General features: G+C 60.7%; 432 protein-coding genes, 3 tRNA genes and 15 pseudogenes (2 of these 450 cut by a window edge). 274 read left to right on the forward strand and 176 right to left on the reverse strand.

Translation table 11 applies throughout. The annotated features are described in order from the left end of the window. Positions 1-1649, reverse strand: the 5' portion of a protein-coding gene (locus ACMHLQ_RS14985) for a serine hydrolase (RefSeq protein WP_415401512.1). It extends 169 nt beyond the left edge of the window; only the first 1649 of its 1818 coding nucleotides appear in the window; the start codon lies at positions 1647-1649; its stop codon lies off the left edge, out of view. A 215-nt stretch (positions 1650-1864) separates the two neighbouring features. On the opposite strand from ACMHLQ_RS14985, the gene ACMHLQ_RS14990 reads away from it, so the two are divergent. Next, positions 1865-2191: a hypothetical protein gene (locus tag ACMHLQ_RS14990; protein WP_415401513.1), complete on the forward strand. Its 327-nt coding sequence runs from the start codon at positions 1865-1867 to the stop codon at positions 2189-2191. Here ACMHLQ_RS14990 and ACMHLQ_RS14995 read toward each other — a convergent pair. The 3 genes and pseudogenes from ACMHLQ_RS14995 to hemC all read right to left on the reverse strand — a co-directional run bounded on the left by ACMHLQ_RS14995 (position 2188) and on the right by hemC (position 4646). Further along, positions 2188-2622: a GNAT family N-acetyltransferase gene (locus ACMHLQ_RS14995; protein ID WP_415401514.1), complete on the reverse strand. Its 435-nt coding sequence runs from the start codon at positions 2620-2622 to the stop codon at positions 2188-2190. The two genes, ACMHLQ_RS14990 and ACMHLQ_RS14995, sit on opposite strands and share 4 nt — an antisense overlap. After that, positions 2613-3551: a fatty acid desaturase family protein gene (locus ACMHLQ_RS15000; protein ID WP_415401515.1), complete on the reverse strand. Its 939-nt coding sequence runs from the start codon at positions 3549-3551 to the stop codon at positions 2613-2615. Before ACMHLQ_RS15000 ends, ACMHLQ_RS14995 begins: the two co-directional genes overlap by 10 nt. A 127-nt stretch (positions 3552-3678) precedes the next feature. After that, positions 3679-4646: pseudogene (gene hemC / locus ACMHLQ_RS15005) on the reverse strand (hydroxymethylbilane synthase). 67 nt (positions 4647-4713) lie between these two features. On the opposite strand from hemC, the gene hemE reads away from it, so the two are divergent. After that, complete coding sequence (hemE, locus tag ACMHLQ_RS15010) at positions 4714-5757, forward strand: uroporphyrinogen decarboxylase (RefSeq protein ID WP_415401516.1); 1044 nt, start codon at positions 4714-4716, stop codon at positions 5755-5757. A gap of 53 nt (positions 5758-5810) precedes the next feature. After that, a tRNA-Met gene (locus ACMHLQ_RS15015) sits at positions 5811-5887 on the forward strand. Between the two features lie 110 nt (positions 5888-5997). Here the strand turns inward: ACMHLQ_RS15015 and ACMHLQ_RS15020 are convergent. After that, positions 5998-6405: an ACT domain-containing protein gene (locus ACMHLQ_RS15020; RefSeq protein WP_415401517.1), complete on the reverse strand. Its 408-nt coding sequence runs from the start codon at positions 6403-6405 to the stop codon at positions 5998-6000. Further along, positions 6402-7937 carry a trimethylamine methyltransferase family protein gene (locus ACMHLQ_RS15025; RefSeq protein ID WP_415401518.1) on the reverse strand — a complete coding sequence of 512 codons (1536 nt, stop codon included), beginning with the start codon at positions 7935-7937 and terminating at the stop codon, positions 6402-6404. The genes ACMHLQ_RS15020 and ACMHLQ_RS15025 overlap by 4 nt, the downstream gene beginning before the upstream one ends. 161 nt (positions 7938-8098) lie before the next feature. Between ACMHLQ_RS15025 and ACMHLQ_RS15030 the strand changes: the two genes are divergently transcribed. The 17 genes from ACMHLQ_RS15030 (at position 8099) to ACMHLQ_RS15110 (ending at position 25853) form a co-directional block, all read left to right on the forward strand. Further along, a complete protein-coding gene (locus ACMHLQ_RS15030) occupies positions 8099-10513 on the forward strand; it encodes a GcvT family protein (protein WP_415401519.1) in 2415 nt (804 codons plus the stop codon). Positions 10514-10640: 127 nt separating this feature from the next. Further along, entirely contained in the window at positions 10641-11678 is a 1038-nt protein-coding gene (locus tag ACMHLQ_RS15035) for a TRAP transporter substrate-binding protein (protein WP_415401520.1), read from the forward strand. Positions 11679-11744: 66 nt separating this feature from the next. Next, complete coding sequence (locus ACMHLQ_RS15040) at positions 11745-12302, forward strand: TRAP transporter small permease (RefSeq protein ID WP_415401521.1); 558 nt, start codon at positions 11745-11747, stop codon at positions 12300-12302. A 3-nt stretch (positions 12303-12305) separates the two neighbouring features. Further along, positions 12306-13658, forward strand: coding sequence for a TRAP transporter large permease (locus tag ACMHLQ_RS15045; RefSeq protein ID WP_415401522.1), 1353 nt, complete (start codon positions 12306-12308; stop codon positions 13656-13658). 108 nt (positions 13659-13766) lie between these two features. Next, a complete protein-coding gene (locus tag ACMHLQ_RS15050; RefSeq protein WP_415401524.1) occupies positions 13767-14528 on the forward strand; it encodes a crotonase/enoyl-CoA hydratase family protein in 762 nt (253 codons plus the stop codon). Then, the gene (locus ACMHLQ_RS15055; RefSeq protein WP_415401525.1) at positions 14528-14989 is read left to right on the forward strand and encodes a MarR family winged helix-turn-helix transcriptional regulator; all 462 of its coding nucleotides are present in this window, start codon (positions 14528-14530) and stop codon (positions 14987-14989) included. Before ACMHLQ_RS15050 ends, ACMHLQ_RS15055 begins: the two co-directional genes overlap by 1 nt. Then, on the forward strand, positions 14986-16758 hold the full coding sequence (locus ACMHLQ_RS15060) for a feruloyl-CoA synthase (protein WP_415401526.1): 1773 nt from the start codon (positions 14986-14988) through the stop codon (positions 16756-16758). Before ACMHLQ_RS15055 ends, ACMHLQ_RS15060 begins: the two co-directional genes overlap by 4 nt. Then, positions 16755-17627 carry an amidohydrolase family protein gene (locus tag ACMHLQ_RS15065; protein ID WP_415401528.1) on the forward strand — a complete coding sequence of 291 codons (873 nt, stop codon included), beginning with the start codon at positions 16755-16757 and terminating at the stop codon, positions 17625-17627. The genes ACMHLQ_RS15060 and ACMHLQ_RS15065 overlap by 4 nt, the downstream gene beginning before the upstream one ends. Positions 17628-17714: 87 nt before the next feature. After that, positions 17715-19241 (forward strand): benzoate-CoA ligase family protein, encoded by a 1527-nt coding sequence (locus ACMHLQ_RS15070; protein WP_415401529.1) that lies wholly within the window; start codon positions 17715-17717, stop codon positions 19239-19241. Then, complete coding sequence (locus tag ACMHLQ_RS15075) at positions 19241-20047, forward strand: alpha/beta fold hydrolase (protein ID WP_415401530.1); 807 nt, start codon at positions 19241-19243, stop codon at positions 20045-20047. The genes ACMHLQ_RS15070 and ACMHLQ_RS15075 overlap by 1 nt, the downstream gene beginning before the upstream one ends. A 111-nt stretch (positions 20048-20158) precedes the next feature. Further along, on the forward strand, positions 20159-21817 hold the full coding sequence (gene boxC, locus ACMHLQ_RS15080; RefSeq protein ID WP_415401531.1) for a 2,3-epoxybenzoyl-CoA dihydrolase: 1659 nt from the start codon (positions 20159-20161) through the stop codon (positions 21815-21817). A 77-nt stretch (positions 21818-21894) separates the two neighbouring features. Next, positions 21895-23343, forward strand: coding sequence for a benzoyl-CoA 2,3-epoxidase subunit BoxB (gene boxB / locus ACMHLQ_RS15085; RefSeq protein WP_415401532.1), 1449 nt, complete (start codon positions 21895-21897; stop codon positions 23341-23343). 11 nt (positions 23344-23354) lie between these two features. Beyond that, entirely contained in the window at positions 23355-23537 is a 183-nt protein-coding gene (locus ACMHLQ_RS15090) for a hypothetical protein (RefSeq protein WP_415401533.1), read from the forward strand. Positions 23538-23550: 13 nt separating this feature from the next. Then, on the forward strand, positions 23551-24012 hold the full coding sequence (locus ACMHLQ_RS15095) for a flavodoxin domain-containing protein (RefSeq protein ID WP_415401534.1): 462 nt from the start codon (positions 23551-23553) through the stop codon (positions 24010-24012). Beyond that, positions 24013-24435 (forward strand): acyl-CoA thioesterase, encoded by a 423-nt coding sequence (locus ACMHLQ_RS15100; protein WP_415401535.1) that lies wholly within the window; start codon positions 24013-24015, stop codon positions 24433-24435. A 60-nt stretch (positions 24436-24495) separates the two neighbouring features. Next, complete coding sequence (locus tag ACMHLQ_RS15105) at positions 24496-25389, forward strand: helix-turn-helix transcriptional regulator (protein ID WP_415401536.1); 894 nt, start codon at positions 24496-24498, stop codon at positions 25387-25389. After that, complete coding sequence (locus ACMHLQ_RS15110; protein ID WP_415401537.1) at positions 25386-25853, forward strand: 3-hydroxyacyl-CoA dehydrogenase family protein; 468 nt, start codon at positions 25386-25388, stop codon at positions 25851-25853. Before ACMHLQ_RS15105 ends, ACMHLQ_RS15110 begins: the two co-directional genes overlap by 4 nt. A gap of 13 nt (positions 25854-25866) precedes the next feature. On the opposite strand, the gene ACMHLQ_RS15115 is transcribed toward ACMHLQ_RS15110, so the two are convergent. From ACMHLQ_RS15115 to ACMHLQ_RS15140, 6 genes are all read right to left on the reverse strand, one after another. Beyond that, positions 25867-26352: a DUF2165 domain-containing protein gene (locus ACMHLQ_RS15115; RefSeq protein ID WP_415401538.1), complete on the reverse strand. Its 486-nt coding sequence runs from the start codon at positions 26350-26352 to the stop codon at positions 25867-25869. Between the two features lie 83 nt (positions 26353-26435). Then, positions 26436-28094: an ABC transporter substrate-binding protein gene (locus tag ACMHLQ_RS15120; protein ID WP_415401539.1), complete on the reverse strand. Its 1659-nt coding sequence runs from the start codon at positions 28092-28094 to the stop codon at positions 26436-26438. 131 nt (positions 28095-28225) lie between these two features. Then, entirely contained in the window at positions 28226-29098 is an 873-nt protein-coding gene (locus ACMHLQ_RS15125; protein ID WP_415401540.1) for a TauD/TfdA dioxygenase family protein, read from the reverse strand. Beyond that, on the reverse strand, positions 29099-30502 hold the full coding sequence (locus ACMHLQ_RS15130) for an FAD-binding oxidoreductase (RefSeq protein ID WP_415401541.1): 1404 nt from the start codon (positions 30500-30502) through the stop codon (positions 29099-29101). It abuts the gene before it with no gap. After that, positions 30499-31674: an amidohydrolase family protein gene (locus ACMHLQ_RS15135; RefSeq protein WP_415401542.1), complete on the reverse strand. Its 1176-nt coding sequence runs from the start codon at positions 31672-31674 to the stop codon at positions 30499-30501. The genes ACMHLQ_RS15130 and ACMHLQ_RS15135 overlap by 4 nt, the downstream gene beginning before the upstream one ends. Next, positions 31674-32378 carry a glutamine amidotransferase-related protein gene (locus ACMHLQ_RS15140; protein WP_415401544.1) on the reverse strand — a complete coding sequence of 235 codons (705 nt, stop codon included), beginning with the start codon at positions 32376-32378 and terminating at the stop codon, positions 31674-31676. Before ACMHLQ_RS15140 ends, ACMHLQ_RS15135 begins: the two co-directional genes overlap by 1 nt. Before the next feature lie 113 nt (positions 32379-32491). On the opposite strand from ACMHLQ_RS15140, the gene ACMHLQ_RS15145 reads away from it, so the two are divergent. After that, complete coding sequence (locus ACMHLQ_RS15145; protein ID WP_415401545.1) at positions 32492-32881, forward strand: RidA family protein; 390 nt, start codon at positions 32492-32494, stop codon at positions 32879-32881. Here the strand turns inward: ACMHLQ_RS15145 and ACMHLQ_RS15150 are convergent. The 4 genes from ACMHLQ_RS15150 to hmgA form a co-directional block, all read right to left on the reverse strand. Then, on the reverse strand, positions 32878-33087 hold the full coding sequence (locus ACMHLQ_RS15150) for a hypothetical protein (protein WP_415401546.1): 210 nt from the start codon (positions 33085-33087) through the stop codon (positions 32878-32880). The two genes, ACMHLQ_RS15145 and ACMHLQ_RS15150, sit on opposite strands and share 4 nt — an antisense overlap. Before the next feature lie 73 nt (positions 33088-33160). Next, positions 33161-34417 (reverse strand): fumarylacetoacetase, encoded by a 1257-nt coding sequence (gene fahA, locus ACMHLQ_RS15155; RefSeq protein ID WP_415401548.1) that lies wholly within the window; start codon positions 34415-34417, stop codon positions 33161-33163. A 93-nt stretch (positions 34418-34510) separates the two neighbouring features. After that, positions 34511-34681: a hypothetical protein gene (locus tag ACMHLQ_RS15160; RefSeq protein ID WP_415401549.1), complete on the reverse strand. Its 171-nt coding sequence runs from the start codon at positions 34679-34681 to the stop codon at positions 34511-34513. Further along, positions 34681-36042, reverse strand: a complete 1362-nt coding sequence (gene hmgA / locus ACMHLQ_RS15165; protein ID WP_415401550.1) for a homogentisate 1,2-dioxygenase — start codon at positions 36040-36042, stop codon at positions 34681-34683. Before hmgA ends, ACMHLQ_RS15160 begins: the two co-directional genes overlap by 1 nt. A 68-nt stretch (positions 36043-36110) precedes the next feature. On the opposite strand from hmgA, the gene ACMHLQ_RS15170 reads away from it, so the two are divergent. Next, positions 36111-36551 (forward strand): MarR family winged helix-turn-helix transcriptional regulator, encoded by a 441-nt coding sequence (locus tag ACMHLQ_RS15170; RefSeq protein ID WP_415401551.1) that lies wholly within the window; start codon positions 36111-36113, stop codon positions 36549-36551. An 88-nt stretch (positions 36552-36639) separates the two neighbouring features. Beyond that, entirely contained in the window at positions 36640-37473 is an 834-nt protein-coding gene (locus tag ACMHLQ_RS15175; protein ID WP_415401552.1) for an alpha/beta hydrolase family esterase, read from the forward strand. On the opposite strand, the gene ACMHLQ_RS15180 is transcribed toward ACMHLQ_RS15175, so the two are convergent. After that, a complete protein-coding gene (locus tag ACMHLQ_RS15180; RefSeq protein WP_415401553.1) occupies positions 37470-38279 on the reverse strand; it encodes a division plane positioning ATPase MipZ in 810 nt (269 codons plus the stop codon). The two genes, ACMHLQ_RS15175 and ACMHLQ_RS15180, sit on opposite strands and share 4 nt — an antisense overlap. Positions 38280-38490: 211 nt before the next feature. Between ACMHLQ_RS15180 and edd the strand changes: the two genes are divergently transcribed. Then, positions 38491-40284 carry a phosphogluconate dehydratase gene (gene edd, locus ACMHLQ_RS15185; protein ID WP_415401554.1) on the forward strand — a complete coding sequence of 598 codons (1794 nt, stop codon included), beginning with the start codon at positions 38491-38493 and terminating at the stop codon, positions 40282-40284. Between the two features lie 2 nt (positions 40285-40286). After that, entirely contained in the window at positions 40287-40931 is a 645-nt protein-coding gene (gene eda, locus ACMHLQ_RS15190; RefSeq protein WP_415401555.1) for a bifunctional 4-hydroxy-2-oxoglutarate aldolase/2-dehydro-3-deoxy-phosphogluconate aldolase, read from the forward strand. 138 nt (positions 40932-41069) lie between these two features. Here eda and rpmE read toward each other — a convergent pair whose 3' ends face one another. The 4 genes from rpmE to trmD form a co-directional block, all read right to left on the reverse strand. Further along, complete coding sequence (gene rpmE / locus ACMHLQ_RS15195; RefSeq protein ID WP_108836092.1) at positions 41070-41291, reverse strand: 50S ribosomal protein L31; 222 nt, start codon at positions 41289-41291, stop codon at positions 41070-41072. Next, positions 41288-41674 carry a 50S ribosomal protein L19 gene (gene rplS, locus ACMHLQ_RS15200; protein WP_299146978.1) on the reverse strand — a complete coding sequence of 129 codons (387 nt, stop codon included), beginning with the start codon at positions 41672-41674 and terminating at the stop codon, positions 41288-41290. The genes rpmE and rplS overlap by 4 nt, the downstream gene beginning before the upstream one ends. A 239-nt stretch (positions 41675-41913) precedes the next feature. Beyond that, positions 41914-43329: a calcium-binding protein gene (locus ACMHLQ_RS15205; RefSeq protein WP_415401556.1), complete on the reverse strand. Its 1416-nt coding sequence runs from the start codon at positions 43327-43329 to the stop codon at positions 41914-41916. A gap of 162 nt (positions 43330-43491) precedes the next feature. Then, positions 43492-44283, reverse strand: a complete 792-nt coding sequence (trmD, locus tag ACMHLQ_RS15210; protein ID WP_415401557.1) for a tRNA (guanosine(37)-N1)-methyltransferase TrmD — start codon at positions 44281-44283, stop codon at positions 43492-43494. 60 nt (positions 44284-44343) lie between these two features. Between trmD and ACMHLQ_RS15215 the strand changes: the two genes are divergently transcribed. Beyond that, positions 44344-45300: a phosphotransferase gene (locus ACMHLQ_RS15215; RefSeq protein ID WP_415401558.1), complete on the forward strand. Its 957-nt coding sequence runs from the start codon at positions 44344-44346 to the stop codon at positions 45298-45300. Here the strand turns inward: ACMHLQ_RS15215 and rimM are convergent. Together rimM and ACMHLQ_RS15225 are read right to left on the reverse strand one after the other, a co-directional pair. Further along, positions 45297-45803, reverse strand: coding sequence for a ribosome maturation factor RimM (gene rimM / locus ACMHLQ_RS15220; protein ID WP_415401559.1), 507 nt, complete (start codon positions 45801-45803; stop codon positions 45297-45299). The two genes, ACMHLQ_RS15215 and rimM, sit on opposite strands and share 4 nt — an antisense overlap. Continuing rightward, positions 45796-45933 (reverse strand): hypothetical protein, encoded by a 138-nt coding sequence (locus ACMHLQ_RS15225; RefSeq protein WP_415401560.1) that lies wholly within the window; start codon positions 45931-45933, stop codon positions 45796-45798. Before ACMHLQ_RS15225 ends, rimM begins: the two co-directional genes overlap by 8 nt. A gap of 296 nt (positions 45934-46229) precedes the next feature. Here ACMHLQ_RS15225 and ACMHLQ_RS15230 point away from each other — a divergent pair, with 296 nt between their 5' ends. Continuing rightward, positions 46230-46691: a GNAT family N-acetyltransferase gene (locus ACMHLQ_RS15230; protein ID WP_415401561.1), complete on the forward strand. Its 462-nt coding sequence runs from the start codon at positions 46230-46232 to the stop codon at positions 46689-46691. A 48-nt stretch (positions 46692-46739) separates the two neighbouring features. Here ACMHLQ_RS15230 and bluB read toward each other — a convergent pair whose 3' ends face one another. From bluB to ffh, 9 genes are all read right to left on the reverse strand, one after another. Beyond that, the gene (bluB, locus tag ACMHLQ_RS15235; protein ID WP_415405293.1) at positions 46740-47321 is read right to left on the reverse strand and encodes a 5,6-dimethylbenzimidazole synthase; all 582 of its coding nucleotides are present in this window, start codon (positions 47319-47321) and stop codon (positions 46740-46742) included. 61 nt (positions 47322-47382) lie between these two features. Next, positions 47383-47802, reverse strand: a complete 420-nt coding sequence (rpsP, locus tag ACMHLQ_RS15240) for a 30S ribosomal protein S16 (protein ID WP_415401562.1) — start codon at positions 47800-47802, stop codon at positions 47383-47385. Positions 47803-47882: 80 nt separating this feature from the next. Beyond that, on the reverse strand, positions 47883-48179 hold the full coding sequence (locus ACMHLQ_RS15245) for a chorismate mutase (protein WP_415401563.1): 297 nt from the start codon (positions 48177-48179) through the stop codon (positions 47883-47885). Continuing rightward, entirely contained in the window at positions 48172-48774 is a 603-nt protein-coding gene (locus tag ACMHLQ_RS15250; protein ID WP_415401564.1) for a GNAT family N-acetyltransferase, read from the reverse strand. Before ACMHLQ_RS15250 ends, ACMHLQ_RS15245 begins: the two co-directional genes overlap by 8 nt. After that, complete coding sequence (locus ACMHLQ_RS15255; RefSeq protein ID WP_415401565.1) at positions 48771-49337, reverse strand: GNAT family N-acetyltransferase; 567 nt, start codon at positions 49335-49337, stop codon at positions 48771-48773. Before ACMHLQ_RS15255 ends, ACMHLQ_RS15250 begins: the two co-directional genes overlap by 4 nt. Positions 49338-49475: 138 nt before the next feature. Next, entirely contained in the window at positions 49476-50003 is a 528-nt protein-coding gene (locus tag ACMHLQ_RS15260; protein WP_415401566.1) for a GNAT family N-acetyltransferase, read from the reverse strand. Beyond that, positions 50000-50512: a GNAT family N-acetyltransferase gene (locus ACMHLQ_RS15265; protein ID WP_415401567.1), complete on the reverse strand. Its 513-nt coding sequence runs from the start codon at positions 50510-50512 to the stop codon at positions 50000-50002. Before ACMHLQ_RS15265 ends, ACMHLQ_RS15260 begins: the two co-directional genes overlap by 4 nt. After that, complete coding sequence (locus tag ACMHLQ_RS15270) at positions 50509-50841, reverse strand: NIPSNAP family protein (protein WP_415401568.1); 333 nt, start codon at positions 50839-50841, stop codon at positions 50509-50511. The genes ACMHLQ_RS15265 and ACMHLQ_RS15270 overlap by 4 nt, the downstream gene beginning before the upstream one ends. Beyond that, positions 50838-52337, reverse strand: a complete 1500-nt coding sequence (ffh, locus tag ACMHLQ_RS15275) for a signal recognition particle protein (protein WP_415401569.1) — start codon at positions 52335-52337, stop codon at positions 50838-50840. Before ffh ends, ACMHLQ_RS15270 begins: the two co-directional genes overlap by 4 nt. Positions 52338-52707: 370 nt before the next feature. Between ffh and ACMHLQ_RS15280 the strand changes: the two genes are divergently transcribed. Beyond that, positions 52708-53232 carry a hypothetical protein gene (locus tag ACMHLQ_RS15280; RefSeq protein ID WP_415401570.1) on the forward strand — a complete coding sequence of 175 codons (525 nt, stop codon included), beginning with the start codon at positions 52708-52710 and terminating at the stop codon, positions 53230-53232. Between the two features lie 51 nt (positions 53233-53283). Here ACMHLQ_RS15280 and ACMHLQ_RS15285 read toward each other — a convergent pair whose 3' ends face one another. Then, entirely contained in the window at positions 53284-53877 is a 594-nt protein-coding gene (locus ACMHLQ_RS15285; RefSeq protein ID WP_415401571.1) for a hypothetical protein, read from the reverse strand. 194 nt (positions 53878-54071) lie between these two features. On the opposite strand from ACMHLQ_RS15285, the gene ACMHLQ_RS15290 reads away from it, so the two are divergent. Beyond that, positions 54072-56840: a hypothetical protein gene (locus ACMHLQ_RS15290; RefSeq protein WP_415401572.1), complete on the forward strand. Its 2769-nt coding sequence runs from the start codon at positions 54072-54074 to the stop codon at positions 56838-56840. A gap of 6 nt (positions 56841-56846) precedes the next feature. Beyond that, positions 56847-58088 (forward strand): glycosyltransferase family 4 protein, encoded by a 1242-nt coding sequence (locus tag ACMHLQ_RS15295; protein WP_415401573.1) that lies wholly within the window; start codon positions 56847-56849, stop codon positions 58086-58088. Between the two features lie 51 nt (positions 58089-58139). On the opposite strand, the gene ACMHLQ_RS15300 is transcribed toward ACMHLQ_RS15295, so the two are convergent. Further along, a complete protein-coding gene (locus tag ACMHLQ_RS15300; protein ID WP_415401574.1) occupies positions 58140-58538 on the reverse strand; it encodes a c-type cytochrome in 399 nt (132 codons plus the stop codon). A gap of 137 nt (positions 58539-58675) precedes the next feature. On the opposite strand from ACMHLQ_RS15300, the gene ACMHLQ_RS15305 reads away from it, so the two are divergent. After that, positions 58676-59236 (forward strand): DinB family protein, encoded by a 561-nt coding sequence (locus ACMHLQ_RS15305; protein WP_415401575.1) that lies wholly within the window; start codon positions 58676-58678, stop codon positions 59234-59236. 8 nt (positions 59237-59244) lie between these two features. Here the strand turns inward: ACMHLQ_RS15305 and ACMHLQ_RS15310 are convergent, their stop codons facing one another. Together ACMHLQ_RS15310 and ACMHLQ_RS15315 are read right to left on the reverse strand one after the other, a co-directional pair. After that, entirely contained in the window at positions 59245-59712 is a 468-nt protein-coding gene (locus tag ACMHLQ_RS15310; protein WP_415401576.1) for a hypothetical protein, read from the reverse strand. Between the two features lie 116 nt (positions 59713-59828). Further along, entirely contained in the window at positions 59829-60401 is a 573-nt protein-coding gene (locus tag ACMHLQ_RS15315) for an FMN-dependent NADH-azoreductase (RefSeq protein WP_415401577.1), read from the reverse strand. 119 nt (positions 60402-60520) lie between these two features. On the opposite strand from ACMHLQ_RS15315, the pseudogene ACMHLQ_RS15320 reads away from it, so the two are divergent. Then, positions 60521-61401, forward strand: a pseudogene (locus ACMHLQ_RS15320) (LysR family transcriptional regulator). A 55-nt stretch (positions 61402-61456) separates the two neighbouring features. Then, a complete protein-coding gene (locus ACMHLQ_RS15325) occupies positions 61457-62320 on the forward strand; it encodes a DMT family transporter (RefSeq protein ID WP_415405294.1) in 864 nt (287 codons plus the stop codon). Positions 62321-62459: 139 nt separating this feature from the next. On the opposite strand, the gene ACMHLQ_RS15330 is transcribed toward ACMHLQ_RS15325, so the two are convergent. Both ACMHLQ_RS15330 and ACMHLQ_RS15335 read right to left on the reverse strand, forming a co-directional pair. Further along, positions 62460-62804 (reverse strand): ArsR/SmtB family transcription factor, encoded by a 345-nt coding sequence (locus ACMHLQ_RS15330; protein ID WP_415401578.1) that lies wholly within the window; start codon positions 62802-62804, stop codon positions 62460-62462. 39 nt (positions 62805-62843) lie between these two features. Further along, positions 62844-63053: a hypothetical protein gene (locus tag ACMHLQ_RS15335; protein ID WP_415401579.1), complete on the reverse strand. Its 210-nt coding sequence runs from the start codon at positions 63051-63053 to the stop codon at positions 62844-62846. A 112-nt stretch (positions 63054-63165) separates the two neighbouring features. Here ACMHLQ_RS15335 and ACMHLQ_RS15340 point away from each other — a divergent pair, with 112 nt between their 5' ends. The 7 genes from ACMHLQ_RS15340 (at position 63166) to ACMHLQ_RS15370 (ending at position 67891) form a co-directional block, all read left to right on the forward strand. Beyond that, positions 63166-64071 carry a LysR family transcriptional regulator gene (locus ACMHLQ_RS15340; protein WP_415401580.1) on the forward strand — a complete coding sequence of 302 codons (906 nt, stop codon included), beginning with the start codon at positions 63166-63168 and terminating at the stop codon, positions 64069-64071. 185 nt (positions 64072-64256) lie between these two features. Continuing rightward, the gene (locus ACMHLQ_RS15345) at positions 64257-64595 is read left to right on the forward strand and encodes an AtpZ/AtpI family protein (RefSeq protein ID WP_415401581.1); all 339 of its coding nucleotides are present in this window, start codon (positions 64257-64259) and stop codon (positions 64593-64595) included. A gap of 20 nt (positions 64596-64615) precedes the next feature. Continuing rightward, positions 64616-65374, forward strand: coding sequence for a F0F1 ATP synthase subunit A (locus ACMHLQ_RS15350; RefSeq protein ID WP_415401582.1), 759 nt, complete (start codon positions 64616-64618; stop codon positions 65372-65374). A gap of 62 nt (positions 65375-65436) precedes the next feature. After that, positions 65437-65661 carry a F0F1 ATP synthase subunit C gene (locus ACMHLQ_RS15355; protein WP_015496525.1) on the forward strand — a complete coding sequence of 75 codons (225 nt, stop codon included), beginning with the start codon at positions 65437-65439 and terminating at the stop codon, positions 65659-65661. A 117-nt stretch (positions 65662-65778) separates the two neighbouring features. Beyond that, entirely contained in the window at positions 65779-66315 is a 537-nt protein-coding gene (locus tag ACMHLQ_RS15360) for a F0F1 ATP synthase subunit B' (protein WP_415401583.1), read from the forward strand. 5 nt (positions 66316-66320) lie between these two features. Continuing rightward, positions 66321-66887, forward strand: coding sequence for a F0F1 ATP synthase subunit B (locus tag ACMHLQ_RS15365; RefSeq protein ID WP_415401584.1), 567 nt, complete (start codon positions 66321-66323; stop codon positions 66885-66887). Between the two features lie 182 nt (positions 66888-67069). Then, positions 67070-67891: a phosphate ABC transporter ATP-binding protein gene (locus ACMHLQ_RS15370; RefSeq protein ID WP_415401585.1), complete on the forward strand. Its 822-nt coding sequence runs from the start codon at positions 67070-67072 to the stop codon at positions 67889-67891. Here ACMHLQ_RS15370 and ACMHLQ_RS15375 read toward each other — a convergent pair. Continuing rightward, a complete protein-coding gene (locus ACMHLQ_RS15375) occupies positions 67888-68655 on the reverse strand; it encodes a FadR/GntR family transcriptional regulator (RefSeq protein WP_415401586.1) in 768 nt (255 codons plus the stop codon). The genes ACMHLQ_RS15370 and ACMHLQ_RS15375 overlap by 4 nt on opposite strands. 113 nt (positions 68656-68768) lie before the next feature. Here ACMHLQ_RS15375 and ACMHLQ_RS15380 point away from each other — a divergent pair, with 113 nt between their 5' ends. Both ACMHLQ_RS15380 and smc read left to right on the forward strand, forming a co-directional pair. Continuing rightward, positions 68769-69179 (forward strand): hypothetical protein, encoded by a 411-nt coding sequence (locus ACMHLQ_RS15380; protein WP_415401587.1) that lies wholly within the window; start codon positions 68769-68771, stop codon positions 69177-69179. 128 nt (positions 69180-69307) lie between these two features. Further along, positions 69308-72763 carry a chromosome segregation protein SMC gene (gene smc, locus ACMHLQ_RS15385; RefSeq protein ID WP_415401588.1) on the forward strand — a complete coding sequence of 1152 codons (3456 nt, stop codon included), beginning with the start codon at positions 69308-69310 and terminating at the stop codon, positions 72761-72763. A gap of 305 nt (positions 72764-73068) precedes the next feature. On the opposite strand, the pseudogene ACMHLQ_RS15390 reads toward smc, so the two are convergent. From ACMHLQ_RS15390 to cobD, 3 genes and pseudogenes are all read right to left on the reverse strand, one after another. Continuing rightward, positions 73069-74240: pseudogene (locus tag ACMHLQ_RS15390) on the reverse strand (lytic murein transglycosylase). Then, positions 74228-75136 (reverse strand): adenosylcobinamide-phosphate synthase CbiB, encoded by a 909-nt coding sequence (cbiB, locus tag ACMHLQ_RS15395; RefSeq protein ID WP_415401589.1) that lies wholly within the window; start codon positions 75134-75136, stop codon positions 74228-74230. The pseudogene ACMHLQ_RS15390 and the gene cbiB overlap by 13 nt, the downstream one beginning before the upstream one ends. An 8-nt stretch (positions 75137-75144) precedes the next feature. Further along, entirely contained in the window at positions 75145-76083 is a 939-nt protein-coding gene (gene cobD / locus ACMHLQ_RS15400; protein ID WP_415401590.1) for a threonine-phosphate decarboxylase CobD, read from the reverse strand. Positions 76084-76267: 184 nt separating this feature from the next. Between cobD and ACMHLQ_RS15405 the strand changes: the two genes are divergently transcribed. Then, positions 76268-76627: a response regulator transcription factor gene (locus ACMHLQ_RS15405; protein WP_415401591.1), complete on the forward strand. Its 360-nt coding sequence runs from the start codon at positions 76268-76270 to the stop codon at positions 76625-76627. Here the strand turns inward: ACMHLQ_RS15405 and ACMHLQ_RS15410 are convergent. After that, positions 76612-77598, reverse strand: a complete 987-nt coding sequence (locus tag ACMHLQ_RS15410) for a glutathione S-transferase family protein (protein WP_415401592.1) — start codon at positions 77596-77598, stop codon at positions 76612-76614. The genes ACMHLQ_RS15405 and ACMHLQ_RS15410 overlap by 16 nt on opposite strands. 210 nt (positions 77599-77808) lie before the next feature. Between ACMHLQ_RS15410 and ACMHLQ_RS15415 the strand changes: the two genes are divergently transcribed. Then, positions 77809-78162 (forward strand): hypothetical protein, encoded by a 354-nt coding sequence (locus tag ACMHLQ_RS15415; RefSeq protein WP_415401593.1) that lies wholly within the window; start codon positions 77809-77811, stop codon positions 78160-78162. Between the two features lie 3 nt (positions 78163-78165). On the opposite strand, the gene ACMHLQ_RS15420 is transcribed toward ACMHLQ_RS15415, so the two are convergent. Further along, entirely contained in the window at positions 78166-78585 is a 420-nt protein-coding gene (locus ACMHLQ_RS15420) for a GNAT family N-acetyltransferase (RefSeq protein ID WP_415401594.1), read from the reverse strand. 39 nt (positions 78586-78624) lie between these two features. Further along, on the reverse strand, positions 78625-79794 hold the full coding sequence (locus tag ACMHLQ_RS15425; RefSeq protein ID WP_415401595.1) for a MalY/PatB family protein: 1170 nt from the start codon (positions 79792-79794) through the stop codon (positions 78625-78627). 96 nt (positions 79795-79890) lie between these two features. On the opposite strand from ACMHLQ_RS15425, the gene def (ACMHLQ_RS15430) reads away from it, so the two are divergent. Genes def (ACMHLQ_RS15430) through ACMHLQ_RS15450 form a run of 5 tightly spaced genes read left to right on the forward strand, consistent with a single transcriptional unit; the run spans position 79891 to position 82574 of the window. After that, positions 79891-80415: a peptide deformylase gene (gene def / locus ACMHLQ_RS15430; RefSeq protein WP_415401596.1), complete on the forward strand. Its 525-nt coding sequence runs from the start codon at positions 79891-79893 to the stop codon at positions 80413-80415. Then, a complete protein-coding gene (def, locus tag ACMHLQ_RS15435) occupies positions 80412-80912 on the forward strand; it encodes a peptide deformylase (RefSeq protein WP_415401597.1) in 501 nt (166 codons plus the stop codon). Before def (ACMHLQ_RS15430) ends, def (ACMHLQ_RS15435) begins: the two co-directional genes overlap by 4 nt. Next, the gene (gene def, locus ACMHLQ_RS15440) at positions 80912-81412 is read left to right on the forward strand and encodes a peptide deformylase (protein WP_415401598.1); all 501 of its coding nucleotides are present in this window, start codon (positions 80912-80914) and stop codon (positions 81410-81412) included. Before def (ACMHLQ_RS15435) ends, def (ACMHLQ_RS15440) begins: the two co-directional genes overlap by 1 nt. Before the next feature lies 1 nt (position 81413). Then, positions 81414-82319, forward strand: coding sequence for a methionyl-tRNA formyltransferase (gene fmt, locus ACMHLQ_RS15445; RefSeq protein WP_415401599.1), 906 nt, complete (start codon positions 81414-81416; stop codon positions 82317-82319). 15 nt (positions 82320-82334) lie between these two features. Beyond that, on the forward strand, positions 82335-82574 hold the full coding sequence (locus tag ACMHLQ_RS15450) for a hypothetical protein (RefSeq protein WP_415401600.1): 240 nt from the start codon (positions 82335-82337) through the stop codon (positions 82572-82574). Positions 82575-82630: 56 nt separating this feature from the next. On the opposite strand, the gene ACMHLQ_RS15455 is transcribed toward ACMHLQ_RS15450, so the two are convergent. From ACMHLQ_RS15455 to ACMHLQ_RS15495, 9 genes and pseudogenes are all read right to left on the reverse strand, one after another. Next, positions 82631-82915, reverse strand: coding sequence for a hypothetical protein (locus ACMHLQ_RS15455; protein WP_415401601.1), 285 nt, complete (start codon positions 82913-82915; stop codon positions 82631-82633). Positions 82916-83172: 257 nt separating this feature from the next. Continuing rightward, a complete protein-coding gene (rnhA, locus tag ACMHLQ_RS15460; RefSeq protein WP_415401602.1) occupies positions 83173-83628 on the reverse strand; it encodes a ribonuclease HI in 456 nt (151 codons plus the stop codon). Next, entirely contained in the window at positions 83621-84211 is a 591-nt protein-coding gene (locus ACMHLQ_RS15465) for a methyltransferase domain-containing protein (protein WP_415401603.1), read from the reverse strand. The genes rnhA and ACMHLQ_RS15465 overlap by 8 nt, the downstream gene beginning before the upstream one ends. Next, entirely contained in the window at positions 84211-84660 is a 450-nt protein-coding gene (locus ACMHLQ_RS15470) for a DUF3429 domain-containing protein (protein WP_415401604.1), read from the reverse strand. The genes ACMHLQ_RS15465 and ACMHLQ_RS15470 overlap by 1 nt, the downstream gene beginning before the upstream one ends. Then, positions 84657-85109, reverse strand: coding sequence for a YdeI/OmpD-associated family protein (locus ACMHLQ_RS15475; RefSeq protein ID WP_415401605.1), 453 nt, complete (start codon positions 85107-85109; stop codon positions 84657-84659). Before ACMHLQ_RS15475 ends, ACMHLQ_RS15470 begins: the two co-directional genes overlap by 4 nt. Further along, positions 85106-85717, reverse strand: a complete 612-nt coding sequence (locus ACMHLQ_RS15480; RefSeq protein ID WP_415405295.1) for a LysE family translocator — start codon at positions 85715-85717, stop codon at positions 85106-85108. Before ACMHLQ_RS15480 ends, ACMHLQ_RS15475 begins: the two co-directional genes overlap by 4 nt. 79 nt (positions 85718-85796) lie before the next feature. Beyond that, the gene (ispH, locus tag ACMHLQ_RS15485; RefSeq protein ID WP_415401606.1) at positions 85797-86747 is read right to left on the reverse strand and encodes a 4-hydroxy-3-methylbut-2-enyl diphosphate reductase; all 951 of its coding nucleotides are present in this window, start codon (positions 86745-86747) and stop codon (positions 85797-85799) included. A 63-nt stretch (positions 86748-86810) separates the two neighbouring features. Beyond that, on the reverse strand, positions 86811-87548 hold the full coding sequence (locus ACMHLQ_RS15490) for a response regulator transcription factor (RefSeq protein ID WP_415401607.1): 738 nt from the start codon (positions 87546-87548) through the stop codon (positions 86811-86813). A 158-nt stretch (positions 87549-87706) separates the two neighbouring features. Next, positions 87707-88280: pseudogene (locus ACMHLQ_RS15495) on the reverse strand (NYN domain-containing protein). A gap of 99 nt (positions 88281-88379) precedes the next feature. Here ACMHLQ_RS15495 and folK point away from each other — a divergent pair. The 13 genes and pseudogenes from folK (at position 88380) to recO (ending at position 97956) form a co-directional block, all read left to right on the forward strand. After that, complete coding sequence (folK, locus tag ACMHLQ_RS15500; RefSeq protein WP_415401608.1) at positions 88380-88991, forward strand: 2-amino-4-hydroxy-6-hydroxymethyldihydropteridine diphosphokinase; 612 nt, start codon at positions 88380-88382, stop codon at positions 88989-88991. Between the two features lie 73 nt (positions 88992-89064). Continuing rightward, the gene (rpoZ, locus tag ACMHLQ_RS15505; protein WP_415401609.1) at positions 89065-89418 is read left to right on the forward strand and encodes a DNA-directed RNA polymerase subunit omega; all 354 of its coding nucleotides are present in this window, start codon (positions 89065-89067) and stop codon (positions 89416-89418) included. A gap of 24 nt (positions 89419-89442) precedes the next feature. Beyond that, positions 89443-91592: pseudogene (locus ACMHLQ_RS15510) on the forward strand (RelA/SpoT family protein). Positions 91593-91604: 12 nt separating this feature from the next. Next, positions 91605-92276 carry a DUF2062 domain-containing protein gene (locus ACMHLQ_RS15515; RefSeq protein WP_415401610.1) on the forward strand — a complete coding sequence of 224 codons (672 nt, stop codon included), beginning with the start codon at positions 91605-91607 and terminating at the stop codon, positions 92274-92276. A gap of 110 nt (positions 92277-92386) precedes the next feature. Next, positions 92387-93148 (forward strand): pyridoxine 5'-phosphate synthase, encoded by a 762-nt coding sequence (locus ACMHLQ_RS15520; RefSeq protein ID WP_415401611.1) that lies wholly within the window; start codon positions 92387-92389, stop codon positions 93146-93148. Further along, positions 93148-93588: a hypothetical protein gene (locus ACMHLQ_RS15525; RefSeq protein ID WP_415401612.1), complete on the forward strand. Its 441-nt coding sequence runs from the start codon at positions 93148-93150 to the stop codon at positions 93586-93588. Before ACMHLQ_RS15520 ends, ACMHLQ_RS15525 begins: the two co-directional genes overlap by 1 nt. A gap of 54 nt (positions 93589-93642) precedes the next feature. Then, complete coding sequence (locus ACMHLQ_RS15530; RefSeq protein ID WP_415401613.1) at positions 93643-93939, forward strand: Dabb family protein; 297 nt, start codon at positions 93643-93645, stop codon at positions 93937-93939. Then, positions 93936-94343 carry a holo-ACP synthase gene (gene acpS / locus ACMHLQ_RS15535; RefSeq protein ID WP_415401614.1) on the forward strand — a complete coding sequence of 136 codons (408 nt, stop codon included), beginning with the start codon at positions 93936-93938 and terminating at the stop codon, positions 94341-94343. Before ACMHLQ_RS15530 ends, acpS begins: the two co-directional genes overlap by 4 nt. A gap of 92 nt (positions 94344-94435) precedes the next feature. After that, positions 94436-95260 (forward strand): signal peptidase I, encoded by an 825-nt coding sequence (lepB, locus tag ACMHLQ_RS15540; protein WP_415401615.1) that lies wholly within the window; start codon positions 94436-94438, stop codon positions 95258-95260. Then, positions 95257-95943, forward strand: a complete 687-nt coding sequence (rnc, locus tag ACMHLQ_RS15545; RefSeq protein WP_415401616.1) for a ribonuclease III — start codon at positions 95257-95259, stop codon at positions 95941-95943. The genes lepB and rnc overlap by 4 nt, the downstream gene beginning before the upstream one ends. Continuing rightward, on the forward strand, positions 95940-96848 hold the full coding sequence (gene era, locus ACMHLQ_RS15550) for a GTPase Era (protein ID WP_415401617.1): 909 nt from the start codon (positions 95940-95942) through the stop codon (positions 96846-96848). Before rnc ends, era begins: the two co-directional genes overlap by 4 nt. Before the next feature lie 51 nt (positions 96849-96899). Then, the gene (locus ACMHLQ_RS15555; RefSeq protein WP_415401618.1) at positions 96900-97229 is read left to right on the forward strand and encodes a DUF1491 family protein; all 330 of its coding nucleotides are present in this window, start codon (positions 96900-96902) and stop codon (positions 97227-97229) included. Position 97230: 1 nt separating this feature from the next. After that, positions 97231-97956: a DNA repair protein RecO gene (gene recO / locus ACMHLQ_RS15560; RefSeq protein WP_415401619.1), complete on the forward strand. Its 726-nt coding sequence runs from the start codon at positions 97231-97233 to the stop codon at positions 97954-97956. On the opposite strand, the gene ACMHLQ_RS15565 is transcribed toward recO, so the two are convergent. Beyond that, the gene (locus tag ACMHLQ_RS15565) at positions 97940-98332 is read right to left on the reverse strand and encodes an META domain-containing protein (protein WP_415401620.1); all 393 of its coding nucleotides are present in this window, start codon (positions 98330-98332) and stop codon (positions 97940-97942) included. The two genes, recO and ACMHLQ_RS15565, sit on opposite strands and share 17 nt — an antisense overlap. Then, positions 98329-98853, reverse strand: a complete 525-nt coding sequence (locus ACMHLQ_RS15570) for a TetR/AcrR family transcriptional regulator (protein WP_415401621.1) — start codon at positions 98851-98853, stop codon at positions 98329-98331. Before ACMHLQ_RS15570 ends, ACMHLQ_RS15565 begins: the two co-directional genes overlap by 4 nt. Before the next feature lie 165 nt (positions 98854-99018). On the opposite strand from ACMHLQ_RS15570, the gene ACMHLQ_RS15575 reads away from it, so the two are divergent. After that, on the forward strand, positions 99019-99612 hold the full coding sequence (locus ACMHLQ_RS15575; RefSeq protein WP_415401622.1) for a hypothetical protein: 594 nt from the start codon (positions 99019-99021) through the stop codon (positions 99610-99612). On the opposite strand, the gene ACMHLQ_RS15580 is transcribed toward ACMHLQ_RS15575, so the two are convergent. From ACMHLQ_RS15580 to ACMHLQ_RS15590, 3 genes are all read right to left on the reverse strand, one after another. After that, positions 99609-100205: a LysE family translocator gene (locus ACMHLQ_RS15580; RefSeq protein ID WP_415401623.1), complete on the reverse strand. Its 597-nt coding sequence runs from the start codon at positions 100203-100205 to the stop codon at positions 99609-99611. The two genes, ACMHLQ_RS15575 and ACMHLQ_RS15580, sit on opposite strands and share 4 nt — an antisense overlap. 97 nt (positions 100206-100302) lie before the next feature. Further along, the gene (locus tag ACMHLQ_RS15585; RefSeq protein ID WP_415401624.1) at positions 100303-101991 is read right to left on the reverse strand and encodes an acyl-CoA dehydrogenase family protein; all 1689 of its coding nucleotides are present in this window, start codon (positions 101989-101991) and stop codon (positions 100303-100305) included. Positions 101992-102554: 563 nt separating this feature from the next. Beyond that, entirely contained in the window at positions 102555-102914 is a 360-nt protein-coding gene (locus tag ACMHLQ_RS15590) for a helix-turn-helix domain-containing protein (protein WP_415401625.1), read from the reverse strand. A gap of 185 nt (positions 102915-103099) precedes the next feature. On the opposite strand from ACMHLQ_RS15590, the gene ACMHLQ_RS15595 reads away from it, so the two are divergent. Together ACMHLQ_RS15595 and ACMHLQ_RS15600 are read left to right on the forward strand one after the other, a co-directional pair. Continuing rightward, entirely contained in the window at positions 103100-103993 is an 894-nt protein-coding gene (locus ACMHLQ_RS15595; protein WP_415401626.1) for a helix-turn-helix domain-containing protein, read from the forward strand. Between the two features lie 232 nt (positions 103994-104225). Next, positions 104226-104807 (forward strand): hypothetical protein, encoded by a 582-nt coding sequence (locus ACMHLQ_RS15600; protein ID WP_415401627.1) that lies wholly within the window; start codon positions 104226-104228, stop codon positions 104805-104807. Positions 104808-104812: 5 nt separating this feature from the next. Here the strand turns inward: ACMHLQ_RS15600 and ACMHLQ_RS15605 are convergent, their stop codons facing one another. Further along, the gene (locus tag ACMHLQ_RS15605; RefSeq protein ID WP_415401628.1) at positions 104813-106411 is read right to left on the reverse strand and encodes a phosphoenolpyruvate carboxykinase; all 1599 of its coding nucleotides are present in this window, start codon (positions 106409-106411) and stop codon (positions 104813-104815) included. Between the two features lie 348 nt (positions 106412-106759). Here ACMHLQ_RS15605 and ACMHLQ_RS15610 point away from each other — a divergent pair, with 348 nt between their 5' ends. The 7 genes from ACMHLQ_RS15610 to ACMHLQ_RS15640 all read left to right on the forward strand — a co-directional run bounded on the left by ACMHLQ_RS15610 (position 106760) and on the right by ACMHLQ_RS15640 (position 112084). Continuing rightward, positions 106760-107461 carry a response regulator transcription factor gene (locus ACMHLQ_RS15610; protein WP_415401629.1) on the forward strand — a complete coding sequence of 234 codons (702 nt, stop codon included), beginning with the start codon at positions 106760-106762 and terminating at the stop codon, positions 107459-107461. 11 nt (positions 107462-107472) lie between these two features. Continuing rightward, a complete protein-coding gene (locus ACMHLQ_RS15615; RefSeq protein WP_415401630.1) occupies positions 107473-109191 on the forward strand; it encodes a sensor N-terminal transmembrane domain-containing protein in 1719 nt (572 codons plus the stop codon). 5 nt (positions 109192-109196) lie between these two features. Beyond that, on the forward strand, positions 109197-109607 hold the full coding sequence (locus ACMHLQ_RS15620) for an HPr kinase/phosphorylase (RefSeq protein WP_415401631.1): 411 nt from the start codon (positions 109197-109199) through the stop codon (positions 109605-109607). After that, entirely contained in the window at positions 109607-110500 is an 894-nt protein-coding gene (rapZ, locus tag ACMHLQ_RS15625; RefSeq protein ID WP_415401632.1) for an RNase adapter RapZ, read from the forward strand. Before ACMHLQ_RS15620 ends, rapZ begins: the two co-directional genes overlap by 1 nt. After that, positions 110497-110892: a PTS sugar transporter subunit IIA gene (locus tag ACMHLQ_RS15630; RefSeq protein WP_415401633.1), complete on the forward strand. Its 396-nt coding sequence runs from the start codon at positions 110497-110499 to the stop codon at positions 110890-110892. The genes rapZ and ACMHLQ_RS15630 overlap by 4 nt, the downstream gene beginning before the upstream one ends. Positions 110893-110895: 3 nt before the next feature. Further along, a complete protein-coding gene (locus ACMHLQ_RS15635; protein ID WP_415401634.1) occupies positions 110896-111165 on the forward strand; it encodes an HPr family phosphocarrier protein in 270 nt (89 codons plus the stop codon). A 61-nt stretch (positions 111166-111226) separates the two neighbouring features. After that, entirely contained in the window at positions 111227-112084 is an 858-nt protein-coding gene (locus ACMHLQ_RS15640; protein WP_415401635.1) for a lysophospholipid acyltransferase family protein, read from the forward strand. 63 nt (positions 112085-112147) lie between these two features. On the opposite strand, the gene ACMHLQ_RS15645 is transcribed toward ACMHLQ_RS15640, so the two are convergent. Beyond that, entirely contained in the window at positions 112148-113023 is an 876-nt protein-coding gene (locus tag ACMHLQ_RS15645) for a 3-hydroxybutyryl-CoA dehydrogenase (protein ID WP_415401636.1), read from the reverse strand. 151 nt (positions 113024-113174) lie between these two features. Here ACMHLQ_RS15645 and ACMHLQ_RS15650 point away from each other — a divergent pair, with 151 nt between their 5' ends. After that, entirely contained in the window at positions 113175-113996 is an 822-nt protein-coding gene (locus ACMHLQ_RS15650; protein WP_415401637.1) for a DUF6473 family protein, read from the forward strand. 71 nt (positions 113997-114067) lie between these two features. On the opposite strand, the gene ACMHLQ_RS15655 is transcribed toward ACMHLQ_RS15650, so the two are convergent. Beyond that, entirely contained in the window at positions 114068-114994 is a 927-nt protein-coding gene (locus tag ACMHLQ_RS15655) for an electron transfer flavoprotein subunit alpha/FixB family protein (protein WP_415401638.1), read from the reverse strand. After that, positions 114994-115752: an electron transfer flavoprotein subunit beta/FixA family protein gene (locus tag ACMHLQ_RS15660; RefSeq protein WP_415401639.1), complete on the reverse strand. Its 759-nt coding sequence runs from the start codon at positions 115750-115752 to the stop codon at positions 114994-114996. The genes ACMHLQ_RS15655 and ACMHLQ_RS15660 overlap by 1 nt, the downstream gene beginning before the upstream one ends. Before the next feature lie 214 nt (positions 115753-115966). Here ACMHLQ_RS15660 and ACMHLQ_RS15665 point away from each other — a divergent pair, with 214 nt between their 5' ends. Beyond that, positions 115967-116332, forward strand: coding sequence for a VOC family protein (locus ACMHLQ_RS15665; protein WP_415401640.1), 366 nt, complete (start codon positions 115967-115969; stop codon positions 116330-116332). 66 nt (positions 116333-116398) lie between these two features. Here the strand turns inward: ACMHLQ_RS15665 and ACMHLQ_RS15670 are convergent, their stop codons facing one another. The 4 genes from ACMHLQ_RS15670 to ACMHLQ_RS15685 all read right to left on the reverse strand — a co-directional run bounded on the left by ACMHLQ_RS15670 (position 116399) and on the right by ACMHLQ_RS15685 (position 118689). Then, complete coding sequence (locus tag ACMHLQ_RS15670) at positions 116399-116974, reverse strand: cob(I)yrinic acid a,c-diamide adenosyltransferase (protein ID WP_415401641.1); 576 nt, start codon at positions 116972-116974, stop codon at positions 116399-116401. Between the two features lie 2 nt (positions 116975-116976). Further along, a complete protein-coding gene (locus tag ACMHLQ_RS15675; protein WP_415401642.1) occupies positions 116977-117183 on the reverse strand; it encodes a twin transmembrane helix small protein in 207 nt (68 codons plus the stop codon). Positions 117184-117257: 74 nt separating this feature from the next. Then, positions 117258-118088 carry an SDR family oxidoreductase gene (locus ACMHLQ_RS15680; protein ID WP_415401643.1) on the reverse strand — a complete coding sequence of 277 codons (831 nt, stop codon included), beginning with the start codon at positions 118086-118088 and terminating at the stop codon, positions 117258-117260. Positions 118089-118143: 55 nt separating this feature from the next. Continuing rightward, complete coding sequence (locus ACMHLQ_RS15685) at positions 118144-118689, reverse strand: SH3 domain-containing protein (RefSeq protein WP_415401644.1); 546 nt, start codon at positions 118687-118689, stop codon at positions 118144-118146. Between the two features lie 280 nt (positions 118690-118969). On the opposite strand from ACMHLQ_RS15685, the gene ACMHLQ_RS15690 reads away from it, so the two are divergent. Genes ACMHLQ_RS15690 through ACMHLQ_RS15700 form a run of 3 tightly spaced genes read left to right on the forward strand, consistent with a single transcriptional unit; the run spans position 118970 to position 123616 of the window. Beyond that, the gene (locus ACMHLQ_RS15690; protein ID WP_415401645.1) at positions 118970-121264 is read left to right on the forward strand and encodes a DNA topoisomerase IV subunit A; all 2295 of its coding nucleotides are present in this window, start codon (positions 118970-118972) and stop codon (positions 121262-121264) included. After that, positions 121185-122537: a YjgN family protein gene (locus ACMHLQ_RS15695; protein WP_415401646.1), complete on the forward strand. Its 1353-nt coding sequence runs from the start codon at positions 121185-121187 to the stop codon at positions 122535-122537. The genes ACMHLQ_RS15690 and ACMHLQ_RS15695 overlap by 80 nt, the downstream gene beginning before the upstream one ends. Continuing rightward, positions 122534-123616 carry a M48 family metallopeptidase gene (locus ACMHLQ_RS15700; protein WP_415401647.1) on the forward strand — a complete coding sequence of 361 codons (1083 nt, stop codon included), beginning with the start codon at positions 122534-122536 and terminating at the stop codon, positions 123614-123616. The genes ACMHLQ_RS15695 and ACMHLQ_RS15700 overlap by 4 nt, the downstream gene beginning before the upstream one ends. Here the strand turns inward: ACMHLQ_RS15700 and ACMHLQ_RS15705 are convergent. Then, a pseudogene (locus tag ACMHLQ_RS15705) lies at positions 123617-124982 on the reverse strand (cytochrome P450). Positions 124983-125091: 109 nt separating this feature from the next. Here ACMHLQ_RS15705 and ACMHLQ_RS15710 point away from each other — a divergent pair. The 21 genes and pseudogenes from ACMHLQ_RS15710 to ACMHLQ_RS15810 all read left to right on the forward strand — a co-directional run bounded on the left by ACMHLQ_RS15710 (position 125092) and on the right by ACMHLQ_RS15810 (position 148079). After that, positions 125092-125685 (forward strand): hypothetical protein, encoded by a 594-nt coding sequence (locus ACMHLQ_RS15710; protein ID WP_415401648.1) that lies wholly within the window; start codon positions 125092-125094, stop codon positions 125683-125685. A gap of 18 nt (positions 125686-125703) precedes the next feature. Further along, the gene (locus ACMHLQ_RS15715) at positions 125704-126249 is read left to right on the forward strand and encodes a hypothetical protein (RefSeq protein ID WP_415401649.1); all 546 of its coding nucleotides are present in this window, start codon (positions 125704-125706) and stop codon (positions 126247-126249) included. 81 nt (positions 126250-126330) lie between these two features. After that, positions 126331-127506, forward strand: coding sequence for an elongation factor Tu (tuf, locus tag ACMHLQ_RS15720; protein ID WP_415401650.1), 1176 nt, complete (start codon positions 126331-126333; stop codon positions 127504-127506). Between the two features lie 309 nt (positions 127507-127815). After that, positions 127816-128655 (forward strand): MaoC family dehydratase N-terminal domain-containing protein, encoded by an 840-nt coding sequence (locus ACMHLQ_RS15725; RefSeq protein WP_415401651.1) that lies wholly within the window; start codon positions 127816-127818, stop codon positions 128653-128655. Beyond that, the gene (locus ACMHLQ_RS15730) at positions 128652-129890 is read left to right on the forward strand and encodes a CoA transferase (RefSeq protein WP_415401652.1); all 1239 of its coding nucleotides are present in this window, start codon (positions 128652-128654) and stop codon (positions 129888-129890) included. Before ACMHLQ_RS15725 ends, ACMHLQ_RS15730 begins: the two co-directional genes overlap by 4 nt. Positions 129891-129938: 48 nt before the next feature. Then, a tRNA-Trp gene (locus tag ACMHLQ_RS15735) sits at positions 129939-130014 on the forward strand. Positions 130015-130329: 315 nt separating this feature from the next. Next, positions 130330-131028 carry a hypothetical protein gene (locus ACMHLQ_RS15740; protein WP_415401653.1) on the forward strand — a complete coding sequence of 233 codons (699 nt, stop codon included), beginning with the start codon at positions 130330-130332 and terminating at the stop codon, positions 131026-131028. Positions 131029-131133: 105 nt separating this feature from the next. After that, the gene (secE, locus tag ACMHLQ_RS15745) at positions 131134-131328 is read left to right on the forward strand and encodes a preprotein translocase subunit SecE (protein ID WP_415401654.1); all 195 of its coding nucleotides are present in this window, start codon (positions 131134-131136) and stop codon (positions 131326-131328) included. Positions 131329-131513: 185 nt separating this feature from the next. After that, positions 131514-132047: a transcription termination/antitermination protein NusG gene (gene nusG / locus ACMHLQ_RS15750; protein ID WP_415401655.1), complete on the forward strand. Its 534-nt coding sequence runs from the start codon at positions 131514-131516 to the stop codon at positions 132045-132047. 375 nt (positions 132048-132422) lie between these two features. Next, positions 132423-133589: an OmpA family protein gene (locus ACMHLQ_RS15755; protein ID WP_415401656.1), complete on the forward strand. Its 1167-nt coding sequence runs from the start codon at positions 132423-132425 to the stop codon at positions 133587-133589. A gap of 193 nt (positions 133590-133782) precedes the next feature. Then, positions 133783-134208, forward strand: a complete 426-nt coding sequence (gene rplK / locus ACMHLQ_RS15760) for a 50S ribosomal protein L11 (RefSeq protein ID WP_415401657.1) — start codon at positions 133783-133785, stop codon at positions 134206-134208. 1 nt (position 134209) lies between these two features. Beyond that, positions 134210-134908 carry a 50S ribosomal protein L1 gene (gene rplA / locus ACMHLQ_RS15765; RefSeq protein ID WP_415401658.1) on the forward strand — a complete coding sequence of 233 codons (699 nt, stop codon included), beginning with the start codon at positions 134210-134212 and terminating at the stop codon, positions 134906-134908. Between the two features lie 227 nt (positions 134909-135135). Continuing rightward, a pseudogene (locus tag ACMHLQ_RS15770) lies at positions 135136-136301 on the forward strand (AMP-binding protein); the annotation flags it as partial. A gap of 171 nt (positions 136302-136472) precedes the next feature. Further along, a complete protein-coding gene (locus ACMHLQ_RS15775; protein WP_415405296.1) occupies positions 136473-136772 on the forward strand; it encodes an AMP-binding enzyme in 300 nt (99 codons plus the stop codon). Between the two features lie 300 nt (positions 136773-137072). Next, the gene (gene rplJ, locus ACMHLQ_RS15780) at positions 137073-137588 is read left to right on the forward strand and encodes a 50S ribosomal protein L10 (protein ID WP_415401659.1); all 516 of its coding nucleotides are present in this window, start codon (positions 137073-137075) and stop codon (positions 137586-137588) included. Positions 137589-137660: 72 nt separating this feature from the next. Continuing rightward, entirely contained in the window at positions 137661-138035 is a 375-nt protein-coding gene (gene rplL / locus ACMHLQ_RS15785; RefSeq protein ID WP_415401660.1) for a 50S ribosomal protein L7/L12, read from the forward strand. 289 nt (positions 138036-138324) lie between these two features. Beyond that, a complete protein-coding gene (gene rpoB / locus ACMHLQ_RS15790; protein ID WP_415401661.1) occupies positions 138325-142461 on the forward strand; it encodes a DNA-directed RNA polymerase subunit beta in 4137 nt (1378 codons plus the stop codon). After that, positions 142458-142736, forward strand: a complete 279-nt coding sequence (locus tag ACMHLQ_RS15795; RefSeq protein ID WP_415401662.1) for a hypothetical protein — start codon at positions 142458-142460, stop codon at positions 142734-142736. Before rpoB ends, ACMHLQ_RS15795 begins: the two co-directional genes overlap by 4 nt. Positions 142737-142749: 13 nt before the next feature. Next, positions 142750-146994: a DNA-directed RNA polymerase subunit beta' gene (gene rpoC, locus ACMHLQ_RS15800; RefSeq protein WP_415401663.1), complete on the forward strand. Its 4245-nt coding sequence runs from the start codon at positions 142750-142752 to the stop codon at positions 146992-146994. A 312-nt stretch (positions 146995-147306) separates the two neighbouring features. Next, positions 147307-147867: a hypothetical protein gene (locus ACMHLQ_RS15805; protein ID WP_415401664.1), complete on the forward strand. Its 561-nt coding sequence runs from the start codon at positions 147307-147309 to the stop codon at positions 147865-147867. Then, positions 147858-148079 carry a hypothetical protein gene (locus ACMHLQ_RS15810; protein ID WP_415401665.1) on the forward strand — a complete coding sequence of 74 codons (222 nt, stop codon included), beginning with the start codon at positions 147858-147860 and terminating at the stop codon, positions 148077-148079. The genes ACMHLQ_RS15805 and ACMHLQ_RS15810 overlap by 10 nt, the downstream gene beginning before the upstream one ends. Before the next feature lie 6 nt (positions 148080-148085). Here ACMHLQ_RS15810 and ACMHLQ_RS15815 read toward each other — a convergent pair whose 3' ends face one another. Further along, on the reverse strand, positions 148086-149285 hold the full coding sequence (locus tag ACMHLQ_RS15815) for an acetate/propionate family kinase (RefSeq protein WP_415401666.1): 1200 nt from the start codon (positions 149283-149285) through the stop codon (positions 148086-148088). A 3-nt stretch (positions 149286-149288) separates the two neighbouring features. Further along, positions 149289-150679 (reverse strand): annotated as a pseudogene (locus tag ACMHLQ_RS15820) (bifunctional enoyl-CoA hydratase/phosphate acetyltransferase). A 190-nt stretch (positions 150680-150869) separates the two neighbouring features. Between ACMHLQ_RS15820 and ACMHLQ_RS15825 the strand changes: the two are divergent. Further along, positions 150870-151736: a DMT family transporter gene (locus ACMHLQ_RS15825; protein WP_415401667.1), complete on the forward strand. Its 867-nt coding sequence runs from the start codon at positions 150870-150872 to the stop codon at positions 151734-151736. On the opposite strand, the pseudogene ACMHLQ_RS15830 reads toward ACMHLQ_RS15825, so the two are convergent. Beyond that, a pseudogene (locus tag ACMHLQ_RS15830) lies at positions 151725-152533 on the reverse strand (putative rhamnosyl transferase). The gene ACMHLQ_RS15825 and the pseudogene ACMHLQ_RS15830 overlap by 12 nt on opposite strands. 333 nt (positions 152534-152866) lie before the next feature. On the opposite strand from ACMHLQ_RS15830, the gene rpsL reads away from it, so the two are divergent. From rpsL to ACMHLQ_RS15870, 8 genes are all read left to right on the forward strand, one after another. Continuing rightward, the gene (gene rpsL / locus ACMHLQ_RS15835) at positions 152867-153238 is read left to right on the forward strand and encodes a 30S ribosomal protein S12 (protein WP_024809820.1); all 372 of its coding nucleotides are present in this window, start codon (positions 152867-152869) and stop codon (positions 153236-153238) included. Between the two features lie 12 nt (positions 153239-153250). Beyond that, positions 153251-153721 (forward strand): 30S ribosomal protein S7, encoded by a 471-nt coding sequence (gene rpsG, locus ACMHLQ_RS15840; protein WP_415401668.1) that lies wholly within the window; start codon positions 153251-153253, stop codon positions 153719-153721. A gap of 26 nt (positions 153722-153747) precedes the next feature. Then, positions 153748-155868 carry an elongation factor G gene (gene fusA, locus ACMHLQ_RS15845; RefSeq protein ID WP_415401669.1) on the forward strand — a complete coding sequence of 707 codons (2121 nt, stop codon included), beginning with the start codon at positions 153748-153750 and terminating at the stop codon, positions 155866-155868. An 87-nt stretch (positions 155869-155955) separates the two neighbouring features. Next, the gene (gene tuf, locus ACMHLQ_RS15850) at positions 155956-157131 is read left to right on the forward strand and encodes an elongation factor Tu (RefSeq protein WP_415401650.1); all 1176 of its coding nucleotides are present in this window, start codon (positions 155956-155958) and stop codon (positions 157129-157131) included. A gap of 130 nt (positions 157132-157261) precedes the next feature. Further along, complete coding sequence (gene rpsJ / locus ACMHLQ_RS15855; RefSeq protein WP_195819727.1) at positions 157262-157582, forward strand: 30S ribosomal protein S10; 321 nt, start codon at positions 157262-157264, stop codon at positions 157580-157582. A 13-nt stretch (positions 157583-157595) separates the two neighbouring features. Then, a complete protein-coding gene (gene rplC, locus ACMHLQ_RS15860; protein WP_415401670.1) occupies positions 157596-158321 on the forward strand; it encodes a 50S ribosomal protein L3 in 726 nt (241 codons plus the stop codon). Further along, positions 158318-158935: a 50S ribosomal protein L4 gene (gene rplD, locus ACMHLQ_RS15865; RefSeq protein ID WP_415401671.1), complete on the forward strand. Its 618-nt coding sequence runs from the start codon at positions 158318-158320 to the stop codon at positions 158933-158935. The genes rplC and rplD overlap by 4 nt, the downstream gene beginning before the upstream one ends. After that, positions 158932-159228 (forward strand): 50S ribosomal protein L23, encoded by a 297-nt coding sequence (locus ACMHLQ_RS15870; RefSeq protein WP_415401672.1) that lies wholly within the window; start codon positions 158932-158934, stop codon positions 159226-159228. The genes rplD and ACMHLQ_RS15870 overlap by 4 nt, the downstream gene beginning before the upstream one ends. 77 nt (positions 159229-159305) lie before the next feature. Here the strand turns inward: ACMHLQ_RS15870 and ACMHLQ_RS15875 are convergent, their stop codons facing one another. Then, a complete protein-coding gene (locus ACMHLQ_RS15875; protein WP_415401673.1) occupies positions 159306-159650 on the reverse strand; it encodes a phasin family protein in 345 nt (114 codons plus the stop codon). Positions 159651-160049: 399 nt separating this feature from the next. On the opposite strand from ACMHLQ_RS15875, the gene rplB reads away from it, so the two are divergent. From rplB to ACMHLQ_RS15905, 6 genes are all read left to right on the forward strand, one after another. After that, positions 160050-160892, forward strand: a complete 843-nt coding sequence (gene rplB / locus ACMHLQ_RS15880; RefSeq protein ID WP_415401674.1) for a 50S ribosomal protein L2 — start codon at positions 160050-160052, stop codon at positions 160890-160892. A gap of 1 nt (position 160893) precedes the next feature. Beyond that, a complete protein-coding gene (rpsS, locus tag ACMHLQ_RS15885) occupies positions 160894-161172 on the forward strand; it encodes a 30S ribosomal protein S19 (RefSeq protein ID WP_299142453.1) in 279 nt (92 codons plus the stop codon). Continuing rightward, a complete protein-coding gene (rplV, locus tag ACMHLQ_RS15890) occupies positions 161169-161549 on the forward strand; it encodes a 50S ribosomal protein L22 (RefSeq protein WP_299210808.1) in 381 nt (126 codons plus the stop codon). The genes rpsS and rplV overlap by 4 nt, the downstream gene beginning before the upstream one ends. Then, positions 161549-162256: a 30S ribosomal protein S3 gene (gene rpsC, locus ACMHLQ_RS15895; protein WP_415401675.1), complete on the forward strand. Its 708-nt coding sequence runs from the start codon at positions 161549-161551 to the stop codon at positions 162254-162256. Before rplV ends, rpsC begins: the two co-directional genes overlap by 1 nt. A 14-nt stretch (positions 162257-162270) precedes the next feature. Next, positions 162271-162684: a 50S ribosomal protein L16 gene (rplP, locus tag ACMHLQ_RS15900; protein ID WP_299368415.1), complete on the forward strand. Its 414-nt coding sequence runs from the start codon at positions 162271-162273 to the stop codon at positions 162682-162684. A 156-nt stretch (positions 162685-162840) separates the two neighbouring features. Then, a complete protein-coding gene (locus ACMHLQ_RS15905; RefSeq protein WP_415401676.1) occupies positions 162841-163722 on the forward strand; it encodes an SPFH domain-containing protein in 882 nt (293 codons plus the stop codon). Positions 163723-163732: 10 nt separating this feature from the next. Here the strand turns inward: ACMHLQ_RS15905 and ACMHLQ_RS15910 are convergent, their stop codons facing one another. After that, a complete protein-coding gene (locus ACMHLQ_RS15910) occupies positions 163733-164353 on the reverse strand; it encodes a TIGR02466 family protein (RefSeq protein ID WP_415401677.1) in 621 nt (206 codons plus the stop codon). A 237-nt stretch (positions 164354-164590) separates the two neighbouring features. Here ACMHLQ_RS15910 and rpmC point away from each other — a divergent pair, with 237 nt between their 5' ends. The 11 genes from rpmC (at position 164591) to rpmD (ending at position 168869) form a co-directional block, all read left to right on the forward strand. Beyond that, on the forward strand, positions 164591-164791 hold the full coding sequence (gene rpmC / locus ACMHLQ_RS15915; RefSeq protein ID WP_076630311.1) for a 50S ribosomal protein L29: 201 nt from the start codon (positions 164591-164593) through the stop codon (positions 164789-164791). A 10-nt stretch (positions 164792-164801) separates the two neighbouring features. Continuing rightward, a complete protein-coding gene (rpsQ, locus tag ACMHLQ_RS15920) occupies positions 164802-165032 on the forward strand; it encodes a 30S ribosomal protein S17 (RefSeq protein ID WP_005621877.1) in 231 nt (76 codons plus the stop codon). A 79-nt stretch (positions 165033-165111) separates the two neighbouring features. Continuing rightward, entirely contained in the window at positions 165112-165480 is a 369-nt protein-coding gene (gene rplN, locus ACMHLQ_RS15925; RefSeq protein WP_008757934.1) for a 50S ribosomal protein L14, read from the forward strand. After that, positions 165480-165785, forward strand: a complete 306-nt coding sequence (gene rplX, locus ACMHLQ_RS15930; RefSeq protein WP_415401678.1) for a 50S ribosomal protein L24 — start codon at positions 165480-165482, stop codon at positions 165783-165785. Before rplN ends, rplX begins: the two co-directional genes overlap by 1 nt. Further along, entirely contained in the window at positions 165785-166348 is a 564-nt protein-coding gene (gene rplE, locus ACMHLQ_RS15935) for a 50S ribosomal protein L5 (RefSeq protein ID WP_415401679.1), read from the forward strand. Before rplX ends, rplE begins: the two co-directional genes overlap by 1 nt. An 18-nt stretch (positions 166349-166366) precedes the next feature. Next, positions 166367-166672: a 30S ribosomal protein S14 gene (gene rpsN, locus ACMHLQ_RS15940; RefSeq protein ID WP_415401680.1), complete on the forward strand. Its 306-nt coding sequence runs from the start codon at positions 166367-166369 to the stop codon at positions 166670-166672. 13 nt (positions 166673-166685) lie between these two features. Further along, positions 166686-167078, forward strand: a complete 393-nt coding sequence (rpsH, locus tag ACMHLQ_RS15945; protein WP_415401681.1) for a 30S ribosomal protein S8 — start codon at positions 166686-166688, stop codon at positions 167076-167078. A 10-nt stretch (positions 167079-167088) separates the two neighbouring features. Beyond that, a complete protein-coding gene (gene rplF, locus ACMHLQ_RS15950; protein ID WP_415401682.1) occupies positions 167089-167622 on the forward strand; it encodes a 50S ribosomal protein L6 in 534 nt (177 codons plus the stop codon). Between the two features lie 11 nt (positions 167623-167633). Then, entirely contained in the window at positions 167634-167993 is a 360-nt protein-coding gene (rplR, locus tag ACMHLQ_RS15955) for a 50S ribosomal protein L18 (protein ID WP_415401683.1), read from the forward strand. Between the two features lie 103 nt (positions 167994-168096). Continuing rightward, positions 168097-168675, forward strand: a complete 579-nt coding sequence (gene rpsE, locus ACMHLQ_RS15960; protein ID WP_415401684.1) for a 30S ribosomal protein S5 — start codon at positions 168097-168099, stop codon at positions 168673-168675. Between the two features lie 5 nt (positions 168676-168680). Continuing rightward, complete coding sequence (rpmD, locus tag ACMHLQ_RS15965; RefSeq protein WP_290557777.1) at positions 168681-168869, forward strand: 50S ribosomal protein L30; 189 nt, start codon at positions 168681-168683, stop codon at positions 168867-168869. Between the two features lie 73 nt (positions 168870-168942). Here the strand turns inward: rpmD and ACMHLQ_RS15970 are convergent, their stop codons facing one another. After that, positions 168943-169332, reverse strand: a complete 390-nt coding sequence (locus tag ACMHLQ_RS15970; protein WP_415401685.1) for a hypothetical protein — start codon at positions 169330-169332, stop codon at positions 168943-168945. Positions 169333-169497: 165 nt separating this feature from the next. Here ACMHLQ_RS15970 and ACMHLQ_RS15975 point away from each other — a divergent pair, with 165 nt between their 5' ends. After that, positions 169498-170142, forward strand: coding sequence for a 2-hydroxychromene-2-carboxylate isomerase (locus ACMHLQ_RS15975; protein ID WP_415401686.1), 645 nt, complete (start codon positions 169498-169500; stop codon positions 170140-170142). Here ACMHLQ_RS15975 and ACMHLQ_RS15980 read toward each other — a convergent pair. Together ACMHLQ_RS15980 and ACMHLQ_RS15985 are read right to left on the reverse strand one after the other, a co-directional pair. Further along, positions 170087-170788, reverse strand: coding sequence for a hypothetical protein (locus ACMHLQ_RS15980; RefSeq protein WP_415401687.1), 702 nt, complete (start codon positions 170786-170788; stop codon positions 170087-170089). The genes ACMHLQ_RS15975 and ACMHLQ_RS15980 overlap by 56 nt on opposite strands. Before the next feature lie 148 nt (positions 170789-170936). Beyond that, positions 170937-171590, reverse strand: coding sequence for a hypothetical protein (locus ACMHLQ_RS15985; protein WP_415401688.1), 654 nt, complete (start codon positions 171588-171590; stop codon positions 170937-170939). A gap of 314 nt (positions 171591-171904) precedes the next feature. Here ACMHLQ_RS15985 and rplO point away from each other — a divergent pair, with 314 nt between their 5' ends. From rplO to ACMHLQ_RS16075, 18 genes are all read left to right on the forward strand, one after another. Next, a complete protein-coding gene (gene rplO, locus ACMHLQ_RS15990; RefSeq protein WP_415401689.1) occupies positions 171905-172381 on the forward strand; it encodes a 50S ribosomal protein L15 in 477 nt (158 codons plus the stop codon). A 107-nt stretch (positions 172382-172488) separates the two neighbouring features. Next, entirely contained in the window at positions 172489-173853 is a 1365-nt protein-coding gene (gene secY / locus ACMHLQ_RS15995) for a preprotein translocase subunit SecY (protein ID WP_415401690.1), read from the forward strand. Further along, a complete protein-coding gene (locus ACMHLQ_RS16000; protein WP_415401691.1) occupies positions 173850-174494 on the forward strand; it encodes an adenylate kinase in 645 nt (214 codons plus the stop codon). The genes secY and ACMHLQ_RS16000 overlap by 4 nt, the downstream gene beginning before the upstream one ends. A gap of 1 nt (position 174495) precedes the next feature. Beyond that, positions 174496-175275, forward strand: a complete 780-nt coding sequence (locus ACMHLQ_RS16005) for an alpha/beta fold hydrolase (RefSeq protein WP_415401692.1) — start codon at positions 174496-174498, stop codon at positions 175273-175275. Positions 175276-175457: 182 nt separating this feature from the next. Beyond that, positions 175458-175826, forward strand: coding sequence for a 30S ribosomal protein S13 (gene rpsM, locus ACMHLQ_RS16010; RefSeq protein WP_415401693.1), 369 nt, complete (start codon positions 175458-175460; stop codon positions 175824-175826). 12 nt (positions 175827-175838) lie between these two features. Further along, the gene (gene rpsK / locus ACMHLQ_RS16015) at positions 175839-176231 is read left to right on the forward strand and encodes a 30S ribosomal protein S11 (protein ID WP_415401694.1); all 393 of its coding nucleotides are present in this window, start codon (positions 175839-175841) and stop codon (positions 176229-176231) included. A gap of 118 nt (positions 176232-176349) precedes the next feature. Next, complete coding sequence (locus tag ACMHLQ_RS16020; RefSeq protein WP_415401695.1) at positions 176350-177366, forward strand: DNA-directed RNA polymerase subunit alpha; 1017 nt, start codon at positions 176350-176352, stop codon at positions 177364-177366. Positions 177367-177502: 136 nt separating this feature from the next. Then, positions 177503-177922 carry a 50S ribosomal protein L17 gene (gene rplQ / locus ACMHLQ_RS16025; protein ID WP_415401696.1) on the forward strand — a complete coding sequence of 140 codons (420 nt, stop codon included), beginning with the start codon at positions 177503-177505 and terminating at the stop codon, positions 177920-177922. Between the two features lie 123 nt (positions 177923-178045). Further along, positions 178046-179419, forward strand: a complete 1374-nt coding sequence (locus tag ACMHLQ_RS16030) for a trypsin-like peptidase domain-containing protein (RefSeq protein ID WP_415401697.1) — start codon at positions 178046-178048, stop codon at positions 179417-179419. Next, complete coding sequence (locus ACMHLQ_RS16035) at positions 179420-180724, forward strand: replication-associated recombination protein A (RefSeq protein ID WP_415401698.1); 1305 nt, start codon at positions 179420-179422, stop codon at positions 180722-180724. A 41-nt stretch (positions 180725-180765) separates the two neighbouring features. Continuing rightward, positions 180766-181146, forward strand: coding sequence for a fluoride efflux transporter CrcB (gene crcB / locus ACMHLQ_RS16040; protein WP_415401699.1), 381 nt, complete (start codon positions 180766-180768; stop codon positions 181144-181146). Next, the gene (locus ACMHLQ_RS16045; RefSeq protein WP_415401700.1) at positions 181143-182180 is read left to right on the forward strand and encodes an RluA family pseudouridine synthase; all 1038 of its coding nucleotides are present in this window, start codon (positions 181143-181145) and stop codon (positions 182178-182180) included. The genes crcB and ACMHLQ_RS16045 overlap by 4 nt, the downstream gene beginning before the upstream one ends. Next, positions 182180-182848, forward strand: coding sequence for an HAD-IA family hydrolase (locus tag ACMHLQ_RS16050; protein ID WP_415401701.1), 669 nt, complete (start codon positions 182180-182182; stop codon positions 182846-182848). Before ACMHLQ_RS16045 ends, ACMHLQ_RS16050 begins: the two co-directional genes overlap by 1 nt. A gap of 4 nt (positions 182849-182852) precedes the next feature. Beyond that, positions 182853-183566, forward strand: a complete 714-nt coding sequence (locus tag ACMHLQ_RS16055; protein ID WP_415401702.1) for an ATP12 family chaperone protein — start codon at positions 182853-182855, stop codon at positions 183564-183566. A 217-nt stretch (positions 183567-183783) separates the two neighbouring features. After that, on the forward strand, positions 183784-184800 hold the full coding sequence (locus tag ACMHLQ_RS16060) for an amino acid ABC transporter substrate-binding protein (RefSeq protein ID WP_415401703.1): 1017 nt from the start codon (positions 183784-183786) through the stop codon (positions 184798-184800). 169 nt (positions 184801-184969) lie between these two features. Continuing rightward, the gene (locus ACMHLQ_RS16065; protein ID WP_415401704.1) at positions 184970-186184 is read left to right on the forward strand and encodes an amino acid ABC transporter permease; all 1215 of its coding nucleotides are present in this window, start codon (positions 184970-184972) and stop codon (positions 186182-186184) included. 1 nt (position 186185) lies between these two features. Further along, positions 186186-187475 carry an amino acid ABC transporter permease gene (locus ACMHLQ_RS16070; RefSeq protein ID WP_415401705.1) on the forward strand — a complete coding sequence of 430 codons (1290 nt, stop codon included), beginning with the start codon at positions 186186-186188 and terminating at the stop codon, positions 187473-187475. 15 nt (positions 187476-187490) lie between these two features. Further along, positions 187491-188258 (forward strand): amino acid ABC transporter ATP-binding protein, encoded by a 768-nt coding sequence (locus ACMHLQ_RS16075; protein WP_415401706.1) that lies wholly within the window; start codon positions 187491-187493, stop codon positions 188256-188258. A 47-nt stretch (positions 188259-188305) separates the two neighbouring features. Here ACMHLQ_RS16075 and ACMHLQ_RS16080 read toward each other — a convergent pair whose 3' ends face one another. The 9 genes from ACMHLQ_RS16080 to ttcA all read right to left on the reverse strand — a co-directional run bounded on the left by ACMHLQ_RS16080 (position 188306) and on the right by ttcA (position 197156). After that, complete coding sequence (locus tag ACMHLQ_RS16080; RefSeq protein WP_415401707.1) at positions 188306-188809, reverse strand: SixA phosphatase family protein; 504 nt, start codon at positions 188807-188809, stop codon at positions 188306-188308. Next, on the reverse strand, positions 188806-189420 hold the full coding sequence (locus ACMHLQ_RS16085) for a ferredoxin (RefSeq protein WP_415401708.1): 615 nt from the start codon (positions 189418-189420) through the stop codon (positions 188806-188808). Before ACMHLQ_RS16085 ends, ACMHLQ_RS16080 begins: the two co-directional genes overlap by 4 nt. Beyond that, positions 189417-190211: a sterol desaturase family protein gene (locus ACMHLQ_RS16090; RefSeq protein ID WP_415401709.1), complete on the reverse strand. Its 795-nt coding sequence runs from the start codon at positions 190209-190211 to the stop codon at positions 189417-189419. Before ACMHLQ_RS16090 ends, ACMHLQ_RS16085 begins: the two co-directional genes overlap by 4 nt. A 57-nt stretch (positions 190212-190268) precedes the next feature. Next, on the reverse strand, positions 190269-191132 hold the full coding sequence (gene argB, locus ACMHLQ_RS16095) for an acetylglutamate kinase (protein WP_415401710.1): 864 nt from the start codon (positions 191130-191132) through the stop codon (positions 190269-190271). Positions 191133-191217: 85 nt separating this feature from the next. Then, positions 191218-191871: a ribosome biogenesis GTP-binding protein YihA/YsxC gene (yihA, locus tag ACMHLQ_RS16100; RefSeq protein WP_415401711.1), complete on the reverse strand. Its 654-nt coding sequence runs from the start codon at positions 191869-191871 to the stop codon at positions 191218-191220. Beyond that, positions 191868-192605, reverse strand: a complete 738-nt coding sequence (locus tag ACMHLQ_RS16105; RefSeq protein ID WP_415401712.1) for an MOSC domain-containing protein — start codon at positions 192603-192605, stop codon at positions 191868-191870. The genes yihA and ACMHLQ_RS16105 overlap by 4 nt, the downstream gene beginning before the upstream one ends. Next, positions 192605-194401: a membrane protein insertase YidC gene (gene yidC / locus ACMHLQ_RS16110; protein WP_415401713.1), complete on the reverse strand. Its 1797-nt coding sequence runs from the start codon at positions 194399-194401 to the stop codon at positions 192605-192607. The genes ACMHLQ_RS16105 and yidC overlap by 1 nt, the downstream gene beginning before the upstream one ends. A gap of 249 nt (positions 194402-194650) precedes the next feature. Then, on the reverse strand, positions 194651-196198 hold the full coding sequence (locus ACMHLQ_RS16115) for a putative bifunctional diguanylate cyclase/phosphodiesterase (RefSeq protein WP_415401714.1): 1548 nt from the start codon (positions 196196-196198) through the stop codon (positions 194651-194653). A 79-nt stretch (positions 196199-196277) separates the two neighbouring features. Next, positions 196278-197156, reverse strand: coding sequence for a tRNA 2-thiocytidine(32) synthetase TtcA (gene ttcA / locus ACMHLQ_RS16120; RefSeq protein WP_415401715.1), 879 nt, complete (start codon positions 197154-197156; stop codon positions 196278-196280). 101 nt (positions 197157-197257) lie between these two features. Between ttcA and ACMHLQ_RS16125 the strand changes: the two genes are divergently transcribed. Next, the gene (locus ACMHLQ_RS16125; protein WP_415401716.1) at positions 197258-197782 is read left to right on the forward strand and encodes a DUF3833 domain-containing protein; all 525 of its coding nucleotides are present in this window, start codon (positions 197258-197260) and stop codon (positions 197780-197782) included. On the opposite strand, the gene yidD is transcribed toward ACMHLQ_RS16125, so the two are convergent. Genes yidD through rpmH form a run of 3 tightly spaced genes read right to left on the reverse strand, consistent with a single transcriptional unit; the run spans position 197783 to position 198565 of the window. Next, positions 197783-198016, reverse strand: a complete 234-nt coding sequence (gene yidD, locus ACMHLQ_RS16130; RefSeq protein ID WP_415401717.1) for a membrane protein insertion efficiency factor YidD — start codon at positions 198014-198016, stop codon at positions 197783-197785. Then, the gene (rnpA, locus tag ACMHLQ_RS16135; protein WP_415401718.1) at positions 198013-198408 is read right to left on the reverse strand and encodes a ribonuclease P protein component; all 396 of its coding nucleotides are present in this window, start codon (positions 198406-198408) and stop codon (positions 198013-198015) included. The genes yidD and rnpA overlap by 4 nt, the downstream gene beginning before the upstream one ends. Before the next feature lie 22 nt (positions 198409-198430). Then, complete coding sequence (gene rpmH / locus ACMHLQ_RS16140; protein ID WP_005980833.1) at positions 198431-198565, reverse strand: 50S ribosomal protein L34; 135 nt, start codon at positions 198563-198565, stop codon at positions 198431-198433. A 318-nt stretch (positions 198566-198883) separates the two neighbouring features. Between rpmH and ACMHLQ_RS16145 the strand changes: the two genes are divergently transcribed. The 4 genes from ACMHLQ_RS16145 (at position 198884) to ACMHLQ_RS16160 (ending at position 202580) form a co-directional block, all read left to right on the forward strand. Next, a complete protein-coding gene (locus tag ACMHLQ_RS16145) occupies positions 198884-199615 on the forward strand; it encodes a TVP38/TMEM64 family protein (protein ID WP_415401719.1) in 732 nt (243 codons plus the stop codon). A gap of 5 nt (positions 199616-199620) precedes the next feature. Further along, the gene (locus ACMHLQ_RS16150; RefSeq protein WP_415401720.1) at positions 199621-201039 is read left to right on the forward strand and encodes a dihydrolipoyl dehydrogenase family protein; all 1419 of its coding nucleotides are present in this window, start codon (positions 199621-199623) and stop codon (positions 201037-201039) included. 12 nt (positions 201040-201051) lie between these two features. Then, entirely contained in the window at positions 201052-202434 is a 1383-nt protein-coding gene (locus tag ACMHLQ_RS16155) for a sensor histidine kinase (RefSeq protein WP_415401721.1), read from the forward strand. Positions 202435-202503: 69 nt separating this feature from the next. After that, positions 202504-202580 (forward strand) — tRNA-Arg (locus ACMHLQ_RS16160). An 801-nt stretch (positions 202581-203381) separates the two neighbouring features. Here the strand turns inward: ACMHLQ_RS16160 and ACMHLQ_RS16165 are convergent. The 7 genes from ACMHLQ_RS16165 to ACMHLQ_RS16195 all read right to left on the reverse strand — a co-directional run bounded on the left by ACMHLQ_RS16165 (position 203382) and on the right by ACMHLQ_RS16195 (position 213162). Then, positions 203382-204512 (reverse strand): helix-turn-helix transcriptional regulator, encoded by a 1131-nt coding sequence (locus tag ACMHLQ_RS16165; protein WP_415401722.1) that lies wholly within the window; start codon positions 204510-204512, stop codon positions 203382-203384. A gap of 126 nt (positions 204513-204638) precedes the next feature. After that, on the reverse strand, positions 204639-205784 hold the full coding sequence (locus tag ACMHLQ_RS16170) for a helix-turn-helix domain-containing protein (RefSeq protein ID WP_415401723.1): 1146 nt from the start codon (positions 205782-205784) through the stop codon (positions 204639-204641). Between the two features lie 720 nt (positions 205785-206504). Then, complete coding sequence (locus ACMHLQ_RS16175) at positions 206505-208073, reverse strand: Hint domain-containing protein (RefSeq protein WP_415401724.1); 1569 nt, start codon at positions 208071-208073, stop codon at positions 206505-206507. 2 nt (positions 208074-208075) lie between these two features. After that, positions 208076-211009, reverse strand: coding sequence for a beta strand repeat-containing protein (locus ACMHLQ_RS16180; RefSeq protein ID WP_415401725.1), 2934 nt, complete (start codon positions 211007-211009; stop codon positions 208076-208078). Positions 211010-211042: 33 nt separating this feature from the next. After that, a complete protein-coding gene (locus ACMHLQ_RS16185) occupies positions 211043-211474 on the reverse strand; it encodes a hypothetical protein (protein ID WP_415401726.1) in 432 nt (143 codons plus the stop codon). A 259-nt stretch (positions 211475-211733) separates the two neighbouring features. Then, the gene (locus ACMHLQ_RS16190; protein ID WP_415401727.1) at positions 211734-212552 is read right to left on the reverse strand and encodes a hypothetical protein; all 819 of its coding nucleotides are present in this window, start codon (positions 212550-212552) and stop codon (positions 211734-211736) included. 130 nt (positions 212553-212682) lie between these two features. Beyond that, positions 212683-213162 (reverse strand): Hint domain-containing protein, encoded by a 480-nt coding sequence (locus tag ACMHLQ_RS16195; protein ID WP_415401728.1) that lies wholly within the window; start codon positions 213160-213162, stop codon positions 212683-212685. Between the two features lie 393 nt (positions 213163-213555). Here ACMHLQ_RS16195 and ACMHLQ_RS16200 point away from each other — a divergent pair. Next, positions 213556-214443 (forward strand): annotated as a pseudogene (locus ACMHLQ_RS16200) (calcium-binding protein); the annotation flags it as partial. Positions 214444-214487: 44 nt separating this feature from the next. After that, positions 214488-214919, forward strand: coding sequence for a calcium-binding protein (locus ACMHLQ_RS16205; protein ID WP_415401729.1), 432 nt, complete (start codon positions 214488-214490; stop codon positions 214917-214919). A 205-nt stretch (positions 214920-215124) separates the two neighbouring features. On the opposite strand, the gene ACMHLQ_RS16210 is transcribed toward ACMHLQ_RS16205, so the two are convergent. After that, entirely contained in the window at positions 215125-215757 is a 633-nt protein-coding gene (locus tag ACMHLQ_RS16210) for a tyrosine-type recombinase/integrase (protein WP_415401730.1), read from the reverse strand. A 225-nt stretch (positions 215758-215982) separates the two neighbouring features. Between ACMHLQ_RS16210 and ACMHLQ_RS16215 the strand changes: the two genes are divergently transcribed. Beyond that, a complete protein-coding gene (locus tag ACMHLQ_RS16215) occupies positions 215983-216993 on the forward strand; it encodes an alpha/beta hydrolase family protein (protein ID WP_415401731.1) in 1011 nt (336 codons plus the stop codon). A 279-nt stretch (positions 216994-217272) separates the two neighbouring features. On the opposite strand, the gene ACMHLQ_RS16220 is transcribed toward ACMHLQ_RS16215, so the two are convergent. The 3 genes from ACMHLQ_RS16220 to ACMHLQ_RS16230 form a co-directional block, all read right to left on the reverse strand. Then, complete coding sequence (locus tag ACMHLQ_RS16220) at positions 217273-218280, reverse strand: adenylate/guanylate cyclase domain-containing protein (protein WP_415401732.1); 1008 nt, start codon at positions 218278-218280, stop codon at positions 217273-217275. 573 nt (positions 218281-218853) lie between these two features. Next, positions 218854-221112: a hypothetical protein gene (locus ACMHLQ_RS16225; RefSeq protein WP_415401733.1), complete on the reverse strand. Its 2259-nt coding sequence runs from the start codon at positions 221110-221112 to the stop codon at positions 218854-218856. A 452-nt stretch (positions 221113-221564) separates the two neighbouring features. After that, positions 221565-222152: a hypothetical protein gene (locus ACMHLQ_RS16230; RefSeq protein WP_415401734.1), complete on the reverse strand. Its 588-nt coding sequence runs from the start codon at positions 222150-222152 to the stop codon at positions 221565-221567. Between the two features lie 372 nt (positions 222153-222524). On the opposite strand from ACMHLQ_RS16230, the gene ACMHLQ_RS16235 reads away from it, so the two are divergent. Continuing rightward, positions 222525-224237, forward strand: coding sequence for a phage minor head protein (locus ACMHLQ_RS16235; protein WP_415401735.1), 1713 nt, complete (start codon positions 222525-222527; stop codon positions 224235-224237). 2 nt (positions 224238-224239) lie between these two features. Next, entirely contained in the window at positions 224240-224620 is a 381-nt protein-coding gene (locus ACMHLQ_RS16240; protein WP_415401736.1) for a hypothetical protein, read from the forward strand. Positions 224621-224939: 319 nt separating this feature from the next. On the opposite strand, the gene ACMHLQ_RS16245 is transcribed toward ACMHLQ_RS16240, so the two are convergent. Together ACMHLQ_RS16245 and ACMHLQ_RS16250 are read right to left on the reverse strand one after the other, a co-directional pair. Continuing rightward, complete coding sequence (locus ACMHLQ_RS16245; RefSeq protein WP_415405297.1) at positions 224940-225776, reverse strand: alpha/beta hydrolase; 837 nt, start codon at positions 225774-225776, stop codon at positions 224940-224942. Between the two features lie 578 nt (positions 225777-226354). Further along, a complete protein-coding gene (locus ACMHLQ_RS16250; RefSeq protein ID WP_415401737.1) occupies positions 226355-226549 on the reverse strand; it encodes a hypothetical protein in 195 nt (64 codons plus the stop codon). 102 nt (positions 226550-226651) lie between these two features. On the opposite strand from ACMHLQ_RS16250, the gene ACMHLQ_RS16255 reads away from it, so the two are divergent. Beyond that, positions 226652-228385: an alpha/beta fold hydrolase gene (locus tag ACMHLQ_RS16255; RefSeq protein ID WP_415401738.1), complete on the forward strand. Its 1734-nt coding sequence runs from the start codon at positions 226652-226654 to the stop codon at positions 228383-228385. Between the two features lie 6 nt (positions 228386-228391). On the opposite strand, the gene ACMHLQ_RS16260 is transcribed toward ACMHLQ_RS16255, so the two are convergent. After that, entirely contained in the window at positions 228392-229123 is a 732-nt protein-coding gene (locus ACMHLQ_RS16260; RefSeq protein WP_415401739.1) for a substrate-binding periplasmic protein, read from the reverse strand. A gap of 160 nt (positions 229124-229283) precedes the next feature. Between ACMHLQ_RS16260 and ACMHLQ_RS16265 the strand changes: the two genes are divergently transcribed. Continuing rightward, positions 229284-231983, forward strand: coding sequence for a response regulator (locus ACMHLQ_RS16265; RefSeq protein ID WP_415401740.1), 2700 nt, complete (start codon positions 229284-229286; stop codon positions 231981-231983). 3 nt (positions 231984-231986) lie between these two features. Here the strand turns inward: ACMHLQ_RS16265 and ACMHLQ_RS16270 are convergent, their stop codons facing one another. Next, on the reverse strand, positions 231987-233048 hold the full coding sequence (locus ACMHLQ_RS16270; RefSeq protein WP_415401741.1) for an adenylate/guanylate cyclase domain-containing protein: 1062 nt from the start codon (positions 233046-233048) through the stop codon (positions 231987-231989). A 278-nt stretch (positions 233049-233326) separates the two neighbouring features. On the opposite strand from ACMHLQ_RS16270, the gene ACMHLQ_RS16275 reads away from it, so the two are divergent. The 3 genes from ACMHLQ_RS16275 to ACMHLQ_RS16285 all read left to right on the forward strand — a co-directional run bounded on the left by ACMHLQ_RS16275 (position 233327) and on the right by ACMHLQ_RS16285 (position 236511). Then, entirely contained in the window at positions 233327-233677 is a 351-nt protein-coding gene (locus tag ACMHLQ_RS16275) for an Hpt domain-containing protein (RefSeq protein WP_415401742.1), read from the forward strand. A 24-nt stretch (positions 233678-233701) separates the two neighbouring features. Beyond that, complete coding sequence (locus ACMHLQ_RS16280; RefSeq protein ID WP_415401743.1) at positions 233702-235219, forward strand: response regulator; 1518 nt, start codon at positions 233702-233704, stop codon at positions 235217-235219. 512 nt (positions 235220-235731) lie between these two features. Next, positions 235732-236511, forward strand: coding sequence for an alpha/beta fold hydrolase (locus tag ACMHLQ_RS16285; RefSeq protein ID WP_415401744.1), 780 nt, complete (start codon positions 235732-235734; stop codon positions 236509-236511). A gap of 407 nt (positions 236512-236918) precedes the next feature. Here ACMHLQ_RS16285 and ACMHLQ_RS16290 read toward each other — a convergent pair whose 3' ends face one another. Both ACMHLQ_RS16290 and ACMHLQ_RS16295 read right to left on the reverse strand, forming a co-directional pair. Beyond that, a complete protein-coding gene (locus ACMHLQ_RS16290; RefSeq protein WP_415401745.1) occupies positions 236919-237953 on the reverse strand; it encodes an IS110 family transposase in 1035 nt (344 codons plus the stop codon). Between the two features lie 175 nt (positions 237954-238128). Continuing rightward, a complete protein-coding gene (locus ACMHLQ_RS16295; protein WP_415401746.1) occupies positions 238129-239136 on the reverse strand; it encodes a GlxA family transcriptional regulator in 1008 nt (335 codons plus the stop codon). A gap of 54 nt (positions 239137-239190) precedes the next feature. On the opposite strand from ACMHLQ_RS16295, the gene ACMHLQ_RS16300 reads away from it, so the two are divergent. Further along, positions 239191-239577, forward strand: a complete 387-nt coding sequence (locus ACMHLQ_RS16300) for a RidA family protein (protein ID WP_415401747.1) — start codon at positions 239191-239193, stop codon at positions 239575-239577. After that, a complete protein-coding gene (locus tag ACMHLQ_RS16305; RefSeq protein ID WP_415401748.1) occupies positions 239574-240176 on the forward strand; it encodes a TIGR00730 family Rossman fold protein in 603 nt (200 codons plus the stop codon). The genes ACMHLQ_RS16300 and ACMHLQ_RS16305 overlap by 4 nt, the downstream gene beginning before the upstream one ends. A gap of 244 nt (positions 240177-240420) precedes the next feature. On the opposite strand, the gene ACMHLQ_RS16310 is transcribed toward ACMHLQ_RS16305, so the two are convergent. Continuing rightward, positions 240421-241275 carry a LysR substrate-binding domain-containing protein gene (locus ACMHLQ_RS16310; protein WP_415401749.1) on the reverse strand — a complete coding sequence of 285 codons (855 nt, stop codon included), beginning with the start codon at positions 241273-241275 and terminating at the stop codon, positions 240421-240423. Between the two features lie 102 nt (positions 241276-241377). On the opposite strand from ACMHLQ_RS16310, the gene ACMHLQ_RS16315 reads away from it, so the two are divergent. From ACMHLQ_RS16315 to ACMHLQ_RS16350, 8 genes are all read left to right on the forward strand, one after another. Next, positions 241378-242364 (forward strand): alpha/beta fold hydrolase, encoded by a 987-nt coding sequence (locus tag ACMHLQ_RS16315; RefSeq protein WP_415401750.1) that lies wholly within the window; start codon positions 241378-241380, stop codon positions 242362-242364. 184 nt (positions 242365-242548) lie between these two features. Continuing rightward, the gene (locus tag ACMHLQ_RS16320) at positions 242549-242935 is read left to right on the forward strand and encodes a YybH family protein (protein ID WP_415401751.1); all 387 of its coding nucleotides are present in this window, start codon (positions 242549-242551) and stop codon (positions 242933-242935) included. A gap of 63 nt (positions 242936-242998) precedes the next feature. Further along, positions 242999-243433 carry a hypothetical protein gene (locus tag ACMHLQ_RS16325; RefSeq protein WP_415401752.1) on the forward strand — a complete coding sequence of 145 codons (435 nt, stop codon included), beginning with the start codon at positions 242999-243001 and terminating at the stop codon, positions 243431-243433. A 36-nt stretch (positions 243434-243469) separates the two neighbouring features. Further along, the gene (locus tag ACMHLQ_RS16330) at positions 243470-243856 is read left to right on the forward strand and encodes a YybH family protein (RefSeq protein WP_415401753.1); all 387 of its coding nucleotides are present in this window, start codon (positions 243470-243472) and stop codon (positions 243854-243856) included. Positions 243857-243873: 17 nt separating this feature from the next. Next, a complete protein-coding gene (locus ACMHLQ_RS16335) occupies positions 243874-244824 on the forward strand; it encodes a pyridoxamine 5'-phosphate oxidase family protein (protein ID WP_415401754.1) in 951 nt (316 codons plus the stop codon). Further along, the gene (locus ACMHLQ_RS16340) at positions 244821-245711 is read left to right on the forward strand and encodes an NmrA family NAD(P)-binding protein (RefSeq protein WP_415401755.1); all 891 of its coding nucleotides are present in this window, start codon (positions 244821-244823) and stop codon (positions 245709-245711) included. The genes ACMHLQ_RS16335 and ACMHLQ_RS16340 overlap by 4 nt, the downstream gene beginning before the upstream one ends. Positions 245712-245720: 9 nt before the next feature. After that, complete coding sequence (locus ACMHLQ_RS16345; protein WP_415401756.1) at positions 245721-246344, forward strand: glutathione S-transferase family protein; 624 nt, start codon at positions 245721-245723, stop codon at positions 246342-246344. Between the two features lie 350 nt (positions 246345-246694). Continuing rightward, complete coding sequence (locus tag ACMHLQ_RS16350; protein ID WP_415401757.1) at positions 246695-247420, forward strand: IclR family transcriptional regulator; 726 nt, start codon at positions 246695-246697, stop codon at positions 247418-247420. Here ACMHLQ_RS16350 and ACMHLQ_RS16355 read toward each other — a convergent pair. Both ACMHLQ_RS16355 and ACMHLQ_RS16360 read right to left on the reverse strand, forming a co-directional pair. Then, positions 247417-247767 carry a cupin domain-containing protein gene (locus tag ACMHLQ_RS16355; RefSeq protein ID WP_415401758.1) on the reverse strand — a complete coding sequence of 117 codons (351 nt, stop codon included), beginning with the start codon at positions 247765-247767 and terminating at the stop codon, positions 247417-247419. The genes ACMHLQ_RS16350 and ACMHLQ_RS16355 overlap by 4 nt on opposite strands. A gap of 21 nt (positions 247768-247788) precedes the next feature. After that, the gene (locus ACMHLQ_RS16360) at positions 247789-249006 is read right to left on the reverse strand and encodes an NAD(P)/FAD-dependent oxidoreductase (RefSeq protein WP_415401759.1); all 1218 of its coding nucleotides are present in this window, start codon (positions 249004-249006) and stop codon (positions 247789-247791) included. Between the two features lie 284 nt (positions 249007-249290). Here ACMHLQ_RS16360 and ACMHLQ_RS16365 point away from each other — a divergent pair, with 284 nt between their 5' ends. Further along, on the forward strand, positions 249291-250286 hold the full coding sequence (locus tag ACMHLQ_RS16365) for an ABC transporter substrate-binding protein (protein WP_415401760.1): 996 nt from the start codon (positions 249291-249293) through the stop codon (positions 250284-250286). A 134-nt stretch (positions 250287-250420) separates the two neighbouring features. Next, complete coding sequence (locus tag ACMHLQ_RS16370; RefSeq protein WP_415401761.1) at positions 250421-251458, forward strand: sterol desaturase family protein; 1038 nt, start codon at positions 250421-250423, stop codon at positions 251456-251458. Positions 251459-251742: 284 nt separating this feature from the next. On the opposite strand, the gene ACMHLQ_RS16375 is transcribed toward ACMHLQ_RS16370, so the two are convergent. Next, positions 251743-252405 (reverse strand): TetR/AcrR family transcriptional regulator, encoded by a 663-nt coding sequence (locus tag ACMHLQ_RS16375; protein ID WP_415401762.1) that lies wholly within the window; start codon positions 252403-252405, stop codon positions 251743-251745. A gap of 22 nt (positions 252406-252427) precedes the next feature. On the opposite strand from ACMHLQ_RS16375, the gene ACMHLQ_RS16380 reads away from it, so the two are divergent. The 4 genes from ACMHLQ_RS16380 (at position 252428) to ACMHLQ_RS16395 (ending at position 254539) form a co-directional block, all read left to right on the forward strand. Next, complete coding sequence (locus ACMHLQ_RS16380; RefSeq protein WP_415401763.1) at positions 252428-252964, forward strand: redoxin domain-containing protein; 537 nt, start codon at positions 252428-252430, stop codon at positions 252962-252964. Positions 252965-253021: 57 nt separating this feature from the next. Continuing rightward, positions 253022-253489 carry a YybH family protein gene (locus ACMHLQ_RS16385; RefSeq protein WP_415401764.1) on the forward strand — a complete coding sequence of 156 codons (468 nt, stop codon included), beginning with the start codon at positions 253022-253024 and terminating at the stop codon, positions 253487-253489. Between the two features lie 51 nt (positions 253490-253540). Then, positions 253541-253948, forward strand: coding sequence for a hypothetical protein (locus tag ACMHLQ_RS16390; RefSeq protein ID WP_415401765.1), 408 nt, complete (start codon positions 253541-253543; stop codon positions 253946-253948). A gap of 66 nt (positions 253949-254014) precedes the next feature. Continuing rightward, entirely contained in the window at positions 254015-254539 is a 525-nt protein-coding gene (locus tag ACMHLQ_RS16395; RefSeq protein WP_415401766.1) for a cytochrome b, read from the forward strand. 409 nt (positions 254540-254948) lie between these two features. Here the strand turns inward: ACMHLQ_RS16395 and ACMHLQ_RS16400 are convergent, their stop codons facing one another. Continuing rightward, positions 254949-255359 carry a helix-turn-helix domain-containing protein gene (locus ACMHLQ_RS16400; protein WP_415401767.1) on the reverse strand — a complete coding sequence of 137 codons (411 nt, stop codon included), beginning with the start codon at positions 255357-255359 and terminating at the stop codon, positions 254949-254951. Positions 255360-255548: 189 nt separating this feature from the next. On the opposite strand from ACMHLQ_RS16400, the gene ACMHLQ_RS16405 reads away from it, so the two are divergent. Together ACMHLQ_RS16405 and ACMHLQ_RS16410 are read left to right on the forward strand one after the other, a co-directional pair. Then, entirely contained in the window at positions 255549-256226 is a 678-nt protein-coding gene (locus ACMHLQ_RS16405; protein WP_415401768.1) for a YqiJ family protein, read from the forward strand. Between the two features lie 40 nt (positions 256227-256266). Continuing rightward, positions 256267-257943, forward strand: a complete 1677-nt coding sequence (locus ACMHLQ_RS16410; protein ID WP_415405298.1) for a flotillin family protein — start codon at positions 256267-256269, stop codon at positions 257941-257943. 431 nt (positions 257944-258374) lie between these two features. Here the strand turns inward: ACMHLQ_RS16410 and ACMHLQ_RS16415 are convergent, their stop codons facing one another. Together ACMHLQ_RS16415 and ACMHLQ_RS16420 are read right to left on the reverse strand one after the other, a co-directional pair. After that, positions 258375-258785: a hypothetical protein gene (locus ACMHLQ_RS16415; protein WP_415401769.1), complete on the reverse strand. Its 411-nt coding sequence runs from the start codon at positions 258783-258785 to the stop codon at positions 258375-258377. 127 nt (positions 258786-258912) lie between these two features. Beyond that, the gene (locus ACMHLQ_RS16420) at positions 258913-259302 is read right to left on the reverse strand and encodes a hypothetical protein (protein WP_415401770.1); all 390 of its coding nucleotides are present in this window, start codon (positions 259300-259302) and stop codon (positions 258913-258915) included. 68 nt (positions 259303-259370) lie between these two features. Here ACMHLQ_RS16420 and ACMHLQ_RS16425 point away from each other — a divergent pair, with 68 nt between their 5' ends. Further along, positions 259371-259523, forward strand: coding sequence for a hypothetical protein (locus ACMHLQ_RS16425; RefSeq protein WP_415401771.1), 153 nt, complete (start codon positions 259371-259373; stop codon positions 259521-259523). Between the two features lie 414 nt (positions 259524-259937). On the opposite strand, the gene ACMHLQ_RS16430 is transcribed toward ACMHLQ_RS16425, so the two are convergent. Genes ACMHLQ_RS16430 through ACMHLQ_RS16440 form a run of 3 tightly spaced genes read right to left on the reverse strand, consistent with a single transcriptional unit; the run spans position 259938 to position 261427 of the window. Beyond that, positions 259938-260435, reverse strand: coding sequence for a YybH family protein (locus ACMHLQ_RS16430; RefSeq protein ID WP_415401772.1), 498 nt, complete (start codon positions 260433-260435; stop codon positions 259938-259940). Beyond that, positions 260422-260823, reverse strand: coding sequence for a hypothetical protein (locus tag ACMHLQ_RS16435; RefSeq protein WP_415401773.1), 402 nt, complete (start codon positions 260821-260823; stop codon positions 260422-260424). The genes ACMHLQ_RS16430 and ACMHLQ_RS16435 overlap by 14 nt, the downstream gene beginning before the upstream one ends. Before the next feature lie 58 nt (positions 260824-260881). After that, positions 260882-261427, reverse strand: a complete 546-nt coding sequence (locus ACMHLQ_RS16440) for a redoxin domain-containing protein (protein ID WP_415401774.1) — start codon at positions 261425-261427, stop codon at positions 260882-260884. Positions 261428-261496: 69 nt separating this feature from the next. On the opposite strand from ACMHLQ_RS16440, the gene ACMHLQ_RS16445 reads away from it, so the two are divergent. Continuing rightward, a complete protein-coding gene (locus ACMHLQ_RS16445; protein WP_415401775.1) occupies positions 261497-262105 on the forward strand; it encodes a TetR/AcrR family transcriptional regulator in 609 nt (202 codons plus the stop codon). Positions 262106-262885: 780 nt separating this feature from the next. On the opposite strand, the gene ACMHLQ_RS16450 is transcribed toward ACMHLQ_RS16445, so the two are convergent. The 6 genes from ACMHLQ_RS16450 to ACMHLQ_RS16475 all read right to left on the reverse strand — a co-directional run bounded on the left by ACMHLQ_RS16450 (position 262886) and on the right by ACMHLQ_RS16475 (position 268574). Then, positions 262886-263845, reverse strand: a complete 960-nt coding sequence (locus tag ACMHLQ_RS16450) for a 2-hydroxyacid dehydrogenase (protein ID WP_415401776.1) — start codon at positions 263843-263845, stop codon at positions 262886-262888. Further along, positions 263842-264036 carry a hypothetical protein gene (locus ACMHLQ_RS16455; RefSeq protein ID WP_415401777.1) on the reverse strand — a complete coding sequence of 65 codons (195 nt, stop codon included), beginning with the start codon at positions 264034-264036 and terminating at the stop codon, positions 263842-263844. The genes ACMHLQ_RS16450 and ACMHLQ_RS16455 overlap by 4 nt, the downstream gene beginning before the upstream one ends. 15 nt (positions 264037-264051) lie before the next feature. Beyond that, on the reverse strand, positions 264052-265392 hold the full coding sequence (locus ACMHLQ_RS16460; protein WP_415401778.1) for an amidase: 1341 nt from the start codon (positions 265390-265392) through the stop codon (positions 264052-264054). Beyond that, positions 265389-266756, reverse strand: coding sequence for a TRAP transporter large permease (locus ACMHLQ_RS16465; RefSeq protein WP_415401779.1), 1368 nt, complete (start codon positions 266754-266756; stop codon positions 265389-265391). The genes ACMHLQ_RS16460 and ACMHLQ_RS16465 overlap by 4 nt, the downstream gene beginning before the upstream one ends. Before the next feature lie 30 nt (positions 266757-266786). Continuing rightward, a complete protein-coding gene (locus ACMHLQ_RS16470) occupies positions 266787-267377 on the reverse strand; it encodes a TRAP transporter small permease subunit (protein WP_415401780.1) in 591 nt (196 codons plus the stop codon). A 102-nt stretch (positions 267378-267479) separates the two neighbouring features. Continuing rightward, complete coding sequence (locus tag ACMHLQ_RS16475) at positions 267480-268574, reverse strand: TRAP transporter substrate-binding protein (protein WP_415401781.1); 1095 nt, start codon at positions 268572-268574, stop codon at positions 267480-267482. A gap of 542 nt (positions 268575-269116) precedes the next feature. On the opposite strand from ACMHLQ_RS16475, the gene ACMHLQ_RS16480 reads away from it, so the two are divergent. Beyond that, positions 269117-269854, forward strand: coding sequence for a GntR family transcriptional regulator (locus ACMHLQ_RS16480; protein WP_415401782.1), 738 nt, complete (start codon positions 269117-269119; stop codon positions 269852-269854). Positions 269855-270099: 245 nt separating this feature from the next. On the opposite strand, the gene ACMHLQ_RS16485 is transcribed toward ACMHLQ_RS16480, so the two are convergent. Continuing rightward, on the reverse strand, positions 270100-271329 hold the full coding sequence (locus ACMHLQ_RS16485) for an L-rhamnose isomerase (protein ID WP_415401783.1): 1230 nt from the start codon (positions 271327-271329) through the stop codon (positions 270100-270102). A 12-nt stretch (positions 271330-271341) separates the two neighbouring features. After that, positions 271342-273380 (reverse strand): annotated as a pseudogene (locus tag ACMHLQ_RS16490) (bifunctional rhamnulose-1-phosphate aldolase/short-chain dehydrogenase). Between the two features lie 250 nt (positions 273381-273630). Here ACMHLQ_RS16490 and ACMHLQ_RS16495 point away from each other — a divergent pair. The 7 genes from ACMHLQ_RS16495 (at position 273631) to ACMHLQ_RS16525 (ending at position 280748) form a co-directional block, all read left to right on the forward strand. Beyond that, on the forward strand, positions 273631-274434 hold the full coding sequence (locus tag ACMHLQ_RS16495; protein ID WP_415401784.1) for a DeoR/GlpR family DNA-binding transcription regulator: 804 nt from the start codon (positions 273631-273633) through the stop codon (positions 274432-274434). A 48-nt stretch (positions 274435-274482) separates the two neighbouring features. Further along, entirely contained in the window at positions 274483-275481 is a 999-nt protein-coding gene (gene rhaS, locus ACMHLQ_RS16500; RefSeq protein ID WP_415401785.1) for a rhamnose ABC transporter substrate-binding protein, read from the forward strand. A gap of 73 nt (positions 275482-275554) precedes the next feature. Beyond that, the gene (locus ACMHLQ_RS16505; RefSeq protein ID WP_415401786.1) at positions 275555-277102 is read left to right on the forward strand and encodes a sugar ABC transporter ATP-binding protein; all 1548 of its coding nucleotides are present in this window, start codon (positions 275555-275557) and stop codon (positions 277100-277102) included. After that, complete coding sequence (locus ACMHLQ_RS16510; protein ID WP_415401787.1) at positions 277099-278079, forward strand: ABC transporter permease; 981 nt, start codon at positions 277099-277101, stop codon at positions 278077-278079. Before ACMHLQ_RS16505 ends, ACMHLQ_RS16510 begins: the two co-directional genes overlap by 4 nt. Then, positions 278076-279056, forward strand: coding sequence for an ABC transporter permease (locus tag ACMHLQ_RS16515; protein ID WP_415401788.1), 981 nt, complete (start codon positions 278076-278078; stop codon positions 279054-279056). Before ACMHLQ_RS16510 ends, ACMHLQ_RS16515 begins: the two co-directional genes overlap by 4 nt. Position 279057: 1 nt before the next feature. Continuing rightward, the gene (gene rhaM, locus ACMHLQ_RS16520; protein ID WP_415401789.1) at positions 279058-279372 is read left to right on the forward strand and encodes an L-rhamnose mutarotase; all 315 of its coding nucleotides are present in this window, start codon (positions 279058-279060) and stop codon (positions 279370-279372) included. Further along, positions 279369-280748, forward strand: a complete 1380-nt coding sequence (locus ACMHLQ_RS16525; RefSeq protein ID WP_415401790.1) for an FGGY-family carbohydrate kinase — start codon at positions 279369-279371, stop codon at positions 280746-280748. Before rhaM ends, ACMHLQ_RS16525 begins: the two co-directional genes overlap by 4 nt. 156 nt (positions 280749-280904) lie before the next feature. Here ACMHLQ_RS16525 and ACMHLQ_RS16530 read toward each other — a convergent pair whose 3' ends face one another. Continuing rightward, positions 280905-281426 carry a GNAT family N-acetyltransferase gene (locus ACMHLQ_RS16530; protein ID WP_415401791.1) on the reverse strand — a complete coding sequence of 174 codons (522 nt, stop codon included), beginning with the start codon at positions 281424-281426 and terminating at the stop codon, positions 280905-280907. Positions 281427-281752: 326 nt separating this feature from the next. On the opposite strand from ACMHLQ_RS16530, the gene ACMHLQ_RS16535 reads away from it, so the two are divergent. Continuing rightward, positions 281753-282559, forward strand: a complete 807-nt coding sequence (locus ACMHLQ_RS16535; protein WP_415401792.1) for a hypothetical protein — start codon at positions 281753-281755, stop codon at positions 282557-282559. 9 nt (positions 282560-282568) lie between these two features. On the opposite strand, the gene ACMHLQ_RS16540 is transcribed toward ACMHLQ_RS16535, so the two are convergent. The 3 genes from ACMHLQ_RS16540 to ACMHLQ_RS16550 all read right to left on the reverse strand — a co-directional run bounded on the left by ACMHLQ_RS16540 (position 282569) and on the right by ACMHLQ_RS16550 (position 285779). Further along, positions 282569-284263: a Hint domain-containing protein gene (locus ACMHLQ_RS16540; RefSeq protein WP_415401793.1), complete on the reverse strand. Its 1695-nt coding sequence runs from the start codon at positions 284261-284263 to the stop codon at positions 282569-282571. A 195-nt stretch (positions 284264-284458) separates the two neighbouring features. Further along, positions 284459-285331 (reverse strand): ergot alkaloid biosynthesis protein, encoded by an 873-nt coding sequence (locus ACMHLQ_RS16545; RefSeq protein WP_415401795.1) that lies wholly within the window; start codon positions 285329-285331, stop codon positions 284459-284461. Next, positions 285324-285779 (reverse strand): nuclear transport factor 2 family protein, encoded by a 456-nt coding sequence (locus ACMHLQ_RS16550; protein ID WP_415401797.1) that lies wholly within the window; start codon positions 285777-285779, stop codon positions 285324-285326. The genes ACMHLQ_RS16545 and ACMHLQ_RS16550 overlap by 8 nt, the downstream gene beginning before the upstream one ends. A gap of 58 nt (positions 285780-285837) precedes the next feature. On the opposite strand from ACMHLQ_RS16550, the gene ACMHLQ_RS16555 reads away from it, so the two are divergent. Next, positions 285838-286467 carry a TetR/AcrR family transcriptional regulator gene (locus ACMHLQ_RS16555; RefSeq protein WP_415401798.1) on the forward strand — a complete coding sequence of 210 codons (630 nt, stop codon included), beginning with the start codon at positions 285838-285840 and terminating at the stop codon, positions 286465-286467. Positions 286468-286610: 143 nt separating this feature from the next. Here ACMHLQ_RS16555 and ACMHLQ_RS16560 read toward each other — a convergent pair whose 3' ends face one another. Continuing rightward, complete coding sequence (locus ACMHLQ_RS16560) at positions 286611-287360, reverse strand: SDR family oxidoreductase (RefSeq protein ID WP_415401799.1); 750 nt, start codon at positions 287358-287360, stop codon at positions 286611-286613. Between the two features lie 99 nt (positions 287361-287459). Between ACMHLQ_RS16560 and ACMHLQ_RS16565 the strand changes: the two genes are divergently transcribed. The 4 genes from ACMHLQ_RS16565 to ACMHLQ_RS16580 all read left to right on the forward strand — a co-directional run bounded on the left by ACMHLQ_RS16565 (position 287460) and on the right by ACMHLQ_RS16580 (position 294448). After that, entirely contained in the window at positions 287460-288365 is a 906-nt protein-coding gene (locus ACMHLQ_RS16565; protein WP_415401800.1) for an AraC family transcriptional regulator, read from the forward strand. 1421 nt (positions 288366-289786) lie between these two features. Beyond that, entirely contained in the window at positions 289787-293107 is a 3321-nt protein-coding gene (locus ACMHLQ_RS16570) for a M10 family metallopeptidase C-terminal domain-containing protein (RefSeq protein WP_415405299.1), read from the forward strand. 102 nt (positions 293108-293209) lie between these two features. Beyond that, positions 293210-293611: a hypothetical protein gene (locus ACMHLQ_RS16575; RefSeq protein WP_415401802.1), complete on the forward strand. Its 402-nt coding sequence runs from the start codon at positions 293210-293212 to the stop codon at positions 293609-293611. 168 nt (positions 293612-293779) lie between these two features. Further along, the gene (locus tag ACMHLQ_RS16580; RefSeq protein WP_415401803.1) at positions 293780-294448 is read left to right on the forward strand and encodes a metallophosphatase domain-containing protein; all 669 of its coding nucleotides are present in this window, start codon (positions 293780-293782) and stop codon (positions 294446-294448) included. A 45-nt stretch (positions 294449-294493) separates the two neighbouring features. On the opposite strand, the gene ACMHLQ_RS16585 is transcribed toward ACMHLQ_RS16580, so the two are convergent. Then, positions 294494-295111: a response regulator gene (locus ACMHLQ_RS16585; RefSeq protein WP_415401804.1), complete on the reverse strand. Its 618-nt coding sequence runs from the start codon at positions 295109-295111 to the stop codon at positions 294494-294496. A gap of 198 nt (positions 295112-295309) precedes the next feature. Here ACMHLQ_RS16585 and ACMHLQ_RS16590 point away from each other — a divergent pair, with 198 nt between their 5' ends. The 7 genes from ACMHLQ_RS16590 (at position 295310) to ACMHLQ_RS16620 (ending at position 305908) form a co-directional block, all read left to right on the forward strand. Further along, positions 295310-295762 carry a molybdopterin-dependent oxidoreductase gene (locus tag ACMHLQ_RS16590; protein ID WP_415401805.1) on the forward strand — a complete coding sequence of 151 codons (453 nt, stop codon included), beginning with the start codon at positions 295310-295312 and terminating at the stop codon, positions 295760-295762. A gap of 118 nt (positions 295763-295880) precedes the next feature. Next, positions 295881-298337, forward strand: a complete 2457-nt coding sequence (locus ACMHLQ_RS16595) for an ATP-binding protein (RefSeq protein ID WP_415401806.1) — start codon at positions 295881-295883, stop codon at positions 298335-298337. Positions 298338-298488: 151 nt separating this feature from the next. Beyond that, positions 298489-299709, forward strand: coding sequence for an NAD-dependent epimerase/dehydratase family protein (locus tag ACMHLQ_RS16600; RefSeq protein ID WP_415401807.1), 1221 nt, complete (start codon positions 298489-298491; stop codon positions 299707-299709). A gap of 108 nt (positions 299710-299817) precedes the next feature. Next, positions 299818-301341 carry a hypothetical protein gene (locus ACMHLQ_RS16605; protein WP_415401808.1) on the forward strand — a complete coding sequence of 508 codons (1524 nt, stop codon included), beginning with the start codon at positions 299818-299820 and terminating at the stop codon, positions 301339-301341. After that, complete coding sequence (locus ACMHLQ_RS16610) at positions 301338-303173, forward strand: glycosyltransferase (RefSeq protein WP_415401809.1); 1836 nt, start codon at positions 301338-301340, stop codon at positions 303171-303173. Before ACMHLQ_RS16605 ends, ACMHLQ_RS16610 begins: the two co-directional genes overlap by 4 nt. A 44-nt stretch (positions 303174-303217) precedes the next feature. Continuing rightward, the gene (locus ACMHLQ_RS16615; protein ID WP_415401810.1) at positions 303218-304801 is read left to right on the forward strand and encodes a calcium-binding protein; all 1584 of its coding nucleotides are present in this window, start codon (positions 303218-303220) and stop codon (positions 304799-304801) included. 63 nt (positions 304802-304864) lie between these two features. Then, the gene (locus ACMHLQ_RS16620) at positions 304865-305908 is read left to right on the forward strand and encodes a tetratricopeptide repeat protein (protein ID WP_415401811.1); all 1044 of its coding nucleotides are present in this window, start codon (positions 304865-304867) and stop codon (positions 305906-305908) included. A gap of 7 nt (positions 305909-305915) precedes the next feature. Here the strand turns inward: ACMHLQ_RS16620 and ACMHLQ_RS16625 are convergent, their stop codons facing one another. The 7 genes from ACMHLQ_RS16625 to ACMHLQ_RS16655 form a co-directional block, all read right to left on the reverse strand. After that, complete coding sequence (locus tag ACMHLQ_RS16625; RefSeq protein ID WP_415401812.1) at positions 305916-307061, reverse strand: iron-containing alcohol dehydrogenase; 1146 nt, start codon at positions 307059-307061, stop codon at positions 305916-305918. A gap of 5 nt (positions 307062-307066) precedes the next feature. After that, the gene (locus ACMHLQ_RS16630; protein WP_415401813.1) at positions 307067-308434 is read right to left on the reverse strand and encodes an aldehyde dehydrogenase family protein; all 1368 of its coding nucleotides are present in this window, start codon (positions 308432-308434) and stop codon (positions 307067-307069) included. 3 nt (positions 308435-308437) lie between these two features. Further along, positions 308438-309802, reverse strand: coding sequence for a glutamine synthetase family protein (locus ACMHLQ_RS16635; protein ID WP_415401814.1), 1365 nt, complete (start codon positions 309800-309802; stop codon positions 308438-308440). A 72-nt stretch (positions 309803-309874) separates the two neighbouring features. Next, entirely contained in the window at positions 309875-310912 is a 1038-nt protein-coding gene (locus ACMHLQ_RS16640; protein WP_222523062.1) for a TRAP transporter substrate-binding protein, read from the reverse strand. 63 nt (positions 310913-310975) lie between these two features. After that, positions 310976-312301 (reverse strand): TRAP transporter large permease, encoded by a 1326-nt coding sequence (locus ACMHLQ_RS16645; RefSeq protein WP_415401816.1) that lies wholly within the window; start codon positions 312299-312301, stop codon positions 310976-310978. Beyond that, a complete protein-coding gene (locus ACMHLQ_RS16650) occupies positions 312301-312822 on the reverse strand; it encodes a TRAP transporter small permease subunit (protein WP_415401817.1) in 522 nt (173 codons plus the stop codon). Before ACMHLQ_RS16650 ends, ACMHLQ_RS16645 begins: the two co-directional genes overlap by 1 nt. Further along, complete coding sequence (locus ACMHLQ_RS16655; RefSeq protein ID WP_415401818.1) at positions 312816-313574, reverse strand: N-formylglutamate amidohydrolase; 759 nt, start codon at positions 313572-313574, stop codon at positions 312816-312818. The genes ACMHLQ_RS16650 and ACMHLQ_RS16655 overlap by 7 nt, the downstream gene beginning before the upstream one ends. A 118-nt stretch (positions 313575-313692) precedes the next feature. On the opposite strand from ACMHLQ_RS16655, the gene ACMHLQ_RS16660 reads away from it, so the two are divergent. The 11 genes from ACMHLQ_RS16660 (at position 313693) to ACMHLQ_RS16710 (ending at position 342726) form a co-directional block, all read left to right on the forward strand. Further along, positions 313693-314565, forward strand: a complete 873-nt coding sequence (locus ACMHLQ_RS16660) for a MurR/RpiR family transcriptional regulator (protein ID WP_415401820.1) — start codon at positions 313693-313695, stop codon at positions 314563-314565. Between the two features lie 21 nt (positions 314566-314586). Beyond that, positions 314587-315285, forward strand: coding sequence for a 4'-phosphopantetheinyl transferase family protein (locus ACMHLQ_RS16665; protein ID WP_415401822.1), 699 nt, complete (start codon positions 314587-314589; stop codon positions 315283-315285). A 288-nt stretch (positions 315286-315573) separates the two neighbouring features. Continuing rightward, complete coding sequence (locus ACMHLQ_RS16670; RefSeq protein WP_415401824.1) at positions 315574-316050, forward strand: YcjF family protein; 477 nt, start codon at positions 315574-315576, stop codon at positions 316048-316050. A 313-nt stretch (positions 316051-316363) separates the two neighbouring features. After that, entirely contained in the window at positions 316364-317965 is a 1602-nt protein-coding gene (locus ACMHLQ_RS16675) for an ATP-binding cassette domain-containing protein (RefSeq protein ID WP_415401825.1), read from the forward strand. Beyond that, positions 317962-318177, forward strand: a complete 216-nt coding sequence (locus ACMHLQ_RS16680) for a hypothetical protein (protein WP_415401826.1) — start codon at positions 317962-317964, stop codon at positions 318175-318177. The genes ACMHLQ_RS16675 and ACMHLQ_RS16680 overlap by 4 nt, the downstream gene beginning before the upstream one ends. Next, the gene (locus ACMHLQ_RS16685) at positions 318111-318977 is read left to right on the forward strand and encodes a prohibitin family protein (RefSeq protein WP_415401827.1); all 867 of its coding nucleotides are present in this window, start codon (positions 318111-318113) and stop codon (positions 318975-318977) included. The genes ACMHLQ_RS16680 and ACMHLQ_RS16685 overlap by 67 nt, the downstream gene beginning before the upstream one ends. Positions 318978-318995: 18 nt before the next feature. Next, a complete protein-coding gene (locus tag ACMHLQ_RS16690; protein ID WP_415401828.1) occupies positions 318996-322904 on the forward strand; it encodes an SDR family NAD(P)-dependent oxidoreductase in 3909 nt (1302 codons plus the stop codon). Between the two features lie 154 nt (positions 322905-323058). Beyond that, the gene (locus ACMHLQ_RS16695; RefSeq protein WP_415401829.1) at positions 323059-329172 is read left to right on the forward strand and encodes an amino acid adenylation domain-containing protein; all 6114 of its coding nucleotides are present in this window, start codon (positions 323059-323061) and stop codon (positions 329170-329172) included. A 14-nt stretch (positions 329173-329186) separates the two neighbouring features. Further along, positions 329187-340988 (forward strand): amino acid adenylation domain-containing protein, encoded by an 11802-nt coding sequence (locus tag ACMHLQ_RS16700; protein WP_415401830.1) that lies wholly within the window; start codon positions 329187-329189, stop codon positions 340986-340988. After that, complete coding sequence (locus ACMHLQ_RS16705; RefSeq protein ID WP_415401831.1) at positions 340976-341113, forward strand: hypothetical protein; 138 nt, start codon at positions 340976-340978, stop codon at positions 341111-341113. Before ACMHLQ_RS16700 ends, ACMHLQ_RS16705 begins: the two co-directional genes overlap by 13 nt. Next, positions 341110-342726 carry an MBL fold metallo-hydrolase gene (locus ACMHLQ_RS16710; protein WP_415401832.1) on the forward strand — a complete coding sequence of 539 codons (1617 nt, stop codon included), beginning with the start codon at positions 341110-341112 and terminating at the stop codon, positions 342724-342726. The genes ACMHLQ_RS16705 and ACMHLQ_RS16710 overlap by 4 nt, the downstream gene beginning before the upstream one ends. A 96-nt stretch (positions 342727-342822) precedes the next feature. Here ACMHLQ_RS16710 and ACMHLQ_RS16715 read toward each other — a convergent pair whose 3' ends face one another. Beyond that, positions 342823-343803, reverse strand: a complete 981-nt coding sequence (locus tag ACMHLQ_RS16715) for a sterol desaturase family protein (protein WP_415401834.1) — start codon at positions 343801-343803, stop codon at positions 342823-342825. 122 nt (positions 343804-343925) lie between these two features. Here ACMHLQ_RS16715 and ACMHLQ_RS16720 point away from each other — a divergent pair, with 122 nt between their 5' ends. After that, positions 343926-344849, forward strand: a complete 924-nt coding sequence (locus ACMHLQ_RS16720) for a LysR family transcriptional regulator (RefSeq protein ID WP_415401835.1) — start codon at positions 343926-343928, stop codon at positions 344847-344849. 61 nt (positions 344850-344910) lie between these two features. On the opposite strand, the gene ACMHLQ_RS16725 is transcribed toward ACMHLQ_RS16720, so the two are convergent. Then, entirely contained in the window at positions 344911-346179 is a 1269-nt protein-coding gene (locus ACMHLQ_RS16725; protein WP_415401837.1) for an MFS transporter, read from the reverse strand. A 400-nt stretch (positions 346180-346579) separates the two neighbouring features. Here ACMHLQ_RS16725 and ACMHLQ_RS16730 point away from each other — a divergent pair, with 400 nt between their 5' ends. The 6 genes from ACMHLQ_RS16730 (at position 346580) to ACMHLQ_RS16755 (ending at position 351601) form a co-directional block, all read left to right on the forward strand. Further along, positions 346580-346708 (forward strand): hypothetical protein, encoded by a 129-nt coding sequence (locus ACMHLQ_RS16730; RefSeq protein WP_415401839.1) that lies wholly within the window; start codon positions 346580-346582, stop codon positions 346706-346708. 63 nt (positions 346709-346771) lie between these two features. Further along, positions 346772-347710 (forward strand): hypothetical protein, encoded by a 939-nt coding sequence (locus ACMHLQ_RS16735; RefSeq protein WP_415401841.1) that lies wholly within the window; start codon positions 346772-346774, stop codon positions 347708-347710. Beyond that, on the forward strand, positions 347655-348710 hold the full coding sequence (locus tag ACMHLQ_RS16740; RefSeq protein ID WP_415401843.1) for a JmjC domain-containing protein: 1056 nt from the start codon (positions 347655-347657) through the stop codon (positions 348708-348710). Before ACMHLQ_RS16735 ends, ACMHLQ_RS16740 begins: the two co-directional genes overlap by 56 nt. 97 nt (positions 348711-348807) lie before the next feature. Further along, positions 348808-349980 (forward strand): MFS transporter, encoded by a 1173-nt coding sequence (locus ACMHLQ_RS16745; RefSeq protein WP_415401845.1) that lies wholly within the window; start codon positions 348808-348810, stop codon positions 349978-349980. A gap of 39 nt (positions 349981-350019) precedes the next feature. Then, complete coding sequence (locus ACMHLQ_RS16750; protein WP_415401847.1) at positions 350020-350676, forward strand: 2OG-Fe(II) oxygenase; 657 nt, start codon at positions 350020-350022, stop codon at positions 350674-350676. Positions 350677-350689: 13 nt separating this feature from the next. After that, positions 350690-351601, forward strand: coding sequence for a hypothetical protein (locus ACMHLQ_RS16755; RefSeq protein WP_415401849.1), 912 nt, complete (start codon positions 350690-350692; stop codon positions 351599-351601). Here ACMHLQ_RS16755 and ACMHLQ_RS16760 read toward each other — a convergent pair. From ACMHLQ_RS16760 to ACMHLQ_RS16835, 16 genes and pseudogenes are all read right to left on the reverse strand, one after another. Continuing rightward, positions 351598-353460, reverse strand: a complete 1863-nt coding sequence (locus ACMHLQ_RS16760) for an amylosucrase (protein ID WP_415401850.1) — start codon at positions 353458-353460, stop codon at positions 351598-351600. The genes ACMHLQ_RS16755 and ACMHLQ_RS16760 overlap by 4 nt on opposite strands. Before the next feature lie 40 nt (positions 353461-353500). Next, positions 353501-355126 (reverse strand): alpha-D-glucose phosphate-specific phosphoglucomutase, encoded by a 1626-nt coding sequence (locus ACMHLQ_RS16765; RefSeq protein WP_415401851.1) that lies wholly within the window; start codon positions 355124-355126, stop codon positions 353501-353503. A 12-nt stretch (positions 355127-355138) separates the two neighbouring features. After that, positions 355139-357217, reverse strand: a complete 2079-nt coding sequence (glgX, locus tag ACMHLQ_RS16770) for a glycogen debranching protein GlgX (protein ID WP_415401852.1) — start codon at positions 357215-357217, stop codon at positions 355139-355141. Positions 357218-357245: 28 nt separating this feature from the next. Next, on the reverse strand, positions 357246-358694 hold the full coding sequence (gene glgA / locus ACMHLQ_RS16775; protein WP_415401853.1) for a glycogen synthase GlgA: 1449 nt from the start codon (positions 358692-358694) through the stop codon (positions 357246-357248). A gap of 4 nt (positions 358695-358698) precedes the next feature. After that, positions 358699-359969, reverse strand: a pseudogene (gene glgC / locus ACMHLQ_RS16780) (glucose-1-phosphate adenylyltransferase). Continuing rightward, positions 359966-362185 carry a 1,4-alpha-glucan branching protein GlgB gene (gene glgB / locus ACMHLQ_RS16785; protein ID WP_415401854.1) on the reverse strand — a complete coding sequence of 740 codons (2220 nt, stop codon included), beginning with the start codon at positions 362183-362185 and terminating at the stop codon, positions 359966-359968. Before glgB ends, glgC begins: the two are co-directional and overlap by 4 nt. Before the next feature lie 120 nt (positions 362186-362305). Continuing rightward, positions 362306-363919 carry an alpha-amylase family glycosyl hydrolase gene (locus tag ACMHLQ_RS16790; RefSeq protein WP_415401855.1) on the reverse strand — a complete coding sequence of 538 codons (1614 nt, stop codon included), beginning with the start codon at positions 363917-363919 and terminating at the stop codon, positions 362306-362308. 183 nt (positions 363920-364102) lie between these two features. Further along, on the reverse strand, positions 364103-365521 hold the full coding sequence (cysG, locus tag ACMHLQ_RS16795) for a siroheme synthase CysG (RefSeq protein WP_415401856.1): 1419 nt from the start codon (positions 365519-365521) through the stop codon (positions 364103-364105). Between the two features lie 22 nt (positions 365522-365543). Continuing rightward, positions 365544-368143, reverse strand: a pseudogene (locus ACMHLQ_RS16800) (molybdopterin-dependent oxidoreductase). Then, on the reverse strand, positions 368140-368475 hold the full coding sequence (gene nirD, locus ACMHLQ_RS16805) for a nitrite reductase small subunit NirD (RefSeq protein ID WP_415401857.1): 336 nt from the start codon (positions 368473-368475) through the stop codon (positions 368140-368142). Before nirD ends, ACMHLQ_RS16800 begins: the two are co-directional and overlap by 4 nt. Further along, positions 368472-370903: pseudogene (nirB, locus tag ACMHLQ_RS16810) on the reverse strand (nitrite reductase large subunit NirB). The gene nirD and the pseudogene nirB overlap by 4 nt, the downstream one beginning before the upstream one ends. Before the next feature lie 4 nt (positions 370904-370907). Continuing rightward, on the reverse strand, positions 370908-372611 hold the full coding sequence (locus ACMHLQ_RS16815; RefSeq protein ID WP_415401858.1) for an ABC transporter ATP-binding protein: 1704 nt from the start codon (positions 372609-372611) through the stop codon (positions 370908-370910). Between the two features lie 5 nt (positions 372612-372616). Beyond that, positions 372617-373696 (reverse strand): ABC transporter permease, encoded by a 1080-nt coding sequence (locus ACMHLQ_RS16820; RefSeq protein WP_415401859.1) that lies wholly within the window; start codon positions 373694-373696, stop codon positions 372617-372619. A 241-nt stretch (positions 373697-373937) separates the two neighbouring features. Beyond that, complete coding sequence (locus tag ACMHLQ_RS16825) at positions 373938-375308, reverse strand: CmpA/NrtA family ABC transporter substrate-binding protein (RefSeq protein WP_415401860.1); 1371 nt, start codon at positions 375306-375308, stop codon at positions 373938-373940. A gap of 232 nt (positions 375309-375540) precedes the next feature. Continuing rightward, a complete protein-coding gene (locus ACMHLQ_RS16830) occupies positions 375541-376719 on the reverse strand; it encodes a CmpA/NrtA family ABC transporter substrate-binding protein (protein ID WP_415401861.1) in 1179 nt (392 codons plus the stop codon). Beyond that, a complete protein-coding gene (locus ACMHLQ_RS16835; protein ID WP_415401862.1) occupies positions 376716-377300 on the reverse strand; it encodes an ANTAR domain-containing response regulator in 585 nt (194 codons plus the stop codon). The genes ACMHLQ_RS16830 and ACMHLQ_RS16835 overlap by 4 nt, the downstream gene beginning before the upstream one ends. Before the next feature lie 220 nt (positions 377301-377520). Here ACMHLQ_RS16835 and ACMHLQ_RS16840 point away from each other — a divergent pair, with 220 nt between their 5' ends. The 5 genes from ACMHLQ_RS16840 (at position 377521) to ACMHLQ_RS16860 (ending at position 382114) form a co-directional block, all read left to right on the forward strand. Beyond that, on the forward strand, positions 377521-378732 hold the full coding sequence (locus tag ACMHLQ_RS16840) for an NAD(P)/FAD-dependent oxidoreductase (protein ID WP_415401863.1): 1212 nt from the start codon (positions 377521-377523) through the stop codon (positions 378730-378732). An 11-nt stretch (positions 378733-378743) separates the two neighbouring features. Continuing rightward, a complete protein-coding gene (locus ACMHLQ_RS16845) occupies positions 378744-379580 on the forward strand; it encodes an NAD-dependent epimerase/dehydratase family protein (protein ID WP_415401864.1) in 837 nt (278 codons plus the stop codon). After that, positions 379580-380554, forward strand: a complete 975-nt coding sequence (locus ACMHLQ_RS16850; RefSeq protein WP_415401865.1) for a membrane dipeptidase — start codon at positions 379580-379582, stop codon at positions 380552-380554. The genes ACMHLQ_RS16845 and ACMHLQ_RS16850 overlap by 1 nt, the downstream gene beginning before the upstream one ends. Positions 380555-380632: 78 nt before the next feature. Then, entirely contained in the window at positions 380633-381577 is a 945-nt protein-coding gene (locus ACMHLQ_RS16855; RefSeq protein WP_415401866.1) for an NAD(P)-dependent oxidoreductase, read from the forward strand. Positions 381578-381619: 42 nt separating this feature from the next. Continuing rightward, positions 381620-382114: a hypothetical protein gene (locus ACMHLQ_RS16860; RefSeq protein ID WP_415401867.1), complete on the forward strand. Its 495-nt coding sequence runs from the start codon at positions 381620-381622 to the stop codon at positions 382112-382114. Here ACMHLQ_RS16860 and ACMHLQ_RS16865 read toward each other — a convergent pair whose 3' ends face one another. From ACMHLQ_RS16865 to ACMHLQ_RS16880, 4 genes are all read right to left on the reverse strand, one after another. Further along, positions 382115-382666 carry a TadE/TadG family type IV pilus assembly protein gene (locus tag ACMHLQ_RS16865; RefSeq protein ID WP_415401868.1) on the reverse strand — a complete coding sequence of 184 codons (552 nt, stop codon included), beginning with the start codon at positions 382664-382666 and terminating at the stop codon, positions 382115-382117. After that, positions 382663-383202: a TadE/TadG family type IV pilus assembly protein gene (locus ACMHLQ_RS16870; protein ID WP_415401869.1), complete on the reverse strand. Its 540-nt coding sequence runs from the start codon at positions 383200-383202 to the stop codon at positions 382663-382665. The genes ACMHLQ_RS16865 and ACMHLQ_RS16870 overlap by 4 nt, the downstream gene beginning before the upstream one ends. Next, positions 383199-384593: a pilus assembly protein TadG-related protein gene (locus ACMHLQ_RS16875; RefSeq protein WP_415401870.1), complete on the reverse strand. Its 1395-nt coding sequence runs from the start codon at positions 384591-384593 to the stop codon at positions 383199-383201. The genes ACMHLQ_RS16870 and ACMHLQ_RS16875 overlap by 4 nt, the downstream gene beginning before the upstream one ends. A gap of 240 nt (positions 384594-384833) precedes the next feature. Then, positions 384834-386168, reverse strand: a complete 1335-nt coding sequence (locus tag ACMHLQ_RS16880; protein WP_415401871.1) for a pilus assembly protein TadG-related protein — start codon at positions 386166-386168, stop codon at positions 384834-384836. A gap of 337 nt (positions 386169-386505) precedes the next feature. On the opposite strand from ACMHLQ_RS16880, the gene ACMHLQ_RS16885 reads away from it, so the two are divergent. The 14 genes from ACMHLQ_RS16885 to ribD all read left to right on the forward strand — a co-directional run bounded on the left by ACMHLQ_RS16885 (position 386506) and on the right by ribD (position 401361). Beyond that, positions 386506-387936 (forward strand): Glu/Leu/Phe/Val family dehydrogenase, encoded by a 1431-nt coding sequence (locus ACMHLQ_RS16885; protein WP_415401872.1) that lies wholly within the window; start codon positions 386506-386508, stop codon positions 387934-387936. A 267-nt stretch (positions 387937-388203) separates the two neighbouring features. Then, positions 388204-389457 carry a sarcosine oxidase subunit beta family protein gene (locus ACMHLQ_RS16890; protein ID WP_415401873.1) on the forward strand — a complete coding sequence of 418 codons (1254 nt, stop codon included), beginning with the start codon at positions 388204-388206 and terminating at the stop codon, positions 389455-389457. Between the two features lie 76 nt (positions 389458-389533). Beyond that, positions 389534-389797 carry a sarcosine oxidase subunit delta gene (locus tag ACMHLQ_RS16895; protein ID WP_415401874.1) on the forward strand — a complete coding sequence of 88 codons (264 nt, stop codon included), beginning with the start codon at positions 389534-389536 and terminating at the stop codon, positions 389795-389797. After that, on the forward strand, positions 389794-392727 hold the full coding sequence (locus tag ACMHLQ_RS16900) for a sarcosine oxidase subunit alpha family protein (protein WP_415401875.1): 2934 nt from the start codon (positions 389794-389796) through the stop codon (positions 392725-392727). Before ACMHLQ_RS16895 ends, ACMHLQ_RS16900 begins: the two co-directional genes overlap by 4 nt. Continuing rightward, entirely contained in the window at positions 392720-393265 is a 546-nt protein-coding gene (locus ACMHLQ_RS16905) for a sarcosine oxidase subunit gamma (RefSeq protein WP_415401876.1), read from the forward strand. The genes ACMHLQ_RS16900 and ACMHLQ_RS16905 overlap by 8 nt, the downstream gene beginning before the upstream one ends. Before the next feature lie 44 nt (positions 393266-393309). Next, positions 393310-393609 (forward strand): hypothetical protein, encoded by a 300-nt coding sequence (locus ACMHLQ_RS16910; RefSeq protein ID WP_415401877.1) that lies wholly within the window; start codon positions 393310-393312, stop codon positions 393607-393609. Between the two features lie 41 nt (positions 393610-393650). After that, positions 393651-395594 carry a DNA primase gene (gene dnaG / locus ACMHLQ_RS16915; protein WP_415401878.1) on the forward strand — a complete coding sequence of 648 codons (1944 nt, stop codon included), beginning with the start codon at positions 393651-393653 and terminating at the stop codon, positions 395592-395594. A gap of 128 nt (positions 395595-395722) precedes the next feature. Then, positions 395723-397714, forward strand: coding sequence for an RNA polymerase sigma factor RpoD (rpoD, locus tag ACMHLQ_RS16920; protein WP_415401879.1), 1992 nt, complete (start codon positions 395723-395725; stop codon positions 397712-397714). Between the two features lie 84 nt (positions 397715-397798). Then, a complete protein-coding gene (locus tag ACMHLQ_RS16925; protein WP_415401880.1) occupies positions 397799-398068 on the forward strand; it encodes an HlyU family transcriptional regulator in 270 nt (89 codons plus the stop codon). 13 nt (positions 398069-398081) lie between these two features. Continuing rightward, a complete protein-coding gene (locus ACMHLQ_RS16930; RefSeq protein WP_415401881.1) occupies positions 398082-398486 on the forward strand; it encodes a secondary thiamine-phosphate synthase enzyme YjbQ in 405 nt (134 codons plus the stop codon). A 108-nt stretch (positions 398487-398594) separates the two neighbouring features. Beyond that, entirely contained in the window at positions 398595-399011 is a 417-nt protein-coding gene (locus ACMHLQ_RS16935; RefSeq protein WP_415401882.1) for a hypothetical protein, read from the forward strand. Between the two features lie 204 nt (positions 399012-399215). Next, positions 399216-399653, forward strand: a complete 438-nt coding sequence (locus ACMHLQ_RS16940; protein ID WP_415401883.1) for a hypothetical protein — start codon at positions 399216-399218, stop codon at positions 399651-399653. Between the two features lie 137 nt (positions 399654-399790). Further along, positions 399791-400258: a transcriptional regulator NrdR gene (nrdR, locus tag ACMHLQ_RS16945; RefSeq protein ID WP_415401884.1), complete on the forward strand. Its 468-nt coding sequence runs from the start codon at positions 399791-399793 to the stop codon at positions 400256-400258. A 23-nt stretch (positions 400259-400281) separates the two neighbouring features. Next, on the forward strand, positions 400282-401361 hold the full coding sequence (gene ribD, locus ACMHLQ_RS16950) for a bifunctional diaminohydroxyphosphoribosylaminopyrimidine deaminase/5-amino-6-(5-phosphoribosylamino)uracil reductase RibD (RefSeq protein WP_415405300.1): 1080 nt from the start codon (positions 400282-400284) through the stop codon (positions 401359-401361). Here the strand turns inward: ribD and ACMHLQ_RS16955 are convergent. The 3 genes from ACMHLQ_RS16955 to ACMHLQ_RS16965 form a co-directional block, all read right to left on the reverse strand. Continuing rightward, complete coding sequence (locus ACMHLQ_RS16955) at positions 401358-403370, reverse strand: capsular polysaccharide biosynthesis protein (protein ID WP_415401885.1); 2013 nt, start codon at positions 403368-403370, stop codon at positions 401358-401360. The two genes, ribD and ACMHLQ_RS16955, sit on opposite strands and share 4 nt — an antisense overlap. Positions 403371-403387: 17 nt before the next feature. Continuing rightward, entirely contained in the window at positions 403388-404518 is a 1131-nt protein-coding gene (locus tag ACMHLQ_RS16960) for a polysaccharide biosynthesis/export family protein (protein WP_415405302.1), read from the reverse strand. Between the two features lie 151 nt (positions 404519-404669). Then, on the reverse strand, positions 404670-405995 hold the full coding sequence (locus tag ACMHLQ_RS16965) for a capsule biosynthesis protein (protein WP_415401886.1): 1326 nt from the start codon (positions 405993-405995) through the stop codon (positions 404670-404672). A 122-nt stretch (positions 405996-406117) separates the two neighbouring features. Between ACMHLQ_RS16965 and ACMHLQ_RS16970 the strand changes: the two genes are divergently transcribed. The 8 genes from ACMHLQ_RS16970 (at position 406118) to ACMHLQ_RS17005 (ending at position 411759) form a co-directional block, all read left to right on the forward strand. After that, positions 406118-406705, forward strand: a complete 588-nt coding sequence (locus ACMHLQ_RS16970; RefSeq protein ID WP_415401887.1) for a riboflavin synthase — start codon at positions 406118-406120, stop codon at positions 406703-406705. Between the two features lie 47 nt (positions 406706-406752). Further along, positions 406753-407289 carry a hypothetical protein gene (locus ACMHLQ_RS16975; RefSeq protein WP_415401888.1) on the forward strand — a complete coding sequence of 179 codons (537 nt, stop codon included), beginning with the start codon at positions 406753-406755 and terminating at the stop codon, positions 407287-407289. Between the two features lie 221 nt (positions 407290-407510). After that, positions 407511-408632: a 3,4-dihydroxy-2-butanone-4-phosphate synthase gene (gene ribB, locus ACMHLQ_RS16980; RefSeq protein WP_415401889.1), complete on the forward strand. Its 1122-nt coding sequence runs from the start codon at positions 407511-407513 to the stop codon at positions 408630-408632. After that, complete coding sequence (locus ACMHLQ_RS16985) at positions 408632-409174, forward strand: 6,7-dimethyl-8-ribityllumazine synthase (RefSeq protein ID WP_415401890.1); 543 nt, start codon at positions 408632-408634, stop codon at positions 409172-409174. The genes ribB and ACMHLQ_RS16985 overlap by 1 nt, the downstream gene beginning before the upstream one ends. Beyond that, on the forward strand, positions 409171-409638 hold the full coding sequence (gene nusB / locus ACMHLQ_RS16990) for a transcription antitermination factor NusB (RefSeq protein ID WP_415401891.1): 468 nt from the start codon (positions 409171-409173) through the stop codon (positions 409636-409638). The genes ACMHLQ_RS16985 and nusB overlap by 4 nt, the downstream gene beginning before the upstream one ends. Positions 409639-409761: 123 nt before the next feature. Next, complete coding sequence (locus tag ACMHLQ_RS16995; protein ID WP_415401892.1) at positions 409762-410415, forward strand: LysE family translocator; 654 nt, start codon at positions 409762-409764, stop codon at positions 410413-410415. Positions 410416-410518: 103 nt separating this feature from the next. Beyond that, positions 410519-410764 (forward strand): hypothetical protein, encoded by a 246-nt coding sequence (locus tag ACMHLQ_RS17000; protein ID WP_415401893.1) that lies wholly within the window; start codon positions 410519-410521, stop codon positions 410762-410764. Positions 410765-410781: 17 nt separating this feature from the next. Then, the gene (locus ACMHLQ_RS17005; protein ID WP_415401894.1) at positions 410782-411759 is read left to right on the forward strand and encodes an NADPH:quinone oxidoreductase family protein; all 978 of its coding nucleotides are present in this window, start codon (positions 410782-410784) and stop codon (positions 411757-411759) included. Here the strand turns inward: ACMHLQ_RS17005 and ACMHLQ_RS17010 are convergent. Next, on the reverse strand, positions 411753-412733 hold the full coding sequence (locus ACMHLQ_RS17010) for a DMT family transporter (RefSeq protein ID WP_415401895.1): 981 nt from the start codon (positions 412731-412733) through the stop codon (positions 411753-411755). The two genes, ACMHLQ_RS17005 and ACMHLQ_RS17010, sit on opposite strands and share 7 nt — an antisense overlap. Before the next feature lie 120 nt (positions 412734-412853). Here ACMHLQ_RS17010 and ACMHLQ_RS17015 point away from each other — a divergent pair, with 120 nt between their 5' ends. The 11 genes from ACMHLQ_RS17015 to ACMHLQ_RS17065 all read left to right on the forward strand — a co-directional run bounded on the left by ACMHLQ_RS17015 (position 412854) and on the right by ACMHLQ_RS17065 (position 421541). Next, positions 412854-413375, forward strand: coding sequence for a CoxG family protein (locus ACMHLQ_RS17015; protein WP_415401896.1), 522 nt, complete (start codon positions 412854-412856; stop codon positions 413373-413375). 91 nt (positions 413376-413466) lie between these two features. Beyond that, the gene (locus tag ACMHLQ_RS17020) at positions 413467-414405 is read left to right on the forward strand and encodes an ABC transporter ATP-binding protein (RefSeq protein WP_415401897.1); all 939 of its coding nucleotides are present in this window, start codon (positions 413467-413469) and stop codon (positions 414403-414405) included. Beyond that, the gene (locus ACMHLQ_RS17025; protein ID WP_415401898.1) at positions 414402-415163 is read left to right on the forward strand and encodes an ABC transporter permease; all 762 of its coding nucleotides are present in this window, start codon (positions 414402-414404) and stop codon (positions 415161-415163) included. The genes ACMHLQ_RS17020 and ACMHLQ_RS17025 overlap by 4 nt, the downstream gene beginning before the upstream one ends. A 69-nt stretch (positions 415164-415232) precedes the next feature. Continuing rightward, positions 415233-416030, forward strand: a complete 798-nt coding sequence (locus ACMHLQ_RS17030) for a S49 family peptidase (protein ID WP_415401899.1) — start codon at positions 415233-415235, stop codon at positions 416028-416030. A 3-nt stretch (positions 416031-416033) separates the two neighbouring features. Continuing rightward, positions 416034-416198 carry a hypothetical protein gene (locus ACMHLQ_RS17035; protein ID WP_415401900.1) on the forward strand — a complete coding sequence of 55 codons (165 nt, stop codon included), beginning with the start codon at positions 416034-416036 and terminating at the stop codon, positions 416196-416198. A gap of 8 nt (positions 416199-416206) precedes the next feature. Then, positions 416207-417160, forward strand: a complete 954-nt coding sequence (locus ACMHLQ_RS17040; protein WP_415405303.1) for a calcium/sodium antiporter — start codon at positions 416207-416209, stop codon at positions 417158-417160. A gap of 25 nt (positions 417161-417185) precedes the next feature. Next, on the forward strand, positions 417186-417965 hold the full coding sequence (locus tag ACMHLQ_RS17045) for an SDR family oxidoreductase (protein WP_415401901.1): 780 nt from the start codon (positions 417186-417188) through the stop codon (positions 417963-417965). Positions 417966-418252: 287 nt separating this feature from the next. Continuing rightward, positions 418253-420139: an excinuclease ABC subunit UvrC gene (gene uvrC, locus ACMHLQ_RS17050; protein WP_415401902.1), complete on the forward strand. Its 1887-nt coding sequence runs from the start codon at positions 418253-418255 to the stop codon at positions 420137-420139. A gap of 45 nt (positions 420140-420184) precedes the next feature. After that, positions 420185-420844 (forward strand): CDP-diacylglycerol--glycerol-3-phosphate 3-phosphatidyltransferase, encoded by a 660-nt coding sequence (gene pgsA, locus ACMHLQ_RS17055; RefSeq protein WP_415401903.1) that lies wholly within the window; start codon positions 420185-420187, stop codon positions 420842-420844. Between the two features lie 5 nt (positions 420845-420849). Next, positions 420850-421095 carry a molybdopterin converting factor subunit 1 gene (gene moaD / locus ACMHLQ_RS17060; RefSeq protein ID WP_415405304.1) on the forward strand — a complete coding sequence of 82 codons (246 nt, stop codon included), beginning with the start codon at positions 420850-420852 and terminating at the stop codon, positions 421093-421095. A gap of 5 nt (positions 421096-421100) precedes the next feature. After that, on the forward strand, positions 421101-421541 hold the full coding sequence (locus ACMHLQ_RS17065; RefSeq protein ID WP_415401904.1) for a molybdenum cofactor biosynthesis protein MoaE: 441 nt from the start codon (positions 421101-421103) through the stop codon (positions 421539-421541). Positions 421542-421670: 129 nt separating this feature from the next. Here the strand turns inward: ACMHLQ_RS17065 and ACMHLQ_RS17070 are convergent, their stop codons facing one another. The 3 genes from ACMHLQ_RS17070 to ubiA are packed head-to-tail and all read right to left on the reverse strand — an operon-like array spanning position 421671 to position 424920. Further along, complete coding sequence (locus ACMHLQ_RS17070; RefSeq protein ID WP_415401905.1) at positions 421671-421997, reverse strand: hypothetical protein; 327 nt, start codon at positions 421995-421997, stop codon at positions 421671-421673. Continuing rightward, complete coding sequence (locus ACMHLQ_RS17075; RefSeq protein WP_415401906.1) at positions 421984-423897, reverse strand: OmpA family protein; 1914 nt, start codon at positions 423895-423897, stop codon at positions 421984-421986. Before ACMHLQ_RS17075 ends, ACMHLQ_RS17070 begins: the two co-directional genes overlap by 14 nt. A 60-nt stretch (positions 423898-423957) precedes the next feature. Beyond that, positions 423958-424920: a 4-hydroxybenzoate octaprenyltransferase gene (gene ubiA, locus ACMHLQ_RS17080; RefSeq protein ID WP_415401907.1), complete on the reverse strand. Its 963-nt coding sequence runs from the start codon at positions 424918-424920 to the stop codon at positions 423958-423960. Positions 424921-424931: 11 nt separating this feature from the next. Between ubiA and ACMHLQ_RS17085 the strand changes: the two genes are divergently transcribed. The 5 genes and pseudogenes from ACMHLQ_RS17085 to ACMHLQ_RS17105 all read left to right on the forward strand — a co-directional run bounded on the left by ACMHLQ_RS17085 (position 424932) and on the right by ACMHLQ_RS17105 (position 429024). Beyond that, complete coding sequence (locus ACMHLQ_RS17085) at positions 424932-425657, forward strand: 16S rRNA (uracil(1498)-N(3))-methyltransferase (RefSeq protein WP_415401908.1); 726 nt, start codon at positions 424932-424934, stop codon at positions 425655-425657. After that, complete coding sequence (locus tag ACMHLQ_RS17090) at positions 425657-426532, forward strand: GNAT family N-acetyltransferase (RefSeq protein WP_415401909.1); 876 nt, start codon at positions 425657-425659, stop codon at positions 426530-426532. Before ACMHLQ_RS17085 ends, ACMHLQ_RS17090 begins: the two co-directional genes overlap by 1 nt. Before the next feature lie 28 nt (positions 426533-426560). Beyond that, positions 426561-427063 (forward strand): annotated as a pseudogene (locus ACMHLQ_RS17095) (hypothetical protein). Positions 427064-427179: 116 nt separating this feature from the next. After that, complete coding sequence (locus ACMHLQ_RS17100; protein WP_415401910.1) at positions 427180-428550, forward strand: glutamate--cysteine ligase; 1371 nt, start codon at positions 427180-427182, stop codon at positions 428548-428550. A 153-nt stretch (positions 428551-428703) separates the two neighbouring features. Then, a complete protein-coding gene (locus tag ACMHLQ_RS17105) occupies positions 428704-429024 on the forward strand; it encodes a hypothetical protein (RefSeq protein WP_415401911.1) in 321 nt (106 codons plus the stop codon). Between the two features lie 83 nt (positions 429025-429107). Here the strand turns inward: ACMHLQ_RS17105 and ACMHLQ_RS17110 are convergent, their stop codons facing one another. After that, positions 429108-429731 carry a LysE family translocator gene (locus ACMHLQ_RS17110; RefSeq protein WP_415401912.1) on the reverse strand — a complete coding sequence of 208 codons (624 nt, stop codon included), beginning with the start codon at positions 429729-429731 and terminating at the stop codon, positions 429108-429110. 115 nt (positions 429732-429846) lie between these two features. On the opposite strand from ACMHLQ_RS17110, the gene ACMHLQ_RS17115 reads away from it, so the two are divergent. Continuing rightward, positions 429847-430191, forward strand: coding sequence for a hypothetical protein (locus ACMHLQ_RS17115; RefSeq protein WP_415401913.1), 345 nt, complete (start codon positions 429847-429849; stop codon positions 430189-430191). On the opposite strand, the gene ACMHLQ_RS17120 is transcribed toward ACMHLQ_RS17115, so the two are convergent. The 6 genes from ACMHLQ_RS17120 to ACMHLQ_RS17145 are packed head-to-tail and all read right to left on the reverse strand — an operon-like array spanning position 430188 to position 434284. Then, positions 430188-430382 carry a hypothetical protein gene (locus ACMHLQ_RS17120; RefSeq protein WP_415405305.1) on the reverse strand — a complete coding sequence of 65 codons (195 nt, stop codon included), beginning with the start codon at positions 430380-430382 and terminating at the stop codon, positions 430188-430190. The two genes, ACMHLQ_RS17115 and ACMHLQ_RS17120, sit on opposite strands and share 4 nt — an antisense overlap. Positions 430383-430435: 53 nt before the next feature. Beyond that, positions 430436-431050 (reverse strand): glycerol-3-phosphate 1-O-acyltransferase PlsY, encoded by a 615-nt coding sequence (gene plsY / locus ACMHLQ_RS17125; RefSeq protein ID WP_415401914.1) that lies wholly within the window; start codon positions 431048-431050, stop codon positions 430436-430438. Next, positions 431051-432334: a dihydroorotase gene (gene pyrC, locus ACMHLQ_RS17130; protein ID WP_415401915.1), complete on the reverse strand. Its 1284-nt coding sequence runs from the start codon at positions 432332-432334 to the stop codon at positions 431051-431053. Next, positions 432331-432873 (reverse strand): hypothetical protein, encoded by a 543-nt coding sequence (locus tag ACMHLQ_RS17135; RefSeq protein WP_415401916.1) that lies wholly within the window; start codon positions 432871-432873, stop codon positions 432331-432333. The genes pyrC and ACMHLQ_RS17135 overlap by 4 nt, the downstream gene beginning before the upstream one ends. Beyond that, positions 432870-433343, reverse strand: coding sequence for a hypothetical protein (locus ACMHLQ_RS17140; protein WP_415401917.1), 474 nt, complete (start codon positions 433341-433343; stop codon positions 432870-432872). The genes ACMHLQ_RS17135 and ACMHLQ_RS17140 overlap by 4 nt, the downstream gene beginning before the upstream one ends. Next, on the reverse strand, positions 433340-434284 hold the full coding sequence (locus ACMHLQ_RS17145) for an aspartate carbamoyltransferase catalytic subunit (protein WP_415401918.1): 945 nt from the start codon (positions 434282-434284) through the stop codon (positions 433340-433342). Before ACMHLQ_RS17145 ends, ACMHLQ_RS17140 begins: the two co-directional genes overlap by 4 nt. A gap of 130 nt (positions 434285-434414) precedes the next feature. Between ACMHLQ_RS17145 and ACMHLQ_RS17150 the strand changes: the two genes are divergently transcribed. The 5 genes from ACMHLQ_RS17150 to ACMHLQ_RS17170 all read left to right on the forward strand — a co-directional run bounded on the left by ACMHLQ_RS17150 (position 434415) and on the right by ACMHLQ_RS17170 (position 441495). Beyond that, a complete protein-coding gene (locus tag ACMHLQ_RS17150) occupies positions 434415-435182 on the forward strand; it encodes a uracil-DNA glycosylase (RefSeq protein WP_415401919.1) in 768 nt (255 codons plus the stop codon). Beyond that, complete coding sequence (locus tag ACMHLQ_RS17155; protein ID WP_415401920.1) at positions 435175-435783, forward strand: LysE family translocator; 609 nt, start codon at positions 435175-435177, stop codon at positions 435781-435783. The genes ACMHLQ_RS17150 and ACMHLQ_RS17155 overlap by 8 nt, the downstream gene beginning before the upstream one ends. Beyond that, the gene (gene moaB / locus ACMHLQ_RS17160; RefSeq protein WP_415401921.1) at positions 435780-436322 is read left to right on the forward strand and encodes a molybdenum cofactor biosynthesis protein B; all 543 of its coding nucleotides are present in this window, start codon (positions 435780-435782) and stop codon (positions 436320-436322) included. The genes ACMHLQ_RS17155 and moaB overlap by 4 nt, the downstream gene beginning before the upstream one ends. A gap of 94 nt (positions 436323-436416) precedes the next feature. Beyond that, positions 436417-437877, forward strand: coding sequence for an efflux RND transporter periplasmic adaptor subunit (locus ACMHLQ_RS17165; protein ID WP_415401922.1), 1461 nt, complete (start codon positions 436417-436419; stop codon positions 437875-437877). A gap of 3 nt (positions 437878-437880) precedes the next feature. Continuing rightward, complete coding sequence (locus ACMHLQ_RS17170; RefSeq protein WP_415401923.1) at positions 437881-441495, forward strand: efflux RND transporter permease subunit; 3615 nt, start codon at positions 437881-437883, stop codon at positions 441493-441495. Here the strand turns inward: ACMHLQ_RS17170 and ACMHLQ_RS17175 are convergent. Further along, complete coding sequence (locus tag ACMHLQ_RS17175) at positions 441492-442136, reverse strand: protein-disulfide reductase DsbD domain-containing protein (RefSeq protein WP_415401924.1); 645 nt, start codon at positions 442134-442136, stop codon at positions 441492-441494. The two genes, ACMHLQ_RS17170 and ACMHLQ_RS17175, sit on opposite strands and share 4 nt — an antisense overlap. A 314-nt stretch (positions 442137-442450) precedes the next feature. Between ACMHLQ_RS17175 and ACMHLQ_RS17180 the strand changes: the two genes are divergently transcribed. Next, positions 442451-443023: a YqgE/AlgH family protein gene (locus ACMHLQ_RS17180; RefSeq protein WP_415401925.1), complete on the forward strand. Its 573-nt coding sequence runs from the start codon at positions 442451-442453 to the stop codon at positions 443021-443023. Positions 443024-443155: 132 nt separating this feature from the next. Here the strand turns inward: ACMHLQ_RS17180 and ACMHLQ_RS17185 are convergent, their stop codons facing one another. After that, entirely contained in the window at positions 443156-444088 is a 933-nt protein-coding gene (locus ACMHLQ_RS17185; protein ID WP_415405306.1) for an L-threonylcarbamoyladenylate synthase, read from the reverse strand. 134 nt (positions 444089-444222) lie between these two features. Between ACMHLQ_RS17185 and ACMHLQ_RS17190 the strand changes: the two genes are divergently transcribed. The 5 genes from ACMHLQ_RS17190 (at position 444223) to ACMHLQ_RS17210 (ending at position 448302) form a co-directional block, all read left to right on the forward strand. Next, positions 444223-445929 (forward strand): acyl-CoA dehydrogenase, encoded by a 1707-nt coding sequence (locus ACMHLQ_RS17190; protein WP_415401926.1) that lies wholly within the window; start codon positions 444223-444225, stop codon positions 445927-445929. Next, positions 445929-446975: an MBL fold metallo-hydrolase gene (locus ACMHLQ_RS17195; RefSeq protein WP_415401927.1), complete on the forward strand. Its 1047-nt coding sequence runs from the start codon at positions 445929-445931 to the stop codon at positions 446973-446975. Before ACMHLQ_RS17190 ends, ACMHLQ_RS17195 begins: the two co-directional genes overlap by 1 nt. Before the next feature lie 3 nt (positions 446976-446978). Further along, a complete protein-coding gene (locus ACMHLQ_RS17200; protein ID WP_415401928.1) occupies positions 446979-447437 on the forward strand; it encodes a DUF6173 family protein in 459 nt (152 codons plus the stop codon). Positions 447438-447530: 93 nt separating this feature from the next. After that, entirely contained in the window at positions 447531-447665 is a 135-nt protein-coding gene (locus tag ACMHLQ_RS17205; protein ID WP_415401929.1) for an aa3-type cytochrome c oxidase subunit IV, read from the forward strand. A 31-nt stretch (positions 447666-447696) separates the two neighbouring features. Beyond that, complete coding sequence (locus ACMHLQ_RS17210; protein ID WP_415401930.1) at positions 447697-448302, forward strand: hypothetical protein; 606 nt, start codon at positions 447697-447699, stop codon at positions 448300-448302. Positions 448303-448368: 66 nt separating this feature from the next. Here the strand turns inward: ACMHLQ_RS17210 and ACMHLQ_RS17215 are convergent, their stop codons facing one another. Together ACMHLQ_RS17215 and ACMHLQ_RS17220 are read right to left on the reverse strand one after the other, a co-directional pair. Continuing rightward, positions 448369-448692: an AzlD domain-containing protein gene (locus tag ACMHLQ_RS17215; RefSeq protein WP_415401931.1), complete on the reverse strand. Its 324-nt coding sequence runs from the start codon at positions 448690-448692 to the stop codon at positions 448369-448371. Continuing rightward, positions 448689-449399 (reverse strand): AzlC family ABC transporter permease, encoded by a 711-nt coding sequence (locus ACMHLQ_RS17220; protein ID WP_415401932.1) that lies wholly within the window; start codon positions 449397-449399, stop codon positions 448689-448691. Before ACMHLQ_RS17220 ends, ACMHLQ_RS17215 begins: the two co-directional genes overlap by 4 nt. 58 nt (positions 449400-449457) lie before the next feature. Between ACMHLQ_RS17220 and ACMHLQ_RS17225 the strand changes: the two genes are divergently transcribed. Together ACMHLQ_RS17225 and mobA are read left to right on the forward strand one after the other, a co-directional pair. Further along, positions 449458-450339, forward strand: coding sequence for a formate dehydrogenase accessory sulfurtransferase FdhD (locus ACMHLQ_RS17225; RefSeq protein WP_415401933.1), 882 nt, complete (start codon positions 449458-449460; stop codon positions 450337-450339). Then, on the forward strand, positions 450336-450613 hold the 5' portion of the coding sequence (mobA, locus tag ACMHLQ_RS17230) for a molybdenum cofactor guanylyltransferase MobA (protein ID WP_415401934.1). 325 nt of this gene lie beyond the right edge of the window; 278 of the gene's 603 nt are visible here — the first part of the coding sequence; the start codon lies at positions 450336-450338; its stop codon lies off the right edge, out of view. The genes ACMHLQ_RS17225 and mobA overlap by 4 nt, the downstream gene beginning before the upstream one ends.

Below are 450613 nucleotides of genomic sequence, written 5' to 3' on the forward strand. Positions count from 1 at the left end.
AAGCCGTAGATGCGGTCGTGGCCGGAATCGCCCTGAAACACGAAGACATCCGCACCCTGGCCGCCGGACATGAAGTCGTTTCCGCGCCCGCCATCAATGACGTCATCCCCGTGATTGCCACGCAGATGGTCGCGCCCATCGCCGCCCTCGAGTCGGTCGTGTCCACGTCCGCCTTGCAGCAGGTCGTTTCCATCACCGCCATCCAGCGTGTCATTGCCTGCGCGACCAAAGAGGTGATCCGCCCCCGTGCCGCCACCTATCTTGTCATTGCCACGACCCCCGCGCAGATGATCATTGCCATCAAGCCCCAGAAGATGGTGTTCGCCGTAAGGCGCATTCCCGGCCTCGTGCAGAACGTCGAAACGGTTCTGATCATCCCCGTCGATCCAAAGCGTCGATCCGTCCTGAAAGGTGAACGTGTCGGTGTCGAGGGTTTTGAGCCCGCCTTGGAATTTCAGGCTGGCGCCATCCAGGGTCAGCGTGGTTTCAGCCTCGCCCGTGACATCGACGCCTTCGCCAAAGTCGACATCCGCTGCCGACCCTGCAATTTCGAAACTGCGCGCATCGGCGTCAAAGCTGGCCCAATGCGTGTCGTTGAAGATCGCGGCAAAGGCGGCGACGAACAGATCGACCGGCTCTGCGTTCGAATGCGACATCGCCACCGAGACGATTGTGCCGCTGTCGACATGGACGAAAGTGGCGGAATTGGTGCCCAGCGTGCCGCCCTGAAACCCGATCAACTGCTGCCCGAACATCATGCCCGATGACAGCCCAAAGCTTTCGCCATTCGGGCTGGGTTTTCCGTCCTCGTCCCGGAAATCCAGTATCTCGGCCAGTTGATCGGGCGGCAGCAGGGTCTTGGACAAAAGCAGTGCATCCATGAAGCGGATTATGTCGCTGGTGGTCGACACAACCCCGCCTGCCGCACCCAAGTCGAGCGGGGCATCGGTCACCTCGATCGTCGTGGTGCCATCCAGATTTGCGTAAGAGTGCAGCAGGCGATCTGGCGTGCCCTGACCGAGCAGGGTGTCTGTCATGCCGGCGGGTGTGAATATCTGCGCGTCAAGGACCGCGTCAAAGGTCTGCCCCGTGAGGTTTTCCACGAGTTTTTGCAGCAGAAGGAAGTTGGTGTTGGAGTATTCATAACTCGTGCCCGGTGCAAAATTTGCAGGCTGGCCCGATGCGATCGCCAGCAGGCCGTCCGGGCCCAGCGGCTCGGTTGGATTGTCCAAAAGCTGCTGGATAAAAGCCGGCAGGCCATCTGTGCCGGGCACCGTGTCAAAGTCAGGAATGCCCGAGCGGTTTGCCAGCAGTTCGCGCACGGTGACCGTTTCGATATTGGCGATTCCTGCCAGACCGCTGATGTCCATTTGCGCGCTGAGCGGCGCGTCAAAGTCGATGATGCCCTCGGCCACGAGGTTCAGCACGACAACGCTGGTCATCATTTTGGTTTGCGAGCCGATTTCGAACTGGTCTGTGGCGCGTGCCGCCTCGCCTGTTGCGACATCTGCGGTGCCGCGGGCCTGCGCAACGGACAGGCTGTCGCGTGCCACCTCCATCAGCACGGCGGGCGCGGTGGTGGTTTTGAAAAACGTGTCAATTGCGGTGCCGGGCGCGTCCTGCAGGGCGCGTGGGTCAAAGAGAGCCATGTTATGATCCTTGGTCGTTGTCTTGCATCACCGGTCTGTGCGGTGTGTGGCCCATGTGTCAGCGCGCGGCGCCTTTTGCGTCCTGTTTGGTCGGCAAGGACAGGGTGTGTGACCTTGTTTTTGGCTGTTATGCCTGTGCGCCCGAATGTGCCCCCTTGACCCGTCGATAAAGTATCAATTGCCTCTGCCCCGCACATGGCAATGAGGGCTGGAACATGGTGAAGGAAAAGAAGTCATATGATCTTGATGTGCCTGTCACGGCAGCGATGGACAGGGAGACCATGATGGCCGTTGTGGAGCATGCGGCGCAGGTAACGGGATTGTACATCTCGCATATCGGTGGGTATTCGCGGGTCAAATACCCAGGCTCTGTCCATTGGCATTTCAAACGCGACAGGAAAGAGCGTGGATTGATCGATGCCACCTATTGGAAAGAGGGCGTGGCCTTTTGGTTGGTGGTGCGACACAGCGAACCGCAATGGGTGCATGACACGGCGCCCCATCTGCAAAAGGCGTTGATCGACGCGATGGCGCGACGTTAGGCGCGTGGGGGGACGCGCCGCAGTTGCATCCCGTGTTTCTCGTCCGCGCGAAAGCCGAGCCTTTCGTAAAAGCCGCGCGCGCCGGTGCCCTGACCGGTCAGCAGCATGACCTTGTAGGCATCCGCCGCCCATGCGGCATCAATCGCTGCCTGCATGGCGCGCACGCCGTGGCCCGCGCCCCGGACTGCGGGCAGGCTGGCCACGTTTTCGATCAGCGCATAGGGCCGCGCGTTGACGCGCAGGTTGGGCAGGACGTGCAGCGTGACCATGGCGCACAGTTGCGGGCCCTCGAAGCTGCCGAAGATGGTGGTGCCGGGATGGTCGAGGATGGCCTGAAAATTCGCCGGGTCGTCTGACGCCCCATCGAGCACATCATAAAGCGGCAGCACATCTGCATGATCCTCCGCGTCAAGCGGGCGGGTCAGCGCCATCCGGCCTCGGCCAGGGCGGCCCCGTAGCTGGGTGCGATGTTCATCTTGTCGCCGAGACCTTTCCTGATCAGCAGGTCGTGCATCCGTGGCAGACGCCAGCAGGGCACGTGCATGATCATGTGGTGTTCGAGGTGGTAATTTACCCAGTAGGGCGCGATGAAGGTCTTGGCCAGCGGCCCGGCTCTCGTTGTGCGCACGTTTCTGAACGGGTCTTCGGACATTTCCGTTGCGCCGTGTTCGGCGATGTTGCGCACCCGCAGCACGAACTGGAACCAGGTGAGATACGGCACGATCCAGAACGCGATGCCCCACCACCAGTCGCCGATCAGGCTGATTGCGAGCGCGATGCCGAAAAAGACAGGGAAGGCCGTGAAGATGGTATTGGATTTGAAGGCTTGGGCCGCATCGCCCTTGGCCGCCTCGATGGCGTCATCGTCCCCGGCCAGGCGCACGAACATCATGATCTGGCTGATCAGTTGCTTGATCCCGGTTTGTCCGGTCAGGTCGCGAATGAATTTGCGTTTGAGCGAGGCGCGGGACGTCGGAAAGTTCTGGCTGAGCACCAGATCGGGGTCCTTGTCCGTCTGCGTAAAGCGGTGGTGCGTCAGGTGGTAGTGCCGGTAGGCGGCGAGGTCGGCCATGATCGGCCAGCCACAAAGCCATGTGCCGACAAATTCGTTCAGCCAGCGCGTCTTGAACATCGCATTGTGCGCGGCCTCGTGCATGAGGATCGCAAGGCCAAGCTGGCGCGAGCCGATCAGTAGGATGGCGAGAAGAGCGGTGAGCGGGTTGGGCCAGAGGGCGAAGAGAGCGATGGCGCCCGCGATCACGCCCCAGCAGTGCAGGATCAGCGCCGCGCCTGCGAGGTTGGAACGTGCTGCGAGCGGGCGAATGTCGTCGGGGTCAAGATAGGCTTTGCCAGGTGTCATGGCCGCATCCTCCACCTTTAAGATGGGGATTGTGCCCGGGGTGCGTCAAGGGAAACGCCACGTCTATTGGCGGTGTGGGGCAGGGGCTTTGCCCCTCGGCGCGTGTGCGCCTCACCCCATGGTATTTTCAGTCAGAAGAAACGTGCCAATCGAAAAAGGCCGGTCCTGCGCGTTTGAGCAGGTCTTGGGCAAGGTCCGTGCCCATCGCTGCGCCGTCCTCGATTGAGCCTTTGCGCGTGTCGCTGAGTGCTTCGGACCCGTCCGGGCGCAACACCTCGCCGGTGAGGGTCAACGTGCCAGCCTCCAGCGTGGCGAGGCCCGCGATGGGCGTTTCGCAGGACCCATCCAGCGTGAACAGGAACTGGCGTTCGGCGGCGAGGCGCTGGCCGGTTTCCGTGTCGTGGATCGCAGCGAGCATCTGGGCCGTATTGCTGTCATCCATCCGGCGTTCGATCCCGATGGCCCCTTGGGCGATGGCAGGCAACATGTCGGTGGGCTCGACCGGCGTGGCGGGTACGTCGCTCATATCCAGACGGTTGAGGCCCGCGCAGGCGAGGAAGGTGCAGTCCGCCACGCCGTCCGAGAGTTTCTTGAGCCGTGTCTGCACGTTGCCACGGAATTCGACCACGGTGAGGTCCGGGCGTTTGTTCAGGAGTTGGGCGCGGCGGCGCAGGGATGAACTGCCTACCGTGGCGCCCGCAGGCAGGTCGGTGATGCTGGAGAATTTGGGCGAGACGAATGCGTCACGCACGTCCTCGCGCGGCAAGTATGTATCGAGGATCAGGCCATCCGGCTGGACAGTCGGCATGTCCTTCATCGAGTGGACGGCGATGTCGATCTTGCCCGAGGCGAGGTCTTCTTCGATCTCGCGGGTGAACAGGCCCTTGTTCCCGATCTCTTTCAACGGGCGGTCGGCGGCGACCATGGACCGGTCATCGCCCATGACCTTGATGATCACGATTTCGAAGGCCTCGTGCGGCAGATCGAAGGCGCGCGCCAGACGGCTGCGTGTCTCGTGTGCCTGGGCCAGAGCCAGGGGGAGCCACGGGTGCCGATCCTGAGCGGTGATGTCGGGGAAGGAAGTCGCACTGTCATGGGTTTATCTTTTAGGTGTGTCAACTTATCCTGACAACTGGAAACGATAAGTCAAAGGCTGTGCGTGATGAAAGACGGGGTTCAAACCAAGACGATTTTGCGGGCGCTGGCCGGGGAAACCTTGCCCACGCCGCCCATCTGGATGATGCGGCAGGCGGGGCGGTATCTGCCCGAGTACAAAGCGACGCGCGCGCAGGCGGGGGATTTCCTGTCGCTGTGCTACAACCCGGAACTGGCCGCCGAGGTCACGCTGCAGCCCATTCGCCGCTATGGATTTGATGCCGCGATTCTCTTTGCCGATATCCTGTTGGTGCCCCAGGCGTTGGGCGCCGATCTGTGGTTTGTGACGGGTGAGGGGCCGCGCCTGTCGACCATCACCGATCAGGCGGGCGTGGATGCGCTGAAGCCTGTGGACGCGATTCACGACACGCTGAACCCGATCTACGAGACGGTGAAGATCTTGCGCCGCGAGCTGCCCGAAGAGACGACCCTGATCGGGTTTGCCGGTGCGCCGTGGACGGTTGCGACCTACATGATTGCCGGGCAGGGTACACCGGATCAGGGACCGGCCCACGCCATGCGCGAGGGCGCCCCGGAGGCGTTTGATGCGCTGATGGCGCGCATCACGGCGGCGACGATTGAATACCTGTCCGCTCAGATCGACGCGGGCGCCGAAGTTGTGAAGATTTTTGACAGCTGGGCTGGGTCGCTGAAGGGTGAGGCGTTTCAGAAATACGCCGTGGCCCCCTGTGCCGAGATCACGGCCGCCCTCAAGGCCCGCTATCCGCACATCCCGGTTATCGGTTTCCCGCGCGAGGCGGGGGATGGCTATGTCGGGTTCCACAAGGCGACGGGTGTGGATTGCGTTGCGCTCGACAACTCAGTCTCGCCCGACTGGGCGGCGGCCCATGTGCAGGTCGATGGCTGTGTGCAGGGCAATCTGGCCTCGTCCCACATGGTGACGGGCGGGCAGGCCCTGGTGGATGAAACGCGCGCGATTGTGCAGGCGTTTTCGAAGGGTCCGCACATCTTCAACCTCGGGCACGGGATCACGCCGGATGCGGACCCTGAAAATGTGACGCTGATGATCGAGACGGTGCGGGGCGGGTAAGGCCGATTTCTGGCTTGACGACTCCCGGGGGCTGTCATAGGTCACGCCTCCATGGCGCGGTAGCTCAGTTGGTTAGAGCGATCGACTCATAATCGATAGGTCGGGAGTTCAAGTCTCCCCCACGCCACCATTTACCACCGTCGTCAGAAAGTCAGCTGATCGGATCCCTTGGGGCCGTCGGACTGGGGCTCTGCCCCAGACCCCGTGGTATTTTTGGTCAGAAGAAACGCGGGTGCGCTGTCATGATTTTGCGGCCCTTTGCGCGGCGAGGAGGGCGGCGCAGGCGGGCTCGGCTTGATCCTCTGGGACAAAGATATGGTCGTGATGGAATGCCGCCACCACGTTGCACGAGATACCCTTGTCTGCGAGCGCCTTGGCCACGGCGGCGGTCAGGCCGATGCCTTCCAGATCGGAAAAAACGTTCAGCGTGATCAGTCGCATCGGTGGGCTGGCCGCAAGGGCATGGGTGGCCGCGGAGTCTGCGGGCAGGATCAGGGTGGTGCCTTCGGCCTCGCGGATGAGGGCAAACGCCTTGGGTGCCAGCGATTGGATGAGGCCCGCATCCGTGAGGCAGCAATAGACCCAGAGACCGGGCTGCAATTCGGGCGTCATGCCTGCGATCATTGCCATGGTGTCCTTGACCGTCATTTGTGCCCCTGCGGATGTTGGATGTCGAAGGCTGCGCGAATGGCGGCATCCGTTGCGGCATCGATATAGGACGGGTGGTGGTTTGTCAGGACCTCGGACACACGAGCGCTGGCGCGATCCCAGGCGGTCAATGCGCCGCCCTCTTCCCATGTCTTGGGCGTGTCGCGGTCGGCCAGCGAGGGGTAGACATAGTCGCGTTCCATCGCCGCGATGGTCTGGAGCCCGCCAAGGAAGTGCCCTTCGCCCTGAACAGCGGCACAAATGCCGTCGAAATCCAGCGCATCGTCGCTGACTTCGACCCCGCGCAGGATGCGGTATGTGGCGGCGTGCATTTCGTCATCCAGCACGAAGCCCTCGAAACTGACGCCAAGCAGCGCTGCCGTCATGCCAGCGCTTTCGTAGATCAGGTTGCCGCCCGCGAGGGCTGCGGCGAGTGATGTCAGCCCTTTTTCCTGCCCGTATTGCGCATCGATGGCCTTGGCATCGGTCATGCAGGCGGCGACGCCGGAAACAAGGCCGAGGTGGTTGATGATTTGGGCCGAGGCGGCATTCATCACGCCGATCTCTCCGCCCCCGCCAGCAAAGGCGCCTGTGCGCAGGTCGATGACGAGGGGCCAGTTTGAAAACACCATGGGGTGGCCCGGTTTGATCGCATGCACCATGACGAGGCTGGCCAGTGTTTCGGCCAGCGATTGGGCAAGGAAGCCTGCGAGTGTCGCAGGCGCTGTCGCCCCGGCCTGTGCGGCCGTGATGCAGCTGAGCGGGATGTTGTGATCGAGGCAGGCATAGACGGTGTCGACCGCATCCTCGCCAAAGCGCATGGGCGAGATCACGGGGCTGATATGCGCCTTGACGAAGGGGCGTTTGGCGAATGCGCCATCGCCCCCGGCCAGCATGTCGAACATCCCCACGATGGGTGCGACGTGATTGGCCAGGGTAAAGGCGGTTGCGACGGGTTTGGTGGTGTTGCGCATGAGCGCATAGGCAGTGTTGACGTCCAGCGCCCATTCGTCGGCCATGTCGCCCGCAATACAGCAGCGGGTGAACCAGCTGACATTGGTGAGTGTGTCCTGGAGGCGGGTGAAATCGTGCAGGTCCTGCAGGGTGGACGGGCGGTAGAGCCGCGTGTGCCGGTCAAGTGTTTGCACGGCTGCACCACCGGTGCCGAAGTGCACGGCATCGCCGCCGACCTCGATTGTGCGGGCGGGGTCGCGTGCGTGGAGCGGGAAAGTCGTGGGCGCGTGTTCTATCGTCTCTTCGACCAGCGTGCGGGGCAGCGACACGCGACCGTTCGCGAGGGTTTGTGCGCCCGCGGCCTCGAGCGTTGCGCGCAGGCGGTCGGGGACCTCGCCCATGCCGAGATCGCAAAGCAGGCGCAACGCGGTGTCGTAGATCGCGGTGATGTCGTGCGTTGAGAGCGGGCGGTATTGCCCGCCGGCTTGGCCCGGAGGAGCGGGATTGCTGGGCGGGCCTGCGGCGCGGGCGGCCTTGCGTGCCTTGCGCCCGGCGCGGCGTGGGGTTGGATCGGACATGGGATCAGGGATGGCCCTCGGGCTGTTTTGCGCAAGCCCCCGTTTTTAAATTCCACGTCTGTGAATGCATATTTTCAGAACCATGAAGGTGTGCTGACGCGATTGACGGGCGGGCTGGTGTCCTGATTGTTCCGCCGGACATGCAAGAGTGGAGGCCAGCCATGAAGACCCAGACACGTGCCGTTGTGATCGGCGGCGGTATCGCGGGATGTTCGACCCTGTACCATCTGACCCAAGAGGGCTGGACCGATGTGGTGCTGGTGGAGCGGGACGAGTTGACCAGTGGTACCACCTGGCATTCGGCAGCGCAGGTCACGAATTTTGGCATGACCCAGACGATGGTGGGGCTGAAGTCGCACTCCATCAAGCTTTACCAGGAGTTGCGCGACGATCCGGACTACCCGGTGCAGTACAACCATGGCGATGGGGGCATTCGGCTGGCCAATACGCAAGCGCAGATGGATGGGTATCGCCACTTTGCCTCGATGGCGCGGGGCATGGGGGTCGAGTTCGAGGTGATCGATGCCGAGGAGTGCGCGCGCCGCCATCCGTTGATCTCGACGGACAACCTGCTGGGTGGTTTGTGGGACGGCAATGATGGGGATATTGACCCTGCGTCTTTGTGTCAGGCGCTGGCGCGCCGTGCCCGCAAGGCGGGGGCCGAGGTGTACCGGCAGACCGAGGTCACGGGCCTGACCCAGCACAAGGATGACAGCTGGACCGTGCATACGACCAAGGGTGACATTGCCTGCGAAGTGGTGATCAACGCCTGCGGGTATCGTGTGAACGAGGTGGGTGCGATGATGGGCGTGCACCATCCCGTCACCTCGATGGAGCATCAGTATTTTGTCACCGACGAGATTCCCGGCATTGTCGAGGCCGGTCACCGCATGCCGCTGCTGCGCTGCCCGATCAGCGACTATTACTGCCGTCAGGAAAAGAACGGCTTGCTGCTGGGCTTCTACGAGCAGGATTGCAAGACCTGGGGCATGGACGGGATTTCGCCGGATTTCTCGAACGATCTGTGCCCGGATGATCTGGATCGGATTACCGATGTGTTGGAGGGCGCGTTCGAGCGGATGCCTGCCCTGACAGAGGTGGGCATCAAGAACGTGGTGAACGGGCCCATCACCTACACCATCGACGGCGCGCCTCTGGTCGGGCCGATCCCGGGCAAGCGGAATGCCTTTTGCATCATCGGCTTGCGCGCTGGTCTGGGCGAGGGCGGTGGCCATGGCTGGCTGCTGGCCCAGCAGATTGTGCATGGCGAGGCGTGCTATGACACCTGGGTGATCGATCCGCGCCGGTTCACCGGACACGGCAACGTGGAACTGACGGCCCTGAAGGCGATCGAGGATTATCAGAACGAATTCCGCTTTCATTTCCCCCACGAACACCGCCCTGCGGGTCGGCCCATGAAAACAACGCCTCTGACGCCGGTTCTGGCCACCGAAGGGGCGGAGTTTGCCGTTGTGAACGGGTGGGAGCGGGCGGAGTATTTCAAGCCCACACCTGACTTTGACGTCACCCATGGCTTCCACTTTGATGAAGCGTTTGGCGTCGTGGCCGAAGAGGTGGCGGCAGTGCAGAACGCCGTAGGTTTGGCAGAGGTCAACGGGTTCAACCGGATCGAGATCACGGGGCCGGATGCGCATGACTTCCTCGACCACGTGATCTGTGGCCGGGTGACGCGCAAGGCGGGCAAGGTCGGGCTTGGCTATCTGCTCAACGATCATGGGTGTGTCAAAGCCGAAGCGACCATTGCCAACATCCCCGATGGGCCAGTCTGGTACGGCTCTGCCGCGGCGGCAGAGTGGCATGACATGGATTGGCTCAACGCGCATGCAGGTGGGTTCGACGTGTCGCTGCGGTCGCTGACGAACGACCACACGATCCTTGTTCTGGCGGGGCCAAAGGCACGCGATGTGCTGAGTGCTGCCAGCCGCGCTGATTGGTCCAAGGCGGCGTTCCCGTGGCTATCAGTGCGCCGGGCCTTTATCGGGATTGCCCCTGCCGTGGTGATGTCTGTCAGTTTTTCGGGCGAATTGGCCTATGAAATCCATGTGCCCAACAACCAGCTTTATGCCGCCTACCTTGCGCTGCGCGCGGCAGGCGAGGCCCACGGCCTGCGCCTGTTTGGATCGCGCGCGGTGGAGTCGATGCGGATGGAGAAGGGGTATTTGCACTGGAAGGCTGACCTGATCACCGAGTTCGACCCGTTCGAAACCGGGCTGGATCGGTTCGTGAAAATGGACAAGGCATTTGTCGGCAAGGCCGCATTGCAGGCGCGTCAGGACAAAGGGGCGCAGCGCCAGCTGGTCAGTATGGTCATCGACAGCACCACGACACCGGCCCATCCGGGCGCATCCGTGATGCAGGATGGTGCAGTGGTGGGCACTGTGACGTCGGGTGATTGGGGGCACCGGCTGGGCCTGAACCTCGCTTATGCCTTTGTCGCGCCGGAGTTTGCGGCGCAAGGCACTGAATTCACGGTAGATATGCTCGGCCATCTCATCCCCGCCCGGGTCGTTGCCCCCGGCCCCTACGATCCAGAGACCACACACCCGCGCAGTTGAGGCATGCGGGCACAAACCTGCGATATAGTTACAAAGGCGGGTGACAGACATAGTTGCGTTGCATAACAATTCCCCTCGAAGAGCGAGTCAGGCGTCTCATGCCCGACCGGTATAAGGGAGGAAATTCATGTCACTCACACGCAAATCATTCCTGAACATGGCGGGGGCCGCAGCGCTTGCCGCGATGTCGGGAACGGCGGCGCTGGCGCAAGAGGTTACGCTGTCGTTGCACCAGTTCCTGCCCGCGCAAGCCAATGTGCCCAAGCTGGTTCTGGATGTCTGGGCCGACAATGTGGAAGCCGCATCCGATGGCCGGATCAAGATCGACCGCTATCCGTCGATGCAATTGGGTGGGCGCCCACCCGAGCTGATGGACCAGGCCATTGACGGCGTGGCCGACATCGTCTGGACCGTGGTCGGCTATACGCCCGGCCGTTATCCCAGCACCGAGGTGTTCGAGCTGCCCTTCATGATGACAAATGCGCGCGCAATGTCCTCGGCTTACTGGCAAATGTTTGAAAAACATATGAAAGACACCGAGTTCAAGGATGTGCACATCCTCGGCACATGGGTCCACGGCCCTGGCATGATCCACGTGAACAAAGAGGTGAAGACCCCCGCCGACATGGAAGGCCTGAAGATCCGCGGCGGGTCGCGCACGGTCAACAACCTGCTGGAAAAGATGGGTGCGACGCCCGTTGGCATGCCCGTCCCAGCCGTGCCCGAAGGCCTGAGCAAGGGTGTGATCGACGGCACCACGATCCCGTGGGAAGTCACCGCTGCGCTGAAAGTGCCTGAGCTGGTGGGCAACCACACCGAGTTCGAGGGTGAGGCGCTGTACACGCTGACCTTTGTGCTGGCGATGAACAAGGATCGCTATGAGGGCCTGCCCGCCGATCTGCAGAAGGTCATCGATGACAATTCGGGCCTTGAGTTCAGCATCTTTGCCGGTGGCACACAGGCGGATTCCGATGGACCTGCACGTGCGCTGGCGGTGGACAACGGCAACAACATCGTGACCGTGTCGGGCGCTGATCTGGACGCATGGCGCGCCGTGTCGCAGCCCATCTATGACGAATGGGTCGCGGATATGGAAAGCAAGGGTATCGACGGTCAGGCCCTGATCGACGAAGCCCGCGCGTTGATGGACGCATATGACGGCTAAGCCGTTATCCGGGGTCGTGGCCAAGGCTGCCGCGACCCCATTTTACCCAATAAAAAGAGGCGTTTGATGCACCGGGTGGTGAAATGGCTGTCACGGATGTCTGCCGTGATCGGCGGACTGGTTCTGCTGGTTTTGGTGGTACTGACGACGCTGTCGATCATTGGCCGCGAGCTGTCCAAGCTGGGGCATGCGATGTCGGATGGCTGGCTGGGCGGGTTGATCCTGGCCAGTGGCATTGACGAGATCAATGGCAGTTACGAGCTGACCGAGGCAGGCGTGGCCTTTGCCATCTTTGCCTTTTTCCCGGTCTGCCAGTTCTACGGCAACCACGCGACCGTGGATGTGTTCACGTCGGCCCTGCCGCGCCGGGCGCTGGCCTGGTTGTGCGCCTTTTGGGAGATCGTGCTGGCGTTGGTGATCGTGTTCATCAGTCTGCGACTCTACGATGGCATGTTGCGCTATCTTGGCAACGGCGAGACGACGCTGTTCCTGCAATTTCCGGTCTGGTGGTCTTACGCCGCAAGCGTCGGGGCTGCGATCATCGCCAGCCTGACGGCCGTCTATTGCGCCTATGCGCGCGTGGTCGAGGCCGCGACCGGCCGCATGATCCTGCCCGAAGGTTAACCCATGGACTGGATACGCGACGTAGTGCAATTCGTAGGGTTAAGCCGGCTCGAGCTTGGGTTCTGGTCCTTTCCCATCCTGCTGGGCCTGATTTTTCTGCGCGCCCCCATCGGGTTGGCGATGTTCCTGTGCGGCCTTGTCGGTTGGGTCTTTGCCATGAATGGCAACCCGACCCCGATCCTGGCCAAGCTGAAATCAGAGACCTACACCACGTTCTCCAATTACTCGCTGACCATCATCCCGATGTTCCTGCTGATGGGGCAGTTCGCGACCCTGTCGGGCATGTCGAGCGCGCTGTTCAAGGCTGCAGAGGGGTTTCTGGGCCACCGGCGCGGCGGCGTGGCCATGGCCTCTGTGGGGGCCTGCGCAGGCTTTGGTGCGATCTGTGGCTCGTCCCTTGCCACTGCCGCCACGATGAGCCGCGTGGCCCTGCCCGAGCTGAAGAGATACGGGTATTCAGGCGGTTTCTCGACCGCGACCCTGGCTGCCGGGGGGACACTTGGCATCTTGATCCCACCCTCGGTCATCCTCGTGATCTATGCGATCATCACCGAACAGAACATCGCCAAACTGTTCCTTGCCGCGTTCATTCCCGGCATCCTCGCGGCCATTGGCTATGTCATCACGATCTCAATCTATGTGCGCCTGTACCCCGATTCCGCAGGGACGCGCCCGCCTGTCCCCATGGTCGAACGCTGGAAAGCGCTGGGCGAGACGTGGCCCGTGCTGGCCATTTTCGCGCTGGTTGTGGGCGGCATTTATGCCGGGTGGTTCACCCCGACCGAAGGTGCCGCTGTGGGGGCCGCAGGCACCGGAATCGTGGCGCTGGTGGGCGGCAACCTGACGTGGCGCGTGCTGGGTGAGGCGCTGATCGGGACGGCCAAGACGACGGCCATGATCTTTTTCATCGTGCTGGGTGCCTCGCTTTACAACAACTTCCTCGCGCTGTCGGGTGCGCCGCAATGGTTGGCGGATTTCGTTCTGAACCAGGGGTTTACGCCCATTCTGGTGCTGAGCGTGATCCTTGTCTTCTACCTTGTCTTTGGCTGCGTGATGGACAGCCTGTCGATGATCCTGCTGACGGTGCCGATCTTTTTCCCTGTCATCTCGGGTCTCGATTTCGGGATGACGCCCGAGCATGTGGCGATCTGGTTTGGCATCCTTGTGCTGATCGTGGTCGAGGTTGGGCTGATTACGCCACCTGTCGGCATGAACCTGTTCATCATCAACGCGATGGACCGCGAGACGCCGATGACCGAGACTTACAAGGCGGTGCTGTTCTTTGTCGGGTCAGACATTGTGCGGGTCATTCTGCTGGTTCTATTCCCGGCGATCACGCTGTTCCTGATCCCTTAACGCGCAACGTTTGGTGGGGGTGCAGCGAGAGGCGGGCGCAATGCCAGCCTTGCGCGCTTTGGCCGAGTCGTGCTTGGATAGTTATGAGTTATAACCAAAGGGGTGCAGATGCCCGATTTGCTGATCGATGTGCAGGACACGATTGCCGTTCTGACCCTGAACAGACCGGATAAGCGCAACGCGATGTCCGATGGTCTGCTGTCCGAGATCGACGGGTTCTTCCGTACGCCTCCGGATGGTGTTCGGGCGGCGGTGATCACCGGTGCGGGTGGCCATTACTGCGCGGGGCTGGACCTGAGCGAGCACGTGGCGCGCGATGCCGAGGGCACGCTGCATCATTCGCGTGGTTGGCACGCGGTGATGGACCGGGTGCAGGGCAGCGGCCTGCCGGTTGTGTCGGCCCTGACAGGTGCGGTGATTGGCGGGGGGCTGGAACTGGCGACCTCGACCCATGTGCGCATTGCCGAACCGGACTGCATCTTTCAACTGCCCGAGGGGCGCCGCGGCATCTTTGTCGGAGGTGGGGCGACAGTGCGGGTGGGCCGTATTCTTGGCCCGGATCGCATGACCGAAATGATGCTGACCGGTCGGAAGTACGGAACAGATGAGGCCGTCGCGCTGGGGCTTGCGCATTACGCCGTGGGGGCGGGCGAGGCGCTGCCCCGGGCACTCGAGGTGGCCCGCCAGATCGCCGGGAACGCACCGCTGAGCAATTACATGATGATCCAGGGGATTGCGCGCATTGCCGACATGTCGCGCCAGGATGGCCTGTTTGTTGAGAGCATGGCGGCCGCGCTGGCGCAGACCTCGCCCGATGCGGTCGAGGGGTTGGCCGCATTCCTCGACAAGCGCGCACCGAGGTTTCGCTGATGGCCCGTGCGGCGCCTGATCATAATGTATCGGCCGTGTCGGATGCGTGCCTGCGCGATTTTGTCGGCTACAACATGAAGCGCGCGTTCAACGTGCTTCAGGCCGATCTGACCGCGACGTTGGAGCCGATGGGCCTGCGCATGCTGACCTATTCCGCGCTGGCGCTGATCGTTGAAAATCCGGGGCTGCGCCCAAGCCAGTTGGCGGCGGCCCTTTCGGTCGAGCGGGCCAATGTGGTGGTTTATGTCGATCAATTGGAAGAAGCTGGCTGGGTCACGCGCGCCCCGTCCGCCACGGATCGGCGGGCCTATGCGCTGCAATGCACGATTGCGGGGCGGCGGACCTATGACAAGGCACGCGCGGCGGTGCGGGCCCATGACCGGCGGATGCTGGAGGGGTTGCGCGAGGTCGAGATTACCGCCGTGAAGAAGGCGCTGGCGCGGATCGAGGGGCGCGCATGACCGAGCATCTGGGTCTGCGTCCGCACAAGGTGGTGCGGGAGGATCGGGCGGACGGGACGATCCTGTTGCGCTCGGGCTATGAGATGTCGGCGGTGGATACTTCGACGGGCGTGTGGCTGGACCGTTGGGCAGAGGCCGCGCCGGAGCGTGTGTTCCTGGCGGAGCGGTCCGGCGAGGGGTGGCGGACTCTATCGTATGGCGAGGCGAGGGAGCGGGTACGCACTGTCGCGGCAGGCCTGCTGGCGCGCGAACTGGATGGTCCGATCCTGATCCTGTCCGGCAATTCTGTGGATCACGCGCTGTTGTCGCTGGCTGCTCAGTATGTGGGGCTGGTGACCGTCCCTGTGGCCGAGCAGTACAGCCTGATCCCGGCGGCGCATGGGCGGTTGCGATATGTGGTTGATCTGGTGAAGCCCGCGCTGGTCTATGCGGCGGATGAGGCCGCCTATGGCGACGCTTTGGCCCTGTGTGGGTGCCCAGCGGTCTGTTCGGTTTTGGATGGGTCTGGGGCAGTGGCGTTTGATGCCTTGCATGGGGACGGCGACGTAGATGCGGCCCATGCAGCAGTGGGGCCGGACACGGTTGCCAAGCTGTTGCTGACCTCCGGGTCCACTTCGAACCCGAAGGCAGTCGAGACGACCCATGGCATGATGACCACCAATCAGGCGCAAATCCGCGACGGTCTGCCCTTTGTCGCGGCGCGCCCGCCTGTGCTGGTCGATTGGCTGCCGTGGAATCACGTATTTGGCGGCTCGCATAACTTTAACCTCGTGCTGGCCAATGGCGGAACGCTCTACATTGATGATGGCAAGCCGTTGCCTGCCCTGTTCCCGCGGACGGTGGAGAACTTGGGCAAAGTCTCGGGCACGATATCCTTCAACGTGCCAGTGGGCTTTGCGCAACTGGTGCGCGCGATGGAGGCGGATGCGGACCTGCGAGAGACGTATTTTCGCGACCTCGACATGATCTTTTATGCAGGTGCGTCCCTGCCACAAGAAACGTGGAGAATACTAGAGCGTATGGCTTTGAACACAGCGGGGCGGATGCCGCTGATTACGTCCAGCTGGGGGTTGACCGAGACTGCGCCTGCGGCGCTGCTGCAGCATGAACCGGCGCATGGGGCGGGCATTGTCGGTGTGCCGATGACGGGTGTCACGGTGAAGCTGGTCGATGACGGCGCGGGACGGATGGATGTGCGAGTGAAGGGGAACAGTATCTTTGCCCGATATCACGACAATCCGCGGAAAACGGCTGAAGTCTTTGATGATGAGGGGTTTTTCATCACCGGAGATGCGATGCGGTTTGTCGATCCTAGGGATATCAATCGGGGTTTGCGCTTTGATGGGCGGTTGTCCGAAGACTTCAAGCTGAGCACGGGGACATGGGTGCAAGCCGCGCAGTTGCGCCTTGAGATGCTGGCGCTGTTGGGGGCACTGGCGCAGGATGTGATCGTGTGCGGGCACGGCCGGGATGAGGTTGGAATTTTGATCGTTCCGGGGCCCGAGGCGAGCGACGGTACACGGGATGGGGCAGCGCTATGCTGCGCAGCATCTGCGAACATACGAAAGCGTATTGAAATGCAAAATATGCAAACCAGCGGGTCGGCCCGTGTCGTGACGCGTGCGCTGGTGCTGGCCGATCCGCCTGACATGGGTGCGGGTGAGATGACGGCCAAGGGGAACATCAATTTTGCCCGGCTGCTTGAGCGGCGGGCAGATCTAGTGGAGCGGCTATATGACGACAATGACCCGGCGAGCATCGTACCATGATTGATCTGGACAAGGTACGTGCGATCGACATCCACACGCATGCCGAAGAACCCTGCGGGTGTCACGGCGATGACGGCTATGACGAGTTGCAATCGACCATGGCGGAGTATTTTCGCGCGCCATGGAAACACCCGCCCACCGTGCCCGAGACGGCGGTGCATTACCGGGCGCAGAACATCGCCGCCGTGATCTTTCCCGTCGATGCAGAGCGCGAGACGGGGTATCGCCGCTATGCCAATGAGGAAGTCGCGGAGATTGCGGCGGAAAACAGCGATGTGCTGATCCCCTTTGCGTCGATTGATCCGTGGAAGGGCAAGATGGGGGTGCGCGAGGCGCGTCGGTTGATGCGCGAGTTTGGCATCAAGGGGTTCAAGTTTCACCCGACCATGCAAGGGTTCTATCCCAATGACCGCATGGCCTACGCACTTTACGAGGCGATCGAGGCAGAGGGCGGCATTGCGTTGTTTCACACCGGGCAGACGGGCGTGGGATCGGGCATGCCGGGGGGCAACGGGATGCGCCTGAAGTATTCGAACCCGATGTATATGGATGATGTCGCGGTGGACTTTCCCGACCTCAAGATCATCCTCGCCCACCCGAGTTTTCCCTGGCAGGAGGAGGCGCTTGCCGTCGCGCAGCACAAGCCGAATGTCTATGTCGACCTGTCTGGCTGGTCCCCGAAATACTTTCCGCCGATCCTCGTGCGCTATTGCAACTCGATCCTGAAAAAGAAGGTTTTGTTCGGATCGGACTGGCCCATGATCGCGCCCGAACGCTGGCTGGCGGATTTCGAGGGGATCGACATCAAGGACGCGGTGCGCCCGGACATCCTGAAGCACAACGCGGCGCGGCTGTTGGGGTTGCAGTAAACTGCCGAGATGCGGTGCCATTGTTGCGGCGGCATGTCGCAGGACGCAATATAAAGCATCTTTACGTGTCTTTTGGGAGGAGGGCGCATGAGCAACGCAGCCAGCTATTTTGTGGATCGCCATGTGGACGAGGGGCGCGGCCAAAAGGTTGCCTTTCGTGAGGTCGGCACGGGGCGCAGCCTGACCTATGGTGCCCTGGCCGAGATGTCGGGGATCGCCGCTGCCGCCTTTGCCGCGCATGGCGTGGCGCGCGAGGAACGGGTGGCAATGCTGGTGCTCGATCAGATCGAATTTCCCATCCTGTTCTGGGGTGCGCTGAAGGCCGGGGTGATCCCTGTGCCGCTGAACACGCTGCTGGCGACCCCGGTTTACGATGCAATCCTGCGTGACAGCCGCGCGACGACGTTGATCGTGTCGGATGCGTTGTGGGAGGTCGTTGCCCCTGTCATCGCCGACAACCCCTATCTGAAATCGGTGATCGTGATCGGCGCCGCCCCGTGGGGCACCATCGGCTTTGACGCCTTTATGGCGCTTGCCGACGGCCCTATGCCCGCGTTTGAGGCGAGCGATGACGAGACGGCCTTCTGGCTCTATTCCTCGGGCTCGACCGGGCAGCCCAAGGGGGTGACCCACGTGCATTCCGCGCTGCGCGCAACGGCGGATACCTATGGTGCGCAGGTGCTGGGCATGCGCGAAGATGATGTGGTGTTTTCAGCTGCCAAGTTCTTTTTTGCCTATGGCCTGGGCAATTCGATGACGTTCCCGATGTCGGTAGGGGCGACGGTTGTGATCTTTGGCGGGCGGCCAACGCCGGACGGAATTGTGGACATTCTGCGCGGCGAACGGCCATCAGTGTTTTGCGGTGTGCCGACGCTCTATGCCGCGATGGTGGCGCATATGGAGGCGGCGGGCGCGCCGGATGTGCCGCTGCGCATCTGCATTTCGGCAGGCGAGGCGCTGCCTGAGGAAGTGGGCGCGCGCTGGCACGGTTTGATGGGCGCGCATATTCTGGACGGCGTCGGATCAACCGAGATGCTGCACATTTTCCTCAGCAATGCGCCGGACAATGTGGTTTACGGCACCTCTGGCGTGCCCGTGCCTGGCTATGACGTGCGTCTGGTCGATGAGGCGGGAGCAGAGGTCGGCGTGGATGAGGTGGGCGAGTTACTGGTCAATGGGGCCTCTGCCGCAGGGGGATACTGGAACAAGCGGGAGAAGACCCGCAAAACATTCGAGGGCGTATGGACGCGCACAGGTGACAAGTACGAACGTCGCGCTGATGGGCGGTATGTGTATTGCGGGCGCACGGATGACATGTTCAAGGTGTCTGGTATCTGGGTCAGCCCGTTCGAGGTGGAGCAGGCGATTTCGAGCCATGGTGCTGTGCTGGAATGTGCCGTGGTGGCCAAGCGGGACGGGGACGGGCTGGAAAAGCCCAAGGCCTTCGTCGTGGTGAATGGCACGCGCCCGGACACGCTGGAAGACGCGCTGCGCGACCATGTGAAGGACCGCATCGGCAAGTGGAAGTACCCCCGCTGGATCGAATGCGTCGAGAGCCTGCCCAAGACGGCGACGGGCAAGATACAGCGGTTCAAACTGCGTGAGGATGCATGATGGAGTGGGCAGCAGGCACGGTTTCGGTCGAAGGGCATACTCTGGAGTATGGGTGCTGGGGGCCTCCGCCGGGTGTTGCGCCGACCTTGTTCATGCTGCACGAAGGGTTGGGATCGGTTGGTCTGTGGCGCGACTGGCCTGCCAGGTTGGCGGAGGCAACGGGCATGGGCGTGCTGGCCTATTCGCGCGCTGGGTACGGGCGGTCCTCGCCTGCGCCTTTGCCGCGCCCGTTGGACTACATGACACGTGAGGCGGTGGATGTTCTGGGCCCGATGCTGGACGCGGCTGGGGTGCAATCGGCGATTTTGCTGGGTCATTCGGATGGGGCGACCATTGCGGGCCTTTATGCCGGGTCGGTGTCGGATATGCGGGTGCGCGGGTTGATCCTGATCGCGCCGCATTTCATTGCCGAAGCCGAGGGTCTCGCGGCCATTCGCGCGGCGGGAGCGGCCTATCGCGACGGGGATTTGAAGGTGCGGCTCGCACGGCATCACGATCATCCTGATGTGGCCTTTTACGGCTGGCATGATGCGTGGACAGACCCTGGGTTTGCTGACTGGAACGTGGGCGATTGCATTGATCACTGGCGGGTGCCTGCGTTGATCGTGCAAGGGTCGGACGATCCTTACGGCACCCTGGCCCAGGTGCACGAAGCGGAGGAGCGCGCCTATTCCCCCGTCGAGAAGCTGATTGTCGAAGGTGCGGGCCATGCGCCGCATCACGAGGCAGAGGCGGTTGTGACCAAGGCCGTTGCCGGGTTTTGTGCGCGGTTACGTGCCTTTGAGGATGAACCGGGTTTGGTCTGAAGTATGTACTAAAGTGCATGAAATTGGCATTCCAGGTGCCGTAAGCTGCAAAATAGCCCGGTAGCAATGTAGCATACTGCTACTTTGCCAGATGTAAGGCGTATCTGATTCATGGCCCATGTGATCGATTTCCAAACCGACCCGACGCAATACCGCCATTGGCGGGTCGAGTATGACGGGCCTGTGGCTAACCTGTTCATGGATGTGGACGAGGATGGCGGGCTGTTCGATGGCTACCAGCTCAAGCTCAACTCCTACGATCTGGGTGTGGATATTGAACTGGCCGACGTGGTGCAGCGCATGCGCTTTGAACACCCGGAGGTGAAAGTGGTCGTCATGCGCTCGGCCAAGGACAAGGTGTTTTGCGCGGGCGCGAACATCCGCATGCTGGGCGGCGCGGCGCATTCCCACAAGGTGAACTTTTGCAAGTTCACGAACGAGACGCGCAATGCGTTCGAGGCAGCCGAGGCGGAGAGCGGTCAGAAATACATCGCCGCTGTCAAAGGGGCCTGTGCCGGTGGCGGGTACGAATTGGCGCTGGCCTGCAATCACATCATGCTGACGGACGATTCCTCGTCCTCTGTCTCTTTGCCCGAGGTGCCGTTGCTGGCGGTGTTGCCGGGCACGGGTGGGCTGACCCGTGTGACGGACAAACGCCATGTGCGCCGGGATCTGGCGGACGTGTTTTGCTCGACCGAAGAGGGGGTCAAGGGCAAGCGCGCGGTCAAGTGGAAGCTGGTGGATGAGGCGGTGCCAAATTCCAAGTTCGATGAGGTCGTGGCGGCGCGGGCAGCGGAGTTTGCGGCGGCATCTGCCAAGCCGGACGTGTCAAAGGGGATCGCATTGGGCCCGTTGGATCGCGTGATTTCCGAAGATGGGTCGGTGACATATTCGCTGGTCGAGGTGAGTGTTGATCGCGCAGCGCGCCGCGCGGAAATCACGATCAAGGGTCCGGACGGGCCTGCCCCCGCCGATGGAGCCGCGTTGGCGGCGGAAGGTGATCAATCCTACATGCTGCGCCTTGCGCGCGAGTTTGACGACGCAGTGCTGCATCTGCGGCTGAACGAGGTGGAACTGGGCGTCTGGGTGATCCGCACGCAGGGTGACCCGCAGGCGGTGTTGGCCCATGAGGCGGCGGTGCTTGGCTCGGACCACTGGTTGGCGCGTGAGATACGGCAATACTGGAAGCGGGTGTTGAAGCGGGTCGATGTGACCTCGCGCTCGCTGGTCGCTCTGGTGGAACATGGCAGTTGTTTCGCCGGGGTGCTGGCGGAACTGCTGTGGGCTGTGGACCGCAGCTATATGATGGAAGACGAATTCGAGGGCGACAATCGGCCTCTGGCCGTCGTGACCTTGAGCGAAGGCAACTTTGGCAGCTACCCGATGGGCAATGGGCTGACCCGTTTGCAGACTCGGTTTTACGGCGCGGACGGGATCGCCGATGCGCTGCACGCCCATGTGGGTGAGGCGCTGGAGGCCGAAGAGGCGGATGAGTTGGGCCTTGTCACCATGATCCTGGACGACATCGATTGGGAGGATGAAATCCGCATCTTCCTCGAGGAGCGGGCCAGTTTCTCTCCGGATGCCATGACGGGGATGGAGGCGAACCTGCGCTTTGCCGGCCCCGAAACGATGGAGACGCGGATTTTCGGGCGTCTCACTGCTTGGCAGAACTGGATTTTCAATCGTCCCAATGCGGTTGGGGCAGAAGGCGCGCTGCAGCGGTATGGCACCGGCGTGCGCGGCAATTACGACATGGAACGTGTGTAACAGGGCACCAGATTTTTAAGAAAAAATCTGGCCGCAAAATTACTTAATTTTGCGATCCCGCTTTGGAGGAGATGACGATGGACTTGATCAACGTAAGCTATGACAGCCAGATCCCGAACAATGTGGGCCTGAGCGAGGATCGCAAGGTGCTGAAGGCGCTGGAGAAATGGCACCCCGGCTACATCAACTGGTGGAATGACCTGATCCCACAGAACTTTCAGGAAAGCATGGTCTATCTGCGCACTGCCGTGAGCGTAGACCCAAAGGGCTGGGCCAAGTTCGACTATGTGAAGATGCCCGAATACCGCTGGGGCGTCTTGCTGGCACCCGCGGTCGAGGACCGGCGCATTCCCATGGGCGAGCATTATGGCGAGCCAGCCTGGCAGGAAGTGCCGGGTGAGTACCGCAACATGCTCAAGCGCCTGATCGTGATCCAGGGCGACACCGAGCCGGGGTCGGTCGAACAACAGCGCTTTCTCGGCCTCACCGCCCCCAGCCTTTATGACATGCGCAACCTGTTTCAGGTGAATGTGGAAGAGGGGCGGCACCTCTGGGCGATGGTCTATCTGCTGCAAAAATACTTCGGCAAGGATGGTCGCGAGGAAGCGGATGACATGCTTGTCCGCTCGTCCGGGAGTGAGGAGGCGCCGCGTATGCTGGGGGCCTTCAACGAGGAGACACCCGACTGGCTGTCTTTTTTCATGTTCACCTATTTCACCGACCGCGATGGCAAGATGCAGCTGGAATCGCTGGCGCAGTCCGGCTTTGACCCGCTGTCGCGCACTTGCCGCTTCATGCTGACCGAGGAAGCGCACCATATGTTCGTGGGTGAAACCGGGGTGGGCCGCACCATTCAGGCCACGCTCGAGGCGATGCAGGCCAATGGCATTGATGATCCTTACGACATCGACAAAATCCGCGATCTGGGCGTGATCGACCTGCCCACGATCCAGAAAAAGCTGAACCTGCATTACACCCTGTCGCTCGACCTGTTCGGGCAAGAGGTGTCGACCAACGCCGCCAACGCGTTCAACGCGGGCATCAAGGGGCGGTATATGGAGCAGCGGATCGAAGACGATCATAAGTTGCAGAGTGACACTTACGCCGTGGCCAGCATCAAGGATGGCCAGATCGTAACCGAGGATGTGCCTGCGCTCACTGCCATCAACATGCGTTTGCGTGATGACTATGTGCGCGATGCATCGGGTGGTTTGCGTCGCTGGAACAAGCAGATCGCGCGCACGGGCATCCAGTTTGAACTGGCGCTGCCGCACGAAGGGTTCCACCGTAAAATTGGCATCTTTGCCGGTCAGCCGATCACGCCAGAAGGGGACTTCATCAGCCAGGAAGAGTGGACCAGCCGCCAGACCGAGTGGTTGCCCACCAAGGAAGATGGCGCGTTCATACAATCGTTGATGAAGCCGTGCTATGAACCGGGGAAGTTCGCCAGCTGGATTTCGCCGCCCCGCGTGGGCATCGACAACAAGCCGGGCGATTTCGAGTATGTCAAACTGCACATGGCGTGAGGAGACAGGCAATGCAGATTGAGCGTTCGACAGTGACAACCGGTTCCGGGCCTAGCAAGCGCCCGTTTTGTGTGCTGGACTGCGATGGGTGCAGCGGGATGTGCCTGGCGCTTTACATGATGCTGACGCGGGATGAGCAGGACGAAATGTGCCGCCAGTACAAGGCGGGTGCCTTGCCGGTGACGCGGCACTGAGGGGAGTAATGAGATGAAGATTGGTTTGTACTACGGGTCCGAGACCGGAAATTCGGAAATGCTGTGCGAGGATATCGAGGCGGAGTTGGGGGCAGGATACGACTGCCATATCGACAGCCTCGCTGATGTGGACCCAAGCGCGCTGGACAAGGACACGTTCTACATCTTCGTCACGTCTACCTACGGGAATGGCGATCTGCCCTCGACCGCGCTGCCTTTTGAGGAGGCGCTGAAGGCGGATGCGCCGGACCTGAGCGGCATTCGCTTTGCCATGTTCGGGCTGGGCGATCAGGTGTTTTCCGAGACGTTCAACCACGGTTCTCTCAAACTCAGCCAGATGTTGATCGCGCAGAAGGCTGTGATGATTGGCGAGCGCGGTTTGCACGATGCTTCGGGTTTCGAGATGCCCGAGGACATCGCCCTGCCTTGGGTGGCGGGCATCATGGAGCAGTTGCAGGCGGCCGAGGCGGCCTGAGTGAGCGCACCCTTTGTCCACGAAATCCGCGTCACCTGGGGTGACTGCGACCCTGCGCGCATTGCCTACACTGCCCGTCTGCCGTGGTTTGCGCTGGACGCGATCAACGCCTGGTGGGAGGCGCATCTGGGCGGGGACGGTTGGTATCAGCTGGAACTCGACCGCAATATCGGCACCCCCTTTGTCCATCTGAGCATGGACTTTCGCAGCCCCGTCACCCCACGCCATCGATTGATGTGCGAGGTGTGGCCCAGTCGGCTGGGCGACAAGTCGGTGACTTTCACGGTTTTGGGCCGTCAGGACGGCGTCTTGTGTTTCGAGGGGACGTTCACTTGCGTCTTCATCATTGCGGACCAATTCACGAGCCAGCGCGCCCCGCCAGAGCTGCGCCAGATCATCGAACCGCACATTCGCGACGTTTGAACTATTGAACCGGGCTGCATGCGCGCTAAAACTGGTTGATAAGACAAGTAAAAAGTGCGCATGACTTCACCCAGGCCCATCCCAAGTGACTCCATACCGCTGATCGAGCGCCTTGCGTCGCGCGTACGTGCAGCACGCACCGCCCAAGGTCTGCCGCGCCGCGCGCTGTCCGAAATGTCCGGCGTGTCGCCACGTTACCTTGCCCAGATCGAGGCGGGAGAAGGCAACATATCAGTCATATTGCTGGATCGCGTCGCCTCGGCCCTGAACTTGCGGGTGGAGGATTTGTTGAGCGAGCGCCCGCCTTTGCCCGGTGACGTGTCCCGCGTGGCGCAGCTGTATCAGGCCGCGCCTGCCGCTTTGCAGGGTCGCGTGCGAGCCTTGCTGGCACCCGAAAACCCGGGCGCCTTGCGGGCGCAGCGTATATGCCTTGTAGGTTTGCGGGGGGCGGGAAAGTCCACGTTAGGGCGGATCGCGGCGGAAAAGCTGCGCATGCCCTTTGTCGAATTGAATGATGAGATCGAGGCCGAGGCGGGCATGCCCCTGGCCGAGGTCATGGCGCTTTATGGTCAGGAGGGTTATCGTGGCTTCGAGGCGCAGGCGATCGCCCGCGTTGTGGAGCGTCACGACAAGCTGATCCTGGCGGTTGCAGGCGGCATCGTGGAAGAGCCCGTAACCTATGCGCAGGTGCTGGAACGGTTTCACACGGTGTGGATTAGCACCAGCCCGGCCGAGCATATGGCGCGGGTACGTGCGCAGGGCGATTTGCGCCCAATGGCGGGGAACCCCGAGGCGATGGACCAACTCAAGGCTTTCCTGACCACCCGCACGCCGCTTTATGAAAAGGCGCATGCGCAGGTCAACACATCGTCCAAACCGGTGCAGACTTCGGTCAACGAATTGCTGGCGGCCATTGCCAAGAACAGGTTTCTGGAAAGCATCGGCCTGACATGACCACGGCCATAGCCCCTTTGCAGGATGCGTTCTGGCTGGCCTGCGAGCGGTTGATGATCGAACACACGAACCCCTGGGAACTGGATGAGGCATTGACCGACTGGGGCTATGGCATTGGCCCCTGCGAGGCGCAGGACCTTGTCGGCCTTGACGCCGTGTTTGCCGCGCGCGCAGGGTCCGAGCCGATCCCGGTGCTGGCCCGCATGGTTGCAGAGGGGCGTTTGGGCAAGAAGGTCGGGTGGGGCTATTATCGCTATCCCGGCGGGGGCGGTGCGGTTGTGGACCCGTTGATCGAGGATCTGATCTGCGAAGAGGCGCGTTTCGCCCAGTTGGAGCGGCAAGAACTGGAGGGCCCGATCCTCGTGGCGCGTCTGCATGCGCTGATGGGCCCGGCGCTACGCGCAGACCCGCGTGGCGCGGCCGCGCTCTTGCACTTTCCCGCAGGCAAGATCGGGTTGATCTGAACCCTGCCGTACGTCAGAGCGCCAGCAGGATCATCGTGCCCAGCCCCCAGAGCGTCATCTGATAATGCGTGTTCTGCGCCCCTTCGTGGCAGAACCAGTAGCAGAAGTGATTGCCCACGATCAGGAACCCGGCCCAAACAGCGGTGAACATCATCGCCCCCACCAGTGCGATGCTGCGCCCGGTATCCAGGGCAGCGCTGCCGACAAGGGCCATAAGCAAGCCAATGACCCCGGCCCAGAGAACGAGCGTGGCCAGCAGTTCCGCCGCAACAACAAGGCGGAAGGCCCATTGCTGGGTGGTCCGGCTGGTGATGGCACGGTGGGCGATCTCGGCGAACTCCTTGGGATACTCTGCCCGCATTCGCGTCATCTCCATCACCTCGGCCGTGTAGGTTTCGTTGACGGACGGATAGAGGATGTTGTCGCGCACACCCAGGCTGAGCCAGGCGGCGATCAGGCCGGTTGCGAGGGTCTGGGCGGTGAGCAAAGCGGTTTCCATGTCAGAGCCTTTTGGTTTCAGGGTCTTCCATAAAAAGGGGCCGCGCGGTGGCGGCCCCTTTGATGCTGTGTTGATCGTGTGGATCAGGTCCAGGCGATCTGCTCGGGACGGATCTCGAACGAGATGTGGTGTTCGCCGCCCACCAGACCTTCCTTGGTGTGGTTGTAGAGCGAGCGCCAGTAGGGCTGGATGGTCACGCCGTCGCCCTGGATCATCGCCTGACCTTCGGCCATCAGGGCGCGGCGCGCCTCGACGTCGGCTGTTGCCAGTGCCTTTTCCAGCAGGGCGTCAAATTCGGGGTTCGAATAGCCGAATTCGTTCCATGCCTCGCCCGAACGATACGCGAGGGCCCAGATCTGCACGCCAAGAGGGCGGTGGTTCCAGTTGGTCGAGCTGAACGGGTACTTCGCCCAGTCGTTCCAGAAGGTCGAGCCGGGCAAGATGGTCCGCTTGACCTTGATGCCCGCATCCCGCAATTGGGCCGCCACCGCGTCGGTGGTGTCCTTGCGCCATGCGTCGTCGATCGAGATCAGCTCGTGCTCGAAGTCACCCATGCCGGCTTCGTCCATCAGGGCTTTGGCCGCTGCGGGGTCCACCTTGCGCGCGGGGATTTCCGCATATTCAGGGTGCATCGGGCCGACGTGGTGGTTTTCGGCAGGGATGCCGCGCCCGGCATAGCCCAGTTCCAGCAGCACTTCGTTGTCCACGGCCATGGTGATGGCCTGACGGACGCGCGCGTCAGCGTAGGGCTTCTTGCCGTCGACTTCGGCCAGTTGGTTGGGGCGGATCACGATGGTCGCGGCTGTCACGATCTCGTTGTTTTGCCAGCCATCCAGCGTGTCGAAGATGTCGATGAACTCGCCCTCGATCGAGTAGGTCATGTCGATCTCTTCGGCTTCGGCCGCAGCGACAAATGCAGACGGGTCGGTGCCGTAGTCGATGTATTCGATGCGGTCCATGTAGGCGCCGTTGCCCGCGTTCCACCAGGTGTGGTCCTCGTTGCGCACGAGCACGGCGCGCACGCCGACCTCGACGGTCTCGGGCAGATAGGGGCCGGTGCCGATGGGGTTATCGACCATCGCGTCGGGGCTGTGCGAACTGTGCACGATGGCCGCCGGATAGTCGGCCATGCCAGGGACCAGCGAGATATCGGAGGCGGGCAGGTTCAGTTTGACCGTGTGGCTGTCCACGACCTCGATTGCGCCTTCGATAGCCTTGTTGGTGTCGGCGTCGATCAGGGTCGCGAAACGGCCCGCCATCGAGTTGCCTTCGACATCCTTGTCACACCACATCTCGATGTTGCGTGCCACGTCTTCGGCGGTGAAGTCGTCGCCGTTGTTCCACTTGACGCCCTGACGCACGTTCAGTGTGTACACGGTCGCGTCGTCGTTGATTTCCCAGCTTTCCAGCAGTTTGCCGGTGAAGGTGCCGTCGTTTTCGTAGTGGACCAGGTATTCCAGCCAGCCGCGCGAGACGTTCGCGATTTGCGACCAGTCATAGGTGCGGGGGTCCTTGAGTGCGCGGACCTCTTGCTGGATGCGGACAGTGCCGCCCATCTTGTGACCGGCGGCCTGTGCAGGCGCTGCCATCCCCAGCATGCCGTAAGCGGTGGCTGCGGTCGCGCCGAATGCACTGGCCAGGGCCAGGAATTCGCGGCGGTTGACTGCGTCGTTGCCGACTTTGCCGGCCGAATCCACGATGGACTTCGGCAGCGGCTTGCCGGTGCGGGTTACAAATTTCATGTTCTTCCTCTCTGTTGGTGTCGCGACGGCGTTGTCGCGCCCATGGTCGGCAGGGGTGAGTGCCCGGCCTATTCGGTGTTGCAGTTGACCTGCGATTATTTCGCCTCCCCTTCACGGGGGACGCCCGAAGTTCAAACGATCAGGCGCATGGCGTCAACCCCATCTTCCGGGGTCGCAGATACACAAATACTCGACAAAACCCGCGGTTCGTTGTGATTCCACGCCGTCCCGCGGTGCAAAACCGCCCTTTGGTCCCAAATCAGGACATCTCCGACCTGCCATTGGTGGCTATAGACGTATTGAGGCTGGGTGACCCATTCAATGAGATCATCGATCAGCTTTTCCCCTTGTGCGGGGTCCATGCCGTCGACGGCAAAGGCGTGGCTGGCGATGTAAAGCGCATCGGCCCCGGTGACCGGATTGCGCCAGACCGCGCGCCATAGCTGGTCGGGCCATTTGTGGAACATCGACAGCGCGGCCAGTTCCGGGCTGATGCGCGCACGGCTGTGCGCGTAGCGGTGCCACAGCCCCTTGTCCGCAATGCGGGCCTTCAGCCGATCCGGCATGTCGGCCCATCCGGCGCGTGTGCTGGCCAGTTCGGTTGCCCCGCCCGTCTGCGTGACGACCCGCCCGATCAGGATGTTGGCAAGCGCGGGTATTGGCATGAACGTGCTGTCGGTGTGCCAGAGCATGTTGGCCTTGAGGTGCAGGCTGTGCAGGTCGGCCGCGTCCGTGACGCTGCCATCGTCGCGCACATTGCTGACCTGCGGCACGCGAAAGGCCGCATCCTTGGGCCGCTCGTCGACGGTGCGGTCCTCGATCGGGCCAAAGAACCGGGCCAGCCGGATATGGGCCGCGTCGTCGATATCCTGGTTGCGGAACAGCAGAGCCGAGTGGATTTCAAACGCCTCGCGGATGTGGTGATAACCTGCTGCGTCGATGCCGGACAGGTCGACGCCATGGATTTCGACGCCAAAGCGGTCGGTGAGGGGTGTGGTGTGCATTTACTCGGCTCCCTTGGCTTCGATGTCTTCGGGGCTCAGCATCTTGACCTCGTCCCAGAACCTGGATTTGGCCGCATTCAAAAGCCCTTTGGGGTCCATCCGTTTCTTCCAGGCGAGGTGGGTGTAGTCCGGTTTCAGCCCGCCTCCTTCCACGTTCCAGGTATGGGCATCGTAGACGGGGAAACCGTTGGCCTCGTAGGTCGCGTTGATTTCGGCCAGCCGTTCGGGCGTGGTGAACCAGATGATCGGCAGATCGAAGGTGACGATCTGCCCGCCGACACGGGCAAATTCGTGGTGCATCCACACGTCATCGCCCAGCTTGGGCCTCAGCGCGCCAATGGCCGCCGGATCGGGCGGGATCGGGCAGCCCACCTGTTGGTAGGTGGCAGAGCGGTCGGCCTTGAGCACTTGCAGCGTCGTGTGATTGTAGCTGAAGTCGAACACATGGGGCAGGCCCATCGCCTCACGCTCTGCATCCGACAGCATCAGATCGACATGGCCGTCCGTGGCCTTGGCCAGTGTGCGGAATGCATCGGTGTCTTCGGCTGGGACAAGTGACACCAGCAGGTGCTTGCCTGCCCGAATGTGCCCTTCGAGCTTGGGGAAATAGGCGCAGATGCGGGCATCGACAGTGGTCAGCAGTTTGCATCCGATCTCCGGCGCCTGCGCGATGGCGAGGCCGGCGGCAAAAGCGGCCTCGTAACTGTCATAGGTGACCATGCACCCCACCCAGTCCCGCTTTGGCACGGTGCGCAGCGTCACATCGGTGATCACCCCATTCAGGCCCCAGGCGTGGTGGATGTGCAGCGCGTCCGCTCCGTCGAAGGTGTGCAGCTGCGGCTCCTCCTCGACCGTCATGGCCGTCAGTGAGATGATGTTGCCCGGATCGCGCAGCGCGCCGTTGGCGATGGACCCGATGCCCGCGCTGCCCCCGGCAACGAAACCGCCCACGGTCGCGATGTCCTGCGTCGAGGGGAACATGGCCATTTCGGCCCCGTGCGGCGCAAGGGCGGCATTGATATCGGCCATCAATGCGCCTGCCTCGGCCCGCACGCACCCCGCGTCGATGTCGCGCACGCGGTTCATGGCGGTGGTCTCGATGATCAGCCCACCCTCCATCGGCACCGCCTGCCCGTAATTGCCGGTGCCGCCCCCGCGCAACACGATGGGGGCGTCGTGGGTGTAGGCAGTGGCGAGGGTGTGGCGCATCTGCTCGACATCTTCGGGCCGGGCGACCAGATCGCCAAAGCAGCGTTTGAGGGCTGCGTTCAGGATCGGGGAGTACCAAAAGAAATCGCGGCTGCGTTTCTTGATCAGCACGGGTTCTGTGATGGTCTCGACCGGGGCGAGTTCGGCGGCGAAGGCGGTCCAGTCGATATCGGTCTTGCCGGAGAGGGAGGTCATGTCAGCACCTGTGTTGCGGGGACGAGGGGTGTGCGGCCCGAGACAAGGTCGGCGGTATGTGTGACGTCGCACGTCAAAAGATCGCTGAGCGGGGTGCCGTCTACATGTGTCGGGGCGTGACCCAAGGCGGCGCTGGCATCGGTAGTGATTGCGGGCAGCCAATCGCCAAGGGGTGGGTCGAGGTGCGCCGTGACCGACGCCAGCGCCAGTGCGGCCATCGGGTCATGCGCGCCAAGAGGGCAAAAGGCATCCGCCACATTGTCCGAGCCGACCAGCACGGGCACGCCTGCTGCCCGCAATTCGTGCAGGCGGGTGATCCCGCGCCGGTCGGGTGTGCCGTCTGTCCGCCCCTGCAGATAGAGGTTGGTGATGGGCAAAGTGCAGACCGCGATGCGCGCGCGGGCCAGCTTGTCCGCGATACGGGCAAAGTCGCTGCGCGCGCGATCCATCAGGCTGACCGCGTGGCCGCACAGGATTGGCCCGTCAAAGCTGGTCGCAAGGGCCATGTCGGCAATCGCCTCGATCCCGTTGAAGTCGCCCAACCCTTCGTCCACATGGAAATCCAGCATCAGGCCGTGGCGGGTGGCGACGTCAAAGATGTTTTTCAGACCATCCTGCACGTGGTCGTGCGCGAGGAGGAAGGCACCGGCCACGCCACCGGTCAGGGCGAGGATATCGCCGACGCTGCGGGCGAAGGCCGGATCGGCCCACTGGTCAATGCCGGTGAGGGCGGCGCTTTGCAGGTCGGGCATCTCTTCGGCGCATTCGGTCAGGACCGACCAACTGAGCGGCGGGGCGGCCGTATCGCTCCAATCGACATGGGTGCGGATGTGGCGGCAGCCATTGGCCTGCGCCTCGGCGATACCGCGATGGGCGCGGGTGCGAATGTCATCTTCGCTCCAGTTGGCCTTGTCCTGCATCTGGCGTCGGATGGCGGCGGCAAGGTCGCCACCGACCTGACCGATCCGGTGGATCGTGTGGCACTTGTCGAGATGGCAATGCGGCTCGACCAGTCGGGGCAGGACGATCTGCGCAGCCCCACCCGTGAGCGGGTCAAGGCGCATGAGGCGGGCGTTTTTGATGACCGGCGTGCCGCGCAGGCAATCGCCCGTGGCCACACCACCAAAGGCGTCGGGGTTGGCCACAAGGCTGAGCGGCACAAGGATATCCATCAGGCGGTCTCTTTGAAAAAGCGGTCGAGGAAGGCCGTGAACCACGCGCCCTGTGCGGCGTCATGTTCCAGCATCAGCGCGGTTTGCGTGGCGCGGTCCTGCACGCCGGGTGCGCCGTAGCGTCCCCATTCCTCACCCCGTGCTTGCCAGCGCATGAAGCCCGCGATGGTTTGTTCCGGGTGGAATTGAAAGCCCATGACGTTGTCGCGAAAGGCAAAGGCCTGGTTCTCGAACAGCGGGCTGCGGGCGAGGTGGCGCGCACCATCGGGGATGTCGAACGTGTGGAAATGGGCCTGGGCAAAGTGCAGCGGTTCGGGCAGGATAACGCGGCCCGGATCGGTGGGCGAAACCTCGTACCAGCCGAATTCGTGATTGCCGTGATCCGGCGCGCCGGCAAAGGCGCCCATGTGGTGCGCAATCATCTGCGCGCCCTGGCACAGTCCCAGCACCGGCACATCTGCCCGCATCGCGGCGTCGATGATCCGGTATTCGTCTTTCAGGAACGGATGCAGGCCTGTGTCATAGGCATTGTAGTTGCCGCCATAGACAACGACGCCTGCAAGGTCTTCGGTGATGTCGCCCAGATCGTCGCCTTGCCAGGCACGGCGCGCGTCGCAGCGAACCTGGTTGGCCCCGCACCATGTAGTGATCCGGTCGTCCATGGGGCCATCCCCGTGGCGCAGGCATAGCAGTCGCGTATCCATGTCCTCCCCCTTTTTGGAAAGTGGATGTCAGCGGCCCTATGAGATCGAAAAATCTGTGCCAGAGATGTATGCAGAGGCTTTCAAATTTCGCGCGTGCGCGCAAGAGTTGATGCATGAAAGCCCTGACCCCTGCCAGTATCGCCCCGCCCTTTGCCCGCTATTCCCACGGGATTGAGGTGCCCGCCGGGCACCGGATCGTGCGCACATCCGGCCAGTTGGGTCTGGCGGGGGACGGCACGGTGCCCGATGGGGCCGAGGCGCAGGCAGGCATCTGTTTTGCCAACATCGCCGCCATTCTGGCCGAGGCGGGTATGGGCGCGCAGGACGTTTGCCATGTCAGCGCCTTTGTGACGGACCGTGGGCATATGGCGGGTTACATGGCGGCGCGGGATGCGTTTCTGGCCGGACGCAACGTGTTGCCGACATCGACATTGATGATCGTGTCAGGCTTTACCCGTCCTGAATTCGTTGTGGAAGTAGAGGTCTGGGCCGCCGCGCCCTAGCTGGGATCGCCCTTGATCAGTTTCCACAGTGACCATGCAAAGGTGCCGCCGAAAAACAGTGTGCCGAGGCCTATCGCCTCCCACCCGCCTGGGCCCTGGGGGATGCCGCGGTAGACCAGCGCCGCACCCACCATCGCCAGCCCGATCAGCGAAAAGCCAAGGCGGAATTTGAGGTCGCTACGGGTGGGGCCATGTTTGTTTTTCATTGTTGTGCTTGTGGTTGGGTTGGGACTGGGGCGCTGCCCAAGACCCCGTGGTATTTCTGGTCAGAAGAAACGATCAGCGCGCATAGGGGTCTTTCAGTGCGGGCAGGATGGTGCCTGTGCAGGTGCCAAAGCCGATCTTGTACCCTTCCCCCTGCGCAGCACCGGCCAGGGTGAGTGTGTCGCCGTCTTCGAGGAAGGTGCGCGTGTCGCCCGTGTCCAGCGTCAGGGGTTCCTTGCCGCCCCAGCTGAGTTCCAGCAGGCTGCCGCGTTCGGGTTTTGTGGGCCCAGAGATCGTGCCGGAGCCGAGCAAGTCGCCCACATTCATCGGGCAGCCCGAGGTGGAGTGGTGCGCGAGTTGTTGTGCAGAGGAGTAGTACATCTGTGTGTAGTTCGTTTTGGCGATCGTGCTCGCCTCTTTGCCCTCTGGCGCGAGTGTGACGGACAGGTCGATGTCATAGAGCATCGGGCCGGTGTCCTTGAGGTGGTCCAGCAGTTCGAATTCGCGTTCGGGTGTGGGCGCGCGGAACGGGTCGAGCGCTGCCTTGGTCACGATCCAGGCGCTGATGGAGGTCGCCGTGGCCTTGGCCTGGAAGGGTCCGAGCGGCTGGTATTCCCAAGCCTGGATATCGCGCGCCGACCAATCATTCAGCAGGACGTAGCCAAAGATCGCCGAGTCCGCCTCATCCACCGAGATCGGGCCGTCAGAGGCCATGCCCACGATAGCACCCATTTCCAGTTCGAGGTCGAAGCGGCGGCAGGGCAGGAAGGCGGGCACGGTGTGGTCGGGGGATTTCAACTGGCCCCAGGGACGGCGGATGTCGGTGCCGGACACGACCACCGACGATGCGCGCCCGTTATACCCGATGGGGATGTGGAGCCAGTTGGGCGGCAGTGCGTTTTCCGCGCCCCGGAACATGGTGCCCACATTGGTGGCGTGGTGGCGGCCTGCGTAGAAGTCGGTGAACTCGGACACCACCAGCGGCATGTGCAACGTGGCCTCTGCCATCGGTACCAGAAGCGGTTCGACCAGCGCGCGGTCGCTGGCCTCTTCGGCCAGCAGCGCGGTCAGCCGATTGCGCAGGGCAGTCCAGACGGCAGGGCCTTGCTCCATCAACTCGTTCCAGAAGGGGACATCGAAGAGGGGGTCGTCCGTCAGGTCGATGATCCCCTGTTCTTCGGCGGCCGCCATGTCGAGGATCATGTCACCAATGGCCACGCCGCAGCGGGCATCAAGCGTATCGGTTGAAAACACCCCATAGGGCAGGTTGTTGAGCGGGAAATCAGTGTCAGCAGAATTGGCGCTGGTGACCCAAGAGGGCTGCAGGGGCATGTCGTTTTGATCCTTGGTGGGGTGTGTCAGTCGTTGGGTCCGCGTTGCAGCGATGCCGTGATCGCCTTGACCCGGAATATCATGCGCGCGCCACTATTTCGATGGGCGATCCCATTGGCCGCGTTCGGGGCCGCGCAACTCGTGGCCCGGTCCCTTGCCATAGCGGTCGGGGCGGTTGTTCACGAATTTCTGCCAATAGCCCCAAATCATGAAGCCGAAGAGGAGGACCAGCAAAACGCCCGCGAGATATCCGAGATACTCCATCACTTCTTGCCCGGCGTGCCATCGAATTTCTTTTCGATGTCGGACCAGCAGTCGATGTAGTCATCCTGCAGCGGCGCCTCGGTCGCGGCGAACTGCGTCAGGTGCTGGGGAAAGCGGGTTTCGAACATGAAGGACATTGTATTGTCCAGCTTCATCGGTTCAAGGGCGGCGTTGCTTGCCCCCTCGAAAGCGGCCTTATCCGGCCCATGGGGCAGCATCATGTTGTGGAGCGACATGCCGCCGGGCACGAACCCTTTCGGCTTGGCATCGTACTGGCCGTAGATGTTGCCCATCAGCTCGGACATGATGTTCTTGTGATACCAGGGTGGGCGGAACGTGTCCTCTGCCACCATCCAACGCTCTCGAAACAGGACGAAATCTATGTTTGCGGTGCCATCGACGCCCGAGGGCGCGGTAAGCACGGTAAAGATCGAGGGGTCGGGGTGGTCGAACAGGATTGCGCCGACCGGGCAGTAGGTTTTGAGGTCGTATTTCACCGGCGCGTAGTTGCCGTGCCAGGCCACCACGTCCAGCGGAGAATGGCCGATCTCTGTGTCGTGGAACTGGCCGCACCATTTGATGGTGAGGGTCGAGGGCGTCTCGCGGTCTTCGAACGCGGCCACGGGGGCCTTGAAGTCGCGCGGGTTGGCCATGCAGTTAGCGCCGATAGGGCCACGGCCTGGCAGTTCGAACTTCATCCCGTAGTTTTCGCAGACAAAGCCGCGCGCGGGCCCTTCCAGCACCTCGACCCGGTAGACGAGGCCGCGCGGCAGGATCGCGATGTCCTGGGGTGCGACGTCGATGATGCCGAGTTCGGTGCAGAACCGCAGCCGCCCCTCTTGCGGAACAACCAGCATTTCGCTGTCGGCGGAGTAGAAATAGGCATCCTGCATCGACTCGGTGACGAGGTAGATGTGGGTGGCCATGCCCACCTGTGTGTTCACGTCACCGGCCGTCGTCATGGTGCGCATCCCCGTCAGCCAGGTCAGCGCCTCGCTGCCGTGGGGCACCGGATCCCAGCGGTACTGGCCAAGGCTGATGACGTCATCGACGACATGTGGCGCGGTTTTCCAGTAGGGCAGGTCGATGGCCTTGTAGCGGCCCGAATGCTTGACCGAGGGGCGGATTCGGTAGCACCACGTGCGTTCGTTCTGATGACTGGGCGCAGTAAAGGGTGTGCCGCTGAGCTGTTCGCCATAGAGGCCGTAGTTGCATTTCTGCGGCGAGTTCATCCCCTCGGGCAGGGCACCGGGCAGCGCCTCGGTTTCGAAATCATTGCCGAAACCGGGCATGTAGCCTGCAGTAATGCCCGCGCCGGACGGGGCCTGAATCATGCCGTGCGGCGTGGTTTGACGGTTCATCGGGCAGCTCCCTTGCGCGGATGTTGCTCATGTAATAGTTGTTTTTGTAACTAACAAGCGGTGCGGACATGGCCAAGGCCCCGGATTTCGATGTGCAGGCGTTCTTGCCTTACCTGCTCAACCAGGCGGCAGAGGCGTCGAGCCTGGATTTCCAGAAAGTGTACAAAGACCGGTACGGTATGTTGCGCAACGAATGGCGCGTGCTGTTCCACTTAGGGATTTACGGGCGCATGACGGCCAGTGACATCGCCGCGCGCGCGCAGATGCACAAGACCAAGATCAGTCGCGCAGTGCAACGTCTGGCCGAACGGCGCTACCTTGTGCGCGAACGCGATGCGGGCGACCGGCGGGTCGAGCATCTGGCGCTGACGGCCACGGGGCGCAGGGTCTATGACGATTTGCGCCGCGTCGCGCACGACTATGACGAGGCCCTGGTCGAAGGGTTGGAGCCAGAAGAGGTTACCCGCCTGAAATCATTGCTTGGCATGTTGGCACGCCGTCGATCCTAGGCAGGAGAGGGCCAGTCATGTGAATGTGACTTGCCACGACAGACGCACGCGCAGCACGGTCGCCCCTGACAACAGCCAAGGATTTGTGATGCGCCTGATTTCTGTTGCGGTGACTGCCGCCCTTTCATTGTTTTCGATATCCCATACGGCCAGCGCGCAGGCCTGCGGCGATGCCGACACCCCCTGTACCGTAGAGAGCGGCACCTATCACATGGCGATGCCAGCGGCGGACGCGGCCAAGGGGATCGTTGTGCATTTGCATGGCGCGGGTGCGCAGGCGCGGGGCCTGCTGAATTCGGGGCTAGGGCGTGGTGCAGTGGCGCGCGGTTATGTGTTTGTCGCGCCGGATGGGTATCATCCGGGCACGCGCTTTGTGCGCAACTGGTCGGTCAAGGCGAACGGGTCGGTGTTCGAACGGGACGACATTGCGTTTCTGCAAGACGTGATGGCCGACGTGCGCGGCAAAACGGGGCTGGACGATGTGCCCGTGTTGCTGGCTGGATTTTCGCGCGGTGGGTCGATGGTGTGGGACATCGCCTGTCAGGTGCCCGACTTTGCCAGCGCCTATGCGCCGCTCGCGGGCGCGTTCTGGGACGACCTGCCAGAGGAGTGCGCGGCCCCAGTCAAGCTGTTCCACACGCACGGCTGGAACGATCGGACTGTGCCGCTGGAGGGGCGGTCGTTTCGCAACGGGGCTGTGGTGCAGGGCGACGTTTGGGCCTCGCTCAAGATCTTGCGCGAAACCAACGGATGCGACGCGCGCCAACCCGAGCGCAACAGCTTTGACGGCGAGTTGTTGTTTCGTCACTGGACGGATTGCCAGGACGGTCAAATCCAGCTGATGCTGCACAAGGGCGGGCATGGCGCGCCCTCTGGTTGGTCCACCCGGATGCTCGATTGGTTCGAGACAGGATTGTCCTAAAGGTCGACCTCGACCCCGGGCAGGCTCAGCGCCTTCATCAACTCGCGCAGTTCCTGACGGGCGGCCACGTTCGAGATGTTGAGTTGCTTGACCCCGATATCCTTGAGGTCGAGCAGGGTCAGACCACGCGGAAACAGCTCACGGAAAATCACCCGCTCGGAAAATCCGGGGGCGATTCGGAAACCGATGCGTTGGGACAGCATCTTGATTGCCCGCTCCATCTTTTCCTTGTTGACCATGCGCTGGGCGCCCATGCGGTTGCGCACCACAATCCAGTCGATGGGTTTGAGGCCCGCCTGTGCGCGCAACTGACGCGCGTTCCAGACCATTTCGGAATAGACCGACGGGCCGAGGATCTTCTCTCCGCTCGCGTCGATCCGTGCCAGCAGGTCGAAATCGACAAAGCTGTCGTTGAGCGGCGTGATCAGTGTGTCCGCCAGCGAATGCGCCACTTGGCTCAGGCGGGTATGCGAGCCGGGGCAGTCGATCAGGATGAAGTCATTGTCCGGTTCAAGTGTGGCGACGGCGGCAGACAGGCGGTGATCATAGATGTTTTCGCCCGGTTTCAATGCGCTTGCATCAATCTCGGGCAGGTCGTGGACATCCGGGGTGGGCAGGTCAAGCTCGGACGAGGTGACAAAGGCCTCGCGGTTCTCGACATAACGGCCAAATGTGCGCTGGCGCAGGTCCAGATCAAGCGCGCTGACCTTGTGCCCCATCCGGGACAGGGCAGTGGCCACGTGCATCGACACGGTCGACTTGCCGGCCCCGCCCTTTTCGTTGCCGACCACGATGATATGCGCCATTGCTGTCCCCTTACCGCACATCCGCTCAGCGGATTTCTGCACACTATATGTTGTGTCCTTGGCCTTGGAAAGCGGCGTTCGCCCTTTTCCTGCGGCACCGTGGCACGGCAGACTCAGGGCGGTTCCTGTTAGCGCTATCAGTTCTCTTGTGATATACTGCGCGCAACCGAAAATGAGGACATGGGAGAGCATGATGCCCCTACACCCGACAATGCAGCGCGTGACCGAGCGCGTGATTGAACGCAGTGAGCCAACCCGCCGCCGCTATCTGGATCGCATGGCCAAGGCGAAATCCGACGGCCCGGCACGGGCACACCTGTCGTGCAGCGGTCAGGCCCACGCCTTTGCCGCAGCGGGCGACGATCAGGATCGCCTGGCCGAAGCCTCGACAGGCAACCTCGGGATCGTGACCGCCTATAACGACATGCTGTCCGCCCACCAGCCGTTCGAACGGTACCCCACGCTCATCCGCGACGCGGTACGCGCCGCTGGCGGCACCGCGCAGGTTGCAGGTGGTGTGCCCGCCATGTGTGATGGCGTAACGCAGGGCGAGGCAGGGATGGAGCTGAGCCTGTTTTCCCGTGATGTGATCGCCCTCGCCACAGGCGTGGCGCTCAGCCACAACACGTTTGACGCCGCAGTCTTCCTGGGGGTCTGCGACAAGATCGTGCCGGGCCTGATCATCGCCGCGCAGTCCTTTGGCCATTTGCCTGCTGTCTTTCTGCCTGCAGGGCCCATGACCAGCGGCCTGCCCAATGACGAAAAGGCCAAGGTGCGCCAGCGCTTTGCTGCCGGTGAGGCGACGCGCGAGGAACTGCTCAAGGCCGAGATGGCCGCCTATCACGGCCCGGGCACCTGCACGTTCTATGGCACCGCCAACACCAACCAGATGCTGATGGAGTTCATGGGGCTGCACCTGCCCGGTGCGTCCTTCGTGAACCCCAACACCGATCTGCGCGATGCGCTGACGGTCGAGGGGGCGAAACGCGCGCTGTCCTTGTCCGCCTTGGGCAACCACTACACGCCGGTCTGCGATGTGTTGGATGAAAAGGCGTTCGTGAATGGCATCGTGGGTCTCAATGCCACGGGCGGGTCCACCAACCTCCTGATCCACCTGATCGCCATGGCGCGGGCCGGTGGCATCGTGCTCGATTGGGAGGATTTCTGCGATCTGTCCGAGATCACGCCGCTGCTGGCGCGCGTCTATCCCAACGGTCTGGCGGATGTGAACCAATTCCACGCGGCAGGCGGTTTGGGCTTCATGATCGGGCAGTTGCTGAATGCGGGCCTGCTGCATGACGACACGCGCACCGTCGCCGGTGAGGGGCTGGAAAACTATACCCACGAGCCCAAGCTGGTGGATGGCGAGTTGAACTGGTCCAAAGGCACGGGCGAGAGCCTGAACACTGGTATCCTGCGTCCTGCGACAGAACCTTTTCAAGAGACCGGCGGCCTCAGCCGTTTGGTCGGGAACGTGGGCACGGGTGTCATGAAAATCTCGGCCGTCGCACCCGAGCATCGGGTGGTCGAGGCACCGGCCCGCGTGTTTCACGATCAGGACGCGGTCAAGGCGGCGTTCAAGGCGGGCGAGTTCGAGGGCGACGTGATCATTGTCGTGCGTTTCCAGGGCCCCAAGGCCAATGGCATGCCCGAGCTTCACAGCCTGACACCGCTGCTGGGCATCCTTCAGGGGCGGGGCCAAAAGGTGGCGCTGGTGACGGATGGGCGCATGTCGGGCGCGTCGGGCAAGGTGCCTTCGGCCATCCATGTCTGCCCCGAAGCGCTGGATGGCGGTGTCATCGCGCAGGTGCAGGATGGCGACATCATCCGCGTGGATGCCGAGGCTGGCGTGCTCGAGGTGCTGACCGAAGGGGTACAGATGCGCCCCCATGCCACGGCCGATCTGTCGGACAATCAGTGGGGCGTGGGCCGCGACATGTTCACGGCCTTTCGCAACACCGTCGGGTCTGCCAATACTGGCGCAACTGTTTTTGGAGACTTTTGACTATGCTGACTGCCAAGGCGGCTTCTGTCCGCGCCAAGGAAATCTGCGACCTTGCCCCCATCATTCCCGTGCTCGTGGTCGACGACGTGGCCCACGCAAGGCCCCTCGCCGAAGCGTTGGTGGCCGGTGGGCTGCCCGCGCTTGAGGTCACGTTGCGCACGCCCGCGGCGCTCGATGTGATCGCGGCCATGGCCGAGGTTGAAGGCGGCGTTGTGGGCGCTGGCACATTGGTCACGCCCGAAGATGTCCGGTGCGCCAAAGAGGCGGGCGCGCAGTTTGGCGTGTCTCCCGGTGCCACCGACGCACTGATCGCCGCTTGCGAGGCCGAAGGGCTGCCATTGCTGCCCGGTGCCGCCACAGCATCCGAGGCGATGGCGCTTTATGAGCGCGGCTATGATATGCTGAAATTCTTTCCCGCCGAAGCGTCCGGCGGCGCACCAGCACTGAAAGCAATCGGCGCGCCCCTGCCGCAGATTTCGTTCTGTCCCACGGGCGGCGTCAGCCCGTCCAATGCCGACAGCTACCTCAGCCTGCCAAACGTGGTCTGTGCAGGCGGCAGCTGGGTGGCGCCCAAGGACAAGGTGATGGCAGGTGACTGGGCCGGGATCGAAGCGCTGGCCAAAGAGGCCGCCCAGCTTCCGCGCTGATCCAAAGGCCCAGCGGTCCCTTTCTCTGTTCCAAGAAAATCCCGGGGGTTTGGGGGCTGGCCCCCAAGGCGCTCCACCAAACGAAAAAAGGCCGCTCTGGATTGAGCGGCCTTTGATTTGTCACGCAAAGAAAACGGCTTAGAAGCCCAGACCTGCATACTTGTTCTTGAACTTGGACACGCGGCCGCCGGTGTCCATCAGGCGCGATGTGCCGCCTGTCCATGCCGGGTGCACGGAGGGGTCGATGTCGAGCGACAGCTGGTCGCCTTCCTTGCCCCATGTCGATTTCATTTCCACGATCGTGCCGTCGGTCATTTTGACGTTGATCATGTGGTAGTCGGGATGCGTATCGGCCTTCATGCCTTGGCTCCTTCGGACTTGGGTTTGTAGTTTGTAACTTCTGCGATACGGGCGGACTTGCCGCGGCGCGAACGCAGGTAATACAGCTTGGCGCGACGCACGCGACCGCGGCGGACCACGGTGATGCTGTCGATGTTGGTCGAGTAGAGGGGGAACACACGCTCTACGCCCTCGCCAAAGGAAATCTTGCGCACGGTAAACGAACCGGCAATGCCGTGGCCGTTGTTGCGCGCGATGCAGACGCCTTCGTAGTTCTGGACCCGGGTACGCGTACCCTCGGTCACCTTAAAGCCGACGCGGATGGTGTCTCCGGCCTTGAAATCGGGGATGTCTGCCCCGAGGGCGGCAATTTGCTCCGCCTCGATCTGTGCGATCACGTCCATTGACGTAACTCCTATGATGCTCGTGGTTTGTCCCACGAAGTTGTGCGCGCCTCAGAGCTCTTGGTCTTCATCGGGTCCACCGCAGTGCCCGCCAGAGATCAGGTCGTCATTCATTCCAATCGTTTGGCGGGTGATGGATGCGCCGAAGAAGGCACCACGCGCCAAACCGTCCGAATCCACAAAAGCAAATCCGAACTCGGGCCGTATATGCGGGGCTGCGAAGTGGGTCAAGAGCCGGGTCAGGCAACCATGGCGTCATAGTCGCTCAGGTCCAGAACGGCGATGTCCTCAACCGAAATCGCAAAAGACTCGATCTCGTCCAGATGTGCACCGGGGTTGCGATCAAAATCCGGGTCCTGCGCGTTCTGGGCGAGCAAGGCCTGCCATTCCTGGCGGTTATAAACATCGATGCGACCGGTTTCGCCGTCCTGCCCCAACGCAGCGTAGCGGGAGTCTTCGAAACGCACGTCCGTCACTTCCTCGCCGTTCACGACGATCTGAAACACGTTGCTGATGCTGTACCCGTCAGCGTCGGTGGAGTCCGGTACGTTGAATGTGATGCGCGTGGCTATTTGATCCGTATGCAAAATGGCGAGCTGATCGCGCTCCGGCTCGAAATCGCGGATCGACGCTTCGTTGCCGTTGAAAAATGCGGATTCCTCGGTGACCACATCGGCGTTGTTCGAAGAATGTGCCACGACAAACAGGTCGGCACCGTCGCCCCCACGGGCAATGTCGTGATCAGACGCCACAAGTGTGTCGTCACCAATAGATCCGTCCAAGGAGTCGAGGCCAATGGGCAGGCCGCCTGTCGGTGATGGCTCGGCCAGGCGCCCGACATCTGCAGCGACGAGCACATCGTCGCCGCTGCCGCCTCGGAGAGTGTCCGCATCGTCGCCCCCGATCAGTGTGTCATTGCCGTCTTCCCCGCTCAGCACGTCTTGATCCTCGCCGCCGCTCAGGTGGTCGTCACCGGTGCCGCCGGACAGCCTGTCATTGAAGGCACCACCGCGCAAAGTGTCATTGCCGTCTTCGCCATCCAGCGTGTCAAAGCCAACATTACCCTTGAGAATGTCGTTGCCGTCGCCCCCGTTGATGCGATCATCGCCGTTGCCGCCTGAAAGCGAGTCATTGCCCTGACCGCCCGACACCGTGTCATCGCCGTCATCTCCGAACAGCGTGTCGTGACCGTTCACCCCGTTCACGACATCACCGCCGTCACCGCCATGTGCAAGGTCGTTGCCAGACGCCCCGGAAATCGTGTCGTTGCCGGTACCACCGTCTATGGCGTCGCGCCCCTGGCCACCGTCCAGCCAGTCATTCCCGGAGCCGCCGTCCAGGGTGTCCTGTCCCATGTCCCCGAAAACGGTGTCGAACCCTTCGCCCCCGATCAACAGGTCGTTGTTGCGTGCGCCGCGCAATTCGTCGCTTCCGTCGTCGCCGTTCAGCGTGTCATTGCCCCAACCGCCCTGCAACGTGTCAAAGCCTTCGCCGCCGGACAGATCATCATTGCCGCGCTGGCCTTTGACCAAATCGTCGCCCTCACCGCCGTTCACGATGTCAGCATCTTGTGTTCCGACGATTTCATCATCGCCCGGGCTGCCAATGAAGGCAGACCCTCCGGCGAGGCCCAACATGGCCAGCAGATATAGCATTCGTTACGTCCCCAGGTCTTCCGCTTTTCCCTTGCTTTACTCTACCCTTCGTTGATCGGAATGGTAATGGTTTTTCCGAAACGACCAGGAAATCCAGGTGCTCGGCCAAGGTGACAGCGATTTGGAATGGATATTGTTTCTGTTCGCGCAACAGTGGTGCGATTACGGTTTTTTTGAATGCGCGGCCCACAGGTCAGGACGCCGCGCCTTTGTCAGCGCCTCGGCCTGCGCCTGCCGCCACGCGGCAATTTTACCGTGGTTGCCGGACATCAGAACCTCGGGGATGTCGCGCCCTTCCCATGTGGCGGGGCGGGTGTATTGCGGATGTTCCAGCAGCCCGCTGGAATGGCTTTCCTCGACCGCGCTTTCGGCATTGCCCAGCACACCCGGCAGCAATCGCACGGTCGCATCCAGCATCGCCTGCGCAGCAATCTCACCCCCAGTCATGACAAAATCGCCCAAAGACACTTCGGTCACACCCCAATGTTCCAGCGCCCGTTCGTCCACGCCTTCGAACCGGCCACACAGCATCGTCACACCGTCGCAGCGCGCCAGATCGCGGGCCATCGCCTGATCAAAACGCCGTCCCCGCGGGGACATGTACAGGATGGGCCAGCGTCCGCTTGCATGGCCCTGTGCCTCGGCCAGAGCCGCGCTTACCACGTCGGCGCGCAGTACCATGCCCGCGCCACCCCCTGCAGGTGTGTCATCGACGTTGCGGTGTTTGCCGACACCGTGGGCGCGCAGGTCATGGGTGTGGAGCTGCCATTTGCTGTCCTGCAGTGCCTTGCCCGTCAGCGATGCGCCCAGCACACCGGGAAATGTTTCGGGGAACAGGGTCACCACGCGCGCTTGCCAGACGCCGACCAGATTGGGCGCCTCGTCCATCAGCGATGCGGGTTTGAGCGTCGGGCGGATCGCCTTGCGACCGTGGGATTTGGATGGTGCAGTCATGCGCGGGTGATACTGTAGGATCACGAGACAGGGAACCGCCGAGTTGCCAGGGGGCGAGACGTGAACACCAAAACGCAGGCATTGGCCGCGGCGCAGGCGGCTTGGCCCCACTTGGCCCGGATCGCGGGGCGGTTGGCTGCGGATTATCGTTTGTCCGCTCTGTCTGCCCGCGCCGAAGCCGAAGGCAGGATGCGCGTCGTGGCTCTTGCCGAGGCGGGCGAGGACCGTGTCATCCTCAAGTTCCGCGTGAATGGCGAGACAGAGGCTGCGCAAAGGATGGCAGAAGCGCATCGATCTGCTGCGCGCGCGTTGGCTGACCTACCCGGATATGCCGCCCCCGAAGTTCTGGCCTTTGATCCTGCATCTGGCGCGTTGCTGTTGTCTTGGGTCAACGGAGTAACGTTGCAGGACGCGGTGTCAGACGGGCAGGTTTGGGTGCCTGACATAGTGCCCCATGTGGGTCGTTGGATGGCGGCGCTGCACAGGCGGGGCGACACCGATCACGTGCCTTTCAACGGCGCGTGGATGCTGCGGCGGCTTGATCAAATGGCGGCCAAGGGTGTCCCTGCGACTTCTCGGTTTGCGGCTTGCCGCACTGCGCTCGGCCAAGTGGCCGATCAGTTGCACGATGCCCCGGTCCATCGTGCCGTGATCCACGGGGATCTGAAACTGGGCAACCTGATGTGGGACGGTCAGGTGATGACCGGCATTGATTTCGAGAATGAAGGCCTGCACCCGGTCTGTCGCGACGCGGCCATGGTGCTGTGCGACTGTATCATCTGGGCACCGACGGGCATGCCTTTGACCAACGATGTGATGACGGCGTTCGCGGATGGGCTGGGCGCGGATGTGGTGGATCGCGACATGCTGCGCTTTTTCATCGCGCTGCGGCTGTTGCAGATCTGGGCGCGCACGCCTGCGCGGGCGATCGATCGAGTCGGGCGCAAGGCGCATGTCTGGCGGCGTGTCAGGGACGCTGCCCAGCAGATTCTGTTTGAAGGGGAAGGAGGCCGTTAAAACAGGCCCTCGGGTGGGTCGGCGACGATGCGGCCTGCGGCAAGGTCAACCGTGGGCACTGCCGCGCGGGTAAAAGGCAGCAGCACGGTGGCTGTTGTGGCGGCGGTATGCACCTCCAACAGATCACTCGCGCCGTGGTTCTGCACTGATTTTACATGGCCAAGCGACGCGCCGCCCGTGTCAAACACCTCAAGCCCCACCAGGTCGGAGTAGTAGTATTCATCGTCCGGAAGAGAGGGCAGTTGGTCACGCCGCGCAAACAACTGCGTGCCCTTCAGCGCATCGGCCTGTTCCTTGGTCGCAACCTCGGCAATGCGCGCGACAAAGCCATTTTTCATGGGCCGGATCAGGGCGAGCGCAAAGCTGCGCTTGCCATCTTCGGTGGTCAGCGGGCTATAGGTTTCGATGTCGTCGGGCTGAGCGCAGAAGGACTTGATCCGCACTTCGCCGTGCACGCCATAGGCACCGCTGATGACACCCACACAGATCAACGCCTCACTCATTCCAGCACACTCCGTCACGCATGATGCCACCCGAGCCGACGCAGGCGTCCGCCGCCTGACTGCGTTCGAACAACAGCCCGCCGACAAAGGCGAGGCAAAGCAGGATGGCAGTGCGGATCAGGCCGAACATGGGCACCTTTCTGGGCAGATACAGACTGATGCATTTGCGCCAGCGTGGGCAGGTTTGTCCAGAGTGTGCTTGTGGGATGCCGGGCGGCCGCACTAAGTTGACGGCATCCGCACCATGGGGTGCGGGATGGAGATTTTATGTCGGTGTAATTGGGCACATGCCCTGCTGGCCCGTTTGGGTGCAGCCTTGCAGATCATGGGATGCCGCGCTGGCGGTGCCCGTTTTCGTGCCCGCAACACAACTCGGCCAGCCGCCGAAGTGAACCCTGAAAGTCTGATTTATCAAAAGGATGGCCAATGCCAGACCTCTATCACACACGTGCAGCGCGTGACACCGACATCCCCTTTCTGGCTGCTATAGCTGAGGAAACCCTGTTTCCTGGTGACATGATGGGCGACATGATCGCCCCCTTCCTCGCAGGGCTGGGCGATGACATCTGGCGTGTGGTCTTGCGCGACGAGATGCCTGTCGGATTTGCCTTTGCCCAACCCGAGGCGATGACGGACCGGACCTGGAGCCTGCGTGCCATCGCCACCACGCCTGATGTGCACGGCACAGGTGCGGGCACTGCATTGCTGAGCGCGGTCGAGACCGCGCTGGGTGGTGCCCGGTTGCTGATCATCGACACGACGCAAACGCCGGATCAGGATCGTGCGCGGCGCTTCTATGCCGCGCGGGGGTATACTCACGTCGCGACGATCCCCGCGTTCTTTGGGCCGGAGGAAGACAAGGTGACGTTTGTGAAAACACTGGCCTGACGGCTGGTATGGTATGGGCGGACGATGTCTGCCCATACCTGTGCACCGCTACCGGTTTTCGATGATCAGATCGTGCCTGTGTTCCCAACCGGTGCGTTCGAGTTCGGGCGTGTCGGAGTGTGCTTCCGGCCAACCGATGCAGAGATAGGCCACCAGCGTCCAGCCTGATGGCACATCGAGGTCGCGGGTAAGCTGCTCAGGGTCAAGGATCGACACCCAACCCATGCCCAGCCCTTCGGCCCGGGCCGTCAGCCACATCAGCGTGATCGCCCCAACCACGGAATAGCGGCGCATCTCGGGCATGGTCGCGGCACCTAGCCCGTGCCCTTGCGTGGTTGCGTCATCACAGAAAATGGCCACATGTTCAGGGGCTTGCGCCATGCCTGACAGTTTGAGCTGGCTGTAACTTGCAGCCTGTTCGCCCTGATACCCGGCAAGTGCGTCGGCATTGGCCGTCTTGTAGTTGTCATAAGCGGCGCTGCGGGCCGAGGTGCTTTGCACCCGTACAATGCGCCAGGGTTCCGACAGGCCCACAGACGGGGCCAGCCGAAACGCAGAGAGGCAGCGCATCAGCACTGCCTCGTCCACGGGATCGGTGCGAAAGTGGCGCACATCGCGCCGCCACGCCATCAAATCCAGAAGCTGGTTGCGGAAGTCTTGCGAGAAGGCATCCACAGCCACACCTCCCTGTTTACTCTGCTGTTTCTTCAGCAGGTGCCTCTTCAGCGGCCGGTGCCTCTTCTTCGGCAGGGGCGGCTGCGGCTTCGGCAGCGGCGGCCACCTTGGCGGCTTTCTCTTCTGCGCGTTCCTTGGCCTTGGCACCGGGCTCGCCTTTTTTCATGTTGGCGCGCTCTTTCTTTTCCAGAACACCGGCAGCTTCGAGCATGCGCGAGATACGGTCGGTGGGCTGTGCGCCCTCGCCCAACCAGTACTGGACGCGCTCCATGTTCATTTTCACGCGCTCTTCGCTGTCCTTGGGCAGGAGGGGGTTATATGTGCCCAGCTTTTCGATGTAGCGGCCATCGCGGGGCATACGGCTGTCGGCCGCAACGATGCGATAAAAGGGGCGCTTCTTGGAGCCGCCACGGGCGAGGCGAATTTTCATAGCCATGATGTATTTCCTTTGTTTTTCAGTTTGATGGTGGGCAGCTTGCCCACGTTACGATTGGTGTTTGTCGCGCAGGTAGCGCGCTATTTCTGGTAGTTGCGGTGGTGCTGAATGACTTCAGCGATGATGAAGTTCAGGAACTTCTTGGCAAATTCGGGGTCCAGGTCGGCCCGGTTTGCCAAATCTTCTAGGCGTGCGATCTGCGCCGCTTCGCGGGTGGGATCGGACGGAGGAAGGTCGTGTTCGGCCTTGAGTTTCCCCACGGCCTGGGTGTGTTTGAACCGCTCGCCCAGCGTGTAGACGAGGATCGCATCGAGGCGGTCGATGCTGCTGCGGTGTTCGGCCAGCACGTCGGCGGCCTTGGAAATGGCATCAGTCAAGCGCCCATCCTTTCGGTTTGAACATTGGATCGGCGTAGTGGCCGATTTCCATTTCGATCCCGTGGGCCAGCTGGCTTTCGCTCAGCGCCGCTGGCGAGGGGTGGCGGTAGACGGCGTCAGAGCCGTCGATGGTCTGGGCGGTCGCATCCTTGGTCGCGCCCAGCCGTTCGGCCAGCCGGATGCTGTCGAGGTTCTTGGGGTCGATATAGCTGACCGCCCCATCCCAACCATTGGCATAGTAGTGCTTGCGCACTGCATGCGTCGCCTCGAGCGCGTAGCCCTTGCCCGACTTGTCGGGCCAGATGATCCAGGCAATCTCGCGTTCGGGCCAGCCTGCGGGCTGCCAGCCGCCGGCCATGCCATAGGTTTCGTCGCTGTCCTTGTCGTGGATCATCCACATGCCAAAGCCGCGGATTTCCCAATGCCCGATCTCGGCCGCATAAAGCATCCACGCCTCGTACGGGTTCAGCGGCCCGCCCATGAAGCGCGAGCGGTAGGAGGCGAAAGTGGCCTTGAAGTTCGGGTAATCCTCGGGCTCGGGGCCGCGCAGAGACAGCCGCCCGGTTTCGATGACAGGAATCACGGGGTGGCTCATTGCAGCACCTCACGCGTGTAGCGGTAGATCAGCGTTGTCTCGCCATCGTCGGTGATGTCGCCATCGGGCAGGCCGCCAAGGCGGCGGGCCAACGCGATAGAGCGTGCATTGTCAGGCGCGATGTAGCTGACCAGGGTGGCCCAGCCGAGCGTGTCAAAGGCGTGGCTCAGCGCGGCGCTGGCGGCCTCGAACGCGATGCCGCGCCCCTCGGCCTGTCTGGTCAGCATGAAGCCGAGTTCGGGTTCCTGATCACCCGGCTCAAAGCCCAGCACGACAAAGCCTACGATGTCCCCGGCATGGCCGATGGTCCAGAGCCCGTGGCCGTGCAGCAGCCAGGTCGATGTCATTTGCGAAAAGTCGAGCCAGGCGTCTTCGCGCCCCATCGGCCCGCCAAGATGGGCGCCGCGTGAAGTGCAGGCGATCTGGGCATAGGTGTCGAAATCGGTGACGCGCGGCGCGCGCAGCAGCAGCCGCTTGGTCGCGAGGGTCGGCAAGTGACCCTGCAGCGCGACAGCGAACAGCGCGGCGGCGCCGTTGCGGGGTGTTTCGCAGGCAAAACTCATGCGCGCAGCCCCAACCACAAGGACGCGCATGCGCGCGACACGATACTGGCGCTTGTGGCACCGTGAGCCCGTTTAATCCGGCCACGCGCGGGGTGGTGGTCGGCCCTCCGGGGGGATTTTCCCGGAACAGAGAAGGGATCATATTGCCCCCTTGCGGTGCCGATAGACGTAACCGGGCGTGTCGGGCTTGGGCTGGATTGCGGTTTCGTCCAGCGTTGCGCCCAGCCGTTTGGCCAGCGCAACAGAGGCGTCGTTGCCATGGGCGATGTAGCTGACAATCGTGTCCCATTTCAGGGTGGTCCAGGCGTGGTCAATGCAGGCTTGTGCAGCCTCGAATGCGATGCCCTTGCCCTCGTGTGCGCTGTCAAAGAGGACCCAGCCAACTTCCTTTTCCGGCCAGCCATGGGGATACCAGTGCCCGACAATGCCCAGCGGTGTGTCCTCGCCCTTGTAGGTCACGATGAACATGCCAAAGCCGTGGATCGCCCAGTGGCCGAACTGTGTGCCAAAGAAGTTCCACGCCTGCCGTTCGGTCATGGGGCCGCCGGTGAATTGCGACCGGTCCGTGCCGTAGAAGGCCATGTAAGTTGGCGCATCAGCGGGACGGGGTGCGCGCAGGTGCAGCCGCTCGGTCTCGAGCGTGGGGGTGCCGGTGAGGGTGATCATGTGCCCCTCCGGTGCCGGTAGACGACTGTTTCTTCGGGCGTTTCGCCGCCGGGCAGCGGGGCGTTTGCATCCTGTGTTGCGCCAAGTTTCCGGGCCAGTGCCTCGGACCGTGCATTGCCGGGGGTGACGTAGCTGACGACGCTTTGGGCGTCGGTGTTGGCCCAGTACCAGTCGCGTGCTGCGGTCGCGGCCTCAAACGCATAGCCTTTGCCTTCGGCATCCTGCGTCAGCGTCCAGCCGAGTTCGGGTTCGGGAAAGCGGATCGGGTGGGTGATGCCCACGTCCCCCATGAAGGTGCCGGTGTCGCGGTCCGTGATTATCCATGCGCCAAACCCGTCGAGCGGCCAACTGGCGAGGTTCATGGAAAAGAGCTGCCATGCGGCATCGCGGTCAAACGGGCCACCCATGAACGACGAACGATCAGATGCGAGCATGTCGGCGAAGGCATCAAAGTCGTCGCGCTGCGCGCCGCGCAGGACCAGCCGGTCGGTGGTGACAGTGGGGATCACAGGCCCAACTCCTCAACCGAGGCGCCGTCAAGGACGGGGCGGGTGAAGGTGCGATCAAAGCTGAGGATGCAGCCGGTATCTTGGGCATGCTGGTAGGCCCGCTGGCATTCCCCGTCCTGTGCCATTTCTGTGCGGTAGGCCTCGTAAGCGGCGAGCGAGGGGAAGGAGAACATCGCCCACGCTTTGTTGTTGGCCCCTTCGGAAGGCAGGAAATAGCCGTGATGGGTGCCGCCCATGCGGTTCACGAGGTGAATCCACGCACGTGCGTAGACCTCGAACGCATCGACCCGGCCCGGGTCGATCACATATGTGATCAGCGCGGTGATCATTTCTTTTTGCCGAATCCCGACAAGCCGGGAGGCAGGGCCATGCCGCCACCCAGGCCGGGCATGCCCCCGGGCATCTTGCTGCCCATCTGCTTGGCCGCGGCTTCCAGTTGCTTGAGGTCCATGCCCTCCATACCGGGCATGCCGCCCTTGCCACCCATCATGGCGCCAAGCGCCTTTTTCATCATGCCGCCTTTGCCTTTGCCGAGCTTTTTCATCATGTCCGACATCTGGCGGTGCATCTTGAGCAGTTTGTTGAGGTCGCTGACCTCCATGCCCGAGCCGCGCGCGATGCGTTTCTTGCGGCTGGCCTGCAGGATTTGCGGCGCGGCACGTTCCTTTTTCGTCATGGACTGGATCATGGCGATTTGCTGTTTCAGGATCTTGTCGTCGAAACCGGCGTCCTGCACCTGTTTGGCCATCTTGCCCATGCCGGGCATCATGCCCATCATGCCTTCCATCCCGCCCATCTTGAGCATCTGTTCCAGTTGCATGCGCAGGTCGTTCATGTTGAACTGACCCTTGGCCATGCGGCGCATCATCTTTTCGGCCTGTTCGGCCTCGATGGTTTCCTGCGCCTTTTCGACGAGGGAAACGATGTCGCCCATGCCGAGGATGCGGCCCGCGATGCGTTCCGGCTCGAATGTTTCGAGCGCGTCCATCTTTTCGCCCAGGCCGACGAACTTGATCGGCTTGCCGGTGACGGCGCGCATCGACAGGGCGGCACCGCCGCGCCCGTCGCCGTCCATCCGCGTCAGGACCACACCAGAGATGCCGATGCGGTCGTCAAAGTTCTGCGCCGTATTCACCGCGTCCTGACCGGTCAGGCCATCGACCACCAGGATCGTCTCGCGCGGGTTGGCGACGTCGCGCACGGCCTCGACCTGGCTCATCAGCTCTTCGTCGATAGACAGACGGCCCGCCGTATCCAGCATATAGACGTCATATCCGCCCATGGATGCTTGCGTCTTGGCGCGTTTGGCAATGGCAACCGGGTCTTCGCCCTTGACGATCGGCAGGGTGTCGACGCCGATCTGAGTGCCGAGGATAGCGAGTTGCTCCATCGCCGCCGGGCGGTTCACGTCGAGCGAGGCCATCAGCACGCGCTTGCCATCGCGTTCAGTCAGCCGTTTTGCCAGCTTCGCGGTTGTTGTCGTCTTGCCGCCCCCTTGCAAGCCGACCATCAGGATCGGGGCCGGGGGGCTGTCGATTTTCAGAGCGCCGGGGTCACCTTCGCCCTTGAGGGTGTCGATCAGCGCGTCGTGCACGATCTTGACGACTTGCTGGCCGGGGGTGACGGATTTAGTGACGGCCTGGCCTGTTGCCTGTTCCTGCACTGCCTTGACGAAGTCACGGGCGACGGGCAGCGACACGTCGGCTTCCAGTAGCGCCACGCGCACCTCGCGCAGGGCGGTTTTGACGTCTTCTTCGGACAGTGCACCCTGTTTGGTCAGCCGGTCGAAGACACCGGAGAGGCGTTCGGATAGATTTTCAAACATGGGCCTTCATCCTTTCGACCGTTGACGTTTGCCTGACAGGTAAGTGCAGGCGGCGCAGTCCCCAAGGAACAGACCCAAACGAAAAGCACCCCCGTGGGCGCAACGCGCTGACGGAGGGCGATCCCGGGACATCCCAAGGGACCGGAAGTCTGTGCTTCCGGGTGTTGCGCGTGGGCTACTGGAGTGCGCGGTTTGAGTCAAGTGGGGCGGGTGAGTCGGCAGCGCGGTGTGACGAGGGGCGCGTTGGCTGGATCACGGCTCGCGCCATATCGGCGAAAACACCGCTAGTGGGGCGCGCTTCAGGCGACCATGCGCCGACTACACGTAGTGACGTTGTGCCAGTGCACCCCCTCTGAAAAGATCACATAGCATGAGCTATGATGTGTTCCTGCTGCGAGAGAGTGAGGCCTTTCCGAACGATCCGAACTCCATCGGGTCGAAGTTGAGCGCTTTTCTCGAGGTGCAGGACGACGCCTACGTGCCGTCCGACGCACAGGCTCAGTTGGTCGACAAAGCGCTTGCCGAGTTCGAGGCAATGGACCCTGCGGTCGGTGTCGATCTCGGGTTCATGAACAATGACGCCGTTTTCATTTCGATCGCCTATTGGGACGACTCCGTGCCCCATTTGCACAAAGTCATCGAGGTCCTGAATACGGTGCGTGCCGAACTGGGGGATGGTTGGTTTTTCTTTGATCCCCAACTGGTGATTGCGGTCGAGTGGCTGCCCGCGCAGGACGTGCAAAGCATGTATCAAAATGTTGTCGCGTCGATGCGCCCGCAGACCTGGCGCGAGCGCATAGGGTGGCCGGAATATCGTTCGACCCGGCAAAAGTGGATAGATGCCGCGATTTTTGCACTGGTCGTGGCGGGGCTGGTCTACGCCGTCCTTCGGTAGCGGGGGGTTAGCGCTTTGCATCCTGTCCGCGCGGACACGTCGGATGCCGTGTCAGCTGCAAGCCGGTGTGCGCCGTCCTGAACCGACATTTGGTGCGGGGATCATGGCATAGCTTGCGGCAAAGGACGCAAGCGTGATCCGTGTCTTCTTTTGCACCGTCACCGTGGCATCCGTCGATATGCCCGCACCGACACCCTCAAAGGCGACGTCGAAAAAGGTGTGGCTGCCCAGCGTCGAGGGGCCGATATTGGTCAGTGATCCCGACCCGACCAAACCACTGGCGACAACCGCGCGCGGCGTTGTCGGGGTCGCTTGCCCGACGACTGTGTACTTGATTAGGTTTGTTAGGTCCGTCTGGAGCGATATGCCCGAACCGGTAGAGATCATGGACGTCGGCCCGAAGCTGACCTCTGACTGATCGGTGGTGCGCTGGGTCGAGCGGTAGCCGCTCGCTGAATCAAAGAAGTTCACATAAAATTCCGAGCCGCTGAACGAGGATGGGGGATTGTATGTCGCGACATTCCCGACTGCGGCATCCTTCAGCGTACCGCTGGCAAGGACGGTGCCGAAACTGCCGTTGACGATGCGCCCGAGGTTCCAGTTCACCCCGGCGGCTGTCGTTTCATTGATGATCAGTATGCTCATGCTGTCGCCTCGCGACGCTGTCTCAGACCTGACGGCAGTGTATTGAAATCGCAAATTCATACAACCCTTACGAGTTTGCCTTTCTTGAGTTACACTTTCGGTGGAATAAACCGGGGATGTCAGCCGCGTCGCTGGAATTTGCAGATAGAAATTTACGCTTGGCCACGCCGTCGGATTTGAGGGGAACCATAGCCATGACAGAAGCCCAAATTCGCAAAGAGCTTGGCATTCCGAACAACGCCGAACGTGTCATTATCTTCAGCCAGTCATCGCATATGGATTGGGACTGGCTCGAGACGTTTCCGGTTCTGTTCGATGATCCGTCGGCTCCGTACTTTCAAGGGGCGGGCAACCTCAGCGTACCCGCAAAGGAAATCCTGTCCCAGGCAGCGGCACAGTTGGCGACCAGTATGCCGCCGGGCGCGCCGCCAAACTACTATTACTCTTTGGCAGAGGTCGGATTTCTCGAAGCGTTCTTTGCCCACGGCACCCCATCAGACGTGCAGACCCTGGTGCAGGCCGCAAAGGACGGGCTGTTCCACCTTGTCGGCGGCGGCATCACATCGCCCGACAGTTTGCTGTCCCAAGGCGAATGCTTCATTCGCAATTCCCTGGTCGCGCAGGCATGGTTTGAAAAGAACCTGCCCGGCGCGACGGTCGAAAACTTCTGGATTCCGGATGATTTCGGCCATGACAGTCAGCTGCCCGCCACGCTCGAAGCGATGGGGCTGAAAGGGGCGGCCTTTGAACGCATCCCCGGGGGCGAGTTTCAGCAACCCCCGGCCAATCCGCTGAATGGCCAGCCCTCGGCAGCAACTCAGCTCATAAACGAAGGCATCGACTTTTTCTGGTATGCCGATGACGGCTCCAGGATCATGGGGCACTACCTGATAAAGGGTTATTGTCAGGTCAGCACCGATATTGGTGGCAACTTCGGTATTCAGGAGGATATCGACAACAACCTGCCATCCTCGCCCACACCGTATGTGTTCGTTCCGGCCGGGTGCGATTTCAACCCGCCCGTGCCGAACCTCGTCAAAAGCATGCAGGCCTGGAACAACGCGCCCGCATCGCAGCCTGGATATGCGCGATCGGGGGTCTATGCCGTTTCAGCAACCTTCGATCACTACGTTTCGCTGGTCGAGGCGCACGCAGGCAACCTGCGCAACCGGCGGTTTGCGGGTATCCCGATGTGGGTTGGCAATTACGGCAGCAAACCCGCGCTCAAGCGCTGGCAATACGAGGCATCCCGCGCCGCTACGGCCGCCGAGGTGTTCGGCGTCATTGGCGATGTGCTCAAGGCGCCGGTCGCGCCCGACTGGACGACATCCGTGTTCGATGCCTGGCACCTTGCCGTCCCCAGCACGCATCATGACTATGTCGTCGGCACGTCCGGCGCGCAGTACATGGATGTCTACGGCGTCGAGCAACTGTCGCGGCTGCTGCTGGCCAAGGATCAGGCCGGGTTGGTCGAAGAGGCCAACATGCTGGCCCTGACCCGCGCGATAACTCCCAATCTGACCTCTGATCGCGCCAACAACTACGAAACGCCCGTCGCTGTGTTCAATCCCCTCGGTTTTGAGCGCAGCGGCCTTGTCGAGTATCCCGACGGGGCTGACCAGGGTGCGATCAACGTGCGCAACAGCTTGTCCAAATCCGGACTGGTGCAGCCAACCCATGACGGGGCGCTGTTGTTCATGGCCAGCGCGCCAAGCCTTGGCTATTCGACAAGCTATATGAATGGTCCGAGCGGTGGCGGTTTCCCCTCTACGTCCTCGGCCCTGTCGATCACGACACCGGACAACGGGGCAAGCTGGGTGTTGGCGAATGACCTGATCAGCGTGACGGTTGCACAGTCCGCCAATTGGGGCATCACGTCGATCAAGGACCTAAAGAACAACGATCAAGAGTTGCTGTATCCTGGCTCCGTTGGCAACGATCTGGCGTTCTACACCGACACTGGCAGCGTCTACAGATACGGCAACGAAACACCGCCGGGCACAAGTATGGTCCTCGACACCACCGCCTGCCTTGCGGTCGCGGGCGCGCTGGTGACAGAGACGGGGCCACTGCGCGTCACGCTGGAAACGATGGTGAACGCGACCGTCACAAATCAGACGTTCAGCTACAAACGCACCTATTCGCTGGTTCTGGGCGAGCCCATGATCCGGATGAGTTGTTCGGGGGTCGCCCCGTCCAGCGATGCCAATTTCTCCGGCACCTCGGTCATGACCCGCTTTGTTCTGCCCTTTGCGGTGAACCGGATGAGCTATGGCACACCCAATCACTGGACGTCGATGCCACCGGTTCAGTCGTGGGACGGTCCGCAATTCCTGCCAACGCACAACTTTGCCATACCCTTGCGCCAGGATGGCACGCAGGCCCTGGCGATCTATCACAACTCGATGCCCCCCTGGGGCTATGACGACAATGGCGCGCTGCTGGGCAATCTTTTCCGCAACAACCCCTATCAGGGGCAGGGACAGTACGGTGCGCAATCGCCCGATCGCGGCATGCACACCCAGTTTTACGCGCTGCGCGTTCCGACCGGGCTGTGTGGTCCGGACACCGGGCAGCCGCTGCGCGAGTCTCTCGCGTTCAAATCACCGCTCAAAGGGCGGGTTGTCAGCAACCTGTCGACCCAAACCGCGCCGGAAACATTTTCGCTGGCATCGATCAATGGGCCATCGCCCGCGATCATCACAGCGGCGAAACCAAGCTGGAAGGCCGGATCGGGCGACACGATCTTTCGTATCCATCAACCCACGAACACATCGCAGACTGTCAGCATGACTGTGGGAACAGCAGGCAGTGCGCCGACCGGTGCGACAGGCGTGACGGCGCTGGAAAATCCTCTGAGTGCCGAGGCAAGCGGGCGCCTGCACCTGTCCGTCAACCAGAACACCGTGACATTCTATGCCACCCGGGCCATCACGACGCTCAGCATGAACCTGGGGAACTAGCACCTGTTGACCAAGCCCCATTCAGACGGAAAACCCGCCAAGCCGGTTGTTCTGGTCGCATCAGACGGTGTTGTCCCGACCGGGTTCGCGCGCGTGGCAGAGGCGATATTCACACGGCTTGCGGATGAGTTCGATATCCACCACCTCGCCATCGGGCACAGCGGCGATCCGCACCATCTGCCGTGGCCGGTCTATCCCGCCGGGATTGAACCAACGGACCGCTGGGGCCTGCACAGGATCGCAAATCTGTGCGATTGGCTGAAACCCGAAATCGTCTTCATGCTGAATGACACCTGGATCGTTGGGAAATGGCTGACGGCCCTGGCTGCGGCCAAACACCGGCCCCATTGTGTCGCCTATATCCCCGTGGATGCAGGGCCGGTCGATCCGCGATCGCTCGATCATTTCGGGCTCTTGCACAAGGTTGGCCTATACACCGAAACCTCGAAAACCTTCATGCAGGCGGCGTTTGCAGAGCGGCAGGCCATTGATGCAAAGTTCGAAGCCCCGGATTTGGCTGTCATCCCCCATGGCAATGACAGCACGCGGTTTCATCATCTGGGCGCGGATCACCGCGCGGGGGCACGATCCACGATCTTTGCGGACAATCCAGAACTGAAGGATGCGTTCATCGTACTGAACGCCAACAGGAATCAACCGCGCAAACGGATGGACGTGACGATCAAGGGATTTGCGGAATTCGCCCGGGACAAACCTGCGAACGTCAAGCTGTTCCTGCATATGGGGTGTCGTGATCTTGGCTGGGACATCCCCGAACTCGTGCACCGTTTCGGCATTGATGACAGGGTGCTGATGTCCACGGATCAACCCAACATGCCGGGCGTGTCCGATCACCATCTGAACCTGATCTACAATGCGTGCGATGTGGGTGTGAACACGTCAGAGGCCGAAGGCTGGGGCCTCATCGCCTTTGAGCACGCGGCCACCGGCGCGGCCCAGATCGTGCCCGACCATGCGACCCTGCGCGAGATCTGGGGCGATGCCGCGCACCGCCTGCCGATCCGCCACACCTTGATCGAACACGGGACGTCAACCGAGGTCGGTCTGGTGTCGGCCGCCGATCTGGCCGACGGGCTTGAGCGTATGTACACGGACCCGGCATTTCGCCAAGAGATGTCGCAGCGCGCATACAAGCACGCACAGCAGGCCGACCTGTCGTGGGACGCCGTGTCAGAGAGGTGGCGGAACCTGCTGCGCGAGACGTGCCGTCAGCCGGTTCCGCGCTGAACCCTCGGGGCCGACTGCCAAACCGCAGGCGTGCCATGAAAACGAACACGCTTATTCCTGAATGTTCTCCAGAAACGCGAGCAGGTCCACGATGGGGCGGCTGGTCATGATCGGCTGACCCGTCTCGGCCTTGGTTGCGGTGTCATCGCCGTCAAAGAAGTCGCCATAGACGGGCATGGGCGAGCCATGGCTGACCAGCGGATCGCGCCCGTCGATGCGCATCACCACGCGGGTGGTGGGAAAGGTGCCGTCGTTGCGACGCGCCAGTTCCCGCAGATTTGGCGGGCGCAGCAAAAGGGCGGGGGCCATCGGGCCGTTGCCCCGTGCCTCGATCCCGTGGCATGTCGCGCAATGGGCGCGATAGAGCTCTGCACCGACATCTGCCTCTTGTGCCGATACGGCGGCAGGCAGCAGCAGACATGCGATCAGGGGGATAAGCGGGGATTTCATCAAGCCTCTCCTTACAGGGTCCATGCGTAAGGGTAGTCGGGGATCCGATGCGCGGCCCTGATCTTGATCAACTGCGGGCCGTTGCAATTGGCTAGGTGCCGGATAGAGTATCTGACAGGAAAGCACGGTGTTCCGAAATGCCTGACCTCTTTGCCCCCCAAGCCTACAATAACGCCTGGTCCAACCACCGGCTGCTGCGTGCCTGCGGGCAGGTGGGCGCGGCCGAGCTTGCCGCCGACCGCCCGTGCTTTTTCGGCTCGATCATCGCCACGCTCAATCACATCCTCATCGTGGACTGGTTTTATGTTTCTGCGTTGGAAGGCACCTGTATCGGGCCCGCCGCCTTTCAGGAGGATGTCCCGCACCCGGATCTTGCCGCCCTGCGCGCCGCGCAGCGTGATATCGACCGCCGCCTGATTGCCGTGACCGAGGATGCGACACTGTCAAACCCCGCACGCCGTGTGCAGATGATCCGGGACAGTGGCGTGCAAGAGGATCGGTTTGACCGCACATTCCTGCATCTCATCCAGCACCAGATACATCACCGCGGGCAGGTGCATGGCCTGCTCAGCATGACGGATGTCGCCCCGCCGCAACTGGATGAATTCTACATGGCCTGGGATATAGACGCCACGCGCCGCGCCCCGGATTTTGCCGAGATGGGCCTGAACGAAGATGACATCTGGGCTGGTCGCTAATCCAACCGTCAGGCCGACATGCGCCGCAGGTTGCGCAGCCAGACGTTGATCGTATCTGCGGCCTGTGCCGGGCCGTTGCCCGAGTTGTAGGCCTCGACCAGGGGATAGGGCGGCGTGGTGTCGTGGAAGGTCAGCGTGGCCCGCGCAGTATCGGAAAAGGTTTCAACCTCTGCCCGGCGCAAGGTGTCGAGCGGGTAGGTCATCTGGTGGTAGGACAACAGCGTGCGGCGCTGGACGGTGACGGTTTGCGTGGCCGCATCAAGGATCACCTGATCGCGCTTGATCGCGAGGGCAAAGATGCCGATGGGCACACCCGCCCCAAGCGCCACCGTGCCCAGGCCAACCAGTTCACCCTGTGCAGTCAGCGCAAGACCCGCGGCCGCGCATGCCACGATACACACGATCAAACCGCCACCCAGCACCCAGGGCGCATGGGCAAGGATCAACTGGCTGGGCAGATTGCGAACGGTGGTCATGGCGCCAGCCTAGTCGCGGGGATCGTGCTGCGTCCAGATACCTGGCGCGGCAATCGGAAAGGCCCCGCCGACCGGGTGGTCAGGGGGCCGTGAGTGGTGGCTGCAGGTGCTGGTGATCAAGCGGCAAGCTTGTCGATTTCGGCCTTGGCATCGGCGATGGCCTGTACGCCATTTGCCATCACGCGGTCGGCGGCAATCACCTCGACATCCGTAATGCCGATAAAGCCGAGCACATGGCGGATGTAGCCGCTGGCAAAGTCGATATCGCTGCCCACGGGCGTGCCACCGGTCGACACGGCCACGATCGCGCGCTTGCCCTCCAGCAGGCCGATGGGGCCGGTTTCTGAGTATTTGAATGTCACGCCCGCCCGCGCGATCAGGTCGATCCACGCTTTCAGCGCCGCGGGCACGCCGAAGTTATAGACAGGCACGCCGATGACAACCGTGTCTGCGGCCTTGATTTCTTCGATCAACTCATCCGACAAGGCCAGCGTGTCGCGCTGAACCGCATCGCGTTCGTCGGCGGCGGTGAAATTGGCGTTGACCCAGGTTTCAGTGATCTGGGGCAGGGCGTCCGTCAGGTCACGCCGGATCACCTCGCCGCCCAAGCGGTCAACGATTTGTGCGGTGAGGTCGCGGGTGACAGAGCCCGTCAGGCGGGCAGAGGCGTCAATGTGCAGAATGGTCATGGTTCGGGTCCTTTCAAAGGAATGATGTCTCGTGCTCTGATAGTTGAGCCTTGCAAAATCGAACGCAATTGGGGAAACTCAACAGGACCTGTTTGGAATTGCACAGACGAGAGATCCACATGGACAATTGGGACGAGATCAAGACTGCCTATCAGGTGGCCCGCATGGGCACGGTGAGTGGTGCTGCCGAAGTGCTGGGCGTGCACCACGCCACCGTCATCCGGCATATCGATGCGCTCGAGGGGCGGTTGGGTGTGAAACTGTTCCAACGCCACGCGCGCGGCTATACCCCGACCGAGGCCGGGGATGACCTGTTTCGAGTGGCCCAGGCGACGGATGACCAGTTCAGTCAGTTGGTGGGCCGGATCAAAGGCCGTGGCACCGAGGTGTCGGGCGAGTTGGTCGTGACCTCGCTGGTGGGGATGGCCCCGCGCATGGCCCCTGTCCTGACCGAGTTCCAGCAAAAGCACCCCGACGTGATCGTGCGCTACCTGACGGGCGACCGGCTGTTTCGCCTCGAGTATGGCGAGGCGCATGTGGCGATCCGTGCGGGCAACGCGCCCGATCAGCCCGACAATGTGGTGCAACCGTTCGTGCGCCAGTCGGTCGGGCTCTATGCCACAAAGGACTACATCAAACGGCATGGGCATCCCGAAACGGTCGCAGGCTGCACCGGCCACCGCTTTGTCAGCCATGACGCCGCCGACACCCGCGCGCCGTTCCACAAATGGCTGCGTGGTCAGATCGATGAAAAGTGCATCACCTTCCGCTCGACCGACGTGCGCGCGCTGGAACAGGCGGTGCTGGCGGGGGCGGGCATCGGGTTTCTGCCGGTGATGGAGGCGCGGGCGAACCCGGACCTGGTCGAGATCATGGACCCGCACGAGGATTGGTCCGCCCCCTGTGGCTCGTCACACATGTGGATCTGCACCGCACCAACAAAGTGCAGGCCTTTCTGACCTTCCTCAAGGAACGCTCTAAAGACTGGAAGGTGTTGTGAACGTCACCCGACGCGCGGTGCAAGCGTGAGCCCGGCGCTGCAAGGCCATCTGGCGATGCTGTGTTTCTCGGCCCTGGTGGCCGGGTCGTTCTCGCTCGGCTCCATGGCCGCGAACGAGATCACCCCTGCCGCTCTGAACGCCGCCCGCTTTGGCATTGCCGCCTGTGTGATCGGGGCGGTGGTGCTGGCAACGGGTGGCCTGCCGCGCAGCGCCACGCGCGCGCCCTGGCGCTATGTCGTGCTGGGCGGGCTGTTTGCGACCTATTTCGTGCTGATGTTCGAGGGGCTCAAGACCGCGCCGCCGGTCAGTGCGGCGGCCGTCTTTACCCTGACCCCCGTGATTGCGGGCGTGTTCGGCTGGCTGCTGCTGCGTCAGATCACGACGCCGCGCATGGCACTGGCGCTGGTGGTCGGCGGTGTTGGCGCGCTTTGGGTCATCTTTCGCGCGGACCTGTCGGCCTTGCTCGCGCTCGAGGTCGGGCGAGGCGAGGTCATCTATTTCTTTGGCTGTGTCAGCCACGCGATCTACACCCCGATGATCCGCAAGCTGAACCGGGGCGAACCTGCGGTGGTCTTCACCTTTGGCACCCTTTTGGCGGGGGGCCTCCTGCTGACGCTTTACGGCTGGTCCGAGATTGTGTCGACGGATTGGGCCGCGCTGCCGCGCATCGTGTGGATCACGCTGATCTATCTGGCCATCTTCGCCTCTGCCGCCACCTTCGTGCTGGTGCAGTTCGCCACGATGCGCCTGCCAAGCGCCAAGGTCATGGCTTACACCTACCTCACCCCCTCCTGGGTCATCGGCTGGGAAATCGCGCTGGGCAACGGCGTGCCGCCTGCGCTGGTGCTGGTGGGCGTGGCCCTGACCATCGTGGCGCTGCTGATGCTGCTGCGCGACGATGAGGTCGCGCGCACTTGAACCGGGCGTATGGAACAAAGGCCTGCCTGCCCGAGTTGGATTCAGCAGACACGTAAAGGATCATACCCATGCGCAACATCATTTACCTCATCGGCCTTGTCGTCGTTATCCTGGCCGTTTTGAGGCTTGCCGGTCTGGTCTAGGACGTCTGGGGTGGTTCGCCCCTGTCCAATTCGGTTTCCAGAAAGCGTTCGAACGCGTCAAGATTGACGGGTTCGAACTGGCCAAAGCCCTGCATCCACACTGATGCACTGCGCATGGCGTCCGGTTGCAGCTTGCACCACTTCACCCGCCCCCGCTTTTCCTGCGCGATCAGGCCCGCGCGCGTCAGGATGGTCAGGTGCTTGGAAATGGCGGCTAGCGACATCTCGAACGGTTCGGCCACATCCGTCACCGCCATGTCATCCTCAAGCAGCATCGACAGGATGGCCCGACGGGTCGGGTCAGCCAGCGCGGAAAAGACGGTATCAAGCGGGTCGGACATGGCCCCGTCATACAAACTGCGCGCCGCACTGGAAAGCACTCAGAGATAGGGATGCTGCGTCGACTGCGACGGCCAGCGATGGCGCAGTCGCTCCACTTCGCTGGGGGTCAGGCCGATATCGCGCGCGATATGCGGGTCAAGCGGCACAGCGGCTGAGCCGATGGGCTCAGCCGGGGAGCGGTCAATTTGGAGTATTTTGGCACAGATTGACAGCACGCGCGACAGCGCGTTGGATTTGGCGAGGATCATGGAAAGCCCCTTAAGACATGGGATATCATGCCAATATGGCCCGCCAGACCGCTTGTCACAAACAGAGTTGTCTGACATCAATTGTGCATAAATTGCACAGGTGTCCCGCGGCATGTCCCGTACCCTTCCCCCACTCAACGCCCTGCGCGCCTTCGAGGCGGCGGGGCGGCACGAAAACTTCAGCCGCGCGGCGGAAGAGCTGAATGTCAGCCACTCCGCCATCAGCCGCCATGTGCGGGGCTTGGAGCAGCGATTGGGCGTGCAACTGTTCCGCGAGGCCGCACGCGGCGTCGTGCTGACGGTCGAGGGCAGTCATTACCTGCAACGCATCAGCCCCGCATTTGATGCGATTGATCTGGCGACCGAAGGGCTGGCCGACACGCCCGCAGGCCGTGTGACCGTGAACAGCGAGCCGTTGTTTGCGGCCAAGGTCGTAGCACCACTGCTGGCCGGGTTTCACGCGGAATACCCCGAGATCGAATTGCGGCTCGAGGCGTCGAGCACGCTGGCCGACCTTGACCGGTACGAGGCTGACCTCGCTATCCGCTTCCTGCGCAAGGGGGTGGTGGGCGCACCCTCTGACCTGATCAGCAACGCGCCGCTTTATCCCTTTGCCAGGCCGGGGTTGGTGCCGGGCGATGTATTGCGGCCCGAGCATCTGGGCCAATACCGGCTCTACAAGGACCGGGGCGAGGATGTGTGGCGCGACTGGTGCGCCGTCGCCGGATGGCCGGATGCTGACCTGCCCGCACCCGGCGGCTGGCGTTTGCGCGCACCCCTGACGATGGAGGCGGTGTGCAACGGCGCGGGTCTGTTCATGAGTTCATCCGACTGCACAGAGACGGACTGCCACCTCGGGCGGCTGGTGCGGCTGTCGGATGTGGGTATGCGGCAGGGCGCGTTCCATTTGCTGATCAGCGGGCAGGCCGGGCGGCGCAAGGCCGTGCGCACGGTGCGATCCTGGCTGCTGGAAAACACCGCACAGTTTCGCAGCCACCAAAATCAACCAGATGGTTGAATATGCAAAAATCCTGCCAAGGCCGCGCAGCGTGGGGTGTGACGTGATGCCGCCCATCCTCATTGTTCCATAAATATGCATGAAAACAACGGCTTGTCAGAGGGCTGCCGCTGACCCATGTCACGTTGACTCATGCCCTCGCGCGCCCTATCCACCAACCTATCCAAACGACGGGACCCAGGCACGTGACCGACCCCGATGATCAGAACAGGCTGGATGCGCTCAGCGCCCGGATTGATGCGATCAAAGAGGGTCACGCGCCAAAACCCCGCACGCCGGATCACCACTCTCAGGCACAACTGGCCTGGCGCATGGTGATCGAGTTGGTGGCCGGTCTGGGGATCGGGTTTGGCATGGGATACGGGCTGGATGCGCTGTTTGGCACCTCTCCGTGGCTCATGATCGTGTTTATTTTTCTGGGCTTCGCGGCCGGCGTCAAAACGATGATGCGCAGCGCCGAAGAAGTCCGGAGCCGACAAGAGGCCGAACTGGCCGAAGACGACAATGATCGCCCCGAGGGGTGAGATGAGACGGAGAGAGCCGAATGGCAGATGAAGCGCACGGTGGCGGTGGCCTTGAATTCCACCCGATGGATCAGTTCCTCGTCAAACCTCTGTTTGGTGAGGTCGGCGACCCGGTCCACTGGTACACGATCACTAATGTGACGCTATGGCTGGCGCTGGCGGTTCTGGCGATCATCGGGCTGCTAGTTCTGACCACCTCGAAACGCGCTGTTGTGCCCGGACGCGGCCAGTCGGTGGCCGAGTTGATGTACGGCTTTGTCTACAAGATGGTCGAGGACGTCACCGGCAAGGACGGGATCAAATATTTTCCCTACATCATGACGCTGTTCATGTTCATCCTTTGCGCCAACTTCCTCGGCCTGATCCCGATGTCCTTCACCACGACGTCCCATATCGCGGTCACGGCGATCCTCGGCTTTGGCGTGTTCTTTGCCGTCACGATCCTCGGGTTCGTTAAAAACGGTGCCTCCTTCCTTGGCCTGTTCTGGGTGTCGAGCGCGCCGCTGCCGCTGCGCCCCGTACTGGCGATCATCGAAATCATTTCCTACTTCGTGCGCCCGGTCAGCCACTCCATTCGTCTGGCAGGCAACATGATGGCCGGTCACGCCGTTCTGAAAGTGTTCGCAGGCTTTGCCCAGGTGGCGGCCATCGCCCCCGTCGCGATCATCGGTGTGATGGCGATCTACGGCCTCGAAATCCTGGTGTCGGCCATTCAGGCCTACGTCTTCACAATCCTCACATGTGTCTACCTGAAGGACGCATTGCACCCGCATCACTAATGTATGGCGGGGCCTTTCCCGCTGGACAAACCTACTAACTTCCAATCGTAAGGAGAATTCTCATGGAAGGTGAACTCGCACACATCGGCGCAGGCCTCGCAGCAATCGGTTCCGGCGCAGCCGCTATCGGTGTTGGTCACGTGGCTGGCAACTTCCTCGCAGGCGCCCTGCGCAACCCGTCGGCAGCCGCCGGCCAGACTGCTACTCTGTTCATCGGCATCGCCTTCGCAGAAGCCCTGGGGATCTTCTCGTTCCTCGTCGCTCTGCTGCTGATGTTCGCTGTCTAAGTCACTCTGAGACGCATTCCTTACGGTTGGGCGGCGTGATACCCTCACGCTGCCCAATGTAACGGCTTCGCATTTCGGCCCACTCGCTTTCAGGGCCACTCCAGAGGAACGACCGACATGGCAGATAACACAAACGCAGCAGGCGAAGTTGCAGTTGGCGCCCCTCCGGGCATGCCGCAACTCGACATCGGCACCTTCGACAACCAGGTCTTCTGGTTGCTGTTGACGCTTGTCGCGATCTATTTCGTGCTGTCGCGCGTGGCCCTGCCACGGATCGCGGCCATTCTGGCGGAACGCCAGGGCACAATCACAAATGACATTGCCGCGGCTGAGGACCTCAAAGCCAAGGCAGAGGCAGCCGAGGCCGCCTATGACAAGGCACTGGCCGATGCCCGTGCCGAGGCGCAGCGCATCGCAGGCGAGACCAAGGCGGCCATTCAGGCTGATCTGGATGTCGCCATCGAAAAGGCTGATGCCAGCATCGCGGCCAAGTCCGCCGAGAGCGAAAAGGCAATTGCCGAAATTCGTGCCGGTGCCATGGACGCCGTGGCCGAGGTCGCGACCGACACCGCGCAGGCCATCGTGGCCGCCATGGGCGGCAAGGCAGATGCCAAGGCCATCTCGGCTGCGGTCTCCGACCGGATGAAAGGGTAAGAGACATGCGTATCAACACCCTCACAACCGCTGCGGCCACAGCCCTGATCGCCAGCCCCGCGCTGGCCGCCAAGGGCCCGTTCATCAGCTTTGCCAACACCGACTTCATCGTCCTGATCTCGTTCATCCTGTTCATCGGCGTGCTCTTGTACTTCAAGGTGCCGGGCATGCTGACCAAGATGCTGGATGACCGCTCAAGCGGCATTCAGTCCGAACTCGACGAGGCCCGCGCCCTGCGCGAAGAGGCACAGACACTGCTCGCCTCTTACGAGCGCAAACAGCAGGAAGTGCAGGCGCAGGCCGACAAGATCGTGGCGCAGGCCAAGGTCGATGCCGAAGCTGCCGCCGAACAGGCACGTGCCGATCTTGCCCGCTCGATCGAGCGTCGCGTGGCCGCCGCCGAAGACCAGATCGCCTCGGCCGAGGCCGGTGCCGTCAAAGAGGTGCGCGACACCGCCGCCTCCGTGGCTGTACAGGCCGCGCGCGACGTGATCGCCAAGCAGATGACAGCCGCCGACGGCAACAAGCTGATCGACGCCGCCATCGAAGAAGTCGACGCCAAGCTGCACTGATCCGCAGCCACGCGCCTACGTAATCCAAACCCAGCCCCGCCCGACCGGCGCGGCTGGGTTCTTCTTTGTGTGAAGGTTTTGTGAAGTCTGCGCCCCCATTGTCGCAGATCAAATCGCGTTGCTACGCGCGTTTCTAGACTGGCCTCGACGTCTATCTTTCCGCACAGATCACGAGGTTTTCCATGTTCGACACAACGACGACCACGCCTGCCCCGCTGACCAACCAAGGTGCGCAACGCAACAACCCGCCCATTGTGACGGTGCGCAATCTCTCGCTGTGTTATGGTGAGAAACAGGCGCTTGATGAGGTGAGTTTCGACCTCTACCCAAACGAGATCCTCGCCTTTATCGGTCCGTCCGGCTGCGGCAAATCCACCGCGCTCAAGTGCCTGAACCGGATGCACGACACGACCCGCGATGTGCGGATCGAGGGTGATATCCGTATGCATGGGCAGGACATCCACGGCCCCGACATCGACCCGCCCGTACACCGGCGCCGCTTTGGCTGGGTGGCGCAAAAGCCCAACCCGTTCCCTTCGACCATCTACGAAAACGTCGCCTATGGCGCCCGCCTGCACGGGCTGATGCGCGACCGGCGCGAACTGCACGCGCATGTGGAACACTGCCTGCGCCGCGCAGGGCTGTGGGACGAGGTCAAGGAAACGCTCCACACAAAATCCGGCATAGACCTCTCCGGCGGGCAGCAACAACGCCTCTGCGTTGCGCGTGCGCTGGCCACCCAACCCGAAGTGCTGTTGATGGACGAACCCACAGGCTCCATCGACCCCATCGCCACCGCCAAGATCGAAGACCTGATGGTGACCCTGCGCGCAGATCATGCGGTGGTGATCATCACCCATTCCATGGCCGAGGCGCGGCGCATCGCCGACCGCGTCGCCTATTTCCACTTGGGCAAGCTGCTCGAGGTGGCGGCGACCGAGGACATGTTCACCAAGCCCCGGACACCGCAGGCCCGTGCGTTTATCGAAGGTAGGATGGGCTAGGCCCCGGTTTCGTGATCCAGTCGCTGGCGGGCGATATCCTCGTTCCGATCCGATTTCTGCTGATCGCGCAGCGCGCGTTCCACATAGTCCAGATGATCGTGCACCGCTGCGCGCGCGCCGTCTGCGTCACGGCCCTGCAAGGCAGTGTTGATGGCGCGGTGCTGGTCCAGTAGGGCCTGGCGCGTGGTGCGCTGTTTGAACATGATCTGGCGGTTGTAGAACACGCCGTCGCGCAGCAATTGATACATCGACCGCATCATGTGCAGCATGATCACGTTATGGCTCGCCTCGATGATGGCCATATGAAACTGCGCATCCAGCCTAGCCTCTTCATCACTGTTTCGTTTGGGGTGCGCGGCCTCCATCTTTTCGAACACGGCCTGCACCACGGCCAGATCGGTGTCCGAGGCAAGGCGCGCGGCGCGCTCTGCGGCCAACCCCTCCATATCGCGGCGAAAGCTGAGATAGTCGAACACCGCCTCGTCATGGCGCTCGAACAACTGCGTGAGGGCCGGGGCAAAGGCCGAGCCCAGCACATCCGCCACAAAGATGCCCGCACCGGGGCGCGCGGTCAGCAACCCGCTGTCCTGCAAGCTGCCGATGGCGTCCCGCAGCGACGGGCGCGACACGCCCATGCGCTCGGCCAGGTCCCGCTCGGGCGGCAGGCGTTCGCCGGGGCGCAGAATGCCCCGCAGGATCAACTGTTCGATCTGCCGGATCACGGCAGAGGACAGTTTTTCAGGCTGAACAGGGCGGAAGGGCATATGCGGACCTTTTTCGAATTGGTAAGTTCATATGACCAATCACCGCGCCGCGCAATGATGCGGTGTCTCTCGGCGTTAAGTCGGCGTTAACCATGCGTAGGCCAGGCTGGGATATGCGCTATCTCATACTCTTTCTTGCTGTTGCGTTCCTGTCCTCTTGCAACACCGCAGGCCCCCATTTCCGGGGCCTGCCCGCCACCACGGTCACCATCGACGGCTCGACCTTCGATGTGCGCGTGAACGGCAAACTGGCCGAGGCGATCCGCACCAATGTGCAATACGCCCCCCGCTTTGGCCCGATCAAGGCGCGCGCCGCCAAGGCGATGGAGATGGTCAGCGGCTGCGAGGTCAAGGAAGTACGCGGGGATCAGGCGCAGGCGACGGGTATCCTCAAATGCGGCAAGGAAGAGCCGGTGATCGACCGTCTGAAACCGCAGGGCGAATATGATTGCCTGACGATTGACAGCTACATCAGCCCGGCGACAAACGAACTGGTGCTCGACCTCGATTGCACGCTGATTTGAGCCGGTGAATCGCAATATCTTGTGGATAACCGCCGCTTTACCCCTGTGCGTGGTATGTGGGCGTTGACTCCTGCCCCTGACCGCGTCCACGATTGCCGCCTAGGCAGACTCAACGCGGCAGGCAGCATTTGCGCTTTTCCAAACTCAGGCTGACGGGGTTCAAATCCTTTGTCGATCCGACCGATCTGATCATCGCGGACGGTCTGACAGGCGTGGTTGGGCCAAATGGGTGCGGCAAGTCGAACCTGCTCGAAGCGCTGCGCTGGGTGATGGGCGAAAACCGCCCCACGGCGATGCGCGGCGGCGGGATGGAGGATGTGATCTTTGCCGGGGCTGCCACCAGACCGGCCCGCAACTTTGCCGAGGTCAGCCTGCATATCGACAACTCCGAACGGCTGGCGCCCGCCGGGTTCAACGACACCGACGCGCTCGAGATTGTGCGCCGGATCACCCGCGATGTGGGCAGCGCCTACAAGGCCGCGGGCAAGGATGTGCGCGCCCGCGATGTTCAGATGCTGTTTGCGGATGCGTCCACCGGCGCGCATTCCCCTGCGCTGGTCCGGCAGGGTCAGATCGCCGAGTTGATCAACGCAAAACCCAAGAACCGCCGTCGCATTCTGGAAGAAGCGGCGGGCATCTCGGGTCTCTACCAGCGCCGCCATGAGGCCGAGTTGAAACTGAAAGGCGCCGAGCAGAACCTGTCGCGCGTCGATGACGTGATCGAACAACTGGCCGCGCAACTGGCACAACTCGCGCGTCAGGCCCGGCAGGCAGCGCGCTATCGCGAGATCGGCGAACACCTGCGCCGTGCCGAGGGGCAGTTGCTCTACCGTCGCTGGCGCGAGGCGGACGAGGCGCGCGCCAATGCGGATGAGGAGTTGCGTGCCCGCACCACTGCCGCCGCACAGGCCGAAGGTGCCGTACAGGTCAGCGCGAAGGCGCGGCAGGGGGCCGAGGATGCCTTGCCCGCCCTGCGCGAGGAAGAGGCGATTGCCGCCGCCGTCTTGCAGCGCCTCGCCGTGCAGCGCGATACGCTCAGCGATCAGGAACGCCAGGCCGCCCAAACCATCGAAACCCTGACCGGGCGCATCGCGCAACTGGCCCGTGACATTGAACGCGAGGGCGGGTTGAACCGCGACGCGGGCGAAACGATCGAGCGGCTGGAGTGGGAAGCGGCCGAGATTGCCAAGGCGAGCGAGGGCCATCAGGACCTACTGGACGCCGCCGCTGCGGCCTCACGCGAGGCCGGGCAGGTCTTGCAGGCCCGAGAATCCGATCAGTCGGACAAGACCGAGGATGTGGCGCGTCTCGCCGCCCGCCACGGCTCTGCCCAGCGTCTGCTCGAAGACAGCCGCAAGGTTGAACAACGCTCCGAAACCGAAGCGACCAAGGCGCGTGATGCAGTGGCCGCCAGTCAGGCCGCGCTGGACAAGGCAGGCGTGGATTTCGAGGCCGCGCAGGCCGCGACCACGACCGCAGAGGCGACAGCCCTGCGCGCGGACGAGACCCTCATCGCCGCCGAAGAGGCACGCGCCGAAACCCAAGCGCGCGAGGCCGATGCCCGCGCCGAACGCTCCGAAGCCGAGGGCGAGATGAACGCCCTGCGCGCCGAGGCGGGCGCACTGGCCAAGCTGGTGGAACGCGACACGGCAGAAGGGGGCCAGATCCTCGACCGCCTTCAGGTTCAGCAGGGTTTTGAAAAGGCTCTGGGGGCGGCTCTGGCCGACGATCTGCGCGCCCCCGAGGTCGAGGAAGACGGCCCCTCCGGCTGGGCCATCCTGCCGCCTTACGCCGAGGATCAGCCCTTGCCCGGCGGCGTCACGCCCCTGACCCAACACGTTTCAGTTCCGGATGTGCTCGTGCGGCGGATGAGCCAGATCGGCCTCTGTGACCCAGAGGATGCCGCGCGCTTGCAGCCCCTGTTGCAACCCGGTCAGCGCCTCGTGTCCCCCGAGGGGGATCTATGGCGCTGGGACGGTTTCCGCGCCTGGGCCGAGGATGCGCCAAGCGCGGCTGCCTTGCGCCTGCAACAGCTCAACCGGTTGGAAGAGTTGAAACAATCGCTGGAACGGGCAACCGCCCGCGCCGAGGGCGCGCGCCAAGCACACGAGGCCCTGCATGCCCGCATGGGGGAACTGGCCGAGGCCGACAAAAAGGCGCGCCATGCCCGTCGCGAGGCTGATCGTATGGTCGCCGATGCCGCCCGCGCACTCAGCCGGGCCGAAGCGGATCGCAACCTTGCCCAAGGGCGGCTCGAATCCCTCGGCCTCGCCGTCACCCGGCACGAGGAAGACGCGATGGCCGCCCGTGCCCGCGTGTCCGAGGCCGAAACCGCGCTGGCCGACCTGCCCGATCTGGACGCCGCCCGCGCCGAGGTCGAAGATTTGCGCATGACGGTCGAGGCCGCGCGGATCACCATGATGTCGCGCCGTTCCGCCCATGACGATCTGCGCCGCACGGGCGAGGCGCGCACCAAACGCGCCCAAGAGATCACGAAGGAAATCAGCGGCTGGAAACACCGGCTCGAAACGGCGGAGAAACGCAGCGCCGAACTGGTCGAGCGCAAGGCCGAGTCCGAAGTGGAGTTGAAGACCGCACAGGCCGCTCCCGCCGAGTTGGCCGCCAAGCGCGCTGCCCTAAGCGAAGAGATCACCCGCGCAGAGGCACGCAAGGCAGAAGCCAGCAACGTGCTGTCCGAGGCCGAAGGACGCTTGCGCGACGCCACCCTGGCCGAGCGTGAGGCCGAGCGGTTGGCCTCCGAAGCCCGCGAGGCCCGCGCACGGTCCGAAGCGCGGGCAGAGGCGGCGCGCGAGACCGTCGCCTATGCTGCCGAGCGCATCGCGGACGAGCAGCAGATGACGCCCAACCAGTTACTGACCGCGCTGGACGTAACGCCAGATGCGATCCCTGGTGCCGATGCCCTCGAGGCCGATGTGAACCGCCTCAAACGTCAGCGCGACGCCTTGGGCGCGGTGAACCTGCGGGCCGAGGAAGACGCCAAGGAGGTGCAGGTCGAGCACGACACACTCGTGAACGAAAAGGCCGACCTCGAGGAAGCGATCAAGACCCTGCGCAGCGGCATCGCCTCGCTGAACCGCGAGGGTCGCGAGCGTCTGCTTACCGCGTTCGAGCAGGTCAATTCCAACTTCTCCCTGTTGTTCACGCACCTTTTCGGGGGTGGCGAGGCGAACCTCGTAATGGTGGAAAGCGAGGATCCCCTCGAGGCAGGCCTCGAGATCATGTGCCAGCCGCCGGGCAAGAAGCTGTCGACCCTCAGTCTGTTGTCGGGGGGCGAACAGACGCTGACGGCCATGGCGCTGATCTTTGCCGTGTTCCTCGCCAACCCGGCCCCGATCTGCGTGCTCGACGAGGTCGACGCGCCGCTCGACGATGCCAACGTGACGCGGTTCTGCGATCTGCTGGATGAGATGTGCCGCCGCACTGACACCCGCTTCCTCATCATCACGCACCACGCCGTGACGATGGCGCGCATGGACCGGCTGTTCGGGGTGACGATGGCCGAACAGGGGGTCAGCCAGCTTGTGTCGGTCGACCTCAAGAAGGCCGAAACACTCGTTGCGTGATCGCGCCGCCAGCGTCACAACGCATTCAATTTGAATTAATCTTTCGCCCATATCTCGGTTGTGCGGTCCCCAATGGGCCGCGCGAGGAGGTGAGTGCACTGACAGATAGGAATTATCGGAAATGGATGATGGCGATTGCCATAGCGACGCTTGCGATTGGCATCATCCGGCTCTGGATCGGGCTATAGCCTGAAAAAGAGTGACCCGGCAGAGTTACCGCTCTGCCGGGTCGTTTGTTCGGTGCGTGCACTGAACGGAACTATCGGTGGCCTGAATATAATCCAAACCTTACCAAATTACAAACGTCACAACCGCCCCAGCAGGGCGGGCGTTGGCCAGGCATCGGCAGGCAGGCCCAACCGTTTCTGCTCTGCCTGCACGGCCGCGCGGGTGCCCGACCCGAGGATGCCGTCGATCTTGCCCACATTGTACCCGCGCGCCTGTAGCTTGGTTTGCAGCTGTTTCATCTGGTTCACACCTAGGCCCGTATCAGGATTTCCAGCGTTGTAGACCGGCGCCCCCGCCAGACGTGTGGCAAAGTAGGCGGCCGTCAGCACATAGGTAAACGACTGATTCCATTCGAAATAAACGTTGAAGTTCGGATAGGCAAGAAAGGCGGGCCCCTTGTGCCCTTGCGGCAGGATCAGTGACGCAGGCAGGTTGGCCAACTGCCCGTTACGCGCCCGCACCCCCAGCTTTTGCCAGTCCGACGGGCTTAGTGTCTTGCCGACACCGCTCAGCGACCAGTCCATGGATGCGGGCACGGTCACTTCCTGCAACCAGGGCTCGCCCGCGCGCCAGCCGAGGTGCTGAAGCATCTTGCCGCCCGACATCAGCGCATCGGGGGCCGAGGATTTGAGGCGCACAGCCCCGTCACCATCCCCGTCCACGCCGTTGATCAAAATGTCGGCGGGCAGCATCTGCACCATCCCGATTTCTCCGGCCCAGGCCCCGGTCGTGCGGCGCGGATCAAACCCGCCTTGGGCAAAAAGCTCCATCGCGGCAAAGACTTGGGGGCGAAACAGTGCGGGGCGGCGACAGTCATGGGCGAGGGTGGCAAGCGCATTGGCGGTGTTGAAATTGCCCTGAAAGGCGCCGTAATCCGTCTCGAACGCCCAGAACGCCAACAGCACATGACGATCAAGGCCATAACGCGCCTCGATCTGGTTGAACACCGACGCGTATTGGCGGGCCTTTGCGCGCCCGGCATCAATGCGGTTCTGGGAAATCAAACGGCGGGAAAAGTCGATGAAGGGGCGCTGAAACACGCCTTGGGCGCGGTCTGCCTTCAGCACGGCGGGGTCCTGACGCACGCTGGCCAGAAAGGCATCTGCGGTTGCGGGTGCGATGCCCTTTGACACGGCTTCCGACTTCAACCCGGCCTTGAAGTTTGAAAAAGACCCCCGCATTGTGCAGCAACCAGTGCCGGTGCGGCACACATGGCCGCCGTCGCCGCGATCCGCGTCAGAATACCCATAACAAAACTCCCAAAACCAATATGGCCCCCAGGGCCAGTCTCCATGCCTTCCACACGATTGCGATGGCCGCGTCAATGTCGCCGGGTGTCAGCGTGCGCCGACCGCCAGCATTCACCCAGGCCAGATCCTTGATCTGGCCGTCATAGCTGCGCGGCCCGGCCAGTGCGATGTTCAGCGATTGGGCCATGGCCGCCTCTGGCCAGCCCGCGTTGGGCGAGCGGTGAAGGGCGGCATCCGCGCCAATTGCGCGCCACCGGTCCAGCGATCCACCTGCAAGGGCCAACAGACCCGCAGACAGGCGAGCGGGCACCCAGTTCAGCGCATCATCCGTGCGCGCAGCGGCCCAACCAAAGGCCGCATAGCGAGGGGAGAGGTAGCCTATCATGCTGTCAGCCGTGTTCACCGCCTTGTAGATCAGGATGCCGGGCAGGCCCGCGACCAGAAACCAGAAGGCGGGGGCAATCACGCCGTCGCTAAAATTCTCGGATAGGCTCTCGATGGCCGACCGGGCCGTGGCCGAAGGGGTGGACTGTGACACATCGCGACTGACGATCATGGCCACGGCGCGCTGCCCGGCCTTTGGGGACAACCGCAAGCCTGCGCCGACCGCTGCGACGTGATCGACCAGAGATCGCTGGGCCAACAGAATGCCAGCCAGCACGAGCGACACGATCGCGCCAAGCTGGGCCAGCAGCCAGCCAATGCCCCCCGCAACGATCACGAGGATGGCCAGGATCAAGACGCCCTTTGCCCGCGCAAATGGCGCGCGGTTCAAGGTCTGATCCAATGTCCGCACCATGCGCCCCATCAACACGGCAGGATGGGGCAGACGATCCCACAGCCAGCGCGGCTCGCCCAAGGCCGCATCAAGGCACAGGGCCAACGCCAGTATCATCGCGCCTGTCAAAACGCGCGCTCCAGCTGCGGCCAATCATCTGGCGCAGGCAAGCCGATGCGCAACCAATCGGATGCGTATGGAAAGACACGACTCCACACGCGCTGCCGTGCAAGGCGATCCTGCCATGCCGCGGCATCCTCCACACGGTAGAGGCGAAACAGGGAAGTTCCCCCGATCACCTCGGCCCCATTGCCACCAAACAGATCATCGAGCCGCGCGGCATCCGCGGTCAGCCGGTGCCGCGTCCGCTCTGCCCATGCCGTATCCTCCAGCGCCACTGCCCCCACATGTGTGGCGATCCCTGACACGGGCCAAGGGCCCAGCATCTCTGTCAGCCGCGCGATCAGTGCCGGGTCACCGATCACAAAACCAAGGCGCAGACCCGCCAGCCCCCAGAACTTGCCAAAGCTTTTCAGGATCAATGTACCGGGACGCGTGGCGTGCTGGATCAGGCTGTGCTCCGGGGCGATGTCGCAAAAACTCTCATCGACGATGGTGAGGGGGCCTTGCAGATCGTCTGGCGTCCACAGTTTTCCGTCCGGGTTGTTCGGATGAACAAGCACCTGAGCGTCAGAAACCCCCTCGGTCTGAACACGCCAGCCCTGCGCGGCAAAACTGGCGGCGTGCTCATTATAGGTCGGGGCGGGAACGGTGACGGTGCCCGCGGCTGCAAGGCGGGGAATCTGTGCAATCAGCGCGGATGCACCGGGTGCCGCCAGCACCGCAGCCCCCTCGGGCACGGACCAGAAGCGGCGCGCAGCCGCGGTGAGGCGATCAGCGGCATCACGGTCCGGCAAATCGGTCCAGGCGCCGGTCGGCAAAGGGGGCATAGGGTAGGGAACCGGATTGATTCCGGTCGACAGATCGATCCAATCGCTGCGCATGCCACCATACTCGGCCACTGCCGCATCAAGCCCGCCGCCATGATCTCGTTTTTCTGACAAGTGCAAGTCTCCTGCGTCCCGAGTGCCTGTATCGGCGGCTTTGCGCCCGCTGAAAGCGGATTATTGCGCGGTTTTCAAGCCATCGGGCTGGTGTTAAGAAGTTTTCGAAACCATTAACCCTTTGTTAACGTGTTGAGCACATCTACCAAAACAGGGAGCCGTGTTGGGCTGGCTCGGAGCGACTATGGATGTTTTGATTGTAGAAAGCAGGCCGGAATTGGGTCTGGTTTGGAAACGCCACCTTGAACGACAGGGATATGGCGTGACCCAGGTGCGCAATCAGGATGACGCTGTCGATTATCTCGCCAATGCAAGCGCCGACATCATTGTGTTGGACCTTGTGCTGGAACAGGGCAGCGCGCTTGCCGTCGCCGATTTTGCCAGTTTCCGTCATCCGGCCGCGCGGGTCATCTTCGTGACCGACACGTCCTTTTTCTCGGACGGGTCAATCTTCAATCATGCCAGCAATGCCTGCGCCTTCGTGCCCGCAGGCACCCCACCCGAAGACCTCGCCGCGATGGTGGAACACTACGGCGTCAACTGATCCCGATTGTGGGCTGCGTCCCAGTCGATCTGCGGATTGATCGGGATAATGCGGTGCGGATTGATGCTTTCGTGGCTGTAGTGATAGTGGCGCACGATGTGATCCATGTTCACCGTCTCTGCCACTCCCGGCACCTGGTACAACTCACGCGTATAGGCCCAGAGGTTGGGGTAATCCACCAATCGCCTGCGGTTGCATTTGAAGTGCAGGTGATAGACTGGATCAAACCGCACCAGTGTCGTGAACAACCGCCAGTCCGCCTCGGTGATCGTGTCGCCCATCAGGTAGCGATGTGTGCTCAGGCGCTCTCCCAACCAATCCATCGTGTCAAACAGCGGGTTCACGGCAGCGTCATAGGCGTCTTGCGTAGTGGCGAAACCTGACTTGTAGACCCCGTTGTTGAACGTGTCATAGATCCGGTCGTTGATCGGCACGATGGCATCGCGCAGATGCTCCGGCCAATACGTATCCGTATTGCCGGTCACGGCGTCAAAGGCGGAATCGAACATGCGGATGATTTCCGAGCTTTCGTTGCTCACAATCGTTTCGCGCTGTTTGTCCCACAGGATCGGCACCGTGACACGGCCGGAAAATGTCGGATCAGCCTTGGTATAGATGTCGCGCGCAAAGGGTAGATGATAAAGCGTATCACCCGTTGCGCCATTGGTATCCGTATCGAACGTCCAGCCATCTTTCAGCATGTCGGGATGCACGGCAGAGATGCCGATGTGATCGGCCAACCCCTTGAGGTGGCGAAAGATCAGCGTGCGATGCGCCCAGGGGCATGCGTAAGAGACATAGAGGTGATAGCGCCCGCTTTCCGCCTTGAACCCGTCCGTGCCCGACGGCCCGGCGCTGCCATCTGGCGTGATCCAGTTGCGGAACTTGGCTTGGCTGCGCTCGAACTTTCCGCCGCTGGATTTGGTGTCATACCACTGGTCGTGCCAGACGCCATCAATCAACAGGCCCATCATGTCTCTCCTATTCGCGTTGCCCAGCAAAGTAAGCCATCAGCCCCATGCTGCAATTGCAGCGTCCCGCGCACCTGCCCTGCATCGGCGCACATGCGCAGAGTCACGCGAAAGCCACAGCGCGCAAGAGTCATGAAAAACCTACAGAATTAACTGGAAAGAAATCACCGCAGTCTCATGTTGAGCTTGGGGAAAAAAGGAACGACCGCCATGACGACCTTTGTACCGAAAGAAGTGCAGGCAGGACTCGACAGCGCCCGCTTGCAATCGCTGAAATCGGCGTCGCGCCTGCGCCTGTCAGCGGATGGCAAGACCTATCCGGTGCTGCGCATGTGGAAGACGGGGTTTTCCCTGATGTCCGACACGGCACCCAACCTGCGCGGATTTGTCGACCTTTATGACGGTGCGATCCACTTGTTCCAGTGCCTGATCGTGGCCTCGGATGAGGAAGGCGGCGAAATGCGGTTTGAATTCAAGCGGTTGACGGCGGTGTCCAGCACGGCCCCGCTTGATTTTGAGCGCAGCGAACACGCGCCCGTCGCCCTGATCGAAGCGCCCCTGTAACCTTTACAGATCGCAGCGCGTGCCTATCGCGCCCGGCAATTCGCGATAGGGAACAAAACCCATCGCGGCGTAATAGGCCTGTGCGCCGACATTGTCCGCGGCGATGGTCGCATCAATGCTGCGCAAGCCATACGATACCGCATGTTTGCGACTTTCCGCAAACAAAGCGCGGCCGATACCTTGCCCGGCGGTATGATCCGCCACATAGGTCCCGATGATGCCCCACCCGGCAGGCAGGTCATAGGCGTTGTCTGCCCGCGCAACCTTGAGTGATTGAAACCCGATGATCGTGCCGCTGCCATCTACGGCAACGGCGCAGGATATCCTGTCGGGATAGTCTACATACCGTGCCCGCACATGGTCAGGATCAGACCGCCTGTCACTGCCCCAGCGTGTCAGGATGGGGGCGAGCACCGCGCACATCCCTGCAACATCAGCTTCTGTGGCTTGACGAATTTGCACCTATTGCAGGTCGCTGAACGCGGTTGCCAACCGCTCGACCGCCTCCTGCACCCGCGCGCGCGGCGTGGCGATGTTGAACCGCAACCAGCTCTCGCCACCGGTGCCAAAGGTGGGGCCGTGGTTCACCGCGATGCAGGCATCCTGCTCGACCCGGCGGGTGAATTCTTCGCGCGCCATGCTGGTGCCCTCGAAATCCACCCAGGACAGATAGGTGGATTCCAGCGCCATCGATTTCAGCCCCGGAATCGCGTTGACCCCTGCGTCAAACAGGCGCCGATTGCCGTCGAGGTACTGCACCAGCTCATCTGTCCATGCGGCACCGTCTGGTGAGTAGGCCGCCGTGGCCATGAACAGCCCGAACGAGTTGGGCGACAGACCCAGCCCCGCCATCCGAGCCGCAAACTTCGCGCGCAGATCGGGGTCGGCGATGATCACGTTGCCCGAGTGCGACCCGGCAATGTTGAACGTCTTGGTGGTGGCCGTCATCATGATCAGCCGATCCTCGATCCCGTCGATATGGGTCATGGGGATGTGGGTGTGCCCAGGCATCACCAGATCGTGGTGAATCTCGTCTGACACCAGGATCAGCTCGTGCCGCTTGGCAAAGGCGGCGACCGCCTGCAACTCGGCCTTGGTCCAGACACGGCCCCCCGGATTGTGGGGCGAACACAGGATGACCATCCGCTCGCTCCCGTCCATCTGCGCGTCATAGGCGTCGAAATCCATCTCGTAGCGGCCATCGGCCTGCACCATCTCGCATTCAACCACGCGCCGGCCATTCGCTTTGATGACCTTGGCAAAGGCGTGGTAAACGGGCGTGAACAGCACCACGCCGTCGCCGGGCTGCGTGAACGTGTCCACACACAACGCCGTGCCGTTGACCAGCCCATGGGTGGTAAAGATGTGGTCGGCCTCGACCTGCCAGCCATGACGCTCGGCCATCCACCACTGGATCGCGGCACGGTATTTGCTGTCATCGCCAAAGTAACCGATGATCCCGTGATCGACCTGCGCCTGCACCGCGTCCAGCACCACTTGCGGCGGACGGAAATCCATGTCCGCAACCCACATGGCCAGGCCCGTGTCGACGGGCACGCCATACAGCTTCTCCATCATGTCCCATTTCACGCAATGGCTGCCGCGGCGGTCGATGATGTCGTCAAAGCTCATGTGTCTCTCCGGTGTTGATCGCCCACACGCTAGCGTCACCCGCCCCAAGCGCAAGGGGACATTGCGACTGCCGCCCTCATGTCTTAAATCGAAGGCATGAAACGCCAAATCATCCTGCACCCTGACCCGCGGCTCAAGAAAAACGCGGCCCCCGTCGCCGACCTGTCGGACGAATTGCGCGTGCTGGCCGACGACATGTTGCAGACGATGTATGACGCGCCGGGCATCGGCCTGGCCGCGCCGCAAGTGGGTCTGCTCCATCGCCTCATCGTGCTCGATTGCGTCAAGGTGGACGAGGAAAAACCGCGCCCGCTGATCATGTTCAACCCCGAGATCGTGGCATCCTCGGACACGCTCAACACCTACGAGGAAGGGTGCCTGTCGATCCCCGAGCAATTCGCCGATGTGACCCGCCCGGCCGAGGTGCAGGTGCGCTGGATCGACCGCGACGGCAACGAACAGACCGAAGGGATGGATGGCCTTTGGGCCACCTGCGTCCAGCACGAGATCGACCACCTGGATGGCAAGCTGTTCATCGACTACCTCAAGCCGCTGAAACGCCAGATGATCACCCGCAAAATGGTCAAGATGAAGCGCGAACTGGCCCGGGAAAAGGCATGAGCCTGCGGCCCATTCTGACATGGCCCGACCCCGGCTTGAGCGCGATTTGCGCCCCTGTCGCAGAAATCACACCGGCGATCCGCGATCTGGCCAATGACATGCTGGAAACTATGTATGCCGCGCCCGGACGGGGCCTCGCTGCGCCGCAAGTGGGCGAGCTTGTGCGGCTGTTCGTGATGGATCCATCGTGGAAAGACGGCAATCCGCAGCCGATGATCTGCATCAACCCCGACATTCTGGAACACAGTGATGCCGTCGCGACGGCGGGCGAGGGGTGCTTGTCGATCCCCGGCGTGACGGTCGATGTGACCCGCTCCACCTCGGTCCGCATGGTCTGGACCGACCTTGACGGCATCGTGCACGAGGCTGCGCTGCACGGTTTTGCCGCGCTATGCGCCCAGCATGAACTGGACCACCTCGATGGGCTTGTGACGTTGGACCGCGTGGATGACAGCCAGCGCGCTGCCGTGCTGGCGCAGTATAACGGGGCCGCCTGATGGCCATCCGCCCCTTTGTCATGTGGCCCGACAAGCGTCTGCGCACCCCCGCGGCCCCGGTCGACGCGATCACGGACGAGGTGCGCGCCATCTGGGCCGACATGGTCGACAGCATGGATGCGATGCCCGGCATGGGCGTTGGCCTGGCCGCACCGCAGATCGGCGTAATGCTGCAACTCGCCGTAGTAGACGTGACCCCGGATCGCAGCCGTCGCATCCTGCTGGCCAATCCCGAAATCCTCTCCGCCGCGCCCGAGGTCGAAAAGGGGACCGAGGCCAGCCCCTGCCTGCCCGGTGTGGACGCTGAAATCGCCCGCCCCAAAACCGTCTCCGTCCGGTTTCTGAACGCCGATGGCGCCGTCGACCGGCGCGATTTCATTGACCTTGAGGCGCGATCCGTCCAGCACCAGATCGACCACTTGGCGGGTCGGATGTATTTCGACAATCTCGGCCGGGTCAAACGCGACATGCTGCTGCGCCGCGCGAAAAAGGCCAAGTGACATGCGCTTGATCTTCATGGGCACGCCCGATTTCTCCGTCTCCGCCCTCGACGCGCTGCACGCCGCAGGGCACGACATCGCCTGCGTCTATTCCCAACCCCCACGCCCTGCCGGACGGGGCAAGAAAGACAGGCCAAGCCCCGTGCAGGCCCGCGCCGAGGCGCTGGGATTGCCCGTGCGCCACCCCGTCTCGCTACGCAACGCCGAGGCGCAGGCCGAATTTGCCGCGCTCAATGCCGACATCGCCGTCGTGGTGGCCTACGGGCTGATCTTGCCGCAACCGATCCTTGATGCACCGACCCACGGCTGCCTCAACATCCACGCCAGCCTGCTGCCCCGTTGGCGCGGGGCAGCGCCAATCCACCGCGCGATCATGGCCGGGGATGGCGAGACCGGCATATGCATCATGCAGATGGAGGCGGGGCTGGACACCGGCCCCGTCCTCATGCGCGCCGCTACCCCGATCGGGGACACCGAAACCACCGCCGCGCTGCACGACAGGCTGGCAGTGATGGGCGGAAATCTGATCGTCAACACGCTCGCCAATCTGCCCGACCTCACACCGCAGCCCCAGCTCGAAGAGGGCGTGACCTACGCCCACAAGATCGACAAGGCCGAGGCCGCCATCGACTGGACCAAACCGGCGAGCGAGGTCGACCGCCAGATCCGCGGCCTTTCGCCCTTTCCCGGCGCGTGGTTCGAACGGGACGGGGTGCGGATCAAGGTGCTGGGATCAGAGCGTGCCCAAGGCACCGGCACCCCCGGCACCGTGCTCGATGACACGCTCACAGTGGCCTGCGGTGACGGGGCCGTCCGCCTGACCCGCTTGCAACGCGCGGGCAAAGGCGCGCAGGATGCCGACATCTTTCTGCGCGGCATGCCTCTGCCGCCCGGCACCAAACTCTGAACAAGGAGCCGCGCCATGTTTCCCACCCTCATCGGCACCGTCGTGATCGCAGGCATCGTGGGCTATGCCTCGGAAAAGTCGGGCTTTACCCGCAACGGCTTCCTGCAATCAATCATCATCTGCATCGGCGGCGCATTCCTGTTCTACTTCGTGCGGCTGATGTTCGGGTTTGGCTTCTCCAGCCCGGGGCTCAACGCCATCGCCTCCTCTATCGGGGCGCTGATCATCGTCCCCACGCACTGGCGCAAACGATAAACGATCCCGCGTTTCCCCGGGGCCGCCTACCGCGTGTGAAATGAAGCGGGGCTGTCTCAGAACAGCTTTTTCAGGATCAGCTTCTTCTTCAGGTGATGCTTGCTGACGTGCTTTTTCTTCTTTGGCGCGTGGTACTTGTAGCTGTGATGCTTGTGGGCATGGTGCTTGTGCGCCTTGTGCTTCTTCACCTTCAGTTTGAAATTCGCCGGGATAACCTCGGCCACCTCGGTGTCGGCGCTAGCCCAGTACACATTCGCACTGGCCGGGCCAAAGGTGGTCAGCGTGACGGCAGTGGCCATGGCAGCGATCAAAAGCGGGGTCTTTGCAATCATCAGTTTCATCTTGTCATCTCCTGTTGCGGGTCTGTGTCCTGCGGCGGGGTGCCGTTCGTCTTGGGGAACAGATAGCAAAAACAGGCTGTAACAATAAGGGACCAAACGGTCACAAACTGTCATGGAAACGGTAGGGTTGCGTGAGGTTTCGCGCGTCAACGCCAAGAGAAGTGAAATGAAATCAGTGACTTAAGGACACAAGACTCTGTAACATTTGACGTGAGCACAGCAGCGCAAAACGGCAAAACACGCACTTTGCCCCTGCGTCACTTGCCCTTGAACGGTGCCATCCCGGCGCGCGCCAGCTCATCCGCGCGCTCATTCTCGGCGTGCCCGGCATGGCCCTTGACCCATTTCCAGGTCACGTCATGGCGCGCTTGGGCCTCGTCCAGACGCATCCACAGGTCGGCATTGGCCACCGGCTTCTTGGCTGCATTCTTCCAGCCGTTGCGCTTCCAGCCATGGATCCAGCTGGTGATGCCGTTCTTGACGTAGTTGCTGTCGGTCACGACCGTGATGCGCGACGGCTTGTCCAGCGCCTCCAGGGCCGAGATTGCGGCCATCAGCTCCATCTTGTTGTTGGTGGTCTGCGCCTCGCCACCTTTCAACTCGCGTTCCTTGACGATCGTGCCGCCATCCATGGCGCGCAACAGCGCCCCCCAGCCCCCGGGGCCGGGATTGCCGGAACAGGCGCCATCGGTATAGGCGAACAGCTCAGGCACGCGCTTGTAGCACGATAAACGGGGCAACCTCGCCCGACAGCCCGGCCTCTTCGCCGGTATGCTTGGTTTCGACGGTGAACCCGGTGTCCGTCAGCAGGGCCAGCAACGCCTCTTCGCTCATGTAGAAGTACATACGCCCGATGCTGTCGCGCGCCTCGCCCGTCCCCAGCTTGGTGCCGAAATGGAACAACCCTCCCGGTTTCAGCGCCCGCGCGATGGCGGCAAACTGATCAGGCCAGTCCGCCAGCGGCGTGTGCAACATGGAAAAGTTCGACCAGATACCATCGTAAACCGCGACCGCGTCCAGGTCGCCATAACCGGCCTGACGGGTCTGCACACCGGAATAGGTGGCGGCCAAGGCGATCATTTCGGGCACTGGATCCCAGGCATGCGCCTCGATCCCTGCCGCGGCCATCACACCGGCGGCAAAGCCGGGGCCGCAGCCGATATCCAGCGCCACACCGCCTTCGGGCAGGTCCGCGACAAAGCGTTTGAGCATCGGCTTGTCCGCTTCGGTCTTGACCATATCGGCGTATTCCTGCGCCTTGGCGGCATAGACGGACAGGGTTTCAGCATCGCTCATCAGATCACCGTTATGCTCAGGCAGGCCACCACGATGGCCGTCAACAGAATGCGCAGGGACATCCACCAACGCGGTGTCAGCCCCCAGCGGGCAAAGGCAAAATCAAGCATCAACAGCCCGATAAAGCCAAAGATCAGATTCGTCGCCGCCCCCGTGGGCCCGCCCCCGGTCATGAAAAAGGCCCAGAGCGCCGGGATCACCGACAGCACATAGCCCGTAGCCGCCTGCGCGCCCGACGCCTTGGTGGCAAAGCCCCACAGGACGCCGGACATGAAGGCCAGGATGATCGAGCCGTAAAACAACTGCACATAAGGTCCGATGAAACGCGGCCCCAGCGATTGCAGCCCCCAGGTCGCCAGATCATCGCTCAGCACCGTGGCCGCACCCCAGACGAATGGGATCAGGCCGGCAAGGCCAAGGAACAGGGGGGCGCGGGGAATGGTGCTCATAACTCGGCGATCAGTGTTGCGATGCGTTTGGTGCGGGTGTCGGCCCTTTTGGCCGTGTTGACAAGATGCAAACGCCCGCGCTGCTGCCCGGGCGACAACGCCGCCCAATCCGCACTCCGCCCGGCAGCACGCAAGGCGGCCATCACATCCTCGGGCATCTCTACCAGATCGGGATCCACCGCGCGGATGCGTGCATCGAACGGCGCGCCGACCTCCAGCCCGCTGTCGCGCAGAAACGCCTTGCCGGTATAGACAAACACGCCGTTGATCACCGGTGCTTTGGTCAGGGCAAGGTTGATGGGGAAATCGCCAAACTCACCCTCGATGCGTTTGGTGCCTTCGGGCAGGGCGGCGACCACCTCATCGGGCAGGGGCAGGATGGTGTACGTGTTCTTGCCCCACTCCATGGGCGCGATCACACCTTCGAAATAAACCCAATCGTCGGTCATGCACGCTCAAGCGCGAGGCGCCCGGCAAGGGCGGCAAATATCGCGGCAAAGCTGCGCGACAGCCAGCGCATCACCGCGTCCGATCCCAATATCCATTGGCGCGCCGCAGCGGCAAAGACGCCATAGAGGACAAAGACCGCGAATGTCATGGCCATGAAGACAAGGCCCATGCCTGTCATCTCGACTGTTGCCGTGGCCGCATTGCCCGACAGGAACGGGGGCAGAAGGGCGAGGAAAAAGATCGACAGCTTGGGGTTCAGGATGTTGATCAGCGCACCCCGGCGCGCGATGCGCCAGCCCGCCTCGGCCTTGGTTTCGGACGAAATGGCCAGCGCGCCACCCTCGCGCAGGCTGCCCCAAGCGAGGTAAAGCAGATAGGCGACGCCCGCGAATTTCACGATGTTGAACAAGAGGGCCGAGGTGTGAAGGATCGCCGCCAGCCCCAGCGTGGCCGCCGCAAGGTGGGGCACGATCCCGAACGTGCAGCCCAAGGCCGCCCACAGCGCGGCACGGCGCCCCTGTCCCAGACCCAGGGCCAGAGTGTAGATGACGCCAGTGCCCGGTGCGATGACGACGACAAAGGCGGTGAGCAGAAATTGTATCGACAGGACGGCGCGCTCCTACATGTTGGGGCGCCGTTGCAAAGTTGGCGCGATCTGCAAATGATGTCCCCGCGGGGACATGATTTCAAGCCGGTTCGCGCAGCACCCGTGGCACTTTGAACTCCACGTTTTCGACGGCGGTTTCGACCATCTCGACGGTCACGTCGAACCGGTCGCGGAAGGCGTCGATGACCTCGTTGATCAGCACTTCGGGGGCCGAGGCACCTGCGGTGATGCCGACGGATGTGATGCCGTCCAGGCTGCGCCAGTCGATATCCGTGGCGCGCTGCACCAGTTGGGCATAGGCACAACCCGCGCGCGCGCCCACTTCTACCAGCCGTTTGGAGTTCGAGGAGTTCGGCGCGCCGACCACCAGCATTGCGTCGCATTTCGGGGCCATCGCCTTGACCGCCTCCTGGCGGTTGGTGGTGGCGTAACAGATGTCTTCCTTGTGCGGGCCGACAATCGCAGGAAACCGGGCATTGAGGGCGGCGACGATGTCGGCCGTGTCATCCACCGACAGCGTGGTCTGCGTGACAAAGGCCAGGCGCTCGGGGTCGCGGACCTCGACACGGGCCACATCCTCGACCGTTTCGACCAGCAGCACATCGCCCTCGGGCAACTGCCCCATGGTGCCCACGGTTTCGGGGTGGCCTGCATGGCCGATCATGATCATCTGCAGGCCGCGATCGGCGTGGCGCTGCGCCTCGATATGGACCTTGGAGACAAGCGGGCAGGTGGCGTCGACATAGATCATCTCGCGCGCCTGCGCCGCGGCGGGCACGGATTTGGGCACACCGTGGGCGGAAAAGATCACGGGGCGGTCATCCGGGCATTCCGACAGCTCTTCGACAAACACGGCGCCCTTGTCGCGTAGCCCGTCCACGACGAACTTGTTGTGCACGATCTCGTGACGCACAAAGACTGGCGCGCCCCATTTGTCGAGCGCCATTTCCACGATCTTGATCGCACGGTCCACGCCCGCGCAAAACCCGCGCGGCGCGGCCAGATAGAGGGTCAGCGGTGGCTTGGTCATGGGCTCTCCGGGTTGTTGCACAAGACGTAAGGCGTCAGGCAGGCGTGGTAAAGGGCGCGCCGCTCAGCCTGTTTGCGCTGTGCCGTAAATCATGCGGGCGGCTTCGACCCGGTTGCGCACGCCCAGTTTGCGATAGGCGCTTTTGGCGTATTCGGCGATGGTGTGCTGGCTGATGCCGCAGGTGCGCGCGGCCTCTTTGCGGCTGAGCCCCCGGGCGAGGAGGTAGATCACCTCGGTCTCGCGCGGGCTGAGCGCATCGAGGCGCGGGGGCAGGTCGGGGGCGATCATGGCCGGTTCGGCGCTCGCCGTGCGCCCGGCCAACTCCTCGATCCGGCGGTGCACCAGCAGGCAGAACAGGCGCAGCTGTTCGGACTTGGGCCACATGCGCTCCATGAACACGTCCCTGTCAAGCGAGGTGCCAAGGTTGAAGCCGCCATAGCGCGCCCCGCCCCGCAGCCGCGTGGGGATGCCAAAGCCGGTCAGAAACCCGAGGCCCCGTGCGGTCGAGATGAAGGCGCGGGCCTGATCGTCGAGATAGGCATAGTCGGGCAGGAATTCGGGGCCGGTGGCAGTGATTTCATAGCTGTTGCAGCAATGGGCCAGAAACGGATCGTCATTGGGGTCGGCGCCATCATAAAGCTGTGGGCATGTCGACAGGACACGCGCGTCATGGGCGGGATCGCCCGAGGCGGTGATGTAGATCACCTGATGAATGCCATGCCCGCGCAGGCACGTGACCACGCCTTCCCACAAAGCATCAATCGTCTGCGCATGTTCGAGTGCTTCCGCGTCCTTGTACACGTTATCCCCCCATTTGAGGGGATATTGGCACAGGTCGTCTCGTAATAGAACATCTTGGTGCACAACGTTTTTTCGTGCACGTGAACGATTTGATTATGAAATTATTGAGACAACGGGCAGCGGTGAGTGAGTGCCGCTGCCCGTATCTGTTTTTGAGGTCAGCCCTGCGCTTGCAGCCGTTCTTCGCGCTCGGGCATGGGTTCGCGCGGCGGGCGTCCGATCACGTCCTTCAACTCATCCAGTTCGATGAAGTTGTCCGCCTGACGCCGCAGATCATCCGAGATCATGGGCGGCTGGCTGCGGATCGTGGAGACAACCGAGACGCGCACGCCTTGTCGTTGCAGGCTTTCGACCAGGGGCCGAAAGTCACCATCGCCGGAAAACAGCACAATGTGATCAACACGGGGGGCCAGCTCCATGGCGTCTACCGCCAGTTCGATGTCCATGTTCCCTTTGACCTTACGCCGACCCATGCTGTCGGTGTATTCCTTGGCTGGTTTCGTCACCATGGTAAAGCCGTTGTAATTCAGCCAATCCACGAGTGGACGGATTGGTGAATACTCTTCGTTTTCGAGAAGCGCTGTGTAGTAGAACGCACGCAGCAACTTGCCACGGCGCATAAACTCCTGACGTAGAAGTTTATAGTCAATGTCGAACCCAAGCGCTTTGGCTGCGGCGTAGAGATTCTGAACCATCGATGAACAGCGCAAGCCGTTCGTCTTTGTAAAACATAAAATGTCCTTCCGAAAATTCGGGTACCGCCTGTGATTTCCGTGAGTGAGTGCGTAAAAGCGCGAAAAGACGGTTTTTTAAAAATAGGTGTTTTTCAAGATGTCGCAAGACACAGATCAGAGCCAAACGGGCGGAAACTTGCCTCAAAAGCGATCACTGTTGCTGATTGCCCTAGGGTCAAACATGCCATCTGACGTTGGGTCACCCGCCGAAACGCTTAAAATTGCTGTCACATATTTGCGCGAAAATGGTGGGCTGATTCGCGCTCAAAGCCGGTTTTTCGGCACGCCTGCGTTCCCTGCTGGCAGTGGGCCGGACTATGTGAATGCCGCCGTGGCGGTCGAGGCGGGCTGGTCCGCAGTCGAGGCGATTGCCGTTTTGCACACCATCGAGGCCAAGCTGGGCCGCCGACGCTCGGTGCGCTGGGGCCAGCGCGCGGTCGATCTGGATCTGCTGGCTGTGGACCGGTTGGTGCGGCCTAACGTGGCCACCTTTCGCACGTGGATGGACCTGCCGCTGGATCAGCAGCGCGATCATGCGCCCGGTCAGTTGATCCTGCCCCACCCGCGGATGCATGAACGCGCCTTTGTCCTCGTTCCGCTGGCCGAGGTTGCGCCCGACTGGGTCCATCCGGTCACACGACAAAGCGTTGTCGAGATGCGCGATGCCCTGCCGCGCGCGGCCATCACACCTGTTGTGCCGCTGGATTAGCGACTTGTCATTGGCGTGAATCGGGCCTAGATAAGCGCCTTCTATCTTTTATTGCTGATCTGGAGCATGCCCCATGGCCCGCGTGACCGTTGAAGACTGCGTTGACAAGGTTCCCAATCGTTTCGAGCTGGTGATGCTTGCAGCCCACCGTGCCCGCGAGATTTCCGCAGGCGCGCCGATCACTGTGGACCGTGACAACGACAAGAACCCCGTCGTGTCCCTGCGCGAGATCGCGGACGAGACCCAGAGCGCGGACGAGCTGCGCGAGCGCCTGATCGAGAGCAACCAGAGCCAGATCGAAGTCGACGAGGCCGAAGAGGACGCCATGGCGCTTCTTATGGGGGCCGAGCAGGACAAGCCGGACGAGGACAGCATGTCCGAAGAGATGCTGCTGCGCCAGTTGATGGCGGCTCAGGGCCAGGGTTAACCCCATAGTTCAGGTGCGGGTCGCATGATCTCTGACGACGATCTGATCGCGCTGGTCCGCAACTACAACCCCAAGACAAACGACGTGCTGATCCGCGCGGCCTATGATTTTGGCCGCCGGATGCATGAGGGGCAGTTGCGCCATTCGGGCGAGCCCTATTTTACGCATCCTGTCGCCGTTGCCGCCATTCTGACCGAGCAGCAACTGGATGATGCCACCATCATCACCGCCCTGCTGCACGACACGATCGAGGACACCAAGGCCAATTACGGCATGGTCGCCGAACAGTTCGGCGACGAGGTGGCCAAGCTGGTCGATGGTGTGACCAAGCTGACCAACCTGCAACTGTCCAACATCGAGACCAAGCAGGCCGAGAATTTCCGCAAGCTGTTCATGGCCATGTCCAAGGACATGCGCGTGATCCTGGTCAAGCTGGCCGACCGTCTGCACAACATGCGCACCATCCGGTCGATGCGCGCCGACAAGCAGGTGCAAAAGGCGCGCGAGACCATGGACATCTTTGCCCCCTTGCGGGCCGCATGGGGATGCAGTGGATGCGCGAAGAGTTGGAGGATCTCGCCTTCAAGGTGCTGAACCCCGAGGGCCGGTCGTCCATCATCCGCCGTTTCATCACCATGCAGCGTGAAACCGGCGATGTGATCCAGCGCATCACCGGCGACATGCGTCACGAGCTGGACCAGGCGCATGTCGATGCCGAAGTGTTCGGCCGCGCCAAGAAACCCTATTCGATCTGGCGCAAGATGCAGGAGAAGGAGCAGTCGTTCTCGCGCCTGTCCGACATTTACGGTTTTCGCATCATCACCGCCTCGGAAGAGGATTGTTACCGCACCCTGGGCGCGATCCACCAGCGCTGGCGCGCGGTGCCGGGCCGGTTCAAGGATTACATCAGCCAGCCCAAGTCGAACGGCTATCGCTCTATCCACACCACGGTGTCGGGGCGGGACGGCAAGCGTGTCGAGGTGCAGATCCGCACCCGTCAGATGCATGACGTGGCCGAGACCGGCGTGGCGGCCCACTGGTCTTATCGCGACGGTGTGCGCGGGCAGAACCCCTTTGCCGTGGATCCGGCCAAGTGGATTGCGCAGCTGAGCGAGCAGTTTGACGGAGAGGATGATCACGAAGATTTCCTCGAGGCGGTCAAGCTGGAGATGTATTCGGATCAGGTGTTCTGCTTTACCCCCAAGGGCGAGGTGGTCAAGCTGCCCCGTGGTGCGACGCCGATTGATTTCGCCTATGCCATCCACACGCGGATCGGGAACGCCTGCGTGGGGGCCAAGGTGGACGGGATGCGCGTGCCCCTGTGGACGCGGGTCAAGAACGGCCAATCGGTCGAGATCATCACCGCCGAGGGGCAGACCCCCCAGGCCTCGTGGCTGGAGATTGCGACCACCGGGAAGGCCAAGACCGCGATTCGCCGGTCCTTGCGCGAGGTGGACCGCGAGCGGTTCATCACGCTGGGGCGGGAATTGGCGCGCTCGGCCTTTGCGCATGTGCGCAAGAAGGCGACGGACAAGGCGCTGGAGGCGGCGGCCAGTCAGTTGCGCCTTGGCAGTGCGGATGAGGTGCTGGCGCGCCTTGGGTCGGCCGAGTTGACGGGGCGCGAGGTCGTGCAATCGATCTATCCCGACCTGACCCCGAAACCGGGCAAGGAAGTGGATGCGCGCCGTGCGGTGATCGGCCTGCTGCCGGGCCAATCCTTTGAGCGGGCGAGTTGTTGCGAGCCGCTCCCGGGCGAGCGCATTGTCGGCATCACCTTTCGCGGGCAGGGCGTGGTTGTGCACGCCATCGACTGTGTGCGGCTGGCCGAATACGAGAACCAGCCCGACCGCTGGCTTGACCTGCATTGGCATGACGGTTCGCACCCTGCGGTTTATGGCGCAACGCTGGATCTGACCATCGGCAATGATGCAGGCGTACTGGGCCGTATCTGCACCCTGATCGGCGAGACGCAGGCCAATATCTCGAACCTTGAATTTATGGATAGAAAACCTGACTTTTACCGTTTGCTGATCTATGTCGAATTGAGAGACGCGCCGCATCTGCATACGTTGATGGGCGCGCTCCAAGCAGAAAGCGACGTGGCTGCCATCGACCGCCATCGCCGGACCTTGCCCCCCGTGGCGCGGGCCGAGACAGCGGATCAGGGCGCATAGGGAAGGCAAACAGTGGTTTTCAAGCGCCGCGACCCCAAACCGTTCCTGCGGGCCGTGCTGGAGCTTCTCTGGCCGCGCGGCGGGTGGGCGCGCGCGTTCCAATACGTGAAACACCGTGTGCGCCGTCTGCCCGACACGCCTGAAAAGATCGCGCGGGGCATCTGGGCCGGTGTGTTCACCACGTTCAGCCCGTTTTACGGCATGCATTTCTTTGTCGCCGCGTTCCTTGCGACGGTGATGCGCGGCAATATCCTGGCCTCGCTGATGGCGACATTCTTTGGCAACCCGCTGACCTATGTGCCCATCGGCATCATTTCCTTGCAGACCGGGCACTGGTTGCTGGGGTCCGAGATGAAAGAGGGCACTGAACGGTCGTTCGGGGGCAAGTTCGTCGATGCGGGCGAGGATCTGTGGCAGAACCTCAAACACGTTTTGATGGGCGAGCCGCGGGATTGGCACGGGCTGCGCATCTTTTACGACGAGATATTCTTTCCCTATCTCATTGGTGGTATCATCCCCGGCATCATCGCGGCGACCATCTGTTACTACGTGTCCGTCCCGCTGATCCGCGCCTATCAGCACCGCCGCAAGGGTACGATCAAGGCCAAGTTCGAGGCTTTGAAGGCCAAGGCTGCCGCAAAGGCCGCCGCCAAGGCGTCCGAGATCAAGCACAAGGCGGACTGACCCGCCTCTTGGTACAATTTTCCCGCTTTGTCTGCATTTCCAGCGCGCTGCCCCCGCACTAGGTTGAACGCGACGACAGCGAAGGCCACCTATTTCACGAGGACCGACCCATGACTGCACCGCTTGGCCGCCTGCGCCTTGGCGTGAACATCGACCACGTTGCGACCGTGCGCAATGCGCGCGGCGGCGACACGCCTGACCCGTTGCGCGCCGCCAAGATTGCGGAAACGGCAGGTGCGGATGGCATCACGGCGCATCTGCGCGAAGACCGCCGCCACATCTCTGATGCCGATATCGAGGGGCTGATGGACGTTCTGAGTGTTCCGCTGAATTTCGAGATGGCGGCGACGGACGAGATGCAGGCCATCGCGCTGCGCCACAAGCCCCACGCGGTGTGCATCGTGCCCGAAAAGCGCGAGGAACGCACGACCGAGGGTGGGCTGGAAGTCGCGCGCGAGGAAAACCGGCTGGCCCATTTCATCGCCCCCTTGCGAGATGCGGGGTGCCGCGTGTCGATTTTCATTGCCGCCGACAAACGCCAGATCGAGGCCGCCCACCGCATCGGCGCGCAGGTGATCGAGCTGCATTCCGGCGCCTATTGCGACGCCCATCACGAGGGCCGCCTCGAGGACCGCGACCGCGAGTTGGAGGCGATGCGAGAGATGTCCGCCTTTGCCCATGATCTGGGCCTTGAGGTCCATATCGGCCACGGGCTGACCTACGAGACGGTCAAGCCGGTGGCGGCATTCCCTGAGGCGATGGAGCTGAATATCGGCCACTTCCTGATTGGCGAGGCGATTTTCCTGGGCCTCGACCCGGCCATCCGCGAGATGCGCCGCCTGATGGACGAGGCGCGCGAGGGCATGGCGTGATGCGTTTCGCAGCTCTCTTTTGCGCGATCCTGGCCTTTGCGGCGCCGGTACGCGCGCAGGATGGCTGGCCCAATCTGGATGCCTTGCTGTTTTCAACACTGACGGCCTCGGGCCAGGCGGAGGCGTCATTCTGGTTGCCGGACACGCCTGACCCGGCAACGGCGACGCGGGCCTTGGGTGTCGTGTACGAACACATCCCCGGTTCGGCTGGCAGTGTCAGCATCGCCACGGGAGTCTACGTGCGCACCGCGCAAGGCTGGCAGATCGCGGGCGTTGTGCCGTCGCTGTTCGGGCAAAGCCCGCGCGGCGCGAATTTTGGCCCGGCCAGCGTTGACCTGACGACCACGACGTTGGGTCCGAACGAGGCGCGTTGTTGCCCAACCGTGGAAACCCGCTGGCGGATTGACCTGACCACGTTTATCGCGCAGCGATTGAACTGACCTTTTCGCCATGACCCAACCCCTGTGAGGTGCCTCATGATCCGCCACTGTGTAATGCTGCGACTGCGCGCCAAGGCTGACCGGGCCGAGCTGGACAAGGTGATGCACGGCCTTGCCGATCTGGTGGAACGGCTTGACGGGTGCAGCGGTTTTTGCGCGGGCCCCAACCGCGACTTCGAAGGCAAGACGCCCGGCTTTGCCTATGGCTTTACGCTGGATGCGGCCACGGCCGAGGCACTGGCCGCTTACGCGGTGGACCCGGAACATATGGCGCTGGGTGCGCGGCTGGTGGATTTGTGCGAGGGCGGTGGTGACGGCATCCGCGTCTATGACATCGAGGCGCCCGCGTGATCCTGGGCATCGGCACTGATCTGGCCAATATCGAGCGTATCCAGGGCACGCTTGACCGGTTCGGGGACCGGTTTCGCAACCGTGTCTTTACCGATGTCGAGCAGGCCAAGGCCGAGCGGCGCAAGGATAAGGCCGGCACCTATGCCAAGCGTTGGGCGGCAAAAGAGGCCTGTTCCAAGGCGCTGGGCACGGGCCTGCGCATGGGCATCAGCTGGAAAGACATGGCGGTGAGCAACCTGCGCACCGGTCAGCCGGTGATGGCCGTGACCGGCTGGGCCGCCGAGCGCCTGGCCGAGATGACGCCCCCCGGGCACGAGGCCATCATTCACGTCACCCTGACAGACGATCACCCCTGGGCGCAGGCCTTTGTCGTGATCGAGGCGCGCCCGCTGTCGCAGACGTGACGGCGACCCGCATCCGGGGCCGGGTGCTGCGCCTTGACAGTCCAGCACCGCACCCGCATGAAGCCTGAAACCACCCCGAGCAGGAGCGCCAGATGGCCGCCAAGGAAAAACACCAGAACGGCATTCTTGAGACGATCAAGACCATTGTCTATGCGCTGCTGATCGCCGGTGTCTTTCGCACCTTGTTCTTTCAGCCGTTCTGGATCCCGTCGGGGTCGATGAAAGAGACATTGCTGATCGGGGATTTCCTGTTCGTGAACAAGATGGCCTATGGCTATTCCTATGCCTCGTGCCCGTCGATCCCGCTGATCGGGCTGGATGCGAAAAAGCTGTGCGGTTTCATTGATGGCGACAATTCCCGCATTCTGTCCGGTGAGCCCGAGCGCGGCGATGTGGTGGTGTTCCGCCACCCGGTGTCGGGGTCGGACTACATCAAGCGTCTGGTCGGCTTGCCCGGTGATACCGTGCAGGTCAAGGACGGCGTTGTCATCCTGAACGGCACACCTGTGCCGCAGGAGCCTGCGGGTACGTTCACCGAAGTCTTTGACCGTCAGGGGCCGCAAGGTCTGGTGCCGCGCTGCGAAAGCGGCGCCGTCGGGCAGGGCGCGCAATGCACGAAGTCCCGCTTTGTCGAGACGTTCCCGGATGGCAGCAGCCATGTGGTTCTGAACGTGGGCGTACAGGGCTCGGACAACACTCCGGTCTACCGCGTGCCCGAGGGCCATTTCTTTTTCATGGGTGACAACCGGGACAACTCGTCCGACAGCCGTCTGGCGCAGGTGGCGGGTGGCGTGGGTTACGTGCCGTTCGAGAACCTGATCGGTCGCGCGGATCGCATCGTCTTTTCCTCGGCGGGGCGTTCGATGCTGTTTTTCTGGACCTGGCGCGGGGATCGTTTCTTTAAGGGGATCGAGTGAAGCTGGGCGCTGATCTCAAGGCCTTTGAGGCCCGGATCGGACACCAGTTCGCCGCACCCGACCTGCTGATCGAGGCGGTCACGCACGCCTCGATGTCCTCGCCCACGCGGTCTGACAATCAACGGCTGGAGTTTCTGGGCGACCGGGTGCTGGGGCTGGTGATGGCCGAGGCGCTGCTGGCCGCCGATACGAGCGCTGCCGAAGGGACGCTGGCGCCTCGGTTCAACGCCCTTGTGCGCAAGGAAACCTGTGCGGATGTGGCGCGTGAACTGGGTCTTGGCGATGTGCTGCGGCTGGGCCGGTCCGAGATGATCTCGGGCGGGCGGCGCAAGCAGGCGCTGCTGGGCGATGCGGTGGAGGCGGTGATTGCCGCCGTTTATCTGGATGCCGGGTTTGACGTGGCGCGCGACTTGATCCTGCGGCTTTGGGGCGATCGGATCACCCGTGTGGAAGAGGATGCGCGGGACGCCAAGACCGCCTTGCAGGAATGGGCGCAGGGCCGTGGGCTGACGCCGCCCGCCTATGTCGAGATTGAACGCAGCGGGCCAGATCACGCGCCCGTCTTTACCATCGCCGCGCGGCTTGACAACGGTGCCGAGGCCGTCGCCACCGCCGGATCGAAACGCGAGGCCCAGCAGGCCGCCGCCAAGGCCCTGCTGGCCGCATTGGAGCAAGACACATGAGCACCCGCGCCGGTTTCGTCGCCCTGATCGGAGAGCCCAATGCGGGCAAGTCCACGCTGATGAACCGTATGGTCGGCGCCAAGGTCAGCATCGTGACCCACAAGGTGCAGACCACCCGCGCGCGCATTCGCGGCGTGGCGATGGAAGGGGACAGCCAGATCGTGTTTGTCGACACGCCGGGCCTGTTCCAGCCGCGCCGCCGTTTGGACCGCGCGATGGTGGCCGCCGCGTGGGGTGGCGCTGCGGATGCCGATGTTGTCGTGCTGATGGTCGAGGCCCATCGCGGCGTCACGCCGGGGGTGGAGCGTATCCTTGAAGGCCTCGCCGACATCGGCAAGGGCCGCACCGTGGCGCTGGCCATCAACAAGATCGACCGGGTTGAGGCACCTGTGCTGCTGGGTCTGACTGAAAAACTGAACACCGCCTATGAGTTTGCAGAGACATTCATGATCTCGGCCGAGAAGGGGCATGGGGTGGACAGCTTGCGCGCCTGGCTTGCCGGGCAGGTGCCCGAAAGCCCGTGGCTGTACCCGGAGGATCAGATCGCCGATCTGCCCATGCGCATGATTGCCGCCGAGATGACCCGCGAAAAGCTGACCCTGCGCCTGCATCAGGAGCTGCCCTATCAGCTGACGGTCGAGACCGAGAACTGGGAAGAGCGCAAGGACGGGTCGGCCAAGATCGACCAGGTCATCTATGTCAGCCGGGATGGGCACAAGGGCATTCTGCTGGGTCACAAGGGCGAGACGATCAAGGCCGTGAGCCAGGCCAGCCGCGCCGAGTTGACCGAGTTTTTGGGCCGCAAGGTGCATCTGTTCCTGCAGGTCAAAGTGCGCGAGAAATGGCAGGAAGACGCGGAGCGGTATTCCGAGATGGGGCTGAATTTCAAAGATGGAAATGCCTGACGACTGTGCTGATCGACCCTCCGGGGGGCATATTTGGAGAACAATGAAGCCATGGCGCGTCTGACCTCTCGGTTCTGGGTGGATGCCTATCTGACGCGATTGCGCCTGGCCGACATCCCCGCATTTGTGGTTGCCCATGGCGATGACACGGGCGGCGCTGTTCTGGTCAAGCTGAACACGTTGGACGGGCAGGCGGTGCTCTACCAGCGGTCATTCGATCTGATGGCAGATACGCGGGTCTGGGCCGAGCTGGCCTCGGGGGCCGAGGGCGATGTGGATGCCGCCGTGACCCGCCAGCGCGGCTTTGATCCCGACCTGTGGGTGATCGAGGTCGAAGACCGGGCCGGGCGCCATCTGCTGGATCAGGACGGGTTGGCCTGAGATGGAGTGGCGCGGCACGGGCATATTGCTGAGCGTGCGCCGCCACGGTGAGACAAGCGCCATCATCGACGTATTTACCGAGGATATGGGCCGCTATGCAGGTGTGGTGCGCGGTGGAACCAGCCGCAAGATCGCCCCCATTCTGCAACCCGGTGCGCAATTGGATGTCGCCTGGCGCGCGCGGCTGGAGGATCACATCGGCAGCTATGCGGTCGAGCCTGTGCGCAGCCGGGCGGCGTTGGTCATGGGCAACCGGCTGGCGCTGGCCGGGTTGAACGCGGTCACTGGATTGCTCAGCTTTTGCCTGCCTGAACGCGAGGCCCATGCCCCGCTTTACCGCCGAACAGAGCAGTTGCTGGACCTTTTGGGGCAGGACGATCTGTGGCCGCTGGCCTATCTGCGCTGGGAGGTCGCGCTGCTGGAGGAGATGGGTTTTGGCCTGGATCTGTCGGCTTGTGCGGTGACGGGCGCGCGGGAAGGGCTGGCCTATGTCTCGCCCAAGACCGGGCGGGCGGTTTCGGAGGCTGGTGCCGGAGCGTGGGTGGACCGGTTGTTGCCGCTGCCGCCTGTGTTGCGGGGGGATGGTGATGCGCCGGATCACGAGATCGCGGCGGCCTTTGAGACCACGGGCTATTTTCTGGCCAACCACCTTGCGCCCGATCTGGGCAACCGCCCTTTGCCGGATGCGCGTGGGCGCTTTGTCGATGCGTTTACTCGGACGCTTTGAACACCATCTCGCCGCCTTCATCATTGCGCAGGAACAGCGTTTCTTCGCGCACTTCTGACTGCGTCATGGCGGCCAGCGCGGCCAGGTAGGCGTTTTCGGCCTCAAGCTCCGGGCAGGCCATCTTGGTCGCGGCGATGGGGTCGAGTTGGAACCACGGATAGGGCACGGTGTTGCGCGTGGAAAAGCGGTTGCAGGGCGCCTGGCCGGACACCGGCCCGCCGGGGTCGAATGTGATTGTGGCCCGGGCCGGGAATGGCGCGCCGTTGAGGTCAGACAGTGACCAGGTCACCCCGGCGGCCCCGTAGCGTGCCACCGTCTCGTCCGCCTCGCATGCGGGGATCAGGCCCACCATCAGCAGCGCGGCCAGCCGGATCACTTGAGCGCCATCACCAGGTCGACGAGGGCGGCAAAGGCGACCAGCGCATCGCCGTCATCCGTGTGCATCTGCTTGAGCCCCACCAACGCGCCATAGGCGGCCTTGGCGAATTCTTCATTCGTGATGTCGATATCGGCCATGAGGCTGGTCAACCGGCTGAGCCGTGCGGCATCGACGTCTGCCAACACCTTGGCCACACCCGGATCGGCCTGCGCCCATGCGCGGAGCGCGGGCCCCGGGGCGTCGGATTGCACGGATTGACCAAAGCGGATCATCTTGTCCGTGTCCGATCCGTCCAGTGTCGCGTCCTCGGCAAGCTGCGTCATCGCGCGGCTTTTCCACTCGGCCAACAGGGCTGACTGGAAGGCGGGTACATCCTTGAAATGCCAATAAAATGAACCCTTTGACGTCTTCAGATGGCGCGAAAGGGGTTCTGCACGCAGGGCCAGCGGACCTGCGACAGTGAGTTGATCAAGCCCGGCTTCGATCCAGGCCGCGGGGGAGAGGGGAGTTTTTGCCATATTCCCGCGATACGATCCGGTATGCTGGGGTGCAAGGGAAAGCGTTTGCCAGAAAGAATTTGAGCGCTTTGCCGCACATGGGGCGCATGGCTTTGCCTATCTTGCAGGCGAGATGCGTGCCGGATGATAAGAGGGACGAGGGGTGGCAGATGGGTGCAAGTGCAGATGTTCAAACGTAGATTTTCGCTGAGTGGACGCGACGTGGCCGTCGTTTTTGCGGGTCTGGCCGTGCTCACCGCGCTGAATTTCGGCGCGATTTTGGTGTCGAGTCTGGATGTGGTTGCAGAGGCAGATCAGCCCGTGCCTGTGCCGGCACCGACCATGCCCGGCGAGATGCAAACCCAATATGAGCAGTGGGACAGGAATGCCGATTCCATTTCCGTATTCGCGCGCGGCGAGACGAGTTTCGGCTGGGTGTTCGGCTATCTGGACGAAGATGTCGCGCGCGCGGATGCCATGGCCTGGTGCGTCCGCTCGGGACAGGCGTGCCGGGTGGTGGAGATGCGGGATGCCCGTGCCATTGTCCCCGCCCTTGAACTGCCCCTGACCGACAAGATGGCAATCGGGTTCGAGCGGTTTGCGAACACGCCGGGACCGGTGTCTTTTGCCGTGTCCGGGTCGGGCGCCTTTGCAACCGGGCGCGGCGAGACTGCGAAGCTGGCGGATGAGGCTGCGCAAACACGCTGCATGCAGTTTGCAGCCAAGGATCGCGCCGCCCATCTGGCCACCCACCCGTGCCGAATCATCGCCCGGCGCTAGCTGTTTAGTTCTGATAGGACGGCCAGCCCCACCACCAACAGCATCGAGGTCGCCATCGCGTAGTTGATGAGCCTCTGTCGCGCAGGTGCGAGGTTGAGCGCCTTGAGCCGGACCCCGAACCAGACCCAGAGCACATGGATTGGCACCCAGATCGCGTTGACGATCAGCAGTTTCCAGATCGCCTCGGCCACCAAGGCATCGGGCAGGATGGCAAAGCCGGAAAAGAGTGCGGTGTTGACCGCATAGGCCTTGGGGTTGATCGGTTGCAGCAGGATGCCTGCCATGACGCCTGGTTCGGTTTGCGCAGGCGCAAAGGCGAGTTTTGACCCGGCAAAAGCGATGCGCATGGCGAGGTAGAGCAAATAGGCGGTGGAGAGTGCGAACAGGACGGTGCGCACGAGGGGATTGGCCAGAACGAGCGCCGCGAGGCCGGAGACAACTGCCAGAATCACGAGGTTGTTGCCGATGAACAGCCCCAGCACATAGCGCAGGCCGGAGTGCATCCCGTAGGCCGCCCCCACGCCAGCCGCGGACAGGACGCCGGGGCCGGGTGTGATGATCAAGAAAAAGACGGCGGCGGCAAATGTCAGCATGGCGCCAGATTGGAGATAATGCGGGCCGCGTCAATCGGGCGAGGCGGAAACCGAAGTCGGTTTCCGGCCCGTTTTCCGAAGTCGGAAAACGCCCCGCCTAGCCGAGCAGACGGCGCGCGATCACCTGGGCCTGGATTTCAGCGGCACCCTCGAAGATGTTGAGGATGCGGGCATCACACAGAACGCGAGAAATCTTGTATTCCAGCGCAAAGCCGTTGCCGCCGTGGATTTGCAGCCCGTTGTCCGCTGCGGCCCATGCCACGCGGGCGCCCAGCAGTTTGGCCATCCCGGCCTCGACATCACAGCGCCGCCCCTCGTCCTTTTCGAAGGCCGAGAAATAGGTCAGCTGCCGCGCCACCATGATTTCGACCGCCATCATCGCCAGCTTGTTTGCGACGCGGGGAAAGTTGATCAGGGATTTGCCGAACTGTTTGCGGTCTTGGGCGTATTGCATCGAGATATCGAGCGCGGATTGCGCCACGCCGATGGCGCGGGCCGCCGTCTGGATGCGCGCCGATTCGAACGTCTCCATCAACTGTTTGAAGCCTTTGCCCTCTTCGCCGCCCAGCAGGTTCTCGCCCTTCACGTGGAAATCGTCGAAGGCCAGTTCGTATTCCTTCATCCCGCGATAGCCGAGCACTTCGATCTCGCCGCCCGTCATCCCGTCGGTCGGGAATGGGTTGGCATCATCGCCGGGTGTCTTTTCGGCGAGGAACATCGACAGGCCCTTGTAGTTGGTCGTGTCGGGATCGGTGCGCGCCAGCAGCGTCATGATCTGCGTGCGGGTGGCGTGGGTGATCCAGGTCTTGTTGCCCGTGATCTTGTAATCGCCGTTGTCGTCTTTGACCGCGCGGGTGCGCAAGCTGCCAAGGTCGGAGCCTGTGTTGGGTTCGGTGAACACCGCCGTGGGCAGGGTTTCGGCGCTGGCCAGTTGCGGCAGCCACTTTTGCTTTTGTTCTTCGGTGCCGCCCGCGATGATCAGTTCGGCTGCGATTTCAGACCGCGTGCCGAGCGAGCCGACACCGATATAGCCGCGGCTGAGTTCTTCGGACACGACGCACATCGACGCCTTGGACAGGCCAAAGCCGCCATATTCCTCGGGGATGGTCAGGCCGAAGACGCCCATTTCAGCGAGTTCTTCGATGACTTCCATCGGGATCAACTCGTCCTTGAGGTGCCAGTCATGGGCAAAGGGTTCGACTTTTTCCACGGCGTAACGGCGGAATTGCTCGCGGATCATCTCGAGCTCTTCATCAAGACCCGAGGCGCCCACGGTGATTTCCGCGCTGCGTTCCTGCATCAGCTCGACCAGGCGGATGCGCGCGGCTTGGGTGTTGCCGCCCTGGGTCAGCGTCATCACGGCGGGGTCCATCATGCCGCGCATATCGTCCTGGCTGAGGCCCATGTCCTGCAAACGCAGCACTTCGCCCTGGTTCATCTGGATGCCGCCATAGACCTGCCAGAGGTATTCACCAAAGGTGATCTGGAGAATCAGCGCTTCGACTTCGCCGAACTTGGACTGTTCCTCGAGCGCGGTGGCCCATTTGTGCATTTGACGCAGGGATTCGGTGTAGGTCGCAAGCCACGCCAGCCCATGAGCAGCGGTCTGGTTTTCCTCGACCAGCGCGCTCGAGACACGGCCATCCACGCTCAGATTTGTGCGCAGTTTGGTGCGTGCAAGCTCTGTGATCGCTTCGACAGGGGCAATGGCCGCGCCTGTCAATGCCAGCAGATCATCCAGCAATACGGGGGTCACCCCGCCCAAATCCTGTCCGTCATGTGCCATCGGTTTTGTCCTCATCTCAGGTTCCGCGTCTCACTATCTAGTTCGCAGGTGCAGCGCAACAAATATTCATTTGACTGCGGCTATTTGTTCTATTCTTGCGTGGCGTTATATTGCATTGCAGCGCAGATCGGATGCCAAGGGCGCGTTGCAGTCGGATTTTATGTGCGTGTCTTTGGCATCTGGCCGGAGGCTGACATGATTGCGCCATTCGGCAGGGAGGTCAAAGGTGTTGTTGCCCTGACCGCGTCCGTGGCGGCGGAGTCGCACAAAGACGCCGCGCTGTGTCGACGCGCAACGGGTCTTCCAAATTCTATTTGAGACTGGAACAGTCGACAGGGTATGCGCCGTTATTATTACGGCCCTGATGCGATTACGCTGAAAGGCGCGTAAATCGTTGGATGTTTTGGGGTGCGAATTCCTTCCGCTCAGCCTTGCGATGAATGCGCTGGCCCTTCTGGGCCAATGGCTGAGCGGTAAGGTATTGGGTCGGATCACGCAGAACTTGTTAAGAAAGCAGCACTGTTAAACGTGAGTCCGATCCGGATCCGTGGGTCGTTTACGGATCAGGATGCGCGGCGTGCAACCGTCAGGCCGGACACGTCTTCGATAAAGGTGACGATCTGCGATTTGATCTTTTCGTCTTCGATTGCGGCCAGGGCGTTGACGATATCCATGCCGTTGTCACGGCGCGGGGCCGGGTCTGCGTCAATCAGGCCTTCGAAGAAATAGGATGTCGGCACGTCTAGAATGCGCGACAGCTCGAACAGGCGGCTGGCAGCAACGCGGTTCGATCCGATTTCGTATTTCTGAATTTGCTGGAACGACAGGTCGAGACGTTTGGCCACATCGGTTTGCGACATGCGGCGCAGCGTGCGGATTTGTTTCAGGCGTTTTCCAACGTGAACGTCGACGGGATGCGACATGAACTGTTTACCTCCGGTTGTTTCAACCAGAGTGATCGTTGATCGCGCAACCTCGTTCAATTGACTAGATATGAACGAATAGCACACGTAAATGTTGCATTGTTGTATGATCCGTTTAACTTTATAGTATTACAGATCATACATTGAGGCCGAATGTGAATGCCCCTGTGACAAGTCTGACGGAAATGAACCAGCCCCTGCTATTCGAGATGATCCGCTCGTTTACCACGTTGGCGCGGACGTTGAATTTGTCGCATGCGGTGGCTGAACTGAATAGCACGCGCCAGACTGTCCGACGCCACATCGCTCAACTGGAAGTTCTGCGTGGGGAACAATTATTTTGCGTTAACGACCGCCGATATGAGCTGACCGAAGCGGGTGAGGCGGCCCTGCCGGAGGCGCGGGATTTGCTGCTGCGGGCCAAGGCCTGGGCCAAGGGTCAGACCGGGTCGCGCGGGGCGTTGCAGTACCTCAAGGCGCAGGAAGGCGACTGGGTTTTCTATCAGCAGCAGCAGCCCATCGGGCGCATCTGGCGCGACGAATCGGTGCTGTTGAGAGAGACCTACCGCGCCTGGACCATGGCGTCCTGCGAGATCGAAGACCCCTGCTTGGCACATGTCCGCCCATATTTGATGGTCTATCGGCATACGGATGCAGGCTGGATCTGTGTCGAGTTTGGCGAGCAGTCGGCCTATGTGAACTGGTTTGGCCGTGATTACGCCCGGTCCAGCATCGGCCGTCCGATTGCACGGCTGCCCGCGGGCGAAGAGTTTGGCCGAATCCTCGACCAAGCCTTTCACGATATCGAAACGACGCAGGCGGCGAGGCTTGACCACGTGTACACCCGGATGCCCGAACGCCACGACGAACGTCAGGCGACGATGGTCTATCAGCGTCTCATGATGGCCGGCTTTTTCCCCGACAGGTCTCCGGCTGTTCTAACGCTTGTTGTGCCGACCTCGAATGTGAATATCGAGGAACTGGACGAAGCCCAGCGCGCGGCCATCACCGATATCGATCCACCCAATTTCGACCCTGCCAATGCCTGCTTTGAGGAAATAGCCCGATTAGGACCGTAATACGACCATAGGTTGCACCACTATGGCGCGAGATATTTTCGGGTAATTTATGTCTGTTTGTCCTAACTTTGTCCTTGCCGGGCAAAGGAGACGACGGATGACGATTCAATTTTCTGCAAATGCGGCGCCATTTATTGCGACAAGCCGCGATATTCTGGTCGCCCAGGGTATTAAACTGACGATTGGCAGTGATTTTGACGAATACAGTGAGATAGTTGCGCAAGAAAGACCCATGCAGAAACTTGGCGCGCCCTTCGATCCGTCGGTTCACGAATTGAGCGAATCAACTGCGTTCTGGATGATTGGCCGCAATGAGGACGGGGAATTGATCCACACGCAGGCCGCGAAACGGATCCGACTGGGCGCGCGACCGCTCAGCAGCTATCTTTTGCGTCAATTTCGCGCCTTTCCACCGCCGCTGAAAGGTGTGGATCTGCGTCGTTCACGGTTTCGCGCCACACCCGGCACACACAAGATCGAAGGTACGGCAGCGTATCATGGTGAATTCTGGGTGGCCCCGGAACGCGGCAAGTATCGCGGTGTCGGCCTTGCGCCTGTCCTGGGACGGACTGGGATGCTGGAGATGATGCAGCGGTGGGACCCGGATTGGATCTATGGCTTTATCCTGAACGTGGTGGCGTTCAAGGGCTTTGCCGCGCGCATCGGCTACATGCATCTGGAACCCAGCGCGCTGAAATGGGTGATCGACGGGCGCGATGCGCCCATCGATACGTTCCTGGCCTATAACAGCCGCGAGGATCTGGAATACCTGCTGGATATTCCGTTGGGCGACGTCATGCCCGAAGCCGCCTGAGCGGATCAGCCGATCGCGGCCGCCCGCACGTCGTCGTCGATATGCGGCAGGTATTGCGCAAAGTTGTTCGAGAACATGTCGACCAGCTTTGCCGCCTGCCGGTCATAGGCGGCCCCGTCATCCCACGTGCGGCGCGGATCCAGCAGGATGTCAGCCACGCCCGGAACGGACACAGGCACGTCAAAGCCAAAGTTCGCATCCTTGCGGAATTCGCCCGCCGCCAGCGTACCGTCCAGCGCCGCCGTCAACAGCGCCCGTGTGGCACGGATCGGCATGCGGCTGCCGGTGCCGTATGCGCCGCCGGTCCAGCCGGTGTTCACCAACCAGCAGGTCGCGCCATGTTTGGCGATCTTGTCCTGCAACAGCTTGCCGTATTCCTCGGGCCGACGCGGCATGAACGGCGCGCCAAAGCAGGTCGAGAATGTGGGCTCGGGCTCGGTTACCCCCCGCTCTGTGCCCGCCACTTTCGAGGTGAACCCCGACAGGAAGTGATACATCGCCTGTGCCGGTGTCAGCCGCGCGATGGGGGGCAGGACGCCGAATGCGTCGCAGGTCAGCATGATGATGTTCTTGGGGTGCCCGCCCAGGGCGGATGCCGATGCGTTCGAGATATAGTGCAGCGGGTAGGCGCAGCGCATGTTCGCTGTCAGGCTGTCATCTTCGAAATCCAGATCCTTGGTGTCGGGGTCATAGACCATGTTCTCGATCACGGTGCCGAACTTTTCGGTGGTGGCGTAGATCTCGGGCTCGGCCTCGGCGTTGAGGTTGATGGTCTTGGCGTAACAGCCCCCTTCGAAGTTGAAGGTGCCGCGATCCGACCAGCCGTGTTCGTCATCGCCAATGAGCGTGCGCCCCGGATCGGCTGACAGTGTCGTCTTGCCGGTGCCGGACAGGCCAAAGAACACCGCCGTATCGACCGGGTTGCCATGGGCGTGGTTGGCTGAGCAGTGCATGGGCATCACGCCACGTTCGGGCAGCAGGTAGTTGAGCAGGGTGAAGACGGATTTCTTGTTCTCGCCCGCATACTCGGTGCCGCCGATCAGGATCAGCTTGCGCTCAAAGTTCATCGCGATCACGGTTTCGGACCGGCAATTGTGCCTCGCCGGGTCCGCCTGGAAGGACGGGCAGTTGATCACGGTGAAATCGGCAACGAAATCCGCGATGTCGTCGGCATCCGGACGGCGCAGCATGTGGCGGATGAACAGGCCGTGCCAGGCCATTTCCGTGACCATACGCACGTTGATCGCATAGCTGGGATCGGCGCCACCGGTCAGGTCCTGTACAAAGTACTCGCCGCCCTGCATGTGGGCCAGCATGTCCTCATACAGCGCATCGAACCCTTCGGGCGACATTTCGGCGTTGTTTTCCCACCAGATGTGATCGGCCACGTTGGGCGTTTTGACCACATGTTTGTCCTTGGGAGAGCGGCCGGTGAACTTGCCGGTGGTCACCAGAAAGGTGCCGCCTTTGCCCAGTGACCCCTCTTTGCGGGCCAGGGCATGTTCGATCAACGCTGGTTCTATCAGGTTGTAATAGACATCGCCCAGCCCTGTGATCCCTTGATCTTCGAGGCGGAACTGCGGGTTTACCCGTCCAAATGTCATGTGAAATCTCCTGAAGCCGCGCGGCGGCCTTTCGTGTCAGAGGGTTGGCTCAAGGCCAGGAAACGACATCACGTCGCCCCGTTCCGGCGTCTTAACATGCTGTTTGAACGTATGAACAGATGGGCAAAGGCCAGTTAGCGCCACCATGGCCACCGGTTGCGCAAACACGCTTTGGATCGGGCACACCTTAGGCGGGAATGTGCGGCAATTTAGCCATTCCTAACCAGTTTGTGGCGAGAGTGTGGGGGCATTCCATGCCTGATTCGCAGTTATTGATTGATTCGAAAGGCCAAAACCTGAACAATGGCGGAAAAAATAAAAGTAACGAGCAGCACAAGGAAACAGGCAATGTCAAAGATTGCATTGGTGGACGACGACAGGAATATCCTGACGTCCGTCTCCATGACGCTCGAGGCCGAAGGGTTCGAGGTGGAAACATATAACGATGGCCAGGCCGCGCTGGACGCGTTCAACAAGCGTCTGCCGGACATGGCGGTTCTGGATATCAAGATGCCGCGCATGGACGGAATGGACCTGTTGCAGCGTCTGCGCCAGAAGACCGCGATGCCGGTCATCTTCCTGACTTCCAAGGATGACGAGATCGATGAGGTCCTCGGCCTGCGCATGGGCGCCGACGACTATGTGAAAAAGCCGTTTTCCCAACGCCTGCTGGTCGAGCGCATTCGCGCGCTGTTGCGCCGTCAGGATGCGGTGGCGGGCGATGTCGTTGGCGATACCGAAGAAACCAAGGTGATGGATCGCGGCGATTTGCGCATGGATCCGCTGCGCCACGCCGTGTCCTGGAAGGGCAAGGATGTGTCGCTGACCGTGACCGAATTCCTGCTGTTGCAGGCCCTGGCCCAACGCCCCGGTTTCGTGAAATCCCGCGATCAGCTGATGGACGTGGCCTATGACGATCAGGTCTATGTGGACGACCGCACGATCGACAGCCACATCAAGCGTTTGCGCAAGAAGATGCGCAGTGCGGACGATGAGTTCTCGGCGATTGAGACGCTCTATGGCATCGGTTACCGTTACAACGAAGAATAAAAGCGCTGACCATGGCACTGGCCGAGGGGACATTTGTGCGAGACATGAGCACCCCACCATCGCATGACGGCGACGTCGTGCTGGGGGAAGACTGGGTGGCCCCGGAAACGGCGGCTTCGTCGGAGTTGAGGGATGGCCGCGCGCGGCGCGGTCTCTTCTCTTTGCGTGGCTCGCCGCTCGCGCGCAAGATCATCACGTTCAACCTGATCGCGTTGAATGTCCTGGTCGCCGGCATCCTCTACCTCAACTCAACGCGCGACAGCCTGGCCGTGCAGCGTATCTCGGCGCTCGTGGCGCAGGCCGAACTGGTGGCCGATGTGATCGAGGCCAAGCTGCCTGCGGGTGCGCCGGTGAACCTGGCGACGGGGGATGGCATTGATGTCGATGAGACCCTGTCCGAGCTCGATCTGCGCGAACGTCACACGGTCTATGTCTTTGACACCACGAATGCGCTGATCGCCGAAAGTCAGGGCACGCTGGCCCCGCTTCAGCCGCAATCGGACGGCGATGATCTGGCGCTGCTGACAGATGGGTTGAGCTGGGTGTGGAACATCGTATCGCGCCCCTTTGCCTCGGCTCCCGAAGAAACGCCATCGGTAGAAGAACAGTTGCGCCCGCTAGTCGCGGGCAGCCTCGGCGGCAAGACGCAGGTGAGCGAGGGGCTGGACAGCGCTGGTGGCGCGGTCTTTACGGTCGTGACCCCGATCCAGCAGGCTGGTGAAGCCGTTGGCGTGGTGGCCATGACCAGCGCCGCGGGCGAGATCGACGCCATGGTGCGCAACGAACGCGAGCGGGTGTTGCAGATGTTCGTGATTGCGACCCTCGTGTCCATCGGCCTCAGCCTTGTGCTGGCGTCGACCATCGCAAACCCCTTGGCCGACCTTGCTGCCGCGGCCGAGTTGGGACGCGACAAGAACGCCCGCAAGGTGAACCCCGGTCGCATCCGCATCCCCGACCTGACCGCGCGGCCGGATGAAATCGGCCGGCTGTCCGGCGCCCTGCGCGGCATGATTGCCGCCCTCTACAACCGGATCGACGGCAACGAACAGTTCGCCGCCGACGTGGCCCACGAGATCAAGAACCCGCTGGCCTCGCTGCGGTCCGCAGTGGGGACGCTGCGCATGGTCAAACGTGACGACCAGCGCGAAAAACTGCTGGATGTGATTGATCATGACGTGCGTCGTCTCGATCGTCTGGTCAGCGACATCTCCAACGCCTCGCGCCTCGACAGCGAGTTGGTGAAGGAAGAGGAAGAGTCGTTCAACCTCTTGAACATGCTGGGTAACCTTGGCCAGTATCTGGGTGAGGACGCGCGCAGCAAGGGGATAGAATTCATCGCCGACCTGCCCGCCCATCCCATCCACGTCCAGGGGCTTGAGGCGCGGCTGGCGCAGGTTTTCGTCAACCTGATCACCAATGCCATTTCCTTTTGCGAGGACGGCGATGCCATTCGCATCTGGGCGCGCAAACGCGAAAACCGCGTGCTGATTGTGGTCGAGGATACAGGCCCCGGCATCCCGGATCAGGCCCTGACCAAGATCTTCAAGCGCTTCTACTCGCAACGCCCCGAAGAGCATTTCGGGAACAATTCCGGCCTTGGCCTCGCGATTTCCAAACAGATCGTCGAAGCGCATGGCGGCGTGATCTGGGCCGAGAACATCCGCCCGACGGATGCTGACATAACGTCCGAACCGCTGGGCGCGCGTTTTGTCGTGGGCCTGCCGGTCTAGGCGCGATGCGCGTGCATGCCAGCGCCGTCGCTCTTGACGGTCAGGGCGTGTTGATCACGGGCGCGGCTGGTAGCGGCAAATCCAGCCTCGCGCTGATGCTGTTGGCCCACGGTGCCGTGCTGATCTCGGATGATCAGACCGAACTGTCGCGCGACGGGGACACGCTGTGGGCCCGCGCGCCGGACAGCATCCAGGGTCTGATCGAAGCCCGCTCCGTCGGTATCCTCACAGCAAAAAGCGCACCCGCCCCGATTGTCCTTGCCATCGACATGGATCGGGTGGAAACAAAACGTCTGCCCGAGCGCCATGAGATCAGCGTTCTCGGGGTGAAACTTGCCTGTCTACACAAAACGGATAGTCCGGCTTGGCCCGCGGCGATCGTGCAATATCTCAAGGGCGGAAGAAGGGATCCGTGATGACCGACACCATGTCTGCCGCCCGCCGTCTTGTTCTTGTGACCGGCCCGTCCGGTGCAGGACGCTCCAGCGCGATCCGCGTGCTGGAAGACCTCGGCTACGAGGCTATCGACAACATGCCCCTGCGCCTGATCCGCGCCCTGTTGGACAATCCGATCCCCGACAAACCCGTCGCACTGGGCATCGACCCGCGCAATCGTGACTTTTCGGTCACCGCGATCATGGACGCGCTTGGCCAGATTGCCGCCGTGCCGAACCTGATGCCCGAGCTGTTGTACCTTGATTGCAGCACGGACGTGTTGCTGAACCGGTTTTCCGAGACCCGCCGCAGGCACCCGCTGGCCGAAGCGGACCGGGTCGAGGCTGGTATCCAGCGAGAGCTGGAGTTGCTGGCCCCCCTGCGCGCGCGGGCGGATGTTCTGATCGACACCTCGCAACTGAATGTCCACCAGCTGCGCGCCGAGGTCGAACACTGGTATTCCCCCGGCGATCACAGCCAGCTGGCCGTCTCGATCCAGAGTTTCAGCTACAAGCGCGGGCTGCCGCGTTCGGTGGACATGGTGTTTGACTGCCGGTTCCTGAAGAACCCGTTTTGGGAGCCCGGTCTGCGCGCCAGTACGGGCCAGGACGTCGCTGTACGCGACTATATCTGGACTGACCCGCGCGCGGCCGCGTTCGAGCAAAAGCTGCGCGATATGCTGCTGTGGCAGTTGCCGGCCTACCTCGATGAAGGCAAATCGCACCTGTCGGTTGCATTCGGGTGTACCGGCGGGCAACACAGGTCGGTCGCGATGGCGGAAACCTTGGCGGCGACCCTTGCAGAGGCGGGCTGGCAGGTGTCTATTCGGCATCGCGAATTGGATCGCCGAAAACGCGAAGAGGCATCAGCTTGATCGGAATCGTGATCGTGGCCCACGGGGGTCTGGCTGCCGAGTACCTGAGGGCCATCGAACACGTCGTTGGCCATCAGCCGGGCATGCGCGCCATTGCGATCGAGCCCGATCACGACCGCAAGGCCAAGGAAGACGAGATTTGTGCAGCAGCCAATGACGTCGATACCGGCGAAGGTGTGGTGGTGGTCACGGATCTGTTCGGTGGCTCGCCCTCCAACCTGAGCCTGCTGGCCTGCCGCCCGCAGAACCGCCGCATTCTTTACGGCGCGAACTTGCCCATGTTGATCAAACTTGCCAAAAGCCGCCAAATGAACGTGACTGACGCCGTCCGCGTGGCGCTTGATGCAGGCAAGAAGTACATTGATAGCCAGAATATTACGACAGACAGATAATCCATGACCGAACGCACATTAGAAATCGTGAACATCAAGGGGCTCCACGCACGCGCCTCTGCCAAGCTGGTCGAGGTGGTTGAAGCCTTTGACGCCCGCGCAACGGTCAACAAGGATGGCATGTCTGCATCAGGCGACAGCATTATGGGCCTTTTGATGTTGGCAGCGCCCATGGGAAGTTTTATTGACGTTGAAACCTCAGGGCCGGATGCGGACGCATTGGCGGAGGCGCTGTCGGCCCTGGTGGCCGACAAGTTCGGAGAAGAGGCCTGAGCCAGCCGCGTGCGGCACGTGAGAAGAAGGTGGCGAACCCTTGGTCGATAGCACACATAACATGACCAAACTGGCAGAGCCCGAAACCGTGAGTTTTGCCAAGTATGACCGGCGCAGCCTGTCATATGCATCCACGTTCGAAGATCCGTGGAAGGCGACCTTCATCCGGGTGATGGAGGCCTTTACCGGCAAGCTGACCATCCTGCGTCTGATCCGCAAGTTTGAACGCCAGGGTGCGCCGCAGGGGCAGGCCTTTTGGCGCGCCTGTCTGGACGTGATGGGCATCGAGCTGACCACGCCCCAGTCGCAGCTTGATCGCATCCCCAAGGAAGGGCCCGTGATCATCGTCGCCAATCACCCCCACGGGATGGTCGATGGCATGATCTTTGCCGACCTGATTGGGCGTGTACGCCCGGATTACCGCATCCTGACCCGCTCGCTTTTGACGGCGATTGACGAGGTCGCGGGCAGTTTCATGATCCCGGTGCCGTTTCCGCATGACCCCGATGCACAACGCAAGGGCGTGGCGATGCGCGCCCATGCGATGGCGCATCTCAAGGCTGGCGGCGTGGTTGCCCTGTTTCCGTCAGGGGGCGTGGCCGCCTCGGAAACCTGGTGGGGCCCCGCGGTCGAGGCAGAGTGGAACGTGTTCACCGCCCAGCTGATCCGCCGGTCCGGGGCGACCGTGGTGCCGATGAAGTTCCCGGGCCAGAACAGCCGCGCCTACCAGATTGCCAATCAGGTCTCGCCGATGTTGCGCCAGGGCCTGTTGCTGCACGAAATCGTGCATGCGTTGAACAAGCCACAAGGGCCCATCGTTGGCCATGCGCTTCCCCAGGGCGATGTAGAGGCGTGGAAGGATGATCCGCGCGGCTTCATGGCGTGGTTGCGCGCGCATACGCTTGCACTGAAAGACTGACGCGCACATAGGCGCACCGCGGAAACCGTGTCGGTTTCCCGCCGGTCTTTGTGTCAAAGACCGTCAGCGCGTGGGAACAGGCGTTTCGCCCCGATAGTCGTAGAAACCGCGCTGGGATTTGCGCCCCAGCCACCCGGCTTCCACGTATTTCGTCAGCAGCGGGCAGGGGCGGTACTTGGTGTCGGCCAGCCCGTCATGCAGCACGTTCATGATGGCAAGGCAGGTGTCCAGACCGATGAAGTCCGCCAGTTCCAGCGGCCCCATCGGGTGATTGGCCCCCAGCTTCATCGACGAGTCGATGGATTGGACCGATCCGACCCCTTCATAGAGCGTATAGACCGCCTCGTTGATCATGGGCATCAGGATGCGATTGACGATAAAGGCGGGAAAATCCTCGGCCGTGGCCGCCGTCTTGCCCAGTTTCTCGACCACCACCCGGCAGGCATCAAACGTCTCCGCATCCGTCGCAATGCCGCGGATCAATTCGACCAATTGCATCACGGGCACGGGATTCATGAAATGAAAGCCCATGAACTTTTCGGGCCGGTCCGTCCGGCTCGCCAGTCGCGTGATCGAAATGGAGGACGTGTTGGACGTCAGGATCGTGTGGGGCTGCAAATGGGGAACCAGGTCTTCGAAGATGGCCTGCTTTACGGTCTCGCGCTCGGTTGCGGCCTCGATCACCAGATCGGTGTTGCCAAGGTCGGTCAGCGTCGATGTGGTCGTGATCCGGGCCATCGCCGTGGCCTTGTCCTCGGCAGTGATCTTGTCACGGCTGACCTGCCGCTCCAGATTGCGATCAATGGTTGCCATCGCCGCCTTCAGCGCGTCACCCGAGACATCGTTCAGCAACACATCATACCCAGCCAGAGACATCACATGCGCAATCCCGTTGCCCATTTGTCCCGCGCCTACGATTCCGACGGTCTTGATGTCCATGATGGTCCTTTCTGACAGCCGCTGCACCATAGGGGCAGGGCGCGGTGAGGGGCAAGTGTTGACGCTGCCTCAAAATCGTCATGTTTCGTTAGGGGAATCGCAAACACTGCATGTCAAAATGGACATGGGTGATAAATTGAGAGTGGGTCTCATGAGTTTTGATGTACTGGGTCCGGGAGGGCTTGATTACTTGCCGTGTCGCTACGGCAATTCCAAGGTTTTGTTTCGCGGGCCGCGTCGGTCACTGGATCAGCCATTTGTTGCGTTCTTTGGTGGCACGACCACCTATGGGAAGTTCATACAAACGCCATTTCCAGACTTGATCGAGGCATCGCTGGGAAAGACATGCGTGAATTTTGGCAGTCTGAATGGCGGTGTGGACGTGTTCGCAACCGATCCCTATCTGCGCGAAGTGTCGACAATGGCGGCAGCGACGGTGATCCAGATCACCAGCCCGCGCAACATGTCCAACAGGTTCTACCGTGTGCATCCGCGCCGCAACGACCGGTTTGTCGAGGCATCGGCGCTCTTGCGCGCCATCTACCGGGATGTTGATTTCGCCGAGTTCAACTTTACCAATCACATGCTGCAACGCCTGAATCTGGTGTCGCCAGAGCGGTTCCAGCCCGTGGTGGAAGAATTGCGGGCGGCCTGGGCTGCACGGATGCGTCTGGTTCTCAGCCAGATTCCTGGCAAGACCATCCTGCTGTGGGCCAGTGACCGGGCACCGGAAGACATGGATGACTGCATCGATGCCGATCCGGCCTTTGTCACGCGTGACATGCTGAACACCGTCATTCCCATGGCGACCGAATATGTCGAAGTTGTCGCCTCACCCGAAGCGATGGCCGCGCCGACGGATGGCATGGTGTTTTCGGAGATGGATGCGCCCGTTGCCCGCCAGATGCTTGGGCCGCAGGTGCACCGCGACATTGCCGACGCGCTGAGCCCTGTTCTGAAATCCATGCTCTAGGCCAGGACGCACGCCAAAGAAAAAGGCCCGCTGCATCGCTGCAACGGGCCTTTTCAGTTTCTGGATGCGCTTTACAGCTTTTCGATCATCTCGGGGACGGCGTCGAACAGGTCAGCGACCAGCCCGTAATCCGCAACCTGGAAGATCGGCGCTTCTTCGTCCTTGTTGATGGCCACGATGACTTTGGAGTCCTTCATGCCCGCAAGGTGCTGAATTGCGCCGGAAATACCGACAGCGACATAGAGGTCGGGGGCAACAACCTTGCCCGTTTGGCCAACCTGCCAGTCGTTGGGCGCGTAGCCGGAATCGACCGCCGCGCGCGAGGCGCCAACTGCGGCACCCAGCTTGTCCGCCAGCTTTTCGATCAGCGCAAAGTCGTCTTCGGAGCCGACACCGCGACCCCCCGACACAACCACGCCAGCCGATGTCAGCTCGGGGCGATCGCTGGCCGCGACCTTGTCTTCGACCCAGGACGACAGGGCAGGGTCAGCCGCTGCACCGATGTTTTCGACCGAGGCCGAGCCGCCCGTGGGGGCCGCATCGAATGTCGATGTGCGGAAGGTGATGACCTTTTTGCCGTCGCCGGATTTCACGGTCTGGATCGCGTTGCCCGCGTAGATCGGGCGTTCGAACGTGTTGGCGTCAACCACGGCCGTGGCATCCGAAATCACCATCGCATCCAGCAGCGCCGCAACGCGGGGCATGATGTTCTTGGCGTCGGTGGTGGCCGGGGCGACGATGTGTTCGTAATCGCCTGCCAGCGACACGATCAGGTCCGCGACCGGCTCGGCCAGACGCTTGCCATAAACCGCGTCCTCGGCGCACAGCACCTTGGCCACGCCTGCGATGGTTGCCGCCTCGGCAGCGCCTGCGGCGCATGTCGCGCCTGTGGCCAGAACGGTGACGTCGCCCAATGCGCTGGCTGCTGTCACGGCCTTGGCCGTTGCGTCCATCGCCAGTTCGCCGTCGTTGATTTCTGCTAGAAGAAGTACAGCCATTACACCGCCCCCGCTTCTTTGAGTTTCTCTACAAGCTCTTCGACCGAACCCACCTTGATGCCTGCTGCGCGGGCTTCGGGCTCGGTTGTGCTCACGATTTCCAGACGTGGCGCCGCATCGACGCCGTAATCGGCTGCTGTCTTTTCTTCCAGCGGCTTTTTCTTGGCTTTCATGATGTTGGGCAGCGAGGCATAGCGCGGCTCGTTCAGGCGCAAGTCCACGGTGATGACCGTGGGCATGTTGACCTCGATGGTCTGCAAGCCGCCGTCGACTTCGCGTGTCACCTTGGCTTTGTCGCCCGCCACTTCGACTTCGGAGGCGAAGGTGGCCTGGCTCCAGCCCATCAGGGCCGACAGCATCTGGCCGGTGGCGTTCATGTCGTTGTCGATCGCCTGCTTGCCGCACAGCACGAGGCCGGGCTGCTCTTCGTCGATCACACCTTTGAGGATCTTGGCGACGGTCAGCGGCTCGATATCGGTGTGCACGTCATCCGCTGCAATCACGAGGATCGCGCGGTCTGCACCCATGGCCAGCGCTGTGCGCAGGGTTTCCTGCGCCTGTTTGACACCGACAGAAACCGCGATGATTTCCTCGGCTTGGCCCGCTTCTTTCAGGCGGATGGCCTGTTCGACGGCAATCTCGTCAAACGGGTTCATCGACATTTTTACATTGGCAAGATCCACACCCGATCCGTCCGCTTTGACGCGCACTTTCACGTTGTAGTCGATCACGCGTTTGACAGGCACCAGCACCTTCATGAACGTTCCTCTCTTCAAAAAGTGTCTCATCACCGACAAGACAAAATTACGACTCATCTTCGCTTTGCGAAATAATCGTTCCTCGCCGGTTTACCTAAGTCGCCGTAAGGGAAACAGGTCAAAATCGTCACGTCACAGCAATAAGACGCCGCGTTTTGCCGTCACTGCGCGCAAATAGGAAACATGCTAGAGTGCTGCAAAAGGGAGTGGCGATATGGAACGGGTTGTTGGGATGGGCGGGTTCTTCTTTCGCGCGAAGGAACCGGAGGCGCTGGCGCAATGGTATCGCGATACGCTGGGCATCGATCTGGTGCCGACGACGGCGGATCAAAAGCCCTGGATGATCGAGGCAGGGCCGATGGTGTTTTCGCCCTTTGCGGCTGACACCACCTATTTCAGCGCTGACAAGGCGTTCATGCTGAACTTCAAGGTGCGTGATTTGGCGGCGATGACGGCGCAGCTTGAGGCCGCGGGTATCGAGGTCAAGGACATGGGCGAAATGCCGGGGATCGGGAAGTTCGCGCATCTGCATGATCCTGAGGGGACACCGATTGAGCTGTGGGAGCCTGAGGCAGGTTAAGCGCAGGCTGTTACCCCCAGGGCTTCGCCCTTCCACGTGCCAAACGCTCCCCCGGAGCGTTTGCCGCTAGTCGCGGTTCGCACCTGGAACCCACAAGACATCATCCTTGCCGCCGTTGTTCGCGATCCGCGCAGCCACAAAGAACCAGTCGCTCAGCCGGTTGAGGTATTTCACGGCTGCGGGGTTCACCGCCTCCATCGTGGCCAGTTCCACCGACAGCCGTTCGGCCCGGCGCGCCACGGTGCGGCACACGTGCAGATGCGCCGACAGGGCGGACCCGCCCGGCAGGATAAAGCTGCGCAAAGGGTCCAGCGCGTCATTCATCGCGTCGATTTCAGATTCCAGCCGCGTCACCTGTTCATCGGCCATCCGCAAGGGCGGGTATTCCGCCTCGGCGTCTTTCTCCATATCCGGGCGGCACAGATCGGCGCCCAGATCGAACAGGTCGTTCTGAATACGGCTGAGCGCGGTATCGACGTCGCCCGACGCCTCCAGCCGGGCCACGCCGACAAACGCGTTGAGTTCGTCCACCGTGCCATAACCCGTCACGCGCATCGCGTGCTTGGCCACCCGCGCGCCGTTGCCAAGCGCGGTTTCGCCCGCATCGCCGGTCTTCGTATAGATCTTGTTCAGTACAACCATGCTCAGTTCCCCGTTCCACGCAGTGCGACATAGGCCAGGATCAGCAGCACGGCCACAAATTGTGCGCCGATGCGGAAGCGCATCAGTTTGTTCGAGTTGTTCTTGGCCCAGCCCGACCCTTTGGCGAAACCGCCCAGGCCCAGCATCAGCACCACAACAACGGCCAAACATGCCAGTACGATCAGGATAAATAGCGGGTCTTGGGCCATGTCCCTCGGTCCTTCTTGTCAGTGTTGCTGCGTGATGTAGCCGCTCTGCGCCCAAAAGCGAACGTGTTGTTCGCTCACCCCCGAGAAAGGACCCAATCCAGCGCACGGGTCGGCAGGATGCGGCGCAGCGTGGCCATGATATACGTTGGCGTGGTCACAAAATAGCGCGGACGCGGGCGCGGTGCCTCAAGAGCGTGTTGCAGCTTTTTCACGACGGCCTGAGGCGGAAGTTCGAACGGATCAGGGCCGGTATCTTCGTACAAGCGTTTGCGCAGCTTGTCGCGATACTGAGCGATGCGGGGGGACGCCTCCCAATCGATCCAGCGTTCGAAGTGCGGGATCGAATTGGCGCGGATGCGGCTGGTCACAGGCCCCGGTTCGATCAGAATCACATGGATCGGCGTGTCGCGCATTTCGATGCGCATCGTGTCTGTCAGGCCCTCGAGCGCGAATTTGGTCGCGTTATAGGCCCCGCGCCACGGCATCGTGACAAAGCCGAGCACAGACGAACATTGCACGATCCGCCCGTGCCCCTGCGCCCGCATCACCGGAATGACCTGCCGAGTCAGCGCGTGCCAGCCGAAAAAGTTCGCCTCGAAAATGGCGCGCAATGCGTCAGTGGGCAGGTCTTCGACAGCGCCTGGCACACCATATGCCCCGTTATTGAACAGCGCATCCAGCGTGCCGCCCGTGGCCGCCAGAACCTCCGCAAGGCCGGAGGTGATGGTGTCGGTGTCTTCATAATCGATCAGGGGGCTGTCAAAACCCTCTTCGCGCAGACGCTCGCAATCCTCGACCCGCCGGCACGCTGCAAAGACGCGCCAGCCCGCAGCGCGCAGACCAACCGCCGCCGCGTATCCGATGCCGGAAGAGCATCCCGTGATCAGGATTGTCTTTTGTGCCATGCCCGCGCCTCTCGTTTTAGGGGCGCAGTCTTAGCGTGCGTCAGCGCAGATGCAATCAGCCTTCGCTCAGCAGGAAATCCGCCATCCAGCCGACAGGGCCACCCGAAACCGCGCGCAGTTTGACCCAGCCGTTGCCGGGGTCTTGCAGGATTTCGACCTCGTCGCCGCGCACCAGCCGGTCGACAACCGAATAGCCTGTGCCCGGGCCGCCGCGCATGTTCACGCTGTTGCCGGTGACGCGCCGCGTTTCGTTGTCGGTTGCGACCTGTGCATTGCGCCCGAATTCGACGGGTGTGATCACCGCTTCGCCCGCGACGAGGCTGGGCAGAATGATTGTCGGTTCTTCTTCGCTCAGCGCTTCGGTTACGGCGGCTTCGATGGCAGGCGTCACCTTGGCGGTTTCGGTGCGCAAGGTGGGGGCAGGGCGCAAGACGTCGTTGACGGATGTGAGGTTCAGCGCGACCCGCGTGACATTGTCAGGCGTCGGCTGCGTTTGCGCAGTCGCGATCACCGTCTCCAGCTTTTCCTCTTCAACCAGTGCAGGCATTTCGATCCGCGCCTGGCGCGTTTCAACCGGGTCAAAATCCGACCCGCCGCTCATCTCGTAAAATGCCCAGCCTAAAAAAACAAATGAAACGATAATGAACCGCGCCATACCCTGCGTCCCCCCAACATACTATAGCACCATCAAAGCAGCTTGATGGCACAATGATTTCTTAACAGACGCAGCGATTCTGGGCACTGGTAAAAAACCTTACCTTTTCCCCGTTCGGGCCTGTTGTTGTGCGAAGGCAACGGATCGGCAGGCAGATTGGTTCCGGGCGTTGCGTAAATCACGTTGAACGCTTGTTCGCCCCTAATGCGCCCGCTACACAGCATCTATGTCAGATCAGGCCGACGCCCCCAACATGGACCTCTCAGAACCGCTGCGCCGCGCGTTGGGCGAGCGCTATCTGACCTATGCGCTGTCCACGATCATGCACCGTGCGCTGCCGGACGCTCGCGACGGTCTGAAGCCTGTGCATCGCCGCATTCTCTACGCCATGCGCGAATTGCGCCTGTCCTCGACCGGGGGATTCCGCAAGTCGGCCAAGATTTCAGGCGACGTGATGGGCAACTATCACCCGCATGGCGACGCCGCGATTTACGATGCGATGGCGCGTCTGGCGCAGGATTTCAACGTGCGCTACCCGCTGGTCGACGGCCAGGGCAACTTTGGCAACATCGACGGTGATAACCCGGCGGCCAGCCGGTATACCGAGGCGCGGATGACGGCTGTGGCCGAGGCGCTGCTGGACGGTCTGAACGAGAATGCCGTTGATTTTCGCGAGAATTATGACGGCACGCTGACCGAGCCGGTTGTGCTGCCCGCGCAATTCCCGAACCTGCTGGCCAATGGATCCTCAGGCATCGCCGTGGGCATGGCCACCAACATCCCGCCCCACAATATTGCCGAGCTGTGCGACGCCTGCCTGCACCTGATCAAGACACCGGATGCGCGCGACGACACGTTGTTGAACTACGTGCCCGGCCCCGATTTCCCCACCGGTGGCATCATCGTCGAACCGCCCGAGGCCATCGCGCAGGCCTACCGCACCGGCAAGGGCGGCTTTCGCCTGCGCTGCCGCTACGAGGTCGAGGATCTGGGCCGTGGACAGTGGCAGATCGTCGTCACTGAAATCCCCTACCAGGTCCAGAAATCCAAGCTGATCGAAAAGCTGGCCGAGGTCATCCAGACCAAGAAAATCCCGATCCTCGCCGATGTGCGGGACGAGTCCGCAGATGACATCCGCCTGATCCTCGAACCCCGGTCCAAGAATGTGGACCCGGATGTGCTGATGGGGATGCTCTATCGCAACTCCGACCTCGAGGTGCGGTTTTCGCTGAACATGAACGTGCTGATCGACGGGGTCACGCCTAAGGTCTGCTCGATGAAGGAAGTGCTGCGCGCCTTCCTCGATTTCCGCCGCGAGGTTCTGATCCGCCGCAGCGAGCATCGGATGGAAAAGATCGACCACCGCCTCGAGGTGCTCGAGGGGCTGATCGTTGCCTTCCTCAACCTCGACCGCGTGATCGACATCATCCGCTATGACGAAGACCCCAAGGCCGCGCTGATGCGCGAGGACTGGGGCAAGGATCATCCGCGCGCGATGAACGAGGCTGACTATGTTGGCCCCGGCCCGGGCGAGGGCGAGTTGAGCGATGTGCAGGCCGAAGCGATCCTGAACATGCGCCTGCGGTCGCTGCGTCGCCTCGAAGAGGTCGAGTTGCTGCGCGAACAGGCCGCCCTGATGGAAGAGCGCGCCAGCCTCGAGGACCTGCTGGAAAGCGAAGAGGTGCAGTGGCAGGCGATTTCCGACCAGCTCAAGGCCACCAAGAAACAGTTCGGCAAGGACTATGAAGGCGGTGCGCGCCGCACCACCTTTGCCGAGGCGGGCACGGTCGAGGATGTCCCGCTCGAGGCGATGATCGACCGCGAACCGATCACGGTGGTGTGCAGCCAGATGGGCTGGATACGCGCGATGACGGGCCATATCGACCTGACCCGCGAATTGAAGTTCAAGGACGGCGACGGCCCGCGCTTCATCTTCCATGCAGAGACGACGGATCGTCTGGTTGTCGTCGGCTCGAACGGGCGGTTCTACACGCTGTCGGCGGCCAACTTGCCCGGCGGGCGCGGCATGGGTGAACCTTTGCGTCTGATGGTGGATTTGCCGAACGAGGTGCAGATACACTCGATCCTGACCCATCAGCAGGGGCGCAAATTGCTTGTGGCTTCCTCTGCCGGGGACGGGTTTGTCGTGCCCGAGGACGAGGTGCTCGCCCAGACCCGTACCGGCAAACAGGTGCTCAATGTGCGCGGCGATGTGGCCCTTGCGGTCTGCACGCCCGTGTCCGGCGACAGTGTCGCGGTTGTGGGCGACAATCGCAAAGTGTTGGTGTTTGGCCTTGATGAACTACCTGAAATGGCACGCGGCAAAGGCGTGCGGCTTCAGCGCTACAAGGACGGGGGCCTGAGCGATGCAACCACCTTCACCCTGGCAGAAGGACTCAGCTGGCGCGACCCCGCAGGACGCACCCGCACCGAAGTCGAACTTGCCGAGTGGCGCGGAAAACGCGCAGGCACAGGGCGGATGGCCCCCCGCGGATTCCCCCGCGACAACAGATTCACCTGACGGTCTGCGCGTCTCCTTTACCGGGGGGCGCGGGGCGGTGTTCTGGCTGGCGCTCAAGACCGGCTTCTGGTCGATCCTGACCCTCGGCTTCTACCGCTTCTGGATGAAAACACGGCTGCGTCGTTATTTCTGGTCCTCGATCCGCCCCGGCGGGCATCCGATGGAATATGTGGGCGATCCGTGGGAAAAGCTGCTGGGCTTTTTCATCGCCGTCGTGATCCTGACCTTTTACATCGGCATCGTGAACCTGCTCTTGATGTTTGTCAGCTTTTCGCTGTTTGACGGCAATGTCGTCGGCTACGCCCTCAGCTTTCTCGGGGTGATCCCCCTGTGGTTCTATGCCCGCTACCGTGCCCGGCGCTACGTTCTGGGGCGGACCCGCTGGCGCGGCGTGCGCTTCGGGCTGGAACCGGGGGCTTGGGGCTATGCGTGGCGGGCCTGCGTGCACTGGCTGATCACCATCTGCACGCTCGGGGCGCTGTGGCCGCGCATGACGTTCTATCTTGAGAAATACCGGACAGACCGCACATTCTTTGGCTCGGCCAAGCTGACACAAGGGGGGCGGTGGACGATGCTCTATCGTCCTGCGCTGCCCGTGATCGGCGCAGTCGCGGCATCAGTGCTCTGGGTGGTCTGGGTGACCTGGATCGACCCGATTGGCGCGTTCTGGGCCGCCATCATCGACGCCTTCCTGATCGAGGTGTTTTCCTACGAGGCATTCCTGGCCGATGGCGCGCGCGACCCCAACAAGGTGTGGCGCTTGTGGCTGCTCGGCCCCCTTGTCATCGGTCTTTACGTGGGGGCGGTCCATTATGTGTTTGGCGCGCGGCGGCTCATGGCCAATCACAAGACAGCACCGGGCGTGACCATCGCCTCGACCTTGCGGACCGGGCGGGTTGCCTGGATTTTTGCAGGCGGCACGATCCTGGCCTATCTGGTGCTGACACTGGGCCTTGTTCTGATCATGTTCATCATGCTGCCCATCGTCGGGTTCAACGTGCTGGAAGAGATCGGCGGCGTCGATCCCGACATGACCTTCGATGCGCCGCGCTGGGTGTCGATATCGGCCTCTGTCATTCTCTACTTCGGTGTCTTCCTGCTGTGGTCGGTGGTCTACAACACCTTCGTGACGTTCCCGCTGATGCGGCACATGGCGACCTCGACGGCCTTGCCCGTGGATGATGGGCTGGCCGAGGTCAGCCAACGCGCCCGCGATGAGTTCGCCGAGGCCGAAGGCTTTGCCGAAGCACTGGATCTGGGGGCGGCGATATGACGAAAGCGTCCTATTTCGACGGGGATACCCCGACGCCGGTGCCCGTCTATGTGACAGCCAATGCCGAAGACACGCACCTTGTCCTTGCCCGCGAGGATGGCACCAGCGTCCTTTGGCCCAAGGCCGAGGTCAGATCGCTGCTGGATTTGCCCGACGGCATCGACACCGTATTGCGGCTGACAAGCGACCCGGTTGCCCGTCTCCATGTGCCGAACGCAGGGACATTGCCGCATCTTCCGCATCTGTCGCGGCGCGCGCCGCCCAAGGGGCGCGGGCGTCTGGCCCTTTGGGCAACGGGGGCTGTGGCTGCGGTTGCCCTGCAAATCGGTGTGCTCATCCCCCTGATGGCCGACCAACTGGCCGCCGTCATCCCACCCCGCGCCGAACGCGCGCTGGGCGAGGCGACCTTTGCCCAGATCCGCGAGGCGCTGGGCAACGAGCGTCTGGGCCCTCTTGCGCTCTGTGAGAGCCCGGGCGGGCGCGCCGCACTGGACGAGATGGCCGCCACCTTCGCCCCGTCCTTGCCGGACAACACCGAAGTGTCGGTGTTCGTGCTGAACCACCCGATGATCAACGCCTTTGCCCTGCCCGGCGGAAATGTCGTGTTCTTTCGCGGGCTGATTGATGCCGCCGAAGCGCCCGAAGAGGTGGCAGCCGTCTTTGCCCATGAACTTGGCCATGTGGTCAGCCGTGATCCAACGCGGCACGCCTTGCGCTCGGCGGGCAGCATCGGGGTGCTGGGCCTGTTGTTTGGTGACTTTGCCGGGGGTGCGGTGGTGTTGTTCCTGACCGAACGGCTGATCGACGCCAGCTATACCCAGTCCGCCGAGGCGGCAGCAGATGCCTTTGCCCACGAGGTGCTGGAAGAGGCGGGCGTATCCCCGGCGGCGCTGGGCGACATGTTCGAACGCCTGCGGGACAAGTACGGCGACAATGACGGGGTCGTGGCCCACTTCCTGTCGCATCCGTCCCTGTCCGACCGCATTGACGAGGCGCGCGCGGCGGCGCCAGAGACGGCGGACTGGACGCCAATCCTGTCGGACGCGCAATGGGCCGATCTGCAAGCCATCTGCAAATAGCTAGGCAGGTTCCGCCGTCAACCAGACACCCCCTTGCGGGCGCAAGGTCAGGATCATGACCGGCTCGGGTTCTTTGCCGGGCACGGGCGAGAATTTGAACCGGCTGAGGATGGTGGCAAGGATGATCACCGCCTCTTGCAGGGCAAAGGACGCGCCGATGCAGATGCGCGGCCCGTCGCCAAAGGGCAGATAGGCATAGCGATCCACCGACTTGCGATCTGCAAACCGGTCCGGGCGGAAGGCGTCCGGGTCGTCCCACAACAGCTTTGAACGTTGCAGCGCGTAGATCGGGATGATGCAGGTGTCGCCCTTGCGCACTTCGCGGCCACACAAAACGTCGTCTGCCATAGCGGTGCGCGACACCATCCCCGCGGGCGGGTAAAGGCGCAGCGCCTCGTCGATGATCTGGCGGATCAAGGGCAGGCTCTCAACATCTTCGCCCGTCGCGGCACGTCCATTCAGCACGGATTGCGCCTCGGCCCGGGCGCGGTCCTGCACATCCTGATCGAAGGCGACCAGGTACATCGACCAGGCCAGGGTCAGGGCCGTGGTCTCGTGACCGGCCACGATAAAGGTCAACAGGTTGTCGCGCAGCTCTGCCGTATTCATCTTGCGACCCGATTTGGGGTCCTCCCCCTCGAGCAGCAGGTCGAGCAGATCAGGCACCCCGTCAGGGCCACGTTGCGCGCGGACCTCGATGGCGCTGTCGGCCACCGATTTCATGTCGCGCATCGCCTTGCCGGACATCACGCGGCCCGGGCGCGGCACCCAGTCGGGCGCGCCAAGGATATCGAACAGGGAAATCTTGCCCGCTTCCGAGATGTAGTCGTCAATGGCGTTGTGCACGCTGTCGCGGTCGAAACTGTCGCCGCCGGAAAAGGTCACATCGGCAATGATGTCGAAGGTGGTCGTGACCATCTCGTCCAGCAGATTGACAGCCTTGGGGCCTGCCGCGGCGATCCGTTCCGCACTGCGTTCGGCTGCGCCGGTCATGATCGGGGCGAGGTTCATCATGTTGCGATGGGTGAACACGGGCGCAGCGGTGCGGCGCTGCCAGCGCCAATGCGCGCCCTCGGCAATGAACAGCGAGATCCCCGATGGCGGGCTTCAGCAGGTTCTTGGTCACGATCGACTTGGGGTAGTCGTCCAGACGGTCCAGCAGCATCTCGCGGATCGCGCCCGGGTCCATCACCATATGCCAGCGCTTGCCCGTCTTGCCAGACACCATCGGTTGGGTCGTCGCAATCTCGGGAATGATGCGCAGCACATTCTCGCGTGCCATTTGCAGGCTTTTCCACAATCCCCACGCCTCGTTGACCAGCGGGACACGCACGGGCAGACGGGCGGGTTGGACGGTATCGGGCATGATGGGCTCCTATCCTTGGGTAACATATATGCCGTCCGGCCACCGCGACAATTGCACCCGTGTCGCACCTGCGGTATCGCAGTGGGCAAGAAACGGGGAGAGTTCTGCAATGGTGCGTGTAGTTTTGGGCTTGGTGATGATGGGCCTGCTGGCCGCGTGCGGTGGGAATGCCGATCTGAATCAGCCTCCCGTGCCTCTGGGCGATTTCCGGCTCGAGCATAACATCGTGGTCGCCTCCAAGGCGCAGCGCGGCCCCCTCAGCCGCATGGCGACCGAAGAACAACTGCAAGCCGCCGTGCAGGATGCCATTTCCGAACGCTTCGGCCGCTACCAGGGGGCAAGCCGCTATCACTTCGGTATTTCGGTCGAAGGCTACGTATTGGCCCAACCCGGTATCCCTCTGGTGCTGGCGCCCAAATCCGCGCTGATCCTCAATGTGACCGTCTGGGACGATGCCGCAGGGGACAAACTGAACGACGAACCCGAACAGATCACCGTGCTTGAAACCTTCGGCACCGCCCCGATCATCGGCACCGGCTACACCATGACCGCCGAAGAGCAGCTCAAAGAGCTGAGCCAGAACGCCTCGAAGGCGGTTGAGCGGTTCCTCGTGAAACAGCAACGTGAGGAAGGGTGGTTCACACCCAAGGCGCAGGCCGCGACCTCCGATGTGCCCGAAACCGAAGTGGTTGCGGCGGAATAGGGCGGAGTGGGACGGCCCATGTCTTTTGTGACCCGCCTGTTTGGACTTGTTGGCATCGCCCTGACCTTGGCGGCATGTGACGAAGCGGCGACATCCGCAACATCAACAGATACGCCAGGACGCGTAATCGTTGCCAATGTCGTGGCCGTCGATATCACCGACTTCATCGGCATCCGGGGACGCGCACTCCAACGTGCCCCGCTCGAGGTGGCCAATGACATCACCTTAGCCGTGCAGGACGTGTTTTCCGGGCCCGGTGTGGCCAACGCCAACATCGCGCTGCGGCTGAAAGATGTCTTGCTGACCTCGCCCGGATCCGCCTTTGCCTTTGGCGGGCCCAGCAGCATCGTGGCGGACGTCACCGTGAGGGACGCGCAAACAGGCGACGTGATCTTTGGGCCGCAAGAGGTGCGCGGCACGTCCGCAACCCTGCGCGTGCCGGGGCTGATCGGGGTGGCGACCAGCCCGCCGGCCACGCGCGACTACGACCAGACCGTCGCAGGCTTTGCCGCCGCACTTCAAACCCAGCTCTCCGCCCCGCTTCAAACCGCTAACGGCGCTTGATTTTCTCCTACTTTCGCAATACATGCCGCGCGGAGTGAATCCGGGCATATGTCCCACAATCAAAAAAGGGCGTCTGACAAGATGGCAAAGGAAAAGTTTGAACGTACGAAGCCGCACGTTAACATTGGCACGATTGGTCACGTTGACCACGGCAAGACGACGCTGACGGCGGCGATCACGAAGTATTTTGGCGATTTCCAGGCCTATGACCAGATCGACGGCGCGCCCGAAGAGAAAGCGCGCGGGATCACGATCTCGACCGCGCACGTGGAATACGAGACCGAGAACCGCCACTACGCGCACGTCGACTGCCCCGGCCACGCCGACTACGTCAAGAACATGATCACCGGTGCGGCGCAGATGGACGGCGCGATCCTGGTTGTGAACGCGGCGGACGGCCCGATGCCCCAAACGCGCGAGCACATCCTGCTGGGCCGCCAGGTGGGCATCCCCACCATGGTCGTGTTCATGAACAAGGTGGACCAGGTCGACGACGAAGAGCTGCTGGAGCTGGTCGAGATGGAAATCCGCGAGCTGCTGGACAGCTACGAGTATCCCGGCGACGACATTCCCGTGATCCCCGGCTCGGCCCTGGCCGCAATGGAAGGCCGTGACAACGAGATCGGCGAAGACGCGATCCGCAAGCTGATGGCCGCGGTTGACGAGTTCATCCCCACGCCCGAGCGCGCGGTGGACCAGCCCTTCCTGATGCCTGTGGAAGACGTGTTCTCGATCTCCGGCCGTGGCACGGTTGTGACCGGCCGTGTCGAGCGTGGCGTGATCAACGTGGGCGACGAAATCGAGATCGTCGGCATCAAGGACACGCAGAAAACGACCTGCACGGGCGTTGAAATGTTCCGCAAGCTGCTGGATCGCGGCGAAGCGGGCGACAACATCGGCGCGCTGCTGCGCGGGATCGACCGTGAAGCGGTTGAGCGCGGCCAGGTGCTGTGCAAGCCCGGTTCGGTCAAGCCGCACACCAAGTTCGAAGCCGAAGCCTACATCCTGACCAAGGACGAGGGCGGCCGTCACACGCCGTTCTTCGCGAACTACCGCCCGCAGTTCTACTTCCGCACGACGGACGTGACGGGCACGGTTCAGCTGGCCGAGGGCACTGAAATGGTGATGCCTGGCGACAACGTGTCGTTCGGGGTCGAGCTGATCGCGCCGATCGCGATGGAACAGGGCCTGCGCTTTGCGATCCGCGAAGGCGGCCGCACCGTGGGTGCGGGCGTAGTGTCCAAGATCACGGATTAAGGCAGACCTCGCACCGGAATCACATCCGGTTCAAACCAGTCTAAAAAGGCGGAGCATGTCTCCGCCTTTTTTGCGTTTCGGCCCGCGCAGGGCCGGGTTTGCGGCCCACAGGCGCAATTTTCTGCACGTTTTGCGCGCATTTGCTGCACCCGCGAAATCGCGAGAAATAGCGTTGAATTTCAACGCGGGTCCCCGTGCTGCATGTGCAGAAAAATCCGTTCGGTATACGACGGTATTCCGCTAAGTCATTAAAATATATTGATTTTTTCTGAAACTCAGCCACCCTGACACGGCAATCAGGAGGGTGCTATGGATCAGGTGAACACAGCTGCATGGATCGGACGCACCATCTGCGATCAGGGCGGGATCGACGCGCTTTCTGCCGCCAAACTGCACGCCACAATTGGTCATCCGCACATGGCGCACCCCGCTCCGGGTGACCTTCTTCCGGCACTCTGGCACTGGGCGGCATTCCCCCCGCTGACCCATGTCACGCAACTGGGCCCGGATGGGCACCCCGGCCCGGGCGAGTTGATGCCGCCCCTGCGCCTGCCGCGCCGCATGTGGGCCGGAGGCGCCTTGCGCTTTCACGCGCCCTTGCGGGTCGGCGACACGCTCAGCCGCCAGGTCTCTCTGCGCTCTGCCGTGGAAAAGGAAACGGCGTCCGGCCCCATGGCGCTTGTGACCCTCGATCACGCGATCACCGGCCCGCGCGGCCTCGCCATCGAAGAACGCCAGGACATCGTCTACCTGCCCATGCCCGACACCTTCACCCCGCCCAAAAAGCGTCAGATGCCCGCGCCAGGTGCGGAGACGGTTGCAATGTCGATGCCGCTGCTGCTGCGCTACTCGGCCGTCACCTTCAATGCGCACCGCATCCACTACGACCTCGACTACACCCGGACCGTGGAAAAGTACCCCGACCTCGTGGTGCATGGCCCGTTGCAGGCTTCACTCTTGATGCGCCACGCCATCACGCAGAAGGGACGCCCACCCGTCTACTTCGATTTCCGCGCTGTGCACCCCATGTTCGCCAGTGGTGATCTCGATATTTGCACCACCGAAGAGGACGGGATTATGTCGCTCTATTCCGGGCAAGACGGCCATCAGGGCATGCAGGCCACGGCGATGTGGGAGGACACCCAATGACCATCCTGTCCGGCATGCGCGTCATCGAAAGCTCGGCCTTTGTGGCGGTGCCCCTTGCGGGCATGACCTTGGCCCAGATGGGGGCCGAGGTGATCCGCGTCGACATGATCGGCGGCGGCCTCGATGCGGGTCGCTGGCCGCTGGCTCCCAATGGTCAAAGTCTGTTCTGGGCGGGCATGAACAAGGGCAAGAAATCCGTCGCCGTGGACATGAAATGCCCCGAGGGGCGCGAATTGGTGCAGCGCCTTGCCACCGCACCGGGTGAAGACGCGGGCCTGTTCCTGACGAACCTGCCCGCACCGGGCTGGCTGGACTATGACACGCTGCGCGGCATCCGGTCGGACATGGTGATGGTCACACTTACGGGTGATCGGCATGGGCGTCCTCAGGTGGATTACACGGTGAACCCGGCTCTCGGCATTCCCCACATGACGGGCCCTGAAGGATCACAAGACCCGGTTGCGCACGCGCTGCCCGCCTGGGATCTGATCGCGGGCAACATGTGCGTCTCGGCCCTGCTGGCCGCCGAACGCCACCGCCTGCGCCACGGGACCGGGCAAGAGGCGCGCATCGCGCTCAAGGATGTGGCGGCGGCCGCCATCGGGCATCTGGGCATGATCGGCGATGCTGTGCTGAACTCCGAAGAACGGGCCAAGGCGGGCAATGCGCTTTATGGCGCCTACGGTCAGGATTTTGTCTGCGCCGATGGGCGCCGTGTGATGGTCATTGGCCTGACCGGGCGACAATGGGCGGGCCTTGTGCGCGCCACAGACAGCGCCGACGCCATGCAGGCCATCGAGGCGCGCCATGGCATCTGCCTGCGCGACGAGGGCACACGCTGGCGCTACCGGCAGGACATCACCGATGCGCTGCGCCCCTGGTTCGCAGCCAGGAATGTGGCGGATTTCGCCGCCGATTTTGATGCGGCGGGCCTCACATGGTCGCAATTCCGCACAGTGCGCGAAGCGGTGCGCGAGGATGCGGACCTGAGCACAGACAACCCGATGTTCTCCACGCTCTCCCAACCGGGCATCGGGGCCTTCCCCGTTCCGGCGCATCCGGCGACGTTTGGTGCAACACCCCGCCGCCCGGCCGAGGCGGCCCCGGCGCTTGGCGCAGATACCGAAGAAGTGCTGGGGGACGTTGTCGGCCTCGACAACGGCGAAATCGCCCGGCTTTTCGATGGGGGTGTGGTACGCTCGCCCGCCTATGACGCCGCACGCTCTGCTGCCTGAATTCGCGCTTGCATTGCCGCGCCCTGCGGCGTAATCCCCGGTGCCAGTAGGGGTATAGCTCAGTTGGTAGAGCGACGGTCTCCAAAACCGTAGGTCCCGGGTTCGAGCCCTGGTGCCCCTGCCATTCACCTTCAGTTCCATGTCGAATCGCGCACTGCGCCGATTGCGCGTCATGCCCCGTCAATTCGGGCAAAACCGCGTCACCCATCGCCACACCTGCGCCCCTTTGATGCCTGATCACGGCACAGTTCCGGGCGTGTTGGCGCACTGTTTCCACGACGGCGACAGTGCCGCATTTTCGCCACAGATCAGCCACCCCACGCCCACATTGCGGCCCTACCTCTGCCTCATCCGCAAAACGCGGACGTGTGAAATCCGACCCGTGCTGCGCGGGTCAGTAAACAGAAGCCCCAGATGTTGCGGGGTCAGGAAGCTGCTGATGACATATACTTTGATCCCCGGTCAGTCTCACACCGCAAGTGAAGAAGAGACGCTGTCGATGATCCGCTCGGTTTTGACCGAGGACACGGAACCGACCCCCAAACGCAAGCGCGCCCGCAAGGCCGCCGCGCCCAAAGCTGAGGTGCAAACCGCCTTTGTAGAGCGGAGCGAAGATCCGAACCCGCGCCGCCGGGCCGAGGATTTGCCGGAACTGGAACAGGTCGCCGAACCAACCCAACAACCGCGCACATCGCGTGGTCCGGGCCTTGGTGCGCGCCTCAAGCCATTGCTTGCCGCCCCCATCGCCCGCGTTCGGGCGTTTCGTCCCACCACGCGCCACCTCGCCATTGTCAGCGTGCTGTTGTTGCTGGTGGTGCGTCCGCACTGGTTCGTGATCGGTGCCGTTCTGATGTTGGCGCTGGTGATCGGCACGTTCCTGATCCTCGGGTCCGACCGTATCTGGCGCGGTGTTCTGTCGGTGCTGACGCGGATCGAGGCGCGCAATCCCGCCCGCGCGCAAGAGCTGCGCACCAAGCTCGACGGATTTGCCTACCGCTGGGACGCGGTGCTCGACATCTTCCCCGACGGGATGGTCGACGGGCTCTACATGCCCGACTTCCAGGCGATGCAAGAGGCCGAAGAGGCACATGCCGAAGCGGTCGGCGCCCGGCTCGAGCGGATGATGCACGAGGGCTGATCGGCACAATTGACGGCGGACAGGGCGGGAGGCATTCCCGCCTTGAATTCGTCGGAACACACCGTTACATCCCTTCCATCCGCAAGCAGGGACACGATTGCAGCCATGGCCACAACCAATCCACTTCAGTTCATCCAACAGGTGCGTTCCGAAGTTTCCAAGGTCGTTTGGCCCACACGGCGCGAAGTGCTGCTGACCACGGTCATGGTGTTCATCCTCGCGGCCCTCACGGCCGTGTTCTTTGCGATTGTCGACATCCTGATCCGTGGCGGGCTGGAACAGATCCTGACGATGTTCTGAGGATTGCCTCGGGCAGAGCGAAACACCGCCCGCCCCTTGCACTTTGAATATGCGCGGAGTATTCCGCACCCCTGACCTGACAAGAGGCGCGCGGCGATTCGAGCCCCGCGCCGATTTTCATTCAGGGCGGCGCGCAAGCGGCGTGACGGAACAACAGACTTAACGGGCAAGGGGCCAGCAGACACATGGCGAAACGGTGGTATTCGGTCAGCGTGCTTTCGAACTTCGAAAAGAAGATCGCCGAGACGATCCGCACTTCGGTCGCAGAAAACGGCCTTGAGGACGAGATTGACGAGGTGCTGGTGCCGACCGAAGAGGTCATCGAGGTGCGCCGCGGCAAGAAGGTCACGACCGAACGCCGCTTCATGCCCGGCTATGTGCTCGTGCACATGGAAATGTCCGACCAGGGCTATCACCTGATCAACTCGATCAACCGCGTCACAGGGTTCTTGGGGCCTCAGGGCCGCCCGATGCCGATGCGCGATGCCGAGGTGAACCAGATCCTGAACCGCGTTCAGGAAGGCGAAGAAGCACCCCGCACCCTCATCCACTTCGAGATTGGCGAAAAGGTCAAAGTCAACGACGGCCCGTTCGAGGATTTCGACGGCATGGTCGAGGAAGTGGACGACGAAAACCAGCGCCTCAAGGTCACCGTGTCCATCTTTGGCCGCGAAACCCCGGTCGAGCTGGAATTCACTCAGGTCAACAAGCAAAGCTGATTGCGGCGCGCACCTGCCAGGTGTCGCAGCCCATTCACGCATTCAAATAGCCGCGCAGCATTGCGCGGCTATTTTGTCTCTCCACGCCCGGCAATTCCCCAAATGGGCCAACGAGGTTCCGATCTAGGACGTTTCCCGCCAACCCGCGCGATTGCGGGACGCGAATAGGATCGGCACGGCTGTGAGTATGTTTTGTTTAAGTTTCAGAACCTTGTTCGTCACAAAGTCCGCCCGCCAACAATATCGATTTTAAAACATGGTCAAAAAGACCGAACTGCTGTTGACGAATGCGGCGGATTCACGCCTACTTATAGTAGATGGCACAGGATATAGCTGTGTCAAGCAGAGCAGAATAGCTTATCTTGGGGGACAATTATGAGCTTGAAATATGTAAGGGACAGCCTTCCGTGGCTGGTTCCGTCGGCGGCAATTGTATTTGCAGCGTCCGGTTTTTGGGAAAGCAGCAAGAATGCAGACGCGGTCGAGCCGCAATCCACCACCGGCTTTGTTGCGGCTGCCACCGCACCCGCTGCCCCATCCCCCGCCCCCGTACTTGCCGCGCCAGAGGAAGAGGTCGTCGCCCGTCAAGCCAGTGCTTCTGATGCACTCGGCGCCTTGCAGCCCGCAACGCCGTTGGCCCAGCCACAGGCCGCTGTCCTGCCAGCGCCGACCCCCGCACCGGTCGAACAACCCGCACTCGAGCGCACGGCCGCGCTGACCACCGCAACGCCCTCTACGCAGTTCTTCACCGCAGGCGGGGCCGCTTTGCAGGCCAAGGAACAGTGCCTTGAGGATCTGCGTAATCTCACCAGCCAGGCCCGCGTCTATTTCCCCAGCGGTGGTCTGACAGCCGAAGAAGCAGGCATCGAACAGGGCCGCCTGATCGGCATGGTCGCGGCCGCATGCCCGGGCGTGCAAATCCGTGTCGAAGGACACTCCGACCCGTCGGGTGATCCTGCCGCAAACCTGCGCCTCAGCGAGGCGCGCGCCCAGCAGGTCATCCAGCGCATCGGGGCAGGGGGCATCAACACCAGCATGTTCTTTGCCGAAGGCATGGGTGATCGCAAACCGTCTGGCGTCATCGGCCCCAAGCCAAGTTCGTTCTATGACCGCCGGGTCGAGTTTTCGGTGGTCGAGGAAGTGACCCGCGTTGCCGTGCGCACGCCGGTCGCCCCCAAGCCATGGGCCAACGCCTCCTGCGTGGTCGAGTTGGAGCGCGCTGTGAACGGCACCGCGCTGTTCTACGCGCCCCGTTCCGTGTCGCTGCATGCGGATGACCTGGAAACCGCGCTCAGCCTTGCCAACCTCGCGATGGCGTGCCCCCACGCCCGTCTGCGGGTCGTCGGGCACCACTCGTCCGACTTGCAGGCGCGCGAAGACTTCCACACCGGCCTGCTGCGCGCCAAGGCGCTGATGGCGATGCTGGTGGGTCGCGGCGTTGCGCCCGAACAGATCATCATCTCGGCCCCCTCGCGCCCCATGACCAATGCGGGCCTGCCGGGCAGCCGCGTCAACTTTGACGTGATCCTCGAAGAAAGCTGAGGGTGCGGCCCCCGGGGCTACCCCCCGCCTGACATTTCGGCTTGATAATAGGACAGGAGCGTTGTAACCGGCGCTCCTGTTGCTTTTTGCAGCATCCCATGTGGAAGGCGAGGACAACGCGTTGTCCGGACCGCACCACATCAACCACATCCCGAGGGTCGCGACCCGAAGGAGTTGAACAGGAGAATGGCTCATGGCCAAGAAACTCGCAGGCACCATGAAATTGCAGGTGCCAGCCGGTCAAGCAAACCCCTCCCCGCCGGTCGGTCCGGCGCTGGGTCAGCGCGGCATCAACATCATGGAATTCTGCAAGGCGTTCAACGCCAAGACCGCAGACATGGAGCCCGGCGCGCCATGCCCCACCGTGATCACCTACTACCAGGACAAATCCTTCGCGATGGACATCAAGACGCCGCCTGCGTCTTACTACCTCAAGAAGGCCGCCAAGGTGAAATCCGGCGCGAAAACTCCTTCGCGTGAAACCGTGGGCACCGTGACAGCGGCCCAGGTCAAGGAAATCGCCGAAGCGAAAATGAAAGATCTCAACGCCAACGACATCGAAGGCGCAATGCAGATCATCCTGGGCTCCGCCCGCTCCATGGGCATCGAGGTGAAGTAAGATGGCAAAGCTTGGTAAACGCACAAAAGCGGCCCGCGAAGCATTCGCCGGCAAATCGAACCTGACCGTCGAAGACGCGGTGGCGCTGGTCAAAGGCAACGCAAACGCCAAATTTGACGAGACCGTCGAAATCTCGATGAACCTCGGCGTCGATCCCCGCCACGCAGACCAGATGGTCCGCGGCGTGGTCGGCCTGCCCAACGGCACCGGCAAAACCGTGCGCGTCGCGGTGTTCGCACGCGGCCCCAAGGCCGAAGAGGCGCAGGCCGCTGGCGCGGATATCGTGGGCGCAGAGGACCTGATGGAAACCATCCAGGGCGGCACCATCGAATTCGACCGCTGCATCGCGACCCCTGACATGATGCCCATCGTGGGCCGTCTGGGTAAGGTGCTGGGCCCCCGCAACCTGATGCCCAACCCCAAGGTTGGCACCGTGACCATGGACGTGGCGGACGCCGTCAAGAACGCCAAGGGCGGTGAAGTGCAGTTCAAGGTGGAAAAAGCTGGCGTGATCCACGCCGGTGTCGGCAAGGCCTCTTTTGACGAGGTCAAACTGGTCGAAAACGTCCGTGCCTTCGTGGGCGCCGTGGCCAAGGCGAAACCCGCCGGGTCCAAAGGCACCTACATGAAGAAAGTCTCGATCAGCTCGACCATGGGTCCGGGCGTCAGCGTCGACGTGGACAGCGCCGTCAGCGAATAAGCTGACCGCATACAAACACGAAAAACCGGGCTGTTCGCGCAGTCCGGTTTTTTGTTTCTGGCCGCTTTACCCAAGGTCGCGCCCGCAGAGGTGCAGTATTTTTCGTCTCGCGACGCAAATCCGTGTACTCTTCTCAGCAGACATCAGTTCAGTGGGAGGAAACGGTGGTCACGAAGCCATGGGAAAAGTACTACTCGGACGAGGCAAAAGCCTTTGATCCCAGCCAAATGGAACAACAGACACTTGCGGCGTTCGTTGCGCACAATGTCGGCAGGTTCGCAGACCGCAAGGCGGTGACGACAATCTTGCCCACCGGGGCAGAGACATCGCTGACCTATGCAGAGCTTGATGCCCATACGGATGCGTTCGCCGCCTATCTGCGCGAAGAGCTGGGGCTGCAAGCCGGGGATACCGTGGCCGTCATGTCACCCAACTGCATCGGCTTCTGCGTGGTCTCTCTGGGCATCGCCAAGGCCGGGTGCGTCGGCACCAACGTCAATCCGCTCTACACCGCCAGCGAATTCGAACATCAGTTGACCGACAGCAATGCCAAGGCCGTCGTGGTGATCGACCTGTTCGGCAACAAGGTGGACGAGGTCATTGCCAAGACCGCCGTCAAACATGTCATCACCGTTTCCGTGCTCGATTTCTTCCCACCAATCAAAAAGGCGATCCTTGGATTTGTTCTGAAGCGGGTAAAAAAGGTCATCCCGACCATGACCACGCCGCACACCAAACTCAGCGATGCGCTTGCCAAGGGCAGCCGCCATATGACCGGGCGCGATATCGCGGCCTATGCCAGCGCGGTGGGCGCGCATGACACGGCGCTCTATCAATACACCAGCGGCACGACCGGGCGCAGCAAGGGGGCAGAGCTGTCGCACATCGCGATAATCGCCAACATGGAACAGGCCCGCCTGATGACCTCCGAGGCGCTGAGCGAGGATGGCGAGACTGTCCTGGTCGCGCTGCCGCTCTATCACATCACCGCCTTTGTGCTGATCTTCCTGTCGGGCATGTCGGTGGGGGGCACCTGGTGCTTGCGCCCAGCCCGCGGCCGCCCTCGAACCTCAAAAAGGCGTTCGAGAACCACCAGATCACATGGTTCACCGGCATCAACACCCTCTTTGCCGCGCTCATGGTCGAGCCGTGGTTCGACAAGAAGCTGTTCGAAAAAATCAAGTTCTGCGGATCGGGTGGCGCCGCCCAGCAAACCGGTGTGGCACAGAAATGGGCGGACAATACCGGCGTGGACATCATGCAGGGCTACGGCATGACTGAAGTGTCGGGCCTGCTGACGTTCAACCCTCTTGGCAACAACCAACTGGGCAAGGTGGGCATTCCCATCCCCGGTGCGGATGTGCGCATCGTCGATGATGCAGGCCAGGACGTGGCAAAGGGTGAGGCGGGCGAGGTCATCGCGCGCACGCCCTCACAGATGAAAGGGTATCTGGGCAACGTCACCGCAACGGACGAGGTGCTCAAGGACGGGTGGTACTATTCCGGCGACATCGGCGTGATGGACGAGAACGGGTTTATCGAGATCGTGGACCGCAAGAAGGACATGATCCTCGTGTCCGGCTTCAACGTGGCCCCGAACGAGATCGAGGATGTGATCTCGACCCTGCCCGACGTGGTGCAGGTGGGGGTCATCGGCATCGAGGACGAAAAGACCGGCGAGGCGCCCGTGGCCTTTGTCGTGCGCGCCGACGAGTCGCTGAGCGAAGAGGCGATCGTGGCGGCGTGTCGGGACAAGCTGACCAACTACAAGATCCCCAAACAGATACGCTTTGTCGACGATGTGCCGGTGACCCTGTCGGGCAAGGTGTTGCGCCGCGAGTTGCGCGAGTCAGCGGGAATTTAGGCGCGGTCCACCGCCGGAGCCTTGATTTTTGCGCAAAGGCACTTGGCCTCAATGCGCAAAACCTCTAAGCCACCAACATTCGGTCGTCTGCGATTCGCAGGCGGCCGATTATTTCGTCCGAGACGGTGGGTGATTGGGATAGGCCAATCATAATTCCTGCCCGAGACGGGAAGAGACATTCCAGCCTGGTGTGTTCCAGGCTTTGGGCTGCGACGACCCGTAAGGACCCGATTGCCGTGCCATCTGGCATGGTGAAAACGAGCCGGAGGGGTCCGCCCCTCCAATAACTGGAGTAAAACTGTGGATAGAGCCCAGAAAGAGAAAGTGGTCGAGGAACTCGGCCAAATCTTTGAAAGCTCTGGCGTCGTTGTGGTTGCCCACTACGCCGGTCTGACAGTTGCCGAAATGCAAGACCTGCGTGCCCGTGCACGCGAAAACGGGTCGAGCGTTCGTGTTGCCAAAAACAGGCTCGCCAAGATCGCCCTGGACGGGAAGCCCTGCGCAAGCATCGCTGAACATCTGACGGGTATGACCGTTCTGACCTTCTCCGAAGACCCTGTGGCAGCCGCCAAAGTGTCCGAGGACTTTGCCAAGGGTAACGACAAGTTCGTGATCCTCGGCGGGGCCATGGGTGAGAACGCTCTGGACCGGGCCGGTGTGACGGCTGTGTCGAAAATGCCTTCGCGCGAGGAGCTTATCGCTACCATCGCAGGCATGCTCGGTGCACCCGCATCCAACATCGCCGGGGCCATTGGCGCACCTGCAAGCAACATCGCATCCATCTTGTCGACAGTCGAGGACAAGGCGGCCGCGTAAGCAAACGTCTGAGCGGCGTGTGAGTATCTCGCGCGTTGGAACACACATATCGAAACGGAAAGAGCTGATAAAATGGCTGATCTGAAAAAACTGGCAGAAGAGATCGTTGGTCTGACCCTGCTGGAAGCACAAGAACTGAAAACAATCCTCAAGGACGAGTACGGCATCGAGCCTGCAGCCGGTGGCGCAGTCATGATGGCGGGCCCTGCTGACGCCGGTGGCGCAGCCGAGGAAGAGAAAACAGAATTCGACGTCGTTCTGAAGAACGCAGGCGCGTCGAAAATCAACGTCATCAAAGAAGTCCGCGGCATCACAGGTCTGGGCCTGAAAGAAGCCAAGGACCTGGTCGAAGCCGGTGGCAAGATCAAAGAAGGCGTGGACAAGGCCGAAGCCGAAGAGATCAAAGGCAAGCTGGAAGCAGCTGGCGCCGAGGTCGAACTGGCCTAAGTCCCGTTGGGACGGGGCGTTTTCCGGTTTCGGAAAACAGCCGGAAAACCTGTCGTTTTCCGCGCCCCCTTGAAAACACTGGGCTGGATGCGCATATCGCGCGTCCAGCCCGACCCGTCTTGGCAAGGGCTTCCCTCGAAAAGTCTTTTCCAAGATGCGGTTCAAAGGTCGGGAGGCCACCGGTGGGACGGTGGCTATGAATTGACCTTGACCCATCCTCTCGACGGGGCAGCGCACCGGGGCCCGACGGCGCGCGCACCCAGAGAAACGCTGAAAGGTGGCTTATAGTATGGCGCAATCGTTCCTTGGCCAGAAACGTCTTCGTAAATATTACGGCAAAATCCGCGAAGTTCTGGATATGCCGAACCTCATCGAGGTCCAGAAATCCTCCTACGACCTGTTCCTGAACTCCGGCGACGCCGAAGTCCCCACTGATGGGGACGGTATTCAGGGCGTGTTCCAGTCGGTCTTCCCGATCAAGGACTTCAACGAAACATCCGTCCTTGAATACGTCAAATACGAGTTGGAAAAGCCGAAATATGACGTCGAGGAATGTCAGCAACGCGACATGACCTACTCGGCACCGCTCAAGGTGACGCTGCGCCTGATCGTGTTCGATGTCGATGAAGACACCGGCGCCAAGTCCGTCAAGGACATCAAGGAACAGGACGTGTTCATGGGTGACATGCCCCTGATGACACCGAACGGGACGTTCATCGTGAACGGCACCGAGCGTGTGATCGTCAGCCAGATGCACCGCTCGCCCGGCGTGTTCTTTGACCACGACAAGGGCAAGACACACTCCTCCGGCAAACTGCTCTTTGCCTGCCGCATCATTCCCTATCGCGGCAGCTGGCTCGACTTTGAATTCGACGCCAAGGACATCGTGTTCGCCCGCATCGACCGTCGCCGCAAATTGCCCGTCACGACGCTGCTCTATGCCCTGGGTCTCGACCAGGAAGGCATCATGGATGCCTATTACAACACCGTCACCTACACGCTGAAAAAGAACAAAGGCTGGGTCACGCCGTTCTTCCCCGACCGTGTGCGCGGCACCCGCCCCACTTACGATCTGGTGGATGCCAAGACCGGTGAAGTGATTGCCGAAGCCGGCAAGAAAGTCACGCCGCGCGCGGTGAAGAAGCTGATCGACGAAGGCACGGTCAAGGACCTGCTTGTCCCGTTCGAACATATCGTGGGCAAGTTCGTCTCCAAGGACATCATCAACGAAGAAAACGGCGCGATCTATGTCGAAGCCGGTGATGAGCTGACCCTGGAATACGACAAGGACGGCACCCTGATCGGTGGCACCGCCAAAGAGCTGATCGACGCAGGCATCACCGAGATCCCCGTGCTCGACATCGACAACGTCAATGTCGGCCCCTACATGCGCAACACCATGGCGCAGGACAAGAACATGAACCGCGAAACCGCGCTCATGGACATCTATCGCGTCATGCGTCCGGGTGAACCACCCACCGTCGATGCGGCCTCGGCCCTGTTCGACACGCTGTTCTTTGACAGCGAGCGGTATGACCTGTCCGCCGTTGGTCGCGTGAAAATGAACATGCGTCTGGCTCTGGATGCCGAAGACACGCAGCGCACCCTGCGCCGCGAAGACATCGTTTCCTGCATCAAGGCTCTGGTTGAGCTGCGCGACGGCAAGGGCGACATCGACGACATCGACCACCTCGGCAACCGCCGTGTGCGCTCGGTCGGTGAGCTGATGGAAAACCAGTACCGCGTCGGCCTGCTTCGGATGGAGCGTGCGATCAAGGAACGTATGTCCTCGGTCGAGATCGACACGGTCATGCCGCAGGACCTGATCAACGCGAAACCCGCCGCTGCGGCCGTGCGTGAATTCTTCGGCTCCTCGCAGCTGTCGCAGTTCATGGACCAGACCAACCCGCTCTCCGAAGTGACGCACAAGCGTCGCCTCTCGGCGCTTGGGCCTGGCGGTCTGACCCGTGAGCGTGCCGGCTTCGAGGTGCGCGACGTGCACCCGACCCACTATGGCCGGATGTGCCCGATTGAAACGCCCGAAGGGCCGAACATCGGTCTGATCAACTCGCTGGCCACCTTTGCCCGCGTGAACAAGTACGGCTTTATCGAAACACCCTACCGCGTCGTGAACGAAGGTCAGGTGACGGACGAAGTGCACTACATGTCCGCCACCGAGGAAATGCGTCACACCGTGGCGCAGGCCAACGCGACGCTGGACGAAGCGGGCAAGTTCAAGAACGAGATGGTCAACACCCGGAAATCGGGTGACTACACCCTGTCGCCCGTTGACAGCGTGGACCTGATCGACGTCAGCCCGAAGCAGTTGGTCTCGGTCGCTGCGTCCCTGATCCCGTTCCTGGAAAATGACGACGCCAACCGCGCTCTGATGGGTTCGAACATGCAACGTCAGGCGGTTCCGCTTCTGCAAGCCGAGGCGCCGCTGGTCGGCACCGGTATCGAAGAAGTTGTGGCCCGTGACTCCGGTGCGGCCATCATGGCCAAGCGCGCCGGTATCATCGACCAGGTTGATGCCACACGGATCGTGATCCGCGCCACGCATGACCTCGAACTGGGCGACGCAGGCGTGGACATCTACCGGATGCGCAAGTTCCAGCGCTCGAACCAGAACACCTGCATCAACCAGCGCCCGCTGGTGAAGGTGGGTGACACGGTTCAGAAGGGCGAAGTGATTGCCGATGGTCCGTCCACCGATATGGGTGAACTCGCCTTGGGTAAAAACGTGGTCGTCGCATTCATGCCGTGGAACGGCTACAACTACGAAGACTCGATCCTGATCTCCGAGCGCGTGTCGCGTGATGACGTCTTTACCTCGATCCACATCGAGGAATTCGAAGTCGCCGCCCGTGACACCAAGCTGGGGCCAGAGGAAATCACCCGCGACATCCCCAACGTCGGTGAGGAAGCCCTGCGCAACCTCGACGAAGCGGGCATCGTCTATATTGGTGCAGATGTTGAGCCGGGCGATATCCTCGTCGGGAAAATCACCCCCAAGGGCGAAAGCCCGATGACGCCGGAAGAAAAACTGCTGCGCGCCATCTTTGGTGAGAAAGCTTCGGACGTACGCGACACCTCGCTGCGTGTGAAGCCGGGTGATTTCGGCACAGTTGTCGAGGTGCGCGTCTTTAACCGCCACGGTGTGGAAAAAGACGAACGTGCCCTGCAAATCGAGCGTGAGGAAGTTGAACGCCTCGCCCGTGACCGCGATGACGAGCTGACCATTCTTGACCGCAACATCTATGCCCGTCTGGGCGACATGCTGCTGGGCAAAGAGATCGCCAAGGGGCCGAAAGGCGTCAAGGCAGGGTCGAACGTCGACGCTGACCTGCTCGAAGCGTTCCCACGCTCGGCATGGTGGCAGATTGCCCTGAAAGACGAGCAATCGGCACAGGTGGTCGAGGCCCTGAACGAGCAATACGAGGCGCAAAAGCGTGCTCTCGATGCCCGTTTCGAGGACAAGGTCGAAAAGGTCCGCCGTGGCGACGATCTGCCCCCCGGGGTCATGAAGATGGTCAAAGTGTTCGTCGCGGTGAAGCGCAAGCTGCAACCGGGCGACAAGATGGCCGGACGTCACGGCAACAAGGGTGTGATTTCGAAAGTGGTGCCGATGGAGGACATGCCGTTCCTCGCCGATGGCACCCCGGTCGATTTCTGTCTGAACCCGCTGGGCGTGCCCTCGCGCATGAACGTCGGTCAGATTCTTGAAACCCACATGGGCTGGGCCGCGCGCGGTCTGGGTCTGAACGTGGACGAGGCGCTGCAAGAGTATCGCCGCTCGGGCGATCTGACCCCGGTGCGCGAAGCGATGAGCCTGGCCTATGGCGAGGATGTCTACGAAGAAGGCATCACCGGCATGGACGAGGATCGCCTGGTCGAGGCCGCTGGCAACGTCACACGCGGTGTTCCGATCGCCACGCCCGTCTTTGACGGCGCGAAAGAGGCGGATGTGAACAACGCGCTGGAACGTGCGGGCTTCTCCTCTTCGGGTCAGTCGGTGCTGTTTGACGGTCGCACGGGCGAGCAGTTCAGCCGCCCCGTGACCGTGGGCATCAAGTACCTGCTCAAACTGCACCACCTTGTGGACGACAAGATCCACGCTCGGTCGACTGGTCCGTACAGCCTCGTCACACAGCAGCCGCTGGGTGGTAAGGCGCAGTTCGGTGGTCAGCGCTTTGGTGAGATGGAGGTCTGGGCGCTCGAAGCCTACGGCGCCGCCTACACCCTGCAAGAGATGCTGACGGTGAAGTCGGATGACGTGGCAGGCCGGACCAAAGTGTACGAGAGCATCGTCAAGGGCGAGGACAACTTCGAAGCCGGCGTGCCGGAATCGTTCAACGTTCTGGTCAAAGAGGTCCGCGGCCTGGGCCTCAACATGGAACTCCTGGATGCGGAGGAAGATGAGTGAGCGAGTGGGGGCCATTCGTCCTGCACCACGATTTGTCTGAGATAACTCTCTATTTCGGACTGCCACTATTGATCGTGTGGGCCGTTTGGCTGGTTGCTACCTTCCGTTTGCAAAAAAGCATGCAAACTGGTTGGTGGAGCGAAAGCCGGATGAAGTTGGTCCCCAAGTTCTCGCAGGCGTACAGACGTCGCCAATTCTTTTACACCATCGCGTTCATTGTAGCGCAATTTGGTGTGTTCTTTTCTGCCGCCGCTCTTTTGCGGTCGGAACCCTGAGAGGGAAAATTAGATGAACCAGGAACTGACAAACAACCCGTTCAACCCGCTGACGCCGCCCAAGGTCTTTGACGAGATCAAGGTATCGCTGGCATCGCCCGAGCGCATCCTCTCGTGGTCGTTTGGCGAGATCAAGAAGCCCGAGACCATCAACTACCGGACGTTCAAGCCCGAGCGTGATGGTCTGTTCTGTGCACGTATCTTTGGCCCGATCAAGGATTACGAATGCCTGTGCGGCAAATACAAGCGCATGAAATATCGTGGCGTTGTCTGCGAGAAATGCGGTGTGGAAGTCACGCTGCAAAAGGTCCGCCGCGAGCGGATGGGCCACATCGAACTGGCGGCACCCGTCGCGCATATCTGGTTCCTGAAATCGCTGCCGTCCCGCATCGGTCTGATGCTGGACATGACGCTGCGTGATCTGGAACGTGTGCTGTATTTCGAAAACTACGTGGTGACCGAACCCGGTCTGACCGACCTGTCCTACGGCCAGATGCTGAGCGAAGAAGAGTACATGGACGCCCAAGACGCGTTTGGCATGGACGCGTTCACCGCCAATATCGGTGCCGAAGCCATCCGCGAGATGCTGTCCCAGATCGACCTTGAGCAAGAGGCCGAAACCCTGCGCGCTGATCTCAAGGAAGCGACAGGTGAGCTGAAGCCCAAGAAGATCATCAAGCGTCTGAAAGTCGTGGAGTCGTTCCTCGAGTCCGGCAACCGCCCGGAGTGGATGGTTCTGACCGTGATCCCCGTGATCCCGCCGGAACTGCGCCCGCTGGTGCCGCTGGATGGGGGCCGTTTCGCGACGTCCGACCTCAACGACCTCTACCGTCGTGTGATCAACCGGAACAACCGTCTCAAGCGTCTGATCGAACTGCGCGCGCCTGACATTATCGTGCGCAACGAAAAGCGGATGTTGCAGGAATCCGTTGACGCCCTGTTCGACAACGGCCGCCGTGGCCGCGTGATCACCGGTGCCAACAAGCGCCCGCTGAAATCGCTGTCGGACATGCTGAAGGGTAAGCAGGGTCGTTTCCGTCAGAACCTTCTGGGGAAACGCGTCGACTTCTCGGGCCGGTCTGTCATTGTGACGGGCCCCGAGTTGAAGCTGCACCAATGTGGTCTGCCGAAAAAGATGGCGCTCGAACTGTTCAAGCCGTTCATCTATTCACGGCTTGAGGCCAAGGGTCTGTCTTCGACCGTCAAGCAAGCCAAGAAGCTGGTGGAAAAAGAGCGCCCCGAGGTTTGGGACATTCTGGATGAGGTTATCCGCGAACACCCAGTCATGCTGAACCGTGCGCCGACGCTGCACCGTCTTGGCATTCAGGCGTTCGAACCTGTCCTGATCGAAGGCAAGGCGATCCAGCTGCACCCGCTGGTCTGTTCGGCCTTCAACGCCGACTTTGACGGTGACCAGATGGCTGTGCACGTGCCGCTCTCGCTGGAAGCCCAGCTTGAAGCACGCGTGCTGATGATGTCCACGAACAACGTTCTGTCGCCCGCCAACGGCGCGCCGATCATTGTTCCCTCGCAGGACATGATCCTGGGTCTCTACTACGTGACGCTGGAACGTGAGGGCCTCAAGGGCGAAGGCATGGTCTTTGGCTCGATCGAAGAGGTCCAGCACGCGCTGGACGCGGGCATCGTGCACCTGCACTCGCGCATCAAGGCGCGTCTGCCCCAGATCAATTCCGAGGGCCTCGAGGTCATGGAACGCTTTGACACGACCCCCGGTCGTGTGCTGCTGGGCGCGCTTTTGCCGCTGAACAACAAGGCGCCGTTTGAACTGGTGAACCGTCTTCTGCGGAAGAAGGAAGTGCAGCAGGTCATCGACACCGTCTACCGTTATTGCGGTCAGAAAGAGTCGGTTATCTTCTGCGACCAGATCATGACCATGGGCTTCCGCCACGCGTTCAAGGCGGGCATTTCGTTCGGCAAGGACGACATGCTGATCCCCGACACCAAGTGGACCATCGTCGATGACACCCGCGAGCAGGTGAAGGATTTCGAACAGCAGTACATGGATGGCTTGATCACCCAGGGTGAAAAGTACAACAAGGTCGTCGATGCCTGGTCGAAGTGTAACGACAAGGTCACCGACGCCATGATGGGCTCGATCTCGGCGGCGCAAAAGGACGATGACGGCTCCGAAAAGGAACCGAACTCGGTCTACATGATGGCGCACTCCGGTGCCCGTGGCTCGGTCACGCAGATGAAGCAGCTGGGCGGGATGCGCGGCCTGATGGCGAAGCCGAATGGCGACATCATCGAGACGCCGATCATCTCGAACTTCAAGGAAGGTCTGACCGTTCTTGAATACTTCAACTCGACCCACGGCGCGCGGAAAGGTCTGTCTGACACCGCTCTGAAAACGGCGAACTCGGGCTATCTGACCCGTCGTCTGGTGGACGTCGCGCAGGACTGCATCGTGCGGGATCGCGACTGCGGCACCGAAAACGCCATCACTGCCGAAGCGGCCGTGAATGACGGCGAGGTCGTGTCGTCCCTGTCCGAGCGTGTGCTGGGTCGTGTGACGGCCGAGGACGTGCTGAAGCCTGGCACGGACGAGGTTCTGATCGCCCACGGTACGCTGATCGACGAACGCATGGCGGATTCGGTTGACGAATTCGCGGTGCAGTCGATGCGCATCCGCTCGCCCCTGACCTGTGAGGCCGAGGAAGGCGTGTGCGCGACCTGCTATGGTCGTGACCTTGCGCGCGGCACCATGGTCAACACTGGTGAGGCTGTCGGCATCATCGCCGCGCAGTCGATTGGTGAGCCCGGTACACAGCTGACGATGCGGACCTTCCACATCGGCGGCGTTGCGCAGGGTGGTCAGCAGTCGTTCCTCGAGGCGAGCCAGGAAGGCAAGATCGTCTTTGAGAACGCGCAGACACTGGCGAACTCTTCGGGTCAGATTCTGGTCATGGGCCGGAACATGAAGCTGATCATCCAGGACGAGAACGGCGAAGAACGCGCAAGCCACAAGCTGGGCTACGGGACGGCGCTGTTCGTCACCGAAGGTCAGGATGTGAAGCGCGGCGACAAGCTGTTCGAGTGGGACCCCTACACGCTGCCGATCATTGCGGAGAAGGCGGGTACGGCGAAATACGTGGACCTCGTGAGCGGCCTGGCCGTACGCGACGAGACGGACGATGCCACCGGCATGACCCAGAAGATCGTGATCGACTGGCGCGCGGCCCCGAAAGGCAACGAGCTGAAGCCCGAGATCATCCTGGTCGATGGCGATGGCGAGCCGGTCCGCAATGATGCGGGCAACCCGGTGACCTATCCGATGTCCGTGGATGCGGTTCTGTCGGTCGAAGACGGTGAAACGGTGGCTGCGGGTGACGTTGTTGCGCGTATCCCGCGTGAAGGCGCCAAGACCAAGGACATCACCGGTGGTCTGCCGCGTGTGGCCGAACTCTTTGAGGCACGTCGCCCCAAGGACCACGCCATCATTGCGGAAATCGACGGCTATGTGCGGTTCGGCAAGGACTACAAGAACAAGCGCCGTATCGCGATCGAAGCGTCCGACGACAGCGACACCAAGGTCGAGTACATGGTGCCCAAGGGCAAGCACATCCCCGTTGCCGAGGGCGATTTCGTCCAGAAGGGCGACTACATCATGGATGGCAACCCGGCACCGCACGACATCCTTGCGATCATGGGTGTAGAGGCCCTGGCCGACTACATGATCGACGAGGTGCAGGACGTGTACCGGTTGCAAGGTGTGAAGATCAACGACAAGCACATCGAAGTCATCGTCCGGCAGATGCTCCAGAAATGGGAGATCAGCGACTCGGGCGACACCACGCTGCTGAAGGGCGAACACGTCGACAAGCAGGAGTTCGATCACGCCAATGCCAAGGCGATCTCGAAAGGCGGGCGTCCTGCACAGGGCGAGCCGATCCTCTTGGGTATCACCAAGGCGTCGCTGCAAACGCGGTCGTTCATCTCGGCGGCGTCCTTCCAGGAGACCACCCGCGTTCTTACCGAAGCCTCCGTGCAGGGTAAGAAAGATAAGCTGGTCGGCCTCAAGGAGAACGTCATCGTGGGCCGCCTGATCCCCGCCGGGACAGGTGGTGCGACCCAGGCCGTGCGCAAAATCGCGTCCGACCGCGACAACGTGGTCATCGAAGCGCGCCGCGAAGAGGCCGAGGCTGCTGCCGCACTGGCAGCACCAGGTGCCGACGACGTGGTGGGTGGCGACGTGTTCGACACGGTGATCGACCATGCCGAAGACAGCCGCGACTGAGGCGATCTGACTTGCGAAAATCTGGAAAACCCCGCCCGAAAAGGTGGGGTTTTTTGCATTCAGGCCAAAGTGTCCCCGCGGGGACAGCCTGTTCGCCGGGGTAGGGCGATGTTCATCAGTTTGAGAATGGCGCGCGCGATCAGTGGCTTGGCGCCCTGACCGCCGCATTGTCCAAAAGTTAACCGAGGTTACCGACACTAGCACGCGAGAGGGCGCGGTGGTGCGCCCGGGTGCATTCGGGCATGGGCGGCTTGCGCAAAAAGTCCCGACATCTAAGGTGATCTCAACACCCCTTTTTACCGAGTGCCATTGATGAAAAACACCTTTGCCCTGATCGCCGTTGCCCTGTTGGGGTTGGCTGGCCCGAGCCTTGCCCAGGACATTCCCGTTTACGATCCCAACTACATCCCGATGGACTTGCGCCTGACGCGCGTGGACCCGTGCAAGGTGATGGTGCCCGCCGATCCTGTCTGGCCCGCCACGAAAATCAACAAGACGGATTCATCGGGTGATCGCGTGCGGGGTGTCGAGTACACCTTGGACAGCGCGTTCTGGGAGCGTCAGTCAGACAAGGCGCAGCAATATGTCGTGAACCCCCTGTTGATCGTTACGGTCAGTTGCAACCCGACCACCTTGACCGAAACCGGCAGTCTGGATGGGCTGGCCTTTTTTGCCGAAAGCTACCATGGCTCGGTCAAGAAGCGCACCGGCAACGCGCCCAGGAAGCTGGAGACGTTTCAGGCCGAGGGGCTGGGCACGGTGTACGCGATCTATGAAGAGTACAAGCTGAACGAGGCCAGCAATGCCGGGGCCACGCGGCAAAGCGCGAACTTTTTTCTTTGCATCGCGGTCAGTTGGTGTGGGTGCGCGTGACTGTGTCGGGCAAGCCGCCGGGTATCTACAAAAAGCGTCAGCGCAAAGGCTACAAGGTCCGCATCACGGAAGAGAACGGCGAGACATTCGTCTTTCGCCTTGGTTCGCCCGCGATGCAGCACCTTTTGTCACCTGCCGTTGCCGCGCGCCGCAGCCCAAAGGAAAACGCGGCCTTGTTCAAGACCTTTGCCCAGTCGCTGAAAGGGTATTGAGGCGGCTCAGGCAGGCATGGCCTGGGCCGTTTCGTGCCCGAGCAGCTTGGCGGCGGCCCGCGCGATCACCAGTTCTTCGTCCGTGTTGACCACCATCACCTGCACTCGGCTGAGCATCGTGGAAATCACCGGCTTGTTGTCGGCATTGGCGTCGTGGTCAATCTCGATCCCGATCCAGCCCATGTTCTGGCAGACCCGTTCGCGCACATGGCGCGAGTTTTCCCCGATCCCGCCGGTGAAGACCACGGCATCCAGCCCACCCAGCACCGCCGCCAGCGCGCCCAGTTCGCGCCGGATGCGGAAGGTGAAGTAGCTGATCGCCTGCCGGCTTTGGGGCGTGTCCGCCGCCTCGAGCGTGCGCATGTCGTGGGACAGCCCGGATAGCCCCAGAAGGCCGGATTTGCGGTAGAGCAGATCGGCAATTTCGGCGGCGTCCATCCCCTCCTGCTCCATCAGGTAGAGCACGACGCCGGGGTCCAGTTGCCCGCTGCGTGTGCCCATGGGCAATCCGTCGAGCGCGGAAAAGCCCATGGTCGAGCCCACTGAGCGCCCAGCGACCACCGCGCACATCGACGCGCCATTGCCCAGATGCGCAATGACCACGCGCCCGGCATGCAGCAGCGGCGCCGTTTCGGCCATGTAGCCGGTGACATATTCGTAAGACAGCCCGTGAAACCCGTAGCGCCGCACGCCCTTGTCGTAGAATTCGCGGGGCAGGGCGAAGGTGTCGTTCACCCATGGGTGATTGCGGTGAAAGGCGGTGTCGAAACAGGCGATCTGCACGGCGTTCGGGAAGCGTTCCATAGCCGCGCGTGCGCCTGCAAGGTTGTGGGGCTGGTGCAGCGGGGCGAAGGGCGAGAATTTTTCGAGGCTGTCCACGACATCGGGCGTGAGGGTGATCGGGGCCACGATATCGGCCCCGCCATGGACCACCCTGTGCCCCACGGCAGCGACCTTGGCCCCCGGATAGAGCCGGTCGAGCAGGGTCAGCACCCGGTCAAGCGCGGCGGTCTGATCGGGGATATGCTGTGGCCCGTCATCGGCGATTGTACTGCCATCCGCTGCTGTGGCGCTGATATGCGCCTGCGCGCCGCCGATCCTGTCGACCAGCCCGGTGCCCAATGTCACGGGCGTGCCGCCCTGCACCTCGAACAGCCCGAATTTGAGCGAGGAGGACCCGGCATTGAGCGTGATGATATGCGACATGATCTAGTCCTTTTCCCGGGCGGCCAGCCGGTCCGCGTGCAGCGCGGCCACGGCGCAGGAGGCCAGTCGCGCCATATCGCCATCGGCCCGGCTGGTCAGGATGATCGGTACCTTGGCCCCCAGCACGACGCCCGCCCCTTCGGCATGGGCGACGTAGGTGAGTTGTTTGGCGATCATGTTGCCCGCGTCCAGATTGGGTGCGACGAGGATTTCGGCCCGCCCGGCGACGTCGGACACGATCCCCTTGGTGCGCGCCGCCGCGAGGCTGACCGCGTTGTCCATTGCCAGTGGTCCGTCGACCAGCCCGCCGGTGATCTGCCCGCGTTCGGCCATCTTGGACAAGAGTGCGCCGTCGACGGAAGATTTGAGGTTAATGTTCACCGTCTCGACGGCCGACAGGATGCCTGCCTTGGGCGTGTCGATCCCGATGGAGATTGCGAGGTCGATGGCGTTTTGCACGATGTCGACCTTGGTGGCGAGGTCGGGGTCGATGTTGATGGCCGCATCCGTCACGAGGACGGCGTGGGCAAGGCCGGGCACGTCCATCACGAAAGCATGGGTGAACCGGCGACCGGCCCGCAGGCCCCGATCCTTGCGCAGGGCGGCGCGCAGCAGGTCGTCGGTGTGTAAATGCCCTTTCATCAGCGCCTGCGCGCGCCCCTCGGCCACCAGATCGACGCCTGCATGGGCGGCGGCGGCGTGTCCCTTCACATCCACGATCTCGAGGCCGTCCAGCGATGCGCCGAGGCTGTGCGCGGCGGCGGTGATCTTTTGCGCATCGCCCACGAGGATCGGCGTGATGATTGTCCGTTCCTGGGCGAGAAGTGCGCCGCCGAGTGCGTTTTCCTCTTCCGGGCAGATCACGGCGGTGCGCATGGGGGTAGGGGTTCGGCGCGCGCCAGAAGCGCCTCGAAGTGGCGGTGGCGCTGCACGACGAGGCCGGGCAGGTCGATCTCATGAAACGTCATCTGCCGGGTGGGAGCGATCACGACCGCCTCGCCGCTGAGGATCGTTGCACCGTCGGCGGGCCGGGTGACGGTGGTGTCCATCACCACCTCGTTTTCGGCGCGTTTGTCCGTCACGCGCACATTGGCTGTCAGTTCGTCCCCGGCGTGGGCCCGTGTGCCAAAGGTGAAGTTTTGCGATTTGTAGAGCGTGCCCGCCCCGGGCAGGATGTTGCCCAGCACGGCCGAGACCAGCGCACCAACAAACATGGCCGGTGCCACCGCCTCTTTCACAGTGTCCCCGTCGCCGTCTTCGGTGGCGAGGTGCATGGGGTTGTGGTTGCCGGAGTTGTTGGCAAAGACGAAGAAGTCGTCTTCGGTGCAGATGCGCGTCAGTTCGGCACTGTCCCCGATCTGGAGGGCGTCGTAGGGCGTGTTCGTGTAGGTCATGTGATGGGTCATGGTCGGGCTGCGCGGCCTTGTGCTGGGATATGTCGAGCATTGCCCGTTCGAGGCGAGAGTACCAGCCGGTTGTAAAGCGATTGCGTCATTTGGGCGGGACACGGGCAATGTCTTGCCCGACCTGTTCAAAGGCGCGCCACCTCGCTAGCGTGCGGGGCGAAACGGTCAGGCGAAGGTCATGTCCCCCAACACTCTTGGTGCGCTTTTGATGATGGCGTCGATGGCGTCGTTCACGCTGAATGACACGCTGATCAAGCTGACCGGCGGGGCAGTACCGTTGATGCAGCTTTTGTTCATTCGCGGTGTGCTGTCGTCGCTGTTGATCCTGGCGCTGGCGCGCTGGCTGGGGGCGATCCATTTCCGCATTGCGCACAGGGATTGGGCGTTGATCGGTTTGCGGTCGGGGGCCGAGGTGGGGGCGGCCTATTTCTTTCTCACCGCGCTGCTGAACATGCCGCTCGCCAATGTGACGGCCATTTTGCAGGTGTTGCCGCTGAGCGTGGCGGTGGGTGCGGCGCTGTTTTTCCGCGAGCCGCTGGGCTGGCGGCGCATGTCGGCGATCCTGTTGGGGTTCATGGGAATGCTGTTGATCGTGCGGCCGGGATCGGAGGGGTTTTCGGTCTGGTCCGCCTATGCCCTGATGGCGGTGCTGTGTGTGACGGTGCGGGATCTGGCGACGCGCCGTTTGTCGCCCGATGTGCCGTCGATGACGGTGACGCTGGTGGCCGCATTGACGGTGATGGCGAGCGCCGGGCTGGCGGCGACCCAGTCGGAATGGGTGGCGCTGGATGTGCGTCTGATGGGTCTGATCGCGGGGGCGTCCGTCTTCATCATCGGGGGCTATTTCTTTTCCGTGCGGGTGATGCGCGTGGGCGAGATCAGCTTTGTCGCGCCGTTCCGCTATACCGGTCTTGTCTGGGCGCTGGTGCTGGGATGGCTGGTCTTTGGCGACTGGCCCAGCACGTTGACGCTGGTGGGCGCGGCCATTGTCGTGGCGACGGGGCTGTTCACGCTCTACCGCGAGCGGCGGGTGTCACAGGGTTGAGAACGCCGCGCGCACGGCATCTGCGTCGATGTTGAAGCGGTCGGCCAGCACCGCCTCGTCTTCGCTGTCCATCAGCACCAGCTTGTGGGGTTTGGCCGACGGCCCCTGGCGCGAGTCGTTGTAATCGTTGTGCCCGCGCAAGAGCATGGGGCGATCGGTGATCGTGACGCAGGTCATCCGCTCGCCCAGTTTGTGATGGGCAAAGTTCATGATGGTCTGGCGCGAGTTTGGCGACACCATGAGGGCGAGGCCCGCCGTCTGGAACGGCACGGTGGTTTCCAATGCGGCAACGCCCTCGGCACCGGGGCGGATGATGTAGCCCCGGTTGAAATCTATGGCGAGCAGGTCCTCGCGTGCGGCGAGTTTCTTGACGTCGCCCGCGACCTGTCGCAGCCGTTCGACAAAATCGACGGCCACCGCGTCGTCATCATCCATGCGGAATTGCAGGCAGGGCAGCCCGTCGTCAAAGCGCACCGAGTTGATCACCTTTTTCATGATCGGGCGGTGCTGGGCGGGGGATGCGTCTGGATCACCGCTTGCGGCATGTCGGCGAGCAGCGCCTCGAGCCGGTCGCGATAGGGTGCGGGCAGGCTGTCGCCGATCACCACGACCAGCGTGAACAGCGGGTCGGTTTGCGCGCGCAAGGGGGGCAGGGTGATGGTTTCGAAGGTGGCAAACCGTTCCTCCATCCGCGCGGGCGCATAGAGGTAGTCGAGTTTTTCCTGGAAGTCGCCGAAGTCGACCTGAAAGCCGCCGATGGCCGGGTAGGAAAAGCGGCACAGGCCGATCACTTGCATCTTGAAAAGCCTCTGATTTTCCTGCCTGTGTCGGGGACGACAATGCACTGTGTGTCACAGTCAGCGCAAGCCATGGCCGCTGTTGACAGCACCCCCGACTCCCCCTATACGCCCGCTATCTCGGAACGGGGGAAGCCCCGGAACCGAAATCAGAACCGAAGTGGACACGATCCGGCCTTTGCATTGGTCCGATCCTCTGGAAACCCACCGCGTCGCCCCTCAAGCGGGAGCGATTGCGGTTTTTGCGCTTTCGTGGACGCACGGAAGTTGAGACTTGAAACCGCGGGGCCGCCCCGCACGACATATGTTGATGAGACGGGGAACAGACCTGCAATGCCAACGATCCAACAGCTGATCCGCAAGCCGCGCCAGCCCAAAGTAAAACGCTCCAAGTCCCTCCACCTTGAGGGAAATCCGCAAAAACGCGGTGTGTGCACACGTGTCTATACAACGACACCCAAAAAGCCGAACTCGGCCATGCGTAAGGTTGCCAAGGTGCGCCTGACAAACGGTTTCGAGGTCATCAGCTACATCCCGGGTGAAAGCCACAACCTTCAGGAACACTCGGTTGTCCTGATCCGCGGCGGTCGTGTCAAAGACCTTCCCGGTGTGCGTTACCACATCCTGCGCGGTGTTCTGGATACACAGGGCGTCAAAGATCGTAAGCAACGTCGTTCGAAATACGGCGCCAAGCGCCCCAAATAAGGAGAGCAGCCGATGTCACGTCGTCACGCCGCCGAAAAACGCGAAGTCCTGCCCGACGCCAAGTATGGCGATAAGGTTTTGACCAAGTTCATGAACAACCTGATGGTCGATGGTAAGAAATCGACTGCCGAACGTATCGTCTACAACGCGTTCGACCGGGTTGAATCCAAGATCAAGCGCGCGCCCGTGGAAGTGTTCCACGAAGCGCTGGACAACATCAAACCCTCCGTCGAAGTGCGTTCGCGCCGCGTCGGTGGTGCCACCTACCAGGTGCCTGTTGAAGTCCGCCCCGAGCGCCGCGAAGCGCTGGCCATCCGTTGGTTGATCACCGCCAGCCGCGGCCGCAACGAAAACACGATGGAAGAGCGCCTGGCAGGCGAGCTGATGGACGCCGTTCAGTCCCGCGGCACCGCTGTCAAAAAGCGCGAAGACACACACAAGATGGCCGACGCGAACAAAGCGTTCAGCCATTACCGTTGGTAATCCAGATACCCTGAGGAAGCAGCCCCATGGCACGCGAATATCCGCTCGACCGCTACCGCAACTTTGGCATCATGGCCCACATCGATGCCGGCAAGACCACATGTTCGGAACGCATCCTGTATTACACAGGCAAGTCCCACAACATCGGTGAGGTGCACGATGGTGCCGCCACGATGGACTGGATGGAGCAGGAACAAGAGCGTGGCATCACCATCACGTCGGCTGCGACCACAACGTTCTGGGAGCGCACCGAAGACGGCACTACTGCCGACACGCCCAAGCACCGCATGAACATCATCGACACGCCCGGCCACGTGGACTTTACCATTGAAGTCGAGCGTTCGCTGGCCGTTCTTGATGGCGCCGTTGCCGTGCTGGACGCCAACGCCGGTGTCGAGCCCCAGACCGAGACTGTCTGGCGTCAGGCTGACCGCTACAAGGTGCCGCGCATCGTGTTCGTCAACAAGATGGACAAGATCGGTGCCGACTTCTTCAACTGTGTCCACATGATCAAGGACCGCACAGGTGCCACACCTGCGCCCATCCAGATCCCGATCGGTGCCGAAACCGAGCTGGAAGGCATGATTGACCTCGTCACCATGGAAGAGTGGGTCTGGGCCGGGGAAGACCTTGGCGCCACGTGGGAAAAACGCCCCATCCGTGACAGCCTGAAGGCCCAAGCCGACGAATGGCGCGCCAACCTCATCGAGACAGCTGTCGAGATGGATGACGAGGCCATGGAAAACTACCTGATGGACGGTGCCGAGCCTTCGGTTGAAGAGCTGCGCCGCCTGATCCGTCTGGGCACGCTGGCCATCAAGTTCATCCCCGTTCTGTGTGGCTCTGCCTTCAAGAACAAGGGTGTGCAGCCCCTGCTGAACGCCGTGATCGACTACCTGCCCAGCCCGCTGGACGTGGTCGACTACATGGGCTTCAAACCCGGCGACGAAAACGAAGAACGTAACATCCCGCGCCGTGCCGATGACGACATGGCCTTTGCTGGCCTGGCCTTCAAAATCATGAACGACCCCTTCGTCGGCTCGCTGACCTTTACCCGCATCTATTCGGGTACTTTGGAGAAGGGCGCGACGCTGCTCAACTCGACCAAAGGCAAGAAAGAGCGCGTGGGTCGGATGATGATGATGCACTCCAACGACCGTGAGGAGATCACCGAAGCGTTCGCGGGCGACATCATTGCGCTGGCCGGTCTGAAAGACACCACAACGGGTGACACATTGTCCGCCGTGAACGACCCCGTCGTTCTGGAGACGATGAACTTCCCCGATCCGGTGATCGAGATCGCTGTCGAGCCCAAGACAAAGGCCGACCAGGAGAAAATGTCGCAAGGTCTGGCCCGTCTGGCCGCCGAGGACCCTTCCTTCCGTGTGGAAACCGACCTGGAATCCGGTCAGACCATCATGAAGGGCATGGGCGAACTTCACCTCGACATCCTGGTGGATCGCCTCAAGCGCGAGTTCAAGGTCGAAGCCAACATCGGTGCACCCCAGGTGGCCTATCGCGAGACCATCGGTCACGAAGTCGAGCACACCTATACCCACAAGAAACAGTCGGGTGGGTCCGGTCAGTTCGCCGAGGTCAAGCTTATCATCACGCCGACAGAGCCGGGCGAGGGTTACTCCTTCGAAAGCCGCATCGTGGGTGGTGCCGTTCCCAAGGAATACATCCCCGGTGTTGAAAAGGGCATCCAGTCGGTCATGGACTCCGGTCCGCTGGCGGGCTTCCCCGTCATCGACTTCAAGGTGGCCCTGATCGACGGCAAGTTCCACGACGTGGACTCGAGCGTTCTGGCCTTTGAAATCGCGGCCCGCATGGGCATGCGCGAAGGCATGAAGAAGGCCGGCGCCAAGATGCTGGAACCCATCATGAAGGTCGAGGTCATCACGCCCGAAGAGTACACCGGTGGCATCATCGGCGACCTCACATCGCGTCGTGGTCAGGTTCAGGGTCAGGATACGCGCGGCAACGCCATCGCGATCGACGCCTTCGTGCCGCTGGCCAACATGTTCGGCTACATCAACACGCTGCGGTCGATGTCTTCGGGTCGTGCGAACTTTACAATGCAGTTCGACCACTACGAAGCGGTGCCACAGAACATCAGCGACGAGATCCAAGCGAAATTCGCCTAACCGGGATGGCGGGGTGAACCCCGCCCTACCCACCACCAGTAGGGCGGGGTTCACCCCGCCGCCCAAGTCAAAAGAGGAGCCACCATCATGGCAAAGGAAAAGTTTGAACGTACGAAGCCGCACGTTAACATTGGCACGATTGGTCACGTTGACCACGGCAAGACGACGCTGACGGCGGCGATCACGAAGTATTTTGGCGATTTCCAGGCCTATGACCAGATCGACGGCGCGCCCGAAGAGAAAGCGCGCGGGATCACGATCTCGACCGCGCACGTGGAATACGAGACCGAGAACCGCCACTACGCGCACGTCGACTGCCCCGGCCACGCCGACTACGTCAAGAACATGATCACCGGTGCGGCGCAGATGGACGGCGCGATCCTGGTTGTGAACGCGGCGGACGGCCCGATGCCCCAAACGCGCGAGCACATCCTGCTGGGCCGCCAGGTGGGCATCCCCACCATGGTCGTGTTCATGAACAAGGTGGACCAGGTCGACGACGAAGAGCTGCTGGAGCTGGTCGAGATGGAAATCCGCGAGCTGCTGGACAGCTACGAGTATCCCGGCGACGACATTCCCGTGATCCCCGGCTCGGCCCTGGCCGCAATGGAAGGCCGTGACAACGAGATCGGCGAAGACGCGATCCGCAAGCTGATGGCCGCGGTTGACGAGTTCATCCCCACGCCCGAGCGCGCGGTGGACCAGCCCTTCCTGATGCCTGTGGAAGACGTGTTCTCGATCTCCGGCCGTGGCACGGTTGTGACCGGCCGTGTCGAGCGTGGCGTGATCAACGTGGGCGACGAAATCGAGATCGTCGGCATCAAGGACACGCAGAAAACGACCTGCACGGGCGTTGAAATGTTCCGCAAGCTGCTGGATCGCGGCGAAGCGGGCGACAACATCGGCGCGCTGCTGCGCGGGATCGACCGTGAAGCGGTTGAGCGCGGCCAGGTGCTGTGCAAGCCCGGTTCGGTCAAGCCGCACACCAAGTTCGAAGCCGAAGCCTACATCCTGACCAAGGACGAGGGCGGCCGTCACACGCCGTTCTTCGCGAACTACCGCCCGCAGTTCTACTTCCGCACGACGGACGTGACGGGCACGGTTCAGCTGGCCGAGGGCACTGAAATGGTGATGCCTGGCGACAACGTGTCGTTCGGGGTCGAGCTGATCGCGCCGATCGCGATGGAACAGGGCCTGCGCTTTGCGATCCGCGAAGGCGGCCGCACCGTGGGCGCCGGCGTCGTGTCCAAGATCACGGATTAAGCTTGAGCCAACGCTCTTGACGTTCTGGGTGCCCGATCCGGGCATCCGCAAAAAAACAGACGCGACGAGGGGTGTCGATGAGCGGCACTCCTCCTCTCCGTTAAGAGACCCTCAGTTAGGGAACACGAAAATGGCAGTCCAAAGCCAAAATATTCGCATTCGTCTGAAGGCGTTTGACTATCGTGTGCTGGATGCGTCCACGCAAGAGATCGTCAACACCGCCAAGCGGACAGGTGCGTCCGTGCGCGGACCGATCCCGCTGCCGAACAAGATTGAAAAATTCACTGTTCTGCGCGGCCCGCACGTCGACAAGAAATCCCGTGACCAGTTCGAGATCCGCACGCACAAGCGTCTGCTCGACATCGTTGATCCGACCCCCCAGACCGTGGACGCGCTGATGAAGCTCGACCTCGCCGCTGGTGTGGATGTCGAGATCAAGCTGCAATCGTAAGGAGGGTATGGATATGCGCTCTGGAATTCTCGCAAAGAAAGTCGGCATGACCCGGCTGTTCATGGAAGACGGCAAGCAGATCCCTGTGACCGTTCTTCAGCTGGACGGCCTGCAGGTTGTCGGCAACCGGACATCGGACAAAGACGGATACACCGCCGTCACTTTGGGCGCAGGCAGCCCCAAGGTGAAGCGCGTGAGCCAAGCCATGCGCGGCCACTTCGCCGCACAAAAGGTTGAGCCCAAGCGCAAGCTGGTCGAATTCCGCGTGACCGAGGACAACCTGATCAATGTGGGCGAGGAAATCTCGGCCGAGCACTTCCTGGCTGGCCAGAAAGTGGACGTGTCGGGCACCTCGATTGGTAAAGGCTTTGCCGGTGCCATGAAACGCCACAACTTTGGCGGTCTGCGCGCCTCGCACGGTGTGTCGATTTCGCACCGTTCGCACGGCTCGACCGGCCAGTGTCAGGACCCCGGTAAGGTCTTCAAAGGCAAGAAAATGGCAGGTCACATGGGCGCCGCCCGCGTGACGACACAGAACCTCGAAGTTGTGAAAACGGACGCGGATCGCGGCCTGATCATGATCAAGGGCGCTGTTCCCGGCTCCAAAGGCGGCTGGGTCACTGTCAAAGACGCCGTGAAAAAGAAACTGCCCGATGGCGTGCCGTTCCCGGCTGCGCTGAAATCGGCGGCTGCTGCGGCTCCGGCTGAAGAAGCCCCCGCGGAAGGTGGTGAAGCATGAAACTTGACGTGATCAAACTGGACGGCGGCAAAGCCGGTTCTGTCGACCTGGACGAGGCCCTGTTCGGCCTCGAACCCCGCGCCGACATCCTGCACCGCGTGGTCCGCTGGCAGCGTAACAACGCCCAGGCAGGAACCCACAAGGTCAAGACACGGTCCGAAGTGAAATACTCGACCAAGAAGATCTATCGCCAGAAGGGCACCGGCGGCGCACGCCACGGCGCGCGCTCTGCCCCGATCTTCCGCGGTGGTGGTATCTACAAAGGCCCGGTTGTCCGTTCGCACGGCCACGACCTGCCCAAGAAGTTCCGCAAACTCGGCCTGCGCCACGCGCTGTCGGCCAAGATGGCTGCTGGTGAGCTGGTGATCATCGAGGATGCGAGCACGTCGGGCAAAACCGCCGCTCTGGCCAAGCAGGTCAAGGACCTGGGCTGGAAACGCGCGCTGGTGATTGATGGTGCTTCGGTCAACGAAGATTTCCTCAAGGCCGCGCGCAACATCGAAGGTCTGGATATCCTGCCGACGATGGGCGCAAACGTTTATGACATCCTGAAGCGTGACACCCTCGTGATCACGAAGGCGGGTGTCGAAGCACTGGAGGCTCGCTTGAAATGAGTGCCAAGGCAGAACATTACGACGTGATCCGCAAGCCGATCATCACGGAGAAAGCGACAATGGCGTCCGAGAGCGGCGCGATCGTGTTCGAAGTGGCGATGGACAGCAACAAGCCCATGATCAAAGAGGCCGTTGAGGCGCTGTTTGGTGTGAAGGTGAAGGCTGTGAACACGACCATCACGAAGGGCAAGGTCAAGCGCTTCCGTGGTCAGCTGGGCAAGCGCAAGGACGTCAAAAAGGCGTATGTGACGCTTGAAGAAGGCAACACGATCGACGTGAGCACCGGTCTTTGATCGGTGTGCCGGGCTGAAGCTCGGCCTACGGAAAGAATTGAGGGCCCCGGCTGCGAGAGCGGTCGGGGTTTTCTGTATCAGAGTGGGATATCGTCGTATTTCCGCGAAAACCCGGAAGCGGCGTGTTTGGTGGTGTGCTGCGCGGCCTCGCAGGTCATCTGGCACATGCGCGTGATCTGATTTGTGTATTGCCGTATGGCAGTCGTGCACCATGCGTTTTGGACATTGATCACCTCCGCCGGGGTGCGGCAGGCCACTAGCGCCTTCTGCGTATCAATGTCTTCTTGCAGCCGTTCGGCGTAAAAGCGCATGCAGTCGGACATCAAGTCAAGCCACGCCTGTGTTCCGGTCGGATTGAACGCCATCAAGAGGGGAGTGATGGTTGGGGCCGGCACGACAGTGGGACTAGTTGCCTTGGCCATTCTTGAGCGCCTTTCTTTTTGGGGAGCTAAGAGAGTGTGGGGTTAAATGGGATTATACCATGGTCACGCTTTGTGCGAATTGATCTGGATCGTGTTGGCGACTTGATTGAGAAAAGACGGCGGGGGTGCGAAGATTTTCAACGAGTACTGTAAGTACATCGAGACCCAGGCCGAATGCACCGGGCGCGCACGGCTGTTGCGTACCCATTGAAACATTGGGTTTTTGCCTCCAAACGCTTGACCCCAACCCCCGTCCTTTATACACGCACCCATCGGCACTGCCCCGGATTCGTCCGGGGCTTTGTCATTGTTCGTCAGAACATCAAGTCGGGCACCTACGGGGGCCTATAACCACGGCGGGGCAACCTGCCACATATAGCAAAACGGAAGACAGCAATCATGGCACTCAAGTCGTATAAGCCGACGACGCCGGGCCAGCGTGGGCTGGTACTGATCGACCGTTCGGAGCTTTGGAAAGGCCGCCCGGTCAAGTCCCTTACACAGGGTCTGACCAAGAATGGCGGACGGAACAACACCGGACGGATCACGATGCGCCGCAAAGGCGGGGGCGCAAAACGCCTCTATCGGATCGTCGATTTCAAGCGGAACAAGATGGATGTGGCGGCAACCGTCGAACGCATCGAATATGACCCCAACCGCACCGCGTTCATCGCGCTGGTCAAATACGCAGATGGCGAGCAGGCATACGTGCTGGCGCCGCAGCGTCTGGCCGTCGGGGACAGCATCATCTCGAGCCAAAAGGCCGACATCAAGCCCGGTAACGCGATGCCTTTCAGCGGCATGCCCATCGGGACGATCATTCACAACATCGAACTGAAGCCCGGCAAGGGTGGTCAGATCGCGCGTGCCGCCGGCACCTATGCCCAGTTCGTGGGCCGCGATGGTGGCTACGCCCAGATCCGCCTGTCTTCGGGCGAGCTGCGTCTGGTCCGTCAGGAGTGCATGGCCACCGTCGGTGCCGTGTCCAACCCCGACAACAGCAACCAGAACTACGGTAAAGCGGGCCGCATGCGTCACAAGGGCATCCGCCCAAGTGTCCGTGGTGTCGTCATGAACCCGATCGATCACCCGCACGGTGGTGGTGAAGGCCGGACTTCGGGTGGTCGCCACCCTGTGTCCCCATGGGGCAAGCCCACCAAGGGTGCCCGCACCCGCAACAAGAACAAAGCGTCGCAAAAGCTGATCATCCGCTCGCGTCACGCCAAGAAGAAAGGGCGCTAATATGTCTCGCTCTGTTTGGAAAGGCCCGTTTGTCGACAGCTATGTGCTGAAGAAAGCGGAAGCGTCGCGCGAGTCGGGACGCAACGAAGTCATCAAGATCTGGTCCCGCCGCTCCACCATCCTGCCCCAGTTCGTGGGTCTGACCTTTGGTGTGTACAACGGCCAGAAGCATATTCCCGTGAACGTGTCCGAAGAGATGATCGGCCAGAAGTTCGGTGAATATTCGCCCACGCGGACCTATTACGGTCACGCCGCTGACAAGAAGGCGAAACGCAAATGAGCAAGGATAAGAATCCACGCCGCGTGGCGGACAATGAAGCGATGGCGAAGACACGCATGCTGCGTACCTCTCCGCAAAAGCTGAACCTGGTCGCCCAGATGATCCGTGGCAAGAAGGTGGACAAGGCCCTGACGGACCTCACCTTCTCGAAAAAGCGGATCGCGCAGGACGTCAAGAAGTGCCTGCAATCGGCCATCGCCAATGCTGAAAACAACCACAACCTGGATGTGGACGAGCTGATCGTCGCAGAAGCCTGGGTTGGCAAGAACCTGACCATGAAACGTGGGCGCCCCCGGGCGCGCGGCCGCTTCGGCAAGATCATGAAGCCGTTCGCTGAAATCACGATCAAAGTGCGTCAAGTCGAGGAGCAAGCCTGATGGGGAATAAAGTCAATCCGATTGGCATGCGCCTGCAGGTGAACCGCACCTGGGACAGCCGCTGGTATGCCGACACCAAGGACTACGGTGATCTTCTGCTGGAAGACCTGAAAATCCGTGAGTTCATCAAGACCGAGTGCAAGCAGGCCGGTGTGGCCCGTGTGATCATCGAACGTCCGCACAAGAAGTGCCGCGTGACGATCCACACAGCACGTCCCGGTGTCATCATCGGCAAGAAAGGTGCAGACATCGAAGGTCTGCGCAAGAAGCTGGCGAACCTGACCGACAGCGAGCTGCACCTCAACATCGTTGAAGTGCGCAAGCCCGAGCTGGACGCCGCATTGGTGGGTGAAAGCATTGCACAACAGCTGGAGCGCCGGGTGTCTTTCCGCCGCGCCATGAAACGTGCCGTGCAGAACGCCATGCGTATGGGTGCCCTGGGCATCCGCGTGAACGTCGCGGGCCGCCTTGGCGGTGCCGAGATCGCGCGGACCGAGTGGTATCGCGAGGGCCGCGTGCCCCTGCACACCCTGCGGGCCGACATCGATTACGCACACGTCGAGGCGACGACTGCCTATGGTATCATCGGGATCAAGACTTGGATCTTCAAAGGTGAAATCATGGAGCACGACCCCCAGGCGCGTGACCGTAAAGCACAAGAACTCCAGGATGGTCCTGCGCCCCGTGGCGCTGGTGGCCGTCGCTAAAGGAGGGCATTTAGATGCTTCAACCAAAGCGTACCAAGTTCCGTAAGCAGTTCAAGGGCTCGATCAAGGGCAAGGCAAAGGGCGGGTCCGACCTTAACTTTGGCACCTACGGCCTGAAGGCTCTGGAACCCGAGCGGGTAACCGCCCGTCAGATCGAAGCCGCGCGTCGTGCGATGACGCGTCACATGAAACGTCAGGGCCGGGTCTGGATCCGGATCTTCCCCGATGTGCCTGTGACCGCCAAGCCGATCGAAGTGCGGATGGGTAAAGGTAAGGGCTCGGTCGACCGTTGGGCGGCCAAGGTCAAACCCGGCCGCGTCATGTTCGAGATCGACGGTGTGAATGACGACATCGCGCGTGAAGCGCTGCGTCTGGCCGCGATGAAGCTGCCGATCAAGACACGCGTAGTGGTCCGCGAGGACTGGTAACGTGGTGCCGGGCTGAAGCCCGGCCTACTGTGAGATGTGAGAGCCCCCGGCGTGAGAGCGTCGGGGGTTTTTTTGTTGCTGATGAGCATAGCCTCGACGGTGCGGTCGAACCCGCATAGGTTAGCTTTTCAAGTTATTGCAGCATGGGAGCCACGCATGCAGAACTATCCAGAAAAAAAGCCAATATCATTGCCGGGGCTTCCGATGCTTTTTCTGGTTGGTGCTGTGCTGCTCTGGACAATTGTTGATTTCACGCGGCTGCTAAGCGGTGATCGGGATTCAGCGTTGGTAGTGGTTTTGGCATTGGTGTTTTTGGCTTCACTGCCTGGCTTTTACATCATTCAGCCGAACACATCGCGGGTTTTGACGCTACTGGGGCGTTATGCGGGTTCGGATTCCCGGCAAGGTCTCAGGTGGACAATTCCGTTTTTGATCATGCGCCAATCTGTATCCCAAAAACTGCGAAACTTTGAAAGTGCAACAAGCAAGGTCAATGATGCTGTTGGCAATCCGATTGAGATTTCGGGTGTGATTGTTTGGCGGATTGATAGTCCGGCCAATTCGGTTTTTGGCGTGGAAGATGTTTCTGAATACGTTGCTATGCAGGGTGAAGCGGCGATCAGGTCATTGGCCAATTCGTACCCATATGGTGGGGTCGGGAAGGCTGGCGTTGAAACGATCACTTTGCAAAGCAACCCGAATGAGATTTGCGAAAAGTTGAAGGCTGACATGCTTGATCGGGTAAAAAGTGTCGGCGTCGATATTGTTGATGCGCGGCTTAGCCATCTTGCTTATGCGCCTGAAATTGCCGCAGCTATGCTGCAACGCCAACAGGCTGATGCATTGATCGACGCGCGGGAAGTGATTGTGGACGGGGCCGTTGGAATTGTTGGTATGGCGCTAGAACAACTCAAACAGCAAAATGTGGCTAACCTGACAGATGACCAAAAAGCTGCTCTTGTCTCAAATTTGCTGGTTGTCCTGTCCGGTGACAGGACACCGCAGCCCGTCATTCAGTCAGGCATAGTGACGACCTGACGCGAGACAGTCATTCCCACCCGTAGTTGAAACTCACCGACACCCGTTCGTCCTCGGCCATGTTCATCGGGACCTCGTGGCGAAGCCAGCTTTCCCAGAGCAAGACATCCCCCACGGACGGCTTGGCATAGTGGAATTGTTTCAAATCCTCGGGTGCGTCCTGCAACCGCCCCGGGGAGGCCATCATCATCGGCAGGCGGGGGTCTTCGAGTTTCAGGGCGCTCGTGCCTTCAGGCATCGCCACGTAGGTCGTGCCGGAAATCACCGAGTGGGGGTGGATGTGGCCGGTGTGGATGCCGCCTTCGGGCAGGATGTTGATCCAGATGCTGTCCAGCTTCAGCGCCTTGTCCCCCAGATCGAAAGCCAGGTCGCGCGCGAAGGCGGCAACGTGGGCGTCGAGCGCCTTGACCAGATCAGCGAAGATCGGGAAGCGCCAGGGCAGGTCGTCGAGGGACGCATAAGAGGTGTAGCCTGGATAGCCCTGTTCTTCGCACCAGTCATGCCCTGCCTCGTCATCCTCGGCGATGGCATAGCAGTGCTGCTCGATCGCGTCCGGGTCGACCTTGGGGTCGCATTCGGAGAGCGGTGCGTGATAGAGGCGGGTGGCGAAAAGGGATGTGATACGGGGCATGCCCTTGGTGTAGTAGAGCACGGCGCGCTTTGCGACACGAAAGTGGGTTGAAAGGCGTCCATATATAGTGGGGCTTTGACCCGGTCACGCTAACCCGGCGCAGCCCTGTTTTTCTTTGGGGAAAAGGGGTTGCCATACCCCCAATGCCCTCATATACGGCCCCTCTATCATCCACTCCACGGGAATCAGGGTGACGCTTTCGAAGCGGCCTGCTCGTGATGTTGAAAGGAAAAGGCGATGAACGCCCAGGAACTTCGGGATAAGACCCCGGACCAGCTTCGTGATGAGCTGGCAAATCTGAAAAAAGAAGCCTTCAACCTGCGTTTCCAGCAGGCCACAGGCCAGCTTGAGAACCCGGCGCGCCTGCGCTCGGTCCGCCGTGATGCCGCGCGCGTCAAGACCATTCTCAACGAACAAGCCGCCAAAGCGGCCGAATAAGGAGAGCACTATGCCCAAGCGTATCCTGCAAGGCGTCGTGACCTCCGACGCAAACGCCCAAACAGTCACCGTGTCCGTCGAGCGCCGCTTTACGCATCCGGTTTTGAAAAAGACCATTCGTAAGTCCAAGAAGTACCGGGCGCACGATGAAAAGAATGCCTTCAAGGTCGGTGACTCCGTTCGCATCATCGAATGCGCACCGAAATCGAAGACAAAACGCTGGGAAGTGCTGGAGGCCTAAAGCCTCCGGCGCTTTGCCGCATTAATCGAAACCCTGGGGATCAGGCACGCATCGCCCCCCAAAGGTCGGGAGAAACCAAATGATCCAGATGCAAACCAACCTGGATGTTGCTGACAACAGCGGCGCACGCCGTGTTCAGTGCATCAAGGTTCTGGGTGGTTCCAAGCGTAAATACGCGTCCGTCGGCGACATCATTGTCGTCTCGGTCAAGGAAGCCATCCCACGTGGTCGCGTGAAAAAAGGTGACGTCCGCAAGGCCGTCGTCGTGCGCACCGCCAAGGAAGTTCGTCGCGAAGATGGCACCGCCATCCGTTTTGATCGCAACGCTGCCGTTATCCTGAACAACAACAACGAGCCCGTGGGTACACGTATCTTTGGCCCGGTTGTGCGCGAGTTGCGCGGCAAGAACTTCATGAAAATCATCTCGCTGGCTCCGGAGGTGCTCTGATGGCTGCGAAACTCAAAAAAGGCGACAAGGTCGTCGTGCTTGCGGGCAAGGACAAGGGCAAAGAGGGCACGATTTCCTCGGTTGATCCCAAGTCGAACAAAGCCGTTGTCGATGGCATCAACATCGCTATCCGCGCCACCCGTCAAAGCCAGGAAAGCCAAGGCGGCCGCATCCCCAAGGCGATGCCGATCGACCTCAGCAACGTGGCCCTCATCGATGCCAACGGCAAACCCACCCGCGTGGGCTTCAAGATGGACGGCGACAAGAAAGTGCGCTTTGCCAAGACAACAGGGGACGTGATCTGATGCTCGACACTGCAACCTACACCCCCCGCCTGAAGGCAGTTTACGTGGACACGATCCGCGCTGCGATGAAGGAAGAGTTCGGCTACAAGAACGACATGCAGATCCCGCGTCTGGACAAGATCGTTCTGAACATCGGCTGTGGTGCCGAAGCCGTGCGTGACAGCAAGAAAGCCAAGTCGGCACAGGAAGATCTGACGGCCATCGCCGGTCAGAAGGCCCTGACCACCAAGGCCAAGAAATCCATCGCCGGTTTCCGCGTTCGCGAAGACATGCCGCTGGGTGCCAAGGTGACGCTGCGCGGCGACCGGATGTACGAATTCCTGGACCGTCTGATCACCATCGCTCTGCCCCGCGTCCGCGACTTCCGCGGTGTGCCCGGCACCTCGTTTGATGGCCGTGGCAACTATGCCATGGGCATGAAAGAGCACATCGTCTTTCCCGAGATCGACTTCGACAAGGTCGATGAGACCTGGGGGATGGACATCGTGATCACCACGACCGCCGACAATGATGCCGAAGCAAAATCCCTGCTGAAGCACTTCAACATGCCCTTCAACTCGTAAGCGCAGAGGAAAAGAGATATGGCTAAAAAATCCATGATCGCGCGCGAAGTGAAGCGCGAAAAGCTGGTGAAAAAGTACGCTGCCAAGCGTGCCGAGCTCAAGGCAATCATCAGCGACGAAACCAAACCGATGGAAGAGCGTTTCCGCGCCTCACTGAAGCTGGCAAAACTGCCCCGCAACAGCAGCGCCACCCGCCTTCACAACCGGTGCCAACTGACTGGTCGTCCACATGCGTATTACCGCAAGCTGAAAATCAGCCGGATCGCGCTGCGGGAACTTGGCTCTGCCGGCCAGATCCCCGGCCTGGTCAAGTCCAGCTGGTAAGGGAGAGAATGATATGAACGATCCTATCGCAGATATGCTCACCCGCATCCGCAACAGCCAGATGCGCGGCAAATCCGTGGTCTCGACCCCTGCGTCGAAACTGCGTGTGCGCGTGCTCGAAGTGCTGGCGGACGAAGGTTACATCCGTGGTTTCGAAGAGACCACCGGTGAAGATGGCCACCCCGCCATCGAGATCAGCCTGAAATACTACGAAGGCGAACCTGTTATTCGCGAGCTCAAGCGGGTCTCCAAGCCCGGTCGCCGCGTGTACATGGGCGTCAATGACATCCCGCAAGTCCGTCAGGGCCTGGGTGTGTCGATTGTCTCCACCTCCAAGGGTGTGATGTCGGATGCAAACGCACGCAGCCAGAATGTTGGCGGCGAAGTGCTCTGCACGATCTTCTAAGGAGAAGCAGATGTCTCGTATTGGTAAAAAACCGGTCGATCTGCCCTCGGGTGTTTCTGCATCCGTCTCTGGTCAGACGATCGAAGTCAAAGGCCCCAAGGGCACACGGTCGTTCAAGGCGACCGACGATGTGACCCTGGCGGTCGAAGACAACACCGTCACCATCACGCCCCGCGGCAAGTCCAAGCGCGCGCGCCAGCAGTGGGGCATGTCCCGCACCATGGTCGCGAACCTGGTCACTGGCGTCACGGACGGGTTCAAGAAAGAGCTGGAAATCCAGGGTGTTGGTTATCGTGCCAGCATGCAGGGCAACACGTTGAAACTGAACCTCGGCCTCAGCCACGATGTCGACTACACACCGCCCGCCGGTGTGACTGTTACAGCGCCCAAGCAGACCGAGATTGTCATCGAAGGTATCGATGAACAGCAAGTCGGCCAGGTTGCTGCCAACATCCGCGAGTGGCGCAAGCCCGAGCCCTACAAGGGCAAAGGCATCCGCTATAAGGGCGAATTCATCTTCCGCAAGGAAGGCAAGAAGAAGTAAGGACCAGACAGATGGCAAACAGCAAACGGACCCTGTTCCTCAAGCGCCGCCTGCGCGTCCGGAACAAACTTCGCAAGGTCAACGCAGGGCGCCCGCGCCTGAGCGTGCACCGTTCCAACAAGAACATCAGCGTGCAGCTGATCGACGATGTGAACGGCGTGACACTGGCCGCGGCATCCACGCTCGAGAAAGACCTGGGCGTGGTTGGCAAGAACAACGTGGAAGCAGCCGCCAAAGTTGGCGCTGCAATCGCGGAACGTGCGAAGAAAGCAGGCGTGGAAGAAGCATATTTCGACCGCGGCGGCTTCCTCTTTCATGGCAAGGTGAAGGCAGTTGCCGACGCTGCGCGTGAAGGCGGCCTGAAAATCTAAGACCTGTAGGCGGCATGCAAGTGCCGCCTCGATGATCCGGGGGCATCTGCCCACCAGGATTGACCCAAAATGGCGATACGCCACCTGATAAAAGGATGTTCTCATGGCAGAACGTGACAATAACCGCCGGGGCAACCGTCGTGACCGCGACGAGGCCCCCGAATTCGCAGACCGTCTGGTCGCGATCAACCGCGTCTCCAAGACCGTCAAGGGTGGTAAGCGCTTTGGCTTTGCCGCTCTGGTTGTCGTAGGCGACCAGAAAGGCCGCGTCGGTTTCGGCAAAGGTAAAGCGAAAGAGGTCCCCGAGGCCATTCGCAAGGCCACCGAGCAGGCCAAGCGCCAGATGATCCGCGTGCAACTGCGCGAGGGGCGCACCCTGCACCACGACATGGAAGGCCGCCACGGCGCCGGTAAGGTCGTCATGCGCACAGCGCCTGAAGGTACCGGTATCATCGCCGGTGGTCCGATGCGTGCCGTGTTCGAAATGCTGGGTGTGAAGGACGTTGTGTCCAAGTCCATCGGCAGCCAGAACCCCTACAACATGATCCGCGCAACCATGGACGGCCTCAAGAAAGAGCAGTCGCCCCGTGGTGTGGCCCAGCGTCGCGGCAAGAAAGTCGCCGACATCCTGCCCAAGCGTGACGAAGCGCCCGCCGCCGAAGCGGCCACCGAGGAGGCCTGAGACCCATGGCAAAAACAATTGTCGTCAAACAGATCGGTTCGCCCATCCGTCGCCCCGCAAAACAGCGCGCGACCCTGATCGGCCTGGGCCTGAACAAGATGCACAAGACACGTGAGCTGGAGGATACCCCTTCGGTCCGCGGCATGATCAACTCGATCCCGCACATGGTCGAGATCATCGAAGAAAAAGGCTGATGTCTGGTGGGCAGAATGCCCACCCTACCGGCCAGTTAAAGACGCCTCGCAGGAAACTGCGGGGCGTTTTGGTTTACTTGGTCACCTTGCCTTCAAACCTGCCGCCACCCCGATTGATCAGGACCAATTGGCCGGCATTTGCGACATACAGATCGTATCTCGGCCCATTTGCGTAGTGGATGCAGCGCGATCCGTCGTTGTAGAATTTTACGCCAATTGCTTGATACTTGCCCGCAGAGTCTTGATAGAAGTAAGAACCATCGGCGCCATAATTCTCGGATCCGGTTTTGCCAAACCGGACACGTTTGCCGGTTACCAGCTTAGCCACATAATCGCCGCTGATGCGTTGATCGCTCGAATGAATGTTCCAACTGTGTTTGATTGGACGTTTCGAGCAATCCGCATATGCTCCGAATGCAGTGAATAAAATTGTGCCAAAGGCGAGGCATACTGTAAGTCTCATAAATTATTCCCCAATTGAACGGCTAGCGCGAGCCGTGGAATTGAAACTATCCGCACAATTCAATTGGTCAAAACTTTTTTGATGCGCACATGCAGACGCGGCCATTACTTGGGATGGTGGTTTCGCCCTTGCGGCCACGGATGCCATACCTCTACCGTGACTTCGATGCGTGACCTCACCTACTACTACTCCGCCCATTCCGCCTTTGCCTATCTCGGCTCGGCTCGCGTGATGCAGATCTGTGCCGGGCATGGTCTGACCTTGGTCCATCGCCCCATCCCTCTGTCCCCGGTGGTCGAGGCACAGGGCAGTTTGCCGTTTCGCGCGCGCACCCAGGCGCATGTGGACTATTTCTTTGGGCGCGAGATTGAGCGGTGGGCAGAGTATCGCGAGGTGCCGGTCGTTCCGTTCCGCCCGACCCATCACGATGCGGATTACACCGTCGCCAGTGGCATGATCCTCGCGCTGGGGGATCGGGGCGTGCAGGTGGACGCCATGGCCCATGCGCTGCTTGAGGCGCATTGGCGCGACGATGCGGATCTGTCCGACACGCAGATGCTGGGCGCGCTTGCCACCTGGCTTGGCCATGACGCAGAGGCGCTGCTGGCCGCAGCGCAGACACCTGACATCGCGGCCCAATATGCACAGAATGCCCAAGCGGCGCTGGATGCAGGCATCATGGGCTCGCCCACATACATTCTGGAGGGCGAGATGTTCTATGGGCAGGACCGGCTTGAGATGCTGGAACGCGCGCTTACACGCCCCTTTGCGCCGACCCGCTGGTCGAACCCGCCCGTTCAAGCGACTTGATCGACATGGTCAACTGGCGCCGTTCGCGCGTGGGCTGTTCGGGTTCTGGCTTGCGCAGACGCCCGAGGACCATTGCCAGCATGATCGCGCCCGATAGGGCCATCACGTAAAGCGGATAGGCCATCAGCACCCAATCCACCTTGCCCACGGCCACGAGGGCCAGGGCAGAGGCGACAAAGAACGCGCCCCAGGTCGCCATGGTTTCGGAGTCCGGGTCGTGAAACGCTTTGCGCATGGTCATGGCACCGCCCATGAACGACATCGACACGGTGACCATCATCGCATAGGCCGCCGTTTCCATTTCCGCCCACAACCAGACACCGACAGCGGTGGCAGTCAGCACCTGACTGTCTTCGGTTTCAAACTTGCGCCGATCCCCTTTCCAGAAGGTCAGCGCGCAGATCAGGATCGTTCCGCCCGTCTGCATCGTGGCAAACCAGAGCGAGGTGGTCGCCCCCTCATAGGCCTGCGACAGCAGCGTTACGGTGCTGAGCAGGGACCAGATCAGCCAGGAGGATCGTTCGGGGCGGGTGCGCCCGGACAGGATATCGCGGATGTAAGGATAGAACGCATAGATGCTGAGGAACGCCGCAGCGAGCCCTGCCCGATGCAGGACGGCTGTGTTCTGAAAAAGGTCTTCGACCAAGACGTGTCTCCGGGGGCCTGTAATACTGCGCGTCTTGCCCGGCGTTTCGGGCGTTTTAATTCAGACGCTTATAGCGCATTTGCAGCGCCTTGCAGCATAGAAATTGTACGGATGCGTATATTTTGTGGGTGAATTCCCACAGGCCACCTCACATTGCGGTTGGTGCAAGCCCGAAATGCGACCTACGCGTGCGTCCCAGCGCGATGGCGATCAGGATCGCACCATAGAGCGTGAACAGGTAGAGCGGGTAGGCGAGCAGGGCCCAGTCGAGGCTGCCAACGGAAATCAGGGCAAAGCCCGAAGCGACAAAGCAAATGATCCATGTCGAGAGTGTTTCGGAACCCGGATCGCGATAGGCCTTTCTGATTGTGACCGCCCCGCCCAACAGCGAAATGGTGATCGTCACGGCCAGGGCATAGACGGCGACCTCGGTTATGGCCCAGAGGCCAAGGCCCATGGCCGCTGCTGCCAGAACATAGCCGTCACCGGCCCCCAGAAACCGCCCCGAGCCGCGCGCAATCGTCAACAGGAAGATGCTGACCGTTCCGCCGCACTGGATCACCGAAAACCATAAGGACGCGCCAGCCCCTTCGGCCACTTGCGAGCTGAACGCGATGCAACTGAGCACGGACCAGATCAGCCAGGAAGCGCGCTGCGGCCGGGTGCGCCCGGCGAGGATGTCGCGGGCATAGGGCAGGAAGGCGACGATACTCAGCAGGGCCGAGGCCACGCCAACCCGGTAGAGCGGGTCGCCGTCCAGCAGCGGCACAAGGATATCGCCTTGAAAAAGGGCTTCAAGCAACGGAGGGCTCCGCAAGGAAATGAATTGTGTCTAACGGGTCGTCTTAAAAAATCGGGGCGCCGGAAAACGGTCGGCTGTTGTCTCTAACAGGATCACCCTAGGCTGATTTCACCGTGTCTGGGCAGTCAGGTATTCCCTACCGCCTCGTATGGTGTGTTGCGGCCGGCCCGAGTTTGTCAGCGCGGCCTCTTGATTGGTCCCGGAACCCCGTTTATACGCCCCCGGTGGCGCCTCGCGCCCGTGAGAATCAAAACAAAGAAACGCCGTGTTCGCCCAATACGCTTCGGGGGCGCTTCCGGCAAAGGAGAAGCGATATGAAACTGAATGAACTGCGCGACAATCCCGGCGCAACCAAACCCAAGAAACGCGTGGGCCGTGGCCCGGGCTCCGGCACCGGTAAGATGGGTGGCCGTGGTATCAAGGGTCAGAAATCCCGTTCGGGTGTGGCCATCAACGGTTACGAAGGCGGCCAAATGCCTTTGTACCAACGCCTGCCCAAGCGCGGCTTTAACAAGCCCAACCGCAAATCCTATGCCGTCGTGAACCTGGGCCTGATCCAGAAATTCATCGACCTGGGCAAGATCGACGCCAAATCCGCCATCACCGAAGACGCGCTGATCGCCTCCGGCCTCGTGCGTCGCAAGCTGGACGGTATCCGCGTTCTGGCCAAGGGCGAGATCACAAGCAAAGTTGATCTGCAGGTGACTGGTGCCTCCAAATCCGCTGTAGACGCAGTGGAAAAGGCCGGTGGCACGCTGGCCGTTGCCGCAGCGGCGCCCGCGGAAGCCTGATTGACGCCTTGTGAGCCGCGCATCCGCGGCTTACATAGGCTAAAGTTTTCCCACGCCGCCCACCGGAAAACGGTTTGGGGCGGCGTTTTACCAAAGGACATCACCCAATGGTATCTGCCGTCGAGAATATGGCCGCCAACACGAGCTGGAGCGCTCTGGGCAAGGCCACCGACCTGCGCAACCGCATCCTGTTCACGCTTGGCCTGCTGATCGTCTACCGCCTTGGCACGTTTATCCCCGTGCCCGGCATCGACGGTGCCGCCTTGCGCGAGTTCATGGAAAGCGCGGGCCAGGGCATCGGCGGCATGGTGTCCATGTTCACCGGTGGCGCGCTGGGGCGGATGGGCATCTTTGCCCTCGGCATCATGCCCTACATCTCGGCCTCGATCATCGTGCAGCTTCTGACCTCGATGGTGCCCAAGCTCGAACAGCTCAAGAAAGAGGGCGAGCAGGGGCGCAAGAAGATCAACCAATACACCCGCTACGGCACCGTGGCGCTGGCGACCTTGCAGGCCTATGGCCTTGCGGTATCGCTGGAATCCGGTGACCTCGTGACCGATCCGGGCCTGTTTTTCCGCGTATCCTGCCTGATCACGCTGGTTGGGGGCACCATGTTCCTGATGTGGCTGGGGGAACAGATCACCGCGCGCGGCATCGGCAACGGTATCTCGCTGATCATCTTTGTCGGTATCATTGCCGAAGTGCCCGCCGCCATCGCGCAGTTCTTTGCCTCTGGCCGCTCGGGCGCGATCAGCCCTGCCGTGATCATCGGCGTGCTGGTGATGGTCATCGCGACCATCATGTTCGTGGTGTTCATGGAACGCGCCCTGCGCAAGATCCACATCCAGTATCCCCGCCGTCAGGTGGGCATGAAGGTGTATGATGGCGGGTCCAGCCACCTGCCGGTCAAGGTGAACCCCGCAGGTGTGATCCCCGCGATCTTTGCCTCGTCGCTGTTGCTGCTGCCGGTGACGATCAGCACTTTCTCGGGCAACTCGACCAACCCGGTGATGAGCTGGCTGCTGGCCAACTTTGGCCCCGGTCAGCCGCTCTATCTGGCATTTTTTGTGCTGATGATCGTGTTCTTTGCCTATTTCTACACGTTCAACGTCAGCTTCAAACCTGATGACGTGGCCGACAACCTCAAGAACCAGAACGGCTTTGTCCCAGGTATCCGTCCGGGCAAGAAAACCTCGGAATATCTTGAATATGTGGTCAACCGGGTGCTGGTGCTGGGTTCGGCCTATCTGGCGGCTGTGTGTCTGCTGCCCGAGATCCTGCGCGGCCAATTTGCCATCCCGTTCTATTTTGGCGGCACATCCGTGCTTATTGTGGTATCGGTGACCATGGACACGATCCAGCAGGTGCAAAGCCATCTGTTGGCCCATCAGTACGAGGGCTTGATCGAGAAATCGCAACTGCGCGGCAAAGGCTCGAAAGGGCGCCGTAAACGGAGCCCTGTACGTAAATGAACTTGATACTGTTGGGCCCGCCAGGTGCGGGCAAAGGCACCCAGGCGCGGTTCCTTGTGGAAGAGCGCGGGATGGTGCAGCTGTCGACCGGTGACATGCTGCGCGCGGCCAAGGACTCGGGCACCGAGATGGGCCTGATCGTGGCCGACGTCATGGCCCGCGGCGCGCTGGTGACGGACGAGATCGTGATCGGCCTGATCCGCGAACAGCTTGAGACGGTCAAATCCAACGGCTTCATCTTTGACGGCTTCCCGCGCACGCTGGCCCAGGCCGACGCGCTGAATGATCTGCTGGCCGAAAAGGGCGAAACCCTTGATGCCGTGATCGAGATGGAGGTCGATGACGAGGCGCTGGTGGCCCGCATCGTGGCGCGTTCGACCTGCGGGGCCTGTGGTGAGGTTTACAACGACAACACCAAACCGATCCCTGCGGATGGCAAATGTACCAATTGCGGCGCCGAGAACCAGTTCAAGCGCCGGGCGGATGACAATGAGGACAGCCTCAAGACCCGCCTGATGGAGTATTACAAAAAGACGTCGCCGCTGATTGGTTATTACTATGCCAAGGGCCAGTTGACCAAGATCGATGGGCTGGGCGAGATTGATGATGTGAAAGCGGCGATTGCAGCCGTTGTCACGTAGCGTGGCGCTGAACATCACAGCTTTGGGGCCGGCGCATGCGCCGGCCTTTGCGTTTCTGCCCGGTGTGGCGATGTCCGGGGATGTGTTTGCCCCGGTCGCATCGCACCTGCCTGACACCCAATCCCTTCTTGTGGACTTGCCCGGCCATGGTGGCAGTCGCGACATCCCGTGGCGCAGCCTGACGGACACGGCGCAGGTTGTGCTGGATGCGCTGCCGGCCTCCGTGACAGGCATCGCGGCTGTGTCGCTCGGGGCTTACGTCGGTCTGACCATGCTGGCACTGGCGCCGGACCGGTTTCAGCACGCATTGCTGAGCGGCATTCACCATGGTGACATGCCAAACCCGCGCATGATGCGTGTGGTCAGTTGGGGCATGGCGCCGTTCATCACGCGCTCCTTTCTGGCGCGCCGGAACGCAACCGCCATGGGCGTGTCGCCCGAGATCATCGACACTTACGTGGCAGGTGCTGTTCGTACCCGGCCCGTGGCATTTGCCCGCGCCACCTGCGATGTGGTCGACTTTGCCCTGCCTGGCGGGCTGGATCGCGTATCGACCCGCGTCCTGATCGCAGCGGGCAGCAAGGAACATCGTCTGATCCTCGACGGACAGTCAACAATTTGCGCGGCATTGCCAAATGCCGAAGCGTGCCGCGCGACCGGGTTGGGACATGGCTGGCCCGCGCAGGACATGGCCCGGTTTGCCGCCCTCGTGCGCGCCCATGCCGACGGCGCGCACTGGCCAGATGGGATCGAGGCGGTGTCATCAGGGCCGATTGCGTAAACCGCCCTTGACGTCCAACAAAACAAGGCCTATCTCACGCCATCTCTAACGAGAATCAAAGGCTGGAACGCGTCCGGCCAGATCACCTGATCAGCGGCAGGCCCGGGGGCAAAATCCTTGGGCCTTATGTTGTGAAAAAAGGGCCCGGAACTACGGGCTCGCAACGAAAAGGAATACGCCAAGTGGCACGTATTGCAGGGGTCAACATCCCCACAGCCAAACGGGTTCCGATTGCACTGACCTACATCACAGGCATCGGCAACACATCCGCACAGAAAATCTGCGAAGCGGTCGGCATCGACCAGACCCGCCGTGTGAACGAACTCAGCGACGCCGAAGTCCTGAAAGTGCGCGAATACATCGACGAGAACTTTACCGTCGAAGGTGACCTGCGTCGCGAGACACAGATGAACATCAAGCGCCTGATGGACCTGGGCTGCTACCGTGGCCTGCGCCACCGTCGCAACCTGCCCGTTCGCGGTCAGCGCACACACACCAACGCTCGCACCCGCAAAGGCCCCGCAAAGGCCATTGCCGGCAAGAAGAAATAAGGAGACGCACCAATGGCACGTGATACCCGCCGTGGGGGCAAGAAAAAGGTCTCCAAGAACATCGCTGCAGGCGTGGCGCATGTGAACTCTTCGTTCAACAACACCAAGATCCTGATTTCGGACGTGCAAGGCAACGCGATTGCCTGGTCGTCCGCTGGCACCATGGGCTTCAAAGGCTCGCGGAAATCCACGCCCTACGCCGCCCAGATGGCGGCAGAGGATGCGGGCAAGAAAGCCCAGGATCACGGCGTCAAAACGCTGGAAGTCGAAGTGCAGGGCCCCGGTTCGGGTCGTGAGTCGGCTTTGCGCGCGCTGGCCGCTGTCGGCTTCAACATCACGTCGATCCGCGACGTGACACCGATTGCCCACAACGGCTGCCGCCCACCCAAGCGCCGCCGCGTCTAAGCGACAGATAATCTACTTTGGGGCCGCGTGTTTTTCGTGCGGCCCCAATCCGCTTTTTTGAAACCTCGGGAGCCTATTCCTTTTGGACATGAGGAACGGGCAGGAATGGAGGGACCATATGATCCATAAAAACTGGGCCGAGCTGATCAAACCACAGCAATTGGACGTGAAACCGGGCAATGAACCCGCGCGTCAGGCAACAGTGATTGCCGAGCCGCTCGAGCGTGGCTTTGGCCTGACCATGGGCAACGCGCTGCGTCGCGTCCTGATGAGCAGCCTGCAAGGTGCGGCGATTTCGTCCGTGCAGATCGACAATGTGTTGCACGAGTTCTCGTCCGTTGCGGGCGTGCGCGAAGACGTGACCGACATCATCCTGAACCTCAAGCAGGTCTCCCTGCGCATGGAAGTCGAAGGCCCCAAGCGCCTGTCGATTTCGGCCAAGGGTCCTGGCGTTGTAACGGCTGGTGATATATCGGAATCTGCGGGCATCGAGATCCTGAACCGCGATCTGGTCATCTGTCACCTCGACGATGGTGCAGACGTCTACATGGAGCTGACGGTCAACACCGGCAAAGGCTACGTGTCGGCAGACAAGAACAAGCCCGAAGACGCGCCCATCGGCCTGATCCCGATCGACGCGATCTATTCGCCCGTCAAGAAGGTCAGCTATGATGTGCAGCCCACCCGTGAGGGCCAGGTGCTGGATTATGACAAGCTGACCATGAAGGTCGAAACCGATGGTTCCATCACGCCGGACGACGCCGTGGCCTTTGCCGCGCGTATCCTGCAGGACCAGCTGGGCATCTTCGTCAACTTTGACGAACCTGAGTCCGCATCGCGTCAGGACGACGACGATGGCCTCGAGTTCAACCCGCTTCTCTTGAAGAAAGTGGACGAGCTGGAGCTGTCCGTGCGCTCGGCCAACTGCCTGAAGAACGACAATATCGTGTATATTGGCGATCTGATTCAAAAGACCGAAGCAGAGATGCTGCGCACGCCGAACTTTGGCCGCAAGTCCCTGAACGAGATCAAGGAAGTGCTGTCGGGCATGGGTCTGCACCTTGGCATGGATGTCGAGGACTGGCCGCCGGACAACATCGAAGACCTCGCCAAGAAGTTCGAAGACAACTTCTAAAACCCATTGGGGTGGGCGGTCACGCCCACCCATCCGACGAAGACTGGGTCAAAGACCCCAAGGAGAGCCCAAGACACGCATCGCGGGCCAGACAAAGCAAAACCGCCCGTAGAGGGCACGATTAGGAGATAGAAATATGCGTCACGCACGTGGTTACCGCCGCCTGAACCGGACACATGAGCACCGCAAAGCGCTGTTCTCGAACATGGCAGGCTCGCTCATCGAACATGAGCAGATCAAGACAACTTTGCCCAAAGCCAAGGAACTGCGCCCCATCGTGGAAAAGCTGATCACGCTGGCCAAGCGCGGCGATCTGCACGCCCGCCGTCAGGCCGCCTCCAAGCTGAAAGAAGAGCAATACGTTGCCAAACTCTTTGACATCCTCGGCCCCCGCTATGCCGAACGTCAGGGTGGCTATGTGCGTGTTCTCAAGGCGGGCTTCCGCTATGGTGACATGGCGCCAATGGCGATCATCGAATTCGTGGACCGCGACCGCGATGCCAAGGGTGCCGCCGACAAGGCGCGCCTCGCTGCCGAAGAGGCTGCAGACGAATAAGACCGGCTTCGCGCCGTTTTTCAAAACCCTCGCCTTGGCGGGGGTTTTTTCTTTTTGCACCGGGTCGCAGGATCACCGCCGTCCCTTGCAATCCTACCGTCTGATTTGCATATTTTTGGAACAATGAAGCGCCTGATTGTTCTCCTCTTTTGTCTTGTTCCGCTGATGGCCGCCGCAGAGACGCGCGTGCCGGACAGCCGGTCCGAGATCACGCTCAGCTTTGCGCCATTGGTGCGTGAGACGGCCCCCGCAGTCGTCAACATCTACGTGAAATTTGTGACCCAGGCGCGGCGTACCCCGTTTATGGATGATCCGTTTTTCGAGCGGTTCTTTGAAGGGTTCGGCCAGCTCGAACCGCGGGTGCAAAGCTCGCTCGGGTCTGGCGTGATCCTGTCGCAGGACGGGATCGTCGTGTCGAACTATCACGTGGTCGGGCAGGCGACCGATATCCGCATCGTGCTCAATGACGGGCGCGAATACGAGGCGCGTGTGCTGCTTGGGGATCGCGACAGCGATCTGGCCATCCTCAAGATCAGCGGCATCGACGACCTGCCATTTCTGTCTCTGCGCGACAGCGAAACGGTCGAGGTGGGCGAGTTGACGCTGGCCATCGGCAACCCGTTTGGCGTAGGTCAGACGGTGTCATCGGGCATCGTGTCGGGCCTGGCCCGCTCGGGCGGCAGCAATGGGCGCGGTGCTGGCTACTTCATCCAGACGGATGCGCCCATCAACCCGGGCAATTCGGGTGGAGCGCTGGTGGACATGGGCGGGCGGCTCTTGGGTATCAACACCCGCATCCTCAGCCGTTCGGGTGGGTCGAACGGGATCGGCTTTGCCATTCCCGCCGACCTCGTGGCGGCCTTTGTCAAACAGGCGCGCGACGGCAATGACCGTTTTGTGCGCCCCTGGGCCGGAGCGACCGGGCAGGCGGTGGATGTCGATCTGGCGGAAACGCTGGGCCGCGACCGGCCCGGCGGCATCATGTTGGCGGGCCTGCACCCGGCAAGCCCGCTGTCCGAGGCCGGGTTTCAGGTGGGCGATGTGGTGCTGGCCGTGGATGGCGCCCCCGTCAACAGCCCCGGCGAGATGCTGTTTCGCATGAGTGTTGCCAGCGATGCCGACACGGCCCGCATGACCCGCCTGCGCGGCAGCGAGGAACAGGATGTGACTGTCGCGCTGATCCCCCCGCCGGAGGATCCGCCGCGCGCGCCTGTCACCTTGCCCGAGGATGCCAGCCTGCCGGGCCTGACCGTCAGCCAGATCAACCCGGCCGTCAGTGCCGAGATGGGCCTGCCGCTGGACGTCGCCGGTGTCGTGATCACGGATGTCGGGGCTGTGGGCGGGCGTGTGGGTCTGCGCGTGGGCGACATCCTACAGGTCGTCGACCGGCGCGAGATCACCAGCACGGCAGACGCGGCCGCCGCCCTGTCAGAGGCGCGGCGTGGCACCACGGTGCGTGCTCTGCGCGGCGCAAGCCGTATCGTGTTGCGGTTTTAGATGGGGGATCTGTTCGCCACCGACCCGCCCGCAGACACCGGTCACCGCCCGCTGGCCGACCGACTGCGGCCGCAAAAGCTGAGCGAGGTGATTGGTCAGCATCAGGTCTTGGGCCCGGATGCGCCGTTGACGGTCATGCTGGCCTCGGGCGCGCTGAGTTCGCTAGTGTTCTGGGGCCCGCCCGGTGTGGGCAAGACCACGATTGCCCGCCTGCTGGCGCACGAGACCGATCTGCATTTCGTGCAGATCAGCGCGATTTTCACGGGCGTGCCGGACCTCAAGAAAGTGTTCGAGGGCGCGCGCATCCGTCGCCAAAACGGCCAGGGCACGTTGCTGTTCGTCGATGAAATCCACCGATTTAACAAGGCGCAGCAGGACGGGTTCCTGCCGCATATGGAGGACGGGACGATCCTGCTGGTGGGGGCCACGACCGAGAACCCGAGTTTCGAGCTGAACGCCGCCGTGCTGAGCCGCGCGCAGGTTCTGGTGCTGGAACGGCTCGACCTCAAAGACCTCGAGTTGCTGGCCCAGCGGGCTGAACAGGAGCTCGGCAAGGCGCTGCCACTGGATGGCCCCGCGCGCGAGGCGCTGCTGGAAATGGCCGATGGGGACGGGCGTGCCCTGCTGAACCTGATTGAACAGGTCGCCGCATGGACGGTCGAGGGCAAGCTGGACAAGGACGCGCTGGCCACCCGACTGATGCGCCGTGCGGCGCAATACGACAAGTCGGGCGATGCGCATTACAACCTGATTTCGGCCCTGCACAAGTCAGTGCGCGGGTCTGATCCCGATGCCTCGCTTTACTGGTTTGCGCGGATGCTTGAGGGCGGGGAAGACCCCCGCTATCTCGCCCGGCGCATCACCCGCATGGCGGTCGAGGATATCGGCCTTGCCGATCCGCAGGCGCAGGCGCATTGCTTGCAGGCTTGGGAAACCTACGAACGGCTTGGCTCTCCCGAGGGCGAGCTGGCGCTGGCCCAGGCGCTTGTGTACCTCGCCCTCGCACCCAAATCGAACGCGGTCTACAACGCCTACAAGGGCGCGCGTCGGGCGGCCAAGCAGACCGGATCGCACCCGCCCCCCAAACATATCCTGAACGCGCCCACGGCCCTGATGAAGGATCAGGGATATGGCAAGGACTATGCCTATGACCACGATGCCGAAGACGGGTTTTCCGGGGCCAACTACTTTCCTGACGGGATGGCGCGTCCAGACCTGTATCAACCCGTCGAGCGCGGCTTTGAACGTGACCTGAAAAAGCGGCTCGACTACTTCGCGCGGCTCAGGACCAAGCGGAACAGCTAGCTCGGCTTGACTCTTTGCGGCGAACCGACGACAGACCGCGCATGTTTTCAACCCTTTCCCTTGTGGCCCTTGGCGGGGCAATCGGCGCGTCTCTGCGCTGGCTCACCGGCGTGGCGATGCTGCGCGCGATGGGCCCGTCCGACTTTCCGCTGGCGATCATCACCGTCAATGTGGTGGGGTCATTCCTGATGGGGGTTTTTGTTGTGGCCGCAGCGCAGCGGGGCCTGACCCATCTCAGCCCCTTTGTGATGACCGGCCTCTTGGGCGGATTCACCACCTTTTCGGCCTTCAGCCTTGAAACCATGACGCTGATCGAGCGGGGGCAGATCGCCTCGGCCAGCCTCTATATCCTTTTGTCGGTAGGCCTGTCGGTCGGCGCGCTCGCGCTGGGCCTGATCCTTGCCCGCGGAGTATTCGCATGAGCCGTGTCCAGACCATCACCGTTGGCGAAGACGAGGGCGACCAGCGCCTTGACCGTTTCCTCAAACGCCGCTTTCCGCAGTTGAGCCAGGGCATGGTCGAAAAGATGTGCCGCAAGGGCGAATTGCGCGTCGAAGGGGGGCGTGTCAAATCCTCGACCCGGGTCGAGGAGGGCCAGCAGGTGCGCGTGCCGCCGATCCCTGACAGCAAGGCGCCGCCCGTGGTGCGCACCGGCGTGTCCGAGGCAGATACCAAGCTGATCCAGTCCTGCGTGATCTACCGCGACGACCATGTGATCGCGATCAACAAACCCGCGGGCCTTGCTACGCAGGGCGGTTCCGGCACCACGCGGCACGTGGATGGCATGGCCGAGGCGCTGCGCTTTGGGTTCGAGGACAAGCCGCGCCTCGTTCACCGTCTGGACAAGGACACATCTGGTGTCCTGCTGCTCGCGCGCACCCGCATGGCGGCCAAGGCGCTGACGGCGTCCATGCGCCATCGCGAAACGCGCAAGATCTACTGGGCCCTCGTGGCCGGTGTGCCGACGCCCTACCTCGGTGAGATCAAGTACGGTTTGGTCAAGGCCGGTGGGCGCGGGCAGGGCGGCGAGGGCGAAAAGATGATCGCCGTGCATCCACGCGATGTTGAAACAACGCCCGGTGCGAAACGGGCGGCCACGCTCTATGCCACGCTTTACCGCGTTGCCTCGCGCGCGGCCTGGGTCGCGATGGAGCCCATCACCGGGCGCACCCATCAGTTGCGCGCGCACATGGCCGAGATCGGGCACCCCATCATCGGGGATGGCAAATATGGCGGCTCGGGGCAGGAAAACCTCGGCGACGGGTGGGGCGCGCAACTGGGCGGCATCATCTCCAAAAAGCTGCACCTGCACGCGCGCATGATGCGGTTCGAGCATCCCGAGACGCGCAAACCCATTACGGTGACGGCCCCCATGCCCGACCACATGGCCCACAGCTGGGATACGTTCGGCTGGACCGAAGACCTTGCCGCAGAAGACCCGTTCGAGGATTTGTGATGACCACCCCGTTGCGTCTGGTCATCTTTGATGTGGATGGTACGCTGGTCGACAGCCAGGCGGACATCGTGGGCAGTATGGGCGACGCCTTTGCCGCGTTGGGCTTGACCGCGCCCGACCGCGTGGCGGTGCTGGGCATCGTGGGGCTGTCCCTGCCGCAGGCCATGTCGGTGCTGGCGCCTGAGGCGGACAATGCGCGGCTGGTTGACAGCTACAAACAAGCCTATGCCGCCCGGCGTGCTGCGGATGGGGCGGGCAAAAGCTCGCCCTTGTACCCCGGTGCGCGTGCCGCGATCGAGCGACTCCATGCGCTGCCCGACGTGCTGCTGGGTGTGGCGACGGGCAAGTCCAAGCGCGGGCTTGATCTGCTGCTTGAGGCGCATGACCTTGCGCCCTTTTTCGTGACGCAGCAGGTGGCCGATTTCCACCCGTCCAAGCCTCACCCGTCCATGTTGCACACAGCGATGACCGAGGCGGGGGTTGAGACCGGCCAGACCGTGATGATTGGCGATACGACCTTTGACATGCAGATGGCGGTGGCTGCGGGCGTGGACTTTGTCGGGGTTGGCTGGGGCTACCACCCCCCGAGTGCTTTGGATGCCGCCCATACTGTACTGACCGAGTTTGGCGAGTTGGATGCGGCACTGGGTGAGATTTGGAAAGAGTGAACAGATGAGCGAGTGGAAGCAGAAACGGTTCTGGACGGAGGCGCAGGCCAGCCAGACAGAGGCAGGCTGGACCGTGCAACTGGACGGGCGCAACGTGAAAACGCCAGCCAAGGCCGCGCTGACCCTGCCGACCCGCGCGCTGGCGGATGCAATCGCGGCCGAATGGCAGGCGCAGGACGACGTGGTGAACCCGTTGTCCATGCCCTTTACCCGTAGCGCGAATGCGGCCATCGACAAGGTCGCGCCGCAGCATGGCGAAGTGGCCGATATGCTGGCGGCATACGGTGACGCGGATTTGCTGTGCTACCGCGCGGACAGCCCCGAGGCACTGGTGAAACGGCAGGCTGAAACGTGGGATCCCTATCTGGATTGGGCGGCGCAAACACTCAATGCCCGCCTTATCCCGCGGGTCGGTGTGATCCACGAATCACAGGATGGGGCCGCGCTTGAAACGCTGGCAAAACGCGTACACGCCATGACGGCGTTCGAATTGGCGGCCTTTCACGACCTTGTCAGCCTCTCCGGCTCGCTGATCCTTGGTTTTGCCGCCGCCCAAGACCTGCACGCCACGCCTATGATTTGGGCGGCATCGCGCGTCGATGAAACCTGGCAACAAGAGCAGTGGGGCGACGATGAAGAGGCCCTTGAGGTGGCCGAGATCAAGAAAGCATCGTTTTTACACGCAAAAGCGTTCTTTGATGCGGTTCAAACGTTGTGATTACAACAATCTAGCGTAACGCGACGAGACGTGTGCGTTTGCACAATTTTGCATCGGTTTGGGTGATGCAACTCTTGACGTTTTGCGATGAATCCCCCCAAACTATGGCCCACTGGCTGGGGACAAACCCCACTGGGTATCCGCTGGCGCGCATGATCACTCCGATCGCGTCAGTCTAACCGTCAAAATATGGCGGAAAATCAGGAAGAGGTAACTAATGAAAAAATCCGTATTCTTTGGCGCGCTCACCGTTGCCGGCGTTGCAGCCGGCGCAGCGGCTGCTGGCACGCTTGATGACGTGAAAGCACGCGGCAAACTGAACTGCGGCGTAACCACCGGTCTGGTCGGCTTTGCCGCGCCCGACGCAAACGGTGAATGGAATGGTTTTGACGTCTCCGTCTGCCGCGCAGTTGCCGCGGCTGTTCTGGGCGACGCATCGGCCGTCGAATTCGTCCCCACAACAGGCAAGACACGCTTTACCGCGCTGGCCTCGGGCGAAATCGACATGCTGGCCCGTAACACCACATGGACATTCTCGCGCGACGTGGACCTCAAGTTCACTTTCGTCGGCGTGAACTACTATGACGGTCAGGGCTTCATGGTCCCAAAAGAGCTGGGCGTGTCCTCGGCCAAGGATCTGGACGGCGCGACTGTCTGCATCCAGACGGGTACCACAACCGAGCTGAACCTGGCGGATTTCTTCCGCTCCAACAACATCAGCTACGAGCCCGTGCCGATCGAAACCAACGCCGAAGCGCAGCAGCAGTACCTGGCTGGCGCATGTGACGTCTACACAACAGACGCCTCCGGTCTGGCCGCGACACGTGCCACATTCGAAGCACCCGGCGATCACGTCCTGCTGCCCGAAATCATCTCCAAAGAGCCGCTGGGCCCGCTTGTCCGCCACGGCGACAACGAATGGGGTGACGTGGTGCGCTGGACTCTGAACGCGCTGATCACAGCCGAAGAGCTGGGCGTGACATCGGCCAACATCTCCGAGATGGCGGCTGGCACCAACAACCCAGAGATCAACCGTCTGCTGGGCACCGAAGGCACGCTGGGCGAAATGCTGGGCGTCGATGCTGACTGGGCGATGAAAGCCATCGCAGCGGGCGGCAACTACGGTGAGATCTTCGAGAAGAACATCGGTGAATCCACTCCGATCGGTCTGGCCCGTGGCCTGAACGCTCAGTGGACCGATGGTGGCCTGATCTACTCGCCACCCTTCCGCTAAGATACCAAGCCAAGGGGCGCAGGGTCAAACCTGCGCCCCTTGCGCATCTGGGGCATAGATCGCTGAAAACAGTGGCACAATTGCCTGTATTGAAGCCAACAATTGAAAACCCGGCCCCGCGTCCAGAAACGCGTAAAAACCAACGGCCGGAACCACGGGGACCATCTCCATGACGACAATGACCGACCCGCCGCAGGGCGCGTTCCGCCTGTCGATGTTGCTGAACGACACGCGTTACAGATCGTACACATTCCAATTCATTGCGCTGATCGTGCTGATCGTGGCCTTTGCCTATCTTGGCTCCAACCTGATCAGCAACCTCGCCGCCGCCGGACTGAACATCTCTTACCAGTTCCTGTGGTCTCCTGCCGGGTACGACATCAATCAGACGCTGATCGAATACACCAGCCAGTCCACCAACGCGCGTGCGGCGCTGGTCGGTATCCTGAACACGCTGCTCGTTGCCTTCCTGGCCTGTGTCACCGCCACCATCTTTGGCGTGATTGCGGGCGTGCTGCGCCTGTCCAACAACTGGTTGGTCAGCAAGCTGATGGCGTTCTACGTGGAAATCTTCCGCAACATCCCGGTTCTGATCTGGATCATCATCATCTTCACCATCATGATCGCGGTTCTGCCCGGGCCACGGGCCTTTCGCGGTGACGAACCGTCGGCAAGCATGGTGCTGAACGCGATCGCCTTCACCAACCGCGGCGTTTACATTCCGGCACCCATCTGGGGGCCAGGGTCGCTGGTTGTTGTGGCCACGTTCATCTTGTCCATCGTCGGGGTCTTTGCCTACCGCAACTACGCCACGAAACTGCTCTTTGCCACGGGCCGATTGCTGCCCATGGGCTGGCCAAGCGTTGCGATCCTGTTTGTGCCGACACTGCTGATGTACTTCATCATGGGTATGCCGATCGGGCTGGAGTATCCGGAACTCAAAGGGTTCAACTTTGCAGGGGGGATCAAGGTCGGTGGGCCGCTGATCGCGCTGTGGTTTGCCCTGTCGATCTATACCGGTGCCTTCATTGCGGAAAACGTGCGGGCGGGTATCCAGGCCATTTCGAAAGGTCAAAGCGAAGCGGCAGGCGCGCTGGGCCTGCGCCCGGGGCGGATCATGAACCTCGTGGTGCTGCCACAGGCGCTGCGGGTGATCATCCCGCCGCTGATCTCGCAATACCTCAACATCACCAAGAACTCGTCGCTTGCCATCGCTGTGGGCTATGCGGATGTCACGGCCACGCTGGGCGGGATTACCCTGAACCAGACAGGCCGCGCCATTGAATGCGTTCTGCTGCTGATGCTGTTCTATCTCACGATTTCGTTGTGCATCTCTGCGATCATGAACGTCTACAACAATTCCGTTAAGCTGAAGGAGCGCTGAGATGTCGGACACTTCTGCTGCTTTTGTACGCACCGAGCAGGTGCCACCCGCGCCACCCCCGTCGTCCGCGACGGGTCCCATGAAATGGGCCAAGGACAACCTCTTTTCGACACCGTTCTACTCAATCCTGACCGTCGCAGCGCTTTATGTGATCTATGTGATCCTCGGCAACACGCTGCCATGGATCTTTGCCGGGGTCTGGACCACGTCCAGCCTGGCGGAGTGCCGCGAGGTTCTGGACGGTGTGTCGGGGGGCTGTTTTTCGGTTCTGACAGAACGCTGGAACCAGCTTTTGTTCGGGTTCAAGTATCCGGTTGATCAATACTGGCGTCCATCGCTTGCCTTTGTGCTGTTCTTTGCCGCAGCGGCGCCTGTGCTGTTCTACAAGCTGCCGCGCCAGTTGCTGCTGTTCACCGCAATCTTTCCCTTCCTTGCGTATTACCTGATCTGGGGCGGGACCATACTGACACCAATCCTGGCGATGGCAGGCGTGGTGGTCGGCTATTTCGTCTACCAACGCTTTGTCGCGGGCAGTTTTGCCGCCGGTTTCTTTGGCGGGATCGCGGCGGCCTTTGTGGTGTGGATCATCGGTGGCATGCTGATGCCCGAGAACGCGAACGATGGCGCGCTGCTGCGTGCGGTCCCCTCGCGCGATCTGGGGGGCTTCATGCTGAACATGATGCTCGGCGTGGCATGTGTGTCGCTGTCCGTGCCTCTGGGTATTGCGCTTGCGCTGGGGCGGCAATCGGACATGCCGTTGATCAAGTGGATCTGCGTGGTCTTCATCGAATTCATTCGGGGCGTGCCACTCATCACCCTGCTGTTCGTGGCAAGCGTTATGCTGGCGTACTTCTTTCCGCCCGGCACGACGACAGACCTGTTCCTGCGCGTGGTGATCATGATCACGATGTTTTCCGCAGCCTACATCGCCGAGGTGATCCGGGGCGGCCTCGCTGCCCTGCCGAGGGGCCAGTACGAGGCGGCGGACAGCCTCGGCCTTGATTACCCGCAAGCGATGCGCCTGATCATCCTGCCGCAAGCGCTCAAAATCTCCATTCCGGGGATCGTGAACGTGGCGGTGGGCCTGTTCAAGGACACGACTCTGGTGTCGGTCATCTCGATGTTCGACCTGGTCGGCATGATCCGGGGTCCCATCCTCGCCTCGACCGAATGGAACGGGGTCTATTGGGAACTCCTGGGCTTTGCCTCGCTTCTCTTCTTTGTCGTCTGCTACGGCATCTCGCAATATTCGCAGTGGCTGGAACGCCAGCTTGCGACCGATCACCGCTGATAAGGAGTGGCTGACATGAACACACAAGTTGCACAGAACATCTCGAACGAAGTCGCGATTTCCATCGAGAAGATGAACAAGTGGTACGGGTCCTTTCACGTGCTGCGCGACATCGACCTGACGGTCTATCAAGGCGAGCGCATCGTGATCGCCGGGCCGTCCGGTTCGGGCAAGTCCACGCTGATCCGCTGCATCAACGCGCTTGAGGAACATCAGCAAGGGTCGATCACCGTCGACGGCACCGTGCTGTCCTCGGACGTCAAGAACATCGACAAGATCCGATCCGAGGTTGGCATGTGCTTTCAGCACTTCAACCTGTTCCCGCATCTGTCGATCCTCGAGAACTGCACGCTGGCCCCGATCTGGGTGCGCAAGACGCCCAAGAAGGAAGCCGAAGAGATCGCGATGCACTTCCTTGAAAAGGTGAAGATCCCCGATCAGGCCGACAAATACCCCGGCCAGTTGTCCGGTGGTCAGCAGCAGCGCGTGGCGATCGCGCGCAGCTTGTGCATGCGCCCGCGCATCATGCTCTTTGACGAACCGACCTCGGCGCTTGACCCCGAGATGATCAAGGAGGTGCTCGACACAATGGTCGAGTTGGCCGAAGAGGGGATGACCATGCTCTGCGTGACGCACGAGATGGGTTTTGCCCGTCAGGTGGCCAACCGCGTGATCTTTATGGACGAAGGGCAGATCGTCGAACAGAACGAGCCCGAAGAGTTCTTCAACAATCCCAAATCGCCCCGGACCCAGCTGTTTCTCAGCCAGATCCTCGGGCACTGAGGCTGGCGGGGCGGGGGCAATCCCGCCCTACAGAACTGCGCTGTGCGTCAAGGCCCCGATCCAAGCACCTCGCGCGGGATCGCAAAATCAATCGGCTGGCCATTGCGCCAGCCGATTTCGTTCCAGCTTGCGGCCTCGAATGCGATCACTGCCACGGCCCCTGTCGGGTAGTCGGCAAAACGGGGATGGCGCGGCGGCTGGGTCACGATCCGCTCTGCAAAATCTGCCATTCCCGGGTTGTGGCCCAGCATCAGCACGGCTGCCGCGCTTTGGTTGCGCAAGACGTCCATCATCACTTCTGGACCCGCATGATACAGCGTCTCGGTGAACGCGACGGGCACGTCAAACCCGAGGCCATCAAAGGTCTCTCGGGTTCGGGCGCTGTCCGAACTGACCGCAGCCTCGGGCACGTGGCCGCGTGCGCGCAGCCAGTCCCCCATGGCCCTGGCCGAGGCCACACCGCGCGGGTTCAGTGGGCGCGCATGATCGCCAAGGCGCGGGTTGTCCCAGCTGGACTTGGCGTGTCGCATGAGGATGAGGAGGCGGGTCATCCGACAAAGGCTTTCATGTGAAAGGCCGATTGCGCGTCTGGCCGTGCAAAGGACTGGCTAACGGGGCAGATTTGGCGCACGAGGCATCCCCCTGTCATGCACGCCGCCCCGGCTGGGGTCCCAAGATACGTCTTGCACGTGGGCGCGTCATAGGGATGGGCATCGCTCAGCGCATCGACGGGGCAGGCCGCAATGCAGGGCTTGCCCACGCAGGTGATACAGGGCGACGGGTTTGGCGTTTCCGTCGGGAATGGCGTGTCGAACTCCAACGCGCCCCGGATCGAGATCATCAGCCCGGCGCGGTCGTGGATCATCATGCCTGTCGGGCTTTGCCAGAACCGCCCCGTCGCGAGCGCCCAGGCGATGAACGGCGCGTAGGGCGGACCGTCCGAGGGGAAACAGGCGCGGGCCCCGCTCTGCTCGGCCAGCGCGCCGATAATACGCTTGGACCACCGGTCGACCGGGTTCGCGAAACCGTCCTGATACTCGGGGCTTAGAATAAAGACGGACCACCAATGCGCATCCGTGCCGATCAACACGCGGCTGGCATCACGCCCCATGACAAACAGTCCATGGGGGTGCAGCGCGTCCTCGATCTCGAGGTGTTTCATTTCCGCGCAAACGGCAGGCTGAGGGCCCAGCCAATGCGGGCGGGGCGGTCATCTTGCCATTCCAGGCCGACCTCCATCTCGTCATGGCCGGCAGCGGGTTGGGGGATATAGGTGCCGAACATCTGGTCCCAGATCGACAGGGCAAACCCGTAATTGCTGTCATGCTCGTGGCGATGGACGGAGTGGTGAACGCGGTGCATGTCGGGTGTAACCAGCACACGGCGCACAATCGCATCGAGCCACAGAGGCAGGCGAATGTTGGCGTGGTTGAACATGGCCGTGCCGTTCAAAATGATCTCGAACAGGATGGCGGCGATGGCTGCCGGGCCAAGCAGGTAGACAAGACCGATCTTGAGCAGCATCGACAGGGCAATCTCGACCGGGTGAAAGCGGATGGCGGTGGTCACGTCCATGTCGACATCGGCGTGATGCACTTGATGCAGGCGCCACAGGATAGGCACCTTGTGGGTGATCAGGTGCTGTGCCCAGATCGCCAGATCAAGGATCAGGATCGCGGCCACAACCTCGATCCAGGTTGGCAACATCAGAGCGTTGAACAGGCCCCATCCTTGCGCCTGGGCGTCGATGGCCGCGCCCACCGCCAGAAAGGGCAGGGCAATGGCCATCAGGCGCAGCAGCACGGTATTGGCGATGGTGATGCCCCAATTCGTCACCCAGCGTTGGCTGCGCTTTTGACTGCGCACGCGGCGCGGCGCCAATGCCTCGACCGTGGCAAGCACTGAAAACAGGCCAAGAAAGACGACAAGGCGGATAAGGGCTTCGTTTTCCATGGCCCATATCTATCTTTTGCGCGCGATCACGCAATGCGGCGCAGAGACACGTTTGTGTCAGCGCGGGCGAATGATGGATCCTGCACCGTGGTCGGTAAACAGCTCGAGCAGGCAGGCATTGGGCGCGCGCCCATCCAGGATCACGACGGCGCGTACACCGCTTGCAATGGCGTCCAGCGCTGTTTCGGTCTTGGGGATCATGCCGCCCGCGATGGTGCCATCTGCGGTCATCGCGCGGATCTGATCAGCAGTGATTTCGGTCACAACCTCGCCGGTCGCATCCTTCACACCCGACACGTCCGTCAGCAGCAACAGGCGGTCGGCCTTGAGCGCGCCCGCAATAGCACCGGCCGCCGTGTCGCCATTGATATTGAACGTCTCGCCCTTGCGCCCCGCACCGAGGGGGGCAATCACCGGGATCATCGCCTGATCGAACAGGGTCTGAAGGATGCTTGGGTCCATCTGCGCGGGTGTGCCGACAAGGCCCAGGTCCGGGTCGGTCTGATCGCAGGTCATCAGGTTGGCATCCTTGCCAGACAAGCCCACGGCGCGCCCGCCCGCGCGGTTGATGGCCTGCACGATGCGCTTGTTCACCATGCCCGACAGCACCATTTCAACCACGTCCATCGTCGCCGCATCCGTCACACGTTTGCCGTTCACGAAGTCGGATTTGATGTCGAGGCGTTGCAGCATCTCGTTGATCATAGGCCCGCCGCCATGGACGATCACCGGGTTCACGCCCACCTGGCGCATCAGCACGACGTCACTGGCAAAACTGGCCATCGCCTCGTCGCTGCCCATGGCGTGGCCGCCCAGTTTGATGACGACAGTCGCCCCGGCATAGCGCTGCATATAGGGCAGGGCTTGGGACAGGGTGCGGGCGGTGGCGATCCAGTCGCGATTCATGTCTTGCGGCTTCATCTTGTGGTCACAGGTTGCGGCTTTGGGCTGTCTTGCCCGACCTTGGCGGCATGGCCAAGATTTTTCGTCGAAAAATCGCCTTGTGCTACTCGAGCGTTGCGATGATGGCGCGCAAGGTGGGGATGCCGTCGCCTTTTTCGCTGGATGTCAGGATGATCTCGGGGAAGGCGGCGGGGTGTCGGGACAGGGCGGCGCGGGTCAGGTTCAGGACGTTTTCGCGGTCCTTGGCTTTGACCTTGTCCGTCTTTGTCAGCACACATTGAAAGGTCACGGCTGCGCTGTCGAGCAGGCTCATGATCTCTTCATCGACCTTTTTGACCCCGTGGCGCGCGTCGATCAGCACGAAGGCGCGGCGCAGGGTTTGGCGGCCCGACAGGTATTGCTTGAGCAGGCGCTGCCATTTCTCGACGACGGGCAGCGGCGCATTGGCATAGCCATAGCCGGGCAGATCAACGAGGTAGTGACTGTCGCCGGCGGTGAAATAGTTGATCTCTTGCGTGCGGCCCGGTGTGTTGGACGCACGGGCCAGCCCCTTGCGGCCCGTCAACGCGTTGATCAGGCTCGACTTGCCCACATTCGACCGCCCGGCAAAGCAGACCTCCATCCGGTCGGCCGGGGGCAGGCCGGACATGGCCACCACACCTTTGACGAACTCGGTCTCGCCCGCAAACAGCAGGCGTCCGCGTTCCTCGGTCTGGGGGTCGGGTGTTTCGGCGATGGGAAAGGGCAGGGTGGTCATAAGGGGGTAACCGTATCATGCGCGCGCACAGCACCGCCGCGAAGGACCTCGCATCGGACGGAAAAATCGCGATGGCCAAATGCATCGAGCGCCTTGAGGGTGTCTGCATCGCGCTTGCCGGTGTCGGGATTGCTGGCCGTGGCCAGGCAACGATCCGTGCGTTCCCGTGGACGCAGGATCGCCTCGCCGACCTGGATGTCCTGGCCCATCCAGTCGAATTCGACCCAAGGCGCGTCACTGTCAAACCAGATATTGCCGCGCCAGCGATGGATCGACAGGTCTTGCCCCAGTTGCGCCTCGACCGCGCGGTGCGAGGCCAGGTTGCACAGGGTGACCGAGGCGAAATCGCTGTCGGTATACCCGCGCCCATCTAGCCGCATCACGTGGCTTGGCAAGGCGCGGTTCTGCGGCACCAGCGGCGCGGTCCAGCCCACGATGGCGCCCGGTTCCCGGTCTGGATCAAAGGTCAGATCGGGCCGGTCGGGATGGGACAGCGTCACTGTTCCGGCGCTTTCATCCAGGCGCGCCGTGATCGCCATCAGCGCGGGTGCCTTGGAGGTGCGGCTGAAGCTGTGGCAGCTTGCCCACTCCCCGGGCACCGCCTTTGCGGCGTCATGTGCGACGGCCCAGACGCGATCCCAGGGCATCGCCTCCCCCTCGATCAGGGTCACTTCCGCGATCTCTTCGCGGCCATGGCTCTTGATCGGGTGGCGCCAGATGCTGGTGACCTGCATCACTTGCTGTCCGATTGGGTGCGTTTCTTGAAACTGCCGCGGATGTTGCCCATCAGGTCAGGTTTGTAACCCTGGCTGCGCATGATCAGGTATTGCTGCGTGAACGTGATCACGTTGTTCGCAATCCAGTAGACGACCAGACCGCTGGCAAAGCTGCCCAGCATGAACATGAACACCCATGGCATCCAGGCAAAGATCATCTGCTGTGTCGGATCGGTGGGGGCCGGGTTCAGCTTTTGCTGCAACCACATCGAGATACCGAGCAGCAGCGGCAGAATACCGATAAAGATCAGGGCCACGATCGATCCCGGCTCTGGCCCGGCAAAGGGCAGCAGGCCAAACAGGTTCATGATAGAGGTCGGATCGGGCGCGCTGAGGTCGCTGAACGGGCCAAACCAGGGGGCGTGGCGCAGTTCGATAGTGACAAAGATCACCTTGTACAGCGAGAAGAAGATCGGGATCTGCAGGAGGATCGGCAAACAGCCCGCTGCCGGGTTCACCTTTTCCTTCTTGTAGAGCTCCATCATGCCCTGCTGGAGCTTTTGCTTGTCTTCGCCCGCTGACTCTTTCAGCTTTTCCATCTGCGGCTGCAGTTCTTTCATCTTGGCCATCGAGACGTAGGATTTGTACGCCAGCGGGAACAGGACGGCCTTGATGATCAGGGTCAGTCCGATGATGGACCAGCCCATGTTGCCGATCAGCTTGTTCAACTCGTGCAGCAGCCAGAAAATCGGTTTGGTCAGGAAAAAGAACCAGCCCCAGTCGATGGAGTCGATGAATTTTTCGATGCCGTTGCTTTGGTAGTTGCGGATGGTTTCCCATTCCTTGGCGCCGGCAAAGACCTGGCTGGTGACGCTGGCCGAGGCGCCTGCGGCGACGGTTTTGGTGTCTTGCTTGGCCGTGGTCTGGTAGATGTCGCGCGTGGCGTCGTGGAAGGTTTCGACGCGGGTTGTGTCATTCTGAGGCGCGATCAGCACCGTTTGCCAGTAGTGATCGGTGAAGCCGGCCCACCGCGCTTCTTGTCCGGCCTCGACGTCGCGTTCGCTGTAGGTGTCGAAATCGTTCCAGTCGGTTTCGAGGTATTCGCCCTGGGCGAATTGGACGGCGCCCTCGTGAACCACCCAGATGCCGGTGACATCCTCGGGCAGACCGTGCCGGGCCAGAACGCTGTAGGGGGCCAGGGCCACCTGGGCATCGCCGGTATTGGTGACGGTTTGCGTGACGGTGAACATGTAATTGTCGTCGATGGCGATGGTGCGGTCAAAGGACAGGCCTGTGCCGTTTTCCCATGTCAGTGTGATCGGGGTGTCGGGCCCCAACGTTGCGCCGGGTTCGGCCTGCCAGATCGTGTTGGGCCCCGGCACATCGTCGGGTGTGAGGCCTGCGCCTGCCGCCCATCCGTAAAGTGCGTAATATGCCCCGGCCTCACCAACGGGCGACAACATCTTCACGATGTCCGAACCCTCATCAAGCGATACTTTGTAGTCTTTCAGTGCCAGATCATCGATGCGGCCACCCAAAAGCGAGATCGAACCGGTCAGGCGTGGAGTTTCGAGCGGCACGCGCGCGGCGGTTTCGACCGGGTCCGTCGCAACTGGTGCATCAGCCGTGGCAGAGGGCGTTCCAGCCGTCGTTGGCACAGTGGCTTCGGCGCCGGTTGTCGTGGTTTCGGCCTGTGGCGCCTCGGTCACCAGCGGTGTGTCTGGTTCCGGCGGAGGGAACAGCACAAACCAAACTAGGATCACGAGGAAACTGAGTGCCGTTGCAAGAATGAGGTTCTTGTTCTGATCGTCCATCGGGGACTGCCACCTGCTGTCTGAAACGTTGGTCGGGTTCAACAGAGTGCGGGGGCAAAGGTCAAGCGGATTCGCCTGATTTCCTCAGGGGACACTGCCAGGTTGCGTTATCGCGTGAGGGTCACGGTCTGGCGGAGTGCGAAGTTTTCGCCAGCGGTTCCGTGCGGTGGTCCGGCCCTTCGTGCACTGTGATGCGGTCGGTGCACATCCAACGCTGCCCGTGTTTCGTTAAGGCATTTGCCGCAGGGCTCAATTGGTGCGCCGGTATGGGATCGTGGGTGCGTCTTGCAACTTGGCCTCATGGGCGCGCACCCAATCCAGTGTCTTTTCAAACGGCATGGGGCGCGCAATTCCAAAGCCCTGCACATAGTCGCATCCCAATTGCGCGAGCAAGGCATGCTCCCCCACGGTTTCGACACCTTCGGCCAGGGTTTCGACGCCCAGACGCTCTGCCATGGTCAGCACGGCGCTGATCATGCGCTGCTGCTCGGGGTCGCGATCCGCCTTCATCACGAAGGATCGGTCAATCTTGATCCTTCCAACGCCAAAGCGCCGGATGGACGCGATGGAGGCATGGCCCGTGCCGAAGTCATCCAGATCGACACGGCAGCCCAAAGCGGTCAGCTTGTTGATGTTGCGGGTGATCGTATCGTCGGAGGTGTCGGTGACGACTGTCTCAAGGATTTCGACGGCCAAACGGTCCGGAGTGAGGTCGAAACGATCCAACTCCCAACGCACCTTGTCGACAAGGCGCGGATTGCTCAGCTCGGACCCGCTGAAGTTAACGCCCACATGTGGCACGTGCAGCCCTGCGGAATCCCATGCCTTGAGCGCCGTGAAGGTGTGGTAGATCATGACTTCTGCAAGTCGTTCCAACAGGCCCGCATCCTCGATAGCAGGCAGAAATTCGGCTGGGGAAATTGCGCCGCGATCCGTATGGATCCAGCGCGCGAGCGCTTCGAAACCGGACACTTTGCCCGTATCCGTTGAAATCTGCGGCTGAAACCAGGGCTGAATCTGCCCCCGTTCCAGAGCGATGGCGACCTCGTCGCGCAGCCCGGCGCGGTTCTTGAGGCGCGAATGCAGTTCAGTCGAATAGGCGCGTACAGAGGTCGGGCCGCGCCGCTGCGCCTCGTTCAGGGCGGCAATCGCGCCGTTGACCCAATCCTGACCCGTCACGCCGGGCGCCCGGTTCAGCAGGCAAAACCCGATGCTGGCAGACATGTAGACCGAGGTGCCGTCGATCGCGATTGGTTCCTCGATGGCTTGCTGCAGCCGACCGCTCAACTGGATGCAGCTTTCCAGGTCCAGATGACGAACCGGGGCAAGGCAAATCCCGAAACGGCAATCTCCGATACGGCTGATCGTGTCCATATCGCGCGAGACGGACTGGATGCGATCACCAATGGATTTCAACACCTGATCAATCGCACCCGGTTCAAACCGATCCGACAAAGCGCCGAATTCGTCCAGTTCGATGGCGAAGATTGCACTTGTCATATCCGCGCCGGGCCCATCCTCGCGAACGATCTGGGCCTTGGGAACAAAGGCGTCAGGCGCAACCAGCCCCGATTTCGCAGCACGCGCAACGCGGCGGTTCACGAGCCCCTCGAACCCGCCGAACAGCAGCCAGACCACGGGCACAGCCAATGCAACAATGACAAGTGTGGGTTCCCCGCCCAGCCAGAACCCCGCCAGTGTCAGGGCAGGGATGAAGGCGAGCATTTGTGGCCCCGACAAGGCCGAAACAGCCTTGTGTCGCAGGTCTGTGACCGGTGTGGGCAGGCGAAAGCGCATCTGAGATCCCTTCAAAGCAGCGCCAGCCGAGCAGAGTGGCAAGCCCGCATAGTGCTAGAAGGGCTTGGTAACTCGCTCTTTAACGCAGCACGGGAATGTCGCCGGGATTTTCCTCAAATTGCTCGGAGTTTCGTGCAAGACCGGCAAAATCGAACAATTTGGGATCAAGCAGGTGCGACGGGCGCGCGTTCATGAGCGCGCGAAACATCACTTGTCGCCGGCCGGGGCTGTTGGCCTCCCATCCATCAAGGATCTGTTTCACCTGCTGGCGCTGCAAACCGTCCTGGCTGCCACATAGATCACAAGGAATGATGGGATAGTTCATCGCCCGGGCAAAGGCCTCGCAATCGGCCTCGGCCACATGTGCCAGCGGGCGATAGACGAACAGGTCGCCTTCTTCATTCACCAGTTTCGGGGGCATGGTCGCCAAACGGCCACCGTGAAAGAGGTTCATGAAGAACGTCTCGAGGATGTCGTCGCGATGATGGCCCAACACGACCGCAGAACACCCCTCTTCGCGGGCGACGCGGTAGAGGTTGCCCCGCCGCAGCCGCGAACACAGCGCGCAAAAGGTCCGCCCTTGTGGCACCTTGTCGACGACGATGGAGTAGGTGTCCTGATACTCGATCCGGTGGGGCACCTGCATGCGTTCGAGGAAGTCGGGCAGCACGGTCGCCGGAAATCCGGGCTGACCCTGATCCAGGTTACACGCCAGCAGATCGACGGGCAGCAATCCGCGCCATTGCAATTCGTGCAGCACGGCCAGAAGGGTGTAGCTGTCCTTGCCACCGGATAGGCACACAAGCCAGCGGGCGCGCGGGGCGTTTGCATCCACCATCCCGTATTGTTCGATCGCTTCGCGCGTGTAGCGCACGATCCGCTTGCGCAGTTTCTTGAATTCCGTGCTGCGAGGCGCGCCCGCGAAAAGCGGATGGATGTCGTCGCTGTCATCTAGCATGGCGCGTGCCCTCTGGATCGGTTCACGCGGCTTATACCACGCGGGGCGTGAACCAAAAGGGGCGCGGTTGCGTACCCTTTGAAACGCAAAGGGACATTTGGATGACACGCATTTTGATGGTGATGGCGCTGGGCCTGCTTGCGGCTTGCACGGGCAAACCGGCACTGGATGACGCGCCATTGTCGGATCGCAAACTGAACCTCGAAGAGTTCTTTGACGGGCATGTGGTGGCCTATGGCCAGTTTCAGGATGTGTTCGGCACCGTGCGGCGCCGCTTTGATGTGGACATCAACGGCACGTGGGACGGGCAGACGCTGACGCTGGTCGAAGACTTTGTCTACGAGGACGGCAGCACGGAACAACGGGTCTGGTCTCTGCTCAAGACCGGCGCGGATACCTGGACGGGCACGGCGCCCGGCGTGATCGGAACGGCCAAAGGGGAAGAGCGGGGCGATACGTTCAACTGGCGCTACACCATCGACCTGCCGGTTCCCGATGGCACCTTGCGGGTGACGTTCGATGACTGGATGTGGTTGCTGAGCGATGATCGCCTGCTGAACCGCGCCTATATGAAGCGGGCGGGGGTCGATATCGGTGACGTGATCATCACTTTTGAAAAGCAGTGATCAGGGATCGTCCCGCTCGGGCACCGGATCATACCCGTCGCCACCCCAGGGATGACACCGCCCGATGCGACGGGCCGCCATCCACGCGCCCTTGATCGCGCCATGTTTCTCCAGCGCGTCCAGTGCATATGCGCTGCAAGTGGGCTGATAGCGGCAGTTGAACCCGACCCACGGGGAAAAGATCAGCCTGTAGGCGCGCACAGGCAGAGAGACAACAAAGGCAAGGGGCGTCATGACGACCGCTCCAGCGCTGTGCGCAGATCGGCAAGCATTGCATCGAAGGGGCGGCTGGCGGTTACATCGGCGCGCCCGATCAGCACATAATCCATGCCAGCGCGGCCATGATGCGGCAACACGAGCCGGGCGATTTCGCGCAGGCGGCGTTTGGCGCGATTGCGGGCCACCGCATTGCCGACCTTTTTGGAGCAGGTGAACCCGACGCGGATCGGCCCATCTGCTGCGCGGCGGCGGTACTGCAGGATAAACGCGGGCATGGCGACACGTTTGGAGCGGGCGGCTTTGAGGAAGTCAGCGCGCTTTGTCAGTGTCTCCAAATGCAAACATCCCGCCGGTGGCGCTCCCTCTCCAACGCTGGCGTTGGACAATGGGGCCTCCGGCGGGGTCATTTGAAAAACCTGTTTGGCGCGGTTACGCGCTCAACGACTTCCGGCCGCGGGCGCGACGGGCGTTGAGGATCTTGCGGCCAGCTTTGGTTGCCATGCGCGCACGGAAACCGTGACGCCGCTTGCGCACGAGGTTCGAAGGTTGGTAGGTGCGTTTCATCGCATTGGCTCCGGTATCTTTTGGCCTGTTCGCCCGCGGATTCGGGACAAGGCAGCATTCGAAGCCCGTCCTCTAAAGGGGCAGGGGGAGCAAGTCAAACCCTTGGCCCGGGAAAAATGCGATTGCTGCAACAAAACCGCCGCTGCAGCGCGCCATATGTTTCAACCGGGCACGTATCGCGGTGAAAAGTCACAGAATCGGGCCATTTCGTTCAAGCGCCCGTGAGAAGCCTGTTTTCAGGGGTGCCGGACCCGCATTTTCAAGTCACAACGCCCAGAAGCAGGGCGGAGATGATACAGTGACACGAAGGGGACGGACATGTCCGATACCAGCCAACCCGGCAAGGCGAACGTAATGCGGCACCTGCCCCTGATCGGAATTCTGATCGTGGCGGCCATTGGGGCCTTCACGCTCAAGGACTATCTCAACTTTCAGACGCTCGCGGACAATCGCGAGGCGTTGCTGGCCTTTCGCGACGGCAACTACGTGCTGACCGCGCTTGTTTTTGTTGCGGCATATGTCGTCGTTGTGGCGTTTTCCCTGCCTGGTGCGACGGTCATGACGCTGACAGGCGGGTTCCTGTTTGCGACCTTCCCCGGCTCGCTGTTTAACGTGATCGCCGCCACGTTGGGCGCGGTGGGCATCTTCCTGGCTGCGCGGTACGGCCTTGGTGAAAAGCTCGCGGCCAAGATGGACACCAGCCAAGGCGCTATCAAGAAGATCAAGGCCGGGATTGATGAAAACCAGTGGTCGATGCTGTTCCTGATGCGACTTGTCCCTGCAGTTCCGTTTTTTGTAGCCAACCTGCTGCCCGCCTTGGTGGGTGTTTCGCTGGCGCGCTACGCGGTGTCGACCTTCCTTGGTATTATTCCTGGCGCGGTCGTTTTTACATCGGTTGGTGCGGGCCTTGGCGAAGTGTTCGATCGGGGTGAAACGCCCGACCTGGGCATTATCTTTGAACCGGCGATCCTGTTGCCGATCCTTGGCCTGTGCGCCTTGGCGGCCCTTCCCATCGTCATCAAGGCCGTACGCGGACAAAAAGGTATCTGAGGCAGATGAAACGTATCAAGACTGATGTTCTGGTCATCGGGGCCGGGTCAGGCGGGTTGTCGGTTGCGGCCGGTGCCAGCCAGATGGGGGCCGATGTGGTCCTGCTGGAAGGGCACAAGATGGGCGGCGACTGCCTCAACTACGGCTGTGTGCCGTCCAAGGCCCTGATTGCAAGCGGCAAGATGGCCTATGGCCAGGCCCACAGTGCGCCTTACGGCGTGGCCAACGCCGCACCGCAGATCGACTATGCGGCGGCCAAGGATCACGTGCATGACGTGATTGCGCAGATCGCCCCTGTCGACAGCCAGGAACGGTTCGAAGGTTTCGGCGTCAATGTGATCCGCGAGTTCGGGCACTTTATCTCGAGTACCGAGGTGCAGGCGGGCGATACGGTCATCAAAGCCCGGCGCATCGTCATCGCCACGGGGTCGGGCCCGCTGGTGCCGCCCATCGACGGGATCGATACGGTGCCTTACCTCACCAATGAAACGCTATGGGAACTGCGCGCGCGGCCCGAGCATTTGCTGATCATTGGCGGCGGTCCCATCGGGATGGAAATGGCGCAGGCCCATGTGCGCCTCGGGTCGAAAGTGACGGTAATCGAAGGGGCCAAGGCGCTGGGCAAGGACGACCCTGAAATGGCTACCATCGTGCTGGACAACCTACGCGCAGAAGGTGTCGAGATTGTCGAGGACGCGCTGGCCGAAAAGATCGAAGGGGATGCGGGCAGCGTCACCGTCCGCACCAAGGATGGGCGCAGCTATTCCGGCTCGCATCTTTTGGTGGCCGTGGGGCGCAAGACCAATACCGACAAGCTGAACCTCGAGGCTGCGGGCATCGAAACCACGCGCACAGGTGTCAAAGTGGATGCGTCCATGAAGACCAGCAATCCCAAGGTCTACGCCATTGGGGATGCGGCGGGGGGGCTGCAATTCACCCACGTGGCGGGGTATCACGCCGGGGTCATCATCCGCTCGATGCTGTTTGGATTGCCGTCCAAGGCCAAGACCAATCACATCCCATGGGCCACCTATACCGACCCAGAACTGGCGCAGGTGGGTCTGACCGAGGCAGACGCGCAAAAGGAGTACGGCGACAAGCTGGAAGTCGTGCGGTTCGAGTATGCCCATAACGACCGCGCGATTGCCGAGCGCAAGACAACCGGCCTGATCAAGGTGATGGTGGTCAAGGGGCGGCCCGTCGGCGCCTCAATCGCTGGATATCAGGCGGGCGAGTTGATCAACCTTTGGTCGCTTGTGCTGGCCAACAACATGAAGATGAGCCAGGTGGCGGCGATGGTGTCGCCTTACCCGACCATCGGTGAAGTCAACAAACGCGCCGCCGGAGCCTATTTCAGCCCACGACTGTTCAAAAGTGATCTGGTCAAACGGGTGGTGGGGCTTGTGCAACGCCTCATTCCCTGACCACATGACGCCATGTTGAATTCACTATCCGGCCGCTTCCTGATCCTGACGACAATTTTCGTCATGCTGGCCGAAGTCCTGATCTTTGTGCCGTCCATTGCGCGGTTCCGCGAAGAGTTTTTGCAGAACCGTCTGGAGCGGTCCCAGATCGCGTCGCTGGCTCTGTTGGCTGACGACATGATCGATAGTGAGTTGGAGGCGGAACTGCTGCAAAACGCCGGTGTGTTCAATGTTGTGCTGCGCCGTGACGAGGTGCGCCAGCTCATGCTGTCGACGCCGATGCCACAGCCCATCGATGCGACCTTTGATCTGCGTGACGGAACGGCGCCAGTACTGATCCGGGACGCAATGATGCGGCTGCTTGAGCCTGAGAACAAGGTGATCCGGGTCATTGGTGCACCCGTGCGCGAGGCCGGGCTGTTGATCGAGATCACCATGGAAACAGCGCCGATGCGCGCGGCGATGCTGGATTACGGCGTGCGTATTCTGGTGCTGTCGGCCGTCATTTCGATTGTGACGGCGATGCTGTTGTTCGTTGCTGTGCGCGCCATCATCGTCAAACCCATCCGGGGTGTGGTCGGGCATATGCAGCGCTATGCAGCCGCCCCCGAAGACGTGCGCCGCATCATCACACCCAACGCCGGCGTCACCGAGTTGCGCGAAGCCGAAGAAGCGCTGCGCAGTCTGCAAACAGAGCTGATCTCGGCCTTGCGGCAAAAGGATCGGCTCGCCCAACTCGGCTCGGCCGTGTCCAAGATCAGCCACGACTTGCGCAACATCCTTACCTCGGCCCAGCTGTTCACCGACCGGATCGAAGCGTCCGAGGATCCGCTGGTGCGGCGGATGGCGCCCAAACTGGTTGGCTCGATCACCCGCGCGGTGCATCTGTGTGAAAGCACGCTGGCCTTTGGCAAGGCCGAAGAGCCGAGCCCCACGCTGACGATGGTCACGCTGGATGATGTGGTAGCCGACGTGCTCGACAGCGAGCGCCTCGCGGTGGGTGATCATGACCTGAGCCTGAGCGAAAGCATTCCGCCCCTGTTTACCATGCGGGCTGATGCCGAACAGTTGTTCCGCGTCATCTCGAACCTCGTGCGCAACGCCCGCCAGGCCATCATCGCAAGTGGGGAGCCGGGCGAGATCAACGTGTCCGCCTATGAGGATGAGGACAATTGGTGGATTGAGGTCGCCGATACCGGCCCCGGCCTGCCCAAGCGCGCCCAAGAGCATCTGTTCACACCCTTTCAGGGCGGCGTCAGCAAGGGCGGGACGGGGCTTGGCCTTGCCATCGCACTCGAGTTGATCCGGGGCCATGGTGGCGCACTGGAACTTGATCGGACGGGGCCGACCGGAACTGTCTTTTCCATCCGCCTGCCCAAGGGGGACGGTATTTGAGGGCAGGCGCTCTTTTGCCCAGATAAGCCCTTGCATTGCCCGAGCCACGGGACTAAACCGCCCGCCAGTGGACCGATAGCTCAGCTGGATAGAGTACCTGACTACGAATCAGGGGGTCGGGGGTTCGAATCCTCCTCGGTCCGCCACTTCCCAATTGTAAGGCGATACATAGTTCTTCCTTCTGCGACAGAACTTTTCCTTTGCCGACGCACAGCTTTGCTTTTGATGAGTATGGGTTGGCGGGTCAGACTTCCCCTATCAAAACAGGTTTTGAGCGAAGCCCTTCAGGGCGTTCGTCTCTAAAACCTGCTCCCTGCGAGGGTTGGGGGTAGCAAGTGCAATACAATTCGACTGGGTTGGTGCGGCCTACAGGCGCAGCCGAGGACACGGCCCGGTCTAGTTGTGTTGCAGGCGCGTGGGGACGAAGTCCCCTAGTTCTTCCTAAACTCGGGGCGGAAAGCGGACGTTCGCTGCAGGTGCGAAATCACACGTTCGAACGCGTTTAGCCAGACATTTACAACTTTAACCGTGCCACCTCTGGAGTAACTCCAGCGCTAAGTTCAGCGATGCCTAAAACGCAAACGTTCGTTGCATTCCAAGTGAAGCAGCGTCGTCTCGAAAGTTCTAGGAAATTTGTCTCAATGCCAGCGATCTGGGTACGTTTGAAGAAGATTTGCTTCAGATCCACTTTTTAGGCGTGAAGGAATGTTGGATTGGTCGAAGGCGCAGATTTTGTGACCATACATTGGTGTATGGCCATCATAATTCGGAAATGCTGTCACAGACGGGACGTTTGCAACGGATTCCAGGCGGTCTCGCATTCAACCGATTATTAAGGTCAGTTGGCTTGTCCATTCGGCGAGATCAGCATGCCTGAACCTGGCTGGAAAGTGGCGTTGCGCAAAGTATGAGTCGTAGTGTTTAAGTGAGACCCGTTGCCGCCATGACTAGGTGGAATTGGTCAGTTTAGAGCGCTGATAAAGTTTAATCAGCGGCGTTACATTGCGGTTCGGGTGTTGCGTTTTGTCCGTGCTACCATTTGTTACTTGGCTTAGAGCTGTGCCCAGAACATCGGTTGGTCGAAAGCCGAAGTGTTTGCGGAACAGCCTGGAAAAATACGCTATGTCTGAAAAAGCCCAGTATCGCGCCACCCGAACAACTGCGCCCCGCTGCGGTTCTGTGTTCGCCAGATCATCAAGCGCACATTCAAGACGTTGTTTTAAGATATACTGTTGTATGCCGCCTTCCCTTTCAAACACCTTATGTAAAAACTCGTTAGAAACACCTAACGCGGCACTGACTTGCCTCGCATCAAGTAGCGGATTTCGCAGGTTGTCTTGCACGTAACAGCGCGCAGCAACCGCGCGCGCAGGTTTGTCTGAATGATCACCTATACCATTTTGATGCCATCCATTGATGAAATACCTCAGAAGGCCGCAAAGCCCATCCGACAGGGACAATGCTTCCGTTATTGAAGCGTCGGGCAGCAACTCCAGCAGCAATTCGAGATTGCTGCGCAATGCGCGACCGATGGCCGTATCAATTGGTATCTGCATCAGCCTTGGATGCCTGCTAGGATCATAGCCGACTGATACGTATGGGAAGGTGAAGCTGACATAGTCAACATTCTCAGTATTGGCGTGAAACGGCTGGTGAAAGTCGAACAAAGTCAGATGAGACGACTTCATTTCCAAGTCTTTTTCGCCCATCACGCCCTTGGTGAAGCCCGAACGATGCAGGCGCAATACCAGCAGATCCTCCCGCTCGACGGCAAATCTCTCGACTGAGCGTCGCACGATGTTTCCGCTTACCGAGTATTCCCCCAAAATGGTGCTGCCGATCCGATAGGACAGCGCGGTGGCGTACATGGACTCCTCTGCAGGCCGGTTGCGTTCCAGACGAAACAGGCCGGAGTTCAATGATTGCCATGCATCCCAACGGAACCTTGCTTCCAGATTTGAAGTGTCCAATTGGACTCTTGGAAGAACATATTTTTTTGTCATTTTGGCTTCATCCGGGCGAATGCCCCGCCTCTCCGACAGTTGAATGCTCTGAACAGCGATCCATGCTTGTACCATTGACACTGGTCAGGTTCGCCGACCGCGTTCGGCTAGTAGGCACCTGAGCTACGAATGTCTTCAGTCACGCCGGCTAGTGACATTAGGCAGCAGTATTAACCTCGACTGCCTCAAAACCGGCCAGGGTCAAGCAGACGACTTCGCTGGAAAACCAGGGCGGCACCGCGCAGTTTTTTGCGCGTAGGTTTCTTTCAGTTGGATGTTGGTTTGTTTGTTCGCAGGGGTGGGAAGTCTGTCCCTGTTCCCCTCGTAGAGGTTAATCAGCGGATTGAACTGAAACTTCAGTTTCTTGGGCGTTGTGATGTATGGAGCCGGGCTTGCCAGATCGGACCCCAGAACATCGCTCGGCCGGACATTGAAACGTTCGCGGAACAACCTGGCGAAGTGTGCTTGGTCTGTGAAGGCCCAGTGCTTGGCAACTTTTACAACCGCGCCGCGTTTGGGTTCGGTTTTGGCAAGCTCGACGCGCGAGCGCTCAAGACGCTTCTGAAAAATAGCACGTTTCACCCCACCCTCGGCTTCGAACATCCTGTAGAGCACTGCCCGCGAAATGCCGATCACGTTGCAAATCATGTCTGTGTCCAGACTGACATCTCGCAGGTTTTCTTCGATGAAACGACGCGCAGCCACCTCGCGCGATTGGGTGAATTGTCTTTGGACCGTTTCATGACGCAGGTCTCGGCTGATCAGCCCCTTGAGCAAGCCACAGAACCCGTCTCCCATTGCCATCGCATCTTCGGTGGAGCTGTGTGGAATGCCTTCCAGCATCATCTCGAGGTTGCTCAGCAGGACGCGACCGGCTGGCGACGCCCTATCAAATTGCATGAACTCTTGATGTTTGGAGGGATCGTAACCGATCTCGGAAAACGGCATCGAGATGTAGATATAGTCGCAGCTTGCAGTGTTGCAGCTGATCGACTGATCGAAGTTAAAAAGCGTAAAACGCAGTGGTGAAAACTCCATGCTGCGATCACTCATCACGCTTTTGGTCACACCCTTGTAGTTCAAAGACAGTATCAACCGCTCTTCGGACTGGAGGGGTAAACCCCGAGGGTTGCGATGAAAAAAGGTGGCATCATGCGTGTTCCGGCCAACAATCGTCTGCCCGCAGCTGTAGAAATCTGATTTGGCGCGCATCGTCGATGGATCGGCGATGTTCGGTTCGACATCCATCAAACCCTTGTGAAACTCACGCCACACATCCCAACGATCCGAGGGCTCGAATTGCGAAAGATCAAGGCAGGCAGATGGTAACGCGGTGTTACTTGTCATGGCTTCCGCTCCATCAAGTGCGCAAGGTTAAGTGCAAACGAAGTTCTGTCTTGAATTGCTGACTTCCATGCCGAGTATGTCGTGGCGGTCAGTTGGGCTAGATCGGACTTTGGCGGGGACAAAGCCAGTTGGTGATAATGACGGCGCTTAATTTCCAACATATTATACCTCAATTTATACCTTCATTTTTGTCCGACGTCTGCAAAATCAGGTCGGTAGGAATACTGGTCTTTTTTTTCGGCCATCCCCCTGTCCCAAAAAGGAAAACCCGCTTGGACAAGTAGGGATAGCGCTTGGGTTCGGTTAATATTGGGGTCTGTTTTTCAGGATTTTAGAACCCCACACACTTGTGAAGGTGTGGTCCACAAACTCTGAGACTCACATCCAAAGTGAGCGCCGGTCGTGCACAACTTGCAGTCGATTCGGGCAAAATTTCTGGAAAGACGCTCGGCCAAAAGTAGACACTATGTTCTCCGAATTGGGTCTGGGTGCCACGGGACGTCGCCTTGGGAGGATGTCGTCTCGATAGGAAAGGATGCGCTTGACGTGCCCTTGGTCCAATCTGTGTTCCGGTCGCGGCAAGTGGGTGGACCAATGCCGGGGAAGCCCATCATTGGCCTTTAGGTGAAACCTATAGACGGGCATGATGCCTATTTCGCCAAACCGCAGGACGAGGCTGTAGGGTGTTGAGATGGCGCTAATGCGCCACCTTCTGTAGGCTCAGTGCCCGACGGACAGGATTGGTTTTCCGTTTGAGTGGTGACGCTCTGCAAGTTTTTTCATGGACATGCCACTTTTCGGAATTGGCCGCGCTGATTGCGGCTCGAAATCCTCATCAAGTAGCTTCGGGAACAGTACCATGATCTCGTCTCTTGCGGCGGGCGGCACGGCCTTCAAGGCTTCCGGTCCGGTGAAGAGGCTTTCGGTTGGCGCGCCATTGGAGAAGACAATCTCGTGCTCGTCAAACAGCATGTGAAAATACTCCACACCCTCGACTACGGTGTCTACTTCAAACCCGTCCAGAACCAGCAATTTTTTGGCAGCGATCAAAACTTCACGCATGCCGAACATACGCTCTGCAATGACGGACCGAACAAGTACCCTATGCTGCGGAGAGACAAGCAAGTCACGCTCGGGCAACCCACATCCTAACGCGCCCGCACGAATGCGAATGGGCCTGAGGTTGGGATGCATCTCGAGGTCAATTGCATCAAGCCGACGCGAACCGATCCAACGGATCGGACGGAACCCATGATCCATGGTCAGCACAAAGTCCCCCGGAACCAACGCTTCGACTTCTGTCAGGCCTTCGCGAGCGGCAATTTGGGTTCCACGCGCAAAACAGACAACATTGAAGTTGATGTTTTCAAAGTTCTCGAACGAGATGTTGCCAACTTGGCCATCTTCATCGCCGCCAGTGATCTGGAAGGTCCCGCCTTGAACATTAGGCCCGTTTTCAATTGAGTCGATTACGTCGCTGAAAACCGTGCCCGTGCCAGGACCGAAGGCAATCGATGGGTTTCCGCCTGTTGGCGTGAACACCCCAACCGCGTTGTCATCCAATCCCGATATGTCCGCGGTGGTGTACCCGGTGCCGGTATCAGAGATGGTGATCGTGTCAGCCTCGTCCGCGTTTTCGCCCGCGACGAAATTCTCGACCGATGTCAGGGTATCTGTGCCGGAGTAGTACCTTCCCGTGGCTGTGCCATTGCCGTCATCGTTCACGTCAACGTCTATCGTTTCATCACGACGAACCACGTTACCCAGATCAATATTGCCATCGACGCTACCGTCGAGCGCATCCAGTGTCTGCAGATCGGCGGCTGAGATTAGATAACCCCCACCGGTGTTTTGCGTACCATTGACTGTAATACCACGCGCGCCGATCAGCAGATCATCCAAACCGTCGCCATCTACATCGCCGGCTGAAGAAACGGAAAATCCAGCCCGGTCAGCCCCATCTGCTCCGGTGAACTGATAAGATCCTCCGGTTCCGGCGACGTCGCCGACATCAATTGCGCCATCGCCATTGCCATCCAGCGCTGCCAGGTCTTTTGCAAGTATTAGGTAGCTTTCGCCCGAGTTGCCGCCACCGCCGTCGGCATCTCTGGAACCAATGATCAGATCATCCAGCCCATCGCCATCCACATCCCCGGCAGAGGAGGCGACAAAGCCAGAGGTACTGCCGACTGTTTCGACAAACTGATACGAGCCGCCGGTTCCTGCGACATCGCCAAGATCAATCTCGCCGTCGCCATTGCCGTCCAGCGCCGCAAGGTCCCTGCCCAAGATCAGGTAACTCTGGTCGCCGCTGACAAGTAGATCGTCCAGCCCGTCGCCGTCGACATCCCCCGCAGAGGAAAGATCCCGACCGGAAAAATCATGCGCATTCGCGCCAGTGAATTGATAAGACCCCCGGTTCCCGCGACATCGTCCAGATCAATTTCGCCGTCTCCATTTCCATCAAGGGCGGCGAGGTCTTTGCCCAGGATCAGATAGCTTTCACCAGATTCTGCACCGCCGCCATCCGCTCGGCCTGCGCCTATGATCAGATCGTCCAGCCCATCGCCATCCACGTCCCCGGCCGATGAAACTGAACGACCGGCATCGTCAGCGGTTGACGCGCCCGTGAATTGATAGGACCCCCCAGTCCCCGCGACATCGCCCAGATCAATTTCACCGTCGCCATTGCCATCAAGAGCGGCGAGGTCTCTGGCCAAAATCAAGTAGCTTTCGCCAGAATTGAAGCCACCGCCAGCGGCACCACTGGCACCAATGATCAGATCATCCAGCCCATCACCGTCAACATCTCCTGCGGAAGAAACAGAGATGCCTGCGTTATCTCTCGAGCCATCACCATTGAATTGATAGGATCCGCCGGTTCCGGCCACATCCCCGAGGTCAATTTCGCCGTCGCTATTGCCATCAAGTGCAGCAAGGTCTCTGGCCAAAATCAAGTAGCTTTCGCCAGAATTGAAGCCACCGCCATCGGCAATACTGGAACCAATGATCAGATCATCCAGCCCATCGCCGTCCACATCTCCAGCCGAGGAAATGGAGACGCCGGACTGGTCGTCCATGTCTGCGCCGTTGAACTGATACGATCCACCCGTCCCTGCAACATCACCAAGGGAGATTTCATGATCCCCATCAGCGTCAAGTGCGGCGAGATCCCTGCCCAGGACAAGATAGGTCTCTCCGTTAATGGCGAAGGTGCCGCTGTTCGCGTCCGCGTTGATCGCTGAAATTATGAAGTCCGCGATACCATCGCCGTCCACATCCCCGGCAGACGCAACATCATGCCCGGCAAAACCTCCGAGGTCGTCGCTAGTGAAGCTGTATGACGTTGTGTTGAACTCATCGGTGCTTTGATAGGTATCGCGCCCCGTGCCCCCGTCGATCGTGTCGTCGCCCAGGCTGGCAACAATCGTGTCATCACCCGCGCCAGCTTGAATCACATCGTCATTGTTGCGTGCCGCATTGTCGTTGTTGTCGACACGGTCCAATTCCGGGTCACCCAGATAGTCGACGCCGATGCGATCTGCGCCAGCGGTGCCTTCGACAACGCCGTCGTAGAAGATGCTGTTGAGATCGATAATGCCGTCTTGACCTGTGCCGTCATCATCTGCGGCCGCCAAATCTGCACCGGACAGTAGAAAGGTTTGCCCGGGACCGGTTGTGGTGGGGTTGATGGAATCGTTTGGCGCCGAGATGTAGAAATCCGCCAATCCATCGCCATCGACGTCACCGGCAGTGTCGACCTCTCGACCGAATTCTGAACCGGGGCCTGTCCCGATGAACTGGTAGGAGCCGTCCTGATCATTGATGTTATTGAGATCGATGATGCCGTCCACGACCCCATCTGCGGCATCGGCGGCTGCCAGTTCAGCTCCGGAAAGCAAGAAACCCCCGCCTGCGTTTTCTCCACCGGCATCCAAGAAAGGACCTCCAAAGAGGATGTCGTCGATACCGTCGCCATCTACATCGCCTGCGGACGCAACCTCGGTTACGAATGAGAAGGGCGAGGTAGGTTCGATGAATTGGTATGAATTGCTTTGCGCCGCAATATTGGCTTGCTGGATCACCCCATCCGATGTGCCATCGGCCGCGTCGGCGGCAGCCAGGTCGGACGCATTGAGGATGTAGGATGCGACTCCAGTATCTGTGGAAAGAAGCAGTTCGCCAACCCCGTCACCATCCACATCACCCGAAGACACGGCGCTGATGCTTCCGCTGATTTGGTATGATCCATCTTGAGCAGCGATATTGCCCGCGTCGATAATCCCATCGACCGTCCCATCCGCGGCATCCGCCGCCGCAAGGTCAGCGCCAGATACGAAATAAGTCTCTCCAGGAGTAGGGCTCAGATTGGTTGATGATGCCTCGATAAGAAAGTCATCCAAGCCATCGCCGTCAATATCTCCGACCGAAGCAAATTCGGTTCCCAGCCGGCCGCCATCGCCAGGCCCGAGGATTTGATAAGACCCGGATTGGTTCGCGATGTTTTCCAGATCAACGATACCATCAACAGTCCCATCTGCGGCATCCGCAGCCGCCAGATCGGTTGTGTTGATCAAAAAAGCCTCACCGCTGCCGTCGCCATTGGAGGTATTGTTTACGGCGCCGCCGATCAGCAATTCGTTGATACCGTCACCGTCCACGTCTCCGGCGGACGCGACCGCGCTTCCTGTGTCACCTAATGAGGTTCGATCAATTCCAAGCAGCTCGTAAGACCCAGATTGATCGGCAACATTGCCGAGATCGATGATCCCATCCGCACTGCCATCTGCAGCATCCGCCGCAGCCAGGTCACCGGCTGAGATCAAGTAGGCTCCGCCATCCAAAACGGGGCCTTCGGATTTTCCAAACGCTCCGATGAACAGATCATCCACTCCGTCACCATCGATATCCCCGACCGAAGAGACGGAAATACCGGCCCTGTCCCCCAGCTCGGCACCCACGAATTGATAGGACGTGTTTTGGGCGCCCACATTTTCCAGGCTGATGACCCCATCCACAGTGCCATCTGCTGCATCCGCAGACTCAAGATCTGCGGCCGAAACAAGATAGGTAGACCCTGTTTCTGCGCCGCCAGTATCGGATTGGTTCGCGCCAATGATCAGGTCATCAAGCCCGTCCCCGTCAAAATCACCCGCAGATTTGCTCGACAGGCCCGCAGTATCATTCGGGTTTTCGCCCAAAAATCTATAAGATGTGATCGCCATAGGCCAATCCTCGCTTTCGACGTTAGTGTTGGGCTACGCGTCAGGCGCAGGATCAAAGGGGAAGTGAAGGCGCACGAAGTCGCCATCCGGCTGTTGCCTCGCAAAAATCTCGGCACCGCTTTCAGTCAGTTGCCCGATAAGGACGTATGAGTTCAGCGCATCGGCGACCAATGTCTGGACGTCACCAACCGTGCGAAAAGCCACGCGCGTCCGCAGACCGGCCAAAACCTCGCTCGACAACGTGATCGTCACTTCGGACTGCCGCGCTGCTGTCTCACCGTTTTTTTCTTCAATTGTATCAGCCATTTTTCCTCTACCGCTGCGGGCAATGGGGGATTGCCACTCTGTACGAATGTTCAATTTTGCGGAGATCAGAATAGCGTTCGGGGGCGCGGCGATCTTTGGATGGGCGTCTCGGAGAAAGCTGAACACACGGTATTTGGAACAGCGCAGAGCCGGGGTCACAGACCGCTGTGTTTCAATTGGAAACAACGGTCTACTTTTCGGCGAATTAGCTCTTTTTTGTAAGCAAATTTGAACGCGTGGCGAATCGCCACTCAAATGCCACCCCTGATTGCACTGGCTCTCTCGCCGATGTGGTGGCCCTGTCTGTGCTGTTTCCTGCGTTCAAACGGTTGAGTGTCCAGCATGGCTAAGAAAGGCTCCGAGGCCCTGCCTTCGATAAGCCGGTTGCGTCACTTGCGTTTGCCCTGGCGGCGGCTATTCATTCTCTTGGCCATAGGTCGCCAAGAAGGTGGTTTAAGTCTTGGAGAGTGGCGAGAGCGTTTTGGCTGCGTGCCGCTGAAAAACAGGCGCAAAGTGACCTGAACCGACTTTGCGCCGCCGCATTGTCAGCAGGCACCCAGAATACAAAGGCAAAGTCTTGGGCACGATCCCCAGGTAAAACGACTTTGCAATACAGCACGTCTCCCTTTCTGCGACAGGGCACCGAAGCCTCCACTCCTACTCTCCGAGTTCGGTACACGAATGCATTTGACACATGCCTGAACATGTCAAAAGGCAATTTGAAAAGCGGCGCATCATCAAGCGGAATGTCAGTCAAAACGCTCCTGATTTTGAAGGCCAAGGCGGAGGATCTCGTTTTCAGCGCTCGAACCTCGGGGGTATCCACGCAGTCAAAAATCTGGAATTTCGAAGTAGTCTGTCGGTTCCAGACAATCAGCGACACCGCCTTGGATGTCGCAACTGTCGACAGAATTGCATCCACCTCTCTGACACAGAATGGATCCGCCTGCTCACGTTGAAAACTGGTAACAAGGGTTTTTGTCAGCTCGAATTTCTGGTCAGAGTAACGTTCTCGGACATAACCGAAATTCTGAAAAACTTTGAGAATACGCAACGTTCCGTCATGTGAGACGTTCAAAATCCGGCTGAGTTGTACGGAAGAGAGGGGACCGAAGTTGGCAAGGTACCTTATAGTGGAGACCAGAAGTGCCAGCGATCGCGCATCCATTGTCTCAAGCTTGCCTTGACGAAAGTATTGCTTGGACTGTTCGGTGCCTTCCTCAAGCAGCCGCCTCATCCTAGGGCCCTGACACCGCGGGATTTCTTCCAGTATTGCCGAGAAACTCGGATGCTACTGTCACCGGTCACAACCGGATCGTTGTCTTCTGCCGTCGCGCATTTACAAAATTGACTGCGCATCAGAGCCTTCACATGATGCGTGTGGGAGCAGGAACGTGAGATTGCGCGAAACATTCATCGATGTCGCTTGCATAGGCGACCGCCTTGGCTCCGTTCACATAGACAATGTCTTGAGTCTCAAACTCCATCGACCAAAACTGGCGGCATCGCTTGTCAGTGTAGTAGACAGTTGACCCATCGATGAGATCTTTCGCGGCAACCATTGGCCCCGGGCGTCCCGTCACTCTCTCTACACCGGGATTAGTGGGTGATATGGGTTGGTCAGGTCCAACGTGCAGGTCCAGATGTGTGCCAAAGCGGCCTGATTTGATACAGATACCCTTGATGGCTTCAGTTGCATGAACCAGTCTTACCTGCAGCGATTGCATGCTACGTGCACCAACCGACCACGTGATCACGCGATCATTCGGCTTCAAAGCTTCAATCGCCACTTCACCTCTTAACGTGAGGATTTGGGTCCCGGAGGCGAACCCGATCTTGCGCTTCAAGTCAACAGCACTGCCTGTCGCTCTCAACGATGCTACGCTTAGCGATCGTGACATTTTTCATCCTCGTTCACTCAGTCTCATGCAAAAAAGGCCAGCACAGCACCTGAACATCACTCGATCATGCGTCACCACGTACTGGACCTGCGGGCCTATATTTACAGGGCATTCGACACTGCGTCTTTGGATGTCCGTCTCGATTTTGGTTGGGCCGAGCACGTTTCAGCACGGTGGCCTGCACACGCGATTTCGCTAATCGGTCGTTTCCGACACACACAATAATTCGAGACGGACATCCAAAGACTCGAACCTCAAAGACTGCAAATGGTGGACTCTGAATGCGCGGGCAATGGCCCATCAAGCCAAAGGGGATCTATTGTGTTGGTTTTTCTTTCTATGCTGAGCTCTATCGCTTTGGGGTCGCTCTTTGTCGGGACGGCGGACGATGACGAGATTCATGGGTCCGAAGAAAATGATCGCATCCTCGGCGCTGACGGGAACGATCTGATTTTTGGATATGACGGGGACGATACACTTGGCGGTGATAACGGGGAGGACACCATCCGAGGAGGTCTGGGCAATGACGACATCTCCGGCCACCTTGGCAGCGACGAACTTTATGGTGAAGACGGCGATGACAGTTTGCGTGGGTTCGCGGGTGACGATCTGATCCAAGGCAACGCGGGCAACGATTTTGTACGCGGCAATGGCGGTGACGACAGCCTCGCCGGTGGCCCCGGCGACGATACCGTACTGGGGGATATCGGGGATGATACCCTGCAGGGCAATGCCGGTGATGACACGATCACGGGTGGCAACGGCGCGGACAAGGCAGAGGGCGGCAGAGGCAACGACTACATCGACACGTCCGGAACGGAGGGCCCATTGCCGGATCGCGGTTACCCATTCCTGTTCGAAGCCGACGATGACCCCTTGAATGACGCCGATACCGTCAATGGCGGTTCCGGATCAGACACGATCCTGACAGGTGATGACGAGGACGTCATTCACGCTGGCGGGCAGGCTGACTATGTTGATGCGGGTGTAGACGACGATTTCGTTGACGCCGGATCTGGCGACGACACGGTCATTGGTGGGGAAGGCAGCGACCTTATTCGAGCGAGGGACGGAAATGATCTGGTCTATGGTGGCCTTGATCCAAGCTTGCCGGACAACCTCAACATCGAAGATGACGGCACAGGTTTCCCCGGCCCTGATCAGCGACCGGACAATGGCCGCGATACCATTTTTGCAGGTGCAGGTAACGACACGGTTTTCGGAGCAGATGACGACGACGTTATTAACGGTCAAGCAGGCAATGATGAGCTTTGGGGGGAATCGATGATGACAGTATTTCAGGCGGAAGCGGCACAGACACACTCACGGGCGAGCAAGGAAATGACACACTGGACGGTGCAGACGGAGAGATCGACGTTCTGGATGGCGGAACGGGGGACGATCTGCTCATTGGGGATGCCGGTGATGTCGTCACTGGTGGGCAAGGTAACGACAGTTTCGCCGTGTCAGATGCCGCACTAGGGGCTGTGTTCATCACTGATTTCTCATCTGACGATGTTCTCTTGATTCAATACGCGGGAACAACCGCTCCTACATTCAGCGATCTTACACTCGTTGCCGATGGGAATGGCGGCACGGACGTGTGGCTTGGGTCGACTACCAGCGGTGCACATCTTGCGAATATTGAGAGTGTTTCACCCGCATTAATTGCTCAAGACGATGTTATGTTCCAGGCTGCCTAACGTTTGCGATCATTCAGACAAAGGCGCGCGCATTAAGAAAATTACTGAATGCGGACGATTGCTTAAAAACTTGCATCACTCCAAATTTAGAAAGAAGCTATTTTATCGTCTTTTTTCGAAGGTCCGCTTGTAGGAATCTGCACTGCTGCGTTGATGATGGCACAACTGGCCGATTTGGGCCGCCCGTGAAGGCGGCCCGATGTTTCTAAATTTCAATGGCTTCGGCGATCGCCAATGCATCCTCAAGCTCAACGCCCAAGTGCCGGACGGTACTATCCATTTTTGTGTGGCCTAGAAGAAGCTGAACCGCTCGAAGGTTTCCGGTCTTCTTGTAGATTTGAGTGACCTTCGTTCTTCTCATTGAATGGGTCCCGTAGGCCGTTGCCTCAAGGCCGATTGACGTGACCCAGTCACGAACAATCCCAGCATATTGGCGCGTCGAGATATGTAACCGCTCGTGGAAACGGCCTGGCCATAAATACTCGGAACCGACCATCAACTCGTCTTCCATCCACTTCTCGACGGAGGAGCGCGTGCCTTCTGAAATCTCGAAACGCACAGGCTTCTGCGTCTTGCTCTGAAGAACCGATGCCCGCTCCTTGATCTGGCCAGACGCCATGACATCGACGACTTTCATCTTCACCAGGTCACATCCACGCAATTTACTGTCGATAGCCATATTGAACAGTGCAAGGTCGCGATGGTTCTTGGCCAATTCAAGACGCACCCGAATTGCCCAGACATGCTTTGGTTTCAATGGTCGTTTCTGACCGACGATCCGGCCTTTGTTCCAAGCGGGGCGAAGCGCACGAATGGCAGGTAGGTTTGGTGTTTTCATGACTGATCCTCCGATCCGCCATACCCGCCCACAACGACAACCCGACGTTGACACTCCATCATATCACGAGATGCTGCAGTGCATCCGAGGTCCGTTCAGAGCCCCAAAATCGACGAATGCTGCGCCGTGCACGAATGTCAGCTTCTTTGAACTGGCTCACTGAGCAACGTAGTCATTGAAAATTTTCAAAAATTTCCAGAGCGTTGCTGATGAAGGAGACTCGCAATGGCAATCTGTGGTTATCGAACCGGCGTGATTTGGGATGCGACACGGCCAAACTGGCAAAACAATGCAGATCGCCCAATCGCTTGGTCAGCGTGGTATCCAGTCGAAAATGTAGAGAACGCTGAGCGGCCTCAAGGCCAATTCTTTGAACTTGGAAATGCTATCTGGGAAGCCACTCTGCCACCGAAAGACAAGTTTCCCATCATACTGTTATCACATGGCACTGGTGGCACGGCTGAGAGCCTTGGCTGGCTCGCGCGGGCGCTTGCTTCGGCTGGCTATGTGGTATTGGGTGCAAATCACCATGGTAACACTGGCTCGGAGCCTTATCTCGCAGAGGGCTTTCTTTGCTGGTGGGAACGAGCGACCGACCTGTCGGTACTGCTTTCAGAAATGGGATCGAAGGGCTTCTTCGCCAACAGACTGGACCTCGCTCAAGTAGCAGCAGTCGGATTTTCTCTCGGGGGACATACGGTCTTGGCCCTGTCAGGTGCGCAGACTTCTTTGGACGAGTTTGACCTCTGGCGCAGGGCCAACGAGATTACCGAAGATGGCCCGAGAGAGTTCCCGGATGCGGCGGCAAGCATTCCGACGCTGATGGAAACTTCGGATGCGTTCCGCGGGTCTTGGGCACGACATGGAAATGATTACTCAGACGTTCGGATCAAGTCTGTTGTCGCGATTGCACCTGCGCCACCAATCCGTTCGTTCGTTCCCACATCAATCACTGAACTTCAGTTGCCGGTCGCAATCCTTTCCGGGGGTGCCGATGACGAAGCGCCATCAGAGCATTGCGCCGATTGGCTTGTTTCCCAGAACGACAAGTTTCATCTCCATTGCCTTGGCGGAAACGTGGGGCACTACACATTCTTGGATTTTCCGTCTGATAAGTCGCTCATTGGGAAAGAGGACATCTTTTCTGATCATGAGAGTGTGGACCGAAGAATAATTCATGAACAGGCCTCAGAAATCGTTATTCAAAGCCTAAGGACGACAGTAAGCAAACGTTAAGCTTGACCATCTCACGGTGTGAAAGCAGCCGTTGGCGCTAGCGCGGCGAACTGGTGCTTCAGTCCACGATGTGTGAGTTCGACGAAGCCCGGAGTTCGCATTTGCAGCGAATGACCGCAAAGCGGGCTGCGAGCGCAGCATCCTGATCTGTCGGCGAACGGCAGGTTTGGGCCGTCCACGCCATTGAGGGGGTGAACTAGACCCCACTTCGAACGGACACCTTGGCTTACTTTGCCGATAACCGACCGTCGCGTCCTTAAACGCCATCCGCTGTTTGGTTCACTCAGAAATGGTCCAAAGCGCTAGTTGATTGGACTTTCCGCGTGCATGGTAATTGGGAAGTTGACTAAGCATCTTGCTCACTTCACTGGGCAGTTGTTCCTTAACAGCATCCGAGATCACTACTTCCACTCCGAAGTCTCTGGCAGCGCTTTCGATCCGGGCGGCGGTGTTCATTGTATCCCCTAGCAAAGCTATCTCCTTCTTCCACGTACCGATCTCACCCGCCGCAACTGGCCCGCAGTGCAAAGCAACTCTGATCTTTGCCTCTTGCCCATATCGAGTAATGTATTCTTCGGTCTTGCTCTCTAAAGCGGCGAGCATTTGAGTTGCGCAGCCAACACTCCGTTCATTGTTTTTTGGGTCCGCAGCCGACCATGTCACAATGACTGCATCTCCAACGTATCGATGCACTTCGCCCCCATTGCTCTCGATGGGCAGAGACAGATCGTATGAAACATCTGAGAGGAACTCGTGGAACCTCAGTTCTCCTAGTCTCTCTGCAAGCGAGGTCGACCCTACCAGGTCCGCAAAAAGAACAATTCGGTTTTCCAACCGAGGCCGTCGATATTGTCCCGTGAAGATCGCCAAAGTTGCTTCCCGGCCAAGCAACCTAAGCAGTTCAATCGACGTGGAAATGGCAGAAGCAATCGCAGCAGAGATCACAAAGTTGAAAGCAAATTCGGGTTCCTGCCACAGTTTCTGATCAAGCAACACACGTGCGGGTGCTACTATCCCGACAACGATAATGAGACTGTACGTGATGGTTCTAAAGCCAATGATGGTGACAAGTGGGGTTTGCCGGAGCCATCTGATCGATTGATTGGACAGAAAGGTGAGTTCAACCGTCAGGCATCCTGCTCCAATGAGTAGCCCGGTCATTCCGCCGACAACTGCGTCAACTGGCCGTTCGTATCCATCTGCGAAGATAAGCGGCGTGAGCGCGCCAATGCACATCGAAAATGCAATAACTTTCAAAGCAAAAGTTGCTGTTGGTTTGTCGATCAAGGCTTCCCCCAGGATCCAGATTTCACTGTTCTGCTATCAGAGTCGATGGCGGGCGTGAACGGCTTGGTCTGCTGGTAGGAGCCCTGAAATTCTAATGTCCGCTTAGGGGAAGCTGCGCCGCAGCATTAGACTGTAAGGTCAGTGGCAGCTTCGGGCCGCGAGTAACTTATCCCCGCCTGACCCTGCATGCCGCCGCTGCGGAGCAGAGAACGGCAAGTATAAGCCCAAAGTTTCGGGTGACGCGCTACGAACCGACGGCAGTCCTGTGCAGGGCAGGACAGAGCGATAACCACCGCAACGGCGCAGCGTATCTAGATTTGAACAGTGACCAATCCGATGGTTTCGTAAACTCATGTACACTGAAACGATTGGCAATGCGCTACGATACCAGCAACTGTCACTCGAGCAATTGTGGGTTTGGACCCGTAGTGGGCGGGCCTTAGAAGACAACTCCTTTCAGTAAAGGTCCCGAGGCTGGTGCTTTCAACTCCAATAGTGGATGTGCAAGTTGGCTACGCGCCTTATCACGAAGGCGCAAATGTGCCCCGAAACCAGCCCGAATAGTCGCGATGCCTATTTCGGAAACACGTTTGGCGGCTCCGGAACCAACCCAACGTAGGTCGATTTCAGAGCGTCCATTGACGGTTCAACACTCAGGCTATCTGTCCATGCAGACACGTCAAATCCATAGGTGTCCAAGTCCGAAAGCTGGTTTCTAACCTTTGTGACCTGAGCCTTGGTATCTGAGAGGTCGGGGGTCATTGAGCACCCCCACCAGTCGTCAAGACCTTGAGCAGCGGAATAGGACAAGGGGATCAAGCGCAGACGGAAAGCGTCTGAGACGTAGTAGAGCGTGTCATGCCCATTCTTGGGGTCGACGCTGAATGTCAGCCTCTCATCAACGGCAAAACTTGCCACGGCGGGCAATCCAAGGTCGCTGATTAGAACACCGCTACCGTATGTCGGCACCCGAGGCGTTGTTATATCTGGCCTTTCCGTACCGAAACTGCCAGCGGGCGCTCCGGCAACAAACGCCGATATGTCTCCGGTTGGCTCGATATAAGGCCAGGCCTTCGCGTCGGCTGAAAAATCCGTAAGGTTCCAGGCCTCGTAGTCAAAAGCAGTATTGTCCCATGTATAATCGTGGGCGGTGTTCGCAGTTTTGTCTTTACCGACGTCCCGCACGCGGTCGGTAACGCCAGCCATCTTCCTGAATCCACCAATCTCCTTGTTTCCCGACCAGATCAGCACTCCGGCCCCAAGCTCGCATTGCCGCAATGCAGGGGTGTCCATCCATGTCTTGTAGATCGTCAACGCCCCCTTGGAGAGCCCGGGCAGAACTGTATCAGTTAGCGCGCGCAACCCGTCAGCTGCTCCGCTTTGCATCCCCTTCGTGACCTTTGCGGCAGCGCCTGAAAACTCATCCGCGGCACTTTCTACACTGAGGTTGTCACTTACAAAGTGGAGACCCTCGGCATGCATGCGCGCGTAAATCCGGGTCAAGCTGTTGAACGCGTGTCGGGCCGCAAGAACCTTGAGCATCTGCTTTATTGTCGTCGTGTCGCCCGCCTCCATGTCATTGTTCTGGCCAATGACCAGCCAAGGGAAAATATTCCCCCAAGGCGCAATCCAAGCCCCAAGTGGGATAAAGTCCTGGCCGGGGTCAAACCCGCCTTCACCCAATGGCCTGATGGCATCGTCCTCCCCTTCAGTTTCAAGGGTCGGCGCGCTTGCGTCCGTCTTAAAACCATCGTCATCGATATCCGCGTCATAAGGATCGTCGGAGATATCCTTCAGATCCGTCTTGATCTTTGCCTTATCGAGGAACTGCTCAAGGGTCATGTCAGAGTCTGGGTGATCCTTCATGTACTTGTCGTAGGCCGATGCCTGCGCATAGGCCTTCAGACCGTCCAGATCTTTGATCTTGTCGATCTTGTCCGCCACTCCGCCCTTTTTCGGCGGTTTCTTGGCTTCAGGGGCATCTGGCACCTTAACATCCGCGCTCGGCAGATTGGCCACCGCGGCATCACCGATCTTGCTGACCTTGGCGGACAGTTTGTCCATCAAGTCCTTCTCCCAACCCTTAACAAGGGCTGACACGCACCCGCCATGGTACGTGGCCGTAACTTCGCCGGTGATATCGATGCCTGACGTTTCACCTGTCAGGCCTAGGGCCTCGTTGACCGAGGCCGCGCCCACAAGGCCGCTATAGGTAAAATTCGCCGTTTGCGAAAGGGCCCACTTGTCGTCGTGAGACCCAACATGCAGGTCCATTTTGGCCTCTCCCCAGCCGCCCCAAACGACGGCAACTACCATGCCGGAGCCGTACTTCTTATAGAATTTCAGAACGATGTTCGCCCAGAGGCGTCTGTCCTCGTCGGTGCCGGAGGCTAGGGCGGTGTTGAACTTGTCCAGGACCCGTTCCACGTCTTTGGCGACGTTCTCGTCCAGAATTGACAGCAATTCGTCGAACGACACATTGTCGAAATCGAGCAATTCGACGCCCGAGTATCGGACGGCATTCATCGATATTGAAATGCTCTGGTCGGATTCAGCATGGGCTGAAGAATAACCGACGCCAAGCCCCCCAGAGAACTTGGCCACCGGAGAGCCGTATGACCCCGAAATACCGACTTCAAAATGCATACTGTTCTTCGTGTTGGTGCAGATGCTTGTGCCAGACATGAAGTCATGTTCGTCGTTGTCGGACAGCATCCGCGTGTAGCCGGGTTGAACAACAGGCGATCTAAACTGCCCCCACGAGGGCATGGCAAGGCTGCCGACGCGGACTGCAAAGAGTGGGCTAATAAAATCATTGGATTCGCTAGGCACTACGAGCGTCCTTGTATGTTTTGGTAAAAGAATATTGGTGGATCAACGCTGCCACACAATGATCTCCAGTGATACAGATTTCAAAGAGCGTGCTTTATGAGCCGGCTTGTCATTGTAGAGAGTTCAGTTTCAGAAAAACGAGCGGAAAATCTCAAATGCGAAGACTGACCCCATTGGGCGTGGTCGATTCCCCAGCCGGTGACCGAGTTTTTCCATTCGGCGTGTTACACTCACGCACGCAGCGAACCGGCTACCCACCTCAGGTGTCAAAGGGCAATGCCTACTTCACGTTGAAACCCGTAGCTGAAGCGCGAAAAGCAAACGGCCCCTTCGTCCTGCAGCCTGCAAGTATGACCGTCCTCATACTTTGCACGCGCTGCCGATGTCTGCTACGCGGGTAGCGATCGCAGCATGTTGACCCATTGGGCAACGGCAGGTTTGGGCCGTGGTTGTCAACCAATCACGCGTTTGTAACTCTCTAGCTTTGCTTGGATTATCTCATTGAAGTTGACACCAAGCCCGATGATGTTTGGCTTGAGCTCAAGAGTTTCATTGAGTCTCGTGAGGAACTGGAAAAATAGTCCGCCACCGTAGTGCATTGAATATGAATCCGGAGATTTTTCTGCAACCAGATCAGAAAACTCGTCAGAACGTATCGCTCCGATTACGCGATCCACAATTGCGGCCATATAACCGACAGCGTCGTCGGAGTGTTCGTCGGCCTGCGTCAAAGGAAACACAAAGACCGGTTTCATTGTTGTTAGGGGGTGTCCCTCAGAAACGAACAAGAACAATCCCTCATCAAGAAAAGCCGTTGTTTGCTCGTTCGAGTACCTCTTAAGTAGCGCTAAGATATCTTCGGTTAGTGTCTGATCATGACCTTGAACGACAATTGCATCTGGTCCGATCTCTTGAGCAAGCCGATCAAAGTTACCTCGCATCCAATCGAGCTGCGGGCCGGTTCCTTCACCAATTATAAAAGCATGGAAATCTCCGAGGTTTTCCGGAAGATTGGCGAGGTTTGATATCTTGTAGCCCATGGAATAACCATGACTTTACCGATACTCTAGTCAAGCCTCCTTCAGCTGCGCCCAACGTTATAACACGCTTAACTTGGTCCTTCGCAAACGCAGCGAACGGCAGGAATGACGTGCAGCGCCGCAGCATTGGATCACATATGCCAATGTCGCCTAAGGGCCGTCTACAGCCCGGGAAACATTCCAGTTGAAGTCGATACTTCACCGCATCTGACGGCTGCGAAGAGCCCATTCAAATAGGCGCTGCACAGCAAATGAATGTCAGTTTCTTTCGGAAATGGGGTAATCAGCGTCATCGAAACATAGCGAACGGTGGTCTTAGGATTCCTTTACCAATGATGAATAGAAGTTGTTCCGCAAGAATGCGGAGGTTCCATGCAACACGTTTTCGGCGACTTCCTCAGGAATGGCGGCAACGGTGAGTACGATTTCATTCGAAGGGATGGCCATATTATCGGTCGCCGCTCGGGATTGTCACTGAAATCGACCTTTCCAAACTATTCCGCTTTACGGGCGGACTTTGGCGAACGCCTTGATCAGGTGATTTCCGAAAACACCCGGATGCTTCTGAACGCGCTGACACCGCCCGACACAGTTCCAACTGTCACCGAAGCCGGTCTACGAGATGTGTCGGACGCCAAGGCAGAGGCGCTTGATGCATGGGACGTGCGCCTTGAGAGCATTTTCAGCGAATATGAGAACCACCAACAGCGACTGAGGCCTCTACGAGCGGCCATGGAAGAACGTCTCGTGCGCGCGTTCGCAGGGCTGATCAACCAGATCCGGCAGGAAGACCTTGGGATTGTGCAGTACATCTGGCGCTCGCGGGATGATACCAAAGTTCGTGACAGCCACGCGGCATATGATGACCGCGTTTTTCGTTGGGGCAATCCGCCGGAAGGCGGGCATCCAGGTGAAGCACACAATTGCCGTTGCTACGCCGAGCCTGTTTTGCCTGGCGTCCAGAGCAATGTGGTACTTGCTGATTTTGCGCCCACCGCAGGTAGTGTCCCTGCTCTCGATCTAACCGATGCAATACGCGGCCTGCGCGCTCTGACTGGCGTTGGCGCGGCGCTTCTCGCGTCTGATGCGCTGCAAGACTGGACGGACGCTATGCGGGAGTGGCGCGTGGATGAGGCAGGCGGGCGGCTTGGGGTGGATGTCACAACCGTCGAAGGCCGTCTGGCCGCAACTGCTTATGCCCTCGCGCAGGAAGGGATCAGCAGCGGCGGGTATCCGGTTCTACCCAAAGACCCGGAATTTGCCCGTATCGGCGCTGAAGCGGCGGCACTTTACGAGTTGTTGAACCCGGGCACCATTCTGGAGACAGGCGTTGGCGGCGACTCTGCGAGACAACGGGCCTTGCAGGATTTCATCGAAGCCGCTGGTGAAGCGTTCGCACGTGACAATTTACAGCTTCAGCCAGGCGAGCTGGCCCAGGGCTGGGTCGAGATTTTCCCTGAACTGACAAAAGATGAGCGCCGTTTGGGAGAGCTATCCGGTTTCACCCCGGAACGGATCGAGCAGTGGCTTGAAACCTATCCTATCGAAGAACTGGGCCTGCCAAACAACACCGGCTCCCCGGTTCCCGGCGATCCAACGAGTAACATCATTTCAACACCAATTCCCGAGGCGACAGGGCCGAATATTGTTGCCAATGAGATTGGTAACCTTTCAATACCCGACGAACGTGATCTTCCTGATGATTTCGGTCGTCGGTCAATTGAACTCGCTAGTGAAAACGGTGTTCAGCGGCCTCGTGAAGGTCGCGCAGGTGCTAGGTATGAAGCTGCCACAGGGACTGTATTGACGCGTCCCGACCCAGCGGACCCCGCTTACGATTTCTTCGATGAGTCGAATCGCGAAAGAATTGAAGTCAAAGGACCGGTCCCAGGTGTAGACGGCGCAGTTCCAGAAGAACGTTTAGATGGACTGATCGAGGCGACCATCGAGGAGGCAAATTTCCAGTCTGGCGCGGATCGAATTGTCGTTGATGCTGAAGGACTAAGCGCGACGCAAGTGGACAGGTTGCGCCAAGAACTTGAAAATCGGGTATCGTCGGATATTCCGGTGGACATCATGAGGTAAGCATGGCGAACACAGTTCTTAAATTCAAAGATCAGACAATCCGCATCAACTATCATGATTTGGCGGAGGTGTTGGCGGTGCTGAACCAAAGACTGGAAACAGCATCATTGGCCAGACAAGTCACAGAGCCTTGGTTGAACCACATCGAAGAAGACCTCGGGTATGTGTTGCTCGACAAGAGCCTGCTGGATGTTCCCGGCGTCAATTCAGATTTCGAGATGGCACTAATCAAGCTGTCAGCTGATCTACGAACGGGTGACGTTTCTCCTAACACATCGCGTTGGAACAACGTGTCAAACGATATTCGCCAGCAATCAGCCTACTTGCAGCGAATGCAGGCAGTGATCCAAGATTTGCGGAGCGCGTTGTCGCTTTCAGAGTGAGATTGGAACACAATCAATCGTTTCAGCTTGCCAAAGCTCATACGTTTTTGTCACCAGCATAAACGACAGTTCTTGACGTTGCCAAATCGTTGAAGCTGACTGTGGGGCAGCTGCAGCGACAGCCCATTTGGTTCGCGATCTATGAGCTAGACGAGGCCCAGAGTTCGCTTTTGCAGCGAATGGCCGCAAAGTGGGCCGCGTCCGCAGCATTTGGAGGCTTTGCTCAAGGTCGGCTTAGGGCCGGGAACGCAAAGTACTCTGGTGACATTTAGTAGAGGTCGCGATATTTTGGGTACTACCGTGCCCCTTGTAGTCGCAGTCATTCACGCGACGCGTAGGCGTTCTCGACCCGCTGGTTTGTCATGAAGCAAATCAGGTCTTGGGGGCACGTCGTTTCCTCGAATTCGAAGCTCAAACCGATGTTCGTGAGACGCCTGCGGAACTTTTCGGTGTAAGTTGACGGGGCCGCCATGGATCCGGAGAACAGGTGTATCGCGGGCAGAGTCGATGGATCCAGTTGGCTGGCCGCAATCCAAGGCGAATGGGCGTCGAAATCGTTCTCGGACGCGAACATGTTCGCGACGATCCCTGGCCGCGTGTCACTCAGCGTTTGCCAGTCGTGAACTGCACCATCCCAAGATGTCACCCGCCCGAACTTCTCGGGGTATTTCAGTCCGATCTTGAGTGCCCCGAACCCGCCCATGGAGAAACCTAGAATCCTAGTCTGATCACGCGTCGCGGCCACGTTCATCGTTTCAACGATCTCGGGCAGGATTTTCGAGACGACATCGGTCTCGACCGTCACGTGTCCCGTAGAAGAGTCGGACCACATCGAAAACCCGAACCCGTCATAGGGCGCGATAATAACGGCTGGTTGAACGGCGTCATTTACTGAAAGCTCTTCCATCGCATTGCCAAGGGCGCTGACGTGGGAATGACCCATCCTTTTCGCAATCGTCCAGGGAAACGGCATTGCGCCATGCAGATGAACGATCACCGGGTATGGCCGGTCCTCCTGCCCAGTGTAACCAGGTGGTGTGTAAAGGTAGTACCGAATACTGTCTTCCGGTTCGACCAGAGCTTCAAATGATGCCAGGAACAGAAATGGAAGGGGGCCGCCTTTGTGCATCCTCATCCATCCAGAAATGCGTCGCATCGCGCGCGTGCGACGTTTTGTTGATTTCCTGGAACGTGAGATCAGGCTGAAAGAGCCGGAAATTCGAGGCACTGACGTCTAATCGGCAGTGGCACAAACCTGTACCGACGTGGGTAGAATTAGACGGTTCAGATTTCGACCGGCACATCCAAATGCTGTCTCCTAAGCAACCTAGGAGACTGATCGTTGCACTATCTGCATAGGGCAGGGCGTACTACAGATATTGAATCGTACCTGAAGACCATTAGAGCCCACACTGTAGACAGACGTTTCTCGCTGCGCACGCTCGCAGTGTGGAAATTGCGGTAAGTACTCGATCATTGCTGCGATAGTGCGGCAGAAAAACAGACCATTCAGCTAAAACGTAGAGATCCATCCGGGGAACTCACAAGTTGCGAACGCGCCGGACGTTTACAGGTGTAGCTATTGCCGACGCAGCATTTTCTTGAAGCTGCGAAGCGCAAATCGTGGGCTTTGCCGAGACTAATGTTTTGCGATCCCACTGGCGCATCTCTCCTTTGCAAGCGCGGCACGATGACGACTGGGCCAACGCCAACGCAGCTATCATTGCTTGGGCCTCATTTATCGTGGTGTGTCATGCTGGGAAGCTGGTTTGGAACGCCGCTATTGTACGTCCGGGAGGAATAATCCGGTTCTTCGTGCCGCAGTTCCAAACAAGCCAGCCATTCATTTTTAGTCGCGGCAAAGCTATCAACTGTGCTTTTTGGAGAGAACTGGCGGACTTTCTGCGGGCTTGAGGAGCCATCAGCCAAGTTTGTGTCAAACAACAAACAGCAAAGTTCACCTTGGGCTGGAAACGCGGGTTGGTCACGATGACTTCAATACCTATTGGACACCTGCGTATACTCGTTCCCATGAATCAGGATCAGAATATTATCAACGAGATATACGATCTAGCCGTCACTCCAGATGCCTATGACGCTTTCATGGTTAAGCTGGAGGCACAGCTGACCGCGCTGCGGAAAAATGGTCAAAAGAACCATGCGCAGGTCCTGTCGGAACACGCGCAGCGCGCTGCCGAGCTTGTGGATATTGTCACTCCATGGCGACGCGAGACGGATGAGGCTCTGGGCAAGGAACTGGCCAAGCGCATTCAGGTCACCGCTGCGATGGATGAAACAGGCAACATTCTTGATGCCAATATGGCTGCAATGACGGCCTACGATCTTGTCCCGGGCGGCTCGGTCAGCAGTCTACCGATTTCCGCGGATGAAGTGGCCCGCCTGAAAAACCGGATTGCGGATGTGTCACAGCATGGCGACCGGCGCAACAATCCAAATGACGTGTTGCGGTTTCGCAATCAGGACACCAACCGCCCGCTGTTGATCCGGCTTGAGCAATACATCCAACCCAGCACAAAACGGTCACTTGTCATTTTGCGGACCAGCGATGTCGGATGGCCCGGGCATCTGGGGCCGATCCTGCAGGACCTGTTTGATCTGAGCCGTGCTGAGGTCGATATCATCCGGCTGATGGTTGAGGGCCTCAAAGTTAAAGAGATGGCGCGGCGCAGAAGGGCCGCAGTTTCAACCGTCCGCAGCCAGCTGCAATCGATCTTTGGCAAGACAGAGACCGTCGATCAAATGGATTGCACGCGGATGGTGTTTGGTTTGGCGCTGATGCACGAGGTCGACGAAGGCAATCTGGTTGCCGCCCGTTTGCAGGCCCGGAATGAAACCGCGTTTTTCCCACGCGAAGATCAGCGGCATGTGCTGACCCTGCCGGATGAGCGGGTTCTGGAGTATTCGGATTTCGGGGCTGCGGACGGAAAAGCAGTTGTGCTTTGGTATCATGATCAGGCTTTTGGGGATGTCTGGTTCAAGGAGCCCGTCCAGATGGCGGCACGGCAGGGGATACGTATTATCGGGCCACTGCGCCCCGGTTTTGGTCAGACGACAGTGTATCAAGGGGATGCAAGCGAACCACGTGACTTTGTGCCGGATGTTGAGGCTCTTCTTGATCACTTGGACATTGATCGCGTCGCTATCGTCTCTTCGTCCTCGGGATTGGTGCACGCTTTGGCCGCTGCAGAACATATGCCCGAACGGATCACCGGGATAACGGCGTGTCATCCCCTGTTGCCTGTTTTGTCTGACGAAGATCTCCAAGGCACAAACGGATACAACTATCTCTTGCCGCATGCACGGCTGCATTTCCCGTCAACGGTGAAGTTCTTGTGCAAGGCCGGGTTTGCCTTTGTCATGCGCTCTGGCCCTGCTGCTTTTGGTAAGGCGGTCATGCGTGCCTCTCCCAAGGACGTGGAATGGATCACGCGGCCCGACATTCTGCCGGTGATGGTGCACGGGAGACGAGTGCACCGGGATCAAGGGCACGTTGGGAATTTTGGCGATCTGAACTACCGCAAAGACTGGCGGCCTTTGCTCTGCAATTGTCCGGTTCCCGTGCGACTGGTGATCGGCGAACACGATAGGAATGTGCAATGGGGCGCCGCGCGCCGGTGGTCAGACGAACTCGCACATGTCACGCTCGATGTGTTGCCAAACAGCGGCTACATGGTGTTTCACCAGCAATACGCCCAGATTTTGGACTGGGCGCTTGCGGATTTACAGACCGTAGGGAAGATTTAGGTCGCCTTAAAAGCCATGCTTTCCCATGATCTCTTTCAACGTGCCATCTTCGGTCATCGCGGTCAGTGACGTATTGAAAGAACGCATCAATTCTTCGCTGTTATCAATGGCTTTTGGGACCACCATATATTGCACGTCTACATGAACGGGCGGTTCCATCCAGCCGAAGTTTTCTGCGTCGCTTTCCATTTTGGTATTGATGATGTGCTGAGCCACGATCCGGTCTGTCAGCGCCATGTCGATGCGACCGCGCAGCAATTTCCGAAGGTTTTCTTCGTCATCGCGCGCCTCAGAGACTTTCAGCTTTGCCTCTTCAAATCCAGGTGGTGCGGCATACCCGCGGACAACGCCAATGGTTTTGCCTTGCAGCTTGTCATACCCTTCAAATGTGCCGCCTTCTCCTGCACGGACCAGCAAAACCAGCTCGTTTGAGGGCAATGGGTCAGAGAACAAAAAGAACTCTTCCCGCTCTTCGCGATACCACATGGTAAACAGCGCGTCGTATTTGCCATCGCGTGTCCCTTCAAACGCCCGCTTCCAGGGCAGGAACGCGACGTCTGAACCATAGCCTGCGCGATCAAAGGCTTCGATCACGATTTCGGTCATGAAACCGTTGTCTGGAAGCTCTGACCCATAAAATGGAGGCCACTCTGTTGCCGCAAGGCTCAGGTTCTGGGCAGAGGACGCCGAAGCGCTCAAACATACTGCCGCAAGTGCCGCTAAAATGTGTTTCTTCATATCAAATTCCCCAAACCTTTCGTGCCGTCGTTATCAATGGCTAAAACCTCTGTCATCCTTCATTTGAAGGATGCAATTTTGAGTGTGACTTAGCTACTGGTTTGCTTAAGCTAGGGGAATATTATTGACCGCATAAGGCCCTTAAATGAACAAGTCTTAGGTGAAGGCTAATCTATTGAAACTTCAGGTAAAATTTTTATCATTTGTGGCCCCGCTCGTATTGGTTGCGATCGCTCTCGTATTTGGTGTGGTGGAATTGATTTCTGCTGGCCGAGCCGAGCAGGCAATTTCAAGAAAACTTGAACAGATTCTCTCGATCCAGAGCGAGGTTTTGGCGGATCCGGTTTGGAACGTTGCGCGCGAACAAATCCATCTGGTGGCTGACGCAATCATGCTGGATGAAGATGTTGCGGCTTTGACAGTGCGAGATGAAGACGGGAAACTCATTCTTTCCCAAAGTAAGGTGTCCGAAGACGAAGACCTTTTGAAAGCGCGCAGCGATATCAAGTTTGGATCCGGCGAAGATGCTGAAGTGATCGGTACCTTCGAACTCAGCCTTAGAAATGACCGAATTATTGCAGAACGCACCCAGCGCATGGTCGTTGCCGGTGCCTTGGCAGCTGTTCTTCTATTGGCTGTGATTTTGTCGGCCCTCGTCGCGAACCGCCGTATCGTGGGCAGGCCACTGGAACGGCTGTTGCAGGCCATCAAAACTGTCGAAAAAGGGGGAACACGGCAACCTGTACAATGGTCCAGCCGGGACGAGATGGGCGAGGTGATCACGGCGTTCAACGATATGATGGCACGTGAAGAGATCAACCTAAAGAGTTTGGAAGAATCGCGAGACGCGCTTGAACAGGCTGTGGCAGAGCGAACAGCAGAACTCAGCAAAACCAGCACCCAATTGACCACCGCGATTGAGAGCATTTCGGATGGTTTTACCCTCTATGATGAACACGACCGGCTGGTTGTCTCGAACTCCACCTATCTGGACATGATGTATGCGGGGTTAGAAACAGAGTTGAAAGAAGGCGCGACGTTCGAAGAGATCATCCGCAAGGCAGTGGGAAAAGGGTTGATCAAGGACGTAGAAGAAAACGAAGAAGCCTGGATCAAAGAGAGGATCGAGGCACACAAGAACCCGTCCGGTGCGCATGTTCAGAAACGACAAGATGGCACATGGCTGCGCATCAATGAACGCAAGACCGAAGATGGCGGCACGGTTGCGACCTTTACCGACATCACGGAACTGCAAATGGCCCGCGAAGAGGCCGAGGCGGCAAATGAGGCAAAAAGTTCGTTCCTCGCCACCATGAGCCACGAGATCAGAACCCCGCTTAACGGTATCATGGGTATGAGCACACTGCTCAAAGACACCAAGCTGAATGATGAACAACGGGATTTCAGCGATACGATTTCCAGCGCCGCAGACACGCTGCTGACTATTATTAACGACATTCTGGATTTCTCAAAGGTCGAGGCCGGTGCGCTTGAACTGGAGCGTACTCCGCTAGATGTCGCGGAAGTTGTGGAAGGGGCGATGGACCTTGTCGTCTCAAAGGCTGCGCAAAAAGGCATTGAGCTTGCCAGCCGCATCGGTCCAGGCGTTCCCGCAGGCTTCTTGGGTGACCCAACGCGAATGAAGCAGATACTGATGAATCTGCTGAACAACGCGGTAAAATTCACCGAAGACGGTGAGGTTATTCTGACCATCGAAACCGCTGATGATGTACCCGAACCTGCCATTGGCGAAATAACCAAGCTTCGAGTCGCGGTGCGCGACACAGGCATTGGCATTCCCGCAGAACGCATGGACCGTCTTTTCAAATCCTTTAGTCAGGTCGATGCAAGCACAAGCCGCAAGTACGGCGGGACCGGCCTTGGTCTGGCAATCTCCAAACGTCTGGTGGACCTGATGGGCGGTGAGATCAAGGTGCACAGCGAAGTTGGCAAAGGCACAGAATTCTCCTTTGAGATCGACGTAAAGGCCGCTGCCGTGCCCGACCGTGAGGAACGCGAAGCGCGCATTCGCAATCTGAAAGGAAAGCGTGCGCTGATCGTTGATGACAATCGCACGAACCGCATGATCCTGCTGGAAAAAATGCATCAATGGCAGTTGGAGGCACATGCTCTGGCGACCACGCAGGAGGCGCTTGAAGCGGACCTGACCGCCTATGATGTCCTGATCCTTGACTACAAAATGCCCAAGATGACAGGCGCAGAACTGGCTATCGAAATCAAGGGACGGCTGGGAGAGAAAGCCCCGCCGATGGTGTTGTTCAGCTCTGTCGGGCAGGTTGAGTCCACGCTGCGGGATGAAATTGACGCCATTGGATTTGCCGGGACACTCACCAAACCGGCGAAATCTGGGCATCTGCTGGACATGCTCAGCAAGGTGGTGGCGGGTGAAGCAGATAAGGCCACAACCGGCACCTCGGAAGCGACCGCAACGCAAGCCGTCGATCTGGAAATTCTGCTGGTCGATGACAACCGGATTAACCGCAAGGTTGCTTCCAAAATACTGCTCGCCAATGGCTTTACCTCTGACGCGGTGGAAAGCGGGGCGGAAGCCATGGTTAAGGTGGCCTCAAAAGCCTATGATGTCATCTTGATGGACATTGAAATGCCCGAAATGGACGGGATCGAGGCGACAGCACAAATTCACAAGACCGTCGACCCCTCGACGCGGCCCTATATCGTTGCCTTGACGGCAAACGCTATGGCCTCCGAACGTGACACGTATCTGAAGTCCGGGATGGATGGGTATTTGAGCAAACCAATCGACGTGGAAGAGCTTTTGAACGCGTTGCATGCCGCAAAAGCGTTTCGTCAAAACCAACGCCAAGCTGTCGAGGCTTAGACCTTAACCTGAACGTGTCGCCTGACCAGAATGCAGACTGAACAGGCGAAAGACCTCTAACGGGTCTTTGCCTTTTACCGCGACTTCGCCAAGGGAAATCACCGTCCCATGTAGCCCCGCCCGCATCTCAGCGGAAATAGAAACACTTGAGGCTTCACCAACGCCCGTCAAACGCGCGGCGGTATTCACCGTGTCCCCCCAAAGGTCGTAAAGGTGCTGCTGTTGACCGATAACACCCGCAATCACCGGGCCCATATGCAAACCGATCCGCACTTGCCAGCCATCGGTCAAGTCAGGGGCGGCACGTACCATTTTCAGGGCGCATTCTGCTGCGGATTGTCGGGCGTTCTTCAGAGGTTTCAACAAACCCGCGGTGCCCATGAACGCATCCCCGATGGTTTTGATCTTTTCCAATCCGGCTTCCTGGGTAATTTCTTCAAAGCCGTTGATCAGACTTTGCAGCCGTGACACCGCAAGCTCAGGCGGGTTTTGGTCACAAAACCGGGTAAAGTTCACCACGTCGGCAAACAAAACCACCACCTCTTCGTGGCGTTTCGGTTTAACCATTTTGGTCTCTTTCAGTTCAATAATCGCAGCCTCGGGCAAGGTCGCCCCAAGAAGCGCATCAACCCGGGACTTTTCTTTCTCGATTTGCAGCAGGTGTTTGGCGCGCTGGTTCGTCAGCCGTCTCTGCTGCAGGCAAGACCCGACCCGCGCCGCAAACAGCACCTTCTCAAAGTTTTTTGGCAGAAAATCCTGCGCCCCGAGTTCAATCGCGCGCACGATGCTTTCCATATCTTCAACAGCAGAAATGACGATGACCGGAATATCAATCAAAGCAGGGTCTTCGCGCATGGCCTGCAACACGCCAAACCCATCAAGGACCGGCATCTCAATGTCCAGCAAGACGAGGTCGATCTTATGCTGAAACAGCGCACCCAAAGCGTCGGCCCCGTTTTCAACGGCCATAGTCTGATGCCCAAGTGCTTCTGCTGCCATTTCCATCTTGCGTCGATTTATCTTACTATCATCGACAACAAGGACAGAGTGGCTTGGCGTGCTCAAGGGGTGGGCCTTACTGATAAACGAGACTTTTATTCGCGGTCAAAGTCCGACAAAACATTAAGTCTGTCAAACTTCTATCCTTCATGTGAAGGATGAAGACATTTCAACAATTTACGATAGTGCCAGCGGTGAAGAATGGAATGTTGCATCCTTGCGACAGCAGCTCGGCGGTGTGGTTTCACCAAGTGATTGGGGCACTTGAAACGCACGTGTGATAGTGCGCTACATAGTGCAGTTTGCTGCCCAGTAGCGCGCGGGTATTTGGAGAAGGTTTACCAATGGCAATTGATCATGACGCCTTGAAGAAGCTCTTGGACATCGTGGGTGGTGATCCGGAAGATCTTGCCGAATTTATTGAAGACTTCATCGAAATCGCCCCGAACCTCGTTGCAGAGATGCGAGACGGATCGTCCGCTGCTGATTGGGAAAAAGTACGTATCGCTGCCCACACGCTCAAATCGAACGCAAAGGATCTAGGCGCGCCTGATCTTTCTGAATTGAGTAAGGCCCTGGAAGATCAGTGCAAGACGGGAAATACGGCTGAAAGTGTCGTATTGATCGATCAAATCGCCGCCCAAACCACTGCCGCGACAGCAGGTCTCTCCGAAATCGACCCGGCAACACTTTGACGTGTCCGAACTGAGCCACCAAAAGTGACAACGTTGCCACCAAACCAGCTTGCCAAAGTTCTGATCATTGATGACAGCCTCATCAGCCGCAAGAAACTGCGCTCGGCTGTTAGACGCCTTGGCTATGAAACCGACCTCGCGGCGAGCGGTGAGCAGGGTTTGGCCGCGTTGCAAGACAGTGAATATGATGTTGTCCTGCTGGATATCGTTATGCCCGGGATGGACGGTTTTGACGTTTTGCGCGCGATGAAAGCCGATGCTGCGCTGCGCGACATTCCGGTTGTTGTGGTGTCCTCGCTCGAAGACGAGCGTGACAGCGTCGTGCAGGCGATTGAGCTGGGTGCCGAGGATTTCCTGCCCAAGGATTTTGATCCGGTGTTGCTGCGCGCGCGGCTGACGGCGTCGCTGACCAAAAAGCAGTACCGCGACCAGGAGAAAGAGTATTTGAGCCGGGTGGAACGCCTGACGGCAGCCGCGCAGAAAGTGGAAACCGGCCAGTTCAAACCCGAAAGCCTGCAGATCGAAGATCTACGGCAGCACAAGGATGCGTTGGGGCAGCTTGCCGCCGTGTTCACGGGCATGGCAGGGGAAATCTATCAGAGGGAATTGCGCCTGCGCAAAGCAATCCATGCGCTGCAGGGGATCATCCTTGTGATCACGGTTGGCATTCTTTGGGGTTCAACCCCTGCAATCTCGCGCCTGGCGGCCAATGCCGGAGCGTCACCGCTGGCGCTGGCGACCTGGGTAAACCTGTTTCTTGCCGGTAGCTATATCTCCATTGCCGCTGTCCGGGGGCAGTTCGCGACGTTCAAGCTAAAGTATCTGGGTTTCCTTGCCGTTTGGACCGTCATTGCCGCAATCCTGCAACGTGTCGTTCTGTTGTTTTTGGCGGGTCAGATCGAAGCAACACTGCTTGCCTTGGTCGCCACATTTCAGGGCTTTATCGTTTTTGTCTTCGCGTCCGTCACCAAGTTGGAGAAGGCGACGCCGAAACGACTGATCGGTCTGACCTTGGGCCTTGTTGGTGTGTTCGTCGTGCTCTTTGACAAATTGGATCTGACGGGAGTCGGCTCTGATTGGTGGTGGTTGCTGTTGTCGCTCAGCCTGCCGACACTCTACGCCGTTGAGTGGGTATTTGTTGCGGCCAAAAAACCGGCTGATCTGGATTTCCTGCCCGCCATCGGTGTCATGATGCTGATGTCGTCCTTCATCCTTGCCCCGTCCGCAATCTTGGTCGAGGGAAGCTTGCTCTTCAGCGACAGTTTTGGGGAGGTGGAAGTGGTGTCGCTTATCCTGTGTGTTGTGATCGCTTTCACAATGATCACCAGCTTCAAACTGGTTGATCTGGCAGGCCCTGTATTCGCCAGCCAAAGTGCTTATGCGATGACAATGGCGGGTATCGGTTGGGGTATGCTTTTGCTGGGCGAGACCCTGTCTTCGACAGCATGGATCGCTGTGGCGTTCATCTTGATTGGTCTGTTGTTGGTATCGCCTAAGCCGGACAACACAGAGATTGTGATCAAACGCTCGTTTACAGAATAGTCATTTTTAGCGGCGTGTATCGTGAACCCTGCGCTTCCTGTCTGGGGGCCAAACCCGGTTATTCACAACGGACTTGGCAAATCATGGGATTGGCCAAAATGACAGGGCAGGTTGTTTCAATTCTGACCAATCTGCAATGGTACGGCAACCGCTCGTCCTCAACAAAAAGCCCTTGTGACCTTTCGACTCTCCAGAGTCGCTGGCGCAACACTGCTTGACGACCAATGTGGGCCGTTTGGCACACGACGGCTCATCTCGTCCAAAGGATCATCGCTTTCTATATGACTTGAGTCCGAACGAAGAATGTGATCCGGGATATACAGAAATCGTCCGCCCAGCCGACTCTGTAGAGCCTCTAGAGGTCAAGAAACCCGACCGAAAGCGTCGGATGACCGCCTGAGCTCATTTCGACAGTTGCTGAACGTGGCACGCATGACGGTTTTGGGGCTGAAAGAAAAGGGCACAAACATGCCCTGTTGGCAATGCTGGGTTCAAGCAACTACCATTGTTGAATGACGGAAAGCCGGCAAAACTTCCGACAATACGGTAAGACAGCATCGCATGTTGTACTGCTTCACGGAGGGCCCGGTGGTGCTGGGGAGATCGAACCCCTTGCGCAGGAACTTGGCAAAAGAGGTCATGCCGTCTTGGAGCCTTTCCAGGCAGGTCGCTCGGTCAGCGCCCAAGTTGATGAACTCAAGTCCCAGATTGACGCCCTCTGTTCGCCTCCCGTCGTCGTCGTCGGATGGTCTTGGGGGGCATGGCTCGGATGTTTGTTTGCTGGGCGCTACAGGGATCTGGTGTCGAAACTCATCCTTGTTGGCAGTGGTCCCTTCGAAGCGCGTTTTGCCTCGGGTATCCGAACAACAAAGAACTCCCGTTTGACCCACGAACAAAGGTCTGAGCTCAAGGCGCTACGTACTCCGGACGGCGGGATCGCCGATGTTGCTCGATTCATTGAGCTGAGTGACGTTGCAGATACGTATTCACGGGATGCATCGCTATCACCCACTGTCGACTTCGACGCGGCAATACACGGGGCGGTATGGCCAGAAGCTGACGAGATGCGCCAAAGTGGTGCATTAGTGGATAAACTGTCGGCCATTAGATGCCCCGTTCTGGCAATTCATGGCGACTACGACCCTAGACCGTCGGAAGGTGTCCGACGTCCACTGAAAGCTTCACTTCCAGACGCACAATTTATCGAGCTTGAGCGCTGCGGACATAAGCCGTGGCAAGAAGTTCATGCAAAGAGAGAGTTCTACCGTCTACTGGAGAGCGCCATCGACTGAAGCGATGAGATGCCGCCATTGGCGTGACTGCAGTGAAAAATCGCTTTTGTCCGCACTTTATCAGTTCGCTGATTGCCTGAATTTGCAGTTGCAGCGAATGGCAGCAATGCGGGCTGCAACCGCAGCATCTGTCGACAGTGTTCAACGACCGCTTCTCTAATTGGGCTTATGGGTCAAGCTCGTTTTCCTTTTTTAAATTGGGGCGTTTGTCGCTCATCCGGGTCACGCTTCTCTTCGCAGTCTGGTTGATGTCGCGTGGGACATCGCTGCACGCATGTGTCGGATTGGCAGTGGAGAGCCTCGCTCTGGGACGCGCTTTTCGTTGCGCAGCAGCCATATTCGGCTTCATCCACGAACTTCGTCCAGTGAGGACGACCCCGTTCGGTTTTGGTGTTGGGCAGTTCAGATCATGCTGTGCCCTCCACCTTTTGCGGACGGAACTCGGTGCCATCTGCCCACATGCGGTGGAGCAGACCAGCCAGATTGCGCGCAACAGCGACGACAGCGCGATGTCTGCCTTTCGTCCGCATCAGGCGCATCCCCCAGGATTTGATTTGCGATCCTGCCATCGTGCGCATCAGCAGTGCATTGGCCGCGGCGTACAGGGTTGCGCGAACATCTCGATCGCCGGCTCTGGATATCCGTCCCGGATTGTCCTGCTCACCCGACTGGTATCGTCGTGGTGTCAGGCCAAAGTGCGCCGCGACAGTACGGGATATTTTGAAGCGCGCAGGATCATCAATGGCAGCTTTGAAAGTCAGCGCGGCTATCGGACCTACACCTGGCACTGTCATCATCCGCAAACAGGTGTTGTCACTCCGGGCCGCATGTTTGACTCGCCGATCCAGATCGAGGAACTGTCGATGTATCTCAAGCCGAGCATCCAGCAGCGGCAACATGGCGTGCGCTAAGACCTCGTCGACTTCGATCAGTGGACGCGCGAGATCGTCGAAGCTGCCATGCTGCACAGTCTTGGGCAGGCGCAGTCCAAAGATCTTCGGTAGGCCGCGAACCTCGTTCGCCAGATCGATTGTCTTGTTGAGTAAGGCTTTGCGGCAACTCAGCAGGGTGCGCGTGCCGTGCGCCTCACGGCTCTTCATGTGAACCGGGCTAAACCAACCAGTTCTCAGGATATGGGCAATGCCACGGGCATCGTTCTTGTCCGTCTTGTTCCGCATCGCGGATAGGGCGGCGCTGACCTGGAGCGCTTCCATGCAGACGACATCAAAGCCATTGCTCGTAAGCCCGTAGAACAAGTGCTGGCTCATCGTGCCAGCCTCAAACCCGATCCTCGCAATCGGGTCGGCGAAGCTCTTCAGACACTGCGCGATTTCATCGACGTCACAGGCCAGCTCACGTTCAAATGCAACGCTCCCTCTCGCATCCACAATGCACAGCGCACACGATCGCAGCGACACATCCAGTCCGGCAAAGTATTCCATCTTCAATCTCCCTTGTTCACAGATCTCCTGTGACCCTATCGGGAGCTCGACCTCAGTTCAGGGTCCGCCCAATTACGTATGCTTTGGGCCGTCAAAACGACGACAGATCCCCTTGATGATCCGGTTCTGCGCTGCCTCCGAGGTCGGCAGAGAGCCCAATTCGACCGATGCTGCGCTACGCACGAATGTCGGCTTTGCCAAAGCGGTCTCGATACTCTGTTGGCAGCACACCGAGCCTTCTTACGAAGCTTCGCCGCATCTTCTGTTCAGTCGTGAACCCTGACAGGTACGCGATCTCCTTAACCGGCTTCATGCTTCCCTCCAAATACGAACGCGCGAGCGCAAGACGACGTTCTTCGACAAATTGGGAGGGCGTCTTGCCAAACTCATGCATGAAGTCGCGATGCATTGTTCGTTCTGTTGTTCCGGCAAGTTCTGCCATCTTTTTCACGCCCCATGGCGCAGTCGGATCTTGTTCGATGTGACTGTATAGCTCTCCCAAGCGCTTGCTGGATGCCGCCTGCGCTTTGAGTGGTGCAGAGTATTGCGACTGCCCTCCTTGCCGCTTCATGAACACGACCATTTCACGGGCGACACCGAGCGCGACACGCCGCCCATGATCTGCTTCCACAAGTGAAAGAGCGAGATCAATGCCGGTCGTCACGCCAGCCGAGCAATGGAACTTGCCGTCATGTGTGAAAATCTCGTCCAGATGCCAATCCACCTGGGGAAATTCCTCAGCGGCGAGGTCAACACGTTCCCAATGTGTCGTAGCCTTTCTGTTGTCCAAAAGTCCGGCGGAAGCGGTCAGAAGACTACCTGAGCAAATCGAAACGAAGCGTCCCATATTCGGTTCGATCTTGTTTAGGAAACGTCGCAATGATGTGTCGCCCAATCGTTGATCGACTCCGGGGCCGCCGGGGACAATGAAGATATCTGCCCCAAGAACAGAGGCAAAAGAAGCCTGCGCACGCAGGGACAACCCGGTATCCGTCTGAACATCCATACCGTCTTCAGTCACGATGGAAATGTCATACGCCGTCGAAGCCAAAAACTTACTGGTGGATGCGAAAACTTGAGCGGGCCCAGCCACATCCATGAGAAGAACATCTTTGAAACCCAGGATAAGGACGGATTGAAGGCGCTTTGTCTGATTTTGAAGGTTTCCTATCATTTCCGACATCAGCCATGGCGCGTAGGCTTGTGTCAACCCAAAGCCGTAAAGCGAGAAAATCCCATGTCACGAACCTTTATCACGGACGTTCCCGGTGTCCCTTCATCGCCGTCCCCCATTTCCAACGCTGTGGTCGTGGACAACACGTGCCATGTCTCGGGCCAGCTGGCCGTATATGATGATGGTTATCAGGAGGGTAGCGCGCAAGAAGAGGCGGATCGCGCCTTTGATCTTGTGTTCAAGGTTGCGGAAGCTGCGGGCTTTAATTCCGACGAGATTGTCTATGTCGATATTGCGTTTGCCGACCTTGAACGCGACCTTCTGGAGGTGAATGCAGTCTGCCGGGCTCGGTTTTCGCAGTTCCCGGCTAGGACAATCTATCAGGCAGCAAAACTGCCCTTTGGCGCAAAGATCAAGATACAGGCAATCGCCATGAAAGAAGGTTCATGATGGCGAATGAGACTCTCTTTCCGAACAAGAGTATTGCTGTGTTCTGCGGTTCTGCGTCAGGGAACCACTATAATTATCAATCCGACGCCTTCGACACGGCCCACGCGCTAGCAAGTGCAGGTCACAGGATCGTATACGGTGGCGGACATGTGGGGCTTATGGGGGCATTGGCGAATGGGTGCATTGACGCTGGCGGACACATCACCGGTGTTATACCACGCGCGCTTGTTGATCGCGAAATCGCTCACAAGGGTCTGAGCGAGTTGCGGATCGTAGCGGACATGCATGAACGCAAGGCGGAAATGGCAGATCGCGCAGACGCATTCGTTGTTCTACCCGGCGGGAGCGGTACATTGGAGGAGTTCTTTGAGCAATGGACATGGGGTCAGATCGGCTACCACGAAAAGCCAATCGGCTTGCTGAACCTGAACGGCTACTTTGATCCACTCCTCGCCATGCTCGATCAAATGGTTCATTGCGGCTTCCTTTCAGAGCCTCATCGGGAAATGCTTTTTAATGGTTCAGATATCAGCTCACTTTTGAAGGATTTCGCTTGTTATAATCACCCTCCTGTCAAAGGTTACCAGAACGATAGTTAATGCTGGTCTTTCACGGGAACTTTAGGAATGACTACCTAAATTTCCTCGCCGAACCAGACTTTGGCGCAGCCGCAGCAAAAGCCCGTTTGTTCCGCGATTTGTGAGTTCAAGCGATGCCAATTTTTGCACTTACAGCGAAAGACCGCAAAGTGGGCTGCGAATGCAGCATCCAGGCCGGGTGCCCAATGTCGGGAATGGGCCGCTATTGGTGGGTGGCTTTTGCCAAGTCGATGAATGCCCGGAGTCACTCTGGCATATGCCGTTTGGTTAGGTAGTTGATTGTGTGCCGTGGTCGCGAGGGGACCGCACCATGAAGGACTTCGACCAGCTCGCCGCTTTCTAGCAGCGGCCTTGCCGCAAATGAATACATGTAGGCCAAGCCAAGGCCCGCCTGAGCATAGTCAAGCAATGTATTCAGATTATTCACCACGACCCGCCGTTTTGGCGTGACATTGTATGTCGATTGTCCATTATCTAAGATCCAAGGGGCCGGTTTATCGGGTGTCCCAATGGCAAAATACAAACCATCATGGTCCAGGAGCTCTTCCGCGGTCTTTGGCGTTCCACGCTTGGTAAGGTAGTCTGGCGAACCAACGATGGTCATGTCGAGGTCAGGCCCAATCGGGACAGCATGCGTGTCCATCTCCAGCATGTGTTCAAACCTGATCACGGCATCAACGCCGGATGTCACCAAATCCGCCATTTCATCGTCATAAGTAAGTTCGACTTTGGCGTCTGGATATTGCGCGCAGTATTCGCAGATCAGTTTATCCAAGAAGAATGGACCGCTGCTCTTTGGCGCGTTCAGGCGTAGGACACCGCTCACTGTTCCCTTGGCATCTTCCAGAGCACGGATTGCGCTTTCAAGATCGTTGATGGCCGGCCGACTTGCTTCGAACAGCTGCTGACCCAGTGCTGTTAATGAGATCTTTCGTGTGCTGCGGTCGAATAGCCGAACACCTAGACGATCTTCCAGCCGCTGAACCGCTTCACTGACGGATCCAGCCCCCAGCTTCAGCCGCTCTGCCGCTGCCCGAAACCCATTGGCGCGCGCAACTTCGACGAAGACGGACACATCACTCAATTCGTTCCGACGCATTGTTCAATATGCCGATCATTGTGTTTCGAAGTGTTCTATTTAGGCCATCAATAGTCTTTCGTAAGTCTCTTTTCAACACAAACGCTGAACCGGAGAGAGATCATGACAACCACATCATTCACCAAGACATCGACTACAGTCCGTGCGCGGATTGGCGCGGGTGTCAGCGCTGTCGCAATTGCCCTTGTACTTACAGCTGCAGTCGCTTCGGCCGACACCTCCCAAACCCGCTATGGCTATGAAGCAGTGAATGGGATCAGCACTTTCTATCGCGAGGCCGGTGATCCAGCGAACCCTGCCATTGTGATGCTGCACGGCTTTCCAAGTTCATCCCACCAGTACCGCAATCTGATCCGTGATCTGAGCGACACGTACTATGTCATTGCTCCGGACTATCCCGGTTTCGGATCAAGCGATGTGCCCTCGCCTGACAGCTTCAGCTATACCTTCGACGCGCTTGCCAATCATATCGATACGTTCATCGAGCAACGCGGCCTCACGGAATACTCATTGGTTATGCATGACTACGGTGCGCCTGTCGGTTTCCGGATTGCGGTTGATCATCCAGAGCGGGTCAGTGCGCTTCTTGTGCAGAACGGAAATGCCTACACCGAGGGCCTGAGCCCGATTGTGTCGGAGTCGCTTCAAACGCTCGGGCTGGACCGCTCGCCAGAGGTTGAAGCCCAGACAGTCGCAAGCCTCTTCACCCTCGGTGCGCTGCAATGGCAGTATACGCATGGCACCCGCAACCCCGAAGGCATCTTGCCGGACAACTGGCTGATGGATTTCGAACGCGTCGACCGGGACGGTATGGCGACGATTCAGCTGGATCTGTTGGCGGACTACCCAAGCAACGTTGCCCAGTATCCCGTCTGGCAGGCGTATATGCGCGAGCATCAGCCCCCCGTTCTTGTGACATGGGGTCAGAACGATGCATTCTTCTTGCCCGCCGGGGCGGAGGCCTATGCGCGAGACGTCACGGATATCGAGCTTCACCTTTTGAATACGGGCCACTTTCCGTTGGAGGAAGATGGCGCGTTCATTGCCGCCGAGATCATCGATTTCCTGGGCGAACGCGGCATTGAATAGAGCTTTGACTGGGCGGGTCGGGTAGTTCTACGCCCGTACAGATTGTTCGGTAATCCGATCAGCATGTGTAGAATGATCCGTCTTATCCGTACGCTCTCAGCCCACTACGTTCGCTTCATACGCATCAGAAACCCGAAAACGAACACACCAAACATCATCACATACGATCACAGGAGACGAGAAAATGACCGAACGTGAAGAGATCCAAGCCGCAATCGACGAATGGAATAACGGCCTCGACGAAGGCGATATCGAGCGCATGGTCGCCTCGTGCCACCCGGACGTCATGACGATCAACGAAGGCCAGCCAGTGACCATTGGCACGCAAGCGATCCGCGACAAATATAATCCCCGGATCGCCGCTGCGGAAATCACCTCCGGCTACGACATCGAAGACCTGCAATTCTATGGTGACACGGTCATCGTGTCTGGACGCTTCTACGGCACCATGAAAATGCGCGAGACAGGCGATATCAGAAGCCCAGAAGGCCGCCTGGTCCTTGGCTACAAGCGCGACGAGACAGGCGCTTGGAAGATGTTCCTCGACATGGACAACAACGGCCCGGCCTAGCCGTATTGCGGGTCGTGCCATACGCGGCGCGGCCTTGTTCCCACCTCAACCCGGAGCTCGGATATGACACCCTTGGAAATCGTCAATAAAGAGATCGTCGACCTGCACGATTTCTTCACCGAATGGTTCAACGGCACCGTTGAACGCGACCAACTTGAACTGCGTTTCTTGTCGCGGCTGCACAAAGACATCCAGTTCATTCCGCCGGAAGGGTTGGTGATGTCAGCAGACATTATCCGCGAAGGGTTTGCCCGCGGATATGGCACAAACCCCAACTTCCGTAGTCATATCCGCGACGTCGATATCCGCTACTTCCGTGGAGACCTTGTTCTCGCAACATACACGGAATGGCAGACCGGTGCGGCAATGTCAGCCGACGCCAACAACGCACGTCGCACCTCGGTTCTGGTCGAAATGACGGACCCGGTGACCTGGCTGCATATTCAAGAGACCTGGCTGCCCGAGAGTGAACAGAATGCAGGGTCATTCGACTTCTGAACCTTTCAACTTTCACACAATGATCAGGAGTTCATCATGACCCAACGGATTGCACACCAACCTCGCGAAATCGCGGACTACGTTAGCGCCGCTCTGCAAGCAGGAGACATGGATGGCGTTGTCGCCATGTTCCATCCGGATTGCCAGATCTTCTTCGCGCCAGACCAACCGCCCGAGGTTGGCCTCGAAGGCGTAGCGCGGGCTTTTGCCGATTTCATCACCCTCCGGCCAAAGGTCGAAAGCGCCGTCTTTTCTGAGGTCGTTATCGGCGACACGGCACTGCTACGCGCAAACTGGCGCGTGGTAGCCCCCGATGGAAGCGTCATGGCCGAAGGTCAGTCCACCGAAGTTGCCAAGCGGCTCGAGAACGGCGGCTGGGGGTATCTGATTGATTGCCCCAATGGCCCTCCGTCTCTGGTTTAGAACGAGGGAGCACCCCCATGACACAGCAAAACTTCCATAATGGCGAACTGCGTCTGCAGGACAAAACCGGGATGCGCGAAAGGATCGACGTCATGTCCCGGCACATGATGCGAGATTTCATGCCGGACGAGCATCGGACGTTCTTCAAGGACCTCGAATACATCTTTCTCGGCACTGTCGAAGGGGCGGGACTGCCGCACGCAACCATCCTGACCGGATCTGCCGGGTTTATAGACTCTCCCGATCCGCAGACCTTGACCATCCAAACAGGCGACAGGCGCGGCAAGGCTGCCTTGGGTGCGCTGAGGTTGGATGCACCGGTTGGCGTTCTAGGGCTCGATTTGTCCAACCGGCGCCGGAACCGGATGCACGGTCGGGTTGCAGCGATGGATGAGACCTCACTGACGATCAGGGTTGTCCAAAGCTACGGTAACTGTCCAAAATACATCAGTCTGCGCGACGTCGCTGCGAGGGGCGCGCCCGCCGAGTCGGGCGACGTGGTCACAAACACAGCGTTGGATGATGCTGCAAAGGACCTCGTTCAATCCGCCGATACCTTCTTTATCGCGTCTTACGTCAAGGATGGGTCAGCCGCGCCCTATGAAGGCGTTGATATCAGCCACCGTGGGGGTCAGCCGGGCTTTGTGACTGTGGACAGCCCGACGCAGATCACGATCCCCGACTACAAAGGAAACTACCTGTTCAACACGTTCGGCAACCTGCTTCTTAACCCCAGTGCCGGGTTGTTGTTTCTGGACTTCGAAACGGGTGCGCAACTGCACATCCAAGGCACAGCATCGATCATCGATGATGTCCAGAGCGTAGCGCAATTCCCCGGCGCACAACGCCTGCTCAGAGTTCAAGTAAACCATGTCAGCCGCGAACTTGGCGCGACGCCCTTACGCTGGCGCTTTGTCGAAACATCCCCCTTCAGCCCCAACGTGACCCGGAAAGGAAAGACCCAATGACCCTCAAGATACTCGCATATGGCTCAAATGGCGCTCAGATGGCTGGCGGAACACAAGCCTTGGCCGAAGCGGGCCACGACGTCACGGCCTTTACCCGATCCGAACAAGGGGCCGCGCGATGGAAAGCGGCAGGGGTAAAAACACTTACCGGAGACATGAACGACGAAGCGGCCCTGCGTTCCGCAAGCGAAAGGCAGGACGCGATCTTCCTGCATGTCCCGCTGATCACGGACCCGAATGCGGATCGCGCTGCCTTTGGCCTTAATGCCCTACAGGCCGCCAAAGCAGCAGGCGTGACGCGCGTTGTCTGGAACACCGGCGGGCCTATCATGGATCCTGCATCCACAACCGATCCCGCTGCCATCTTGTTGCGGGCGCTTCAAGAGGACGGCTTCAGCTTTCTTGGCCTGACACCAGTCACCTATATGGAAAACCTGGCTGGTCCCTGGACCGTATCGGGGCTTGCGGAAGGGCGCTTGTCTTACCCCACACCTGAATCCTTCAAGATGAGTTGGGTGGCCGCTGCTGATTTCGGGCGCGTGGCCGACAAAGCTTTGCAAGGACAACTGCCGAATGAGGTCATCGCACTTGGCGGCCCAGCAGCCCTTGATGGCACAGACCTTGCGCGGATTATGGGGGAAACGCTTGGGCTCGACCTGACCTTCGACACCATGCCGGCCTCAAATTTCGAGGCGCAGCTTGGCGCACTCGCTGGCCCGGAGGTCGCTGGCATGATTGGCGGGCTCTATGGCGGCATTCAGGCCAATCCCGATCAGTTCCAGCCGGGTTTCCTGACCGATGCTGGTGCCATCGAAAAACGTTTTGGTCTTGAGCTGACATCCCTTGCGGACTGGGTCTCCCAACACCGCGCCTTCTTCTCAAACTGAGGTTCCCAGATGAAACTGTACATCCACCCTGTCTCGGGTCATGCGCACCGCGTGACAGCCATGGCGGCACTCCTCGACATCGATCACGAAGCCATCGTGGTCGATCTTCAAAATGGTGCACAGAAACATCCGGACTATCTGAAACTCAACCCGATGGGCCAGGTACCGACACTTGTCGATGGTGACGTCGTTTTGCGGGAATCCACGGGCATCCTGACCTACTTGGCCATGAAGCATGATCCGGAACGAACATGGTTGCCGGCCGACCCGGCCTTGACTGCCAAAGTCCAGGAATGGCTGGCAACCAGTGTGAAGGAGGTGTTCGAAGGCCCATGTGGCGCGCGGATCTCGAAGTTCTTTGGCGCTCCAACCGACTTCGATCAGGCGGTCGACAAAACCCATGATGTCCTGAGGTCTCTCTTCGAGCCGCACCTTGCCACTCAAGACTGGCTTGTAGGCACCGGCCCAACCATCGCTGATGTCGCCAACTACGGATACATCTCGGCGACTGGAGAAACAGGCATTCCGCTTGATGACTACCCGAGTGTCCGGGCGTGGTTGACGCGGATTGAGGCCTTGGAACGCTTCCCAAGGATACCAACTGTTGCAGAGGTGATGAGTGGCGGAAATTAGGACACAGACAGGACGAGCAGAAAGTCACAGGCCGATGTGAGTATCTGCTTCGCTCGCGTTTGGTAAATTCAGCGAATTCAAAGACTTGCGAGCACAGCGAATGCCGGCAATGTGGGCTGTAATCGCAGCATTGAAACAGCACCCCGAATGTCTCTTATGGGCCGCAAATCACCAGAGCAATCTCTGGACGACCAACCATTGCTTTCGTTCGATGAATACGCCGTCGATCGATGCTCGATATAGTCGTGTTTGCTAAGTATGACGTTGCCTTGGGGCGGTTGTCGATGAATTTCAAACGGGGTACTCCGCTTGATATGAAAAGCTCTATTGTCCAGAAACTCTTGTCTCTCGTGACCGTGATCAGCGAAGCGCGCACGCCGTTGACGTTTTCCGAACTGGTCGCGCAAACGGGGCTGAACAAGAGCACCTTGCACCGTCTGCTCAGCATCGCGGCTGATGAACAACTGGTGCAACATGTCAAAGGGTCCAAGGTCTATCTGCTCGGCCCCAAGGTGTTCGACCTCGTGCGCAATGCCTATGCGGGATACGACATTCAGGCGGTTGCACTGGATGAGATGATGCGTCTGCATGGTCTGTTTGAGGGCAATGTGACCCTTGGGGTGCCCAATGGAACCGACGTCGTGTACCTGCGCCTGATCGAGGCCAAGGGCTCACTGGGCGGGATACAGCGCCCGGGCATGCGTGAACCGGTGCACTGCTCCGCTTCCGGTAAAGCGCTGATGGCGTACCTGCCGCCCGCCGTGCGTGACGCGATGCTGAGCGATCATGTTTTTGAGCGGTTTACCGAGCGGACCATCACCGATGCCGACACCTTTTGCGCGGTTCTGGACGGCGTGCGTGCGCAGGGGTTTGCGACGAACGACCGGGAAGAATACGATCACTTCCTCGGTATTTCGGCGCCAATTTTCAACTATGTAGGCGACCCAATTGCGGTGTTGAACATCTGGACGGTACACACCCGTCACAGCATTGATGACATCGTGCAGTGGTCCGGCGAACTGGTCGCATCGGCCCGGAACGTCACCAAGATGATCGGCGGAAAGCCCCCCGACTAGCAGACGGCACAGATCACGAAGTGCTTCTTTATATAGCGCTCGACTGTCCAAGTAGTGCGCAGCCCTGCCTCCATCACAAAGGCGTCGCCCGCCGCAACCTTATGGGTCTCGCCGGCGCCAGTGGTGATCGTCGCACCGCCCTCCAGCACATGGCAGAATTCGGTGATGCCGTCGTAATCCGCGGTGAACGCACCTGCGGTGCAATCCCATATTCCCGATTTGATCGTGTCGCCGTGGCCTGCATACTTCAGCTCGGAGTGTTGAACGGGATCACCGGACACCACGGCATTGCCGGTGTCTTTTTTGACGCGCGGAACAGGGGTGTCGCGAAAGAGCGTGAATGACATGGGCGTGGTCCTTTGCTGCCGTCAGCCGCGGTTGAAGATAGTGTCGATCTTGTCCCGCAGGGTCATGGCGGGGGCGGCCAGCGGGATCAGCCTGCGCGAGGCCCAGTGCATCGGCAGGGATTGCACCGGGCTGACGGCAAAGGGCAACGTGTCATCGCCAGCGCCTGACGCCTTCTTGACCAATGTGCGCGCCATCACGGATGTCATGGCAATGCCGCGCCCGCTGAACCCCAGCCCGGCAAGCACACCGGGTGCGGGTTCGTGCAGGTGTGGCATCATCTCTGGCGTTACGGCGATGCGCCCGGCCCACGTTGCCTCGATTTCGACGTCGCGGAGTTGGGGAAAGACGATGCCCAACCCCTCCCGCAACCGGGCGATTCCGCCGAAGTCTGCTGAATTGTCCGTGCTGCCCACACATCCAAAGATCAGGCGATGATCACGGTCATAACGGGAATAGTAGATGGCACGGCGCGTGTCGGCAATGGTCACGCCGCCCGGCAAAACACTGGCCTGTTGTGCAGGCGACAACGGCGCAGTTGCAAGCGATACGCTGACAAGTGGAAAAAATGTCTGGCGTAGTTTCGGCCACAGATCGTCGGAATAGGCGTTGGTGGTCAGGATGACTTGCGGTGCGGTGGCAGTTCCGCTCGCCGTTGTCACGGACCACACACCGTCCGTGTGGGTCATCCCCAGAACGGGGCTGTTTTCATAAAGGGTTGCGCCACGTGCCATCGCTGCATGGGCAAAGCCGCGCGTTAGGGACAGCGGGTGCACGTGCCCGCCTTTGGCGTGGAACAACGAGAAATTATACGCCGTCGAGCCGCTGCTGCGGGCCGTTTGTGCCTTGTCCTGAAAGCGGATGTCGGCACCTGCATCGGACCATGCGGTGCCCAACCGTTCAAGGCTGCGTTGAGCGCTGCGGCAATGTGCGGCCTGCACCCAGCCGTTTTGTGCCGGGTCGCAAGCGACACCGTAGTGGTCGATATCTGCAAACAGCGCGTCCGCGGACCCGAGGGTCGTTTCGACCAAACGGCCAGCCAGTGCCTCGCCCAATCGGCCAGCGAGGTCGTCGGGGGTCGCACGCCAGATGGGATTGCACTGCCCGCCGCTGCGCCCGGATGCGCCAAAGCCGATCTGCTTACCTTCCAGCAAAACCACTCGCGCGCCGTTTTCGGCAAGTCCAAGTGCGGTGCGTGTTCCGGTCAGACCGCCTCCAACCACCACAACATCCGCCGTCACGTGCGCCGTCAGCGTTTCGCAGACCGGCGCGGGACCAGCCGTGCGACACCAATGAATCTGATCGCCTTTGTGGTTCGAGTTTTGCCCTGATGCCATTGCTGCGCCACGCTCCAATCGAGGAAAAGGTCCGCACTGCGCCCCAACACAATGTGCCGTTGCAGTCGGCCTTCAAAGAAAAGGTTTGACGGATTGGGTGCAAGCTTTTTATTCTCAATATGCAAAATAAAAGTTTTGTAATGCAAAACAGTGACCGCGCAAAGCGACACGCCAACGGGAGTAAGCATATGAAAAATACAACCAGCATTCTGGCCGCTGTGGCCATGGCCATGGCCGCCCAGGCTGCACTGGCAGATGGGCACGAGGAACTGACAGTGGCCTATTTCCTTGAATGGCCCATGCCGATGATGTCGGCCAAGGCGTCCGGCGCATATGATGAGGCTTTGGGAATGAAGGTGAACTGGGTCTCCTTCGACACCGGCACCGCGATGAGCGCGGCAATGGCATCGGGCGACGTACAGATCGCGGTAAGCCAAGGGGTGCCACCCTTCGTTGTCGCAACATCCGGAGGTCAGGACCTGCAGGTTGTGGACGTGGCTGTCAGCTATTCCGACAATGACAACTGCGTGGTCAGCACCGGGCTTGAGATCGACAAGGACAACGCCGGCGAGCTGGCAGGCAAGAAAGTGGCTGTGCCACTGGGCACAGCGGCGCATTATGGCTTCCTGCGCCAGATGGATCACTTCGGCATCCCGCTCGACAGTCTTCAGGTGCTCGACATGGCCCCCGACCAAGGGGCGGCTGCCCTCAGCCAGGGTGCTGTTGATTTTGCCTGTGGCTACGGCGGCGGGTTGAGCCGGATGAAAGAGCACGGCAACGTTCTGCTGACTGGTGACGAAAAAGAGGCACTGGGCATCCTGGTGTTCGACGTGACCTCGGCGCCTGCCAGCTTTATTGCCGAAAACGGTGACGTTATGGCCAAGTTCCTCAAAGTGACGGCCGATGCGAACAAGGCATGGTACGCCGACCCCAGCGATGAAAACCTGGCCGTGATCGCGGAACAGGCGGGCATGGATCTGGATGCTGCCAAGGCTGCCATCGCCACGATGAAATTCCCTAGTGTCGAAGATCAGTTGTCCGAGACATGGCTGGGCGGCAATGCGGCGACCTTCATGAAAGGTGTGGCGGATGTGTTCGTGACTGCAGGCTCCATCGACAGCGCACTTGGCAGCTATGAGAACGCGGTCAACACCGGCCCGCTGCAAGCGGCAAGCGAGATGTAGTCTGACCTCAGACACGTGCGCTCCGGTCATGCCGGGGCGCACAGGCAAACGAGTTATTGGCTGCTTCCGTGGCTGATCGCCTTGACCGGGCCCTGATCGGGTCCGGTTCTTTTAATGGAAGGGGTGCGCAAAAGATGACGAAGACTCAGAACCTAGACGCGGTCACGGCTGATGCTATCCCCGCAGGAACGTCGCCCGAGTGGCATTATCATCCACACTTGCCCATCAAAATGTCTCCAGTCTTTGACACTCCGCCCAAGCCGAAAGCGGCTTTGACTTGGCTAGCGAGCACTTGGCTCAAGCGGACCCCGCCGGTCAATCACCTGATCTTTGCGATCATCGCTTATCTTACCTTTTGGCCCAGCCTCGAGGCCGTCCGAACTGCTCCGATTGCATCAGCGGCCCAGATGCTGGCCGTCAATTTCGGCGCTGTTCTTTTGTTGGCGGGCAGCCTGCACGCATATCTCTATATTTTTGCCGGTCAGGATGCGCGACTGAAATTCGATGTTCGCCCGATGGAGAAAAGCAAGCGCTTCACCTTTGGCAATCAGGTCTGGGACAACATGTTCTGGACCCTTGCATCAGGTGTTCCAATCTGGACGGCATGGATGGTTCTATATTTCAGCGCCGCCGCCCAAGGCTGGGTGCCGACGCTGGACGGCATCACGTCCGCCCCTTTCTGGTTCGTGGTGTTTTTCTTTGTCATCCGCTTTTGGCAGTCGTTTCACTTCTACTGGATCCACCGGCTGATCCACATTCCTTGGCTGTTCAAGACGGTGCACCACCTGCATCACCGCAACATCAACGTCGGCCCATGGTCCGGTCTTGCCATGCACCCCGTTGAACATGTCCTCTACTATTCCGGCATCCTCATCCATTTCGTTCTGCCATCGCACCCGATCCATGTGCTGTTTCACCTCTTTGCCCTGAACCTGGGGGCAGTGTTTTCGCATGCAGGCTTTGATAAGGTTCTTGTAAGGGACAAGGAGGCAGTGAAGGCGGGATCGTTTCATCACCAACTTCACCACCGTTACTTTGAGTGCAATTACGGTTCCGAAGAGGTTCCGCTGGACCGATGGTTTGGCAGCTTCCACGACGGCACCCAAGCGGCAACACAACACATTCGTGCACGTAAAAAGGCTATGTTTGCACGCAAATCACCACGCAACTAATCGGTGCATTCTGTGGTCTTCATCTGATGGCTGGCTTTGGTTTTCTAACTGGTTTCAATATGGTGTACGCGGGAAATGCGAATGCGCTTCACTCCTTTCAAATGATGAAGCTGTTGCACAGTCTCTTTCGCTTGTTACGAAGCGGGTGTTTGAGACGTATGCGGTACGATCACTCACTGTGATGGTTTCGTAATTGTGCAGTTCCTCAAGCATTTCTTCCTCGGCACCGCGGCCGTAGCGGATTTTTAGTTCTGAAACTGCGTTTGGTGGGCTACGCACCATGGTCAGCTTTCGGGATTTGCCAACACAGAGTTCACGTATTTGTCTATGTCGCCCGCGAGGACGTCACCAGGGAAACCAGCACGTGCCCGGAAAACCATGCCTTGCCGTAGGTCGAACATCAGCTTGGCACGATCAGCGCTTGGGAAGTTCTGCGGCAGTTTGCCGATCATGACTTCATGATCGAAGCGCGCTTTGATGCGTTCGTCGGTTGACGTGATGGCATCTCGAAGCAATTCGGCGGTGCCATCTACGTGCCCCGCGCTTGTCGCGACACAAGAGACGAGAAAGCATCCCTTTGCCCCACTGGCATGGTGCGTTGAGTAGTCAATCACAGCCTCAAAGAAAGCGCGAACAGCCTGGTGAATATCAGGCACGGTTTCCAGTGCGACCAAAGGTGTGCAGGCATCATTGGTTGCGTAGCTGTTGATCGCTTCGAGGTAGAGGCCGTGCTTGTCGCCAAACTCTGCGTAAAGGCTGGGGCTGTTGATCCCCATCTCATCTGTCAGCAGCTTCATCGATGCGCCTTCGTACCCCTGCTTCCAGAACACGCCGATCGCCTTGGTGAGGGCTTCATCCCGATCGAAGGTTTTGGGCCGCCCAACTTTTTTGTGACGTTCATTACAAAATCCTTGACGTTTCGTTTTGACGTATTTTATAACGTTCATCACAAAACACAAGGATGAGAAAATGTCATCACAAAAAACACCTGCTGGATCACAGTTTCCAGCAATCAAAGTACCAAAACTGGGCGGGGGAGAACTCACGCTCGGTGCTCCGCAAGGCGGCCATGATTGGCAAATGGTAGTGGTTTATCGCGGCAAGCATTGCCCGATGTGCACAACCTACTTGAAAGAGCTGGAAGTCCTGCTGCCAGAGTTTCGTGCTCTTGGAGTAGATGTCGTTGCGGTCTCCGCCGATCCTTTAACCAAGGCGACCGACCAGATCGCACTGGTGCAGCCAAGCTACCATGTGGGTTATGATCTTAGCCTGGATCAAATGCATGAAATGGGGCTTTATGTGTCCGATCCTCGGTCTGCGGAAGAAAATGACCGACCCTTTGCCGAACCTGGTATCTTCGTCGTGAATGCTGATGGGCAGGTGCAAGTCACCGATATCTCCAACGCTCCGTTCGCCAGGCCAGACCTGAAAACCCTGCTTGGTGGTTTGCGCTTTATCCGCAATCCCGAGAACAACTATCCAATTCGGGGTGCTCGCGCCGCTTAAGGCTCACCCCTCTTCTGACCACCCAAAATCAATACACTAAACTGAAAGGACAAGCTCATGCGCTTGACATCCGCCCTTTCCACTATTGCCCTCGTTGCCTCTCTGGCGCTGCCTGCCATTGCTGAAACACAGACACAATCGCAAGCCCGTGAAAGCCTGATCGCCTTCAATGATCGTTTCAATGAATTTGCCGCAACCCATGACGCGGCCGGGCTCATTGCGCTCTACGACGAAGATGCCTTCTGGATCGCGCCGGCGACCCGACCGGCACAAGGCCGTGACGGTGTTCCGCGTCAGACCATCACATTCATGAGCGAAAACAAAGGTGAGCTGTCCCACACGATTGAAGATCTGTTCATCTCTGATGATGGCACGCAGGCGGTCATGAAAGGCGTGACCCGCGCCTCCGTCGAAAGCCAGGGCTTCCAGCTTGAAGGATCATATGTCTACGTCCTCGAGCGTGAGAGCGAAGACCATGAATGGCAGATCGTGCTGGATATGTTCAGTAACTACGCGACTGAATGATCCTCGGCTCAAAACCTCCCGAAAATACCCAATCTCAAAAGGACAATTTCAATGGCTATGACCGAAAATCACGCGAACGCAACCGCCGTCAAAGAGACACTGGACGGGCTGATCCATGGCGTCTCAGGGCATTCCTTCGATGTGCTGGACAACCTCTATCACCGGAACATGCAGACTTATCTTCTGCTGAACGATGGCACGTTGATGCGCAACGACAAACCCGGGTTCATGGAGTTCATCAAACACAACATGGGCGCGCTGAAAGATGACAACCCTTGGGTGCAATACCATCTGATCGAGGCCGATGACACGCATGGGCACATCGTTGTCAGCCGCAAGAACGACGCGACCGGGCGCTATCAGCTCATCTCACTCAGCATCGACTTCGTTCTTGAGGATGGCCGCTGGCAGATCACGCGCGAGATCATCATGACGCGGAACGACGCGACAGACGCGTAAATGCATCGCTGCAATGCGACGCACGACATCGCATTGCGGCACCTGCAACGCTCAGAGGAACACATCATGAAAACCTATAATTCTATCTCCCGCCTCAATCATTGGGTCTTTGCACTTCTGTTTCTTGGCATGTTGGGCTTTGGGTTCTACCTCGCGTACGGTAGCGTGGAGCTTCCGCAGAAATTGTCGCTGATCGGAACGCACAAAGCCATCGGTGTCATCGTCCTGGCTCTCGCCCTTTGGCGCGGCGGGTATCGTGTTTTCCAAGGGTTTGCTGAGCCAGTCGCTGACATGCCCAAAGCCCAAAAGCTTGCCTCCAAGATCAGCCATATCGTTTTGCTGGCTGGGATCACCGTGATGCCGGTATCCGGTCTGATGATGGCGCTCTATTCCGGATTTCCTACGGACGTCTTTGGCCTCGTCACGATACCGGCCATTGACAAAGTGGACAGCATCGCAGGCGCTGCACGCAGCATCCACAAAATCGCGGCCTATCTGGTTACGATAACACTTGGAATGCACATTGCAGCGGCACTCAAGCACCACCTGATTGATCGCGACAGAACACTGGTTCGTATGATCAGGGGATAACTGTCCCACTCAAACTCATAAACTGAAGCGGCCATTCAACTTCGGTTGTGTTATGGCCGCTTTGTCCGCAATGTGTGAGTCCCACAGAGCCAGGAGTTCGCTCTTGTAGCGAATGACCGCAAAGCGGGCTGCGTCGGCAGCATCTTGACAGCTAGGAGAAGGCAGGAATGGGCCGTTCATGTTGCCACCTGTAGCCCCAAGTTGGCTGATGCTGCGCTGCATCCGAGGTCTGCAGTGAGCCCCAATTCGACTGATGCTGCGCTGTGCACGAAGGTCATGAAAGCCTTGATAGGCAGACGTTAGACGAGGTGAGAAGTACTCCCAACGTTAAATGGAGAAACTTCTGTAAATGCTAACTTAAGTCGGGTTTCATCGGCACCATTGCGGGGTTCCACACCTTGGACCTTTGCTAAGGGTCGTCCCAGAAATCTGTTGGAAAATCATGCAAAAGTTCCGCTGCCTTGTCTTCAATCCAGTCCTGCCGATCGTCATTTGACCACGTTGCACTGTCGGGCTCTTCGTGAATGATGCGCTTTGCCTTTTTGATGGCCTGACGATAGAGTACGTCGTCAATGCGCGCGTCTGGCACGATGGCGTAGACAAAGCGCGCCCCCATTGCCGCCGCCAGTTTTTGCATCTGACCAATCGATACTCCTCCGTCCAATTCGCTGCGCTCTGCCTGATAAACTGCGTTGCGCGAGACGCCTTTACGTTTGGCGACCTGTTCTGCAGACATGCCCAAAGCTTGGCGGATAGAGGCGATCCATCCCTTTTCAGGGCGTTCAACATCCCCGATCTGCCGCGCAGACGCATCGATCATTCGGGCAAGACGGCGTCTCTTTAAAAAGTCGGGCATCTCATTCCTCGTGATGGGAGTGGGAACATTGGCGCATACGCAGAAACATGTATCTATTTCGGTATAAATCAAGAAATATGCATATATACACCTAACATACATGTAAAATTATATTATGTATAGTTTGAAAGGACTCTTATGCTTGAAACTATAATGATACCTGAAGCAATTGTTTTTGCTGTTTGTCTTGCTGTGGTTGCGGGGCTGTTTGTGCTTGAAATCCTCACGGCGCTGCTTGGTGGATCGATTTTGGGTGTTGGCAGTGATGCGCCTGATGTTGATCTGGACCTTGATGCGGATTTCGACTTCTCGGTTGAGGCGCCGGAGGGCGTTGATCTGGGGGTCGACGATGCGATCCCCGAGATTGATACCGGCGATGCTGGCACACCGGGTATCTTTACCTGGATCGGGGCACGGGATGTGCCTTTCCTGATCTGGCTTGTGTCGTTCTTGACGATGTTCGGATTGTTCGGCCTGATCATTCAATCGATCTGTGTGGGAATTTTTGGCGCACCGCTTCCTATCCTGCCAGCCTGTGCAGTCGCATTTGTGCCTGCACTTGGCGTGACCCGTGTGATCGCAAACTGGGTCGCGCTGATCATGCCCAAGACAGAAACTACAGCGATGCGAGCCCGGCATCTGGGTGGATGTCATGGAATCGTCACCCAAGGCACCGCCTCACGCGGGAGGCCCGCCGAGGTCAAGATCAAAGACCGCCACGGCAACATCCACTACATGCGCGTCGAGCCGCTGTATGACGAAGAAATTTTTGAACAAGGCAGCGATGTCACGCTGATCCGCAAACGAGGCGACAAGTTCTACGTGATCTGATGCGCCGCAACAGAATACGACAACGAAAATGGAGATCTACATGCAATTCACCCCAATCCTGACAATCGCAGCAATCATCATCGGTCTACTAATCTTTATCGGTTTGATCATGGCCCGCCTTTACAAACGTGCAACGCGCGAGACTTCTTTGGTCAAAACCGGGTCTGGCGGTCGCAAGGTGATCATGGATGGCGGCACAATTGTCGTGCCCTTCCTGCACGAGATCTCAAAGGTCAACATGAAGACGCTGCGCTTGGAAGTGGCCCGGGTGAATGAGCAATCGCTGATCACAAAGGACCGGATGCGTGTGGATGTTGGGGTCGAGTTCTATGTCTCCGTGAATGCGACCGAAGACGGCATCTCACGTGCTGCCCAGACGCTAGGAGACCGGACCTTCCATGTTGAGCAGCTTCGCGAGATGATTGAGGGTAAGCTGGTTGATGGTTTGCGTGCAGTGGCCGCGCAGATGACAATGGACGAACTGCATGAAAATCGCGCCAGCTTTGTGCAGGAGGTACAGAATGCGATTTCTGAAGATCTTTTGAAGAACGGGTTGGAGTTGGAGGCCGTATCGCTAACCGCTCTTGATCAGACACCATTTGAATCACTGGACGAAAACAATGCCTTTAACGCGGTTGGGATGCAAAAGCTGGCCGCTGTAATCGCGACCTCGCGCAAGCAGCGGGCCGAGATTACTGCAGAGGCTGACGTTTCTGTTGCCCAGTCCGAGATGGAAGCCGAGAAGCGCAAATATCAGATTGAGCGCGAGCAAAAGCAGGCTGAGATCAAGCAGATCGAAGAGATTCAAACACTGCAAGCCGAGCAAGAGGCGCAGATTGCCCGCAATCAGGAAGCCTCCGACCGAGCCAAGGACGAGGCGCGCATTGAGCGCGAGAAGGCTGTGCGTGCTGCCGAGATTGAGCGTGAGCGCACCATCCGTGAGGCTGAGATCGCCAAAGAGCGGGAGTTGGAAGTCGCCGATCAGGAGCGACAGATCATCGTGGCCCGCAAGTCAGAGGAGGAAAGTCAGGCGCGTGCCTCCGCTGACAGTGCCCGCGCTGAAGCCAAGAAAGCCTCTGAAGCGATTGAAACTGCCAGGGCGGTTGCTGAGGCCGAACGTGTGAAACAGATCGCTCTGATTGAAGCTCAGAAGGAGGCGGAACGTCAGGCCACAGCGATCCGTCTTGCGGCTCAGGCTGAAAAAGAAGCTGCCAGCGACCGCGCTGCTGCTAAACTGGAAGAGGCGCAGGCGGATGCAAACGCGATCACCGTGCGGGCGGACGCGAAGAAGACGGACTTGCTCGCGACTGCTGAGGGTCAAACCGCGATAGCGAACTCTGAGAACGAGTTGAGTGCCGAGATCATTGCGATGAAGGTGCGTTTGGCGCAACTAGAGGCGATGCCTGCGATCATCGCGCAAATGGTGAAGCCCGCTGAGAAGATCGACTCAATTAAGATCCATCAGGTGACCGGCATGGGCGGTGCCGCTGGCGGTGATACCCCTTCCAATGGTGGAACACCGGTGAACCAAGCGCTCGACTCCGTTCTTGGTATGGCGCTGCAGATGCCTGCGATGCAGGCTTTGGGCAAGGAGCTTGGGATAAGCTTGGAAAACGGGCTGTCCGGGGTCGCGAATGATGTGTTGGATGTACCCGACGGATCGACCGAGCAGATCTCCACATCTGACGTTGCAGCAGAAAACCAACATTCTGGCTGACGTAAATCGCGGGTTGCCAGGTAAGTGTCCTCATCTTGAACAAGTGCCCGAAATATGATGGCCGGTTTTGATTGAAACCGGCCATTTAACTTTCTGCCATGGAGGACCGGTTTGTCCCGCGTTGCCGACCTTGGGCGCGACTGACTTGGAGCAGCTGCAGCGAATGGCCGGTCTGGTGAAGTTGCAATGCAGCGTTTGAAGCCTGGATGAAGGTCCGTCTTGTGCCGTCCTCATTGGTGTAAGACGGCTGGTTCTGCAGGATGCTGCGGTTGCTCCGATGGCGGTAGAGAACCCAAAGTGTCGAACGCTGCGCTATGCATGAATGTCTATTTCGACGCCCATTCGAGACGAAATGGACTTAATAATAAACTATGGAGTTCGGCTACATATGATAAGTCAATCGAAACCCGGACCTTCGATCTGCGCCCTGGCTATTCAACTTCGAACTGAGTGAAGTATGCGCACAGAGTCTTGGTGCCTGTGTTCTCCGCTGTGTTCAGCGGCAGGTCATAGATGTCGAGCAAGAGCTGCTCGATGTACTTTGCTTTGCGGTTCTCGCACGGGAAAAACGTGAAGTAGATGAGCATCTCTTCTGCAGTGTTTTTTGTTTTCCAGTGATGCCGCAGCCGCTTGCCTGCATCACCTTTGCCGACATACAGGCCCTTTATGTGAAACAGCTCATGTTCGGGGCAGTAGTCGTTCTTGTGCCAAAGGATGTAGACGCCTTCTTTCTCGGCGAATGTCACACCGTCCAGCCCGCTGTCATCCATGGATTTGTCTGTGTACCAGTGGATTCCAGCGTGGGTGACATCGTAGAGCTTGAACTCAAAATTCGTTTCCACTGCTATGGATTTGTCGAAGGTTCCTGCGTTGCCCCCGCAAAAGCATCCACATTTATCGAAACAAGGCAGCCTAGCTCATCCTTCCAGATTTCCTCTTACGCTTTAGGTGCGGCAGACCTCGGATACTTCACTGCGAAGAACTGCGGTTCCAGCCAATCCACGAGGCTTTCCGCTTCCGCAATTGCGTGGTGCAGCTCTCGGCATCCACATGCACGGATGGGCTCATGAAGCTGATATCGCCAAGCTCGCCCTCCACGTACATTGTGCGTTCGGATTCAGATATGAAGAATGGGATCGGATGCTTGGCGCGGTCGCTCGAAGAATGCGTCACCCTCATACTGTGAACACTCTCTGGGTTTTGATCCCGGTTACGGGCCAGAAATACCTGCTCAATCACGGCCAGATCGGCAGGGCGGTCGTTTAGATCAATACTGAGAGCATCGCACAGTTCTGAAAGATAGCCATCGGCAAATCCCTTCCTCCATGCCTTGGCCTTCCCCCTGTTCTCCCACTGCACACCCAGTTCCTTCTCCCAAGTGTCAAAACAAAGAGCTTGAGGGATGCCGAGAGCATGGAGACGCAAGAGTGTCCGACAACCACAATGGCCGTCTCGGCATCGTTCCACTCTGCCAGGAAGGGCGGTTCGGGGTCTTCGGAATAAGGCGGATCGTCGAGAGGCGGGAAATCGCCCTCGATCTGCCGCTTCATCTCGACGAATGGTTTCGCGTTCGCTCGTAGGTGAAGCGGATGAAGCGCGTGCGCTCGCGGAAGAACCAGGCAATGTCCATGGCCGGAACCCTCGCAGAACAAAATTCGTGAAACCTGTCGGAAGCGAATTGCAGAGAAGCCGCTCCTTTTAGATGTACGACATAGCAGTAAAGATCATTTACCTCGGAGCCGGCCTCAGTCCGCTATCCACAGTTTTCAACGATTTAAACTTACAAACGAAGGTCACAAAGGTCCACAGACCGTTAGTTCACCCGTCCGCGAGTTTGGCGCATGCAGCGAATGTCTTCTATGACGGGCTGCAGCGCGGCGAGGAGTGGGCACGATGAATGTCTCTTTTGGGCCGGAGATGCGGCGACTTTGGCACTGTTCGATAGCATTCATGTTGGCTTGGGATTGGGTTAGATCACCCGACCCATGCTAACGTCACTGCTCGGCATGCTGGTGCCACATATCCGTGACGATCTCCCAGCCATCATCTTCGGGTTCAAGTACAAACAGATATGTGCCGGTGGCGTCCATACCCTGACTTTCGACCTGGGCATCAACCGACCCAATCATGACGGCCAAGGTCTCGTCATCCGAGACAAAGAGATGGTCAATCGTGTGCGTTACTTTGCCTTGATTGGCAGTGACGAATTCAAAGAGCGCGCGCGGGCCATCAAGACCTTGGCTCACTGGAGAGTTTTGCGCGATCCAGAGGGTGTCGTCTGCATAAAGATTGACAAGCCCGTCAGCGTCACCTGCGGCCGCTGCTTCATTGAAGGCATCGTTTACCGCAAATAGGCTGCTTGGGCCGACGTTCTCTGCAGATGCGGTTGTAGCTACGATGGCCAGAAAGGAAGCGGATAATAGAGGTTTCATGGGTTCTCTCTTTTCATCTGGATCTAAAGGGTTGGAGTGGCGATGATCAGCTGTTTTCATTGCGGGTCATGATAACCTCGCGGGTGATCTGCCAGCGATCACCTTCAAACACGAAGTCGATGCTCAGAGTTACCAACTGCTTGCGGTTTGTGACGTTATTCTTCCGACTAATAAGGATGTGGCCTCGCGCCGCGTCCGCCTCAACTAGGTGGTAATCGGTGTAAGGTTCAGGATCAGGCAGTTGGCACATCGCATTGCGAACATGTTCCATGAAGCCCGGTTTGTCGTTCTGCTCTAACCTGCCACCATCGGTCAGGAGGTAGGTCCGCATTTCTCGGTGATAGACCTTGTCCAGAACTTCGAATGCGTGTCCCGAGACGCCGCTGATCAGCGTTTCAAGAGCAGCTTTCACTGCAGGTACGTTTGGATGATCGGATGTCATTGTCATTGTCATTGTCATTGTCATTGTCATTGTTTTTCCTTGGAGGAGGAGAGTGTTTGAGAGTTCAGGCGAACGTCCCGTTCGCGCGGAAACCCGCAGGCTGGCCTGCTAGGAAGCTGCGCACAAATTTCAGCCCATTGACCAGGCTAGGAAGTTGTGGCCGCAGAAAAGGCACATTGGAGACATCCGCCATCCAAAGCTCTTTTTTCTCGTTGACAACAAATAGGCCAGGTTCCGCAAACGGGCCGTCCACGCGGATGCCGTGATGGGGGCCGGAGATGTAGAGACCGAGGGACCTCATTTGATCTTCGGTCAATCCGTAACCAATGGGGTAGTCCGGCTTCACCTCGCTGATCTGCTTTATCGCGCGGTCTTCCCTATCAGCGGACACGGCAACTACTTCGACTCCGAGTTCTGTTAGTGGTGCAATGACCTCGTTCAACTCACGCAAGTAACGCGTGCAGATTGGGCAATGTTTGCCACGATAGACAACGACCACCTGCCAATCGAACCCGTCGCTTGCTTGGCCGAGCACAAGAGTACCGCCGCCCAAACGGCCAACTTCGATGGCGGGGAAGGGCCCGCCAATCGCGGGTTTGTTGGGATGCATCTTCGGCTCCTTGACTTATCTAACGAACGATACATAAATAAAGAGTTGAGGCAGTCAAGGACTTTTATTGTGAACGATACAAAAAAATTAGGGCGCCCACGCACGTTCGACGAAGATGAGGCGCTGATGGCTGCAATGAACGCCTTCTGGACGAAGGGTTATGCCGCCACTTCTATGAAGGATCTTACATCCGCCATGGGGATCAGCGGGCCAAGTATCTATTCTGCCTTCGGCGACAAACGGGAGCTCTATCTCAAGACCATTGATCGCTACGCCGATGTAGATGGTTGTGCTCCGATCGTCGCCTTTGAAGGGGCCGAGACGGTGGAGCGTGCAGTTCGTGGGTTTCTCGAGGCTGTTGTTTCACATTCTACACGACACAATGGCGCGCCGCTCGGTTGCTTCCTTGCCTCCTGTGTCGCGACCACAGTCGGTGAAGTGGATGGCGTGCAGGAACGAATGGAGAAAGCCATCCAGGACACAGACGCCAGGCTTGCCGCTAGATTCGAGAGCGAGAAGGCTGAAGGAAATCTTCCCAAAGATTTCCCGTCCCTTGCGCGTGCCAGGCTTCTTCACGATATGCGCCAAGGCCACGTTCATCGCAGTAGAGCCGGTTGGTCACCAGATGCGCTGTTGGAAGATCTGGATGATCGCGTGCGTATGGTACTGATGCGCTAGCTTTGAACATGATGAAAAGTTGGGAATGAATCTCGGCTTTGGGGGCCGAAGAAGCATCTTCGTTGCGACATTTAACCGTCATTGGATTAGCAATTTGAGCGAATGTCCGCAAAGCGGGTTTCGGCCGTAGCATCGACTTGCCACTCTCAAGGTCGGCTTTGGGGCCGTCCGTGTCCTGAACCGCGCGCCAGCTATTTGAACATGCTGCGACCGATCTAATGGCCGTGAAGAGCCCATCCTGTACCTTAGATTATCTCGCTGCGTGCGCTCGCAGCGCCAGGATTACCGCGTGAGCATAAATCTTGGTGCCGCCCTGCAGCGGAAGTTAGGAACGCGCGTCTTGGAGAGTGGAAAGACTGTTTCGATGCAGGTTATGGATTTGTAGTTGCGCGGTGTTCCAGAATGGACGGGACACGCAAGCCATGCATGCGTAGATCATGACGGGTCATGCATTCACCTTCATCATTGCGTCTGCAACGCATGCGTCCTTCGACAAGTTGCGACTCCACCTGCGGGTCACTGCGCGAACGTCCGGAGTGGATGAGCCTCAGCAAAGCCAATGTCGACTTTGTCCGTGCCAGCTGACTTTTGTATAAGCTGCAGCGCTCGGTAGATTTCGGGTCGGAGCCGTTTTTCGGTCTGGGTCAGACTTGCGTGACGTGAAACACCTGTTTCCTCAGGTTTTCGAATTCAGTTGAGTCAAAGATCACTGACGTTCCACACCCATCGTCGAACGTCAGATGACTTTGACCTTTGCGCCATAAACTGACCCAATTCCCATCAAAGAAGATCGCGCGGGGTTCTACCCGCAAAGAAAGCGTCGAGATTGTCGAGCGCGCGAAAACCCATGGCGTCGCGGGTTTCGCGTGTTGCGCTGCCGATATGGGGCAGCATGAAGATGTTCTCGTGGGCTGCGAAGGCAGGATTTCCGCTGGGTTCCACCTGAAAACAATCCAGGCCGGCGGCTGCAATGTGGCCGCTTGTGATCGCGTTCAACAACGCCTCTTCATCGACCAAGGCGCCCCGAGCGGTGTTCACCACAACAGCGCCGGCGGGCAACAGGGCAAAACGATCAGCGTTCATGAGATTGGCTGTTTCTGGTGTGGCCGGGCAATGAAGGGACAGGAAATCGGCGACCTTCAGCAGGCTTTCCACACTTTGATGGTAGGTCGCGCCCTCAGCCTGAGCGTCGGGCAACTCCGTCCGGTTGAAGTAGTGAACATCCATGCCAAACCCGCGCGCCTTGGCGGCAAAGGCGCGCCCGACACGGCCCATCCCGATAATGCCCAGGCGCGCGCCGGTCACCTGTTTGCCAACCATAAAGGCAGGTGACCAGCTGTCCCATGCGCCTGTGCGCACGATCCGGTCCCCCGCAACCGCATGCCGTGCGGCCCCCAGCATGAGCAGCATGGCAAGCTCGGCTGTGGCATCCGACAGCACGTCGGGTGTGTTGGTTACGGCGATCCCGCGTCCTTTGAGGGCAGGGAGGTCGCAATGGTCCACCCCAACGGAGTGGTTTGCCACGATCTTCAACCGGTCAGAAAACTGCGCGACCGCCTCGGCGGTGAAATGTTCGGAATGGCAGGGGATGATGGCGTCGAATTCGGCACTTGCCGCGATCAACTCTGCCGCACTGCCCGGCGTATCCTCGTGATTGACTGCAACGTCATAATCACGCGCGGCGCGTTCAAGGGTTGCATCGGACAGGCGGCGGGTAATCCAGAGGCGTGGTTTGGTCATTTCTTACGGACGCATTCATCCCAGAAATCATAGATCGCCATGCCACAGACCACGATGGCGATGATCATGAACGGCAACCCTCCCATGAAGCCGGCAAAGCCGCTTGAGATGCTTTGCGACAGCCCCCCGATGAAGACACACAGCAAAGCTGTGCCAATCAGGCCGACGATCAGTTTCACGGTATACGACATCGGATGTCCTTTTCCTTAATCTGAGGCTTCCGCCAACTGTGTCTGTAGCCAACGCGCCGTGCGCAGCAAACGGTCGTCCTTTTCGGCGGGCCCGATCAGCTGTACGCCGATGGGCAGGCCGGTTTCGCCCACCAGCAGGGGGAGTGTAACACAAGGCAGTCCTGCAAGCGTCCATAGCGTACAAAATATCGGATCGCCGGTGCCCGGGCCAAATGCCGGGGCCTCCCCGGCTGCCGACGGGGCGATGATCGCGTCGAATTCCACGAAAAAATCGGCAAAGAAGCTTTCGGCAGAGGCTTTGACCGCCAGCGCGTCCTCGTATTCGGTTTTGCTGATCTTGCGGGCGCGGGTGATGACCGGCTTCAGCGTTTCGCTGATCTGGTCCCAGTGAGCGTCAAACACCTCTGCCTGATGTTGGGCGATCTCGTATTCATGGATGCGCGCCTGCACCGCGACCAGATTTGACAGCGTGTCGGCAGGCTCCATTCGGGTGATATGTTCCCCGAGAATATCAAGCACCGCATCGAGGCCTTCGCGTGCGGCGTCGCTCAGCCGGTCATTGAAGGGCAGATCAAACCAGGCAAGATCCGGCGTGACGGGAACCTCTGCTGCCGCGCCTGCCGACATGTCAGGGCGTGGGCGGGCAAAGCTTGCCGGATCGCGCTGGTCATAGCTGCCGATCACATCGGTCAGCAGGGCCACATCCGCAAGGGTGCGGCCAAAGCAGCCGACCTGGTCGAGTGAGACGGAGGTTTGCAGCACGCCCTCGCGGGAGATCACCCCACGGGTGGGTTTGAACCCGAACGTACCGCAAAAGGATGCGGGACGGATCACGGACCCATTGGTCTGCGTGCCGATCGCCAGCGGCACATGGCAGGCTGCGACCGCCGCCGCTGATCCGCTGGATGACCCGCCAGGGCTGTGATTGGGGTTGTGTGGATTGCGCGTTTCGTTTGCATGCACAAAGGCCAGTTCGGTCGTGACCGTCTTGCCCATGATGACCGCACCCGCTTCGCGCAAATGCTCTACCAAGCGCGCGACCGTCTCCGTCTGGCGGCCCTTGAAGATCGGCGTGCCCCGTTCGGTCGGCATCTTGGCCGTGTCGATGATGTCTTTGAGCCCCACCGGAATGCCATGCAGGCGCCCCAACGCCATCCCGGCCTTTCGGATACGGTCACATTCAGCGGCCTGCGCCAATGCCGCCTCCGGGTCCAAAAATGCCCAGGCTTTGATCGCACCATCGGTGTCCCTGATCCGCTCCAAACAGGATTGCACCAATTGCACCGACGTCAGCCGCCCGGCGACAAATGCCGCCTGAGCCTCTGCCACGCTGAGGGAATAGGCGTCCTTGATCACGGGATGTAGGGCCCGAAGAGATAGTCAGGGAACCACAACGCGATGCCGGGGAACTGATACATCAACACCATCGTCAGGATCACGATCCCCAGATACGGCATGATACCGCGGAAGATTTCCATCAGTTCGATCTGCTTTTTCAGCACCCCTTTGAGGTAGTAGGCCGACATGGCCATGGGGGGTGTCAGGAAAGAAGTCTGAAGGTTCAGCGCCACCAGCATGGCGAAGAAGTAGGGGTTCACACCGAACACTTCCAACAGCGGCAGGAAAATCGGCACGAAGATGATCAGGATCTCGGACCATTCTAGGGGCCAGCCCAGCAGGAAGATGATGATCTGGGCCAGCACCAGAAACTCCCACGGCTCCAGGTCCATGCCGCCAACCCAATCCGCGATGATGTCATGTCCGCCGAGATAAGAGAAAACCGAGGCAAACGTCCATGAGCCGACAAAAAGCCAGCAGACCATGGCCGTGGCCTTGGCCGTCAGGAACACGCTTTCCTTCAGCTTGGTCCACGTCATCGACCGGTAGAGCACCGCCAGCACCATGCCACCCAGCGCGCCCATGGCCGCAGCCTCAGCCGGGGTGGCCAGACCGCCCAGGATGGAGCCGAGGACAAGCGCAATCAGCACGGTCAAAGGTACAAAGCTGACCAGCAGGTCCAAATAGATCTCGCGCGGCGGCGGGACTTTTTCCATTGTGGGTTTGGGGGCCAGCGACGGCGTCCACCAGACCCGAATGATCACGTACACGATGTAGAGACCCGCCAGCAGAAGGCCGGGGAACAAAGCCGCCGCATACAGACGCAGGGGCGACAGATCGCCGATCGCCGCGTAGACGATCAGCATGATCGACGGTGGGATCAGAATGCCCAGCGTGCCGCCTGCGCAGATCACGCCCGAGGCAAAGCTCTTGTTGTAGTTGGCGTTGGCCATGGCGGGAAAGGCCAGCAGGCCCATCAGTGTTACTACCGCGCCCACGATACCCGACGCTGTTGAGAATACTGCACAGGTCAGCAGCGCCGCGATGGCAAGGCTGCCCGGCAAATTGCGCGCGGCCATGTAGAGCGAGAAGAACAGCTTGTCGACGATATTGGCGCGTTCGACCACGTAGCCCATGAACAGGAACAACGGGATCGCGACCAGCGTCGGGTTTTCCATCACCGAATAGGTGTTCTGGTTCAGCAAGTAGAAGATATTGTTGTTGAATATGTCGCTGAAGCTCTCGATTGAGCCACCCTGGTGATACGCGTAGTAACCAAACGCGACGCCCATCGCGAGCAGCGTAAAGGCAATCGGGAAACCAAGCAAAACCAGGACGATAAACAGCCCAAGCATCATCAGGGCGACTTCGGGATTTGTCATCTTCGTATCTTTCTAGAAGCGCTGAAGGGCTTATTTCCGACCCGGCGTGACCGCGCGGATCGCATCAAGGTCTGCGTCGGTAAGCAGGTCTTCGGTCTCTTTCACATCCGCAAGCCGTTCGGGCCAGATGCCCCTACGCATGGCAATCACGCAGCGCACCAGTTCGGCAACGCCCTGGATGGCCAGCAAGCCACCCGCCAGCGGGATCAGCGATTTGAAAAAGTAGATTTGGATCGAGGCCGGGCTGTTAAAGCTGACCTCCTTGTAGCGCCAACTGTCCGAAGCGATCTCGTACCCGAACCAGACCAGTGCGATGATGCCGGGAAAGAAGAACAGGAAGTAGAGCAAGAAATCGAGACCCGCCTGCACGCGCACTGGGAACAGACGATAGACCACGTCGGCACGCACATGTGTGTCCTGGGCCAGCGCATAGGCGCCGCACATCAGGAACAACGCCCCATACATCTGGATCATCATGTCGAAGGCCCAGACGGTCGGTGCATTCAGCACGTAGCGCACGAACACCTCATAGGACACGGATAGTGTCAGGATCAGGATGCACCACCCAAAGGCGCGCCCGGTCCAAAGACTCAGTCCCTCGATTGCGTGAACAAATCGCATTTGGCTGTCGCCCCCTTTGGTCGCCCGGCGTTTTCGCACACCTTTAGGCGTCAAATATCCGGGCACCCGTGGGCACCCGGACATGCTTTCATTTCTGAACTATCAACCGAAGTAGTGGTTGTAGGCCAGCTTGTAGTCAGGCTGGTTGAGGTTGAGGTAGTTCATCACGTCCTTGGCATACGCCTTTTGCGACTCCATCACCTTGGCAAAGAACGGATCGTCCTCGGCAATGCGGGCCGTGACCTTGTCCCATGCTTCGAGCTGGGCTGCCATCACGCTGTCCGGTGTGCGGTACACGTTGACGCCATCGGATTCCTGCAGCTTGAGCAGGTCATCGGAATACCGCTTGGTGTTCCCCCAGTAGAAGCCTGAGTTTTCAGCCATTGACGCGTTCTTGATGATCGCCTTGTGCTCATCGGACAGGGCGTTGAACTTGTCCTTGTTGATGGTGACCTCAAAGAACTCCTGCGACTGGTGGTAGGACGCCAGGTGGTAGTGCTTGGATACATCCTGCATGCCGAAGTCGCGGTCAGATGTCGGGTTGTTGAACTCGGCTGCGTCGATCAGGCCGGATTTCATCGCGGGCTGAATTTCGCCACCGGGCAACTGAACCACGGACATGCCCATTTCCAGCAGAACGTCAGCCGCCAGACCAACGGTCCGGTACTTGAGGCCCTGCATCTGGCTGGCGTCCGTGATCTGTTCCTGGAACCAGCCCAGAGGTTGCGCGGGCATCGGAGAGTTGAAGAAGGACACAACGTTCAGGCGCAGGCTGTCCATCAGCTCGTCAAACAGCTCCTGACCGCCACCCGCGTGGACCCAGCCCAACACTTCCTGCGAAGACCAGCCAAAGCAGGGGCCGGTGCCGAACAGCGAGGCGGCCTTGGACTTGCCGTACCAGTAGGCCGGCACGTAGTGCGCCGCATCCAGAACACCGCGGTGCACCGCGTCCTGCATCTGGCTGGTTTTGACAACGGCATCGACGGACAGGACTTCGATGGTAAGCGAACCGCCGGACATCTCGTTGACGCGGGCCGCGAAAGACTGGGCGTTTTCCAAGAAGATACCGCCGCCCCAGGCCGCCTGCATCTTGAGTGTTGTGCCGTGACCATCCGCGAGCGCGGGGGTGGCCAATGCAGCGGCACCAGCAACAGCTGAGCCTCGCAGGAACTTCCTGCGGTTAATGGATTCTTTCATAGTTCCTCCCATGGAATCTGATGCGGTTACCACTCTGAGATGCGGTCCGCATGTCATTTATCGACGCTCGACCCTGCGCGATTGCCTGGCCTTCCGTTCAGAATAACCTGTGGCTGACGTGCAGAAATCAAGCCCCCCAGTATTCTTGTATGGAAGTCGTTTGTTAAACAAGCTGTTCGTTTGCGGCTCCTTCTGACGCGCGGCGGCATAGGGATGTTTGTCTAGCCGGAGACGTTTGACCAATTTTTGAACGCTGTTTTTTCAGCGGTTTGTGTTGATAAGTTAACTAACTGTTTTCAGATGATTATTGCTGCATGGGCAGGATGCCCGTGGACGCCGCAGGTACATCGTTCCTTGGCAAAACGTGCTTTTTGAACCGGGACAAGAGGTTGTCCGCTTCTTCGAGCACTCGGATCATGTATACAATCTGCGGTTTGAACGCATGCTATCAACTCTAGACCAGCACGAATCATCTACCCCTGTATACAACTCGGCCAAAGGCGGTCCGAACCGTAGTGGCCAGGCACCAACTGGAAAGGCCCATGAGCACAAGAAACCTCAGTCAGCTGGACCGCGCACAATTGGGCCTGCGCTCATTGATACTGGGCGGCGGTTTTGTCGAAGGGCAGCGCCTGTCCGAAGTTGCCGTGGCCAAGCAGCTTGGCACGTCACGCACACCCTTACGCCAGGCAATGGACAGGCTGGTCGCCGAAGGCTTGCTCGAACGAATAGAGACGGGCGGCTGCCGGGTGGCAGTTATCGGTAAGGACGACATCGCGGACGCCATCGAATTGCGCGGCGTGATCGAGGGGACTGCCGCGCGTCTTGCTGCCGAACGGGGTGTGGATCAGCGCATGCTGAAACAGGCAAGTGAGGCACTGGACCTGATTGACCGAGCGCTGGATGCCGCTTCTGGCCTGGACTTCGATCTTTACGTCAAGCAGAACGCAGAATTCCATGCGCTTCTGGCGAAGTTTCCGAACAGCTCACTAATCCAGCGCGAGGCTGAACGGCTCAAGATGTTACCGTTGGCATCCCCGTCAGCGTTTCTGAGTGAACAGGCGATGATCCCTGATTTCGAGGACTCTCTGAGATTTGCACAGCGCCAACATCGCGCGATCATGGATGCAATCATCAACAAGGAAGGGGCCCGTGCAGAGGCATTGGCCCGTGAACATGCGCGTCTTGCCCTGACCAATTTTGAATATCTCAGCGAAAACCGCGCCCAGCTTGCCAGCAGCATTCCGAGGTTTGCCTTGGGTGTTGCGAAACCCACCTGAGCGATAATGCGGATATCACGCGCGAGATCGGCAAAAAGTCTGCCCTAAAGTCGCAGGATCACAAGGCGCTAAAGCAGTTTCTGGTAAAGGCGAACGTCCCGTCGCTCCGCGCGCATGAATTCCCATCAATACGCTTCGCCACGAATAATCGCGCGTGACCCAAGTCGGCATCGGAACATCGCGGACAGTCGCATGACGATTACTGAAGGCAGGTTCGGCGCGAATGCTGACCGGTAATACGGCAGTTACCGATCAACGACAGAGGCTTGGTAAGTGTCAAGTGACGCAATCAACGGCGGACCGACCGGTGCATCATTCCTGGCACAGAACTCGGCCCAAACGGCGCCGTAAGGAAGGTCTTTCAGCTCTTCGGTCAAAACCAGCCGGGCCGTGAAATCCAGCCTGTCTTCTGCCGATTTCAAGCGGTTCCATGGCTTTAGCAGGGCCTGTAGCAACGCCTTTTGCATGTTGCGGGTTCCGATCACCCAAGCGGCGGTGCGGCTGATCGTGGCATCGAAGAAGTCCAGCCCGATATGGGTGCGGCCCAGAAGGTCGGCGCTGACCAGTTCATGGGCCATTGTTTGAATGTCGTCGTTGAGCAGGATCACGTGATCACTGTCCCATCTCATCGGGCGTGACACATGCAGCAGGAGTTCCGGCAACGAAAGCGATACGGCTGACAGCTTGTCGGCGATGTTCTCGGTGGGGTGGAAATGTCCCATGTCTAGGCACAGGAGCGTGCCCTTGCGGATCGCATAACCCAGATAGAATTCGTGGCTGCCAACGGTGCAGGCCTCGACACCGATGCCGAAGAGTTTGGATTCGACCGCGTCCAGCATGTGATCCTTTGCCTCGGACAGCATCGTATCCAGGGACGCTTCCAGCCGGGCACGGGCCGCCATGCGGTCAACGGGGATATCCTTGTACCCATCGGGCACCCAGATATTGTTGATGGCGGGCGCGCCCAGTTCCTCACCTATCTTGGCGGCGATGTCGCGCGTGCGGATCCCGTGTTCGATCCAGAAATCGCGGATGCCTTTGTCCGGATGAGACAGCGTAAGGTTATCATCGGCCTTGGCATGCGCGAAAAAGGTCGGGTTGAAATCCAATCCGATGCCTTGATCCTTCGCCCAATCGACCCAGGGCGCGAAATGGCGATACTCAATTTCGTCTCGGTCAGGTGCCTCGTCTGTGTCCATGTACATGGCATGCAGGTTGAGCCGGTGTGCCCCGGGAATCTGCGCGTATGCGAATTCCAAATCCGCGCGGAGTTCTTCGGGATTGCGTGCGCGTCCGGGGTGGTTTCCTGTCGCCTGTATGCCACCGCCCGAGGTGCCGGTTTGGTTCTCGAACCCGACAACGTCGTCGCCTTGCCAGCAATGGACTGAAATCGGAATGTCCTTCAGTCGGTCAATTGCGGCTTCGGTATCAACACCCCACGCTGCAAACTGTGCCTTGGCACTTTCATAACCCATACTTCGCCCCCCTTAACGCGTGAACGCCTGAACATTGCCCGCATCAACATTCAAAATGTTGCCAGTCGACTTCGACGAGGTTTCGGCAGCGAAGAAATAGCAGGCCTCGGCAATGTCTTCGGGGAGGACAGAGCGCTTCAGCATCGAGCGGTTGCGATACATCTCCTCCAGACCCTCTTTGTCGGTTCCATAGGTCGAAGCGCGTTGGTCCAGCCAGTCGCCTTCCCATATTTTTGACCCCTTCAGAACTGCATCGGGGTTCACGACATTGACCCTGATCCCCGCATCAGCGCCTTCTAAGGCCAGACAACGCGCAAGGTGAATTTCCGAAGCCTTGGCCGTGCAATAGGCGGAGGCATTGGGTGAGGCCGCGAGACCATTCTTGGAGGCAACGAAGACGATCGATCCTCCCATGTCCTGCACGCGCATCACCTTGAAGGTCTCTCGGCTGACAAGGAAGTACCCGGTCGACAGGATGTCCATGTTCCGGTTCCAAAGTTCCAGCGTGGTGTCTTCAACCGGAGCGGAGGAGGCGATTCCGGCATTCGACACAAGGACGTCAACGCCACCGAATTCGACGGCGATTTCGGCCAATGTATGGGCGACCGCAGCTTCGTCCGTTACATCCATCAGGATGGATCTCACCACGTCCGTTCCGAATTCCTGTGTCAGGGTGGCTTCGGTGGTCGCCAGACCATCGGCATTGATGTCGGCCAGCATCACGCAGGCACCCTCGGCGAGGTATCGCTGGGCGGTCGCTGCCCCGATCCCCCCGCTCCGCCGGTGATCAGCGCGACGCGGCCCGCGAGTGACTTGGGCTTCGGCATGCGCTGCAACTTGGCCTCTTCCAGAAGCCAGTACTCGATATCAAAGGCTTCCTGCTCGGGCAGGCCGCAATATGTGCTGACTGCGCTCGCCCCGCGCATGACGTTGATCGCGTTCACATAGAATTCGCCTGAAATCCGGGCCGTCGCCTTGTCCTTCGCAAAGGTGATCATGCCGACGCCGGGAACCAGGTAAACGACGGCGTTCGGGTCACGCATTGTAGGCGAATTGTCGTGTTTGCAGCGCTCGTAATAGGCCATGTAATCGTCGCGGTAGGCCGCCACCTGCGCCGGAAGACCTTTCAAGACCTCATCAAGGTTGTTCCGTACGGGATCGAAGTCCACGACGAGGGGGCGGATTTTCGTGCGCAGGAAGTGATCTGGACACGAGGTGCCGAGTGCGGCCAGCGGCACCATGTCTCTCGCATTCACGAACTCCAGCACGCCGTCGGAGTCGTTGAAGTGCCCAACCATATGTTGGTTGCCGCTGACGAACCCGCGGATCGCAGGCATCAGGCGCGCGGCAACGGCCTTGCGTTCCGCCGGTGAAAGGCTTTCACATTTTCTACCGCCGAAGGCCGAGACATCCGCAGTTTTTTTGTGAAGCCATTTCGTGGCAACATTGATCACATCGATTGTGCAATCGTAGCAGTCCTTCGCCGTATCCGCCCATGTAAAGAGCCCGTGGCTCTCCAGAACCACACCGTCAGCCTCCGGGTTCTCAAGGCAGAATTTTTCCAGCCAAAGGCCCAACTCGTATCCGGGGCGCTTCCACGGCAACCATCCGATACGATCACCGAAGATATCTTGTGTCAGTTTGCGCGAGTTCCTCGATGCTGCAATCGCGATGATCGCATCGGCATGGACGTGATCGACGTGCTTGCGCGGCACATAGGCGTGCAGCGGCGTGTCGATGGAGGCGGCCCGAGGATTCAGGTCGAACGTGCAATGGGGCAAGTAGCCAACCATCTCGTCCTCAAACTCCTCGCCTCGATAAAGCCCTTTGAGCGCGTCCAGTTTGTCCATGTAAAGCGTTGCAAACCCATCGCGCGTCATCGAGCCAATGTCGCCTCCCGACCCCTTGACCCAGAGAACTTCCACGCCCTTTCCGGTCAACGGATCGACTTCCATAACCTTGGCAGAGGTGTTCCCGCCGCCGTAATTGGTCACGCGCTTGTCTGATCCGAGGGTATTGGAGCGATAGAGCAGCAGGTCCGATTCGGACATTCCGGCCACTGCTTCCTCGTCCCACTTGTTTTCCAGAAGTTGGTTTTCAAACGTTTTCAACAATTTGCCCTCTCGATCGTCCGGGTTTGGAGGTGGGATGTTGCTGACTACAGCCTTAATATGATGCGGCGACATGTCAATCAATAACGATCAAGACTGATCATTCTGCAATGCAGCATGATTGATAATGATTGAAATTGATTGACAGGTGTGGCGAATCTGCGCACCGTCAACCCAATGGGAGGCGCATTTGCACGAAAAAGAACGACATAGAATCATCCTTTCGGCGGTGCAGGACCGGCCCGTGGTAACGGTGGTGGACTTATGCAGCCTGACAGGTGTGTCAGAGGCAACGATCCGGCGGGACATTTCCACGCTGCACATGCAACAGAAAGTGCGCCGCGTCCGAGGCGGGGCCGAGGCGATCACCCCGCCGCAGTTCGTCGGGCTCGCCGGACGGCCGTTCACGGTGAACGAAACCCTTCGGACCAGCGAAAAGCAAGCCATCGCCCGCGCTGCCGTCGACATGTGTGAGGATGGCGACAGCATTATCATCAACGGCGGCACCACGACCTTCCAGATGGTGCATCCACTGGCCAGCCGACGATTGCAGGTCTTTACGAATTCATTCCCGATTGCCGAGCACCTGCTGAAGCATTCCAAGAACACGGTCATGCTGTCTGGCGGAACGATTTATCGCGAACAGAACATCATCCTGTCGCCGTTCGACAATGATGTGACGCGCAATTTTTATGCCAAGCGTATGTTCATGGGGGCACAGGGCATGGGCCCAATTGGCCTGATGGAGGCCGACCCTCTGCTGATCCAGGCCGAACAAAAGCTCATTGGTCAGGCTGATGAACTTGTCGTCTTAGTCGACAGCTCGAAATTCAGCCAACGGTCGAGCCTGGTTCTGTGCCAGCTCGAACGTATCAGTTCAGTCATTACCGATGACGGTATTTCGGACAAGGCGGCGGCCATGCTGGAAGCCGCCGATGTGGAACTTATCGTCGCCAATGCCGGCGGCGTCCAAGAGGAAGAGGTGGCCTCTTAACCACCTCACAGACGAAACGACACATTGTGACTTTCAGGGAGGATCGAAATGAAACGTCGTACATTCACTTCAGTGGTTGCCGGGCTGAGCCTTGCGGCAAGTATGATGGGATCAACAGCTTTGGCCCAGGACAATATGCGCATTGCCCTCGTCGTCAAGGCGCTGGGCATCGGTTTCTTCGAGGCTGCAGCCGAAGGCGCGGAAGAGGCCGCAGGAGAGCTTGGCAATGTCGAAGTCATTTACACCGGCCCGACAGATACCACGGCAGAAGGTCAGATCGAGGTCATCAATTCACTGATCGCTCAAGGCGTTGACGCCATCGCAATCTCGGCCAACGACCCTGATGCTGTGGTGCCGGCGCTCAAGAAGGCGATGGACCGCGGGATCACCGTGATTTCCTGGGACTCGGGCGTGGCAGACGGTGGTCGCCAGATGCACCTGAACCCGTCGTCTACCGAGTTGATCGGGAACACGATCATCAAGCTTGCCGCCGATCACATGCCAGATGGCGGGGACGTTGCGATCTTGTCGGCAACAGCAACTGCGACCAATCAGAATGCCTGGATCGAAGCGGCCAAGGGCGTCCTGCCGAACTACGAGGGGGTCAACCTGGTGGCAACGGTCTACGGCGACGACCTCTCCGACAAGTCTTACCGTGAAGCTCAGGGCCTCATGGCGTCCCACCCGGACCTGAAGGCGATCATCGCCCCGACAACGGTTGGTATTCTTGCCGCCTGCCAGGCAGTTAGCGACGCCGGTAAGATCGGGGAAATCAACGTTACCGGTCTGGGTCTGCCGTCTGAAATGGCGGGTTGTGTCGACTCGGGCGCGACGAAAAGCTTTGCGATCTGGAATCCGATCGACCTTGGTTACTCCGCGACCATGCTGGCGCATGCAATTGCAAATGGGGCGGACGCGGCTGCGGGCGCCGAGATTCCCATGGGTCGGATGGGCACCGTCACGTTGGACGACACCAATTCGGCCGCAATGTCGGATCCGTTTACCTATGACAGCTCGAACATCGACCAGTTCAAGTCGATCTTCTGATGTGAACACGGTCCGGCGCGGGCAGCGACCCGCGCCGGACGGCCCGCCACTCACGAGAAATCGAACAGTCGCCATGCAGTTGGAGTTGAGACCCGACGTGTCCGTCCAAGCCGCCTTCGACGCAGAGCCCCTGCTGTCGCTTTCGGGGATCACCAAGACTTTCCCGGGTGTACGGGCGCTGTCTGAGGTATCACTGAAGCTCTATCCGGGAAAAGTAACCGCTCTGGTTGGCGAAAACGGTGCGGGCAAGTCGACATTGGTGAAGGTCCTGACCGGCATCTACCAGCCGGACGAAGGCGATATCCAGATTAAGGGCCAGCCGGTGCGTTTCCCGAACCCACAGTCAGCAGAAAGCGCTGGTGTCACGGCAATCCACCAGGAAACCGTTCTGTTCGACGAGTTGTCCGTGGCCGAGAACATCTTTCTCGGGCACGCGCCAAAGGGGCGGTTCGGGTTGATCGACAAGGGCGCAATGGCGACGCGCGCACGCGAGATTCTGTCCGGCATCGGTGCAAAGATCGACCCTGGTGCAACCTTGAAAGACCTTGGCACAGCGAACAAACACCTCGTCGCCATCGCGCGGGCGCTCTCCATCGACGCGAGCGTCGTGATCATGGATGAACCGACAGCGGCCCTGAGCCAGAAAGAAATTGAAGAGCTTTACGCGCTCGTTGACGACCTGAAACGCCAAGGCAAGGCGATCCTGTTCATAAGCCACAAGTTTGACGAAGTATTCAACATTGCGGATCTCTACACCGTCTATCGCGACGGTCAGATGGTCGGCGAAGGTGCGATCGCCGAAGTCAGCGAGCCCGAGCTTGTGAAAATGATGGTTGGCCGCGATGTCAACCAGATTTTCCCCGAGCGACCACGCAACATAGGCGCCGAACTACTGGTGGTGGACACCTACGAACACCCGACCGAATTCGCGGACATTGGCTTTGCCCTTCGTCGCGGCGAAATTCTCGGCTTTTACGGTCTTGTCGGCGCCGGTCGCTCGGAGTTCATGCAGGCGCTATTCGGGATCACCCGGCCTTCGGGTGGGGCGGTTAAGATCGACGGGGTTCCCGTCACCATTCATTCCCCAGCCGATGCCGTGCAAAGCGGTATCGTCTATGTGCCTGAAGACAGGGGCAGACAGGGCGCCATCGGTGCGCTGCCGATCTTCCAGAACGTGACATTGCCCTCGCTGGCGCGCACATCCCGCCGTGGCTTTCTCAGGCTCGCAGAAGAATTCAAACTCGCCCGCGAATACACCGAGCGTCTGGACCTGCGCGCAGCTTCCTTGGACACGGATGTCGGCAACCTGTCGGGCGGTAATCAGCAGAAAGTCGTGATTGCCAAATGGCTGGCCACGCAACCCAAGGTCATCATCCTGGACGAACCCACCAAAGGCATCGACATCGGATCAAAGGCAGCCGTGCATGAATTCATGGCCGAACTTGCCGCTCAAGGGCTCGCCATCATCATGGTCAGTTCGGAAATCCCTGAAATCATCGGCATGTCGGACCGGGTCATTGTGATGCGCGAAGGCCGGATTGCCGCCGAACTGGATCGCCAGGACATCACCCCGGAAACGCTGGTTGGCCATGCCGCGGGGATCCGGGAGGTGGTGCAATGAAACGGATACTGGCGTCTCGGGAACTCTTGCTTCTTGTGGTCATCGGGCTGCTCCTGGCGTTGATCGCGTTGCGGTTTCCGGCCTTTGTTGCGCCCTCCAACCTTGCTGTCGTCTTCAATGATACGTCGCCGCTGATCCTGCTGGCCATTGGACAGATGATCGTGATCCTCACCAAGTGCATCGACCTTTCTGTCGCGGCCAACCTCGCGTTGACCGGCATGGTCGTTGCGTTGATCAACATTGCCGCACCGGGGTTGCCGGTTGCTGTCATTGTCGTCATCGCCATCGGGTTTGGCGCTCTTCTTGGCATGTTCAACGGAGTGCTGGTGTGGACGCTCTCCATTCCGCCGATTGTCGTGACCCTTGGCACAATGACCATATTTCGCGGGATCATTTTCCTTCTGACCGAGGGCAAATGGGTCAACAGCCACGAGATGAGCGATGCGTTCAAGGCTGTCCCACGAACAGATGTCCTTGGCCTGCCGGTCCTCAGCTGGATCGCCATTGTGGCGGTAATCCTGTTTTCGGTTGTCATGACGCGAACGACCCTTGGTCGTGCGTTCTATGCCGCCGGGGGCAACCCCCACGCTGCGACCTATGCCGGGATTAACGTTGGCCGGACCCAGTTCTGGGCCTTTACCATCTCGGGCGCAATTGCAGGGCTGACCGGATACCTGTGGGTGTCGCGTTTTGCCGTTGCCTATGTCGATGTCGCCGGCGGTTTCGAACTGACCGTCGTCGCGGCCTGCGTCATCGGCGGCGTGTCCATCATGGGCGGCATCGGAACCGTTACCGGAGCGCTGTTGGGTGCGCTGTTTCTTGGCATCATCGCCAATGCGCTTCCCGTCGTGAACATCTCGCCGTTCTGGCAGATGGCGATCTCGGGCGGGGCCATCATCATCGCGGTTGTGTTGAACGCGCAGGCCAACCGCTCGCCAGGTCGCGTCATTCTGAAACGTGCGGAGCATGCCACATGACGACCACCCGTAGCATCCCCGACCGCCTGCAGACCCCGCTGGAGCGGAACCTGAAAAGCTGGGAAAGCCTGTTGCTCTTGGTGGCCATTGGCATCTTCGTCGCCAACTCCTTTGCGTCGCCCTATTTCTTGAATGCCTGGAACCTGTCGGACGCGACGTTCAATTTCACCGAAAAGGCGATGATTGCTTTCGCCATGGCGCTGCTCATCATCTCGGGTGAGATCGACCTGTCCGTTGCAGCCATCATCGCACTGGCCTCAACCGCCATGGGTGCAGCCGTACAGGTGGGCGTGGGCACACCAGGCCTCGTCATCATCGGGCTGTCCGTCGGTTTGCTATGCGGGGCCTTCAACGGGGTTCTCGTCACAAGGCTCGGGTTGCCTTCCATTGTGGTCACCATCGGCACGATGAGCCTGTTTCGCGGGATCAGCTTCATCATCCTCGGCGATCAGGCCTATCGGGGGTATCCGCCCGAGTTCGCTTTCTTCGGGCAGGGTTACGTGTGGTGGGTCATCTCGTTCGAGTTCGTGTTGTTCGCGATCATCGCCGTCCTCTATGCGATCATCCTCCACATGACCAACTTCGGGCGCGCGGTCTATGCCATCGGCAACAACGCCACTGGCGCCCTCTTTTCTGGCATTCGGGTTGGTCGCGTGAAGTTCATCCTGTTCCTTTTGACCGGGCTCATGTCCGGTGTCGCAGCGATCTGCCTTACGTCTCGGCTTGGCTCCACCAGACCGTCGATTGCCTTCGGTTGGGAGCTCGAGATCGTCACCATGGTCGTTCTCGGGGGTGTAAGTATCCTGGGCGGTTCGGGCTCCATCCCCGGCGTCGTGATCGCAGCCTTTGTTATGGGTCTGGTCACCTTCGGGCTTGGATTGCTGAATGTACCGGGGATCGTGATGTCGATTGTGATCGGCGCACTCCTGATCTCGGTCATCGCGCTGCCACGGCTCTGGTCGATGTGGAGGGGTTGAGTTGGAAAAATATGCCTTCAAAATGCGCCTCAATCCGGGCTGCAAAGACGAATACAAAAAGCGCCATGACGAGATCTGGCCCGAGCTGCTCGCCTTGTTGAAGGACGCCGGAGTGTCGGATTATTCAATTCATCTGGACGAAGAGACAGGCACACTTTTTGGCGTCCTCTGGCGAAGCGATGGTCACATAATGGATGCTTTGCCGGAACATGACATCATGCAGCGCTGGTGGGCCCATATGGCGGATATCATGGAGACAAGGCCCGACAATGAACCGGTGGCGGTTCCTCTGACGCCTGTGTTTCACATGCCATGACCCCCAGGCACGTCGCGGTCATCGACATTGGCAAGACCAATGCAAAACTTGCCTTGGTCGATACGTCGGACCTGTCCGAGATTGCCGTGGTCACACGACCGAACGCCGTAGTTGAGGGACCACCCTATCCACATTTCGATGTGGATACGATTTGGGCGTTCCTTGTGCAGGCGCTTGGAGCGTTTCACGAAGAGCATGGCATCGACGCGATATCGGTCACCACACATGGGGCGTCCGGTGCCCTGATTGCCGCGGACGGAACTCTGGCCGCGCCGATACTCGACTACGAGCACACCGGGCCGCACGCCGTGGCTGACGCCTATGACGCACTGCGGCCTGCTTTTGAAGAGACCGGATCACCAAGGCTGCCCATGGGCCTGAACCTGGGTGCGCAGATCCATTGGCAGTTCCAGCAGGATCCCACGCTCTTTGATCGCACGGCGTCCATTGTGACCTACCCCCAATACTGGGGGCATCGTCTGACCGGCGTTTTGGCCTGCGACGTGTCTTCGCTGGGCTGTCATACTGACCTTTGGTCCCCGTTCGAGGAACGGTATTCCGCGCTTGTCGATCGACTGGGCATCCGACACAAAATGGCTCAGTCACGGAAATCGGCAGACATATTGGGCCTTGTGCGCCCCGAGGTGGCGGAGCGCACCGGCCTTAGCCCAGACACACCGGTGCATTGCGGCGTTCACGATTCCAACGCTTCGTTGCTGCCTCATGTGATGCAAAACGATCCACCGTTTTCTGTCATATCGACCGGAACCTGGGTCATTGCCATGACAGTGGGCGGACCCACAGATGCGCTGGACCCGTCCCGCGACGCCCTGGTCAACGTGAATGCCCTCGGCGCGCCAGTGCCTTCCGCCCGTTTCATGGGCGGTCGAGAGTTTGAGATCATTAGGGATGGCCATAGCGCGGTGTTTGATGCGGTAGCGCTCGGCACTGTTGCCAATCAAGGTCCTCTGCTGTTGCCTGCGGTCGTGCCGGAGAGCGGCCCCTTTCAAGGGCGCATACATCGCTGGATCGGGCCGGAGCCGGAACAGGGAACCCCCGAGCGCACAGCAGCGCTCAGTTTTTACCTCGCGATGATGACTGCGGAATGCCTGTCGTTGACCAGTCACCGCGGCACGATCATTGTCGAAGGCCCATTCGCAGCGAATGCTGGCTACTGCGCGATGCTGTCTGCTGCCACGGGGTGCCCTGTCGAGGCCGCTGTCAGCGTCACCGGGACAAGCCAGGGAGCGGCATTGCTCGCCATTGGACATGGCGCGACACCAACGAGGCCAAAGGCCAAACGGTACATTCCTGAGGATTGCGCGAAATATGCCGCATACGCCAACAGGTGGAGGGAAGCCGTGCTTCGCCCTTGAGCCTATGGCGCCACTTGCGGCCAGAGGGACGTTTTGAAGCAACCGGCAGCCCACATCGGATATTCGCCAGAAACGAACCGGGGTGGCGGCGCCTTGATGCACCTTACCATCGAAGAAAACCTGGAAGACGGCTTAGCAAGGTCTCACACGCGTCACTCAATGGCTGTCCATGGAGTGAACCCAGACCTCTGCCTCGGGTTCATGCGGGGCCCGCGTTCCGTCCGTGATGGCACCGAGCCTCCGCGCCACAGCCTGCGAGCGCGTATTGTCCCGGTCGATGTAGCTGTAGAGCCTGTCCAACCTCAGTTCTTCACGGGCCCACGTCTTGACGGCCATCGCCGCCTCGGTGGCATAGCCCTTTCCCTCAGCGCCTTCGAACAGATGCCATGCCAGCTCTGCGTCCGGCCAGTTCGAATGCTTGATCAAGCCCACGCGGCCGACGGGATCCCCCGTCTGCTGTTCAACGACTGTAAAAAAGCCGAAGCCGTGCCAATGCCAGTGGCCAATACCGGTCAGAAACCCGAACCAGGCCTGTTCCGCCGTGACTATCTCGCCCTGCGCTTCCATCGACGGGGCGCTGGTCATGAACCGGGTGAACGCCGGTAGATCACTCCGGTCGGGCCCACGCAAAACCAGCCGCTTCGTTGTCAGCATTGGTGCGGTCGAGAGACTTTTCATTGGACGCCTTTTCGGTCGTGGGCCTGGGGAACAGGCCAGTCCTGTATAGCGACGGGTTGCGCATGACCGAAAGCCACCATTCAAACTTCCACAGCATCCGAAATTTGTCAGTTCGATCCGGACTGCAAAGGCATTGCTGCTACGCCATAGACGAAAACATCGGACCTGCACCAGCAGTTTTCGGCCAAGGTGATCCTTCCGTTTATTAACTGCATCGGAGTGAGTGGGGGAATGCTATGCAGGAGCGGCGTTCATTGGTGAGCCGAAACGCCCAGGTTGGCTCGAACTGCGCCCCGGTTGTCGAACTTGCATACTGAGAAAGCTGTATGATCCCGCCCGATCCCCAAGATATTGTGCGCACATTCACGCACATCACCGGCATCGATATCGTCACTGACGACGTTCATATGCAACTGATCTCCAAATATTCAGACCGAATGGTGCAGCGCGTCAAAATCGGCGAAGCATTCTATTTCTTGAAAACCTTCGATGACACGCGTGAGGAGGCGCGCAATGCGTGCGAGCGCGAGATTTATGCAATGACCGTGCTAGGCGACACGGGTCTCGCACCCAGGCTGCTAGCCTTTGATCGCAACGACGCCTTTATCATCACCGAACGGGTGCCGGGGCACATGCTTGAATCTGCGCTCACGGAAGATACCTTGGCCGAACGGGCCTACCAGATTGGGGAATGGTCGGCGCGGTACATCGGATATCAACCACGTCGCGAAACGGATATCGATTGGTTTGACTACATTCGACAGTATTCCGGCATTGTCACGCAGGAGACTGAGAATGAGGCGCGGCAACGGTTCAGCGGGCGTCCGACACCGCAATTCGCGCTTGCCAAACATGACCAGTCGCCGATGAACTTCATCCTGACGCCGGACAACACCCTTGTTGGAATCGATTTTGAACGCACCCGGTTCAAACCGTTAGGTTGGGACGTGATCGCCGCCGCCTGGGTGCTGTTGAAACGGTTTCCGGGTCGGAACGCAGACATCGTTGCATCGCTTTGCGCAGGTTGGAACAGTGTCGCGCAGGATGATCTGCCCGACATCCCGGCTGATGTGGTCACGTTCTTTGCACGGCAGGCGGTCCAGACGGAGTGGGCACGTACGCCATATCGCTGAACCGTTCGTCTATTGCCGGGCACGCTCCAGTTTGCCCGCTTTCACGCCAGCCGTCACATGCGCCTCATAGGCTTTGAGCGTGGTGCGGGCAGACGGACCATAGGCAGCGATATCGGTTTCAAGCTCGGGAAAAAGCTCGAATATCTCGCGCCGCGTGGCGTCCTCCATGCTGTCGAGGCCCACGGCACCGGGGTGGAAACTCTCGCTCGCCATGCCTTCAGCAAAGATGATCTCGTGGCAATCAAACAGAATGTGGAAGTATTCCACCTCCGCCACCTCTTCGATGACAACCTTCACGCCATCAACCAGATGCTTGGCGGCTGTCAGTGTTTCCGAACAGCCAAACAGCATCTCCATGCCCGGGTTTCGGATCAGAATGCGGTGCTGTGGCGACACGACAACATCGCGATCGTTGTCAAAAGCGCCGCTCAGAATGCGGATCGGCGCCAGATGCCCCACGCCCGCAACCCGGCTCGCGCCGATCCAGCGGATTTGCTGAAACCCGTTGTCCATTGTGAATACATCGTCGCCGACGGCCAGGGCCTCGATTGCTACCTCGCCCGCGCGGGTCAGGATGCGGGTGCCCCGGGCAAAGCAGATGACTCCGATCTGCTCCCAGTCATCCAGACTGATTTGGGTGCCATCCTCCAGTTCGAACTCAACGGTTTCGTCATCATCCGGATCGGCGCTCGGGTCCCCTTCCTGGATGCTGAACACACCGTCGCCATCAGTGTCCACATAACCCGCGTCGGCAAGTGCATCCAGAAATCGCGCGCGTTCATCATCGGTAAGCCAACTGATGTCCAGGTTCAGGCTGTCCAGGTCGGTCGTTGCCGAGCCTCCACCGCCATCCAGCGTCAGACCCGCCGAACCGCTGCCGACAAGCCCTGTGCGGTCGATGGTGCCGATATTGGCAACGTCGGCATCGCTGCCCATGTCCAGGTCTTGCAACGACAGATCAGCGCCTGTTGTAACCGTGTCGTTGCCCGTACCGGTGTCAATATTGCCAACGGTATTGCCATCACCAAGCGTGATGATGTCGTCATCACTGCCGCCCAGGATGTCCTCTTCAAACACGTTGTCGTCACCGGCCACCAGCGTGTTGTTGCCACTGCCAAGTGTCAGATCGCTCTCAATCGTGTTGCCGTCGCCAAGGGTAATCTCATCGTCACCATCGCCCACATCGAAATCTTCGATCGTGCCGTCGCTGCCAATGCTGACGGTGTCGTTGCCATCGCCCAATTCCAGGGCCTTGGAACCCTGAAGCAGGGCATTGTCACCTATCACGACGTTGTTGTCGCCATCGCCGATTTCGATATTGCTCAGGACGGTCGCGTTATCGCCAAGGATGATGGTGTCGTTGCCATCGCCCGAACTTGTGATCGTGTTGATCGTAACGCCGTCGCCTGCGTTTACGAACGCGTCGGACGCGCCCGCCAGGTCCAACTCGAAATCCGGCAGTTCTACGTTGTCAGCGATCGTGAACGTGGGCGACAGATCATTGTCGTCTCCGTCCAGATCCAGCGTCACCTCGTTGGGATTGGATTCACTGATCTGGATTTCAAAGCTGACCGGTGCTGACTGACCGGAGGCGATTTCAAACGACACATCGCTTTCGAGCGAGGGGTCGATGATGAAGATATCTCCGACAGAGACGGAGTAAGTGCCTTGGTTGTTGGATTCAGTAATTGTCGTTGTTACCATGCGAGTTCTCCTGTGCTGCACGAGAATTCGAAGTACCAAGCGCCGAGTCGTATCTCCCGGCATGGTGGTATTGTACAGAACAGCAGCCCTATAGATAGGGCTGCTTGTCCCGCTACAGGAAACAGTTTGTTTCGAGCGGTGGTCTAGCGGTGTCTACGTAGTCCAGCCCCATTCCTTCGCGGGGGCAGTGCGCTGTTACACGCCACCCGCCACGGCACCAAACCTCTCGACACTTGTGCGCCACACGTCCCGGTTCTTCTTCACGAAATCTGCCAAGCTGCGTGGGCTGCGTCCGGCAACATGCCTCACAGTGTCGGTCACACGGTCTTCCGAACCAGCAGCAATATCCGTGTCCATTGCTGCAAGGGTTGTCGCGTAGGCTTCCGGCAAACCACTGGCCATGTGCCTCGCGGCAAGGTCCGCTGCGCTCAGGTGATGGTGGGTGACCGGGGTTTTCAAGATTTCACTCAGTGTGCGCGCCACCTCGCCATAGCTGAGCGCTTCGGGACCGGTCAGGATCAGGTCGCCAGAGACAAAATCCTGCCGGATCAACGTCTCGACGGCTACAGCGGCGATGTCTTCGGCATCGATGAATCCAACCCGCCCGCTGTCCGTTGCGGTATAGATCGCACCGTGATCGCGGATAGGTGCAAGAAGCTGTCCCTCGGAAAAGTTCTGCATGAACCAGGTGGGACGCAACACCACCCATTCGGGGGCATTATCGCGCAGCCAGGCATGAACGGCGCCCATCATTGGACCGCCGGCGTCCAGCGAAGACGCGCTCAGAAGGACAAAACGTTTCACTCCCATGCGAATGGCCATTTCCATAAACGGGATCATCACCGGTAGTGGATCGGCAACGCCGCTCGGTGCGACGAGGTAGATGCTCGCCACATCCTCCAATGCGGTTGGCCAGGATGTTGCGTCACCCCAGTCAAAGCGAATGTCTTGGGTGGCTTTGGGGGTGCGCGTTGCAATGTGGTGGCGAACGCCTCGCGCGGCAAGTTGCGCAGCGATACGGCGACCGGTTGTTCCGGTGCCGCCTGTGACAAGGACGATATCATGCACGAATAAAGCCCTCCCCAACAGGTTGGGGCACCGCGTCGCCTGTTGCGGCAAGCGTGATCCGAGGATCCCAATAGTCAGCGTAATAGGTGATCTTTCCGTCATGTGTTTCGATCACGGAAATCCACTTTTGATCGTAAGAGGCCCCGGTGCGTCCTTCCCCGCTGCCGCGAAACTCCAGCACAACCTTGTTGGGGTCCGCCATTTCGCTCACGCGCAGATCGAAAAAGTCATCAATGCGGATGAGGTCCGGCAAGGCCATCAGATAACGCCCCAGCGCATCGCGACCATCAATGCGCGCGATGAAGCCTGGTGGCGCGTAAGGCGCTTCAAACACGCAATCCTCTGCGAACAGATCAAGAAAGCTCTGTGCATCCGGATCAATCCGATCACCCAGACCTTTGCGCAGAATATCTGTGAGACCTTCAAAACGGGTTTGCTCAACAGTCATTGACAAATCTCCTTTTTCGATGGAACGGTATCGTATCGACCATATAGGGATATCGTGAATGGAACGCAATCGCTCCGACGAAAAACTGGTGACGGATCGAGCTGCACGCGTGCCAAGCGGGGCAGCAGTAATGCGCACATCGGTCACCGACGCGCTGACCCGCGCGTTCTTTGAGGAATGGGCGCGGACGGGGATCGGTGCGCTCAGTCTGGAGCGCGTTGCCAAGCGGGCAGGTGTTGGCAAGGCAGCACTCTACCGGCGATGGTCTTCCAAACATGACATGGCGATCGACTTGATCCAGGCTGTCGGCCTGACCCTCACACCAATCCCCAACAGCGGGACTTTGGTTGAGGATCTGCGATCGATACTCTTGTCCCTGCGCCGGACCCTTCGGCACCCTCTGATCCGGCGCATTCTGCCGGACTTGCACGCCGAAATGGCCCGCACGAGCGCGCTCAGCGATGCGATCCGCAACACGTTGCAACATGAGCGTCGCGAGAAGGGCGCAGTCATCATCGAGCGGGCCATCGCGCGTGGCGAGTTGCCCCACGACGCGGACCGAGACTTGGCCAACGATGCATTGGCAAGCATTCTCTATTGGCGGATCATCGTCACAGGAGGTCGCATGACACGCCGGGATATCGACAAGATCGCGCAGTTCATTGTTGCGGGACTGTCGGCGCGATGAAGGCCCGGTTTCGGTGCCGGGCCTTCGGTGGTGAACCTGCAAGCGCGCAATCCGATCTTACAGGCGCGCGGCGCGGGTCGCATGGCCTAAGCCTGCTGGGCCAGATGAACAGCGACGCGGGCCGCTGTCCAATCTGATCCGCATCAGGCTGCCAATGCGACAGCATCACTGCCAGCAGGCAGGTGCAGCGGGCAATCCTCATCTGTCACGGCGCGCCAGATGGCCTGAACGACATCCGTGGGGCGGGTGTGTTCATGGGCGGCGTTTGCGATGAAGTCCGCCATCACCTGATCGATGAAGTCCCGATAGTCATCGGGTGTCTCGTTTGCCTCAGCCATCAGCGCGCGCGCGTTGCTGCTGAAGCTGGTGCTTGGGGCCTGTCCAGGCAAGACCAGCCGCGCGCGGATGCCCAACGGTGCCAGTTCCAGCGCAAGACACTCCGTATATGCGTTTACGGCCGCTTTGCTTGCAGTGTAGGCGGCAAGCAGCGGCAGTGGTTTCATCGTTACGCTGGACGACACGTTGACGATCACGCCGGTCCCGCGCGTGCGCATTTGTGGCAAAACAGCCCGGATCATCTCGAAGGTGCCAAAGGTGTTGGTTTCAAAGATGTTGCGAACTGTCGCGTCGGATGTCCCCTCAAAAGCACCAAGCCAGCCGATGCCTGCATTGTTGACCAAGGCGTCGATTGGGCCCGCAGCATCCAACGCGCGGGTGATGCTGTCGCGGTCTGTCACGTCCAGCGGCACAACACGCAGGCGATCCGAGGCGGAAAACAGGTCTGCATCCGGTGTGCGCATTGTGGCAACAACCGACCAGCCCTGATCAAGAAAATGGCGGGCGGTCTCAAGTCCGAACCCTGAAGAGCATCCGGTAATCAATACGGTTTTCATGATGTAGTCTCCTCTGTTTGCGGTGGTGTTACCCATGTTGTCAAACTACGCAGGATTTACTATCATCAAGAGTATCAAAAAAGTTATCGAAAGTCCGGAATGACAGATCCGCTGTCCGAAGTGATCTCGCTTTTGTGCCCGCAGGCACCGTCCACCAAGCTGGTGCATGCCTCTGCGCCGTTTCGGGTGTCCCGCGATGACGTAGAAGCCGCGTTTTATTGCATGCTGTTGGAAGGGCAGGTCAGGCTGGAGGTTGATAGCCATGCGCCGGTCAACTTGAGTGCGGGAAGTTTCGTTCTCATTCCCGACATTGCCCCGTTCGAAGTGTCGAGCCTCGATCCGCCGCCGCCCGCCGGGCTTGTCAGCAATCCCATCGCCGGAACGGATGGGATCACACGGCTTGGTACATCCGACGCACCCGCGACTGTAAAGATGCTGGTTGGGCATTGCAGCTTTGGCAGCTCGGATGCCGAACTCTTGGTCTCACTCTTGCCAGACATGATCCTGATGCAGGGCGAGGATCGACTGGCGACCTTGGCCGCGATGATTCAGGACGAAATGCACAAGGGCCGGCCTGCGCGGGATGCTATTGTGGAACACTTGTTGCAGATCCTGTTGATCGAGGCTTTCCGCTCTACGGCGCAATCTGCCACGACATCCGCGTTGACCAGTGGCCTCACCGACCCGCGAATTGGCCCGGCGCTGCGCGCGATACATGCGGCACCTGATCACGCCTGGACGGTCCCCGAATTGGCACGAGAGGCGGGTCTGTCACGCTCGGCGTTCTTTACCCGGTTCTCCCGGATCATCGGCGTTACGCCTATGGGGTACTTGCTGAACTGGCGGATGACACTGGCAAAACACATGCTGCGCTCTGGCAGTCACGGCATTGCCGAAGTGACAGACAAGATTGGATATGGCTCTGCCAGCGCCTTCAGCACAGCATTTGCTCGCCATGTTGGCGCGGCGCCCGGAAAGTATGCCAGAGTTGCGTCCGCTGACTAGAGTTCCTGGCCGCCCATCGGCTGTGTCTTCTGCCGCTTTGGCTTTAGGCAGACAAACATGCGGAGATGTGTGAGGGGGTGTTGTCGGGAAGAGGAAGGCTCGACATCACCATGAACGCTTCGCCTTTTGTCCGGGACGATGCCGAGGGCTTTTGCGAAAACATTTTGACTATGCAGGCGTAGGCGCGATGCACACTGCGCATGTGAGGCACAGGCACACAAGCCATGAACGGCGCGAGCATCTAACGCAGCAACGCCACCTGCATACGATACCGGTCGCCCGGCTAGGTCAGACAAGACTACATGTCCCGACTAGACCCGCCTTTGTGCATGCTCAAAGGTTTGCCGTTCCGGTCCGTGCAAACCGGTTTGCAGCTTGCCCCACAAGACCAACTGCAGCTGCGCCTCTTTGGCGCCGTATCCGGCGTACAAAAACCGGTGCCGAAGGGTGGGAGTGCCGTTCCGCCCATACGCTTCCGCCACCAAGCCAGATTCTGCCGATACTCCGACGTTCCGTATTTCCTGTTGAAATCAATACGTAAATCTCCAAGAAATCAAGCACAGGTAGAAGAGCAACCATACCAAAACACCGCATTTGATTGATGAAGGTGTTTCTTTTTTCAACGATCGTCCCTTTTCCGAACCAGCACCTGCACGGCCAGCCGAAACCTGGCTTTGCCAAACCAAAACAGCCGCAACAGCTTGCGGCTGACCGACAGGGAGTCTCAACAAAATGTCATCACCACACCACACAAACCACCAATGGTGGTTCGACGATCAATTGCCCAACACTCCAACGGGCCGACACGAAACCTGCGAAGGAGTCCTGAGCGACCACAACACGCTGGGTCAATGTCTGACATGTCAGTTCAGTTTAGGGTCAATCAGGGTGAACATGCACGAGTTGAACATTCAGCCTGACTATCATGCGCCTACGCTCGATGCCGCGAAGGTTTGGGCATCCGCACCGTCGTTTCCTTCAAAGATATGGATTCACAGGCTGCTTCGATTGGCTGGCGTCACTGCACGCAAACCAATCGTTTTGGACGCGAGCAACAGAGCATCAAACCATCGCTCATTCGCCCCAACGACTTGAACTCACGACTCCGGCAACGTTGAAAAAAGGACAGTCTGAACATGTGCATGATGTGTCAACTGGGGTACGGCCCCGAAAATGAGACGTCTTTTGAAAAGGTAGGTTTTCAAAAGACTGGACTACAAGCGAACTTGGTCGAGGCCATATCTCTTGAACAGCAAGTGCCCCAACCGGCGGCGCTTGAAGAAGACCGGGATTTTATCACACCCAACTTCAGTTCCGGCTCCGACGACGACGACGCGGACGCCGAGGATGCGACCGTTGAAGACGTGTTGGATGGCTCGCTTGAAACCTCAAACAGCGCCCAATTCGATACGGGCAACGCCATCGATCCATGGTGGGTCAACGACCAGACCCCCGACAATCCCTTTGGAAAAAGCGAGGATTACGAAGATTACCTCGACTATCTCGGAGCGCTGAACCGCAGCCTGACGCCCGAGATTGCAGCGGAACCGCTCAGGATCAATGTCTCGGAACTCAGCAACCATCCAGATTACCAGGAATCCGCCATAGGCGCGCTGGAGGTTTGGGCATCGGTCACCCCGTTCGAGTTCGTGGTTGTTGATGACACGCCATATGATGAAAACACGGACTGGATGCAGATTGTCAGCCCCGAACTGGGCGAGACGAGCGACGGGAGCGCTTTTTCCAGTGACCGTTACATCAGCGTCGGTCAACGGTTCCACGACACAGAGCCCAATCTGACCGACATTGGCGGCTACGTGTTCGACAGCTTCATTCATGAACTGGGCCACGAATTCGGCCTGAACCATCCCGGCCTTTACAATTACAGCGGCCCCGGTGGCGTGCAGATCAACTATCTCAACAACGCGACCTGGATCTACGACCGGCAGCAATACACCGTCATGTCCTATTTCGACGGGATCGACGTTGGGGAAGACACCCGCTGGTCGGCGTCAACGCCGCTTATGGCAGATATCGAAGCGGTCATCCGCACCTACTTCTCCACCGTCGATGACGATGGCGTACGGACCTATCAGACGATTGACCTCAACACCGGCGACGATGTCTATGGGTTCAACAGCTCGAAATACGGCTACGAACTGACCTCAACAGGTATGCAGCGCGATATTGGTTTCGTGATCCATGACACGGGGGGCACAGACACCATTGATTTCTCCGGCTCGACCGCCGGGACGATCCTGGACATGCGCGCCGGACAGTTTTCGAGCGTGAACGGCCACAACAACAATGTGTCCATCTTTGCCGGCCACAACGCGGACGAGACCGAATACTACATCGAAAACGGTATCGGCAGTCAGTATGACGACATTCTGATCGGCAATGACGGGGACAACGTTCTGGATGGCCGTGGCGGCGGCGACCGCATGGCCGGGAATGGTGGCGACGACACCTACTTTGTTGATTCTGCAGATGATATCGTGCGCGAAGAGGCGGATGGCGGGAATGATACGGTCATCGTGATGTCCAGCGACCTGGACGTGGGCAATATCGCCAATGTCGAAAACATCATCTACATCGACGGCTCGACCGTCGAGGCGGAAGAAAACGAAAGCGAGACGACGCCGACTTCTGGTGACAATACGCTAACCAGCATCCTTATGGGTGACGACACCGACGAGACCATTGATGGGGGTGCGGGTGACAACACGATCTTCGGTCTGGGGGGCGATGACATTCTCATTGGTGGTCGGGATTCCCTTGCCAGCCGCGACATCAACAACACGATTGATGTTGCTGACCTCGAGGATCAGACCGAGAGCGATGACGGCAATGACGCGCTCTATGGCGGTGACGGCAACGACACCATTTTTGGCGGTCAAGGCGACGATCTGCTGGATGGCGGTGATGGCGACGACATGATGAGCGGTCAGGCCGGTATCGACGTCTTCCGGGGCGGTGATGGCGATGACACTGTCGACTACAGCCAGGAAAGCCCGTTCCAACTGCTCGTCAATCTCGAAACCAATGTCGCCAGCGGCGGCACCGCATCGGGCGACACCTTCTACGATATCGAAAACCTGATCGGGTCCGACGACCGCATCGACCGGTTCATTGGAACGTCGGCTGCCAACTATTTCTGGGGTCAGGGCGGTGGTGACGTGTTCAATGGCCGCGATGGCAATGACACGCTGGACGGCGGCAATGACGGCGACATCCTCTATGGTGAGGGCGGCGACGACATGATCATTGGTGGTGCAGGTCAGGACTATCTCGATGGCGGCGAAGGCATCGATACGGTTGTGTACAGAGACAGCTCGAGCGGTGTGACCGTGGACCTCGTCAATGGCACGGCCACGGGCGGAGACGCTGATGGGCCGATACAAATTGTGGGCCGCGGCACGACAATCGACAACGATATCCTAGTTGGCTTTGAAAACGTCATTGGGTCATTCCACGATGACTGGCTGATTGGCGATGACCAGATCAACGAGCTGTTCGGCGGCGCGGGTGATGACCTGCTGACAGGCGGGGAGGGCGCCGATGTGCTGAATGGCGGCATAGGCAGCGACACGGCCGACTATTCGGACGCGACCAGCGGTGTCAGGCTCAACCTGCGGCGCGACACGTCCGAAGGGGACACATATGTGTCGATCGAAAACCTCTCGGGGTCCGGGTTTGACGACCGGCTGAGGGGGGATGACGGTGCCAACGTGCTGACCGGGCAGGGTGGCGACGACACGCTGCGCGGCGGAGAGGGTGATGACACCTTGCTGGGCGATTACGCCTATGCTGGCGATGCGCTGCCAACGCCGGGCCTGGGCACGGGCTATGCCACGCTTGGGCCGGATGCGACGAACAACTCGATCGCGACGGCATTCGACATCTCCGACAACTTCTCTCTGGAAGAAGACCCCAATATCTTCGACTCGACAACGGTGCTGCATACGACTGTCGAAGCGACGGGGAACGGCTTGGGCGGGTACTACAGTATCGACCTGGCCGAGGGGACAATCCTATCGATCGACATTGATGGCATTGAAGATCCGAACGTGCATGACAGCTGGGTCCGGCTGCTGGACAGCAGTGGCGAGATCGTTACCGAAAACGACGATGGCGGTGGCGACCCCGGTTCGACCTCCACCCGCGACTCGAGCACGGTCTATGTCGTTGAGGAAACGGGCACCTACTACATCCTGCAGGGCAGCTGGTCGCCAGACTCGTCGGAAAATGGCTGGGCCGAAACGGTGCCGGAAGGATCGACATATACTCTGAACGTGTCGGTAGAATTCCCACCAGCCCCCGCCGAGCCTGGCGAGGCCGGTGCCGATGTACTGCGCGGTGGCAAAGGCAGCGATCTGCTGGATGGCGGATTGGCGGCCGATACGTTGACAGGCGGCAAGGGCGAGGATTCATTCCGCTTTTCGACAGAGCTTGGCGGTGACAATGTCGATACGATCACGGATTTCTCGGTCGGCGAGGATCTGATCTTGCTCGATAACCTCATCTTTGAAGAGTTGGGCAGCGACGGTGCGCTTTCCTTTGGCGCGCTTCACACGAGCACGACTGGCGTCAGCCGTGATAGCGACGACCGCATCCTCTACGATACCGATGATGGAACGTTGTCCTATGATGCGGATGGTTCCGGCGATGGTGATGCGATTCAGTTCGCGCAACTGAGTAGAAACCTGGACCTTTCGGCGGATGACTTCATTATCATCTGATGCAACTTGGGAGGGGCGCTGGCGAGGCGCCTCTTCCTGCTCTGGCCAATCCGGGCAATGCACCCGCCCTGTAATCAAGGCAACGCAGAGGGAGATCGCGAAATGAAGCCCCCGGTCAATCGCCGAACGCTCCTGACAGTCGCTGGCTCAGCGGCGATCGCGGCTGTGGCGCAATCGGTTGCGGCGCAGGCAAAGGATCTGCGCGGGGAAGTCACATTTGAAAGCGGCAAAACCATTCCCAAAGGCCGCATAAACATCCAGCTCGAGGATCCTGCGAGCCAGAGTGCAGTGCAACGCAGCGCTGCGCAAAAAAGTGTCGCCAGCGATGGGACGTTACAGACAGTCGCGTTTTCCCTCGCACTTCCCTCACGTATGCGCGTGTCGCCGACACTGCAGATCGTCGTGCGTCTGGAGCGCGCGGACGGCTGGCTGCTTGCGCGGGGCAGTGCGACGTTCGACATTGACAGGCCAGTTTCCATCACGCTTCACACGGCGATGTACTGATACGTCGCAACCCGTTTGTTTGGTCAACCGCCTTGGTACGTTGAAGCGACTGCTGGGGAAGTGACAATTCAATGTGCGTCGCCCGTATGTACCCTCACCAACGCACTCGCCATGCCGCGCCTGACCTTTATAAAGGCGTGATAGTCCAGCCATGGTGAACCGGCATTCATGAAACTCGTGATCATCAGCGACACCCACGGGCGTCACGAAGACCTTGGCAGTCTCAGCGGCGACGTCCTTATCCACTGTGGCGATATGGAGAGCTTGTTTCGAACAGATGATCGCGCCGTTGCACAAATGGACGCGTGGTTTGGCCGCCAGCGGTTTGATCACATCCTATGCACAGGTGGAAATCACGACCTGGGCATTGAACGGCAGCTTCGCACCGGGCATCACCAGCCCTTTCGCAATGCGACTTTTCTGAATGACACCGGGCTGACGATAGAGGGCGTCAAGTTCCATGGCGCGCCTTGGGTTCCCGACCTCGACACGCACGCGTTCTTTGCCAACAGCCAAGCGCTGCACATGGCTTGGTCGAAAATCCCTGGCGATGTCGACGTCTTGATCACGCATACACCGCCGGCCGGAATGCTGGATGTTTCAAGCCGCGGGCTGACGTTGGGCTGTCCACATCTCGCAGAGCGGTTGAAGTCGTTGAGGCCGACGCTTCACTGCTTTGGCCACGTGCATGCAAGTTCCGGTCAGCGCAAACGCAGGGGCGTGACATACATCAACGCCAGTTCAGTCAACAGCAACTTCGAAATCGCCAACCCGCCTTTCGAGTTCGAGATTTCGCCGCAGACCTTGCGCACCCGCTCAAGGTTTTGGCGGACCTGAGTGTCTGGCGACGTGTTTCCTGCCCTCAACAGGCCGGATATCCACTCAGAACAGGTGCTTTTCCTTAGCCAAAAGAGCGGCCTGCGTTCGGTTGGAAACGCCCAATTTGGCCAACACATTCTTGACGTGCAGCTTTACCGTAACCTCCTGCACGCCCAGATTTCGGGCGATTTCCTTGTTGGACAGGCCGATGCACAGCTGTTCCAGCGTTTGCATCTCGCGGTCCGACAGGGTGGCAAAGGCGCCCGAAGGCGTGGCGGCGGTCTCAGCCGGTCCGAAGTCAAAGGGAAAATAACGCTCTCCAGACAGGACAAACTTGATCGCATTGACCAGCGAGACGGCTGTCAGCGATTTGGGAATGAACCCGTTTGCGCCGCGCTCCATCGCCTTGTTGGCAACCTCGCGGTTCGCGACGCCGGACATCAGGGCAACCTTGGTTGCGGGAAACGCCTTGCGGGCGCGATCAAGCCCATTCAACCCGTCCATCCCCGGCATGTTGTAGTCAAGGATCAGCAGATCGAAGGAATCGAGCCCGCGCATCACGTCCAGTGCCCCGTCCAGATTGGCGGCGGTTTGAACCTGGAAATCCTCGACGGTTTCCAGATAGGCCGCGATCGTGTCGCGCACCAGATCATGGTCGTCGGCCAAAAGGATATTGGGCATATACGCAGGTTCCTTACACTCAATGCGTTTGCAACGAAAAAATCGGACCAAATCTTGGCGGAACTATACTTTGGTATAGGTGCCTATGCCAATGCTCTACTGACCTTGGTGAACCCAGAATTGTAAGTCATGGATGTCGGATTTGGAGAAGTATCAATGGCACGAAGACACCACTCACGGACTTTTGCCGTTTTGGTCATGCTGTTGCTGAGTTGGATCGCACCAGCTGCAGCACAGCCAGCGATGATGTTGGAAGTAACGGCATCCAGCTCTGAGTCCGGCACCGCCGAGTTCACCCTGGCTGATCTCGACGCGATGGAGCAGGTGACATTCGACACCACAACCATCTGGACCGATGGCAAGGTCAGCTTCTCAGGCGTACCGCTCAAGACCCTGCTTGCAGAGGTCGACGCCGCGGGGACGACCGTCGAAATGGTGGCACTGAACGACTACAAGGTGGCGATGCCGCTGGTGACACTCGAAGACAACGCGCCCATCATCGCGACACGGATGAACGGCGAAACGATGTCTGTGCGAGACAAGGGGCCGTACTGGGTTGTGTTCCCTTACGACCAAGACCCCAAGTACCGGACTGAAACGATCTATGCGTTCAGCATCTGGCAACTCAACCGTTTGAAGGTCGTGGATTGACTTGCGGCATGTGCTTACGGTGACCTCAAACAGGAGGTCGCGTTTGAAGCCCGGGTTGAACCGTTACCGTCTCACGGTGTTAGCAGGTATCTGCCTGCTGACTTTCTTGTTGGCCGTCATGGTCATCAATCTCGTGTCGCAGGTGCGAGGCCTGTCGCGCGCAGCCGAAGACAACATGCAGTGGAGCATTTCGCAGATCGACACCGAGTTTGCGAATCTGGACGCCGCTCTGACCGACCAGATCGCCACGCAAGGCAGGTCCCCCGAACAAATACAGTTGCGTATCGACATCGCGCTAAGCCGTCTGAACATCATCAATTCAGGGCGGGCGGCAGAGATTTTCGGTGAGAGCGCCGAAGCCGCCGCGCTGATCGAACCGATCAATGCCTTTGCCGAGGACGCAGTCGCTATTCTGGATGCGCCCGGCCCATTGGTCGGCGCAGAGCTTGCCACAATGCAGCGCCTCGTGCGCGAGGTTCGCCCTTTTGTGCGCGACATTGCCTTGTTGGGCGTCCGGTTGAGTGGTGAGAGTTCCGAGGAACGGCGGGCGCAGTTTGCCAGCCAGTTATCCTGGACCGGAGGTATCGCGATTGCGCTGCTGATCCTGATGGCGATCCTGATGCTGTGCCTTGACCAGCTTTTGCAGCGTGCCGTGCGCAGGGATGCGGCCCTGTCCGCATCCTCGAAACAGTTGGCTTCGACCGTGGCCGCCTCGCTGGATGCAATTGTCACGGCGGACGATACCGGGCGGGTCACCAACTTCAACGCCGCCGCCGAACGTGTCTTTGGCTGGAGCCGTGACGAAATCGTCGGCCTGACGATGGAGGACACCTTTATTCCTCACCGGATGCGCGACGCGCATCACAACGGGATGAGGCGGTATCTGGACACCGGCAAGCCGCGCGTCGTTGATGCCGGTCGTGTCGAGCTTGCCGCTCTGCGCAAAAGTGGTGAGGAGTTCCCGGTCGAGCTGAACATCACAACCGCGCAGGATGGTGATGACGTCAAGTTCATCGCCTACATCCGCGACATCAGCGCCCGCAAGATCAACGAGCAAAAGCTGATCGACGCCCGCGACAGGGCGGAGCGGACGGACAAAGCCAAGTCACAGTTCCTGACGGTGATGAGTCATGAAATGCGCACGCCGCTGAATGGGATACTCGGTGTGCTTGATCTGCTCAAGACAACGCCGATGGATGAACAGCAGGCCCGCTATGCCCGCATTGCAACGTCTTCCAGCGAGGTTCTGTTGGAACATGTGAACGAGGCGCTCGACATCACGCGGATCGAGACGGGCGAATTGCAACTGACCTTCCAGGACTTTGCACTGACGGACCTGATGCAAGAACTGGTCGACATGTTCGACCCTCTGGCCAAGGAAAAGAACCTGAGTATCAGGCTGGACGTGGAACCCGCGATGCGGGGTCCGTATCACGGGGATTCCGGGCGCATTCGCCAGATCCTGACCAACCTGATCGGCAACGCCATCAAGTTCACCGAAGACGGGGGGATCACATTGCGCGTCAGCGGGATCCATGGCCCGGAGACATCCTCGCTGCGGTTCGAGGTGAGAGATACCGGCATCGGCATTCCCGCCGATCAGCACGAACAGGTGTTCGAGGATTTCTTTGCCCATGCCCGCAGCGAAGGACGCCAGGCGCGGGGCGACGGTTTGGGCCTGTCGATCTCCCGCCGCATTGCGCGGGCGATGGAGGGGGACGTTTCCCTGAAAAGTGACGAAGGCGCCGGGTCTGTGTTCATCCTGACCGTGCCCTTGCGACGCACGGAACCTGTGCGGCGCCAAGATGATGAGCAGGCTCAGACGCAAGCGACGCGCGCGTGCAGCATCCTGATTGTCGAGGATAACAGCATCAACCGCAGTGTTTTGAGCGATATGCTGACCGCCATGGGCCATAACGTGCGCGAGGCGGTGAATGGGGCTGATTGCCTGGACAGGGTCAAGGACGAAGCCTTCGACATCATCTTGATGGACATCAGCATGCCGGTGATGGACGGGATCGAGGCAACCCATCACCTGCGTCGCGGTGGTGGGCCGAATGTCGGTACGCATATCGTCGGCCTGACGGCACATGGGCGCGAAGAGTATCGCGAGCGGGCCGTGGAAGCGGGCATGGACCGGTTTCATACCAAACCCATCCGGCTCGAGGCCCTGCACAACATCATCGCCGAGGTCACCGCGACCCACTTGTCCAAACCGGATGCGACCCACTTTCCCGACGCTTTGGTCGAGATGATCGACATGCTTGGCCAGGCCAAGGTCGCGACAATTTCGGACAGGTTCCTGTCTGAACTGGCGACCTTCTCGGCTGACCTGCGCACGGGCCAAGAAACACCAGACCTGACTGCCCTTGCGGATGCCGCCCACAAGGCCAAGGGCGCGGCATCTTTGCTTGGGCAAGTTGATCTGCAGGATGCGCTGGCCACGCTGGAACAGAATGCGCGGGAAGGCACTTTGACAAAGCGGCAGACCTGGGCCGACACACTTGATGCACGGGCAGCCGCGTCCAGGGCTGTCTTTGACAAAGCCCTGGCCCCCGACAGCGACGCCACTTAAGGCGAGCCACCCTATCCGTCCGGATAGCTGACCCACTCCAATTCTCTACACCCTATACCCTCGCACCCCGGCGCGTTCCGTCCGGGCCCTCTACACCTGTGTTCATCTTGAACAGGGTCGCATGGAGGGACCCGCCAAAAGGAACAAAGACATGACACAAGCAAAGAACATCATCGTAGTCGGTGGCGACGGATTCTGCGGCTGGCCAACAGCGCTTCACCTGTCTCGGCTGGGGCACAGCATCACCATCGTCGATAACATGTCACGCCGTGACATCGACGCGGCATTGGGCGCTGACAGCCTGACGCCGATCGCATCGATGGAGGACCGGCTGGCCGCATGGACCGAACAGACGGGTCGCACAATCGCGTTTGAAAACATCGACGTGGCCCGGGATTTTGATGCTGTCACCGCTTTGCTTGACGCCCTGAAACCCGACACGATCATCCACTTCGGCGAACAGCGCGCCGCGCCCTTTTCGATGAAAGGAGCCACCGAGAAACGCTATACCGTCGACAACAACATCTCAGGCACACACAACCTGCTGGCGGCGTCGGTCGCATTGGGGCTGGATCCGCACTTTGTCCACCTCGGCACGATGGGTGTCTACGGCTACGACGATGACGGGCTGGAGATTCCCGAAGGTTACCTGCCGGTCTATATTCCCGGCGATGACAAGCAGATCATGAAACGTGACATTCTCTACCCGACCAACCCGGGCAGCGTGTATCACCTGACCAAATCCATGGATCAACTGCTGTTCCAGTTCTATGCCAAGAACGACCGGCTGCGCATCACCGACCTGCACCAGGGCATCGTCTGGGGCACCCAGACGGACGAGACCAAGCTGGACGAACGCCTGATCAACCGGTTCGATTATGACGGCGACTATGGCACCGTGCTCAACCGCTTTTTGATGCAAGCAGTCGTCGGGCACCCGCTGACTGTCCATGGCACAGGCGGTCAGACCCGCGCCTTCATTCACATTCAGGACACGGTGAAATGCCTCGCGCTCGCCGTCGAAAACCCGCCCGCACATGGCGGCAAGGTCGCGATCCTGAACCAGATGACCGAAACGCATTCTGTGCGCGCACTGGCCGAACTGGTGGCCGATGTGTCCGGCGCGATGATCGCCAACGTGGATAATCCGCGCAACGAAGCTGCCGAAAATGACCTCCGTGTGTCGAACAAGACCTTTCTCTCTCTGGGTCTGAAGCCGATCACACTGGCCGAAGGGTTGATCGACGAAACCCAACAGATCGCCGCCAAATACGCCGACCGCTGCATTCGCAAGATGATCCCTTGCGTGTCCACATGGACGGACAAGCAGCGCCCCGGCGTCGTCTCTCCAAAGGCACGCAAGGCGGCCTGACCCTTCGTACCCTGTCGCGCCGGACCCGCTTGGAGGTGGGGCCGGTGCGCTCAGGTTCTTCAGCATCAGATCACGGTGAACAGCATGCGAATGATTGGCATTGGGCTCATGGGATTTCTCTTGGCAGGTGTTGCCCTCCTGCTTTCGACAATGAACATCCTGGAACAGGGGCAACGCTACGTCCGCGAAATCGCGTCCGGCCCGCAACTGGTGTTCGAACACCGCGCGGCCCCGATGGCACAGGATGCGGATAAGGCGATGATCCTGCGCGCCAATCCCGACCATCCTGTCATTCTATCCGGTTTTCCCGCCTACCAGAGCGTCGCGTTCACCATGCCGGTGGATGCACGCCCAACGTCTGGATACCTCCAAATCAATGCGACCTCTCAGGTTCTCGGCGGTGTGGAAGGGGTGCTGCGCATCTCGATCGACAACACCCGCCGGGGCGAGATGCTGCTGCGTTCAGGCGAGGTGGGACGTTCCCTGCAAATTCCTCTGTCACCGTCGGATTTTGCGGGGAACCAGCTGGTCGTTTCCTTCTCGCTGCAAGGCACTGGCCCCCAACAGCAGTGCGGACCGGAAGACGGTGTTCAAGCCGTCGTCGAGATCGAAACGACCAGCGCAGTCTTTGTGACGCTGGATCGCCCACTGCAAAGCGCGCGTGATCGCGTGCATGCATGGGGCGATGCCGTCCGCATCGCGTGGCCTGCCTGGCTGAAACAGGACGAGCAGTTGCGCCGCCTGGTTCTGGCGACCGAGTTCCGGCGCCGTGGGCTTGCGCCAGTGTTCGTGGCGTCGCCGCAAGAGGCCGGGTTGACCACGCTTGAGTTGCGCGCGGCATTGCCAGCCTTTCCGTTGGTCGAGGCGGAGCCGCAAACACTTGGGCCACTCGCCCAGACAGGTGCCAATGCAGGTCTGCGCCGCTTCTATCGGCAGGCCATATGGCGCGAACGGTTCGCGTTGGGTGGCGCAGGCGGGCAGAATATCCCGTCTCAGCTGGACCTGCGCATGCTGTTCGGTCGCCTTGTGGGGGATCACTCTTGGGTCCTCACCGTGACGCTCAACAATCGCCTGATTTTTCAGGAGCATGTCACCGGTGTGCAGGCGGCGTATCAGGCCCTGATTGATCTGCCGTCGGACATTCAAACCAGTGCCAACACACTCGAAGTGATCGCAACGACATCCGTACCCCGTGGCGGTGCATGTGATCAGGGCCCCGAACTTGTGGCCGAAATGCTGCCCACGTCCCGCCTGATCACCGGTGACACGCCCTTTGCAAATGCCATGTCAGACCTGCACGCCGCTTTGCGCGACGTGGGAGTTGTCAATGTGGCCATGAATGCAGCGCTGACGGCTATTGATGCAGACACCGCCAGCCACATGCTGGATCAGGTGATCCCTGCCGGGGTCGCGTTCAAACCGGCAGGGGCCACGGTTCAGATCACTGTGTTGAGCACGGGGCATCCTGCGCCAACCTTATCTGCCGCTGGACCCACATGGTTGGTAACGCAATACAGCACGCCCCAACCACTGTCCATCACGACAGTGCAGCCTGGGGTCGTGTTGCCGCGCACTGGCGTCGCACTCTTGATCACCCCGGGTACGCCCACATCGGCGGAGGCGGAGGGATGAGCGACCTTGAGGACAAGCGCGAGCAGATCAACTACATCTCGGTCGACAGCGCGCCCAAGCGCTTTGCTGGACCGGTGTTGCATTGGCAGGCGCCCAAGATGCTGGCTGTGTTCACGCTGCTTGCCACGCTTCAGCTTTGGATTGTGAACACCGATCTGGTGTCGCAGGTATTCCCCAACCGCGATTACGTGTTCTCGGCGCATACCGGGCGGCACGCCATTGCGATCCGGATCTTCCTGATCTCGTTCTTTTTCGCCTTTGCAGCGTTCAGTTCAGGCGACATATGTCGGCGCGCGCTGTTCGGCCTTGATCTGGTGCTGACTTTCCTTGCGGGGTGCGCCGTTTTCGATCTGGCCAATGCCTTGGCGGATCACCTGCTCGGCTCGTCCTTTTCCCTGCATTTCAGTGCCATCGCCTCAGGCCTGTTCGGGTTCGCGATCTATTCGTTCAAGCTGCTTGAACGCGGCTTCATGCCGGCGCGAATTCGGATCGAACATATCCCCGTCAGCCAGATACGCGCCTTGCTGCGTCTTGGCGTCACGATTGCCGTGGCGGCGGGTATCGCGATGTGGGTCGGTGGCATGCAGCTATATGTGGTCGAGGTCATGCGCAGCTGGACGTTGCTGGGCGGTATCGGTCCGGGTGTGTTCCTGTTTCTGCCAGTGCTGTTCGGGCAGCTTTACCTGCTGGCCATCTACGACGTGCTGACGGCCAAAACGCCGAGGTTTACGCCGCCCGTGTCGGTCATCGTGCCCGCCCATAACGAATCCTACATCATTAAGGACACGATCAACGCGATGGACCGCGCCGCAGCGCATTATGGCGGCGACGTGCACATCCTGATCATGAACAACAACTCGACCGACGACACCGAAGAGATTGCGCGCGCAACCCTGGCAGCCTGCACAGCCGCCAAGGGCCGGGTGATCAACGTGCCCAAACCGGGTAAATCCAACGCGCTGAATGCGGGCCTCGATGCGTGCGAGACCGAGTTCCTGGTCCGTGTGGATGCCGACACGCTGGTGGGCGAGGACAACTTCACGCGCGCCATGCCCTACTTTACCGACCCCGCCGTGGGCGTTGTCGGCGGCGTGCCGGTGCCACCGGGCGGCGCCCTGTTTGATCGCGCGCGCCTGCTCGAAGTGCTGGTGAAGCATGGGTTTTACTCGGTTGCCATGGGCGCTGTGAACGGCGTGGTCGGCATCCCGGGCATGTTCGTGGTCTACCGCACCCATCACCCCCGTTACCTTGGTGGTTTTGTCGAAGGCATGAACGGCGAAGACACCGACATCTCCCTGCGCGTCGGTGAGTTGGGCTTTCATTCGGTCGTGGATCCCAAGATCCGCTACATTTCCGAAGTACCGTCGTCCTACAGCCATATGCGCGAGCAGCGCATGCGCTGGTTCCGCTCGATCTATCATATCTCGTCGCGCTGCCGGGACCTGATCTATGGGAACAACATGACGCTGAGGGGCAAGGTGATCCTGCCCTATATGCTGATCAACTCGGCCCGTCGCGCGATGCTGGTACCGCTGATCATCTTTGGTGGCCTCGAATGGGGCCTCGCCTTTAACGCACATACCCCGATTGTCTGGCAGTCCATCGTGGCCGTGACCACGGGCGCGCCCGCGATCATGGCAGTGTTCGCGTCGCTGCTGAACGGCGTGCCGCGCGGCATCCTGGCACTGCCCGAATACCTGATTTTCCGCGTGCTGCGGGCGTACTTCACCCTCGAATCCATGCTCAGCATCCTGATCGATATCCGCGCCGAAAACCTCGAGCGCGTGATCCGACACGACATCGTGCCGGACAAACCAATCCGCGTGGCCTGACAGCCACATCCCACAAACCCAACTGACAGAAAGACCCAAAGGCAATGACACGACATATCTACGGCACACCCGAAACCGACACGATCACAGGCGGCGCTGGCCGCGACCGCATCCATGGCAAAGGCGGCGACGACGCCATCCGCTCAGGAAACAGCGCCGACCGCGTTTACGCGCAAGGCGGAAATGACACCGTGCATGGTGCATCCGGCGGGGATACGCTGCGCGGCGGCCTTGGCGACGATGTGCTGAACGGCGACGCGGGGCAGGACCGCCTCTATGGCGGACAGGGCAATGATGTCATCAACGGCGGTGACGCAAGCGGATCCGGCGGCGGTGTCGGAGGCGGCGTTGACGATCGCCTCTGGGGCGGCGCGGGTCACGACAGCATGTCTGGCGGAACGGGGAATGATCGCCTGTATGGCGGCATTGGCAACGACCAGTTGGCCGGTGACGTTGGCGCGGACCGCATGTTTGGCGGCGATGACGGCGACACCCTCGCGGGGGGTACGGGCAATGATTCCCTTCATGGCGCGCAAGGCGACGACCACGTTGATGGTAACGAAGGCGTAGACCGTCTGTTCGGAGGGGCGGGGGAGGACGCCTTGAACGGTGGTCAAGGGGCGGACGCGCTGTTTGGCGGAGACGGGTCCGACCGATTGGATGGCCAGGACGGGCATGATCGTCTCTTTGGTGGCGACGGACATGACGTGCAATCCGGCGGCACTGGCAACGACATGCTCTACGGGGGTGAAGGCGCTGATACCATCGACGGTGGCGTGGGCGCCGATCAGATCTGGGGCGGCAATGACAGCGATGTCCTCAGCGGTGGCGCAGGTGATGATCGCCTGTATGGCGGCGCGGGCAATGACGATCTGAGCGGTGGCGCGGGTGTTGATCTGCTCTATGGCCGGGCAGATGATGACCGCCTGCGGGGCGGTGACGGCAACGACAATCTGATCGGTGGATCGGGCAATGACAGTTTGTTCGGCGACAACGGCGCAGACCTTGCGCGCGGCGGACATGGTGCCGATCACCTCTATGGCGGTCACGGCAATGATCATCTGTCCGGCCAACAGGGCGACGACGTTCTGGAGGGCGGCACAGGTGTCGATACGCTCCTCGGTGGCAATGGCGCAGACACGCTTGCGGGTGGCACGGGGGGTGATGATCTGAATGGCGGCGCTGGGCATGACGTGCTCTTGGGTGGTGCGGGCATGGATGTGCTCAACGGCTCATGGGGGCACGACAGCCTCGACGGCGGCACCGGCGCAGACACCTTGGACGGTGGCGCCGGTCAGGATGTCCTGTTCGGCGGAACCGGTATCAACACGCTCACTGGCGGTCGCGGTAGCGACGTGTTTGTATTTCGCTCGGATGTCGGTTTCTTCCGGGACCACATCACGGATTTCAACGCCTATGGGGCGCATGCAGACAGTATTGATCTGTCTGACTTCAACTTCATCGACGCCGCCGCAGATCGGAGCGCATGGGTGAGCGAACATGTCGCGCGGATGTCCGACGGTGACATTCGGATCACCCTGTCGGGATCGCAGAGCATCCTGATTTCCAACCATGCTGATGCCGGGACCAGTTTTTACGATAACACTCTGGATTTGCTAATCTTTTGATGGCTGCGCTGTGCGCGCATGATCCATTCACCCGAACGCAGGGTTCAAGAAAGGAGTTTGAAAATGAGACAGTTTGTTTTGGGGGCAGCCCTCGTTCTGGCCATGGCAGGCACCTGCCTTGCCAAAGACCAACGGGCACAGTTCAAGGCGATCACCGCGCAAGAACAGAGCGATCCGCACGGCACCTATAGTGCCATGATGTCCTTGGCCGAAGAGGGCTATGCGCCTGCCATCGACAGGGTCGGATACTACCTGCGCAAGGGGATCGGCACGCGGACTGACCTGGAGGCGGCGCGTCAGTGGTACATGCGCGCTGTCGAGGCTGGGCATCCGTGGTCCACTGCGTCCCTGGCGCGGGTCGAGATCGAGTTGGGGCGGGGTGACACCGCATTGCGACTGCTGCACGCTGGGGTGCTTGAGGGTCTGCCGGGCACGGAGCGGCTCTTGGCGACAGCACATATTGATCGCAAGCTTGGGGCAGCCTCTGATCCTCAACAGGGGCGCGCCATGCTGGAGCGTATGGCGCGAAACGGTGACAGGAACGCCGCGCGCGACCTCGTGGTGCGTTTCAACTGGAACCGTTTGGGTGGGCAGGCGTCGGAAGCCGCAGTTGATCAGGTCGTGCGCGCCGGCCTCGATGGAGATGCGAGATTTGCCAAGGCCGGGCTGACTTATCTGTCTCAGCAAGCCGACAAAGGCGAGGAAGCGATCCGGACACGCGCCTTGCTTGCCGCCATTCCTGGCATTCCCGATCGGACCCTGTCGCCTGAACTGGTGCGGCTGGCCGCAGAAACACACCCAAGGCAATTCTGGACGAAAGTGGAGGACATTCTCGCAGACACTGAAACAGACAACTACGCGCGGACAGCCAGCACGGCATTCTGGATCAACAAGAATGCATGGGTGCGTGTGCTGCAACAGGAACTGCGCGCCCTGGAGTATTACCAGGGCCGGATCAATGGTCGTATGACGACCCGCACGATCCGCGCGCAGAACCGCTATTGCCGGGAGCGCGGCCTTTGGGCTGTTTGCGCGACAGGTCCATTGCGCGGCGCAACGGTGCGGGCCGTGGCGGGCGCCATTGCGCTGGATAAAAAGAGCCTATGAAAGACCACTACACGATCTGCAAAAGAAGCGTCTTGGTGTTGTCACGCGTCATTTCTATCGGGTTGCCGCCAGTGCTGGGATCGATCAGCGCGCCGTCGACCACACGGTCGACATCCAGGTGTTCGATGCCCAGTTCGGTCAGCGTCTTGGGGATGCCCATGCTGGCGTTCAACGTGTCGACAAAGGCGCAAAACCCGTCAAAGCCGCCGGCAATGCCAAGGTAGTTGGCCGCCATCTCGAAGCGGTCGGCAATGGCGGATGCGTTGAATTGCAAGACGGCTGGCATGCACACCGCGTTCGTTGTGCCGTGATGGGTGTGATAGATCGCGCCGATGGGGTGCGACAGCGCGTGGATCGCGCCCAGACCCTTTTGAAAGGCCGTCGCCCCCATGGCTGCGGCGGACATCATCTGCGCGCGCGCCTCGAGGTCAGAACCATCCGCATAAGCGCGCGGAAGGTAGTCCTTGACCAGCCGCATACCTTCCAATGCCATGCCCTGCGACATCGGGTGATAGTGCGGGGAGGAGAACGCCTCAACACAATGGGCAAAGGCATCGAGGCCCGTTCCGGCCGTGATGAATTTCGGCATGCCAACGGTCAATTCCGGATCGCAAATCACGACCGAGGGCAGGAATTTGGGGTGGAAGATGATCTTTTTCTCTTCAGTTTCGGAATTGGTGATGACGCTGGCGCGCCCCACTTCCGATCCGGTGCCCGCTGTCGTGGGCACTGCCACAATCGGCGCGATGGCATCTGCATCGGCGCGGGTCCACCAATCGCCGATATCCTCGAAATCCCACAAGGGACGCGTTTGACCGGCGAGGAAGGCCACCAGCTTGCCCAGATCAAGGCCCGACCCACCGCCGAAGGCGACGACGCCATCGTGTCCGCCATCCTTGAAAGCGCGCACGCCCGCTTCGGCGTTCTTTTCATTGGGGTTGGGATCGACATCCGCGAACATCGCGCGGCCCAGGCCCGCCGCTTCCAGCAGATCAAGCGTTCTGGTGGTAATGTCCATGTCAGCCAGGCCGCGATCCGTGATCAGCAGCGGTTTCGAGATACCGGCTGCCGCGCAGGCGTCAGCGATCTCGGCAATGCGGCCCGCGCCGAAACGGATGGCAGTGGGATAGGACCAATTTGCGGTAAGCGACATGGAACTCAGGCCTTCTTCAAGTGGTAGGATTTGGGGCGGGTCAGGTTGTGATAGCCGATCACCGACAGCCCGCCGCCGCGCCCGGTGTCCTTGCACCCCGTCCAGCACAGACCGGGATCAAGATAGTCGGCGCGGTTCATGAAGACGGTGCCGGTGTCGATCTGGTCGGCAATCGCTTCGGCGCGCCGTGCGTCTTGGGTCCAGACCGATGCTGTCAATCCAAAGTCACTGTCATTCATCAACGCGATGGCATGCGCGTCGTCCTTGACAGGCATGATGCCGACGACGGGGCCAAAGCTTTCTTCGCGCATCACGCGCATGTCATGGGTCACGTTGGTGAGGATCTGCGGAGACAGGTAGGCGCCGCCATCGTCTTCGGCGAAGGTCGGGATATGCGCGGTTGCGCCTTGGGCCACGGCGTCGGCAATCTGCCCACGTACCTCTTGGGCAAAGCGCACGTGCGCCATCGGACCCAGCGTTGTCTTTTCGGACAGAGGGTTGCCCAGTTTGTAGCCGCGCACGATCTCGACCGCCTTGGCGACAAAGGTATCAAAGTGTTGTTCTGCCACGTAAATCCGTTCGATCCCGCAACAGCATTGACCCGAGTTGAACATCGCCCCGTCGATGAGCGTATCCACGGCCGCGTCAACGTCAGCGTCGTCGCAGACATAGCCGGGGTCCTTGCCGCCCAGCTCAAGGCCGATGCCGGTAAATGTGCCCGCTGCGGCGCGCTCAATCGCCTGACCGCCGGTGACAGAGCCGGTGAAATTGACAAAACCGAACGATCTGGCCGCGATCAGGTCGGACGTTGTCTGGTGATCCAGAAAGACGTTTTGAAACACGTCCTGAGGGATGCCGGCAGAATGGAAGGCCTGCGCCATGTGTTCGCCGACCAGCGGCGTTTGGCTGGCATGTTTCAGCATCACCGCATTGCCCGCGATCAAGGCAGGCGCGACGGTGTTGATGGCCGTCATGTAGGGATAGTTCCAGGGGGCCACCACCAGAACCAGCCCATGCGGGACCCGTTTGATCACGCGGCGAAAGGCGTCGCTGTCTTCCACCTCGAGATCGGCAAGCGCGTCCTTGGCGATCTCGGCCATATAGCTGGCACGCTCATTGAAACCGCCGAATTCGCCGCCATAGCGGATGGGGCGGCCCATTTGGCCCGCCAGCGCTGGAACGATCTCGTCGTTCATTTCACCGACATTTGCGACGCCTGCCTGCACAAGGGCGATACGGTCTTCCAAGGGGCGGGCGGCCCAGGCGGCTTGTGCGGCTTTTGCGCGGGCCACAGCTGCCTGCGCCTCTGCCGACGAAAGCGTCGGGCGTTCGGCAAAGACAGAGCCGTCGATGGGAGAGATACAGCGGATCATGTGTCAGGCCCTTTCAAAGCCGCGTGCGATTTCCCAGTCGGTCACAACGCGTTCAAATTCTTCCTGCTCCCATTCGGCGGCACGCACGTAGTGATCGACCACGCCGTCGCCGAACGCAGCGCGCAGAAAGTCGGAGGCGCGCAAGGTCTCGGTCGCCGCACGCAGGGTGCGCGGGATTTCCGTAGCCCCGCTGTCGTCGTAGACATCGCCCGACGTGGGCGGGGCCAGTGTCATCTTGTCCTCGATCCCCTTGATCCCGGCAGCGAGCATCGCGGCCTGCGCGAGATAGGGGTTGAGGTCGGAGCCGCCGATCCGACACTCGACCCGAATACCCTTGGTGCCATCCCCACACAGCCGAAAGCCGGCGGTGCGGTTGTCGACGGACCAGACCGTTTTGGTGGGTGCAAAAGTGCCTTTGGCAAACCGTTTGTAGCTGTTGACGTAAGGCGCAAGGAAGAACGTGTAGTCCGGCGCATAGGCAATCAGGCCAGCCATGTAGTGCTGCATCACCTCTGACATGCCCAAGTCGGCGTCGGGGTCATGAAACGCTGGGGCTCCGTCTTGCCATAACGACTGATGCACGTGGCTTGAGCTGCCGATCTTGTCGTGATGCCACTTGGGCAGAAAGCTGGCGGCGTGGCCTTGTTGCCAGGCGATTTCCTTGACTGCGTTCTTGGCGATGGTGTGATGGTCCGCGCAGTCCAGCGCGGCCGCATAGCGGATGTTCAACTCTTCCTGACCCGTCTCGGCCTCACCCTTGGTGTTCTCCACCGGGATGCCCGCGTCGAAAAGGTGATTGCGAATAGGGCGCATCACGCTTTCTTCCTTGGTGGTCTGGAGGATGTGGTAATCTTCGTTGTAGCCGCTGATCGGGGCCAGATCGCGGAAACCGTCCTTGCGGATCTCGTCAAAGCTTTTCTCGAACAGGAAGAATTCCAGTTCGGTGGCCATCATCGCGTCAAATCCAAGGGCGTGCAGGCGGGCGATCTGCGTTTTCAGCATGGCGCGGGGTGAATGTGGCACGGGTTCATGCGTGTGATGATCAAGCACGTCACACAGCACCATGGCCGTGCCTTCCAACCACGGTACGCGGCGCAGGGTGGTGAGGTCGGGGGCCATGATGTAATCGCCGTAACCGCCTTCCCAACTGGATGCCTTATAGCCGGGCGGGGTGGCCATCTCGAGGTCAGTCGCCAGCAGGTAGTTGCAACAGTGGGTTTCCTGAAACGAGGTTTCGACGAAGTTCACGGCATGGAACCGCTTGCCCAGCAACCGGCCCTGCATGTCCACAAGGCAGGCCAGAACCGTGTCGATCTCGCCCGCTGTCACGGCGTCTTTCAACGCATCAAAGGTCAAATTTGCGGCCACGGGTGTGATCCTTCTGTTCAATGAAGCGCCCCCATGTGCCGGGGGCGCCTGTCGCTCTTATTTGGTCTGTGCTTACTCGAAGTTGTAAGGCACGCCAGCCTGGTTGATGACGCTGTTGTACTCTTTGAAGATGTTGACGATCTTCTGGTGTACTTCGCCTTCCTGGGCCACTTCTTCCCAAAACTCCTTGGCGGCGTTCTCGACTTCGGCCCATTCGCCAGCAGGCACAGACCGCAACGCCAGCTTGTCACCATTGGCGCGCAGCGCGGCCTCGCCGCCCCAATACCACTGGTTGCGATAGGTGTGGCCCGCCTCTGTCGCGGCCATCACGACTGACTTCAGATGATCCGGCAGGTCGGCCCAGCGTTCTTCGTTGACGAACCACGACCCGATCCAGGCACCCGAGATGTTGTTGGTGAGGAAGTAATCCGTCACGTCCGCCCAACCCACGGTGTAGTCTTCGGTGATGCCGGACCATGCCATGCCGTCCAACTCGCCCGTCTGCACCGCAACCTCGGCATCCTCGTAAGGAATGTTCACCGGCACGACGCCAAACTTGGCAAGGAACCGGCCCGCCGTGGGGAAGGTGTAAAGCTTGAGGCCGTCGAGATCGGCAACCGATGTGATCTCTTTCTTGGTGTTGAAGTTGCAGGGGTCCTGACCCGCAGCAGACAACCATTTGACGCCAACCTTGGCGTATTCCTCTTCCCAGATTTCCTTGAGGCCGTACTGGTTGAACAGGACCGGCACGTCCAGGATGTGCTTGGTCGCGAATGGGAAATAGCCGCCGAACTGGCGCAGCGGTGTGGGTGACGCCATGGAGTCGTCATCCGAATGCACACCGTCGATCGTGCCGCGTTGCAGGGCCTGGAACAACTCGCCCGTCGGTACGATCTGGTCGGCATAGAACAACTCGACCTCAAGCTCGCCATTGGCATTGGCGTTGATGTAGTCGATGACGGGCTTGGTCACATGTTCGCCCAGGGCGCTGCCCGCATAGGTCTGGAAACGCCACTTGATCGCTGACTGTGCCTTGACGATGGAAGGTGTGGCCAGCGTGGCGGCCGCGCCGATACCGGCGGATGATAAAAACTTACGTCTTGTCGTCATTGGTATGTCCTCTCTGTTGATGCTCTTCTCAATATGTCCCGGGATGCGGGATCTCTCTTGTTGTCAATTTCCATAGACGTACCCCGGCAGCCAAAGCGCGATTTCGGGGAAGGTCATGATCGTGGCCAAGGCCACCACCATCACCAGAACAAACGGCAGGATGGATGAATAAATGTCTTTCAGCGTGATCTCGGGCGGAGCCATCGCGCGCATCAGAAACAGGTTATAGCCAAAAGGGGGCGTCATATAGGCGATCTGCGTGGTGATCGTGTACAGCACACCGTACCAGATGAGATCAAAGCCAAGCGCGCCCACCAGCGGGACGTAAAGCGGGGCAACAATCACCAGCATTGCGGTGTCATCCAGAAACGTGCCCATCAGGATAAAGCTGAGCTGCATCAGGATCAGGATCATCCAGGGGCTCAAGCCCAGCTTTTCGGTAAACAGGCTCTCGATGGCCTTGACCGCGCCGAGCCCGTCAAAGACGGCGCCAAAGGCAAGGGCGGCAAGGATGATCCACATGAACATGCACGAGATGCCGAGGGTTTTGCGCACTGATGTCTCGAACACTTCGCGCGTCATCCGGCCTTTGACCACGGCAGCGAGAAACGCAGCGATGGCCCCGATGGCCGAGCTTTCGACCAGCGACGTCCAGCCATTCACGAACGGCACCATCATCGCAAAGAAGATGAAAAGCGGCAGGAGACCCGCGCCCAGCAGTCGGATTTTCTCGCCCATGGGCAATGCCCGTTCCTGCGCGGGCAGGACGGGCCCGAGGGCCGGGTTCAGACGGCAGCGGATCACGATGTAGATCACGAACATCGCCGCCATCATCAATCCCGGCAGCACTCCGGCCAGCCACAGCTGACCCACGGGCTGGCGCGCGATCATGGCGTAAAGCACCAGCACGACAGAGGGTGGCACAAGGATCCCGAGTGACGATCCCGCCTGGATCACACCGGTCACCATCCGCTTGTCATAGCCGCGTTTGAGAAGCTCGGGCAGGGCGATGGTTGCTCCGATCGCCATGCCCGCAACGGACAGACCGTTCATTGCCGAAATCAGCACCATCAGCCCGATTGTGCCGACGGCCAGCCCACCCGACAAGCCGCCCATCCAGACATGGAACATCTTGTAGAGGTCGTCGGCAATCTTGGATTCCGACAGGATGTAGCCCATGAAAATGAACATCGGCAGCGTCAGCAGCGGATACCATTTCATCAGTTTGATCGCGGCCGCAAACCCGAGGTCATATCCCCCGCGGTCCCCCCACAGGAAGAATGCGGCCACAACGGCCACGAACCCAATCGCGCCGAACACGCGCTGACCCGTCAGAAGCATCAGCATCATGGACGAGAACATGAGGATTGCGATGACCTCGTAGGACATCAGACCTTTGCCCCCATGTCGTGCCCCTTGATGCGCAGGATGTCCTTGAAGAACTCGGAAACGGCCTGCAGCAACATCAGGAAGATACCGATCAGCATGATCGCCTTGATTGGCCAGAGATAGGGCCGCCAGACCGACGAACTGCGCTCGCCTCCGTAGCTGATCGAGTATTGAAAGCTTTCCCAGCCGCCCCAGAGCAGAAAGATCAGATAGACGATCAGGAACACCACCGTCATCGCATCTATCTGGGCCTTTCGATGATCGCTCCACTCGCCATAGATCAGGTCCATGCGCACGTTCGATCCCATCTGGATCGAATAGGGGCCGCCGAGCATGTAGTAGGCGACCATTGCGAACTGCGCGACTTCCAGCGTCCAGAGTGACGGGACAAAGAACGTCTTGCTGATGGACGACCACAGCAGGATCGCCATCATCACAAAGATGCCGTACATCACGACCCGCCCGATGCGATAGTTCATCGCATCCACGACCGAGATGTATGTCATCACCCCCTTCAGCATGCCGCAACCTCGGGCGTTGCCAGCGCACGCTCGATCCAGGCGGACAGCCTGTCGGCCATCGCTGACTGTGCGGGTTTGTCCGCGATCAGGTCGTTTCGCACCTCGATCATGACGTTGAGATGGCCGCTTGGCAGGGCGTGTTCTTTCAACGTGTGGGTCACGCCATCAGCGGGGCCATAGGGCTCATTCCGACGCACGATGTGCCTCGTGTCGGCATGGGTCAAAAGCGCGTCGGCAAGGCGCGCATCGCTGTCGTGCAGGATGCCGATTTCCACATCGCGCATTGCTCCGTGATAGATCGGGGTGAAGCTGTGCACCGTGATCAGCACCGGGTCGTCAACGTCGGCAATGATCTGCGCCACGGCGCGGCGAAAGGGCTCGTAGTAGACACTGACGCGCGCGGCCTTTTGGGCGGGCGTCAAATCCGCGTTGCCGGGCACATCGACACGTTCGCTGCGCGCGGGCATCGCATCGGGCGCGTCGGGCGGGCGATTGCAGTCATAGACCAGCCGAGAGGTCCTGGCCGCGATCAGGGTGGCCTTCAGCCGGTCTGCCATCTCTTCGGCCAGCGCCAAGGCACCGGGGTCCCACACCACATGGCTGTCGCGTGCAGCGTGGGCCAAACCGAGGTTGTTGAACTCTGCCGGAATGTGGGGACTGGCGTGTTCACACACCAAAATCACAGAGGACGTCGCGTGGGCATCACGGACATCAACAATGGTCTCATCCAATGGGCGGTTCAGGTGATTCATCTCGACTCCCACCTTGGAAAAGTCTTGCCAAGCAGGGTTTCTGTCAACACAATTGTGAAAAATTCATAACAGGACGAATAGCGCTGTTAATTTTTTGCACAATGACGAGGCATCTGAAATGACCGATGCAAAGCAGACGATTTCGGACCGCATTCAGGCCAAGCTGGACGACCTGACACGCGCCGAACGTCAACTGGCCCTGTCGATCCTCGAAAACTACCCGGCTTCCGGCCTTGGCCCTCTGACGGCACTGGCCAAAGGGGCGAACGTGTCGGTGCCGACAGTGGCGCGGATGGTGCAAAAGCTGGGGTACAAGGGCTATCCCGACTTTCAGGCCGATCTGCGCGACGAATTGGGGGCCATTGCGAAAGGGCCGATCGCCAAACACGAAACTTGGGCCGGGGCGGCCCCGTCAGAACATGTCCTGAACCGCTTTACCGAGGCGGTGATCGACAATATTCGCAACACAATGGCCCATATTGACCCGGTCGCCTTTGACGAGGCGTGCGCACTGGTGGCCGACCCCAACCGGCATCTCTATGTCGTTGGCGGGCGTATCACGCACACGCTTGCCGAATACCTCTTCATGCACTTGCAGGTGATCCGCCCAAACGTGACGCATGTGCAATCGACGTCCAATACTTGGCCGCATTATCTGTTGAATGCGGGCGATGGCGATGTGTTCGTGATTTTCGACGTCAGGCGGTACGAGAACAATACACTCAAGCTGGCCGAGTTGGCCTATGACCGGGGCGCCAAGATCGTGCTGTTCACCGATCAATGGCGGTCTCCGGTGCACCGCATGGCGGATGTCAGCCTGACAAGTCAGATCATCGTACCGTCGGCATGGGACAGTGCGACGGCGATCATGCTGCTGGTGGAAAGCATGATTTCGGCGGTGCAAACCCCGAACTGGGACAAGACCAAGGACAGGATGCAGGAACTGGAAGACATCTTTGACAAGACCAAGCTTTTCAGAAAATTCACCTGAGAAAACGGTTGCTGATTTCCCGTGTTCATTGCCTCGCAAATCCAATTCGAACCGCCTGAACCCGGATGCGTTTTCACCGGGTGCAGTTTCGATGTGTCCGCCTATTCCCCAACGTTCTTTGATCACTTCAGCATCGCGTGCCCAGACAGCATCAATGCGTCGGTGCCCAAACGGCAGGCCGAGTTTCTGGCCGGTCGGTACCTCGCCCGCGCGGCCTTGGACGCATTGGGATCGCCCGCCTCACATGTCGGGATCGGAACGCATCGCCAGCCGCTCTGGCCAGACGGCTACAGCGGCTCGATCAGCCATGCGGACGGCGGCGCTGTCGCCTTGGTGGCCGCGCGGCGGGACCGTGTCATCGGGGTCGATCTCGAAACAATATTGTCCGCACATACAGCCCAAACAGTTGGCCCACAGATTTTGACGCAGACCGAGGCGACGTGGCTCCCCTCGTCGAAAGGTGACTACTTGGCCAATCTGACGTTGATCTTTTCCGCGAAGGAGACCTTGTTCAAAGCGCTCAATCCAAGGGTCGGAGAGTTTTTCGACTTTCACGCCGCCGAGTGCGTTGGTGAAATCACGTCTTCCAAGGTCTCGCTCGCCTTGACCCAAAATCTTGGAGCCACTTTGTCAGCTGGCCGGGTGTTTGAGGTGTCTTGGCGGTTTTGGAACGGTCAGGTTCTGACCTGGCTCAGCGCGCCCTGGGTTGAGGCGCCCTGACAGCAGATCAAATAGACTGGGCCAATCGAAACCGCGTCCGAACAATTGTACGGAACCGTACGGGCACTTTTTTGCAGCCTCTGGAAATGTTCCCTTTGACCGGGCTAAGTCGAGAAAAATTCAACCAAAAGTAGGTAATTCTTGCGATGCATACGCATGCATTGGATTTGGCGTCGAGTCTTTTTTGCATTGTTTTTTAGTAAGAATAATGCATGAAATATCGTGTAACCGTGTTTCGTTGAACCGTTTTTTGAGTACCGTCAGATTTAGCAAACCCATGAGGACGACATGACAGCCGCAACCGCAAATGACACCAATAGCGTGAATTCCTCTGCATCTGCCGAGGCAAACGAAATCGTATCCAAGGCCGTGAAATGGTCCGCTGCTGCGGCTGTGATCCCGTTGCCTTATGTCGATCTGATTTCTTTGGGCGCCGTGCAACTGAACATGGTCCGCGATCTGGGCAAGCTCTATGACGTGGATGCAAAGGACGAAGTGATCAAAAGCGCGATCTCTGCGCTGCTGGGAACACTCGGCCCCGCCGCCCTCAGCGGCAGCATCGTCGGCTCGTCCCTCAAACTGATCCCCGGCGGCGGTACACTGCTTGGCAGTGCGGGGCTGGCAGCAGCAGGCAGTGCTGCAACCTATGCAATCGGGCAGGTCTTTATCTCTCACTTTGAAGATGGTGGCACGGTCGAAAACCTCGACGCTGAATCCAAGGCGGATGAAGTCGCAAGCGCTGTCAACGCGGCCAAATCCAAGTAACGCAAGGGAGATCATGACGTGATACCTTTGCATCCAGTTTTGGCTTACGTCGCACTCAGTGCGCTCGTCGGATATTGGGGGCGGAACTGGACGATCGGTTTTCCGGGATGTTTTGTTCTGTCGCTCTTGCTGACACCCCTTCTGGTGGGGGTTTTCGTGCTGATTTCCGCGCCGCGCAGGGAAGCCTGAACTCTCACACGCGCCCAGCAAGGCGATCAAGGCCAATCAAATGACCGGACAATCGACGGGTGACGCCATGCTGCGATTTCTATCGGAGCGTGGCGCCGATGATAATCGAAAATGGCGACTGAAGATGCCCCGCATTCCGGAGGAAATCTCGCTCGGCACATGGCTGGCCATTGTGCTGTTGTCGGCGATGTGCGGTACGGGCGTTCTCTTCCTGCTCAATACCGAAGCGCGCCTGATCGAATATCACGGCTATTCCACTTTGGTCGCTGTCCTGTTCATTTGTCTTTTGGTGATCTACCGCCTCGCCCAACGATTGCTGATCAGCCGGGCAGGGCGCGGCATCGAAACCGCGTTGCATCACCGCCGCACTCGTATCACGGACAAGGTGCTGCAACTGTCCCTGCGCGATGTCGAAGACCTCGAGGCTGACCGCGTGATGGACGGCCTGTCCGCCCACTACGCTGCGCTCAGCCAGGCGGCTGTGCCCCTGATCGCAGGTGTCGAAGGGCTTGTGTTGTTGGTCTTCATGTATGGCTATCTGCTGATCCTGTCCCCGGCGGCCGGTCTGCTGACTTTGGTGATCGCTGTGGTCACGGCTTTCGGGTACTTTGCCCTGAACAAAGAACTGGATGCCGCCCTGGAAGAGGGCGCCGCATCCGACAACATGCATCGCCGCTACTCGGAGGCCATTGTTCATGGGGCCAAGGAGTTGCGTCTGAACGCGGGCAAACGGACAGCGCTTGAGGCGGATATGCGCGCCACCTCGCAAGAGCTGTCTGACAGTCGCACCACCTCTGCCGTTCTGTTCTCGCAAGTGATTTCGACGGGAACCAGCGTGTCCTACCTCTTGGCCGGGGGTGTTGTGTTCGCCTTGCCGGTTCTGAACGGATCAGGTCAGGACGACATATCGCGCGTTGTCATGGCGGTGCTGTTCCTGCTGGGCCCGATCGGGTCGGTGATCAACAGCGTCCATCACTATTCCATCGCCAAATTCCGGCTTGGGGCCATCAATGGGTTCGAGCGCGCGGTGGATGCCTGTCTCGACAACCAGCATGGTGATGCCACTTTGGCTGATGGCCCGTTTGAAAACCTGACCATGGATCAGGTCAGCTATGCGCACAAATCCGATAGCAACGACATGGCCTTTGCCGTGCGTGATCTGGATTTCACGGTTTCGCGCGGCGAGATCGTGTTTATCACAGGCGGAAACGGGTCCGGCAAAACAACTGCGCTGCGGGTGTTGACCGGGCTCTACCCGCGCGACGAGGGGCAGATCACCCTGAACGGAGAGGGTATTCCGAAATGGCCGCCGCAGGCCTATCGCGATATCTTTGCCACTGTCTTTGCCGATTTTCACCTGTTCCCCAAAACCTATGCGCTGGACCCCGAGGGCCATGTGGAATTGCGCAAATGGCTGGGTGTTCTGGGCATCGACGGCAAAGTGCCCGAAGGGTCAGACCTGTTGCCGCACAAGCTGTCGACGGGGCAGCGCAAACGCCTCGCATTGGCGCTGGCGCTGGCCGAAGACCGACCTGTTCTGGTGCTTGATGAATGGGCGGCTGATCAAGATCCCGCAACACGCGAGGCGTTCTACAAAACGCTTCTGCCGCAGCTGAAAGCGCGCGGCACCACTATCATCGCGGTCACCCATGACGACCGCTATTTTGACTGCGCTGACCGTCGATACCACATGACCGAAGGCCGTCTGGAAGCGTTGGCACCATGACTAAAAAACCTCTCTCTCCATTCATTCTGGCGTTTCGACGGGTGAGCCTGTCGCTCAGCTTTGTCATTCTGGTCGCGCTCTTTTTGCTGGTCGTGCTGTGGCAGTCGATTGTGCACACGACCCCCGTCGGCCATTACAGCGTGCTGTGGCACCGCCTGTCGACCTCCGAGGGGGGAACTCGGTCGGCCCGCTTGGCGAGGGTCTGCATCTGATTTGGCCGTGGGATGAATTCTACACCTACGATCTGCGCCTCCAGACCCATTACAACAACTATCAGGTCGTTTCGAATGACGGGCTGCACTTTGACATCTCGCTGACCTTTCGTTGGCGGCTGATTGGCGAAAACGTCGTGTCGCTGAACGAGAATATCGGCCCTGACTATGTCGAAAAGGTTCTGGTGCCCGAGATCGGGTCGGTGACCCGTGCCGTGATCGCCCAGTACAACGCCGAAGCACTGGTGACCGAGGGGCGCACGGATGTGCAATCGCAGATTTACGCGGATGTCACCTCCAAGGACCTGCCAAACGGCATTCTCGGGCGTCGCAAACCCGAGCCGGACGAACTGGGGCTGATCCTGCTGACGGATGTTCTGATCCGGCGCGTTGAACTCCCGGCTCAGATCAAGCGTGCGATCGAGAACAAGCTCGAACAAGGGCAAGTCGTCGAAGAATACGCCTTCCGCGTTCAACGCGAAGAACTGGAAAAGCAACGCAAAGAGATCGAAGCCGAGGGCATTCGCAACTTCCAGAACACGATCGCGCCAGCGATTTCCGAAAGCTATCTGAAATGGCGCGGGATCGAGGCGACCCTGCGACTGGCGGAATCCCAGAACTCGAAAGTGGTCATTTTCGGTAACAGCGATGATGGACTGCCCGTCATTCTGGACATGGAAACACCACTGGATGCTGGTGGGCCGCTGCCGCCGGAACCGCAGCCAGACCAGCAACAGACTGTGTCTGATCCGCTTGCGGATCCGGCGGAACCAGCAGCGATACCAAGCGACAGACCATAAACTTAGATCGGATGTGTGATGGGTGGGCACAGCACGTTAAGTTCAGACTGCAATGCGGATGACGGTTCTGACCCGCTTGCCGCCCGTATCAGCGCTGTTCCGGGTATCGTTGATTGCGCTGTGTACGATGTGCCGTACGGTGCAGGTGCGCTGCGCGTTCTGGCCGTTGTCGGCCCGGCTGCGGCGTCTTTGGCAACTGATCCTCCGTCGGGCATTTTGCGCCCGGAAGGCGGTGCGGATGTGATCGTGCCAGCGACGGCTTTGGCCGAAAACATCCTTCGGGACGCCCCTTTGTGGTCAGCGGCGGCGCAAGACGCAGCGACGCGCCGCATCGCTACGCAGTTCGATACCTCCGACGTTGCGATGACCTTTGCGTGGGACGTTGCGCCGGTCGCGCGCGCGCCGTTTGGCGCAGGGAATGGGCAGGCGGCACCTATGGCCCCCACAGACCGCACCGGGTTCGGGCGCAAATTGTCGAACCAGCCCGCCCTGATCGAGGGGGCGCCTTACACCCCACCCGACGGCTATCCCGTCACGCTTGCCGAGGCGGTGATGCGGCTGCAGGGGTCGACGCAAGAGATCGTGATCTATCGGCCAAACGGTCAGGTGGACCGGTTGCCACACGATACGGTCCTCGGTCAGGCGCTAAGGGTCCAGGCGGGGCTGGTCGCACATGGTTTTAAAAAGGGCGACATCGTACTGTGTGACGTCACGGATGCGATGCAAAGCACGGCGATCATCTGGGGGGCGACCCTGGCTGGCATCGTGCCCGCGCTGATCACCGTGCCCGCGAAGGATGACGCCAATACCGACGCCATCGCACGGCTGAAGGCTGCGGCACAGGTGCTGGGGCATCCGCCGATCATTCTGGACGGCGCGCGGGCGCTTGCGGACCTCGGCACGCTCAGGCAACTGGACGCGCACAGCCTGATCACACACGATGGGGTTGTGCCAGAACCTGCACAAATTGATCCAGAAGACGACGCAGTGATCTTTCTGACCTCTGGCAGCACCGGCGTGCCCAAGGGTGTTGTGCAATCGCATCGCGCTGTTTTGTCGATGATCGGTGCGGCCCTGCGCCAGGGGGCCGGGGTGACGGACGGACACCCAATGTTCAACTGGATGCCCCGCGATCACGTGGGCTCTTACATGTTCGGAGCTGCGGGTGCCTGCGTCCTGGGGGTCTCGCAGGTTCATGCCGATACCGGCTGGATCCTCGCAGACCCGACCCGCTGGCTGGATATCATATCTGACAACCGGGCCGGTTTGACGTGGTCGCCAAACTTCTCGTTCGCCCTCATCACGCAAGCCGCGCAACGCCATCCCAAGGATTGGGACCTCTCGTCGCTCCACGCCATTTTCAACGGCGGGGAAACGGTGACAGAGGATGTGCTGGATACGTTCATCGCTTCCATGACACCGTTCGGGATGGCGGGTGCCGAGGTAATGATCCCGTCGCTCGGCATGTCCGAAACCTGCTCGGCCGTCACCCTTGGGCGGTTGGGGCGTGCGCGTGGCCCGTTCACCAGCCTTGGCGGTGCGGTGCCGGGCACCCGAATTCGCGCGGTGGATGAGGCCGGGACGTACCTGCGCGAGGGCGAGATCGGGCGCATCGAAGTGACAGGGCCGCAATTGCTGAGCCGGTATCACGGCATCGACGCATCCGCCCTGTCCGAGGACGGATGGTATGACACCGGCGATCTGGGCTTTGTCGCGGGACAGGAACTGTACCTGACAGGCCGGCTCAAGGACACGGTGAACATCAACGGCGCTACTTACTTTGTCCATGAGATCGAGGCGGCCCTGGCGGGCATTCCCGGGCTGAATGACGCCGCAACTGTCGTTACCGCCATAAAGCGGCCCGGTCGTGACCGCGAAGAACTGGCCGTATTCTTTGCGCCAGCGCATGAGGAATGGCGCGACGATCCCGTTGTTTTGGCGCAGCTGGCCACTGCGCTGCGGGACAGGCTGGGCGCACGCTTGGCCCTCTATCCCGACCTTTTGGTTCCGGTGTGCGCGCAGGATTTGCCGCGCACCAGCATTGGCAAGGTTGTGCGGCGGACATTGCAGGATCAGGTGTGCGCAGGCCTGTTTGACGATCAGATCGCACAGGTGGCTTTGGCAATAGGGGCGCCTCATGTGGCACCCTTCGCGGCGCATCGCCGGGTATGGCGAAAGATCAGCGCGCCGCATGCGCATGCAAGGCAGGTCTCGCCCGTGTTGGTCTGTTTTGACCCTGCAACCGACATCGATTTTCTTGACGTTCCATACGAACGGATGCCGCTGAATGGCGCGCTGCCCCTGGCCGGAGTGGCAGGACGAACCGTCGTATTTGTCGCGCCTTTGATGGGCGAGAGCGCAACAAGCGGCTATGATGGACTTCAGCACTTGGGAAACCAGATTGCCCGGCTGCCCGCTGACCTGAGGCCGGACCGCGTGCTCGTCCTCACCCAAAATTCGGTTGCGACACACGGTGTCGATGATGTCGCGCCTGATCATGCCTTGTTGGTTGGGCTGGTGCGCGCCTTTGATGTGACAATCGGGGATGTGCATTGGGCGCTTATGGATGTGCATTGCGATGATCGCCCCGCCCAAAGACGCGCGATCTTGGCCGCGCGCGAGACAGTGTGCGCCTTTCGGGACGGCGCATGGCGCGCCCCGCGATGGCGCCCTGAGCAGGTAGAGACAGCGAGCCTGCGCAATGCAGTTACCCCTGCTGGTCCGTGGCTGGTGACAGGCGGGCTTGGGGGTATTGGGCGCCATATCTGCAAGGAGTTGCAGGCTGTAGGCACTGACCTGATCCTCGTGGGGCGCACGCCTGAAGAGGCTTTGGACACGGTCAAAGCCAATGCACTCAAGGATTTGAACGTCAAGGGCACAACCCTCTATTTGGCAGGTGAGTTCGGCAGCGCCGATATGGCCGAACGCATTGCCGACGCAGAGGTGCGGCTGGGTCACAGGATTGCGGGTGTTCTGCATCTCGCCGCCCTTGCGCCCGAAGATGACCAGATGGACGCGGATGGTTTCTTGCGCGTCTGGGAGTTGGCGCAGTCAAGCCTCGCAACTGCACTTGCACTGGCGAAACAGCGCCCCGGTCTGCAGCTGGTCACCGTAGGCTCGATCGTGGGGCAGATTGGTGGCCGGATGAAAGCCTACGGTGCCATCAATGCCGCCCTTGCCGAAATGTCATCCTCCGTTGCGGCGGCGGGGCTGTCGCATGTGCGTCTGGATCTGTCCTGTTGGGAAAACCGAGGCATGAGCGAGGACCGCACCAGCGCCGCATTGTTGCATGCCGACGGCTTGTTGCCCCTTGGGGATGCGGCGGGTGTTGCCCTGGTGCGCCATGCGATGGCGGAACCATCCGGTCATGTGATCGGCGGAATGGATGTCCGCCACCCCCGGCACGGATGGCTCGAAGATGTCCGCGCTGCCCGTCCCGTTTTGCGCCCGCGGATATGGGTTGCAGGGGATGGGCCTGACGGCGTGGTCAGCCTGCCTGATGCGCGCGGGGCGGATTGCGCCGCGCCTCTCCACCTCTTGGCGAGCCTGCCCAAAACTGTGGAGGGGGCGATTGATCATAGCCAGTTGTCGGTCGGGTGGCGCGACGGAGGTGACGGGGCGGATGATGGCGTCGCACAGGTTGCCGCCCTCGCGATGGCCGAAACCCTGTCCCTGGATCACGCGCCGATCACTGCCGATTTCTTTGCGCTGGGCGGGACATCCCTGCAGGCTGCCAGCCTCGCACAACGCCTGTCAGAGCTGTTCTTTGTCGACCTTGGGATCGCCCACGTGTTTCAGGCCCCACGCCCCGTTCAGATGGCCGCCACCCTGCGCAACCGCGAAGCCGAACCGGGCCTTGCCGATGCAGCCGCGCAAGAGATTTTGAACGTGCTCGGCGCATCCCAAGATCATGCAGAGCCCGCGTGATGACGAAACTGGGGGCAATAGATCGAAGCGCACTGGCCAATCGCCTGAAGCAAAAGGGTTTTCTGCGGCCCAACCATCAGACGAGCCCGGGCACCAGCGGGATACGGCCCCGCTGCCGAACGTGGCCGAGCAGCGGTTTTGGACCCAGGAACAAATGGACCCGACGCCGGGTCTGAATGCGCTCGGCGTCTGGGTCACCTTTCACACGCCCGTGCCGCATGCCGCGCTTGGCACTGCCTTGGCCAAAGTGATCGCACGGCACGAAGCCTTGCGCACGCGCTATTTGGATCGCGATGGCGATTTGGACCTGCGGATTGAGGACGATGTGGCCATACCGTTCGGGGCGCCGTTGTCTGACACGTCGCCGGATGCGCTGGCCCAGGCATTGGGCGACATGCACCTCAAGATGGATATGCCAACCCCGTGGCATATGCGTCCCGCCCCGATTGATCCGGCGCACCCCGATGGGCTGGTGTCCGGCGTATTGATCGGGGCGCATCATGCGGTGATGGATTGGACTGGTCTGGGTGTTCTGGTGCACGATCTCGATCAGGCTTTGGGGCCAGATAAGGGCCAATTAACCGCGCCTTCGATGCAGGCCCAAGACCATGCGCAGACCGCTCGGAAAGCCTTGGACACGACGCGCATGGCGGCACAGGCCTATTGGCAAGAACGTCTGGCCGACTGCCCGGCGGAATTGGCCTTGCCCGCCGCACATGGCGCGCCGCTTTCAGGTTATGACAGCCAACAGATCCGTCTTTCTGCCGCGCAATCACACCACTTGCGCGCGCGCGCGTCCGAGCTGGGCACAACACCCTTCGTCCTGTTGCTATCAGCTTATGGGCTGCTGCTTGCCGGTCTGTCCGGAACATCGGACGTCGTGGTCGGCACTGCCGTTTCACATCGTGATCAGGCGGGGTCGGATGCAGTGCTGGGGTGCCTGTCCGATCTCATCCCGCTGCGCCTCGACATGGACGGGGCGGCAAACGTCGACACCGCGTTGACCCGCACGCGCGATCTGTTGGCGCGGGATGTCGCGCATGCCGCGGTGGGGTTCAGCGACATTGTGGCCGCATCGGGTGTGGCCCGGCGCAAGGACAAGGCACCGCTGGTTCAGGCAATCTTCAACGCTTTGCCTGCCATGCCCGCCGCGCAGCATTTGACGGCCCGGCCCGTACATGGCCCGATTGCCCGCGCCGATATCGCGCTGGAAGCGGTCGAACAGGATAGCATCACATTACGGCTGGAACTCCGCGACGGCCTGTTTGCACCAGCAATGCGCACCCACATCGCGCAGTGTTTGACCCGTGCCATCACGCATGTGCTGAACGATGGCGCAAAACCTTTTGGCACCGTGGATTGGCCGCTCCCGGATCGCGACACCCAAGCACCGATGACAAGCAATGCAACCCATCTGGGTACTTGGCTGTTCGAACGGATGGCGCAACGACAGACGACCGCGATCCGCACCGACAGGGGCGACATCAGCTTTGCTGCGCTCTGTGACAGGGCAGAGGGGCTGGCCGCGGCATTGCTGGCCCAGGGGGTGCAATCCGGCGATGCGGTCGCCATTCAACTGCCGCGCGGCATGGATCAGGTGGTCTCCGTGCTGGCCTGTTTGCGGGCAGGGGGCGTTCTGGTGCTGCTGGATCCTGATCACCCGTTTGAACGCCGCCGGGATATCCTTGCGCAATCGCAGGCCACGCTGCTTGTCACGGATGATACCGATGAACGGCTCGCGTGCGTGGTGCAGGCCCGCATCGATCCAACGCCTGCGCGCGACATACCGCGACCCGCGCATTGGCCGGACAGAGACCCGCAAGACCTTGCATACATCGTGTTCACATCGGGCTCGACCGGTCGTCCAAAGGGCGCGTGCGGCACGCATCAGGGGCTCATAAACCGTTTGCTCTGGATGGAGGCGGCCTATCCATGGGCGCGTGACGAGGTCGCCTGTTTCAAGACGTCGCCTGCATTTGTGGATGCGCTGACCGAGATGCTCGGGCCACTTGCCGCAGGTGTGCCAAGCGTCATCGCGGGTGCGGATGTCGCACGGGATCCAGCGGCATTGGCACGTTTCATGGCAGAGCACCAAGTCACGCGGATCGTGGCGGTGCCTAGCCTGATATCCGTCTGGCTTGACCACGTGCCGAGCATTTCCGACCTGCTGTCGCGGCTGCGCTTATGTGTTGCCAGCGGTGAGGCATTACCGCCGCGCGTCGTGGACAAAATGAGTGAGAAGCTTCCTGCCTGTCAGTTGCTGAACCTCTACGGCGCTTCCGAAATCTCCGGCGATGTCACGCACCACCTTGCCGAACCTGGGCAAAAAGTGACGCCGATTGGTCGTCCCTTGCCCGGCAACGCGGTCGCGATTGAAGATGCAGAAGGGCGTGCCTTGCCCTGCGGATTTCCCGGTGAACTGGTTGTGTCCGGTGTCGGTCTGGCAGCGGGATATCGCGGCGCACGGTCGCAGGACGCACAAAGATTTCGGAACATGGCTGCCTTTGAAGGGGCACGCGGCTATGCCACGGGCGATTTTGCTTACATTGATCACAATGGCGATGTCGTCTTGCTGGGCCGCCGCGATGATCAGGTCAAGATCGACGGTGTGCGCGTCGAGTTGGGCGATGTTGCGCGCGTTTTGGAAAGCGCACCGGGCGTTGCCCAATGCGTCGTGGTTGCGACCAGCAACGCGGACAACCGCACTCAATTGATCGCCTTTCTGACCCGCACGGCATCAGGGATTGCCGATGAAAGCGCATGGCGCAGCTACGCCCGTGCGCGGCTATTGGGGTCTGCCGTGCCCGGGCGGTTCCTTGTCCTTGACTCGATGCCGGTTGGCCCAACCGGAAAAATCGACCGCAAGGCGCTGCAAGCGCAAGCTATGGACTGGCAAGAACCGCCTGACCAGGGTGACGTGGCACACACCGCGATGTCGCAGCGGATTGGCGAAATCTGGGCCGAGGTCCTCAACGTCCCGGTGCCAAGCCCGCATGCGGATTTCTTTGCGCTGGGCGGCACCTCACTGCGCGCCATTGTGATCCTGTCCAGACTGGCCACCGCGTTTGGACGGTATTTTGAACCGGGCATGATTTTCGATGCGCCGCAGCTTGGCGACTTGGCAGCTACCATTGATTTGGAGCTGTCGACGACGCCGGATGGCGCAGACCGGACAAGCGCGGCTCAACTCCCAATCCCGATGGCCCATGACCACGGGCAGAGCAGTCTGCTGACGGCCAATCAGGCGTGGCTGTGGCGCGTGCATCGTGACAAGCCGGACAGCACCGCTTACAATCTGGTGGCCGCGTATACCCTCGATGCCCGTGTGGACACGACGTCACTGGCGCGGGCCGTGACGGGTGTTTTTGCGCGCCACACCAGCTTGCGCACGCAAGTGCGTCCGAAGGGCGGTGCAGTGTCCATGTGCCTCATGGATGTGCCAGACGCCTCTGAGGCGCTGACATGGCATGACGACCGCACCACACCCGCCGACCAGTTGATGCAGCAGGCGGCGGCGCGACCATTCATGTTGGCGCAAGAGAACCCGGCCCGGTTCTTGATCTATCCGCGCGATACGGGCGTCTTGCTGATCGTGAGTGTGCATCACATGGCCAGTGACGGATGGTCGGCGCAAGTGATCCTGGATGATCTGGCACGGCTTTATGATCATTACGTACATGCTGGCCCAGAACTTGCCGGGCCGGGCTTGCAAACCGCTGACGTGGCAGTCTGGCAGGGCGAAACGCGCCCGATGTTGCAAGACCGCCTTGCCTCATATGTGGAGCGGATCGCTGGTGCGGCAGGGCCGCAGTTGCCGTCAAGCATGCTCGGATCGCCACGGGGCGGCGCTGCGCTGCGGTGCGATGTCGACGTAGACCCGGTTGCGTTGGACACGATCGTGCGCGCAGCCCCGCCAGGCACAACGACGCTTGGTGCGATCTGCGCAGCCTGGGCATTGACCTTGCGCGGCTTTGGCACGGACGGGCCGTTGCTGATTGGCCTGCCGCGCGCGGGGCGCGGCGCGCCGGGGCTGGAACGGACGGTCGGCTTTCTCGCCAACACGGTCCTGATGGCGCTTGACCCCGATCCCGTGGAAACTTGGGCCGACACTTTGGCACAAACCCAACAGGCTGTGCGGGACACGGGCCCGTTCGACATGATCCCCTTGGACTGGGTGCAGGATCAGGGCGCGGGCTGGCGCGCGGATCAGTCGGAAATCCGCACGATGGTGGTGCCAGAGGATGGGTTTGACTGGCGCTTGTCCCTGTCGGGCGTCGATGTGGCGTGGGTTGGTCAATCGCAGCCTACGCAAGCACGCGTGGATTTGGCGCTGGTGCTGAGCAAGACCGCCACAGGTCAAAAGCTGGAGATGGAATACGACACTGGCCGCATTCCATCCAGCCTGGCCCGGGCGCTGTGTGGTGCCTTGCGCACGATTTTGAACCATGCGGCCGCTGATCCGCAGGCGCGCGGCTTGCCCCTGGTGGACGCTGCGACTTTGCCAGGCCTGTTGAGGTCCGCCGCCGCGCACTGCCCGGATGCAACGGGCCGACTGGATGAGGTGTTGGCGGCCTGGGCGAGGGCCGCCCCAGATGCATTGGCCGCCCAAGACGGCACCGACGCGGTCACCACCCGACAGCTTGAAGATCGCGTGATGGATATGGCGCAGCGCCTACGCGCGGCTGGTGTGACCCCTGCTATGGCCGTCGGGATCGCCTGCGAACGTGGCGTGCCGTGGTTCGTGGGCATTCTGGCGGTGTGGCGCGTCGGCGCGAGCGTGGTCATCCTTGATCCCAGTTGGCCGAGCGCGCGGCGCGCCGACACATGCGCAGATGCCCAAGTGGCCGTCGTCCTTGATGCGGCGATGCTGACAACATCGACCCCGCTGCCGCCCATCCTGGCAGAGGCCACAGATGCGCACGACGTCCCCGCCGCTCTGACCTATACATCGGGCACGACAGGCACGCCGAAAGGTGTTGCGCTGAGGCATGATGCACTGATCCGGCTGGGGCATGCGCTGGCGCAAAGGCTTGATGTGCGCGCAGGCGACCGGGTGCTGCAAGCCGCCGCACCAGCTTTTGATGTCGCCTTGTCAGACATCGCGATGGCTTTGGTTGCGCAGGCGACATTGGTCGTTCTGCCGCAAAATGAGGTTATGGCGGGGCGCAGCCTGACCCACGCTTTGCGGCACCAACGGATTACCCATATGCAGGTCGCCGCCTCGGTGCTGAGCAATACTGGCGCGGCGGACTTGCCGGATTTGCGCTGTGTCGCTGTCGGGGGTGAGTTGTGCCCGCGCACGACGCTGGATGCCTGGGAGAGGAACCGGACCCTCTATGTCGCCTACGGTCCTGCCGAGGCCACGGTGACGGTTTCCCTCGCGCACTACAGCCCAGATACGGTGCTCGGTGCAATCGGGCAACCGATTGCGGGAAACTGCATCGCGGTTCTGGATCGCTTTGATCAACCATTGCCGCCCGGTGCCGTTGGGGACGTGGTGATCGCAGGGCCGCAGGTGGCGCACTATGTCGGCGGCGCTGCTGCACAGGCACATGGCTTTGGTGTCACGGATGTCTTTGGCTCAGACATGCCATCACTGCGCACGGGGGATCGCGGATGGGTGACGGACGCGGGATGTCTTGTGTTCGCGGGCCGCAATGACCGCCAGATCAAGATTCGTGGGACGCGGGTCGAGCCCTTGGCCGTTGAACAGCTTTTGGAAAGCCACCCGGACGTCACGCAGGCGGTGGTTGGCCCCTCCGGTGATGGACCGGATCGGCGGCTCGTGGCATGGGTGATCCGACAGGCCGATCCTTCCGATGACAGTACCGAGACCGCTTTGCGATGCTGGTTGGCCGGCCGTCTCGCCAAGGCATGGGTGCCCTCGCACATTGCTGTCGTGAACAGCTGGCCGCTGACCCCCAATGGGAAGCTCGACAAAAGCGCGCTGCCCACCCCCTGGGATGATCCCGTCGGCGGGCCCTCGGCACCAGCCAGCGACGTGCCGCAGACCCAGAGCGAGGTCGAGAGGCTTCTGTCCCGGCTTTGGCGCGAATTGCTGCGGCGGCAGGACATCCCGCGAGATCGCAGTTTTTACGAATGCGGCGGGGACTCTTTGCTGATCGTCACGTTGCAGACCCGTTTGGAAACCACCCTGCTGGTCGACATCCCCGTGGGTGAGTTGTTTGCGAATCCCACGCTGCCGGACATGGCGGCGATGATCTTTTCCAAATTGCCCCGAAAGACACTCGTGGAGTATGAGATATGAGACCACTTTGCGACATGCTCCAGGAATTGGCAGGCCTCGGGATCGAGCTTGAGGCAAACGGGGACAAGCTGCGCATTCGCGGACCTGCAAGCGCGTTGGATGCGGATATGCGCACCGAGTTGAAGGCGCGCAAGGCAGAGATTTTGGCGCATTTCTCTGCCCCTAAATCGCCGGTCGCTGTGCCGCTTTTGCCCAACCAACGACGCTTGTGGTTCATCGACAAGTTGACTGACGGCGCAACCGGGTTTGCGTTGCAGGCGGCCTTTGTGCTGCCGCAGCGGTTTTCAGAAGCCGTGTGGCAAACGGCATTGGATCAACTCTGCACCCGCCATCCAATTTTGTGCACACGCCTGCAAGAGGTTGAGGACACGCCGCATTTGCAGTTGCGAGAGGGCGCGGTTACGCCCGAATGTCACGACACGCCTTTGCCAGATGACAGGCCCGACTATGACGCCCTGCGCCCGACCTCGGACGCCTTGTTTCGCTGCACAATCTGGCCGCGCGGCGCTGCAGAATCGCTGGTGGTGCTGTCATTGCATCACATGATTTCCGACCGGCAGTCCATGTCGCTGGTGATCGAGGATCTTTTACGCCTGCTTGCGGGTCAAACCCCGTCAACGCAAGGTCTCGACTATCTGGATGTCATGGCCGGTGCGGACGAGGTGCAACAGGACCACAGCGCCGACGAGTTAAGCTATTGGACCGAGGCGTTGCGCGATGCGCCCTCTGAATTGGCACTGCCCTTTGATCGCGCGCGCCCCGAACGCAGGGGCGCGAAGGGCGCTGTGCATCAGTTCGCTCTGCCCAAGGTGGCGGATTTGAGGCCGCTAGCCCAACGGAACAATGCCACGGCATTTGTGACCTACCTGTCTGTTTACGCACAGCTTTTGTCGCGGTGGAGTGGTCAGCAGGACCTTGTCATCGGGTGCCCCGTTTCGGGCCGCTATCTGCCGGGGACTGAGGCCACAGTGGGGTATTTTGTCAACACCGTTGCGCTGCGCTTGGACCTTGAAAGGCTGGATATCGCGTCAATCATCGAACGGGCACGTGCGGTTGTCCTTGGCGCGATGGAACATCAAAACGCGGCCTTTGATCAGGTCGTGAGCGCCCTGTCGCCAGAGCGTCACCTGAACCGCAATCCGCTTTTCCAGGCGATGTTCGTGCTGCAACCTCCAGGTGGCCCGGCACCTGCATTTGACGGCCGCCCAATTGACATCCTGCCAGCACCGCCGCTGGCTCCGGACGTGGATGTCAGCCTGACGTTGGAAGAAACCGCGCAGGGATATGCCGGCTATCTGGAATACGATCCCGATCTGTTTGACCCGGATACTATCACACTCTTTGCCGATCAGTTCTCGGCCCTGTGCCATGACTATGCCGGGGCGGATTCTGAGCACCAAGCGCTCGCCCATTGGGTCGGGGTGCGCGCGCCGCGCCCATCGGGTGACATGTGGGATGTGCTGGGCGAACGCCTGCGGTCAATGCCAGCCGACCGTGCCGTGCTTGAGGATGATCAAGGCGTGGTCACGGTTGCGAAACTCATGGATCTGGCAAACGCTGTTGCGGCGGGCCTTGTCGGAAACGGGGTGGCAACAGGCGATACTGTTGGCATTTCCCTCGCGCGTACCCGCGACCGCGTGGCGGCGATGCTGGGGGTCTGGCAGGCACGTGCAACCGTGGTCTTTCTGCCGGTCGAGGGACAAGACAAGAGCGCGCATCAACTATGCGCAGAACGCATCGAACGGGGTGGGATTGGCTATGTGATCTGTGCGGACGGGGCCAGCGCAGATTTCGGTCAGGCGCACGTTTTGCCGATGGCCGGACTGGCATCTGCGCCGGAAGTTGTGCGGCCAGACGAGAACAGGGGCGCGGCCTATCTGTGCTTTACCTCCGGCACGACCGGCACCGCCAAGGCTGTGGCGGTCAGCCAGGCAGGGCTGATCAACCACATGCTGGGCATTGCCGATCTCTTTGTGCTGACGCCACAGGATCGCGTGCTGCAGTTTGCGCCAGCCTCGTTCGACATGGTGTTCGAGGACATGCTGCCCGCGCTGGCGGCTGGCGCGTGCCTCGTGGTGCCCGAGGCTGCGCAACTCACCGAGCTTGACCAGTTTCAGGCCATGCTCAACGACACACATGTCACAGTGGCCAACTTGCCCGCACCGTTCTGGCACGCCTGGGTGCACGAGCTGAGCGAGACGGCATCGACCGCGCCAGACAATTTGCGCCTCGTGATCACGGGCAGTGACCTGGTCCACGGCGAAGCCGCACAAACCTGGCGAACGCTTTGCCCGCAGACAGCGTTGCTAAGCGGGTACGGGCTGACCGAAACGACGATCACGGCCCTGGTGCACAGGCCTGCCCAAGACCCCGGCGCAATTGCATCCCGCACTTTGCCGCTGGGCGCACCGCTGCCCAATGTGTCGGTGTCCATCCTTGATGCGGATGGCATGCCGGTACCGTCAATGGTGGTGGGCGAAATCGCCATCTCTGGTGCGGCTGTGGCCATGGGATATCACGGCGTTTCGACCGATCCGCGGTTTCGCCAAGGTACGGATGGCCCGCAATTCATGACGGGCGATCTGGGCCGCATGCGCCGGGATGGGCAGCTGGAGTTTCTGGGGCGGCGCGATCAGCAGATCAAGATCCGGGGTGTCCGGGTCGAGCCGAGCGCCGTCGAGGTAACCGTCGCCAGCCTCGCCGGAGTGTCCGAGGCCGCAGTTGTCGCGCGCCCGACACCAACCGGACAATGGGGGCTGGCCGCCTTTGTCGTGGGCACGGAAACGCCGGATCATTACACCGAACATCTGCGCCGTCTGCTGCCTGCTGCCATGGTCCCTCAGAGCGTTGTCGTGCTGCCCGATCTGCCGCGCACGCCCTCGGGCAAGATTGATCGCCGCGCACTGGCCCGCAAACGTCTTGACGCACCAGCCAAGACCATGCGCCCGCCCACGTCGCAAGAGGCGCGGCTGGCTGCGATTTTCGCGGATGTTCTGGGCCAGAAGCGGGTTGGACCTGACGACAATTTCTTTGCGCTGGGCGGTGATTCCATCACCAGCTTGCAAATCGTTGCGCGCGCACGGCGTGCAGGGTTTGCGCTGACAGCGGCCCATGTGTTCGAGCATCAGACAGTGGCCGCCCTGGCCGCGCATGTCACCAACCTCGACCGGCAAGATCACGGCGAAACGCGCGGGCCCATACCCGCAACACCGATCCTTGCGTGGTTTGCGACGCAGTTCGACCAGCCATGGCGTCAGTTCAATCAATCCGTGATGCTGGCCTTGCCAGAGGCGGTTGATGCCGACGCCTTGCGTGTTGCCTTGGGGTCGGTGGCGGATGCGCATCCCATCTTTGCATTGCGCGTCGATCCGGGTGCTGCGGCCCCGTTTTCGATTGCCGACACGGCTCAAACGCCCGCATTTCATGTCCATGAAACAGAGCATGGGCAGGATGCCGCGATGGCAGAGCTGCAAGCCTCCCTCGACCCAGCCGAGGGTCACAATGTGGCGGCGCTTTTGCTGCCTGCGCAAAACCGGCTGCTTTTAACGATCCATCACCTGTGTATCGACGTCCTGTCCTGGGATGTGCTGCTGCGCGATCTTGAGACAGCCTATGATGCCGCCTGCACGGGCAAGAGGGTCGAGATCCGTCCCGCAGGGGCACCCTTTCGTGCCTGGGCCGAACGGCTGCAAGAGTTTGCCAAAGGCAACGGTATCGCAGGCACGGTGTCGCATTTCATGCAAAGCCTTGGCGGGCCGGTGGACCCGATTTTCGGTACTCCGATACCGGCAGGGCAGGACAAGGAGATCACGTCGATCCGCCTGTCCCTGCCAGCGGGCATCACCTCTGATCTCTTGCGCCATGCGGCTGTCGCTTACGAGTTGCGCGCGGATGAGGCGTTGCTTGTCGGTCTCATGATGGCACAGGCCAAGCGCGGGGCAAATGGCATCCGCGTCGATCTGGAACGCAATGGCCGCGCCTCTCCGTTCGAAGACCTCGATCTGGCGGACACTATCGGATGGTTCACCAGCGTCATGCCCCTGCGGCTTGAGGCGGGTGAAGATGTCGAGGCGCTGGCCAAACAGGTGCGCCGCGCAACACAGGACAGCCCGCACGAGGGCCTTGGGTTCGGCATGGCACGCTATTGCGGCACTGACGCGACCCGCGCCGCGTTGGAAAGCCTGCCAGAGGCTGATGTCCTGTTGAATTACGTCGGTGTGCTGAGCGGCTGGACCGAAACCGCGTTCCGGCCCGTTGATGCCGATTGCGGGCCGACGATCGCGCCCGAGACCCGGCGCAGCCACGTGCTTGAGATCAATGCAGGTGTGGTGGCTGGCCAGATGCGGATCGAGCTGGTCGCCCCGCACTCCGCCCATGCCCAAGCCGCAGCCTTGGCACAGCATCTTGAATTGGCATTGTCTCAACTGGCCGCCCAGGCCCGGCGCGCCCGCTTTGGCCTCGAGTTGGGCGAAGATGTTGAAGATGTGTTGCTGGCGACGCCCTTGCAGCACCGGATTCTGTTGCACTCGATGCGGCGGCCCGAGACGTACTTTGACCAGCTGCGCTTCACGATTGACGGCCCACTGGATTGGGAGATCATGCAAAGGTCGTGGGACATGGTGCAGCAGCGCCACAAGGCCCTGCGCACCACCTTTGGCTTTGCTGCGGATGACCGGCCCTTGCAGATCGTGCACCGGACATCGCGCATGGCATGGCACAGCCTGGATTGGCGCGACCTGCCCAAAGCGGAGGCTGCGCGCCTGATCCCGGGCGTGATGGATGCCGACCGCGCCAAGGGGTTCGATGTCGAGGCTGGGCCGCTCATGCGCATGCATGTGGTGCGCCTGACAGAGACGCATTACGAGTGGATCTGGAGCGCGCATCACCTTGTTCTGGACGGCTGGTCCGTTTCGGTGGTGATGCAGGACTGGCAAGCGATCTATGCTGCGATGGTTAAGGGGGATGCACCACAATTGGCCCCCGCCGCAGACCCATCGGACTATGCGGCGTGGCTGGATCGTCTCGATCTCAACGCGGCACGCGACTACTGGGCGGATCACCTGACCGGGGCCGACGCCACCTTTGTGGCGGACAGTGGCACGTCAGATCCGGCGGCAGTGCAGGCGCCGGGCACGGACCGCATCGACCTTGGCGCGCAGGATCAGGCGCGGCTTGGTGATCTGGCGCGTGATCTGGGCAGCACAGTCGGAACGATTGCGCAGGCTGCATGGGCGCTGGTGCTGCGACGCTATGGTCACAGCGGGCCCGTGCTGTTCGGTCTGACCGTGTCGAACCGTCCGCCCGAGGTGCCCGGTGCCGAAAACCTGGTGGGCATGATGATCAACACCTTGCCCGTGCGCGTCGATATCGACCCAAGTGAAACGCCACGCGGGTTGCTGGCACAGATGACGGCGCAGGCACGGGCGCGCGCCGCATCATCGGCTCTGTCGCTGGATGACATTCTGGAGGCTGGAGGGTTCGGCGGTGGCTCACTGCCCTTTGACAGCATGATGCTGGTGCAGAACTATCCGCGCCCTGCATCCCTTTCGGTGGGCGACCTCGACATCGGGTTGGCACAAGTCGCCGAGCGCACCGACTTGCCCCTGACACTGGTTGTTCAATCGGGGGAGGATCCCTGCCTCATGGCGGTGTGGGATCGCGCACGTATTGATGACACCCGTGCCCGGGCGATGCTGCGCCATTGGCATGCAGTGATCCAATCCTTCCTCGCAGATGTGGATCAAAGCCTTGGCGGCGTTTCTGTCTATTCCGGGGCTGAGCTGGCCGCGCGGATTGCGCTGGCCCAGGGGCCACGGCCCGACACGCCCGTTGTGCGCGGTGTCGAGGCGGCAGAGCATTGGGCGCGCATCCTGCCGGATCACACGGCGCTCGTCGCCGACGATGCCGTGCTCACCTATCAGGCACTGAACGCGGCCGTCGCGCATCTTGGCGCGCAACTCAAACAGGCTGGCTTGGCTGCGGGCGCGCCTGTCGCAGTCGTTTTACCGCGCTCTGCCCGCGCAATTGTGTCCATCCTCGCCGTGATGCGGGCTGGCGGCGTCGCTGTGCCGGTCGACACGGCATATCCGCAGGATCGTATCGACTACATTCTCGCCGACAGCGGTGCAGATCTGGTCATCACGCAGGCAGATGTTTCTGTCGCGCTGGGACAGCGAAAGGTCGTTCTGTGCGACAGACTTGCGGTAACCCAGCCCCCGACCGACGCAGCCGCGCATCCGTCACCGGACATGCCGGCTTATGTGATCTACACCTCGGGCTCGACGGGACAGCCCAAGGGCACGATCACCCATCACGGTGGCCTCGACAACATGATCGCGGCGCAGCGCCACGCCTTTGACATCGGACCTGCCGACCGCGCGCTGCAATTCGCTTCGCTCTCCTTTGACGCCTCGATCTGGGAGACGTTCATGGCGCTGGCCTCGGGTGCCACGCTGTTTGTCCCATCGCGGGATCGGGCCTTGGGTGGCCGCGAACTGGCGGAATACCTGCGCGATCAGCAGATCACAGCTGCCACATTGCCGCCGACCGTGATTGGCGGTTTACCAGAAACTGACCTGTCGCATTTGGCCCTGTTGGTGGCCGCTGGCGAAGCGTGCCCGCAAAGCCTGATCGACAGCTGGGGCAGGGAGCGGCGGTTTTTCAATGCCTATGGTCCCAGCGAAGCGTCCGTGTGCGCAACCCTCCACCACGCGATGCCCGGAAACGATGCTGTGCCGATTGGCGCCGCCATCGCGGGTGCGGTTGCCTATGTGACTGACCCTGACGGGCATCTTGTGCCTGCCGGGGGAACGGGTGAGTTGGTGATTGGCGGTGCAGGCGTCGGCCTCGGCTATCACGGGCGGCCCGAATTGACCGCACGTGCATTTGGGACGGACCCGTGGGGGCAGGACGCGCGGGCGCGCATCTATCGCACCGGCGATCGTGTCGAAGTGGTCCAAAGCGGCAGCCTGATGTTCCGCGGTCGTCTGGATCGCCAGATCAAGCTGCGTGGCTTTCGCATTGAACCCGGCGAGATCGAAAGTGCGCTTGTGCGGCAGGCTTCGGTTGCGCGCGCGCTTGTGGGCGCGCGCAGCACCGAAACGGATGACATGCCGCGCCTCATGGCCTGGGTTATGCCAGCAGAGGGGGCTGTGATTGACCCGGATGCGCTGCGCGAGGATCTGGGCCAGCACCTGCCCACGCATATGGTGCCATCGGCAGTGTTGGCGATTGATGCGATCCCGCTGACGCCAAATGGCAAGGTTGACTGGGCGGCCCTGCCGGATGCCACCGAAGAGGTTGCTGCACCACAAGAAGAGACCGCGCCAATTGCCGAAGCGCCACAGCCTGCACCACCTCGGGCCGCACCTGCGCTGTCCCCGCAAGAGCGGATCATTGGGGGCCTCACCGACATTTGGGCCGAACTGCTCGATGGTCGCCGCGTCGCACCGGATCAGAACTTCTTTGACGCCGGGGGGCATTCCCTGCTGCTCGTCCGGATGCAGCCCATGCTGAAAGAGGCGTTCGACATTCAGGTGCGTACCCGCACGTTGTTTGACAATCTGACCATCGGGGAGTTGGCCGAGGCCCTGCTTGATGCCGGGGCCAAGGTGCCTGATGTGCCGGAGCCGACACTAGCCGAGACGGGGCACCCAACGTCATCCGCGCAACCACAGGCGCAAGCGTCCGAGCCGATTGCCGTGATCGGCATGGCGTGCCGCTTTCCCGGTGCTGACGGCCTGGATGCGTTCTGGGACATGTTGCGACTGGGCAAAGAAGGGCTGAGCGACCTTGCGCGCGCCGACCTTGAGGCCGCAGGCGAGTGCCCGAAGGCGCTGAACAATCCCGCCTATGTCGCACGCCGCGGTATCATCGCGCAGGCCGACAGTTTTGATGCCGAGGCCTTTGGTATCGGGCCCAGCGAAGCGCAACTGATGGACCCGCAGCATCGCCTGTTCCTGGAATGCGTCTGGCACGCCCTTGAGGATGCAGGGCATGCCCCGCGACAAGGGGCAAACACGGGCGTCTTTGCCGGGGCAGGTTACAACACCTGGCTGAACGAAGTGTTGCGCCCTGCCGGCCACTCGATCACGGGGGCCGCAGGTTATCACGCCGTGACCGCGAACGAAAAAGACTTCCTTGCGACGCAAACCGCCTTTCGTCTTGATCTGCGCGGGCCTGCGGTTTCCGTGCAAACCGCCTGTTCCACGTCGCTGGTGGCGGTGATCCAGGCGGTGCAGGCCTTGCGTGCCGGTTTGTGCGACACGGCCATTGCGGGCGGCGTTTCGATGTCCTTTCCCGCCCATCGCGGGTACATCTACGAACCGGACATGATCCTGTCGCCGGATGGTCATTGCCGCCCCTTTGGCGCGCAAGCCGCAGGCACGGTGCCGTCTTCGGGGGTGGGGGCGGTTGTGCTGAAACCCTTGTCAGAGGCGCAGGACGATGGGGATCGGATCTATGCCGTGATACGGGGCACGGGCCTTGGCAATGACGGGGCGCGCAAGATGAGCTTTGCAGCACCAGGCGTGGACGGTCAGACCGAGGCGATGCGCGCCGCCCTTGATGACGCAGGGCTGGAGCCGGGCGATGTCGACGCGCTCGAAGCGCATGGCACCGGGACAGCCCTTGGTGATCCTGTCGAGATGACGGCCATCGCCCGTGTCTTTGCTGATCGCAAGACGCCCCTGTCGATCGGGTCGGTCAAAAGCAACATCGGACATGCTGATGCAGCAGCCGGTATTGCTGGTTTTATCAAGACGGCGCTGGGCTTGTGGCATGGTGCAATGCCGCCCAGCCTGCATGCCGAGGTGGTGAACCCGCGCCTTGACCTCGCAGATGGCGCCCTGCGCATTGCCAGTGACACGGTCACGCTGAACGAAACGGCCCGCGCCGGGGTCAGTTCGTTCGGCATCGGGGGCACCAATGCCCACGTGCTTTTGGAAACGGCCCCCACGCGACAGGTACAGGCCACCGATGACCAAGAGGCGTGGCACATCCTGCCCGTCTCTGGCCCTTCGGTGGGGGCAACGGCGGATATCGCACAAGCGCTTGGGGATCGGCTCGCGGCGGATAGCCCGCCGATCGCAGGCGTTGCCGCGACCTTGCAATCGGGCCGGGCTGCGCTATCCCATCGGTCTGCCGTTTTGGCGCGCGGTGCTGACAGAACTGAGGCCACGCAAAACCTGCGCACGGCCAAATCTCAAGAGGCGAGGGGCGTGCGCCCGGCCTTCCTTTTTGCTGGGCAGGGCAGCCAGCATTTGGCGATGGGCAAGGCGCTGTATGACCAGTTCCCCACCTATCGCGCCTGCATGGATGATATCGACACGCGGCTGCGGCCCCTTCTTGGGCGCTCGTTGCACGACTTGATCCTGTCACAGGGTGACGATTCCCAGGATACCTTGCGCTACACCCGTTTTGCACAGCCTGCCGTCTTTGCCGTTTCGGTGGCCACAGCCCGTCTTTGGCAAGAGCTGGGAGCGACGCCTGGGGCGGTTCTTGGTCATTCGGTGGGCGAGTTTGCCGCCGCACATATCGCAGGGGTCATGGACCTTGATGAGGCACTGCGCCTGATCGTTGCGCGCAGTGCATTGGTCGCTGACCAGCCCGCCGGTGGCATGTTGGCCGCGACGTTGGGCGCTGACGAGGCAACGGCCTATCTGTCCGACGGGGTGGAAATCGCCGCGTTGAACGGGCCACGCCAAGTGGTGTTTGCAGGGCCCCATGCCGTGGTGGACGCGTTGAAAAAACGGCTGGCGCAGGACAGTATCCCCTGTCAGCCCCTCGCCACCTCGCACGCCTTTCACTCTGCCATGCTGGCCCCGGCCCGTGATGCGTTCAAGGCCGAGATTGACACAACAAAGCTGTCCACACCCAATGTGCCCTTTGCGTCGACGGTGACTGGAACATGGGTCGATCCCGGTGATTTGCTTGCGCCCGCGTATTGGGCGGATCAAATCTGCAATCCCGTGCGCTGTGCCGAGGCGTTGGCGGCGCTATCCGAGGATGGGCCATACGTTGGACTGGATATGGGGCCGGGGGCCACCATGACCGCGCTTGCCGCTGCGAATGGCATCTCATGCCTGACCAGTCACGATGTACCGCAGGCCGGGGAGAATGGGGCAGACGCCCCACCTCAACTCCTCTCTTCTCTGGCTGATCTGTGGTGCAAAGGTGCGTCGGTGAACTGGCAGGCGCTGCATGCCGAAACTCCGCAGAAAGCGGCGCTCCCCTTGATGCCCTTCGCGCGGACGCGCCATGCGCCGTCTACTGTTAAATCGGGTGGGATGCATGACCTCCCGCCGAAACGTGCGGACATGGGGTCGTGGTTTTATCGCCCCGATCTGGAACCGGTGACGCAGGTACAAGGCGCACGGATCACCGGCCCGGTTCTGATCGTCTCGGACCGGCCCGACACCGCTGCGGGTTTCCTGTCAGCGCTCTTGCCACAGGATGTCGTTAGCACCGCCACGGTCGCAGACGTGACCGCACAAGCGCCCGAGCAGGTTTTGAACGCGGAACAACCTGCGCCCACCAACCTCATCTTTCTGTTGCGCGAAGACCCCGGTGCTGACTGGACCGTCTTGCAAAGCGTTCTGGTCTGGGCCCGGCATTTCGTGATCACCCACGGGGCTGTGGCGCGCGGTATTCGTCTGGTGACGCAAGGGGCCGTGCCAGGTGCAGTGCCGGTCGTGCCGATGCTGGCCGCGTTGCGCAGCGCTTTCGAAGTTATGTCCGTTGAGCACCCTGAGATCGCAGTATCCGGTCTGGACCTCGTCGAGTTGCCGGACACCACGGTTCCCCTGCCCGAAACCGGGTTTTTCGTCTGGAAAGCGGGTGGTTTTTTCAACGATGTTCCCGTCGCGACAGAGTGCCCGGAACCGACGCGCGCAGCACTGCCGGACACGCCGCGCATCCTGATCACGGGTGGTTTTGGTGGCGTCGGGCGCGCGCTGTCGGACGCGCTGGCCGATGCGCATCCCGGTGCGGAACTGGTGCTGACCAGCCGCGGTGATCACAGCGCGTCGCCTGTGTTGGACCGTTTGCGCAATCGTGGCGCGGTGGCTCGGGCTGTGCAGATAGACGTCAGCGAAGGCCAGGCCGTCGCGTCGCAAATTGCCGAATTGGGCCCGTTTGATCTGGTGATCCATGCAGCGGGATGTGCGGATCATGGCGGCGTGTTGGCGCGACGGGATGGTCCGTCTGTCGCTGCCGTGCTGGCACCAAAGATCGCGGGCCTTGAGGCCATTGCACCTGCCGTAACGGATAAAACGCAAGTCGTGTTGTGTTCAACGCTTGGTGCGTGGATGCCGGATGCAAAGTTCGGTCAGGCCGCTTATGCCGCTGCAAACGGCTATCTGGACGCGGCCGCAATCGCGCTGTCTGCGGCCGGGCACCGCGCCGTGGCCATCAATTGGGACGATTGGGTTGGCGCAGGCATGACCGAGGCCGCCCGCACATCAGCAGGCGAGGCCCCGTTGCAGGCTGAGGACGGGCTGACCGCTGCTGAAGGCGCTGCGGCGCTGATGCGGATTTTGGCGGCGGGCCAGCCACGGGTCGCAGTTTCGGTGCGGGATTTGCACCTCTTGATGCGGTCCGCGCGCGCACGCTTTGCCGATGGGGCGGCACATAAGGGCAGCCAAGTTCAAAACCCTTCAGGTCAGGATCGCCCCGGAACCCTCCCGAACATGACACCAGCGGAAATCGCCGCGCACATACTCAGCCTGTTCCGTGACGTGCTGGGCCGCCCAGATTTTCAGGAACAGGACAACTTTTTCGAGCAGGGGGGCATTCGCTGCTGGCGATGCAAATCCTGATCCGAATACGCGATGACATGAACTTGCCCTGCGCCCTCATGGACATCTTCGAAGCCCCAAGCCCCGCCGATTTGACGCACCGCCTGGTTGCGAAAATGGGCGACCCAATAAAGGAATTGCAATGACCGACGCCTCTGAAACCTTTTGCCTGCGCCCCGATGTGGTGGTGGAACCCGTTGTGGCCGGTTGGTACGCGACCACGCAGCTGGTTTCTCCGCTGGCGCATGCGATGAACACCGCGTTTCGCCACCTGCCCATCATGCAAAGCTATATCAGCAGCCCGCAGATGCATGCCGCAGCCGTGCAAGACCCGGACATGCTGGGCGGCCCTTTCATCGACCATCCTGCCGAGCGCGTTGATGATGTGGTCAAGCTGCTGGAGGGCACGCGCGACACACAAAGCGGACACATTGAACTGGCCAACGCCGTGCGCACGGCGTGGAGTACGCTGCAAAACGGCGCGTCCGGGGGCAGCATGGCCGAGATTTATGCGGCCATGCCGGAAGACCTGCGCGGCTACCTCGAACTTGTCTACACGCCGGGCGGCACGCCCGACTTGCGCGTGTTCGAGGCGCTCTTGTACCAAAGCGCGCATTACACACCCCATCTGCAGGGATCACTGATCCAGCGGATTTCCGGCGATGAACGCCCGTTTTCCATGTCAACGCCACGCTTCCCGGGGGCAGGCAAGTTTGCCTTCAATCGCCCATTTGCGGACCCGGCCTATGACGTGTTGGGCCGTTTGCGTAGCCAGCCCATGACCCGCGCCGACATTGCCGAAGCATTGGGGCTAAGCGCATCCGAAGCCGCTGAGTTTGATGCATTCCTGATGCCCGCATCGCCGCCCGAACCGGTGGTAAAGCCGGCGCAAAGCCGGTGGCGCTATTTCGGACATGCCTGCGTTCTGGTGGAATCGGCGGCAGGGCGTTCTGTGCTGGTCGATCCCGTGATTGCCTACGAGTCCGGTGACGCGCCAGAGCGCTACACCATCGAGGACTTGCCGGATGTCATTGATTTCGTGGTCATCACCCACAATCACCCCGATCACGTGCTGATCGAGACGCTTCTGGCCCTGCGCTGGAAGATCGGCACCATCCTCGTGGCCCGCAGTGGCGGCAGCATGGTCGATCCCTCGCTGAAATCCGCGCTCTTGGCCATCGGGTTCCCGGATGTGCGCGAGGTGGATTACCTAGAGACCGTCCAAGTCGATGATGTGTCCATTCAGGCGCTGCCCTTCCTCGGTGAACATGCAGACCTCGACATCAGCTGCAAGGCGGCGTGGTTGGTCGATGCCGGGCTGCGCATGGTCTTTGCCGCGGATTCCAACAACCTTGATCCCAGGCTCTATGACCGCCTTGCGCCAACGATTGGTCGGCTCGACGCGCTGTTCCTCGGGATGGAGTGCGAAGGCGCGCCGATGTCGTGGCTATATGGCGCGATGCTGCCCTTTGCCGTGAGCCGTGCAGATGATCAGGAGCGTCGCCTGGACGGGTCGAACGCGATGCGTGCGCAGGCACTGATCCAGAGCCTCGATGTCGGGCAGGTCTATATCTATGCAATGGGGCTGGAACCCTGGTTGAAGTTCATCACCGGGATGGCACCGGAGGACGACAGCACGCCGATGCAACAATCCGACGTTCTGTTGTCCCAGTGCCGGGATAACGGCATGAGCGCGCAGCGTCTGTATGGAAGTGCGACAAGTGAGGACGCAGTCGAAACGGTCGAATTCGATCTCTAGGGCGTTTTGGTCTATCGAGACTCTCTGACAATCCAGCAAAAACGCGGTGTGCTTGGTTCGGGGCAGGGCACACCGGACGTGTGTTCCCGCCCACGCTCAGGCGCCCATCATCCGTTTGCGCCGTTGCTTGATCTTGTCATTCGATGCCTCGGTCCCGTCGTGGAAAGAGCCGAACAGCTTGTCCCATGGCAGCTCAAGCGAGCCGTAATTGCACTCGAAGTATCTATGATGCATCTGGTGATGGAACGTGCCCAGCTTCAGCCGATTTGCATCCTTGACCACCAGCCCTTCGAACCCGGTATGCGTCGTGGCCGCCGTCAGCGCGTAGTATTGCAAGTGGTACAGGATGTGCACCGGATGGGCCGCCACAACCCAATGGATCAGAACCGAGCCGAGAAAGATCAGATGCTCGACCGGGTGCATGGACATGCCTGACCACGGTCCGACATTGATGTTGCGATGATGCAGGGCGTGCACATGTTTGTAAAAGAACGGAATGTGCAGAAACCGGTGGATCCAGTAGAAATAGAAACTCTCCCACACCGGGATCAGCAGGAACAACGCCACAAACCAGACCGGATGCGCCGCCCAGGTCAACATCGGGGCGTATCCATTTGCCAGCGCCCAGAACATCAACACTTCGTAGGCCGTCCAGATGGTCACACCGCTGGCCAGCGTCCAGAACATGTTGTCCCTGATCTGGCCGCCCAACGTGAATTGCTTGCCGTTCTTCATCAACGGGCGCGGGTCGTATTTCAGCGTCTGACCCTGTTTGGTGAAGGTGTAGAAGTAAAGATGCAGACCCCCCGCAACCGCCGACATCAGGACCAGGTTGCGCACATACATCTCGGCGACCCAGCCAAACGCGAGCGTCTTGACCTCCTCCAACGGTGGCTGGAACCAGTAGAATGAAACGAATGCGATCCCGACAACGATCAGCCGTTCGGTGATCAGGAACCACGAATTCCAGACCCAGGCCAACATATCGAGGGGCCGCAGCGGCCAGGAAAAGAATGGAGATACCTTAAGGGGTACGTCTGGAACGTGGTTCCAGCCTTTCAACGGTGCATCCGCCATCCGAGTCTCCGCGCCAAATCTCTCGATCCGAGTTTGGCAGATGCATCTAAGTGTGAAAAACAGTATTAAAGTGACAACTAATCCTGATTTTCAGAGGTATCATGACAGTTTCCCTGAGGGCGATGACCTATTTCACGACCGCCTTGCGACACAAGAACATTGCCAAGGCCGCGGCCGAGCTGAACATCGCAGCCTCTGCCGTGTCGACGGCGATTGATCAGGTCGAGGCCGCGTTTGACCTCACCCTGGTCACCCGGCAACGGTCCCGCGGTATTCAGGCCAACGCAAGCGGCCTTGCCGTGGCGCGCAAATTTGAGCGTTTGCTGGAAGATTATCATGCGATCCTCGCCGAGGGGGCCGATCTGAAACAAGCGCTCGGCGGTACGCTGCGTATCGGGTACTACGCCCCGATTGCGCCCGCCTTTCTTCCTGCAATCTTGTCCTCATTTGTGCCGGATACCAGTGAAGTCGAACTGCACCTCGATGAATGCGACAATGACAGCGCCCAAGAAGGGCTGCTGAACGGGACCTATGACGTGATCCTGTTTGTCAGTGAGGATGTGCGTCCCTCCATCGCATTCGATGTTCTGATCGAAGCGCCTGCCTATTGCCTCGCGCCTGCGTCACATCCCCTGGCCACCCACTCCGCCGTCACACTTGCGCAGATTGCTCAGGAACCCTTGGTCGTTCTCAACCGGCCTGTGGCCGCGGCCTACTACCGCAGCCTGTTTGCCGCGCAAGATCACGAGGTGTCCGTTGCCGCCTATGCCAACTCGACCGAAATGGTGCGCAGTTTGGTCGGTGCGGGCCGAGGATGCGCTGTCTTGAACATGCGGCCGTTGATCTCGACCAGCTATGGCGGTGCTGACGTGGTTGAATTACCCATTTCCGATCCGCTGCCGCCGCTCACGCTGTCCGTGGCCTACGACACATCGCGCCCCCGCCGACTGGTCCGTCACTTCGTTGACGCATGTCGTGCGCATTTTGGAAGTGGTGGGTTGGATCGGTGCATTGTCGCGCAGGGTCAGCACCGACGCCCCACATAGACTTAAACGCAGTCGGCTCTTCCGAGTCACGCAATGTGACCCCCAATGCATCTTATGCGGATCAATTGGATGCGAGCGCAAAGCCGGTGCCAAGCGGCCTCCAGGCGAGCAGCGTCAACAGCGCGGCACCAACCGCCGCGACGACGAATGGCGTCACCAGTGCAACCTCACGCGCTACAGTCGTTTCCGCCCAGCTGACGACCAACCCGGAAAGAAGCAGGCCAATCGGCATCATGCCCCAGGCCAAAAGCCGGTAGATGCTGTTTACCCGGCCCAGCAGGGCATCGGGTATGGAACGCTGCCGATAGGATACGGACACCGTGTTCCAGATCAGACCGGTAAATTCGAACGCAGCCAGCACGATTGCCAGAACGATCCCGTTTGGCGCGAGCGGAATGGCGACAAAGGCCACGGCTGAGGCCAGTGTCATCCACTGCGCAGACGCACCCGGACCCATTCGCGCCACAACCCGGTCTGCAACCAGACCTCCCGCAATTCCGCCGACAGCACCCGCCGCGAGGATCAAACCATAGGCCCAAGCCTCAAGCCCCAGGCTTTCCTGCACGTAGAGGATCAGGGCAATCACGACCATCTGGTGCAGTAGGTTCCAAACGCCTGTGACAACGGCAAGAAGGCGCAGCAGCGGCGCATCACGTAAGAACGCCAGCCCCTGGCCCAACTCCTTGCGCCAATCGCGGGCCTCGGCGCGTGCTGGTTTGAATTGGCCCTGCAAGCCGATCATCAGCACCACAGCCAGCGCAAAAGCAGCAGTATTCAGGGCAAAGGGCAGCCAGATCACCCAGGCAATCAGAAACGCGCCGAGCGCAGGGCCCAACAGCGAATTTCCGACCAGCTCCACGCTCCACAGCCGCCCGTTTGCGCGCTCCAGCTGATCATGTGACACGATGGCGGGCAGCATCGTCTGTGCTGCATTGTCCCGGAACACCTCGGCCGTGCCGACCAGGACCGCACAGCCCAAGAGGGCGGCAAACAAAACCGGCATGTCCGTGCCATCCGTGGCCGGTGGTGCAAAGGGCAGAGAGGTCAGAACCACCAGCGCCGCAGTGCCAAACGCCAGCGCACGCACAACATCCATCGCCAGGATCAAGCGTCGTCGATCCACGCGGTCGGTCACGACACCCGCAGGCAGGGCAAACAGAAACCACGGCAGGCGCAGCGCGATGGGCATCAGGGCGATCAAGATCGGATCGCGGCTGAGAAGAGAGGCGACCCAGGCCCAGACCACCACCGCAATCCCGTCGGCGAGGTTGGTCATGCCGCTGGCGAGGATGAATTTGGACAGCTGACCCGATCCCAGGAATGTACGCATATGAAGGCCCAATCTGTGCATCCGGTGTGTGTTCTGCCCTGTCTAGCGCCTCAAGCACACTTGAGGTCAACAGCAAAAGGCCAACTGTTTCGCGGCACGCCTCCTGTGCGATGTCGCTGATGTCAACAGCCGTTTCCCAAGGTTGCACATGCGCATGGCAGCGCACACCCCAATGTCCCGGTTTGGCGCGCATTGACTCGCAGCGTCCCGCCCATCGCCCGGAAATCGGCGCCCAAATCGACCGGCAGCAGGACGACGCCATTCGAAATCCCGAAACAGGCGAATAAGCACTGACAAATCCACCCTGCATTGTGAAAGTTCAACCCTTGGTTACGCTGGATGAGGCGCAGAACTGACTGCGCCAATCGACCATCTCAACCCAAACAGGAGTACAAGACACATGTCCGAAAAAGCCCAGAAATCAGCCGCCGAGACATCCGCTCCAACCCAGAAAGACGAGTTCGAAGTGCTGATGAAGAGCTCGAAGTCCCCCTATGAAGACAGCCCGCGCCAAGACGTCGGCCACTAAATCAAATGTGCCGACCCCGAGCGCATCGGGGTCGGCATGCCACGGCAGAAAAGGGGGGCTGCTATGTCGATAGCGCAATCATTGGACCGGGCGGTCAGCAAGGCGCTTCAGTCGCGAAAAACCGAGCCGCGATACCGCATATTCAAGAACACCGGGCTGGATTACGTCCTGTGCCGCAAGATACCCGAAGTTTGGGAACGTGATGCCGGTGCATCCTATGAACAGCTTGCACAGATTGCGGGCCCCAAGACCTGTCTGGCCGTCAACGACATTGCGGCGTGGGACGCGGAACTTGGCCTGCACATCCGGCGCGCCCTTGATGAGAGCGGTGTACTCAACCGGTTTTCGAACCCGCGCATTGTCGACACCTACACATTCATTTCCGCGTCATCCGGCTGGACCCCATTCGGGGCCCATGTCGATTTCGAGCATTCCATCATCCTCGGGGCTGGTGGCGCGCAGCGCACGATTTACACATGGGACATTGGTGAGAACATCGGCCAGCTCAAGGAAGATGCGTCTTCCTTCCTCGGGCTGTCTTTCGACTATGCGGACCGTCTGCGCGATGCCAAGCGTTTGGATCTGAATCCGGGCGATCAGGCCGTGATTGAGGCGCTGGAGGGCCACGTTTTCTATGCGGGCGGCGGCGGCATGTTTGTCGGCATCAGTTGCGTCGAGGGTGATAAGGCAGCGGAGGACTATAGCCCGGCCCTTGCCCCCACCAAGGATTTCGAAGTCCCGGAGTTTCTGAACGCGCGCAGCACCGACCCCCTGAGGTGGTCGGGTGCGGCGGAAATCCATGAGGACAGCGTCGCCAGCGGCAACCTCAGGTTCATGGCGCGGCCAGAAGCGGTCAGCGTCGCGCGCGAGATCAAGAGCGTGCTGTCCCGCAGCCCGACGCCGACATTCCAGACATGCGTGAACCACTTCAAAGGAGAACCGGTAAATGTCCCAGCCCTTGTTAGCTCATGCGCCAGAATCGGCGCCGTTTACGTGTCATGAGGCGCTCGACCAACTGAACGACGGCATCAATGCGCTCAGCCTCGGGATCGCAGGTGGGACATATCAGTTTCGCAGCGCAGTCATTCCCGAGGATGCCTGCCGTGTTCTGACCCAGCGTATTTGCGACCGCATCCTGCATGTCGGCGCCTCGCGGTTTTCACTGCGCCTGTTGCGGGACAAGAAGGATTTGCATCCCGCGGCCTTCCTGAATTGCCGCACCGGGGATGGGCTGATCGATCATGTCAGTGTGAAGGACGGCGTGGTCAGTTCGGTTCTGAACGGGGGCGGCACGCTGGTGTTCGATCACAGTCAGGAACATTTCACCGAACTCCAGATCATCCAGGAAAACCTCGAGGCGCTGCTGGGCTGTCGCTGCTGGATACAGTGCTATGTCACCAAGTCGCAGGATACAGCCTTTGGCATGCATGGCGACGACCACCCCTTTGTCATCGTGCAATTGGCCGGGACGAAACGCTGGCTGCACGGGAATCCGTCCGATCCCGGCACGACAACCGACCGTGCCGAAGTGTTGTATCAGCCGGGTGACATTGCATTCTATCCGCGCGGAGAGCAGCACAATGTGCATGGAACGGGCGAGTTGTCCGTTCACCTGACTGTCGCATTTGACGGGTTTGGCGGAGCGCTGTTCAACGACCTGCCGCACGCTGCCAAACTGGCGGCCTTGACGCCTCGGCTGGGCACGAGCCTGCCCTATTCCATCGTTGCCAACTCGGTCCGCCCGGAAACGACGATCCGGCTGGCCTATAGCTGTTTGCCCCCTTTGTCGGGGCGCGGAGACGGGTTCGTGGTGCTGGAAACCGAACACAGCGAAATCAGAATTCCGGCAGATTTCGAAGAGGCGCTGACCTGGATCACCACACGGCGCAAGACATCCTGCGAGGACATCGCTACCCGCTTTGATATCGACGTCGAAAGGTGCGTGAAATTCGTGGAGTTCGGCCTGCAAAACCATTTGTTCCTGACCGGGCTCGGAGAGTGAGCCCATGCGGCAGGTGAGGGATAGTCTGGTCGCCCTGAGGGCGTCTGATTTCAGGCTATTGGCAGGGGCCAGTCTGATATCGGGGGCCAGCCGCGCGTTGATCCCGATCGCTTTTGCGGTGGAAACCGTCCGGGTCGAGCCGCAGGGCTGGGGCATGGCGTGTGTTCTGGCTGCGCTCTGGGCTGGTCGGTTTCTGGGGCTGCTCGCCTACAAGCGCGTTGGCTTTCGGTTTCACGCCTTCGCCATCATGATCGCGGCGGCCCTTGTCATGTGCCTGGCCCAGGCGGGCCTGTTTGTCTGGATATCCCTTAGCGCCAACAGCATTCTGGCGATGTCGGTATCGGCCTTTGTCTACGGATTGGCGGCTGCATTTTACTTTCCCTCGATGTTTGTCGCCATTCCGATGGTCACCACAAAATCGAACCGGACACAGGCCAATTCTGTCTTGTCGGTGATCGGGGATGTTTATGCGATCATTGGCCCGTTGCTGGGCGTCTCGCTGGTCCTGGTGTTCGGATTCAACCTTGTGCTGGTGTTCGATGCAGTGACGCTGTTGCTTGCCATGTCGTTGGTCAGCATCTTGTACGCCTCACACAGAACGGTCGTATCCGAGGGTGCTGAAAAGCCTGACAACGACAAGGCAATGATCAATGCTGCGGGCACCGATGCGTTGCCGTCCTGGACCTATCTCGGCTTTCTCAGCTGGTTCTTTTGTGCGGTGGCCATCGGCCTTGTCGGCGCGGCTGGGCCGACCATGATCATGGCCCATCACTCGGCCACGGCCTGGGCTCTGGTTGCGACGGCCATGGCCGTTGGCTCGCTGATCGGATCTGCCGCCTCGCTGATGGGGCTGGCGCAGCGCGTGTCCTGGCCGCTCTTGCATGGTGCCTGCGGTGCGGGTCTTGCCGTGCAACTGTTCGTCGTCAGTACGCCCGTGACGGTCTGGGCCGTGTGTCTTGCGGGCTTTGTCGGGGCAGCAACGGTGACGGCCAGCGGCATACGCTGGGACACGCTGGGGCAGTCCTGTTTCACAGGCAAACGGCTGCACAGCTTCGCATCATACGATCAGTTCGCGAACACGGCTGGTATCCCCATTGGCATCATCCTGTTCGGACTGTCGGGCGTACTGGACATCCGTGCGCTGGCGATTGCCGGGGTCGGCTGCCTCGCCTTTATCTTCGTGATCCCCGTGCTGGTCGGGTTTGTGCGCGAAAACGGGCTGCACGAACCCGCCCATCCGCCGCCTCTGGTGCCGGAACCTCAACCCTGAGCCGCACAGCCCCAGCAAACCCTTAACGGAGAACAGCACATGCATGTCCTTGATGAGGTCAGCGAAACCCTGGAACGCGATGGCGTTCTGATCCGCGAGAACCTGCTGCCACAGGCCCTGTTCGAGATGCACCGCGCCCGCGTGGTCGAAAGCTGGCGCAATGGGGGCGATTGGGAAACGCGGATCAAGGTTGGCGATGACAACCGCATTCTGCCCCGCCAGCCGGACAGTGCCATGCCGGGCATTGCCGAGCAGGTCCGTCAGCGCAGGTCGGACAGTGGCTTTCAGTACCTGTATCACTCCATGCATCAAAGCAAGGACAGCCAGGGCGTTGTCCTCCCGATTGTCGAGGATGTGCGGCAGGCCTGGCGGGCAGAGCTGGCCCAGATTGCGCCGGCGGCGGAAATGACCAGCTTTGCGCTGACAAGTTTCAATCCGGGTTGCTTTCTCGATGCGCACAATGATCATAGCGAAAGCGACAAGCCGTTCGCGGTGACGCTGTTGTTATATTTCGGATCGCAAGATGTCGAGGACAGCGGTGGCCTGGTCTTTAACTATCGTGGGACAAAACAAGTGATTCAGGCCCGGGCCAATGTTGGTGTTCTTTTCGTACCGTCCCCGGAGACGGAGCATTGGGTAGATCCTATTCCAACGGGTGCCGGTGCGCGGCTTGCCTTGTCGGGCTGGCTGCTTTGACGGGCACTGCCCCATGACGTCCCCGTCAGATTGGGCGTCTTTGCAGGGTCAGCTTGAATGTGCCGCGTGCCTTTATGGCGCGGATGGCGCACATCGTGTTGCCGCATGGTTCACGCAAGAAGAGGGCCGCGTTGACGATCCCGACTTTGCCCGACTGTTCTCGGATCACATCAGCTTGCCGGGCATTGTGCCCCTCGACTTTGCTCATCGTCATGTGAACACGCGCAAGGGGTCGTTGATTGGGGGCATCCGGTTTTACGGTCAAGACGTCGCGCGCCCCTTTGTCGAGGTCATTGCCCACGATTTCGAAGATGTTCAGGCGCTTGCGCAGGTCGTTGCGGGCGAATGGCGTGCCTTTGCCCCGCAGCGCCTGCGCCTTCAGGTGACGCCCGGCACACCGCTGCCACAGGCTGCCGCGTTGGACATGAGCCTTTATGCGGCCCGCTATCGTGATCTGTGCGCCCCGTCACAACAGGTGCAATTGGGGGCCTTTGACACGGCGGAACAGGCTATGGATCTTGTCGAGCAACGGTTTGAGGTGATGGCACAGCAAGATCCCAACCTGCGCCGCAATGTCTCTCCCATCACGACGGACGCGCTCAACGAGATGTGGCAGGCCGGGCAGGTCCACAAGATCACGGCCGCCGGGCAAGGCACGGTCGGCTTGATCGCCATAGCGCCAGGCCAGATCGGTTGGGTCGAAGGTGACGAGGTCATCGAAGAGGTTGTGGCGATTGACCATGCAGGTCATGGCTATGCCGCTGCCGCTCAATACGCGCTTTCTGCCGTGAACAGCCACAAGCTGCACACCTATCTGATCGGCACAATCGACGGCCTGAACGTGGCCTCGCGTCGGTCTGCCGAACGCGTCGGACGCAAGCGGATCATGGACTACGCCTTTCTGCCTTTGGACCTGTCGCCCTAAACGGCAGCGACCCACACCATCTGGTAGGGTTGGAGCGTCACGCGGCCATTGTCTAACGCGACGCGCGCTTGGGTCAGCAGATCGGAATGACTGGTGCCGGTGTCCAGATCCAGGCCTGAGATATCCACGTCTTTGCGATGAGGTGTGAAATTCGCAATGCAGGTCACCGTGCCCTCATCCCCCAACCGGGCAAAGGCGAATATGCCAGTGGTTGGCACGTCCAACACCCGTGTCGGTACATAAGAGGCCAAGCGCGCGCAGCCCTTGCGGCGCTGCATGATCTCCTGAACGCGGAGGAAGATACGGGCCGCAGTCCCCTTGCCCGCCGCCGCCGCGTCTGCGAGGGGCCAATCCATGACCGGGCGCTGCATCCAGCGTCCATCATCTGCATGGTCAGGCATGTCGAGATATCTGTGATCGTTCAGCAGACCCAGCTCATCCCCCATGTAGATCAAGGGGATACCGCCAAAGGACGCGATCAGGGCAAAGCCAAGTGCGATCCGATCAATGGCCAGATCCACGGCGCGCGGGTCATCAGCCTCCAGCGCACGCTCCAGCCCCGCAAGGCTGGCGAAACTGCCATTGGTGCGCCGGTCGCCCGTTTCGGGGTTCGACTGGAAATCCGCGCCACGGGCAAAGCTGCCTGCAAAACTGCCGTTGTAGAAGTCGGCGAGGAAGTTGCGGTGATCCGGCGCGGTCATGTCGGGGATATGGTCCGCATCCTCCTCGGTCACCGCCCAGCCGATATCGTCGTGGCAGCGGATGTAGGTCGCAAAACAGGCGCGCCGAAGGCTTTCGGGGAAGTGGCTGCGCAGCACATGGGTCATCAACCGCGTGTCCTGCGACGCGAGCGACGACCAGAACTGCACCATCAGGCTGTTGTGATAGGCAAGCTGGCTTTCGCGCCCCGCATGGGTGCCGGTGCCCAGGTACGGCACCAGATCGGCGGGGCCGACAATCGCCTCGGCCTTGTGGATGACCGCGGGGGCGGCCACGCGTGTGGCCTGGGTCAGGATTTGCAGCAGGTCGTGGACCTGGGGCAGGTTCTGGCACCCTGTCCCCATCTCTTTCCACATGAAGGCCACCGCATCGAGGCGGAACACATCCACGCCCTTGTTCGCCAGAAACAGGATCGTATCCAGCACGGCGAGCAGCACTTCGGGGTTTTCCCAATTCAGGTCCCATTGGTATTCGTTGAAGGTGGTCCAGACCCATTTGCCCATGTCCGGGTAATAGGTGAAGTTGCCCGGCGCCTGTTCCGGGAAAATCTCGGTCAGCGTCTGTTCGTACTGTTTGGGCAGGGTGTCATCGTCGAACATCCGGTAGAACGCCTGATAGAACGGATCGCCTGCGCGTGCCTTTTGCGCCCATTCGTGGTCTTTGGCGGTGTGGTTCAGAACCATGTCGATACAAGTGCTGATCCCGGCGGCGCGCAGCATCAGGTTGGTGTTCTGAAACTCGGCCATAGTGCCAAGGGCCGGGTTGATCTCGCGGTAGTCCTGCACCGCATAGCCGCCATCATTGGCCCCCTCGCGCGGCTTCAGGCAGGGCATCATATGCACATACGTCACGCCAAGGCTTTGCAGATAGGGGATATGGGTCGGCACGTTGTTCAGGCGGCCCGCGAACTTGTCGATGTAAAAGATATAGCCGACCATCTCCTGTGACAGGAACCAGTCGGGGTTCAGGTCACGCTCAAGATCGAGGGCGCGCAGGCTGGCGCTGCGCTGTTTCCAGTGCTTGAGCAGCAGTGCCTGCATTCGGTCCAGCAACTCTGTGGGCACATGCGCGCGCCCAAACAGGCGCGTCACCGGGCCAATCAGGTCCTTGCGCCCGCGCTGCCAGCGCAAATCGAACAACTGTTGGTTCGATATTCCGGGACGGCGCTGGCCTGCCATGTCAGGTGATGACGTCGGGCGCGGTCCGGCCCGTATGTGCCTTGATCCCGATCACGTCCTCTGCCGCCGCGATTACATCGGCCAGGGCGGCTTGGGGGTCGAGGTTCAGCTGCTCGGTGTCCAGCTTTTCCAGATACAGCCGCAAAGTCGCGCCGCTCGTGCCGGTCCCCGACAGGCGCACGACAAATCGCGCGCCACCTTCGAACACAACGCGCACGCCCTGCTTTTCCGACCGGCTGCCATCAACCGGATCAAGGTAGGCGTAATCATCCGCCGCCGCGACTGTCAGTGGGCCAAAGGACTGGCCCGCCAGCCCCGCCAGCGACGCGCGCAGGGCGCTCATCAGTACATCTGCCTTTTCGCTCTCGATGGCCTCAAAATCGTGGCGCGAGTAATAGTTGCGCCCAAAGCGCGCCCAGTGGTCGGCCATGATCTGCGGAACGCTCTCGCCCGTCGCGGCCATGATGTTCAGCCACATCAACACGGCCCAGACGCCATCCTTTTCCCGCACGTGATCGGACCCGGTGCCAAAGCTTTCCTCGCCGCACAGTGAAACGCGGCCATCGTCCATCAGGTTGCCAAAGAATTTCCAGCCCGTGGGTGTCTCATAGCACTGCAACCCCATCGCCTCGGCCACCCGGTCGACGGCGGCAGAGGTGGGCATGGAGCGTGCAACGCCCTTCAACCCGTCCTTGTAGCCCGGGGCCAGATGCGCATTGGCCGCAATCACGGCCAGACTGTCCGACGGGCTGACATAGCAATTCGGGCCGACGATCATGTTGCGGTCGCCATCCCCGTCCGAGGCAGCACCAAAGCCGGGGGCATCATCGCCCATCATCTCGGCCATCAATTCGTGCGCCCATGTGGGGTTGGGATCAGGATGCATGCCGCCAAAGTCGGGCAGGGGGGTGCCGTGGGTCACGGTGCCCGCAGGAGCCCCCAGCGCATCCTCGAGGATCGCGCGCCCGTAGGGGCCGGTGATCGCGCACATCGCGTCAAAGCGGACATCCACGCCGCCCGCAATCATCGCGCGGATGGCGGGGAAATCGAACAGGCTTTGCATAAGGTCCACATAGGCTGCGACCGGATCGACGATGTTGACCTGCATATCGCCCAGCTTGGTCACACCGATCTGGCTCAAGTCCACGGGATCGCCCTGCCAGATGTGATAGGAGTCCAGTGTCTTGGTCCGCTCGAAAATGGCGTTGGTGACGCCTTCGGGCGCGGGGCCGCCATTGGGCATGTTGAACTTGATCCCGAAATCCTCGTCGATGCCACCGGGGTTGTGGCTGGCCGAGAGGATCACGCCGCCATCCGTCTGCATGGTGCGGATCAAGTTCGATGCGGCAGGCGTCGACAACAACGCATTCTGGCCGACAATCGCGCGCGCTGCCCCGTTGGCGGCGGCCATGGCAAGGATTGTTTGTGTGGCCACATCGTTGTGAAACCGCCCGTCGCCCCCCACGACCAGCACCTTCCCCTCGACCCCGCCGATGCCGTCAAACATCGCCTGCACGAAATTCTCGAGGTAGTGTTCGTCCATGAACACGCGCGTCTTCTTGCGCAGACCCGATGTGCCGGGCTTCTGCCCCTCGATAGGTGCGGTGGCAATCGTGGTCTTGGTCATGTCAAAATCCTTCTAGGCAATGGGGGTCAGGGTAAACACACAGACAGACGCCGCAGCAATCGGCACCGTGTCGCCGTAAATGCACAAGGGCCCTTCGACCGGGGCAGCGGTGTCGAGGATCTTTTCCCAGGTCTTGTCCGGCACGCAGGGCGGCAGGGTCACGTCAATCCCCGCGCCATTGTTGAACAACAGAAAGATCACGTCATCCGAGGCCGCATAGGACGGCGTGGTGGACGAGGTGCGCAGCTCTACACAGATCGCCTTGGTCGCCGTACTTTCCCACTGCTCGCGCTTCGGGGGCGTGCCGTCGGGCAGACGCCAGAACACATCCGGCTTGCCATCCTTGCTGCGCGGGCGCGAATGCAGGAACCGTGTCTGGCGCAACACCTTGTTGTCGCGGCGCAGCTTGGTCAGGCGGCGCACAAAGGTCAGCAGCGCATCGTCCGCCTCTGCCCAGTTGACCCAGCCGAACGGGTTGTCCTGCCCAAAGGTGTTGTTGTTGCCCGCCTGAGAATTGCCGATCTCGTCCCCCGCCAGCAGCATCGGTGTGCCTTGGGACAGGAATGCCGTGGCCAGGAAATTGCGCTGGCGCTGCGCGCGGGCCGCGTTGATGGCCGGATCGTCCGTTGGCCCTTCGACACCCATGTTGTCTGAATAATTGTCGTCCTTGCCGTCACGGTTGTTTTCGCCATTGGCCTGATTGTGCTTGCGGTCATAGCTGACCACATCGCGCAGGGTCATGCCGTCGTGACAGGTCACAAAGTTAATCGAGGATGTGGCGGCACGGCCCGAATGGTCGAACGTATCTGCACTGCCGGTCAGACAGCGCCCCAGTTTGCCTGTCAGGCCCGCATCGCCGCGCCAGAACTTGCGAATGCCATCGCGGAATTTGTCGTTGTATTCCAGAAACGGATGCGGCCAGTTGCCCAGTTGGTAGCCCCCGGGGCCCAGATCCCAGGGCTCTGCGATCAGTTTGACCTTGTTCAGCACCGGATCCTGCCCGAGCGCGTCAAGGAAGCCGCCATTGCGGTTGAACCCTTCGGTCTCGCGCCCCAGAACGGTGGCAAGGTCAAAGCGGAAGCCATCCACATGCATGACCTCAACCCAATAGCGCAGGGAATCCATGATCATGCGCAGCACCATGGGGTGACGCACATTCAGCGTGTTCCCGGTGCCCGTGTCATTGACGTAGTGGCGCCCACCATCCAGCAAACGGTAGTAGGACTTGTTGTCGAGCCCGCGGAAGGACAGTGTTGGCCCCAGATGGTTGCCCTCGCCCGAGTGGTTGTAGACAACGTCGAGGATCACCTCGATCCCGGCGGCATGAAAGCGGCGCACCATCGCCTGAAACTCCCAGATCCCCGCCTGATCCATATAGCGCGGCTCGGGTGCAAAGAACCCGATGGACTGGTAGCCCCAATAGTTGCTCAAGTTGGCATCGACCAGAAACTTGTCATCCAGAAACGCATGGATCGGCATCAGCTGTACGGTGGTCACGCCCAGTTTCACCAGATGGTCCAGCACAGGCTCGCTCGCCATGCCAAGGAAGTTGCCGCGTTGTCCGGGGCGCAGGCCGGGAAACTCGGCTGTCATGCCCTTGACATGCGCCTCGTAAATCAGCGTCTCGGAAAGGCTGATCTCGGGCGGCGCGTCCGTGCCCCATTGAAAGCTTGGGTCCACCACGACCGAGCGCGGGACGTAAGACGCACTGTCGCGTCGATCAAAACTCAGATCGCTCGCCTTGGCTCCGATCGTGTAGCCCATGATCGCATCGTTCCACGCGATATCGCCGATCAGGCGCTTGGCATAAGGATCAAGCAGCAGCTTGTTCGGGTTGAAGCGGTGCCCGTTCTCGGGGTCGTAAGGCCCATGCACGCGGTAGCCATAGGCGGTGCCGGGTGTGAGCCCCGCAATGTAGATGTGCCAGACGTCGCCGTCCCGTTCCATCAGCGGGATGCGCGCAATCTCGATCCAGCCGTCATGATCGAAGAGGCACAGTTCCACCCGCTCTGCATGTTCGGAAAACACCGCAAAATTGACGCCTTCGCCGTCAAAGGTTGCGCCAATGGGCGACGGGCGCCCGGCAGACATGGAATGGTTCTTGAGGGACTTTGCAAGGTTATGTTGCGCTGCGATGTTCACCGATCAGACTCTCATAAAGGGCGGCATAGGCCGCTGACGAGGCCTCCCACCCCAATGCCTGCTTCATTCCGCGTTTTTGCAGCCGGGTCCAGCCCGATTTGTCGGAAAACAGGGTGATCACATTGCGCAGGCACTGGGCCAGCGCCATTTCGTCGATGGGGTGGAACTGGAACCCCGTCGCGACACCGGCCGATTGCGCCATCGTGTTGGCGTGGATCACGCTGTCAGCCAGACCGCCCGTGGCGGCAACAACCGGCACTGTTCCATAGCGCAAACCGTATAGTTGGGTCAGGCCGCACGGCTCGAACCGCGAGGGCACCAGCACCACGTCGCCACCCCCGAACATGCGGTGCGACAGGGCCTCGTCATAGCCGATGCGCAGGCCGACCTTGCCCGGATGGTTGCGCGCCAACACGCGCATCTGGTCCTCGATCAGCGGATCGCCGCTGCCCAGAATGGCCAGGCCCCCACCCGCGGCCACGAACTGGTCCGCCGTCGCTGCCACCAGATCCATCCCCTTTTGCGAGGTCAGGCGGCTGACGATGATGGCCAGCGGTCCGGTCAGACCGGACAGACCGAATTCGGACATCAGTGCCTTGCGGTTTGTCGCCTTGCCCTTGAGTGAGGTGGCGGAATAGGGAGTGATCTGCGCATCCGTCTGGGGGTTCCACACGTCCATGTCGATGCCGTTCAGAATGCCGCTCAACCGGTCGGCGCGCGCGGCAACCACCCCCTCCAACCCCATGCCGAACTCGGCCCGCATCAACTCGGACGCATAAGTCGGGCTGACGGTGGTGATTGCATCCGCATGGACCAGCCCGGCCTTGAGCGTGCTGATCTGCCCCCAGTATTCGAGGCCCTCGGAGGTGTAGGCCGACAGCGGCAGGCCCATCGTGCCCAGCATTGCCGCAGGCGCAAGGCCCTGAAAGGCGATGTTGTGGACAGTCATCACGGTGGCCACGTCCTCGCATCCCAGTTGCGCAAGGTAAGTGGGCGCCAGACCCGCCTGCCAGTCATGCGCGTGCAGCACCTCGGGGCGCCAGCCATCGCTCAGCCCCTCAGCCGCAATTTGCGCGGCGGCAGAGGACAGCGCGGCAAAGCGCAGCGGGTTGTCGGCAAAGTCGGTCGGATTGCCATATGGCCCGCCGGGACGGTCATAAAGATGCGGTGCATCGAGCAGCAACACATCGACACCGCCCGCCGTGCCAGCAAGCACGCGGGCCGGGCCGCCCATCAGGTCGTCAAAGGTAAACACCGCCGTCTTGGCCGCCGCCTGCTTGATCAGCCCCGGATAGGCTGGCAACAGCGTGCGCATCTGCCAGCCCTGACCGGCCAGCCCGGCGGGCAGGGCCCCCGCCACATCCGCAAGGCCCCCGGTCTTGATCAGCGGCACACATTCGGAGGTGACGGACAGCACACGGCGCATCGGGCTAGTCCAGCGCCGCCGCGCGGGCGTCCAGCATCGCCTTGGTGATCAGCACGACACCCTCATCGGTGCGGCGGAACCACTTGGCGTCTTCTTCTGCATCCTCGCCCACGACCATCCCCGGCGGGATGACACAGCCGCGATCCACCACGCATTTGCTCAGCCGCGCATCGCGCCCGACCTCGACATAAGGCAGGGCGACCACCTGGTTCATAGACGAAAACGAATGGCTGCGCACGCCGGTGAACAGCAGGGATTCACTGATTTCGGAACCCGAGATGATACAGCCCCCCGAGACCATGGATGATACAGCCATGCCGCGCCGTTTCTCCTCATTATGGATGAACTTGGCCGGGGGCACGCTTTCGGCATAGGTCCAGATCGGCCATGAGTTGTCATAGAGGTCCAGGGGCGGTGTAAACTTGGTCAGATCGATATTGGCGCGCCAGAACGCATCCACCGTGCCCACGTCGCGCCAGTAGGGTTCGGTTTCCAGACCCGACTGCACACAGCTGTCTTCAAACCGGTGCGCCAGGGCTTTGCCGTTCTTGACGATCTGCGGAATGATGTCGTTGCCGAAGTCGTGGCTTGAATTCGGATCGGCCATGTCCTTGAGCAGCAGATCGCGCAGCAATTCCCAGCGGAACACGTAAATGCCCATGGAGGCGAGCGCGTGATCCTCATCCCCGGGGATGCAGGGCGGATCGGCGGGTTTTTCGAGGAATGCGGTGATACGGTCCTTGGCGTCGCAATGCATCACGCCAAAGGCCGTCGCCTCCATCCGGGGCACGGTCAGACAGCCGATCGTCACATCCGCACCCTCGTTCAGGTGCTGCTGCAACATGATCTCGTAATCCATCTTGTAGATGTGATCGCCTGCCAGAACGACAATGAAATCAACGCCGTAGCTGTCGATGATGTCTATGTTCTGCGCGACGGCATCTGCCGTGCCAAGATACCATTTCTCGTCATTCATGCGCTGCGATGCGGGCAAGATGTCGAGGTATTCGTTCCGCTCGGCCCGCAGGAAACCCCAGCCGCGCTGGCAGTGACGGATCAGGCTGTGGGCCTTGTACTGCGTGGCAATGGCCATTTTGCGGATGCCGGAATTCAGCGCATTGGACAGGGCGAAATCCACGATGCGGGTCTTACCGCCAAAGTACACGGCAGGCTTGGCGCGGTTGTCTGTCAGCTCTTTGAGCCGACTGCCGCGCCCCCCGCCAGCACAAAGGCCATGGCGCGGTTTGACAGGCGCTGGTTTGGTGTCGGTTTCATGTCTCGTCCTCCCCTTCAATCAATATGACAGCCGATAACGGGGGCAGCGTGACGTTGGCGGAACAGGGCTGGCCCATCCACTCCACATCCTCGGCGCGCACTCCTCCCAGATTGCCACGCCCGCCGCCGCCATATTCGGCTGCATCGGTATTCAACGCCTCGCGCCAGTATCCGGTTCCGGGCAGGCCCACCCGGTGATCGGGCCGCTCGACTGGCGTCATGTTTAGGATCACGATCGCGCGCGGCTCATCCCGGTCGCCCATGCGCTGATAGACGTAGATCGAATTTTCCACGTCCCCGCCATCGACCCAGGCAAAGCCGCCGGGCTGCGCGTCATTGCGATAAAGCGCCGGTGTGGCCCGGTACAGCGCGTTGAGGTCGCGCACGAGGGCCTGAATGCCCGCATGGGCTGGAGCCTCCAACAGATGCCAGTCAAGACTCTGGTTGTGGTTCCACTCGGCCCGCTGGGCAAACTCCTGGCCCATGAACAACAGCTTCTTGCCCGGATGGCTCCACATGAACCCGTAATAGGCGCGCAGGTTGGCAAATTTTTCCCAATCATCGCCGGGCATCTTGGTCAGCATCGACCCCTTGCCATGCACCACTTCGTCATGGCTGATCGGCAGCACGAAGTTTTCCGAAAACGCGTAGTGGATGCCGAATGTCATCAGGTGGTGGTGGTATTTGCGGTTGATCGGGTCCTCTTGCATGTACCGCAGGGTGTCGTTCATCCAGCCCATGTTCCACTTGAACCCGAACCCGAGGCCACCGAGGTAGACGGGGCGCGACACGCCGGGAAAGGCGGTGCTTTCCTCGGCCACGGTCATGATCCCCGGTGCCTCGCCATAGGCAAAGCTGTTTACGCCCTGCAGAAAGGCAATCGCCTCGTAATTCTCGCGGCCCCCATCCTTGTTGGGCACCCATTCCCCGTCCTTGCGGGAATAGTCGCGGTAGAGCATCGAGGCCACCGCATCCACGCGAATGCCGTCCAGATGGTATTCCTCGAGCCAATAAAGCGCGTTGGAGCGCATGTAGTTTGCCACCTCGCGCCGCCCGAAATTGTAGATCAGCGTGTTCCAGTCCTGGTGGAACCCCTCGCGCGGGTCGGCATGTTCGTAGAGATGTGTGCCATCGAACTGCGCGAGCCCATGTTCGTCCGTCGGGAAATGCGCAGGGACCCAGTCGAGCAGCACGCCCAGCCCCGCCTTGTGCGCGGCCGTGACCAAGGCGCGGAATTCATCTGGCGTACCATGGCGAATGGTGGGGGCGTACATGCCGATGGGTTGATAGCCCCATGAGCCGTCAAAGGGGTGTTCGGTGATGGGCATCATCTCGATATGGGTGAACCCCATGTCGACCACATAAGCCACAAGATCCTCTGCCAGTTCCGTGTAGGACAGCGGGCGGTTGTCGTCGGCCCGTTTCCAACTGGCAAGGTTCACCTCGTAGATGCTGATGGGGGCATCGACCTGATGCTTGGCCTCGCGGTTTTTCATCCACGCGGCATCGTCCCAGTCATGTCCGCCAATATCACGTACAACGGACCCCGTGCGCGGCGGATGTTCGGATCCGAACCCAACCGGGTCAGCCTTCAGCGGCAAATCCTGTCCGCCCGCGCCGCGGATCGCGTATTTGTAAACGTCTCCGGCTTGCAGACCGGGCACGAAAATCTCCCAGATACCCGACACGCCAAGGCGGCGCATCCCGTGGCGGCGTGTGTCCCAGACGTTGAAATCACCCACGAGTGCCACACGCTCGGCATTGGGGGCCCAGACCGCAAAATGCACGCCCTCGACCCCTTCATGCGTGATCATGTGGGCCCCAAGGGATTTCCAGATGCGCTGCATCGACCCTTCGCCAAGAAAGTACAGATCGTCATCCGACAGAACGCGGCCAAACCGGTAGGGGTCGTGGAATGTCCACTCGGCCTCGGCGTTTCGAGCCGTTAGGCGATAGGGTTGTTCCTTGCGAAACAGACCCGTGAACAGGCCGGGGGCGTCCGGGACCGGCAGCAGGGGCGTTTTGGATGATTTGCCGGTGATGCAGGTCACGGCCTCTGCGCCGGGTACAAAGACATTCAGCGCATAGCCATCCGCGTGATCCCGCAGCCCGAGGAACTGAAAGGATTCAGCCAGTCGCCCCTCCAGCAGTGCCGCAATGATCTGCGCCGGTGGGGCGCTGCGCCGGGCAGCCTCTTGCGTATCGGGTTTGGGCATGGTCGGAGTCTGGTCTTTCAATTATTGCACCCAACTGGACAGTGTTAGGCCGTTGGGCGCCGTTCCTTTTGTCAGCCTAACGCAATTTCATCCGCCTGTGCGTCTTTCTTTGACGTCGGCTCAGGCAAGGGGGTCGGCCCCGGTATCCGTCTCCAGATAGGCATAGCCATAGGCGGGCAGGGTGAGCGTGGCGGCCGCCAAAGAACCCGCCATCGGGCCCGTGGCTTGCGCTGCGCCGTTCACTGCAAGGCTTTGATCCGAATCCGAAAGGTTGAAGATACCGGTCAGGCACCGCCCCTCATGGGTGCGGCTGACGGCCAGCAGCGGGTCGGCAACCTTTGGAAAGGTCGTCTCGCCCAGCCGCAATTCACCCCGCGCCTTGCGAAAGGCAAAGGCCGCCCGGTAATGCGCAAGGACAGAGTCGTTCTGCGCCTCTTGCCCGGCAACGGCGCGTGCGGCTTGGGGCGGTTTGACCGGCAGCCAGGGCGTGCCTTCGGAAAACCCGGCATTGGGCTGGCTTGCATCCCACACCATCGGAGTGCGGCAGCCATCTCGGCCCTTGTTGTCTGGCCAGAAGTCGATGTTGCCGAGGTCTGTGACCTCGTGAAATTCGATATCTGTTTCGGTCTGGCCCAGTTCCTCACCCTGGTAGACGCCCAAGGTTCCGGGAAAGCTGATCAGCATGTTGATCGCCTGCTTGGCCACAGCCGCCTCCATCTCGGGCGTCTTGGCCCAACGGGTCACATGGCGCTGCACATCGTGGTTGGAGAATGACCAACAGGGCCAGCCATCGGGCGCATCACGCATGAACCCTTCGATGCAATTGCGGAAATGCTGTGGCGTATGGTCGTGGCTGAGCAGGGCAAAGGAATAAGCCATGTGCAGCTTGTCACTGCCAGAGGTGTATTCGGCCATGATCTCGATCTGGCGCAGTCCGTCCTCGCCGACCTCACCGATCAACATGCGGTCGTCATACTGGTCCAGCAGGGTGCGCAGGCGGCGCAAAACGCCAATATTCTCGGGCTGCGTTTTGGAATGGATATGACGTTGCGCACCATAGGGATTGCCGGGAAAGTCATCGTAATCCGAGGGCGGATTGTCCCGCAACTCTTTGTCATGCACATAGAAGTTGACGGTATCGAGGCGGAACCCGTCCACCCCGCGCTTGAGCCAGAAATCCATCGTTTCCAGCAGTGCATCGACCACATCCGGGTTGTGAAAGTTCAGATCCGGCTGCGATGTCAGGAAGTTGTGCAGATAATACTGGCGGCGGCGCGGGTCGAACATCCAGGCGGAGCCGCCAAAGACGGAGGGCCAGTTGGTGGGGGCGCTGCCATCCTTCTTGGGGTTGGCCCAGACATACCAGTCGGCCTTGGGGTTGGTACGGTTCTGGCGGCTTTCCTCGAACCACGGATGCTGGTCGGACGTGTGCGACAACACCTGGTCAATGATCACCTTCAGGCCCAAATCATGCGCGCGCTCCATCAGCGCATCAAAATCCTCGATCGTGCCGAACAGGGGATTTACGCTGGTGTAGTCGGACACGTCATAGCCCATGTCCTTGTCGGGCGAGGTAAAGAACGGCGACAGCCAGATCGCATCCACCCCCAGCGAGGCGACGTGATCCAGGCGGCGCGTGATGCCGGGCAAATCGCCCACACCGTCCCCGTTGTCGTCCTGAAAGGACCGGGGATAAATCTGATAGACAACAGCGTCCCGCCACCATTCGCGCATTATGTTGGTTCCTTGGCTAGCAATACATCCGCGCACAGCACGCGTGTTAGCGCTAGCTAGCCGCAAGCCTCTCTGCATGACAATAGCCAAAGCGCTTTGATCGGGCTAGTGCGCAACCTGTTGCAGACAAGGCGCGGGTGGGCCTGTCAACCGTGACACACGGTGCTTATCCATACATGATGGTCAGGACGCGCGGCGGGCGACAACCTCGAGGTCACCGCGCGCTGGGGCGCTGTGCCTTACGTCAGCGACGTGCGCATCGCGGCGCAGAAACAGAATGGCAGGGCTGGTGATATCTGCGGCGCGCAGCCGTTCGACCAGATCGGCAGCCGGGCACTCCAGCACCTTCTGATCCGCGCGCTGGGCATTGCTGACCACGGTGACATGGACCGTGTCCAACAGCGCGGCCTCGCGCAGCGCATCCAAAATCTGCGGAGCGGTTTCAACGCCCATATAGACGGCCACATTGCTGCGGGCGTTCAAATGCGCCACCCAATCGGGCCGCTCTGCCGCATCGGCCAGCCGCCCGGTGGTGAGAACCAGCGTATCGGTCTTGCCCCGCTCTGTAAGAAAACCACCCACGGCCGCCGCCGCACCGCTCGCCGCTGTCACACCCGGCACGATCTCGTAGTCCAGTCCGGCGGCGGTCAGCGCTTCTGCCTCTTCCGCGCCGCGCGCGAACACCCCCGGATCACCGCATTTCAGGCGCACGACACGTTGCCCGCGCTTGGCGGCAGAGACGATCACACTGTTGATGCGATCCTGTGGCCAACTGTGACAGCCCGGCGCCTTGCCGACATAGATACGTTCCGCATCACGGCGGGCCAGTTCGAGTACCTGCGGATCGACCAGCCGGTCGTAGAAGATCACATCCGCCTCTTGCAGGCGCTTGACCCCGCGCAGTGTGATCAGATCGCTCGACCCTGGTCCGGCGCCCACAAGGGCGACGGGGGCAGGGGCCGCCTGCGGTGCACCACCCGCTGCGATGGCGGCCTTGATGGCGGCCGCAGCACTGGCATCGCCCGCACGCGCATGGGTGCGGCGCACATCGCCGCCAAAGACCCAAGCCCACAGATCCCGCCGTGCACGGGGCCCAAGGCGTGCCGCTGCATAGCCGCGCAGCCGACCGGCCAGCGCGGCCAGATCGCCCAGACGCGGCTCCAGCGTTTCTTCAAGGCGCGTCTTGATCTGGCGGGCCAGAACGGGTGCGGTGCCTTCGGTGCCGATGGCGACAACCACCGGGTCGCGGTCGACGATGGACGGGGTGATGGCGTCACAGAGGTCAGGCTGATCCACGACATTCACGACGACACCGGCGGCTTTGGCCAGCATGTGCAGGCAGGCATCCTGCCCCGGACAACCCGTCGCGACAAAGACAAGGGCGGCACCGGCAAAGGTATCGGGCGTGATGTTGGCATCGTGCCATAGGATATGGCCCGATTGCGCAAGGCTTTGCAATTCAACGTCCAGAGTAGCGGCGCACACATGAATCTCGGCCTCGGTCTTTAGAATCAAACGGCACTTTTGCGCAGCCTGTTCGCCGCCGCCCACAATCACCACACGGCGGCCCGCCATGGTCAGGAACATCGGAAATGTTTTCATGTCTCAGGCTCCCAATAGATGCTCATTCAGCCGCCAGCGCTTTGGTGGTCTGCGGCAGCAGTGATGCAAGCTCGGGCCGACAGGCTCCGCAATTCGTGCCCGCAGCCGTCGCCGCCCCAAGTGCGTCCAGCGTGGTGGCGCCGTCCGCAATGGCGCGGCGGATGTCGTTGAGGCCCACGCCCATGCAGGCGCAGACCGTCGCGCCGGGATCGCCGGCAGCACCGGGCGCGCGGCCCGACAGGGCGGCGAGCGCACTGGTCTCGGTGCCGATCAGGCCAATGGCTGTTGTGCGCGACACCACGACCGGGGCAGGGGCGATGTAGAGGATCGCCGCCAATCGCCCCTCGACCTCGTGCGCGAGACGCACCGTATCGGCCACATCATCACGCACCTCGCTGACCGCGCCATCGACTGGCCCGACGAATTGTTCAAGCACGGCGCGCGCATCCCCAAGCGCCGTTGCACTCGCGATCTCGGCGCTCCAGCCGGTGCGGGTGCGGGCCACGGCGCAATACTCACCCTGCGGCGCAATCGCATCCGAGGTCGCCAGAAACCCGTACCACGCCGCCTCAAACCGCTTGGCCGACACACGTCCAGCCTTGAGCGCTGGCTGACCCGATACAGGGTCGACGCCGGTCTTTACAACTGTGTTCACGGGGCCAGAGGCGCTGCGCTGTCGGGTCCAATGCATGGGCGCAAAGAGTGTACCCCGCGCCACCTTTTCTGTGGGCAAGGCGCGCAGAAGGGTGCGTTGACCCGCGCCGTCAACCTCGACAATCTCGGCCACGCCCAGCCCCAGATCAGCGGCATCTTCTGGATGAATTTCGATGTAGGGTTCTGCCAGATGGCTGCCCAGACGGGGCGATTTGCCGGTACGCGTCATCGTGTGCCACTGATCGCGGATACGGCCCGTGTTGAGGTGAAAACCGCTGCCCGAGACCGCTGCAGGCGCCTTCACCGGCAGCATCCGTGCCTTGCCATCGGCATGAAAAAACCCGCCTGTGCCAAAGAACCGTCCGCCTGCATCCCCTGTCACGGGCACCGGCCATTGCACAGGCGCCAGATCGCGGTAGGCCGCGTCGGCGATACCCTCCATCCCGCTGATGTCGAAATCGCGGCCAAAGTGGCGCGCGGCGGCGGACAGGGCCGCGTATTCGCGGAAAACATCGGCGGGGCTGTCATAGGCGAAGGCCTCGGCCCAGCCCATGGCGGCGGCCACGTCGCTGATGATGCGCCAATCGGGGCGGGCGGCACCTGGCACGGGCAGGAAGGCCCGCTGCCGCGAAATCCGGCGCTCGGAATTCGTGACCGTGCCGTCCTTTTCCCCCACCCGGCGGCAGGCAGCAGCACATCGGCCAGATCGCCGGTATCGGTGCGCGCCATGATGTCGGACACAATGGTAAAGGGCACGTTGGATATCGCCTCGGCCACGCCCGCTGCGTCGGGCATGCTGACCGCGGGGTTGGTGGACATGACCCACAGTGCCTTGATCTTGCCAGACGCGCAGGCGGCGAACAGATCGACGGCCTTCAGCCCTGGCGCCGTGCAGATGGTCGGGCTGTCCCAAAACGACTGCACCGCCGCGCGGTGATCTTCGTTTTCGATGTCGAGGTGATTGGCCAGCATGTTGGCCAACCCACCGACCTCGCGCCCACCCATCGCATTGGGTTGGCCCGTGGCAGAAAACGGCCCCATGCCGGGCCTGCCGATGCGCCCGGTGGCCAAATGGCAATTCAGGATCGCGTTGACCTTGTCCGTACCGCTGCGCGATTGGTTCACGCCTTGCGAATAGACGGTGACGACCTTTTCGGTGCCTGCCCACAGCGCGTAGAACGCCTGCAGTTCCTCCGCGCTCAACCCGGTCTTGGCCGTGTCCGAGGCCCACGCCGCCAGCAATGCAGCATCCAGCCCGTTGACATGGGCATCGACGTAGTCACGGTCGATCTTGCCCATCTGCGCGATATGCGCCAGCAGCCCATTGAACAGCGCAACATCGCCATCGGGCGCGATCTGAAGGTGCATGTCCGCCAGTTGCGTGGTTGCCGTGCGGCGCGGGTCGATGTTGACGACGCGCATGTTCGGCCGGGCCTCCTTGGCTGCGGCGATGCGCTGGTGCAGCACCGGGTGGCACCAGGCCAGGTTCGAGCCAACGAGCACGATCAGGTCGGCCTCTTCCAGGTCCTCATAGGTGCCGGGCACGGTGTCGCTGCCAAAAGCGCGTTTGTGACCTGCAACCGAGGATGCCATGCAAAGCCTTGAATTCGTGTCGATATTCGCCGAACCGATAAAGCCTTTCATCAGCTTGTTGGCGACATAGTAATCTTCGGTCAGCAACTGCCCCGACACATAGAACGCCACCGAGTCAGGCCCGTGATCGCGAATGGCCGCGCTGAATTTTGACGCCACCAGTTCAATGGCCGTGTCCCAATCCGCCTCCGCGCCATGCACCTGCGGCGCCAGCAGGCGCCCCTCCAGATCAATTGTCTCCCCCAGGGCCGACCCTTTGGAACACAGAAGCCCGAAATTCGCCGGGTGATCGGGGTCACCGGTGATCGTGCCGTCAGGCGATGCGATCACACCGCACCCTACGCCGCAGTACGGACAGGTGGTGCAGGTGGTCATGCCGCGCTCCGCGCCCGGAGGCGTGTTGCATCCAGCAGGATGCGCCCGCCCTCGATACGGGCTGGGTAGGTCGCGACTTGCCCCTCGTCCGGGCCTTGCACCAGACCCGTTTCCAGCGAAATCACCCAGTTGTGCAGCGGGCATGTGACCGCCGCACCATGCACGATCCCCTCGGCCAAAGGCCCCGCCTTGTGCGGGCAGGCGTTGTCGAGAGCATAGACAGCATCCGATGCCGTACGGAATACCGCAACGCAGCCCACATGGGTTTTGACCATGCGGGCCCCACGCTGGGGGATATCCTCAAGGGCGGCAATGTCGATCCAATCGGTCATTCTGCGGCCTCCAGGGTCAAATTGGCAACGGGACGGTAAATCGCGGCCTTCTTCTGGGCATGCTCGGCCCAGGGGTCTTTCTGATAAACGGTCTGGGACAGATCAAAGCGTGCAGCGAGGGCATCGCGCTCCGCCGGATCGGCAATACGCTCACGTATCCAATCTAGCCCCACCTTGTTCATCCACTTGTAGATACGGTCGAGATACTTGGCGTTCTCGCGATAGAGCTGCGTCATCGCCTTGATGACGAGGATGGTTTCCTCTTCGGTCTCCACGTCGATCAGCCGCTCGACTTCGCGCACATCCATGCCCGCGGCGCCACCGATCCCGACCTGAAAGCCGCTGTCGACACAGACGACGCCAATGTCCTTGCAGGTCGCCTCTGCGCAGTTGCGCGGGCAGCCTGATACACCCAGCTTCAGCTTGTGCGGCGTCCACGATCCCCACAGCGCCTTTTCGAGCTTGATGCCAAGGCCAGTGGAATCCTGCGTGCCAAAGCGGCAGTGATCCGTGCCGACGCAGGTCTTCACCGTGCGTAAACCCTTGGAATAGGCGTGGCCCGACACCATCCCGGCGTCGTTCAGATCCGACCAGATGGCGGGCAGGTCTTCACCGCGCACGCCCAGCAAGTCGATGCGCTGGCCGCCCGTCACCTTGACGGTGGGCACATCGTACTTGTCGGCAGCATCGGCAATCGCGCGCAGCTCATCCGGGGTGGTGATGCCGCCCCACATGCGTGGCACAACCGAAAATGTCCCGTCTTTTTGGATGTTTGCGTGCTTGCGCTCGTTTATAAAGCGGCTTTGCGGATCGTCCAGATACTCCAGCGGCCAGTCGGCAATCAGGTAATAGTTCAGCGCCGGACGGCACACGTGGCAGCCATCGACTGTCTTCCACGCGCATTCCTGCCAGACGGCGGCCATGCTCTTGAGTTCCTGGCTTTTGATCATGCGCCGCACGTCTTCATGGCTGAGATCAGTGCAGCCGCAGATCGGTTGCGCCGTGGGCAACACGAAATCATCGCCCAGGGTCACGGCCAGCACCTGCTCTACCAACCCTGTACAGGTCCCGCAGGACCCGGACGCCTTGGTCACCGCGCGCACGGCCCCCAGATCGGTTGCGCCGCCGTCGATCGCGTCCACGATCGTGCCTTTGCAAATGCCGTTGCAGCCACAGATTTCCGCGTCACGCGGTAAGGCTGCAACGGCTACCAACGGGTCCAGGGGAGCACCCCCTGATAGGCCGGGCCGAATATGACGGTATCGCGCATCTCGGCGATGTCGGTCTTGTCCCGGATCAGGCCAAAGAACCAATTGCTGTCCGCTGTGTCGCCATACATGACCGTTCCGATGATCACGTTGTCCTCGATCACCAGCCTTCGGTAGACGCCGCGCCCCGGGTCGCGGAACACGATGTCTTCGCGCCCCTCCCCATCGGCAAAGTCGCCCGCGCTGAACAGGTCACAGCCTGTGACCTTCAGCTTGGTGCTGAGTTCCTTTTGAACAAAGGCGGCCTGTTCCCCAAGGATCGTCTGCGCCGCCACCTTCGCCTGATCATAAAGCGGGGCAACAAGGCCAAAGATCGCACCGTCATGCTCAACGCATTCGCCAATCGCCAGAATGTCGGCGTCGGATGTGACCATCTGGTCATCCACGTGGATACCCTTGCCCACAGCTAACCCAGCCTCGGCCGCCAGCGCCACATTGGGGCGGATACCCACGGCCATGACCAGCAGATCGCAGGGCAGTTCAGTGCCATCGTCCAGCAACAGGGCGCGCACCTTACCATCCGCACCAAGAATTTCCTTGGAGTTGGCCTGACACAGCACCGTAATGCCCTTGTCCACAAGCGCCTTGCGCAAGAGGTAACCCGCGGCCTCGTCCAGCTGACGCTCCATCAGGTGGCCCATGATGTGCACAACCGTCACGTCCACGCCGCGCGCCGCCATGCCTGCCGCAGCCTCAAGGCCCAACAGGCCGCCACCGATGACGACCACTTTGTTGTCCGGGCCCATGCCCATCATCAACTCGGTGTCTTCGAGGTCGCGATAGGCGATCACGCCGTCCAGATCGTGGCCGGGCAGGGGGATCATGAACGGGTTCGACCCGGTGCCAAAGATCAGCTTGTCGTAAGGAAGCACATCGCCGTTCTCAGCCGTAACCGTCTTGGCCGCACGATCCACCGACGCCACCCGCTCACCAAAGCGGCAGGTCACCCCGTTGGCCTCGTACCAGTCGGCATCGTGGGTCACGATCTCTTCGTATGTCTTGTCACCCGCCAAGACGGGGGACAGCATGATGCGGTTGTAGTTCCCGCGCGGCTCGGCATTGAACAGGGTCACGTTCACGTCGGCACCTGCATCAAACAGGTGTTCGAGCGCGCGCCCCGTGGCCATGCCGGCCCCGATGACTATGATGTTCTGGGTCATATTCTCACTCCGCCGCCATCGCCGTAGGTTTCGGTTTGGGTGTCCCACCCGATGTGGGTGATTTGGGGGCGTTGCCGTGCTCGTATTCCTCGAGGAAATCGAGCACGTCCTGCCGGTAGCTGTAGTAATCAGGATGCTCGAGCAGCGCCTTGCGTGTGCGCGGGCGTGGCAGGTTGACGTCCACGATCTTGCCGATGGTGGCCTGCGGCCCGTTGGTCATCATCACCACGCGGTCGGCCAGAAGGATCGCCTCGTCCACATCATGGGTCACACAGATGGCCGTCACCTTGGTGCGGCTCCACACTTCCATCAACACTTCCTGCAATTCCCAACGGGTCAGGCTGTCGAGCATCCCAAAGGGCTCGTCCAGCAGCAGCAGTTTCGGTGACAGGGCAAAGGCGCGGGCGATCCCAACACGCTGCTTCATCCCGTTGGACAGATCGGCGGCCTGCTTGTCCATCGCGTCGGCCAAGCCCACACGTTCGAGGTAGTATTCCACCACATCCTGACGCTCGGCCTGGCTTGCTTTGGGGTAGACCTTGTCCACACCGATCGCCACGTTCTCCTTGGCACTCAGCCAGGGGAACAGGTTGGGGGATTGGAACACCACGGCCCGCTCCGGGTCCGCGCCCTCCACATGGCGGCCATCCAGCTTGATCGCGCCCTTGGAAATCTCGTTCAAACCGGCGGCCATGGTCAGCACCGTGGACTTGCCACAGCCCGAATGGCCAATCAGGGAAATGAACTCACCCTTGTTGATCTTGAGGTCAAAATCCTCGACCACGGTGAGCGGTCCCTTGGGGGTCGGATACACCTTGTGGAGCCGGCTGAAGTCGAGGAAGCGGTTCTCGATCATGCCCTTCTGGGCATCGGCCACAGCCGTTGGCACCCCGTGGATTGGCGTCACGTCAGGCAGCACTTTGGTGCCCTCGACCTTGGCTTCGATCCCCACATCCATCAGGTATTTGGTGACCTCGGCGCGCAGGCGCTTGAAGTCGTCATTGGTGTTCATTTCCATCCGGTCGCGCGGGCGGGGAATGGAAACAGAGAACTCGTTACCCAACGTTCCGTCGGGGTTCAGCGCAATGATGCGGTCTGCCAGAATGATCGCCTCGTCCACATCATTTGTGATCAGCACGCAAGTCTTCTTGTCGGCCTCCCAGATATGTTCGATCTCGTCGGCCAGATTGGCGCGGGTCAGCGCGTCGAGGGCGGACAGCGGCTCATCCAGCAACAGGATCTCGGGGTTCATCGCCAGCGCACGGGCCACATTGACCCGCTGGCGCATGCCACCCGACAATTCCGCCGGACGGCGACCCGCCGCATGGCTCAAGCCCACCATATCGACGTAATGCGCCACCTTCTCGGCCCGCTCTGCCTTGGGCATTTTAGGAAAGATCGTATCGACCGCCAGCGCCACATTCCCCGTCACCGTCAGCCACGGCATCAGGGAATAGCTTTGAAAGATCACGCCGCGTTCCGGGCCCGGGCCAGTGACGGGCGCACCTTTGAAGGTGACCTCGCCCGCGCTTGGTGTATCCAGCCCCGCCATCAGGTTGATCAGCGTCGTCTTGCCCGTGCCGGAGAACCCTAGCAGCACAAGGAACTCGCCCTCTTTCACCGACAGGCTGATGTCTTTCAGCACATCCGTCCGCTCGGTGCCCGAGCCATAGGATTTGGTGACGTTCTTGAACTCAATCACTGACATGTCGATCACCGGTTGTTGGTAAAGGTGAACATGGACTGGATCGCGTACATCAACCGGTCCAGCAGGAAGCCGATGATGCCGATGGTGAACACGGCCACCATGATCTTGGCCAGCGACTGGCTCGACCCGTTCTGGAACTCATCCCAGACGAACTTGCCCAGGCCTGGGTTCTGCGCCAGCATCTCGGCGGCAATCAGCACCATCCAGCCCACACCGAGCGACAGGCGCAGACCGGTAAATATCAGCGGCAGGGCCGAGGGCAGGACCAGCTTGGTCACCTTGGTCCACGTGTTCATCTTCAGCACTTTCGAGACGCTCACGAGGTCCTTGTCGATGCTGGAAACCCCAAGGGCAGTGTTGATCAGCGTCGGCCAAAGCGAACACAGGGTCACCGTGATGGCCGAGTTGAGGAAGGATTTCGCAAACCAGCCATCCGCGGAGTAGGTGGCCGATACGACCATGGTCACGATGGGCAGCCACGCTAGCGGCGATACAGGTTTGAAAATCTGGATCAGCGGGTTGATGGCGGCGTTCACGACCGGGCTCAGGCCCGCAGCGATGCCCAGCGGAATGGCAAAGATCGAGGCGAGCAGGAACCCAAAGAACACCGTTTTGATCGAGGTCCAGATCTGGTCGTAATAGGTCGGCTTGCCGGTATAGACGCGCTCCTTGACCTTGTCGGCATTGCCGTCGGCGATCAGCTTGGCGTTGCGCTCGTCCTGACGCACGTAAAACGCAGCCTCCTTCTCGCGCTCGCGCACAGCGTCGGCATGCAGGTTGCCCACCTGCTCCCAGACTTGGACGGGGCCGGGGATCGCGCCCAGCGACGTCTGCACGGTCGGCGCCAACGTGGCCCACGTGCCCATGAACAGCGCGATGGCCAGAAGGGGCACGCCCAGCAGCCGCCAGATCTCTTTGCCCTGCGCCTTTGGGTTGTCGCCGGCCGCGGCCTTCAGCACCGGTGTCAGCCAGCTCAGGCCCAGAACCTGAAACCATTTGTCGGCGGCATTGATACGGGTGAATGTCCGCTGCTTGCGCTCTTCGCGGGCGGCGGCGTCCAGCTCGGATGGGTCGATGGCGGTCATGTCGTGGCCTCCTGGCGGGGATCGAGCGGGGCGGGATGACCCCAGATAGTGTGTTGTGGGCTATGCAGCACTGCGGCGGTGCATAGGGCGTGTACGGGGGTGCACAGAGGGTGACACCCGGATGTTGGGGGCTCATTCGGCACAGCAGCATGCCTGATTTTTGAGCAGACGCGCCACCGTTGGGGCGGAATTGCTGCACGGCAGCGTAGGGTGGGCATTGCTGCCCACCCCATCATGGCTTTCAACCTTCGACTGCGTTGCCGATGACTTTCTGGTCGCCCTTCAGGCCGATGGGCAGGCTGTCGATATAGGCGTTGGGTGCCTTGCCGTCATAGGCGATACCGTCGATGATATCTTCGGCAGGCGTGGGGGCTTTGAACCCGTCGCTGTCCCAGGGGAAATCGGCTTCGTTCGCCAGGCCCTCGTCCACCAGCATGCGCGCGGCTTCCAGATAGATCGCGGGCTTGTAGACCTCGGCTGCCGTGTCGAAATACCACTGGTCCGACTTCGCTTCGGCGATCTGACCCCAGCGGCGCATCTGGGTCAGGTACCAGATGGCGTCGGAATAGAACGGGTAGGTCGCGTTGTAGCGGAAGAACACGTTGAAGTCGGGGGCCGGGCGGCGATCGCCCTTCTCGAATTCAAAGAAGCCGGTCATCGAGTTGGCGATGACTTCGTAATCCGCGCCAACATATTCCGAGCGGCTCAGGATCTCGACCGCTTCCTCGCGGTTGGCGTTGTCATTCTCGTCCAGCCATATGGCGGCGCGGATCAGCGCCTTTGTCACCGCCAGTGTCGTGTTGGGGTACTGTTCGGCAAATTCGGCGTTCAGGCCGAACACCTTTTCAGGGTTGTTCTTCCACATATCATAGTCGGTGATGACCGGCACGCCGATGCCTTTGAACACAGCCTGCTGGTTCCACGGCTCGCCCACGGCATATCCATATATGGTGCCCGCTTCCATGGTGGCGGGCATCTGTGGGGGCGGGGTTACGCTCAGCAGCACATCGGCGCCGATCTGGCCTGACACGTCTTCGGGCGAATAGAACCCTGGCTCAAGTCCCCCGGCGGCCAGCCAATAGCGGATTTCGTAGTTGTGCGTGGAGACCGGGAACACCATGCCCATGTTGAAGGGCAGGCCCTGATCCTTGTAGTCCTCGACCACTGGCGCCAGCGCCTCGGCGCTGATGGGGTGCTGCGGACGACCATCATCCATCAGCGGCACATGGGGCTTCATCTCTTCCCAGATTTCATTGGAAACGGTGATGCCGTTGCCGTTCAAATCCATGGAAAAGGGGGTGATGATGTGCGCCTTGGTGCCGTAGCCAATGGTGGCGGCCAGCGGTTGACCGGCCAGCATGTGTGCGCCATCCAACTGCCCGTCGATCACACCGTCGAGCAGCACCTTCCAGTTGGCCTGTGCCTCAAGTGTGACGAACAGGCCCTCGTCCTCGAAGTATCCGTTCTCATAAGCGACGGCCAAGGGGGCCATGTCGGTCAGCTTGATAAAGCCGAACTTCAGCTCGTCCTTTTCCAGGTCTAGCAACTCGGCATATGCGGCTGTGCCCATCAACGCGGCAAGCGTTCCGGCAGCAGCAAAGAGACGTGTCATCATCGTATCCTTTTCCCAATAAAAAAACCGCCCGATCCGGACGCGAGGGAGGAGGAACGCGTGATCCGGATCGAGCGGCTTTGCTCTTGTTAGAGCCCCCGACCATGGAGGCGATGAGAAGCATCCTTGCTTCCTTGAATTAAAGGTAACGTGCGCTCCTTTGACGAAACAACGATGTTTTTGGTTTTTGGCGGCGTTTTTCGCTGCGATGCAGCGCCTGCTGCTTTTTTGATCAGATTGCAGGGCCAAAATCATAGGTTTTGCCGTCAAAGAAAGCATCCGGCCCAAGAATCATCTCGCCCCGCGTCGAGGCGACAGCCGAAGGATGGGCCAATGCGCCCTCGACTTTGGCGGAGGCGCCGGGCATGTCGACGCCAATCGGGCCCAGATGCGTGCGGTAGCAGTCGGGGCGCATGGTCCCTTGGGCGACGGCAATGGCGTGGGCGCGGTCAATGCCGGTCAGGTGGCTGATCTCGGCACCGATCCAAGCGGCTTGGCTGCGCCAGGGGAAATTGGTGGCACCCGCGTGAAAGCGGACGAAGTCCGGAACATGCACAGGCTTGGCACCCTGCCGGGTGGCGAACCGGCCCGTCAGGGCGTGTTCGATGGCGGTGTCGGGCAGGTCCAGGTGGGTGCTGCGCGCAAGGATTTCAATGGCAAGCACCCGGTTTTCCGGCTTGTCCAGCCACCGCGCCGCGCGCGACACGGCCCGCATCAGCGCACCCACCGCCTTGGCGTTGTCATCGACCCAGACCCGTCGTGCCGCCAGCACCTTTTCCGGCGCATGGGCCCAGATCGCGACACCGACCAGGATCAGTTCGCCCACCCCGGCACCTACCGCGACCGACCCCCAAGGCTCGCCCACGCAGAACACGTCAATCTCGCCCGCCTTCACGGCTTCAGCCATCAGGGGCGGTGGTGTCGTGATGATCCGCGCCTCGCGCGGGACCTGTGCGCCGGCGTTGCGCAGCCAGTAGTCAAAGAGAAAGCGGTGCATAGAGAAAGGAAACGGCACACCCACGCGTAAGGGCCTGTCCAGTGCGGCCAGCATCGGGGCGACGGTTGCCTGGGGGCTGTCAAAGCCGCCGGGCCAGCCCCGCGCGCGCATCTCTTCGGCCATGTGCGACGACACACCGATCACAGTGCCATTGGCCGACAACACCATCAGTGCATCGATCTGTGCGGCAGGCCCGCTAAGCCCCAGGGACATCGCCGTGGGCATGGGCGACAGCATATGCGCCACATCCAGATGCCCAAGCGCCAGCAGATCGCGCAGCGCGGCCCATGAGGGTTGGCGCAACAGGTTCAGCGTGATCCCTTCGTCGGCAGCAAAGCGCAACTCTTGCGCAACGATCAGCGGTGCGCTGTCCACAAGCGGGACGTAGCCGCAATTGAGGCGCACCATATTCATGTCAAAAGGTCCGATGCTGTCAGCAACGCCTGCGCCACGTCGATCACCTTGCGGTTCTGGGACATCGCCGTTTTGCGCAAGAGGGCATAGGCCTCTTCCTCGCCCACGCCTTTGGCACGCATGATCATACCCTTGGCGCGGTCCAGCGTCTTACGGTCGGCCAGTGCTTGCTTGGCGGTTTCCAGTTCCAGCCGCATCTGGCTCATCATCTGGAACCGCGCGATGGCGGTCTTGAGCACGGGGCGGATGCGTTCGGGCTGCAACTCGCCCACAACATAGGCCGACAGGCCCGCAGCCACGGCGGCCTGGGTCATCTCGTCATCCGAGCGGTCTACAAACATCGCCACAGGTCTGCTTTGCGCATCCGAGGCGGCGCTGACCTGTTCCAGCGCGTCGCGGCTGGGATTGGCGAGGTCGATCAGAACCAGGTCGGGTTCCAACGCGGCCAGCTTGCGCGCCAGCCCTGTGACTTCGGCCAGCACGACGACGTCCTGCCATCCGTCCTCCTTGAGGGCGTCGATGATCTCGAGCGCGCGGTCGCGATCCGGCTCGATCACTGCAATTTTCATATCCTGTGCCACGGGCACTCTGGTCCTACAGACCCCGTGCCCTGCCAACGGCGTGCGCACCGGGGCTAATCGCTTTCCCGAGGTCACGTTCGACAAGTGATCGCCAAACGTGCGCCATGCTCGATTTTTGAGCGGGCGAAAAACCTGTCTGGCAATTCACTTTGTTTGACCGCACAGTGCCTGCGATTTGATGGCGACCGTGCGCGGCGCTGCGCAATGCAAGAGGATGCACATGGCCACGCAAAGCCCCGGCAAAACTCAATATGACGTCATCATCGTCGGAGGCGCGATCATGGGGTCCTCGACCGCGTGGTTCCTGTCTGACAATCCTGATTTCGATGGCTCCGTTCTGGTGGTCGAACGGGACACGACCTACGAGGCATGTTCGACCGCGCACACCAACAGCTGCATGCGCCAGCAATTCTCGAACGATTTGAATGTGCGCATCAGCCAGTTCGCCGCCGACTTCGTGAAAAACATCCGCCAATACATGGGCGGTGATGATCGCGTGCCCAAGCTGTCGATCCGCAATTTCGGCTACATGTACCTCGCCGACACCAACGCGTTCGCGGACGTTCTGCGCGAAAACATCGCCGTGCAACATGCCGCCGGGGCGGGCACGCAGCTGATGACACCGGATGAGATCAAGGCGGCCTATCCCTTCTATAATGTGGACGACATCGTGTTGGGGTCCATCAACACGGTGGACGAGGGGTATTGGGACGGGGCGGCCGTGTTCGACTGGTGGCGGCGTCAGTCGCGCGAACGCGGGGTCGAATACATCCAGAACGAGGTCGTCGCCATGACCCGCAATGCGGCGGGCACCAGGGTGGAGAGTGTCACACTCGCCTCGGGCGAGGTCATTGCCTGCGGGCAGGTCGTGAACGCCTCGGGCCCGCGCGCCAACCGCACGGCTCAAATGGCAGGCATTTCGGTGCCGGTCGAGCCGCGCAAACGCTTTTCCTGGATCTTCTCGGCCGAAAAACCGCTGGAGGTTGATCTGCCCCTCACCATCGACCCGTCCGGCGTGCATGTGCGCGAAAACGGCGGCGGCACCTATCAATGCGGCGGGCATTCCGACATTGATCCGGCAGTGGATTATGACGACTACGCAATGGATCATTCCATGTGGGAAAGCCACGTCTGGCCCATCCTCGCCACCCGCATCCCCCAGTTCGAGGCGATCAAGGTCACCCATGAATGGGGCGGGCACTATGCCATGAACACGATGGATCACAACGCGATCATGGGTCCGCACACCGAGGTCGAGAATTTCATCTTTCTCAACGGGTTTTCAGGCCATGGCTTGCAGCAATCGCCGGCCATGGGGCGGGGTACGGCGGAATGGCTGACCTATGGCGAATACCGCGCGCTGGACCTCACGCCGTTCAACTACGCGCGTATCGCACGCGGCGAACCCCTCATCGAAAAAGCCGTCATTTAAGGAGACGTAGAGTGAAGAAACTGGTTCTGACCGGTGCCGCAGGCAGTCTTGGGTCGCGCCTGCGCGCGCCGCTTGCCGCGATGTGCGACACGCTTTTGTCCACCGACATCGTCGATGGCGTCGGCGATCTTGCCGCGAATGAAACCTATGTGCAGGCGGATATCGCAGATATGGCGGCGGTGGAGCCACTTTTGGAAGGGGCCGATATGGTGATCCACTTCGGTGCGGTCGTGGACGAGGCCCCGTTCGAAGAGTTGTTGGGCCCGAATTTTGTCGGGGCTTACAATGTGTGGGAGGCCGCGCACCGCCACGGTGTCCGCCGTGTTGTCTATGCCTCTTCCATCCACGCGGTTGGCATGTATCCCAAGAACGAAGCCATCGGCATCGACGTCCCGCACCGTCCCGATACCTTCTACGGCCTTGCCAAGTGTTTTGCCGAGGATCTGGGCCGGATGTACTGGGAAAAGCGCGGACTGGAGTCGGTCTGTCTGCGCATCTATTCCTGCGCGCCTGTGAGCAACCCACGCGCAGTGGGCAGTTGGCTGAGCTATGATGACATGATCCTGCTGGTCAAACGTTCTATTGAAACGCCAATCACCGGATTTTCAGTCATCTATGGCATTTCCGACAATGATCGCGCGCCCGTGGACAATTCCGGTGCGCGCCATCTTGGGTATCGCCCGCGCGACAACGCAGAACGGTTCGCAGAAGAGATTTATGCGAATTCAGAGCCGCTCGATCCGCAAAACCCGTCTGACTACTGCCATGGCGGCCCATTTGCCGGCATCTCTTTGGGCAAAAGCGCGATGCCGTTGCTGAATCTGAAAAAAGACGACACAGGCAGCTGATGCGCATAGACAACCTGCAATATGCCAAATGGTCGGAAAAGGTGTTCCGCCAGATGCGCGAAGGGGGTGTAGATGCCGTCCATGTCACCATCGCCTATCACGAGAATTTCCGCGAGACGGTGCTGAATTTCGAGCGCTGGAACCGGTGGTTCGAGCAGTATCCTGACCTGATCACCAAGGGGCTATGGGCCAGCGACATCGACCGGGCGCGGACCGGGGGCAAGACGGCGATCTTTTTTGGCTTTCAGAACCCCAGCCCGATCGAGGATGATATCGGCCTGGTAGAGATCGTGCACACGCTGGGCGCGCGGTTCATGCAACTGACCTATAACAACCAGTCCTTGCTTGCGACGGGGTGTTACGAGGCCGAAGACACTGGCATCACCCGCATGGGCCGTCAGGTGATCAAGGAGATGAACCGCGTCGGGCTGGTGGTGGACATGAGCCATTCGGCAGACCGTTCGACGATTGAGGCGGCTGACATCTCTGAACGCCCCATTGCGATCACCCACGCCAACCCGCATGACTGGCATCCGGCCTTGCGCAACAAGCGCGACGACGTAATCCGCGCGGTGACGCAGAACGGTGGGATGCTGGGATTTTCACTTTATCCGCATCACCTGAAAGGGGGCAGTGATTGCACGTTGCAATCCTTTTGCGAGGCTGTCGCACGCACGGCCGAGCGCTACGGCACCCACAGCATCGGCATCGGGTCGGACCTGTGCCAGGACCAGCCTGACAGCGTCGTGGAATGGATGCGTGTCGGACGGTGGAGCAAGGAGATCGACTATGGTGAAGGCTCTGCCGCCGCGCCCGGTTTCCCGCCACAGCCGGAATGGTTCCGCGACAACCGCGACTTTGGCAACATCGAAACCGGATTGCGCGCGACGGGCATGAGCGGTGACGAAGTTGCGGGCATCATGGGCGCCAACTGGTATCGCTTTTACAAAGAGAATTTCGCGCCGCGCCCCTAAGCCGACGCGCGTGTCGCAAACAGAACGGACAGGTGCCCCCAGCCGGTTTTGCTTGGGTGAAAATCGAGGGGAGACGTGATGAAAATCGGATTTATCGGACTTGGGAATGTCGGCGGCAAACTGTCTGGCAGCCTGATCCGCAACGGGCATGACGTGTCTGTCCACGATCTGAACCCAGAGTTCGTTGCGGCGAAGGTCGCGGCAGGTGCACGAGACGGGCAAGGCCCGGCGCAACTGATGCAGCATTGCGATGCGGTCATCACCTGCCTGCCCAGCCCCGCCGCCTCTGCGGCGGTGATGGACGAGATGCTGCCCCATATCGGCCCTGGCAAGATCTGGATGGAGATGTCGACCACGGACGAGGCCGAAGTCAAACGTATCGGCGCACAGGTGATTGCCGCAGGGGGCGCGGCGGTGGATTGCCCCGTGTCGGGCGGGTGTCACCGGGCCGATACGGGCAACATCAGCATTTTCGCAGGCTGCGACCGCGCCACGTTCGAGCGTATCTTGCCGCTGCTCACCACGATGGGGCGGCGGGTGTTGCACACCGGCGACCTTGGGTCGGCCTCTGTGCTCAAGGTGCTGACGAATTTCCTGGCCACCGCCAATCTGGTCAGCGTGGCCGAGGCGCTGACCGTGGCCAAGGGCGCAGGCATGGACCTTGGCGTGGCCTATGAGGCTATGGCGATCAGCTCTGGCACGTCATTCGTGCACGAAACCGAAAGCCAGGTGATCCTGAACGGCTCGCGCGACATCTCCTTCACCATGGACCTTGTGGCCAAGGATATCGGCCTGTTCCAGGATGTGGCCGACAGGGCCGGTGTGCCGCTGGAACTGAACCCGCTGCTGATCGACATCTTCCAGGACGGGATCACGCGCTATGGCCCGCGCGAGCTCAGCCCCAACATCATCAAGCGGCTTGAGGATGCGACCGGGCTGGATGTCACCGCGCCCGGCTTTCCAGCGGAAATGACCGACGATGAACCCGAGGAACAGGGCGCCGAAGTGGTTGTGCGGCGCTAACGGGCCTTGTGAGCAGGCAAAGGGCGGGCTAGGCAACGGCCCATGTTGAACGACATCGCAGACAAAGACGCGGTCCTTGCGACCATCACGGCATCGCCCGGGCGACGCATACTTGGCATCGGGTCGCTCTGGGTGCTGTCACTCATGGTGATTTACGTGGGCATCGTGCGCCCGCCCGCGATGGGCTGGCAGGTGTTTCTGTTTGTGCTGGGGGGCGGTGCGATCTGGATCGCGGAACAGATGCGCCGCGCAACCGCGCTCACACTCGAGCTAACCATGCAGGAACTGCGCGATAGTGCGGGAAACGTGCTGACGACGACAGACAATATCATTTCGATCGACCGGGGCATGTTCGCCTTCAAACCGTCAAACGGGTTTCTGCTGCGTATTGCAGACACGGGCCCGCGCACTTGGCGCCCCGGCATCTGGTGGCGCATGGGCGGACGCATCGGCGTGGGCGGCATGACACCCGGCCATCAGGCAAAATTCATGGCCGAGATGATCTCGGCCATGATTGCAGAACGTTCGTCTGACTGATTAGTCGCTAGACCACAAGACGCGGGGCGCATAGCGCGGGCGTGTGAAGACAAAGTTGTGAATCTCACGCTCTTGCAGGCCGGTGTTGAACGGCGGGTCGTATTTGACGAAGGTCTCGACAACCATCACGCGTTCGTTGTGCGGCATGACGGGCAGATCGTCCTTGAGCGCTTTGACCGCGTTGTTGGTCAGCGCCGGCATCCAGCCTTTGCGCTTGGACCAGTCGCGTTTGTAGATGTTGTTGTTTCCGTCGTATTTGACGCTGGTCACACGGATCGCCACATCGGACGTCCTGTTGGCCGTCAGATACGCCAGCATTTCGCGTGTGCCGTTCATATAGGCGGCATCCAGCGGCGTCGTCTCGCGAGAGATGATATCGCCGATGGTGAACGCGGCCTTCTGGTTCAGCGAGTGCTGGCGATAGGCGTCAAAGATGGCGAACATCGACAGGTAGGCCCAGAACAGGATCGGCAGGATCAGGACGGTTTCAACCGCGATGCTGCCACGTTCCTCGTCGCGAAAGCGGCGAAGGTAGGAAATGAAATGGGTCATGCGCCTGGCTCCTGTACAAATCCCGACAGCGAAACCATTTTCACGCGGCCTGTGCCGTCCTTGGTAAAGGAGTAGCCAAGACCGGTTGTCGGGAACACGGGTTCGAACATGTAGCAGGCACGCAGCATCATCAGCTGGTGCTCAGAGCCATGCACGAACGACCGCGAAGGCGTCACCGGTTGCGAGACATCGGCACAGTCGGCGGATCCGTTGAATCCGGCAAATGCACGCGGGTTGATCGGGTTCATCTCCAGTTTGAGCGCGGTGTCGCAATCAGGCAGGAAACCGGAATACTCGCAAATCATGTTCTTGATATCGAGGTGCGAATAGTTCGCGCCGGTGTTCAGGCGTACGTTCCGAATGGCCATGTCCAGGCCCCGGTCCAGAAAGCTTTGGCGCAGGGCGTAGATGCCCATTTCGACCGAAGTCAGGAACAGGGTGAAGATAAGGGGCACCGCCAGAGCGAATTCGACCATCATCTGCCCGTCCTCGTCACGACGGAAACGGCGCAGGAAGTGTTTGGCTTTGCGTATCATTGGGTCAGCCTCAATTGGTTGATTTGCTTGGCGATGGCCTCGAAGGCTTCACTGATCTCGACGCCTTCCACACGGAAGAAGTGGGAGGGCGAGGAGGCGCAGTCTTCCATCACGCCGGCGGAATAGTTGGTCACCTCAAAGCCGATGGACCACACGACGATCCCCTTGTCTTTGGCGGCATCACAGATGTCCTCCAGCATGTCGTCCGCTTGGCTCGACGTGTACTTGGTGTAACGCCAGTTGCTCCAGCTGCCGACATTGTGGTTGTTGAGATACCAGTGCAGCGGATACTTCGACCAATGCACCCGTTCGCTGGCGCTGTTGTAGTACCAGGGCTGGATGCGTGTCGTATCCACGTTCTGACCGTCCGTCATAAGCACCACGGTCTTGAGCGTCTCGACGTCATCATAGGCGGCGGGGCGGTTGGAAAACGCGCTGTCGATGCGGTTTTCAAGGGCCAGGGCCTGTGTGATGGGCCGGAAGCTGGGGTCCAGCATTGCGACGCCCCACTTCATCCCGAGGTGGATGGAGGTGTTGGCGCGTGCGCGGTACTGACCGATGCGTGCCTTGAGGTTGTTGTTGTCCTGGCTGAACGGCATGATCTCTTCGTAATCCTGCTGCGGGCAGCCGGGGTTCGAGATCGGGTTCGAATAGTACCAGCCCTCATCAAAGTGCTGCATGTGCTGGTAGCTGGCGTTCAGGTCCAGACCGGCGAGTGTGAAATCAGTACTCTCGAAATCCACGCAGTAGGAAAACGCGTGCAGGTCGTCGATGGGCAGTTCGTCAAAGATCGGGAAACCGGCATTCACCTGCGCAGTGTAGGGAATGAGAGACATCGAAATCAGATCGTCTGTCTCTGTCCGGATCACGGTGTCGACAAATGTCTTGGCCGCATCCTGAAGGTTGGCCATCTTGCTGTTGCGCCCCATCGAACCGGAGATGTCGAGCACCATCGAGATTTCGACATTCGAAATCCGTTCTTCGGCGGCGCTGCGTACCGGCACGGGCAGGGTGGGAACACCCATCAGGCGCATGAATTGTGTCGGTGTCGTTCCGTCTGTCGAGGCGATCACGGTTTTATAGTTCAGGCCCGTGTCGGGATCGACATCGACGGCATAGTGGCCGAGGCCCGACTTCTTCATGTAGTCCTTGACCACATCCTTGGGATCAAGCGTCTGGTCGAGGTCGGCCGCGGCCAGCACGGCCCGGTCCATGGCGCCCTGAACCCGTGTGCGCTCCATCTCGTTACGCATGATATCGACACCGATACCGCCAACCAGCAGCATCATCATGATCATCATGACAGCGAACATCGTCATCGAGCCGTCTTCGGTCCGTGCAAATCGGAACGCCCAGCATTTTGACGGCCCCACATGAGGGTTCGTTTTCAAGCTGATCTTGGCAGCGAATGTTTCATTGTTGTTCGACGACATAGTGCACCGTTCAGTTCTTTTTTGACTCGGGATTAGACCCTTGTCTCCACCCTCCTCAGTGCAGGGAGAATCTGTCCGAAATCGGGCAGAATGGGGAAGTGTTTGTGATTTCTGCACAATCTTGCGAACAATGCGCATGCGTATGTGCTAACTGTTAACCAGTTGTTTACCAATCACTTCCCAAAAGCGGTTCCTGCTTCAGTTCACCAGACGCAGCTGTCTGACCTGACGTGCGATCGCCTGAAAAACCTCGTCGATCTCGCTGCCCTCTACATCATAGTAGTGAGAGGGCGAGGATGCGCAGTTGCGCATCTGTGTCTTGGCCGCAGCCGGGGCTTCGAACGCAATCGTGTAGATTTCGACGTTGCGCTCGCTCGACTTGGCCAGGTCGCAGATGGAGTAGAAGCGCGTGACATTCTGGCTGGCCGAGGTGATCTGTGTCTTGTCGCCAGAGGGGCGGTGCTGGAGCTCGACAGTCGGGTTTTCCTCATGCGTGATATCCGTGGGGCGCTTTTGTTCGGTGATCTGCCCATCCGTCATCAGCACGATATACTTGGCCGTGTCGGGGTCTTTCCAACCGGCGGGACGGTTCGAGAACTCTTCGGGCACCAGCCCGGCGGTGGACATGGCGGCAAAATCCGCCTGCGACGTCGGATCTAGCAGGGCAAGTGCGTACTTCATCGCATAGGCTGTGCCGGTGCCGTCGTGCATGGGCATGTCGGTGATGAATTGCTTGAGCGCGGTGGCATTATTGGATGCGTACTGAATCGCGGTGTCATCCTGCGGGCACCAGCCCCATTCCATCACACTGGCCGCAATGGTCCAGTTCATGAAATGCGCCGTTTGCGCATAGGCCCCGAGGCTGGGCAGACCGGCATGGGTGAAGTCAGCGGCACCCAGTTCCAGGCAGGACGATACGTTGGGGTACAGATCGTCTTCGGTGCCACCATCCTCTTCATCCAGCGGGACGGAAGCATAGCGTGTCCCGCCCAAACGGTTGAACATGAACGGGCCGGGATTGGTCTGGCCTGCATAGGGGATCAGGTTGATCGACGTGTAATCGGCCAGATCGTCTTCCAGCAAGGTGTCGATGAAGTTGCGCGCCGCCGGGCGCAGTTCGGTCATGCGATCCGAGTAGCGCATGGATCCGGAAATATCCAAAACCATCGAGATTTCAATGTTGGGCACCTCTTCGGTCGCGGTGCCTGCGGTAAAGACGGGCAAGGTGTCCTTGCCCATCAGGCGCATGAACTGCGTCGGCGTCGTGGTGTTGGAGGTCGCGCTGACCGTGCGATAGTTCAGCCCCTCGTCGATACTCAGGCTGGTGACGGCATCATCAAAGCCGGACTTGAGAAAGTAGTCCTTCACCACATCGGCAGGTTCCAGGGTCTGATCCAGATCAGCCGCGGCCAATACGGCACGGTCCAGTGTGTTCTGGCGTTTGGTGCGGTCCATCTCGTTGCGCATCAGGTCGACGGCGATACCCCCGACAAGGATCATCATCATGAACATGAACAGCGCAAAGATGGTCATGGACCCGTCTTCTTCGCGGGAAAAGCGGTTAATGCGCTTTGTGGCAGAATTCAAAACAGACATCGTAACCTCTGGCAGCAAGGAGACTATAGTGAGGCAATAAGGGGGCAAATGTGGCAGAAATCTGGCAAACTTGCAGACGATGTAAGGCACTGTGGCAAGGGTAGAAACAGTCCGGTTCCCGTGGGTCGGATCGTGCAGCAATTCGATTCAATTGCTTTGCTATTTCGGGAATTTCAAAAAATGCACAAAAAAGTCGCATGAGTTAACGGAACCGTCATAGGCTGCTCGCACAGACTGCGGATACGCGAGTCGAACCGGAACAAGGAGACACCGGATGAGCACACCAAACGAGCCGAGCTTTCGCGAGAGCGTTGACATCATGTTCAACCGCGCAGTGGCGCTGATGGATTTGCCGCCGGGTCTCGAGGAAAAGATACGGGTGTGTAATGCCACCTATACCGTGCGCTTTGGTGTGCGCCTGCGTGGCCAGATCCAGACCTTTACCGGGTATCGCTCGGTCCATTCCGAACATATGGAGCCTGTGAAGGGCGGCATTCGGTTTGCCTTGGGCGTGAACCAGGACGAGGTCGAGGCGCTGGCCGCCCTGATGACGTACAAATGCGCGCTGGTCGAGGCACCCTTTGGCGGCTCCAAAGGTGGTCTGTGCATTGATCCGCGCGAATATGATGATCACGAGATGGAACAGATCACGCGCCGCTTTGCCTATGAGCTGATCAAGCGCGACCTGATCAACCCCAGCCAGAACGTGCCCGCCCCCGACATGGGCACGGGCGAGCGTGAGATGGCGTGGATCGCCGATCAGTACAAGCGCATGAACACGACCGACATCAACGGCGTGGCTTGCGTCACGGGCAAGCCGACCAACGCGGGCGGTATCCAAGGCCGGACGGAAGCCACGGGGCGCGGTGTGCAATATGCGCTGCGCGAGTTTTTCCGTGACAGCGAGGGCGTGGAAAAGGCCGGGCTGTCTGGCACGCTGGACGGCAAGCGGGTTGTGGTGCAGGGGCTGGGCAACGTGGGCTTCCACGCGGCCAAGTTCCTGGCGGACGAGGACGGGTGCAAAATCGTCGGTATCATCGAGCGTGATGGCGCGCTGACCGATCCCAAAGGGCTCGATGTCGAGGCGATCCGCCACTGGATTGGCACTCACGGTGGCGTCGCGGGATATCCTGATGGCACCTATGTGGAAAACGGCGCAGTCGTCCTCGAGGAAGACTGCGATATCCTCGTGCCTGCGGCCCTCGAGGGGGTGATCAACCTGAGCAACGCGGAAAACATCAAGGCTCCGCTGATCATCGAGGCGGCGAACGGGCCCGTCACCGCCGGTGCCGATGCCATCCTGCGCGACAAGGGGGCAGTCATCATTCCAGACATGTACGCAAATGCGGGCGGTGTGACCGTGTCTTACTTCGAGTGGGTCAAGAACCTCAGCCACATCCGCTTTGGTCGCATGCAGCGCCGTCAGGAAGAGGCACGCCACCAATTGGTTGTGGACGAGTTGGAGCGGCTGAGCCGTCACCTTGGTGACAAGTGGAGCATGACGCCCGATTTCAAGGACAAGTACCTGCGCGGCGCGGACGAGTTGGAACTGGTCCGCTCTGGCCTCGATGACACCATGCGCGCGGCCTACCAGTCGATGGCCACTGTCTGGCACGAGCGTGACAACGTCGATGATCTGCGCACCGCTGCCTACCTTGTGTCTATCGGCAAGGTGGCCGACAGCTACCGCGCCAAGGGTTTGTAAGCCTTGGGGCCGGGCGATTGCCCGGCCTCACCACTTTTTCGGACATCACATTGGCGTTTGCGGCTGCCACCCTGGTGATCCCCGTACTCTCGCATCTCTCTGAAGACTGCGGCTTGCGCCCCGCAATCCGCTGGAAGACTGCAATCGGTCGCTGGCGGACCGGCCGATGTCGAAAAGCGCAAGGGCGGGCGAACGCCCCCTTGCTACACCGTCGCAGATGGTGATTGTTGTGCCGATGACGCGGGATGACACGGGGCGGAGATGCGCATGCGCTTTTCAGGGCTGAAGGTCCTTGCCGAAGGGCTGACAGGGAACAAAGGATGGGGGCCGCATTGGCGCAGCCCCGAACCCAAGGCCGAGTATGACATCGTGCTGATCGGCGGCGGCGGGCATGGGCTCGCGACCGCGCACTACCTTGCCAAGGTGCATGGGCTCACGAATGTGGCCGTGCTGGAAAAAGGGTATCTTGGGGGCGGCAATGTGGGCCGCAACACCACGATTGTGCGTGCCAATTACATGCTGCCCGGCAACTCGGAATTCTACTCACACTCGCTGAAGCTGTGGGAAGGTCTGGAAGAAGACCTGAACTACAACGTCATGCATTCCCAGCGCGGGATCATCAACCTGGTTCACTCCGACGGACAGCGCGACGCCTTTGTGCGGCGTGGCAACATGATGATCGGGCAGGGTGATGACGCGATCATGCTCGATACGGCGGGTGTGCGAAAGATGTTGCCGATGATCGATTTCGATCAGACGCGGTTTCCGATCTATGGCGGTTTGTATCACAAACGCGGAGGCACGGCGCGCCATGACGCCGTGGCTTGGGGCTATGCCCGCTCTGCCAGTGATCGCGGTGTCGACCTGATCCAGCAATGCGAAGTCACTGGCATCGACGTCGTGAACGGTGTGGTCAAGGGCGTACAGACAACCCGCGGACCCATCCGGGCGAAAAAGGTCGGGATGGTGGCGGCGGGGCGGTCAAGCCAGGTGGCGGCGATGGCGGGCCTGCGCCTGCCCATCGAAAGCCATGTGTTGCAGGCTTTTGTCACCGAAGGTTTGAAACCCTGCCTCGATCACGTGGTCACTTACGGAATGGGCCACTTTTACATCAGCCAGTCCGACAAGGGCGGCCTCGTCTTTGGTGGCGATCTGGACATGTATTCCAGCTATGCCGCACGTGGGAACCTGCCGCTGGTCGAACATGTCGCCGAGGCCGCGATGACGCTGATGCCCCAGATCGGCAAGGCCCGGATGCTGCGCAGCTGGGGCGGGATCATGGACATGTCGCCCGACGGATCCTTCATCATGGATCGCACGGACATCGCCGGTCTCTACGTCAACACCGGCTGGTGCTATGGCGGGTTCAAGGCAACGCCAGCCTCGGGCCATACCTTCGCGCATTTGCTAGCCACCGATACGCCGCACCCGACCACCGTTCACCACCGTCTGGATCGGTTCCGGACCGGGGCGGGGATCATGGACGAAGAGTCGACCGGCTCGCAACACAACCTGCATTAAGGGCTTTCGAGATGTTGGATGTGCATATTTCTGGAACAATGAACCCGGGCGGTGTCGCCCATGAGGGAGGCGTCTGATGCGACTGCCCTGTCCGATCTGTGGTGAGCGGGATCACCGCGAGTTTTACTACCAGGGTGCAGCCGTCATGTTGCAGCGCCCGGCGCCTGATGCGGGCGAAGACGTCTGGGACAATTACCTGCACCTGCGCGAAAACCCGGCGGGCGATCTGGAGGAATTGTGGAGCCATGATGCAGGCTGTGGCGCGTGGTTGAAAGTCACCCGCAACACGGCGACTCACGAGGTCAAGGAGGCGGTTCTGGCAACCGAGGTGGCGCGATGAGGGTGGATGGCAAGGGGCTGATCGACCGCAGCCAGTCGGTGTCATTCCGCTTTGATGGCACGACCTATCGCGGACATCCGGGCGATACGCTGGCCTCGGCCCTTCTGGCGAACGATGTGCGCATGGTGGGCCGCTCGTTCAAATACCACCGTCCGCGTGGCATCCTGACGGCAGGCTCAGAAGAGCCCAATGCACTTGTAACCGTGGGCACGGGGGCTGCAACCGACCCGAATGTACGTGCCACTGTGCAGGAAATCTATTCAGGGCTGGAGGCGCGCAGCCAGAATGCCTGGCCCTCGCTGAGTTTCGATCTGCTCAGCGTCAACGATCTGGCTGCGCCGTTCCTTGGGGCCGGGTTCTACTACAAGACGTTCATGTGGCCTCGCGCATTTTGGGAAAAGGTGTACGAGCCTGCAATCCGCAGGGCTGCGGGCCTTGGCGCATTGGGGGGCGTCAAAGACGCGGATCACTATGAAAAGGCGTATGCGTTCTGTGACCTGTTGGTGATCGGCTCTGGCCCTGCCGGGCTCATGGCGGCGATGGTAGCGGCGCAATCGGGTGCGCAGGTCATTCTTGCGGATGAGGACAGCCGCATGGGCGGTCGCCTGAACGCCGAAACCCTATCCGTCGATGGCATGCCAGGTGCTGCCTGGGCGGCCAAGACGGTTGCGGCCCTTGCAGAAATGGATAATGTCCGCCTGATGCCCCGCACCACGGTGACGGGGGCATATGATGGCGGCACCTTCGGCGCGCTCGAGCGTGTGTCGCATCATGTGGATGGCGTGCCCCGGGGCGGCGTCAAGGAAACGTTCTGGCGCATTGTGGCCAAACGGTCCGTGCTGGCCGCTGGGGCTATCGAACGGCATATCGCATTTCAGAACAATGACCGCCCCGGCATCATGGGTGCGGGCGCTGTGCGCGCCTATCTGAACCGCTGGGGCGTGGCGCCGGGCAAGGCGATCACCGTCTTTGCCAACAACAGCGATGCGCATCGCACGGCGATGGACCTGCAAGAGGCCGGTGTCCACGTCGCTGGCGTCATCGACAGCCGCAAGGACGCGCAAGCGCTTGGCGACTACCCGGTCATGGCCGGTGCGCAGATCATAGGCAGCCATGGGCGCAAGGGCCTGGAGGCGATCAGCGTACAGACGTCTTCGGGCACCGAACGGATCATGACCGACTGTCTCGCGGTCTCTGGCGGATGGAACCCAACGGTGCATCTGACATGCCATATGAACGGACGCCCGGTCTGGAATGCAGATATCGCCAGCTTTGTCCCGTCCCCCGGTGCGATTCCGGGGATGGAGACTGCGGGGTCCTGCAACGGAACCTTTTCCACTGCGGCCTGTCTGGCAGAAGGGGCTGCTGCGGCTCAAACCAGTCTGGCCGCCCTCGGGATGACTGCTGCGTCGGTTGAGATGCCGGTTTCAGATGACAGCCCCTATGTTGTCGAGCCACTTTGGGCGGTGCCGGGCAAAGGGCGCGCATGGCTCGATTTTCAGAACGACGTGAGCGTGAAGGACGTGAAACAGGCCGCGGTCGAAAATTTCACCTCGGTCGAGCATATGAAGCGGTACACGACCCAAGGTATGGCGACGGATCAGGGCAAGAATTCGAATGTCACCGCGCTGGCCCTGTTGGCCGACGCCACCGGGCGCGGCATTCCCGAAACCGGCACGACGACCTTCCGCCCACCCTACAGCCCCGTTGCGTTGGCGGCCTTCGGGGCAGGTGCGCAAGGCAAGGGATTTGCACCCGAGCGCAAGACCACGAGCCACGCGGCAACCGTTGCCGCTGGCGCACCAATGATCGAGGCGGGGTTGTGGTATCGCCCGTCATATTTCCCGATCCCGGGCGAAAAGACCTGGCGCCAGTCCTGTGATCGCGAGATCGGCTATGTGCGCGAGGCCGTCGGGGTGTGCGATGTCTCGACCCTGGGCAAGATCGACATTCAAGGGCCGGACGCGGCCAAGCTGCTCGACTTTGTTTACACCAACATGTTCTCGACCCTGAAGGAAGGGCGGGTGCGGTACGGCCTCATGCTGCGCGAGGACGGGTTCGTCATGGACGACGGCACCACCGCGCGACTGGATGAAAACCACTATGTGATGACAACCACAACGGCTGCCGCCGGGCAGGTCATGCGCCATCTGGAATTCGTCACCCAGGTCCTGCATCCCGGATGGGATGTCCGCATCATGTCGGTGACCGAGCAATGGGCGCAGTTTGCCGTCGCGGGCCCCAAGGCGCGCGAATTGCTGAACGGAGTGTTGGACGCCACGCTTGATAACGATACCTGGCCGTTCATGTCCTGTGGGCCGGTGACATTGCAGGGCTTGCAGGGGCGGCTGTTCCGCATCTCGTTCTCGGGCGAACATGCCTATGAGCTTGCTGTGCCCTCCCGCTACGGCGACAGCCTGTTCCGCCTGCTGGTCGCGCGGGCTGAGGCGTCGCAGGGCGGGGCGTATGGGATGGAAGCGCTGAACGTTCTGCGCATTGAAAAGGGGTTCATCACCCATGCCGAGATTCACGGGCGCATCACCGCATCCGATTTGGGGATGGATCGGATGTTGTCGCAGAAAAAGGATTTCATCGGCAAGACCATGGCCGCCCGCCCCGGTCTGTTGGCCGAAGGGCGCGAACAGCTGGTCGGCCTCAAACCCGTCGGTCCGGTGAAGCAGTTGACTGCGGGCGCGCATATCTATGCGGACGGGGAAGAGGCCGTGCGTGAACACGATCAGGGCTACATCACCTCGGTCGGGTTCTCGCCCACGATGGGCCATTTCCTTGGCCTCGGGTTCGTGTGCGACGGGCTCACACGACACGGTGAGGTGTTGAACATGGTGGACCATCTGCGCGGCATCCAGACGCGGGTCGAACTGTGTGATCCGGTGTTCTTTGACCCCGAGGGAGTACGCACACGTGGCTGATCTGATCGCAAAGAGCCCGCTGGATGACATGGCGCCCCTGACAGTGGGTGGGGTTACACTGGCCGAGGTCGATCTGGGCACGCTCACATCCGTCGCGCCCTATCACGGGCGGGCAAAGGCAGCGGGCGCAGCGCTGAAGGACGCGCATGGCATAGCCTGGCCCGCACCCAATCGCACCACGGGCAAGGAGGGCGCGCGCGCCATCTGGTTCGGCCGCGAGATGACGTTGCTGGCCGGACCTGCGCCCGATGCAGGTCTTGCACAACACGCGGCGCTCACCGATCAGACCGACGCGTGGACAGCAGTGCATCTGTCAGGCCGCGGGGTCGAGGACGTGCTGGCGCGCCTTATCCCGCTGGATCTGAGTGCAGCCACCTTCAAGCGTGGTCACACGGCACGCACGCAGGTGCAGCATATGAACGGGTCGGTGACGCGTGTGGGGGCGGATGCCTTCCTGATCCTCGTCTTTCGATCCATGGCAGGCACGCTGTTGCACGATCTGCAAAGGGCCATGGAAAGCGTCGGGGCCCGGGGATAGAGTGTCGCGACGATTCTCGTGACCCTGCCATGCCGGAGCCTGCCATGACCCGCTTTTCCCTGATCCTTGCGACTGCCATGCTGGCGTCACCTGCCCTTGCCCAGGACAAGGCGGAAAGCTGCGGCTATCAGGCCGAAGTGGTCGCCGCCGTCCAGCAGGCGCGCCTTGACCGCGTGTCGGAACGCGACGTGCAGACGCACATTCTGGGGCAAAGCCCAACATGGCCCGAACAGTACAACAGCGCCATTCCGCTGGTTACACCCTGGGTCTACGAGCAAAAGCGCAAGGTCATTCGCGACGAAAGCCTCGCGGATGCCTGGAGCGAGTTGTGCCTGCAGCAGTAAGCGCGCTGGACTCTGCGCCGCGTCGCCCCAATATTATGTGAATGAGCCTGCCCCCGGGATTTCTGGACGAATTGCGCACCCGCCTCAGCCTTGGTCAGGTTGTCGGGCGCAAGGTCATGTGGGATGCGCGCAAGTCCAATCAGGGCAAGGGCGACCTGTGGGCACCATGCCCGTTCCACCACGAAAAGACGGCCTCGTTCCACGTCGATGACCGCAAGGGCTATTACTACTGCTTTGGCTGCCACGCCAAAGGGGACGCCATCAGTTTTGTGCGCGAGACGGAAAATGTCGGCTTCATGGAAGCGGTCGAGATCCTCGCAGGCGAAGCGGGCATGCCCATGCCCGAACGCGACCCGCGTGCGAAGGAAAAATCGGATCGGCGCACGCAACTGGCCGAAGTCATGGAAATGGCCGTCCAGCACTTTCGCCTGCAACTCAAGACTGGGGCCGCAGCAGAGGCGCGTGCCTATCTTGAACGGCGTGGACTGGACGGGGCGGCGCAGGATCGCTGGGAAATCGGGTTTGCCCCGGATGCATGGCAGGGTCTCTGGGATGTGCTCAAGGCCAAGGGGGTCGAGGATGATCTGATCCTTGGCGCTGGCCTTGCCAAACCATCGCAAAAGGGCGGCAAGCCCTATGACACGTTCCGGGGCCGCATCATCTTTCCGATCCGCGATGCGCGTGGGCGCTGCACCGCCTTCGGGGGCCGCGCGATGGACCCCAATGACAACGCCAAATACCTGAACTCACCTGAGACTGAGCTGTTTGACAAGGGGCGCAGCCTTTACAACCACGGCCCGGCCCGCACGGCGGCGGGCAAGGGCCAGCCTCTGATCGTGGCCGAAGGGTACATGGATGTCATTGCATTGGCGGAACACGGCTTTGGTGCTTCGGTCGCGCCGCTGGGTACGGCCATCACCGAACACCAACTGGCGATGCTGTGGCGGATCGCGGACGAGCCGATCATTGCACTGGATGGCGACACGGCCGGCCTGCGTGCCGCGATGCGCCTGATCGATTTGGCGCTACCCGCGCTGGAGGCGGGTAAATCCCTGCGCTTTGCGCTGATGCCGCAAGGACAGGACCCCGACGATCTGCTGAAGGCGCAAGGGGCGGGCGCGCTGCAAAAGCTGCTGGACGACGCCATGCCCATGGTCAAGCTGCTGTGGCAGCGCGAAACCGAAGGCAAAAATTTTGACAGTCCTGAACGCAAGGCGGCCCTCGACAAGGCGCTGCGCCACAAGATCAAACTGATCGCCGATCCATCGATCCGCCAGCATTACGGGCAGGAAATCAAGGATCTGCGGTGGGCCCTGTTCCGCCCGCAACGTGCGCCAAATGGCCGTGGCGGCCAGGGGCGCTGGCAACCTCCGCAAACCGCCATGCCCAGCACCAAATCCTCGGCGCTTGCGACGGGCAACGACCATGTTGCCGTGCATATGCGCGAGGCGGCGATCCTTGCGGCCCTCGCACTGACGCCTGAAGTCAGCGAAGAATTCGAAAGCGGGCTGGAGGGCCTGACCTGCGCCGATCCGGACCATGCCGTATTGCGCGACCTGATTCTGCGGCACGGATACCTGGGAGCAGAGGTGTTGCACGAAAAGATTTTCAGCGCACTGGGCCCCGAAGCCCTTGATAACCTGCTGTCATCGCGCCATGTGGCAATCATTCCCTGTATCCGCACACCAGGCAATGCCGAGATGGCCCGCATGACCGTGGCCGAAGAGCTTGCAAAACTCAGCGCGGCAAAGGGGCTGGACGCAGAGATCGCAGATGCGGTGCAGGACCTGGAAGGGGTCGCGGACGAAGGGGTGACCTGGCGGCTCAGTCAGGCGGCCGCAGCAGCCGCTGATGCAACCCGCAGTAGTAAGGAAGATAACGCCGAATATGACACGGGCGACAATGGCGCGCGAATCAGTCGGCACGAAAGAGACGCGTTTTCCGCGTTGATGGACCAGATCAAGTTTTCAAAGCCGGGACGGTGATGCGTTTTGGCCGCGAATCCTTAGGAAAATACATGTAAGAGGGTGGCCGAATCACCCTGAGCACGAAATGATTCTGGCAGCGATTCGGGCAAGCGAATCGTTCAGGAGCCCCGGTAAAGGAGCCCAGTATGGCCGCGAAAGACACGAACGAAGACTCCAAGACGGACGATCACGACAACGAGCACTCGCTTGATATGAGTCAGGCCGCCGTGAAGAAGATGATCGGTGATGCCCGCGAAAAAGGGTATATCACCTACGATCAGCTCAATACGGTGCTGCCACCCGATCAGGTGAGTTCGGAACAGATCGAGGACGTGATGTCGATGCTGTCCGAAATGGGCATCAACATCATCGAGGATGAAGAGGCCGAAGAGGAAGAGCAAAAGGGCTCGACCGATGTGGTCGCCACCGAAGGCACCCGCGATCTGACCCTGGGCGCCACGGGGCAGGAAAAACTAGACCGGACAGATGACCCCGTGCGCATGTACCTGCGCGAGATGGGCAGCGTCGAACTGCTGTCCCGCGAAGGCGAAATCGCGATTGCCAAGCGGATCGAGGCCGGCCGTAACACGATGATCGCGGGCTTGTGCGAAAGCCCCCTGACATTCCAGGCCATCACAATCTGGCGCGACGAACTTCTGAGCGAAGAAATCCTGCTGCGCGACGTGATCGACCTTGAGGCGACATTCGGCAACACGATGGGTGAAGAGGGCGAAGAGGTCGCGGAACCCGTTGTTCCCGCCGCCGGTGCCGCCCCGACCGAGGAAAAGGCGGATGCAGGCCCCGAGCTTGACGCCGACGGCAACCCGATCGCCAAGGATGACGACGACGACGAGGATGAACAGGCCAACATGTCGCTGGCCGCAATGGAGGCTGCGCTCAAGCCCCAGGTTCTCGAAACGCTCGACGTGATCGCCAACGACTACGCGATGCTCAGCGAAATGCAGGACAGCCGGATTTCGGCCACACTGAACGAAGACGGCTCATTCTCCTCGGGTGACGAGGAGATGTATCAGAAGCTGCGCGCCGAGATTGTTCTGCTGGTGAATGAACTGCACTTGCATAACAACCGGATCGAAGCGTTGATCGACCAGCTTTACGGCATCAACCGCCGGATCATGCAGATCGACAGCGCCATCGTGAAACTGGCCGACCAGGCCCGCATCAACCGCAAGGAATTCGTGGACGCCTATCGCGGTCGCGAGCTTGACCCCGGCTGGCTGGACGAAATGGGCGGCAAGACCGGTCGCGGTTGGCAGATGTTCATCGAACGCTCCGCCGAAAAGGTCGAAGAACTGCGCACGGATATGGCGCAAGTCGGCCAATATGTCGGCCTTGATATCTCTGAATTCCGTCGCATCGTGCAGCAGGTCCAGAAGGGCGAGAAAGAAGCCCGGCAGGCGAAAAAGGAAATGGTCGAAGCCAACCTGCGCCTCGTCATCTCCATCGCCAAGAAGTACACGAACCGTGGCCTGCAATTCCTCGACCTGATCCAGGAAGGCAACATTGGTCTGATGAAGGCGGTCGACAAGTTCGAATACCGCCGCGGCTACAAGTTCTCGACCTACGCCACGTGGTGGATCCGTCAGGCGATCACCCGGTCCATCGCGGACCAGGCCCGAACCATCCGTATCCCCGTGCACATGATCGAAACGATCAACAAACTGGTCCGTACGGGCCGCCAGATGCTGCACGAGATCGGCCGCGAGCCCACGCCAGAAGAACTGGCCGAAAAGCTGCAAATGCCGCTCGAAAAAGTTCGCAAGGTGATGAAGATCGCCAAGGAGCCGATCAGCCTCGAAACCCCCATCGGGGACGAGGAAGACAGCCAGCTTGGCGATTTCATCGAGGACAAGAATGCCGTGTTGCCGCTCGACAGCGCCATTCAGGAAAACCTCAAGGAAACCACCACCCGCGTTCTGGCCTCGCTCACCCCGCGTGAAGAACGCGTGCTGCGCATGCGCTTTGGTATCGGTATGAACACCGACCACACGCTGGAAGAAGTTGGCCAGCAGTTCAGCGTAACGCGCGAACGTATCCGCCAGATCGAGGCGAAGGCGCTGCGCAAGCTCAAGCACCCCAGCCGCAGCCGCAAATTGCGCAGCTTCCTCGATCAGTAAGCGTCAGAAAATAGTCGGGGACGGTGGTCGCAGCAGCACCGTCCTCAGCACTCGTACCTGCCACAACAGCCAAGGAGACAGCCCATGTCACTCTTGAAAAAACTGTTTGGAGGTGGCGGATCACCTGAGCCCGCGGGTGAAACCTACAAAGATTTTCGCATCATCCCGACGTTGCAAAAGGAATCCGATGGCTACCGCCTGTCTGCCCGGATCGAAAAGGATGTGGACGGCCAAACCAAAACCCACAGCCTGATCCGCGCCGATACCATAGCCTCGCACGAGGATGCTGTGGCCGCCACCATCGCCAAGGCCAGGCAGGTCATCGACGAACAGGGCGACGGGCTGTTCCGCTGACGGGGCAGGGTGCATGCAAAACACGTTCCACATCCGCACCCAAGGCCAGGGTCTTTACGAGTTCACACGCGACGTCACCGGCTGGGTGCAAGGCGATGGCCTGCTGACGCTGTTTGTCCAACACACCTCGTGTTCGCTGCTGATCCAGGAAAACGCGGACCCGGAGGTGCAAACGGACCTCGCCAACTTTTTCAAACGTCTTGTGCCCCCGTCAACCGATCCGTCGATGTCATATCTGACCCATACCTATGAGGGTCCGGACGATATGCCCGCGCATATCAAGGCGGCGCTTTTGCCCGTCAGTCTGCAAATCCCGGTGGCGCATGGACGTCCGCTCTTGGGCACGTGGCAGGGGATCTACCTGTTCGAACACCGCGACGCGGCAAAGACACGCACGGTCGTCTGCCACCTCGGCTGACCCTGTGTGCGTATGTGAATTGGCACATCGCCCTTGCACAGTTCCGGGAAGGGGCCAAATTGTATTCTGCGGCCGCCGACAAGGTGGACATGTAAAAGGAGACTGCCCGTGCTGAGACCACTTCTGATGGCCGCGCTTGCCACCATGGTTACTGCCCCAACCATCGTCTCGGCACAAAGCCTGACACGGCGGGACATTTTCGAAATTCCGGTCTACGCGCTGAATGCAGGCTCGTTCGAGGTGATCGAAAGCGACGGGGCAGGTGGCACACAACTGTGGTGCGCCGCCGGCATCTATGCGCGCGAGGTTTTGGGTCAACGCAGCGGATCACTGTACATTGAGGAAGGGCGTGGCCCTGCCGTTTCGCTGCAGGGTCGCGTAGGGGTTCGGTTTACAACGCAGCCTGTGCCCAACGCCTTCTCTGCGTTTACACAAGGTGTGTGGCGGACAGGCCAGGTGTTCAGCATCAATCACGCCTATGCCTTGTGCAACGACACGCCAAACCTCAGGGTACAGGTCCGCTGATTGGCGCGAATGTCTTGCAGCGCCTGTAGCGCTTGGCTTCCCACGTTTGAGTGCGAAAGCGTGAACGAATAGGCCGGGCGGCGCGAAGGCGTTCAAATTTATTGAAATATATCAGCATGCTGGGTGTCTTGAGCCGCATGGCGATCAAGTGATTTCCTGTTCAACGCCCTGACGCCTACTTCTTATGGGGAAAGGAGATTTGATATGTTGAAACAGTATTTTGCTGCGGCTTTGGCCGCTTTGATCACCGCCCCGACCCTTGCACCAGCCCAGGATTCTTCGAGGCGCGAGCGCTATACGTTGCCAGCCGTGCAGATTGACGCCAATTCATTCGAGATCATCGAGGCGGACGGCGCAGGCAATTCACAGATATGGTGCGCGGCCGGGATCTACGCCCGCGAAGTCCTGGGTCAGCGCGATGGCGATCTGGCCGTCGAAGTGCCGCGCGGGCCGTCGCAGACCACACCGGGGCGCAGAGCGGTCGTGTTTACCACGGCGCCTGTTGAGGGTGCGTTCAGTTCAACTTCGCTCGGCATTCGCAAGGCCGGGCTGACCTTTTCGGCAGGGCATGCCCATGCGCTCTGCCGTCAGTTCCGCAATCTCAAGGTACGTGTCGGCCCAGACACCCTGTTGCGCCGCTGAAATCGACACGGCTGAAATGACACCGCTCATCTAGCGGTGTCATTTCCCCTCTACCCAAAACCTAGGCGACCCCCTATAGTTTAGGTGATAAGGGGGAAATCCCCACTACAGGCAGATAATTCGAAGGGGGATGCGCGATGCGCTGTCCGTTTTGCGGCAATATTGACACTCAGGTAAAAGACAGCCGACCGGCCGAGGATCACGTGTCCATCCGGCGCCGTCGTTTCTGTCCGGCATGCGGTGGCCGCTTTACCACATACGAACGAGTGCAATTGCGCGACCTCGTCGTGATCAAGTCGAATGGCAAACGCGAAGACTTCGACCGGGACAAGCTCGAACGCTCGATCCGCATCTCGATGCAGAAACGCCCCATCGACCCCGAGCGCATTGATCAGATGATCTCGGGCATTGTGCGCCGTCTTGAATCCATGGGCGAAACCGACATCCAGTCCACCACCATCGGTGAGATCGTGATGGAAGCGCTGCAACGGATCGATACGGTCGCCTATGTGCGCTTTGCAAGCGTCTACAAGAACTTCCAAGCGGCGGACGATTTCGACAAGTTCGTTCAGGAATTGCGGCCCGACGCGCCTTCGGAAGAGTGAGCGCAGGGGCAGACACCCGCTATATGCGCCTTGCCCTCAGCCTTGGTCGGCGCGGGCAGGGCCAAACCGCACCCAACCCGGCTGTCGGCTGTGTGATCGTCAAGGGTGGTCGCATAATCGGGCGTGGCTGGACCCAGCCGGGCGGGCGCCCGCATGCGGAGACTGTGGCACTGGCCCAAGCGGGCGACGCCGCGCGAGAGGCCACAGTATACGTCACGCTTGAACCTTGTGCGCATCACGGCAAGACACCCCCTTGCACTGACGCGCTTGTCGCGGCCCAGGTAGGGCGGGTCGTGATTGCCGCCCTCGACAGTGACCCCCGTGTGGATGGTGCCGGCATCGCCAAGTTGCGTGCGGCGGGCATCGCCGTCGAAACGGGCCTGTGCGGGCATGAGGCCGAGGCCGACCTTGCCGGGTTCTTCCTCAAGACGGAACAGGGTCGCCCCTTTGTCACCCTGAAACTGGCCAGCAGCTTTGATGGGCGCATCGCCACGGGCACTGGCGAAAGCCAGTGGATCACCGGACCCGACGCGCGCCGTCAGGTACATGCCATGCGCGCGAGGCACGACGCCGTGATGGTCGGCGGCGGCACGGCACGGCACGATGATCCCTCGCTGAACGTGCGCGGTCTGGGCGATGTCCGCCAACCGGCGCGTGTCGTCGTGTCCCGGCGGCTGGACCTGCCGTTGTTGGGCACGCTGGCGCGCACGGCCAAGGACATCCCGGTCTTGTTGTGCCACGGGCGGGATGCGGACCCGATGCTGCAACAAGCCTGGCGTGATCTTGGGGCGGAGTTGTTGCCGTGCAACGCGCGTGGTGCGCAGTTGGACCCCAATGCCGTCTTGCAACAGCTGGGCGCGCACGGTCTGACGCGGGTGTTCTGTGAAGGGGGCAGCGCATTGGCGGCCTCGTTGATCGAGGCGGATCTGGTCGACCGGCTGGTTGGTTTTACCGCGGGCCTGACCATCGGTGCCGAGGGCTTGCCCAACATCGGTGCCCTGGGCCTTGGGCAACTTTCAGAAGGGGCGCGGTTCGAACTGGTGTCGCTGACACGCGCAGGTGACGACATCTGCCATGTCTGGAAGCGACCCCGACCGCACTAACGCCACAGATGGGCGCGGCTCGCCAGCAGGCCCTGAAGTTTTGACAGTGTGCGATTGGCAAGCCCGGGATGGGGAACCGTACCGGTTGCCAAGCGTTCGACCACCACTTCGACCGGGCAAGGCAGGCGGGTGACCGGATCGAAATAGCGTGGATAGTCGATCAGCGTGGCATGGACCAACCCGTTCAACGTGATGTCCTCGCGCCTGCGTGCAGGCACCTCGCCGCGATCCTCGGTCAGCCCCCAGCCCGCATAGAACGGGGCGCCGGTGGTCACGACACGCACGCCCCGCAACAGCGCCTCGAACCCGGCGAGCGAGGTCATGGTCCACAATGTGTCAACGGCCCCCAGCAGGGCCGTGATCTCGGCATGATCGGCAACCACGTCGGCAACGTCGCTGGCATCAAAAGCGCCCGCGCGCAGCCCGGCCTCTACATCCGGATGTGGCTTGTAGATCAGGGTGGCGTCCGGATGTGCCGCACGCGCGGTTTCCAGCAAGGCCCTGTTCGTTGCGATCTGCCCTGCGCCGGTGCGGATGGAGGCGTCATCCTCCACCTGTCCCACGACCAATACGCGAGGCCCATCGGGCAAGGCGGGCAGGGCACCCCCGAGGTTATACTTGCTGACCTTGTCCCGCGTCAGCGCGGTGATCAGCGCCTCGGTCCGTGCCACCTGATCGGGGCGCAAACTGCGGCGCGCTTGGATCAACGCCTCAAGTCGACTGGGCTGGGCCGGATCGTAATAGATACCCAGATCGTCGGTGACCAAGGACAGGGGCGGAACCAGTTCTGCTCCCAACCCGCGGGAGCGCAGGAACCCATCCTCGACGCGCACAGCGCTTTCATGACCCACATCCGCCTTGCCTGCCCACACCATCCAGGGACGTCCCGTTGCCCGCGCGCGGGCCGGATCATCCTCGAACGTCATGGGGGTGTGGCGGCCGAACACCTGTTGTAGCGGGCGGCGTTTCCACAGCCGCATGCCACTGGCGACCCAGCCATGCCGGTCCGCCCGCCAGGCGCGCGTTTCGGCGGCAAGCGTTTCGATGGCGGTCTCAAGTTCGCACAGGCGATCCCGGAACGGATCATACCATTTGGGATAGAGGATCATCGTGGCGGCAAAGAGTTGCGCGCGCGTCAGCCGCCGTTGACGGCGTTGGACGGGAAATTCGTCCTGCGTCAGACCCCACCCGGCATAAAAGGGCTGCCCGAACAGGCGTGGTTTGTGTCCAGCCAGAATGGCCTCGAACCCCAGACCGGAAGACACCGTATAGATGGCAATCGCGCCCTCCATCAGCGTCCAGGGGCTGACCGGGTCTTCCAGCAATTGCACGCGATCATTGGTGTCATCAGATGTGAAATAGCCCTGGCGAAAGCCTTGCGCCGTTTCGGGATGCGTCTTGATCAACACGCGCGCACCGGGATGCTCTTCCTGCGCCACGAACAGCATCTCGAGAAACCGGTTACGATCTGCGCCGGAGGCGGTCACAGAGGCATCGCCACGTGTCTGGTCGATCACCAAGACGTAGCCGGGATCGGGAACCGGGACTTCAGGGTCAAAGGCTGTGTATTTGCTCAGATGCGCTTCGGCCATCCGCGCCATGGCACCGCGCGCGCGGTTCAGCAGGGCCGTGTCATCCAGCGGATGGGTGGCAAGTAGCTCTTCGAGATCCGAAGGGCCTGCAGGGTCAAAGTGAACGCCCTTGTGGTCTATCAACAGGCCCAAAGGTGGGCTGCCTGTACGCCCCGGGAAAAGCGAGCGCAGGAACGCGTCCTCGATACGGACCACTGGCGTGTTGTGTTTGGCCGCTATGCCCAACCCACGATGCGCTGTCGGCGAATTGCCCCAGACTCCCACCAGGTCATCCGCATCCGGCAGGCCCAGTGATACGCGATACCCTGCAAGGCGCAGAATGCGGCGCACCCGCGACTGGGTCAGGAAACCACCGTTGTAAACGAAAAGCCGCCGGGCCTTTTCAGGTCCGGCGGCGGGATCAGACAGATGTGTCACACGCAGCGCCCTCGGGATCAGTCGCCCGCGAGGCTGGACAAAGTGTTCACCGAACCAAGGGGGCCGGTCAGGGCCGAGATGATCTTGGTGAACTGGGTGTATGGCGCTTCGGTCACGTAGATCGTGTCGGCGTCACGGATGACAAAGTCACGGGCCTGGAACATGCCATTGGGCTGGGTCAGGTCCAGAACATAGACAAGGCGTTGCGCGCCCGTCAGGTCATCGCGGCCAAGCACGATATTGGCGACTTCGGCAGGTTCGTTGCGGAACACGAAGATGCCTGTGGGATCAGCGGTGGCCGATTGCAGGCCGCCCACCTGGGCAATCGCCTCGAGCGCGCTGAGGTTTTGGGATTCAAACGGAACACGGGCCTGCCCACCGGTGGCACCAAGGGCGGTAAAGGCGCGTGTGTCCTCTTCGACCAGAATGCGGTCACCGCCACGCAGGGCGATGTCGAGTTCGGGGTGGTCATACAGGTCCTGGAACCAGATCTGGCTGCGCATCGCGCCGCGGATCACAGTGACTTGCGCAATTTCGGGAACGATTGTTACCCCGCCCGCGCGCGCCAGCATGGTCGACAGCGTCCGCGTGGGCCGCTCGATCGCGTAGACGCCTTGGGCCCCGACCGACCCGATCAAGGACACGGTCGACCCGTCACCCGCAACGCGGCGCACCTGCACCTGCGGGTCCGGTGTCTGGTCTTCGAGCTTGGCGGTGATGATACGGCGAATGGCGTCGGGCGAGTTGCCCGCGGCACGGATGCGACCCGCATAGGGCACAAAGATGAAGCCCGCGCCATCGACTTGCACTTCTTCGAGGATGGTCGAGTTTTGCGCCTCGCCAGCCAGCAGGCCGTCGTCGACGTTTTCCCAAATGGTCAGGCCCAGCACGTCACCAGGGCGGATGGTGTCTGACCCGATCACGCCTGCATTGATGAATTCCTGAGAAAAGCCAAGGGCCGGTGTCACGGCCGTCGCGCGCGTGACGCGATCATTGACCGACACGATGAAGGCATCGCCTTCTTGCTGGACGGATCCGGAAAAGATTTCGCGTTTGCTGGGACCAACCTGCGGCAAGCCACAGGATGCAAGAATGCCGAAAATGCCCAACAGCGCGCCCACACGCGCCAAGCGGAATGATTGGAAAATCACTGCTCGGTCTCCTCGACCTGTTCTTGTTCTGCCTCACGACGCGGGTTTGCCCACATCATTCTTTGATTGCGGCGCTTTTTCGTACCGCTGATTTGGGGTCAAGCTACCGGACTCTGGGAATAAAATCTAGCCATAGGGGTAGTGGTCGTCAGGTCACCAACCGCAACTGTTGCCGTGGAGCCGCGGTGCCCGAGGCCAGCGCGTCATAGGGATCTTCGGGTGACAGCATCATATCGACCACCTGGCGCAGCAATTGCCGCCGACCCCTGGCCGAATAAAACCCGCCCGGCAACTGGCTCGTTTCAAGCAGATAGCGGCGGTAATCCTTGTAGGCGCGGTTGTCCGGGCGCGATGCGCCGGCAAAGAAATCCTGCAAGGGCTGATCGCTCACGAACTCGGGTTTGGCAAAGACGGCGCGCCCGAACACCTTGAGCGGAATACCGCGCCACAGCACCTGCTGCGCGGCGGTGGAATTCACGGTGACGGCGGTGCGCGCATCGTTGAGAAGCTGGGCCAGTTTGCCGCCGCGGACATAGTGGACCCGGCCCTGCAGACCGTGCGCGCGCGTCAACTGGCGGATGGTGCGGCGAATGGGGGATCGCCCGTCTTCCAGTGGATGCGCCTTGATGACGAGGTGGTGATGGCCGGGGGCGCCGGTTGCGAACCCCTTGATCACCAGTTCGAGAAAGTCGGTCATCGTCTCGAACGGCGAGTGCTGTTGAAAGCTGCTGTCATGTTCCAACTGCAACAGGGCCAGATGATAGGGAAAGCCGCCATAGCGGATGCGCAGCGTGGCCTGCATGCGGTCGAGCGTGTGCACGGGCATCAGGATCAGCCGCTGCAGGTAAAGTTTGAATTCGTTTGCGACCGTCAGTGCCCGGTGCGGCTGGAAGTTGCGGTAATCTCCGTTCCGGAACATGACGAACCAGTGATAAAGCGCGCCGTAAAACACGTGCTGGCGCATGTCACCCCAGTTGCCCGGGGGCAGCGGCGCCTCCATGTCGGACATGGCGAGCGCCTCTTGCATCTGCGCGACGCTCATATCCATCAGACGGGAATTGCCGTTTGTGCCGCCCCGCTCATAGGTGACCCAGTAGGGGCGCATGTACCCTTCCTCGAACACGTGGACGGTGATGCCGCGCCGTTTGGCTTCGGCCACCGCCTCGGCATGGATTGGGCGCACGTCGCCATAAAGGACAATGTCGGTCACGCCCTTGGCGTCGATCAGCTGCTGGAACGTCTCGGACCAGTCCGCAGCCTTGCCGCGATAGGGGATGTAGCTGCGGGGGTGGAACCAGAATGCACGGTCGCCCGCATTGAAACCGACACGCCACACAGTGGCCCCCGCCCGCCGCAGCATTGCGCCAAGGCGGTGAAAAAACGGTCCGTGCGGCCCCTGCAAAAACAGGAAGACGCGGGATTGGGGGGCGTGCAGTGTCATCTTGTCCCTGATACGCGGCATCTCTTGATCCATGATGAACATCTGACTGGGGCGGATTTATGGCTCAACTGGGAAAAATCCGCAATGCGCGTCACCCTTGCCCTCGGGCGAGTGGCTCGCTACCTCGGGTTTAGGGCAACACAGGGGCTGTTTTCATGTTCACTGGCATCATCACCGATATCGGCACCATCACCGACATGCGCCAGGAAGGCGATCTGCGGGTACGCATCCAGACCAGCTATGACACGGCCGGGATCGACATGGGCGCGTCGATTGCCTCGGATGGGGTGTGCCTGACGGTCGTTGATCTGGGCCCGGACTGGTACGACGTGCAGATCAGCGCCGAAACCGTGTCCAAGACCAATGTCTCGGCCTGGGCGGTTGGCAAGCGGGTGAACCTGGAACGCGCCTTGCGCGTGGGGGATGAGTTGGGCGGGCACATCGTGTCGGGCCATGTGGACGGTGTTGCCGAGGTCGTGTCGGTCGTTGACGAGGGCGAGAGCACGCGGGTTCAACTGCGTGCGCCTGATGATCTTGCACGCTTTATCGCGCCCAAAGGGTCCGTGGCGCTCAATGGCACATCCTTGACCGTGAACGAGGTGCAGGGCGCGATCTTTGGCATCAACTTCATTCCCCATACCAAGGATGTGACGACATGGGGCGATGTGGCGATGGGCGATGCGGTGAACCTCGAAATCGACACGTTGGCGCGCTATGTGGCGCGGCTGGCTGAGGCCGGGTGATGGCGGAGCAGAAGGCACCGGGGATCGGTCACAATCAGGGTCCGAGCATGGATTTCGGTCATCGCTGGCGCACCCATCAGTGGCGCCGCGCGCAGAAAGAGATGATGCCCAACACCATCCCCCTGATGGTCGTGCGGATGCGGGTGCGCCGCGCGGCCGAGCTGGGCATGGATTACAAGACCTACGCAACGGCGCGGCAGGCGGCGGGGCGCGATATTCTGGGCCTGCTGTTTTCCTCGAACGCCCTGCGGATCATCGGGGGTGACGCAGCGATGGCGCAAGATCGCGCACGGGCGCTGGCCGCGGTGCGGAATGCGGGGCGTCTGGCCCTGGTCCATCGCCCGCATCAGCCCGAGGGCGTGCAAGACGCGAACCCGATGCTGGATGCAGCAGCACTTGCCCCGGACATCACCACAAGCTGGAGCGATATGCGCGAACGCGTTGCGGGGTTCGTTCGGGAGCGCGGGTTTGTCGGCGATCAGGTGGTCGTGATCGGTGACACGACGCTTGAGGCGGAATGGGCACCGGCCATGCGCGCGGCATCTTACCTGAGCGCGGATCGGTACTTTCCCGCAGCGCGCTGACGTGATCCTGTGGACAGGCCTGTCGGCCTGACACGATTTTGGGCGCGTGTTTCTGGCGTGCTCGCATTTCCTTGGCCACGGTGCCTCGTGCAAACCGGCCCTTCGGGGAGGATTTTTGGGGAACAGAGAAGAAGGCACCCGCACGCAATGTGCGCGGCGTTGCACTGGTACTTGGCGTGTGCATCCTCTATGTCGCGGGCAACTGCTGTCATAGGTGATGCATGAGTTTTGAAACCCCTGGCCCGGTCGAAACGGATCTGGCCGCCGCCATTTCCCCGATCGAAGAGATCATCGCCGAGGCGCGTCAGGGCCGGATGTTCATTCTGGTCGATCATGAGGATCGCGAGAATGAGGGCGATCTGATCATTCCGTCCAATTTCGCGACGCCCGAGGCGGTGAATTTCATGGCCACGCATGGGCGCGGTCTGATCTGTGTGACCATGCCGTCCGAGCGGATTGACGAGTTGGGCCTGCCGATGATGGCCATGCACAATTCCTCCCGTCACGAAACCGCGTTTACCGTATCCGTCGAGGCACGCGAGGGGGTGACAACCGGGATTTCCGCAGGTGACCGTGCGCTGACCATCGCAACGCTGGTGAACCCGCAGGCCACGCCTGCCGATCTGGCCACGCCGGGCCATGTGTTCCCGCTGCGGGCCCGCAAGGGTGGGGTGCTTGTCCGCGCGGGCCATACCGAGGCGGGGTGCGATGTGGCCCGTTTGGCCGGGCACTATCCGTCCAGTGTGATCTGCGAGATCATGAAGGAAGACGGCAGCATGGCGCGCCTGCCGGACCTTGTGGAGTATGCCAAGACGCATGGGCTGAAGATCGGGACCATCAGCGATCTGATCTCCTATCGTCGTCGTCACGACAACCTTGTTGTCGAAACGGATCGCCGTCTTGTCACCTCGCAGCATGGTGGCGAATGGATGATGCGCATCTATACCGACCAGACCCATGGGATCGAACATGTGACGCTGGCCAAGGGCGATCTGAGCACCGAAGACCCCGTGCTTGTCCGCACCCATGCCCTGACCGAGATAACGGATATTCTGGGCCTCAGCGATCGCCCGGTTGGCGAGTTGCCCCGCGCGATGGAGATCATCGCCAAAGAGGGGCGCGGTGTGGTGTGCCTGTTCCGCGAGCCGCGCAAGTCGCTGTTCGCCGAGGAAGAGGCGGGCCCGCGCATCGTCAAGAATACCGGGCTGGGCGCGCAGATGTTGTCCAATATGGGCCTCACCCGTCTGATCTTGCTGACGGACAGCCCGCGCACCACCTATATGGGCATTGACGCCTATGGTCTTGAAATCGTGGGCACCCGCCCGATCATGGGAGACACCTGATGGCATCGATCGAACACCACGTCCTTGCGCGCCCCAGCTTTGATGCGCCTGCAAAGCTGCTGATTGTCGTATCGCCCTATTACAAGCAGATCGCGGACAATCTGGTCGCGGGTGCCAAGGCCGAGATCGAGGCGGCCGGTGCGACCTGGGATCTGATCGAGATGCCCGGGGCCCTTGAGATCCCGACCGCCATCGGCATCTCGGAACGGATGTCGAATTTTGATGGCTACGTCGCCTTGGGCTGTGTGATCCGGGGTGAGACAACCCATTACGAAACGGTCTGCAATGACAGTAGCCGCGCCTTGCAACTGCTGGGTCTGCAGGGGCTGTGCATCGGCAACGGCATCCTGACCGTTGAAAACACCGAACAGGCAGATGTGCGTGCCGATCCGGACGGCCAGAACAAAGGTGGCGGCGCAGCCGCTGCGGCCTTGCACCTGATCGCGCTCAGCCGTAAGTGGGGCCGCCAGACCAAGGGCGTCGGGTTCAAACCCGCGACCGAATACCAACTGGCCGGACAGACAGGACCCACCACAGCATGACCCTTTCGGGCAATCAGAAACGCAAGATGCGCTCTGCCGCGCGGCTTTATGCCGTGCAGGCGCTGTTCCAGATGGAGCAGTCTTCGCAAACCGTCGACCAGATCAAGGTCGAGTTCATGGACCACCGGTTCGGGGCCTCTTACGAGGGCGACGAGATGACCGAAGGGGATCCGGATCACTTCACGCGCGTCATGGACGATGCGGTGAACTATCAGGCCCCCATTGACCAGATGACCGACCGGGCGCTGGTGGCCAAGTGGCCGATTGCGCGGATCGACCCGACGCTGCGGGCCCTGTTCCGTGCTGCGGGGGCCGAATTGCGCGACAGCGCAACGCCGCCAAAAGTGGTGATTGTGGAGTATGTGGACGTGGCGCGCGCATTTTTCCCCGAGGGGAAAGAGCCGAAATTCGTGAATGCGGTGCTGGATCACATGGCACGCGAGGCGCGGCCAGAAGCGTTTTGACGACCCTATTCAGCCTGCAAACATAGGTGATTGCAGGCTGAAACGGGGGACTTTCACCGCGACGGTGTGTTGCGGTTCGTTCACCTCTGGCGGGATCGGTCACAATCAGACTAGCATCGGCACATGCTGATCGACCCGATGACCTTGTTCGCGTTCTCTGTTGCAGTCGTGCTGCTTGCCCTCACACCCGGGCCTGACCTCTTTCTCATTGTTGGACGCGGGCTGTCGCAGGGGCGCGGGCCTGCGATCTTCACAGCGCTGGGTTTCTTTCTGGCAGGGGCGGTGCAGGTGCCCTTGTTGGCTTTGGGCCTTGCAACGCTTGTTACCAACAATCCGTTTGCCTTCGATCTGATCCGTTATGCAGGTGCGGCCTACCTGATCTGGCGTGGGCTGCGGATGCTGTCGGGTTCAGACCGCAACCTGAACGGCGGCGCACCGGTCGTGTCGTCCGGCGGTGCAATCAGGGAAGGTTTCATCGCGAGCCTCGTCAACCCCAAGGGCCATGCGTTCATGCTCGCCTTTCTTCCACAGTTTGTGGATCCAGCGGCGGGGTCGGTTTCGCTGCAGTTCATCATCCTTGGGCTGACCATGCGAACGGTCGCACTATTGGTTGAGATGGCATTGGCCACGTTCTCAGGCACAATTGGTATCGCCCTGAGGACGTCGCGCCGTGCGCGTGCCGCATTGGAGAGAGCGGCGGGCCTGCTCATCATAGCGGTTGGCGTTCGGCTGTTGTTGATGGAGAACCCTGGGAAATTGCGCCCGCACGACCCGTAAACCGCCATTTGGCTGTGCAGCGGCATCCTGTGCCCTGGGCCAGGCAGCCACTGTCCGCTTACCGGGGTCGACGCCGTCGCCTGTCCGCACTATTTCTCTGGTCATGCAATCCGAGCAACCCAACCCCCTCATACGCCTCTTCCTCAATGGCACTGCCGTGGGCTTTGCGCTGTCTGCCGTTTTCGTCGCGGCCATCTGGCTGCTCGATATTGCAGACATCCACACGCATGCCCAAAACAGTGACGACGCGTTCCTGATCCTGTTCATACTGTGGTTCTTCAATGGCCTTCTGTTCGGGGCCGTGCAGATCAGCTATGTGGTCTGGCAAATCGGCCGCGAGGGCCGCTGAACCGAAGGACCACGCCCATGCGCGCCATGCAAGTCACCCAATTGGGCCAACCGCTCGAGATGCGCGAGGTGGAAACACCTACCCCTGGTCCGGGCGAGGTGCTGGTGCGCATCCACACCTGCGGTCTGAATTTTGGCGATACGCTGATCGTCAAAGGCACCTATCAGGAAAAGCCGCAATTGCCCGCCACTGTCGGGATGGAGATGTGCGGCACGGTCGAAGCCCTGGGCGCAGGCGTCACGCATCTGAGCGTCGGGCAACGGATTGCGGCCTATTCCGGTTTTGGTGGCCTGGCCGACTATGCCGCTTTGCCAGCCGAGATTTGCGTGCCGATCCCGGACGGGATGACGGAAGTCGACGCTGCCGCTTTCCTTGTCGCCTATGGGACCAGCCACGTCGCGCTCGACTACAAGGCGCATATGAAACCGGGTGAGCGCCTGCTGGTGCTGGGCGCATCTGGCGGCGTTGGTCTAACGGCGGTCGAGTTGGGCAAGTTGATGGGGGCAGAGGTGATTGCCGTGGCGCGCGGCGCTGACAAGCTGGCGATCGCGCAACAGGCGGGTGCCGATCATCTGCTTGACAGCGATACCTGCGATTTGCGCGCCGATGTGAAGGCGCTGGGTGGGGCAGATGTCGTCTATGACCCAGTGGGGGGCGATCTGTTTGATGCGGCCCTGCGCGCCTGCAATCCCGAGGCGCGGCTGCTGCCGCTTGGGTTTGCCAGCGGCACCGTGCCCCAAATCCCCGCCAATTACCTGTTGGTCAAGAACCTGCATGTTCTGGGCTTTTACTGGGGCGGCTATATGCGCGTGAACCCATCGGTACTGACGGACAGTTTCGCGGTGCTGTTTGACTGGTACGCCCAGGGCAAGCTCAAGCCGCATGTCAGCCACGTGTTGCCACTGGTCGAGGCGAACGAGGGCCTCGAGTTGCTGCGCAGCCGCAAGGCGACGGGCAAGGTGGTGATCGAGATCGACGGCCAGGGCGGTCAGTAGCGCCCCTTGATCCGGCCGCGCGCAATCAGCTGTGCCTTTTGCCGTTCGCGCAAGTATACGAACAGGCCCGAGCCGAGGATGAGGGCGATGCCGATCCAGACCTCGAACACAGGCAGGTCGCCAAAGATGAAAAAGCCCCAGAATACGGCCAGAGGCAGGCCAATGTATTCGAAAGGGGCCACCGTCGCGGCATCGGCGAGCCTGTAGGCCTGGCTGAGGCAGTAGCCGATCACCGCCGAATTCACACCCAACCCGATGAACACCCAGATATCCGCATCCGCAGGCCATACCCACGCGCGCAACAGAAAGATTACCGACCCGTTGGTCGCCCCCTCGGCAAAGCGCCCGTCGCCCGCGACAAGGTAGAAGGTGACGGACACCAGCACAAAGGTCGCCTGGATATAGACGGCCATTGCGCTCGCCTTGCTGGTCACCCCCAGCTTGCGGGTCAACAACTGGTTCATCGCATAGGTCAGCGCCGACAGAACCGGCAACAGCAACACGATGCGACTCACCTCGAGCGTACCTGGATCCGCCCACGGGCGCTGCATGATGACGACACCCGCAAACCCGATGGCCACGGCGGACAGGCGCAAAGGGCCGACCTTTTCCCCCAGTACCGGGATCGACAACAGCGTGATGAACAGCGGCGCGGCAAAGAAAAGCGCCGTGGCATCCGCCAAAGGCAGCACGGCCAGCGCGACAAAGAATGTCATGTTCGCAATCACGATCAGAATGCCGCGCGCGGCGTGCAGCCACGGGTGGTCGGTGCGCAGAATGCCCCAGCCCCCTTCGAACTGCACGATGATCAGGCTGAACAGGATGCCGATGCCCGACCGGGCAAAGACGATCTGATGCAAAGGATACCCGCCGGACAGCTGTTTGATCAGCAGATCGTTGATCGAGATGCAGAACACCCCGATCAGAACAAACAGGATCCCGAGGCCGGCGATGTTCTGGCGTGCATCCGTCATGGATCGAGCCGTAACAGATTGTGCGTGTCTGTCACGGACAATTGCGTGCCGATTCCTGCGTGGTGTGCAATCCCGTCATGCGTTAGACAAGACCAAGCCAAGACCGAATGGAGCGCCCCCATGCAGATGTCCGACACCCGCCAGATCGCCGCCGCCCCGCAAGAGGTGTATGCCGCGTTGCTGAACCCCGATGTCCTGAAGGCCTGCGTGCCCGGCGCGACCGAAGTGACAGGCAGCCCCGAAGACGGGTTCGAAGCGTCCGTCACCCAGAAGGTTGGCCCGGTCAAGGCCACCTTCAAAGGGCAAGTGACCCTGTCCGACATGGTCGAGAACGAAAGCCTGACCATCACCGGAGAGGGCAAGGGCGGCGCCGCAGGCTTTGCCAAGGGTGGTGCAGAGGTGCGCATGACACCCGTCGATGGGGGCACCGAACTCAGCTATGACGTCGAGGCCAAGGTGGGTGGCAAGCTTGCCCAGCTGGGCAGCCGCATCATCGACGGATTTGCCAAGAAGATGGCCGACCAGTTCTTTTCCAACCTGCAGGCCACGTTAGAAGGCCCGGCTGAAGCAGAGGCCGGGGATGCGCCTGCCGAGGGGGACGCCGAGAAAGGGTGGCTGGGCCGCTTGACCGGCAAGGATTGATCCCGCACATCGCAATGTGCGCACGCGCGCTGGCTCTGCGCTCTGGCGCGCGGTAACACGCAGCAATCCGCACTTTCGATCAGGAGCCTGCATGCCGACCATCCTCAGTATCAAGAACCTGCGCAAAGCCTATGCGGGTGGGTTCGAAGCCCTCAAGAACGTGTCGCTGGACATTGAAGAGGGCGAGATCATCGCCCTTCTGGGGCCAAACGGTGCGGGAAAAACGACCCTGATCTCGACCGTATGTGGCATCACCATGCCCACATCCGGCACCGTATCCGTCGCGGGCCACGATATTCTGACCGACTACCGCGCGGCGCGTAGCCTGATTGGCCTCGTCCCACAGGAAATCGCGCTTGAGCCCTTTGAAAAGGTTATCAACACGGTGCGCTTTTCCCGTGGGCTGTTCGGCAAGGGGCGCAAGGATGCTGCCGTCGAGGATATCCTGAAACGCCTGTCGCTCTGGGACAAACGCGACAACCAGATCCGCGAGTTGTCCGGCGGCATGAAGCGTCGGGTGCTGATCGCCAAGGCGCTGGCGCACGAACCGCGCGTGTTGTTCCTGGACGAACCCACAGCTGGTGTGGATGTCGAACTGCGCAAGGATATGTGGCAGATCGTCGAGCAGTTGCGCGCCGACGGCGTGACCACCATCCTGACCACCCACTACATCGAAGAGGCCGAGGCCATCGCCGACCGTGTCGGTGTGATCAACAAGGGTGAAATCCTGCTGGTCGAGGACAAGGACAAGCTGATGGCCCGCATGGGGCGCAAGCAACTCGACGTGCAACTGACCACTCAGCTGAGCGCGATCCCGGAAACCCTGTCGCATTACGACCTCGCGCTGGGTAATGACGGCTGGACGTTGGTTTACAGCTATGACACCAAAAGCGAGCGCACAGGCATCACCATGCTGCTGACAGACGTTGCGGGTGCGGGCCTGCAACTGAAAGACGTGGTGACCCGTCAGTCGAGCCTCGAAGACATCTTTGTCTCGCTTGTCCAGGACAGCCAGGGGGATGCAGCATGAACTGGTCTGCGATCCGCGCGATCTATGTTTTTGAGATGGCACGCTTTTTCCGCACGCTCGCGCAGTCCCTGATTTCGCCTGTGTTGTCTACGTCGCTATACTTTGTCGTGTTCGGCGCAGCCATCGGCAGCCGTATCGATGAGGTCGAGGGGGTCAGCTACGGTGCCTTTATCGTGCCGGGCCTGATCATGCTGACAGTGATGACGCAGGCGATCTCGAACGCTTCTTTCGGCATCTATTTCCCCAAATTCATCGGCACGATCTACGAGCTGTTGTCGGCCCCCATCAGCTTTCTCGAGATCGTGATGGGCTATGTGGGGGCGGCGGCGACCAAGGCGATGTTCATCGGGATCATCATCCTCATCACCTCGTATTTCTTTGTCGATATCCAGATCGCGCACCCGCTGGCGATGGTACTGTTCCTTGTTCTGACCTGTATCAGTTTTGCGCTGTTCGGGTTCATCATCGGCATCTGGGCGGGTAATTTCGAACAGTTGCAACTGGTGCCGCTGCTGATCGTGACGCCGCTGGTGTTCCTGGGCGGGTCGTTCTACTCGATCTCGATGCTTCCGCCGGTCTGGCAGACGATTTCGATGTTCAATCCGGTGGTTTACCTGATCTCGGGATTCCGATGGGCGTTTTTCGGGCTCGCCGATGTGCCCATCCTGACGTCGCTCGCGGCCATAGCATTCTTTACCGCGGCCTGCCTTGCGGCGGTGTGGTGGATCTTCAAAAGCGGCTGGCGGATCAGACAATAACGTAACGGCGCGCAACTCGTTTCCAGTGTGGCCTTGTTTGGGTCAGGGCAGCAATCTAAATGGGCTAGGATGAAACGCTGGATCCCCTTCATGAAATCGGACCCCACCGTGGCCGTGATCCGGTTGCAAGGGGTCATTGCTGGTGGCGGGCGGGGTGCATTGAATGACCGCGCCCTCGCACCTGTCATTGAAAAAGCCTTCTCGCGCGGCAAGCCCGCGGCCGTCGCGCTGGAAGTGAACTCGCCGGGCGGCAGTGCCGTGCAATCCTCGCTGATCGGTGCCCGCATTCGTCGGCTGGCCGAGGAAAAGGATATTCCCGTTCTCGCCTTTGTCGAGGATGTAGCAGCGTCCGGTGGCTATTGGCTTGCTGCAGCGGCGGACGAGATTTATGCGGACTCGTCCTCGGTCGTGGGCTCGATCGGTGTGATCTCTGCCGGGTTCGGCGCGCACGAGTTTCTGGTCAAGCAAGGCGTCGAGCGGCGCGTCTATACCGCAGGAAAGTCCAAATCCATGCTGGACCCGTTCCGCCCGGAAAAGCCCGAAGATGTCGAACGCCTCAAAGGGCTATTGGACGACATCCACACCAATTTCATCGACCACGTGCAGGACCGCCGCGCAGGCAAGTTGGACGGCACGGCCGATCTGTTCACGGGCGAAGTGTGGCTGGCCAAAAAGGCGCAAGACCTCGGGCTGATCGACGGCATCGGGCACATCAAACCGATGCTCAAGGACCGGTTCGGTGACAAGGTCAAACTGCGGCGCTACGGCGTACGCAAGCCATTTTTGTCCCGCATCGGCGCACAAATGGTTGACGACACAATCAGTTCCATCGAAGAACGGGCGGCATACGCTCAGTTTGGACTCTAACGAATGCTCACGAAGATCGTCGTCTTATTCCTCGTCTTCATGGGTGTCCTCGCCATGTTCGGTAAGTTGCATTGGATCGGCGGCAAGCGCCTGAGCCAGACAAAATGCGACTGCGGGCGCTACCGCATTGGCAAGGGCCCCTGTGCCTGCGGACGAGGGAAGGGGTGATGAGCGAATTGATGCCTTGGTTGCTGAGTGGGCTGGGTCTGTTGATCCTTCTGCTCGCAGGGGACTCGCTGGTCAAAGGTGCGGTGAACCTGTCGTTGCGACTGGGTGTGCCTGCGCTGATTGTGAGTTTGACCATTGTCGCCTTCGGTACCTCCGCCCCCGAACTTCTGATCGCGGTTCAGGCCATTCTGGATGACGCACCGGGCATCGCCATGGGCAATGTGGTGGGCTCGAACACCGCCAACATCCTGTTGGTTCTTGGTATCCCGGCCTTGCTGGCGACGATGCACACCTCGGAATGCGATACCAAAAAGACCTTCAACTACATGATTGCCGCGTCGATCCTGTTCATCGCACTGGCGTTCCGCGGCGTGTTTGACTGGGTCTCGGCCATCGTTCTGCTGGCGGCACTTGGGTTTGTTCTGTTCGATCAGGCGATGGAGGCCAAGGGCCACAGGGCGGCTTGTGCCAACGGCACGGCTGAAGAGGAAGAGATCGAAGGGGTGGACCCCGATTTGCCGTGGTGGCGCATCGCGATCTTTCTGGTCCTGGGCCTGATTGGCTTGCCCCTGGGGGCCGATCTGCTGGTCGACAACGCCACCGTCATTGCCAAGACCTACGGGGTCAGCGACACGGTCATCGGCCTGACGCTGGTTGCGGTCGGCACCTCGTTGCCCGAACTTGCCACCACTGTCATGGCCGCGCTGCGCCGTCAGGCCGACGTGGCGCTGGGCAATGTCATCGGGTCGAACATGTTCAACCTGCTCGCCATTATCGGCATTGCCAGCCTTGTCGGGCCCATCCCGGTTGATCAGGCGTTCCTGCGGTTCGATCTGTGGGTCATGCTGGCCGCCTCTATCCTGCTGGTGCCCTTCGTCTACATGCGGCGCGATATGACGCGCATATGGGGCGTGATCTTGACCGCGCTTTATCTGGCCTATCTGGCCATTGTGCTAAGCTGACAAAAATAATGAAGGGGAGGGTGCGATGACACGCGCGCTTGTAACAGGGGCAGGGCACAGGTTGGGCCAGGCCATGGCGGTGTATCTTGCGGGCCGTGGCTACGACGTGGCGGTGCACTACGCCAGTTCGGATGGCGGCGCACGCGAGACCGTAGCGCAGATCGAGGCCGCGGGGCGCAAGGGCGTCGCCTTGCAGGCCGACCTGCTTGATGAGGATGCGACACAGGCCCTGTTCGGGCGCGCTGTGGATGCCTTGGGGGGGCCGATCACCTGTCTGGTCAACAACGCGTCCATCTTCGAACACGACACGATCGAGACGGCGACCCGCGCCAGCTGGGACAAACATATGGACAGCAACCTGCGCGCACCCTTCGTGCTGACCCAGGCCATGGCTGCGCAAGGGCTGGCGCCGGACACGGATGATATGGGCGAGCCGGTGGCGACCGGCCTGATCCTGAACATGGTCGACCAGCGGGTGCGCAAGCTGACGCCGGAGTTCATGACCTACACACTGGCCAAGATGGGGCTGTGGGCGCTGACCCAGACAAGTGCGCGGGCGCTGACACCTGCAATCCGCGTCAATGCCGTGGGGCCGGGCCCCACCTTGCAAGGGGGTCGCCAAAGCGCCGAACACTTCGCCAAACAGCGTGCGGCAACTGTTCTTGAGCGCGGATCGAACCCTGCGGATATTGTCGCGGCTCTTGGCTATTTTCTCGACGCTCCTGCCGTCACAGGGCAGTTGCTGTGTGTAGATGGCGGGCAGCATCTGGCCTGGGAAACACCGGACGTTGTGGGCGTCGAGTAGTTGACCTAGCGTGAGTTTTGCACCGCGTTAATGTTCGTTACAAAAGTGTTACCAAAAGGCCTTTATTTTCAGACACTTGCGATGCGTTCATTTAAATAGTGAATGAAAACAATAGCTTGAGATACTGCCTAAAAATTAGGCACACCAAGGAAAGGCCGAAAAAATAACGATTTTTTGCTAAGGTCCAGAACTTGTCATCAGACTTATCCACAGGATCGGTGGATGTAAGATTGCTTGAACCCCTATGTTAATCAGTGCAGCCAAAACCGGAAACGACAGCGAATCGAATGGCGAACCCGAGCGACCCAGATCACCCTCAGATTGAGCAGCCCGTGCCGGTGGGCCATGATGTCATTCAGAGTTATCTGAAGACCATCGACAGCTCGCCCGGTGTCTACCGCATGCTTGATCGCGAAAGCCGCGTGCTCTACGTCGGCAAAGCGCGCAATTTGCGCGCGCGCGTGTCGAACTATGCCCGGCCTGCTGGGCACAGCCCGCGCATCGCGCGCATGATCTCGATGACCGCATCGATGATGTTCCTGACCACCCGGACAGAGACCGAAGCGCTGCTGCTGGAACAGAACCTGATCAAGCAGCTCAAGCCCAAGTTCAATGTTCTGCTGCGCGATGACAAATCCTTTCCCAATATCCTGGTGACGGGCGATCACCCCTTTCCTCAGATCAAAAAACACCGCGGTGCGAAGAAGGAAAAAGGCGCCTACTACGGCCCCTTTGCCAGCGCAGGTGCAGTGAACCGCACGCTCAATCAGCTGCAGAAAGTCTTTCTGCTTCGCAACTGCACCGACTCGATGTTCCAAAGCCGCACGCGCCCCTGCCTGCTGCACCAGATCAAACGCTGCTCCGGTCCTTGCGTGGGGCTGATTTCGGAAAGCGACTATGCCCAGTCGGTCAAGGATGCCGAGCGTTTCCTGTCAGGGCGCAGCACGGATATCCAGGCCAAGCTGGCCGGGCAGATGCAAGAGGCCTCAGAAGCGATGGAGTTCGAGCGCGCGGCCGCCTTGCGCGACCGCATCCGCGCCATGACGCAGGTACAATCGGCCCAGGGCATCAACCCGCGTGGGGTGAGTGAGGCCGACATCGTGGCGTTGCATCTGGAACAGGGCCAGGCCTGTGTTCAGGTGTTCTTTATCCGGGCGGGGCAGAACTGGGGCAACCGCGACTTTTACCCTCGCGTGGGTGCGGATGTGGATGCGGCCGAGGTGCTCGAGGCCTTCCTTGGCCAGTTCTATGACACCAAGGAACCGCCGCGCCAGTTGATCCTGTCCAACGAGATCGAGAACCCCGATCTGATGTCCGATGCCCTCACGCAAAGGCTGGGTCGCAAGGTCGAGCTGCTGGTGCCCCAGCGCGGCGAAAAGGCCGAACTGGTGGACAGTGCCCTGCGCAACGCCCGCGAAAGCCTCGCGCGCAAGATGGCCGAGAGCGCAACTCAGACCAAGCTGTTGAAAGGGTTGGCTGAGGCGTTTGACCTGCCCGAGGTGCCACAACGGATCGAGGTCTATGACAACTCTCATATCCAGGGCACCAACGCTGTGGGCGGTATGATCGTGGCGGGCCCGGAAGGGTTCGTGAAGAACAGCTATCGCAAGTTCAACATCAAGGGCGATGACCTGACCCCGGGCGACGACTTCGGCATGATGAAAGAGGTTCTGCATCGCCGCTTCAAACGCTTGCTAAACGAGGACCCGGACCGCGAAAAGGGCATGTGGCCAGACCTGTTGCTGATCGACGGGGGCGCCGGGCAGGTGAGTGCAGTGGCCGAGATCATGCGCGAACACGGTGTCGAGGATATCCCGATGGTCGGTGTGGCCAAGGGCATCGACCGGGACGCGGGCAAAGAGGAGTTTCACCGCATCGGCAAGCGCCCCTTTGCCCTGCGCCACAACGACCCCGTCCTCTACTTTGTCCAGCGCATGCGGGACGAGGCGCACCGTTTTGCCATCGGCACCCACCGGGCCAAGCGCGCGAAATCCAACATGAAAAATCCGCTGGATGACATTCCGGGCGTGGGGGCGGCGCGCAAACGCGCACTGCTTGCGCATTTCGGGTCAGCCAAGGCCGTGGGGCGCGCCAATTTGGCCGATCTCAAGGCCGTGGAGGGCGTTTCCGAAGGGCTTGCGCAGAAGGTCTATGACTTCTTTCATGACCAATAGGCGCGCCCCCTTCCTGCGCCCTGCGGAACCGGATAAACCAAGGCCATGACATGGACCATTCCAAATATCCTGACGGTGATGCGGCTGATCGCGGCGCCCCTCGTGGCGGTGATGTTCCTATATTTCACAAGGCCTTATGCGGATATCTTTGCGGTGGTTCTGTTTGTGGGTGCCGCTATCACAGACTGGTTTGACGGCTATCTCGCGCGCGCCTGGGGGCAACAGACCAAGCTGGGGACCATGCTCGACCCTATCGCGGACAAGGCGATGGTGGTGATCGCGCTGATGGTCATCATCGGCTTTTCCTCCTGGTCGCCCTGGCTGGTGCTGCCCGCGACCATGATCCTGTTCCGTGAAGTGTTCGTATCGGGCCTGCGCGAGTTCCTTGGCGACACTGCCGGGACGCTCAAGGTGACCCAACTGGCCAAGTGGAAGACGACCCTGCAAATGGTTGCAATCGCTGTGCTGTTTTCCCAGGGCGTGTTCGAGCACTATTTTGGCATGTCGATCTGGGGCATGGACAGCGACATGGTGTCTGCCATCCTGAACGGTGATCAGCCGGACCTGCACGGCCTTGGTTGGAAGCTGGCTGGCGCCGAGTGGGCCGGGCGTGCGGGCCTCTGGCTGCTCTGGCTGGCTGCGGCCCTTACATTGATCACCGGATGGGATTATTTTCGCAAGGCAACGCCGTATCTGAAAGGGTGATGAGCATGGATGTCCTGTATTTCGCGTGGGTGCGCGAGCGGATCGGATTGCCGCGCGAGGTGGTCGAGACCAAGGCCGCAACGGTCATGGAACTGGTCGATGAACTGCGCGGACGGGAAGAACGCTATGCCGCCGCCTTTGCCGATGTGACGGCCTTGCGCGTTGCCCTGGACCAGGAACTTTCGGAGTTCGATGCACCCCTGAGCGGTGTGCGCGAAGTGGCGTTTTTTCCACCAATGACAGGGGGCTAAGCCCCATGTGCGTCGCTGTCCAAGAGGCCCCGTTCGACTTTGGCGCCGAGGCGGCGGCCTTCGCCGGGGGTCGCACCGTGTCCGGTGCTGTGGTGACCTTCACCGGCATCGTGCGCGACGTGTCGGGTGGACTTGAGGCGATGGAGATCGAACACTATCCCGGCATGACCGAGGCTGCGCTGCGCGACATCGCCGGCGAGGCCATCAGCCGATGGTCGCTGGAGGATGCGCTGGTGATCCACCGCCATGGGCGGCTGGAGCCGGGCGAGATGATCATGATGGTGGCCACCGCTGCCCGCCACCGCAAGGATGCTTTCGAGGCGGCAGAATACCTGATGGACTACCTCAAATCCCGCGCGCCATTCTGGAAGCGCGAGATCACATCCCATGGCGCCAGTTGGGTGGCGGCGAAAGAGACGGATGAGGATGCTCTGAAACGCTGGTAAGGCGCAGGTGTCCTGCGCCCGTAACGCTGGGGCGTTTCAGCCGACACACCCTCAACCCGGCTGTGCGGCGACGACAACACATAAACATTGCACACTGTCACGTAAGGCGGACGTGTCGTCCGCCCCCGCTCACCCGGCTTGTTGGCGGTCTACCCAGGCGCGCAGCTCTTCGGTCTCGTGGCGCGCATCGCGCAACCCGTCCATGGCCGCACGCAACTCCGCCTCGGTCTGGGCCAGTTGGTTGGTCAACTCGGCCTCACGTTGCTGCAGATAGGTGATCGCCTGATCACGCGTCTCTTCGGCTTCGTGCAGCTCCTGGCTCATCCGGTCAAGCTCGGCCACATCGCCTGCGGCCACGCGGGTAAAGCGGTGGATCAGCCAATTGGCGAACCAGCCCAGACAAAAGGCGATGAATAGAATGATGGCTGTCGCAATGACAAACTCAGTTCTGCTCATCTTCTGTTCCTTCGGTCGCCGTCTCGCTCTGCGCCTCTGTATCGCTTGTTCCGGCGATGGTTTCCAGCGTTGTTTCGCCTTCGGGCGCAGAGGGTTTGGGGCGGATCAGGCGAAATTCGATGCGCCGGTTGGCCTCGCGCCCTTCATCGCTGTCATTGTCCGCGATGGGGTCGGCCTCACCGTAACCCTTGGCGGTGTAGGTCGAGGTCAGCACACGGCGCGCCCGCAATTCGTTCAGAACCGACTGCGCGCGCGCCTGGCTGAGGTTCAGGTTCATCTCTTCACGGCCCTGGCTGTCGGTGTGCCCCTGGATCTCGAGGCGGATGTCGCCGCATTGGCGCAGGATGTCCGCAATGTCGTCCATGGTGCCCAGGGCAGAGGCGTCGATGGTCGCGCTGCTGGGTTCAAAGGTAATCTTGGACGTGGCCAGGATGTCGGAGATTTCGGCCTCGCATTCATCCGGTGTGGGCAGGGCGGCCACGGGGTCCAGTTTTTCCTGATAGGTCACACGAATGTCGAACTCTTCCGCCTCGCCCAGTTTGGAGGCGAGGAGGGAGGCGATATTCGTGCTGGCCTTGGGGTCGCCCGTGTTGCCGGAGACAATGACAGTATCGGGTGAGACGGTGACCGCCCCGTTTGAGAGTTGTGACAGGGCCTCGAGCCCGGTCAGCACCCGCACGGGCCAATTGCTGGGCAGGTCATCGACCAGCCGCGTCGCGGTATAGACTCTGTCCGACCCAAAGGCCGCGCGCGCATAGCTGTCCGCCACATTGCGCAGGTTTTCATCCGAGAGGCGCCCGCGCAGTTGCACCAGTCCCTCGGGGCTGAGCGTGGCGACAAATTCCGACGGTCCCTGATCCGGGTCGACCGTTTCGGGCAGTTTCGCATACAGCGCGAATACCTGCGGCAGGCTGTTTTCCAACTCGCCCACGACCCGGTCGAAATCGCCTTGCGGTGTCCCTTCGGCCGCGACCAGTGTGATGTCCGCATCCGAAAAGGTGACCGTGCCCGCGCCAAGTTCGTTGAGCGCGCCAATCGCCTGTTCTACGGCTGCGCCCCAGTTGGGGCTGGGCACGCCCATGCCGACGGTGCAGGTGCCCGGCCCCGTCAGCCCGGCGGCAAAGGCTGCATTCAGGATACGGGTGCGTGTGGCGTTTGTATCGGCAGAGCAGGCGTCAAACCTTGTGCCCGCGTCGTCCTTGACCAGCCGCAGCGTGAAGGGGGTGATCACAGGGCGGGGGGCCGCCACATCCAGCGATACGCGCAGGCCCGGAGGGGCCGCGCGGTTCAACTGGGATTCAAGGCGCGCCTTTTCCTCGCCACTGTCTGTGATGGCCCGGATCGCCACCCGCCCGGCCGAGACAGAGACCTTGGCCCGGGGCAGTCGTTCCATCGCCGTCAGGGAAAAGCCGAGCGCGTCTTCCCACCCGTCCGGCGCGGGGTAGTCGGCGACTTCGATCAGGTCGGTCACAGGCAGATCGCCACTGATCGCGCGCACGCGGTCCAACACTTCGTCCCGGTCGCTCGAGGCGGGCATCAGCCCGATGATCGACAGGCCCGCGTCATTGCGCAGGATTTCGGCGGAAAAGCGGGGCGGGGCGATGGCTGCTGCCGCCTCGACCTGCATGTCGTCGATCACGCGCGCTGCATCCACGATGGACCCGGCAGCGGACAGCGCGGCAAAGCGCACGGCCTCGGTCGGTGCGATCCCGGCCAGCGTGACCTGCAACCCGTCGGCCTGCACTTCCGCCCATGTCATGCCGCGATCATCCAGCGCGTCCCGCACCCCTATTTCCGAGCTTTCCTCGATCAGTTTCACCGACAGGTTTGCGGCCACCAACGACAACACGGCGGCGACGGCAAAGGTCGCGACAATCAGGGCAAGGGAAGACAAACGCATGGGCGCGCCTTTGTTTTGTTATGGTAGGACGGGTCTAAGGGGCTGCGCGCCGTCTTTCAATCAAACGAACAGGGCGACACAAAAAAAGACCAGCGGGATCATGCCGGTGTCACGGTTGACGCGGAAGAGTTGGAGGCATTTGTCCGCATCCTCGATGTCGAGCCCGCGCAGCTGCCAGGCCATGTGCCAGCCCATCGCCCAGGGCCCGCCCAGCGCGATCACCATCGCCAGGATCGAGGCGTCGTCGATGGCCGAGAACACAACCGCGATCCCCATCAGCCCCACTGTCGCCATCAGGAACCGGCGCAACCAGGGGGCCGTGTTTTCTCCGAACAGGCGGGCGGTCGATTTGATCCCGATCAGCGCGTCGTCTTCGGTGTCCTGATGCGCATAGATCGTGTCATAGAACAGCGTCCAGGCGATGCCCGCAAGGTAAAGCACCACAGCAGGCGCCTCGAGTTTGCCCGTATGCGCCGTCCAGGCCAGCAGCGCGCCCCAGTTGAAGGCGAGGCCCAGGAAGACCTGGGGCCACCAAGTAAAGCGTTTGGCAAAGGGGTAGATCGCCACCGGGACCAGCGCCAGCACGCCCAGCAGGATCGCGTTGATATGGAAGGTCAACAGGATGCAGAAAGCGATCAGCGCCTGGACGCACATCCAGATCACGGCACCTCTTACCGTGACCTGTCCCGCAGGGATGGGCCGCGAGCGCGTGCGCTCCACCTGTCCGTCATAATCGCGGTCGGTGATGTCGTTCCACGTGCACCCCGCCCCACGCATCAGCCAGGCCCCTGCCGCGCAGCCGATGGCGATCCAGGCGTCGTGCCAGCTGGCGCTTTGGTCGTGGATCATGGCCAGCGTCAATCCCCACCAGCATGGGATCAGCAGCAGCCATGTGCCGATGGGCCGGTCTGCGCGGGACAGGCGCAGGTAGGGGCGCGTTGCCGCCGGGGCGAGCGTGTCGACCCAGTTGCCTTTTACGGCATCGGCCACCTGGTCGTCTGGTGCAGGGGAAGTGTTGGTCATATGTAGGGCCCATGAGTGATGCCAAGATCCGCCTTTATGTAGAGCACCCTTTGGCCGATGGGCAATCCGTCGTCCTGTCGCGGGAGCAGGCCCATTACCTGTTCGGCGTGATGCGTCTGGCGGTGGGCGCGCATGTGCTGCTGTTCAACGGGGTGGATGGAGAGTGGCGGGCGCAGGTGGTCGAGGCGGGCAAGCGCGGTGGCCTGTTGTCTTGCGAGGCACAGACCCGGCCGCTGGTCGTACCACCGGACCTGTGGCTGCTGTTCGCGCCGATCAAGAAGGCCCGTACGGATTTCATTGTTGAGAAGGCGGCCGAGATGGGCGCGCGCCGGATTGTGCCCGTGCAGACGGATTTCACTAATGCTGGCCGGGTGCAGCGGGATCGTTTGCAGGCCCATGCAGTCGAGGCGGCGGAACAATGCGGCGGGACTTATGTGCCCGAAGTGGCCGAGATGGGGCGGCTGGACCGGGTCCTGGCCGATCTGGGAGATCGGCAGGTGATGTTCTGCGATGAGGCGCTGGCAGGGGCGGAGGACACCTCCGCCTTACCGGCGCTGGCGGGGCCGTGGGCGATTTTGATCGGACCCGAGGGTGGGTTTTCCGGCAAGGAACGCGCCCGGTTGCACGGGATGGACACCGCTCATGCGGTGCAGCTTGGCCCGCGCATCTTGCGGGCGGACACGGCGGCTGTGGCGGCGCTGACTGTCTGGCAGCAGCGCTTGGGGGACTGGCAGTGATGGCGCAGGACACCTGCGCCTTACGCCGCGCCGGGCCGGATGATGCCGCTCGGATGGAGGCGTTTCTGGCGCAGCATCCCGCAACGTCGATGTTCCTGCGCAGCAACCTGGCCGCGCATGGGACAGATGATACCGAGGGCGCGCATGGGACGATCTTTTTCATTCCGGATACAGGCGGCCCGGTGACGGCCGTTTTTGCCATCACCAATCACGGATTTCTGATGGCGCAGGCCCCCGATGCCACTCCCGCCCAGTGGGCAGCCTTTGCCGCCGGGATCGCGGGGCGGCGCGTGAAGGGCATGACCGGTGTGCCGGAGCAGGTGCAGCAGTGCTTGAGGGCGACGGGCTTGGCCGAAGGCCCTTGGAACCTGCTGGCGGATGAGCCGCTGTATCATCTGACCATCGCAGACATGGCGCCCATGACAGGCGCGGTGCGTCAGGCCACGACGGATGATCTGCCGATCCTGGCCGCATGGTTCGCGGCTTACGAATCGGACACAGGTCAGGCGCCCCCCTCTGATCCGCCATCCGAACGGGCGATGGCGCGGGCACAGGCCGCCATTGGCACGCGGGACGTCGTGTTGCTGGAGGAAGACGGCGCACCTGTCGCCATGGCGGGCGTGAATGCGCGCCTGCCGGACATCGTCCAGATCGGCGGTGTGTTCACCCCTGATGGCTTGCGCGGCAAGGGCTATGCCCGACGCGCGCTGGCGGGCTTGTTGCGCCAATGCGAGGCAGAGGGCGTCACGCAATCCGTGCTATTTGCCAACAATGCCGCCGCCGCCCATGCATACGAGGCGTTGGGGTACACGTTGATCGGCCAGTACCGCATCGCGCTGTTGAAAGACCCAATCGACATTGGAGTGACAGGATGACCTTTTTCGACCCGAAGCCACGGCTGCCCTGTGGCGCTGGCGCGAAGTGCTGATCGGGGTGGCGCTGGCCGTCCTGGCCTTGTGGTGGCTGGCTGGCCCACGGGGACTGCTCGGCTTTGTTGCGCCTGCGCTGCTGGTCGGGGCAGGGGCGCTGATCATGATCGGTTTGCAGCGCGGGCGCTTTCGCGGTGCGGGTGGGGGCCTGGGCACCGTGCAGGTGGACGAGGGGCAGGTGACTTACTTTGGCCCGCTGTCCGGCGGCACCATCGCGATGCGGGAAATGTCTCGGCTGATGCTGGACGGGGCGCAGCGCCCGGCGCACTGGAAACTGGAGCAACCGGATCATCCCCCTTGATGATCCCGGTCGATGCCCATGGTGCGGATGCGCTGTTTGACGCCTTTGCCGCCCTGCCGGGGCTCAAGACCGAACACATGCTGGCGCAATTGCGCGACCAGCCGGATGTGCCTGTCGTGATCTGGGAACGCGAGGCGCCGACACTGGCCCAGATGAAGCCCCTGGGCCGGGCCTGAGGCCTGCGACTGCGCGCACCATGTCGTGAGCCTGCGCACCTTTGGGGTGCATTGACACCCCGACCAAATCGCCCCATCCCTTGAAGTCTTGACGACAGGCCACGCGGAGCGCCCCAATGTCCATTCCTCAGTCCGGCGGCGGGCCGATCGAGCATCATGATCAATTGGCCGAATACATGGCCTCGGGCTGCAAGCCCAAGGAACAGTGGCGCATCGGCACCGAACACGAAAAGTTCGGCTATTGCCGCGACACGCTCAAACCCCTGCCATTCGAAGGTGCACGGTCAATCGAGGCGGTGCTGGGGGGGTTACGCGACCGCCACGGCTGGTCCGAGGTGCGCGAGGGCGGCAAGCTGACCGGCCTTGAGAAAGGGCTGTGCAACATATCGCTGGAACCCGGTGGCGCGCTGGAACTGGCCGGTGCCCCGCTGGAAACCATTCACGAGACTTGCGACGAGGTGAACCAGCATCTCGCCGAGGTGATGGACATCGCCAATGAGATCGGTGTGGGCTTTATCGGCCTTGGCGCCGCACCGCACTGGACGCACGAAGACATGCCCTTGATGCCCAAAGGCCGTTACAAGCTGATGGATGCCTATATGGGCAAGGTCGGCACGATGGGCCGCACCATGATGCGCCGCACCTGTACAGTGCAGGTGAACCTCGATTTCGCATCCGAGGCCGACATGGTGCAAAAGATGCGCGTGGCGGTGGCCTTGCAGCCCGTGGCCGTGGCGCTGTTCGCCAACTCCCCGTTTTTCGAGGGCAAGGCGAATGGCCACAAATCCTGGCGCTCCCGAGTGTGGCGCGATCTGGATCCGGACCGCACCGGCATGGTGCCCTTCATCTTCGAGGACGGGTTCGGGTTTGAGCGGTGGGTGCAATACGCCCTCGATGTGCCGATGTACTTCGTCTATCGCGACGGGAAATACATCGACGCGCTGGGCATGTCGTTCCGCGACTTCATGGCGGGCAAGCTGCCTGCACTGCCGGGCGAGACGCCGACGCTCAGCGATTGGGCCGATCACATGACCACCGCCTTTCCCGAGGCGCGGGTCAAGAAATTCATCGAGATGCGCGGGGCGGATGGCAATCCGTGGCGGCGCCTGTGCGCCTTGCCCGCGTTCTGGGTGGGGCTGATGTATGACCAGACCGCGCTGGATGCGGCGTGGGATCTGGTCAAGGGCTTTGATGCCGAGACGCGCGAAGGCTTGCGCGTGGCGGCCTCGGTCGATGGATTGCAGGCCGAGGTGAACGGGGTGCGCATGCACGATCTGGCGCGCCAAGCGGTCGAGATTTCGCGCAGCGGTCTGGTGGCGCGGGCCCGTGCCGGGGCCGGAGGCATGATCCCGGATGAAACCCACTTCCTGAACGCCCTGCAGGAAAGCATCGACACGGGCAAGGTGCCCGCTGACGAGTTGCTGGAACACTTTCAAGGCGATTGGAACGGCGACGTGACGCGGGTGTTTGCGGACTATTCCTACTGATACCGGCGGTATTGGGCGCAAATTACAGCGGTATGTGGTTGAGAATATATGCCCTGAATGACCGGTTCGAGCCCATACTACTGAATGCTGCATTATGTACCATTGTCTGCAGTTGGAATTGAACCACGTGCTGTTGGCCACTAGGTTTGGTACATGTCATATGTTGTGTCCTCGATCCCGCTTTTGCTGGCAGCTAATGCCTTGATCGCATTCGGGGTCGCGTTCTATTGGCAGGCAAAGATCATCTTCACCTTGTTTGGAAGCTCGGACTGGGATGGTGCGCTTAGCCCATGCAAGGATTTGGCTAACCCAAATGGCGTCAACAACACCTTTGGTCGTTTCATTGCAGGTGAGATTTTTCCCGAGTTACGGCGAAAGTGGGCAAAAGCTATCGGATACGTTGCGGTGAGTTGGTTGACGCTATTTGCAATGGTTGGTTTTTTGCAGATCGTCGCCCCAGAGTACCTTCCATGAAATGAACCCAGTAGCCACAGCCATCAAAGCAGCCGTTCAAATTGTTTGATCCAACGGCAGCTTTGTCCGCACAGCAGCCCCCCTCACACCAGCCGCGCCGTCAGAATGCGCAAAGCCGCGGCGCCAAAGAACATCGCGAAAGCCGCCTCGAAAACCCGCTTGGCCCGGGTATAGGCGCGCATCATCGGGGCCGAGGAAAAGATCAGCGCGTAGCCGTGAAAGACGGTGAAACTCAACGCACCCACGGCGAGGATCACGGTCACCAGCCCCGTCACTGGGGTTCCAGGCGGCACGCCGACGGAATACAGCGCGCCAAAGAACAGGATCGCCTTGGGGTTGGTCAGGTGCAGGCCAAGGCCCTTGGCATAGTGCCCCTTGAGGGGGCGTTGAGACACGGGCGGCACCTTGAGCTTTGCGCCAAGCCAGGCCGCGCGCGCAGATTTGATCGCGAGCCAGCCGAGATAGGCGGCACCGGCATAGCGGATGATCTCGAACAGCCAGACATTTGCCAGCATGATCGCCCCCAGCCCGAAGGCAGCAGAGACGGACCACATGAACGACCCCGTGGTCACACCGGATGCGACCGCCAGACCCGCGCGCCGCCCCGATGCCATGGAGGTGCCCGCAATGGTGAGCGTGGCGGGGCCGGGGCTCGCCCCCGCCAGCAATGCGGCCAACAGGATCAGGGGCAGGTTTATTTCCGTCATGTCGCGACCTCGGGTTATGCTAGCCTCATAAGACAGGGTGTGGCGCGTTCAGTCCAGTCCGAACACTTCGGAAACGGTCGAACCATGCGCGCATGCCGAAAAAAGGAAATGACGGATGAGTATTTTGAACAGACGTATTGTGATGACACTCGGGGCGCTGGCGATTTTGGCCGGGCCTGCGACCGCGCAGGGCCTGAGCGGGAGCTATAAGGCCGAGGGGCGTAACCCGGATGGGTCTGCCTATCGCGGTGTGGTGCAACTGACCCACAGCGCCAATGTGGTCAGCATGGCCTGGAGCGTGGGCAACAGCAGCTATATCGGCACCGGCGTGCAGGACGGGCGCGTGATCACTGTGAACTGGGGCGCGGACACGCCTGTGGTTTACGTCGTGATGCCCGATGGCAGCTTGCACGGCACGTGGGCCAATGGCGCCGCGCTTGAGAAACTGACGCCGAACTAGTCGGGCACCAGTGCCAGGACAAAGGCAGTGACTTTGGCGGCGGGCATTTCGCAGGGTTTCAGACGCTTGCCCGCGGCCAGATCGTACCAGTTGAGGCTGATATAGTCGGTGCCGCCCAGTTCTTCGGACACCAGCTTGATGGATTTGCCGCCCGCATATGCGGATTTTGTCACCACATAGCGCCGTCCCATCGCCGTCCCCTTGAAAGTGCCAAGGGGCAGGGCAGCCAGCGCCGTGGCAAAGCTCACGTGGATTTCTGGCCGATCTTGGGTTCGGTTCCGGCGCGAATGCGCGAGATGTTGGCGCGGTGACGCCAAAAGATCAGCAAGGTCAACACGACGCCCAGCAGCAATGCATCCGGCTTGTCCAGGAACATCATCAGAAAGGTCGAGGCCGCAGCCGCCACAAGCGCGCCCATGGACGAGATGCGGAACACACCTGCACCCACCAGCCACGCGATACATGCGCCAAGGCCGACAGGAAAGTGCAAGGCCAGCAGCAGACCGAGGAAGGTCGCAACCCCCTTGCCGCCTTTGAATTTCAGCCAGACCGGATAGCAATGCCCCAGCATCGCGGCAAGGCCGGCAAGTTGTGCGGCGTCCTCATGCCCCGTCACTGCGCGGGCGAGCAGCAGCGCGGCAGCGCCTTTCCCTGCATCCAGCAGAAGGGTCAGCGCGGCGGCGGTCTTGTTTCCTGTGCGCAGCACGTTGGTGGCCCCGATGTTCCCGGACCCAATGTCGCGCAAATTGCCGAGGTTCATGAGACGCGCCAGCACCATGCCAAACGGGATCGACCCGAGGCCGTAGCCGATCAGGGCCCACAGGACGAGGAGGGCGGGAGTTGTTTCGAGAAGGGGCATTTAAGGTCTTTGGTATACGGAACGGCCGGAAACGAATGTTGCCAGCACCTTACCCTGCATCCGCGCACCATCAAAGGGCGTGTTGCGCGATTTGGAATGGAGTGTGGCGCGATCCATCACGAAAGGCGCATGCGGATCGAACAGCACGAGGTCAGCAGGCGCGCCGACGGCCAGCCGCCCGGCATCCAGCCCCAGCCGACGCGCCGGGTTCAGCGACATGGCGCGCCAGAGCGTCGGCAGGTCGACGTGATCGGAATGGAACAGACGCATCGCGGCAGGCAGCAATGTTTCGAGCGCGACGGCACCCGACGCAGCGGCCTCGAAGGGCAGGCGTTTGCTTTCCTCGTCCTGGGGTGTGTGCATCGAACTGATGATGTCGATCAGCCCGGATTGAACGGCCTCGGCGATGGCAAGGCGGTCGTCTTCGTCCCGCAGCGGCGGCTTGATCTTGAAGAAGGTGCGGTAGTCGGCCACGTCCAGCGCATTGAGCGTCAGGTGGTGGATCGAGGTGCCTGCCGTGATGTCGAACCCGTTGCCCTTGGCCCGCTCGAGCGGGGGCAGGGCGCGCGCAGCGGTGATCTGGTCGGCATGGTAGCGCGCGCCGGTCATCTCGATCATGGCAATGTCGCGGTCCAGGCCCATCCGCTCAGCCATCGGCGACACGGCAGGCAAACCGCGCAAGCTGGCGAACTTGCCCGAGGTGGCGGCGGCCCCGGCGCTCAGCCCCGGATCCTGCGGGTGGCCCAGCACCAGCGCCCCAAGGCTTCGCGCATAGGTCAGGGCGCGGGCAAACACCTTGCTGTCGGTGACCACGTGGTCGCAATCGGTGAAGGCAACAGCGCCCGCATCCAGCAGGAACCCGATCTCGGTCATCTCGCGCCCCTGCCGCCCCTTGGTCAGGGCTGCCATGGGCAGCACGTTGACCGGTGCGGCCTCGCGCGCGCGGCGGATGACGAATTCCAGCGTTTCGGGGTTGTCGATCACGGGGTCTGTGTCGGGCCGCGTGACCATGGTGGTGACACCGCCTGCCGCCGCCGCCAACCCGGCAGAACCAAAGCTTTCCTTGTGCCGCTCTCCCGGCTCGCAGACCTTGACCCCGATATCGACCAGACCCGGGGCGAGGTGCTTGCGGTCGCAATCGATAACCTCCCGCGCCTCCGGGTGCGGCGTGCCATCGGTGATCACGGCTGAGATTTTGCCATCCGTGACAGCGAGCGCCCCGGTGGTGATGGTGCCGCCTTCCGGGTCGATCAGCTTGGCATTGGTGAACAGGGTGTCGGTCATCCGGCGATCCATATGAAGAGCCACGTAAAGATCGCCAGACCGATCAATACAAACATCGCGATCCGCCCCGAAATGGCGGCATCAGAGGGTTTCTTTTTCACCGTTTCGGTAGGGGCGGTGTAGGGTTTCGCCGCCTCCGAGGTGATTGTCTGCGTGGCTGACCAGTCGGTGCGCGTCTCGCCATACGTGCCGATCAGCGTCAGCGCGGGCGAGGGTGTCAGCGTGGCCGCCTGCCCGCCAAAGGCGCGGGAAAAGAGGATCATGACCCAGCCGCCCACGCGGTCCAGCTTGGCCCGGTCGGGGGTGAGCTGGTCCATGGGCACAGCGTTGCCTTCGGCCAGATAGCCGACCAGCCCGACCCCTTCGAGGTCGGTGATGGGAAACAGCTCGACCTGTTCGGCGTCCACATCCGCACCCAGCGACATGTTGAGGGCTGCGGGGTCATCCTTCAGCGCCTTGGCTTCGGTGTCGGTCATGGACAGAGCAAAGACACGGATCACGCCGACCTCGCTCGCCGCAATGTCGATGGGCGGGATCATGACGTGCCCTCGGGGATGACCTTGGCCCGGGCCGCAAGGATGCGCTGGCGCAGCTCTTTGGGGCGGGGCGGGATAGGCAATGTGGTGGCCGTGCCCGAGTTGAAGCGGACCACCAGCGACCACAGCGGCCAGCGGTTGATACGCCGAATTTCGGCCAGCGGCAGGCGGGCGGGCAGATCATCACCGGGCACGATGTGGATGGCCCTGTCGGTCAGATGCCAGTTGGTGTCGCGGTGTTGCGCCCATAGGTCGAGTTCACCGAACACCCACATGTAAAACAGCCCGAACACCACAGCGCCAGGCACGGCCAGCAAGGTCACGGACAGGTCTTGCCCAAGGCTGCCCACCTGGCCAAGGATCACCCAGATCCCGACAATCGCGCCCACGCGGACAAAGAACGAGCGTGCCGAAATGCCCCAGCTGTAAAGCAGCGTTTCGCCCGGCATCAGGTCGGCTGTGGCCCCGGTCATGCCGCCCCCCGCACGTTTGCGAGGTTGCGCGCCAAGAGGTCCATCGCGGCCATGCGCACAGCCACACCCATTTCGACCTGGTCCTGGATGACACTGCGGTTGATGTCATCGGCCAGTGTGCCGTCAATCTCCACGCCCCGGTTCATCGGGCCGGGGTGCATCACGATGGCGTCCGGTTTGGCCACGGCCAGCTTGTCCGCATCAAGGCCAAATCGGTGGTAATATTCCCGCTCGGACGGGATGAAACCGCCATCCATCCGCTCGCGTTGCAGGCGCAGCATCATGACCACGTCCACATCCTCAAGACCCTCGGCCATGTCGTCATAGACCTCGCAGCCGAACTCGGCGATGCCTGAGGGCATCAGGGTGGGCGGGCCGATCAGGCGGATGCGGTTTTCCATCTTGCCCAGCAGGATGATGTTGGACCGGGCCACGCGGGAATGGGCGATGTCGCCACAGATCGCGATGTTGAGACGGTGCAGCCGCCCCTTGGCCCGGCGGATCGTGAGGGCATCCAGCAGGGCTTGGGTCGGGTGTTCATGCCGCCCGTCACCGGCATTCAGCACCGCGCAATTCACCTTTTGCGCCAGCAGGTCCACCGCTCCGGAATGCGGGTGGCGCACCACCAGCAGGTCGGGGTGCATCGCGTTCAGCGTCATGGCGGTGTCGATCAGGGTTTCCCCCTTGGAGATCGAGGAGGCCTGCATCGCCATGTTCATCACATCCGCGCCCAACCGCTTGCCCGCCAATTCGAAACTGGCCTGGGTGCGGGTGGAGTTTTCAAAGAACATGTTGATCTGGGTCAGGCCTGCCAGCGCATCCCCATGCTTTTCCGCGGCGCGGTTCAGGGCCACGTAGTCTTCGGCAAGATCAAGCAGGGTCACGATTTCTTCGGGGCGCAGATGCTCGATCCCCAGAAGGTGGCGGTGGGTGAAGGTCATGGCAGTCCCTTGGCGCAGTCAGGGGCTTATATGCGCCCCGAGGCGGTCGCGGCAAGCGTTGGGCCATGCATATTTGTCGGAACGCTGAAGGGGCATTTTGGTTCGCGTGCGCCCGGTTTAGGATCAGGGCATGGAATCGGCTGAGTATCATAACGCATTGGCGGCCCTGGCCTGGCAGATCGAGCTGGGTGTGGACGAGACGATCGGCGATACGGCGGTGGACCGCTATGACGTGCCTGCCTCTGTCCCCAAACCCAAGGCCGCCCCGGTTGCTGCACCCAGCGTGATGTCTGCACCTGTTGCAGGGCCAGACCCTGTTGCCGCGGCACGCGCGGCCGCAGAGGCGGCGCAGGATCTGGACGGTCTGCGCGCGGCCCTTGGCGCGTACGAGCATTGCGAGTTGAAGCGCGGCGCGCGCAATCTCGTGTTTTCCGACGGGGTGCCCGGCGCGCGGGTGATGATCGTGGGCGAGGCACCGGGCCGGGACGAGGACCGCGAAGGCCGCCCCTTTGTGGGGCGCGCGGGCCAATTGCTCGACAAGATGCTGGCGGCGATTGACCTGAGCCGGGAGACGTCGGTCTACATCACCAATGTGCTGCCCTGGCGCCCGCCACAGAACCGCGACCCGAAACCGGATGAGATCGCGATGATGCAGCCGTTCCTGCACCGTCATATCGCGCTAGCCAACCCGGATGTGCTGGTGGTCGTGGGCAACCATTCCTGTCAGGCGTTGCTGGGCAAGCGCGGCATCACGCGGCTGCGCGGAGACTGGACCGAGGCGCAAGGCAAGCCCGCGCTGCCGATGTTCCACCCGGCTTACCTGCTGCGCAATCCGGCAGCCAAGCGCGAGGCCTGGGCTGACCTCTTGAGCCTCAAGGCACGTTTGCGCGATGGTTGATCCGGTCATGCTTCTGGCCTTTGTGCCTGCCGGGTTGGCGCTGAACCTGACGCCGGGGGCGGACATGATGTTCTGCCTTGGTCAGGGCCTGCGATCCGGCCCGCGTGCGGCCTGGGCGGCCAGCGGGGGCATTGCGCTGGGGGCGTTCATCCACATGGCCCTTGCGGGGCTGGGCCTCGGTGCGCTGGTCGCAACTGTGCCGGTGGCGTTCGAGGTGATCCGCTGGGTCGGCGTTGCGTACCTATTGTGGCTGGCGGTGCAGACGCTGCGCATCCCGCACGCGGCGGATGTGCCCATGCAACCGCCACGCCGCGCCTTTCGCGCGGGGTTGATCGTGAATCTGACGAACCCCAAGGTCATCTTGTTCGTGCTGGCCTTTGTGCCGCAATTCGTTGTGCCCGAGGCCGGGTCGGTGCTGGTCCAGTTCCTGATTTTCGGCGCAGTGCTCAGCGCCGGGGGCTTTGTGATCAACGGGGGGGTCGGGGTCTTTGCCAGCGGCGCAGGACAACGCCTGGCGCGCGGCAGCCGGGTGCTGGACTGGATCACCGCCAGTGTGTTTGCGGGCCTCGCCGCCCGCCTTGCGATATTGGAGCGGGCATGAGCCGGATTGACGACACGATTGATTTCATCGCCATTCGCATCGCCGTGCTGACCGTCAGCGACAGCCGGGGAATGGAGGATGACCGTTCGGGCGACGTTCTGGTCAGCCGCATCGTGGATGCGGGCCACTTGCTGGCGGATCGCCGCATTCTGCCGGATGAGCGCGCCCAGATCGCCGATCAGTTGCGCGCCTGGTGCGATGACCCTGACATTGACGTGGTGATTTCGACCGGGGGCACGGGCCTGACCGGGCGCGATGTCACGGTCGAGGCGCACCGCGACGTCTATGAAAAGGAGATCGACGCATTCGGCACCGTGTTCACCATCGTATCCATGCAGAAGATCGGGACAAGCGCTGTGCAAAGCCGCGCGACGGGGGGCGTGCGCAACGGCACTTACCTGTTTGCCCTGCCCGGCAGCCCGGGGGCCTGCAAGGACGCATGGGATGAAATTCTGGGCCGCCAGCTCGATTACCGCCACCGCCCCTGCAATTTTGTCGAAATACTTCCGCGTTTGGACGAACATCAGCGACGGAAATAGGCGCGGCATACGTAACAGCTTTGTTGCTTGGTATTCTTGCATGCAGTTCTAACTTATAGTCGGCAACACACCCTGCGGGTAAAGGCGTGAAAAGATGCGATTTTTGAGGCAGAGTCTGATCGGGCTGGTGCTGGCGGCACTCAGCCTCGGCCTGCTGGCCTATGCCGGTCAACTGGTGGGGGGCGCCGTTCAGGAACGGCTGGCGCGCGAGACCAAGGCGCCACCCGCCCGCGAGCGTGTCTTTGCCGTGGGGGTCGTGCGCGCGGAGCCGGGCACAGAAACACCCGTCCTCGAAAGCTTTGGCGAGATCGAAAGCCGCAGGCGGCTGGAATTGCGTGCGGCTGCGTCGGGGCGGATCGTCGAACTGGCCGAGGCGTTCGAGGATGGCGGCGCCGTCCGCGCAGGCCAAGTGCTGTTGCGTATTGATCCCGCCGTCGCGCAGGCCGCGTTCGAGCGGGCAGAGGCGGACATTCTGGATGCCGAGGCTGAAATGCGCGACGCCGAGCGCACCTTGATCCTGTCCCGGGACGAGGAAAGGGCGGCTCAGGATCAGGCCAATCTGCAACAGCGCGCCTACGAGCGTCAGGTCGATCTGGCCGCGCGCGGCGTGGGCACTGCAGCGGCGGTGGAGGCGGCAGAACTGGCCGCGGCGTCCGCGCGCCAGTCAGTCTTGTCGCGCAGGCAGGCCGTCACAGCCGCCGAGGCGCGCATAGATCAATCCGTAACTCGCCTTGCGCGCAGCCGCATCGATCTGCGCGACGCCGAGCGCGCGCTTGAAGATACGACGCTGATCGCCCCCTTTGACGGCACGCTCAGCGAAACGGATGTGGTGGCCGGGCGCCTGGCTTCGGCCAATGAAAAGCTGGCGGTGCTGATCGATCCCGGCGCGCTCGAGGTGGCCTTTCGCCTGTCCACGGCGCAATTTGCGCGGCTGCTGGATGCGAATGGGGTACTGATCACGGCACCTGTCACGGCAACGTTGGACGTCTCTGGCGTGGACCTCACGGCAGAGGGTCGGATCAGCCGCGCCAGCGCCGGCGCAGGCGAGATGCAGACCGGGCGGCTTGTCTTTGCCCGCCTGGACAGCGCGCTGGGCTTCAAACCGGGCGATTTTGTCACTGTGGCCGTGCAGGAACCACCCCTTGAAAACGTGGTGCGCCTGCCGGCGTCGGCAATTGATGCCAACAGCACCGTGCTGGTGCTGGGCGAGGAAAACCGGCTTGAAGCTGTCGAGGTGCGCCTGTTGCGCCGTCAGGGCGATGATGTGCTGGTGCGCAGCGCCGACCTGGTCGGCCGCGACGTGGTCGAGGCCCGTTCGCCCCTGCTGGGCCCCGGCATTTCGGTGCGCCCCTTGCGTCCGCTCGAGGTCGGCGCGGCCCCCGAAGCGCCCGAGATGCTTGAGCTGAGCGCTGAACGCCGCGCGCGCCTTGTTGCCTTCATCGAAAGCAATCAGCGCATGCCGGCCGAGGCCAAGGCCCGCGTGCTCACCCGCCTCGGCGAAGACCTTGTTCCGGCCCAGATGGTCGAACGCATCGAAAGCCGGATGGGGGGCTAGGCGATGGCGCGCGGCATCCCCAAGGCGGCGGGCGGCATCCTCAGCTATTTCGTGCGCCACCGCACGGTCGCCAATCTGCTGCTGCTGGTGATGCTAGTGGCCGGTGTCGTGGCCATGCCCAACATGCGCGCCCAGTTCTTTCCCGATGTGATCGTGGACAACGTCACCGTCAACGTGGCGTGGGACGGGGCAGGGGCCGAGGATGTCGATGCCGCGATCGTACAGGTGCTCGAACCCAGCCTGCTGGCGGTAGAGGGGGTCGAATCCTCCTCTGCCAATTCGCGCGAGGGGACGGGCACGATCACGCTGGAATTCGAACCCGGCTGGGATATGGGCCGCGCAGCGGACGACGTGCAGACGGCGGTCGATGGCATCACCACATTGCCGGATGACGCGGATGAACCCACCGTGCGCCGTGGCGCCTGGCGCGACCGCGTGACGGATGTCGTCATCACCGGTCCGGTCGGTCCGCAGCAACTGGGCCTCTTTGCGGATGAACTGGTTGTGCGCCTCTTTGCCCAAGGGGTCACGCGCACCACGATCCGCGGCGTGGCCGCGCCCCAGACACTGGTCGAGGTGCCGTCGCTGCAACTGATCGCGAACGAGGTCACCATGTCCGAGATCGCCGCCGCCATCGCTGCCGAGGTCGACACGGACCCCGCAGGCGATGTGACCGGGGCCAATGCGCGTGTGCGCACGGGCACGCAGAAACGCACCCCCGACCAGATCGGCGGCATCGTCCTGCGCTCGAACCCCGACGGGTCCAAACTGCGCATTCGCGATGTGGCCACGGTCGAGCAACTTGGCGCCGCCCGCGACCGCAGCTATTTCGTGGGCGATAATCCCGCCGTGTCCATCCGCGTGGACCGCTCGAACCGGGGCGACGCCATTGCTCTGCAGGCCCAGGTCGAAGACGTCGCTGCCGCCTTGCAAGCCACGCTGCCGCCTTCGGTCACGGTGGAATTGATCCGCACCCGGTCCGAGGCGATCTCGGCCCGTCTGAATATCCTGATCGACAATGCGCTGGTGGGTCTGGCCCTCGTGGTCACGCTGCTGTTCCTGTTCCTCAATGCGCGCACCGCCTTCTGGGTGGCGGCGGGCATTCCCGTGGCGCTGTTTGCGGCCATTGCGCTGATGTACATCGGCGGGCTGACGATCAACATGGTCTCTCTCTTTGGCCTGATCATCACGCTGGGGATCGTCGTGGATGACGCCATCGTGGTGGGGGAACATGCAGATCACCGCTACCGCACCTATGGCGAGCCGCCCCTCGTCGCGGCCGAAAACGCCGCGCGCCGGATGGCGATGCCCGTCTTTGCCGCGACTCTGACAACGGTGATTGCCTTCTTTGGCCTTGTGGCCGTGGGCGGGCGCTTTGGCGACCTGATCCGGGATATCCCCTACACGGTGATCATGGTGCTGGTTGCCTCGCTTGTGGAATGCTTTCTAATCCTGCCACACCACATGGGCCACGCCCTGAACGGATCCGACAAGGCCCGGTTCAGCCGCGTGAAACTGGCCATCGCCATCGCGGTCGTGACTGCTGTGACGGCCGTGGTGTCCGGCGGCTTGGGTTTTGTCCTGTGGCCCGACGACGTCGGCTCCCTTGCCGATGCTGTGCCCTACCTTGCCGCAGGTCCTGCCATCGCGGCCGCGCTTTTCCTGGTGTCACCGCGTGCGCGCAAACGTGCTTGGGTGGCGGCCATGGGCGCCAAAGGGTTCGATACCCCGTCGGTCATCGTCAATCACGGCTTTACATGGATGCGCGAAAAGCTGTTCCGCCCCTTCATGGCCGGGGTGATCACAGCGCGTTATGCGGTGTTGGCGGGCGTATGCGTGGTGCTGGCCAGCCAGGTCGCGCTGTTCATTCAGGGCGATGTGCAATGGCGGTTCTTCAACGCGCCCGAGCGCGGATCGGTCACCGGCAACTTCGCCATGGTCGAAGGGGCCACACGCACCGACACGCTCGAGATGATGCGCGAGATGCAGCGGGCCACCGAAGCGCTGGGCGCCTCTTTTGAAGAGCGGTATGGCCGTAACCCTATCGACTATGTGATTGCCGAGATCGGCGGCAATGCGGGGCGGGGTCTGGCGGGCACCGACAGCAAGGACAATGATCTGCTGGGCGGCATTTCCATCGAACTGATCGACGCTGATCTGCGCCCCTATACCTCTTTCGCCTTCGTGGCCGAGTTGCAGGATGCTGTCGTGCATCACCCGTTGGCCGAAACGGTCAGCTTTCGCGGCTGGCGCTCTGGCCCCGGTGGCGATGCGCTTGATGTCGAGTTTTTCGGCGCGGACACCGACACGCTCAAAGCCGCGTCAGAAGACCTCAAACGCGCCCTCCTGCAATATCCCGAAGTCAGCGCGGTCGAGGACAACCTCGCCTATGACAAGGAAGAGTTGATCCTTGATCTCACTCCGCAGGGTCAGGCGCTGGGCTTTACCATCGACACGCTGGGCCGCGCCTTGCGCGACCGTCTGAACGGGATCGAGGCGGCGACCTATCCCGATGGGCCGCGCAGCGCAGAAATCCGTGTGGAACTGCCCAGCGATGAGCTGACGGCAGACTTTCTCGATCGCACCCAGATGCGCACGCCCGAGGGCAGCTACGTACCGCTGGCCGATATCGTCAGCGTCGAGCGGCGCACGGGTTTCAGCACGGTGCGGCGTGAAAACGGGATCCGGCTGATTTCGGTCACCGGCGACATCTCCGAAGACGACCCGGCCCGCGCCACCGAGATCAACGACGCGCTGGCCGATGACATCCTGCCCACCATCGCCGCCGAACGGCAGGTCGAGTTCCGCCAGTCGGGCCTGAACGAGCAGGAGAATGATTTCCTCAGCGATGCGATGACCGGGCTGATCCTGTGCCTTGCAGGCATCTATCTGGTGTTGGCCTGGGTGTTCTCCAGTTGGACACGGCCCATCGTCGTGATGGCGATCATCCCCTTTGGCCTGGTGGGCACGATCTATGGCCACGCGCTATGGGACGTGCCGCTGAGCATGTTCACGGTGGTGGGGCTGCTCGGCATGACGGGGATCATCATCAACGATTCCATCGTGCTGGTCACGACCATCGACGAATACGCCAAGGATCGCGGGCTGTTCCCGTCGATCATCGACGGGGCGGCGGATCGGCTGCGGCCAGTGATGCTGACCACGCTGACGACCGTGCTGGGCATGGCCCCGCTGCTTTATGAGACGTCGCAGCAGGCGCAGTTCCTCAAACCCACGATCATCACGCTGGTCTACGGCTTGGGCTTTGGCATGGTGCTGGTGCTGCTGGTGGTGCCTGCGCTGGTGGCGATGCAGCATGACGTGGCGCGCCAGATCAAGGCGATGCGGCGCGGGCTTGTCTCGCCTGCCGCCTCGGTGCGCTGGGGGTTCATGGCGCTATGGGCGATGGTGTTGGCGTGGTTTGCCGTGACGCTGGGATATGCGCTGGTGCTGGGCGCGCTGCCTGCGCAACTGATGCAGGTCGTGCCGCAGCTGGGCGAGGTGGGCGCGATGCCCGCGGCGCTTGCGCTGTTTTCCGCAGGGGTGCTGGCGCTGGGCTTTGTGGCCTATGTGCTGGGCGCACTGGGATATCAGCTGATGCGCTGGCGCGCGGCCTAACCGCCGGTGCAGCCCTTGATGTCCACGGCGTAGTCCCCGCCCAGAATGGTGATGCGCACGGCCGAGCGGTCGATGCCAAAGGCGCCGCCATCGGGATGTATCATTTCGCTCACCGCAACGACGGTGCCGCCCTCGCGGGTGGTGCGGGCCTCGCTGATCCACAGACCGGCGGTGCCGGTCTCGATAACTGCCACCTCGGTGCCGCCGGTATGGGGCAGGGCGACATGGGCCTCGATCTCCATCCCGTGATCGGTGGGGCGCAGGTGGCAGGTGGCACTGCGCACGCCGGCCTCGCTGGCGGCATAGGGCGCATCCGCCAGAGCGGCGACAATGGCCGGGGTGGGGCGCGGATCAGGCGCATCCAGCATCGTGTCGATCTTGACCTGATGGGGCATGCAGACGTCGGCGCAGACACCCATCGATAGGGTGGCGCGCATCCGCACAGGTTTGTCGGGCCTTGCCGGTGTCACATGCATCGGGATCACGACCTCGTTCTTGTATCCGATCGAGCGCATGCCGTTCTGCACATAGACACGGGGCGTGGGCCAGGTGATCGCCACATCGCCCAGATTGCGCGCCCGGCTCCAGTCGAATTGGGGGGAATGCCCGCATCGCCCGGCGCGCGCCAATAGGTCTTCCAACCCGGTGCAAGGGTCAGGCGCAGGGCGGCGACGCGGCGGCCATCGGGCAGGTCCCAGCCTTGCAGCACCTCGGTTTTGACCACATCGTCAAATGAGGTCTGGGCGGCGGCGGGCAATGCGCTGGCGCATAGGGCAAACGCGGCGAAAGAGGCAAATCGAGATATCATGCGCCCTACATGACGACAGCCGTGATAAAATCCAAGTCACGATCCAGTGGGTGATCTGTGCGCGGGGGCCTGCCTGCGGCATTGCTGGGCCTTGTGACGCCCCGGTAACAGCGGCATGTTGTAGGTGTGACCGCAACAGGATGGCACATGCCCGATCCCCTATCCCTTGATCTGACCGGTGCGTTGTTGGTGGCGATGCCCGGAATGGGTGACCCCCGTTTTGACCGCTCGGTTGTCTTTGTCTGTGCCCATTCTGCGGATGGGGCAATGGGGCTGATCGTGAACAAGCCCGCGCAGGATATGGGGCTGGGCGAGTTGCTGGACCAGCTCGACATCAAGGGCCAGGATGCGGCGCGCCGGATGCCTGTCCACTTTGGCGGACCGGTTGAGACATCGCGCGGCTTTGTGCTGCACAGCACCGACTATCGCTCGCGCCTGCTGACGCTGGACGTGTGCGACGGGTTCGGCATGACGGCGACGCTCGATGTGCTGGAGGATCTGGCAAGCGGGGCGGGGCCCGCGCGGTCCCTTGTGATGCTGGGCTATGCAGGCTGGGGGCCGGGACAGCTTGAGGGCGAGATCGCCCAGAATGGCTGGCTGACCGTGGATGCAGAACCTGAACTGGTCTTTGGCACCCGGGACGGTGACAAGTGGATGGGCGCCTTGCAGGCGCTGGGCATCGACCCCCTTGGCCTGTCGGGCGAGGCCGGGCGGGCCTGACGTAAGGCGCACCTGAGGTGCGCCTTACCCGGTTTGATGATCCTGCGCGCCATGTCGGCCACAGCAGGGCGCACCAAGCTGCGCCTTACATGGCGATGTCCGGAATCCCGTAAGGCGGAGGTGTCCTCCGCCCTAGCGCGGCGCGGCGGCCCGGCGCAGGCGGTCGTTGATGGCGCGGCCCAGCCCACAATCGGGGACGGGGGCCACGGCAATGGGCCTTTGCATCGCATCGAGCCTGTGCAGATGCCCGAACAGGTTGGCTGCGGCCTCGACCAGATCGCCACTGGCCGACAGGTTCAGATCGGATTGCATCGGGCCAAACCCCAGCAGCACCTCGCCCGCCTGCGCGCAATTGGCGTTCAGCCGCACTGCCGAAGATGGCGCATAGTGCGACGCCAGCTGTCCCGGTGCCGTGATCGCGGTGCCTGCGCGCGCCAGCGGCCCGGTGATCGCCTCGATCTCTTCCACCGCAAGCCCGCCGGGGCGCAGCAGGGCCAGCGGCGTGCCCCCGATGATGGTCGATTCCAGTCCCACGGCACAGGCGCCGCCATCGAGGATTGCCGCGATCTTGCCGTCCAGTCCCGCCAGTACATGGGCGGGTGTCGTGGGGCTGATCCGCCCGGACGGGTTGGCCGAAGGGGCCGCTACCGCGCCGCCGAAGGCTGCCAACAGATCACGCGCCAAAGGATGGGCCGGAACGCGAATGGCCACGGTCTCAAGCCCGGCGGTGACGAGGGGCGACAACCCGTGCCCCTCTGCCAGTGGCACCACCAGGGTCAGGGGGCCGGGCCAGAACGCCTGCGCCAGCCGCCGCATCGGGGCGTCGAACGTCCCGATGGACTGTGCGGCGTCCAGATCGGGGACATGCACGATCAGCGGGTTGAAACTGGGCCGCCCCTTGGCTGCGAAAATCCCCGCAACCGCGCGTCCGTTGCGTGCGTCCCCGCCCAGGCCATAGACCGTCTCGGTCGGGAAGGCGACCAGAGCGCCACCCGCCAGCAGGTCTGCCGCTGCGGCCACGCCATCTGCATCCGGTTTCAGCATTCTGGTCGTGATCACGCCCATATCCGTCCTGCCCGCGCCCTGTGACGCGGCGTTTGAGTTGCGATAGCGCGCACGCACCCGCATCTATCATTCAAAGATGCCCATTTACGCGCAGCCCACCCGCTTGCCAAGACATTGATCCCGGAGCCTGCCTCATGTCCTACCGTGCCCCCGTCGACGACTATACCTTTCTGTTTGACCACGTTGTTGGTCTGGATCAGGTCACCGCCACCGACCGTTTTGCCGATGCCACGCCGGATGTGACGACAGCCATCCTGACCGAGGCGGGCAAGCTGTGCGAAGACGTGGTGGCCCCGCTGCAACGCGCAGGCGATCTGCATCCCGCCCGGCTCGAGAACGGGGTCGTGCGCACCTCGCCCGGCTATGCCGAGGGGTACAAAGCCATTGCGGAGGGCGGCTGGGTCGGCATGGCAGCGGACCCCGAATATGGCGGCATGGGCCTGCCCATGGCCGTGACAAGTGCCGTGAACGAGATGATGAGCGCGGCCTGCCTGTCACTGCAACTCGCCCCGCTGATGACGCAAGGCCAAATCGAAGCGCTGGAACACCACGCCTCTGACGCCATCAAGGACCTGTACCTGCCCAAGCTGATCTCGGGCGAGTGGACAGGCACCATGAACCTGACCGAGCCGCAGGCGGGATCGGATGTGGGCGCGCTGAGCTCCAAGGCCGAGGACAATGGCGACGGCACCTACGCCATCTCGGGTCAGAAAATCTATATCTCCTGGGGCGACAACGACTTTACCGACAACGTCTGCCACCTCGTGCTGGCCCGCCTGCCGGGCGCGCCCGCGGGCACCAAGGGGATCAGCCTGTTCCTCGTGCCGCGCAACTTGCCGGACGAGCAGGGCAATGCGGGCGTGGCCAACAGCCTCAAGGTGGTCAGCCTGGAACACAAGATGGGCCTGCACGGCTCGCCCACCTGCGTGATGCAATATGACGGGGCCACCGGCTGGATGGTCGGCGCGCCGGGGGGTGGCATGGCGGCCATGTTCACCATGATGAACAATGCCCGCCTCGGTGTGGGCGGGCAGGGCGTGGGGGCGGCCGAGGGCGCCTATCAACACGCGCTGTCCTATGCGCTGGACCGCAAACAGGGCCGCACCGAAGGCGAAACAGGCACCATCATCGACCACGCTGATGTGCGCCGGATGCTGATGACCATGCGCGCCGAAACCTACGCGGCGCGCGGCATCGCACTGGCCTGCGCCGTGGCCATCGACATGACCACCGCCACGGATGATCCTGCGTGGAAATCCCGCGCCGCCCTGCTGACACCCATCGCCAAGGCCTTTGGCACCGATATCGGCAACGAGGTCGCGGGCATGGGCATCCAGGTCCATGGCGGCATGGGCTTTGTCGAGGAAACGGGCGCGGCGCAATATGCCCGCGACGTGCGGGTGACCACGATCTACGAAGGCACCAACGGCATTCAGGCCATGGACCTTGTCGCGCGCAAGATGATGGACGGGGGCGAAGCGGCCGCCCGCATCTTTGACGAGATCGAGGCCGCGGCCGAAGAGGCGCGCGGCACCTTCCCCAAGATGGCCGAAGCCGTCTGGCAGGCCAGCGAATCCCTGCGCGAAACCACCGAATGGATGATCGCTCAAAATCACCGCGTCCGCTTTTCGGGAGCTGTGCCATACCTGCGCGCCTTTGCGCGGGTGCTGGGCGGCCACATCCACCTGCAATCGGCGCTGAACGATCAGGGCGGTGCCCGCGAAAAGGTGGCGCGCTTCTATATCCAGCGCCTGCTGCCGGAACATGACAGCCTGCTTGCGCAGGCGCAGGCAGGGGATTACGACATATATGCCCTGACCCCGGAAGAGTTCGCCGCCTGATGAAAGACGCACCGCCCACTGGCCTCAGATACCCGTGGGCGGACCCGCCAGAGCACGGCACCGCCATCGAAGTCGCCCCGGGCGTGCTGTGGTGCCGCCTGCCGCTGCCGATGAAGCTGGACCACGTGAACGTCTATGCGCTGGATGATGGCGACGGCTGGACGGTGATCGACACAGGCTTTGCCTCGAACAAGACAAGGGGCATCTGGCAGGCACTGATGGATGGCCCGCTGGCGGGCAAACCGATCCGCCGTGTTGTCGTCACGCACCATCACCCCGATCACGTCGGCCTTGCAGGCTGGCTGCAGACCGACTTTGGCGCCGAACTGATCACCACGCGCACCGCCTGGCTGTTTGCGCGGATGCTGACGCTGGATGTGCAGGAAACGCCCACGCAGGAAACGCTCGATTTTTACCTCAGCGCAGGCATGGACCGCGCGATCTATGACCAGCGCGCGGGCGAACGCCCGTTCAACTTTGGTGACATCGTTGCGCCCATGCCGCTGGGCTACACGCGGATCAAACAGGGCGACACGATCGTCATGGGCGCGCGTACTTGGGACATCCATATCGGCAATGGCCACGCCCCCGAACACGCCACGTTCTGGAGCCGTGACGACAACCTCGTGCTTTCGGGGGATCAGATACTGCCCTCGATCAGCCCCAATATCGGGGTCTACGCGACCGAACCCATGGCCGACCCGATTGGCGACTGGCTCGAGGCTTGCGAACGGCTGGCCCCTCTGGCGCGCGAGGATCATCTTGTGCTGGGCGGGCACAAGCTGCCCTTTACCGGCCTGCCGACGCGGATGCGGCAGCTGATCGACAATCACCACGGCGCGCTTGACCGGCTGCTCGACTATATCGACACGCCCAAGGCCGCCGCCGACTGCTTTGTGCCGCTGTTCAAGCGCAAGATCGGCGCGGGGGAATATGGCCTCGCCCTGGTTGAAGCCATCGCCCATCTGTCGCACCTTCACCAGGACGGGCGCGCCACCCGGAGCAAACGGGACGATGGTGCGTGGGTCTATCAACGCAAAGGGTAAGACATGAACTCCGAGATCAAGACCGCAGCAGAGGCGCATGAGGCGGAGGCACTGCCACGCTGCCACGAGGTCCATGCCGATGCCAGCGCGCGCAACGTAGCCGATCAGCCGGTGCCGGGGGGCATCACCAAGACACCCGCTGACAAGAAAAGCCCGGCGCAATGGGCTTATGAGCGCATCATCATGTATCTCAAGAACTTCGAGGAAAGCCTGGACAACGAGCACGAGGTGGCCATGGGCTTTACCGGTGGCGATGCGGGCATCCTGCGGATCGAAGGCATGGGCTATTTCGATCCGGATATCGTGACCTTCTACGGCAGCGACCCGACGGGGGCAAAGACCCAGCTGATCCAGCATGTGAGCCAGTTGAACGTGATGCTGCGCGCCCTGCCCAAGGCGGTGGAACAGGCCGAACCCAACCGGATCGGTTTCCGTCTGGCGCAAGACCTCGAAGAGGCGTGAACAGGTCGCACCCCTTGTGCGCCAAAGACGCAGTGACAGGCCCGCGCAGATAGGCTAAAGCGCGGCCAAGCCAATTTAAGAAGGAAGCCGGTCATGGCAGATCACAAACACGGTGAAATGGACATCAAGGAAAACGAAAAGACCTTTGACGGGTTCATGCAGTGGACCACTTGGTCGGTCGTCGTGATCCTTGTAATCATCATCGGCATGGCTATTTTCATCAGCTGATTTTTTTTAAGGCCCTTGCGGGAGAATTGTGATGCGTGTGATCGCAGCCTTGGCTGTCTGTTCTGTTTTGGCAGCCTGCGCGCAAGCGCCCACAGTGCCCTATGCCAGTGATGAACGGGTGGCCGCATCGGCCTACCGCGAACCGGGGCCCAACACGTTCACCATCTTCACGATGGTCAGCAACCGCAACGGCAAGGGCGCGCATTCCGCGCTGATGATCAACGGCACCCAGCGGGTGATCTTTGATCCCGCGGGTTCTTTCGTGAATGACCGCGTGCCCGAGCAGGAAGACGTGCTTTATGGAGTCTCACCCGCCGTGCTCAAAGGGTACAAGAGCGCCCATGCCCGCAGCACCTTTCACGTGGTCAGCCAGACCTTTGAGGTGACACCGGAACAGGCCGCCATCGCACTGCGCCTTGCCACGACAAACGGGGCCGTGCCGCGCGCCTTTTGCACCAGCGCAACGACGGGTCTGCTGCAACGGGTGCCCGGTTTCGAGGATATCCAGCAGACGCTGTTTCCCACCAAGCTGATGGAACAACTCGCGTCCCGCCCCGGTGTGCGCGAAGAGAAATACTTTGAAGATGACGAAGGCGGCATCGTTGAAGGTGTCGAAGGCATCGTTCTGCCCGATTGACGCCGGGCGGACGCTCTTTGCCCCTGGCAAAGACGCCCCACCCGCCGTCCCAAGGGCGCGGCGCTCCTATCCCACCCCATAGACCAGCAGGAACAGGGCCAGCGCGCCTGCACCGATCCCTGCAAAGACGTTTCTGGTCCAGATCCCGACCGCCAGCGTCACGATGGCGGCGACAACGCGCGTCGGCTCGGTGCTACCCCCCTCGCCCGAATAGACCACCAGCGGGGCCACCAGTGCAGGCAGGATGGCCACGGCCGTATAGCGCAGATGGCGCAGCAGCCATGCAGGCAGCGGGCGATCCCCGACAAAACCGAGAAAGGTAAAGCGCAGCAGGAAACTGCCCGCGCCCAGACCCGCGATCACGATCCACAGCGTGCTCTTGTCGATCATGTGTCGCGCCCCTTCAGCCACAACTCGGCCTGCGCGCCCGCCATCATGCCCGCCGTGCCCGCAACGATCAGGCCCAGCGAATAGGGGATAGAGACGGCGAGCAGGGCAACCACCACCGCCACCGCCGCCGCAATCAGGTGGGGCAGGGTGCGCATCATCGGCGCCACCATCGACAGGAAGGCGATGGGCAACGCGAAATCCAACGGCAGGTCCGCAGGCAGTGTCGCGCCCAACGCGGCCCCCAGATAGCTGCACCCGAACCACGCGATCATGACCAACAGGCAGGTGCCAAAGAAGTAGGCCATGCGCTGGGGCACGGTCATGGACGTGTCCGCATCGAACTTGGCGTGGCTGAGGGCATAGCTCTGATCGACCAGCAGGTAGGCGGCAAAGATGCGCTGCCAGATCGGCGCACCGCCCAAATAGGGCGTCAACGCCGCCGAATACATCGCCACGCGCAGGTTCACGGCCAGGGCCGAGATCAGCACGATGATCGTCGGCGCCTCGTCCTGCATCAGTTGCAAGGCGGTGAATTGGGCCGCCCCCGCAATCACCACGACGGAAAAGCCGATGACCTCGAAAATGTTCAACCCGGCCTCGGTCGCCAGCACCCCGAACAGCAGGGCAAAGGGGCCCGCAACCACCACAAAAGGCGCACCGTCGCGTACGCCCGCCCAAAAGGCGGAATTGGTGGTGGTGAAGGGCATGGCTGGGCCTTAGGTTGGACGCACAGGAAATACCTACCACGCAGTCCGGGGAACGCAATTGGCACGCGACAATGATCTGACAGGCTATGTGATTGCGCCCGATCCGGGGGCCGCACGACTGACCCGCCGCGTTGTCGGCCACGACCAGACGGGCACCGCCATCGAAATCTCGGTGGTCGAGGAACGGCCCCTGACCATCTTTCTCAACAGCCAGGAAATCGTCACGGCGATGACCATCGGCGACTACCCCGATTTTCTAGCGCTGGGGTTCCTGCGCAATCAGGGAATGCTGAGTGCGGCGGATACCGTCACCGGTGTCGATTACGACGAGGAACTTGAAACCGTCGTCGTGCGCACCGCCGCCCCCACCAATCACGAGGAAAAGCTCAAGAAAAAGACGCGCACCAGTGGCTGCGCTGTCGGCACCGTCTTTGGCGACATGATGGAGGGGCTGGAGGACGTGCAATTGCCCGCCACACCGGTGCGCACCTCTGCGCTCTATACGCTGGCGGCGCGGATCAACCGCACGCCCTCTCTCTACCTCGAGGCGGGGGCAATTCACGGCACAGTACTGTGCCAGGACGACCAGCCGCTGGTCTATATGGAAGACGTGGGCCGCCACAACGCGGTCGACAAGATCGCTGGCTGGATGATGGCCAACACCGTCCCGGCACATGACAAGATCCTTTACACCACGGGGCGCCTGACATCCGAAATGGTGATCAAGACGGCGATGATGGGCATCCCGGTCCTGGCCTCGCGCTCGGGCTTTACCGCTTGGGGGGTCGAGATCGCGCAGCAGGTCGGGCTGACGCTGATCGGGCGGATGCGCGGCCAGCGCTTTGTCTGCCTCAGCGGCGAAGAACGGCTGGTGCGGGACGCCGACCCCGCTGCCATCGCGGACGAGCCGAAAAAGGCGCGCAGGAAAAGCGCCCAATGACCCCACCAATCGGTATTATCCTCGCGGGCGGGCAGGCCACGCGCATGGGCGGCGGCGACAAGGGGCTGCGCATGCTGGGCGACCAGACCTTGCTGGCGCGCGTGATCGAACGGCTTGAGCCGCAGGTGTCGGACATCGCGCTCAATGCCAATGGCGACCCTGCGCGCTTTGCCGATCTGAACATCCCGGTGATACCCGACAGCATCGACGGGTTCGCTGGCCCCCTTGCCGGGGTGCTTGCCGGTCTGGATTGGGCGGCGACCCAAGGGGCAGA

The sequence above is a fragment of the Tateyamaria algicola genome, assembly GCF_047715485.1.
Lineage (GTDB): Bacteria > Pseudomonadota > Alphaproteobacteria > Rhodobacterales > Rhodobacteraceae > Tateyamaria.

Bases quoted from the DNA above. Each gene is read 5' to 3' on its own strand.
- ACMHLQ_RS14990 (WP_415401513.1), top strand. From the start codon at position 1,865: ATGGTGAAGGAAAAGAAGTCATATGATCTTGATGTGCCTGTCACGGCA.
- ACMHLQ_RS14995 (WP_415401514.1), bottom strand. From the start codon at position 2,622: ATGGCGCTGACCCGCCCGCTTGACGCGGAGGATCATGCAGATGTGCTG.
- ACMHLQ_RS15000 (WP_415401515.1), bottom strand. From the start codon at position 3,551: ATGACACCTGGCAAAGCCTATCTTGACCCCGACGACATTCGCCCGCTC.
- hemE (WP_415401516.1), top strand. From the start codon at position 4,714: ATGAAAGACGGGGTTCAAACCAAGACGATTTTGCGGGCGCTGGCCGGG.
- ACMHLQ_RS15020 (WP_415401517.1), bottom strand. From the start codon at position 6,405: ATGACGGTCAAGGACACCATGGCAATGATCGCAGGCATGACGCCCGAA.
- ACMHLQ_RS15025 (WP_415401518.1), bottom strand. From the start codon at position 7,937: ATGTCCGATCCAACCCCACGCCGCGCCGGGCGCAAGGCACGCAAGGCC.
- ACMHLQ_RS15030 (WP_415401519.1), top strand. From the start codon at position 8,099: ATGAAGACCCAGACACGTGCCGTTGTGATCGGCGGCGGTATCGCGGGA.
- ACMHLQ_RS15035 (WP_415401520.1), top strand. From the start codon at position 10,641: ATGTCACTCACACGCAAATCATTCCTGAACATGGCGGGGGCCGCAGCG.
- ACMHLQ_RS15040 (WP_415401521.1), top strand. From the start codon at position 11,745: ATGCACCGGGTGGTGAAATGGCTGTCACGGATGTCTGCCGTGATCGGC.
- ACMHLQ_RS15045 (WP_415401522.1), top strand. From the start codon at position 12,306: ATGGACTGGATACGCGACGTAGTGCAATTCGTAGGGTTAAGCCGGCTC.
- ACMHLQ_RS15050 (WP_415401524.1), top strand. From the start codon at position 13,767: ATGCCCGATTTGCTGATCGATGTGCAGGACACGATTGCCGTTCTGACC.
- ACMHLQ_RS15055 (WP_415401525.1), top strand. From the start codon at position 14,528: ATGGCCCGTGCGGCGCCTGATCATAATGTATCGGCCGTGTCGGATGCG.
- ACMHLQ_RS15060 (WP_415401526.1), top strand. From the start codon at position 14,986: ATGACCGAGCATCTGGGTCTGCGTCCGCACAAGGTGGTGCGGGAGGAT.
- ACMHLQ_RS15065 (WP_415401528.1), top strand. From the start codon at position 16,755: ATGATTGATCTGGACAAGGTACGTGCGATCGACATCCACACGCATGCC.
- ACMHLQ_RS15070 (WP_415401529.1), top strand. From the start codon at position 17,715: ATGAGCAACGCAGCCAGCTATTTTGTGGATCGCCATGTGGACGAGGGG.
- ACMHLQ_RS15075 (WP_415401530.1), top strand. From the start codon at position 19,241: ATGGAGTGGGCAGCAGGCACGGTTTCGGTCGAAGGGCATACTCTGGAG.
- boxC (WP_415401531.1), top strand. From the start codon at position 20,159: ATGGCCCATGTGATCGATTTCCAAACCGACCCGACGCAATACCGCCAT.
- boxB (WP_415401532.1), top strand. From the start codon at position 21,895: ATGGACTTGATCAACGTAAGCTATGACAGCCAGATCCCGAACAATGTG.
- ACMHLQ_RS15090 (WP_415401533.1), top strand. From the start codon at position 23,355: ATGCAGATTGAGCGTTCGACAGTGACAACCGGTTCCGGGCCTAGCAAG.
- ACMHLQ_RS15095 (WP_415401534.1), top strand. From the start codon at position 23,551: ATGAAGATTGGTTTGTACTACGGGTCCGAGACCGGAAATTCGGAAATG.
- ACMHLQ_RS15105 (WP_415401536.1), top strand. From the start codon at position 24,496: ATGACTTCACCCAGGCCCATCCCAAGTGACTCCATACCGCTGATCGAG.
- ACMHLQ_RS15110 (WP_415401537.1), top strand. From the start codon at position 25,386: ATGACCACGGCCATAGCCCCTTTGCAGGATGCGTTCTGGCTGGCCTGC.
- ACMHLQ_RS15115 (WP_415401538.1), bottom strand. From the start codon at position 26,352: ATGGAAACCGCTTTGCTCACCGCCCAGACCCTCGCAACCGGCCTGATC.
- ACMHLQ_RS15120 (WP_415401539.1), bottom strand. From the start codon at position 28,094: ATGAAATTTGTAACCCGCACCGGCAAGCCGCTGCCGAAGTCCATCGTG.
- ACMHLQ_RS15125 (WP_415401540.1), bottom strand. From the start codon at position 29,098: ATGCACACCACACCCCTCACCGACCGCTTTGGCGTCGAAATCCATGGC.
- ACMHLQ_RS15130 (WP_415401541.1), bottom strand. From the start codon at position 30,502: ATGACCTCCCTCTCCGGCAAGACCGATATCGACTGGACCGCCTTCGCC.
- ACMHLQ_RS15135 (WP_415401542.1), bottom strand. From the start codon at position 31,674: ATGGATATCCTTGTGCCGCTCAGCCTTGTGGCCAACCCCGACGCCTTT.
- ACMHLQ_RS15140 (WP_415401544.1), bottom strand. From the start codon at position 32,378: ATGGATACGCGACTGCTATGCCTGCGCCACGGGGATGGCCCCATGGAC.
- ACMHLQ_RS15145 (WP_415401545.1), top strand. From the start codon at position 32,492: ATGAAAGCCCTGACCCCTGCCAGTATCGCCCCGCCCTTTGCCCGCTAT.
- ACMHLQ_RS15150 (WP_415401546.1), bottom strand. From the start codon at position 33,087: ATGAAAAACAAACATGGCCCCACCCGTAGCGACCTCAAATTCCGCCTT.
- fahA (WP_415401548.1), bottom strand. From the start codon at position 34,417: ATGCCCCTGCAGCCCTCTTGGGTCACCAGCGCCAATTCTGCTGACACT.
- ACMHLQ_RS15160 (WP_415401549.1), bottom strand. From the start codon at position 34,681: ATGGAGTATCTCGGATATCTCGCGGGCGTTTTGCTGGTCCTCCTCTTC.
- hmgA (WP_415401550.1), bottom strand. From the start codon at position 36,042: ATGAACCGTCAAACCACGCCGCACGGCATGATTCAGGCCCCGTCCGGC.
- ACMHLQ_RS15170 (WP_415401551.1), top strand. From the start codon at position 36,111: ATGGCCAAGGCCCCGGATTTCGATGTGCAGGCGTTCTTGCCTTACCTG.
- ACMHLQ_RS15175 (WP_415401552.1), top strand. From the start codon at position 36,640: ATGCGCCTGATTTCTGTTGCGGTGACTGCCGCCCTTTCATTGTTTTCG.
- ACMHLQ_RS15180 (WP_415401553.1), bottom strand. From the start codon at position 38,279: ATGGCGCATATCATCGTGGTCGGCAACGAAAAGGGCGGGGCCGGCAAG.
- edd (WP_415401554.1), top strand. From the start codon at position 38,491: ATGCAGCGCGTGACCGAGCGCGTGATTGAACGCAGTGAGCCAACCCGC.
- eda (WP_415401555.1), top strand. From the start codon at position 40,287: ATGCTGACTGCCAAGGCGGCTTCTGTCCGCGCCAAGGAAATCTGCGAC.
- rpmE (WP_108836092.1), bottom strand. From the start codon at position 41,291: ATGAAGGCCGATACGCATCCCGACTACCACATGATCAACGTCAAAATG.
- rplS (WP_299146978.1), bottom strand. From the start codon at position 41,674: ATGGACGTGATCGCACAGATCGAGGCGGAGCAAATTGCCGCCCTCGGG.
- ACMHLQ_RS15205 (WP_415401556.1), bottom strand. From the start codon at position 43,329: ATGCTATATCTGCTGGCCATGTTGGGCCTCGCCGGAGGGTCTGCCTTC.
- trmD (WP_415401557.1), bottom strand. From the start codon at position 44,283: ATGACTGCACCATCCAAATCCCACGGTCGCAAGGCGATCCGCCCGACG.
- rimM (WP_415401559.1), bottom strand. From the start codon at position 45,803: ATGAGTGAGGCGTTGATCTGTGTGGGTGTCATCAGCGGTGCCTATGGC.
- ACMHLQ_RS15225 (WP_415401560.1), bottom strand. From the start codon at position 45,933: ATGTTCGGCCTGATCCGCACTGCCATCCTGCTTTGCCTCGCCTTTGTC.
- ACMHLQ_RS15230 (WP_415401561.1), top strand. From the start codon at position 46,230: ATGCCAGACCTCTATCACACACGTGCAGCGCGTGACACCGACATCCCC.
- bluB (WP_415405293.1), bottom strand. From the start codon at position 47,321: ATGGCGTGGCGGCGCGATGTGCGCCACTTTCGCACCGATCCCGTGGAC.
- rpsP (WP_415401562.1), bottom strand. From the start codon at position 47,802: ATGGCTATGAAAATTCGCCTCGCCCGTGGCGGCTCCAAGAAGCGCCCC.
- ACMHLQ_RS15250 (WP_415401564.1), bottom strand. From the start codon at position 48,774: ATGAGCCACCCCGTGATTCCTGTCATCGAAACCGGGCGGCTGTCTCTG.
- ACMHLQ_RS15255 (WP_415401565.1), bottom strand. From the start codon at position 49,337: ATGAGTTTTGCCTGCGAAACACCCCGCAACGGCGCCGCCGCGCTGTTC.
- ACMHLQ_RS15260 (WP_415401566.1), bottom strand. From the start codon at position 50,003: ATGATCACCCTCACCGGCACCCCCACGCTCGAGACCGAGCGGCTGCAC.
- ACMHLQ_RS15270 (WP_415401568.1), bottom strand. From the start codon at position 50,841: ATGATCACCGCGCTGATCACATATGTGATCGACCCGGGCCGGGTCGAT.
- ffh (WP_415401569.1), bottom strand. From the start codon at position 52,337: ATGTTTGAAAATCTATCCGAACGCCTCTCCGGTGTCTTCGACCGGCTG.
- ACMHLQ_RS15280 (WP_415401570.1), top strand. From the start codon at position 52,708: ATGAGCTATGATGTGTTCCTGCTGCGAGAGAGTGAGGCCTTTCCGAAC.
- ACMHLQ_RS15285 (WP_415401571.1), bottom strand. From the start codon at position 53,877: ATGAGCATACTGATCATCAATGAAACGACAGCCGCCGGGGTGAACTGG.
- ACMHLQ_RS15290 (WP_415401572.1), top strand. From the start codon at position 54,072: ATGACAGAAGCCCAAATTCGCAAAGAGCTTGGCATTCCGAACAACGCC.
- ACMHLQ_RS15300 (WP_415401574.1), bottom strand. From the start codon at position 58,538: ATGAAATCCCCGCTTATCCCCCTGATCGCATGTCTGCTGCTGCCTGCC.
- ACMHLQ_RS15305 (WP_415401575.1), top strand. From the start codon at position 58,676: ATGCCTGACCTCTTTGCCCCCCAAGCCTACAATAACGCCTGGTCCAAC.
- ACMHLQ_RS15310 (WP_415401576.1), bottom strand. From the start codon at position 59,712: ATGACCACCGTTCGCAATCTGCCCAGCCAGTTGATCCTTGCCCATGCG.
- ACMHLQ_RS15315 (WP_415401577.1), bottom strand. From the start codon at position 60,401: ATGACCATTCTGCACATTGACGCCTCTGCCCGCCTGACGGGCTCTGTC.
- ACMHLQ_RS15325 (WP_415405294.1), top strand. From the start codon at position 61,457: ATGCTGTGTTTCTCGGCCCTGGTGGCCGGGTCGTTCTCGCTCGGCTCC.
- ACMHLQ_RS15330 (WP_415401578.1), bottom strand. From the start codon at position 62,804: ATGTCCGACCCGCTTGATACCGTCTTTTCCGCGCTGGCTGACCCGACC.
- ACMHLQ_RS15335 (WP_415401579.1), bottom strand. From the start codon at position 63,053: ATGATCCTCGCCAAATCCAACGCGCTGTCGCGCGTGCTGTCAATCTGT.
- ACMHLQ_RS15340 (WP_415401580.1), top strand. From the start codon at position 63,166: ATGTCCCGTACCCTTCCCCCACTCAACGCCCTGCGCGCCTTCGAGGCG.
- ACMHLQ_RS15350 (WP_415401582.1), top strand. From the start codon at position 64,616: ATGGCAGATGAAGCGCACGGTGGCGGTGGCCTTGAATTCCACCCGATG.
- ACMHLQ_RS15355 (WP_015496525.1), top strand. From the start codon at position 65,437: ATGGAAGGTGAACTCGCACACATCGGCGCAGGCCTCGCAGCAATCGGT.
- ACMHLQ_RS15360 (WP_415401583.1), top strand. From the start codon at position 65,779: ATGGCAGATAACACAAACGCAGCAGGCGAAGTTGCAGTTGGCGCCCCT.
- ACMHLQ_RS15365 (WP_415401584.1), top strand. From the start codon at position 66,321: ATGCGTATCAACACCCTCACAACCGCTGCGGCCACAGCCCTGATCGCC.
- ACMHLQ_RS15370 (WP_415401585.1), top strand. From the start codon at position 67,070: ATGTTCGACACAACGACGACCACGCCTGCCCCGCTGACCAACCAAGGT.
- ACMHLQ_RS15375 (WP_415401586.1), bottom strand. From the start codon at position 68,655: ATGCCCTTCCGCCCTGTTCAGCCTGAAAAACTGTCCTCTGCCGTGATC.
- ACMHLQ_RS15380 (WP_415401587.1), top strand. From the start codon at position 68,769: ATGCGCTATCTCATACTCTTTCTTGCTGTTGCGTTCCTGTCCTCTTGC.
- cbiB (WP_415401589.1), bottom strand. From the start codon at position 75,136: ATGATACTGGCGTTGGCCCTGTGCCTTGATGCGGCCTTGGGCGAGCCG.
- ACMHLQ_RS15405 (WP_415401591.1), top strand. From the start codon at position 76,268: ATGGATGTTTTGATTGTAGAAAGCAGGCCGGAATTGGGTCTGGTTTGG.
- ACMHLQ_RS15410 (WP_415401592.1), bottom strand. From the start codon at position 77,598: ATGGGCCTGTTGATTGATGGCGTCTGGCACGACCAGTGGTATGACACC.
- ACMHLQ_RS15415 (WP_415401593.1), top strand. From the start codon at position 77,809: ATGACGACCTTTGTACCGAAAGAAGTGCAGGCAGGACTCGACAGCGCC.
- ACMHLQ_RS15420 (WP_415401594.1), bottom strand. From the start codon at position 78,585: ATGTGCGCGGTGCTCGCCCCCATCCTGACACGCTGGGGCAGTGACAGG.
- ACMHLQ_RS15425 (WP_415401595.1), bottom strand. From the start codon at position 79,794: ATGAGCTTTGACGACATCATCGACCGCCGCGGCAGCCATTGCGTGAAA.
- def (WP_415401596.1), top strand. From the start codon at position 79,891: ATGAAACGCCAAATCATCCTGCACCCTGACCCGCGGCTCAAGAAAAAC.
- def (WP_415401597.1), top strand. From the start codon at position 80,412: ATGAGCCTGCGGCCCATTCTGACATGGCCCGACCCCGGCTTGAGCGCG.
- def (WP_415401598.1), top strand. From the start codon at position 80,912: ATGGCCATCCGCCCCTTTGTCATGTGGCCCGACAAGCGTCTGCGCACC.
- fmt (WP_415401599.1), top strand. From the start codon at position 81,414: ATGCGCTTGATCTTCATGGGCACGCCCGATTTCTCCGTCTCCGCCCTC.
- ACMHLQ_RS15450 (WP_415401600.1), top strand. From the start codon at position 82,335: ATGTTTCCCACCCTCATCGGCACCGTCGTGATCGCAGGCATCGTGGGC.
- ACMHLQ_RS15455 (WP_415401601.1), bottom strand. From the start codon at position 82,915: ATGAAACTGATGATTGCAAAGACCCCGCTTTTGATCGCTGCCATGGCC.
- ACMHLQ_RS15465 (WP_415401603.1), bottom strand. From the start codon at position 84,211: ATGAGCGATGCTGAAACCCTGTCCGTCTATGCCGCCAAGGCGCAGGAA.
- ACMHLQ_RS15470 (WP_415401604.1), bottom strand. From the start codon at position 84,660: ATGAGCACCATTCCCCGCGCCCCCCTGTTCCTTGGCCTTGCCGGCCTG.
- ACMHLQ_RS15475 (WP_415401605.1), bottom strand. From the start codon at position 85,109: ATGACCGACGATTGGGTTTATTTCGAAGGTGTGATCGCGCCCATGGAG.
- ispH (WP_415401606.1), bottom strand. From the start codon at position 86,747: ATGACCAAGCCACCGCTGACCCTCTATCTGGCCGCGCCGCGCGGGTTT.
- folK (WP_415401608.1), top strand. From the start codon at position 88,380: ATGTCGCAAGACACAGATCAGAGCCAAACGGGCGGAAACTTGCCTCAA.
- rpoZ (WP_415401609.1), top strand. From the start codon at position 89,065: ATGGCCCGCGTGACCGTTGAAGACTGCGTTGACAAGGTTCCCAATCGT.
- ACMHLQ_RS15520 (WP_415401611.1), top strand. From the start codon at position 92,387: ATGACTGCACCGCTTGGCCGCCTGCGCCTTGGCGTGAACATCGACCAC.
- ACMHLQ_RS15525 (WP_415401612.1), top strand. From the start codon at position 93,148: ATGCGTTTCGCAGCTCTCTTTTGCGCGATCCTGGCCTTTGCGGCGCCG.
- ACMHLQ_RS15530 (WP_415401613.1), top strand. From the start codon at position 93,643: ATGCTGCGACTGCGCGCCAAGGCTGACCGGGCCGAGCTGGACAAGGTG.
- lepB (WP_415401615.1), top strand. From the start codon at position 94,436: ATGGCCGCCAAGGAAAAACACCAGAACGGCATTCTTGAGACGATCAAG.
- era (WP_415401617.1), top strand. From the start codon at position 95,940: ATGAGCACCCGCGCCGGTTTCGTCGCCCTGATCGGAGAGCCCAATGCG.
- ACMHLQ_RS15555 (WP_415401618.1), top strand. From the start codon at position 96,900: ATGGCGCGTCTGACCTCTCGGTTCTGGGTGGATGCCTATCTGACGCGA.
- recO (WP_415401619.1), top strand. From the start codon at position 97,231: ATGGAGTGGCGCGGCACGGGCATATTGCTGAGCGTGCGCCGCCACGGT.
- ACMHLQ_RS15570 (WP_415401621.1), bottom strand. From the start codon at position 98,853: ATGGCAAAAACTCCCCTCTCCCCCGCGGCCTGGATCGAAGCCGGGCTT.
- ACMHLQ_RS15575 (WP_415401622.1), top strand. From the start codon at position 99,019: ATGTTCAAACGTAGATTTTCGCTGAGTGGACGCGACGTGGCCGTCGTT.
- ACMHLQ_RS15580 (WP_415401623.1), bottom strand. From the start codon at position 100,205: ATGCTGACATTTGCCGCCGCCGTCTTTTTCTTGATCATCACACCCGGC.
- ACMHLQ_RS15585 (WP_415401624.1), bottom strand. From the start codon at position 101,991: ATGGCACATGACGGACAGGATTTGGGCGGGGTGACCCCCGTATTGCTG.
- ACMHLQ_RS15590 (WP_415401625.1), bottom strand. From the start codon at position 102,914: ATGTCGCATCCCGTCGACGTTCACGTTGGAAAACGCCTGAAACAAATC.
- ACMHLQ_RS15595 (WP_415401626.1), top strand. From the start codon at position 103,100: ATGAACCAGCCCCTGCTATTCGAGATGATCCGCTCGTTTACCACGTTG.
- ACMHLQ_RS15600 (WP_415401627.1), top strand. From the start codon at position 104,226: ATGCAGAAACTTGGCGCGCCCTTCGATCCGTCGGTTCACGAATTGAGC.
- ACMHLQ_RS15605 (WP_415401628.1), bottom strand. From the start codon at position 106,411: ATGACATTTGGACGGGTAAACCCGCAGTTCCGCCTCGAAGATCAAGGG.
- ACMHLQ_RS15610 (WP_415401629.1), top strand. From the start codon at position 106,760: ATGTCAAAGATTGCATTGGTGGACGACGACAGGAATATCCTGACGTCC.
- ACMHLQ_RS15615 (WP_415401630.1), top strand. From the start codon at position 107,473: ATGGCACTGGCCGAGGGGACATTTGTGCGAGACATGAGCACCCCACCA.
- ACMHLQ_RS15620 (WP_415401631.1), top strand. From the start codon at position 109,197: ATGCGCGTGCATGCCAGCGCCGTCGCTCTTGACGGTCAGGGCGTGTTG.
- rapZ (WP_415401632.1), top strand. From the start codon at position 109,607: ATGACCGACACCATGTCTGCCGCCCGCCGTCTTGTTCTTGTGACCGGC.
- ACMHLQ_RS15635 (WP_415401634.1), top strand. From the start codon at position 110,896: ATGACCGAACGCACATTAGAAATCGTGAACATCAAGGGGCTCCACGCA.
- ACMHLQ_RS15640 (WP_415401635.1), top strand. From the start codon at position 111,227: ATGACCAAACTGGCAGAGCCCGAAACCGTGAGTTTTGCCAAGTATGAC.
- ACMHLQ_RS15645 (WP_415401636.1), bottom strand. From the start codon at position 113,023: ATGGACATCAAGACCGTCGGAATCGTAGGCGCGGGACAAATGGGCAAC.
- ACMHLQ_RS15650 (WP_415401637.1), top strand. From the start codon at position 113,175: ATGAGTTTTGATGTACTGGGTCCGGGAGGGCTTGATTACTTGCCGTGT.
- ACMHLQ_RS15655 (WP_415401638.1), bottom strand. From the start codon at position 114,994: ATGGCTGTACTTCTTCTAGCAGAAATCAACGACGGCGAACTGGCGATG.
- ACMHLQ_RS15660 (WP_415401639.1), bottom strand. From the start codon at position 115,752: ATGAAGGTGCTGGTGCCTGTCAAACGCGTGATCGACTACAACGTGAAA.
- ACMHLQ_RS15665 (WP_415401640.1), top strand. From the start codon at position 115,967: ATGGAACGGGTTGTTGGGATGGGCGGGTTCTTCTTTCGCGCGAAGGAA.
- ACMHLQ_RS15670 (WP_415401641.1), bottom strand. From the start codon at position 116,974: ATGGTTGTACTGAACAAGATCTATACGAAGACCGGCGATGCGGGCGAA.
- ACMHLQ_RS15675 (WP_415401642.1), bottom strand. From the start codon at position 117,183: ATGGCCCAAGACCCGCTATTTATCCTGATCGTACTGGCATGTTTGGCC.
- ACMHLQ_RS15680 (WP_415401643.1), bottom strand. From the start codon at position 118,088: ATGGCACAAAAGACAATCCTGATCACGGGATGCTCTTCCGGCATCGGA.
- ACMHLQ_RS15685 (WP_415401644.1), bottom strand. From the start codon at position 118,689: ATGAGCGGCGGGTCGGATTTTGACCCGGTTGAAACGCGCCAGGCGCGG.
- ACMHLQ_RS15690 (WP_415401645.1), top strand. From the start codon at position 118,970: ATGTCAGATCAGGCCGACGCCCCCAACATGGACCTCTCAGAACCGCTG.
- ACMHLQ_RS15700 (WP_415401647.1), top strand. From the start codon at position 122,534: ATGACGAAAGCGTCCTATTTCGACGGGGATACCCCGACGCCGGTGCCC.
- ACMHLQ_RS15710 (WP_415401648.1), top strand. From the start codon at position 125,092: ATGGTGCGTGTAGTTTTGGGCTTGGTGATGATGGGCCTGCTGGCCGCG.
- ACMHLQ_RS15715 (WP_415401649.1), top strand. From the start codon at position 125,704: ATGTCTTTTGTGACCCGCCTGTTTGGACTTGTTGGCATCGCCCTGACC.
- tuf (WP_415401650.1), top strand. From the start codon at position 126,331: ATGGCAAAGGAAAAGTTTGAACGTACGAAGCCGCACGTTAACATTGGC.
- ACMHLQ_RS15725 (WP_415401651.1), top strand. From the start codon at position 127,816: ATGGATCAGGTGAACACAGCTGCATGGATCGGACGCACCATCTGCGAT.
- ACMHLQ_RS15730 (WP_415401652.1), top strand. From the start codon at position 128,652: ATGACCATCCTGTCCGGCATGCGCGTCATCGAAAGCTCGGCCTTTGTG.
- ACMHLQ_RS15740 (WP_415401653.1), top strand. From the start codon at position 130,330: ATGACATATACTTTGATCCCCGGTCAGTCTCACACCGCAAGTGAAGAA.
- secE (WP_415401654.1), top strand. From the start codon at position 131,134: ATGGCCACAACCAATCCACTTCAGTTCATCCAACAGGTGCGTTCCGAA.
- nusG (WP_415401655.1), top strand. From the start codon at position 131,514: ATGGCGAAACGGTGGTATTCGGTCAGCGTGCTTTCGAACTTCGAAAAG.
- ACMHLQ_RS15755 (WP_415401656.1), top strand. From the start codon at position 132,423: ATGAGCTTGAAATATGTAAGGGACAGCCTTCCGTGGCTGGTTCCGTCG.
- rplK (WP_415401657.1), top strand. From the start codon at position 133,783: ATGGCCAAGAAACTCGCAGGCACCATGAAATTGCAGGTGCCAGCCGGT.
- rplA (WP_415401658.1), top strand. From the start codon at position 134,210: ATGGCAAAGCTTGGTAAACGCACAAAAGCGGCCCGCGAAGCATTCGCC.
- ACMHLQ_RS15775 (WP_415405296.1), top strand. From the start codon at position 136,473: ATGATCCTCGTGTCCGGCTTCAACGTGGCCCCGAACGAGATCGAGGAT.
- rplL (WP_415401660.1), top strand. From the start codon at position 137,661: ATGGCTGATCTGAAAAAACTGGCAGAAGAGATCGTTGGTCTGACCCTG.
- rpoB (WP_415401661.1), top strand. From the start codon at position 138,325: ATGGCGCAATCGTTCCTTGGCCAGAAACGTCTTCGTAAATATTACGGC.
- rpoC (WP_415401663.1), top strand. From the start codon at position 142,750: ATGAACCAGGAACTGACAAACAACCCGTTCAACCCGCTGACGCCGCCC.
- ACMHLQ_RS15805 (WP_415401664.1), top strand. From the start codon at position 147,307: ATGAAAAACACCTTTGCCCTGATCGCCGTTGCCCTGTTGGGGTTGGCT.
- ACMHLQ_RS15815 (WP_415401666.1), bottom strand. From the start codon at position 149,285: ATGTCGCATATCATCACGCTCAATGCCGGGTCCTCCTCGCTCAAATTC.
- ACMHLQ_RS15825 (WP_415401667.1), top strand. From the start codon at position 150,870: ATGTCCCCCAACACTCTTGGTGCGCTTTTGATGATGGCGTCGATGGCG.
- rpsL (WP_024809820.1), top strand. From the start codon at position 152,867: ATGCCAACGATCCAACAGCTGATCCGCAAGCCGCGCCAGCCCAAAGTA.
- rpsG (WP_415401668.1), top strand. From the start codon at position 153,251: ATGTCACGTCGTCACGCCGCCGAAAAACGCGAAGTCCTGCCCGACGCC.
- fusA (WP_415401669.1), top strand. From the start codon at position 153,748: ATGGCACGCGAATATCCGCTCGACCGCTACCGCAACTTTGGCATCATG.
- tuf (WP_415401650.1), top strand. From the start codon at position 155,956: ATGGCAAAGGAAAAGTTTGAACGTACGAAGCCGCACGTTAACATTGGC.
- rpsJ (WP_195819727.1), top strand. From the start codon at position 157,262: ATGGCAGTCCAAAGCCAAAATATTCGCATTCGTCTGAAGGCGTTTGAC.
- rplC (WP_415401670.1), top strand. From the start codon at position 157,596: ATGCGCTCTGGAATTCTCGCAAAGAAAGTCGGCATGACCCGGCTGTTC.
- rplD (WP_415401671.1), top strand. From the start codon at position 158,318: ATGAAACTTGACGTGATCAAACTGGACGGCGGCAAAGCCGGTTCTGTC.
- ACMHLQ_RS15870 (WP_415401672.1), top strand. From the start codon at position 158,932: ATGAGTGCCAAGGCAGAACATTACGACGTGATCCGCAAGCCGATCATC.
- ACMHLQ_RS15875 (WP_415401673.1), bottom strand. From the start codon at position 159,650: ATGGCCAAGGCAACTAGTCCCACTGTCGTGCCGGCCCCAACCATCACT.
- rplB (WP_415401674.1), top strand. From the start codon at position 160,050: ATGGCACTCAAGTCGTATAAGCCGACGACGCCGGGCCAGCGTGGGCTG.
- rpsS (WP_299142453.1), top strand. From the start codon at position 160,894: ATGTCTCGCTCTGTTTGGAAAGGCCCGTTTGTCGACAGCTATGTGCTG.
- rplV (WP_299210808.1), top strand. From the start codon at position 161,169: ATGAGCAAGGATAAGAATCCACGCCGCGTGGCGGACAATGAAGCGATG.
- rpsC (WP_415401675.1), top strand. From the start codon at position 161,549: ATGGGGAATAAAGTCAATCCGATTGGCATGCGCCTGCAGGTGAACCGC.
- rplP (WP_299368415.1), top strand. From the start codon at position 162,271: ATGCTTCAACCAAAGCGTACCAAGTTCCGTAAGCAGTTCAAGGGCTCG.
- ACMHLQ_RS15905 (WP_415401676.1), top strand. From the start codon at position 162,841: ATGCAGAACTATCCAGAAAAAAAGCCAATATCATTGCCGGGGCTTCCG.
- ACMHLQ_RS15910 (WP_415401677.1), bottom strand. From the start codon at position 164,353: ATGCCCCGTATCACATCCCTTTTCGCCACCCGCCTCTATCACGCACCG.
- rpmC (WP_076630311.1), top strand. From the start codon at position 164,591: ATGAACGCCCAGGAACTTCGGGATAAGACCCCGGACCAGCTTCGTGAT.
- rpsQ (WP_005621877.1), top strand. From the start codon at position 164,802: ATGCCCAAGCGTATCCTGCAAGGCGTCGTGACCTCCGACGCAAACGCC.
- rplN (WP_008757934.1), top strand. From the start codon at position 165,112: ATGATCCAGATGCAAACCAACCTGGATGTTGCTGACAACAGCGGCGCA.
- rplX (WP_415401678.1), top strand. From the start codon at position 165,480: ATGGCTGCGAAACTCAAAAAAGGCGACAAGGTCGTCGTGCTTGCGGGC.
- rplE (WP_415401679.1), top strand. From the start codon at position 165,785: ATGCTCGACACTGCAACCTACACCCCCCGCCTGAAGGCAGTTTACGTG.
- rpsN (WP_415401680.1), top strand. From the start codon at position 166,367: ATGGCTAAAAAATCCATGATCGCGCGCGAAGTGAAGCGCGAAAAGCTG.
- rpsH (WP_415401681.1), top strand. From the start codon at position 166,686: ATGAACGATCCTATCGCAGATATGCTCACCCGCATCCGCAACAGCCAG.
- rplF (WP_415401682.1), top strand. From the start codon at position 167,089: ATGTCTCGTATTGGTAAAAAACCGGTCGATCTGCCCTCGGGTGTTTCT.
- rplR (WP_415401683.1), top strand. From the start codon at position 167,634: ATGGCAAACAGCAAACGGACCCTGTTCCTCAAGCGCCGCCTGCGCGTC.
- rpsE (WP_415401684.1), top strand. From the start codon at position 168,097: ATGGCAGAACGTGACAATAACCGCCGGGGCAACCGTCGTGACCGCGAC.
- rpmD (WP_290557777.1), top strand. From the start codon at position 168,681: ATGGCAAAAACAATTGTCGTCAAACAGATCGGTTCGCCCATCCGTCGC.
- ACMHLQ_RS15970 (WP_415401685.1), bottom strand. From the start codon at position 169,332: ATGAGACTTACAGTATGCCTCGCCTTTGGCACAATTTTATTCACTGCA.
- ACMHLQ_RS15975 (WP_415401686.1), top strand. From the start codon at position 169,498: ATGCGTGACCTCACCTACTACTACTCCGCCCATTCCGCCTTTGCCTAT.
- rplO (WP_415401689.1), top strand. From the start codon at position 171,905: ATGAAACTGAATGAACTGCGCGACAATCCCGGCGCAACCAAACCCAAG.
- secY (WP_415401690.1), top strand. From the start codon at position 172,489: ATGGTATCTGCCGTCGAGAATATGGCCGCCAACACGAGCTGGAGCGCT.
- ACMHLQ_RS16000 (WP_415401691.1), top strand. From the start codon at position 173,850: ATGAACTTGATACTGTTGGGCCCGCCAGGTGCGGGCAAAGGCACCCAG.
- rpsK (WP_415401694.1), top strand. From the start codon at position 175,839: ATGGCACGTGATACCCGCCGTGGGGGCAAGAAAAAGGTCTCCAAGAAC.
- ACMHLQ_RS16020 (WP_415401695.1), top strand. From the start codon at position 176,350: ATGATCCATAAAAACTGGGCCGAGCTGATCAAACCACAGCAATTGGAC.
- rplQ (WP_415401696.1), top strand. From the start codon at position 177,503: ATGCGTCACGCACGTGGTTACCGCCGCCTGAACCGGACACATGAGCAC.
- ACMHLQ_RS16030 (WP_415401697.1), top strand. From the start codon at position 178,046: ATGAAGCGCCTGATTGTTCTCCTCTTTTGTCTTGTTCCGCTGATGGCC.
- ACMHLQ_RS16035 (WP_415401698.1), top strand. From the start codon at position 179,420: ATGGGGGATCTGTTCGCCACCGACCCGCCCGCAGACACCGGTCACCGC.
- crcB (WP_415401699.1), top strand. From the start codon at position 180,766: ATGTTTTCAACCCTTTCCCTTGTGGCCCTTGGCGGGGCAATCGGCGCG.
- ACMHLQ_RS16045 (WP_415401700.1), top strand. From the start codon at position 181,143: ATGAGCCGTGTCCAGACCATCACCGTTGGCGAAGACGAGGGCGACCAG.
- ACMHLQ_RS16050 (WP_415401701.1), top strand. From the start codon at position 182,180: ATGACCACCCCGTTGCGTCTGGTCATCTTTGATGTGGATGGTACGCTG.
- ACMHLQ_RS16055 (WP_415401702.1), top strand. From the start codon at position 182,853: ATGAGCGAGTGGAAGCAGAAACGGTTCTGGACGGAGGCGCAGGCCAGC.
- ACMHLQ_RS16060 (WP_415401703.1), top strand. From the start codon at position 183,784: ATGAAAAAATCCGTATTCTTTGGCGCGCTCACCGTTGCCGGCGTTGCA.
- ACMHLQ_RS16065 (WP_415401704.1), top strand. From the start codon at position 184,970: ATGACGACAATGACCGACCCGCCGCAGGGCGCGTTCCGCCTGTCGATG.
- ACMHLQ_RS16070 (WP_415401705.1), top strand. From the start codon at position 186,186: ATGTCGGACACTTCTGCTGCTTTTGTACGCACCGAGCAGGTGCCACCC.
- ACMHLQ_RS16075 (WP_415401706.1), top strand. From the start codon at position 187,491: ATGAACACACAAGTTGCACAGAACATCTCGAACGAAGTCGCGATTTCC.
- ACMHLQ_RS16080 (WP_415401707.1), bottom strand. From the start codon at position 188,809: ATGACCCGCCTCCTCATCCTCATGCGACACGCCAAGTCCAGCTGGGAC.
- ACMHLQ_RS16085 (WP_415401708.1), bottom strand. From the start codon at position 189,420: ATGAAACACCTCGAGATCGAGGACGCGCTGCACCCCCATGGACTGTTT.
- ACMHLQ_RS16090 (WP_415401709.1), bottom strand. From the start codon at position 190,211: ATGGAAAACGAAGCCCTTATCCGCCTTGTCGTCTTTCTTGGCCTGTTT.
- argB (WP_415401710.1), bottom strand. From the start codon at position 191,132: ATGAAGCCGCAAGACATGAATCGCGACTGGATCGCCACCGCCCGCACC.
- yihA (WP_415401711.1), bottom strand. From the start codon at position 191,871: ATGACCACCCTGCCCTTTCCCATCGCCGAAACACCCGACCCCCAGACC.
- ACMHLQ_RS16105 (WP_415401712.1), bottom strand. From the start codon at position 192,605: ATGCAGGTCACCAGCATCTGGCGCCACCCGATCAAGAGCCATGGCCGC.
- yidC (WP_415401713.1), bottom strand. From the start codon at position 194,401: ATGGACGATCAGAACAAGAACCTCATTCTTGCAACGGCACTCAGTTTC.
- ACMHLQ_RS16115 (WP_415401714.1), bottom strand. From the start codon at position 196,198: ATGCGCTTTCGCCTGCCCACACCGGTCACAGACCTGCGACACAAGGCT.
- ttcA (WP_415401715.1), bottom strand. From the start codon at position 197,156: ATGCTAGATGACAGCGACGACATCCATCCGCTTTTCGCGGGCGCGCCT.
- ACMHLQ_RS16125 (WP_415401716.1), top strand. From the start codon at position 197,258: ATGACACGCATTTTGATGGTGATGGCGCTGGGCCTGCTTGCGGCTTGC.
- yidD (WP_415401717.1), bottom strand. From the start codon at position 198,016: ATGACGCCCCTTGCCTTTGTTGTCTCTCTGCCTGTGCGCGCCTACAGG.
- rnpA (WP_415401718.1), bottom strand. From the start codon at position 198,408: ATGACCCCGCCGGAGGCCCCATTGTCCAACGCCAGCGTTGGAGAGGGA.
- rpmH (WP_005980833.1), bottom strand. From the start codon at position 198,565: ATGAAACGCACCTACCAACCTTCGAACCTCGTGCGCAAGCGGCGTCAC.
- ACMHLQ_RS16145 (WP_415401719.1), top strand. From the start codon at position 198,884: ATGTCCGATACCAGCCAACCCGGCAAGGCGAACGTAATGCGGCACCTG.
- ACMHLQ_RS16150 (WP_415401720.1), top strand. From the start codon at position 199,621: ATGAAACGTATCAAGACTGATGTTCTGGTCATCGGGGCCGGGTCAGGC.
- ACMHLQ_RS16155 (WP_415401721.1), top strand. From the start codon at position 201,052: ATGTTGAATTCACTATCCGGCCGCTTCCTGATCCTGACGACAATTTTC.
- ACMHLQ_RS16165 (WP_415401722.1), bottom strand. From the start codon at position 204,512: ATGGTACAAGCATGGATCGCTGTTCAGAGCATTCAACTGTCGGAGAGG.
- ACMHLQ_RS16170 (WP_415401723.1), bottom strand. From the start codon at position 205,784: ATGACAAGTAACACCGCGTTACCATCTGCCTGCCTTGATCTTTCGCAA.
- ACMHLQ_RS16180 (WP_415401725.1), bottom strand. From the start codon at position 211,009: ATGGCGATCACATCTTATAGATTTTTGGGCGAAAACCCGAATGATACT.
- ACMHLQ_RS16190 (WP_415401727.1), bottom strand. From the start codon at position 212,552: ATGAGGCGGCTGCTTGAGGAAGGCACCGAACAGTCCAAGCAATACTTT.
- ACMHLQ_RS16210 (WP_415401730.1), bottom strand. From the start codon at position 215,757: ATGAAAACACCAAACCTACCTGCCATTCGTGCGCTTCGCCCCGCTTGG.
- ACMHLQ_RS16215 (WP_415401731.1), top strand. From the start codon at position 215,983: ATGGCAATCTGTGGTTATCGAACCGGCGTGATTTGGGATGCGACACGG.
- ACMHLQ_RS16230 (WP_415401734.1), bottom strand. From the start codon at position 222,152: ATGGGCTACAAGATATCAAACCTCGCCAATCTTCCGGAAAACCTCGGA.
- ACMHLQ_RS16235 (WP_415401735.1), top strand. From the start codon at position 222,525: ATGCAACACGTTTTCGGCGACTTCCTCAGGAATGGCGGCAACGGTGAG.
- ACMHLQ_RS16240 (WP_415401736.1), top strand. From the start codon at position 224,240: ATGGCGAACACAGTTCTTAAATTCAAAGATCAGACAATCCGCATCAAC.
- ACMHLQ_RS16245 (WP_415405297.1), bottom strand. From the start codon at position 225,776: ATGCGACGCATTTCTGGATGGATGAGGATGCACAAAGGCGGCCCCCTT.
- ACMHLQ_RS16255 (WP_415401738.1), top strand. From the start codon at position 226,652: ATGAATCAGGATCAGAATATTATCAACGAGATATACGATCTAGCCGTC.
- ACMHLQ_RS16260 (WP_415401739.1), bottom strand. From the start codon at position 229,123: ATGAAGAAACACATTTTAGCGGCACTTGCGGCAGTATGTTTGAGCGCT.
- ACMHLQ_RS16275 (WP_415401742.1), top strand. From the start codon at position 233,327: ATGGCAATTGATCATGACGCCTTGAAGAAGCTCTTGGACATCGTGGGT.
- ACMHLQ_RS16285 (WP_415401744.1), top strand. From the start codon at position 235,732: ATGACGGAAAGCCGGCAAAACTTCCGACAATACGGTAAGACAGCATCG.
- ACMHLQ_RS16290 (WP_415401745.1), bottom strand. From the start codon at position 237,953: ATGGAATACTTTGCCGGACTGGATGTGTCGCTGCGATCGTGTGCGCTG.
- ACMHLQ_RS16295 (WP_415401746.1), bottom strand. From the start codon at position 239,136: ATGTCGGAAATGATAGGAAACCTTCAAAATCAGACAAAGCGCCTTCAA.
- ACMHLQ_RS16300 (WP_415401747.1), top strand. From the start codon at position 239,191: ATGTCACGAACCTTTATCACGGACGTTCCCGGTGTCCCTTCATCGCCG.
- ACMHLQ_RS16305 (WP_415401748.1), top strand. From the start codon at position 239,574: ATGATGGCGAATGAGACTCTCTTTCCGAACAAGAGTATTGCTGTGTTC.
- ACMHLQ_RS16310 (WP_415401749.1), bottom strand. From the start codon at position 241,275: ATGCGTCGGAACGAATTGAGTGATGTGTCCGTCTTCGTCGAAGTTGCG.
- ACMHLQ_RS16315 (WP_415401750.1), top strand. From the start codon at position 241,378: ATGACAACCACATCATTCACCAAGACATCGACTACAGTCCGTGCGCGG.
- ACMHLQ_RS16320 (WP_415401751.1), top strand. From the start codon at position 242,549: ATGACCGAACGTGAAGAGATCCAAGCCGCAATCGACGAATGGAATAAC.
- ACMHLQ_RS16325 (WP_415401752.1), top strand. From the start codon at position 242,999: ATGACACCCTTGGAAATCGTCAATAAAGAGATCGTCGACCTGCACGAT.
- ACMHLQ_RS16330 (WP_415401753.1), top strand. From the start codon at position 243,470: ATGACCCAACGGATTGCACACCAACCTCGCGAAATCGCGGACTACGTT.
- ACMHLQ_RS16335 (WP_415401754.1), top strand. From the start codon at position 243,874: ATGACACAGCAAAACTTCCATAATGGCGAACTGCGTCTGCAGGACAAA.
- ACMHLQ_RS16340 (WP_415401755.1), top strand. From the start codon at position 244,821: ATGACCCTCAAGATACTCGCATATGGCTCAAATGGCGCTCAGATGGCT.
- ACMHLQ_RS16345 (WP_415401756.1), top strand. From the start codon at position 245,721: ATGAAACTGTACATCCACCCTGTCTCGGGTCATGCGCACCGCGTGACA.
- ACMHLQ_RS16355 (WP_415401758.1), bottom strand. From the start codon at position 247,767: ATGTCATTCACGCTCTTTCGCGACACCCCTGTTCCGCGCGTCAAAAAA.
- ACMHLQ_RS16365 (WP_415401760.1), top strand. From the start codon at position 249,291: ATGAAAAATACAACCAGCATTCTGGCCGCTGTGGCCATGGCCATGGCC.
- ACMHLQ_RS16370 (WP_415401761.1), top strand. From the start codon at position 250,421: ATGACGAAGACTCAGAACCTAGACGCGGTCACGGCTGATGCTATCCCC.
- ACMHLQ_RS16375 (WP_415401762.1), bottom strand. From the start codon at position 252,405: ATGAACGTTATAAAATACGTCAAAACGAAACGTCAAGGATTTTGTAAT.
- ACMHLQ_RS16380 (WP_415401763.1), top strand. From the start codon at position 252,428: ATGTCATCACAAAAAACACCTGCTGGATCACAGTTTCCAGCAATCAAA.
- ACMHLQ_RS16385 (WP_415401764.1), top strand. From the start codon at position 253,022: ATGCGCTTGACATCCGCCCTTTCCACTATTGCCCTCGTTGCCTCTCTG.
- ACMHLQ_RS16390 (WP_415401765.1), top strand. From the start codon at position 253,541: ATGGCTATGACCGAAAATCACGCGAACGCAACCGCCGTCAAAGAGACA.
- ACMHLQ_RS16395 (WP_415401766.1), top strand. From the start codon at position 254,015: ATGAAAACCTATAATTCTATCTCCCGCCTCAATCATTGGGTCTTTGCA.
- ACMHLQ_RS16400 (WP_415401767.1), bottom strand. From the start codon at position 255,359: ATGATCGATGCGTCTGCGCGGCAGATCGGGGATGTTGAACGCCCTGAA.
- ACMHLQ_RS16405 (WP_415401768.1), top strand. From the start codon at position 255,549: ATGATACCTGAAGCAATTGTTTTTGCTGTTTGTCTTGCTGTGGTTGCG.
- ACMHLQ_RS16410 (WP_415405298.1), top strand. From the start codon at position 256,267: ATGCAATTCACCCCAATCCTGACAATCGCAGCAATCATCATCGGTCTA.
- ACMHLQ_RS16430 (WP_415401772.1), bottom strand. From the start codon at position 260,435: ATGAAAACAGCTGATCATCGCCACTCCAACCCTTTAGATCCAGATGAA.
- ACMHLQ_RS16435 (WP_415401773.1), bottom strand. From the start codon at position 260,823: ATGACAATGACATCCGATCATCCAAACGTACCTGCAGTGAAAGCTGCT.
- ACMHLQ_RS16440 (WP_415401774.1), bottom strand. From the start codon at position 261,427: ATGCATCCCAACAAACCCGCGATTGGCGGGCCCTTCCCCGCCATCGAA.
- ACMHLQ_RS16450 (WP_415401776.1), bottom strand. From the start codon at position 263,845: ATGACCAAACCACGCCTCTGGATTACCCGCCGCCTGTCCGATGCAACC.
- ACMHLQ_RS16455 (WP_415401777.1), bottom strand. From the start codon at position 264,036: ATGTCGTATACCGTGAAACTGATCGTCGGCCTGATTGGCACAGCTTTG.
- ACMHLQ_RS16465 (WP_415401779.1), bottom strand. From the start codon at position 266,756: ATGACAAATCCCGAAGTCGCCCTGATGATGCTTGGGCTGTTTATCGTC.
- ACMHLQ_RS16470 (WP_415401780.1), bottom strand. From the start codon at position 267,377: ATGCGATTTGTTCACGCAATCGAGGGACTGAGTCTTTGGACCGGGCGC.
- ACMHLQ_RS16475 (WP_415401781.1), bottom strand. From the start codon at position 268,574: ATGAAAGAATCCATTAACCGCAGGAAGTTCCTGCGAGGCTCAGCTGTT.
- ACMHLQ_RS16480 (WP_415401782.1), top strand. From the start codon at position 269,117: ATGAGCACAAGAAACCTCAGTCAGCTGGACCGCGCACAATTGGGCCTG.
- ACMHLQ_RS16485 (WP_415401783.1), bottom strand. From the start codon at position 271,329: ATGGGTTATGAAAGTGCCAAGGCACAGTTTGCAGCGTGGGGTGTTGAT.
- rhaS (WP_415401785.1), top strand. From the start codon at position 274,483: ATGAAACGTCGTACATTCACTTCAGTGGTTGCCGGGCTGAGCCTTGCG.
- ACMHLQ_RS16505 (WP_415401786.1), top strand. From the start codon at position 275,555: ATGCAGTTGGAGTTGAGACCCGACGTGTCCGTCCAAGCCGCCTTCGAC.
- ACMHLQ_RS16510 (WP_415401787.1), top strand. From the start codon at position 277,099: ATGAAACGGATACTGGCGTCTCGGGAACTCTTGCTTCTTGTGGTCATC.
- ACMHLQ_RS16515 (WP_415401788.1), top strand. From the start codon at position 278,076: ATGACGACCACCCGTAGCATCCCCGACCGCCTGCAGACCCCGCTGGAG.
- ACMHLQ_RS16525 (WP_415401790.1), top strand. From the start codon at position 279,369: ATGACCCCCAGGCACGTCGCGGTCATCGACATTGGCAAGACCAATGCA.
- ACMHLQ_RS16530 (WP_415401791.1), bottom strand. From the start codon at position 281,426: ATGAAAAGTCTCTCGACCGCACCAATGCTGACAACGAAGCGGCTGGTT.
- ACMHLQ_RS16535 (WP_415401792.1), top strand. From the start codon at position 281,753: ATGATCCCGCCCGATCCCCAAGATATTGTGCGCACATTCACGCACATC.
- ACMHLQ_RS16540 (WP_415401793.1), bottom strand. From the start codon at position 284,263: ATGGTAACAACGACAATTACTGAATCCAACAACCAAGGCACTTACTCC.
- ACMHLQ_RS16550 (WP_415401797.1), bottom strand. From the start codon at position 285,779: ATGACTGTTGAGCAAACCCGTTTTGAAGGTCTCACAGATATTCTGCGC.
- ACMHLQ_RS16555 (WP_415401798.1), top strand. From the start codon at position 285,838: ATGGAACGCAATCGCTCCGACGAAAAACTGGTGACGGATCGAGCTGCA.
- ACMHLQ_RS16560 (WP_415401799.1), bottom strand. From the start codon at position 287,360: ATGAAAACCGTATTGATTACCGGATGCTCTTCAGGGTTCGGACTTGAG.
- ACMHLQ_RS16565 (WP_415401800.1), top strand. From the start codon at position 287,460: ATGACAGATCCGCTGTCCGAAGTGATCTCGCTTTTGTGCCCGCAGGCA.
- ACMHLQ_RS16575 (WP_415401802.1), top strand. From the start codon at position 293,210: ATGAAGCCCCCGGTCAATCGCCGAACGCTCCTGACAGTCGCTGGCTCA.
- ACMHLQ_RS16580 (WP_415401803.1), top strand. From the start codon at position 293,780: ATGAAACTCGTGATCATCAGCGACACCCACGGGCGTCACGAAGACCTT.
- ACMHLQ_RS16585 (WP_415401804.1), bottom strand. From the start codon at position 295,111: ATGCCCAATATCCTTTTGGCCGACGACCATGATCTGGTGCGCGACACG.
- ACMHLQ_RS16590 (WP_415401805.1), top strand. From the start codon at position 295,310: ATGCTGTTGCTGAGTTGGATCGCACCAGCTGCAGCACAGCCAGCGATG.
- ACMHLQ_RS16595 (WP_415401806.1), top strand. From the start codon at position 295,881: ATGGTCATCAATCTCGTGTCGCAGGTGCGAGGCCTGTCGCGCGCAGCC.
- ACMHLQ_RS16600 (WP_415401807.1), top strand. From the start codon at position 298,489: ATGACACAAGCAAAGAACATCATCGTAGTCGGTGGCGACGGATTCTGC.
- ACMHLQ_RS16605 (WP_415401808.1), top strand. From the start codon at position 299,818: ATGGGATTTCTCTTGGCAGGTGTTGCCCTCCTGCTTTCGACAATGAAC.
- ACMHLQ_RS16610 (WP_415401809.1), top strand. From the start codon at position 301,338: ATGAGCGACCTTGAGGACAAGCGCGAGCAGATCAACTACATCTCGGTC.
- ACMHLQ_RS16615 (WP_415401810.1), top strand. From the start codon at position 303,218: ATGACACGACATATCTACGGCACACCCGAAACCGACACGATCACAGGC.
- ACMHLQ_RS16620 (WP_415401811.1), top strand. From the start codon at position 304,865: ATGAGACAGTTTGTTTTGGGGGCAGCCCTCGTTCTGGCCATGGCAGGC.
- ACMHLQ_RS16625 (WP_415401812.1), bottom strand. From the start codon at position 307,061: ATGTCGCTTACCGCAAATTGGTCCTATCCCACTGCCATCCGTTTCGGC.
- ACMHLQ_RS16630 (WP_415401813.1), bottom strand. From the start codon at position 308,434: ATGATCCGCTGTATCTCTCCCATCGACGGCTCTGTCTTTGCCGAACGC.
- ACMHLQ_RS16640 (WP_222523062.1), bottom strand. From the start codon at position 310,912: ATGACGACAAGACGTAAGTTTTTATCATCCGCCGGTATCGGCGCGGCC.
- ACMHLQ_RS16645 (WP_415401816.1), bottom strand. From the start codon at position 312,301: ATGTCCTACGAGGTCATCGCAATCCTCATGTTCTCGTCCATGATGCTG.
- ACMHLQ_RS16650 (WP_415401817.1), bottom strand. From the start codon at position 312,822: ATGCTGAAGGGGGTGATGACATACATCTCGGTCGTGGATGCGATGAAC.
- ACMHLQ_RS16655 (WP_415401818.1), bottom strand. From the start codon at position 313,574: ATGAATCACCTGAACCGCCCATTGGATGAGACCATTGTTGATGTCCGT.
- ACMHLQ_RS16660 (WP_415401820.1), top strand. From the start codon at position 313,693: ATGACCGATGCAAAGCAGACGATTTCGGACCGCATTCAGGCCAAGCTG.
- ACMHLQ_RS16670 (WP_415401824.1), top strand. From the start codon at position 315,574: ATGACAGCCGCAACCGCAAATGACACCAATAGCGTGAATTCCTCTGCA.
- ACMHLQ_RS16675 (WP_415401825.1), top strand. From the start codon at position 316,364: ATGCCCCGCATTCCGGAGGAAATCTCGCTCGGCACATGGCTGGCCATT.
- ACMHLQ_RS16680 (WP_415401826.1), top strand. From the start codon at position 317,962: ATGACTAAAAAACCTCTCTCTCCATTCATTCTGGCGTTTCGACGGGTG.
- ACMHLQ_RS16690 (WP_415401828.1), top strand. From the start codon at position 318,996: ATGGGTGGGCACAGCACGTTAAGTTCAGACTGCAATGCGGATGACGGT.
- ACMHLQ_RS16695 (WP_415401829.1), top strand. From the start codon at position 323,059: ATGGACCCGACGCCGGGTCTGAATGCGCTCGGCGTCTGGGTCACCTTT.
- ACMHLQ_RS16700 (WP_415401830.1), top strand. From the start codon at position 329,187: ATGCTCCAGGAATTGGCAGGCCTCGGGATCGAGCTTGAGGCAAACGGG.
- ACMHLQ_RS16705 (WP_415401831.1), top strand. From the start codon at position 340,976: ATGCAAATCCTGATCCGAATACGCGATGACATGAACTTGCCCTGCGCC.
- ACMHLQ_RS16710 (WP_415401832.1), top strand. From the start codon at position 341,110: ATGACCGACGCCTCTGAAACCTTTTGCCTGCGCCCCGATGTGGTGGTG.
- ACMHLQ_RS16715 (WP_415401834.1), bottom strand. From the start codon at position 343,803: ATGGCGGATGCACCGTTGAAAGGCTGGAACCACGTTCCAGACGTACCC.
- ACMHLQ_RS16720 (WP_415401835.1), top strand. From the start codon at position 343,926: ATGACCTATTTCACGACCGCCTTGCGACACAAGAACATTGCCAAGGCC.
- ACMHLQ_RS16725 (WP_415401837.1), bottom strand. From the start codon at position 346,179: ATGCGTACATTCCTGGGATCGGGTCAGCTGTCCAAATTCATCCTCGCC.
- ACMHLQ_RS16730 (WP_415401839.1), top strand. From the start codon at position 346,580: ATGTCCGAAAAAGCCCAGAAATCAGCCGCCGAGACATCCGCTCCAACC.
- ACMHLQ_RS16735 (WP_415401841.1), top strand. From the start codon at position 346,772: ATGTCGATAGCGCAATCATTGGACCGGGCGGTCAGCAAGGCGCTTCAG.
- ACMHLQ_RS16740 (WP_415401843.1), top strand. From the start codon at position 347,655: ATGTCCCAGCCCTTGTTAGCTCATGCGCCAGAATCGGCGCCGTTTACG.
- ACMHLQ_RS16750 (WP_415401847.1), top strand. From the start codon at position 350,020: ATGCATGTCCTTGATGAGGTCAGCGAAACCCTGGAACGCGATGGCGTT.
- ACMHLQ_RS16755 (WP_415401849.1), top strand. From the start codon at position 350,690: ATGACGTCCCCGTCAGATTGGGCGTCTTTGCAGGGTCAGCTTGAATGT.
- ACMHLQ_RS16765 (WP_415401851.1), bottom strand. From the start codon at position 355,126: ATGACCAAGACCACGATTGCCACCGCACCTATCGAGGGGCAGAAGCCC.
- glgX (WP_415401852.1), bottom strand. From the start codon at position 357,217: ATGTCTGCCGGGCGCCCGTCGCCCATTGGCGCAACCTTTGACGGCGAA.
- glgA (WP_415401853.1), bottom strand. From the start codon at position 358,694: ATGCGCCGTGTGCTGTCCGTCACCTCCGAATGTGTGCCGCTGATCAAG.
- glgB (WP_415401854.1), bottom strand. From the start codon at position 362,185: ATGCCCAAACCCGATACGCAAGAGGCTGCCCGGCGCAGCGCCCCACCG.
- ACMHLQ_RS16790 (WP_415401855.1), bottom strand. From the start codon at position 363,919: ATGCGCGAATGGTGGCGGGACGCTGTTGTCTATCAGATTTATCCCCGG.
- cysG (WP_415401856.1), bottom strand. From the start codon at position 365,521: ATGAAAACATTTCCGATGTTCCTGACCATGGCGGGCCGCCGTGTGGTG.
- nirD (WP_415401857.1), bottom strand. From the start codon at position 368,475: ATGACCGATTGGATCGACATTGCCGCCCTTGAGGATATCCCCCAGCGT.
- ACMHLQ_RS16815 (WP_415401858.1), bottom strand. From the start codon at position 372,611: ATGTCAGTGATTGAGTTCAAGAACGTCACCAAATCCTATGGCTCGGGC.
- ACMHLQ_RS16820 (WP_415401859.1), bottom strand. From the start codon at position 373,696: ATGACCGCCATCGACCCATCCGAGCTGGACGCCGCCGCCCGCGAAGAG.
- ACMHLQ_RS16825 (WP_415401860.1), bottom strand. From the start codon at position 375,308: ATGACACGTCTCTTTGCTGCTGCCGGAACGCTTGCCGCGTTGATGGGC.
- ACMHLQ_RS16830 (WP_415401861.1), bottom strand. From the start codon at position 376,719: ATGAATATGGTGCGCCTCAATTGCGGCTACGTCCCGCTTGTGGACAGC.
- ACMHLQ_RS16840 (WP_415401863.1), top strand. From the start codon at position 377,521: ATGGCCACGCAAAGCCCCGGCAAAACTCAATATGACGTCATCATCGTC.
- ACMHLQ_RS16850 (WP_415401865.1), top strand. From the start codon at position 379,580: ATGCGCATAGACAACCTGCAATATGCCAAATGGTCGGAAAAGGTGTTC.
- ACMHLQ_RS16855 (WP_415401866.1), top strand. From the start codon at position 380,633: ATGAAAATCGGATTTATCGGACTTGGGAATGTCGGCGGCAAACTGTCT.
- ACMHLQ_RS16860 (WP_415401867.1), top strand. From the start codon at position 381,620: ATGTTGAACGACATCGCAGACAAAGACGCGGTCCTTGCGACCATCACG.
- ACMHLQ_RS16865 (WP_415401868.1), bottom strand. From the start codon at position 382,666: ATGACCCATTTCATTTCCTACCTTCGCCGCTTTCGCGACGAGGAACGT.
- ACMHLQ_RS16870 (WP_415401869.1), bottom strand. From the start codon at position 383,202: ATGATACGCAAAGCCAAACACTTCCTGCGCCGTTTCCGTCGTGACGAG.
- ACMHLQ_RS16880 (WP_415401871.1), bottom strand. From the start codon at position 386,168: ATGACCATCTTTGCGCTGTTCATGTTCATGATGATGATCCTTGTCGGG.
- ACMHLQ_RS16885 (WP_415401872.1), top strand. From the start codon at position 386,506: ATGAGCACACCAAACGAGCCGAGCTTTCGCGAGAGCGTTGACATCATG.
- ACMHLQ_RS16890 (WP_415401873.1), top strand. From the start codon at position 388,204: ATGCGCTTTTCAGGGCTGAAGGTCCTTGCCGAAGGGCTGACAGGGAAC.
- ACMHLQ_RS16895 (WP_415401874.1), top strand. From the start codon at position 389,534: ATGCGACTGCCCTGTCCGATCTGTGGTGAGCGGGATCACCGCGAGTTT.
- ACMHLQ_RS16900 (WP_415401875.1), top strand. From the start codon at position 389,794: ATGAGGGTGGATGGCAAGGGGCTGATCGACCGCAGCCAGTCGGTGTCA.
- ACMHLQ_RS16910 (WP_415401877.1), top strand. From the start codon at position 393,310: ATGACCCGCTTTTCCCTGATCCTTGCGACTGCCATGCTGGCGTCACCT.
- dnaG (WP_415401878.1), top strand. From the start codon at position 393,651: ATGAGCCTGCCCCCGGGATTTCTGGACGAATTGCGCACCCGCCTCAGC.
- rpoD (WP_415401879.1), top strand. From the start codon at position 395,723: ATGGCCGCGAAAGACACGAACGAAGACTCCAAGACGGACGATCACGAC.
- ACMHLQ_RS16925 (WP_415401880.1), top strand. From the start codon at position 397,799: ATGTCACTCTTGAAAAAACTGTTTGGAGGTGGCGGATCACCTGAGCCC.
- ACMHLQ_RS16930 (WP_415401881.1), top strand. From the start codon at position 398,082: ATGCAAAACACGTTCCACATCCGCACCCAAGGCCAGGGTCTTTACGAG.
- ACMHLQ_RS16940 (WP_415401883.1), top strand. From the start codon at position 399,216: ATGTTGAAACAGTATTTTGCTGCGGCTTTGGCCGCTTTGATCACCGCC.
- nrdR (WP_415401884.1), top strand. From the start codon at position 399,791: ATGCGCTGTCCGTTTTGCGGCAATATTGACACTCAGGTAAAAGACAGC.
- ribD (WP_415405300.1), top strand. From the start codon at position 400,282: ATGCGCCTTGCCCTCAGCCTTGGTCGGCGCGGGCAGGGCCAAACCGCA.
- ACMHLQ_RS16965 (WP_415401886.1), bottom strand. From the start codon at position 405,995: ATGGATCAAGAGATGCCGCGTATCAGGGACAAGATGACACTGCACGCC.
- ACMHLQ_RS16970 (WP_415401887.1), top strand. From the start codon at position 406,118: ATGTTCACTGGCATCATCACCGATATCGGCACCATCACCGACATGCGC.
- ACMHLQ_RS16975 (WP_415401888.1), top strand. From the start codon at position 406,753: ATGGATTTCGGTCATCGCTGGCGCACCCATCAGTGGCGCCGCGCGCAG.
- ribB (WP_415401889.1), top strand. From the start codon at position 407,511: ATGAGTTTTGAAACCCCTGGCCCGGTCGAAACGGATCTGGCCGCCGCC.
- ACMHLQ_RS16985 (WP_415401890.1), top strand. From the start codon at position 408,632: ATGGCATCGATCGAACACCACGTCCTTGCGCGCCCCAGCTTTGATGCG.
- nusB (WP_415401891.1), top strand. From the start codon at position 409,171: ATGACCCTTTCGGGCAATCAGAAACGCAAGATGCGCTCTGCCGCGCGG.
- ACMHLQ_RS16995 (WP_415401892.1), top strand. From the start codon at position 409,762: ATGCTGATCGACCCGATGACCTTGTTCGCGTTCTCTGTTGCAGTCGTG.
- ACMHLQ_RS17000 (WP_415401893.1), top strand. From the start codon at position 410,519: ATGCAATCCGAGCAACCCAACCCCCTCATACGCCTCTTCCTCAATGGC.
- ACMHLQ_RS17005 (WP_415401894.1), top strand. From the start codon at position 410,782: ATGCGCGCCATGCAAGTCACCCAATTGGGCCAACCGCTCGAGATGCGC.
- ACMHLQ_RS17010 (WP_415401895.1), bottom strand. From the start codon at position 412,733: ATGACGGATGCACGCCAGAACATCGCCGGCCTCGGGATCCTGTTTGTT.
- ACMHLQ_RS17015 (WP_415401896.1), top strand. From the start codon at position 412,854: ATGCAGATGTCCGACACCCGCCAGATCGCCGCCGCCCCGCAAGAGGTG.
- ACMHLQ_RS17020 (WP_415401897.1), top strand. From the start codon at position 413,467: ATGCCGACCATCCTCAGTATCAAGAACCTGCGCAAAGCCTATGCGGGT.
- ACMHLQ_RS17025 (WP_415401898.1), top strand. From the start codon at position 414,402: ATGAACTGGTCTGCGATCCGCGCGATCTATGTTTTTGAGATGGCACGC.
- ACMHLQ_RS17030 (WP_415401899.1), top strand. From the start codon at position 415,233: ATGAAACGCTGGATCCCCTTCATGAAATCGGACCCCACCGTGGCCGTG.
- ACMHLQ_RS17035 (WP_415401900.1), top strand. From the start codon at position 416,034: ATGCTCACGAAGATCGTCGTCTTATTCCTCGTCTTCATGGGTGTCCTC.
- ACMHLQ_RS17045 (WP_415401901.1), top strand. From the start codon at position 417,186: ATGACACGCGCGCTTGTAACAGGGGCAGGGCACAGGTTGGGCCAGGCC.
- uvrC (WP_415401902.1), top strand. From the start codon at position 418,253: ATGGCGAACCCGAGCGACCCAGATCACCCTCAGATTGAGCAGCCCGTG.
- pgsA (WP_415401903.1), top strand. From the start codon at position 420,185: ATGACATGGACCATTCCAAATATCCTGACGGTGATGCGGCTGATCGCG.
- moaD (WP_415405304.1), top strand. From the start codon at position 420,850: ATGGATGTCCTGTATTTCGCGTGGGTGCGCGAGCGGATCGGATTGCCG.
- ACMHLQ_RS17065 (WP_415401904.1), top strand. From the start codon at position 421,101: ATGTGCGTCGCTGTCCAAGAGGCCCCGTTCGACTTTGGCGCCGAGGCG.
- ACMHLQ_RS17070 (WP_415401905.1), bottom strand. From the start codon at position 421,997: ATGAGCAGAACTGAGTTTGTCATTGCGACAGCCATCATTCTATTCATC.
- ACMHLQ_RS17075 (WP_415401906.1), bottom strand. From the start codon at position 423,897: ATGCGTTTGTCTTCCCTTGCCCTGATTGTCGCGACCTTTGCCGTCGCC.
- ubiA (WP_415401907.1), bottom strand. From the start codon at position 424,920: ATGACCAACACTTCCCCTGCACCAGACGACCAGGTGGCCGATGCCGTA.
- ACMHLQ_RS17085 (WP_415401908.1), top strand. From the start codon at position 424,932: ATGAGTGATGCCAAGATCCGCCTTTATGTAGAGCACCCTTTGGCCGAT.
- ACMHLQ_RS17090 (WP_415401909.1), top strand. From the start codon at position 425,657: ATGGCGCAGGACACCTGCGCCTTACGCCGCGCCGGGCCGGATGATGCC.
- ACMHLQ_RS17100 (WP_415401910.1), top strand. From the start codon at position 427,180: ATGTCCATTCCTCAGTCCGGCGGCGGGCCGATCGAGCATCATGATCAA.
- ACMHLQ_RS17105 (WP_415401911.1), top strand. From the start codon at position 428,704: ATGTCATATGTTGTGTCCTCGATCCCGCTTTTGCTGGCAGCTAATGCC.
- ACMHLQ_RS17110 (WP_415401912.1), bottom strand. From the start codon at position 429,731: ATGACGGAAATAAACCTGCCCCTGATCCTGTTGGCCGCATTGCTGGCG.
- ACMHLQ_RS17115 (WP_415401913.1), top strand. From the start codon at position 429,847: ATGAGTATTTTGAACAGACGTATTGTGATGACACTCGGGGCGCTGGCG.
- ACMHLQ_RS17120 (WP_415405305.1), bottom strand. From the start codon at position 430,382: ATGGGACGGCGCTATGTGGTGACAAAATCCGCATATGCGGGCGGCAAA.
- plsY (WP_415401914.1), bottom strand. From the start codon at position 431,050: ATGCCCCTTCTCGAAACAACTCCCGCCCTCCTCGTCCTGTGGGCCCTG.
- pyrC (WP_415401915.1), bottom strand. From the start codon at position 432,334: ATGACCGACACCCTGTTCACCAATGCCAAGCTGATCGACCCGGAAGGC.
- ACMHLQ_RS17135 (WP_415401916.1), bottom strand. From the start codon at position 432,873: ATGATCCCGCCCATCGACATTGCGGCGAGCGAGGTCGGCGTGATCCGT.
- ACMHLQ_RS17140 (WP_415401917.1), bottom strand. From the start codon at position 433,343: ATGACCGGGGCCACAGCCGACCTGATGCCGGGCGAAACGCTGCTTTAC.
- ACMHLQ_RS17145 (WP_415401918.1), bottom strand. From the start codon at position 434,284: ATGACCTTCACCCACCGCCACCTTCTGGGGATCGAGCATCTGCGCCCC.
- ACMHLQ_RS17150 (WP_415401919.1), top strand. From the start codon at position 434,415: ATGGAATCGGCTGAGTATCATAACGCATTGGCGGCCCTGGCCTGGCAG.
- ACMHLQ_RS17155 (WP_415401920.1), top strand. From the start codon at position 435,175: ATGGTTGATCCGGTCATGCTTCTGGCCTTTGTGCCTGCCGGGTTGGCG.
- moaB (WP_415401921.1), top strand. From the start codon at position 435,780: ATGAGCCGGATTGACGACACGATTGATTTCATCGCCATTCGCATCGCC.
- ACMHLQ_RS17165 (WP_415401922.1), top strand. From the start codon at position 436,417: ATGCGATTTTTGAGGCAGAGTCTGATCGGGCTGGTGCTGGCGGCACTC.
- ACMHLQ_RS17170 (WP_415401923.1), top strand. From the start codon at position 437,881: ATGGCGCGCGGCATCCCCAAGGCGGCGGGCGGCATCCTCAGCTATTTC.
- ACMHLQ_RS17180 (WP_415401925.1), top strand. From the start codon at position 442,451: ATGCCCGATCCCCTATCCCTTGATCTGACCGGTGCGTTGTTGGTGGCG.
- ACMHLQ_RS17185 (WP_415405306.1), bottom strand. From the start codon at position 444,088: ATGGGCGTGATCACGACCAGAATGCTGAAACCGGATGCAGATGGCGTG.
- ACMHLQ_RS17190 (WP_415401926.1), top strand. From the start codon at position 444,223: ATGTCCTACCGTGCCCCCGTCGACGACTATACCTTTCTGTTTGACCAC.
- ACMHLQ_RS17195 (WP_415401927.1), top strand. From the start codon at position 445,929: ATGAAAGACGCACCGCCCACTGGCCTCAGATACCCGTGGGCGGACCCG.
- ACMHLQ_RS17200 (WP_415401928.1), top strand. From the start codon at position 446,979: ATGAACTCCGAGATCAAGACCGCAGCAGAGGCGCATGAGGCGGAGGCA.
- ACMHLQ_RS17205 (WP_415401929.1), top strand. From the start codon at position 447,531: ATGGCAGATCACAAACACGGTGAAATGGACATCAAGGAAAACGAAAAG.
- ACMHLQ_RS17210 (WP_415401930.1), top strand. From the start codon at position 447,697: ATGCGTGTGATCGCAGCCTTGGCTGTCTGTTCTGTTTTGGCAGCCTGC.
- ACMHLQ_RS17215 (WP_415401931.1), bottom strand. From the start codon at position 448,692: ATGATCGACAAGAGCACGCTGTGGATCGTGATCGCGGGTCTGGGCGCG.
- ACMHLQ_RS17220 (WP_415401932.1), bottom strand. From the start codon at position 449,399: ATGCCCTTCACCACCACCAATTCCGCCTTTTGGGCGGGCGTACGCGAC.